Raw genomic sequence first — 461,373 nt, 5'->3', positions numbered from 1 at the left:
CTGCTTTCAATCGGTCAATCAATTCTTCTGCTGTCAAATCAATGTTCACAACTTCATCAGCCTGAGCCAAAACACTGTCAGGAATTCTTTCTTTGACTTCAATATCAGTAATATTTTTCACGTCTTCATTAACACTTTCGATATGCTGAATATTGACAGCGCTAATGACATTGATGCCAGATTCCAGAATTTCCATCACATCCTGCCAGCGTTTTTCATTTTTACTACCTTCGATATTGGTGTGCGCCAACTCATCCACAATCACGACTTCCGGCCGAAGATTAATCACCGCCTGAACATCCAACTCGTCCAATTCTTTTCCTTTGTAGAACAAAGTTCGTCTCGGAATCACGGGAAGTCCATCCAGCAAAGCGTGCGTTTCTTTTCGATTATGAGTTTCGATATATCCGATTTTAACATCAATACCGTTTGACAAAAGTGTGTGCGCTTCCTGAAGCATTCGGTAAGTTTTACCCACACCAGCACTCATTCCGATGTAGATTTTGAATTTTCCCCTTCTTGATTTTTTGATTAGATCGAGGAAGTCCTGCGCAGATTTTTTCTCGTCCATAAGAGATTATCTTTATCAAAGTTAATAAATCCCTTACCAAGATTTTCGGTAAGGGACGATAATATGGAAATTGTTAAAAACTAACGGCCAGCGATGTCACTGCCGAAAAATTATTATTCTTAAAGGTCTCATCTCTGGTCAGGAAAATCTGGTCTTTGCTATTCAAATTCTTGACTTCTGTTCGCCAAACCAAATTTGGAAGAATCCAGTAATCGGCGTTCACAGAATATCCAAAGGTTTGAAAACCATTATCTGTTCCTGTCGTGATGATGACGCCCTTTTTATCATTGTAATACTCTCCTCTCACAGCAAAACTCAACTTTTCAGTCGGACTATATTTCGCAATAATCGCGGGCGAATACCAAATATTATATTGTTCACTTCCTTTCGCTTTTTGCTCTGCTCCGATATCAAAACCTGTTGTCAACGCCAATTTGTCTGTCAATTGAAAAATCCCATACAAATTATGGAAATAGCGCATCTGTCTGAGGCTGTCCGGTTTATCATTCCCTATGAATGAACTGCTGTTCAACGTGATTTTTTCGGTCGGTTTATAAGTTAATTGATGACCAAACGCCACAGTAGAATTGCCGTCAACTCTCTGGATTCTTTGCCAGCCATTCAGTACCAAACCGCTCAAAAACCATTTTCCTGAATTGCTGGTGTAGGAAATCTTTGCGCCGGTTTCAAAGTAAGGCGAATTTTCTGCCTGTAGACTTCTCGTCAAAGCCCAGCAATCTTTGCTGACCGCACTTTCGAATCCGATATGTGATGGTAAAATCCCTGCATCAATCCAAAGATTTTTTGATTTTGAAACTTTTACGCCAACATTCGCTTCATAGATGTTTTTCAGAACGCCGGATTCTGCAGAATAATTGGCATTCATATAAGTTCCCGTTGCCAGTGAGAGATTGGCTCGGACTTTTTCGGTTTCATAATTGGCCTTGATGAAGCCTAGATTCAGATTAACTTCGTTATTTCTATTATGGCTGTAAATAAACGATGGACGTGAATTATTTTTAGGATTATTAGCATCAAACTGATAATATATTTCTGCATAACCAGAGATTCTCAGTGGTTTACTTTCTTCCTGTGCAAAAAGCATAGTGGATAATCCGAGCATCGAAAATGCCAGTTTTATAGTTGTTTTCATACTTTTATTTTTTAATGTTATTTCAAACCGTCTAAAGCGATATTGAGTTTCAGAACATTGATTTTTTCAGTTCCGAAGATTCCCAAAAAAGGTTTTTCTATATTGGATGTGATTAATTTCCCAATTTGATTTTCATCAAGATTTCTGATTTTCGCAATTCGTTTGACTTGAACATTGGCGCCTTGAACAGAAATATTCGGGTCCAATCCGCTTCCGCTTGCTGTGACCAAATCAGAAGGGATTTTGGATTTTTTGACGTCCGGATTATGTTTCATAAAATTGTCGATTCTTTCCTGAACAGTTTTCAGATAATCGGGATTGTTCGGACCTTTATTGCTTCCTCCTGCACCCGCTGCATTGTAATCTACAGCCGATGGACGCGACCAGAAATATTGGTCTTTCGTAAATGCTTCACCGACATTAGCATAATATTTTTTATTGTTAAAAGTCAGGATTTCGCCTTTCCCGTTGTTGGGAGAAAACTGAGCGATTCCAAAAATGATTAAGGTGTAAAAGCCAGCGAAAAATACAAGGCAAACTGCTGTGAGTCTGATGGCTGGTAATATATTTTGTTTCATTATTAATTATTTTAAATGTTCTATTGATTGTTGGGAAGTCTTTTTATGTTGAATCTGCAGCCCGGCCTGAGTGGAGCTCATTTTTTTGTGGCTGGAAAAGCTTGGCAAAAATTAGCGGGAACGGAGGACGGAAAAGCTGCCCAAATCATTCTAAAAAAACAGCGACACCAGAAGGTCAATGATTTTTATCCCGATAAAAGGTATCAAAACGCCTCCCAGACCGTAAATCAAAAGGTTTCTTCTGAGCAGTGCACTGGCGCCAATTGGTTTGTAAGCAACACCTTTCAAAGCCAGCGGAATCAGCATCGGAATGATAATCGCATTGAAAATAACTGCGGATAGAATGGCTGTTTCCGGAGAATGCAGATTCATAATATTGAGACCTTGGAGCGCAGGAATGGAAGCGATAAATAAGGCTGGAACAATGGCAAAATATTTCGCAACATCGTTGGCAATACTGAACGTCGTCAAAGTTCCTCTGGTCATCAAAAGTTGTTTTCCAATTTCAACAATTTCAATCAGTTTGGTTGGGTCGTTGTCCAAATCCACCATATTGCCGGCTTCTTTCGCTGCCTGAGTTCCGCTGTTCATTGCTACACCGACATCGGCTTGTGCAAGTGCTGGCGCATCGTTGGTTCCGTCGCCCATCATTGCGACCAAACGCCCTTCGGACTGTTCTTTTTTGATGTAATTCATTTTGTCTTCCGGTTTGGCTTCTGCAATGAAATCGTCCACACCTGCTTTTTCGGCGATGTATTTTGCTGTCAAAGGATTATCTCCGGTTACCATTACGGTTTTGATTCCCATTTTTCTCAAGCGTTCAAAACGTTCCTGAATGCCCGGTTTGATAATATCCTGAAGCTCTACAACGCCTAAAACTTTTTCGTTTTCCGAAACCACCAAAGGCGTTCCACCGTTGCTCGAAATATTTTTTACAGCTTCTTCTATTTCTTTCGGAAATTGATTGCCTGCTTTCTCTACCAAATTTCGGATAGCGTCAGAAGCACCTTTTCGGATTCTGATTTGGTCATAATTGATACCTGAACTTCTGCTTTCTGCGGTAAACTTGATGAATTCCGAATTGTTGATTTCATAACTTGAAGGATTGACTCCAGCCAATTCTATGATGGATTTTCCTTCTGGCGTTTCGTCTGACATTGAGCTTAAAACAACAGCTTTTGTAAAGTGTGTTTCATCAATTCCGTTAGCCAAATGAAAGTGAGTTGCTTTTCTGTTTCCGATGGTGATTGTTCCTGTTTTGTCCAATAAAAGTACATCTACGTCACCAGCCGTTTCTACCGCTTTTCCACTTTTGGTGATGACGTTTGCACGCAAAGCTCTGTCCATTCCGGCTATTCCGATGGCTGACAATAGTCCGCCAATCGTAGTTGGAATTAAACAAACAAATAATGAGATGAAAGCGGCAATCGTAATTGGTGTATGGGCGTAATCTCCGAATGGTTTCAAGGTCACAGTCACGATGATGAAAACTAAGGTAAATCCAGCCAACAAAATAGTCAAAGCAATTTCGTTAGGGGTTTTTTGTCTGGAAGCACCTTCTACCAAAGCAATCATTTTATCCAGAAAACTTTCGCCAGGTTCGGTGGTTACTTTTACTTTTATCCTGTCCGAAAGAACTTTTGTTCCGCCGGTTACACTGCTTTTGTCACCACCAGATTCTCGTATTACCGGTGCGCTTTCTCCTGTGATGGCACTTTCATCAATCGTAGCAAGACCTTCGATAATTTCTCCATCGGATGGAATAATATCGCCAGGTTCACAAAGAAATACATCGCCTTTTTTAAGTTCAGAAGAAGGCACGATTGTGATTTCATCATTGAATATCTCTCCAACTGGTTTTATCCATTTTGCGGGCGTTTCTTCCCTTGTTTTTCTAAGTGAATCGGCTTGTGCTTTTCCTCTCGCCTCGGCGATGGCTTCGGCAAAATTGGCAAAAAGCAAAGTGATAAACAGAACTGCTGTTACGATAATATTGTAAATCAAACTTCCTTGATTTTGTTCGCCTGTTGCAATCCAGACGCACACGCCAGCCATTACCAGCGTTCCCACCCAAACCATAAACATGACCGGATTTCGGAACATTTTAGCTGGATTTAGTTTTATAAATGATTGTTTCAAAGCCTCATTCACGAGTTCTTTCTGAAACAAATTGTTATTATCTCCTTTCATTATGGAAAATTTATTATTTTTTTTAAATGTCATATGCAATCGCCTAGTAATTCGTTTTATTTAAAACCTTTATTAGTGATGATTTCATTATTGATAAAAATTAAATTGAAAAATATTCTGCAATCGGCCCCAACGCCAATGCCGGAAAGAAGGACAATGCGGCAACTAAAGCAATGACGGCAAAAACCATTAATCCAAATGTTGAAGTATCGGTTTTCAAAGTTCCTGCACTTTCCGGAATATATTTCTTAGCAGCTAAACTTCCTGCAATAGCGACCGGACCTATGATTGGGAGATATCTTGCCATCAACATCACAATACCACAGGCGATATTCCAGAATGGCGTGTTGTCGCCCAGGCCTTCGAAACCGCTTCCGTTGTTGGCACTTGAAGAAGTGAATTCATAAAGCATTTCGCTGAAACCGTGGAAACCGGGATTGTTGAGCCAACTGGTGTAAGCTTCAGGGTTGTTGGCATAAGTATAACTTGCAATAGCTGTTCCTGCTAGAATCAAAAATGGGTGAAGCAGCGCAATCATCATTGCGATTTTCATTTCTTTGGCTTCGATTTTTTTGCCAAGGAATTCTGGCGTTCTACCGACCATCAATCCACTGATGAAAACGGCGAGAATAATAAAAATGTAGAAATTCAGAAATCCGACTCCGACTCCGCCGTAGAAACAGTTGACCATCATACCGAGCAATTGATTCATCCCACTGATTGGCATAAAACTATCGTGCATAGAGTTGATACTTCCCGTTGAAATAACGGTGGTTGCGATGCTCCAATAAGCCGAAGCTGCAGAACCGAATCTGATTTCTTTACCTTCCATATTTCCCATCGTCTGAGAAATTCCCATTTCAGAAATCGCTGGATTTCCGCCAGTTTCTGAGATGACTGTTGGAAACATCAGCAATAAAAATCCAATGGTCATCACACCGAAAATGGTCCACGCCAGTTTTCTTCTTTTAAGCATATAACCCATTGCAAAAATCATTGCTAATGGAATCAGCATCTGTGTAACGATTTCGACGATATTAGTAAAATAATTCGGATTTTCTAATGGATGCGCCGAGTTCGGTCCAAAAAATCCGCCGCCATTTGTACCTAAATGTTTGATGGCAACAAATGCGGCCACAGGACCGCGACTTACTTCTATTTTGTCACCCTGAAGATTGGTGATTACGTCTTTGCCTTCGAAAGTCATTGGTGTTCCATCAAATGCTAATAGAGAAGCTACTATGACGGCAATTGGAAATAAGATTCTGGTGCAACTTCTCACAAAAAAGAAGTAAAAATTACCCAATTTATCAGTAGTTCTTTCTTTCATTGCAGTGAAAACAACAGCTGCTGCAGCCATTCCGCAACCTGCACTGATGAATTGCCAAAGCATCAAAGTCAATTGCCCCAAATATGACATTCCGGTTTCACCTGAGTAATGCTGAAGATTAGTATTACAGACAAAACTGACAGCGGTGTTGAAGGCCAAATCGCCACTCATCGATGGATTGTTGTCCGGATTCATTGGAAGCCAACTCATATTGGTAAGTACTAACATTGCTACCAGAAACCAAACTAGATTGATGGTCAACAATGCCAAAAGATGTTGTTTCCAATTCATTTCTTTGTCAGAATTGATGCCTGAAAGTTTATAGAAAAGATTGTCTATTGGGTTTAAAATTTTATCCAGCCAGGTTTTTTCGTTGCTGAACAGTCTACCAATGTATCTTCCCAGCGGTATCGCGAGAGAAACGGCGAGAAAAAACATTAATATAATTCCTAAAATTTCTGAGTTCATTTTTTTAAATTTGAAGTGAGTGAGAAGTGAAAAGTGAGAGGTAAAAAGATTGACAGAACTTCTAACTATTTACCGTCAACTTTTCACTTTTTAAAATTTCTCCGGTTTTACAAGTACGTAACACATATATGCGAAGACGGCGAGGGCGATGATGAATAGAACGGTCATATTTTTTCGAAGTATTTTACGGTTAGAAAAAAAACGGCAAAAAGAGCTAGTCCTAAGATGATTGTAATTGTTGTCATTGTTGAATTTTTATGAAAATTGAATGATTGCTGCAACTACAAAAACACTGAGAATCACAGCAATATTGACGATTAGAATCTGAAATTGGTGTCTGGAGTTAGAAGCTTTCCAAAGTTCCCAATCTCCTCTGTTTTTAGTTTTCATTGGTTTGAAATTTATAATCCGGATTTGTAAACCTGGCGGAAATAAGCCTTCTGCAATCCCACAGGAATTTTCTCGAAAATGAGATTTTTGTAAACGCTGTCGCAAGAAAAAATCATACTATCCAAGGAGTAAATGAAGATAGATTCTACCGCATTTTTCAGGGTTTGGTCGCCTTTTCTGTAGATTTCGTTCATTTTGTTGAGACAATTGATAAGGACGATTTTGTCTTTCTTTTTTATCAGTTTTTGGATTTGTTTTGTGAAAACATTGATGACCATAAAAGAATTTTTGGTCTTATAGATTTCTTTGAACTCTTCTTCAGACTCAGGTGCGACTTTGATGATTTCCTGAATGGCTTCTGTGTGATTCATTTTATTATTATTTTAAATCACTAATGCCAAGATATGTTCCCTTTGAAAATTTAATTATTCAATTCAATGTAAATCAATTGATTAAAAATTATTTTTGAAATTTAAGCAACAAAAAAGCCTATCAAAATGATAGGCTTTTTCTCAATATGATAATTAATTTATGATATTTTGTATTCTTCTATTTTGCGATAAAGCGTTGCAATTCCAATTTCCAGCAAACGTGCAGCTTCGGCTTTGTTACCTTTGGTATAATTCAAAGTTTTTTGAATGTGAATTTTTTCGGCGCTTGCCATCGAGAATGCGGACAAGGTTTTGTTTGCAGTTTCGGAAATTTGTGACTGTTGTAAATCGAAAGGTAAACTATCGATTGATAAGGTGTTACCGTCTTCTAAAATAACACTTCTTTCAATGATATTTCGTAGTTCGCGGATGTTACCTTTCCACGAATGTTTTTTTAGGACACCAAGATAATCATCAGAAATCGAAATGATTTTTTTTCCGATTTTTTGAGAGAATTTCATCAGAAAATAATTGGCTAATTCTGGAATATCGGAAGTTCTATCGCGCAACGACGGTAGAACGATGTTAAAAATATTGATTCTATAAAACAAATCTTCGCGGAAGTTTTCTTTGTCGATTTCGGTTTGCAAATCTCGGTTCGTTGCAGCAATTATTCTTACATTAACTTTCGTCGGTTTGCTGTCTCCAACTTTCAAAAACTCGCCAGATTCCAGAACACGGAGCAATTTGGCCTGCAAATCTAAAGGCATCTCCCCTATTTCGTCCAGGAAAACCGTTCCATTGTTGGCTTCTTCAAAAATCCCTTTTGAATCTTTCATAGCGCCCGTAAAAGCGCCCGCTTTGTGACCAAACAATTCGTTCTCCAACAATTCTTTGCTGAAAGCCGAGCAGTTGATGGCTACAAAATTTTGCTTATTCCGATTGCTTGCATTATGAATAGCCTGCGCAAAAACCTCTTTTCCAGTTCCGGTTTCTCCGTTAAGAAGAACTGTGGCATCTGTGACAGCCACTTTTTTAGCTGAATCGATAGCGAACTGAATCAGTTTTGATTTTCCAATGACATTATCAAAAGATTGCTTGTTGTCGAGTTGTTTCTCTAGTTGTAAAACTCTTTTGTTAAGGGTAACTTTCTCCAAAGCTTTATAGACCAAAGGAATGATTTTGTTGTTGTCATCACCTTTTGTAATATAATCGAAAGCACCATTTTTAATAGCCTGAACGCCATCCGGAATATTGCCATAAGCCGTCAAAAGAATAGTTTCTACTGAAGGATATTTCTCTTTAATAATTTTAGAAAACTCAACACCACTTCCTTCGGGAAGTTTGACATCGCTTATAACAACATCAATATCCGAAACTTCGAGTCGTTTTTTTGCATTTTTCAAATCAGAGGCCTGGAAAACTTCGAAGCCTTCCAGACTGATAATTCGGGAAAGTAAAGTTCTGATTTTTTCTTCGTCGTCTATGATGAGGATTTTGTTCAATTGCTGAGATTATGTTGCAAATTTAAATATTGTCTTTAGAAATAATTAAATAATATTTGAATTTATATAGAAAAATATAATTGGAAGCAATTATAAAATTGGTATTTCTATTCCAGACACCACAGGACAATCACCACACCCATTTATTTTAAATTGCGATAAATCAATTTCAAAATTTAAACTAATGAATATTATAAGTCGTAAAATAAAAATTCTCACTTTCACAGTTTTAAGTTCGGGGTTATTCTTGGTTTCTGCACAATCAAAAGTGACAACTAAAACAGAAACTTCAAAACCTCAATCAGGAAAAATTGTTCCCACAAATCTGAATTGGTCAGAGAGAATGCTGCTTTCCGAGATGCATCGTTTCCCTGAAGCTTGGATGCTTGATTTTAGTAAAAGCCCAAAATGGACTTATCCATCTGCCATTGTATTAGATGGCGCAGAAAAACTGTATGCAAAAACCGGAAAGAAGGAATACTATGATTATATCAGTGGTTTCGGCGAAAAGTTGATCAATGAAGACGGAACCATTCAAACATACGAGCTGGAAAAGTATAATATTGATATGTTGAATAGCGGAAACGTATTGCTTTATCTTTACGAAAAAGAAAAAAAAGAAAAATACCTGCGAGCACTTCAAACCTTACGTTCACAAATCGACGGACAACCAAGAACCAAAGAAGGCTCTTTCTGGCACAAAAAAATCTATCCATATCAGGTTTGGTTGGACGGGCTTTATATGGGAATGCCCTTTTATACACATTATACAAAAGATTTTACAAAAGGAACAGATGCACAAAAAGCATATGATGACATAGTTTTTCAATTTGATTCGGTTCAGAAAAATCTTTTAGACAAAAAAACAGGGTTGCTTTATCACGCTTGGGACGAGAGCAAAGAACAAGCTTGGGCCAATAAAGAAACGGGGCTTTCTCCTAATTTTTGGGGTAGAGCGATGGGTTGGTACGGAATGGCAATGGTTGACGTTCTGGACTTTTTACCCAAAGATCATCCCGGAAGAACGAGAATCATTTCCTATATCAAATCTTACGCTGATGCCGTAATCAAAGTTCAGAATAAAAAATCCGGACTTTGGTATCAGGTTTTGGACAAACCTTTGGAAAATGGTAACTATGAGGAAGCAAGCGCTTCTGCGATGTTTGTTTATACGATTATCAAATCTGTCAACGAAGGCTATTTATCACAATCTTACAAGGCTGCTGCAAAAAAAGGTTATAACGGAATTATCAAAAACCTAATCACAGTTGATGAAAATGGCGTTGTCAATCTTAATAAATGTTGTGCTGTTGCGGGCTTAGGCGGAAAACCTTACAGAGACGGTTCTTACGAATATTACGTCAATGAAAAAATCCGTTCCAATGACGGGAAAGGAACCGGACCTTTCATTTTGGCAAGCTTAGAATTTGAGAAATAAAACTATAATTATTTAATTTAGGGCAGCTTTTCCGTCTTCCGCTCCCAATCTTTTCAATCCACTACGTTGCGTAAAAAGGATTTCCGCTCAAGCCGGGCCGCGAATGATTCAATGTTAAAACAATTCAAAAATGAATAAAAAACTTTCCATCATATTTCTGTTTCTTTCATTAATGATATGGGCTCAGAAACCAACCTTATTTTTAATAGGAGATTCTACAATGTCCAACAAAGACAATCCTAAAAAAAATCCCGAACACGGCTGGGGACAGGTTTTGCCACAGTTTTTCACATCAGGAATCGAAATCCAAAACCACGCGATGAACGGACGAAGTTCCAAAAGTTTCCGCACAGAAGGACGTTGGGACAAAGTGGAAAAACAATTGAAAAAAGGTGATTTTGTGGTGATTCAGTTTGGTCATAATGATCAGAAAATCAAAGATTCTACAAAATTTACCAATCCTTATACGCAATACAGAGCCAATCTCGAAAGATATGTAAATGAAACCAGAGCAAAAGGCGCAACTCCAATTCTGATGAGTTCCATCACAAGAAGAAATTTCAATGAAAATGGAGTTTCAGTCGATACGCATAAAGAATATCCGTTGGTAGTAAGATTGGTTGCTGATGCTATGAAAGTTCCTTTCGTTGATATGCAATTATTAACGGAGCAAATGGAAATTTCTGCAGGTCCAGAAAAATCAAAACTCTTACATCTTCACTTCAAAGAAGGCGAAATCGAATATTATCCAAAAGGAAAAAATGACGACACCCATTTATCAAAATTAGGAGCTGAAACGGTTGCAAAACTGGCAACAAAATCTCTGAAAAACCTTAAAACAGGATTGGAAAAATACATCAAATAATTTTACCATTTTAGTTTAATGACAATGAAAAAAGCCGCATTCATTTTATTGATATTAATTATAAATCTGACTTCTGCTCAGGAAAAAATAACCTTGTGGCCAAAAGGTCAAATGCCGAATTCCAAAGGTTTAAAGTTAAAAACTGAAGAGAAAGACAGCAGAATTACACAAATCAAAGAAACCGAACTTTTTGCATTTTTCCCTCCCAAAGAAGACAGAAAACAGATGTCTGTCATCATCATTCCTGGTGGTGGATATTACAAATTGACTTATGATTTGAATGGTTTTCAAATTGCAAAATGGTTCAATACATTGGGAATTACAGCTTTTGTTTTGAATTACCGATTACCAACTTCTCTGGATCTTAAACAAAGAGAAATCGCTCCGTTACAGGATGTACAGGCCGCTATCAAACATATCAGAAAGAACGCTTCGGAGTATGGTATTTCGCCGGATCAGATAGGAGTTATAGGAACTTCTGCGGGTGGCCATTTGGCCGCATCTGTCAGTAATATTTCCACAGATTATACAGAATTGAAAGGCGATTGGGAAACCATTCCTACAATTCCGAATTTTGCGATTTTAGTTTCTCCTGTTATAGATTTAGGGGAATTTGCACACTTAGGAAGCCGAAACAGTTTGCTTGGCGAAAATGCTTCCCTGGAGAAAATCAGCGAATACTCTATGCAAAACCGCGTGACTGAAAAGACGCCACCAACAATTCTTTTTCACGCACAAAATGATAAAACTGTCCCCGTGATGAGCAGTCTTCTTTATTATCAGGCCATGACAAAAAACAAAGTAAAAGGCGCATTATTCATCTTTCTCGAAGGCGAACACAAAATCGGAATTACCAATAAAAATGAACTCACAGACAATTGGAAAAAACTCTGTTCTGATTGGCTTAAGACTTTATTTCAAAACAAATAATCTTGTAACCGACAGTGCAGGATAATTTTTCTTCGCATTAATATTAGTTTGCAATACAAGAAATTGTTATAAAATTTGAATCTAAATCTTTATGAAAAAATATATTCCATTTTTGTTCGCTTTAGTTTTGTCAGTTTCAGTATCGGCGCAATACAAACCGTGGACTTCCGCAAAACAGCCTTTAAAAGAAATCAAAGCTTTAAAGAAACAAATCAAAGCTCCAAAATTCAGAAAAGCAGATTATTTAATTACAGATTTCGGTGCAGTTGGGGACGGAAAAACAAAAAATACGGAAGCTTTCAGAAAAGCGATTGAAAAATGCAGTGCAGAAGGCGGAGGAAGAGTCGTGGTTCCAAACGGAGTCTTTTTAACTGGTGCAATTTATTTGGAATCCAATGTCAACCTTCATTTAACTGATAGTTCAACGATTCTTTTCAGTCAGGATAGCAACGACTACCCTATCGTTTTCACGCGTTGGGAAGGAATGGAATGTATGAATTATTCATCATTAATTTACGCTTACGAAGAAGAAAATATCGCTATCACAGGAAAAGGAACTTTGGATGGAAATTCAGATTTAGACAACTGGTGGTTCTGGTGTGGTGCTACAAAATATGGCTACAACGCATCCCGTCCGGGAAGGCAAAACCCGGCGAGAGCGAAACTTCACGAATATATGGCTAACAGAACGCCTGCGAGAGAAAGAATTTTTGGAAACGGATGGTATTTAAGACCGAATTTCGTTCAACCTTACAAGTCAAAAAACTTTTATATGGCGGATGTTTTGGTGAAAAATTCTCCGATGTGGAATCTGAATCCTGTTTTGTGTGAAAATGTTTTGATTGAAAGAGTAAAAGTCATCAGTCACGGACCCAACAACGACGGTTTCGACCCTGAAGCCTGTAAAAATGTATGGATTAAAGATTCTTACTTCGACACAGGAGATGACTGTATTGCCATCAAATCCGGAAGAGACGAGGACGGAAGAGATATCGGAAGACCTGCTGAAAACCACATTATCGAAAACTGCGAAATGAAAGACGGTCACGGCGGTGTTGTGATTGGAAGTGAAATTGCAGGTGGCGCAAAAAACATTTACGCCATTGAAAATGTGATGGACAGTAAGAATCTTGACCGTGCTTTAAGAATTAAAACAAGCTCAAGCCGAGGCGGAATTATCGAAAATGTATTTTTCTACAACACAAAAGTTGGCGCTTACAAAGAAGCGGCAGTGCGTTTCAATATGCATTATGAAAAGCCTGGAAATCACATTCCGACCATCAGAAATATCTGGGTTGAAAATTTAACTGTTGACAAAGGTGGGAAATATGCTGTATTTTCTGATGCCTATGAATCTTCGCCTGTAACAGACTTCACAATGATTAATGCTAAAATGGTTGGCGTGCAGATTCCTTATAAGGTTGACTATATGAAAAATGTGACTTTAAAAAATGTAACCGTTAACGGACAACCATTAACTGAGTTAAAACCATAAAATGCGAAGAAAAACCATTTTCGCCGGACTTCTTGTTTTGTCGGCATTTTCACTTTCGTTTTCCCAGTCGAAACACTGGCAGAATAACGAACGTGAACTGCATTACAAAGAAGACAAAGGCGATTTTTTATTGGTCAACGGAACGTACAGATTCAATCGTGCTTTGTACGGAGATAATCGTGCATCGAGAGTTGAAGCGGGAGATTTACCGGAATTTGCATTATATCTTCCGGGAATGGGCGGAAATCTTCAATTTGTTATTCAAAAGGGAAATTCAATTAAACAATTAATTAAGGCTGATAAAATTGAAACACGTTACCGACCGGGAACGATGCTATACGAAATCAAAGATCCGATTTTGGGAACCGGAACTTTAAAACTGACCGTTTTGGCACAAGCTAAAGAAGAAGGTTTGGTTTTGAAAATGGAAACCATCAATGTAGATTCTTCAACAAAAATCTACGCAATTTACGGCGGTTCGAGTGGAACGACTTTCAGCAGAAATGGCGATATCGGCGCTGACCCGGAATCCGGATTTTATCTGTTGCCTGAATATTGTCTGAACAATCAGTTTCAGTTGAATAAAAATCATTTTCAGCTTAATTATTTAAATAAGAAAAAAGAAACTCAGATTGTTAGCGGAAGTTTTTCAAATGTCAATTCTTTACAGCAAACCGATGCAACGACTTTAGAAAAACTGTCTGAGTTTACTCAAAATAAAACGGACAAATCTCCAATTGTCTACGCTTCGTATTCTTCTCAAAAACAACCGGTTTACATTCAGGTTGTCAAAGGAAAATCAGACAAAAACTTTTCGGATGAAGAGTTGAAAAATATATTTAATGAAGCGGAAAAATCACGTTTGACATTAACGAACAGAATTCAGCTAAAAACTCCTGATGCAGATTTGAATAATTTCGGAGCCAATTTAGCGGTTGCTGCAGACGGAATTTGGGAAAGTCCGACCTTCCTTCACGGCGCAGTGGCGTGGAGAATGCGGTTGAATGCCTGGCGTGGCGCTTATACAGCAGATGCGTTGAGCTGGCACGACCGAGCAAAGGAACATTTTGAAAGTTACGCCAATTCGCAGGTTTTAAAACCAGATTTTGCACCGGTTGAAATGGATACGATGCGTCATCTTGCCCGACACGAAGAGAAAATGGGAACTTCCGTTTTTTCCAGCGGATATATTTCCAGAAACCCGAATGACAATACAAAACCGCACCATTACGATATGAATCTAGTATTTTTTGACCAAATGTTTTCGCATTTTAATTATACCGGAGACAAAGAATTCCTCAAAAAAATGTGGCCAACGATGGTTCGCCATATCAATTGGGAAAAAAGAAATTTCAAGCGTGGTGATTTGTATGATGCGTATGCAGCGATTTGGGCGAGTGATGCGCTGCAATATTCAGGTGGAAAAGTGACACACACGTCGGCGTATAATTACAGAGCCAACCGTGAGATGGCGAAACTGGCAAAAATAATTGGCGAAAATCCTCAACCTTACGAACAGGAAGCAGATGCGATTTTAAAAGCAATGAAAAACCAACTTTGGATCAAAGATAAAGGTTATTTTGCTGAATATAAAGATGCTTTGGGCAATCAAATTGTTCACGACAAACCAGGAGTTTGGTCTATTTATCACGTTTCGGATGCGTTTATTTTGAATGAATTTGAGGATTATCAGAACTTACAATACATTAATAATTACACTCCGAAAATTCCGATTACGGTAAAAGGTGCGGATAAGAAGAACTATTTCACGTTAGCAACAACCAACTGGCAACCGTACGATTGGTCGATAAACAATGTCGCTTTGGCGGAAAATTTACAGACGGCTTTAGCGTATTGGCAAGCCGGAAGAACTGAAGATGCCTACCAACTTTGGAAAGGAAATCTGGCCGAAAGTATGTATTATGGAATCAGTCCTGGAAATTTTGAACAGCTTTCTCATTACGATGCTTTTCGTGGAGAATTGTACCGTGATTTTGCTGACCCAATTGGTGTGGCTTCAAGAACTTTAACGGAAGGACTTTTCGGAGTTTATCCGAATTTACTGGAAAATAAAATCAGCATTAAGCCTGGTTTCCCAAAAGACTGGAATTCTGCCGAATTGAAACTTCCGGATTGGGAATATCAGTTTACCAGAACTTCAAAAAATACGGAGTATTTATTTAAATCAAAATATCAAAATCCGGTGGCGTTGGAAATGCAGATTCCTGTAAATTATTCCAATATCAAATCGGTGAAAGTGAATGGTAAAAAAGTAGATTGGAAGATTAAACCGAATTCCATTCTGCAACCCTTCGTTCAGTTTGAAACACCGAAAGGAAAAGATTTTAAGATTGAAATCAATTATTCCGGAGAAGAAATTAAAAACGAACAAACTGATTTCACTTCTTATATTTCTGAAAATCTTCAGTTGAATTTTGATTCAAAAAAGAAAATAAAAAAGATCTATGATCCTCAAGGACTAATTAAGAATTCCCCTCCCCTGAAGAGGTGGATTCGACCGAAGGACGAAGACGGGGTGGTTAATAACAACGAATTTCAATTAATTAACGAAGAAAGAAAAGGAACTTTTTTCGTACAAGTTGAGCAAAATGGCACAACCTGGTGGCAACCTGTGAATATCGACATTCGTTTTCCTTTGGAAACAAAATGGGTAAATAACAAACTTCAGATTCAGTCAAAATCTTCCAATAATATTAATGGAAAACTAACTGTTAATGGTTTAAATAAAACTTTTAACATTCAAAAAAATCAAAGTACATTGATAGAAATTCCTTTAAATTATTTAAGTAGAGGAACCAATTTAATCGTGCTTGATTATAATGGAATTAGACAAAATATTGAAATCACAGATTGGGAAATTGAAAATCAAGGTCAATTTAACAACATTTCATTAGCATCAAAATACAATGAAAAAGTTACCGAAATTTTCAATCAGAAATACCTTTCTCCAAGACTGGAAATTCCGACTCTACAGCTTCCGTGGCAGGGAATCGGAAATTGGTGTTATCCGTTAATCACGGCTCAAATCGATGACAGCGGATTGATGAATAAAAGAAAAAACGACAAAGTTGAATTCCTCGACATTCCTTTTTTAATTGATAAAACAGATAAAAATATTGCTTTTGTAAGTCAGTGGGACAATTATTCTGATTCTCTTGAAATTCCAATTTCAGGAAAAGGAAAGAAAATCTATTTTCTGATGGCTGGTTCTACCAATCCGATGCAGTCACAGATTGTGAATGGAAAAATTACGGTTCAATATGTGGACGGTTCGACAACAGAACTGGAACTTAAAAATCCAACGAACTGGTGGCCGATTGAGCAGGATTTGTTTGATGACAATTTTGCGTTTGAAATTCCGGATGATAAAATTCCGTACCGTGTAAAATTGAAGACCGGAGAATTATACAAAGGCGGAACTTTGAGCAAATATTCAAGCATCAAAGGATTTACAGACCGTCAGGTGGATGGTGGTTCTGCAACGATTCTGGATTTGCCGATTGATGCGAGTAAAGAATTAAAATCGATAAAATTAACTGCTGTGAGCAACGATGTGGTGATTGGAATGATGAGTGCGACGGTTTTGAGATAGGATTTGATGCCACGAATGCACGAATTGTAAGTATGCTTAAAAATGTGATATAAATAAAATGCAAGACTTCGACAAGCTCAGTCTGACAGCGCAAAAACGCAGTTAGTATTAGAATTGTCAGGCTGAGCCTGTCGAAGCCTCGTGGCTAAAAAAATAAATAAAATAAAAATGAAAAAAATTACAATATATCTAGGGATTTTCCTGATGGGATTTTCTTCAATGAATGCCCAGAAAATCGACCGGAAAAAGGTCGTTCAGCGACATAATATTGTCAATACAAAAGCAGACACCCTTTCCACTTTAACAGTTGGAAACGGAAAATTTGCCTACACGGTTGACATTACCGGAATGCAGTCGTTCCCTGAATATTACAAAAACGGAGTTTCTCTCGGAACGCAGTCTGAATGGGGCTGGAACAGTTTTCCAAATACCAAAGATTATAAGTTTGAGGAGACTTTGAAAGCGTATGATTTCAATAATGACGGACGCAAAGCTTTGTACAGTGTTCAGTTGAAAGAACCTGAACGCAACAAAGGTGCAGTTGAATATTTCCGTGTAAATCAACATCGCTTGCAATTAGGAAATGTGGGGATTGAACTGATTAAAAAGAATTGTCAGAAAGCACAAATTTCAGATATCCAAAACATCAACCAGAAAATTGATTTGTGGACAGGAATTATAACGAGCGAGTTTTCTTTGGAAGGAACTCCGGTAAAAGTCTGGACGGCTTCTTTTCAAAACTCAGATAAAATCGGGGTAAAAATTGAATCTGATTTGGTTGCTAAAGGAAAGCTTAAAGTTTTTGCCAAATATCCACATCCATCGGGACAGTTTTTGGATGATGCTGCATTTTATGGAAGAGAAAACGAACATACCACGAAAATTGTTTCTTCACAGTCGACGCAAGGTTTGATTCAGCACAAATTACAAAGTACGGATTATTATACTCAATTCAATTTTACGGAAGGAAAACTTCGTGAGGCAGGAAAACATTATTTCGTTTACGAGCCTTCGTCCAAAAATAAAACCGTGGAATTAAGTGTTGAGTTTTCAGCTAAAAGTCCGAAATCCGACAGAAATTTATTCGCTGATGCTGAAAAAGAAAGTACTTCTGGTTGGAAAAACTTCTGGGAAAGCGGTGCTGCCGTGGATTTTGAAGGAAGTACAGACCAAAGAGCCAATGAGCTTGAAAGAAGAGTTGTCTTGTCAGAATATTTAACCAAAGTTCAGTGCGGTGGAAGCAATCCGCCTCAGGAAACAGGTTTGACGTTCAACAGTTGGTACGGAAAACCGCATACAGAAATGCACTGGTGGCACGGCGTTCACTTTGCACTTTGGGGAAGACCGGAAATTTTGGAGAAGCAACTGGATTATTATTTCAGGTCGTTTGACAAAGCAAAAAAATTAGCTGAGAGACAAGGTTATAAAGGCGTTCGCTGGATTAAAATGTCGGATAATGAAGGGAATGAAAGTCCGTCTTCTGTCGCTGCATTTTTGATTTGGGAGCAGCCGCACATCATCTATATGACCGAACTTTTGTACCGAAACAGCAAGGACAAAAAAGTTTTGGAAAAATATAAAGATTTGATTTTTGCAACCGCTGATTTTATGGCAGATTTTGCTACTTATGACAAAGAAAAAAACCGTTATAATTTAGGTAAAGGTGTCATTCCGGCTCAGGAAGTTTTCCCTGCGAAAGATACTTATAACCCGACTTATGAAGTGGCATATTGGGATTGGGCGCTGAAAGTTGCTCAGCAATGGAAAGAAAGACTGGGACAGCCTAGAGATAAAAAATGGGATGAGGTGATTACGAAATTAGCACCGCTTCCGGTTCAGGAAGGCGTTTATCTGTCAACTGAATCGGCAAAAGATTCTTTCACATTTCCAAAATGGATGACCGACCACCCTGCAGTTTTAGGTGCATTGGGAATGGTTCCTGAGTCTCCTAAATTGGATAAGAAAATAATGAAAAACACGTTGGATATCGTTTGGGAAAGATGGAATTGGGAACATACCTGGGGTTGGGATTTCCCGATGACGGCAATGAATGCCGCAAGATTAGGACTTCCGAATAAAGCTTTGGATGCTCTTTTTATGGATATTCAGACCAACACCTATCTGAAAAACGGACATAATTTCCAGGACAAACGTCTTAGAATTTATCTTCCAGGAAACGGCGGTGTTTTGACGACCGTTGCGATGATGCTGGAAGGTTGGGATGCTTCGACAGGAGAATTTCCAGGTTTCCCGAAAGACGGAAGCTGGAAAATAAAAGCGGAAGGTTTTAAAAAGATGCCTTAAAAAATTTAAAGATTCATATTTTAGTTAGGGTCTGTCAGAAATGGCAGGCTTTTTTATGTTAAAAATTAAACAGCATAGTGCAGGACGATTTACTGATGCGAAGATGATAAATTGTTGGTTCATTATTACTTATGAAAAAAAATATCATCGTCGCTCTAAGCACCATTTTTATTATGTCTTGCGAGTCTCAGCTTATCGGTCAAACTTCAAAATCCTTGACAAAAACAATTGCTTTTCCCGGAGCGGAAGGTTTTGGAAAATTTGCAAAAGGTGCGAGAACGGTAACAAAACCAGAAGTTTATATTGTTAGCAATCTGAATGATGCTGGCAAAGGTTCTTTTCGCGACGCTGTGAGCCAGCCGGGGAGATTTGTAGTTTTCTCAGTTGGTGGAATTGTCGAGTTGAAAAGTCCGGTTACGGTTTCTAAAAACATTACAATTGCGGGACAGACCGCGCCGGGAAAAGGTATTTTTCTTTATGGTGAAAAAGTGTCTTTCAGTGGCGCTGATGATACCATTGCCAGATATTTGAAAATACGTCTCGGGAATAAGAATAAACCATCCAATAATACCGACGCTTCCGGAATATCGAACGGTAAAAATATAATACTGGACCATCTTTCAATTTTCTGGTCAATGGACGAGGTTTTTTCCATCAACTGGGACAAACGTGGCATTGAACCAGACAGCATCACCCTTCAGAATTCGATTATTGCGCAGGGATTGCATCTCTATAACCATTCAGCAGGTGGACTGATTCAGACGAATGGCAGCATCAGTATCATCAAATCGCTTTATGCCAGCAACAAAACCCGTAATCCAAAAGTGAAGGGTAAGAATGAGTTTGTCAACAATATAATTTACAATTTTGGAAATCTTGGCAACAAAAATGGTCATACTGTTTCCGGCGATGGTTATATAATGGGAGGTTCCGTACAGAAATCTGAAGTCAATATCATCAACAATTATTTTATCGGAGGTCCATTGAATACAGAAAATAGGACAACGCCGTTCAGCAGAGGAACAAACACTTTTCATCTTTATGAATCCGGGAATTATTTTGACAATAACAAAAATGGCATTTTGGATGGTCAATTGATTCCACATAATTCCATTGGTTTTCCTGGTGAGACGCCTGTGGTTTTTATGGATTCACCATTTCTGTATCCCGATTCCAAAACAGATTTATCTGCCACGCAAGCGTTTGAATATGTCATCAAAAATGCAGGCGCCAGCTTTCCAAAGCGGGATGATGTGGATGAGCTGATTATTTCGGAAGTCAAATCTCTGGGAAAAAAGGGAATTTATGTCTTTACCGAAAACGATTTACCACTAGCCAATAATGGTGTTGGGAATTTCCCGAAAACTGTTGCGCTTAAAGATTCGGATTCTGATGGCATTCCCGATGTTGCTGAACTGAAAATGGGACTTAATCCTAATGATTCATCTGATGCATTGAAATTCAATAAAAGGCAAAGCAATTATCTCAATATCGAAGTTTATGTCAATGACTTGGTGCGTTAATCATTTAATTAAAATAGAAATTTAAACAATTGATATAAAATTTGTAACTTGTCTTAGATTTTGAAACACTAATAACTCAATTTTAATTTATAAACATAAAACATTATCATTGCTTAATCCGATGTCTGAAATATTAGAAATTCAAATCAATGAAAATTCCAGAGTGCCAAAATATAAACAGATTGTGGACTCTATACTTAATGGAATTGACGCCGGAGATATCAAAATCGGTGAAAAAATCCCTTCTATCAACGAACTCAGCGAATCTTGCTTTTTATCAAGAGATACCGTAGAAAAGGCTTATAAGGAACTTAGAAAAAGGCAAATTATTGAGTCTGTCAAGGGAAAAGGCTATTATATTTCGAGGATTAATAAAAGTGATGTCATCAATATTTTCTTTTTGATTAATAAACCGAGCACCTACAAAATGATGATTTACAATTATTTTGTGGACGCTATCGGAACGAAAGGAAATGTTGAAATGTACATCTATCACTGCGACGAAACGCTTTTCATCAATTCATTAAAGAAAAATCTTGGCGGATTTGATTATTACGTGATAATGCCTCATTTCCGAGACGAACATTACAATCACACGAGTTCTACGCAGGAAGTTATTGATATTATAGAGAAAATTCCGAAAAACAAACTTCTGATGCTCGATAATACCAAACCTAACATCTCGGGAGAATACGGCAGTATTTTTCAGGATTTTGAGCACGATATTTATGAAGCTTTGGAAGAAGGCCTGGAAAAAATCAAAAAATATGAGAAACTGATTTTGGTTTATCCTGCCAAATCGGTTCATCCCTACCCTTTCCGTATTGTTCACGGTTTTGAGAAATTCTGCAGAGATTTCAAACTGGACTATGAGATTCTGGACGAAATCTATCCTGATATGGAACTCCAGGACAAAGATATATTTATCACTATTCAGGAGAGGGATTTGGTAAATTTAGTGAAGCAAATCAGACAGAAAAATCTGAAATTGGGGGAAGACATCGGCATTATTTCATATAACGAAACACCTTTAAAAGAATTGCTTGGAATCACTGTGATTACTACAGATTTCAAGGCAATGGCAGAATCTGCAGCTTATATGGTTTTGAAAAATAAAAAAGAACAGGTGAATAATGTTTTCAAATTTATTGAAAGGGAATCTCTGTGATTTTGTTTCTGATCCTACGTAGCTCAACTTCAATTCTATTATAGAATTTTCTTGAATTCAGACAAAAAAAACGGACTTGATAAAAGCCCGTCTGAGTAGAATAAACTTAAACAAACAACTATTTTACTCTGAAATTTTGTAAATCTTCTGGCTTTTCACAACAAACTTGCTCCATCACCTGTCTGAACTGCATTTTAAGCATTTCGATAATATGGTCACCACCTTTTTCGCCTAAAGCACCAACTGCGTACATAAAAGTTCTGCCCATAAAGGTAAATTCGGCACCACAGCTTAAAGCTCGGGCAACATCTGGACCAGTTCTAACACCGCTGTCCATCATCACTTTGATTTGATCTTTATATTTTTCACTTATTTCTTTCACCACAGTAATTGTAGATTCTCCAGCATCCAATTGTCTTCCACCGTGATTGGAAATAATCATTCCATCAAAACCGAGACGAACAGCTTCAGCCGCATCTTCATCGGAAGCAACGCCTTTGATAACCAGTTTTCCCTTCCATTTATCACGGATTGCTTTGATTCTGTCTGAATTAAGTCTTCCGGAAAACGTAGAATTCATGAACTGTCCCAGCTGTTTCACATTCATATTTTTGTCCATATATTTTTCCATCGTGGCGAAACTCGGAACACCATTTTTAAGCATTTCAAGACACCATTGCGGTTTTGCCAAAGCCTGAGAGACATTTCTGAAATTCAATTGAGGTGGCATTGCCAATCCATTTCTGATTTCCTTGGCTCTGTAACCAAACGTGGGAACATCCGACAGTACACAAAGAACGTCATAACCAGAAGCTTCGCAACGGTTGAAAATATCATCTCTCAGCCATTCTTCTCTTGGATGGTATAATTGATACCAAGCTTTTCCTTCGGTTAATTCTGCAATTCTTTCGATACTGCTTGTCGTGACTGTACTTAGAATGAATGGAATATTATGTTTGAAAGCGGCTTTTGCTAAAATTTCCGGAGCATTTGGCCACATCAATCCCTGCAAACCAACGGGCGAAATTCCGAATGGTGCAGAATATCTTACGCCAAATAATTCCGTTTCCATATTGGCTTCAGCAAAATTGTTATCCAAATAGCGCGGACGAAGCAAAACCTCTCTTAATTCTGTCGTATTTCTATCTCGGTTAATATTCTCATTACAACCGCCATCCAGATATTCGAAAGCGAAACGTGGCATTCTTTTTTTGGCTCTTTCAATCAACAATTCTAAAGACGCGTATCTTGTATCAAATGGAAATGACATAGTTTATAAATTAAAAATTAACGGTTGAAGTACTTTCATCTGATAATGTTGCTGTAGAAATGTCTCATCAATTTTTTTGTTCGAGATGACCATCGAAGCGCCTAAAGCTGATCCAAGCGGAGAATGCGTGGACATCACGTTATAATGCTGGAAATGATGTGACATCAGCTTCATAAAGACATCGTTATCCGTGAATCCGCCATCGATATAGATATTTTTGATTTCTGAATTTCCAATAGCATTCGTTATTGTGTGAATCTGCAAATCCATCAATTCAATCATCAGTTGATGATAGGCTTCTTCAAATGTTGAAAACGAATTCAGGTCGGTTTCGGTAATCATCTTTCTTTTCAGAATTATCCCTTCAAAACGGAAATAAACCGCTTTGTGCTTCATTAAATGCAAATATAAATCCTGATCAAACTGAACTTCTCTGTGCGCACCATATTCTTTTCCGTAGTAAGCACACAACTTTTCAACCTGAATCCTATATTCATTGCCCATAAAAAAACGTGAAGCTTTCACACGCTTTCCATCGATTCGCATATAATTCAGACAATTATTTTCGATATCTTCATCAGTCAGACTTTCATCATTAAAAGGATTGAGAGAAATACTCCAAGTTCCTGTTGAAAGCAATAAAAATGGTTCTTTTTTGCTTAAAATATAAGGTAAAAGTGCCGAAGAACTGTCGTGAATCCCAACACCGATTTTAATTTTTTTATTTCTATAAGACGTATTGATACTCGCAGAAGTCGGAACAATTGGTGGTAACAAAACATCAATTTCTTCTTCATAAACCCAGTCGTGATAATCATTTTTATCGTAATCCCACAAATTGGTGTGGCAGCCTATCGAAGTAAATTCCGACACACAAATTCCGGTAAACAAATACGATAAATATTGTGGCAAATGCAAACTGTAACGGATTTTTCTGAAAACTTCAGGATGCTTGTATTTTAACCAAAACAATTGCAGACCGGAGTTCAGCATTCCTGCTTGTGGAGAGGCTGTTTCACGGGAAATTTTTAGCTTGTCACCGTGCTTTTCATAGAAAAGATCAAGAATCTCCTGATCCATTGGTTTGGTGTAATTGTATAAAGGAGTGAGAACATTTCCTTTTTGATCCAGATGTACAAAACTTGCTCCGTACGTGGAAAAATTAATAGCTTTTACTTCATATTCATCATTTTCAAGGATGTTATGAAAATTTTCTTTGATCCAATTTTGCAAAGCTGGAAGATCTTCTGTGGGATAACCATCCTCATCTGTTGTCAGAGGCAATTCTGTATATTCTCTAACAACTTCTTGATAATTCTTATCAAATAAAAAGAATTTTTTATTGGTCTTTCCAATATCAAATACGATGGTTACTTTCTTTTTGGACATTCCTGAAAATGAATTTAATAATTGTATGAAAGTATAAAAATGGAATTCCGAATCTTATGCTTTCAAATTAAAACAATTAAGGAGTGTTTAGAAATTAAGAAAAATCATTACTAGTGAAACTTAATATCCTAAACACCCTTAATTAAAATAAAAATAAGTGGTTTATTTTTCAAACTTTCAAATTATAAGATGAAAGTTATTTCTATCAATACTAATAGGATTTTATAATCCTGTTGCTTTTACATTCAGACCTCTTTCAGATATTAATGTTTCTCTTACTTTAAGGTTTCTGTACGCCGCAATTGGGTCTAATGCAGCGCCTGTATGTAATCTTGCCGCTTTTAATAACGGACGCACGTCTGTTCTGTACGCATTCTGCAAAATTTCCTGTGCACGAACTACGTCATTGTTCAACTGAGCATCTTTCAATGCTTTTTGATCGACCAAAAGAGCCTGTGCATAAGCAATTAGAATCGCTTCCAAAGACTGAATTAAATCTTCCAAAGGATCTTTGATGTTATGACTCGCATCGATCATCCAAGCCGGATAAGGATTTTGAGGATTGTTCTCGATTCCGTACACCAGTTCGTTGAAAATCAGGAATAATGCATAAGGTTTGATTGAACCTACCGTTAAATCATCATCTCCATATTTGCTGTCGTTGAAATGGAAACCTCCTAATTTTCCTTTGTACATCAAGGTTGCAACGATTTGTTCGATGTTTGAGTTTGGTAAATGGTGACCTAAATCTACCAAAGTATAAGCTCTGTCGCCACAAGCATTTGCTAACATAAACGAAGTTCCCCAATCCTGGATGGTTGTTGAATAGAAATTCGGTTCGTATGGTTTATATTCGATGAATAATTTCCAGTCTTCCGGCATTCCGGCGTAGATTTCTTTTAAACTCTGTTCGGTTTTTGACAAAGCTGTCTGGAAATTCAACTGTCCCGGAAAACTTGCTCCGTCTGCCAACCAAACCGTTAAGCTTTTTGAATCTAGCTCTTTTCCGATTCTGATGACTTCTTTGTTATGCTCTACTGCGTAAGCTCTTGCATCTTCATTTACCGCATTTAACGAACCAAATTTGTACGATTGTTTTGCGTTCGGCTGATCCTGAAATGTGTTTGAATTCATCGCATCGAAAATCAATCCGTGAGAAGCTGCTTTTTCTTTAATCGCTTTCACATCGCTTGGAATATCCCAAGGAATATGAAGAGAAATTGCACCTGCAGAATGCGTTAAAGCGTGAATTAATCCTACATCATCTAATTTTTGTTCTAAAGAAGAAGGTTCTCCGCCGTAAGAAAATCTTCCGAAACGTGTTCCTCCAGCTCCTAAAGCCCAACTTGGAATTGCCACTTGGAAGTCAGCAATTTTGTTGACAATTTCAGAAACGTTGGCTCCTGACTTTGTCAGTTTATCTGATAAATAAGCGAAATCTGAATTGAAATTTTCAACCTCGCTTTTATTGTTTTGTTCAATGATATCTTTTCCTATAATCATATTTTGATTTTTGATTAGCCTTGTCAAGGTTTTGAATCTTGACAAGGCTAAATTTATTGTCTAAATTAGTACTAAATATTTTATTTTCTTTCCTTCAATTGCTTTCGAATCGCTCGCAGCCCGACCTGAGTGGAGCTCTTTTTGTCGCAGCGAAGCGGAGACAAAAAAGCGGGAACGGAGGGCGGATAAAGCTGCCCAAATAAAAAATATTTATAAAATAATTATCTTGGGAACGCATTTGCCATTCCGCCGTCTACATTGATGATATTTCCTGTACTTTTATCTAAAATTGCAACACACGCAAACACTCCGTTGGCGATATCTTCCGGAAGAATAATTTCGTTCAGAAGATTTCTTTTTGCGTAGAATGCGGGCAATTCTTCAACGGTGATTCCGTTTGCTTTTGCACGACCTTCTGCCCAAGAACCTTCCCAGATTTTGCTTCCAACGATTACGCCGTCAGGATTTACAACATTCACGCGGATTTTATCTGCTGCCAATTCTGCCGCCAATAATCTCGTCATATGCTGTTGCGCTGCTTTTGCCGTTCCGTAAGCTACGTTATTTGGGCCAGCAACCAAACCATTTTTACTTGCAATATTTACGATGTCGCCACCTAAGTTCTGCTTTTTGAAAATTTCAGTTCCTGATTTAGCCATCATAAACTGACCTTTAACCAAAACATTTTCAAGTAATTCCCAGTCTTTTGTCGTCGTATCTTCCAATGATTTAGAAATCGCCAAACCAGCTGAATGAACGATAATATCTACTCCACCAAAAGCCAAAACGGTTTCTTTGAAAGCATTGGCAATCGCTTCTTCATTCGTTACATCACACTGAACAGCAACCGCCTGGTCTTTGTTATATTTTGAAGTTGCAGCTTCTACCGCTTCTGTATTTAAATCTGTGTAAACTACAACAGCACCTTCTGCAACCATTTTATCTGCAATTGCCTGTCCGATTCCGCCTCCGGCTCCGGTTACGATTGCCACCTTTCTTGACAATGGCTTTTCTTTCGGCATTCTCTGAAGTTTTGCTTCTTCCAATAACCAATATTCGATGTCGAAAGCTTCCTGTCTTGGTAATGAAGTGTATTCAGAAATGGCTTCTGCACCTCTCATTACGTTGATTGCGTTCACATAAAACTCGCTTGCAACACGTGTTGTCTGCTTATCTTTCGAGAAACTGAACATTCCTACTCCCGGATAAATAATGATGACAGGATTCGGATCACGCATCGCAGGGCTGTTTGGATGCTTACAAGTTTCGTAATAGTCTTTATATTCCTGTCTGTATTGCTCGAAAAGTGGATTTAATTTTTCTAAAATCGCTTTAGAATCTGTTAAATCTTCATTTTTATCTAAAGTTAAAACTAAAGGTTGAATCTTAGTTCTTAAAAAGTGATCCGGACAAGAGGTTCCAAGCGGAGCCAATCTTTCCAAGTCGTTACTATTGATGTATTCCAACACCACATCGCCGTCTGTGAAATGACCCACCATTCTGTTTTCGGAAGAAGCTAAACCTCTTAGTAAAGGCATAATCTGAGCTGCCTTAGTTTTACGTTCATCAGCTGATAAAGATTCTACTTTTTGTCCGCCAAAAACCTGACCTTTTTCTTCGATTTTTTTAGCGATATATTCAGAAGCCATTTCGATAACTTCCAAACTGTTGATATAAGATTCGTAAGAAGTGTCTCCCCAAGTGAACAGGCCGTGGCTTCCCAAAACGATTCCTCTGATTCCAGGATTATCGTTTAAACATTTTTCTAACTGTAAACCTAAGTCAAAACCTGGTTTTTGCCAAGGCACCCAACCCATTGTATCACCCCAGATTTCTTTAGTTACAGCCTGACTGTCTTTTGCCGCAGCAACCGCAATTAAAGCATCCGGGTGAAGGTGATCGATATGTTTGAATGGAAGAAGTCCGTGAAGCGGCGTATCAATAGAAGGTGCTTTGCTGTCCAAATCGTAAATACAGTGATTGAAAAGCCCAACCATTCTGTCTTCGTCTGCCAAACCTTCATATACATTTTTAAGATTTCTCAATCTTTCTGTGTACAAACCAGCAATACCTTTTCTCGTCAGCGTTCCGATGTCACCACCTGAACCTTTTACCCACATTACCTCAACATCTTCATTTGTTAAAGGGTCTTTCTCTATGGTTTTACAGCTTGTGTTTCCGCCTCCATAATTGGTGATTCTTAAGTCTGCTCCCAAGATGTTTGAACGGTATAAAAATAAAGCAACCTGGTCATCTCCGAAAGATGCTGCTTTTTCATCATCCCACAAATAGTCTACGTATTTGAATGTTTTTACATTATTCATTATAATTATATTTCTAAATTTTTCTTCAAAATTAGAAGGTTGAATTGTCAACGGCATCCCGTACTATACTGATGAATATTATATTTAAAGTTAATTTAAAATAACATTCAACATTAATCCAAAGATTATTGATATTAAATCCAACCTTACTAATTTTTAAAAGATTAATAACCAGGTAATTGGGTCAGATTTGGGTTATCTATCATTGGGTGTCCTGCAGACGCAGCTGCAAATGGCAACAATTCTGTCTTGTTGGTCTGGAATCCGAAGAATAAACCATCATTAGCAGACTCTACCCAACCTGGATACGCATTTCCATTCTCAGCATAACCAAACGCTTTAGAATACATATTGTTACCCATTCCCAAAACGTTGAATCCTGCTCCAAACCCTACAGCTTTTCTCGCATTACCATTAAATGTACTGGTATAAGCTTCAAACATTTGTGTAGGATACCATTTATCATCTGTGGAAGTTGGCTGTCCGTGTGCTGCTACAATCGCTCTTAATGCTGTTTGATAAGCTGCATAATTTGCTGAACTGGTAGGAACATTTTTGATGGTCGCAATTTCCGTTGGATTGGTAATATCAATGTATGGTAAAGCTAAAAACGGATCACCATAAACCTGAGAATTTTTGTGGAATTTGTACAGTCTGTAAGTGGCAACATTAGCATATTTACCCAATCTTCTAGTCAAGTCTTTCATATCCTGTCTAGTGGCTTCGATTTCAGTAGTTAAGCTATTGGTTCTGATAAGATCTGTACGAAGCATAAACTCCCCTGCAAATTCCCACTTTCTTTCCTGAACAATAGCTTTCAAAAAGTCGGCTTGTCCGGATGGTAATGGTAATGAACCAATGCCAGCTCTTGTACGGACGGCTGTTAACGCAGCATTGGCAGCAGCTGTAGGACCATTATTAAGATAATTTTGAGTTTCTGCATACATCAATAGAACATCAGCATATCTCAGCAATGGAATATTAAGGTTTCTGTCAGCAGCAGCCTGCGGTTCTACACTCCAAGACAGTCTAAACTTGCCTGGCATAATCGCAGAATAAGTTGTACCTACATCTACAAAAGTATCGCCTGCAGCTCCCGCTTCCAGGAAGTAGACACTGTAAGACGTACAAGTAACATCTCTACGTGTGTCATTTTGATTAAAGGAAAGGTAATACGATGGTAAGATCATTTGTTGTGAAGAACGAGATCCAAAGACACCACCACGGTAACCAGGATGTGCGTAGACCTGGAATGCAGAATTGGTATTCTGTCCCAGAGATGCAATATGCCAAAGCATTTCGGAATTAACTGCACCAAAATTTCTACGATCAAAGTTGAACCATAATGCTTCGAATCCACTCTTTCCACTTTGGCTTTGTACAAGACTTTTTGTACCACCAGTGATGATAGCCGCGCAAGCATTATCTGCAATCTGATAAAGCTCTCTTACTCTTGCATTATCCGAACGGCGAGAAACAACACCCGGATTAGAAGTATTTAATTCCCAACGAAGTGAATAACCAGCAGCGTAAAGCGCAATTTTAGCCAATAAGGCATTGACACCTTCTTTTGACAAACGTTCAGTAGTTCCGTATCCGCTTGCTGCCAAGGTAGGTACATTGACTGCAGCTTCCTGCAAATCGCCTACAATCCTATCATAAATTTCATCACGTGATGCACGTTTTGGATAGAACGTATTTTCATCATTTGGGTCTAATGTTTCCAATGGCTCGAATACCGAAGGTACATCGCCATAAATCCTGATAAGATTATAATAACAAAATGCCCGAATCGACTTAGCCTCTCCTATCAAGGCGTCCCTCTTCTCACTCGCCGCCATTTTTCCAAGTTGATAAACTGCAATATTAGTACGCTCAATCACAGCATACATAGCAGAGTAAATTCCTGTTACGGTAAAAGGTGTATAGGCATCATAATTATAGTTTCCGATATTATATTTTGAATTATTAAGTGCCTCCAGCGAATGGTTCACTGTATCACCAGCGCCAAGCTGATAGAACATCTCTGCAGGAACAAGCCCTCTGTAACATCCTAAAACAAACATTTCCGCAGTCTGTAAATTTTCAAAAACTTTATTAGAATCTGTATTGTTATAAGAAGGCTGATCCAGGAAATCATCGCTGCAGGAATTGGTAGCAAGAACAGTTAGCACAACTGAAGACATTACCACCACTTTTTTTATAAGTCTATGTTGATTAAATATATTTTTCATTTTAAATCAATTTAAAAAATTAAAACGTTAAATTAATTCCAAGAACGTAACTTCTTGACCTTGGAAATGTAGAACTGTCATAACCAGGAGTTACAGCTACTCCACTTGCAGCAGAAACCTCCGGGTCGAAACCTGAATAACCTGTAATGGTAGCAAGATTATTAACCGTAACATATATTCTGGCATTAGTCACCATAATGTCTCTCAGGAAGCTTTTTGGTAAAGAATACCCTAAAGTCAACTGTGCAATTCTAAGATAAGAACCATCTTCTACATAATAAGATGATGGATAAGTAATAGTCTGAGTATTGGTATTGCTAAGGCTCCAAAGACGAGAATCTTCATTTGGATTTAGCTCTTTCAGCCTTGCCAGATTCATGGTCTGTTGTCCTGTGTTGGGGTCAATCAAATGATAGAAGTTAGTTCCGAATTCCGATGGAACGTTTTGGAACAAAGCATATGGACTTAAACTATGTTTAGTTGCATTGTAAACATCACCTCCAACGCTGAACTTCATAAACACGGCCAAATCAAAACCTTTGTAAGAGAAGTTATTACTGATACCTCCAATGAAGTCAGGCGTCGCATCTCCAATTTTCACCATTTTTCTTGTAAACTGATCGCCTGCTTCGTTATCTGCAGCGAACTTAATATCTCCAGGTTTTGGCGTTCCAGTTGCCGGTTTTACTACACCATCCTTAAGTGTTAGAGTCCCATTGGCATTCTGGGTAAAATCGTCTGTAGTGTAAATACCTTGATAAACGTAACCATACATCTCACCGAGCTGCTCCCCAACTGTCGCATAATAGGTTACAACTCCTGCTCTGTTACTTCCCACACTGAAGGTTCTGGAATCTCTTCCTTTTTCTAAAGAAAGAACCTTGGAACGGTTATGTCCAATGTTGAAATCTGTTGTCCATCTGAAGTCGTCTGATTTCAAGTTAATAGTATTCAAAGTAAATTCTATACCTCTGTTTCTCATACTTCCAATATTCTGATATTGTTTTGAATACCCTGATGACGCTGGAAGAACAGCTGACATCAGCATTCCGTCTACAATATTATTATACCATTCAGACGTCAGTTTGATTCTGTTATTAAATAGTCCCAGGTCAACACCAACATTGGTAGTTTTCATTTCTTCCCATCTTAGAAAAGGATTTCCAAGATTAGAGCTTGTAACGTACACTGGATTTCCTGGTGTGTTATTCATTGGATAATCCGTTATAGAATAGGTCGTGAGGAAGAGATTATTTCCGATGTCATTATTCCCTGTCACACCATACTCGAATCTGAATTTCAAATCATTAATAACATTTGTTATTTTAGAATTCTGCCAGAAACCTTCCTGAGACGCTCTCCAAGCTGCGGCTACGGATGGAAAAGTTCCCCATTTATTATTCGGTCCAAACTTTGACGATCCATCACGTCTAATGGTTGCGGTTAATAAATATCTGTCATCGTAATTATAGTTTACTCTTCCAAAGTAGGATAATAGACTATTGCTGCTTCTATCTGTAGATTTGTCAGAAACGGTCGCAGTAGAAATATCATCTAATCCGAAGTTGGGAAAAGGAAATTTTATTAAAGTTAGGTTATTGCTTTCTGATTGTGAGTAAACGACTTCCTGACCTATCAATGCATTAATTTTGTGTTTATCTCCAAAGGTATTGTTATAAGTCACTGTATTCGTAATCTGATAGCCGTAAGATTCGCTGTTTCCAATCTTTCCGTTGATACCGGTAGTTGTAGGATCTGTAAGATTAGCTCTTGAATTTTCATCGGAGAAGGAAGTAGATTTAACGTTTCTCCAGTTATACTGTCCCGCCGTTCTGAAGGTGAAATTTTTAAGAAAATCGATTTCCACACCTGCATTAGCCACAAAATTTCTATTGCGGGCATTGGAGGTAGATGCTTGAAGTTCGATAAATGGATTCTCAGTATCATAACTTGGATCCAAAGCTGCAAAGTCACCATAAGTCTGTGTATTGAAAAGCTGATTCAGGCTGAAACGTGTTCCACCAATAATCGGCTGTAGTAATATCTTTTTCATCCCAGAATAAGCACCTCCACCATTTAAGGAATTGGTATTGAATACAGAATTGAAATCTACCCTAATACCCTTGTACAGTTCGGATTTAATATTTGCTCTCAACGAGTTTCTAGTCTCGCTAAAGTTGTCAAGCAAACCATCCTGCTTATTATAATTATAACTTACAAAGGCCTGCGTTTTTTCAGTTCCTACAGAAAAATTAAAGTTATGGTTCGTAGTTACCCCAGACCCACCAAGCATTTTCTCCTGCCAGTCAAGTGTGGAAGTATTTGCGTATCTTTCATCAATCCTGTTAAATACACCGGTATGGAAGCCAGGAGTTTCCGGTGCAAGATTATTATCGAAATAATTGCTCCACTGTGCAGTTCTTCCAGCCAGATTAGCCATCTCGTACTGGTATTTTACATAATCCTCTGCATTAGAAAGCATATCCAGTTTTTTAGACAATGTATCAAACGATGTAAAATTATTATAGTTGATAATAGTTTTTCCTTTCTTACCACCCTTCGTTTTGATAACGATAATACCATTAGAGCCACGTGCACCATAAATCGCAATAGCAGAAGCACCTTTTAATACATCAATACTTTCTATGTCATTAGGATTGATGACGTTTAGAGCGTTGTCTAATTGGAAACCATCCACAATATAAAGTGGTTCTGTTCCCTGAGTAATAGATGCACCACCACGGATGGTTACGTTGGCAGTTGCACCAGGCGCACCACTTGCAGTTACAATGTTCAAACCTGCCGCTCTACCCTGTAAAGCCTGTAAAGCATTCATTGCCGGAGTTGCCGCCAGGTCTTTTGCGGAAACAGAAGATACAGAACCTGTAAGGTCAGATTTTTTAACCGTTCCATATCCGATGACAACGACCTCATCAATATCTTTAGTACTAATTTTTGTACTATCATTTGGAACCTGTTGAGCCAAGAGCAAATGAGATGAAAGCAGAAAAGCCGGAAAAACAATTCTCTTTACATTCTTGTGTTTAATTATCAATGACATATATTAAGTTTTTTTAATATTGAATTATTATGACCGAAATGTACATGCTTACAAAACTTTCAGCATCCTGTCATATCCTGCATTATCAAATTATTAATTTATCATAATTTTAAAGTCTTATTTACTTTAAAAATCGAAAATAAATACAATATAAATAAAAATAATATCAAATAATTGAAAAATAATCAATCACACTAAATAATAGATTTTCACTATTTTATTGTGCTGATTTTCAAAAATTAATACTTAAAAACAAAAACACTGATTTTTGTCAGTGTTCAGTGTTAATTCAATTTAAATTGAAAATAATAAGAATATTGAATAAGAAAAAATTGTTGAATTAATATTTGATTTATCGTAAAGAATTACCATACCCTACAATGAGTATAGAGATAAACATTACCAGCATTCCTAATACAATAGTTGAAATTGTTTTTTTGGAAACGCCTTTCCATTCTTTGATTATTACACCCCAAAGATTGGCAATTAAAATAATGAATGCCATATGTAAAATCCACGAACTAGGTCCATTTCCCATTTTACTCTCTCCCATCCCGTAGAAGAAAAATTGTAAAAACCACATTGTTCCGGCTAATGCACAGAAAATAATATTCTTTACAAATGGGACATTTTTCTTGGTATAATCGGTATAAGATTTATTTTTAAATGAAAGATAAAGACATCCGATAAGGTTAGAAGCCATTCCTCCCCAAAGTACAACCACATAAGTTACATTATTCTGAAAAAGAAATTCTCCCTGATTTGGATTGGCCAATTTCCAAGCTTCGTTGGCCACGTGTGCCATTGGTTTCCCTGCTTCCAGACCAAAATTAAAACAAGCACTCAGAACTCCTGAAATAATGGCTACAATCAATCCCAAACCAAATTTATATTCTGTCTTCACTTCTACACCGTGCGGGTCGATAGAATCGGTTTGAAGTTCTTTGTCCTTCATTACACCAGCTTTACCACTAATGACAATTCCGACAATACAAATCAACAATCCTAAAAGAACCATTTTTCCCCAATCACTGGAAAGCATCAAACCGATGTTGTCTTTTCCCGCTTGTGGATAGAATTCATAAAAAATGGAAGGAAGAAGCGAACCAATTACCATCGTCAATCCTAACATAATACTGCTTCCCAAGGCAACGCCCAGATAACGAACGCCCAAACCGTACATAAAACCTCCAATTCCCCAAAGTGCACCAAACAAAAATGTCAATCCTAAAATTGATGAATTTTCATTTTGGATAATTTCCCAGAAATCAGGAATGGTAAGAAAAGCGGCTAAAGGTGGAACAATAATCCACGAAAACACACCTCCAATCAACCAAAAAGTTTCCCATTGCCAGCCTTTTACTTTTTTATAAGGCAAATAAAAACTGCCTGATGAAAAACCTCCTAAAAAATGAAAAATAACTCCTAATAATGCATTCATAATATTATCTTATCGATTGAATTTGAAAATTAACAAGATGTAATCGATTGCGCATCTTGTACTGTCATGTGTAATATTTTGAAAAATAAGACTTTTTCTATTGTCTCGTAGAGATTTTTTAACTCATTACTTTATTGATAGTTATATCTGTTTTTTACAATTTTAGAACTTCTAATTATTTCCAAATTTTAAACTTAAGCCGTGATTATTTCCAATTTAGAATAAAATATTATCACTTAATTTATATTTAACCGCTATAAACAAAAAGACCTAACAAATTCTCATTGCTAAGTCTTAATTATCTAACGAAAGTAAAATTCTATTTTAGTTGATAAACCTCGCTTGCAGCTAACAACAAACACCCTAATCCATAATCTTCAAAATCAGGAACTTTGTCAATCGCTAAAGGCTGCCCATCCTTCGGCTCCTTTCCAGTCCCCTGAACCCAGCCTAAAAATCCGTTCGGTTGAACAGAATCTTTCACAATTGCATTCCAAGCTTTAGTAAGAACTGGCAAATATGTTTTTTTATCAATCAAACCTTTATTAATTCCATACGCCATTCCATAAACGAAAAGCGCTGTTCCGGTCATCTCTTTCCCGCCGAAATTGGTTGGATCGTGAAGACTCACATTCCAAAAACCATCCTCTCTCTGAATCGGAAGCAAAGCCGATAAAAGGTCTTTGTAATCCTGCAAATATTCCTGATAATGCGCATCCGACTTAGGCGTATCTTCCAAAGTTCTCGCTAAAGCCGCAACAACCCAACCGTTCCCTCTGCTCCAATAACAATCTTCTCCATTCGGTTCTGCGTAAGGCGGAACAAAACTTTTATCTCTCCACCAAAGTTTATCTTTTGCATTGTACAAACCATTTCCGCCGTGTCTATATTTGGTGAAAGCGTACATCTCGTAATTCTTGTCAAAATACTTTTGCTCACCTGTAATTCTACCTAACTTCGTAAAAATAGGCATCGACATTTGAAGGGCATCAATCCACCACCAATCATCAACTTTTGGAGTGGCAATCATACTGTCCATAGCAGCTTTTACATTTTTAATTCTTTCAGGATTTTTTCTTCCGTCGATTTCGTAAAGGTCAAGATAGGTTTGTCCGCAAGCCTGATGGTCTGCATTTCGGGTGTATGTTCCACGCTGTAAATCCCAATTGTGATTGTTTGCCCACGACATTGCATAATCGTAATACTCTTTCTTTGGGTCTACTGAATATAAAGCCATCAATCCTTCATAATAAACCGCTCTCGTCCATAGATTACTTGGCCAGACTTTTTTGCCGACAATATCTTTTTTGGTATCCGGCCATTTGTCCATAAAATATTGATTGGCACGTTGAGCGACTTCCAGAACTTCTTTCTTGTCAGGAATTTCAACTTTGTTTACCGAGCTAGATTTTTGAGTTGAACAAGAGGACAAAACTCCAATGATCAAGGCGAAAAATCCATTTTTAATTAATGATCTTTTCATATATATAATTTATTTATCAATTTTATTTAAAGATTTTATTGTTGTCACATTAGGTTTTGGCATTTCCTTCAAAGATTCATCTAAATAATAATCGGTATGCGGAGGCTGATTGTACCCTACATTTTGCCATACAATACTCAAACGATATTGCGGATTATGCATCAAAGTGTACAATCTATGCTTCGTTGGAATTGTTGTAGAAAAAATTCTCAATTCCTGATTGTCGGCTGTTCTGTAAATCACTTCTTCTCGCCAATCTCCATATAAATCTGCAACCAAAGCCGGATTTTTCTTAGTCCCGTTGTTAGACTCACACTGGAAAGTTTTAGCATCAAATATTAAATTAGACTTTTCTTTTTCCCAATCCCATTTTGAAACGACAGTTCCATCTAAAATTTCACTTAAAAAATCACCATCCCAATAAATTCCCATATTAGCAGGAGGATTTTTACTGCTTATTTTTTTTCCTTTGGTATTGTAAACTCCTTTCAGTCCAGCTCCGGCAGCCCAAGATTCTGAACCTTCGTAACGAGGGTCAATATTCAAAGATAAACCTCTTCCCGGACCCTGAAATTTTCCCGCTTCACTGTAAACTGTTGACGGTAATTTCCATAAAACTTTTCCTGTTTTTCCATCTCTGAAATGCGCTCCTGCATCATCAAACCTCTCCTGAATATCAAAAATTTCCAATCCCGGATTGGTCGGGTCTAAGTCTCCAACGTGCAACGCATCGCCGTGACCAAAACCTGTGCTGTTCAACACTTTTCCATCGTCATCCACAGTCATCGCTCCGAAAACAATTTCGTCTTTTCCGTCGTTATCAACGTCTGCAATGCTTAAATTATGATTTCCTTGACCGCGGTATTTTTTATTTTCTTCCGAACTTTCGGTATCGAAAAGCCATTTCAAACTGAGTTTTTTATCTTTATAATCCCAAGCTGCAATCGCCGTTCTTGTATAATAACCTCTCGACATAATCACACTCGGTGTTTTTCCGTCAAGGTAAGCAACTGCTCCTAAAAACCGGTCGATGCGGTTTCCTTTGGCATCTCCCCAAGTTTCGGTCATTTCTTCGTTAGTTGGGTTTAAACTTCTAGCAAATCTTGGAACCTGATAATTAACGGTATTGATTTCTGCTCCGGTTTGTCCGTCAAAAACTGTCAGATATTCTGGTCCGGAAAGAATCATTCCGTTTTCGTTGACGTAATTTTTGGTCGGGTCTCCAATAAATTTTCCTTTTCCATCTTTACTTCCGTCGGCAGTTTTCATCACGATTTCCGCTTTTCCGTCCTGGTCTAAATCATATACCAAAAACTGCGTATAATGCGCTCCTTCTCTAATATTTTTTCCTAAATTAATTTCCCACAGAAACTGTCCGTTCAGTTTATAAGCCTGAATAATTGGCGGGTCAGTTTCTCCTTTCTGACTGTTGTCTTTCGAACGTCCTGTTTGATGAAGGATGATTTCGTATTCTCCGTCACCATCCAAATCGGCCACTGAAGCATCATTCGGAGTGTAACCAGTTGGTGTTTTCAACGGAATTGAAAAATAAGGTTTTTGATTTGCTGTATATTTTGCAAAATCCTGGTCAACTTCCTGATGTTGTGTATTTGATTTTACGAAATAGGTGTAATTTTTTCCTTTGTCAGCGGTTTTATCTAAAAAATTAGTCTCGTTGAGCAAAGGTTTTGCATTCAACTTTTTAGTCTGATTATTTTCTGTACGATACACATCGAAATGCGTATTCTGAGCTTCCGTTCCCAGCAAACGCCAACTCACAAAAACGCCTGATTCTGCAGGAATCGCAACAATTCCTCTTTTCAGGTATTCCATTTGTCTTTGGGCAAAGAATGTCTGCGAAAGAAAAATGGCGGATGTAATGAAGATATATTTCATTTTCATAATTCTATATCAATATCTAATTATTTTTATGTTTTGACGAAATGCTTTTATAACTAAAATTTTCACAATGTCATTCTGACGAAGGAAGAATCTCATTAAGTTAGTTTAGATTCTTCACTCCATTCTATTTCGTTCAGAATGACAAATGCTGTAACAATAACATTTTAAACGTTGAATCTATCGCAACCCGACTTGAGCGGAAATCCTTTTTACGCAACGAAGTGGAGTGAAAAGATTGGGAGCGGAAGGCGGATTAAGTTGCCCAAATCATTCCAATTCTTCACATTCAATCGATTGCACAAATTGGTTTATTTTTTAGAAACCTGCTTCAGCAACCATTTTACCCATTCTTCAGTTCCCTGATAATTGGTGAAATCTGCCGGAAGTTTTTTGCCGTCGATATATTCATTGTAACACCACGGGTCGCCCAATGCGAAAACAGTTCCCTTGCCGAATTTTGCAATGGCTGCGATATTTTTACCTTCCGCCGACAGCAATTCTTTTGCCGGACTTTTCACAGAAATCGTCGCCACTTCTTTCATATATAATTTTTGCTCAGAGAAAATCTCATTTCCAGCCGGAACCATCACTTTTCCTTGTTCAAATTCTCTTTTCTGGACTCTGTTGTAACTGTCTTCGTTGAAATGAATACCGAATTTTTCTGATAAATGATTGAAATGTTCGAACTCAGAATTTCCTTTATCATTGCTTAGCAAAACCAAAACACCTCCTTTTTCTACCCATTTTACTAAATTTTTAATAGATTTTGCATCAATCAAATTGGCTTTTCCACCGTACGCTTCTTTGTCGATATCGGCATCTACAATGATGTAAATATTAGCGTTTTTTAAATCATTTTTTGAAGGAGCTGTTGTTAATGTACTGATTTCCGCACCCTGCTTTTGGAAGATTTCACCCAACAAAGAAAATCCTCCATTGGTTGTATCATTCCAAGTATAATGAGAGGATTCCAAAACTTTGGTTTCTTTATTTTCCTTTTTTTCGTTGTTGAAAAAGTTGTCTAAAACAACTTTTGGTTTGTTTTGAGCATTGGAAAATCCGAATGTTAGGAGCGTTCCTAATGCTAATGTTTTTACGATATTCTGCTTCATATCTATTTATTTTAAATTATTTGTTGGTTTTTCGCAAAGACGCAAGTTAATGAGAAAAATACTTTTTTAAGGCGCAAAGATTTTATCTTCGATAAAATTGTTTTCGGAATTTTTCAACAAATAATATTTCATTTTTATAATTTATTTTGAATAATGAATTGGAATTAATTGAATTTCGCCATCTAAACCTGAAGGTTGTACTTTCCAGTTGGAAGCGTCGAACGGTTTGTAATCGATGTTCACAAAATTGATTTCGTGATAATTTCGCCACTGGATTTTATTCTGGTCCATATAGCGGATTCGGTTTGCCATCAGGTTTGAAACTTCAATCTGAATGGTATTTTTTCCTTTTTTCAAGTATTTTCCGACATTGATTTCATATGGAAGACTCCAAACAATTCCTGCATTTTGTCCGTTGATGATGACTTTTGCACTTTCATATAATTTGTCGAATTTCAGTACAAAATCATCGGCTTTTTTATTTAATTTAAATGAAGTTGTGTAAACTCCCGTTCCTGAAAAACTCTGTGTTGACAAATCTTCTGTGAAATTAGTCCACGGTTGAAGTTTCTCTAAAGTTTTTGATTTCGGAAGTTCAGGACCACCTTCTTTGAAAGTTAGTTGCCAAGATTGGTTTAAAACAATTGGAGCATCTGCTTTTTCAATATATTTCCATTTTGAAATCGAATTATCCGGAGTTTCTGATGTTTTAATAATTAAAGATTCCCCTGATTTCAACTGAACTTTCACTGAATTATTCTGTGTTTCAGCAACACCGAAATCTCCATTTTCAGGATTCATCAGCGCCACTTGTTTACCTGTAAAATTTATTGGAATATTTTGATTAATTTCTTTCGAAGTGTGATTGACGATATAATAATATTTTCCGCCATCGAACTTTCTTCTGACAAATTTCAATCCTGTATCCGTTAATTTTTCTCTTTCGATTTTTAAATATTCCAACGCTTTTTCAACATCGGAACTCAACACTATTTTTCCTTTTCCGAATGTTGCTGATTTTAAATTTCCGTCTTGCTGAAAAGGAATTTTAGTCCATAAAGATTGTAATTCATTTCTTCTTTTTTCAAATTCAAAAAATCCCTGAACGTCTTTTGGTTCGCTTTGGAAAATCACCGAAGCGCCAGTTTGAGCTAAGTCTAAAATATTTTTTAAGGTTGATTCAGAGAAATAATTCAGTTGAGGAATAATTAAAACCTTGTAAGAACCGCCATTTTTTGAAACCTGAATATTCTGATTTTCAAACTTCGCTTCTCCAATCATTTTATCCGAAATCATATCCAGAGAATACCCTGATTTTCCTAATTTCTCAAGATTTTCATAGAAAACTGTCGGATGCAGCCACTTTTCAATATTATGAATTTTAAACGCCACATCTTTTCCTTTCGGACTTGCCCATTGGTCGTAAACAGGCCAGTACATCAGGATTTCATTATCCGATTTTCCACTTTGTAAAACAGATTGCGTTCTTTCGATGTAAGAATTTAAACCTTTAATATTTGGCCACAAACTGTTTTCAGGAACGAAATTCGTCGAAGCATAAAACAACCATCCCGGAAACTGAACATCAGCCGGTGTGTAAGTCGTTCCGTGGTAAAAAATATGATTGATTCCTGATAAAAAAATCTGCTCGGATTCAGGCTTTACCTGTGACCAAGACGTTTTGAAATGCTCCGTCAACCAAGTAAAAGATTCATTGGAAATCAAAGGTTTTCCGGTAATGTTTGCCGAAGAAGAAGCAAATTTCAACATATTAATATCGGGAACTTCCTTTGTATTGATGTCTTCCACATTCCTTTTCAAACCCTGAATATCAAATTTTGTACTTCCGAAAGTTTCAGATTCAGGAATATCAACTGCAGCATATAAATCAAGTAAATTTCCCGGCGAACCGTGTGCCTGATTGGTATTTTTTGAGTTTTTGGAATGCGCCCAATTTGTGAAATTATCCGTGAAATTATTCAGAATCAATTCACTCATTGTTTCACGGTAATCCGATTTTATCCTTCCGGCAATTTCACTTTCTTCATCGCTAACCAGATATTTGATATACTGACTTACATCGTAACCTCTTCTTTTCTTAAATTCTTCTTTAAAATCGGCAGTCCAGTCTGCGCCATAAACTTCATAACTGTCATTAAAAAACGAGCGAATTCCATAGTTTGAATTTCCAAAAGCTTTATCGAAAGTTTTCAGATAATCCTTCGTGGCATCGGGAGAAAAATGGTCTAAAGTATAGCCATCGCCACCCGGAGCAGCACGTTTTACTTTCTGCAAAGTTTTACCTATAAAAACTGCGTAGAGCGTCCATTTTCCAGAGGTTGGTTTCCAGTTTAAAGTTCCGTCCTGAGTTACTTTATCTGTTAAAACTACAGCTTCATTTTTTTCATTATAAGCGGTAACAATATCGAGTTTTATGGTTTTTAAATTCTTCTGCTTTTCGTCTTTTATAACAATCTTTTCAGAAAATTTTTCATTTGGCTGAATGCTGTAAGTCTGGACAATCATTTTTGTTGCAGCATCATTTTCATCAACCTGTGGTCCGCCAATTGGCCAGCCTGTTCCGACTGCCATATCAACGCCCATTTTCAGACTTTTCGCTTTATCTGTCGTGAATTGCAACATTTTCATCCATTCCGGAGAAAGGTAATTGATGTATTGGTTCTCAAATCCTTTCGCTCCGTAAATCGGGACAATTTCTACTCCACCAAAACCAGCTTTGGAAAGCGTTGTTAATTGTTTGTCCAAACCTTTTTCGTCAACGGCACTTCCCATCCACCACCAACGCGTCCACGGCTGAGCGGTGTTCGTCGCTTTTGGCCACGGATTTTGTGCGGAGAGATTTCCGAAGGCAAAACAGAGAACGCTAAGTTTGACTATGTTTTTAATTTTCATTTTTCAACTTTTTATTTAACCACGCTTTAAATTAACCACAAAAGTCACAAAAGATTTTGGACACGTTAGTTATTTTAAGTTTGTGATTCGACTTTTGAGAAGAACACATTAGCTTTAAAAATCAAAGATTTTTTTTAAAATCTGTTACTGATTTCGCCCTTTCAGGGCTTGCTCACATTCTTTTTTATTTTATCATTGGGCTTCACCCAATGGTTTTGAAAGTCGTCCTTTCAGGACTTTTTTTACATTAGATTAATTTCCATCAGGCTTCAAAGATTCCATAAAAACAGATTCCGGCCAGTGGAATTTTTCTACATCATCGGGTTTATTTGGGTTAAAATTTTTATAATTTTTTGAAATATATTTCTTTAAAGGTAAATTTTGGTCAACGATAGATTTCACGACACATTTCGCCAATTCATAAGCTCCGTAAGGATTAAAATGTGTATCGTCTGCCAAAGCATTCGGTTGGTTTAGATAAGAATTTGCGGGATAATGAACAAATGCTTTCTTCGCCGTTTCCGGTCCCATCGCTTCGAATAATGTTTTGCTTAATGCATTCAAATCAATTAAATCAACTTTTTCTTCTCTTGCAATTTTCCGAATCGCATCAGGAAAATCGTCTAAAGTGTTGACAATTTTATTGTTTTCATCAAAAACTCTGCGGTTCATTGAAGTCACCAAAACCGGAATTGCTCCCAATTGTTTGGCTTTTTGAATCCACTCTTTTAATCTTTTTCTGTAGCCGGATTTTGTGCTATTTCCCGCTTTTTGATCGTTGTGCCCGAATTGGATAAAGAGATAATCTCCGGATTTTATTTTATTCCAGATTTTATCGATTCGGTGGCGGTCTTCAAAGGCTTTCAGAGTTTCTCCACTTTCAGCATAATTCGCAATGACAACCTCATTTGGAACGAAAAAATACGGTAACATCTGTCCCCAAGAAGCCCACGGTTCATATTGCGCATCAACAACCGTTGAATCTCCCGTCAAGTAAATAGTTTTTGCCGTTTGGTTGGGTTGAATGATAACTGAGCAAATTTTCGGAGCTTTATCATTAAACTCAATTGTCAACAAATTGTCCCAATGCAGATATTTTGTTTCTCTTGGTTTTAATTTTACAATTCCGATTTTTTCGCCGTTTTGATTTCTAATAATACTGTCTTTAACGTGAACGGTGATTTGTTTTTCAAGAATTTCGCCCTTTTTAGTTTTGACGTCATTGAGCATCAAACGGCGGTTTTCTACACGAACTGTTGTTTCAGATGTTCCTTTAGAATTGCCAAGATTTAATATAATGTTATAATTTCCTTCAGGAATTGCAACTGAAAAATAAAACGGTTTGTCGCTGGTTATAAAATCTCCCTTCAAAGCATTTCCTCCGTTGTCAACAGATTTCAAACCGGAAATATCCATAAATCCATAACCGATTTTCTTATCAAATTTTGAGGTTGAAGTGATTGGAATGAAACCATTTTTAACTCTACTTCCGCCAAAATCAAATTTGAAAGTGGTTTGCTGTGCAAATATCGTTGCGCAGAAAAAAACGATTAAAAGTGAAATCCAGTTCTTCATCTTAATCTGTTAAAATGTTTTCTTTTGGCATTGTAAACTGTTTGTTTTCATCGCCTAAATCCGGCAGACCAAAATAGAAATACAAGGTTCTTTTGAATGTTCCGTTCAAATGATTTGGTTCACTTTCAGGGCCTAAAGTCGAAGTATCATTATTAATATTAAATGCCAAAACAGTTCCAAGCGGTGGAATTGCGTCAAGGAAAGAAATATTTCCACTCGGTAATTTCGGATAACCTTCTGCACCGTAAATTCCGTAAAAATCAAAAAGTCTGACGAACATTTTCTCTTCTTTCGTTCCCACCGATATTTTTCCTTCCGCAGTATTCAGTTGCAACCACGAAACATCGTCAAAATATCCTTTAAATTCAGGATAAATCCAAGGCGAAACACCAGTTCGGGTTGAATTTCTCAAATTTTGCCAGACATTATATGTTTGTCCCTGAGTTCTGTTTTTCCAAACGTGATACGGACCTTTGCCCAGCCATTTTGCGCTGATGACATAGTTTTCAGGATAATCAAAACTCACCCCAGAAAATTGATAATCTCCAGACAAAGAATATTCATAATTTAATTCTAAAATTCCGTTTGGATTGAGTTTCCAAATGATTTTATTTCCGTTTTTGTAATTAATTTCAATCAGTTGATTTTGTCCTTCTGCAAAAGATTTTATGGAAGATAATTCCATTGCTCCATTCACGAAAACAGGGCCGTTTTTGAAGGTCATTTTTTTGCCTTTTTTATCGACAATAATAGATTTTAATAAGCCGTCTTTTTTTTCAATGGCAAATTCTTTTTCGTCTGATTTTAAAATAAATTCAACATCATTTTCGACGATAGAAACCGGAAATTCTTTCGTTAAAGATTCTGAAAACTGATTTGAAATTTCATTATTCAACTTCAATTTCCAAGTCCAGGTGTAAATTTCTTTTCCGAAAGAATCGGTTGCTGTTAATAATAAACCTTCACTTTCTTTCCAGTTTTGAGGAAGATTTAAATTGACAGTTCCTTTTTCTGTCGGTTGAATATTTGGAGATTCAATTTTACCTGTTTTAATAACATCAAATCCTGATTCTGATGAAAATGGTGTTTTGAACTTGATCAATTTCCATTCAAACTGACATTCATTTAGATTGGTAAAATGATAACGGTTTTCAACAGGAATGATTCCATTAAAATCGTTTGGTAGTGTTTTCAAATCAATTTTTACCGGACTGTAAATTTCACGAATCGAATAAAAACTGCCTTCCTTTTCTCGATGTGGTCCTAAAACTCCGTCGGGAGCGTTGATTGCATTCACATCAATCTGATTGTTGAAATCTGTTCTTGCCAAACCTTCATCGGCAAAAGCCCATAAAAAACCGCCCGCTCCTTTTTTGGAGTTCCAATGTAGTTCCCAGTAATCGGCTAGTGAAGTTCCGCCACCGCCGTCGTCCTGTGCGTGTAAAAATTCGGTCGGCATATAAATATTTTCGCCTTCTAGGATTTTTTTTGTGCTGTAATAATCTTCGTAATGATTGCAGTCGATTCCGTTGAAAGCGTTTCCAGGCTTGTGATGTGCGTGAATAACGGGACGGTTTGACAAGTCGTATTTTGCAAATTCTGCATCCAAATCAAAATTATGTCCGCCTTCGTTTCCGTTGCTCCAGAAAATAATCGAAGGATGATTGGCATCTCTCACAACCATTTCTTTCACCAACTTTTTCCCGACTTCTGTACTGTATTTTTTTTGCCAACCCGCCAATTCATCCAAAACATATAAACCGAGCGAATCGCAAATTTTTAAAAACGATTTATTCGGCGGATAATGAGAGCAACGAACGGCATTCATATTCATTTCTTTGATGAGCTGAACGTCCATCAAATCGATGTTTTTGTTGACAGCACGTCCGGTTTCAGGCCACCAAACGTGCCGGTTAATACCTTTCATTTTCACCTTTGTTCCGTTAATGAAAATTCCGTCGCCTTTTCGGATTTCTATGGTTCTGAAACCGAATTTTTCTTCGGTTTGACTGACTATTTTTTTGTTTTTATGTAAACTGAATTTCGCTTTGTATAAATTGGGTGTTTCGGCCGTCCAGAGTTTTGGATTCTTAATCGAAAATTGAATCTGTTTTAAAGTATCGCCTTTTTGAATTGAAATCTTAGATTCTCCAACTAAATTATTTTTAATATCGAATAATTCTACTTTTATATTATTAGTGGAATTAATTTCATTTAAATAAATATTTGAACAGAAAGTTCCGTCTGCTCTAGTTTCAATAGCTGTTGACAAAATATGTTCTTTCGGATTTGCTTCCAAATAAACAGGTCGAAAAATCCCTCCTAAAATCCAATAATCCGCAAGACGTTCTGCATTGTTGACCGATTTATCTGCCGACATTTTGGAGACTTTTACTTCGAGAATATTTTCATTTCCAAACTTAATTTCATCTGAAATATCATATTTAAATTCATAAAAAGCGCCCTGATGAATTTCTCCAGCCGATTTCCCATTGATTTTCACTTCCGTGTCCGTCATTGAACCCTCGAAAACGATGTTGATGGTTTTTCCTTTCCAAGAATTGGGAACTGTAAACTTATGTTTATACAAACCTGTTTCATCGTGAAACTTGAAATTTTTGCCGTAAGTCACATAATCACGACCATAATTGTAAGAACCAAAACCTTGTTGTTCCCAATGAGAAGGCACGTTTATTTTATCCCAACTTCCCGATTTTCTTCCTGAATTTATCCAAAAACCCCATTCTTTGGTATGCTCTGCATCTTTCCCAGTTAAGAATTGAATTTCTTTAGACTGAGAAAATAAAAGCTGTGAACAGACACATAAAAAAGCGAATATTTTGGAAGAAAAACTCATTATTTTGCAGCAATGTCTGAGTCGTCTTTTTTATCGTAAGATTGCGTAAGAGAAGCAACTTGCTCCACTTTAATATTTTTTTGTTTCAAATTCTGAATATTATTCAAGTTTTCCATTTCAGGTTTCAGAGCTTTAACTTTAAAATTTTCAAAAGTGAAATCTTTTAAATCAAACAAATCTGATTTTTCAATGGAGAACGCTGTCTCGCAACTTAAATCTATATTTTTGACAGTGATATTATTCGCTAAACCTTTTTTAGGTCTTGCTTCGCCTTTTAAATCAAAAAACTGATTCCAGCCTTTTACATAAATGAAGGTTTTCACGTTTCCTTTAATATTGTCAACAGTCAAATATTCGTAATGTTGAGGCGTGTCAGGACGCATTTTTAGGTGTAATAACCTTGAAGCATCTTTCACGGTAGAATTTCTTAAAATGACGTTATAATTATGAATTGATTCGCTTCCGCAAGTGAGAACAGAGTGGCAAAACCCGAAAGTATTGTTTTCGATGATGATGTTTCTGTTTTCACCATTGTTCGAGTCAACATCGGCTTTTGGACCTTTTCCACCTTTTAAAGCAATCGCATCGTCGTTTACCGACATATAACAGTTTTTCACCAGGAAATTTGAACAGGCATCAATGTCAATTGCATCTGTACTTGGCGCTTTTACCGGTTCTTTCGGTGCTAAAATCGTAAGATTTAATAATTTCACAAAATGAGATTTGTAATAATGTGTACTCCAGAAAGGTGAATTTTTAACCGTAATATCTTCAATCTGAACATTTTTAGAATTTGAAACATAGATGATTCTCGGTCTCATTTCGTCCATATTGGTGCATTTAGGATTCCATTCTCTTCTTTTCCAGAATGATTTCCAGAATCTTAATCCGTTTCCGTCGAGCGTTCCTTTTCCTGAAATCGTGAAGCCGTCTAATCCATCAGCATTGATTAAAGCCGGAAAATATTTCACAGTCTGACCTTCCATTCTTGTTGTCACTACTGGAAAATCATTGATATCATCGCTTCCTTTTAGTTTTGCTCCGCTTTCTAAATATAAATGTGTTCCTTGTTTAAAGAAAAGTGAACTGATTAAAAATGTTCCTTTTGGGACAATGACAACTCCGCCTCCATTTTTTGCAGCCAAATCTATGACAGCCTGAAGTTGTTTTGTCTGAAGAACTGTACTGTCATTCTTCACGCCATTTTCAGTAAGGATATATTTTTTGCCTAATTTATTAATATCTGTTGGTTTATTTTCTTTAAACCATTTTGGGATTGCAGTTCCGTCTGGGAATCTGTCCTGACTTTTTAATCCTGAAAAAGAAAAAAGAAGTGAAAAAGTTAAGAAAAGCTTTGATATATTTTGAAATGTCATAATCGATTTTGTGTAGCTAATAAACGAAAATAAAAGTATAGTTTTTGTGAAACTAGAGCATCCTGTCCTCTCCTGTCAATAAAATATAATTGAATCTGCCAAAAAGATTTTCATTGATTGAAGAGTTAAATTTTAATTCAAAAAACAATTATTTGCTGTAAAATTAATCGCTATCAAACCTTGATAGAATCTTAAAATCAGTTCATATTTAATTAATATTAAAATTATTGAAATCTATAACTAACTGATAATTAACAGGATTCAGCAGGACAGTCATCTTAGTTGTTGTTTCTAATTTTCCATCACATCAAAAGCCCTATTTCTAATTAATCAAATTATTATGAAAGAAAAAATTCTACCTATTAAGCAAGTGCTTAAACTATTTATTCTTTGCGGAACTATTTCGACAACCATTGATCTTAATGCGCAAACATTAGCCTTTCCGGAAGCGACCGGTTTTGGAAGATATGCAACAGGAGCAAGAGGCTCTGCCAATCCTGAGATTTACTTAGTAACCAATCTGAACGATAGCGGACCTGGTTCTTTCCGTGATGCAGTGAGTAAAGAAGGACGATTTGTGATATTCAAAGTTGGAGGTATCATCAATACTAAATCCCAAATTGTCATTGCAAAAAATACGACTATTGCTGGACAAACTGCGCCTGGAGAAGGCATTGTTCTTCTTGGTTCCAGAGTTACATTTACAGGAGCAAGTAATACGATTGCCCGATATGTACGAATCCGTTTTGGAAGCACAACTCAAGGTCAAGATACATCAGGTCTTGCTAATGGTTCAAATATGATTTTCGACCATATGTCTTTCACTTGGGGAACGGACGAAGTTTTCTCTATCAATTGGGATAACAAAGGCGATAGTCCTGATAATATCACGATTCAGAATTCTATTATTGGTCAAGGTCTGCATCGTCACAATCACTCGGCTGGAGGATTGATGCAACCTTCCGGTGGAAAAATCAGTTTAATCGGAAACTTGTATATCTGCAACAAAACCCGAAACAATAAAGTAAAAGGAATCAACGAATTCGTCAATAACATTGTTTATAACTGGGGAAATTATAGTAATACTTATGGGCATACAGAATCGGGTGACGCTTATATTATGGGCGGAGATTCGGCTGGAACTTCGGATGTGAATATCATTAATAATTATTTTATTGGCGGACCAAATACAAGTAATACTGTTACAACACCTTTCAACAGAGGAAATGACAATTTTTCTTTGTATGGTTCTGGAAATTATTTTGATAATAACAAAGACGGAATCCTGAACGGAACTTTAGTACCTTCGGATTTGACAGGTTTTCCTACGGGCGATATTAATTCCATCAAATCAGAGCCTTATGATTATCCAATGAAAAATCCGACTTTAACAGCTCAACAAGCTTATGACAAAGCGATTTTGAATGTTGGTGCATCCTATCCGAGACGTGACCAAGTCGAGAATCTGATGATTTCTGATTTGCAGTCAAAAGGAACAACGGCGACTTATGTTTATGTTCAGTCTGACCTTACTTCTCAATTTGGTTTTACAAATGGTGGTGCAGGACACGTTTATGGTGCGCCAGCTCCTTTGGATACAGATAATGACGGAATGCCAGATGCTTGGGAAGATGCAAACGGATTAGACAAATATACTCCAGATGCTTTGAATGTAAGCACTACAAATGCTCCATATCTAAATATTGAAGTTTATATCAACAGCTTACCCAATCAAACCCCGCCAGATTTTATTATTCCCCCGACAAATCTTAATTTCACGAATGTCGCGACAACAGAAGTTCCACCGGCAAGCTCTTTTACAGTCAATTGGAGCGATAATTCAACTAACGAAACCAACTATATTTTGGAACGTTCAACAGATGGAACTAATTTCTCAGAAATAGCAACATTGGGAGCCAATATTGTAAGTTATAATGAAACGGGTTTGACTCCAAATACTCAATATTATTATAGAGTTAAAGCTACTAATGCAACGGAATCTTCAGTTTATACTTCTATTGCATCTATTACCACTCCACCAATTCCATCAGCTCCGACGAAAGCCACAAATCCTGCTCCAACAAACGGAAGTAACAATGTAGAATTGACCAGCGGAAATCTGACATTGAAATGGGCAGGAAGTACAAATACAACAAAATACTCAGTTTATCTTGGAACTAATTCATCAACCTTAAGTAAAGTTGCAGATGTTAATTATTCAACTTCGCCATCTTATCAATTGACCGGATTGAGTCCTGCAACGACTTATTATTGGAGAATAGATGCTTCAAATGAAAAAGGAACTGCAACCGGTGATGTTTGGAATTTTCATACTTTAACTCCTACTCTTGTTGGACATTGGCCTTTCAAAGAGGCGCCTTTTGAAGGAGAAAAAATTGCAGATGTAACCGATTATGAAAATGACGGAATATTGGACGTAGCTTACGACAATTCTAACGTCAGAATCCAAGGAAAGGAAAATTACGCCCTTGATTTGGCAACTTCTCCGAGCAATATATACATTGCAAGTGTTCCTAATCAAGACCATATCTTCTTTGACAAAAACTCATTCACTGTTTCTTTTTGGATGAAAGCTCCAGCAAGTATGATTCCTTCTTCATCATCGACAAGTCTTTATGTTTTATGCAAAGGTTCATTTACGAAAAATACAACAACCGGAGCGACAGGAAAACGTTACAATATTGAGATAAAAGGCGGACAATTACGTTTTGCCATCGATGATGATATAACCAAAAAAGAGATTACTTCTCCGATTGCCAATTATTTCACAGGAGATTGGGTAAATGTTGTAATAATGAGAGACATTGTTGCGCATAAAATGAGAATTTATACTAATGGAGTTTTAAGTGCGGAAGGCGATGAAACTGCTGTTACTGGAATTGGTGAAGTCAGTGATTTGATTATTGGAAACATTGGTGAATTTGAATTAATGTCAACCACAGCTCCAGCTCCTTACAAAGGTGCATTTGATGAGTTGAAAATGTTCAATTATGCTTTATCACTTTCGGAGGTACAAGCTTTGTACAGTCAAGCTACATTAAGCACGGATAAATTTATTTCTAAAAAAGGAATCATCTATCCTAATCCTGTGAAAGACCAAATCTCAATACAACTCCCTGATTACAAAAAATCTAATTTGACTGCAACACTAAGAGATATGTCAGGAAAAATTATCCTTAATGAAAAAATTAATTCTAAGGAAAAAGGAATTTTCACTTTAAATATTGCTAATAAAAAAACTGCTGGAATTTATATCTTAAATGTTTCTGGAGAAAATCTGAATCGGAATTTTAAGGTTATTATGGAGTAATCTTTAATACAACTAATTAAAAGAGGACTAAAATTTTAGTCCTCTTTTTTTAATTATTCATTATATGATTTAACCGCATAATAAAAAAATCCGATTGTAAAAATTACAACCGGATTAACTATGAAACTGAAATTAAATTTTCAAGACCTATTTATTAGGAACTTTAGTATTTCAAATATATAATTAGATTATTTTTCATTTTATGACTTGAATCACAATTTTAAATATTCTTATTAATTTTCATCACCATAGACTTTTTTCTGAACGTACGTTGTTATATGATCCGTCGGAATTAAATCTAGTAAATCATCCACATTAATCGTTTTATGCTCATCAATAATACTCTTTACAGCTTTAGCTGCTCCTGGATAAGTGGTTAGTCTCTCTAGCAAACCATAAACATTAACCATCTTTTTATGTGTATTTTCTTCATCACCGCCAAACCAAGACCCATTAAAATGATGGCTAACATAATTTTTAGGTAGATCTTGTGAAAAATATACCGATGGATATAATGTAACACCGTGATTTAATTTCTGAATCGTATCACTATAACGATTTGCTCCGTAATCTTTCTCCAGCATTTCCGAGAAAATATCGGTATTAATGCGTTCTTCAAAACCCTTTTGTTTATTATAATAATCCACAAAGTCCTTTGATAATTGATGTTTCGGTTCAGCCATCCAAAATGCTGAATAAGGCACACCTTTAACCTCAAAACCGCAGACTGCTTTTTCAGTTAGGAATTCATCCAGAGGAAGCTTGAGTTCCATATCGGTGTCCATATAGATTCCGCCGTGTTCATACATCACTTTTGACCGGACATAATCGGAAACAAATGCCCATTTTTTCTGTGCAAAAGCTTCTTTAACATAATTATTATCTTCTATCGGCGCATTGCTTTCATTCCATTCGATAATCTCGTAATCGGGATGGATTTTTTTCCAAGTTGCTATACAATGTTCGGCTAATTCGTCTTTGGGCTGGCCTCCAAACCAGCAGTAGTGAATCTTTTTTGGTATCATAACTTAATATTTTATTTAAATCGGTGTTTGAGTTTTATAGCCATACAAACATCAAACCTTTATAGAATTATGATGAGATATTATTGATTTTTTTGAAAGAATTTGGTATTAATCATTTTAATTTTATGCTAATTATTAATATTGAATGTTGAGTAGGTATGATATTCGATAACATATTTTTTGTTAATAAACTATTCTTATGGAACAAGCCAACGATAAACGATACCAACCCAAATCTTATGTTGAAATCACTACACCCGAATGGGTAAAAAATGCAACACTTTATGAACTTAATATCAGACAATTTTCTGAGGAAGGTACATTTGCAGCAGTTGAAAGAGAGTTGCCTCGACTTAAGAAATTGGGAATCGATATTATTTGGTTGATGCCGATCCACCCAATTGGTAAAGTTCATAGAAAAGGTAATCTCGGAAGTTATTATTCTGTGCGTAATTATCTTGAAGTTAATCCCGAATTTGGTACAGAAGAAGATTTCAAAAAACTGGTAAAAGCCATTCACGATGAGGGAATGTTTGTTATTTTGGATTGGGTCGCGAATCATACAAGTTGGGATAACAATCTTGTAGAAGAACATCCGGAATGGTACAGAAAGTCGAGAAAAGATACTTTTCAGTCCACAAGATGGCGGGATTATGATGATATTATTGAATTGGATTACAGCCATCCAGAACTTCGACAATATATGACCAATGCCTTAAAATATTGGGTGAAAGATTTTGATATCGATGGCTACCGTTGTGATATTGCGAGTTTTGTCCCGATAGATTTTTGGGAGAACGCCAGAGCGGAATTGGATATTCTGAAACCTGTATTTATGCTGGCTGAGGCGGAAGATAAAGATTTGCACAGAAGAGCATTTGATTCGACTTACAATTGGACTTTATGGAATATCCTTCATCAGATTGCTACCAATCATTATAGTGTAAAAACATTAAGTGAAGCTTACTTAGCAGAACACGTTTCCATATTTCCCAAGAAGGGCATACGAATGAATTTTATAGACAATCACGATAAAAATTCTTGGGAAGGAACGCCTTATATCAATTTTGGAGAAGCATTGAAAGCTGTAACAGTATTCACTTTTTTGATGGACGGGATTCCACTGGTTTATAACGGTCAGGAAGCTGGAATAGATCACTCATTGGCATTCTTTGAAAAAGATCCAATCCCGTGGCAGAAGCACGACAATGAAAAGCTTTACTCTACTCTATTCTCTTTAAAACATCAAAACCAAGCCTTATGGAACGGACAATATGGTGGCGAAATTGTACGAATTATGAATGATAAGATGGATAATGTAATTTCATTTGTTCGTGAGAAAAATGGCGATAAAGTATTAGTATTTATTAATCTAAGTAAAGATACAGTCGTTGCACAGTTCGATACTTCCTTTGATAAAGGCAATTATGTGAACCTTTTTTCCAATTCAGAACTACAAGTGGATGAAACACTTGTTATCGAAATGGCACCGTGGGATTATGTTGTTCTGCATCATACAAATTCAAGATAACTTAAATTTATAGTAAAAAACACCTGAGATTTTCATCACAGGTGTTTTATTATTTATTTAGGAAATTGATTAAGCGTATGTTCTGTCTTTAGTTATATGCTCGTGTTTCAATTCACATCTTAAACACGTCAAAACATATTCTGCAAAGTACTTTTGTGCATCCCAAGCCTTTGTCAGAGGATGTAATTCAATCTTATCACTACGGATGATTACGTTTTTGTATGAGATACTGTAATGAGCAAAAATTTGGTTATTATATTCTTCTGTTGGTATGATACAACCTGTTATTGCGATTGCCCAATCTGAAGAAAACTGTTTTCCAATCTCTATAGATAGTTCTTCTGCTCCTTTACGGGATACGAAGATTTGGTCTTTATCATTGTGATTGATATTAAGCAGTTTTAATTGATTATTTGTGAAAATAGTAAGACCACCCTTATAAAAATTTTGTGCATCGGGCATTTGTGAGAAAGCTAACTGCAATGCTCCTGAAGTTGCACTTTCGCAAATGGATATTGTTTCTCCTCTTCTTAGAAGATGATAGCTAATACGCTCCAATAAAATAGTTGAAAAATTCATAGAAATAGATTTGATTTGCCAAGCGTAATCAAATCTTCTGCCATATAGTTTATTGGGAGTAGTTTTTATAAAAAATTCTAATAAAGGAATATTATGAATTTAATTATCAACATTGACTAACTGGTAATTCTATCCAGAATGTACTCCCCTTTTTCAGTTCACTTTCTACCCATATTTTCCCCCAATGCTGAGAAATAATCTGCTTGCATAAATAAAGTCCTAACCCTAATCCTGAAACATTATTGGACTGATGAACCTGATAGAACCTTGAAAAAATATCTTCGAAATGGTTAGAATCAATCCCAGCGCCGTAATCTTTTACACCAATAATTGCGATCCCATTTTCTGCTTTGATAAAAACATCAATTTGCTTACTTCCAGCTGAATATCGTATTGCATTGGTCAATAGATTGGTAATAACTTGCTCAATCTTATAATGATCTCCTTCAATTTGAATAGAATCTATCTCAGAATGTAAAGTAATCTCAAAAAACTCGTTAGCCTTGCTGATGAGGTCAATCGTATCTTCAACCAATTGATGAATGTCGAATTTCTCAATTCGCAGAACTAGTTTGCCTGATTCAATTTTGGAAACGTCTAAAAGATCAGAAATAAGATGATTCAATTTTTTCGATTGTGCCAACGCTTTTTCTAAAAATACTTTTACTTTCTCATCATCAATATACCTCTTTAAGATCTGCAGATAAGCATCCATACTTGTCAGCGGAGTCCTCAATTCATGACTTGCCAAAGCTATAAACTCATCTTTCCGGATATTGAGTTCTTTTAATTTTTCAAGAAGCTCTGCTTTTTCTTGTTGGGCAATATGGCGATCACTAATATCACGAGCAATCTTTGATGCTCCAATGATATTGCCCTCTTTATCAACAACCGGAGATACTGTTACAGAAATGGGAAAGTTCTGACCATTTTTGGTTTTTCTAATGGTTTCAAAATGATCAACTTTTTTACCAGCTTTTATTTGTCCAATAATATAATCCTCCTCACTTAATCTATCCTCCGGAATAATTAAAGAAATATGTTTTCCCACAGCCTCTGTCTGCAAATAACCAAACATTTTTTCTGCTGCAGGATTCCAGCTTGTTATAATCCCATCAAGTGTTTTACTTACAATTGCATCATTGCTGGACGTTACAATTGCATTAAACAATGCCTGATTATTTTCTAAATGATTAAACAAATCCATCTTGGTTATTACATTTTATAAAGTGATGTAAAATTATTAATAAACAGAATTGTGACTGTCTTGGCTAATAAAAATTCAGGTTGCAAACATGAGCATTTTTTTCGTTATAATTTTATGATTTGAATGATATTTTTTTTAATTACTATATAGGCTGAAACTAAAAATTGTAAAAAATTTTGTCAATATAATCTATAATAAAAAAAGCTTCCTGTTGGTACAGAAAGCTTAAAGAAAATAATATATAAACTTGACTGTGAGATCAATTCTTGTTAATATCCGTCATTCTGTGTCAAATTTGGATTGGCTGTGATATCTGCTGATGGAAGCGGGTAAATATTGAATTTGGAATCCACTTCTTTCCCAGCCTGAGCATTACCTTTCCAGCTCCATAGATAATCTGCTGTAGTATACCTGTTAAAACGAATAAGATCGGTTCTTCTTAATAATTCCCACGATAACTCTCTGGATCTTTCATCAAGAATAAAATTCAGGTTCAGGTCGGAAAGGGTAATTGCTCCGTTTCCATTATTATACGCTCTGTTCCTAACGACATTAATATAATTAAGTGCTTCTGAGGATTTCCCGGATCTGAAGTTTGCTTCGGCAGCGGTAAGATAAGCTTCTGAAAGACGGAACATAGGGAAATCCGTATCTACATAGGCTGCATCAGAACCTGCTACTCCATTCTTGGTTACATTTCTCCATTTCGTGAAAGCATAACCATCCTGAAAAGTTCCCGGAAGTGCGGCAATTTCTTTCTTATGCCCAATGTTGAAGAATAAAGCTCTGCTATCATTTTTTGTAAATGCATTAGGGTCTGTGGTCACAAAATTCTGATCTGACGTTTGAAACTTGTTAACAAATTCCGGACGAAGACGTATATTTCCCCAGCCTCCGGCAATACCCAGATTCAGGTAATTTAGCATCGTACCTCCTGTCTGCGCTAAAACAAAGAATGTAGTTCCTCCGTAGGTTTTGGACTGTACTCCATCCAAATTCAGAGACCAAATGATTTCCGGAGAAGTATTATTGTCAGCGAGGAAATTATAAAGGTATTTCGGAGCGAGGCTGTAATGACTTTGAATCACTTTTTCAGCATATTCGGCGGCTTTATCCCATTGTGGTGAATTGGTATAAACTTGTGCGTTCAGATAAAGTCTTGACAATAAAAAGTCAGCTGCTGTTTTATCAACTCTTCCATATTCATTAGTATCAGGAAGTGCAGCTTCAATTTCTTTAAGTTCATTTTCTACATAAGAATAGAGATCGGTTCTTGATATCTGTTTTGGTAAAAACTGTGGGTCTAATTTATCAGAATCTGTCACAAATGGAACTTTACCAAATGTATCCAACAAAACCCAATAAGAATAAGCTCTTAGAAATCTAGCTTCGGCACGGAAATAAGCAACTTGTTGTTTGAAGCTGGCATCAGTATGTCCTCTCTCCTGTAGTTTGGCATCGGTTGTCTGTCTTAGAAATTCATTGGCGTAACCGATAATCTGATACAATCTGGCATAATAGCCATTCAGGATAGCCGTGTTGGAATCCCAAGTGTTGGTCGCCATTTGTCTCAATCCGTTGGTCTGGGAACCCATTATTGCTTCATCTGTTGATATCTGAACATAAAAAGCCAAACGGATAAATGAGCTGTAACCCTCATCAAAATTGCTGATATCCGGATCTCCAGTCGGTCCCTGTTGCCCGCTGAGACATAATGCTGCGTAACATTTTGCAAGCACCCCTTTGTAATTATCAGGATCAGAATAGACCTGGTCTGTGGTTACGATATTGGGATCTATTGGAGATGTATCCAGGTCGTTGACACAAGAGCTTAATGTGAAAATAGAAAATATAAGGGTTATATATATACGTTTCATAGTTGGATTATTTGAAGTTAACATTAAGTCCGAAAAGGAATGAACGAGGTCTGGAATACATATTGTTGTCAATTCCAAGATAAACTTCGGGGTCAAGTCCGCTATATCCTGTGATTACAAAAGCATTCTGTACAGATAGGTTAACACCCAGATCGAACTTGTCGCTGATATTCTTGAAATTATGTCCCAGCGTGATATTGTCCATTCTGAAAAAAGAAGCTTTTTCAAGGAAAAAATCAGAGTAAAGCTGCAGATTATCAAAACCTTGCTCAGCTGTATAACTCAAAAGATTGGAATAAGTTCCGTTCCCTAAAGTCGCTTTGGTCTTATAATCTTTGGATTTCACATTATTATAAACATAGTTCCCAAAATTAGCGTGACCATTGAAGCCTAGATACCAATTCTTATAACTCAATTTTGAAGAGATTCCGAGAAAGGATTTTGGCATCGGATTTTTATCTTTTACTAGTCCGCCTTTGTATTTTCCTTCAATCGGTTTTCCGGCTTCGTCATATTCCTGTTGATACAGATAAAATGTATAAGGAGAATATCCAACAGAATGCGTCTGAATTGTTCCCGCCGTAGAACCTGCTACATTTCCGATGTTCACACCGTAATTTGGACTATCTACAAGTGTTAGTTTAGTAATTTTTGATTCGTTGAATGTAATATTTGCATCCAAAGTCCATTGCCAGTCAGTTGTTTTAATCGGAATTGTATTTAATGAAATTTCAACACCTTTATTTTCCATTGAACCGATATTCGTAAAAATCATATTGGTAAGGTTGGAACCTGCTGCTACGGAAATTTTATTCAACAAATCGTCTGTTGTTCTTTTATAAACTTCCACTGAACCAGAAACTCTATTTTTAAGAATTCCGAAATCCAAACCCACGTTATAAGTTGAAGTTGTTTCCCACTTCAGATTCGGGTCATAGCCGTTTGGTCGAATGGTCTGGTAATACTGGTTTCCCAACTGATACAAAGCATTGGACTGACTAAAGGTGTAAGTCTGCATCCATTCGTAATCCCCTCCGATATCCTGCTGACCGGTTTTTCCATAACTTAATCTTAATTTCAAATCAGAGAAAAAACTACTGTCTTTTAGAAAATTTTCTTCATTGATTTTCCAAGCAAATGCTGCCGATGGAAAAAGTCCCCAATGATTATCTTTGGAAAAACGCGAAGAACCGTCATTTCTAAGTGTTGCCGTGAAAAGGTAACGGTCTTTGAAAGTATAATTCAAACGTCCATAAAATGAAACCAGATAATATTCTGACTTCGAAATGATATTCTGATAGACTTTATTTCCGGAAACATTGGTTTGATTATCATCATAACTTTGCCAGAACTTCTGCCAAGAATAACCTCCCATTACATCAATTTTATGATTGGAAAGTGTTTTGGTATAATTTGCATATAAGTCCAACTGGGTATTATTTTTCTTCTGAGTATAATTTTCAATCAGACCTTGTCCGTCGTTTCCAATAGAAGTCCAAGCCAAAGGCGCATTATCCGGAACGAAGATATCGCCGTTACTTTTTAAAATATCAAAACCCGCATTGGCATTTAATTTCAAATCTTCGAAACCGTGAATTTTATAATCCAACTGAATGTTCCCAATATGACGAACAACTTTGGACTCGTCTTTTCTTAGATTAAGGACAGAAACAGGATTGGCACTTGCAATCGTAATCGGTTTTCCTGATGCATCTTTCCATATAAAATACCCTAAACCATACTGAGAAGAATTGTCATAAACAGGACGAGTCGGGTCAAATCCTACAGCCGAACTTGCCGGATTGGAAATGAAATCATTGTTCTCAATACTTGGTTTATAATTAAGATTAATATTCAAATGTTTATCAAAAAACGAAGGGTTGATTGCCAAACTTGCATTCATTCTCTCATAAGAATTTTTCCTAATAATCCCTTGTTGGTCAGTATATCCCAACGATAATCGATAAGGAATATCCTTTACAGCTCCAGTCATACTGAAGTTCTGGTCATTACTCACAGAAGTTCTGTAGATTTCCTTTTGCCAATCGGTGTTTTCCGTTCCAAGACCGTTGATAATCGTATTATTTCCGGCGTAATAATCCTTGATAAAACTTCTGTATTCATCACCGTTCAGAACATCAAGCATTTTGGGATTGTAGCTCACTTTTGTATTGGAAGAATATTGAAATCTTGTTTTTTTACTTCCTTTTTTAGTTGTAATGATAATCACACCATTAGAAGCTCGGGAACCGTAAATAGCCGTTGAAGAAGCATCTTTCAGAACTGTGTAAGTCTCGATATCGTTTGGATTTATCATCCCCAAAATATTACTGGAACCTGAGGTCGAAGAGTTGTCAATCGCAATCCCATCAATCACGATAAGCGGGTCATTACTGGCGGACAAAGAAGAACCACCTCTGATTCTGATAGTTGAACCAGCACCTGGCGCTCCTCCGGGAGAAATGATGTTAACTCCGGCTGCTTTTCCCGTCAACGCATCTTGTGCAGAAACCGGACTTCCATCATTCTCGCTGTCGATTTTAACGGTCGTAAGAGAACCTGTAGCATCGGACTTTTTAACTTTACCATAACCGATAATTACCACCTCATCAATCTTCTTCTCCTGCACCGAAATAGTGTCTTTGGGAATGGGAAAATTTTCTGATTGAGAAATCAATTTAGCACTGGTTTTTCTAAGAACAACCGTATTATTTTTTATTTCATATTCTATCGGATAGAATTTTTTGAGATATTTTAATGATGATTCCAGAGATGAATAATTGATAGCATTATCATTCACAAAAACATCTTTGAAATCTGTGCTGGAATAGAGAAATGGAATCTTGGAAGATTTGCTGAGCTTATCAAAAACTTTGATAATGGACACCCGATTCTCTTTTTTCATAGCAACCGGCGGTGTTTGTCCGGCTTGTCCGTAAACGATTGGAAGACCTGTGGCAACCAATAAGATTACAGACATTACTGTTTTTTTCATAAATTTGGGGATTAATTTGATTATACTTTAGCGAGTCAAATCATTTATTGCATCGATAACCGTCATTATCGGTGCTTTTTTATTTTAATTGTATTTGATTGTCAGATTTTTTTTCAGCTTTAAGATTGAATGGATAACAAATTGCGAACAAGACCTCATTCATATCGCCAGAGAATGAACCTTTGATTTTCTTTTTGGCATATTCCTGAGGATAATCGATTTTAACATTATAAACGATTTCCAGTTCATTGATGATATTTTCAAAATTTTCATCCTCGAAAGAGAAATTCCTTTTCACATTTGCGACAAGATAAGTTTGAGGCTTCTCTTCCACATTCTTGTTCCAAGATTCGTTTGGAAGCAGATAAGTGATTTTTCCCTGATGGTCAACCTTCACTTTTCCTTCAAAAAGCTCCACTTTTTCTTTTCCGCTTGTTTGGTCTAGAAAAAATTTAGTTCCTAAAACCTGTACCGTGAAATCTTTTGCATTGATTCTAAAAGGTCTCGTCTTATCTTTTGCAATATCAAAAGTCGCTTTTCCTGTGAATGTAATTTTACGGTCCGATTTTCCAAAATCTTTTGCTAATTCGAGTGTACTGTGGGGCTCTAACACAATACTACTTCCGTCGGGAAGGCTAATCTTTTTCGTAAAATCCACACTGGAATAAAATTGAGACTGAGCTTTCTCCACAGAAGCCGGCGAAGAAGGTGTATAAAAAAGAACACCAAATCCCGTAATTACCGCAGCTGCAGCAACCCAATATAATTTTTTGAACTTGTTACCAGATTTTATCCTACTCTGAATTCCCGCTTGGATTCGTGCATCTGTCTCCGAATCCATTCTCTCGTTTTCTTCGTAAGTTTTTTCCCAGTTCTTTTTAAAATTTTCGTCGTCTATGTTATTCATATTCAGTATTACGCAAGATTTCTAAATCGTCAACCTTTTTTCTAAAGTTTTTTAAATTGATTTTAATTCAAAAATTTGATATTAATTTGACTTGGTCATTTTTTCCAAATAAGTTTTCACTTCATTCCATTGGTAGTAAGGAAAACTTTTGGTTTCAACAGGAATGCTGACCTCGTTTTCATTCAAAAGAAATTTCACCAAAACATCACTTTTCTTATTCTTATAAAAAATCATCTGAAGATTGGCAGCCATTGGTGCAGCCTGAAATGTATTCCAAACTTTATAAACTTCTCTTGGATTGATTTCTTCCTTGTCCATTCCTTCAACTCTCATAAAAGCTAATAATGGTGCAATATTTCCATCGTGTCCAAATCTAAGCGATGCTCCACTTTTATTGTTTTTGATATAATCTTCGGCTTCTTCCAGAATATTTTTGACTAACGGAATTGCATTATTTTTTACCAATCCTTTACTCAAAGGCGACGCAGCATCATTCACATAGAATTGATAATTGATTGCCTGATAAATATTGAACAATTCATCTTTCGTGAACAAATCGTAAAAAGAAATGTCCGTCTCCAGATTCTGCATATCGCTGGCAATCCAATAGAAAGATTCCACCACTTTTTCAGGATTCACATTTTTATAAACATATTCATCATTATTGAAGAGATTTTTGATAAATCGGTCTGAGCGTAAAGCATCTTGTTTTAGCTTTCGTTTTTCTTCCTGCCAGAAGTTATCCTGACTTTTGAAATCGATAGATTCTTTGGTATGATGATTCAGATATTTCATATACTTATCAGAAGATTCTACGCTGATATTAAGCTTTGGATTATTTGCTGTCAATTCATTGGTAAAATAAGCCATACTGATGATGCATCTCGGAACAACAGTCGATTTTGCAGTTACAACAGCATTATTTCCAAAAACCTGCGGATTATTCTTGAACATTCTCTGTGAAATCTGCTTATGCTGTAATCCGCCTAATTCCGTCAAATCTCCGTTATGACCTTCAGCAATTTTCCAGATTTTCTCCAACCGTTGTAACGCTGACTTTCCGTTTTCTGTCAAAGCATTATTCTCATTAGCTTTTCTCAGGATGTCCATTACACCGGAAAAATCTTTGTCATTAATGAGCCATCTTGAACCGTGTCTTCCATAATGACTAATGTAAAACGGCTGATATCCTGATGGAACCGCAGTCAGTTTTTTTGTCGGAGTTGGATAAGCGTAGTAAACACCGCCGGTTTGATTTAGGTCTGAGAGGATTTCTTCTTTAGTAGTTTGTCCCTGGTAAAAAAAAGAAGCTGCGAGCAGCAGAATAGAAAATGATTTCTTCATTATAAACTTATTTTAGTTTCAGATTGATTTCTGTCTTACGATTAATTACGCAGACCTACCGAAATCGTCAACCTTAAAAAAAATTTTTAATGAAAATCAATAGTAGAAAAAATAGATTAATGTTTGTTTTTAGGATGTGAAGAACCTTATTAACGTGCTTGGCTACAGCATTCTTGGAAATACTATTTTCTTTTGCAATTTCGGAATAACTCAGTCCATCAATTTTATGTTTGAGGAAGAAAGACCTGCTTTTTTCAGGAATTAGTTTGAGTAATTTTTCTGCTTGTTCAGAATAGGATTTGAATTGCTCTTCGTCATATTCGTCCTTCACAATGCTGAGATGAGATTCTTCCTTGAAATCAGAGAAAGACAATTTATTTTTCCTGTAAAAATTAGCAATCTCTTGTTTAGCAGTTTTGAAAACTATTGCTTCTTTATTCTTATTCAAAGAATCTCTATGCTTCCACAGATGGACAAAAATATCCTGAACGATATCTTCAATACCATCCTGTCCGTGAACGTATTTTTTCACGAAAAAATAAACCTGATTTTTGTAATCAGAATATAATTTTTCAAATTGAGATTCCAAAATGGAAATATGGTTTTAAGGTCTGGTTTCAAATATATCAAAAAAAAGGAATCTGACTAATTTAACTTAAAATATTAAAAAACAAATAATTACAGTTAAACAATTAAATATAAATCTCCATTTTATGATTCAGAAATAAAATATATTCAACAATCCGTATTTATACTCAAACTATAAATTGCTGATTTATACCCTATAGCAATTCTCATCTTCTTTGTTACTTTGACTTATTAATAAACCAATAAAAACAAATTAATATGTCTGAAACTAATGTAAACTCAACCGGTCAGCTTCAATTAGGTGGCGGTGCTCAATTTTGGGTATACCTTTCCCCACAAAACGACACGTCCAAAATGATTTCAACTTGGCGCGTAACTTTTTCACAAGAAAACTGGAGTGATTCTATTTCGAGTGACAATCCAACTAAGCAAATCCAAACGCCAGATCTTTCCGGAATTTTTGAAATAAAAGTAGAATTATTAAGTGGTTCTACAGGTACATGGCGCCAAATTCCTCCACAATCAGGAAGTAGCAATGAGATAGGATGTAATTCTAACTGCGCCTCAATGGTAGGAATTGTTGCTGACAGTCTAAATCCAGCCCCAGGATCAATTAATGCTCATTTTTGGACAACTTGGGATGCGATGTGTAAAGCAGGATAACAATATAATGTGATTACAACAACAAAAGCTTATTGAATTACAATAAGCTTTTGTTATAATTATTTTAAAATTAATGATTAAAGAAAAGTCACAAACTCTTCAAATGGTTTGCGTACTTTTTTCTGATTAAGATTCCAGTCATTTTCTGTGTCTCTGTAGCCTAAAGCCAACAACATTGAGCTTCGTAAACCTTTGGATGAAAGTTTCAAAAACTCGTCAAGTGCAATCGGGTCAAAACCTTCCATCGGTGTAGAATCTATTCCTTCCGAAGCCGCTTCAACAATCGCTAAACCTAAAGCAATATTCGCCTGTTTTGCTGCGTGATGAAAGTTTTCTTCGATGCTCATATTTCCGAAAAACTGTTTTGAAAATGCTCTTTGTTTATCATAATGAGTAGAGTCTACATTGCGTTTTTCTGCCAGATAATCGAATACGTTATCAATTCTTTCTTTAGAATATTCATCCCAAACAGCGAAAACCAAAAGATGTGATGATTCTACAATTTGAGGTTGATTCATTGCTATCGGTAATATTTTCTTTTTGATTTCGGGATTGCTGATAACGATGATTTCGTAAGGCTGCAATCCAATGCCTGAAGGAGCCAAATGAGCTGCTTCCAATATGTTATTGATTTTTTCTGAAGAAATTTTCTCGCCCGTCATTTTTTTTGTGGCATATCTCCAGTTCAGTAATTCTATGATATTTTTCATTTGATTTTATGTTTTAAATCAAGGCAAATGATTATTCACATTTACCTTGATTATTTTAAAATATTTAAAGAACTCCTAATTGTCCTAAAAGTATTGTTCCGGCATTATAACAATGGAAGGATTTTACTTTTCCGTTTTCAATTTTGAAGACATCACAACAAGGCACTTCGATGGTTTTTCCTGTGGATTCCAAAGTTCCCGAAGCCAATTGAAGTGGACCGTTATGAGTTCCGTTCAATGATAATTCTACGATGACTGTATTTTCATCTTCCAAGACGTACAATTCGTATAATTCTCTGTGCATATCTGGAAAAGCCGTAGCAAAAATATCCACAGTTTTACCGATGTCTTCACCGTAATATTTGTTTCCTGAAGATACGTCCCAGAAATAACCGTCTTCTGCAAAAAGTTCTGTAAATCCTTTTGAATACTGAACTTCGGCTATTCTATACAATTCACGGATTAATGTTTCGTTGGCTGAATTTTGATTGATTACCGATGCTTTCATATTGTTTTATTTTAAATGTTAAAGTTTGAGTTTGATTAAAATTTTGAAAAAAAGGGAACAAGAATCCTGCTGATGAATTCTTATTCACCGACTTCTTTATTGTTAAAGTTTGTTTGAAATTTAAAAGAGAATTTAATTTTTATTGTCTACAAAAACGTACAGTTTCACAGCTTTTCCGTTTTCGAAAACGAATAAATCCATTCCTGTTACAGCATCTGGTTTTTCGGGAGTTCCATTCTGCCAATATAGTCTTGCAATGTTGTGATTAATGTCTATTGCTTTGATGTGAGAGAATTTAGAATTCGGATTTTTCTGTTGTAATCCATCCACAAAACCATTGATTTCTTTGTGACCGACTGCGATAAAATGACTGTCCACCATTTCAATATCATCGGCATAAATTTTTGACATTAATGCTTCACGTTTTTTAAGGTCTCTCTCGTTCCAGATTGCTAAATGTCCTTCTACTAAAGATTTAATTTCTGTTTCAGAAAGCGGTTTAGCATCTGATTTTTCGGTTTGATTTTTTACGACATCTTTAGGCGACCATAAAATCGTTGCAGGATTTTTTTTCTCATAACCTTTTCCGTTTGGATAAGAGACCAATTCCATTTTAGAACCCCAAGGTGTTACAAAATAAACCCAAGTTTCGCCTTCTGTATCTCCCGATGGCATCAAAAACGGTTCTCCTAAAAATTGTACGCCTTTGCTTTTAAGATACGCTACACTTTTATTGATGTCATTCGTATAAAAAGCAATGTGACTTGCTCCGATATCGTCTCCTCCAGGTTGTTGAGAACTTCCTTTATTATCTTGATATTCGAATAACTCGATGTTGGCTCCTGTTCCTGCTTTTACCATTTTGATGGTTACGGGACCGGTTTTAGCATTCATATGATTGTTCTTTTTCCACGCATCATCCAAAGGAATCGGGCCTAAAGTTGTAACTGGCGAAAATCCTAAAACGTCTGTGAAGAAATTCACCGCCTGTTTCATATTCGGAACGTTGATTCCTACGTGGTCGATTCCAAGAATTCCTGTTTTTTCCTGCGCTGAAGTGTTTGAAACTGCTGTTGATAATAAAAGTGCACTTGCTACTGCTGTTGCGTTGGCTTTGATTTGTTTTTTTTAAATTGCTCATTATGATAATTTTTTGTTGTTATTGTATGAAGCAAATTTCCAACATTCGGAAGCCTTCTTCCATTGACAAAAGCTTGAAAAAAAAGCAAACAAATGTCAATGAAACTGATGATTTGAATACCAAAATTTCTCTCTAGCCCCGATTGCAACGGCATCCTTTTTCTGAAATGGCTTGAAAAAAGCGCTCGCGAAAAAGATATAGTGGAAAGCGGGATTAAGCTCCAAATAAGAAATCAAAAAAGGCTGGAACGAAATATTCCAACCTTATTAGTTATGATTTAAAAACTTTAGTTATTCGCTATATTTTGCTAACCATTTTGCTTTCAATTCGGCTCTTGCATTGATGAATTCCAAATCTGTTCCCTGAGCAACGGCATCCAACGGAAAACGTAACGGACGAGACCCTTCTTTCATCTGAATCAATTCCAAAATTCCGTCTGCGATGGTTTGCGGATTCATATTAAATTCTTTCATCTTTCCGAATAATGCAGCGCCAATCGCATTGAATTGTTCTGTCGCAAATGGGTCATACAATGTCGTAAGTTCTGGTTTGTCTGCATTAACTCCTGCTTTTTCGCCTGTATTCATTTCTGTTGGATAAACTCCTGGCTGGATGGAGACGTTGTCGATATTGAACTGTTTCAATTCGTCCTGTAAACCTTCTGTAATACTTTCAACCCCGAATTTCGATGCAAAATATGGAACCATAAAAGGCGAAGTATGCGCACTCGCTCCGGAAGTGATGTTGATAATCAAACCGCTCTTATTCTCCCTCATAGAAGGCAATACAGCCTGATAAGTTCGGATAACTCCATAGAAATTCACTTCAAACATTTGGCGAATTCTGTCCAAACTGTACGCTTCCAACAATCCGAAACCAGAAACGGCTGCGTTGTTGACTAACACATCGATTTTACCGTATTTCTGAAGGACTTTTTCGAAAGCATTGGTTACGGATGCATCGTCGGTTACATCGATTTCAACGACTTCTAAATTGGGGAGAGCTCCCAATTCTTTGGCTACGGTTTCATTTTTTCCTGAAACACCCCGCATTCCTGCGATTACGGTGTAACCTGCGTTGGCAAGAGTTGTAGCTGTTAATTTTCCGAAGCCTGTGCTTGTTCCTGTGATAAAAACTGTTTTGTTCATTTTGTCTTATTTTTAATTGTTAATTTTAATAAGACAAAGATGTTGCAAGATGAGGTTTTCTTCCATTGACAAAAGCTTGAAAATAAAGCAAACAAATGTCAATGAAAATGAAACGTTTTATTTCTTGACCATATTTCTACGCAGTCTGGTAAGGGTTTCGGGTGTAATTCCAATATAGGAAGCAATCATATGTTGTGGAATTCGATTGACAATGTGAGGATATTTCTCAAGGAAATTCTGATATTTTTCTTCTGCCGTAAAACTTATATTCGCCAAAATTCTCCCCTGAGATACAATAAAACTTTTCTGAATAATCTGATTGACCATTTGGTTCAGTTGAGGTATATCTGCACAAAGCTTTTCAAAATCTGATTTTTCGATTAAAATCAGTTCTGTTGGTTCGATAGCATCAATATTCAAACGAGAAGGTGTTCCGTTAATCAAACTTTCTCGGTCGCCTGTCCAATAATTTTCGGGAGAGAAGTTGATGATGTGCTCTGTTCCGTTTTCAGCAATGGAAAAAGTTTTTACCAAACCCCGACAAATAAAAGCGTTGTAATGCCAAACATCTCCTTCCTGACAAAGAAACTGTTTCTTACGGAGTTTTTTGGGTTTGCAGAAAGATTCTATTAATTGTATTTCCGAATTGGAAAGTTCTATTTTGTCGTTAAGATATTTTTGGAAAATTTCGAACATTGATTTTCGGTTTCAGAACAAATTTAATTATAATTTTTCGGAAATTATAATGGTCAGATAACTATATAAAAGCATTTATCCGCGTAGGACTGTAACCAAAATGTTTTTTGAATGTATAGGAAAAGTGAGACAAATCTTCGAAACCAAGTTCTACATAAATATCAGATGGCGATTTTTCTTTTTCCTTGATCAAAAAATGAGCTTCGTCTAATCGTTTTTGCAAAATCCATTTGTGTGGAGAAGTGTGAAAAATTTTCTCAAAATCACGTTTAAAAGTCGCCAAACTGCGACCTGTGAGGTAAGCGAATCGATCAAGATTGACATTATAACGGTAATTCTGAATCATAAAAGCCTCTAAATCTATCTTATGAGGTTCGGAAAAATCGAAAAGAATATTTTTGAGCTCAGGTTCAGACTGTAATAAAATTAAAATAAGTTCTTTTATTTTCAGATTGACAAGTAACTTATTTTCAAGGCTATTGCTATCAATAATCGTTTGCAAAGAGATGAAAAAATTTTTAATCAGTTCATTTACTTTTATAGGAACAAGCGGTTGGGTTGCTACAAAATGCTCCGAAGTAAAGTTATATTCTTTTGCGGCATTTCGGAGATTTTCTTCACTCAGATAGATATTCATACTTTCAAAAACACCATTATCAGGCGGATATTTCACAAATTTTACCAATTGGTTTTTTCGAATAAGATTGAAATTTCCTTCTTTTGCAAGATATGTTTCTTTACCGTCTATCAATGCAAAACTTCCCGACAACTGATACGAAAGCGTGTGTTGAGGAACAAAATTTTCTCCTTTGCGACTGACCTCGTGATAACAGGAATAAACAATTTCTGATTTCTCGCTCATAATGTTAATGATAAATGACAAAGCGCCATCTGTGCAATAACGCTTTATCAAATTTACAAATTATTATTTCAGAATAGCTTTGGTTTCAAGGTAAGGCTGAAGTCCAAATTCGCCATATTCTCTACCAATTCCCGATTGCTTAAAACCACCAAACGGAACCATCGGGTCGTGACGGAAACCATTAATACAAACTCTTCCTGCATCTATTCTGGAAGCTACTCTTTCTGCTCTTTCATTGTCTGAAGAACTGATGTAAGCCGCCAAACCATAAGGTGTATCATTGGCAATTCTAACCGCATCTTCTTCATCTTTGTAAGGAATAATGGATAAAACAGGTCCAAAAATTTCTTCCTGCGCAATTCTCATCTCGTTTTTCACATTGGTAAAAATGGTCGGTTTTACAAAGTTACCAGCTTCCAAACCTTCAGGTTTCCCTAACCCACCGACTAACAAAGTCGCACCTTCTTCAATTCCAATTTTGATGTAATTCTGTACTCTTTCGAATTGTTTTATACTTACCATCGGTCCAACATTCGTTTCTTCGTTCTCTGGTAATCCGATCACAATTTTTTCGGCTACCGATTTTGCAATTGCATTGGCCTCATCCAATTTATCTTGAGAAACTAAAAGTCTTGTTGGCGCAATGCAAGCTTGTCCGCTATTCATATAAGCGCCATAAACTGCCATTGGAATAACTTGGTTTAAGTCTGCATCATCCAGAATAATATTAGGAGATTTCCCGCCAAGTTCCAGAGTTACTCTTTTCATTGTGTCTACCGCATTTTTTGCAATTAATTTCCCAACTGCTGTAGAACCTGTGAACGAAATTTTGGCAACATCAGGATTATTAGTCAATTCCGTTCCAACGACATTTCCCAAACCAGTCACGAAGTTGATTACACCTTTTGGTAAACCTGCATCGTGAAAAGCTTCCATAAGAATTTGTGTCTGTAAACTGCTCATTTCGCTCGGTTTAATTACAACTGTACATCCTGCTGCGATTGCTGTGACCACTTTACTTGTTACTGAGCTGTTACTCGCATTCCAAGGTGTGATGATTCCAACAACGCCTACTGGTTGTAATTGGACTGTTGAAGAATTAATATTTCTTTTAAATTCAAAATTCCGAAGAACTTCTATCATACTTTCAAACCAGCTTCCTGTATTTTGATTGCTCATCGTTGCAAACTGCCGTGTTCCACCATATTCCTCAATCATTATATTAATCAAGTCTTGCTCTTTTTTTTCAACTGTAATTTTAAGTTTTTCAAGATAATGAATGCGCTCTGAAACTGTTGTCTGAGAAAATGTTTTGAAAGCTTCCTTCGCTGCAGAAATAGCTTTCCGAGTGTCAATTTCATCTGCGAGAATTACTTCTCCAATTTTTACATTAATTGCGGGATTAATTAAATCGAAAGTTTCGGTTCCGTGTGGCGTTACGAATTCGCCATTGATGTAAATTTTATTTACTTTTTTCATTTTGTTAAATTTTAATAAGGCAAAGGTATAATCAGTAAAATCAAATTACTTTGTAAAAAAGCTCAATCCTGCTTTGTAGAAAAGCTCATTGAAGTAAAAAAAGCTCAGATAATAAATCCAAGCATATAATTTTAAACTTTTCATTCTAAATATCTATTGTTATTTTCATTTTGAATAAGAAATTTAGACAGTGAAAATATTTGTAGCTAAATTTTAATGTATTAAAATAGAATTACTAAATTTAAATAGCTGGAAAATTAAAGACTTCAGAAACCCAAATCTTGAAATTATTTTATGAAAAAACACAAACGATTTTTAAAAATAGTATTTGTTGCAGTGTCCGTATTATCAAGCTTTGTACAAGGTCAGGCTTTTGATCAGGAACTTAATTTCAAAGGTTCTGTAAAAACGCTGACACTGGAAAAACAAAATGACAGCGACAAAAAACAAAAACTGATTACTATTTTTGAATACGATAAAAATCAACGGAAATTAAAAGAAATCTCGCCTTACAATTCAAACACAGACTATTTTTATCTCAATAAATCAGATATAAAACCAACCTTGACAAAATGGTATAGAACGGATAATTCCAAAGAAACAAGTATCGAAATTGAGGATAAGAACAAAGCCGGACAAATGCTCCTGAGTGGTACTCTGAAATCCGGAAAATGGGATTATTATTTCATCCACGATTATATGTCAAATTTAGAGAAAGTCCGTTGGTTTACTGATGGCGAAATCTATCTTGAGAAAACAGAGGAGAAAATAAATTTGAATCAATTTGATATTCCTGCAGGATTTGTTCCTTTTGATTGGGATAGAAAACTGTCATCAGGAATTATAAAAAAAAGCAAAGAATACACTTCCGACAGATACAACCACGATGTCGTTTTTGAATTTGTAGAAAAAGGAAATCCAAAAAACAGAGTAACTTTTCAATACCATGGGAACGATGTTTATGATGCTGGAAAAGGCTATTGGCACCGTTTTGAGAATGACAGAATGATTGAAGAACGCTATATCTACGGAGCTTCAGAAACTTCAGATTTTGGTCATCGCTATATTTATAACGCAGATGGAAAATTGAAAAGCGATTATTATGGTTATTTCAGTCAATTACCGAATAAATTTTTACAGAGAAAACTTTATACCTACAATGAAAATGGTGATTGTATAAAAGAAACCAGCGATGCGGAAAATGAGAAAACTTACATCATCAATTACAAATATACCTACGACGATAATAAAAACTGGACGAGCCAAACATCTATCTTTTCTGACGGTTCAGGAAGTACAATCAAGCGCAAATTTACTTACTATAAACCCGAAGAATCCGAATTGACAAATTCCCTATCAGAAGCAATTTACAATCAATATGTAAAAGAATTGAGAGCGTACAAACCCATTGCTGAAAAACAATTTGAGAATTACAATCTTGCAAAATCTAAAAAGGAAAATACACCCGCAGACAAAACCAATTACAAAACACTGAGATCCAAAAACTGGAAAGATTTCTTACCAAAAGGACAAAAATCTGATACCATTACAACAGGCGACCTCAACAAAGACGGCTTGGAAGATTTGGTAATGGTTTATCAACCTGAAAAACTGTTGAAGCAGGAGAATAATACTGTGAGAACACTCAGGATTTTATTAAAACAAAATGACGGTAATTATCAATTGGCTGCAGAAAGCAAGGGCGCTGTTGGTGGCGAAAATATGAATAATACTTTTTTCTCTGGTTTGGAAATCAAGAAAGGTTTGTTGATTATCAATCACGATTATATTCGGGGTAGCTCTGTACACAAATACAGATTTCAGAACGGTGGTTTCTATTTAATTGGTGCTGAGAGCCTAACAGGTGACGCTTCTTATTATTCAAGTATCGATTATAATCTGAGTACCGGAAAATATATCTTGGTTTATGACAATACCGAAGACAACAAAGATTTACCCAAATCCAGCAAAAAAGAAGGTTTGAAAAAACTGGCAACTCTTCCCAACATAGAAACTTATGAAATCTACTCTTTGGAAGTTGATGGGCATATGTTTTGATTTGAATTTTAAAATTAATAATTGATGATGAAAAAACGACTTCCCTTCTTATTACTGATATTTTTCTTCGCAAATTTCTATGCTCAAACTGAGCAAAATGATGCTTTATTAATGAAAGTTTTGAAGCAATTGAACATCCATAAAAAAAACATTAGTGAAGAATTGTACAAAGAGAAAGTACTTCCTAACAAAACCTCGCAAACTGTTTTGGTTATTCCAAAATACAGAGTGAACGAAACCGATGAATCTGGTCACGAATTTTATGAACTTGATGCTTACATCGTAGTTGCAGACAATGCTACCGGAAAAATTATCAACAAATATATTGAAGAAAGTGCGTGGGCTTCTGACGCAATGGTTCTCTCAGACATCGAAATAGATACAGGTCTTTATCAGCTGAATGACAAAAATCGGGCATTTGGGATCCGTGTGAGTTACAGAGGAAGCAGTAACCCAAATCCTTATTCCTACACAGATTTATCTCTGTTTCTGGCTCAGAATAATGTTTTGAAAAAAGTGCTTAACAATTATCAAATCTCAAGATCCAGCGGAGAATGGGACACGAGATGTGCTGGAGAATTTACTGACATTGACGGAGTAATTGATATCGATAAAAATAAAACAAACAGTTTCAACAACCTCATCATAAAAAGCAAAATACAACATACCAAAAGTTTTGAAACCAAAGACGATTGTGATGAAAAAGTAACGACGAAAAAAAGTACCAAATTTTTGAAATTCAACGGAAAAGAATACAAATAAACAAACTTATGAGAGATGAAAAAAAAGTTGATTTTATTCAGTATTTTAGTTCTTGTGCTCATCTTTATTGGGACATTATCTTTTACCGTATTATTCTCAAAATCCGAATCAAAAAGTTCTATAAACAATTTGAAAACAATTTTTGCCAAAACTGAGCAATATAAAACCACCGATAAAAACACAATCACAGAAATCAAACTCAATTATTCAGACTCTACTTACACTTATTCCGAAAAATATTTGATGAAACCAGGGGATGATGTTGGTTACAATAGAGAATCCAAAGGTGAGTTCAAACTCGACAAAGACGCGGTAATTTTTTATTCTGAGATGCCTGATAACCGATATTTCAGAGATCTTAACTTGACAGATGAAGAAATTCTTAAAATCAAATTCTCCTATATCTACCCGATTGATGAAAAATTAAATCATAATCAAATCAAAATTTACTTTGACAATATTGCGGAAATTGAAGGTTATAAAGCTTTCAGTATCATAAATAATCAATTTAAATCCTTAAAAATATTCGAAAGAAAGAAACTGGAAGAACCGAAATTAATTGAGACAAAAAATGACAATTTCTTTCTTTTTCATTATTTAATTATTGAAAAACCAACAAATAACCAATTAATTATAACAGGTGAAAGAGGTGAAAGTTTTTACTTTGATCTTAATAAAATTCCATATTCGGTTTTTCATTTTTTCACAAGAGTTTATGGGACTTATCTGGATTTTACGGGATTGAAATTTGTTAAAAACGGAAAAGGTTTGAAACTGATAAAAAGCAAGACTGAAAACAGATACCGTTTTAACCAAGCTTTGAACAGTGACTTTGTAAAAATTGAGTAAAAATATTTTTCAGTATTTTAAAATAAATAAATCAAGGTAATAAGTTAAGAATCTTCATTTGCTCTACCAGCTGAGCTACTTTTCCCGAAGAAAAGACAGGAATCGAACCTGTGACACAATGTTTGGATACGAAGTATGATTCTAAGACGACACTTGATTATTTTTTATTTTTTTTAAAAATCGAGCAACAAATTTGAAAGAGGCTTAACAATTTGGATACGAAGTAACTCTTTCTTACGGCATCGATTATAAGTAAGGTAAAAAGTCAAACAGAGACCTACAGGATTCGAACCTGCTTTATCAACCAACGAAGTAACTCTGCTTTTACGACACTTACTTTTTTAAGTTTTTTTGGTTATTGTCTTTATTTTGTTAAAATCGAGCAATTTGTAAAAAGAGTTTTTGGTTTCAATTTGAAGTCGAAGTAGCTCTTTTCTTACGGCATCGATGGTTTTTGAAGTAAGGTAAAAAAATCAAACAGATACTTATTTACAGAGCGTTACCAATTACGCTATCCCGAATTATCGGAAACAGGATTCGAACCTGTATTGCCGCACCCAAACGAAGAAATTCTGTTTTACGACACTTACTTTTTTAAATTTTTATGGTTATTGTTTTTATTTTTATAAAACCAAGTAATAAGCTATAAGAGTTTTTGATATTCAAGTTACGAAGTTGACGATGGAACTCTTATATACGACATTGGTTATTTTAAAACCGAGCAATTTGCGAAAAGACTCATTTTTCAATTGGAAGTCGAAGGATTTCTTTTCTTACGACATCGGTTTGTTTTTATTAATCATAATCATCTTTTGCAAAGAAAGTAATCTGAGATTTCTCTAGGTTAATAAACAAAAAGCTTACATACCAACCCATATCAAAACCATTCCAATCACTTAATTCAAAAATTCTGTAATTATTATTATCAAATAAATTTCCGATAAAATCATCAATCATTTTACTTGTTAATCTATCAGATATATTCCATTTATCATATATACTTCCTTCGTTAGCAATTTGATATAAGCGCTTTTGTAATTTTATTTTATTTAACTCACTGATATATAGTTTTCTAAAATTTTCAAATGAATCGTATTTAGAATCAATTGTTAGATAATCATCTTCATCATAAAAACTTAAACTGAGTTTTTTTAATGATTTATTTTTGATTAAATTAAAAATGAAATCTTTTGCGTCTATACTTGCTGACTGGAAAGAAATATTAATATCAAAATCTTCCAAAGGTTTATGAATAGAATTCAAATAACTTTTCAATTCCGTATTTTCACTCTCGATAGATTTTACAAAGAAAAATCCATTAAAGCTTAATTTTGAATATTCTTGTATAAATTCAGTTTTTTCTAGACCTATATCTACTTCTTTAAATTCTATATCTAGTATTTTATTGTATTTATTTTCCATTTGCGCAATATTTCAATTACCCCCGATTGCAACGGTATCCTTTTTCTTTTTTCTCAAAAAAGATATATATATTGGAAAGCGAGTTTAAGCTCCTAAAAAAAATTGGTTATTAGTTTTTATTTTTAAAAGCAGTGCCTTTTACAACACTACTTTTTTAATCATTTCTACTGCAGATTTTCGGTCTTCCAAAGCGTTCAGTACATCGAAGGTTTTGTCGGACCAGCCTGCGATCAAGTAGACATCATTTTTTCTGACATCCAACGGTTGTTTTCCGTAACCTGCCAAATCAAAAATATACAATTTCGCATTCGGGTTAATTTTTTTATATCGGTTCCAAGAATACTCAAAAGAGTCATTGGTTAAGTTACTGTTCCACAATTGAGTATCAGTGAAAAACATTACTTTGTCCACTTTTTCATTTCTTCTGATTAAATCCTCAATCACAAGATAACCGTTTGTGGAATAACCAACTTCGCCTTCTCTTTTGTAAAACGCATCCACGTTTCTCAAGATACCGTTTTTCGGCATCGGAACTCTTTTCCAAATGTCGCCGAACATACCTGTAATCACGTTTTTGCACTGCGACTGCAACATCATCGCCATCAATAGACCGATATCATACAACAACACTTTAGATTTTGGAGAAATTGCTTTCTGCATCGAACCGGAAACGTCTGTCGCAATCACAACCGAAGTTTCGAAACCAATACCTTTGATGTTTTTTGCACTCACCATCACGGCATCTTCCAATGCTTCCAAGATTGATGAGATGTATTTTGAATCGATGTTTTTCAATTCTCTGTACGCTGACAAAAATCTGAATGGCAATTGTTTTGAGTTTCTTACCGCTTTTTCATCCGACAAATAATTGCAAATTTTATAAATCGCATCGGAAGAAACGTTTGCTTCCAAGATATTTCTAAGGTTTCTCAATGTTGCCATATAACCCAGTTTATTGCTGAAAATCAATTCTTCCCATTTGTTTTTGAAGGCTGATTTTCTTTCTGCATCATTGGCAAATTTCGTCTGACCCAAAACAGAAAGTTCTACTTCCCAAGTGTAAGGCGTTTCCAACGAGTCGTTGACGATTTTGTTGAAAATAGCCTGCTGATTTTCATCTTTTGCTTTTGGGTGCACCAAGAACAATGCATCTTTCAAAGTCACTTCCACTTTTCTGTTGTATTTTGCGAATTGATATTCATCAAATTTGTTGAAAGATTTCACCAAACCTTTTTGGATTTGTTTAGAAAGCTTGTTCAATTTTTTCAAATCCGTTCTGTTGTTTGCCAATTGGTAATACGCCAGCAATTCTGTGATTTCATCTGCTCTTTGGATAACGCCGTCAACAGTTTTGCTTACCAAGTCTGTACCTGAAGTCTGTTTCGCCAATTCGGTTGTCAAAACCAATGGGATTGAACGCAAATACATATCTTTTCTTGCATAAACTGCTAATTTCGCTACGAAATCCGGGTCATTTTTCTGAATCAGAGATTGGATTCTTGTCAATCTGTCATTTCCTTTTTCATAGGTTGCGTTTGATAATCCTGTTGTAACAACAGCACTATATAGTTCTTCTGCAGGCGTCATTGTGTAAGCTTTTGCACCTTCGTAGTTGGTTACTACTCTATTTGATTTTCTTAAAAAATTAAATTTCATAATTACTGTTTTTATGGTTAAACATTTTGGAGGACTATCATTTTCTCTCTGATTTCTGATGCAAAGTAAAAACCTAATTGCGCAATGTTTTTGCGTAGTAAAATTAATTACTAAAAATTCTTATATTTTTTTCAATTAAGTTCTCTGCAGACACCAAAATAAAATCTTGGCGATGTTCTTCACATCATCAACTCCTCTGTGATGAGTACCTTCCAAGGGGAATTTCAATTCTTTCAAAGCTCTGTCCATTCCTACACTTTTTCTGATGGGATGCAATTGAGCAAATAAGGTTTTCACGTTGATGTGGTCATAACTTAAAGGATAATCAACCTTGAATTTCCTTGCCTGATTTTGAAGCATATTCAAATCGTAGTTTCCGTAACTTGCCCAAGTCAAATCTTTGGAATCATAATCTTCCCTCAAGATATCCAGAGCATCTTCCAGCAAAATTCCTTCATCATCAAGCATTTCTTGCGTAATGGAAGTCAGTTTCGTACAAAACGGACTCACTTTTGAGTATTGAGGTTTTACTAAAATTCCCTCATTTTGCGAAATCTTACCGGTTTTTGTATCCAGAATACACACTCCGATTTCTATGATTTCACTTTCCTGTCCTCTCGGCGGGTGGTCATTCCAACACGTGGCCTCGAGGTCTATAATTAATATATTGTCTGTTGTTTTCATTTGTTTTTTGTTTAATGCTGGGTGTTGGATGAGGGGTGCTGGATGTCAAACACAGAAGCTGAACATCCAGCGTCCTACATCCCGCATCCCGCAAAATTAATTTCTCGGTGCAAACGGTGGCGTCCATTTTTTCTTTTTCATCAGCTCCTTGACTTCTTCGTAAGAAATTGGATAGAAGTTGTGACAATCGACTCCAACGTCAATGCTTAAAGCGTTTTCATCATCCGGTAAAGTTCCGTGAGAATGACCGTAAAGTTGCCAAGTTCCGCGGTGTGAGCCATTCCAAGTCCTCATTGCATAATGGAAAAGAATGATTTTCTGTTTACCTTCTTTATTTTCCGGTTCATCAATTCTCAATTCGTGGTAATCTCTTATCGAATCAAATCGTTTCGGATAAGTCAAAGTTGAACCTTCGTGATTGCCTTTTATCAAATGGATATTGCCATTCAATCTATCCAAAGTTTCTTTGGTAAAATCCGGTTTGCCCAAACTGACATCGCCTAAATGATAGACAATATCGTTGACACCCACTTTCTCATTCCATCGTTTGATGAGTTCTTCATTCATCTGTTCCAAAGACTCAAAAGGCCGTTCGGAAAATTTTATAATATTGGCGTGACCAAAATGATGGTCTGCCGTAAAAAATATATTTTGTTTCATTTTTAGTATGCTGGAAGATGGAAGCTCGGTGCTGGAAGTTTTAATTTGTTTCTAAAACTTTCAATGTACAACTTCCTTTTCCAGGCTTTTTTTTAATTTTTAATACAACTTTTAATAATTACATCAAGAGCTTTTTTAGCATTACAAGCATATAAACCTGAGCACCAAGCTGGATTTGCTTCTATCAATGCCCAACCGTTATCTTTTATGATTCCAAAATCCAATACAATTGAAGTTGGCAAAGAATCTAAATTATCTTTTACGAAACTTTCGAAGAAAGAGAAAAGTTCTATTTCCTCAGAATCAGATAAACCATTGGTATCAAATTGATTATCTCTCCAATACGTAGAATATGTTTCTATTTTCCCGTTTAAAACAAAGCAACGAACTTCCAACAACCACTCTACAACATCAGAAATAAAAGCCATACTTTCTTTATCAACACTGTCAAATCCTTTAATGTCAGAAACCCTCTCATAAACTCCGGCTTTGAAATTTTTAAAATCTGAACATTTAATAAAAACATTCTGATGATTTATAAATTGCTCCAATTGACCGTATTGAATATTACGTTTGGTAAATTTTTCTGAAATATTTGATAACCAATTATCTTCAGTTTTCAGTAAAGCCAAATCACATTGACTGGAAACGATTTCAGCATAAATATCTTCGCCATAGACTGCAATCACATCATTTCTGAACTCTTCTGGAACATCCCATTTTAGGTTAAATCGATTCAAATTGTAATCTGAGCCAATGGATGCGTGTTTCAAGTTGATACTGTCTTCAGTAAAAACAGGCGATAATGCAACTATATTTTTCATAATTATTAATTGTAGATATTTATACAAATCGGTTTCGATTTAAACCTTTCGAAACTAAACTTTAACAGTCATCAACTCTTCTTTTATAACATCAATGACCAAAGAATTCAATTTTTTATTGATTCTTTTTTGCTCTTCTTTTTCTATGGTTGTAAAAGCATTCGGAAAATCCTTTTCAAAATCTTCCAAAATATCCTTTGAAAAAAGACCAATCACCTTTCCAATCATCTTTGGGTCGAATTCTCCAATCTTGCTCACAACGTTATTCAATCGATTTACAGTTGTATATTTTTGAATTTCTTCCCAAATATTCTGAGCATTTTCGCTGAAACGAACTTCTTTTTGAATTGGTCTGTCTTTTCTAACCATTTTAGATTTCTCGGTCCATTTTTCGTTTTTATTTTTCAAAATGACTCTTGAACCGTTTCCAAAATATTTCGTTTTCAAAGTTTTGACGATTGTTCCTTCACACATATTATTTTCGATTTCAGACAATCCCAACCAAGCCGGAATTTTAGAATCGAAATCGTTCGGGAATTTTAAAGCTTCTTCCAAAGTTCCCTGAAACAAGATTTTTGCATAGAAAAATCCGGTTTCATCGAAAATCTGATTGACCAAATCCGTATCCAAATAAGTAGTTCCATTCAACTTGATATCGAATGCATAAAATTCATTGTAAGGAGAATATTCTACACCTTTCTGAACTTTTATCGCCTCTTTTACAGGTTCTACTTCTTTGTGTTTGTAACCTCCACCGAACAATTCGCCGTAGATAACAACGGTGTCAACATCCGGATGAATGGTTTTTACTTTTTGGAAAACGTCTATTACATTTTTTCTGTAACGTTCCAAAATCTGATGTGCATTGTAGAATTTTTCATCATCCTCGATGAAAGCAGTTCTTTTTGCGATTTTAATTTCCTTTCCATCGGTAAAAAAAGAGAAATTTGCACCGTGAACTTTCTCCTGCACAATGAAAATCTCCTTTCCAAAACCCTGCAATTTGATTTGGTCAATCACACGCGTTTGGTAAGCATTTTTATAGAGTTATATGTTTTGAAAATCATTTTTTAAGTTTTTAATTTTGTTTTAACCACAAATCGAAGATTATCTCCTTTCAGTCGATGAATATTATTTCGACGAAGTCAAAAGGGACAAAAGCTTTTTTAGTTTACAACTTTGAAAATATTTAGTTCACCTAAGAGAAAATCCAAGATTTTCATTTGTAGTTTAAATTGTTTCTAATTCATTATTCTTCATCTGAGTAACGTGTCTCTGATTGTGCAACGAAAGGAAATAAATGTATTCATACACATTGATTTTTCCGAGTTCGTTTACCGTCATTGTCGTTTTGCAGAGAAGACCTTCACCGTTTTTCATCAAGTCTAAATAATTTAGACATTGGTGATATTGCTGAGAAATTAAACTTCTGATTTCATTTAAATTTAATTCTCCTTTCGGCTCCATATGTTCTGGTCTAATCCATTCAAAAGCCCCGTACTCACCAACTTTTTCAAATTTTTCTTGATTGAAACTGTAGTTTTCTATTTCAAGATTCAAATCAAGATTTTGATAATTTCGCATTGCCTTTTTTGAACCTTTTTTAATCAGAATCAACAAATAAAAGTTCGTCAAATAAATATGCTCTAAAATCTGCTGAACCGTCCAACCTCCATTTGAAGGTTGATAATTTAAGGTAGCATTATCTTTTTCAAACCAATTTTCAAACTCGTCAAAACTGAGTTTCAAATGCGTTTTTATATCCTGAATTAATCTAAAAATCTCCATTATAATTTTTTAAGTTGTTTAAAAGGCTTTCAATATTTTCCTTTCCAACAGGATTCATTGAGTGGCAATAAAATTTTGGTAAGTCTAAATAATTATCCATACAATATTCCACAAGCCATTTTGCACAATCGTAGCCTGTCTTTTCTACAAATTCTTTAGAATTGGGTTCTAAATAATGTTCGTCTGCAAGGTCGTGGTCAAAAGAAATCATTTCCGGAAGTCCTTTTTCCAAAATCCTGTTGACAAACTGCTCGTAATTTCGAACGATATGCCAATCTTTTGTGAGGAACATGTCCTGTTTTGTATAATGATATGCCTCAATTGGATATCTTATATCATCCAGAAACAGTAATCTTTTTGTCATTTCCATTGCTTTATTTTTTTTTGATGAAAGTTGAAAGATGGATACTGGCAGTTAAATTCATACTGTTAAAAACATCCAACTTCCTTCATCTCGCTTCCTGCTATTTTAAACCATCATATCAGCACAGTTGGAACTTGCAAATGCAAATGGTTTTGCCTTAAAAGTGTAACCCATTCCTAAAATATATCCCATTGCGTCTTTCAAAGCGACATTGGATTTGAAATCTGGGTCTGTATTGATATCGGCGTGAACTTCCATTTCCACATCATAAGTTTCCAGAATAGAACAGATTGCATAAGCGATTTCAACAGATTTATTGACCTCGTTCAACATTCGTTCTTTGATACTGATTGTTTGAAATTCTCTTTGTTTTCTGATAAATGTAAACGCTCCTTTTCCCTCACGAATAACAACGACTGCCGTTGCATAACTGATTGCATCGCCATAAACGTGGGAATCTGAACCCACACACACTTTCAGTCGGTGTCCGTTGGCTAGTTCGCGGATGATGGCTTCTTCTACCAATGTTGTGATAGAGTTTTGGAAAATCTTTCCAGTCATATTTTGCCATTTTTGTTGTTGCGTTTCCATTTTTTCTACATTTTTTGAATTTGTTTTGTTTAATTATTAAAATTGAAGTAATGTGTTTCCACAAAATTGTACGAAGAGAGGGAGTCGAACCCTCAATTTCTTGAGCCTAAATCAAGTGCGTCTGCCAGTTCCGCCATCTCCGCAGGTATTGGTTTATAAGTAATTTTTCGATTTACTTTAACCATTTAAAAAATTTGCTGATTCATCAGGACTTGAACCTGAACAACAAGAATCAAAGTCTTGTGTGCTGACCAATTACATTATGAATCAATGTGAAGAAAAACTAAGCCTGTCTTTAATTTTTGGTTTGATATAAGAACTTCTGCGCTCGAAAAACTTCATTTTTTCTTCAGAACTAATCTCATTTTAGTTATTTGAGATGGCTATGGGATTCGAACCCACTCAGTTTTCACAACGGTGTTGCAGACCGCCCCGACTCTCCCACTTCGGCGAATCATCAGATTTAAAATTATTACTGATTTCTCATTTAAATTTTAATTTCGAGTTAAGAAAAAGTCCGTCTATTGTAATTTGTGTTTTGTATAAAGAACTCCTGCTCTTGACAAACCTTTTCTTTCTCTCTTTGAAACAATTAACATTAATTAATTGCACTCCATAAGGGAATCGAACCCTTGTCATTCAGTAGAAAGCCGAATGCACTAACCTCTATGCTAATGGAGCAAATTGTCTGGAAAGCAAGATTCGAACTTGCGACCTCCCGCGTCCAAGGCGGGTAAACAACCACCGTTATCTTTCCAGTTTTCAGATTCACTTCAAAATTCTTTTCCGAGAGACAGTCGGAGCCAAATTTTTTTCGTGAATCTTTGCGGAGAGCAAAGGAATCGAACCTTCACTACTGTCGTAGAACTTATTAGCAGTAAGTCGCAACAAACCAATATCTGCCTACTCTCCTTTCATAATTTTGGGTTTCTTCGGGAATCGAACCCTGTTCTCCGGTGCCACAAACCGGCGCTTTACCAAATAAGCTAAAGAAACCATAAAAAAAGCGCCTCTTTTTGGGAGGCGCTCTATATTTTTTGATGTGTCAGTTCATTAGCTGACCCATTTATATAAGCACCTTTTTTCCACAAATTCACTCCCAAGAATACATACCAATCCTTTCGGCTCTTGTCCGTGTAGATTTGAATATTTATTAGCTATGTGATGTAATTGTTTCATTATATTCTTGTTATTTTAAAATGTCTTTTTTGAAATATTGAAAACTTATTGCTTTCAATTTTCGGTTGCAAAGTAAATATGAATTTTTCGAATTCGCAAATTCATTTTTAAATTAATTTATTGATTATCAAATAATTACGCTTTAAATTAAAAACAAGAAAATCCTGTCCGTAATATTTTACAGATATCGATTTTACCTAAATGACTGTCTCTCATTGGTTTTCCTATCACGTCTTATTTTCTAATTATTTGTTCATCTTTAATTAAATTATTTTCACTTTTATGGCTATTTTTTTTCATTCTAAATAATTTTAACCTTAAAAACACAAAAAACGCCCCGTTTTTCGAGGCGTTTTTGTAATATTTTGATTAAATTTTTACGAGTTTACAGTGAATAATTTTCAAAGCAAGCACATTTCGCCTCATTCCATATCATCCATTCACATCCGAATAGTCCCTTTGGTGAAGGGCTATCGCATAGATTTACATTGATATGTGCTCTTTGTATTGTCATATTTTTTCTGGGGCAAAGATAAATAATTCTGTTTATACGCAAATTAAATAGTGTAATTTCAATGCTTTAGAATCGATTCAGAATCCGTTTTTATAGTTCTATTCGTTTTTCTTTTAAGTTTATTTAAGATTTTTCGAATGCTCTTTTCAAATAAATTAAAAACCAATCCTCCCATAATAAATAATGATGCAATGATTTTCCAAGAAGTCAATTCTTCATTCAACACTAAAGCTGAAGTAATAAAACCAACCACAGGAACCAATAAAGTAAAAGGAACAACGGCAGAGGTAGAATAAGTTTTAATCAAATAACCCCAGAGTCCGTATCCTAAATGCGTGGAAAGGTAAACGATATAGAAAACAGCAGCAATAGTTGACCAAGAAACATTTTGTACCGAATGTACAATCACAGTTGATCCTTCAAAAATAAATGATAAAATCATCATAAACGGAAATGCCACAAGATTTCCCCAAACGACTAATGAAAGCGGAGAATCTGAATTGATTTTCTTAGTATATATATTCCCAAAAGCCCAAGATAATGCGGCAACTAATGTAAGAATCAATCCGATTAATGTGGCAGAACCATTAATATGAGATGCTACAATACCAATTCCTATAAATGAAATCAAAGAACCTATAATTTTGAATAAACTTGGTTTTTCACGGAAAAACATATAGGCTAAAGCCATTGAAAAAAATACCTGGACTTGTAAAACCAATGATGATAATCCGGGAGATAATCCTAAATGAATCCCTGTAAACATCAACCCAAATTGCATCGCAAAGTTGAAAACACCGAAGCCTAGAATCAATTTTAAAGGTGCTTTAGGTCTCGGTAAAATAAAAACCCAAGGAAAAGCTGCCAATCCAAATCTTGCAGCACATAATAAGAATGGCGGAAATTCTTTTAGTCCAATATAAATTGCAATAAAGTTGGTTCCCCAGATAAAAACAGTAAGTAAAGCTAAAAGCAGATGCTTTGTTGTAAGGTTGGTTGAAGTTGACATTAATAAAAATTATAAGAACAAATTTCCTTACAATCTCTAGATAAACACAGACATAGTTTTTAATATTTTTATGGATACAGATTTAGAAATTTTGTTTAATGATATTTCCTAATTGTATTAAATCTGATTCAACTTTTTCGTTCCAATTCAATGCAAAACTCAATCTCATACAATTATTAAACTGATTGTGTTGAGTAAATAATCTTCCTGGCGCAAAGCTGATTTTCTGCGCCATAGCAATGTCATAAAGTTCAGAAGTATCTATTTTTTCATCCAGCTCAAGCCAGAGAAAGAAACCACCCTGAGGCTGAGAAATTCTTGTGTTTTCCGGAAAATAATCCTCAATAGTTCGTTGAAATTTCAGACAATTGGTATGTAAAGTATGTCGCAAGCCTCTCAAATGATGATCGTATCTTCCAAACTCCATAAAATCAGCAATCACTTCCTGAAAAAGTGAAGGCATTGAAACGGTTTGTACCAATTTCTGCCAGATAATTTTTTCTTTAAATTTTCCCGGAGCAACCCAGCCTACACGATAACCGGGAGACAAAGTCTTCGAAACTCCGCCACACCACATCACAATTCCTGCCTCATCATACACTTTACAAGGTTTTGGACGAGAATTTCCGAAGAAAAGATTTCCTAGTAAGTCATCTTCAATCAAAGGAATATTGTGATAAGTCAGCATCTCGACAAGCAATTTTTTATTTTCATCCGGCATCAGACTTCCCAAAGGATTACTGAAATTGGTTACAAAACAGCAAGCATTAATTTTATGAATATTATTTTTCAGAGCATCCAAATCGACTCCTGTAACCGGATGTGTTGGAAGTTCAATAACATTCAATCCCATTGATTTTGCTAACTGTAAAATCCCAAAATACATCGGACTTTCTGTAGCAATGGTATCACCAGGCTTGGTAACCGCAAGCAGACAGTAATAAACGGCACTCATTGTTCCGTGTGTTGTGACAATATCATCTTCCGTCAACTTCCCTTCTAAAACCAATGACCATTTGGCAATATTTCTGCGAAGATTAATGCTTCCTTGCGCAGGTTCTATTTCGGTTCCGCTTTCAGGAAGGCTTCTCATTGCTCTTACAATCCCTTTATTTAACTTGGCAACCGGCAACAAATTTTGATCCGGAATTCCTAATGAAAACCTTGTAATATCCTTATCTTGAAGTGAGTCGAAAACCTTTCGGGTTAACTCTTCCGGAGTATTTTCTTTCTTGGCTAGTCGAGGTTCACTAACGGACGGAAGCGCCATTTTTCTTTGAAAAGTTCTGCTTACATAATATCCAGATCTTGGCCGGGATTCTACCAATGATTTGCTTTCCAACTCCAAAAATACTTGTTTCGCAGTGTTCAGTCCAACGTTGTAATTCTTTTGTATTGAACGTATCGAAGGTAATTTATCTCCAATCCTAAGGGTTTCGGAAAGAATCTGTTCTTCTATAATTTTTGCGATTTTCTGATAAAGAATTTCTCTTGCCATTTAAAAAATTGTATCATGTAATATTAAGAAAATAAATCTGTGTCTATACAAATTTACGTTTTCTAAATCCTAAAATTTATATTTTAAATAGGCTCTAAACACTCTATTCTGGTTTTCGAATATTAAAAAATCTTTATCTATAATCTTTCAAAAAAAACATAAAGTCATTACTTGAGACACAAAAAACCACTTCAAAACTCCCATTATATCTGCATTTTACACAATCTTAATTAAATATTAATTAATCAACAATAGTGCAATACAATTAACCAATACATAACATATTTGAGTTATTACTAATTTATTGGCAACATATTTGATATTTAGTTTTTCGATACTATTTCAATAATAATATTAACGGATTTAGAATTTTGTTAAAACTCTATTAAAAATTATTTAATGATTATATCGAATAGCTTACTTTATCACTTTATAATTTCCTTTTGCTGTCCTGCAAAAAGGAAAATCCCTCCCAGCAGAATATTCTTCTGATTTAGCTTTTTATTAAATCGATTGATTTAAATATTTTGAACTTTTTGGTCTCCTTTATAAAAACTAAAATCCCTGAATATTCAATATGTACAATACTTCTACAAAAGCAATACGCTTTTCAATCGCAGAAAACGATTTCTATTTTAAGCAGTTTTTGGTTAAAATGCTTTTGGAAAACCCTTTGTTTTCTATTGTTAATGATTGCAATAATGGCAACGAATTGATCAACAGGCTTTACAGAAAGCAAGAAGATGTATTCATCATCAACTTGTTTATGCCAATCCTAAGTGGAATCGAAGCGATAAAGTACATTCGTCAACACAATAAAGATGTTCCAATTCTTACCTACTCTACAACTTATCAGGATGACATGGCCGCTACTCTTAGCGAAATTCCTAACACTTTCTATTGTCAAAAAAACAGCATCATCATAAAGGATATTCTCAGAAACTGCATCCTGAGTAAAAATTCTGATTATGAGGAATATAAAAAAGAATGGGCGTCGCAGGAAGAAGTTGTAAAAAGCTATATGGATCGTCAGAAAAAACAACAAGAGGAACTGAATGTTACAGAAATCCACATCATTAAACTTTGCTATGAAGGATTCAGCAATAAAGAAATCGGCGACAGAATAAGCTTAAGTACAAGAACTATTGACACTTACATCAATAGATTGACAGAAAAACTGGGACTTAAAAGCAAACTGGATCTTGCCAGATTTTGTGTAGAAAACGGATATTATAATTCAAGCATTTAGAAATCATGACTACACAAGGGCAAAAAAAACTAAACTCCAATGATGTAAGAAACGGAATTATCCGATTCGTACTTTCATTCATTGTTTTAATATCAATCAGTCTAACAACGGTTTTTCTGTTTTTTAAAAGTTCAAAAATCCAGAAAGAACAAATCCAAAAAGAACTGAATGCCTACAAAAACGTTCTTAGCAGAAATGAACTTTTGAAGATTAAAATGGATACCATTTACTACAAAATGGCTTTGCTAAATACAGACCGAGTACAGAATGATATTTTCCTTAGAAACTCAATCCTGGAAGATCTTCAGGACACAAAAAATATTATGGGAGCTGATAGCAGCAAATCATTTAAACAATATTCGACATTGACGAAAAACATTGGAAAAATGACCATTTTCAAAAATGAACTCATCAATGTAACAGCCAAAGAAAGAAATGCCATAAGAAACCTAAATGAATGTATGGGGAAAGTAGAAAAAATCAATACCCAAATAAGAAATAATGAGCCAGGTGGAAAAATAGCAAGACGATTAAAATAAACTAAAACCTATGCAAGCCAAAATTATCCTTTCCAACAAAGAAAAAAGATACTATTTTTTGTACCTCTTGGGACTACTCTTTTTTGCAGTCTTACTTCTTTCAGTGATTCTTCTTTACCGTTACGAGTCGCCTTTTAATAACTCTGATATTCTTGCAATCCAGACTTTGGAAGAGAAAGTGAAGTTTGATGATCGTCAAAAAATTGCACAACCAGTTATAGACAGTACTTTTAATAAAATCGAAAAAGTGTCTGTAGAAAATCAAAATCCTCTTTTGGAAAACGAAATCAGATACAGCATCAATGATATTGCTAATATTTTCGAAACTGTGAATATCACAGATCCACGAAAAGAATCTTACAAGCAGATTGCCCAGTTCTACAAAATGTATGTAGAAGACAAAAATATAGCGGGTAAAAAAAATGAAAACATCAAAATTTTCACCAAACAGTTTGAAGATTGTTCTATTGGTTTCAAGGAACGCAAAAATCAAAAATTGCAAAGAGATAACGCATTACTTATGAAAAATAACTAACAACTTTTAATTATGAATTACATCCAAAAAAACAGGAAGAACATTATTATTGCAGTAATAAGTCTTTTGCTTTTAGCGGCCATTATTATTTTGTGGTTACAGAGAAAAGTCATCCATAGCTCAGACGATATTGTTGCAGCAGTTTATCCAACGTCTCTCAATGTGGGCGATACATTGACTTTTGAAGACAAAACCACTTTCGGAAAAACAAGAAAATGGGATTTTGGGGATGGATTTAATTCTGACAAAAACAAAGGTTCTCACTTTTTCAAAAAGCCAGGATATTATCAAGTTTCTGTAATCATTGATAATAAATATACCAAGTCTTTTCCTGTTTTGGTTTCGGGAGGTTTTTCCAAGCCTACAGACACTACAAAAGTTGCCACCAAAATAGACGCGCCAACCCAGGCAATGCAATTGGAAAATGTGTTTTTCCGTGCAGATTCTCCCGATGCTAAAATATTCACTTGGAAATTCGGAGAAACCGGAAATATTGATGCCAAAGAAAAAATGGCTACTTATGCGTTCAAAAATCCTGGTAATTACATCGTGACTTTGTACACAGACGTCGATAATGAACCCATTCAGCACATGATAAAAATATTACCTGCTTACGAGGAACTGGATGATGAAGTAGTGACGGCTCCTACTGTGACTGACATTTACAGTAAAATCAATGATGATTTTAAATATCATCTTCAGCAGATTGCCAATGGCAACAATTTCAACAGTCATTACAACTATCTTCTTAGTACTTATCTATGCAACAAAGATAATATTGGACTAACTGTGAATGACAAAAACAACTCATTCTACAACTATTGTATGGGTTTGCAATTCGATAAAAATAATTCTATACAGGAAGTAAAAACCACTTTGGACACCAATCAAAATTGCGTTGTCAAAGTAGAAGTAAAGCAAAGCAAGTAAATAAACTAAAAAAATAAATTATGAAAAATAACTTCCTTAGCGCTGCCTACCTTTTTGGTTCTGTATATATTTTGATTGGATGTCAAGTCAGGATTCCTTCTCAGGAAACACCAGATTCTGATTTTTACGGCTATGTAGATCAAGTAAAAGTGAATGACGGATTTCCTAAAAAAGCTGAACCTTGGGTGGTAATTTCTGATCGCGCCAACAACACAGTTTTTATGGATAAAGGTGAAGAAAAATCGCCTAAAGAAATCAAATTCCTGGAACCATTATTAGTTGTCAAGCAAAAAGAATCTAAAAATCTTATCAAAGTCGCAGAATACAATCCTGATGCTTTGATGAAAAAAATCCCTTCCAAATCAGTTAAAACTTATGGTTGGATCCCGAAAGATCAGTTATTGCTTTGGACCAATTCTTTGAAAAGAAGCGATAATGGTTTTAATGTAAAAGCAGTTATTTCTCCAAATAATTCTGATGTTTTAAAAAATGGTTCAAAATATATGAAAGGTGATTCTGCCTTGATTTTTTCTTCGCCGGATCTTACAAAACCTATCAGCAAAAAAATTGCCGTTGGTCAGTTAGTCTACATTTACAAACAATCCGAAGCCAACAACAGGTTTTTAATAGGGAAATCCCCAAATCTAAAAATTGATAGCATTTCCAAGGATGTTTATGGCTGGATTAGTTCCAATATGATTGCCAATTGGGGCGACAGAACAGCTCTGAAAGTTTCATCAGATTTCAATTATGCTGATGAAAATAATTTAGCTATCAATAAACAAAATCCAGATGGATCTTTTACGGAAACCAACTTCCCTCTTTCTGATGGCGTCAACAGAACCGCTATAGAAAATTTGGTTTCGGTTTCACCTTCGATGGTTGATAATTCTAACAGAGCGAGATTCTTCACAAACGCCTTAGATTATAGTAAAAACTTTGTTTATAATGTTTTGGGACAACCTGTTTATTATGACCGATTCAAAGAAATAACGAACAGAAGTAAAAATCTAAACATTGTTTTCACTGTTGATATCAGCCGGGATAATATTCAGAATGCTGCTTTGGCCAAATCTGTTTTTCAGGATATCCAGTTGAAATTAGATCAGTTAAAATATTTTAAAAGCATAAAATACGGCGCTGTTCTTTACAAAAATAATAACTGTGGAGAAGATATTTTGCCATCAGCTTTAAGCAATAATTTTGAGGAAATCAATTCTTTTATAGACCTACAAACATCTAATCAAAATTGTAGTAATAGCGGCGCTCAGCCTTTATTAGAAGCACTTTCAACTACAGGAGAATTAATCAAAAATAATTCGGACGAGACCAATATCGTTATTGTTGTGGGATCTACAGCTTCCAGCTTCGGAGGTCTTAGCGAGGCTATGCGAAACCTGACTAAAGCGCGTGCAAAAATGTTGTTCTTCCAATCTGCATCAGGCTCTTCTGATTATTACAACAATTTCGTATTATTCTCAGAAAACGTTTTAACAGGCACAGCCAGAAATATCGCAGAATTGGACAAGGCCAGAATCGTTGATCAAAAAATGATTATGGATAAGAATAATTACAACCTTGTGATGGGCGAAGGCGGCGTTTATTCTTTGGATTATCCCAAAGCAAGTATGGCTCAGGGTTTTGTAGTTTATCCTAGAAAAGGGGAAATCAATTCCAGTAATCTGCTTGTTAAATCATTGGATAGTTTAATTACTCAGGTTATTGATTATAACAAAACGGTTAATACTTCTTTGACAAACTATTTCAAATCAGCTGTCGGAAGTTCCAAAACGATTGTGAAGCCAGATTTCAGAAATCAGTTTTCTAATGCTCCAACACCTATTCCGACAGAAACTACAACGCAGTTGATTACTTATAACAATCCATTTATAACCAAAGGAACTTTTTCCAGTGAGTTAAAGGAAAGCTATCCAGCCGTTGAAAAAGGAATTCTTTTATCTGAAACCGAATATGATAAACTAAGAGCTTTCTATCAGGAAATTTATCAGGAGACAAAAAGTTTCACGCCTAATTTCAGTCAAGGATCAGCAATTAATTCTTACTTAAATACGCTTAAAAAATACTATTCAGGCGATACGAAATTTGATAAATCAAAACTGAGAAATCAGTCTATGGCTTATTCTGTCGCTGTCAGTACAGGATTTGATAACTCAGCGGAAGAAACACTTTCTACATATAAGCTGAGTGGATGGAAACAACAGAAAGTCGTTTCCAATGAGATTGTAAGAAACTATTTCAAACAATATAAAACATTGGCAGACAGATTGCTAAACAATAAAAGCAACCCAAAGATCATCATAGATCAAAACGGAGAAAAGTTTTATTGGCTTAACAGATTCTTTATGCCAACCATCGAACCAGTAGAATCTCTGTAATGTTTTCATTCAATAAGATTTTAAAATATTTCAGTAAAAAATCAGAAAATCAATCACAAAAAATAAATAATATGGCAATGTTTAATTATGGTGTTGGGGGAAACGAAGTAAAAGTTGACGCCAACGAAGCAATCCAAGAAATTCAGGAAAACAGATCGCTGATTGTAAGTCAACTTACAGCAGATGAACCATTTGTTCCGGAAATTGTAAAAGGTCTGAAATCGGTAGACGATGTCTTCAAACACTTTCAACCTTCTATTTCTGTTCAGCACGAGACAGAAGACGGAACTTACATAGATGAAGAATTCAGGTTTCAGCAATTGGGAGATTTCACTCCGAAAAATCTGACTCAAAACTCAGAATATCTGAAAACTCTAAGCATCGAACAAGAACAGTACAATAAAATACTGAGACAACTGAAGAATAATAAAATTCTAAAAAATATTCTTGAAAATCCTCAAACCAAAAATGCTTTGATAGAAGTTTTGAAAGAAGTAGCAGGTGAACTTGAAAAATAATAAACACAAAAACTATGGACAACAGACAACAAGCAGCATCGCAAAATCAGCAAGCTGCAGAACAACAGCAAGATCAAAGAAGAGGTTCAGCGATTAATGATCTCAATAAAGTTGGTGGATTTAATTTTATAGAAACCGTTGTAGACGGGATTGCCAATATGAATCCAACGAGAAAAGCACGTAAAGAAATCTTCTTAAATGATACAAACAAACAAACTGAAAGAAAAGATTTAGCTCAAAAACTGAATTTATGGATTTCACTTTTGGAAAATAATGCTACTGCTGAAGAAATGGCAGAAGCTTGTAAAACAAAAGCGCAGAGTGCAGAAAAAAATCTTAAAACCAATCTTAAAAATAGCCTTGGTGCGATCCGCGAATTGGAAACATCGTATAGAACAATGGCTCAGTTTTTCAAGAATACAGAGCTTGACAAAGTTGACAATGTAAGCATCGTGAATGCATCTTTGGAGCAAATGAAAGATTTGGATAATCCGATTTTCATTGATGCTATTGCGGATGAGTTCAAGCAAAATTATGACCGCCTGGATTTGAGAGACAACTACTCTATCCTAGCAATTCCAGGATATTTGGGTTCCAACAAAGTCGTTGAAAAATGGGCGAAAATCTGTAACGAGAACAAAGTAATGTTGGTAACAGATTTTGCTAATCTTGACAAACCGGATGATGTTGTGGATCTTTTCCATTCGGCCAATCTTACAGGCGGCGAACTTCACAGAAGTAATGTGATTATGACGACCAACTGGCTTGTGGGAAGAGGCAGAGCTGAGGAAGTGGGTGAAGAGGAAAATGTGGACCTCCCTCCTTCTACTTCTATGGCTGGAAAAATCTATAAAACATTGATGTCGCAAGTTGCCGCTGGTAAAAAACACGGAAATATCAATGAAGTGGATGCCGTGAAATTTGACCTTAAGAAAAGTGAAATCTCTCAGCTTGAGAAAATGGGATTGGTTCCGATGGTGAACGAGTACGGAAAAATTATGGCATTCTCCGCAAAAACATTATTTACCGGAGATAACATTGGTTTACAAACTTATTCTGTTGTAAGAGTTTTCGATTATGTAACCAAGGTTCTACTCGATTTCCTCAACAGAAGAGCATTTGAAAACTGGAACCCGAGAAACGAAGATGATTTGAGAAGACAAATCGTAACTTTCCTAGACGGAATCAAAGGTCCGGACAAATTGATTGAGAAATTCAAAATTGTAAGATTTGAACAAGACAAAGTGAATAAGGATCGTGTTTGGCTTGATATCAGAATGACACCTTACTTCCCAACAAAAAGTTTTGTCATCAAACTGGATGGACACAAAGGAGACGACGGTAACGAATGGGATGCTGAATATCAACAGGAATAAACCCAATAAAAATTAACAACAAAGGGAATTTGCAACAATAAGTTATGAATTCCCTTTTTCATTTAAAATCTACCGAGATGAGAACTGCCCACTTTTACATTCTATACATGATAATTTTACTATCGTTCACAATTTCCTGCAAGAAAAAATATGAAAGACCGGATCATTTTTCGATAGATCTTTTTGAAAATCAAAGAAATGAACAGCCTAAAAAAGCATTAACACCACAAGAAGCTTCAGACAAAAGTTTATTTGTTATAAAAACGAACACAATTGAGTTGATTAATAATCTTAAAATCCAAGATAAAAATGTTAATGTCTATAAAATCAATTCTGGCACAATCGTAAAATCCGCAAAAGACAGTATTCGGTTTCCAATCAAGATTATTTCGAATTATGATTTGAAGATTAATGATTCTGATAAAGATTCGACGGCTGTTTACCTTATCAATCCGCAATCCTATAAGTTATTAGTCAAAGATATGGGAGTTGATTATCAAGCTTTACCCGCCCAGATTTTTCAATAAAATTGATAATAAATTATTTTTTTCTCTTGAATATTTTCTAAAACTGTAGTAATTCTACTACTTATTTTTTTGGAAGGTGGTTCTATCTTTGGTATACAAAAGTTAAGGAACACACTAATACACAATATAATATATTAACAATTAAATTTTAGAAATCATGGCAAACAATTCAAGAGCCGTATTAAAATTCAACGGCGGTGCAGAACAAAAGATCCTTAAACTGAATTACGGTGTATCAAGAAACACGGATGTTTCCGGTAGAGTTGCATCAGACCCTTCTAACGCATTGATCAAAATCACTGTGGAAGCAACTGAGGATTCAGGAATTTTGGAAAGTTTATTAAATGGGAAATACAAGCCAACTAGTGGTGAAGTAACTTTCAACAAGTCACACGAAGAAGGCACATTGACAACTCTGAAGTGGGAAAACGGATACGTTATCCAACACGAAGTAGATTATGATGCTTTGAACGAGGATAATATGTTCATCAGTTTTGTAGTAAGTGCAGAGAAAATAGATTATGGCAACTCAGCTTACGATGGGGTTTGGCCAGGTGCTAAATAATCATCTGATTATTTCTCTTTAAAATAAAAAATAATCCTGATGAACATCCTTTTTGGACACATTCATCAGGATTTTTGATTAATTAACAATCTTTTGGATGACAATTGCATTATTATTGCTATGATTTCAGGAAGATTGTTGCGAATTAATTATCAATAAATAATTGCGAATGATAATTTTTTATCGATTTAATATTATTGATTTTAAATTCCATATTCAAAAAAAGCCTTCATAGAAGCGATAGACCAAGTTTAGTTTAAACAAAGTAATAGATATTTAATACTAAAAAATCACAAAATATGGCTACTTCCAACACTCCTACCAAAAGTTTCAAACCGGACAATAGCGCCAATTCCATCTCATCGAGTCAGATTTTTGGAATTAACCGTCTTGTCAAACTTAATATTGTGATTGAAGGGAAAGTAATCTCACATTACAAACATTTCACTCTTTCACAAAACAGCTCTAAACATCACGAGTTTGAACTGATTCTGGCGCATGACACATTAGGAAATAAGGAAAACCATAATCTGGAAACCAGCCAGGAGTTTTTAGGGAAAAGAATTACAATTGTCCAAAAATACAAAGATATCCAAGATAGTCCGGAGAGGACTTTTGTGGGTGTGATTACCAGAGTTGGATTCAGTCAGGAAAAAGGCGGCCTTCCGAATATTGTTCTTGGCGGTTTCAGTCCAACAATTTTGCTGGATGCAGCGCCAACCATCCAGAGCTTTGGTGGAGAATCACCCGTGAATATGAGTATTATTGCCTCACAACTCATCAAAGAAGGTTTGGGAAGCAGCAAGTATGATGTGCGTGTGGATGCGAACGATTTTTCTGAGATTCCATTCAGTGTTCAGTACAACGAAACCCATTACAATTACCTCGCAAGAATGGCGGAAGCTTATGGCGAACAATTCTATTACGATGGTGAAGTATTACATTTTGGTAAACTGCCGCCACAAAATCCACCACTCAAATTAATCTATGGAAGTAATGTCAGCGACATCCGTGTAGAACTCAAAGCGGTTCATACCAAACCTGAATTCTACGGCTACAACAGCAGTCAGAACAGCAAACTGACTTCCGGAGAAACGCCGATTAAACATAAAAGTGATCTGGCAAAAAATGCTTACAGCCAGACCCAAAACGGGATTTTCACCACAAGATCTTTACAGGTTTCACCGATAAAAGCGGTTACCGATAAAGATGTAGTCAACTCCCAGGAAAGTGCTGCAGGGAGTAAAGCTGTAGAAGTTTTTACCGTTACAGGAAATATCTCGATTCCTTTCTTATATCCGGGCTGTGTTGCAGACTTGGAAATGAGAAAGCCAGACAGCAATCAAACCAGTTATTTTACTAGAATAATGGTTATTGAGACTTCGCACGATGTGGATACTTTAGGGAATTACAAAGGTACTTTCAAGGCCATTGCCAGCGATACGGGATTCCTTCCAAAACCGGATTTTACAGTTCCAACCGCGCAACCACAAATAGCTACTGTTGTCAGTAATACAGATCCACAGGGACAAGGGAGAGTCACAGTTAAATTTGACTGGCAATTGCACGACACTACTAACTTTATCAGAATGATGAGTCCAGATGCAGGAGGAACAGATCAAATTACTCAAAACAGAGGGTATGTTGCTATTCCTGAAGTTGGAGATCAGGTGATGGTCGGTTTTGTCCATGACCATCCCGACAGACCTTTCGTAATGGGTGGAATGTTCCATGGAGGAGTTGGACTTGGTGGTGGTGTTGATAACCGTGTCAAATCCATTATGACCAGAAGTGGACATAAAGTGATTTTCACAGAAGATGAAAGCATCATCATTACAGATAAATCAGGAAATGAAATCCATCTGGACACCACAGGAAGCAACATCAACATCACAGCTCCCGAAACAATGACACTGAATTGTAAGAATATGAACATCAATGTCACAGAAAATATGACCACTAGTGTGGGACAAAATGCTTCTGAAACTATCGGAATGAATAACACCCAAAGTATCGGAATGAACTCAACCCAAAGTATTGGCGCTATGAAACTGACATCAGTTGCCGGCGACGCCAGCATGTTCATCACAGGAAAATTAACCGAAATGATTGATGGCGATGTTCACAGCGAAACGAAAATGGAAAGAACGGAAGTGAGTGAGAAATCTATGAATATCCAATCCAACGAATCTATCCACAAACACGCACAAAAAGAAGTTCAGAACAACAGCGGAGAGAAATCTAAAGCCAATTAGAAATGAGCAGAACCAGATTTATCAAAGGAACATATACCAAAGTGTCTCAGAAGGGACACAGTATGTATTCTAATGAAAACATTGTTACGACAGCAACAAAAACGGTTACAGAAGAAGGTTCTGATCAAGGTATTAGTTATGGCGATCCTGAAAAACCAAAAGAAGGTAATATCCAATCGAAATGTTTGGTAGAGTTTAGGCCGCACGCTAATTGGAGCGGAGAATTTGGTTTTGATTGGGTAAGATTAGGAGATACAGGTGTAAGTGGGGATAAAAAGTGGTACAAATCTATCATTGGAAATTATAGGAACCCATCTACAAAATTATTAGAGCAAATTTATTTAAATGGTGTTTTCTTTAAAGATGGTAAAGAATATCAAAATCTTTTAAATAAATTCAGCAATATGACAATTCCATGGAAACCTAAAATAAACGGAAGCCCATACTTGTATCCGATTCCGTATATGACTATCTACAAAGGGGATTCACATAAGCTTACTTTAAAAATTGAAATTGAAGAATTACCAAAAAAACTAACCATAAAGCATCTAAAGAAACCACAGGATACAAAGGAGTATTTCAAATTTAATAAAGAAGAAATCTCAATCAAGAAGGGCAAATATACTCTGGATAATTATTTGGAAATTACATGCGTCAATTCTTTCAGTACAGATCAAATCATTGAAGTTTTAGCTGATAATATGGTTTGTGGAAAAATAAAGATTCTCGCGAATAATACAGCTCATCAAAAACAGGGAAAAATTTTATTTGTTTCTGTAAAATCATCTTCGGGACCAGGAAAAATTAAAAATGGAAGTACTGCTGGTGAAAAGGAAAGATTAATAAAATATTTGAGACAAGCCTATATCAATGCAGATATAAAAAGTATCAACCTGGATCTTACAAAAGACCGAAACTTCATCCCTAAATTACAAAGTGGTACAGGAATTCATCAATACCTTGATTCCAAGTTAAGAAGTGCCAAATTCCCAGATGGCAGTGTATTAGGAAATAAATATGATAGTTTTTATAGAGTCTATTTTATTGCAGAAGTCATCCAACTTCCGGATGGTCAGTATTTGCTGGGTGAGGCTGAGAATATCCCTTCCAAAACAGTCTACGTATTAGATTTAAAAAATATCGCCACAACGACAGGAAATCCATTTGAAGCTGTCAAGACAACTGCAACGCACGAACTGCTTCACGCTATCGGATTATTTCACACATTTGATAATCGTAGCCCGTTAACATTTAAAAAATTTAATACAGATAATATTATGGATTATTATATTTCAGATACTAATATAAAGGCAAAACAAACATATAAATGGCAATGGGATATTTTAAAAAGCAAAATTTAGCAATTAATCTATTTTTTTTAAGTATTCTTTTTCTAGTTAATTGCAATGATTTTAAAACAGAAAAAAGAAGTATCAATAAACAATATAACAAGCCCATGGATAATAAGATACAACTGCCTCGTTTCGATATTAATAAATATGAAGCCAATCTGAAAAAGAATCCAGATTATGAAGGTTATCAGAAAGATCAAGACACCTACGTGAAGCAATATCACAGTGTAAAAGAAGGTTATATTGAGGAAAACTATGAAAAAAGTATCGTAGAAAATTATGTAGAACAATATATCAGCAATAATAGATTTGAAACTTTTCAGACCTACAACAAAGATGGATTGTTGCAATCTGTAACCCACTATTTTGCAGACGATGTAGAGATTGGACAGTGGTATTACTATAAAGATGAAAAGTTGGTAAAGACTGAAGACAAGGACAAAAATTATCCATTCTCTCTAGATAAAGTTCTAGAATACGGTAAAAAAAACAATGTTGATTTCACAAAATCCGGGAAGCTTTCCAGATTTTATTCTAAAACTTATGGCAGTTATATTTACGAACTACAATGGAATACAGGGAAGAAATCTGCTGATATCGAAAAATCATTATTCAGGAAAGTAGTGTTGGATGGAAGTAATGGAAAAGAATTGAAATCGGAAGAATATTACATTAATCCTTTGGCTAGGTAAATCCTATCATTTCAAATGTGTAAATTTATTTTTTAGATATTTTTTTAGAAAGACTTAATAACAGAGGCTTTACAGACGAAATCTTCCGCACAATAGTCATTCCTAATTATAATATTATTTTTCCAAAACAATGTGTTTTTCATTATTAAAGAAAATGAAATATGAGCAGAACCAGAATTGTAAAAGGCACCTATACCAAAGTATCTGAAAAAGGGCACAGTATGTATTCTAACGAAAACATTGTTACGAATGCAACAAGAACTGTTACCGAAGAGGGTACTGAGAAAGGTTTATATTGGGGTTCACCAAAATCACCTCCAAAAACCAGCGATAAAATTTATGATGTTGTAATGTTCGTTGCGGGCACAACAGACCCAGTCAATATAACCGGTAAAAAACACGAAGCTAATACGGATTATTGGCAAGGCAAAGACGAAAAAAACAATGTAAGCAAAGCTAATTTTTGGGCAAAACTGAAAGAGCTAGGCCCTCAGTTTCAAAACTTATATATCGAAGGGCAGTTTTTTAGCTGGTCCGGAGATAATGATACTAAAGAAAGAAATCTCGCAGCAGAACGTTTATTAGACCTGCTTTCACGCGTTTACAAATTTAAAAAAAATCAGGAAGTCAGTCTGCATCTGATTGGGCATTCGCACGGCGGCAATGTCATTAATCAATTTACAGAATTGATTACCAACAAAGAGATGATTGCCAAATCTGAGTTTTTGAAGTCCAGAAAAATCACCGAATTTCCTGAGCATTGGAAAATAAAAAGTATCACCTATCTATCAACTCCTTTTTTTCAGAAGAAACATCAGCTCAATCACGGTAAACTACATCCAAACTGTAAAATCATCAATGTTCATAATGAGTACGATTTAACACAACAGCTTGTTGCCCATTTTAGTTTATTGAATCTCGAAGGATTATTACAAGCTTTTTCTAAAGATAAATTTGAGCGTGGCATCACAATGCTTAAAAATGTTAAGACAGATGTCATATTAACTTATCTGAAAAGTTTGATCTGGCAGGATTTTGCAAACAAAGGGAGAAAAGCATGGCAGGAAATGGCAAATGCTTCTTTGGCAATTAATATGATAACACAGGAAATAATCAATTATATTAATTCGATAAAAATTAATAATTCTAGTCTCCAGAAAGAAAAGGCTTCGTTCATCAATCTTTTGACAAACTTTTTACAGTGGACAGTTGATGTCCATAAAAATTACGCCAGTGGAAGTAAAAGTTATGCTAAAGCAACATTTGTTTCAAACCTAAATTTAACACAAGGATTAACAGTTTTAAATATTCTGTTTGCTATAAAAAGCGGCCCAAAAGACAGTTACCTACTGAGTTTATTGGCTAATGTTTTTGAAGAAAGCAGAGGAATTACAGATACTATAGATTCTACAGCCTGGACACCTGCAAAACAAACGAAAGGATTGTCTATACTGCAAGTTCCTATATTTGATAAAGACATTTACAACTCACGAAATAAAAAAAGTAAATTTAAAACCTTCTTAAAAGGTGCTCAGGATGCTGCAAATGCCAATAATTTGGAAGACTTATTGATGAGATTATTCAGTCAGTTTATAGATCCTGAGAATTTTTCAACAATAACAAAAGTGATAGATTGGGGAATAGAGCCTCTAGTCTTTGGTAAGTTAGATACCCAAGTCACTACATTAAGAAAAAACTTTGAAATATACTCTGAACTGGTTACCAAATACAATGCAGATCTGGTTGCAGAGCAGGATAAAGGCATAAAAGAATTAGACAAAAAACCTGGCTCACTCGTTTATTTAGCAAAAACATCTCACAGTTTGAGCCACACCCAATTTTGGAAAGAAGTAGAAAATGGATTGAAAGAAGCTTTTAGTTCTCCAAAAAGTGCACGTTACAAACCAACTTAATCATGAAAAGTGCATCTGATACATTACTTAAATTATTGATAATATTTGTTTTATCAAATTTATTTGTTACTGTATATTTTATATTTTTCTTCAGCAGTTCATCGGAATCTGTTAATCTGACAGTGATCTTCAAAATCATAAAACAATTTGGATTAATAATCAGTATTCCTACAGCTATATTGTTTTTCCTGATTGATATTTTGATTCAAAAAATAAAAACAAAATGGATTCTTTACATCACCAGATGTGTTGTTTTCTTTGTCTTAATGTACTCTGTCAGTTTATTTTTTTCTTTATATCTGATATCAGGTGCTTTACTTGATAATCCGTTTATGAAATAAGCATCTTCAAAATCAGCTCTATTCCATTTCTAAAATTTATAAAAAGATGAAAAAATCATTTCTCTATATTTTATTTTTACTTTTTGCCCATACAAACTTATTTTCCCAAAACATTAGGAATCAAGATAATTTCAGTGAAATAGTTGGCGAAGAAAAAGGCGATCTTAACAACGATAAAAAACCTGATTGGGTTGTTGTAACTACGACTAAAACCGGGGAAATCAAACCTTTTAGACTGCAGATATTTTTGTCACAGCCCAATAGCAAAAATCTTAAGTTACAAGTTTCCTCAACCCAGATTTTTGAAAATCAATATCCTGTTGAAACTTCAGGAAAACAAAAAAATTTTAGAATCCCGGATTTTTTTATTGAAGAAGGAAAATTAGTCATACTAACAGACGTCAACGAATTGAAAAGCCGATATATTTTCAGATTTAAAGACGGTAATTTTGAATTGACCCACATTTCGAGGGTTATTTCGGACGGAAGAGAAATAACTACGGAAACCGAAATTGACTTGCTGAAAGGAAACAAAGTTGTTTTTGATCAAGATTTTGGACCGACAAAAAAATATAAACTTAGAGAGAAATTTAAGCCTAAACCATTACCAAAAATTCAGAATTTAACATTCTCTGATTTGGCGAAATATTAAAAATTTTAATGGATTAATCTCAATTCACCTTGTTATCTTATAATTTCCAACGCTGCATTTTTATCTTTTTTGTGGAAAGACACCATTTCTGTAAAACCATATTCATCTTTATTCACGGATTCAAAAACAAATCCTGGCGGCTGATGTTTTGTTTGTAGAGATACAAGTCTGTTATCTCCGTAAAAAACCATTTGATACAAATCCCAATCTATAGATTCTAATTTTTCTGGTAATCCTAGAAATGTAGAATCTTTGTAATCGCTCATTTCCTCCTGAGTAAGATAAAAACTTTTGCTATGTTCCTCCATCCTGGAATTGTATAATTTCTCATACTCTAGCTCTTTTCTACCATTATAGATAGAAGTTATTTTGGTAAGATAGTTTTTTATTTCCTGCAACAATTGGTTTTTATTCAATTCTTTAAGATCCAAAGAATTGGACCATCCTATATTATGATAAGGAACTTCCGCCTCAAAAGTATTTTTATGGATGATGACAGGAAGCGGTGTGTTTCTAAAATCCTCACTCATAGGCAATGTATAAACCAATTCTCTTCCCGATGCTTCTTTATTGGCTTCCTTTACAAATACCTTTATCTCGTAATGCGCATATTTGGAAATACTGGTTTCTCCTTTTGGTGCTATAATCCTCACTTCCAAAGATTGCTTTCCGCTTTTGAGAATAGCATCATTAATGGGATAATCTACAGCCATTCCACCATTTTCATAATTACAAAAAATAGGCAAATCATTGACCAAAACTTCTATATAACAATTCGCAGTCTTTATCTCCAACTGGTAAAATGGTTCCGCCATAGTTTTCATAGTTATTATTTTTTTTGAAAATGTTTGTCGTTGTAAACAGCAAAATCAATATCACTTTTAACGATATCCTGATTAGAATTTTTTATAAATGCCTCGTTATAATAATTCAGCTTGACATAATTGGTATATTTCACAACACGCTTTCCATTGATCATCTCTTCTTCTTTGCTAGCCTGATTGGATCTTACCAACTGAGTAATGTGTTTATCCGATATCCATTGGTAGACAGAAAGATCACCTTCCATCTTGTTCTGAACCATTCTCGATTCTTTATTTTGCGACTGAAGATAGGTTATAAACTGATCTATCTTTTTAGCATCCCCCTCAAAGAAAACAGTCGCTCTATAAGCCAGTATTTTTTTATCTGCTGTTGTCAAAATACTTAAGCCCGTAAAGAAAAACTCATTATTATAATTCAACAATTTGTCTCCTAAAATCTCATTACGCTGATTTTCAAAATTATATTTGTATAACTTAACTACATCATTTTTAGCGAGTTGATCAGCATCTTTTTCTTCGTTATTCTGATTAACCAATGCCGTTTTAAAAATCTCTGTTTTGGAGGATAACACATCAATATTCTCTTTAAAAGTCATTTTACCGAGATCAAAGCTGCCACAATCTTTGCAGATATACATTGGATTTTTTGTTTGTAATTGGGCACAAGAAATAAGTATTAAGAGTAGAAAAGCAATTGTTAATTTATTTTTCATGGTATTTATTATATTTCTTTAAAACTTCAAAAAGGCTCAGATTATTTTTACTAAAAACTAATTTCACAAGAGAGAAACTATGGTTATCCGATACTTTTTTCCAGAAAAGACTTTTATCAAGGTCTGGAGGAATCACGGTTTTTGGAAGATTACTTTTGATTTCATTAAGGATGATCAAAAGATCTTCGTTGGACTGACTGATATTAATCGTTCTTTTGTTCTGATGGAATAACAAAAAAATCTGAAACAGTATTCTATGAATCAGGTTATTACCTGCATTTTCATATTTTACAGATTGGCTCAGAAAAATATCCATCTCGTGATCATACACCTCGTTCACATGTTTTATAATAATGTCATCAATATGTTGATAGGAGATAATCTCTCTGACCCTGATAATTTTTGATTCTATTATTAGATTTCCATTTTTGGAATATACAAGGATATCTTCTCCGCCTTTCATTATTCATTTTTTGTATAAACTTTCTCTGGACCATATATCTGTTCGGGACCTTTTATCAGGAACTTTTCTTTGAACTGTTCGTTCGGCGGTCCATTCTGTCTTCTGTTATGCGACATGGTCACAATTGTTATCGTCATCTCAGCACCTAACCATTTTACATCAGTTGTTTTATAGCTGCCTTTCCCTTTTTCGAAGCCATGCTCCTCTGTATATCTAATTCCTGTTGTAGCAGCGCCTTCAACTTTAAAAGTCTCCTGCTCAGCCTCGCTCATTGGTATTACATTTCCTTCCATCTTATCTACATTAGCCACAAAAACAACATCTTTCCTTTTAATACCTGCTTTTATAGAGAATGTTAAATCGACCACGATTTTTTGTTTTGTATTGGGTGCAAAACCGTCTATTTCATTGTAAGATAAACCAATATCATAATTAAGTGCAACACCTGTTTCTACAAGGATATACAAGTCCATTTTGGTCAGTTTTTTAACAAACTTGGCTCCCCAGGTAATAATTGCGCCTACTAATCCACCAAACTTATCTGCGTTAGCCACGAGATCAACACCAATTTTTAAACCAATTAAAGGTTTAAAACCAGCCGCTCCAAAAAAGTTAACAACAGCCTGTCCATTTTTTTTGGCATAATCATATTTCCATCTCAGTAAAAAAACAACGGATGGAGGATCTATATCAAATGTAATTTTCTTGATTGCAGAGGTAGAAATAGCAGCGGAAGTTACACTATCATCATCTCCTTTGAAGATAGCCACAAAGCCGGCAATCTTATTATAAGTATCAATTATCTTCTCAATATTTCTGACGAAATCAAGAGAAATCTGCTCATAAAAAGCACCACCATTGATGGTATATTTGATATTAAGAGAATAGCCAACACCTCCTTTTTCTATCAGTTTACCTGCTTGCTCGGCTTTGATTCCCCGAAATTGATATTCTCCCAATCCTTGACTTAGTCTAGTAAAAGTGGTATTTTCGGCTTTGATCCTAAAACCCGCCATTGTCGTAATAATAAATGCCAATTCCCACTCTATATCCGGAAGAATGGTAATATTAGGATAAACCTGATGCCTGCAAGTCATGGCATTGATTTTCAAATGGGAATATCTTTGGGCATTTTTGAAATCATTGGGCAACCAGAAGTACTTCATCATGTTCATTCTATCATAATCAAAGAAAGCTGTTCCTTCTATGACTTTTGGCTGATTACTGGTGATAGAAATGTTTTTTGGCAACTTAGATCTATCATAAGTAAAAATATTTTTATCGTGATCATTGCCAGCGCCGTCAAAACGGCACTCTGTAGCATCGGCATTATCATCCGTTTTGAAACTAAATTTTTTGGGATCGCTGCCTACAATAATACCAATTTCCAGGTTTTCATTTTGGCTGACACCCTGCTCTTCTTTGTAGATATTTTTGGTTTCGCCTTTCTCATTAATAAAATCGAGTGCCGTATACTGGCAAGGGTGGTAAGCCGCAATATTGGTTTCTATCTCACTTTGCAAAACAGGCATATTACTGACTTCTTTAGCAACATCGTACAAAACGCCATCCTTTGAAACTTCTAAGAATTCTCTAGAAAAATCCTCAAAATATTTTCCTGTTTTTAAAGACTTGACCGTAGGATAAATTTTGAGATTAGAACCAGCAAGTTTCATCCAGCCATAATCTACCTTTACTTCTATTGTTACTTTCTGTAAATAATGCTCCTTCTCTATTTTCTGATCAGCATTTTCCTGCTCAGATTTTACCAATGTATCTGCAACACCTGGTTTTCCAATTTCTTTGGGATGAACTTTATGAATATTGACTTCTCTCTGAAATCCGGATGCTTTTGCAACATCTAGTTGATCATCACTAAAAATATCTTCATCAAAAAGATTGATTTCCAGCTCTTGTCCATAAAGCGCTTCTGTGTAAATATGTAGCAAAACTTCTGAATTGAAAGCTACCTTTTTACCTTTAAGAAGATTATAATCAAAATCAGTCCATTCGACTCTCACAATTCGGGGAGTACCTGTGGCCTGTACAAAAATCCCAAAAGGCTTGGCTCCTTTCGCACCAACCTCCGGCTGAAAAGCCTCTAAGTAAGCCATTCCACCACCTTCCAGAATTTTAGGAAATTTTAGATTGTATTCTCCTTTGCCATGAATTCCTTTTGAGAAAGATTCGTTATGGGAAAGTTCTGAAGGGTTTAGCTTTTTTGGTGCCACACACCATATCCAGTTTACATTAACAAATTTTGCTTTCAGTTTTTCTTCTTCTGCTTTATCAGATGCATTTCTTTGAGCTTCATTTGCTTTCCAGTTTTCTTCGAGTTTTTCTCGTGTCCAGCCAGCTTGTGCTCTCTCTTTCCATTTAGCTTCTGCAGAACGGAGATTATCATCAAACTTCTTTTGTTTTTTCAAAAACTCTTCTTCATATTCTCTCACTTTAACGACAAAATTACCTGCTTGAGGTAAAGTAAGGGAACCAAAAGAAGCATCAAATTTATTCTGATCAGATTTATCTGTTAGTAACTGAATATGCAAGCCATCACTCATCCTACAAATTTTTGATGTTTAACAAACCTAATTCTTCTGTTTCGAGATCCATCATTGGGAATAGTTCTGCAATGACTTCTTTATCCGTATTCTTCACATTCTGCTGAGAAACTTCTGCTGTTTGTCCGTGGTTGATAATTGAGATACAATCCGTACTTCCGATAGGACAAGTTGCTTTACTACTTTCCAGCAAGGCATTACCATTATTCTCTTCGAGTGTAATTTTATCATAAAAATCACTCCATTGTGTTACAGTAACTTGGCAAGGATTATTGTTGAGTTTGGAGCAGTTTCCAAACATATTTTTTTCGAATGTTTTGTTGATATCTTTGTTAGTAGCCATGAGTTTTTGACTACCTCCTTTATCATTGATGTAGCGTTTACTCTGAGTTAAGACTTTTAATTTATCAGGAGCCGTCCCGAAATTGCAACGACAAAGTGCGCCTTGGCAAACCAGATGTTTCTCACTCATAATATTGTCTTTTGGTACTTATTCTAATTAATTCAAAATGTTAAATTTCAAATATCTGGACTTCAGTCTTTAGTTCTTTTCCTTTGTCAAAAGTGGAAACGGAACCTGTTATAGAAAATAAATCGTGTGTATCTTTATGGAATTTATACAACCAATTGACACTTCCTTTTTGTTCTTTCTGAACCCATTCATTGTCCGCTTCATTGCCTACAATCCGTAAAGCGATCTTATTTCCTCGAGTATATTTCTTATCTAAAGTATACTTTATATTAAATACTATATCACTCTGTATATGAGCAAAATAAAAATAAACACTTCCATCTTTACTATAATTGAAATACGATTGATAAACTGGAAGAAAAAAAAGTTTATAAAAAATGCTTTGAGAAAAATAAGTCTGTCTTGACTTCAAATTTCTAAAGGTTAAATCCATCTTTTTTAGAATGTCTTCTGCAGTTTCTCCCACATAATATTCTTTCAGTTTTGGGAAGTAGTCTTTCTCCCAACGTTCTTTAATTTCATTTTCGTTTTCAATTTTTGAAAAGCCTCCTTTTTTATCAACTGTAATTTTCAAAGGATAAATCGCTTGTTCTGCTTTTTCAAATAGTTTTTCTATAATATTATCAACTTCAGCATTATTGATGTAATTCTTTCCTTTATTAATTTCAACCAAATGTCCATCTCGTTTAACATCAACCTCGAAATGAATTTGAGTATTACTATGAAGATATTTTATAACAACACCATATTTTTTTTGACTTATTCCAACTGGATATTGCAAATCACTAGTCTTTACAAATTCCGAATTCCTATTCTCATAATTCCTTTTTGGCAAATACAGAAAAGGAACATATTTTGGCAAGTGCAGAGGTAAAATCTCTCCTATCTCGCAATACTGATTATGAAATTTGATAATCTCTCCTTTGGAAATTTGGTATTCTTTTGATAAAGCTTCCAAATCTAATAATCCATTGATTTTTAATTTAATAAAACTATCTTCTGAAACCATTCCTTAACACAATCTCTTGTGGTTATTAAAATTAAAAAACATATTTTGATTGATAATCGATCGTTCTCATTATTTTGAAAAGTGTAGTAATTCTACGACTCAGGATTTCTATCTTTATTAAAAATCCCAAAGATTTTGTCCTTGGGATAGGTGCTTTAAATTGAATTTTCGACCTAAAAATCGATTAATTGATTACGCTCCAGCCTTTTCTCGGATCTTCGTTAGATTTCACTTCCTGTTCATTGACAATGATATTTTCTTTTCTCTGACCGATGTAATCCAGCTCACTCAGTTTTCCAAAAATCGATTCCAGACTTTTCAACATCTGATTGATATTGTAAAAATATTCGCCGGTATTATGATGATCGTAGTTGATTTCTGCTGAAACCGTTAGTTGATTCAGTAAAGAATGTGGTGTGATTTCGCTCCATTCCAAGCTATAATTCAGCATTTCTTCTAACTCAGATTGTACAATCATCTGCGTATCATTATAAAGCTGAAGCGCCAATTTTGAGAAAATATTAATCAAGAAAATTGGAGGCTGTTCTGTCACGATATTTTTGAATTGAAAATAATTCTCTCCGATATTTGAAATAATCGTTTTACAAAGCATTTTTATATTCTCAGCCAACGTCACATTCTGGTTTTTATGTGCCGTTTTCTGGATAATTTTAAACGCGTACTGACGAAGATTACTCAAAGAATTAGAATAGCTGTTGTAATATTCTACCAACTTCGGATGGCTTTCTATCGAGCTGCAAGGCGGAATAAAATGGGCATCAATCTGTGCCATTCCAGACTTCATCGCTACTTTACCTAAAACCAGATAATTTCCTCCGGAATAACTGCTGTTAAGAACCGAAACATCTATCAGTTCTATCCTGTAATTAGGTTTTGTGAAAGGATGTCTTGGTGGAATTTCTTCTGCATCAATATCGCCAAAAGAGACGTGATCAAAAGGATTTACAGAAGCCAGAATATAATATTCACCATCCACATCTTCCTGCTCCTGCGACATATTTTTTGCCAGATTTCTGATATTGACTTTATAATCAAATAACTCAATTCTATAACCTGCGAGCGTTACAGCCGTACATTTTTTGATAATCAACTGCGCATCATTGGTTGCTGTGCTTTGAAGTTCGTAGATGGTTTTGTCTCCAAATTTTTCAGAAATCGGAAGCAATCCAAAATTGTAGGAATTGACCTGGAGTGAATTAGAATCCCTGATAGAATCGATGATAAAATCTTCCTGCTGTACAAGATGATCTTTAGAAATCTTCATTCCATCTACCCAGTTTACGGCATAATGTTTAATTGGCTGTATCATAATGTTGTCGTTATTTGGTTTGCAATATTACCTTCTTCCTGATGTCTGATGACTCTTTTACAGATGATTGTTTGGTTTTCGGTAATCTTATTAGTTAAAATATCTTGTTCAAAATCGATATACTTTCTGAGGCTAAAAAATGACTTTTTGATGTAAAAAATCCAGTAGAAAGGCTCATCATTTCCATCCATCAATTTGATAGTCGTTGTTGGATTTTTGTAATTATAATCATCAACTACACGATAAAACCAATCTCCAAAAGTGATTCCCGTGGGAAGCGTTTTTGCCTTTACAATGAATCTCTGTTGATCTTCTGAGTTTTTGCTTAATTCTACATTCAGAACCATTAATTTATCAAAATCAACACCTTGAAAGTTGTGAGGTTTCTGATCCGGATCAAATCTCCACGTTTTGTAAATATCAAAAGGAATGCTGACAAACTGGACATAACAATAATAGAAAACCAGCGGTACAATGAAAATCAAAAGACTTGTTGCAGCCATATATTCATTACCGAGATCTTTGCTCATCCATTTGAAAATCAATGTAAAAAGATAACCACCAAACAGAATACAGGTAATACTTAGAATGCTTTCAAAAAGAATACTTTTCCAAAGTTTATCAATATGTCTTCTGAAATAATGATGTAATAAGTTAACGTGAAAAATTCCCAATCCCAAATAAATCACTTGTGAAAAAAGATACCAATAAGGATTAAAAAGATTCCCGGAAAATCCCAAAAAACCAGGTAAAGAGAGACATAATCCCGCAATCAAAACATATAAAATAATGTGTTTGACCTTGATGGCAGGTTGACTTTTGCGAATCATTGCAAGAATAAAAACCATAATTCCCGCAATCAATGGCATCAGAAGATATCTTAAAAAAATCTCTTTAACAGATCCTACTTCCATATTAGTTTTTTGTTTTTTATAATTTTAAATTTATTAAATATACGTTGAAAATCCTAATCGATTGGTGTTTTCTGTTGCATTTATAATAAATGAATCATCTCTTTTTTCAGTAACAAATTTTTCTTCAATTTTCACATTAATCGGAACAAAATAATCATAGATATTTTGCAACAATTCCCGAAAAGGCGTTCCGGGAACATACTTATGAATCTGATCATAGGGAATAGAACCAACGGTGATCTGCCAGTTTCTTTCCCCATCCATATGTTTTCCGTTCGGAATCAACGTAATTCCTAATTTCGCATTTCCTAAAGATGAAATTCCTAATTCATCTTCGTTATTATTGATAACATTTGGAACAAAATCAATCGCCACTTTCACATTCAAAAAAGCGGTCAGAAATCTTTCAATCCAGCGCTTATTTCCTCTAACCTCGTGTAAAAACGGAAGGATGTAAAAGAAAACTTTAGCAGTTTCCAAATCTACTTTCTTCAAAAGTGGCCACAGCTCTGTAAACGTCTGGATCAACGTATCCGATTTATCCGCAATATCAAATTCGGTTTCCTTCAGAAGCGCAGAAACTTCTGTGTAGAAAAATTCCTGCTCAAAAGGCTGGAAAAAGTTTCTTGCGTTGTCCTCTACTTCTTTCTGTCTTCTTATTTCCTTTACAACGCTTTCAACACCTCTGTTAGAAGCACCTCCCAAAGATGGTGGATGAAACAAACCTTCCGGAAGATAATCGTAGATACTCTCACGGTAAGTTTCCATAATGATTGTCTCATTATCCAGACCATAATAAGTGGAATAGATATTCTTGATATCCTTGAGGTAAGGACGGTCATTGATCCCAATTCTCCTGATGAAAATACTTGAACTGTTGTTGTAATACTTCAGCAAGTTGGCAGCGACTGATTCTATTTTAAAATCGGTACCGAGCTTATTGTATTTCAGTTCAGAAATATGTTGAGTTTCGTTCATCATTAGTTAGTTTTAAATTTCCAAATGCATCGCTTCTTCCACGATCATCACTCGATATTCTACGCCATCTATTGCTTTTGCTTTGATATTATTTTTAAGGACATTCGCCAGATTATCCCAATATTTCCTTCCGTAAAAAGAATAATTCGAAGGCGTTATTTCCACATCTACAGTTCTGATGAAACCTTCTCTTGGCTTATCACTGATCATTGTTCCGCGTTTAACTGTAACATTTTTCAGTTCGCTGTTTAGAATCATTTTGCAGTAATTTTTCACATCTTCTGCCGAAACGATTTTATCCCGAGTTGTCAGTGCGTATTTGTAGGCCAGAATCGTGTCTGACTGCTTTTTCTCTTCTGCTCCGCCCGTTGTTTCAGTAATCAGGGTAATAACCTGAAATTTTTTCTGAGAATTAAGATCTGTTCCCGGACGAATACTGTTAGCCAACGAAGCGTGAGAAACCCAAAACGAAGCATAAGTATGAGAAGAATTTTCCAATGGCTCGATGATGACGTAATTCACATCTTCTTTAAGTTCTTTATTGGCCTGATCTACTTTTTTCATCAGACCTTTCATCTTATCAGAAATTTCACTCAAAACATCTTTCACTTTATCTCTGTTGACGATGGCAAAAGCTGCAACTTCATCTCTCAACAATTCCATCACGTGGGACATCAGATCTGTTGCATTTCGACTGGTAAAACGTTCCATTCCGCCTTTTCTTACCGTGAAAAGCCCTTTCTCAATTTCGTCATTCGGCGTGAACGGAATCTCCGAATATCTTTTCCCAAGACCATCCACAACCTCTTCTACATAAAGGAAAAATTCTTCTTCACTTGTTTCCATTGGGATGTTATTTCCCATAATATCCAGATTATATTCCGTCTTTTTCCAACCACGATTATATACTGGAAAAGCATTCATAACAAATGAAAAATTCTCAAGAATCTCCGAAGTGAATTGCGGTGGAAATTCCATTTTCAACCAAAGAATTTTTTTATTTCTGAATGGATCTAGAACAGAACTCCCATCTTCGATATTCTCTGGTAAGCCTGGCGTTATTCTTTTCAAAAGCGATTGATAAAGACCGCTGATCTCGATAAATTTGTGATTATAAAGATTCTTGACATCTTCTTTAATCTTATGTCGGATTGATTGCTCCTCGAAAATTCCTTCATAACCTTCTTCCTCAATCGTTTTGTTATAATTAATTCCGGCAGAAACCTGCAACGGAATATTGTTATGAAAAACCTTGATATGCGGCAAAAGCCTGTAAATGAAATCTACCTTTTCATAAGTTGGATTAGAACAATACAGATTGAATTTTTCCGGAAAAACTTCGGATTCATAACGACTAAGATCTATTCCAATCATTATATTTCTGTACTCCGAAACATCTTGTGAAATCCTCTTAATCGGAATTTTATTAAGCTGTTCATCGATATGATAAATCGTATTTCCGGCAACCATCAGGATATTTTGAGCCTTTACCAAATCTATATTATCAACAGGCGTAAAAGGAATTTCTACTTGTTTATCAGACTGGGTTTTACGGAAAGAATTCAGATGTTTTTTAAAAAAGAATTCAGAATGTTCCATCAGGATTTCCGTATCTTCTTCCGGCATACAGAAAGCAATGGCGTGGGATGGCGTTGGATGGGTGTAATTGGTTGGAGTCAACAGCTTTGCCAGACGTTCCAAAATCCTTCCGTTGATGCTTTGGATTTCATTATTAGCTTTAAAAACCTCTGTACTGAACGCGTCAATAAGCAGTTTCACGAACGGATCCAAAGATTGTATGCTTTTTAAACCCCAAAGTTTCGTGGCATTCTGAAGCATTCTCGCTTTTATGACTTCTTTAGAAAAAGTCTGTTGTTGGTCAAAACTCATACTTCTATATTTTAATCGATGGACATTGGACTTAGAAACAATTCGGTAGAAAAATTGAAACGCTCGCCTGTAGCTTCCATTTTCGCATTAATACCTACTTTTACCTTCTTCTTCACTTCGCTGAAACCTCGTGTCTCATAACTGTGTTCAACATAATTGATGTGCGCCTGAACAACCGCATTTACGATTCTCGGCTCATATTCTGCAATTTGTCTTTGCAAACTGGTTACAAAAAGATTTTCCCACATTGCAGGCGTTACGCCATTATCGAATTCCAAATTCCAGACATCGTTTCCGTAGTTTTCATCGTATCTGTTCTCCCCTTTTTTAGTAATGATTAAGAGCATAATATTTTGAGCGATACTTTCTGCAATATCACAAGTTTCAATTTGACCATTACTGATCATCATACTCGATGGATTAAAGGGAATTTTGTAATTCTGGCTTTCCATTGGTTTAGTTTTAAAATTAATTGTTCAAAGAATTCTTCAGAATTTCATTTTTATTCATCAAGAAATTGACCATCAAATCTTTTGGTAAATAAAAATTGCTTTCTCCTTTTTCATTCAATTCTTTTTCTAATTTGGGATTCCAAGCTAAAATTTCTTCTTTGTTGATATCCAGCCATTCAGCAATTTCATCAATATCAAAAGCGCCGTTTAATTTAGTTTCAGCTAAACTGGCTTGAGAATTCGAGTACTTAGAATTAAAAGGTGCTAATGCTTTTTTGCTTGTAGCAAAGTTTCTGTAATCGTTTAAAATCTGTTCCAATTCTCCTGTTGCATAACCTGCATTAAGATATTTTTTGACGTGATTTTGAGTTTCCAACGGAAGATAAGCTGCAAAATCCGTATAAGCTCTGGAACCCGCTTTATTCATTGCCTTCTGGATATTACCTTCGCCACAATTGTAAGCCGCCACAACCGTTACCCAATTTCCATATTTTCTGTAAAGATTTTGTAAAGAAATTGCAGCCGTTTTGGTGCTTTTGTACATATCTGATCTGTTGTCATCCGTCAAACCATAATCGTTGGCGTGAGCGGACATAAACTGCCACAATCCTTTTGCACCAGCGTGGGAAACTTGTGTATGATCCAAACCAGATTCTATTACAGCAAGGTTTTTCAGATGTCTCGGAATTCCTTTTTTGACAAAAGTATACTCGATGAAATCCACCAATTGTTTATTGCTTTTGATCACATTTTGATAACGACGCACACTTTGTTCCGAAGTATCGGAAGCCGTTAAACCCTGTGCGGAATATGTTGAATTTATGATGACAAAAAATAAAACTAAATATTTCATTCTTAATATTTTGAATGATTATTTCATGAAATTACCCAATCCAGATCTTCCTTCTCCTGATTCCAGCTTACATTGATGGTTTCTCCTGCTTTTACTTCTTCTCTTACAATTTTTTTAGAAATTGGTCTTGCTAATTGAGCTCTGATTACACCAGAGATTTGACGCGCACCATATTTGCTGCTGAATCCATTCAAAGCAAGATTTTTAATAGCTTCATCATTAATATTAAAATCAATTCCCAATCGGGTTAAGGCTTTTCTCAAAGACTTCAACTGAATACTGAAAATCTTCTCAGCCATATTTTCATTAATTGGCGCAAATGGAATAATCTCCGTAATTCTGGCCAAAAATTCAGGTCTGAATCTTCCGGAATCCATCATTATTTTCATCAGATTTTTAGAAGTCGGAATTTCATTTTGCTCAAAATGTTTTACGATTTCCTCGCTTCCTATATTTGAAGTAAATAGAACTAAGGAATTACTGAAATCACCTTCTTTTCCTAGTTTATCGTGAATTTTTCCTTCGTCCATAATCTGAAGAAAAACATCAAAAACAGAAGTGTGCGCTTTTTCTATCTCATCAAAAAGAACAACTGAATAAGGATTTTGTCTGATTTTATTGACCAGCATTCCTCCTTCTTCATAGCCGACATAACCCGGAGGCGCACCGTACAATAACGCTGCAGAATGTTCTTCTTTGAATTCTGACATATCAAAACGAATCATCGCAGCTTCATCATTGAAAAGTAATTCGGCGATAGATTTAGCTAATTCAGTTTTTCCTGTTCCGGTTGGACCTAATAAGAAAAATGATCCGATTGGTTGTCCCGGTTTATTGAGTCCGCTTCGGTTTTCTACGATGGCATCAGCAAGAATTTTCAAAGCGTGATCTTGTCCTACTACTCTTTTGATGAGCATTTCCTCCATATTCAGGAGTTTTTCTTTTTCTTTGGCTTGGATTTTACCAATCGGAATTCCAGTTTTTGCAGCCATTACAGCAGCCAGTTCCAGCTTCCCTACTTTTTCTCTTTTAATTGATGCTAATTGTATTAATTCTTCGAATGTTGAATTAATGATATTTTTAATCTGACTAATATCCATCGAAGTTTCCAAAGTATGCTGCTCGGAAAGTGAACCCCAAAGGATTGGACTCAATTTATTTTGAAGAAGATTGTAATTCCAGATTAATTCATCAATCAAAAGTGGATCTGTCTCATCACTTTCAGCAATGATTTTGTCGTAGTTTTCTTTCCAGGATTTTAATTCGGTTTCAGATAATTCATCCAGCATTTTGATGGAAGCCATTGTTCTGTCCAACAAATCGATTGCAGAATCCGGAAGTTTTTTTCCTTTAGAATAGCGTTTTGCAAGACTTACACAATCTGCCAAAGCAGTTCTGTCAACTTCTACTTTATGGTGATTTTTGTAACCATCCAGAAGAACATCAATCATTTTTACACAGGTTATATCATCTGGCTCTTCAACATTCAGAACTTCAAACCTTCTGTCAAAAGCTCTTTCTGGTTCTATGATTTTCCTGTATTCTTCTTGCGTAGTCGCACCAATCACGGTGATTTCGCCCCTTGCGAGTTCAGGTTTTAAAAGATTGGCGACATTTCCAGCGCTTCCTTTACTGTCTAATAGAGAATGAATTTCATCAATGAAAAGAATCGCTTTGTTGATATTCTTACATTCGTTAATCACCTTCTTTAGACGATCTTCGATTTCGCCTTTGTAAGAAGTTCCGGCCAGTAATGATCCTGTGTCTAATTCCAGCAAAGTCGCTTCTTTCAACATTTCCGGAACATTCCCACTATTGATTTCTATTGCAAAACCTTCCAGCAAAGCTGTTTTTCCAACGCCAGGCTCTCCTACAATTATGACATTCGGTTTTGTGCGTCGGCAAAGAATTTCGATTAACATTCTCAGTTCTTTATCGCGACCGATAATATTATCTAGCTTACCTTGATTAGCTTGTTGGGTTTTATCAATACAATAACTGTTTATAGCTGGAAATGAATTTTTATTTGGGATAGAATTTCCCGTCAAATGATTTTCCTGAATACTGACTTTTTTGTCCTCGCCCCGAAAAAAATTGAGAATCTCGTGTTCGCGGAGTGGAAAAGACTTTAGTTCCTGAACATTGTAAGCTACATTCGGTTTTGAGATTGCAGCCAGCAAACAAAGCGGAGAGATCTCGTCTAAACCTAATTTTAATCTGATATCATCTGCTTCCTCGAGAATGATATTAACTTTTTCATCTTTAGAAATATCATCAGGAAGATGTGCCGTTTTAGGAAGTTCTTCTATACGAACTTCTGCCCACTCGTAGATGTAGCCTGGATCTTTGCCGATATTTAAAAGGAAATCTTTTAATCCAAAATTATTGTGCAAAAGCGCTTGTAAAAGATGGGAAGCTCCACATTGGCTGTTGTAATTTTCTCTTGCTACAGATTCGGCAATATGAAAAACTTCTTTAATCGTCTCGTTAGTTACTAATACACTCATAAAGATTTATATTTTGTATTTTAATAATTATTGCAAGGCTTATAAACGCAAATAAAAATTTTACTCTATACTTTCTAAAGAACAAAACCTTTATTTACTAATTCGCAGTAAAAATGATGCCATAATGTTAAATTTTATAAGATTAATTCAATATTAATGATATGTATGTAAAACATAAGGTTATTTTAATTAAACAATAACAATTCTTTAATTAATGATTTTACAATTTAATTTTTAACAATCAGTTTCACTTTTAACACCTTTAATAATGGTAAATTATAAGTTTTACAGAAAATTTTGAATCGTAGAATTACTACAATTTTTGAAATAATTTGAAGAAGCAGAAATAATGGAATATGATTAGCTAAATTTAAAATTGAAATCTGTTTTGCAAAATCTAAAGTTATGGATGACAACATTTTGCTTTATGACATACAATCTGGTGATACCTTAGAAAAAATAGGCGTAAAGATCGGGATGACAGGTGATGAATTAAAGGATTTTCACAACAGCCATTGTGATAAAATGGATCGACTTTGGTTTAATAATCTTGTTGGTGTAAGACAAATTATTATCCCAAAACAATATAAAAGTCCATCACAACTCAAAACAGAACTCGAAAGAGAATTACCGCCATCCAGTATTACCAGAGATTTTTATGCTGATACTTATTTAGTAAAAGAATCCTATTCAGGAATAATCCAGAAAAACTTCGAAATAGAATATAAAGTTGATGTTGGATTTAGAGCTAAAAAAGATAATAATTATCCATTTGAGATTGCTGATATTCGCACATATGATTTTTTAAAAGACGGTTCTGCTCCCGATGATAAAATGAGTTCAATTTCTTCAGCTTGTATGGAAAGTATCTCTCCTATTTCTTTAACCATTCCTATACAAGGTAGAATCTCAGGTTTTTTTGAATTTGAAACGCTCAAAAAGAAATTTGAAGAAAAACGACAGGATCTTGAAGAGTTTTTCGTCGGCGATGTCTACAAAGCTTATTTCAATAGATTTTCAGAAAATTTGGAAAAAAAAGATTATGCATTAAAATTGTTCACATCATCCTTATTATACCAACTCCTGTTTCCAAAAATGGAATGGTTTCATAAAACTAATAATTGGACAGAACAATTTTATTTTTTACCGAACTCAATCTTTTTAAAATGCTCAATGTCTGCCAAATACAATCACGAAGGCACTGAAATTGTAGAGACAAAACTGAGCGGAACTATAAAAGATATGTTCGGCCTTCAGGAAATATTACGAGGGCAATCATTTGATAATCAAAGCGAAGAATTAGCTGATGGCGAAATAGAATTACTTTACAGAACTGATAAAAAAACTAAGAGAATGCTGGAAGCAGAAGCTTCGGTAACATTCAGGAAGGACCAAGAGATTTTCAGGAAACAAACCCTAAAGCTGACCCAAAATGGATAAGACTTCTGATTTTAATGATATTATCAATAAAAATCTAAATTCAGATTTAGATGAATCCAATTTTTTTAACGATGATGAATTTTTAGACGTTGATGAAGGGCGAGATACAATGGATGAAGAAGACCAAGCAGATGAAAATTCTGAAACTACTGATGAAAAGAAGGAACAAAAAGAAGATGAAAAACAATCTGAAAGCAATTCCAGCGACCACAACGGTAAATATTTCGTAGTGCAAAAAGGATTAGCTTGCTGCGACAAAGGCGCGAAATTTCCTCAGTTCAAAGTTACGAGCCAGCAGAAACATTATTGGAATGATGAACAAGGAAAAGCCGATTATCTGGCTGTTACAGAAGATGATCTTACCTTCAATCCTGCAGCTATGCCTTTCGGAACTTGTAGTGTCAAAAATGGAAATCCTTGTGCTTTTGCACCTTCCGGAAAATGGATCAAAACATATGACAAGGTGAAAATTCTGAATAAAAAGTGCGTTACAGAACTTTCAGAATTACTTTGTGCTGTTGGCGGAAAAATTACCATTATGAAACACGGTCAACAATCCGAAGCCGGAAAAAGTAATGTGAATAATGCAGATTCCGCAGAACAACAGGCTTACAATCCAATGATGGATTTTGAAGAGTTCAAAGAAGAAATCAACCAGTCGGATCAACTTTATTACAAATAATCTATGGCAACAATTATCGGTAATCAAAATCCAAAAGTAGGAGAAACCAATTTCTACGAGATCAGAATTTTCAGCTCACTACCCTTTTTTAATCCAGGTAGCAAATACGAATGGTATCTTTTCAAAAAGCAAAAAAACGGCAACTGGATTGACATCACTAAAAACGGAACTCCAAAAACAGGAACCAAGGTTGACTATACTTTTTTCGAACCCGTAGCTGGTGATCTATTTGAAATCCGAATTTTCGAAATTAAACAAGCTTTGCCGCCAAGCGCACAATCAACCAAAACATTATATGGTAAACTTGAAGTAAAACCAACAGCCAGTAAAATAGGACAAATAGATAAAGTTGTGCTCTTTAATCGTGGAAAAAAAGATGTAAATAAGGCAAATTACAGAGATACATTGATTGCTCAGGCTTTTTGCACTGGCTTATTCGGGCAAGAGATAGAATTTCAGCTTTGGGAAGATGATGCTCCAGGTGAAGGTCACAATCCTGAAATCAATAAAAATAATAAAATCCCAAGAGTTTATAAAGCTATTGTTAACGAAAAAGGAATTGCTGAAGCTAAAATCTCCTTGAGTGCCGATGAAAAGGTAATGCGACAAATTGCTAATAAATATCTGATGAAAGGTGATAAAGACGAAGGTGCCAATCACGAATATTATGTTACAGCAACCCATCTTGGAAAAGGAGAAAAAGCAAGTCAAGTCAACGTAAATGTTGCCAATCCTGATTATAAGCCTAAGCCAAAAGAAAATACACCCAAGTTTCCGGCAACGCCTGCAAGTAAAACACAAAAACAACCTGACACAAAAGGAAAAATCATAGATGCTTATTTTGTAGATGCTAATGAAAAAAAACTAACCAAGGTTAAAATTGGTGACAAAATCCGTGTAAGAGTTGATTCCCAGAATCTAAAAGGTAAACACATCCAATATGTTGTCTGGGAATACGATTCAATCACTTCACACGACGAAGTTTACAGAAGTGCAAAAATCCGTGTAGATTACGATTCTATTGTTACAAGTGGATTCACTCTAAACAATAATGTTTTCTCAAAAGGAATGTCCGGAGTTTGGGGAGATTCTGATAACGAAAAACAAAATTATTTTATCGAAGTAATTCCTTTAGAAATTTCCGGAGAATCTAAAAAATTCGGAGTGGATTCTGATGGTTTGATGGAGGTTGAAAAATTGAAGAGTCCAGCTGTTGTTGATAAAAACAATAAACAGGACACCAAAGCTAAATGTATCTGCCAAGAACAATATAAAGATCTGGTTTGGGGAGGAGCAGTTAGCTGCGAATTCAGGAAAAAAGTGGTACAAATATGTCTGGAACTTTGGGGAGAAGACAGAAAAATGCAAATGGCAAATGGTCTAATGGCCGTAATGAATGTTGAAACTGCAGGATCTTTTAAAGCACATCAAATTATGGGTAAGTCTTTACAGGATGTAAACTCAATTACTAAAGATGATTTTTGGTTGTACAAAAAAGATAAAAATGGGAAAATAATTTCCAAAAGTTCCAGAGCTGTAGGTTTAATTCAGTTTACACAAGCGGCTTTGCAGGCAATAGGAGAATTCAAATCCGGAACTGGTTTTGATAAACTACACGAGTTGAAATTGAAATTAGCAAAAATGGGCGAAGTCAATCAATTAGATTATGTTAAAAAATATTTTGAAGACAGTAAAAGTAAAATAAAAAGCCCTGAAGATATTTATTTACATGTTTTTGCGCCCAAAGGTGTCGGAAAAGCTGATGATTTTGTTTTATATGAAAGCGGTACAGAAGAGTACAGACAAAATGCAAGTGTGGATACAAAAAGTACTGGAGAACATAAAAATGACAAAAAAATTCAAAGATCCGAAATATTAGAACGTTATCACAACAGTGTCAAAGAAGGAGAAAACAACAAACCTAAGGAATTCAAATGTTCAACTACTAAGGCTGCTCCTGTTGCAAAAACACCAGAAACTCCCAAAGAAGGAATGTTAAGCGTCCATCTAAGTTTAGCACAAGCAATAAAGAGTGATACAGCTAAGAAAAATGGTTTAGACAATAAACCAAGTGCTGCAGAAAAAGAAAATCTAAAACAACTTGGTATCAATATTTATGATAAAATTTATGACAAGTTCAATGGCAATGTTAGACTGACAAGCGTTTTCAGGAGTGAGGCTGTCAATAAAAAAGTAGGAGGTTCCAGCACATCGCAACATCGTTTTGGCCAAGCATTAGATATCCAAGGTACCAATGGTATTACTAATAAACAGATCTTCAAATATGTAAAAGATAATCTGACTTACCACCAGATAATTTGGGAATATGGAACTAAGAGCGAACCCAATTGGGTACATGTAGGCTACAAACCTTCGGGAAATAAAAAAATCAATACCAGAGCTACAAGAGTGAATGGAAAAACAAAATATATAACTTTTGATTTAGCAATATAAATAATTATCTATGAAAAATCTGATTGCACTACTTTTGATATTTGGCATTTTATCTTGTAAGAAAGAGCCTGATAATCTGCACAATAAAACAATCAAAGACTATACTTTTGATTACAATAAAGAGAAAATCGTTGATCTCGAAAAAACAGAATCATTTATCAGCAAAGAGCAATATGAATTTGATAACTATTTAAAACCGATTTCTAAAGAAGAATATTTGAAAGATTCCCTAGCTTACCAAAACAGTTTGGATTCAAAACAATATGTTTTTAAGAACAACGTCTTACAAACAGCTTATGGAACTGTAAAATTTGTTCCTTCTGAGGATAAAGATTCTGATACTTTTGTTAATTATTCTTATTTAGGTTTTTCAAATGTGATTGATAGTCATATTATCAATTTGAATCTTTACGAAGGTGAAAAAGCATTGCTTTTGAGTAATCAAAATTATCAATACACAACTATTAGCTCTACCCCATTTTTTTCTAAAAGTAAAAATTACGCACTCAATTTTAAAAATGCAGACGGGCTTTCTTCTCAAGTTTCACTTTATGATATTAAGAATAAGAAGCTAATACATTTTATCACCATTTGGTCAGAAAATTATTTAACCGATAACGTTTTTTGGGATGGCAATGATAATATGATTCTTAAAATCAGAAAAAATGATTCTGGAGCTATTTCCTATGCAAAAATTTTAATGTCTGATATTAAATCAGGAAAAAAAACGACAGAATCATCAGTTGAAAAAAACAAAACCCAAGATTGGAAAGGCGAATATCAAATCACAACCAAAGCTATCAGTAATTATAATCAAAAAGAAATTGATCTTTTATACTCGATTTCATTAAAATCAAACGAATCTGCTATTTTAAGTATTGGTGCAGATCAAACTCAGGATTATTGGTGTGAAGGTGATTACTATCTCACCGAAGAAAATGGAGTTCTAAAGGCCACTGGAAAATGTGATGAAAACGATATCAACGATTTTTATCTTAAACAAGAAAATGGAATCTATTATATAAAAAGTAAACGTTTTCTAAACCAAGATTGGCAGGTTTTGAAAAAAGAATAATTCTTAATAAATAAACAATCCTGATAAATAGTTTTATCAGGATTGCTTGTGTTAATATGAGAATGTTTAATCTAAATGATTATTTAGCACCTGGCCAAACCCCATCGTAAGCTGAGTTACCATAATCGATTTTCTCTGCACTTACTATAAAGCTGATGAACATATTATCCTCGTTCAAAGCATCATAATCTACTTCGTGCTGGATAACGTATCCGTTTTCCCACTTCAGAGTTGTCAATGTTCCTTCTTCGTGTGACTTATTGAAAGTGACTTCACCACTTGTTGGCTTATACTTTCCATTTAATAAACTTTCCAAAATTCCTGAATCTTCAGTTGCTTCTACAGTGATTTTGATCAATGCGTTAGAAGGGTCTGATGCAACTCTACCGGAAACATCCGTGTTTCTTGATACACCGTAATTCAGTTTAAGGATCTTTTGTTCTGCACCGCCGTTGAATTTTAATACGGCTCTTGAATTGTTTGCCATGATTTCTAAAATTTAATTATTAATATATTATATTGTGTATTAGTGTGTTCCTTTCTTTTTATATACCAAAGATAGAACCACTAAACCGAAAAAATCGTCGTAGAATTACTACAGTTTTACAATTTGCAGAGATTTCAGTTTTATTCAGATTATTCAATTAATATTTTATTAATATAGAAAACTGTTTTAGGAATAAGTTTTGAATGGTAGAGAAAAAATTTTAAGATGCGATTCATAGATCAGTATATTAGATCAATTTATTTTGTAGATGGTAAGATTGGAAAAGTAAGAATTAGTAATAAACTAATGCTTTTAGGAATTCTACATTTGCCACTTTTAATCTTTTGGTTTATCTGGAAAGGACTCTATGAAAAGGGTTAAAATTCTTTTATAATTTCAATCGATGATCCATATTAAATAAAAAAGCAACTTTTTTAAGTTGCTTTTTCAATAGTCTCATTTTTTATTGTAAGCAACCCGCCATACAATTCCGCTTACATCATCTGCCACCAGCAGTGATCCGTTTGCAATTTGCAATACTCCGACAGGTCTGCCATAGACATCTCCTTTAGCTTCATTGGCAATAAATCCTGTTAAAAAAGGTTTGTAAGGACCAGAAGCTTTCCCACCTTTAAACGGCACAAATGCAACTTGGTAACCAACTAATGAAGAACGATTCCAAGAACCGTGCTGTCCGATAAACGCACCATTTTTATAAGTTTCCGGAAACTGTGATCCTGTATAAAATGTCAAACCCAAAGACGCTGTATGACTTCCCAAAGGAACATCCGGAATGATAGTCTTAGCTACCAGGTCAGGTTTTTCGCCCTTCCTTCTTGGATCTTCATTTTTCCCGAAATAAGCATAAGGCCAACCATAAAACGCATCAGCTTTCACACTGGTTAGATAATCCGGAACTAATTCATCGCCTAGTTCATCCCTTTCGTTGACCACTGTCCATAATTTTCCGGTTGACGGATTCCAGCTCATTCCAACTGGGTTTCTAAGTCCTGAAGCATAAATCTTTTCTCCGCTTCCATCAGGATTCACCTCCAGAATATTAGCTCTTCGCACTTCGTGTTCCATACCATTCTCGCCAACATTACTACCCGATCCTACCGAGATGTAAATTTTAGTTTGATCTTTATTGCTGGTGAGATTTCTTGTCCAGTGGTTATTATATCCACCAGCCGGCAAACTCACGATTTTCTTTCCAGGTTTTGTGATTTTGGTGTCACCTTGCTTGTAAGGATAAACCCAAAGTCCATCGGTATTTGCAACGTAGAATTGATCCTTGATAATCAACATTCCGTAAGGCTGGTTCAAATTATCTAAAAAAACAGAGGAAGATTCTGGGATACCATCTTTGTTGGCATCACGGTAAAGAAGAATTCTGTTGGCAGATTTCCCGCCTACCTCGGCATCACTTTTACCACTGATATCATTTTTAATTTTTTCTGTAGCCGTCCGTTCAGAATTGGAAAGTACCACGAAAACATCGCCATTATCAGCCTGAATCATATTTCTAGGGCTTTTGATATTCTCAGCGAAACGGGTTACTGTAAAACCTTCCGGCGCAATTGGTGTTTTATTTTCAGGCCAACCAATCACGTTACTGAATTTGTTCTTCGCACCTTTTTCATCTGGTGCTGGTAATTTTAAAGTATCGGTTTGAGTAGCAACTTCCGCACTTTCTCCGCTATTTCCTTTTTGATTTTTATTGTCTTTACAACTGACGAAGAGTAATGTAATTGCCGGTAATAGATAATGTTTCATAAATTTTGAGATGTGGTGTTAATTAATACTGAACTCAGAAATTACAAAAACCATTCCTTTAAGATTACCTCAAACCATTTGAAATATCAAACTTTTGCAGAGCATCACTCAACAAACTTTCTTCTTTATAAACTCTATTGAAATAAGCTTTTTTCTGCTTGTATAAATTCAGCAATTCATCTTGTTGTGATTTTTTATCGTTGCTGTGATTATTGTAAATCAGTTCACGCTGCAAGATTTCTTTTCGGTCAAAATAATGGAGATCTCTAAGTGCTGTGTAATAGTTTACAGTTGCATTTTTCAGAAGTGAGGCATCTTTGATATCTTTTGTTTCTAAAGAATCAAGGCTTAAAATAATTTGGTCAAACTCTTTTTTCTGCTGATCTACAGCTTTTAAGGCATTTTTATAATCATCTGCAACTAGATATTCTAATTTTTGAGATTCGGTGCCATTTTTACTGGTGATTATGTTAAACGCTATTCTTTCTTTCTCCACAACAGTTGATCTAAAAGCATTGGCTTTCGGTGATTGACAAGAATTTATTATTAAAATGAAAAATAAATACAGCAAAATATTGAATCTCATAACAATAGCATTTTATCATTGCGTATCTTAATCAAAATTGATGCTAAAAATCAATCAATTAAAACTGAGCTTCAACACCCAATACAAAGTTTCTTTTGGCCGCAGGATTGTAATATCGATTTCCAAAAGCATTGATATCAAAACCTAGAACATAATCTGTATTATATAAATTTTGAATCATAAAACTTAAATTAAATCTGGTTTTATCAGCTTGTAAAGGAAATCTGAATTGAATATTTCCAACCAAACTGGACTCAGACCAAACAGAATTAGCGTCATTAAGAGGTAATTTTGAAGTGTAGAAATGGGAGTAATCAACAGATAATTTTTTGAAAAAAGTAAAATTGACAAGTGAATTAATATTTGTTTTAGGAACGCCTGTTAAATCATTACCTGAGAAATCCTGCCCATTTTGTTTATAATTCTGAAATTTGAAATTGTAAAAACTTCCTGAAAAACGAAATCCAAATCGACTGAAAAAATCATTTTTCAAATCAAAACTTTTGGATTCCAACAGAATTTCAAAACCTTTTTGGACAGTTTCTCCTGCATTGACAAAATACTCCTGTCCAGCCTCATTTTGCCTTCTCACAATGGCATCTTTCATTCGGAAATCAAAATAACTGCCTTCTACAAATAAAAAATTTCCAAATTGTTTCCTGATTCCAATCTCTTTATTCCAGCCAGATTCCGGAGCCAGATTGGCGTTGAATTCCTGTGTAGAAGAACGGATTTCTTCATTAGTCGGTGCGGAATTTCCTTTTCCAATTTTTCCTCGTACAGAAAAGCCTTGATCCAAAATATACGTAACTCCGAAATTAGGTAAAAACTGATTTTTAAATCTTGCATTCCCATCCTCTGTTTCCGGATAAAGCCTTTGCCATTCGTAAGAATTGGAATTTAAACTGACAGAAATATCCGTAAACAATTTTTCATCGAAATTTAATTTTTGAGAAAGAAAATAAAATCCCGAAGTGTTTTTAATTTTATCAAAGTTCTGTGGATTGCCTTCTACTCCACTTTTATTATCAAAATTCTTAATAAAAATATCATTAATCCCACCTTCGAATCCCAGTCTGTAGGCTAACGAAATTTGATTCCAATTTTTCTCATAATTAAAATGTGTCCTTAGCGCAAAATTCTTTTCAAATCGGTTTTCGAAGTTGGTAATGAAGGGATTTTCAAAATCTACATAAGAACCTTGAACCAAAATAAAATGGGAAAAATTGGGACTAAATTGATAATCATTGGACAAGCCTGCCAAAATCATTTTATTTCGGATTCCTGCCTTTTGTTCCTTGGAACCAGGAGCTGTTGCTGTGGAAGGTCTCGCCTGCTTTCTGTTATTTTGCATTTGTTCCAGAGTCAATCCGCCAGGCGTTTGATAATCCAGATCAGAGTACATCAACATCATTTTCAAAATCCCCTGATTAGAATATTGGTAATTATCTTTAACAAAAAACTGTTTCCGATGGACTTTGGATTGTTCTCTGTAAGAATCGGTTTGATAGTAATTTTGGAAAATCTCAAAAAAATGACTTCCCAATTGTTTAGAAAAGTCAAAATTTTGATTGAAAGTGCCGTAACTTCCAGTGGATAAATTAGCTGACAAGTTATCCTGATTGTTGGTTTTAAGAAGTAAAGTTCCACCTGTCATCGCTCCGTAATCACCACCTTCGGGGCCTTTAAAAACTTCCATTCGGTTGATTAAAGCTGGAGAAACTACGTTGAAATAAGTATTGCCAGAAGCATCAGACAAAATAAAATCATCAAGATAAACCTTCACATTGCGAACACCAAAGGGTGATCTTAATGTGCTTCCACGAAGTGAAATCCTGTAACTTCCCGGCGAACGTTCTTCCATTCTTGCACCCGGAATTTGGTTGATAGATTCCAACATCCGTTCTGGAGGATTTTGGTTGAGAAGATTTTCGGAAATTACAGCAACCGATTTTGTGGAAGAGACGTAAGTCGTCGGTTTTTTATAGGCATCTATTTTAATTTCAGAAATCAAATTTGTTGAGTCTCGAATCTGAGACCAAAACATCGAAGCTGAAAAAATTGATAGAAAAAGATAGAATTTTGTCATCAGATTCTCCTAAGCAAAAACTGTACTTTTTTCTTAAACCATAAAAAGATAACTCCAAAGAATTTGGATTAAGCGAAAAAAAAATCCCCGTTATAAAACAGGGATCATTTTTTGGTAAAGATTATTTCTTTGATTCTTCAACAGAAACTTTACGGAAATCTTTGAAAAGTTTGCTCAACTCCAAAGCTGATTTTCTTGCTCTTGTACCAGCAGCTTTGTTTCCTTTTTCAGCTTGTTGTTCTGCCTCTTTGCTGAAAGCTTCAAATTCAGCATTAATCTTTTCGATTAGTTCTTTCATAGTAGTAAGTATTAAATAAGGTGCAAATATAATAGTTTGACGCATTCGACAACTATGATTCGTGATATTTTAATTGATTTTACGCTTAATTTTATTGATTCTAATGATATTTTTTCACTTTGAGTCTCATAATTCATCTTAAAATTTTTGCAAAATCGGATTTGTATAGTTTTTGGTAATAGATTTATATCATTAAAATAAAAAATATGCTTAAAAAGGGGGATAACGTAAAATGGAAATTTCAGTATGGCGAAACCTACGGCGTGATTGTTAATATCCATACCAAAGATTTTACGTTTATGAATAGACAAAGAAGAGCTTCAGAAGAAAATCCACAGTACGAAGTGATGAGCGAAAAGACAGGAAAAACAGCCGTTCACAAAGCTTCTGCTCTTAAAAAAATATGATTACCGATTACAAAAGTTCTTTCGGCAGTTCAATATTATTCTTCTTCATAAAATCCAGCAATTCATTATACTTAGTTTCATAATAGCCACCGCCACATTGGTCGGAAATACTGCAAACGTCTGATGGTTTGATATCCAAAATCGCTGAAACTTTGGTAAGAATATCAAGATTGATTTTCACTTTAGAATTCTCTATATCAGAATAAGCTTTCTGTGAAATTCCCATTTCAAAAGCCATATATTCCTGGGTAAAATCCCTTTCTCTTCTTATTTTTCTGATATTTTTCCCGCACAATTCCATAGTCTCGATTTTAGTAGTTTTCGGTATAGTTTAGAAGTAAATCTATTGGTAGTACACAAAGCTACAAAATACCTTTGTCAAAATATAATAACGGACATATGATATTTACTTCCATCAAAAGTACATTCTAAAAAGTGCTCCGAAATAAAATATCCTTGACCTCAAAATGTAAATATGGAGACACAAAAATTTCATTATGACAACAATATTGTCAGAGCATTTCTCTATGCCACTGTAACATTTGGAATTATTGGTTTTATCTTGGGACTCACGGCAGCCTTGATGTTATTTTACCCCGAATTGCCAGAATTTTTCTTCGGAACAGATGATACAACCATCCAGAGTTTGCGAAGCGGTAATATCCAAGGTTTGATCAATACTCAAGGTGCAATGGGATTTGGAAGAATCCGAATGTTGCATACCAGCGCGGTAATTTTTGCCTTCGTTTGTAATTCTTTTTTCTGTGGTGCTTATTACAGTATGCAGAGATTGCTGAAAACCAGAATGTACAGCGATACACTTTCCTGGATTCATTTCTGGACCTGGCAATTGATGATTATTGCTGTTGTTATTACTTTCTTAATGGGAATCAATACCTCAAAAGAATACGCCGAACACGAATGGCCAATTGATATTTTGATTACCATCTCCTGGGTGATTTTCGGAATCAATATGTTTGGTACGATTCTGAAGAGAAGAGTAAGACATTTATACGTTGCAATCTGGTTCTATATCGGAACTTGGATTGCGGTTGCGATGCTTCATATCTTCAATAATCTGGAAGTTACATTATCGTTCACAAGTTGGAAATCGTATTCAGCCTATTCAGGTGTTAAAGATGCTCTTGTACAATGGTGGTACGGTCACAATGCAGTGGCTTTTGTATTGACAACGCCAGTTTTAGGTTTGATGTATTATTTTTTACCAAAAGCAGCCAATCGCCCTGTATTCTCTTACAAATTGTCTATTATTCACTTTTGGTCTTTGATATTTGTTTATCTGTGGGCAGGTCCTCATCATCTTCAATATACTTCTTTGCCAGCTTGGGCTCAGGCAGTAGGAACAGGATTCTCTATTATGTTGATTGCACCGTCTTGGGGCGGAATGCTGAATGGATTATTAACCTTGCGGGGCGCTTGGGATAAAGTCCGGGAAGAACCAATCCTGAAGTTCTTTGTAGTAGCTGTTACCTGTTACGGAATGGCAACATTCGAAGGTCCACTATTAGCGACCAAATCCTTAAACAAAATCGGACATTACACAGATTGGGTAATTGGCCACGTGCATTTGGGGGCACTAGGTTGGAATGGATTTATGGCTTTTGGAGTTATCTATTATTTGGTTCCAATTATGTGGCGAAATGAGTTATGGTCTAAAAAACTCGCCAATTGGCATTTCTGGTTAGGAACTTTGGGAATTATTTTCTACGCTGTTCCAATGTACATTGCCGGTTTCACACAAGGTTTGATGTGGAAACAATTCAATCCCGATGGAACTTTGGTTTACAAAAACTGGCTGGATACAGTAACCGCTATTCTACCCTACTTTAAAATGAGATTTTTAGGAGGAATATTATATCTCGCTGGTGCAGTTTTAATGGTTGTTAATGTTTACAAAACAGCTAAAAAAGGTTCATTCTTAAAAAATGTGCCCGCTGAAGCTCCAGCTCTCGCCAACGTCAATCAAGGTAGAAAACAAGGCGAAGGTTTCCATCTTTGGCTGGAAAGAACACCCCATCTCTTATCAATCTTAGCATTCGTTGCAATTGCTATTGGAGGAATTGTCGAAATCATTCCAACTTTAACGATGAGCAGTAATGTTCCGCAAATATCAGCGGTAAAACCATATTCGCCGCTTGAGTTGGAAGGTCGTGACCTTTACATTCGTGAGGGTTGTAATTCCTGCCATTCTCAAATGATAAGACCTTTCCGTGATGAGGTAATGAGATTCGATGGGAAGAACGGACAATACTCAAAAGCGGGAGAATTTGTTTATGACCGACCATTTTTGTGGGGTTCCAAAAGAACAGGGCCAGACCTTCACAGAGAAGGACAAAGAAATCCTGATTCCTGGCATTTTAAACATATGTATAATCCGAGAATCACATCGGCAGGTTCTATCATGCCACGCTTCCCTTGGTTAATTACCAACAAATTAGACCGTTCTCAGATGGTCAATAAATTAAAATTAATGAAAAATAGTTTTGATGTTCCTTATACAAAAGCTGAAATCGATTCTGCCAATCAATGGGCGGATAATCAATCCAAAGCGATTGTCAAAAGAATTTTCTCCGAAGCTGCAGATTTGAAAGTTCAAATGGAAGCGGAACGAAAATCAAAAGGAAATGAATTTGTCCCATTTGAACAAAGAGAAATCATTGCTATGATTGCCTATCTGCAAAGATTGGGAACGGATATTAAAACCACAGAAATCAAAACTGCAAGTGTAGAATAATAACTGTGAAAACTTAAATAAAATGAAAACAAGAACTCCCATTTCAATTGGCATTGCAGCCACTTTAGGTGCAACTTTTATCATCTTCGAATTGTCCGATAATTCCGGTTACTTATCTTCTCCTTTCTTTTGGGGATTGCTGATGGTCATTATTTTTCTTTTCTTGATAATGAATTCTATTGGGGATTTGGTAGAAGATGGCCGTTTCAAGACATTGTCAGACGAAGAAAAAGAGGAATATCTGAAAGAAAAAGCCATTCCTTATTTTCAAAAACTTTGGAATTCGGCTTTCAAAAAACAATCAGCAAGTGAGGAAAAAACATTACTTATAGATCACGGTTTCGATGGCATCACAGAACTCGACAACGCCTTACCAAAATGGTGGATTGGACTTTTCTACGGAACCATTATTTATTGTGTGGTTTATCTGTTTGCTTTTACATTAACAGATTATGCACATCCCGATGTAGAATATGAAGTTGAAGCTAAAACTCAACTCGCTTCAATCAAAGAGTACGAGAAAACTGCTCCAGCAATCGATATCGAAACAGCCACTTATAGCGCAGACAATATTGCAGAAGGAGAACAGATTTTCAATACCAATTGTATGTCTTGTCATTCAGAGTCCGGAAAAGGCGGAATTGGTCCGAATCTTACCGACAAAAACTGGATAAACATCAAACAAAAAAGTCTTTTCAAAAATGTGTTCTGGATGCTGGAAAATGGTTCTCCTAACAATCCTACGATGCGACCTTTTATCAAAGATGGAGTCATAACAAGCAGAGATGCTGAAAAAGTTGCAGCTTACATCTATCACATCAATCGTGAAAAAGTGCCGATTACAGAAGCGCAAGGCGGTGCTGCGCCACAAGGGGAAGAAGCGCATTGGGAAGAATAAACTCATTCATTAACATAATCAATTTTGAATCGATGACTTATAATTAAGGTCTTCGATACCAATTATTTAGCAAATATCCAACAAACCTCTACACAACTTTCATATTCCTGTAATGGGATTGGCTTTTACAATAGACCCCCCAATCCGTGTCGCTCAGTTCGGAATTTCATCTGTTATTTCTATTATTGACGATGAGATTACAGAGAAATGCGAAACTTTTAAACTCAAAAATTTAATCTAGATTATTTCGCAATTTCAACAAAAACCGAAGACCATCGCGCTAAGAGAATTACTGCGTATATTAAAGTGTTATACGAATAATCAAATTCAAAAATCCAATTTGCGCCTAATTATATTATTAATCAAATAGTTACAAAATAAACAAACGCAGATTAAAGCATAAACAAGCAAGAAAATGTTAGGTTTGTTGTGCTAAAAGTTGTACCTTAGTACTGGGTTGCATCGCTTTGAAACATCAGTAAAAATCAATGGTTTCATCCAATTGCACTCGTTGAGTTTACTAAGTACAACAATCTAATACTTCTTTATTATGGCTTCAATTAAATTAGTATTGCGTACACAGCAGGAAGACGCCACAGGTCAAAGCCCTATTTACATTCGGTTGATTAAAGACCGTAAAGCCAAATTTGTAGCAACCGGCGTTAAAGCCAAAGCAAGCGAATGGGATGATGAAAAGCAAAATCTTTTCATTAATTCTTTGTAGGTTCTGTTATTCCATTCATCAGAATACACGATTTTAAAAACCTCGTTTTTGAACAAATGGCACATCTACAGGAAAAACAAAAAGCCTATCAGCAAGATGTAAAAAAGTCCAAAGCCCTGGAGCAAAACGAAAGAGCGATGTACGAACAGCTCCTTTTAATTTCCGAACTCAAACGCATCTACATTTCAAGGCATTTAAAAAGGTAGTCTTTTCGGCTACCTTCGTTTGCGTTTACCATACCCACTGCTTTACCGTTATTGGCACTTTGACACCCATATAAAGGCAATATGAAAGCACCGTTTTATAAAAACGATGCAAGCGGATGCAGAAAACAAAAAATCACTTCCGATTTTTAAGTTTATTCAACGTTTCTTCAATCATTTCCATTCGTTTTTTTACTTTTTCTGCTGAAGCATCAAGAGTATATCCTTCGTCTGTCAGCTCTTTTATGAGCAACATTTTTTTTATATTCTCATAATTGTAACGCCTATTTTTGCCCTCTTCTTCAGTTAAAGAAGTAATAATATTTTTTTCTTCCCAATAACGAATTTGCCTTGTAGGAATGCCTGTAATTTGTGATACTTCGCCAATACCAACGACCAGTTTTTCTAAAAAATCAAAGTCAAATGATAAATCATTTTTTGAAGCTTGCTTAGCCATTTTGTAGATTATTTACAATTATTGTTGCAAATATAAAATTATTGTCTTTGTTTTGCAATTGTAAATTATTTACAAACAATGACAATAATATACTTTCAATGAAAAAAATCATAATGACTATCATTTCGATTTTAGGATTGATACAAATGATAAATGCACAAACAAAAAATAGTACCGATATGAAACCATCAGAGAGATATGTAAAGGGTTGGGAAAAACTCAAAGAAATTGACGGAGAAGCAGGCGAAAAAGTAATTAACGGATTGAAAGATATTTCGCCGGACTTAGGAAAATTTATCATTGAATATGCGTTTGGAGATGTGTATTCAAGAGATGGATTGGATTTGAAATCAAAAGAAATTGCGGTTGTTGCTTCGCTAACAGCTATGGGAACGGCACAGCCACAACTGAAAGTACATATCAACGGAGCATTAAATACAGGAAGCACGATAAACGAAGTGAAAGAAGTGATTTTGCAGATGGCAGTTTATTCGGGTTTTCCAAGTTCTATCAACGGAATGAATGCTCTGAAAGAAGTTTTGAAGGAAAGAGAAGCACACGGAATTAAAGATGAAGTTGGGGAAATGGCAACGAATTCGACACCAATAAATAGATTAGAATTAGGTAAAGAAGAATTAACAAAACTTGATAGCTTGCAAGTTGAGAGACTAAACAACGCCTATAACGATTTTTCTCCAGAGTTGGTAAAACTAACACTCGAATTTGGTTATGCTGATGTTTTTTCAAGAAATAATTTAGCTCCAAAATATCGACAAATCGCAACTATTTCAGCTTTGACGGCTTTGGGAAATGCACAGCCACAGCTTAAATTCCACATCAATGCAGGGCTGAATATTGGTTTGACCGTTGAAAACATAAAAGAAATTATGCTACTGATGTCTGTGTATTCTGGTTTTCCATCGGCTATAAACGGAACCAATATTTTGAAAGAAGTTGTGAGCGAACGTAGCAAATAGGAACAACTAATCTCCGCTTTGCGTGAGGGATAGAAGCGGAAAGCCCACAGCGAGGCACGAGCGAGGACTTGTAGCGGATAGCCCGACCCGCTTGCATTTTTGCGTTGGCTTTGTGTGTTGGAAAAATGCAAAGGGGCACGCCCAAATAAAAAATCCTGCCCAAAGGACAGGATTAAAAAAACCATTAAAAATATTGATATTTTCAATCTGTATAATAAGCATACATTTTACAAACTTTTTCTTCCTCATCAAAAAACATAACCTCAATAGCTTTTTTACCCATTACAGATTTGTAATACAATGCAATTGAATTGATGCCTTCCGTTACTTCGTAAAGTTCAAAATGTAAATCCGGTATTTTATCCAGGGCTTTTCTCCAGTAATTGCCAACAGCTTCTTTTCCTTTCAGTGTTCCGTCGCCAGAACCCAGAGTCATTTTAATCATTGGGGTTGTAATTTCAATGTCGTCAGAATAATGACTTAAAATATCTTCAATGTTATGAGAGTTCCAGGACCTTACCCATACTTCGGCGAACTTTTTAGCATCCATAATATAAAAATTAATCCTACAAAAATAAAAAATCCTGCCCAAAGGACAGGATTAAAAAAACTAACCATTGCTGAAAGCTTTATCTACTAAGGCTTTTCCGCATTTTTTGTTTCGTCTTTATTTTCAGTGTTGTTGCTTTCTTCCGCTTGAATAGCGGTTTGAGCAACTGCCGTTGCGATGGTTCCGCCCAATACCAAGTAACCTGCAACGGTTACAATAGTGGCAGGAATTGCCACCGGAGCGGTTAAGATTGCACCGCCTACAGCGGTCAATGTAATGCCGATGGCTCTAACGATTTTGAACCACTTTGGCGTTGGAGCTTTTACACGCTCAACTAAGTTTAAATTATTATTTTTCATTGCCTGAATGTTTTAAATTGTTTTGTTCAATAATGTTTACACGGTGTTCCAGATAATCTACTTTTTGATTGAGCATATTATAACTGCTTTTGAACTCTGTTTTGATGAGCAAAGCCATCGTTTTTACTTCGGTTAAATCTTTTTCCATATTCTTAAAATCGGAATGAAGTTGTTTGATGAAGTAGGCAACAATCGCCAAGAGCATACTGATTAAAGAACCGAACACGATGTTTAATGTGATTGCATTTTCCATTGTTACGGGGTTTTAAAATTGAAAATTATTTTCGATGCTGATGTGATTTTCTTCGCTTTGTGCAACGTCCAAAAGTTTTGGATAAATCATTTGGTAAGCATCTTTACTTCTTACGATTTGGTAATCGCCATCCACAAAATCGAACCCGAAACCACACAATGGACAGCCCGCGGTTTGTCTGAAATTGTTCCCGATATGGATGTACACAAAACTGAAATTCGGCAAGCCATTTATTTCAATCATTCCTTTGTGAAGCTTCGGGAATTTCTGCCGATACTCGGCATTCATTCCGCCCCAGGTGTTTAATCTTAAAGAGTAATTTCCTGCGGGAATAGCGGTTTGTTTTGGCACTTTGATGGCTCTGATTTTGTCTTCCAACAGATAGCATTGAAAAATACCATCAATGTAAAGCTGGCTCAATGTGCTTTGTTTGCCTTCGGCAACTCTTATGATTTTTGCTTTCATTTGGAAATCGTTTTTGGAATTAATAAAAAAGCCTTCTCTTGTGAAGAATGCTTTAGATTGGGTTGGCTTAAAACGCATCTTCAATTCGCAAACAGTTGCCGGAATTGAAAGCGTAATAATTGCCGTTGACCTCTTGGAAAAACTCAATCCCGATACACTGAATAACTGTAACATTTGCGCCCAGCGTTGGAGCACCGGGAAGTGTTGCGGTTAAAGTTGAGCCTGCATAAGCCGTATTTAAAAGGATATAATCCGAATACTCAACGATGCTCAGCTCACTCATTGTTTACGATGTCATCAGGTTCGTAAGTTCCGGTTGTTGCGTTGTACACAAAATCGGCAACCACCGCCAAAGCGTTAATTAATCGGAAATGGGTAGTTCCTGAAGGTGCAGAAATCAAATCGGCTGGGTTAAACGGAGCAATGATAAAATTTGCACTTTCCCTACATGCGGTATGGGTTACATCATACGGAGCATTGAACACTCCATTAATAGATAATTTTTTATCGAATTCAAAGCCCAGTAAATAATTTCTTTGGGTTGAGATTTCGACCTTTCGGTAACCTCTGGCTTCCGTTCCGTCTTCCAAATTGATTTTCTTCATTATAGAAGTTAATCGACCTGTAATCTGGCTATCCGCCATTTTTGACATCAATGCAGAGAGTGCTGTTCTCACAGACTTTCCGGCTATTGCACATCCGCCAAACTCGTTCATATTTTCACGAGTTCGTTCAAATTCCGGTGCGGAGTTTACTTGTTCTGCGGTTGGCTCGCCAACCATTCCGGCGAAAAATCCTTGTTGACCTTTAATCTTGAAGTGTCGCACATCGCAGATGGTGCCAACGTACTTCATAAGTCCTTTTTGTCTTGCCATTGTAGTAAAATTTAAGAGTTAATAAATGCTTTGCTATAGCTATTACAAAGTTCTATTTATCTCATTTTATGAGCAATACACAAGGCTGTAAAATGTAATTCAATGCGGTGCTATCGCACCGAAAACATACATTTTCAAAATTCAGAACAGTAATTAGTTTGAGAAATCGGAGGAAGAAGTAAGGATAAAAAACAGGAAAAGTATAGTGTTTCAATACTCTTAATTAGCTATTTTTATGCAGTAGATATTTGTAAAATAAAAAGGTTGTGAAAAGTTGTACTTATGTTGTACTTCAAAAAATAAAATAAGCAAAACATATTGATTTACAGATATCTGCAAAACAATTACTGATAAGAATATGGTAGATGATATTGTTAATGAGAAATTTAAAACTTTTAAAGAAGATTTAGTCCATAAAAAAGAAGTTTTAAAGGACTTTATCGACATTCTGCCTAATACATCAACGATAAAATCAAATCTTCAAAACTTTTTAAACCAACCCAACCTTAATTCCACTTTAAAAAATTTCATTGATTCTCATCTCAAGCCAGGTTTTATCGATGTCAATATTATGAATCATTTTTTAATTATATATTCTTTAAAAATTAAATTTTTAACCTACGTACTTAGTGAGGATTAATATGTAATTTTATTTCTATTAAAATAAAATTACTTCGCGTAATAAGTCAAATGGCACCACTTATATATAAGTAGTGCCATTAGTTTTATTAAGGATATATTAATTAAGGTTTATAACCATCCTTAAGAGTAACTGTTCTGTTGAAGACCAATTGATCATCAGAAGAATCTCTGTCCTTAATATAATAACCAATTCTTTGGAACTGGAAATGGTCATCCAAAGTTGCATCTTTCAGGCTAGGTTCAGCGAAACCGTGAGAAACTCTCAGTGACTGATGATTGATAAATTCCATAAAATCAACTTCCTTCACAGCATCTGGCTGTTCTGTTGTGAATAACCTTTCATAAGTTCTGATTTCGATTGGCAAAGCGTGTTTTGCAGAAACCCAATGAAGTGTCCCTTTCACTTTTCTAAGACTTGCCTCAGTTCCGCTTCCAGACTTGGAATCTTCATCATAAGTCGCATAGATTGTTGTGATTTGACCTTTGTCATCTTTTTCAACTCTTTCAGCTTTGATGATATAACCTGCTTTCAGGCGAACTTCTCCGCCCAATTTTAAACGGAAAAATTTCTTATCAGCTTCTTCTTGGAAATCTTCTCTTTCGATATAAATTTCTCTTGAGAAAGGCACTTGTCTCGTTCCAGCATTTTCGTCCTCAGGATTATTTTCAGTTTCTAGCCATTCTTCTTTATCCTCAGGATAATTTTCGATGATTAGTTTTACTGGATTTACAACCGCCATTACACGGGTTGCAACTTTGTTAAGATCTTCTCTCACAGAAAACTCCAACAATTGGATATCAATCAGATTTTCTCTTTTTGCAACACCAACTCTCTCGATGAAGTTTTTGATAGAAGCCGGCGTATAGCCTTTTCTCCTCAATCCAGAAATAGTAGGCATTCTAGGATCGTCCCAGCCGGTTGTTACTCCTTCAGCAACCAATCTTTGAAGTTTTCTTTTGGATGTTACCATATAAGAAACGTTCATCCTTGCAAATTCTCTCTGTTTTGGCGCAACACTTTCATTATTATAAACCTGGTCCAGATACCATTCATACAATGGACGGTGATTTTCAAATTCCAATGAACATAAAGAGTGTGAAATTTGCTCGATATAATCAGATTCTCCGTGCGCCCAATCGTACATCGGATAGATCTTCCATTTTTCGCTGGTTCTGTGATGCGGTTTTTTCAGGATTCTGTACATCACAGGATCACGCATATTCATATTTGGAGACGCCATATCGATTTTTGCACGTAAACTCATCGCACCTTCTTCGAATTCGCCGTTCTTCATTTTCTCAAAAAGCTCAAGGCTTTCTTCAATTGGACGATCTCTGAAAGGCGAATTGATTCCTTCCTCAAAAGGATTTTTTCTTTGAGCCGTAATATCTTCCGAAGGTTGCTCATCTACATAAGCTTTCCCTTGTTTGATCATCTCTACAGCCCAAAAATATAACTGCTCAAAATAATCTGAAGTATATAATTCCTGATCATATTTGAAACCTAACCAATCAATATCTGCTTTGATAGAATCTACAAATTCCTGTTCTTCTTTCGCCGGATTAGTATCATCAAAACGAAGATTGACAGGCGCATTATATTTCTGCCCCAAACCAAAGTTGATACAGATTGCTTTTGTATGACCAATGTGAAGATAACCGTTTGGTTCCGGCGGAAATCTAAATCTCAATTTAGACATATCCAACCCGTTTGCCAAGTCATCTTCTATAATTTGCTCAATAAAATTGAGTGATTTTTTTTCTTCTTCTTCCATAATCTGAACGTGAGGTGCAAATTTAATCTAATTTCCTCGAAAAATAAAACGAATTTATCTTGTAAAAATAGATGAATATTAATGTCGAAAATTGTTTTAAAACCTCAATTATTTGTTTTGTAAATGTTAAATTTGTGTGAACTTTAAACATTTAGTGATATAGAGTTCATTTTTTTTTAATTTTGGGATAATTAATAAATCGAAATGAATCGTAAAAAAATCCTTTTAATTGATGATGAGCAGGACATTCTGGAAATCATCTCTTATAATTTGGAAAAAGAAGGTTATCAGGTTTTTACCGCTGGTAATGGTAACGAAGGAATAGAAAAAGCAAAGGAAATATTGCCGGATCTTATTCTTTTAGATGTTATGATGCCAGAAAAAGACGGTATAGAAACTTGTCAGGATCTTCGTAAAATTAAGGAATTACAGAGAACACTCATTGTATTTCTATCCGCAAGAAGTGAGGAATTTTCGCAACTAGCAGGCTATCAAGCCGGCGCAAACGATTATATCGTAAAACTGATAAAACCAAAAATCCTGGTATCAAAAGTAGCCGCGCTATTGCAAATGGGAGCTAATTCTCAGGAGAATTCTAATTATATAGAATTAGGCGATTTAATCATCGATAAAGATAACTTCAAAGTTACGAAAGGAAAAGAGGAGTTTTTACTTCCGAAAAAGGAGTTCGATTTGCTTTATCTTTTAGCTTCTAACACAGACAAAGTCTTCAAAAGAGAGGAGATTTTGGAAAAAGTTTGGGGCAACGATGTCATAGTCGGCGAAAGAACAATAGATGTCCACATTAGGAGATTAAGAGAGAAACTGGGAATCAATACCATCCAGACACTCAAAGGAATAGGTTATAAATTAGTAGTTTAATAATAATTTAAGATTTTCTAAAAAGAAAATCTTTTTTTTGAAATGAGAATTAGAAATTCGGTAAAAATTAATTGGTTATCTGTTGCAGCATCTTTCCTTTTAGTGGCTGTGGTGGGAAGTGTTGTCTTACTTTTTGAGTTTTATACAGATGATATTTATTTCAAAACGACGGATTTCAATTACTTTTTGGTTTTCACATTGTGGTTCGTATTTGTAGTGAATTATTTTGTTCTGGAATTTCTTTTTAGTTTTTATAGTAAAAATCAGATCAGGAGAATTACCAACATTCTTCCGGAAGATATTATTCACGATTTTGATACAGATATCGGGTTCAAGGAACTGGGCGAAAAAGTCCACGAAATGAATCAGAAAAATGCAGAAATCGATATGATGAAGGAAATGGAAAATTACCGAAAAGAATATATCGGTAACGTTTCTCATGAACTAAAAACGCCATTATTTTCCATCCAAGGCTACATAGAAACACTTCGAGATGGCGGTGTGGAGGATCTCAATATCCGAGACAAATATCTGGAAAGAATTGATAAATCTGTCGAAAGACTTTTGAATATTGTAAAAGACCTCGATATGATTAACCGCTTCGAATCTGGTCAAATCGCTTTGAAGTACAGTAATTTTGATATCAATCATTTGATTCAGGAAGTATTTGATTTGTTGGAAATGGAAGCTGAAAGACATTCTATGACGATGCTGTTGCAGACAACGCAATCTCAACTTTTGGTTTATGCAGATAAACAGAGAATTTCGCAAGTTTTGATTAATCTGATTTCCAATGCTGTGAAATATGCCAACCGAGAAGAAGCTCAAATCATCGTTTCTACAAGAGAAGGAACCAAGAGTATCCACATTTCTATTGAAGATAACGGAATGGGAATAAAACCTGAGAATCTGCCAAGAATTTTTGAAAGATTCTATCGTGTTGAGTCCAGTAGAAACAGAAAAGAAGGCGGTTCAGGATTAGGTCTGGCTATCGTAAAACACATTATGGAAGCCCATAAACAAACGATTAGCGTAGAAAGTGCTTATCTTTCCGGAACTAAGTTCAAATTCAAATTAGCTAAACCTTCTTTGGAAAAAATCAAGAAAGCAAAAGCAGCAATTATTGATTAATAAATAATCAGTAAGCTGGGAATTTATAAAAATCTTTTTTGAAAAAAAATTTCTCAGAAACTTTTCTGAAATCTCATTTGTTTTATATTTGCATCATTAATCAAGACAAAAATAAAGTTTAAAGTAAAACGAAATGGTTTATAAGATTAGAGTAATTCTAGACGCCAAAGAGACTATCTTCCGAGACATAGAGGTCAAAGAAAAACAAACACTTTGGAATCTACATCTGGGTATAAAAAGCGCCTTCAATTTGCCTGGGGAAGAGTTGTCTTCTTTTTATTTTTCTGATGATGAATGGAATGAAGGAAAAGCAGTTCCTCTGGAGGATATGAGCGACGATGGAGACGGCGAAATAATGTCTGACATCTATCTGCCGGAAGGTTTCCCTGCTGTAGGACAGAAAATGAGATTCCAATACGGATTTATAGAGCTTTGGGAGTTTTTCTGCGAATTGTTGGAGATTGTAGATGAGAAACCAGCAGTTAACTATCCTATTACGGTTTACAGATTTGGTAACGTTCCTTTGAAAGCGCCTAGCAAAACTGGTTCTTCCAACGGAAAAAGCAAAAGTTCTGCTACACCGTTTCTAGATGATGATTTTGGAGATTTCGATGCGGATTTCAAAGAAACAAGTTTTGATGATGAAGATGATGATTTCAACGATGATGAGGAGGAAGATGGCTACAATGACGTTTTCGAAGAAGACGACGAAGATTAATCAAATATTGACAGAATATAACAAGCCCGATTTTTCGGGCTTGTTTTGTTTTAAATTCTAATTATTGATTCTAAAGACATTTTCCATCGCTTCTCCTACCTTTATTTTTCATCAATATATCGAAGCTTTTCTGCAACTCAACAATAGAACAATTTTTCATTTCTTTGTTTGGGATATTTTCTGATTTTGGATTATTGGACGAATTGGATTTCAAAGTGTACTCTTTCTCGAGACATTGGATGGCTTGATTATCTACAATATAATAACGTTTCTCTTTTACCTCATCTTTAGTTTCAGGCTTATCGGGTAATCCTCCATCAAAACTCCAAACAGTTTCATCTTGGAAAATAAAATAGGGTTTTCCATCATTCACAAAATAAGTTTCCGTAGAAGAAAAATGACTATCCGCTTGGAAATGTTTTACAACTTTTAGCTTACCTTTTTCAGAATAATAAACTACATTTCCTGACATCTCTTCACACTCATATTCAAAACCAACAGAATCAAGTTTTTTGGCAAGCAGTTTAGAACTAACTGAGCTATATTCCTGTTTTATTCGATCTACAGAATTAAGATTATTATCGATATCAAGAGAATGAGATTTTACTTTTGAACCTAAATCAGAAACCTTATGCTCAATATCTTTTTTACAGGAAAAAATCAAAAGCAGACCTGAGATTAAAAACACTTTTTTCATAGAAATTTTGTTTGATTGACATTATTAAACAAAAACTATGCAACTCATTAATAAAAAAATGTCTGCATTACTACAGACATTTTACTAAAAATTATTTTGAAATTATATTTAAGGATTTCCATACATATTAGATTCGCCTCCATCGATAGCAATTACCTGTCCTGAGACATAACCGTTTTCATCACTCAACAGATAAGCTACAAGATTACCAACATCTTTCGGGTCACCCAGTTTTCTTGTAGGATTTCGAGACGCATATTCTGCTTCGGCTGCTTTTGGGTCAGCAGGATTCACTTGGTTAAAAGCTTCCGCAACCATTGGCGTCAAAATCGCTCCAGGAGCAATCGCATTAGTTAAGATATTGAATTTCCCATATTCCAAAGCGGCATTTTTTGTCATTCCAGCTACAGCATGTTTCGTCGCTACATAAGCAGTTTGATTCGCCACACCACGGATTCCGCCAACCGACGCAACGTTTACTATTCTTCCACCTCCATTTTTCTGAAGTTCCGGAATGACGTATTTCATTCCGTAATAAACGCCCAAAAGATTGATATCAATAACTTTTTTGAAAATATTAATATCATAATCTACCAATGGCGCTTGTCTTCCTTCGATTCCTGCATTATTATAAAGCCCGTCCACTTTCCCGAATTCCTTTACCGTTGCATCAACATAAGCTTTCACATTTTCTTCCACAGACACATCTGCCGTAACAGTTAAAAATCGGCTATCCGGGTATTTGGACTGTAAGTCTGCTTTTGCTTTGTCCAACGCTTCTGCATTATAATCTACCAATGTAATATCAGCACCTTTTGATGCCAAAGATTCAGCAGCTGCAAGTCCTAAACCCATTGCTGCTCCTGTTACTATAATTGCTTTTCCTTTAAAAACTGACATAATATTTAATTTAATATTCTCATTGCTTCTTTATACAACAATGATGCCTTTGCGATTTAATTTATATTAAAGTTTTCCTAAAATTGGACTTCAAAAGAATAATCGAAATAGTCCGCCGTTTTTTATGGATCAAGTTTTATAAAACATTAACAAGACCATATTTTTCGGACTTTTTAATTTTTATTACATTTACAGAATAGACAATAAGAATTCACAACTCAAGAGAAATTTTTTTATAATGAAAAAACTGATTCTTCTTCCGGCACTCGCCGCATTATTATTATCCTGTAAAACCCAGAATCATACTATGGAAAATCCGCAAGAATGGAAACGCACGACCAATATCTACGAAGTTAATGTTAGACAATATACACCAGAAGGTACTTTTGCAGCATTTGAAAAAGAACTTCCAAGACTGAAAAAAATGGGCGTTAAAACTTTGTGGTTTATGCCAATTACACCTATTGCTCAACAGAACAAAAAAGGAAGTTTAGGAAGTCCGTATGCTGCGTATGATTATACCACAATCAATCCTGAATTTGGTACTCTGGAAAATTTCAAACATTTGGTGAATGAAGCTCATAAAATGGGTTTCAAAGTGATTATCGACTGGGTTGCTAATCATACTGGTTGGGATCACGTTTGGACAAAATCTCATCCAGAATGGTTTCTAAAAGACCCAGACGGAAGTTTCCACAAAGCCAGCGGAATGGACGATATTATCGAGTTAGATTATACCAACAAAGAAATGCGTCTGGCAATGATAGATGCAATGAAATATTGGGTTAAAGAAACTAATATCGACGGTTTCCGTTGCGACTTGGCAAGTTGGGTAGAAGTAGATTTCTGGCAACAAGCAAGACCAGAAGTGGAGAAACTGAAACCGCTTTTCTTCTTAGGCGAATTTGATGAGTTGGAAAATCCAGACTACGGAAAGGTCTTCGATGCGAGTTACAGCTGGAAGTGGATGCATCTTTCCGAAGATTTTTACAAGAAAAACCTACCGCTTTCTGATTTGAAAAATCTTTTGGAGCAATACTCCAAAATCGGCGATAACTCGATGAGAGCTTGGTTTACAACCAATCACGACGAAAACTCCTGGAACGGAACCGAATATGAAAAATACGGCGATTTTGCACCGGCTTTAGCTGTCTTCTCTGCGACTTGGAATGGCGTTCCACTACTCTATTCCGGACAGGAATTGCCTATGAAGACCAAACGTTTGGAATTCTTCGAAAAAGATCCAATCCCTTGGAATGGAAAATATGAACTGGAAGACTTCTACAAAACTTTATTGAATCTTAAATCTGAAAATCCTGCCTTAAGAGGTGGCGACCCAGCTGTAACTACGTATTGGATTAACACAACGGCAAATGACAAAATCCTGGCTTATCTAAGAAAAAATGGAGAACGCGAAGTTTTAGTTTTAATTAATACATCAAAAGATGCTGTTAATTTCAAATTGGAAGATGATAATTCGGTGGGAAGTTATAAGAATGTTTTTACCAATAGTAAATCTGAGTTTATCAAAGGTTCAGATGTGAGCCTTCCTGCTTATGGTTATTTGGTTTACGAGAAATAGTTTTTAGACTTTGGGAAAATAGACGGATAGATGATAGACTTTTCATCTTGACAAATAATAAATCCCTTCAGAGTCTAACTTTGAAGGGATTTTTATTAAGGATTGCTAATGTTAATAAGCTGCAGTGAAACGTTGTTTCACAAAATTATTTTGTTCCAACTCATCCACCAAAGCCACAGCAACGTCTTCCACAGAAAGAATGCTTCTTCCCTCTTCGTTAAAAACCGGATTTTCCAAAGCTGTCCTATAAGTTCCAACTCTTACTCCAGCCGTTCCCGGATGCATCTCGATTGCCGGGGAGAAGAATGTCCAGTCCAATGTTTCGTTCTTTTTGATTTCGTTCAGGTAATCTCTTGCAGCTATTGCGCCCGGTTTGATATCAGCAGGGAAATCCGGACCGTCTACCAACTGTTGCCCATTGATGAACAAGCTTCCTGCACCACCAACGGTAATAAATCTCTTAACGCCTGATTTCTCAACTGCCTTTTCGATGTTTCTTGAACCGTTCAAAAAGTCATCATAAAGGTTCGGATTGGTCCAACCTGCATTGAACGTATTGATCACAGCATCACTTCCTTCAAGAACTTTTGCTAATTCTTCTACATTATTCACATCTGCGCTGATTGCCGTTACGTTATCTTTCGCTTCTGCTTTTGAACTGTCTCTTGCAATAGCGTTTACAGAATATCCTCTGTTTGATAATTCGTTTACGACTTGTTTTCCTACGAAGCCAGTTGCTCCGATTACTGCTACTTTACTCATTTTTTAATAATTTAAATTAATTGTAATATATTTTGTTACATTTTAAGTCAAAAAATTTTTACCCGAATTGATTGGTGAAATCTGACAATTTTTTGCCATTCAAAAACTGAAAAACCAAATCATCTGTTTCTCCAAATAAAACATCAAGATTTTTGTTGATGTCTTTTCCAATGCTACAAAGCGGATTCGGATTTTGATTTCTTTTACCGAGAACTTCTGTGTTCTTGACCGATTTGTATATTTCTGAAATATTGATCTGTTCAGGATTTTTCGCAATTCTCACACCTCCCACTTTTCCTTGTCTGCTTTCTATTAAGCCAGATTTTTTGAGGTTAATCAATTCTTTGCGAACAATCACAGGATTGACATTCACGCTTCCGGCAATCCAATCAGACGTCAGCCATTCCTGCGAATCTTTCGCAAGTAATGTCAAAATATGTATTGCGGTTGCAAATCGTGTGTTGTTCATTACGGTGCAAAGTTAGAAATAAAACTTAATTGTAACAAAATTAATTACAATTAAATTTTATTAACTGCAATTAATTTGTTTTTGACTTTAATTATAGCAGATTTTCAAACTTATTTAAACACATCATTTTCAATTACAAATAAAACACTATTGATATCATAATTGTTCCCATTAGATATTATGGCTATAGAAATTTTTTCTTTTGGGAAATACGTAAAAACTGAATTAAATCCGTCTATTCCTCCTCTATGACCATAACCAATCTTTTCTTTGAATAGCATTTCAAAAATTCCGTATCCAAAATTATCTTTCATCTCAATCATTGATTTCAGGCTTTGTTTTGAAATAATTTTTACGTTGAATAATGCACTTGCAAATTTTGTTAAATCTGTTGGTGTAGAAAAAATGGCTCCTGCTCCTAAAGGAATTGACGGATTTGTCTGCGTTTGCTTTATCCAACTTTCATTGAATTTATAAGAAAAACTTTCATTAATTTCATTAATGTTATTTCCGAAATAAGTATTTCTTAAACCGAGTTTCTTTATGATTTTTTCGGATAAAATATTAGAATAAGGTTGATTGTAAATCTTTTCCAAAATGTAACTCAATAAAATATAATTCGAATTGCTGTAATCGGCTTTGCTATCAGGTTCAAAATCGCTACCGCCATTTGTGATAATTTGAAGCATTTCAGTTTCAGATTTTTTCTGAGTATTCCATTCTAGAAAATCTTTGTCATTGGTAAAATTATGAATACCACTTCTATGATTCAGCAAATTGCCAATTGTTATTTTATCCGAATTTTTGACAGAAGGAAAATATTCATTTAGCTTAGTTGAAAGTGTTATTTTTCTCTCTTCAATAGCTTTTAAAATCAAAACACTTGTAAAAACTTTCGATATCGAGCCGATGCCATAAGTAGTTTTATCATTTGGGCGTTGTTGTGTTTCAATATTTGAAAATCCTGTAGAATTCGTATAAATGATTTTATCATTATCTAAAACCGCTACACTTCCCATAAATTTATTGTTTTCCGCCAATTCGTTCAAATAATGGTCAAGTTTTATTTTATTAAATGATTGCGAAAATCCTAATTGAATAAAAAAAATGAATACAGTTGTGGAAAAAATTTTTCTTAACATCATCAGTTATTTCGTTTCAATTTCAACAATCTTTTTACCCGTATTCCCAAAATACTGATTCATTATTGGTTCATAAATTTTATAACCATCATCTACGTTTGTGAAAATCACGAGACCTTGTTTTGTTTTTGGTAAAATAAAAGCAATCGTGTTGACACCATTATCAGAACCGCCGTGTGAAAGGGCAATTTCGTTATTCCCAAGGTCATAAATTTCAAAACCAAGTCCAAAATATTTGTTCTTTTTGGTTTCAACCTGATTGGTTTTCATGGCTTTAAAAACTTCGGGAGACAATAAATCATTATTCATTATGGCTATTAAAAATTTACTATAATCTTCCACAGAAGTAACCAAATCGTCTGCTGCATTCACTGTCTTATTTTTTACAATGTCATAAGCTTTCCCATTTTTATCATAACCGATGACGATTCTGTCTGCATCTTTTTTCTCGTTCCAAATGTAACTGGTATCACTCATGCCAACTGGTTGGAAAACATATTCTTTAGCTAGTTCTTCGAGACTTTTGCTGAATTTTTTCTCAACAGCTTTTCGTAAATATTCAAAACCTTCGCCTGAATATTGGTATTTTGTTCCGGGATCAAATTCAAAATTGAGTTTTTGGTCTTTATTCATCCGTCTCCAATTCGGGAAACCGGTCTGATGGCTTAATACCAATCTCGTTGTTAGCTTTTTATTTCGGGAATCATTTGCAATATCAGGGTCTGTGTAGTATTTGTAAAGCGGCTCGTCGAGATTCCATTTTCCTAAACTTACCAAACGCAAAACTGTCATTGCAGTCACAGGTTTGGTTAAAGATGCCACATTGAAAAGACTGTTAAATGGGGCGATTGTTTTTCCATTAAGCGTTCCATAAACCTTTATTTGTGTCAATTTTCCATCTTGGATAACTCCCAATCCTAAAGTTGGGATGTTATTATCTTTTAATAGTTTTTCTAAATTGTCTGTTATTTTTGTTTTACTTGGATCGACGTGATCGTAACTAAGAACATCACTCATCATCCAATTTCCGTCTTTTTTTGTCCAAACTGAGGTGAATTTTGCCTGACCTCCCAAAACATCCGGTTTATTCTTTTCACGCGTAAAAAATTGATGTTCTCCGGTCTGAATTGCGCCATACAATTCGCCATTATTATACAACGGAAAAACTTCCAGACTGCTTTCAATCACTTTCCGAATCGGTTTTTGATTAGGGTTTCCACAGATGTTTTGCCTTGTTCTTTCCAGAAACAATTTTTTGTCCTGAAAACCGCCGAAGTCGTGATAGAATTTCAGATTATCGTCCATCGTTTTTTCCAAATAAGCGAAGTCACAATTATTAAAACCACGGTCAAAGAAAAGACTGTCCTGTTTTTTTAATTCTAAAAATAAGGGTGAATTTTTATCGATTTGAGCTTTAAGATTTCCAATGGAAAGAAATAGAATAAGGAAAAAAATTCCGAACTGTTTTGTCATTGCTTTTAATTTTGACAAAGGTTCAGAAATAATTAATTTCAAGTCAAAAATTTCGCCCGACAATAACCCGACAATTGCCTGACAGATTTATATGATATTGAAATTCAGTTGGTAACGAAGTTTTTCTTTCCTGTCAATTTCATAGGCATTTCTCAAAATGATGAAAATATTGGTCAACGTTAAGCTAACCATTGTTATCATTACAGAGGCACTTCCCAACTTTAAAAAAGCAATAATCAAAAAAATAATGGGGGCAATAATCGCTATAATAATTTGAAGCGAGATAATTTGTTTAATGATTGGAGATTTCTGTTTTGAAATCAACATTATTAATAAAGGTGGCAGAAAATTAGCAATCGGAAACCAACAAAACGGAAGTGAGGAGAGATTGATGATTTTGATTAAAGTCCAATTTTCAGCCGGAGTATTTTCTATTGGCAAAACCAATTCTTCAATAATTGGAGTTTCAACAATTAATTCTTCTATCGGACTTTCTGGAATTAATAAATCAGTTTCAGGAACATCAAGACTGGAGGCCAAAGTTTTCAATGTATAACCTTTCGGCTCCGTTCCAGCTTCGATACGTTGAATTGTTCTGACGGAAAGTCCCGACTTTTCTGCTAATTCTTCCTGAGTTAGATTTTGTTTTTCCCTGATTTTCTTTAGTTCCGACATCTGATTATAAATGATGGGCGATAAATAATAATTGATTTTGTAAACAAATTTACTGAATCCGAAGTTTTAATTCTTAATTCAACAAAAAAACCTTTCAAAATGGAAAGGTTTTAGATTTATTTGACAATCATTATTTCATACTTAGAACTTTGTCGACAACGTAGACTGTATTTCCGCGCCAAGGCAAAGTTCCGTGATATTCTTTGTAGTGCAAATCGAAATATTTTCCGCTATTCATTTCCAATTGTTTGAAAACTGCTTCATTTTCAATTGAAAACTCAAACTGATTACTGCCAATCGGCGCACCAGGTTTTGAAGCTCCAAATCCTTCCTGAATTAATTTCCCTTCATAGGTTTTGAATACATTTCCTTTGTTGACCGCATAATTGAGATAACCGGATTTCACGCCTTCTCCAAATACAAAGTAATATTTCCACCAAACGAAAACGCCGAGAAAAAGAAATATTACCGCCAAGGTCATCCAAAGGTATTTCATATCATATTTGTTTTAGGAAATAAAGATATAAAATTATTTCTTGGATATCGCTCTTGAAATCACAATCTTTTGAATCTCAGAAGTTCCTTCGTAAATCTGAGTGATTTTTGCATCACGCATCATTCTTTCCACGTGATATTCTTTCACATAACCGTAACCACCGTGGATTTGAACGGCTTCTACTGTTGTGTCCATCGCCACCTGAGAAGCATACAATTTCGCCATTGCGCCACTTTCTGAGATATCTTTTCCTTCATCTTTTTCAGCAGCCGCTTTGTAAATCAACATTCTCGCCGCCATAATACTGGTGTGCATATCTGCCAATTTGAATGCAATTGCCTGATGATTGATAATTTCTGTTCCGAAAGATTTTCTTTCTTTAGCATATTTTAGAGACAATTCGTAAGCTCCGGAAGCTATTCCTAAAGCCTGAGAAGCAATCCCGATTCTACCGCCATTTAAAACAGCCATCGCAAAAGCGAAACCGAAACCATCTTCTCCAATCCTATTTTCTTTTGGAACTTTCACATCCGTAAACATCAAAGAATGCGTGTCACTTCCTCTAATTCCTAATTTATCTTCTTTCTTTCCAACAACAAAACCTTCCCAACCTTTCTCAACAATAAAAGCATTGATTCCTTTGTGTTTTTTCTCCGGATGAGTCTGTGCAATTACGATATAATAAGTTGCATTTCCACCGTTGGTAATCCAGTTTTTGGTTCCGTTCAACAAATAATAATCGCCTTTGTCTTCAGCCGTTGTGGACTGAGAAGTTGCATCCGAACCCGCTTCCGGCTCAGATAAAGCAAAAGCACCAATTACTTCGCCACTTGCAAGTGGTTTCAGGTATTTCATTTTTTGCTCCTCATTACAGAATTTTTCCAGACCTGCACAAACCAAAGAGTTATTAACCGACATCACAACGGCAGCAGAGGCATCAATTTTTGCAATCTCTTCCATTGCCAAAACATAAGAAATGCTATCCAAGCCTGCACCACCATATTTTGGGTCAACCATCATTCCCAAAAATCCCATTTCGCCCATCTTTTTGACAGCATCATAAGGAAATTTCTGTTCATTATCTCTTTCTATAACACCTTCCAAAAGTTCTGCATTGGCAAAATCTCTTGCGGCCTGTTGAATCATCTGTTGTTCTTCTGTAAGATTGAAATCCATAAGGTTTTTTATTATATTTTTCGTTCGTAAATATAAACTTTTTGGCAAAAAATCAAAGACAAATACAAGATTTTGTTATCTTAGAAAAAAAAATTATATTTACGATAATGTAAACTCAATTTTAATAATATATTAATAAAGATATTTTATGAACGTTAAAAGAATATTTGACTTTTCCACGCTGGCTTTGGAAAAATTCCCTAACGAAGATTGTCTTGTCACGAAGAAAAATGGCAAATGGATAAAAACTTCCACTGCAGAGTTCATCAATCAAGGTAATAAAATATCTCGTGGACTTTTAAAATTGGGTATAAAACCGGGCGACAAAATTGGACTCATAACTTCCAATAACAGAACGGAATGGGCGGTTATGGATTTGGGAATTTCACAGATTGGAGTTGTAACGGTTCCAGTTTATCCGACTATTTCTGAGGAGGACTATGTTTATATTTTCAATAATTCTGAGATTAAATATTGCTTTGTTTCCGATGCTGAATTATATAAAAAATTAACCAACGCAAAACCAGAAATCCCGTCATTGGTTGGCGTTTTTACATTTGAAGAAATCGATGGCGCTCCAAACTGGAACGAAATTCTTGACCTTGGCGAGAATGAATCAACTCAAATCGAAGTTGATGACCTTTCCAGAGCAATCAATCCGGAGGATTTGGCGACGATTATTTACACTTCTGGAACAACTGGAAAACCAAAAGGTGTTCAGTTAACCCACAACAATTTGGTTGCGAATGTTACAGCAAGCACACCAAGAATCCCGAAAGATAAAAGCATTGATTATAAAGAACTGAAAGCGCTCAGTTTTCTACCAATTTGCCACGTTTTCGAAAGGATGATTTTCTATCTATATTTAAGTAATGGAATTTCTATTTATTTTGCTGAAAGCATCGAGAAGATTGGAGACAATGTGAAGGAAGTTCATCCACAATATATGACCGTTGTTCCAAGATTGGTGGAAAAAGTTTACGATTCTATCTATAATAAAGGAACTGCTGCAGGCGGATTGAAATCCAAAATTTTCCTTTGGTCATTAGGGATTGCTGAGAAATATGAAATCGGGCAACCAAAATCTTTTATGCACACGATTGCAGACAAATTGGTCTTCAAAAAGTGGAGAGAAGGTTTAGGTGGCAATTTAATTACTTTGGTTTCCGGTTCTGCGGCTTTATCTAAGCGTTTGAATAATATGTTTCACGCTGCCGGAATTCCGATTTTGGAAGGTTATGGCTTGACGGAAACTTCACCTGTAATTTCCGTGAATGCTTTCGGAAAAGTGAAAGCTGGTTCTGTTGGGATTCCGTTGGAAAACGTGAAAGTTAGAATAGAATCTGACGGCGAAATTGTTGTGAAAGGTCCTTCTGTCTTCGAAGCTTATTATAAAGATGAAGAAAAAACCAAGGAAGCTTTTACGGATGATGGTTATTTCAAAACTGGCGATATCGGAATGATTGATGAGGATAATTTCCTTTTCATTACCGATAGAAAAAAAGAAATGTTCAAAACTTCCGGAGGGAAATTTGTTGCGCCTCAGGTCATCGAAAATCTTGCGAAAGCTTCAAAATTCATTGAACAAATAATGGTAGTCGGCGACGGCGAAAAAATGCCTTGCGCGTTGATACAACCAGATTTTGCCTTTACTAAAAACTGGGCAGAACTTCATAACGTTAAAATCTCAGATTCACCGAAAGAAATTGCGGCCAATCCTGCCGTGAAATCTAGAATAGAACAGGAAATTGAGAAAATCAATCAACATCTTGGAAAATGGGAACAGATCAAAAAAATCGAATTGACGCCAAAAGTTTGGACAATAGATGACGGACTTCTTACACCAACGCTAAAACTAAAAAGAAAAGCGATCAAAGCGGAGTTCCAAGATCTCTATGACAATATGTACAAATAAATAATGAGCTATCCTTTTGGGTAGCTTTTTTCTTTTTGATTTTCTAAATATTATATTTGCTCTCAGTGAGAATAATTAGAGAAATAAAATGATTATAACCCGAAAAGAATTAATAAAAATTTGCGACAGATTTCTAGCAGATGAAGTAAGTAAAGAAGAAATGATCCACTTTGCAACAACTGTGATGTTTGATGATGAAGATAAATACGAATGTGAAGACGAAATCGTAGAAGAAATATTATCTCAATGGGATAATTTGAATACCCAATCTAAAATTAATAAAAGTAACATTCAAACTTTGAAGAATGCTCTTTCGGAAATTGAATAAAAACTAAAAACGCTTCAGAAATCTGAAGCGCTTTTTTATTTTCTCTCTGCCAACTTACTCCAGTTGTGCAGAATATAAACTACAATAATTCCTAAAATTCCTGACGAAATAGAGAATATGAACTTTGTATTTTCATCATCGAAAAATCCCGCTCTCCAATCGATGGCATAAAAATTAATCCCCACGAAAAGGATAAAAAGAACTAGGAATACTTTATAAAATGTCTTCATTTTTCAATATTATTAAAAGTGAATGTAATTCTGAAATAGTTGTGCAAAGTTAGCGGTAAATAATTTAATAGAAATAGCTAAAAGGATAATTCCGAAAACTTTTTGTAAAACCTGCAGAGACCCCTCTCCCATTTTTCTTTCTATCCAAGGCGCCATCTTCAAAACTAAGTAAACGAATAACGTATTCAGAATGATTCCACAGATGATATTAATATCATGATATTCTGCTCTTAAAGACAAGGTTGTTGTCAAAGTTCCAGCTCCAGCGATTAATGGAAACGCAATTGGAACAATAGAGGCTGCCTGCGGTTGATTCGTTTTATGAATTTCTATTCCCAAAATCATCTCAATTGCAATAATAAAAATTACAAAAGCTCCTGCAATCGCAAAAGAATTGACATCTACACCAATAAATTTTAAGATATTATTTCCAATGAAAAGAAAAGAGATCATCAATAATCCGGCAACAATTGCTGCTTTCTCAGATTCTATTCTTCCGAATTTTTGTCTCAGTGACACGATAATTGGAACCGAACCCAAAATATCAATAACCGCAAACAAAACCATAAAAGCAGTCATTGTTTCTTTGAAAGAAAATTCGCTTAAAAATTCCATAACTTTAATTTTAAAGATTTCGCAAAAATATAAAATATTTTTGAAAATTTCTTAAAGTAATTTATAGACTTCTACAATTTCGTTCAAGATTTCCGTTTGTTTCTCTTTCGAAGAGAAAGGAGAATACTTTTCGATATTCACTTTTGTGATTAACTGATTGTATTTTTCGTAATCAATAAGTCCAAAATTAGACCTCAAATATTCTGAAAACGCAAGCGAATAAAGTCTTTGACAATATTTGTCTGCTTCAGATTTCAGCGCTTCAAAAGCATCAAAAAACTGAGATGGATTTTCATCACTTAATTTCTTAGTCAAATAATTAATTGATGAATCTAAATCAAATTTATCTTTATTTCGCAAAAGCTCTTCTGTCTCTTCAATATTAATAATTGGTGCCGAAACTGTGTTTTTCTTCTCTGACTCCAGTTTCTTTTTCTCTTTGCGACGTTTGTTGAAATAAACAAATAAGATTGAACCAAATCCAATAATCAAAAGATTTCCAAAGATACCCAACCAATTCAGTTTATTATGTTCGTTCACTTGTAATTTTTTCGTATCCATTACAGGCGAATCTACTTTCTCCAAAACATTATTGGTATACTCATTCACTTTTTGTAAAGTTGTTTTTGCATTGGCGATATCCTGGGCATTAACAGCATTCAAAACTAGAACCTTTGAACCTACTTCTACATACTTTTCTTCCTTCGGGTCAAAATATGAAAAGTCCTCTGTAGAGATTTTCAAATCCCCACGTTTCTTCGGAATAATAACATATTGAGCTTCTACTGCACCTTCGATTCCTTTAGTTGTTGGCGTCGAATTATTAATGATTTTAGGCTCAAAAACTTCATAATCTGGAGAAGGTAAAATTTTCGGAACTATCGAAGGAGAAAGATTTCCGCAACCGCTTACTTTCACCGCAATATTAAAGGCTTTATTAATTTCAAAATTTTCTTTGCCCTTATCAATCATTTCTATTTTCACATCGTATTTTCCGACTGCATTATGAAAATTTATTGGCGCACCTTCCGGTAATCTTTTTACATTAAGTTTAACTTTATTAGAAACAAGCGTGTTTTTATGATTTGAAAAAGGAATCTCAACTGGCGGAACATCCATAACACCGGCCACTTTAGGTACAATTACAAACATCCCGACAACCTGAGAAGAGTAATCATTTTCCGTGTCCTCTATCGACTCATCAAAATTAGCAATAGAACGAATCATAAGATTTCTTGCCGCTTCAAACTTAGCAGGCTCGAGATGTCTGAAATTAGAAATATTCCTTGAAAAAGCTTTTAAAACAGCAACAACCGGTTCATCTTTATAAACTTCTCTTTCTTCCAGCTGCATCTGCAAATACATACTTTTTGCAGGATTGTTGGTCGCCAAAGGTTTCTTCTCTGCTTCTTTTACAAAAATATCAATAGGCTCTGTTTTATACATTTTCCCATTGATTTTCACAAGAGCCGAACCAATTTTTACATTTCCTGTTTGTTTTGGATCTAACAATAGTTGATAAACAAATTGATTCATCCTAATTTTTTTAACCGGATCAATTAATGTTGTTTGGTCTGATGAAATCCTAACATCGAACTTTGTCAAATCTGGCAATTTAACAGGTGATTCCATATTAAGATCTTCACCAAAAATTTCCAAAACTACAGTGAATACAATTGGACTGTTCACTTTAGCATCTGTAGTATTAACCTCAGAATAAAGATTAACCTGAGCAAAGGAACAAGCCGATGCTAAAAGAAATAATATGTATAAATTTTTTCTTATCATTTACCAATCCTTTTCGTTGCTTTGCGGCATCGAATTGGCTCTTTTGTTTAATATTCTTCTGGCAGTTTCTCTTTCGCGATTTTCTATATCTCGCAAAATCATTTTTTCTGCTTCTTCGGGGATTTTATTTTCCTGCTTCTTAGGATCATTAGGTTTTCCTTGGCTATCACCTTTCTGCTTATCGCCTTGTCCGTTTTGCTGATTTTTATTCTGATCACCTTTTCCGGACTGATCCTGATTCTTCTGATCTTTACCTTCGCCTTTTCCTTTCTTCGGATCTTGCTTTTGTTTATCCTTTTTTTCTTTATCCTTCAACATTGCAATCTCATAATTTTTTCGGATGGCTTCGTTGTAAGGATCTTGCTTTAAAGCTTGCTTATAAAGTTCGGCTGCCTTTTCCGGATTGTTGGATTGCATCTGAACATTTCCTTGGTTATAAATGGCAGCAGCCTTCTCAAATTTGCTCTTGGTCAGCTTTGCAGCTTTTTGATATTCGGCAGTGGCTTCTTCGTATTTTTTACTTTTGAAAAGCGAATTTCCGAGATTGTAATGAGCAGTGTAATTTCCACCCTTCACAGAGATTGCTTCTAAGTATTTGCTGGAAGACGCATTATATTCTTTCGAATCAAACTTCTTGTTACCTTCGTAAACCAAAGCATTATAACTCTTCTGAGCAATTAAAAATTGAGAAGAAAGAAACAGGCTTAATACAACTAAGGCAAATCTAAAATCCATTGATGCAAAATTATCCGTTTTATTGTTAAAATCAATAAATTAAAAGTTAAAGTTGGGTTAAAAAAACAGCCGTAAAATGCTTTATTTAAGGGCTTTTGTAGATAAAAATCTACAAATAAAATCAAAAAAGCTATCATTCGTTTGAATAATAGCTTTATTTTTATATAAAAACAACTTTAAATAAAATCTATAAAATATTATATTTTAAATATTTAAAATGATTAATTAAAGTAAATTCTACCAATCTTTCTTCTTTAGAATCCAATAACTTCCAGCAATAAAAATTACAGACCAAATAACACAGGCAATAACACTTCCAATTGGATATTCAAACTTAAATTCCATTCCAAACATTTTTGCCATATTGGTTCTTACCAAAGGTGAAGGGATAAGATTTGACATACTTCCCAAAGGTAAATAATCTGTCAGAAAAACGCGATCTATCATAATTTTTCCTTGTTCTTTTGGTGCAACATTATTCATCAACGAAAACTTTTCTATACCTGATAGAATGCCTTCAACAAACCAAATCATAAAAAATCCAAGGAAAACAAATATTGATTTTCTAAACAATACAGATAAAAACATCAAAAAAGAGAAGAATGTAAAGAGCTTCAAAAAGTAATTGAAAATGAAATAAATCTCTTTAAAAATCAAATCACTTTCTTGTGTCGTCGAATAACTTTTACCCAAAATAAAAGCAATAATAAAAACTAACAAAGTCGAAAATCCTGTAAAAACAAAGATCGTCAATAGCTTAGATGCTACAAATTCTTCCCTACTCAGTCCATCAATAATATTCTGTTTAAACATCCTGTTACTGAACTCTTGACAAATAGAAAAAACAATAATACAACCTAAAAATATTTTCAATAATCCGACAATGTAAGTTGTGAAATTCCAAATACCGGGAAAATCATACATCCCTTGTTCTTTCAAATTAACCTTCAATCCAGCCAAGTCAAAATCTATCAAACCAATGAACAAAAGCAAAATCAAGACAATGAAATATAATCCAGCAAAAATCCTGAAAGGATTGTAATTCAGATTCTTGAGATATTCTAATTTTAATAATCTTATCATGAGTTGGTTTGTTTTACAAGTTCTAGGAATTGAGTTTCAAGACTTTCTTTTTTCTTCTGAAGATGGGATAAGGAAATACCTTGTTCGAATAATTTTCTATTAAGTTCTGATGCCGAAATATCTTCCGAAATCTGAGCGATAATCAATTTTTCTCTTTCTTTCACACTAGAGAAAATATTTAATTGATTTAAAGTTGAGATTAGTAATTCTGTATTCTCAGCTTTTAATTCAAAGAAACCTTTCGTATTACTCATCGCATCAACAGAGCCGGAATAGATTGCAGTTCCTTGTTTCAAAACGATTACGTGGGAACAAATTTTTTCAATTTCGTCCAAAAGATGACTTGCAACGATAATTGTAGTTCCAGATTTTGCAATAGAATTGATAATATCACGGATTTGGATAATTCCTTCCGGATCCAGTCCATTTGTAGGTTCATCAAGAATCAAAACCTGCGGATTAGCCAATAAAGCTGATGCAATCGACAAACGTTGTTTCATTCCCAAAGAATAAGTCTTAAAAGCATCTTGTTTTCTCGCCAAAAGATTAACCGTATCCAGAACCTCATCTATTCTTTTATTTGGAACGCCTTTTATCGCTGCAACGATTTCCAAGTTTTTTTCCGCTGAGAGATAAGGGTAAAAATTCGGCTGCTCTATAATTGCCCCTATTTTTTTGAGTGTATCCGTATCCGTTCCTTCTTTTCCAAACCATTTCCAAGAACCGGAAGTTGGGTTGATTGTAGAAAGCAACATCCCGAAAGTGGTAGATTTCCCACTTCCGTTCGGTCCCAAAAGACCATAAACATTTCCTTTTTCTACATCGAAGGAAATATTGTTCACAGCAATATGCTTGAATTTTTTGGTTAAGTTTTTTACTTCCAGAATTTTTTCCATCTGATTATTTTTATGAATAGTCTTATTATTAGACCAATTGTTACTCAGTTTTGTATGGTTTTTGTTAAATTTCAAAAAACAATAATAATGATCTACAACATTGCAGAGTTTTCTAAAAAACTAGATATATCCGAAGAAAGTATCAAACAATTCATTCAGGATTTTAATCTTGAAATTTCAGATTGTTTTTCTCCAAATCTCAATATTACCCAAAATTTTGAAACATTCGCTACGGAAAATCAAGAATTTCTAAAAAAATATGATGATGATTTAGGAAAAGAAAAATCTGCCGAAGAAATTGCTGAAAAGATACATCAACCTATAGAAAAAGTTGAACAAATCATACAATATCAATCACCCAATATTTTTGATAACGGCATTTACAAATCATCCATTTCAAGTTTTAGGATAGATAATCAACTCGGTGGTGATTATCAGTTTGTTTATAATTATTTTGGGAATAAAACAGAACTCAAAAAAAGAGATTTTATTGGCTACAGAGATTTGTTCTTTTACATTTCTGAAATGCTGGAATCATTCATCAATCCGGAACAATCTAAAAATTGGGGAATACAAAAGGCAGCAGGAATCGTTGTTTACGGTCCGCCAGGAAGTGGTAAAATTTTCTGGGCAAAAAAGATTGCAGAGATGATTAATTTCGATTTTTATGAAGTTCGCCAATCGCAGTTAAAATCAACTTTGAATAATAACAAAGACAATTTTGATGATTATTTGACTCAAATGCTTAGAAAAGAAAACATTGTTTTATTCCTTGAAAATTTTGATCAGATAATGATGCAGAAATCAGAAAATCAAATCATTAACTCTGAATATAACGATGTTAAAGAAAGCATTTTCCATTACATTGAAAAGTTTGAAAAAGAAAATCTCCTGATGATAGGTTCTGCAAAAGAATTAGAAGGTATAGAATCTGAAATTCTAGCGCCTGGAAGATTTGATGTTTTGATTCCGATTTTCCCACCAAATAAACAAGAACGTGCAGAAATATTGTTATTCAATATGACCAAAAATCTGAGTAAAGATGCAATTTTATTAAAAATATTAGAAAACAATCAAGCCAATCAAATTCCATTTTGGCAAGAAACTGCTGAAAAAATGAAAGTTTTTTCCAATACAATGCTGGTTGATTTCACACAAAGCCTTAAGAAAAGAATCAGAAGTTTATATTTGAAAAACAAAACTGAAAATATACACATCAATCAGGGAATTTTAGATTCATCTTTAAAAGAATCCGCTTCCAAATTAACTGGTGATTATTTGAACAATGTTCAGCAATTTTTATCCGAAGCAGATGATAATTCATATGATCGTTTTGCTGGCAGAATAGAAGCTTTGAAAGAGGAACTCGAAGCTTACAAAACAAAAGAAGAACCAAGAAGGACAATAGGATTTCATCCCAATGAAGAATGAAAAAGCCTGAGTGATTCAGGCTTTTTTATTTTATAAGAAGTTAGGATTTTGTCGATTAGGTTTTGGATTATCGACATTATCAATTTGTTTAGAAACCGCCATTGCTGCAACCAAATCATTCAGCATTGTACTTGCCGCTGTTGGTGTATTAGGCAATAAGACAAGATTTGATCTATTGTTAGCTCCGATTGATTGTAATGTATCATAATGCTGTGTTACAACAATCAATGCAGAAGCTTCATGTGGTTCTATTTGTACACTATTCAACATTTTCACAGATTCTTCCAGACCTTTTGCAATTTCACGTCTTTGATCTGCAATACCTTGTCCTTGTAATTTTTTGGATTCAGCTTCCGCTTTTGCAACCGCAACAATTCTGATTCTCTGAGCCTCAGATTCGTATTCTGCTGCCGTTTTTTCACGCTCAGCTGCGTTAATTCTGTTCATTGCGTGTTTTACTTGTTCGTCTGGATCAATATCAGTTACTAAAGCTTTGATAATATCATAACCATAACTGTTCATAGCTTCTTGCAACTCGCCTTTTACAGCAACAGCGATATCATCTTTTCTAACGAAAACATCATCCAATTTCATCTTAGGAACTTCGGCTCTTACAACATCAAAAACGAAAGAAGTAATCTGCGCTTCCGGATTTTCTAATCTGTAATAAGCGTCTCCAACCTGAGTTCTAATCACCTGATACTGAACAGAAACTTTCATTTTAATAAAAACATTATCCAAAGTTTTGGTATCAATCATCACATCCAATTGCTGAATTCTGAGATTCATTCTTTTAGAAATCTGGTCGATAAATGGAATTTTAAGTTGAAGCCCCGAATGTCTTACCGAATGAAATTTCCCCAAACGTTCAACAATTGCCGCTGTTTCCTGTTTAACTGTAAAGAAGGATGCGAATAATGTTATTAATCCGAAAAAGACAATAAAACCAACGTATATCATAATTTGTAATTTTTCTTAAAGATAACTTTTTCCAAGGAGAAATACAAATGAAAGTCAAGTATAAAAATGTAAATCAGCATTATTAAAATCACAACATAATTATTATTAATCAAAACTAAATTCATAAAATAACACTTACCAAAGTCTTTATTCCTAAAGATTTTCTAAATTTGTTAGATTAATAATCTAATATGAAGAAAAAACTACTATTTGCTATTGCCGGACTTGCGATAGCACCATTTTTTAGAGCTCAGAATGTTTCTGTTTTTAATGACGTTCCATTTTACAGTATGTATCATTATTTGGGAGAAGGACAGACAATGCCACCGGAAGCATTTTCCCAAATCCCTGCAGGCGCCATCCGATTACATGCTTACGAGCAAGATATTATTTCCAGAAGGCTAACTGAAACTGAAATTGCATCAATTGGAAGCAGTGTTAAAATGAATATTGTTTTAACCGCCGCTTGTGACAACTATGACAGGCTTGCCGGTGTTAATCTGGTTTTAGTCCCAAAAGGAAGCACAACATATACCTTTAATCAAGCTGACATCAAGCGTATAGAGATTGGACGTTTTATTACACCTTTTATGAATAAAAATGTTTCTCCGACTCAGGTTCCTTACAGCTATCAGGTTGATAATATATCCAACATTCTGCACGACTCAAGTTTATCAGCTGTTTATGATTTTTGGATTGAGTTCAGAGCTGATGGATATTCTGCAGCAGCCAATACACAGGTTGCCGGATGTGCTGACAGAACAGATGTTTTCCGTGGTAACCTGGAATTTGTAACAACTGGGACAGCTGCTCCAACACAGAATTTCCTTTTACCACTATCTTATCGTCAAAACCTGAATAATTATAATGCTACTGATGTTCCGGGACAAACGACGAGATTGGTTACATTTACGCTAGATCAACCTGTTCCTAATGCTTCTTTGCATCTGATTACTTCCAATCATGGCTCTAATACGAATGGGGAAGAATATGTAAAAAGAGTACATTATGTCTATCTAGATGATCAATTGGTAAACCAATATCTGCCTGGCGGAAAAAATTGTGAAGATTACAGACAATATAATACGCAAGGCAATGGAATCTACGGAGCATCTGCAAAAACTTTAAGAGGATGGATCTCCTGGAACAACTGGTGCCCTGGCGATGTAATTCCTAATCGTGAAATTAGCCTGGGAAATCTGTCTGCCGGAACTCATACAATTAAAATTGATGTTCCTACGGCTGTTTTTAATCAACAGCAAGGCTACTTTCCAATTTCAATGTACATTCAGAATCAAAAGAATGGCGATGTAATTTGTGCTGCGCCTTATGACTTGAAAATCGCTAATCAAATTAATACAACTGTAGACCTTACTTGGAAAGAGACAGGAACTTCTAACCAATGGCAAACACTTTGGGGAAGAAGAAATGTTTTTACTGCTGCCGGAGGAGAAGTTTACCGTGATATCAGTAACGAACCAAAAGACTCTCGTAGTGATCTCAATCTTAATTGGACTTACGAAACTTATGTTAAATCAAAATGTACAGATGATAAGAGTAGCCCTTGGTATGGTCCAATATATTCTTCTCAAATTAAATTGGGAACTGATGAAATTAACGCAAGAAAATCTTCGATTTATCCAAATCCTGTGAAAGATTTCATTAATATCAATTCTACTGCAAAAGTTAATAAGGTTTCTCTTTATAATGCAGATGGTAAAATCTTGTTAGAAGATAATTCTACAAAAATTAATCTTTCCAAGTTACAACCAGGAATTTATCTAATGAAAATTGATTTTGCTGATGGTAAATCAGAAACTCAAAAAGTTATTAAACAATAAATTAAATATTCACAATAATCAATTCCTGTTTAGAAATAAGCAGGAATTTTTATGCATAGAAAATAAGCTGCATGAAAAATCGTTTCTTGATTATGAGATATTTCTATTACTTATTTTTACTCTTTATTATCTCCTGCAAGACTTACACTTCTTCTAAACCAGAGTTTTCAACTTATTCTAATCAAAATCATGTAGAGATAAAGAAAGTGAATAATCTTAGATATCTGGGCGGAATTAAAAATTCTGAAGGAAAGATTCTGAAAGATAGTTTAATCTACCGAAGCGGAAATCTCCATCAGCTTAGAAAATTTTCTTTTGGTGAATTTGAAAAAATGAAAATCAGCAAAGTTATTGATTTGAGGACGCAACAGGAAATTTCTAAAGAACCCGATCAACTTCCTAAGGATGTTAATTATAAAATATACTCAGCTTTTGAGGATAAGAATGATGAAATGAGTAATGCGAAACAATTAGCTTTGAAAGGAAAAATAAGTAAGAATGATGCTGATAAAAGAATGATAAAATTCTACACAGATTATGTTTCTGAAAATCCTGAAATCATTAAGCAAATCATTACAGAAATCCTCAATTCAGAACAACCTATACTCTACCATTGCACGGCAGGAAAAGACAGAACCGGAATGATTACAGCTTTGATCTTGAAAATTCTGAAGTTTGATAATTCTGTTATTTTTGAAGAATATCTACAATCCAATAATCTGAGACAACATATGATTCAGAAAAGATTAAATCTTGCCAAAACATTTCATTTCGTTTATCCGAAACTGGATATTGGTGTTGTTGAAAAAACGAGTTGGATTGAACATAATTATTTACAATCCGCTTTCGATGAAATTGACAAAAAATATGATTCGATGGATAATTACATTCATCAGGTTTTAGGAATTTCAGAAAATCAAAGAGAGATTTATATTCAGAAGTTTTTACAATAAAAAAGCAGTCAAAATTGACTGCTTTATTTTTTATCTGTTGATTGGTTATCCGTTTTATTTTTTTTTCTTCCTGAATTGATTAGACTCTGATTGATAATATATTCCAATTGGCCATTCACACTTCGGAATTCATCTGCTGCCCATTTCTCCAGCAATTTATACATCTCATCATCCAATCGTAAAACAAAACTCTTCTTCATCAATACTTTATTTTTGATTAGTTATAAAGTGTTCCTGCATTTAGTATTGGCTGAGCCGCTTTTTCGCCACATAGAACCACCATTAGATTGCTAACCATTGCTGCTTTTCTTTCATCATCCAATTCAACAATATTTTCTGCAGACAGTTTTTTCAAAGCCATATCAACCATTCCAACAGCCCCTTCTACAATTTTTGCTCTTGCAGCTACAATCGCGGTTGCTTGTTGTCTTTGCAACATCGCTCCAGCAATTTCTGATGCATAAGCCAAGTGACTGATTCTTGCTTCCTGAACAACAATTCCTGCTGTTGAAAGTCTATCTGTCAATTCTTTTTCAAGAATATGATTGACACTATCGCCACCATCACGAAGTGTAATTTCTGCATTTTCGTCTTCCAAATTATCGTAAGGAAAACTTACTGCCAAATGTCGAACAGCCGCTTCACTTTGGATTCTCACATATTCCATATAACGTTCTACATCAAAAGCAGCTTTGTAAGTATCACCTACTTTCCAAACAATTACAGCGCCTATTTCTATTGGGTTTCCCATTTTGTCATTCACTTTCAGAGTTTGTCCCTGAAGGTTTTCTGAACGAAGACTCATTCTTTGCGTTGAATACAATGGATTAATGAAAAATAAGCCGTTAGCTTTTACTGTTCCTACATACTTACCAAAAAAGCTAAGCACTCTGGAATGGTTTGGCTGAATAATCATCAAGCCTTTCAGAAAAAAGATAAATGCAACAAAAGAAAGTACTCCAAAAATCACCGAAAGAGGATTATTATTACTTCCGCCGCTGATGACAAGGTATGCACTTAACACAAAAAGAACAAGGCTTATCACTAATGCTAAGAAGCCTGACAAAGGTTTTACAATTTTTTCCATATTAATTTAATTTGATATTAATTTGATATCATAAATATACTATTTATTTTAATACAAAAAATAAAAAAAACCGAACTTATTAAAAGTCCGGTTAATTAATTATGTAAAAAGTCTTAAGGCTCTACTTGAGTTCTTTTTTCTTGTTTTTCGTTCAATTTTTTATACTTAAACCAAGCCGCTATCGACAGTGCCAACATATAACCTAAGCTGATGTAAACCCAAAGTGGCAAAGGAATAGGATCTCCTTTTGCATAAGAGTGTAATCCTGACAAGTAATAATTAACTCCGAAATAAGTCATTACCATTGAGCAAAACGCAAACATCGTAACCACATGGAAAGTATATCTACCTCTCAATCCAGGAACCAATCTCATATGGATTACAAATGCATAAATCATAATCGAGATAAAAGCCCAAGTTTCTTTCGGATCCCAGCTCCAGTAACGCCCCCAAGATTCATTCGCCCAAATCCCCCCTAAGAAGTTTCCGATTGTTAAAGCTAATAATCCGATATTTAAAGACATTTCGCTTACAATAGCTAATTCTTTTAATGTTGTATCATTATGTCTTTTGAACGTGTCTTTGTTGGCGATTATATAGAAAATCAAAGAAATCATTGCAATCAACATCGATAACGAGAAGAATCCGTAACTCGAAGTGATAATTGCCACATGGACTACCAACCAATAAGATTTCAGAACCGGAACTAGCGGCGTAATTTGTGGGTCTAGAGCCGAACCACCGTGCGCAAATCCCATCATAATTACTGCTACCAAGAATCCAGCTGCGGGAATCAAAGTGTTTGAGTTTCTATACAAAGCAAATCCTGCCGAAATCCCTACCCAAGAGATGAAAATAATGGCTTCATAACCATTACTCCAAGGTGCGTGACCAGAGATGTACCATCTTCCGACCAAACCTAAGAAATGGAAGATATAACCAACTGCTCCGATATAAATCAATGATTTTACAACGTTATGAAGAATTTTGCCCGGTTTGAACAATTCTACAAAGCCTAAAATCAATAATAAACTTCCAATAATAGTGTAGAAAATCAACAATTTGAAGTTGATATCCAAGGTATTCATCAGAACTTCGAGCTTAACTTTGGTTTCAGAAGGCACTACATTCTTTCCCCATTTTTGTTGATACTCCTCTACTTTTTTAAGTTCTGCATCCGCTTTTGCCCAGCTCCCACCTTGCGTTGCCATAAGAACACTTGACAAATAGGGGCCTAAAACCGCTTGCGCATTTTCATCCGGTTCAAAAGTAGGTGTCATTACAGAATTCCAAGTATGATTTGGGTCATTTTTGACAGGAACAGTTCGGAAATATTGATAAGACATAATTCCGTTCAATACCTGAACTTTATCATTTAGTTTGATAACTGCTTCATCATATCTTGTTCTTTCAGACGCTTTTTTTCTGAACGCATCATTATAATCATCTTCTAACACGAAACGAAGATTTCCGTTTTTATCGGCTGGGAATAATTTAATCAAACTTGTAAAACCTTCTTCTGTAGCTTTTGTTTTTGCTCTAAGGTCTTTTCCAACTTTACCAGCTGTTTCAATTTTAATGATATTTACCTGAGCCCAAAACATTGGGTCAATCGTAGCAGCCAAAAACCATTGGTTAGCATCCAAATCCTGAAACTTAGAACGGGAAGTTAATTTATGTAGAATGTCAAGTGCCTGTGTGTTGGCAGGGACAATACGACCTTCATAATTTTGAACCAATAGAGAACCAAACTTGTCTGCGTGTTCTTTATTAATAGTAATATTCTTTACCATTTCGTCCGCATCTAAAACCATTGGATTTTTACTCGCAGAAGCTGGTTTTGCTTCGGTGGAATGAGAATGACCTTCGTGACTTCCGTCTTTCCCGTGCATATCAATTTCCTGAGCGTTGACACCAAAACTTAATAAAAGTAAAACAACAGCCGCAGTTTTTTTCTTACTAATGGTTTTCAGCATTTGGTTTAAGCTCCAGAAACGAGAACCTTTCCAGAACATCGTTACAAACATTCCTAAAAATAAAAATGCATAACCGATATAACTAATCAAAGTTCCCCAGAAATCGTGATTCACAGAAAGAACTGTTCCTTTTCTGTCTGGATCAAAACTCGCTTGGAAGAATCTGTAACCTTTATAATTAAGAACATGATTCATATAGATATTGTAAGGCGTTTCTTTTCCTTCATCCACGATTCTCACGTGAGATTCGTAAGCTGACGGCGAAGAACTTCCAGGATAAGTTTCCATCACAAATTTTTCCAGTTTAAGTGCAAAAGGCTGTGTGAAATAAATCTTCGGTCCGAATCCTAACATCACATCTAATCCATCGATATGAATCTGTTTGTAATTATTTGGATTTCCTTTCTCAACTACAAGGTCAACAACTTGCTTTGTTTTTGGTCCCGAAACTTCAACTTTCAACATGTCCGGAACATCTTTATCTTTTTGTTTATCACCTTCGTATGCCACTAATTTTCCTGTTTTAGTTCCTTCCGGAATTACCAATTTCAATTGGTCAATCGTATAAAGACTTCTCAAAACCAAAGGCTGGAACTCATCTTTTTTCGTTGTTCCAGTTGCCTGAGTTGCCATTGTCATATAAGCTGCATCAGTAGGAGTTTTGATATAGAGTTGTCCATCTTTTTTCTGGAATTCAACAGCACCTTCAATCGCCGTTCTGTTGTAACTTACTAAAGTTCCGTTGATATTCTGAACTTCGCCTTCAGCTAAATAGATATTCTGACGTCCGCCCATATCGCTGGTAGAAACCAAATGCAAGAATTCTTTCCCATTTCCTGCAACCAAACTATCTTTCTTTCTTTGGATATAATCCAGAGTTTTGATAACAATTTTTTCCTTTCCTAAGAAATCATAAGTCGCTTGGAAATCGTGATGAAGAGGCGACATCAAATAAGGAACATCGTGATAATTTTGTTGTTCTCCTTTTTCCTCAATTTTAATTTTGAAGAAATGTTTGTCCGTTACAATCTCATTATTAGTTTCGCCTTCACGGATATGCATTGTTCCTTCAAAACTGATGTAGCGAGTGATGGCACCACCTATGAAAATCAGAATAAAAGCTAAGTGAAAAACCAAAATTGGCCACTTTTCTTTTTTATAAAGTCTATATCTTCCGATGTTTCCAATAAAGTTCAGAATCAATAAAAACATAATGGCTTCAAACCATTTTGCTTCATAAATCAAGGCTTTTGCAGTTGGCGTTCCGTAATCATTTTCGATAAAAGTAGCAACTGCCATAGAAATTGCGAAAGCCAGAAGCAAAACTGCCATCGTTCGCGTAGAAATGAGAATATCCTGAATCTTTTTCATAAGTTAGATATCTAATATTTTATTTGTCAGACTTCATCGATTGGGCTTAATTCACGGGTTTTGTAAATGGCGATTTTGATCTGAAAATTTAGAATCCACAAAAATAAGGATGATAAATCACAAAGGCATCAAAAAAAACTGTTTTTTGTCATTTTGAAAAGCCAAATCGTTATTTTGAAACATTCTTAATAAGCCTTTTCAAACTGATAATTAGAGTGCTAAAAATTCATATAATTTTAAGAAAAATTAAAAATAACTCTCAACAATATATATGACTAATAAAAAACATTAAATTTGCATCTATTGACCTTTTTTGAAAATGAACAACGAACAAAATACGACCTCCAATTCAAGCAAAATCATCTCAAAACCGAGAATTATCTCGGGTGTCACGCTGATAATTTTATCTGTAGTTTTGACACTTTCCTTCATCTCTTATCTGATGAATTGGAAGTCTGACCAAAGCCAAGCCGGAACAATGTCTGACAAAACTGTAGAATCTTCTAATCTATTTGGAAAAATCGGTGATTGGCTGGGAAATCTTTTCATTTTTGAGAGTATTGGCGTAGCAGCTTTTGTTGTGGCATTTTTGTGTTTTGTTTTTGGCACTTTGGTTTTTAAGAAGAATTATTTCAAACCTTGGAAAACCATTTCTCACAGTTTATTTTTCATTTGCTGGACTCCGATTTTCTTTGGTGCCATAACTAATGGCGAAGGCGTTCTTGGCGGTGTTTACGGTTATCAGATTATGGATTATCTTAAATCCTATATCGGTTCTGTTGGACTTTGGATGGTTCTTTTTGTAAGTTTTGCTTTATATTTTGTTTTGGAATTTAATCTAAGACCAAGTTCTATCAAGAATAAATTGAATAACATTAATAATAATACGTTTGGAAAACTGAAAAATCTGATGCCAGATTCTGAAGAAGAATTTGAAGCAGATGAAGAACTTGAAAAAGAAATTGTCCCAGAAGATATTTCTGCTAATTCAAATCCTGTAAAAACTGAGAATGATTTCAGTAATATCAAAGTAACTCAGGACTTTGAACCAATCAAAACGCCGAATCAAACCTCTTTCAGAGAAGAAATCAAAGAACCGATTAAAGAATCTGCTCCTGAACCAATTGTTTTGTCCTCTACTCCAGCTCAGCCTCATAAGACAGTTGTTGAAAGTCCGGTTGTAAAATCTGAAGATGATTTTGCTTTCAATGTAGAAATTAAAAAAGACGAAGATTTTCCGGTAACTGCTGAGCAACAAAAATCAGATGATTTGGTTAGCAAACACGGTTTGTATGACCACAAATTGGATTTGGCAAAATTCCAAATGCCTTCTGTTGAATTACTGAAAGATTACGGAAACGAGGAAATCACCATTAATAAAGACGAACTCGAGGAAAATAAAAACAGAATTGTTGGCTTATTGAAAACCTTTAACGTAGGAATTTCTGAAATTAAAGCGACAATTGGACCAACTGTTACACTTTACGAAATTGTACCGGAAGCAGGAATTCGTGTTGCAGCAATTAAAAAATTACAGGATGATATTGCTTTGAATCTTTCCGCACTTGGAATCAGGATCATCGCACCAATGCCGGGAAAAGGAACAATAGGCATCGAGGTTCCAAGAAAAAATCCGACAATGGTTTCGATGCGTTCGGTTGTAGCTTCGCCAAAATTCCAATCAGCAGATATGGATTTGCCAATCGTTTTTGGTAGAACTATTTCCAATGAAGTTTTCGTAGCTGACTTGGCAAAAATGCCTCACTTATTAATGGCTGGAGCAACAGGACAAGGAAAATCAGTTGGTATTAATGCGATTTTAACTTCGTTAATTTATAAAAAACATCCAAGCGAATTGAAATTTGTAATGGTGGATCCTAAGAAAGTGGAATTGTCACTTTACTCAAAAATAGAAAGACACTATTTGGCGAAGTTGCCTGATACAGAAGATGCGATTATCACAGACAATGCGAAAGTAATTAATACGCTGAATTCACTTTGTATCGAGATGGATGACCGTTACGAATTGCTGAAAAACGCATTCTGTAAAAACATCAAAGAATACAACGCCAAATTCGCGCAACGAAAACTTAACCCTGAAAATGGTCACAGATATCTGCCTTACATCGTTCTAGTAGTAGACGAATTTGCAGATTTGATTATGACAGCAGGGAAAGAAGTAGAACATCCGATTGCGAGATTGGCGCAGTTAGCAAGAGCAATTGGAATTCACTTGATTGTTGCGACGCAAAGACCTTCTGTCAACGTCATTACAGGTATGATTAAAGCAAATTTCCCAGCAAGGGTTGCTTTCCGTGTAATTTCTGGAGTAGATTCTAAAACTATTTTGGATTCGCCTGGTGCGGAACAATTGGTTGGGAAAGGAGATATGCTTTACTTCAACGGAAATGATTTGACTCGTTTGCAGTGTGCATTTGTAGACACACCGGAAGTTGAAAGAATCGCAGAATTTATTGGAGAGCAAAAAGGTTATTCTGACGCTTATCTTCTTCCTGAATATTCTGGTGAAGAAAGCAGTTCAACAGTCGGCGCTTTTGACCCGAACGAGAAAGATGCATTGTTTGAAGAAGGTGCAAGAATCGTGGTTTCTACGCAGCAAGGTTCGACATCAATGTTACAAAGACAGTTGAAATTAGGATATAACAGAGCCGGAAGAATTATGGACCAATTGGAAGCGGCAGGCGTGGTTGGTGGTTTCAATGGTGCAAAGGCAAGAGAGGTTTTGATTTCCGATCTTAATTCTTTGGAAAGATTGTTGGATGAGTTGAAAGGAAGATAACTTAATTAAATATACAGAAACGCCAAGTAGTCTTGGCGTTTTTATTTTTTCTGAGAAGTATTGTAATAATATTATCCTAATAATTAATATATAAAAACTGAAACTTTTCGCATCATCTTTTCATTTTCTTTTCATAATTTCGTTTTAAACTTTTATAATAAATGTCGTCGCACGAACTCCTCAACAAAGCCATAAAGATTGCTACAAAAGCGCACAAAAAACAGACAGATAAGTATGATGCTCCCTACCTTGGACATGTTTTCCGGGTAATGAATGCCGGTAAAACCATCGATGAAAAGATTGTCGGGATTCTTCACGATGTTGTAGAAGACAACCCAGATTATCCAATAGAATACCTCCGAGAAAAAGGATTTCCTGAACACATTCTTGAAGCAGTCGAATGTCTTACAAAACGTGAAGAAGAGCATCTGGATTATGATGCCTTTATTACAAGAATTGAAAAAAGTCCGCTTGCAATTGCTGTAAAATTAAATGACTTAAGAGATAATATGGACCTAACAAGATGTACAGAACTACTGCAGGAAAAAGATTTGAAGCGCTTCAACAAATATCTGAAGGCGTACCTTTATCTTTCTGAAAAGTATTAAATCACTCTCGCTGATTTTGCTAATTATGCAGATTTTAAATTTGCTGAATCGGCAAAATCAGCGAGAAAAATTTCTCTAATCCACCATCGGAATCACAATATCCTTCTCGTCATCCGTTCCATCGATGGTGAAGTTGAGCGCAAAATAAAGAAAGTGAAAATTATCATTGCCTTTGGTGGAAAATTCTCTCTGGAACATATAACCCGTGGTTGCAGATAATGTATGATTGAACTGATAACCAAAACCCGCAAAAGTCCGGTTTCGTTTAAAATTCGGGTCTTTCGGACCAAAGAATAATTCTTCAAAAGCATTCATAAAGAAAGTTTCTTCCTGAACTTTTGGTTTGTTGATTGGTAAAGTTGCGCTCAGCCTGTAACGGAAACGGTTCGCTTCTGTATGTTCTCCGGTTTGACTTGCGTAGAAAAACCGGTGTTCAGCTCTTCCTCTGTGATCTAGCTTAAGCCTTCCAAATCTTTGCGTGAAAGTATATTGTAGCCAAAGTCTGAATTCCTCCTGAGAAATCTTCATTTTCTCATAAGTTCCATATCTTCCAAGCCCAACAAATGCCTGATTATTTTTATTCAGATTATACCCAATCCCGCCTTTGGTTTCATAATAATCAATGACTGTATAATCACGTCTGGCTCTGGTTTGGAGTTCCACATAAGCCATCCATTTCGGATCCATCTTATACGTAAAAGACATCATATTAAAACCAGAAAGGTGATCCTGCCCCAACGCAAAAACACCTAAAAACAGAAATACAAAACCAAGCTTTTTCACGATGCAAAGATAATCAAATACAACATTCATAATAATAATTTTTTGGGCGTAACCCTTTCTTTTTGCTTATGAACATTAATCACTAAAATCAACATTTCCAGTTCAGCAAAAAACAAGCGGGTCGGGCTGTCCACTACTATCTTTTTGTCCAGAACATATCACATCCAAATTAGCATTATTCCATAGACAAAAAGGATATCCGTTACCATCCCTTACGCAGATTCAACACAGAAACAACATTACTACTTTCAAAACAGATTGTTTAAACTAAAAATAAGTTATGTTTTTCTCTAAACAACTTGTTTTAATTAAATGCCAATTGTTTTTTTCTCTAAACAGATTGTTTTAATGAAATACAAATTGTGTTTCTTTTTAAACAAATCGCTTGAACCAAATACAAGTTGTGATTTAATCTAAACAGATTGTTTTTAAATATCACAAAAAAAACCTTTCAACAGAATTGAAAGGTTTTATGAATATTTCGAATATGTTATTCTATCCTAATAAAAGCGTCAACGGACTTTCCAGGTAAGTTCTCAACGTTTGCAAGAACTGAGCTCCTGTTGCCCCATCGATTACTCTGTGGTCACAAGCAAGAGATAGCTTCATTGTATTTCCAACAACGATTTGTCCGTTTTTCACAATTGGTTTTTCAATAATCGCTCCTACAGATAAGATCGCAGAGTTTGGTTGATTGATGATTGAAGTGAAAGTCTCGATTCCGAACATTCCAAGATTAGAAACAGAGAAAGTAGAACCTTCCATTTCGTTAGCTTTAAGCGCTTTAGTCTTCGCTCTTCCAGCCATATCCTTCACTGCTGCAGAAATCTCGTTATAGTTCATATAATCTGTATTTTTCAATACAGGAACTACCAATCCGTCTGGCACAGCAACCGCCACACCAACGTTGATATTTCCGTGGTGAACAATTTTATCGCCAGCCCAAGAAGAATTAACTTGTGGATGTTTTCTCAATGCTACAGCAACCGCTTTGATAACCATATCGTTGAAAGATACTTTCGTATCCGGAACGCTGTTCATCTCTTTTCTAGCTTCGATCGCTTTATCCATATTGATTTCAACCGTCAAATAGTAATGTGGCGCAGTGAATTTACTTTCTGCCAATCTCTTCGCGATGATGTTTCTCATCTGAGAGTTTGGTGTTTCAGAATCTTCACCTGGCGTGAATGCTACACTTGGCTGTGCAGGAGCTGCTTTTGGAGCAGATGCCGCAGCAGATGGTTGTGCAGAAGGCTGATAGTTTTCAACATCTTTCTTCACGATTCTACCGTTTTCACCAGAACCTTTGATTCCAGAGAAATCAATTCCTTTATCTTGAGCAATTTTCTTAGCCAAAGGAGAGATAGCAACTCTGTCGCCAGTAGAAGAATCCGCAACTGGTGCAGACTCTTGTTTCTCTTCTATTTTGGTTTCAGCTTTAATTTCAGTTTTTGGAGCAGCAGCTTTTTTGCCACCTCCGGAAACAACACCAGAAACATCCGTTCCTGCTGGACCAATGATTGCTAAAATTTTATCAACTTCTGCTGCATCGCCTTCGCTAACACCTTGGTATAATAATGTTCCGTTGAATTCTGATTCGAAATCCTGAACTGCTTTATCTGTTTCGATTTCTGCAAGGATATCGCCTTCTTTCACAGCATCACCAACGTTCTTTTGCCATTTAGCCACTTTACCTTCCGTCATTGTATCAGAGAGACGAGGCATTGTGATAACTTCTACACCATCAGGGATATCAGCTGAACCAGCACCCTCATCAGCAGTTTCTACAGATGTAGATTCGCCTTGAGTTTTAGTTTCTTCTTCAGATTTCTTTTCTTCAGTTTTTGCACCACCACCGATAAGACTAGAAATATCTTCTCCTTCTTTACCGATAATTGCCAAAACCGAATCTACAGGAGCTTGTGCACCTTCTTCTACACCTATATATAAAAGAGTTCCGTTAATTTCGGATTCGAAATCCTGAACTGCTTTATCAGTTTCGATTTCTGCAAGGATATCGCCTTCTTTTACAGCGTCGCCTACCTTTTTGTGCCATTTTGAAACTTTGCCTTCCGTCATCGTATCAGACAAACGGGGCATCGTAATTACTTCTGCCATAATTTTTGATATGTTAATTTGATAATGAGATGATGCGGTGAGAATTAGTTAAAACAAATCAACCTATCTTCACATCATCAAATCGTTATTAATTATTTTCTAACTTGTTGATGAATGGATAATCCGGAGTAGAATATACATAGTCGTAAAGAAGATTTGCATCCGGATATGGAGAATTTTCCATAAACTCAACGCATTCTTCTACAAACTCCCTAGATTTCTCATCCATAGCTTCCAATTCTTGTTCAGTAGCCCAGTTGTTTTCCAAGATTCTGCTTTTCACAATCTCGATTGGGTCTTCCAATTTATATTGTGCTACTTCGTCCTTGCTTCTGTAAGGCTCAGCATCTGACATAGAGTGACCTCTGTAACGGTAAGTTCTAGCCTCGATGAAAGTTGGTCCATCTCCTCTTCTTGCTCTTTCGATAGCCTCATAAGCTGCTTCTGCTACTTTTTCTGGATCCATCGCATCTACAGGAAGACAAGGCATTTCGTATCCTAATCCTAATTTATAGATATCTTCGTGATTAGCAGTTCTCTTAACAGAAGTTCCCATTGCATAACCGTTGTTCTCACAAACGAAAACTACAGGAAGTTTCCAGTTCATTGCCATATTGAAAGTCTCGTGAAGCGAGCCTTGACGTACTGCACCATCTCCCATAAAACAAATATTCACTGCTTTTCTGTCAAAATATTTATCTGCGAAAGCAATACCAGCTCCCAAAGGAATCTGACCACCAACAATACCGTGACCTCCGTAGAAACGGTGCTCTTTGCTGAAAATATGCATAGAACCTCCCATACCTTGAGATGTTCCAGTTGCTTTTCCACAAAGTTCTGCCATAATTCTTTTTGGGTCAACTCCCATTGCCATTGGATGGATGTGGCATCTGTATGCCGTAATCATACTATCCTTCGACAGATCCATTGCGTGGGTAAAACCTGCAGGAATTGCCTCCTGACCGTTATATAAATGTAAAAAACCTCTGATTTTTTGTTTTAAATAAAGAGAACGGCATTTGTCTTCAAACCTTCTCCACATCGTCATTTCTTCATACCATTTAAGGTAGACTTCTTTAGAAAATTCTTTCATTGTAATTTCGAAATATGTAGCAAAAATAAGAAAAAAAATCTTTCTTTATTGTATGCATATTATCATATTTTTTAAAGAATAGAAATCATTAAGTATAATTAATATAGAAAATTACGCAATCGTTTGCGCAAACATTCAAGTTAATTCAATTCTATTGGTTTTTACAAATTAATAATTTTTGTATATTGAAATCGAAATTTTTATGAATGGAAATCAAAAACCCCGTTATTCTCTCTATCTCGAAAGTGATTTCGAATTTCTTCAACCCTTTGGTTTCATTGGTTATTTACTTTTTTTATTACAGCTATAAAAATTATACTTGGGAAGAAGCCTCAAAGAAATTCCTCCCGATCTTATTGTTGCTGATTATTCCTATTGCTATCTGGATTTACAAAAATGTAAAAAACGGAAACTATACCAATATGGACGTTTCTAACCGGAAGCAACGCCACTCGCTTTACATTTTTATCATCATTGCAACTGTTATTTTCTTAGGAGTTGATTTTTATCTGCACAAGGAAATGGACTGGACGATTTTTATGCTCTGCATCTTATTAATATTAATGCAAGTCAGTAATTTTTTTATCAAAAGCTCGATGCACACGAGTCTTAATATATATGTTGCAGCTCTTTTTTTTGCGATAGAACCTGTCATTGGAATTTTTTGGTTTGCATTGTCAATCATCATTGGAATTACAAGAATTATTTTGAAAAGGCATACGCCGAAAGAAGTTTTTTCTGGTGCATCAATCGCCATATTTGTATCTTTAATTTACCTTATTATGGTAAAAACTATTATCTTTTAAACTAAACTATATATGATACTACAATCTTTAACACCTTCTGAGGAAGAAATAATGCAACTGATTTGGAACAAAGGGCAAATCTACTTCCGTGAGTTAATGGACAGCTTTTCAGAACCAAAACCGCATCAAAATACTGTTTCTACGTTCCTAAAAATACTTGTCGAAAAACACTATTTATCGACAGAAAAGCAAGGCAGAATTTATCTTTACAGACCTGCTGTAGAATTTGTAGAATACCGAAAATTTGTATTGAAAAGGTTTTTGGAAAATTATTTTAACAATTCCGGACGCGAACTTTTCAATGTTTTGTTGGATGAGGAATTAATAACTTCAGAAGACTTTGAGAACTTAATCAAATCAAAAACGGTTTTTGCTACCAAAAAGCAAGAGCAGGAAAATCACATTCAGGATTTTATCAAAGAAATAACCAGCGATAAAAAATCCAAGAAGAAGGAGAAGGACAAAAAGAAGAAAAAAGATAAGAAAAAGTAAAATATCTTAATTAAAAACTCTGCCAAATGATTCAAAAATTAAACGAAATATTCGGGAAAGCCTTGTATGCAATTCGGCAATATCCTTTGGTTTTGCTGATGGCATTATCGGCTTCAATTTGCCTGATGTTCATTGCTGAAGATAACTTCCGAACCAGCGAAAAGGTTTTTACTTTAACTAAATTCACTTTAGTTTCCTGCCTCGGAATTTCGTTGATGTTTGGGTTGAAAATCCTTTCACAAAGAATCGGGAAACAGTTCTTATTAGAACTGGGTGGCATTCTTTTTATCGTTCTACTTTATTTTCTATTGCCAAAACTAGAGAAAGACTTTACAGAAGTTTATGCATTTTTGCTCGTTCCGACTTATATCTTATCCCATCTTTTTGTTTCGTTTGCGGCTTTTTTCAGGAAGAAAACCGAAATGGATTTTTGGCAATACAACAAGAATCTTTTCATCAATATTTTTCTGACAACGATTTTCACGGGCGTTTTGACTGGCGGCGTAGAATTAGCCATCGTTGCAGTAGACCAGCTTTTTGATTTTAATTTTAGTGATAAAATTTATCTGAGAGTATTTTATTTATTAGCCATTTTCGGAAGCAGTCTCATCTTTTTATTATTTAATGAAAAAGGATTAGAATATCTTGAAAAAGAAGGAGCTTATCCTGTCGTTCTGAAGTTTTTCACACAATACATTCTCATTCCACTTCTTATAATATATGTTGTCATTTTATATTTCTATTCGGGGAAAATCTTGTTGAATTGGGAACTACCTCGTGGTTGGGTTTCGTATCTGGTTCTCGCCTACTCTATCGTTGGGATTTTAGCCATTTTATTGGTTCATCCATTAAAAGAAAATTCTGCGAAATCGTGGGTTAAGATGTTTTCCAAGATTTTCTATTTTACCTTGATTCCTTTATTGATTTTGTTACTCACAGCAATTTTCACAAGGATTTTGGAATACGGATATACCGAACCAAGATATTACGTTTTACTTCTTGCGATTTGGCTGGTAACTGTGATGTTTTATTTTATACTTAATAAAAATCAGAATATCAAATTCATCCCAATCAGTCTTTTTGCTTTTGGATTATTTTCTTTGATTTTTCCTTATTTCAATACATTTTCGGTTGCTAAAAGAAGTCAGGAAAATCAACTGATGAAGGTTTTGAATGATCACAAATTATTAACCTCAAACCAAAAAATTAACTTCAAAAAGTCAGTTGCAGACAGCGTTGTAACAAAAATAGGAAACGAGTTTGTGTTTCTTATCAAGAGAAATGATAAAGATTTTTTATTAAATTTAATTGACACTAAAAAGAGTAAAGACCTTGCTAAAAACATTAATGAAAACAATTTCTGGAGCGCCAATTCTGATCTCTACTATAGCTTTTCAGACATAAAAAAAACAGATAAATACGCTTCTGATTATGACAGATTAGAAGTAATTTCAGATCAAAATATTATTGATGTAAAAGACTATCAATATGTTTTTTACTTCAACAGGTACAATCACGGTAACAAAAAAATTGGCAATGATAATTTTGAAATTTATGATAGAGTTACCGATGAAAATCCTCAGTTCAAAGTCATTTTAAATTCTGATGAAGAAGCTGATTTTTCTTCATTAATAAAAGATTTGGTTAAGAAATACAAAGGAAAAGTGGGTAAAGTCAACGTTCCGGAGATTTCTATGGAAGCCGACCTTGGCGATTATCATCTGAAAATGATCCTAGGAAGTTTTTCAACAGAACAGTACAGGAGCAATACTTATCCAAATATAAGTTATGACGATGCTTACTTGCTCATCCGAAAGAAATAAAAAAAAAGCGATCAAAATTTGATCGCTTCTATTTTTTCCAGTTGTAAGATTACCAACGGTTTCCACCTCCACGGTTTCCGCCTCTATCTCCACCTCCGTAACCACCGCCACGGTTGTTATCGAAAGATCTTCTTGGCTTCTCTTCTCTTGGTCTTGCTTCTGTTACGTTAAGAATTTTTCCGTTCAATTCCTTTTGGTTTAATGCTTCAACAGCTTGTTTGCCTTCAGCATCACCCATTTCTACGAAACCAAATCCTTTTGATCTCCCAGTTTCTCTGTCAGTGATAATTTTTGCAGAAGATACTTCTCCAAATTCTTCGAATAATTCTTGCAACTGATAATCCTTAGTTGCGTAATTGATGTTTGAAACAAAAATGTTCATTTTAAAAAAATTAAGTTATAAAAAATTGTTGTTTTAAAATTATAAATAAGGAAAAACAACAAAAAATGAAGATTATTGATTTCAAATATAATTTGGTGCAAGGTACGATTATTTTTGAATAATCAATAACTTCTATATTAAATTTAAAAATTAATATACAAAAGCTCAATCCACCTCTGCTCCACGGTTTGCTTCCAATATTCTGAACCAGTCTATTGTTTCCAAATCAATCAATAATGATTTTTTCAGCTCACGAATAGTTTCTGCTTTAGAAGTACCAATAACTGGAATTATTCTTGATGGATGTTTCAGAATGAAGGCTAACAATATCTGATTTTCTTCTGCATTGTATTTCCTGCAAAGATCTTTGATTATGTTTTTTAATCTGATATTCTGTTCAGATCTTTCAGAGAAATAATTTCCCATAACGGACCAAGCGGTTGGCCTCAATCCTTTTATCATCATTTGATCCAAAGTTCCATCATTGAACGCTGAAATTTGATTAACAGAAACTTCAATCTGATTGGTAACTAGTGGGAAATATTGATTAATTAGTTCAAACTGAGAAACCGAAAAATTACTTACGCCAAAATGTTTCACTTTCCCATTGTCTTTCAAAATTTGAAATGTATTGGCTACTTCCTCAGGATTCATCAAAGGCGATGGACGATGTAATAGTAAAACATCCAAGTAATCTGTTTTTAGATTAGAAAGACTCTCATCAACACAATTTTGAATATAATTAGAATCGTAATTGTAATATTTGAGAGCGGAAGATTTCTTTTCAGAATTCATTACAATCCCACATTTGGAAATAAACTTAACTTTTTCTCTGTCAATATTCATTTCTTTCCAGGCATTGCCAAAAAGTTCTTCTGTGGTATGACCGCCGTAAATATCAGCATGATCAAATGTTGTGATATTTTCTTCCAGACAAACTTCTATCAACTTCTGAGCATCTTTTTCGGAGTGATTAGCTCCCCAAATTCCCCAACGCATTGTGCCAGCGATAATTTCTGAAAACATACTAATAAATTTTCACAAATATATTATGTAAAAAATAAAATACATTATATAAATTTGATTCTTAAAAAATTTGAAGTCTTATGAAGAAATTTACATTATTATTTGTGATGTGTTGTGGTTTTATCAATGCACAATTCACAACTCCAAACAATGGAACAACCTACACACTGGCCAGTCTTTCTGCAGCTGCACCCACAGTTTTGCAAGATAAAGGTACTTTTTATATGATGATGGATGACATTACCATTTCTGCAACTGATAAACTGATTATCGACCAGAATACAACTTTGAGTGTGAATAGTGATAAAACACTTTATGTCTTTGGCGAATATAAAACTACAGCAACCAATTTTTTAATTAACTCTGTAGATTCTGGTTTTCCATTTAAAGGAATTCGTTTTGAGGACGGATCTGTCGTAGAGATGCGAAATACTAGAGTAGATTATGCTGGTGGAATCCGAGTTTTAACGGCTAATTTCCTAATGGACAATTGTATTGTTTATAAAAATCACGGTGGCGTTTCCACAAGTGGCGCTCTTGGTTTTTCTAAAGGTAGCCCGGTTGTTAGCAATTCTCAATTTATAGAAAACAGAAAAGCTGCTTTTGGCTCCGCTGCAAATGCTACAGTTTCTGCCACATTTATCAACAATTACATCTCTGGAAACGTAACAGATAACAGCAATACGCCTCAAATCAATATGGGACCAGGCGGTGCAGATTCTCTGAAAATCATCAATAATACAATCATTGGAGACCGTACAAAAATTATGGTTGGCGGTATTTCTGCTTCTGCTTTGACTGGTGGTGTGAACAAATTCCGTATAGAAGGTAACACTATAAGAGACAACCGATATGGTATCACTTCCTATGGCTCTACTTCTTCTGGAGTCATCAGAAATAATATTATTGAGAACAACAATACCCAGAATGATCCAAACCTTGGTGGTAGCGGAATATCAATTTCCAGCGCTAAAGACGTTGTAATTGCTGAGAATGAAATCAGAGGGAATCTTTGGGGAATCACTTTGTTGAATAATGCGACTGTGAAACTAGGCACGGAAGAAAGCCCTGGCAATAATATTTTCAAAAATAATGTCAACAACGGTAATACTGTTGCACTTTTCAATAATACGACTAATATTGTAAACGCTGTAGGCAACTGCTGGAGAGAAAATGAACTGTCCAATGATGCGATGGTTCTTGCCGTTATCGGAAGCCAGACTGCTAATACTATCAATTTTAAACCATACAATTGCGCAGAAACTTTGGCAGTTTCGGACGTTTCTAAATCTAAACTGAGTGTTTACCCTAATCCAAGTAAAAACCATTTCTTTCTGGAAACTGAAAATGCTGGAAACATCGTGATACAAGATATTAGCGGAAAAGTTGTTTTTTCTTCTATTGTTAATAAAGGCAGAAATGAAATCAATACCAATCTACAATCTGGTGTTTATATCATCACGCAACAATCTGAAGGTAAAAAATCAAATACTAAATTGATTATTAAATAATTAATCTAAATAAATCTTAGAAAGCATCACAAATCGTGGTGCTTTTTTTTGATTAAAATTTCCAGTAAATTCGTGAGATGAAAATTGCTATCAAAAATATGGTTTGTAACCGCTGCATTGCTGCGGTGGAATCGATATTTGAGAACTTGAAAATTGACATCATTCAAATTTCATTAGGCGAAGTTGAAACCAAAAATGAGATTTCTGACAAAGAACTTCAAACCTTGAACTTGAAACTCAAATCAACTGGATTTGAAATTCTGGAAGATTCATCTAAAAAACAAATCGAGAAAATCAAAAATCTTATTATTCAAAAAATTTCGGATGAAGATTTGGATGACAATTTTATTTTGTCAGAATTCTTGAGTTCCGGATTACACAGAGATTACAGTTCTATCTCTAAGCTTTTTTCTCAGAATGAAAATGTAACGTTGGAGCAATATTTCATACTTCAAAAGATTGAAAAAGTAAAAGAATTGTTGCTTTACAAAGAATTGAATCTGACAGAGATTTCCCAAAAATTAGGTTACAAAAGTGTTCAGCATCTTTCCAATCAGTTCAAGAAAATCACAGGCTTCTCTCCTACTCAGTTTCTTAATTCTAATGAGAAAAAGAGGATTGCGTTGGATAAGGTTTGATAAAAATTAAATTTTGCACAAATGAAAAAAGCACTTACAATAGTATTTCTTCTTATCAATTTTTTGATTTTCGCACAACTGCCAATTTTGAAGTTATCAAATTCTATTGATACAAATCAAAAACTACCAAAAACTTTAGATAAAAATGAAATTTGCGTCATTTATGAAATTAACGGTGGTTGGTCAGCATATGATTTTATTCGCTATTATTTCTTAAATAATGACGGGAAAATTATTGCTTATCAACAAGAAAGACCAAAGTCATATTTGAAAGATAAAGTTTCCGAAAAAGCAATTGAAGAAATTATTGTCGATGATAAATTGAAAAAAAGTATAATTAACCTAATTAATTCTACTCAATTAAAAGAACTATTAAAGTATCAGCAAAAAGACTTTAAATTAAAATCTTCACAAGACCCAAATACAATTCCGCCACCTTGTATGATTTCGGATGCTAGCGGTTACAAGTTAACTTTCATTCAAAACAATACACAAAGTTCATATTCTTATTATGCTCCAAAATATTATTATGAAGAATGTTCACACATATTGATAAACAAACCTGTTTTGAAGAAATTTATTGATGTTTTGGAATTATTGTCGGGTAAAATATATAGATGATTTTATTTTATATTAAGTAATGCAAACCAAAGTCAAAACCCTTCGCGAAGCCAAAAACCTAACTCAAACTGAGCTAGCAGAAAAATCTGGACTTTCTCTAAGAACGATTCAAAGAATTGAATCCGGAAATATCCCAAAAGGTTTTACTTTGAAAGCCATTGCAAAGACTTTGGAAATCGAACCAGAAAATCTGTTTCCCAAAGAAGAAAACATCCCAATCGACAGAGCAAAACTCATCAACCTTTCGGCTTTATCCGGATTGATTATTCCTTTTGGCGGGATTATTTTTCCGGCAATTTTGACTTACAAAACTCAGGATTCTCTCAATCGAGAATTAGGAAAAAGTATTATTTGTGTTCAGATTATTTTGGCATTTATTATTTCCGTTTTATTAATTTTAAGTCCGTTTATTCAGCATTGGTTTTCTATCCAATTTCCATTGTTTTTAATTCCATTAATTGCTTTTATCATCATCAAACTTTGGATTGTCATCAAAAACGGAATCAGTCTCAACAAAACCAATCAACTCTCTATAAAACTGAAAAGCAACTTCTTCTAAACTACGTCATAAAACTGACGTAAAATTGTCATATCATTTTCACAGCAATTTCAATTTCAAAAACCGAATCTTGCAGAAAAATTGGACAATGAAACTTTTTAAGAAATTAGCTTTAGGATTTTTAGCCCTTTTGGTTTTGATATTGGTTGGAGGATATATTTATTTTGACCAAAAATTTACGCCCGAAGAAAACTATTTAACTGTCAAAAATGAAAGTGGAATTATTCCCATCACTTGGTTGGGAAATGACAAAAACGTTTTGCTTCTTCCGATTCATTTTTCTGGAAATCCGGAAACTTATTATTTGCAATTTGACACAGGTTCGCCTTACACCGTATTGTATTCTAATCAAATTAAAAACATCAAAGAAATTTCTATCAATAATGAGCGGGCAAAAACTTTTTTCTTTATTGGAAAAACTGAAATTTCATCCAACCGATTTAAAATATTTACTAAAGAAAAAAATGAAAAAAAAGACACCATCAAAATCATTGGAACGATTGGCTCTGATGTTTTAGAAGACCGAAAAACCGTGATCAATTTTAAAAGTAACCAAGTTGTTTTTAATTTGAATCAAATCCCGAATGAATTTAAAAATCAATTGTTCGATTTCAAATTCAAGAAAAGAAGAATTATTATTAACGGAATTCTAAAAGGTGAGAAACGAAAATTCCTCTATGATTCCGGAACAAGCGCTTACGAATTGTTAACTTACAAAGAAGAATGGCAAAATTTGAAAACGCCAAATTCAAAAATCAATACTGAAAAAACACAGTCTTGGAACAATATTTTGACAACTTATACAACGGATTGTAAGGAAAATATTCAATTCAAAAATCTGAAGATTCCTGTAAAACAAGTCACATATGTTGAAGGTTTTTCCGATGCGCAGTTTTCTATGATGAAATTCTCCGGAATGACGGGAATGTTGGGAAACAAAATCTTTTTGAATAATAGTATTTTTATAGATTGTGGAGATAAGAAAATCGGAATTATAGATTGAGGAAATCAATAGTTTTATAGAGAATTTCCTTCAAAAGTTATCTATTTTTGCAATTGATTCCAAACGAAACAACGACTTGAACAATCTTCGACATTATCTGGCTGCTATTTTAGCATTTTCTATTTGGGGAACTTTTAGTTTGGTGCTTAAACCCCTTCATTCTTACGCATCTTCTGACATCCTATTTTACAGGGTTTTCAGTTGTGCATTGATAATGTCGCTAGTTTCGATTCTTTTCAAAAGAGAAAAACTGAAACAGAACTTAAATTATTTCAAATCCATTTCTAAAAAAGCGAAAAGAAAAACGATTATTGTTAATGTCGGAAGCAGTATTCTGTTGACCGCCAATTGGTTTTCGTTTATCTATGTGATGAATCACGTGAGCGTTCGGGCAACGTCGGTCGCCTATTTGGTTTGTCCGATTATCACGACGATTCTGGCTTATTTTATATTGAAAGATAAATTGAGTAAACTTCAGTGGTTATCGGTTTTTCTGAGCTTAGTCGGCTGCATCTTATTGTCGTACAGCAATATTTTGGATATGTTTTACAGCAGCTTAATTGGTTTCACTTATGCGGCATATCTGGTTTGTCAAAGCCAAAATAAGCAATTCGATAAGTTTCTGATTCTGAATTTCCATATTGTTATTTCAGCTTTGATTTTGTTGCCATTTTTTCCGGCTTATTCAGGACCAGTTCCTATGGAATTCAAATTTTATTTCTTTGTCGAGATTATTGCAGTAATGTACACGATTGTCCCATTATTACTGAATCTATTTGCCTTAACAGGAATCGCTTCTTCAAAAGTCGGAATGATTCTGAATATCAATCCAATTATCGCATTCATCTTAGCCAGTACAGTTTATGGCGAACCATTAAATATAATTCAGATTTGTGCTTACTCATTAATATTTGTGGCAGTAATTGTTTTCAATACGAAAGAGATTTTCAGACTAAATCAGGAAAAAGTGAAATTATCTTAATTAATTCATAAAACTCAGGCAACCCTGTAACGTTTTTGTTGTCTTTAGAACAGATAACAAAAACTGAAACAATGCAGAAACTCCTTTTTCTATTAATCCTTTTGATGGGATTCAACCTCAATGCACAGACGATTTCCGGAACTGTAAAAAACACGGACAACGAAATCATCGCTTACAGCTCTATTGGAATTAAAGATTCAAAAAACGGAGCTATTACCAATGAAAAAGGCGATTATCAATTAGAACTTCCTCAGGATTCAGACAGCAAAATTACTTTCAGCGCATCGGGATATCAGGACAAAACAGTTTCTACAAATGAACTTAAAGTGAATCCCAATATCATTCTCGATTACAAAACGACTCAAATTGAGAACGTCAATATCGTTGCGAAACAAATGAAAGAAAAGCTGGTTGGTCAAAAATCAAAGCCTTTTCTTACGTTTTCTAAAATGTTCGACCAGAATATTCCAACGGTTGAGCAAGGAAACATTTTTCCGATTTATCAAAAAACAAAACTCAAATCTTATAATTTTCATATCATCCCAAGTTCCAGATATCAGGAAATTACATTGAAACTGAATATTTATAAAGTAAAAAACAATCTTCCCGAGCAATCACTTTTGGAGGAGAATATCATTTACAAAACCTCAACAACAGGCTGGCAAAACATTGATTTGTCAAATTACAGATTAATATTCAATAATCTTGATAAAATTGCAATTACGTTGCAATTGGTAGATTATAAACCTATGGAAAATTTCGATTTTGTCTTCGGAATTTCTGCTAAGAAAACGCTATCCAAAGACCTTTTGTTCAGATATCAGAGTCAGGGCAATTGGGAAACTTTTGATGGCAGTTTTATTTCTAATATCGATATCAGCTATGATAAAACGAAAAACGATAAAGAGATTGCTGAAGTTGAAAACAATACTGAAAACGATTTCAAAACCAATCAGTTGATTGTTTATTATGAGAATAAGGAAAAAGCCAAGAAAACCGAATTCGGAAAAAGTAAAAATGGACAGTTCATTGATTTGAATGATGCTAAAATCTACTACGAAGAGTACGGAAAAGGCGAACCACTTTTGCTGCTACACGGGAACAACGGAAGCATTTCTGATTTCTACAAACAAATTCCTTTTTTCTCAAAACATTATCGTGTGATTGCTATAGATACACGTGGACAAGGCAGAAGCACAGATTTGACCACGGATGATTATTCTTATGATCAATTCGCTTCAGATCTTTATAAAATCATCCAAAATCTGAAACTCGATAAAGTGAATATCGTTGGCTGGAGTGACGGCGGAAATACAGGATTGACCTTCAATCTGGAACATCCGGAATTGGTCAATAAATTGGTAACCATTGGTGCCAATCTTAATCCTTCCGGCGTAGATGAAAATCTCATCAAAACATTCCAGCAACAACTTGCAGAAAATACGGGAAATCCACGATTAATCAAACTGATGCTGAACCATCCCAACATCAACTATAAAGAACTTACGAATATCCACAATCCTGTTTTGGTAATTGCCGGCAGAAATGATGTTATTAAACCGGAACATACCAATCTCATCCATTCCTTCATCAAGGATTCTGAACTGGCGATTATTCCGGATTCTACGCATTATGTTCCTTTCGAACAACCGGAAAAACTGAACGATACGATTCTCAATTTTCTGAAGAAATAATTCTAAATTACAGCTATGAAAAAAACAATAACCATATTTTCTATTCTCAGTTTGTCCTTAGGTCTGAAAGCGCAAAAGCAAAAAACGCCACAAGACAGCATCAACGTTTTTTATAATGAGCTGTTTTCGGTTTTAGAAAAAAGTTACCTCAACAGAAAATCTGTTGATTGGAAAACTGTAGAATCCGAAACAAAAGACAGACTAAAAAGTTATGATAATTTCGAAAAATCCTTAACCGAAATCAAACCGTTCTTCGATAAAGTAAACGCCAATCATTGTTTGATTTTCTACAATAACAAAAAATATTCGGGAACGGGAAAAGTCATTACAAAAGATGATTTTTCTGAGCAATGGAAAAAGAAATTTGATACCAAACCTGCTTTCGAAGCTAAAATGATTGATGAAAAATACGGCTACATTCTGATGCCTAATATGTTATTTTTCGACCTTAGTCCGGAGAACATCAACAAAATTGCGCAACCACTTTATGACAAGATTGCAGAAATCAAATCCAACAATAAACCCGAAGGCTGGATTCTTGATTTGAGATTCAACACCGGCGGAAACTCTACACCAATGCTTTTGGCTTTGTATGATTTGTTAGGCGACAATGCGGTTTGGGGAACTTTGGACGGCAATAAAAAGATGATTTCTAAAATAAAACTGAACCAAGGAAAATATCTGGACGGCTCCAAAAAACCAGCATTCATCAATCCAAAAGGCGAATTGATGGACAAGGCAAAAGTCACAGTAATCATTGGACCTTTTACCGGGAGTTCTGGAGAAGTGGCAGCACTTGCTTTCAAGGGCAGACCAAACACTATTTTCATCGGCGAAAAAACCTACGGTGCAACAACCGCCAATACCCAATATACTTTACCTTTTGGCAGCACGATGGCGATTACGATTGGCTACGACAGCGACAGATATGGCAATTATTATGAACAAATTATTCCTGATGTTTTCGTTTCCAAAAAAGACAATTTCGATAATTTGCTTTTGGATGGGAATGTTGTGGAAGCGGTTAAGTTTTTTGAGAACACTCGTAGTTAAATGCACCGCTATTTAGATTCATTAAAAATAAACTTTGCAACAATCTCTTTTTTAGCTATTTTTACAGCATAATATTTCAATAAAAATGAGAAAAATAATATTCGGAGGAATCTTGGCTTTTGGTGGATTAATCACAGCCAATGCACAATGCAAAACAGTCACAACAATCACAGAAAACTTTGACAACTGGAAAGATATTGACAAGTGCTGGACAGTTCAAAAAGGAAAAGCAATGCTGTACGCCAGTGAGAAGAAAGTGATTTTTTACTCGATGACAGATCCAAAAGAAAATATGTATCTCATCACGCCAAAAGTAAAAGCTGGAAACTATACTTTGAGCCTTGACATTACAGATAACGGTGGAGAAACTTCCCTTGAAATTTTCTCAGTAGGTAAAGCAACTGATTCGAAATCTTTTGTTTCCATTGCTAAACCTCAAGAAATTACAAAAGAGAAAAAAATCATCAACATTACTCTGAAAAAGGATAGTCACGTTGGTTTGAAAGTTCTATTAAACGGTGTGCATCAAGCTGTGTATGTGGATAATTTGTCTTTGAAACCTAGAAAATAAACTTTCAGTGTTTTTACTTTATAATATCAACCTTCAGAAGTTTCTGAAGGTTTTGTTTTTTTAATTATTATAATCGATGTAATAAAAATCCATTGTTGCTTGTCTGATTATTAAAACTTAATCAACAAAAACTAATCTCATTTTATGGGCAAAGCAATCTTTTTCTTATTAATGCTAATTAGCACTTCGATTTTCAGTCAAAACAAAAACAATCAAGACACTTCCCTCTACTCGACGATGGATAAAAACTCAAAATCTTTATTTGAAAAATCCAAAGCCTATTCTGTGTCCATCGGTATCATAAAAGATGGAAAAATTTATACGAAGCATTATGGCGAGATTGATAAAGGAAAAGGCAATAAAGCAGATAACAATACCTATTTTGAAATTGCTTCTGTGACGAAAGTGATGACAGGTTATTTACTGGCACAAGCCGTTTTAGATAAAAAAATTAGTTTGGATAATGACATCAGAAAATATCTGAAAGGCGATTATCCCAATCTGCAGTACAATGGAAAACCAGTCACAATCAAAGATTTAATTTCCTACAAATCAGCAATACCAAGTGTTTTGCCGGATGATAGAGAGATTATGAAAACATTTGATAACAATACAACTTTCAAACTGGTAGAGCTGTACAAAAATTATTCTAAGTCTGATTTTTTGCGTGACCTTAAAGCTGTAAAACCAGACACAATTCCCGGAACAAAATACCTTTACAGTAATCCAAGTCTGGAGCTCGCAGGATTGGTGCTTGAGAATATTTATCAGGAACCGTTTGAACAATTATTAAAGAAAAATCTGTGGTCAAAACTGAAAATGAATCACACAAAATTCACTTTGAAACCAGAAGAAAATTTAGCTAATGGTTATAATTCCAATCACGTTTTGATGCCTCATTATGCGAGTAAATTATGGGGTTCTGCTGGTATGCAAACCAAATCTACACTGGAAGATCTGATGAAGTTTTTGAAGTTCGAATTGGACAGTCAGAACAATACGGTTCAGGAATCACAACGGATGAATACCGACAGCAATCAAGATTCGTACGGCTATTTTTGGGATCGTATTTACATCTCAGAATTTGGCAAATATGCTTTCAAGCACGGCGGTGCTTATGGAAATCAGGTGATGTTTTCTGTATTTCCCGAACAGAATTTGGGTATTATTATAATGGTCAATATCAGCGGGCCGGAAACCGGCGAGATTCTCAGCAACGCTACATTTGATATTTCTAATGATTTACTAATTCATAAGCAAAGGGAAATTTATGGTTACCGACTTGATGGCGACAAAGTTATTTTCACTTACACGCACGATGAAAAGCTGGACAACAGTCTGGTAAAAAGTGTTGCAGTTGCAGGGACATTCAATGATTGGAATGTGGAAAACAAAGCATTTCAAATGACAAAAAAAAACACCAACACTTTTGAATTAGCCGTCCCAAAATCACAATTTGAAAAAGGTAAAGAATATCAGTTCAAACTGGTCATCAACAATACGAGATGGATATCTGCACCCAATTATGCTAAGAATGCTGATAAATCTCCTGACCAAAACTTAATATTAAAATTAGATTAATCTTTGCAACAAAATCATTTCGCAAAAAATCCTAAAACTGAAGTATAACATCTTTCCATTTATTTGTAACTGATTGGCATCTATTTTTCAGAAATTTGTATTCATCATTACAAACTGAGCGAAGCTAAGTAATCTTTGTCACCTTAAAAACATCGAATTGCTAATAAAAAATTCTGCTCTTTGTGTTAAAAACAAACAATAAAAATGGAAAATCACAATCACCATAACCACGACCACCTTCATCCCAATCAAAGAATCTCTCCAAGTTCCGTTTACTATTGCCCAATGGAATGTGAAGGCGAAAAACTCTATTTCAAACAAGGCAGATGTCCGGTTTGTAATATGTTTCTGGTTCCGATAGAAGAACGTGATGACCACAAAAACAAACCTCAGACATACTCCAAAACTAACCTACCGGAAAGTTTCAAAGATAAAATCGGGGATTATTTTTGCCCGATGTTCTGTGAAGGCGACAAGACTTATGAATCGGATTCGGGTTGTCCGGTTTGTCATATGCATTTGGAAGAAATTACGCAGGAATTAGTTCAAAATTCTGAGTTTAATGTTCAACATTCAAAACCCGAAACTCAAAACTTTAAACTAGAAACCGATAAGAACTCAGGCAAATACTATTGTCCAATGTTCTGCGAAGGCGATAAAGTTTATGATTCCAACGTCGGCTGTCCGGTTTGCGGAATGGATTTGGTCAAAATTCCGGAAAAGAAAACTGTTGAATATACTTGCCCAATGCATCCCGAGATTGTACAAAACGAACCCGGAAATTGCCCAATCTGCGGAATGGATCTCGTTCCAAAACCGTCAAAAGATAACGATCACGAAGATGAAAATTACAAATTATTAAAAACAAAATTCTGGACGGCTTTAGGGTTCACTGTTCCTGTTTTCATCTTATCGATGGGCGGAATGTTTATCAATTGGCCATTTTCTCATCAGGTTCAAGGAATTTTGGAATTGATTCTGACATTGCCGGTTCTATTTTATGCCGGTTGGTTTGTGATGAAACGCGGTTGGATTTCTTTCAAAACCTGGAACCTCAATATGTTTTCATTGATTGCTTTGGGTGTTGCTGCAGCTATGATTTTTAGTTTAATCGCTTTATGTATTTCCGATATTTTACCTCACGAATTATCTCATGGCGGAAGCATCCCACTCTATTTTGAATCTATTTGTGTGATTCTGACTTTGGTGATAATGGGACAGATGATGGAAGCCAGAGCACATATGAAAACTGGAAAAGCGATCGAAGCGTTGATGAATCTTTCACCCGACACAGCCAATTTGATTATTGACGGAAACGAAAAAAAAGTATCATTAGCAGAAGTTAAAATCAATAATATATTAAGAGTAAAACCAGGCGAAAAAATTCCTGTTGACGGGAAAATTACTGAAGGAAATTCCAACGTTGATGAATCGATGATTACAGGAGAACCGATTCCTGTAGAGAAAAAATCCAATGACAAAGTTACTTCCGGAACCATCAACGGAAATGGAAGTTTTCTGATGAAAGCTGAAAAAGTTGGTGATGAAACTTTACTTTCTCAAATCATCAAAATGGTAAACGAAGCCAGCCGAAGCAAAGCGCCGATTCAGAAATTGGCGGATAAAATCTCAAAGATATTTGTACCGACTGTGATTGCGATTTCGGTTTTGACGTTCGTTCTGTGGTATATTTTCGGTGGCGAAAATAAGTTGATTCATGCATTTGTGAATGCAGTCGCAGTTCTAATCGTCGCTTGTCCGTGTGCGCTTGGTTTAGCAACACCAATGAGTTTGATGGTCGGAATTGGAAAAGGTGCGCAGAATGGAATTTTGATTAAGAATGCCGAAGCGCTGGAAGAGATGCACAAAATCAATGTTCTGATTACTGACAAAACTGGAACTTTGACAGAAGGAAAACCAAGTCTTGACAACATCGAAATATTTGAAAATGCTGATAAAAATGAAATTTTAAAATTAGCCGGCTCATTAAATCAGAATTCAGAACATCCTTTATCGAATGCTGTTTTAGACAAATTTAAAACCGAAAATTTACAATTTGAAAAAGTTCAGGATTTCGAAAATATTTCCGGAAAAGGCGTAAAAGGAACTGTTCTTAATGAAGAAGTTTTACTTGGAAATGAAGCTTTATTGAAACATTTCAACATCGAAATTCCTGAGTCATTAAAACAAAAAGTGATTCAGAAACAGGATGAAGCTAAGACGATTTCTTATCTCGCAAAATCTGGGAAAGTTCTTGGATTCCTGAGCTTCTCGGACAAAATAAAATCAACCTCAAAACAAGCCATCGAATATCTTCATTCTCAAAACATCGAAGTGATAATGATGACTGGCGATAACGAACATACAGCAAAAGCAGTTGCAGCAGAACTCGGAATCAAAAATTTCAAAGCCAATTGTCTTCCTGAAGATAAAATGAATGAAATTAAAAAACTTCAAAGCGAAGGAAAAATTGTAGCGATGACCGGCGACGGAATAAATGATGCGCCAGCTCTGGCTCAATCCAATATCGGAATTGCAATGGGAACTGGAACAGATGCTGCGATAGAAAGTGCTGAAATAACTTTGTTAAAAGGCGATATCTTAGGTGTTGCCAAATCAAAAATATTGAGTGAAAAACTTTTGAAAAACATCAAGGAAAACTTATTCTTTGCTTTTATTTATAATGTTTTGGGAATTCCGTTAGCTGCAGGTTTGCTCTACCCTTTCTTCGGAATTTTGTTAAGTCCGATGATTGCGGCAGCAGCAATGAGCTTTAGTTCGGTTTCTGTAATTCTAAATTCTTTGAGATTGAATAATGTTAAATTAGATATTTAACAATGTAAAGTTAAACACAAAGACACGAGGATATATTTGTTTTAGAGAGTGTTTCAAGGCACAAATTATCCTTTGTGCCTTTGTGTTAAACAAAAATGGCATCAGGAAAAATCCCGATGCCATTTCGAAACAAAATAAAAACCTTAAGAAATTTTTTAATTAGAAAGAAACCGTCAGCTTACTAAACACATACCTTCCGTTCTGTCCAAACTGAGATGTGGATCTGGAATAGATGAACTGGTCGTTATTTGTAGAAGCTGTCACGTTTTTAGTTGGATAAATATCGAACAAATTGTTTGTTCCAATAGTTAAATTAAAATTTTTGTTGATATCATAACCGATGGACAAATCTGTGATTATTTTATCCGAAATCAATTGATGTTCGTTTAACAGAGCTACGCCATCACCGTTCAAATCTACACTGTCAGCACCATAAACTTTTCCGTAATAGGTATTTCTCAAATAGAAATTGAAATCATTCCATTTAAAATTATTTGACAAACTTGCTTTCACTTTTGGAACTGAATCTTCTAGATAAATTCTGGATTTTTCGCCAAAATAAGTATTTTCCAAACCTGCATTTTTCAACAAATCGGATGCGTGGATATCGCCCACTTTTATTGTTCTGTTGAAATTGATTGCAAAATCATTTGTGAATTTGAAGCTTTCTTTTGTCAAAGTATGGCTAATTACAACATCCAAACCTTTGGTCTCCGTATCAATAGCATTAGAGAAAAACTGAGCCGCATTTACATTAGCTTTTACAAATTCATTTGCTAATGCTATTTGTGCCTCTGTTGTTGGATTGGTAGGTCTTGAGAATTGATCCGTTAAAACAATTCTGTCATCAATTCTGATAAAATAAGCATCTGCTGTAATATTCAAATTAATTGCTGGAATCTTATACGTAAATCCTGTACTTACAGATTTTGAAGTTTCTTGTTTCAATTTCGGAATTCCGAAAGCTTGCGCCAATTGAGAATCATTACTAAATGTTCCAACTTCTACTAAACTTGGTCCCGAAGCACCTGGCAGTGTTGTAAACAATGTAGAGGTTGTATTATAATAAATTTGGTGAATCGATGGTGCTCTAAAACCCGTTGAACCTGCAAAACGGAAATTAAGATCGTTTGACAATTTGATTCTTGATGCTAATTTATAATTGAAAGTAGAGCCAAAATCAGAATAATCTTCATATCTAATTGCAGCATCTACAAGCCACCAATTCGTAAAATTGAATTCGACATCTGCATAAGCCGCATAAGCATTTCTATTCTTATTGGTCTTATTTTCTGGTCTGAAACCTGCAAAAACCTGGGAACTTCCCGCCAATGCTGCTCCGAAGAAATCAGTTGGATTAACAGATGTTGGAGTTTGTGGATTTCCATTCACATCATAGGCTGTATAAGAAGCTTCTTCACCCGGATTCTCTTTGAAGTTTTCGTGACGTTGTTCTGCACCGAAAGCAACATTCACACCTTCCAACCAATTAAATGATTTGCTGAAATCTAAATTAATTGTATTCTGCAAAAACTGTAATCCACCAGCTTTGAAAGAATTTGGAGAATTGAATCTCAAACTTGTATTCCCAGTATTTTCAATGGTATAATCAAAACTGTTTTGACCAAATGTGTTACTGAAGTCTACATTCCATCCATCCCATTTTCCTTTGATTCCTGCAGACAATGACACATCCTGAATCTTGGTATGAATCTCTGGCAAATAACCGTCAATGTATAAACCGGTAAATGTTCTGGCCTGGTTTGGTCTTCTGTAGAAACCACCAGAAGCACCATCACGGATTGAATAACCTCCGAATGTATAAACTTTCCAATCGTCATTCAAAGGAACTTCAACATTTGCAAATAATTGATGATTGTTTAGTTTTGATTGACCAACCTGTTGATTGAAATCGTTTCTGGTTTGTCCTCTGTAAGCCAGTTCCTGATCTGTCAAATAGTTTAACTGATCTGTTGTAAATGCCGATGTTTTAAGAACATTTTGAAGCGCTGTTATACTATTTGCAGACTGAATATCTGATTGAAGCGTAGGGGAAACTGAATTGAAATAACTAATTCCTTGTGCATATTGATGAATAAGATTCACAAAATCTTGTTCACCTGCTGAGCCTTTCAAATTATTAATATTACTGAAATAAGAAGAAAGATTCACACCATTTTCTGCCGCTCTTTTCTCGATTGCATTATATGCATTATATATTGGTGCACTTTCAGTTCCTGCTCTTCTTGTTGGATCACGGAACTGGGAAGACCAAGTCAGATTATAGAAACCGCCTCTTTTTCCAATTTTGTTTCCGTAGTTCAAATCCAATTGAAATTGTTGTCCATCATAGTTACCTGTATGGTCCTTGGCCGCATTGGTTAGATATCCACCATAATTCAATTGTCCTGTCAATCTTCCGGTATCTCTTTTTAATTGTAAGTTCATTACTCCGGCAATCGCATCAGAACCATATTGTGCAGAAGCACCATCTCTTAGAACCTCGATTCTTGAAAGTGCAAAAGCTGGAATGGCGTTCAAATCTGTTCCAACGGTCCCTCTTCCCGGTGCACCGTTAACATTAACCAAAGCAGAATTATGACGTCTTTTTCCATTAACCAAAACCAAAGTCTGGTCTGGTCCTAATCCTCTCAACTGCGCAGGATCCGAGTGATCCGATCCATCCGCATTAGTCTGAATGGTTGATGTAAAAGATGGTGCAATCGTATTAAGAATCTGATTGATATTGGTTTGCGGCAAACTTTGTTGGATATCTTTCAAATTAAAAACATCCACAGGAACCGGACTATCCGCTTTTGAACGTCCGCCACTTCTGGAACCTACCAAAACAACTTCTTCAATCTGTTTGTCGGAAGTTGTGTCTTTAACAGGTTTTGTTTCCTGAGCCTGAGTTAAATAAATTCCCGAAAAGAAGATCACAGCTGTCGATAAAACAGCTCTTTTGCTAGAATTAAACATAGTTTTTTGAATCATATTTTTAAATTTTACGTTTTATACAAAAAAGAAAACTTCTCCCAGACAAGTCTGAAAGAAGTTATATTGAGACGGCATCACAACCGCAATTAAACATTTTCAACTTATCTTTCCTTTTCTCAAAGGCTGAATGTAACACCTTACCAAATCGGCAGGTTGTTAAGACTTCAACAGGTCAGTTCCCTCGGTCTTTCTTAATAAGTATGACAGCAATTCATTATCACAGTGCAAAACTATGACAAGAATTTTTTCTCTGCAAATTTAATTCATACTAATTTGATATGATAAATATCATATTAGTTTTAATTTATTGATTTAATGCTTATTGGCACAAGATTTAATTATCAAATAAAATGAAAAACTCAAAAACAAAATATCATATCGGCTGTTCCGGATTCTATAATACAGACTGGAAAGGTTCACTCTATCCGGAAAATTCTCAGAACAAGGATTTCCTGAAACTATATTCTCAAACTTTCGACACAGTTGAAATCAACAGTACATTTTACAGAAAGCCAACAGCAAAAACACTTCAGAGATGGAAAGATGAAACTCCAGATAACTTCAGAGTCTTTATCAAAATTCCAAAAACGGTTTCCCATTCCGGTTATTCTGAAAATAAAAATGAAGAACTATCTGATTTCTGTGATTATATCAATGAAAATATTGGGAACAAATTGGCCGGATTTCTGATTCAGTTTCCTGCTTCATTTCGTTGTACGGAAGATAATATCAAATGGCTGATCGAAACATTGTCTGATAAGTTTCTAATTGCGGTTGAGTTTCGGCACGTTTCCTGGTGGAGTGAGGAAGTTTTCCACTTATTCAAAAAACATCAATGGATTTTTTGTGGCGTCAGTTTTCCTGGAAAAATTCCGGAGGATGTAATTCTTTCCAATTCCAAAATCGGATATTATCGTCTGCACGGGAAACCGATTCTTTATAAATCACTTTATTCAGAAGAATTTTTGGATAATCTCACAAAAGAATTAAAAGCTACAAATCATGAATTCTATATCTACTTCAATAATACCTGGGGAACTTCTGCAATCGAAAATTCATTATATTTAAAGAAAATTATGGAATAAATTGAAAAAATTAGTGGTGCTATCAGGTGCAGGAATTTCTGCAGAAAGTGGAATTAAAACATTCCGTGATTCTAACGGGCTTTGGGAAAATCATCGCATTGAAGATGTTGCTTCGCCAGAAGGTTTTGCAAGAAATCCACAATTGGTTTTAGACTTTTACAACGCCAGAAGAAAACAGCTGAAAGAAGTTGAACCTAATACGGCGCACAAGTTGCTTGCAGAATTGGAGGATTTTTTCGATGTTCATATCATTACACAAAACGTGGATGATTTGCACGAGCGCGGTGGCTCTTCAAAGATCATTCATCTTCACGGTGAACTTAAAAAGGCAAGGCCTGTTGATAATGAAAACGAAATCCTGGATTGGGAAGAAGATATCAAAATTGGTGACTTTCATTCTGACGGCTCACAGCTTCGTCCACATATTGTTTGGTTTGGAGAAATGGTTCCAGAGATGGATAATGCGATTGAGATCGCTTCTCAGGCAGATTTATTTTTGGTCATCGGAACAAGTATGCAGGTTTATCCGGCGGCTTCGGTCATCAGATATGTTCCTGAACATTGTGAAATTTTCGTCATCGACCCGAATTTGGAGAATCCGAATGCTTTCACAAAAAATGACAACCATTTCAAAACTTCTGCAACGGAAGGAATGAAACAGTTGAAGGAAATTTTAATCAAAAAATATAAATAATGCAGGTAGAAATCAGAAAACTCAACATCGATGATTATGATGAATTGGCAGAAGCAATGCAGAAAGCTTATCCGGATATCGATGATAATGTCTGGAGCAAAAGGAATATCCAGAAGCTGACTTCCATCTTTTCAGAAGGTCAAATCTGTATTACGGTTGACGGGAAATTAGCTGCTGCGGCACTATCCATTATTGTACAGTACGAACTTTACGGCGACCAGCATACTTACCAGGAAATTACAGGAAACGAATCATTCAATACACATACTAATGTCGGAAATGTTCTTTATGGCATCGAGGTTTTCGTCGACCCAGAATTTAGAGCTTTGAGGTTAGGCCGAAGATTGTACGACGCCAGAAAAGAACTCTGTGAAATATTGAATTTAAAATCCATCATCATCGGTGGAAGAATTCCGAATTATCATCTTTATAGCAAAGAATTATCACCTAGAGAATACATTACAAAAGTTAGAAATAAAGAAATCTATGATCCGGTTCTCAGTTTTCAGATTGGAAATAATTTCTCGCCCGTCAAAATCCTAAAAGGTTATCTAAAAGGCGATTCAGAATCCAAAGAATACGCAGTTCTGTTGCAATGGAACAATATCTATTACACAGCGAAGAAAAACACGATGCAGGACAGCGTGATTCGGCTTGGTTTGGTCCAATGGCAGATGAGACCGTTAAAGGATTTAGAGGATTTTTACAAACAAGTCGAGTTTTTTATAGATGCAGTTGCAGGTTATCAATCAGATTTTTGTTTGTTCCCGGAGTTGTTCAATACACCTCTTCTCGCCCCTTTTAATCATATGAATGAGCGGGAATCTATGGAGAAACTGTCTGAATTAACGGAAGAAATCAAGCATAAAATCTCAGAATTCGCAGTGAGTTATAATGTGAATATCATCTCCGGAAGTATGCCGATCTTGGAAGAAGGAAAACTTTATAATGTCAGTTATTTACTCCACAGAGACGGTAAAATTGATGAATACAGAAAAGTTCACATCACGCCAAACGAAAAGAAATACTACGGAATGACTGGCGGAAACGAAATCAAAGTCTTCGATACCGATTGCGGAAAAATAGGGGTCATTATCTGTTATGATGTTGAGTTTCCAGAATTACCAAGATTGCTTGCTGACCAGGGAATGAAAATATTATTTGTCCCTTACCTTACAGATACCCAAAACGCCTACACTCGTGTTAGACATTGCGCTGCTGCGAGAGCGATTGAAAACGAATGTTATGTTGCCATCGCAGGTTGTGTTGGAAATCTTCCGGGTGTCAATAATATGGATATCCAATATGGTCAGGCAACGGTTTTTACACCTTCAGATTTTGCCTTTCCTTCCAATGCTATAAAAGGAGAAGCTACGCCGAATACGGAAATGACGATTATTGTGGATGTAGATCTAAACCTTTTAAAAGAACTACACTACAATGGTGCGGTGAAAACAATGACCGACAGAAGGCAAGATTTGTATGATGTGATTTTGAGAAATCAGATTTAATTTTTTGAGGTATTTAACTTCAATCAGATTTAATCATCTAATTTTGTAAAAAATATATTTAATGAAAAAGAACTATTTAATTGCTGCAGGATTACTATTTTCAATATCTACACAAGCACAGTTCGGTGACCTTTTAAAAGTAGTTAAAGACAAAACAGGTGTTGATCTTTCTCAACCGAAAGCTCAGGCTCCAACTACTTCTACCAATACAACTACAACTTCTACAACCAATTCCAATGTCAACCTTGGAAGTTTAACCTCATCTCAAATCTCATCTGGTTTGAAGGAAGCTTTAAATATCGGAGTAAAAGAAGGTGTACAAAAATTGGGAGTGACTGATGGTTTTCTGAAAAATGAAGCAGTAAAAATCCTGATGCCTGAAAAACTAAGAAAAATTGACACAACACTTAGAAGTTTAGGATTGGGAAGTTTGGCGGACCAAGGTGTGAAGCTATTGAACAGAGCTGCGGAAGATGCCGTGACAGAAGCAACGCCAATTTTCACCAAAGCGATTACATCAATGACAATTACGGATGCAAAAAATATTCTTTTAGGAAGTAACAATGCTGCGACCAATTATTTACAGACTAAAACTCAGAGTCAGCTTTTCACAGCCTTCCAGCCAAAAGTTCAGGCTTCGTTAGGAAAAGTTGGAGCAGATACGGTTTGGAAAAATATTATTTCAAAATATAATACGTTGACAGGACAAGCAGTAACCACCGATTTAAATGAATATGTGACCACAGAAACCATCAACGGTGTTTTCAAAATGGTTGCAGAAAAAGAAACCGGAATCAGAAACAATGCAGCGCTTAGAACGACTTCACTTTTGGAAAAAGTTTTTGGAGCTGTTAAAAAATAGAAGTTAGAGGTTAGAAATCAGATATTATATCATCAATGAAAATAAAAGTCGCATAGTTTTTACTTTGCGATTTTTTTAATTATTAATTGTTAATTCTTAATTACAATTTCATCTCCGGAATCTCGCCTTCAATAATCAGTTCTGCTTCAGTTGCCTTTATAATATCTTCTACAGAGATTCCAGGTGCTCTTTCCAGAAGCTTGAAACCTTTATCTGTAATTTCCATAACGGCTAATTCTGTCACAACTTTTTTGACGCAATTTACACCGGTTAAAGGAAGTGTACATTGTTTCAGAATTTTGGATTCACCGGCTTTGTTCACGTGCATCATCGCCACAATGATATTTTCTGCAGACGCTACCAAATCCATTGCGCCGCCCATTCCTTTTACCATTTTCCCTGGGATTTTCCAGTTGGAAATATCACCATTTTCAGAAACTTCCATTGCTCCTAAAATTGTCAAATCCACTTTCTGGCTTCTGATCATCCCAAAACTGAAAGCCGAGTCAAAAAAAGAACCGCCGGGAAGAATCGTTATGGTTTGCTTTCCTGCGTTGATAAGGTCTGCATCTTCTTCGCCTTCGAAAGGAAAAGGTCCCATTCCCAAAACACCATTTTCACTCTGGAATTCTACCGAAATATCCTCTGGAACATAGTTGGCAACCAAAGTCGGAATCCCGATTCCAAGGTTGACATACATCCCGTCTTTCACTTCTTTTGATATGCGTTGTGCGATTTGTTCTTTTGTCAGCATAGTAAAATCTTATACCGCAATATATCAATATTTCACGTTATAGAAAAATGCTTTTTTCGTTACAGTAAATATTAATAAAACAATCAGATTTATATCAGTAAATTTGCAATTCTAATTATGAAGACATTATTACACTACCTCAAACCACACAAATGGCTATTGATTGCCTCGTTGGTTTTAGCCGCTATAAATCAGGTATTTTCATTATTTGCACCAGCAATTACAGGAAATATTCTAGACCAATTGGTAACACATCCGCACTTTTTTGACAAAGAAAAACTGATTCCAAGAAATCTTAATCAATTCTTGTATGGAACCGATATTTATCACGGTGTTTTTTACTTTTTAGGTTTGCTGATTGGAACTGCAATGGTCAGCAGAATTGCAAAAGCGTTCCAAGATTACGCTGTGAATATCATTACTCAGAAATTCGGAGCTAATATTTTTACGGATGGTTTACAGCATTCTATGGCGTTGCCTTATCAAGAATTCGAAGACCAGAGAAGTGGCGAAACTTTATCGATTTTGACCAAAGTAAGAGAAGATTCGGTGAAGTTTATTACGAATTTCATTAATGTCTTTTTTGGAATTTTGGTAAGTATAATATTTGTTTCGGTTTATGCGATTCGATTGCATTGGTCGATAATGCCGGTTTATATTGTAGGGATTTTTCTGATTGCATTTGTGACGAATCTGTTGAGCAAAAGAATTAAAAATATTCAGAAAACAATTGTTGTAGAAACTACAAGTTTAGCCGGAAGTACAACCGAAAGTTTAAGAAATATCGAAATTGTAAAAAGTCTAGGTTTGACCAAACAGGAAATCAAACGACTGAACAACAACACTTACAAAATTCTCGGACTGGAACTGAAGAAGGTAAAAAGTATCCGTTCATTAAGTTTCATTCAGGGAACGATGGTCAATTTTCTTCAACAGTTGATTACTTTAACGCTTTTATATTTGATTTTCAGAGATGTTGTAACGCCTGGACAATATCTGTCATTGATGTTTTACGGATTCTTCATTTTTGGTCCAATGCAGGAAATCGGGAATATCATTATTTCTTACCGTGAAGCAGAAGCCTCATTAAGAAACTTCGATAATCTGATGAAAAAACCTGTGGAAGAAAAACCACACACACCAAAACAAATTGGTTCAATCGAAGAATTGGAATTCAAACACGTTTCTTTCAAGCATCAATCAGCTCAATACAAAGCTTTGAATAATATTTCCTTCGATGTCAAAAATGGAGAAACGATTGCGTTTGTTGGTCCGAGTGGTTCGGGGAAAAGTACATTGGTTAAGTTACTTGTTGGATTGTATCGACCACAAGAAGGGAATATTTTCTATAATCAAATCAATGGAAAAGAATTTGACTTTGATGAATTACGAAATCAAATTGGCTTTGTGACTCAGGATACACAGCTTTTTGCAGGAACTATCAGAGAAAACCTTCTTTTCGTGAATCCAAACGCCAGTGAAGAAGACATCGAACTCGCTTTGAAAAAATCCAGCACTAAAACTTTACTTGAACGCGCAGAAAAAGGAATTGAAACCGTAATCGGTGAAGGTGGATTGAAGTTAAGCGGTGGCGAGAAGCAAAGAATTGCCATTGCAAGGGCTCTACTCAGAAAACCAAACTTGTTAATTTTTGATGAAGCAACTTCTGCTTTGGACAGTATCACGGAAGAAGAAATCACATCCACCATCAAAGATATTTCACAACAAAAAGAACAAATTACCGTTCTCATCGCCCACAGATTAAGCACTATTATGCACGCGGACAGAATCTATGTTTTGGAGCGTGGACAAGTTATAGAAACTGGATCCCATGAAAATCTGATTGCTGAAAAAGGTTTGTATTATGCGATGTGGAGACAGCAGATTGGGGAAAGGAAGATGTAATTTAATTACGTATATTTGATTTTAACCCCACGCAAAAAAAGTAAAGAAAATGAATTTAAAGTCATTTTTAAAAATTGAAATTAAATATTGGGATGGATCAATATTTCTTGAAATCTGCGCATCAAATACATATTTTATGGGCGAAACTTTAGTTTTTGCAGAAGATAAGGAATTAATAGATTTTTCTAATAAGCTCTTAGAATTTCCTAAAAATCATAATGATAATGTTTTTTTTGAATTAGGTAGAAAGGAGTTAAATGATTCCTATTTTTCAATAAATTTTTATTCAGCAGATTCAATTTCGCATATTGGAGTGCAAATAACAATGGAAACTGAAATGCATTTAAGGGAACAAGAAAAATATAAAGTTCAATTTGAGATAATTGTGGAGCCAAATGCTATTGATGAATTCAGAAAATCAATATATAGTATAACTCAGAAGAATGAAGGCACTGCAATCTTGTATGGAAGAGATAATTAAATATTTTCCAAAAAAAAATTTCATTTTTAAATGAAATTTTTTTAATTTTTAACCCTCTTCCTCACAGTCCTCTGTTCAATCCTTTTCTCATAATTCTCACCTTGAAAAATCCGTTGAACCATAATTCCAGGAATATGGATTTCGTTTGGGTCCAATCGTCCTGGTTCTACCAATTCTTCAACTTCTGCAATCGTTATTTTTCCTGCACCGGCCATTGGAAAATTAAAATTACGAGCCGAACCTTTGAAAATTAAATTTCCTGCGTGATCGCCTTTCCAAGCTTTTACGATGGAGAATTCAGCGTTGTAAGCGTGTTCTAAGATGTGTGGTTTTCCATTGAAATCTTTCACTTCTTTACCTTCCGCAACTTCGGTTCCGTAGCCTGCCGGCGTATAAAATGCAGGAATCCCAGCTTGCGCCGCTCTGCATTTTTCGGCAAGTGTTCCTTGAGGTGTCAATTCCACTTCTAATTCTCCGGATAACATCTGTCTCTCAAATTCGGCGTTTTCTCCAACATAGGAAGAAATCATTTTCTTGATTTGTTTTTTTTGTAATAATAATCCCAAACCGAAATCATCAACGCCTGCGTTATTGGAAATGCAAGTCAGATTGTTTACATTTTTCTTTACCAATTCTGAAATACAATTCTCAGGAATCCCGCAAAGCCCGAATCCGCCAAGCATTATCGTCATTCCGTTTTCTATATCTTTTACCGCTTCCTGAGCGTTTTTGACTCTTTTATCAATCATAAAACTGAGTTTTCTTTTGTTCAATTTGTTGGTTTATAAATATAGAAAAATCCCTTTATTAGACGAAAGAAAATAGGAAAAAGATGAAAGACTTCTAATTCTTAGATTTAAAGGCACAAAGATTCTGTGTTAATTGGCAAATTTATTTGATTAAAAAAGGCTTCGACTCCGCTCAGCCTGACAATTTTAAAAGGCTTCGAGAACCTTAAGTATTAGATTAGAAATGTTACACTGAGCGGAGTCGAAGTGTTTTGAGATAAAAAAAGCCGTACACCAAAGATGTACGACTTTTTCCTAACAATTTTAAACTTTTAAACTTTTATCGGTTATCAATTGTAACGCTAACTGGCATTACATAAGATGATGCTACCATTTTTTGGCTCAGTTTGTCCATATCTACTTTGTAAAGCAGATGTGACAAAACATTTTCGATTTCTTTGCTCACGTTTTTGCAGTCGCCGTTAGCGCGAACATTGGTGATTTTCCCATCCTGAGAAAGACTGAATCTAACATTGGAATTTACAATTCCTTCCTTGTAATCCTGATTGGTAAAATCAAAATTATCCTTCAACAATTTTCTCAGTTCCCCGAAACCATCGCCGGAATTAAGGAAAACTTCCTGTATATTATTGTCTGTCGATTGAGCTTTTACTAAGTTTAGCGTTCCTAAAAATCCAAATAAAAATATTGATAACGCTAGCATTTTCTTGTCCATAATCAATTGATTTTAAGTTATTACTTATCTAATGTTACGACAAAGTTACGTAAATTTTACAATTAGTTAATATTAAATTAACATTGAAAGTGAAAATTTAACATTAGAAATTAGAATTATAAACAAGGCAGGCCTAGAAGATCCATTTCTGAACTCCAAAGCGTTTTTATTTTCCCCTGCGAATCAACTTCAAAAACAGCACGTTCAGGGAACTGACAATCTGAACCGGAATCTTTGTTATACCATTTGAAATCATCGTAATAAGTGAAATACAAATTATTGTAATTAGAAAAAATAATGGGATTGTACTTTCCGACTCCGTACATCGTTTCTGTACTTTCTTTTGTCGCAAACTTCTTGATTTTTGGATTAATTAAAGAATTGTCATTGTTATAATTTAGAGGAATCTCTTTCTCAGAAGCGATTAGAGGATTTCCACTTATCTTTTGATTAAAATCCAAAATGTATGCGATATAGTCGTTTCCGCAGTCGTTGGATTGAAAAACGACTTTTTTTATTTTACACAGCTGTCCAGATTTTGTCCCATAGACGAACAAACTGTCTTTCATCTTTTTCCTGAAGACATTTTCAAATCTCTTGTTATAAATCAATCTGTCGATATGCAAGGTATCATAATATTTATAATCTTTCATATCTTTCCCATAAATCCACGGCAGAGAATCCTTCTTTAAAAAATCTTCATACTCTTTAGATAATGGCAAATCTCGGTTGTCAAACTGAACCGGAATGCAGATTGCGAAATCTTTGTCCGTCAACTGATAAACCCCAAAAACTGAATTTTTATCGAATTCATATTTTTTTTCGCTTACCACTTTATCTTCTATTTTTGTGGGAAGATTCTTTGAAACAGTTTCTTTTTTCTGACACGAAACCAAGATTAAACAGATTATTATTTGGACAAAACATTTCTTCATTTGTATTTTGTTTAATGATTTAAAAATAAAAAAGGATTCTGAAATTTCAAAATCCTTGATGTCTATTTATTTGTTTTGTCCCGGAGCAAAAGGCTTTGCAGACTTGGTTCCGTAGATTTTTTTGGCTTGTCCAGGTGGCATTGGTTTGGCGCCATGCCTTGGGTGTTTTGGCGGCTTCGGTGGTCTTGGTGGCGCTGCACAAGCGGCAAAACTTAAAGAAAAAATAATTGTTGCCAAATAAAATTTAAATGATTTCATAACTGCTTTTTTTTACAGAATGACAAATCTGATACCAATTATAATTTTTGTTTCCGCTATGGATATTTTTCCCAGTTTCTTTCTTCTAGATTAATCCGTTTTTGGATTTCCTCATAAGAAATTTTGGAGTCAAAAAGTTCTATTAATTGTTTTACTTTTTTTGCTGTGTTAGAATTTGGATTTTCTTTGAGGAATCTTCTAAATTCCATTTTATTTTCCTCATTCAAGCCATAATTGACTTCGCCAATAAGGTTAAAAGTTGAAGTATTATCCAAGCCGAAAAGATAATCGTATAAGTAATTATTATAAAATTCTTTAGCATTAGAAACCAAAGGACTTTTTGGATATTTTTTGACAAAATTTTCCCAGAATATGGTTCTGTTTCCTAATTCTTTCCAAGAGATATTAAGAGCGGCATCGCCTTGATACAAAACTTCTTCTTCTTTCGACAACTGATAAATATAAGTTTCGTAATCTGCAGTTACCTTATCTTTGAAAATAGAATAATAATGATTGGGCAACGATCGGATTTCCGTATAACCTTCGCCAATTTCCCAAAATTCAAGACCTGCTTTTTCAAGCTCAGATTTAAGTTTTTTCACATTTTCAGGAAACTTATAACTATCGCTTTCAGAATCATAATAATTAACATATTCTTCTAATATTTTGCTCTCAGCATTATTTAAACAAGCAATATATTGATTACGTATTTTTGAATAATCATCGTACAATCTATCGTTCCGCTCAGGTAAATCATTAGTTGCATCTTTTTCAGTTTTCTTCTGGTACCACTGAAGTGAGAGAATATAATCTTGAGTCGTATTCTTTGCTGAACAAGTTGTATCAATTGGCTTAAAAGATTCTTCTTGAGAATTCTTAACTGAAATTGTATCGCTACCAACTAAGTTCTCAGAAGTTTTTGGCTCTTCTTTTTTGCAAGAAAACATCACTGAGAAAATCAGTAAAAATTTTAAGCTGTTTTTGATTTTACTATTCATTCTAAAGCTCTTTCTTCAAAAACTTAGCCGTCAGACTTTTCTTAGATTTGATAATCTCCTCCGGTGTGCCTTCTGCAATGATCTGCCCGCCGTGCTTTCCGCCTTCTGGACCAACATCAATAATGTGGTCCGCGAGTTTGATAACATCCATATTATGTTCAATGATGATGAAAGAGTTTCCTAATTCTACCAATTGTTCGATAGCTTCCATCAGGATTTTTACATCTTCGAAATGAAGCCCTGTTGTTGGCTCATCTAGAATATAAAGTGTATTTCCAGTTTGTTTTTTGGACAGTTCGGTTGCCAATTTTACACGTTGTGCTTCTCCTCCACTCAAAGTTGTGGATTGTTGCCCAATTGTGATATAACCCAGACCAACATCTTTTAAAGTCTTTACTTTATTAAAGATTTTCGGAATTGGCTGGAAGAATTCTACAGCTTCGTTAATAGTCATATCCAAAACATCGGAAATCGATTTTCCTTTGTAACGAACTTCCAGAGTTTCACGGTTGAAACGTTTTCCGTGGCAGGTTTCGCAATGAACATAAACATCCGGCAGGAAATTCATTTCAATGACTTTCAAACCGCCTCCTTGACAGGTTTCGCATCTTCCGCCTTTCACATTGAAAGAAAAACGTCCGGCTTTGTAACCCCGGATTTTACTTTCCGGCAATTCAGCGAAAAGATTTCGGATATCTGTGAACATTCCCGTGTAAGTCGCAGGATTTGAGCGTGGTGTTCTACCAATTGGACTTTGGTCAACATCTACAATTTTGTCGATATTGTCGATGCCTTCGATACTTTTGTATGGTAAAGGTTCCTGAATTGCCCTGTAAAAATGACGATTCAGAATCGGGTACAAAGTTCCGTTAATCAATGAAGACTTTCCACTTCCAGAAATTCCTGAAACTACTACCAATTTTCCTAGCGGAATCTCAAGCGTTACATTTTTCAAATTATTTCCGGTCGTACCTTTCAGAACGATTGATTTTCCATTTCCTTTTCTACGTTCGGCAGGAATTTCTATTTTTCGTTTTCCGGTGATATAATCAGCTGTGATTGTATTAGCTTTTTTGATGTCTTTCGGATGGCCTTGCCAAAGAATTTCTCCACCGAATTTCCCAGCTTTCGGACCAATATCCAAAACGTGGTCAGCTTCCAGAATCATATCCTTGTCGTGCTCCACCACCAAAACCGAATTCCCGATATCACGAAGATGTTTCAGGGAATTAATCAATCTTTCGTTGTCTCGTTGGTGAAGACCAATAGAAGGTTCATCCAGAATATAAAGAACGTTCACCAATTGAGAACCAATTTGAGTCGCCAGACGAATCCTCTGAGATTCTCCTCCGGAAAGTGTTTTCGAGCTTCTGCTGAGACTCAGATAATCCAAACCGACATCCAAAAGGAACTGCAATCTGGTTTCGATTTCTTTCAGAATTTCGTGTGCAATGATTTTATTTTTATCACTGAATTTATCCTTCACATCCGCCAACCAATCTTTGAAATCGAGCAGAGACAATCCATTAACTTCAGCAATATTTTTTCCATCGATTTTGAAACTCAGACTTTCCTGACGAAGACGCGCACCTTTACAAGTCGGACAAATTTCTTCCGTTGTGAAATTTCGTTCCACTAAAACCGCGTCGTAATTTTCTCTTTCTTCAACAATCTCTTCGAGGATTTTTACCAAACCTTCGAAATTGATTTTGATTTTTTTGGAAATTCCGGCGTGTTTCAGTTCTTTGGTAATGTCGCTGCTGTAACCATAATAGATGTAATCCAAAGCTTCTTTTGGAATATCTTTGAATGGGGTTGTCAAACTTAGATCAAAAATTTCAAGAATTGATTTGATTTGAGACAGAATCCATTTGTTGGATTTCAGCTGTTCCAAAGGCAACAATGCGCCTTGGTTGATTGACAATTTATCATTTTCTACAAAATAGTCGGTGTTCACTTTTTTGATGGTTCCAAGACCTTTGCACGTTTCGCAACTTCCTTTCGGTGAGTTAAATGAGAACGTATTCGGTTCCGGCAATGCCATCGAATCTCCCGTAATATCGTCCATCAGATTCTTACTGAAAAAATGAATTTCTTCACTTCCCATTTCCTGAATTGCAATCAATCCTTCGCCCATATCAGAAGCGGTTTTCAGAGATTTTTGCATTCTAAGTTCAGTAGCATTTTCTCCGATGATCCAACGGTCAATCACCACTTCGATATCGTGGGTTTTATATCTATCCAGTTTCAAATCATACTCGATGTCTTGTAAAACACCATCTATTCTGGCCTGAGAATAACCTTTTTTGGAAAGATGGATGAACAATTCGTGGTAATGCCCTTTTCTGGAACGTACGACCGGCGCCAATAGATAAACTTTTTTCCCTTTGAAATTATCTTTGATGGTTTCCAGAATCTGGTCTTCTGTGTAACTAACCAATCTTTTTCCAGAACTCATAGAATAAGCATCTGAAACTCTGGCAAACAGAAGTCTCAGAAAATCATACAACTCCGTAATCGTTCCAACAGTTGAACGTGGATTTTTGTTGGTTGTTTTCTGCTCGATGGCAATTACCGGCGATAATCCTTCGATTTTATCAACATCAGGTCGTTCCAAACCGCCTAAAAACTGCCTAGCATAAGCGGAAAACGTTTCGATGTAACGGCGTTGTCCTTCGGCAAAAATCGTATCAAAAGCCAAAGAGGATTTTCCACTTCCGGAAAGCCCTGTGATAACAACCAATTCGTTCCTTGGGATTTTTACAGATATATTCTTGAGATTGTGTTCTCTGGCACCGTAAATTTCGATAAATTCTTGATTATTCTTCATTGAAAAGTCTCATTCTGGGAAAACGCAAAAATACGGAAATTAATCGACGATTGCACGTTAGCTTAACTTAAGTTTAATAATATTTAACAATGATTTTGTGAGAATAAAACTATGGGTAAAACTATCTTTGCAACTTGAAATAAATCAAAAAAAATGAAACGTATTTTATCGAGATTCACATTGGCAATTTGTATTGTATCATCACTCTACTCCTTTGCGTGGGGATTGACAGGACACAGAATTGTAGCAGAAATCGCACAACATCACTTGAGTTCCAAAGCTCAAAGAAATATAAAAAAAATCTTTGGAGAACAGAAAATGGCTTACTACGCCAACTGGCCAGATTTCATAAAATCTGATACTACAGGCGTTTGGAAAGAAACTTCGTCTTGGCATTATGTCAACATCAATCCACAAAAGAATTTTCAGCAGTTCAAAGATTCTTTATCCGTTCAGAAATCACCGAATCTTTATACTCAAATCAGAATTTTATCTGACAAAATCAAAGACAAAAATGTTTCCGATAAAGATAAAAAAGAAGCTTTAATTTTTCTGATTCACTTAGTTGGAGACCTTCACCAGCCGTTGCACGTTGGAAGAGCTGAAGATTTGGGAGGAAACAAAATCAATGTGACTTACTTTGGACAAAATACCAATTTGCATTCGCTTTGGGATTCCAAATTGGTTGATGACCAAAAATATACTTATACAGAATTTGCAAATCTTTTGGACATAAAATCTAAGGATGAAGTAAAACAGATCCAAAACGGAACTCTAGAAGAATGGTTGTTTGACAGCCACAAAATTGCAAATTCAATCTATTATCAAACTCCGAAAGATTCGAAATTAAGTTATAATTACAATTACCGTTTTGAATCCACACTTGAAAGACAATTGCTTTACGGCGGATTGCGATTAGCGAAAGTTTTAAATGATATTTTTGTCTAGAATTTTAAATCTAAATATTATATTGAATATCCTTTCAGGGCTAATAATTGATATGCAGCCAGACTTGAGCGGAAATCCTTTTTTGCCAACCTTCAGATTCTATTGAAACTAAATTGTGTACAAAAAAGATTGGGAGCGGAAGGCGGAATAAGCTGCCCAAATAACAATTACCTTGCAGATTTTGCGAATTTGGCAGATTTTATCCTAACAAAATTAAATCAACCAAGGATATTTGTGATAAATCCCATCGAAAAGCATTGCTAAAATTCCAAAGAAGATCCACAGCCTAAGAAGATTCAGAGATTTAAATTTGTCATTTTTCTGATTTCGGAAAAGCATAAAAACAGTTCCAATAATTACGATTATCGTTAATAAAAAGTACCAAGCAATAATATTTTTAAAGCCAATTCCAACACTTAAAATAATAGAAGTTGCTAATGTAATTATCAGTAAAATCAACAGAATTGACCTTGTACTTTGATATCCTAATCTGTTCGCAATCGTATCATAACCAAACATTTTATCGGCATTTTTTGTCAATGTATCTTTTGTAATATCGATGATAAATAACATCAGGAAAAGAAAAATTGCAAGGAACAAAATCTTGAGCGAAAATGTCTGATAATAAATCAACATTCCGAAGAACGGATACAACGTCAATGAAACAAAAGTGAAATTGTTAAGGACAATAATTTTGCTGAGTTTGTGACTGTAAAACCACATGAGAAACTGATAAATCAGAAAGAAAACGAAAACTCTGTGTGAAACAAAAATAGCTAATCCTAACGACAATGCATTGAGAACGACATAAGCTATTAGAAAGTATTTTTCTTTGAGGAAACTTTGCAATCTTGAACGAAAAGGCTGGGTTAATTGGTCTTTTTCCTTATCATAAAACCGATTGATAATTCCACCTGCCAAAATACTAAGAACGGAGCAAATGATGATACAATGAACCTTATAATCAAAGACAAAATTCCTAAAACTTTCTTCTCTATTGAACAGGAAAAACGTGGAAACATACAATGCAAAAAGAAGCAGAACGGCGACAAAAAAACGAGCACCCAAAAGAAAACCCATCAACTGAGAAACACGGTACAGGGCATTTCGGGAAGTAGGTTTTGTTTCGTTGGTCATTTTTGTCTATTTTAAAAACCCTTCCAGAATTAGTCACTCTAGAAGGGTTCTTTTATTTTTATATTTTGATTTTAGAATCTGTAAATCACTTCTTTGTGAAAACCTTCCAGCATTTTCTCCGCCTTTTCGTAATCTTTGGAGAAGCCAAGAATGTAACCTCCACCTCCACTACCACAAAGTTTCAGGTAATAAGCATTGGAATCGATTCCTTTTTTCCAGATGTTGAAAAGATTTTCAGGAATCATCGGGCGGAAATGTTCATAAGCCCAGACCGATAATTTCTTCAGATTACGGAAAAACGGATTCATATCTTTTTTCAGGAAAGCGTCGATACAAGCGTTATTGTAACGGATAAATTCTTCTTTCAAAGTCTTACGGAAACCCTCGTTTTTCAGCTTTTCAAAGAAAATCTGAATCATTGGTCCGGTTTCACCAGTTATTCCGGAATCAATCAAGAAAATTGCACCTTTGCCCGATTCTTCTTTTGGGATAGCAACTTTGTCCACACTTTCTTTGCTCTCTATCAGAATCGGAAGATTCATAAAGCAAATTAACGGGTCGATGCCAGAACTTTTTCCGTGGAAATAACTTTCCAACTGACCAAAAATCATTTTCAAATCCTTTAGTTCGTTTTTGGAAATCGTATCAGGTTCTCTTTTTGTGAAAGAATATTTTTCGAAAATCGCAGCCACCAAAGCACCAGAACTTCCAACACCATAACCCTGCGGAATATTAGAATCGAAAAATAAACCTTTTGCAATATCTGATTGGAACGATTTAACATCCAGCTGATAGTCGGAAGGCAATTCTAAATCTGAAAGATAATTGGAATATTTTTCTAAAGATCGATTGGATTTTTTTTCAAAATCGTTATCCAAATCTGAGAATTTCAATGTTCCTTTATAAAAACTGTAAGGTAATGTAAGACCTTGAGAATCCTCAATGATGCCGTACTCACCGAACAAAAGAATTTTTGCGTAAAATAAAGGGTTGTTCATATCGTGTTTTGATATTGCAAATTTACAAAATATTTTCTTTCGAAAATTATCAATTTTAATACCGAAAATTTAAATTTCTATTAATTATTCAAAATTAGTCTTTCGAAGGAAATAATTTAAGAAAACCTTCATAAATACTTTTATGCAAAATGGTCGCGTGGCCATCATCCGTCATTAATTTATATTCTAATTTTAAATTCTTTTTTCCGGAATTTTTAAGAATTTGATATAATCCGTCCGCTTCTTTTACCATCATCGGATGTTCCTGCTTCCCGACAGAAATATAAACGAATCGCTCATCATCTTTCTGTTGAGAAATCAATTTAGTTGCATTATTATAAAGACTTTCGTCATCCCACCAAAGACTTGGACTGATGATGAAATAATGCGTGAAAAGCTGTGGCTTATTTAGCAAAATTTCTGTTGCAACCAACCCGCCCAATGATTGGCCGATCACATATTTTGTTTTATTAGTCTTATAATTTTTTTCGATGTAAGGCTGCAATTCGTCTTCAACAAACTGAATAAATTTGTCCGAATGTCCAGTCGTAGGATAATCTTTCTGCAAATCTTTCAAATCTGTATGAAACGTGAAATCTCTCTTTCTATCAACATTTGCAATGCCAACAATAATGAAATCCGGCATCTTAAATGACATATTGAAAAACTGCTGAAGTCCCACCAAATGAAGAAAATCCTCGTTCATACTTCCGTCCAAGATATACATCACAGGATAAGATTTGATCTTATCATAATTCTGTGGGAGATAGATGTTCAGGACTCTTTTTTCTTTTAGAACCTTAGAGGTCAATGTTACTTTTTGTCCAATTTTCAAATCCTCAACAACTGATTTTTGAGCATTTAAAATCGAAAAAAGAAATAGAAATGTGAAACTTAATACTTTCAAAACAACTGTTATTTGGTATTATTTTTAACTTTAAGAAAACGAATGAATACTAATCCTAAAGCAAAGAAAATACTCATTGATAATGCTGCGAATCGCATATTGTTGTAATGTTCAATCAATGTTGCGAAGATAAATGTTCCCAAAATTATCGCCAACTTTTCCAAAACATCATAGAAGCTGAAATATGTTGTGTTATCCATAGAATCCGTTGGAAGTAATTTGGAATAAGTTGATCTTGACATCGCTTGCAAACCGCCCATTACCAGACCAATTACAGCGGCAACACCATAGAATTGATATTCAACATTTGGATTTTCTTTATTAAGATAATATGCTGCGAGACAAGCTCCAATCCACATTGCAACGGTGATACTGATCACATTTTTGTTCCCGATTTTCTTCGATAACCAAGAGAAAAACAATGCACCGATAATCGCTTCAATTTGTATTAATAACAAGGTCATAATTAATTTGTCCTGAGCCATATTGATTTCGCTCTTTCCGAATAACGTTGCCATTAGGAAAATCGTCTGCATCCCGACACTATAAAAGAAAAAGCTGGTCAGGAAATATTTTAAATTTCTGTCACCAAAAAGATGATTCCCAACCTTGAATAATTCTTTGAAACTTTGTTTTACAATATCAATATAGAAACTGATATTGTCTTTGAAAACCTCAACAAAACCGCCTTGTTCAGCGTGACTTTTGAAGATATTTTTATAATTAAGCAAAACCAAATCTTTTGGCAACTGCTCTTTAACTTGTCCAAATTGCGGCAAATGTTTGAACGTATATTGTGAGAACCCAAACCACCAAGCGCCTGTCAACAAGAAACTAACTCTTGTATAAATCGCTGCTTGTTTTGGTGTTTCAGCACAAACCTGAATCAGAACCAGACAAATCACAACCAAAATCACAGAACCGATGTAACCGTAAACATAACCTTTTGCAGAAAGTGAATCCTGCTTATCGGGCGTTGCAATATCCGGCAAAAAGGAATTATAGAAAACCAAACTTCCCCAGAAGCCGACACTCGCTGTCACACTAAATAATAATCCAAGCCAAACCGTTCCCATTCCTGTGAACATTGCTAATCCCATACAGGACGTTGCTCCCAGATAACAGAAAAATTGAAGGAAGGATTTCTTATTTCCAATCGTGTCTGCTAAGGATGACAAAATCGGTGACAATAAAACCACAATTACAAACGAAAGTGTCAATGAATAACCATAAACGGCATCCGGCTGATATTCTTTCCCAAAAATTTTAATGAGATTTCGCACAGGCACTTTTATCCATTGTCCTGTTTCTTTCACATACTCATCTTTTTCATAAGCCGTTGTAAGAATCGAGTAATATATAGGAAAAATCGTGGAAGTAATCACAAGTGAATAAACCGAATTTGCCCAGTCATACAATGCCCAAGCACGCATTATTTTCGGATTATTCTTGATTGAGTTTTCGGGAATTGTTTTTTCTATTTCAGACATTGGAAATAATTATTTAGACAAAAGTAAAAAAAGGAATTACAAGTTGACAAAAAAATGCATTTGTATCATAAATTTAACAACAAAAACCCTTTCGAGACTTTGAAATCTGAAAGGATTTTGAATTTTATTTTGTTATTTCAGCCACAAAAGGCACAAAAGTCGAAGTGGTTTTAAAAATCTATTGCAAATTCTCAATCACAATAGCCGTTGCACCGCCACCGCCGTTACAAATTGCAGCAGCGCCGAGTTTTGCATTATTCTGTTTCAGAACGTTGATCAAGGTTACTATAATTCTGGAACCGGAACTTCCCAGCGGATGACCGATAGAAACTGCGCCTCCATTTACGTTTACTTTCGCAGAATCTAATCCGAGAATTTTGTTATTCGCTAAACCTACAACAGAAAACGCTTCATTAAATTCGAAGAAATCAATATCGTCTTTTGTCAAATTTGCTTTTTTAAGAGCAATTGGTAAGGCTTTGGAAGGCGCCGTTGTGAATCTTTCCGGCTCAACCGCTGCATCAGCGTAAGAAATGATTTTTGCCAAAGGTTTTAATCCTAATTCTTCCATTTTTTCTTTAGACATCAGAATCAAAGCAGAAGCACCGTCATTTAAGGTTGAAGCATTAGCTGCGGTTACTGTTCCGTTTTCTTTTTGGAAAACTGTTGGCAAAGTTGGGATTTTATCGAATTTAACTGCTTTATATTCTTCATCTTCCGAGAAAATAATTGGCTCACCTTTTCTTTGAGGAATCGAAACGGGAACAACTTCATCTTTGAATTTTCCAGCTTCCCAAGCTGCAGCCGACCTTTGATAAGACTGGATCGCAAAAGCGTCCTGCTCTTCTCTTGTGATGTTATTTTCTTTAGCACATAATTCTGCACATACACCCATATGAACTTTGTTGTAAACATCGGTCAAACCGTCTTTCAAGAGTCCGTCCTGCATTTTGATTTCGCCTAATTTCACGCCGTTTCTTCCATCCAAATAATGTGGAACACTGGACATATTTTCCATTCCTCCGGCTACGATAACATCCACATCTCCAGCTTTAATCGCCTGAGTAGCCATTGTTACAGCTTTCATTCCGGAAGCACAAACTTTATTGATTGTAGTTGAGGGCGTATGATTTGATAGACCTGCACCCAAAGCCACTTGTCTTGCCGGAGCCTGACCTTCGCCCGCCTGCAAAACATTTCCCATATAAATTTCCTCAACCAAAGCTGGGTCAAGATTGATTTTGTCTAAAGCTCCTTTTACCGCAGCAATGCCCAATTGTGTAGCAGGAACCGTCGAAAGGCTTCCCATAAAACTTCCCATTGGTGTTCTGACTGCCGATACAATGAATACTTCTTTCATAATATTTTTAATTTTTGATTTTGATTATTTTTTTGAACACAAAGTGCACAAGTTTCTTTATACTAAATATTTTTAAGGTCACAAGGTTTGACTTCGTCAAATTTTTAAATTAATTGTGTTCTTTGTGAAAATCTTTGTGTCTTTTTGGTTCAATTTTATTTTTTCTTGATGAGATTAAAATCAGAACTGCTCCCAGAAATTCGATAAACCATCCCCAGGATAACTTCACGATTCCGGCAAATGCAGATTGCCAAGACTTGAAGGGTAAAAAACTGAAATAATCTAAAGATTTTAGTTTAATAGCAACAATTGTGAAAACAAAAAGCAATATCATTAAAAATGCCATTATTCTAATCAATTTAGTTTTGCCAATCAGTATGAAAACCAGCGTTAACAAAGAAAATCCCCAAAGTACGATGGCGAGTGTGTTATCCACTTTCCAATAGTTCCAGTTTCCAACAATTGGAATATGAACCAATGGCAAAAAACTGCCTGCCACAACCAAAAACAAACCGATTAACTGTAAATTCTTCATCCCTAAATCTTGTTTGCCAATGTAAATAAAAAAAAACACACCTACAAAAGATGTGTTTCGATAATAAGAAAATAGTGTATAAGAATGTTCTATGAAAAATTTATAGTTTAAAAATCGATATTGGCAATTTCGATTCCGATTTGGATTCCATTTTTGTTTGGTAAAATGGTTTTATCATTAAAAATTGGTGTGAAATCTTTCTTGATGAATAAAGTAACGCCGCCATAACCCAGACTGAATTTCCCTCCGAATAAGAAAGCATTTACGCCGTCATCCAAAGTGTAATCGTACTTTTTGAAGTTGTCATTTTCGTTGTAATATTTCACTTTTACAATACTTCTGGTGTTGATTCCCGCATAAGCGCCCACTCCAATCTTCCACATTTTTTTTCTCACATCCAGATATTGTTTGCCGTCATATTCTGTATATTTTGGATTAAGATATAATTGAAATTCAATTGGCAAAGTCAAGTAAACATTTCTCAATTTTGAACGTTTCAATCTTCCTTCCTGAAAATCCTCAAGGAATAATTGGGAGTTATCCTGAACAAAAACCTGCGGACGTTTTGGCATATAAGTATCAGTTCTATAAGCCAAACCATATCTTATAAACCAAGGGCTTGTAAAACCTCCTAATTGGCGATCTGTACGAAACTGAACTTCAACACTGTGTGAATTTCCGATTCTCATCTCAGAATCGTTTTCGAAAGGATTAAAACTTCCTTTATCTTTGGTAAGATTGGCAAAAGCATAACCTACACTCAGAGTACTACTTTTAAGATATTGCGCAGGAGATTTTCCTCTTTTCCTGATTGTCAATCCACCAGTACTGAAAACAAAAACATCTTTATTTTTCAAAGTATCGGGTTTTGTGTTGTAAACAGAATTTGTAACCGCTGTTTTTGTAAGCTCATCTAACTGAATTCGTTCGTTTTCAATCTTGTCATTGATAATAGCTTCATATTTTTTGGAAACTTCTTCCTTCTGAGCGATTTGTTCCGATTTCGTGATTTTCCCCGAGCTGAAAGCTTCATCGATTTTATCCGTTTCCGCTTTCATATTCGCTTTTTCTGTCGTTACGATTGAATTGACTTTCTCGGTATATGATTTCATCTGATTATCAAGCGTAGTCTGTGCTGTAGCAAAGCTGGAAAGCATTGCCAGAAGTAAAATTTTAAATTTCATAGTTTAATTATTTAGCAGTTGTAGAATCTTTGTCGTAGAGCGTGATCCCAAAGAGTTTGATACGTTTTGGATTAGGGAAGTCAGAGTCATTTTTTGATTTTATGGTATTGATTCCCATTGCAGATTTTGGTGTTTCAGCTTTGGCTTTGTCTATTTCCACTCCGAAAAGCAAATCTGACGAAGACACGTATTTTACTTTTTCTTTTGGTTTTTGAATATCAGTTTGAGCCAATTGTTCTTCTGGTTTAGAAACAATCTGAGGTTCTTCTTTTTTTATTAAGGTATCCTTTTCCAGAATTGAATTTTGAATTTGGATTTCTTTTTTGATCGAATTTGTCATTCTGAGCGGAGTCGAAGAATCTTTATTTTCAACAGCTAATTTTTGATTATCCGTTTCTGAATTTATCGAAACTGGTTTTTGAATTTCATTATTATTTCCATGTGGCTGACGTACGCTTGAAATTTGGTCAGTTCGAAATTCAAATCCTGGGTTTTCCTTAACTTTATTTTTGATATCAGTCATCCAAGAAATTGCACCGAAATTCACAATTAAAATAATCACAGCAACAAATCTCCACCAAATCACTTTCGGTTTCTTTTCTTTTGCAGAAACTTCGTCGAGTTTTTCTTCCAATCTGTCCCAAAGACTGTCGGAAACTTTCATTTCCTGTTGTTCGTATTTAGATTTCAGATTCTGCATTTTGTCTGGTGTTTTCTTGTTGATTAAAATAATCTTGAAGCCATTTTTTAGCTTTACTCAATTGGCTTTTACTTGTTCCTTCAGAGATATTTAGGATTTTCGCAATCTCCTGATGTTTCTTTTCTTCAAAAACAGCGAGGTTAAAAACCAGTTTGTAACCAATCGGCATTTCCTTGAAAATAATATCCAAATCTATATCCTGAGAAAATTCCGAAACATCTTCCGTCTGTTCTGCAATAGAATCTGTAAATTCAGTTTCAGCGTACAAAATATGCTTGTTTTTCCGGATGAAATTAATCGAATCATTTACCACAATTTTCCTCAGCCAAAACGGAAATGATTCATAATTTTTACAATCTTCGATCTTCGTAAATGCTTTATAAAAAGAATTTATCAAAACATCTTCTGCATCATCCCGATTATTAATATAAGAATTTGCAACCGACAACATCTTGCCCGAAAACATCTCGAACAAACTCTTCTGAGCCAGCCGATTATTTTTCTTTGCTTTGGAAAAGACATGTTGTAAATCTTGTTTCATTTTCTCTATCTGACTATAAGACGGCAAAAATCCGAAATGGTTGCCTCATTTTTTTCGATAATTTAAAATTATTTTTTAATTAACTGATTATCAGCAATATAAAATTCATTTTAAAATCTAAAGTTTATAACTTATAATTTAAAGTCTTTCTTCGTATTTTTGCAAAAATTAAAACAAACGTGGTAAACACAGACCAAATAAAAGATATACAATCCAGAATAGAAGACCTGCACAAGTTTCTTGGAATCGAAAAGAAAAAAATTGAAATTTCTAATGATGACGAAAAAACTGCCGCTCCGGAATTCTGGGAAAAACCAAAAGAAGCGGAAGTTTTCCTGAAACAACTTCGTTCCAAGAAAAAATGGGTGGAAAGCTATGAGGAAATCAATTCTCAGTTTGAAGATTTACAAGTTCTTTTAGAATTTGCCAAAGAAGACCCAGATTCTGAAAAGGAATTAGATGAAACTTTCCCGGAATTGGTTGAAAAAATAGAAAATCTGGAATTCAAAAATATGCTTTCCAACGAAGGCGATGAGTTGTCAGCAGTTCTTCAAATCACTGCCGGAGCCGGCGGAACGGAATCTTGTGACTGGGCTAGCATGCTGATGAGGATGTACACAATGTGGGCAGACAAACAAGGCTACAAAATCCGTGAACTGAATTTCCAAGAAGGCGATGTTGCCGGAGTTAAGACTGTAACCCTGGAAATCGAAGGCGAGTTTGCTTTCGGTTATTTGAAAGGAGAGAATGGCGTTCACAGATTGGTAAGAATTTCGCCTTTTGACAGTAACGCCAAACGTCATACGAGTTTCGTTTCTGTCTATGTTTATCCTTTGGTGGATGATACAATTGAAATTAACATCAACCCAGCCGACATCAGTTTTGAGACGATGCGAAGTTCCGGAGCTGGTGGACAGAATGTCAACAAAGTTGAAACGGCGGTTCGTCTTCGTCACGCTCCTACAGGAATCATTATTGAAAACTCAGAATCACGTTCTCAGCTTCAGAATAAGGAAAAAGCAATGCAGTTATTACGTTCTCGACTTTATGAAATCGAACTCGAAGAGAGGATGAAAGCCAGAAATGAAATCGAAGCTGGAAAAATGAAAATCGAATGGGGTTCTCAAATCCGAAATTACGTGATGCATCCTTACAAATTGGTAAAAGATGTTCGTTCAGGATTCGAAACGTCTGATGTGGACGGCGTAATGAATGGAAATCTTACACCTTTTCTGAAAGCTTATCTGATGAATGAAGGACAAGGTTCTGCGGATGAATTGGATGATTTATAATAAACAACTGAATTGCTACAATCCAACTTGAGCAAAATCATTTTTACGTAAATCATATTTAAAAATTAAAGCCTCAGAAAATTCTGAGGCTTTAATTTTATATTTCGGTATTGAGATCCCAATTTTCAAGATAATCGTTGACGTGTTTCAGGAACATTCCTCCTAAACTGCCGTCTACCACTCTATGGTCATACGAATGTGACATAAACATCTTCTGACGGATTGCAATCACATCTCCAAATTCTGTCTCGATAACCGCTGGTTTCTTAACAATAGCTCCAACTGCCAAAATCGCAACTTGCGGTTGAGGAATAATTGGTGTTCCCATTAGGTTTCCGAAAGTTCCAACATTGGAAATCGTGTAAGTTGCGCCCTGCGTGTCTGCAGGAGTCAATTTTTTATTTCTAGCTCTATAAGCCAAATCATTAATAGCTTTTGCTAATCCTGATAAACTCAACTGGTCAGCATTTTTGATAACAGGAACAATTAGGTTTCCGTCTGGAAGAGCCGTTGCCATTCCGATATTGATGTTTTTCTTTTTGATGATTTTATCACCATCTACAGACACATTAATCATTGGAAAATCCTGAATCGCTTTTACAACAGCCCTAATGAAAATCGGCATAAAAGTCAATTTCTCGCCATCTCTTTTTTGGTAAGAATTCTTATTGGCATTTCTCCACGTTACAACATTCGTAACATCAGTTTCTATAAAAGAAGTTACGTGTGGCGAAGTATGTTTGCTATTAACCATTGCGTCCGCAATGATTTTACGAACTCTATCCATATGGATAATCTCATCTCCTTCATTCACACTAATTGGTTGAGCTGGTGCTGGTTGAGATTTAACTTGAGAAACTGGTTGAAAAATAGTTTGCTGAACAGGAGTTGATTGAACCGCACCTCTATTTTTCACAAAACTTAAAATATCCTCTTTAGTAATTCTACCTTCCAGTCCGCTTCCTTTTATAGTTTTTAGCTCAGATTCAGAGATTTTCTCTTCTTGAATAATTGATTTAACCAATGGTGACAAATATAAATCTGAATTTTGATTACTGAATGAATTACCTGTATTACTTGATAAAGGTTGTTCCAAAGTTTTTACAACTTCTGGCTCTGGCTGAACAATCTGGTCTTTTACTTCTTCGTAAGATTTTGGTTCAGGTGCTTCAGAATTTGAAGAATCACCTTCTGTTTCCAAAATCGCAATGGCTTCACCAATTTTAGCAACTTCGTCTTTCTGTTTAAGGATTTTGATAATTTTTCCTGACACCGGCGTTGGAACATCCGAGTCTACTTTATCTGTTGCTATTTCCACAACAGACTCGTCTTCTTTTATAAAATCGCCTTCATTAAACAGCCAACTGATAATTGTTGCTTCCATAACTCCTTCGCCCATACTCGGGAGCAATAGTTTATATTCTGCCATTATTTTGATTTTTTGAATTTTCCCAAAAGTACATTTTTTTTTATTAATTATACAATTCTATATTTTTAAAATTAAGAAGCCTTGATTTTTTATAAATTTGATAATCAAAATTTTTAGAATCAGACAATGAATATTTATCTCAGTGCTATCATTCATATCAAAGAAAACTCTATGATGGATGCTATCGAATTATTAAAAAAACTAGTTATAGAAACCCGCAAAGAAAAAGGCTGTATCCAATATGATCTTTTCGAAGACCATAGAAACAAAGGTGTATTTTTCATACACGAGACTTGGGAAAGTAATGAAGATCTCCAACAACATCAGGTTTCTGACCATCTGATGAAATTCCGTGAGAATGTAGCTTCGTTATTAGAAAAGCCAAATAGTGTTTATGTTGGAAACAAACTTTTCTAATTCAAAAATCAATAATAAAAAATCATTTTTTTTATCAAAAATATAATAATTTTAAATTTGTTTATGTTTTACTCATAAAAAAAGAAAATTTTTAATATTTTTGCTAATCTCAATAGACAATAAATTTTAATATGAAGATAAATCAACTTACTAAATCCGCGGGGATAGGCGTTTTTTTCTTATTTGCCAATCTTAACGCACAATCAAATGAACAAGCTATCAGAAGTTTTATCAAAAATGATATTTCCTTCCGAAACATTTCTAATGCAGATTTTAAAATTCAGAATGAAGATAAATCCAGCAGTCTAAATGCTGAAATTGTAAACATACAACAGTATTATAACAATACTCCTATTTACAAATCTCTTGCTAAAGCAGTTGTCAGGGATGGAAAAGTGATTTCACTTAATAACAATTTCAGACAAATCGGGAGCAATAGTATTATTGCTGACAAGATAGACAAATCCGAAGCTTTATCAACAGCACTAAGATCTGCTGATATAAAAGACACTGGTTTTGAACTTTTGGATGAGAACAGTGGAGATCTTATCAATCTTCCTGATAACCAAGTGGCAAGTATCCGTTTTTATTTTGAAAGAAATAACAGTTTGATTCCTGCTCAGTTATTTTTCATTAATCAAACTAAAGAAAATAAATTTTATGGCATCCTTGTAAGTCTTACAGACGGAGAAATTCTGGAAAAAAATAATATGATTGATGAGTGTAAGTTCGAAGACAACCATTTCTCTGGGGATACAGAATCAACATCTAATCATCTTTTAACGCACTTCAACACTTCTGTTACAAACAAGAATCAAGCTAAAGCAGTAACTGACGCATCTTATAATGTATTTCCCTTTCCTTTAGAGGCTCCCACTTTTGGATCTAGAGTTATTGTAACAAACCCTTGGGATTTAACAGTTTCTCCCGAAGGATGGCACTCTAATGGAAGTACCAATTATACCAATACATATGGCAACAATGTGCTGGCTTATGTAGATAATAGCGGAACCAATAGTTTTGGATTTTCACCATCCAGTAGCACTTCAGGAAATTTGACATTTGATTTCCCTTTTGCAGAATCACCTTCATTAAGTGCCTACGAAAACCGCGCTTCTGCAGTTACCAATTTGTTCTACGCCAATAACATGATTCATGATATTATGTACAAATTTGGATTCACAGAAATGAGCAGAAATTTCCAGACCAACAATTTTGAGAAAGGCGGCAGTGGAAATGATGCTGTAAGAGCGGAAGCTTTTGATGGTAGCGGCTATAACAATGCAAACTTTGCTTCTGGTTACGAAATTCTTAACGGGAATGGTTCCTACACAACACAAGCACCAAGAATGCAAATGTATCTATGGAATTCCGGCGTAACTATAAATACGAGGTTATTTTATACAGATCCAGTATTAGCTACCAGGCCACCTGTTAATACAGGCTCAGCAAATTATGGAAGACAATTAATGGAAACAGGAATTACTGCTGATATTGTAATTCCCCCTGTAGCGAATGGCTGTACTGCAATGGCAGCTGGCAGCCTTAGTGGGAAAATTGCTATGGTAAACGCAATCACTTCTGGAGGATGCGGATTTAATGTAAAAGCGAAAACAATGCAAGATGCTGGTGCAATAGGATTAATTGTTCACAGAACAACATCTAACACCATAAGCAATATGAGCGTCAGCAACGTGACTAACGTTAGTATTCCTTCAATAATGATTCCTAAAGATGAAGGAGATTTTATTACATCAGAAATAACAGCTGGAAGAACTGTGAATGTTAATTTAAAAAACCTTGCTGTAGGTTACAAAAATTCCAGCTTCGACAATGGCGTTATGATTCATGAATATGGTCATGGTATATCAAATAGATTAACAGGCCAAGGTTACAGTTGTTTGACAAATTTGGAACAAATGGGAGAAGGGTGGTCTGATTTTTTTGCTTTAATGTTGACTAATTCTCCTAACGCAAGCGCAACAGCAGGAAGAGGAATTGGAACTTATTCTAGTAACGCCCCAACAACAGCCGGAGGGATTAGACAATACAGATACACAACAGATATGACCATAAACCCTCATACATATGCAGACACTAATACTACAGGAGGACAGCCTCACGCGGTTGGTGAAATTTGGGCTACCATGCTTTGGGATCTTCATTGGAAAATGGCTGAAAAATATGGTTATAACTCTGACGTAACTGCAAGCGCAACTTCTGGAAGCGCAAAAGTACTACAGTTAGTTATGGACGGACTAAAGCTACAACCTTGTAATCCTAATTTTGTATCTGGTAGAGATGCAATTTTGCAGGCAGATCAATTAGCTGGAGGCGTTGACAATTGCTTAATATGGAATGTTTTCGCAAGAAGAGGATTAGGGCTTAATGCTTCTGCTGGTACCGCTGCAAGTATTTCCGATCAGGTTGAAGATTTTTCAGTTCCTGCAGGATGCGTATTGGGTACGGAAGACATTGCTAAAAATAAAGCATTTGGAATCTATCCAAATCCAGCGAAAGGAGAATTCTTTATCAAAACAGCCCCAACTGTTGGAAACAATACTATCAAAGTAGAAGTTCTTGATATGAATGGAAAATTAGTTAAGTCTCTTGAGAGAAAGAAAAACAGTTCTGATTCTATTTCTACAAAAGGCCTTACGAAAGGAACTTATCTTGTAGTAATTACAGAGAATGGAAAATCTAATGCTGAAAAGTTAATCGTAGAATAATTCTTAGATATTTTCAAAATTACAAAACCTTTTCAGTATTTCTGAAAAGGTTTTTTTTATGATTCTCCTTAACAAAATTTAGCATTTCAAAAGTTTGGTATCAATATTGAAAACTTAACTTTGTTAAAATTTAATTATAAAAATAAATGAAAAATTATTTAAAGGCATTTTTGACTTTAACTTTTGTGGGAAGTAGTTTTATTGCTCACACTCAAACTATTGACAGTAAGTCAAAAACCATTTTAGATGATATCACAAAGAGTTATAAGAGTAAAAAGAATTCTTATTTCAAATTCTCGTACTCTGCAGATAACCAAAATCAAACGGGCATTTTCTATTCAGATAATACAAGATATAAACTGAAAATAATGGGAACCGAACAGATATATGACGGCAACAAGCTTTACAATATTAATGATGAAGATAAAGAAATTACTATATCGAAAGCTAATGATGACCAAGTTCACTTCTCGCCTTTAAGTTATCTGGATTCTTACAAAAAAGATTACAACGTAAGTTATTCCGGCAAAAAAACAATCAGCGGTATTCCTGTTGATGTGGTAAAGATGACTCCGGTAAAATCGAATGGGTTAAAAAGTGTGACTTTATACATCAATTCGCCACAAAAGAAGTTAATCAAGCTTGAGCAACTTTCTACAAATAATGAACTGGCAGTTATTACAATTAGTAATTATAAAGAAAATCAAACTTTGTCTCCTTCTTTGTTTAGCTTTGATAAATCTAAATATCAAAATTATCTGATAACAGAATTATAAATATGTATAATTTAAAATAAAAAAATGCATTACGTTTTGTAATGCATTTTTCTATTTATTGACTTTATAATCACTAGCACCCGGATAAGGTTGGAGATAACCAAGATTCCAGTTAGACTGTAGAAGAGATTCAACAAAAAGGTCATCCCTGAATCTATGTGGATCATAAGGCGTTTTCAAACTAACATCGGCGATATTTCCTTTCACATTCCACCAAAAAGCACTCCAGCCACCTCTTAGTTCTTTGATGATTTCGTAAACTGTCTTTCCAGTCGCTCTATTCATTAGTTTAGCAAAAACCTGACCTTCGGAAGTTGTTAAGTTTCTCAACTGTTTCTCATAGTTGGCCGCCAATTCTGTTTGTCTCTGTTTCATATAACGGCTTCTGTCGGAGCCTTTCATATTAGCACTTTCTTTCTGAATAGCACGATACTGTTCTAAAGCATCCAAAAATAATGGATAAACACGATTCAGTTTTTTATTAAGGAAGAAATAATAATTTCTATCCAATTGATTATTAAAATGTGGATTAGCTCTAAGAGTCAATTCATCCATTACAATGACTTGTTCTCCATTTATTTTATAGATTTTAGCTTTCTGAGCTTCATCATAGTAATACTCATTCCCGAACTCATCCTTTTTCAATTTGCTCTTTGGAATATCATCAAATGATTTCACCTGCAAAGTATCTTGTTGCGAAAAACAAAATACACCAACAAACGTTAAAAGAATCGGAATCAATTTACCAAAAATCATTACTTTTACTCTCATAATAAAATTAACAAAAATTAACATCAAAAATCATTCCCTTCTTATATGAAATTCGAAAATACATCAATTAAATTCTTAGAAGAATATCTAAACACCGCCTCTCCTACCGGATACGAACACAAAGGTCAAAAAATCTGGATGGATTACATCAAACCTTATGTAGATAAAATCGAAGTGGACCATTATGGAACAGCTTACGGAATCATCAACCCAGAAGCCGATTTCAAAGTGGTTATAGAAGCGCACGCCGACGAAATTAGCTGGTACGTAAACTACATAACGGATGATGGCTTAATCTACGTCATCAGAAACGGAGGCTCCGATCAAACAATTGCTCCTTCAAAAGTAGTCCATATTCACGGAGAAAAAGGTATCGTAAAAGGTGTTTTTGGCTGGCCGGCAATCCATACAAGAAGCGCCAATCAAAACGAACCGACTCCAAAAATTGATAATATCTTCATAGATTGTGGCGCAACTTCAAAAAAAGAAGTAGAAGAATTGGGAATTTTCGTAGGTTGTATGATAACTTATCCCGATGAGTTTTTTGAATTGAATGACAGATATTTTGTTTGCCGAGCTTTGGATAACAGAATTGGTGGATTTATGATTGCAGAAGTTGCAAGACTTTTGAAAGAAAACAAGAAAGAACTACCTTTTGGACTATATGTTACCAACTCGGTTCAGGAAGAAGTTGGACTTTATGGCGCAGATATGATTGCTGACACCATCAAACCAAATATTGCCATTGTGACAGATGTGACACACGACACAACTACACCAATGATCGAAAAGAAAAAAGAAGGCGACCAAAAATGTGGCGATGGACCAGTAGTTTTCTTTGCGCCAAGTGTTCATCACACGATTCGTGAATTGATTATTGATACAGCAAAAGAAAAAGAAATCCCTTTCCAAAGAGCTGCAGCAAGTAGAGCAACAGGAACTGACACAGATGCATTTGCGCATTCCAATGGTGGTGTTCCAAGCGCATTGATTTCTTTACCTTTGCGATATATGCACACAACTGTGGAAATGGTTTCAAAGGAAGATGTTTCGAATGTTATCAAATTGATTTACGAAAGCCTTCTGAAAATAGAACCAACTATGAAATTGAAATATCATTAATAAAGTAAAAAAGTAAGTATAAAAATGAAAAACAAGCTTATAGCACCTTCCCTTCTCTCTGCGGATTTTGGAAATCTACAGAAAGACATAGAGATGCTAAACAACTCTCAGGCCGATTGGCTTCATGTAGATGTGATGGACGGACGTTTTGTCCCAAATATCTCTTTCGGATTTCCAGTAATGAAAACCGTTCAGCAACACACCAAAAAATTCGTAGATGTCCATTTGATGATTTTGGAACCAGAAAAATATGTCGAAGAATTTATAGATTACGGAGCAGATTTGGTTTCCGTACATTTCGAAGCGTGTACACATCTTCACAGAACTATCCATTTGATTCAGAGCAAAGGCGCAAAAGCTGGCGTTGTTCTCAATCCTGCAACACCGGTTTTGATGTTGGAAGATATCATTGCTGATGTTGATTTGGTTTTATTGATGAGCGTTAATCCAGGGTTTGGTGGTCAAAAATTCATCCAGAACACATATAAAAAAATTAGCGAAACCAAAGATCTGATTTTGAGCAACAATTCTACTGCACTAATCCAAATTGATGGTGGTGTGAATCTGGACAATGCATCCAAACTCTTCGAAGCTGGCGCAGACGTTTTAGTAGCAGGAAATGCCGTTTTCTCTTCAGAAAATCCCGAGAAGACCATTGAACTTTTAAAAATTTAGGAGCTTAATCCCGCTGTCCACTATATCTTTTTTGTCTCAGACATTTTGTCTTCAAAAGAAAATTTTCAACAAAGACAAAAAAGGATGCCGTTCCCAATCGGGGGCTAATGACAAAATATCACAAAAAAAATAGGCTATCAAACTGATAGCCTATTTTATATTTAATTTTCAGAAGAAATTAGAAAATCTCTCTCCCTGAAAAATGGAATTGAGCTTCGATAAGAGCGTTCTCGTCAGAGTCAGAACCGTGAACAGCATTTTCTCCGATGCTTCTTGCGAAAATTTTTCTGATAGTTCCTTCAGCCGCTTCAGCAGGGTTTGTAGCACCAATTGTAGTTCTGAAATCTTCTACCGCATTATCTTTCTCAAGAACCGCAGCTACGATAGGTCCAGAAGACATAAAGTCAACTAATTCTCCATAGAAAGGTCTTTCTGCGTGTACCTCATAGAATTTTTTTGCATCAGCAACCGTAAGTTGCGTCAATTTCAAAGCTTTGATTTTAAAACCAGCCTCACTGATTTTTCCAAGAATCGCACCAATGTGGCCATCTGCAACTGCATCTGGCTTAATCATGGTAAATGTGATTTTTCCTGACATTTATTTTAATTTTATTTTAAAGTGTTGCAAATTTACAATATTTTTTCCTTAGATTTGTCCTCGGAAATTCTTTTCTGGGAAACGCTATTATTTGGCACAGTATTTGTAACAAATGAATCGATTCTCATGTTTAATTTGAGTTTTCATGGTTATTAGTTTTTACCCCAACCTCGGTTGGGGTTTTTTGTTTTTAAGGATTATCTGACGTAAAAAAACCGCCAAACAAATAATTTGTTTGGCGGTTTCTTGTAATTGATTTCTACCACACAACTCAATCAGCGAATTGCAGCAGCCCGGCTTGAGCGGAAATCCTTTTTACGCAACATAGTGGAGTAAAAAGATTGGGAGCAGAAGACGGAAAAAGCTGCCCAAAATTTAATCACCTTGGTCAACAAAGGCTAATTCGTCTGGATTTTTAACTGGATATTTCTCTGTGAAACATCCGAAACAATGATTAGGTGAGCCTAAAATATTAATCAAATTGTCAACACTTAGAAATTCTAAACTGTCAACATCCAGATATTTCCTAAGTTCTTCTTTGTTCATATTGGCAGAAATCAAATCGTCTTTTGTCGGCGTATCAATTCCCAAAAAGCAAGGCGCAATAATTGGAGGAGATACACTTCTGAAGTGAATTTCTTTTACACCTGCATTTTTCAGAATTTTCACGAGACGTTTAGAAGTGGTTCCACGAACGATAGAATCATCAATAATCACCACTCTTTTATCCTTCATCTCGGAAACGATTGGATTGAGTTTCAGATTTACAAAATGCTCTCTCATCTCTTGTGACGGAATGATGAACGAACGTCCAATGTAACGGTTCTTAATCAAAACCGGCCTGAAAGGAATACCAGAAGCCTTGGAAAAGCCAATCGCAGCAGGAACTCCAGAATCTGGAACTCCAATCACAATATCTGCATCCACCGGAGCCTGCTCCCAGATCTTCATTCCTGATTTTTCACGAACTTCGTGAACATTAATTCCTTCTAATGTAGAATCTGGTCTTGCGAAATAAATATATTCGAAAGCACAAATCTTGTTGACACAATCATCCTTAACCAAATAGGATTGCAAACCTTTTTCGTTATCGCTTGTATAAACTATTTCGCCAGGTAAAATATCACGCACATATTGTGCTCCTACTCCATCCAGCGCACAACTTTCAGATGCTACAACAAAGGTATTTTCGTCAATTGCACCTAAAACCAAAGGTCGGATTCCGTTGAAATCTCTGAACGCAAAAAACTTATTTCTTGTAATCCCAACCACAGAATAAGCACCTTCGATTTTTTCCATCGTCGCTTTGATTGCGCCACGAAGTCCAAGGTCAAGATTTTTTTGTATCAATCTTAAAATAACCTCGGTATCAGAAGTTGCACGGAAAACCACACCTTCATCTTCTAATTCTTTTCTAAGTTGTTTTGCATTGGTCAAATTTCCATTATGTGCGATAGAAAGGATGATTTGGTCATATTCGTTCTTGGCAAAAAATGGCTGAAAATTATATTTCTTTTTATCTCCTGCAGTCGTATATCTCGTATGTCCGATAACCGTACTTCCCATAAATTTTTCCGGTTCTTCTATCGACTTGAAAACGTCTAAAACCAAACCTTCATCTTTTACAGAAAGTATTTTTCCGTTATTTCCTACAGCAATTCCACAAGCTTCCTGGCCACGATGTTGCAGTGCAAAAAGTCCGAATTGGGAAAGCGAAAATGTATCCTGTGTTTCTGTAGAGTGCAACCCGAAAACGCCACATTCTTCTTCCATTTTGTCGAAAGGGTAATGTTCATCCTTTTGTTCTTTGGAAAGATGTTTGGCTTCTTCGAATTCCTCATAGCGGTTTTGAAATGCGTATTTCGGTAATGTGCTATATTTTTGAAATTCTAAATCCATTTTTATTTAATCTCGGATTTTTATTTTTCTAAAGCGGTTTGTAATCTGTTGTAAATCTCGACATAAGCTTCTGTGATTTCGCCCAAATCTCTTCGGAATCTGTCTTTGTCAAGCTTTTTCATTGTATCCTTGTCCCAAAGTCTACAAGTGTCCGGAGAAATCTCGTCTGCCAAAACAATTTTGCCATCAGAAGTTTTTCCTAATTCGATTTTGAAATCTACAAGAATAACATTAGCTCTGTCAAATAAAGCAATCAATAATTGATTGATCTTATCTGTCAAAGCATACATTTCATTCAGTTCTTCATAGGTTGCTGCACCAAGAAAAACAGCGTGATGGTCGTTAATCAACGGGTCTCCTAATTCATCTTTTTTATAGCAAAGATCAAAAATAGTGACAGGTGATTTCAAACCTTCTTCCACGCCTAATCTCTGAGCCATACTTCCCGCAACATAGTTGCGAACAACCATTTCCAAAGGAATAATGTCTACTTTTTTTACCAACTGCTCTCTGTCATCCAGTTTTGAAATGAAGTGTGTTGGGATTCCGTTTTCGATAAGATAACCAAATATTAGTGTAGAGATCGCATTGTTCAGTTCGCCCTTTCTATCGAACTGGCCGCGTTTTTGTGCATTGAAAGCCGTAGCATCATCTTTGTAACGTACAACGACTTCGTCAGGTTTATCGGTAGCAAAAACCTGTTTAGCTTTACCTTCGTAAAGCATTTCTTTCTTTTGACTCATAATTACTTTCATTTTTTTAAACGGAATTTGCCACGAAGCAATTTCCATTTAAACTTTTTTACTATTAGATTTATGCACAAATTTACGAATTTTATATTTCTTTTTTATAAAATTATAAATTCAGTAATAATTATTGATTAACAAACAGTTGTTAGGTATTAATCTTGATTAAAAGAAGGTGCTAAATCTAATTTATGAAAGAAACTTTTGGTGAAAAAGTGATTGATTTTAATCTCAATCTAAAATATTCCGGTTTACTTCCGGATGGATTTCGGGTTTTAAATCCTTACTTGGATAATCCCGAAACTTTGGATGTAATGCAACAATTTTATCACAAATATTATAATGATTCTGAGATTAGGAAATTCATCATCGGAATTAATCCAAGTAGACACGGCGCCGGTGTAACAGGAGTTCCTTTTACAGACACGAAACGATTGAAAGATATTTGTGGAATCGAAATGAAATCTGCATACACGCACGAGATTTCTTCAGTTTTTATGTACGATATGATTGAAGCCTTCGGAGGTGCAGAACTTTTCTACAAAAACTTTTACATCAATTCTCCCTTTCCTTTGGCGATCATCAGAAAAATCAAAGAAAACAAATGGATTAATGCAAACTATTATGATGACAAAATGCTCTTCGAAATGGTAAAAGATTTCATGATCGATTCTTTAAAAAAGCATATCAGTTTAGGAATCGATACTTCAAAAGTTTTTATTTTGGGAAAGAAAAATGCAGATTTTATTCAGAAATTAAATAGTGAAGCCAAGCTGTTTGATGAGTTGAAAATATTAGAACATCCAAGATACATTCAGCAATACAAATCGAAAGAAAAGCAATTGTATATTGATAAATACATTCTGGCTCTTAATAATCTTAAAAAATAAAAAAGCATTTCAGATTTGAAATGCTTTTCTAAATTTATTCTAAAAACGAATTTATTTCTTAATAAACTTCACCGATTTTCCATCGATATTCAAAATGTAAGTATTTGGAAGTAAAGACTGAACATCAATCAATTTTCGATTAACAAAAGGATTACTGATTTCCTTTATAAGTTTACCAGAAAGGTCATAGATTTTTGCCGATTTTGCCTTGCTGATTTCGCCATTGACATTAAGCTGATTAACAACCGGATTTGGATAAATGTTGAAATCGAAAGTTCTATTCGCAATATCATTAATTCCCAAAACACCTAAACCTTGACAATAATCGGACGTGTAACTTGTCCATTCATTCATATCAAAAGTAGCTGTTGGATTGGTGATTTCTGACTTTCTATAAAACGATTTGTTGGCATTAGAATTATCTTGACCTTTGACACCAATTGCATCAATTGTGGTTGACTTATAGGATAAATCCACATAATTACTTCCCGAAAAAGTTAAAGAAGGTGCAGCTGTCACAAAAGCCGCGTTGGAATTATTGAAGCAACTAAAGTTTGCATTGGGATTAATGACAACAAAACTTTGATTGTTTTCTACCTCGCCTTCCAGTTCAAAAGGATTTTCGAAATAATATACAGTTCCTTTGAATTGTATAGACAATTTATAGCCCTGAAGGTTGACTTTGTGACCGGTCCTGTTGACAATTTCGTAAGCTTTGTTGTCACCGGTTCCTTCCAAATATTTTATAATCTGTAAATCTTTAGCAAAGATATCGGATGCTAAAGTTGTAATGTTCATCGTATTGCTTTGTGGACTTTCCAAATAGGAACTATCATAAGCTTTAACGGTAAAATTATAAGTTGTAGATGGCGTCAGATGGTCGATAGAAATTGTTGTAGTCTTAGATTTAGCGACTAAAACTCCATCTTGATAAATGTTATAACCCAAAACATCATTTTCCGGACTTGCCTGCCAGTTTAGGTTAACAAAATAAGCAGAATTTCTTTCCAAAGAAAGTTGAGATGGTGCTGATGGCGCGATATTACCTGGTGTCTGATTCCAAATCAAACTAACCCATTCCGGATGGTCTACAAAAGGATTTCTGTTTTTTTGAAGATTAAAAACAGAGTTATTTCTATCAATCTCTCTCTGAGAAACTGGATCTAATTGATGCCAAGAAAGCAACATCGCAACATACCAATTTTCGTATGCTTTTTCCTCAGTTCCGTCCAGAGGATTCTGATCTTTCGTAGGGTCATTGGCGTTGGTAGTAAAATTGAAACTACCTAATTTCCCCTCATATCGCACAGCATAATAAAGCAAACTTCTTGCAATATCACCTTTGAACTCATCTATCGGTTCAAAAACCCGACCTGTATAAGTTGCGTTAGGTGTTCCATTGGCAGCTTGTTTCGAGCCGTTTGTGAAATTATAATAAACTGTAGAACCTGCTTTTCCATAAGGGTAATTGCTTCTCAACTGATTGATTCTTGCATCTGTAGGAATTACAAAAAACAAATCAGAATACATTGGATAAGCGCTATTGAAAGAACTTTGCGGCATCATATGTTCACGATTCCAGCCAAGCCCTTCTGCGTTTGCACTTCCTATAATATTAGCAAGAGTGTAGTGATAAGCTGTAGTTCCCGTGGGATTATTGGAATAAATATCTAATAAATACGTGGAATTACTCACGTCGTAATCATAATACCTATCAATATCTGTCTGTCCATACAAAGTTTTCAAATCATCATAATGATAATTGTAAGTCTTGGTAGAGATGATATCGTGAAGTTTGCTCTTCAAAGCATAACCAGAAAGACTCTCTGTTCCAGAGTAATAACCTTCCGGAGCTTGTGCAGACAGAATAGTGGGAAAAGCAATGATTGCAATTAAGTATTTTTTCAGCATATCGATATTTTTAAATAACGGGTCATAAAAGTATCATTTTTTTATAAGACTTTATTTATTTTTTTGAATTTGAATATTAATTATTATTTACAAACCAATACCAATAAAAAATCCCCTGCAAAAAGGGGATTTAAATATCATTAATTAATTTCTGTTATTCTCCAGCAATAATATTGTGAAGAGTCACTTTCAAACTTTCCAATTGTTCTTTTTTGGAATCCAATTTGTCATAAGTATCTTTCAATAAAGGATTTTCACGTGTTGGAGAATTGAAGAAAGCCAAATTATTTTCCAATTGCACCACTTCTGATTCCAAATCAGTGATTTGATTTTTGATTTTTCTTGCTTTATCAGTCAATTGATTTTCTGTAAGATTCTCTTCTTTCAAATCAAACTCATTGATTTTGTTGAGTTTCAGTTTCTCTCTTAAAGTTTTGTTGAATTCTGTATTAATCGACAATTTATCTTTCGGAACTTTCCCAATTGCATTCCAGGAATTCTTTATCGTTTCGATTTTTTCTACAGCGCCTTCTTCATCATTCAAGGCTTTCAACTCTTCTAAAAGCGCTTTTTTGTTCTTATAGTTTTCTTTCCAATTGTCGCCTGTAGCGTTATTTTTATCTCTGTAATTTTTAAAGAAAGTATTACAAGCATCACGGAAATCATCCCAAACTTTGTTCGCCTGACTTCTAGGAACGTGACCAATTTTCTTCCAATCTTCCTGCAATTTTTTGAAAAGTGGAACTACAATATCCCAATCTTCAGAATTCATATTATCCTGTGCGGTTTTTATCAAACCTAATTTCTCTTCAAGATTATGAATCTGAGAACCTTTCAAATTCTTATAAAAATCATTTTTAGCTGTATTGAAATCTCTCAGAGCCTGTTTAAAATCTGTCCAATTCTGGTTAGACAATTTTTTAGGAACTGGTCCTAATTTCAAGAACTCTGCACGTAAATCCTCTACTCTTTTTATTGCTTGCTGCCAGAAAGAATGATTGATATTTTGAGGAGCAGACAGGGTTTTCAATTCTTCGATAACTTTATTCTTTTTATCAAGATTTTCCTGTTGTTCAGATTCCAGAACTGCAATCAATTCAGATTTTCTTTCGTGGATTTTATTGGAAATCTCTTTGAATTCTTCCCAAGTTTTTTCACGGAATTCTTCTGCAACCGGCTCAGCTTCTTCTTTCCAAAGTTTGTGCAGATATTGCAATTCATTCAGAGCTTTTTGCACCACTTTTTCATCAAGTAATTCCTTTGCTCTTTCTATGATATGTTGTCTTTTTTCAAGATTATGAGCAAATTCCTGCTCAAGATATTCCTTGTTCAAATCCAACATCTCATTGAACATTTTAAGATGATGAAAATAATTATTATTCAGATTTTTGAATTCGGATTTTGCAACCTGACCAGCATTTCCCCAAGCTTCCTTCACTTCTCTTATTGCTTTGAAAAGGTTAGTTCCCGGTTCAGAAGTTGTGTAAAGATTTTTTAATCTTTCAATGATTGTCAATCTTTCTTCGAGATTTTTTTGATGTTCAGCTTCCTGAGATTTGTGGAATTTGTCCTGCTTTTCTCTGTAAATATTCACTAGTGCAGACAATTTGGAAGATTGCGGATGATGATTATCAAAATGTTCTTCAGGATTGCCCTGCTCCACATAATCGTGTTTTTTATCTTCGAGTTCTTCGGCAATTTTGTGATTCGCTTGCTCCCTCAAAGCATTGAATTGTTTAGAGAAATGATGCGCATCTTCTTTGTTGACGATGGTTTCCATTTCGGCTAAAGCTTCTTTCAAAGATAGATTTGAAAAATTTTCTTCAGTAACTTCGATTTCCTGATGTTCATCGGCCGCAGTTTCTAATTCTGAATTTTGTTCTACCGTCTCTTCTTTTACTGATTGATTTTCAGCAGAATTGACATCAGAATTAAGATTTTCGTTCTCAGGATTTTCGTTTTCAATACTCATAACAAAGCAAATTAATTGACAATAACAACTTTTAAATGCACTAAATTAACTGTTTTTTACAGAAAACACCAAATATAAATTCCAATTTTCTCAAAAAAACATTAAATATTCACTAACATTCTCATCAAAAATTTAAAATTTAATAATTACTTGACAAAGGCTCTTTGATATCGTATCTTTGCACCTCGCTAAAATTAACCACAGGCTAATCCTGTAAAAACAAATAAAATCCGTAAATTTTATGAAAACATCTGATTTCAATTTCGATTTGCCAGCAGAATTATTGGCAGAACACCCTACAGAAAACCGTGACGAAGCAAGATTGATGGTTCTTAACAGAAAAACTGAGACTATCGAGCACCGTCTTTTCAAAGATGTTATTGAATATTTTGATGAGAAAGACCTTTTCATCTTCAACAATACAAAAGTTTTCCCTGCGAGATTATTCGGAAACAAGGAAAAAACAGGAGCTAAAATCGAAGTTTTCTTGTTGAGAGAACTGGATGCTGAAACTCGTGTTTGGGACGTTTTGGTTGACCCGGCAAGAAAAATCAGAATCGGTAACAAATTATTCTTCACAGAGGACGAATCTCTAGTTGCTGAAGTTATCGACAACACAACATCAAGAGGAAGAACATTGAGATTCTTATTTGATGGTTCTTATGAAGAATTCCGTGCAAAATTGACAGAACTTGGAGAAACACCACTTCCAAAATACATCAAAAGAGAAGTTGAGCCAGAAGATGCCGAAAGATACCAAACGATCTATGCTAAAGTAGAAGGTGCTGTTGCGGCTCCGACTGCAGGTCTTCACTTCTCAAAACATTTGATGAAGAGATTAGAAATCAAAGGGATTGATTTTGCGGAAATCACGCTTCACGTTGGTTTAGGAACTTTCAACCCAATCGAAGTTGAGGATTTGTCTAAGCACAAAATGGAATCTGAAGAAGCAATTATTGATGAGAAAAATGCAGAAATCATCAACAGAGCTGTACAGGAAGGACGCAGAGTTTGCGCTGTTGGAACGACAACGATGAGAGCTTTGGAAACGTCTGTTTCTTCTAACAAAAAGATTTCGGCTTACAGAGGTTGGACCAACAAGTTCATCTATCCTCCTCACGAATTTGGTGTTGCCAATGCAATGATTACTAACTTCCACACGCCTAAATCTACTCTAATTATGATGATCGCCGCTTTTGCTAACAAAGATTTCATAATGAGAGCTTACGAGGAGGCTATCAAAGAAAAATATAAATTCTATTCTTACGGAGACGCAATGTTGATTCTTTAAGATTTGAATTTTTCAAATAATAGAATGCACAACTTTTACGGTTGTGCATTTTTGTTAAATCACAAAAGTCACAAAAGATTTTTATTAAATATTTTTTCAATAATTAATTAAGTTCACAAAATTTTCTTTTTTGAACTTTAATATCTTCATTCAATTTTGTTCTTTTGCGACTTTTGTGGTTTCAATCTCCATTATTTTCATTAATTTCATCCTATGAAAGCACTTTCTTTTTTAGCATTATTGTCGATTACATTTTCTTGTTCGCAAACTCAGGAGAATTTTTCCATCATTTCGTCTTTACCCAAAAAAATAAAAGAAGCTTCGGCTTGTGAGATTTCGAAAGCTTCACCTTTGATTTGGACAATCGAGGACAATCATAATCATAATATTCTTTTTGGTTTTAATGAAAAAGGAGAACTAATCAAATCCATCACAATTTCTAATGTTGAAAATAACGATTGGGAAGATTTGACTTCTGATGATGAAGGCAATATTTATATCGGAGATTTTGGAAATAATGATAATGAAAGACAGAACTTAGCAATTTACAAAATCAATGCTGCTGATCTTAATAAAGATGAAGCCAAAGCAGAATCGATTGTTCAGTTTTATTATCCTGAGCAAACCGAATTTCCGCCAAAGAAAAAAGACCGGATTTTTGATGTGGAATCATTCTTTATTCATAATAACAAATTTTATCTTTTCACAAAAAACAGAAGTTCAAAATTTGATGGGACAACAGTCCTTTATGAAGTTGATAACAATTCGACTCAGCGATTACCTGCTAAGAAAATCGGAAGTTTTGTAACTTGCGAACAGTTCAATCATTGTGCTGTGACAAGCGCAGATATCAGTCCAAATAAAGATAAAGTGGCTATTTTAAGTTCTGATAAAGTTTGGATTTTCACCAATTGGAAAGGTAATAATTTCTTCTCCGGAAATGTTGAAAAAATAGAACTGAATCATCATACACAGAAAGAAGGTTTATGTTTCAAAGATGAAAATACCATATTTATGACCGATGAAGGCGACAAGAAAATCACAGGGAATCTTTATCAATTGAAGCTAAAATAGTTATTTGGTAAAAGCATAAAGCAACATATCAGTAAGAACCTCCTGTCTTTTTCGATAGTCATTTTTCAGCAAACCTTCGAATTCGAAATTACAAAATTCTGCTACTTTTTTGCTGGCGATATTATCTGGTGCAATTTTCATAAAGATTCGAACAAATTCTTTTTCATTTATACAGAAATCACGAAATGCTTCCAAAGCCTCGTAAGAATATTTGTTGCCCGAAAAATTATTGAAAATAAAATAAGCCAATTCGCCTTTCGGGACTGTCCAGTCGATTTCTCTTAAAGAAATATGACCGATCAATTTATCTGATTCTTTAAAGAAAATCCCGAAATAGAAACCTTCTTCATTTTTAAAATTTTCAATTTTATTTTGAAAATACAATTCTGTTTCTTCCAAAGTTTTAGTCGCACTTAGAGTTCTGGAAAAGTAATCTTCCAAATAGGTTTTATCATTCTGAAATTTGATGTAAAATTCTTCAACAAAGTCCAAAGAATATGGTTTCAGAATTAGTCTGTCGGTTTCTATCACCATATTATTCTAAAAAGTTCCACCAATTCCGACAACCAATCTTCCACCGTCAGAAGATGTGAAATAAGAAAGATTTGCCGAGATAGCGTCAACCGCATTTAGCCAAAAACCACCGCCATACGAGTTATGCCACTTGTTTGATTTTTCTGTCGGAACCCAAACTCTTCCCAAATCAAATCCACCGAAAAATCCGTAACTCAAAGGTAAGATCGAGTTTTTGATTTTGCCGATTTCATAGCGCAAATCTGAGGTTTGATAGAACGAATTCTTTCCATAAAAACGATTGAATCGGAAACCTCTCAAATCCGTATTTCCACCTAAAGTGGACATTTGATAAAATTCATAATCGTTACCGAAAAGCCATTTTGCCTTCGCATAAGATGACCAAACCAATCTTTGATTTTGCGTCAGATAATGCAGAAAACCAAGTCCTGTTTCGAGTGAAGTATATTGTCTGTCCGTATTTTGAAGGTTCATATTCCAAACCGTTCTGATATCGAATTTCATTCCCAATTTTGGATTTGCTTTGTTGTCATAATTCTCATAATTGAATGACAAATCGGCTCCTCCGAATTGTTTTGAGTTGAAAACGTCATCATTGATGACACCTGGAATTGAAATGTAACGATTAGCTGTTCTGTCGATTTTCAGGATTTCGTAATTCAGTTTTGCAGAGAATGTTGATGCATTTTTGTTCCAATTAACAGATGGCGAAAACCCAAATTCCCGAGCTCTAACATTATTAAACCGATTTCCGAATTCTTCTTTTGGATTAACCGTTTCATTCCCGATTCCGTAGAAATTTCTGATGTAATGTGAACTTGTCACTCTCGTATCCAAGCCATAGAACCAATTACCTTTTAACATTGGAAATACTGCTTGATAAGCAAACTCATAACCTCTCGTTCCTGTGAAATAATTGGCTGTAAAATGATGTTTCTGAGAAAAAGGATTCTTTATAAAATCATTCACCGTATAATCTGCATTAAAACCAATTGCCAACGCATCATCTGGATTGAAATTAAAATTCATAAACGTTGTAAAAACATTATATTTCGGATTTCTGTAGTTGTACTGATTGATGTCGTAATCGTCAGTTAATTTCAAAGTGGCATTACCTTTATTTTCGAAGTTATTCGGCTTACTTTTGTAATCATAAATAGTTACTTTTTTGGAATTGGAAACCGAATATTTATCATTATCCAAACCGCCAAGAAGTTTGACTCTAATGCTTGATTTTTGGTTGCCTTTTACTTCAAACTCGTCGTCATCACTCAAACCATAAAGCAAAATTTCTTTTGTCATCAATCCCGAATAAAGTTTTGTTGATTGCAATTCCTCACCCGATTTTTTCAGTCTGATAATTTTTACTTCTGTATCATTATTTGGTAATCTTGTTACTACAAATTTGTCTTTTTTATCCGTTCCTGTTAGAATCACTTTTTCCTGAAGAAATTTAAAATAAGCCGAAGCATATTTTTGAAGGTCTCTTTTTCTTGTCAATAATTTCTGAATCAAATCTTCCGAAACTTGGTCCTGAACTTCTTTTGGTAAATTTTTGAAGGCTTCTCGAATGTCATTTTCAGTTAAATTATTTTGTATAAATTCTGCAACATCTTGCCAATCTTTTCCAACAGAATTTTTAGCAAAAATTAAATCCAACGGATAAGGCTCGCGGTTGAACCACTTTACACTTTCCATTTGATAATCAAAAGTCTGCATATGTTTCAACTCAGGAAATTCCATCAAAATCCCTGTGATAAAACCGTCATATTTAGCAAAAGCTTGGTCCCTGTCTTTTGGAATCGGACTGTAAATTATATTGCCACTTTCTTTTCTGGCTTCGAATTTCCATTGGTCGTGATGTCTGTCCCAATCGCCAATCAACATATCAAACAAACGTGCCTTTATCCACGCTTTTTCATCCATTTTATATTTCTCGTCTTTGGCAAGATTCAGGATGACTTCGTCTGTTCCGATAACTTTGTTTGGATTTTCTTCAGTTTCCATTGGTCGATCTTCGAGATAATATAATTCATCTCCGAAATTCTCATTGAAGTTTTTCAACGTTTTCTGTTTAGGAATGTAAAAAAGTTCTGGCGTTGTATGACGAATTCCCAATTTATCGGACATCCCGCCAATTACCAAAGGCGTGTACGGATGAGAAGTCGTGTAAAAATCCAGCAAAAATTTGTCCGCATAACTATCAGAAAAATCATCAATCACATATTGATTTTTGAATGCCACAGATTGCAAAAACCGAACACCGCTTTTTTTCAAAGCCCGGATCACATATTCGTTTCCAGATTTGGTTTCCAGACGAAGAGATTTGGTTTGATGCCCGCCCCCTGCTCTATCGGTTTTCACACCTCCAAACAACGTGTCCAATTCCAGATTTTTGACATTTATTTTTTTAGAATAATATTCTCTGTAATGTTTGCCCCAAAGAAACTCGTAGAACTTACTTTTCTTCGTCATCGCAGAATCATAAATCGAGGCTTCTGTATTTTTAGGAAATTGATTCGGGTAATTTTTCGCAATTTTCGATTCGTTTTCCAAAACCGTTTTTCTGAATAACAATTCCGATTTTTTAGGATTAAGGTTATAAAAACTCACCTCTGCATTTCCAGAATTTGAGATTTTAAGTTCTGCATATCCGTTTTTTCCAAATGAAAAATCATTTCTTCCAACGGCTTTTGCAGATTCGGTTTTGGAACCAGCTCCGCTGACGATTTGTCTGATGTCGCCTTCCTCAATGTATTGCAAATTGTGGTCGTGACCGGAAACTACAATCACGTTTTTTCGTCCACCAATCAAAGTTTTGATTCTGTCTGATAGATTTTTATAATTTTGATTACTGATGTCCTGATGAGTGATTCCGCCGGTTGCTCTTGTCAAATTGATAATCGAACCCAAAATTGGCAACGGAAATTTATTTTCTAATGGAAAAATCTGTTTTTCCCAGGAATATTTTCCTCCGTGAGAACCGTTTGTAATTAGCGGATGATGTGTTGCAATGACGATGGTTTTGTTCTGATTTTTATTCAGTTGATCTTCGAATTCTGTGTAGAAATCTTCTCGGGTTTTGAGGTCGCATTTTTCATTGATTCCTGGATTTTTGTTCCAATCTGCCAAAACCCATTCCGTATCCACTAAAATTAAAGTCAGTTTTTTGTTGATTTTTCTGGTTTCGATAGGACAGCCGTTTCTTGGGGCGAAAGCCGAGTTATCATTCAGTTTTTCTGTAACGTAATCTTCTTCTCGTTTCAGACCTTTGATGCCGTTGTTGTACCAATCGTGATTGCCGGGAATGAAAATTGTTTTTCCTTTGAACTGTTGTGATAATGAGATTTGGTTATCCATTTTTTTCTCCGCCAAAGCCCGGTGTTCGTCATCTTTTTTCGGCATTCCGACCGGATAAATATTATCCCCGAGAAACATCAGCGTGCTGTTTTCTGAAGCTTTGGACAAAGAATCTTTCAGGATGTTCATATTGTGGAAAGCTTCGTCTTGGTCTAAATTGCCAGCATCACCAACAAGATAAAAGGTGTGAATGATGCTGTCTTTTATACTCGGATTTTTCTCAAAGTCTTTGGCATTTTTTCCGTAGTCAGCGTTTTGGACGGCACAGGAAACCACAACAAACGGAAGTATAATAAAAAGATATAATTTGTAAATGTATCTCATAAATAATTTTCAATTTTAAAGGTAATCTCTTACCAATGAATCGCACGCAGCCCAACTTGAGCGGACTCTCCGAGAACCTCAGAGTAACAATCGGGAGCCATTCGACCTTGCTCAGGATAAACTGCAGGCAGATTAAGTTGCCATAAATAAAATCAGATATTTAAAGTTAGAGGCTTCGACAAGCTCAGCCTGACAATTCTGATTTCAAATATTCACGAAATTAGTCAAACTCTAACAATATTTAACAAAATTAAAATTAATAAGCTTAAATACTTTCTTAAATTTGTTTCAAATTGCTTTTATGGATATTTTGAAAATTTCGGAAGATTATGTTAAAAATTTATTCAAAGATAGATTATCTTCCGCTTATACTTATCATAATCTTGACCACACGATTCAGGTTGTTGATAAGATAAAAATCCTTACAAAAGAAGAAAACATTAACCCTGAGGACACAGAAAATCTACTTTTGGCAGGCTGGTTTCACGATTTGGGCTATATTGATGATGCTGATAATCACGAGGAAGAAAGCCGAAAAGAAGCTGCAAACTTTTTAAAGCAATATGGATTTCCCGAAGATAGAATTGCCAAAATCGGAGAGCTGATCCTGGCGACGGACAAATTTTACAAGCCTAAAAATCATCTGGAAGAAATCATAAAAGATGCAGATTTGTATCATCTGGCTTCGGATGATTATTTCAGGATTTGTGAGAATCTGAGACAGGAAATCAAAGAGGTGCATCATCAGAAATTCAGCAAGCAACAGTGGTCTGAGCTTAATATTGTTTTCTTTTCAAAACATCAGTTTTATACCAAATTTGCTAAAGAAAACTGGCAACCAGTCAAAGAGAAAAATGTGGATAAAATCCTTTCTCACATCCAGAATCTAAAAGAAGAAAAAAAGAAAAAAGCGGCTGAAGATAATGATAAAGCACTTCTGAATAAGAAAAAGCTTGAGAAACTGGAAAGTCCTGAACGTGGTATAGAAACAATGTTCCGTGTAACATTGAACAACCACACCAAACTGAGCCAAATTGCCGACAGCAAAGCGAATATTTTGCTTTCCGTCAACGCGATTATTATTTCAATCGCATTATCATCTTTGATTCCAAAACTGGATGCGCCAAGTAATTCGCATTTGATTATTCCGACATTTGTGATGGTCATATTCAGTGTGATTTGTATTATTTTGGCGATTATGTCTACGAGACCGAAAGTTTCTAGCGGAACATTTACAAGAAAGGAAATCGAAGAGAAAAAAGTAAACCTTCTGTTCTTCGGAAATTTCTATAAAATGCCGATGGAAGAATACCTCTGGGCAATGAAAGAAATGATGAACGACCGACAATATTTGTACGATACAATGATAAAAGACCTCTATTATCTGGGCGTTGTTCTCAACAGAAAATACAAATTATTGAGACTGACTTACACGGTTTTCACAATTGGAATTATTGTTTCAGTGGTGGCTTTTGTGGTGGCTTTTCGGAATGTGACGGTTTAGAATAATTAAAATTATGAAATTAAAATATTTTAAAATTTTATTTGGTTTCTTCCTTTTATTCTCACTTTTGGGATGCTCAGTTCTTACCGACTTTTATATACAAAATCTCACCAATGAGAGAAAAATAATAATTATTAAATATAAATTTAACATTAAGTCTAAATTAGAAAATGATTCTTCTGGTGAATATAGTTTTAATTATAAAAATGGCATTGCAAGCCCAAAAGAGTTTAGAAATAATAAAAATTTACCATCACTCAACAAAACTATCATTAATGATTATCAAATAGAAGTTGTTTTACCTCCATCTTCTACAACAAGAGTCGAAAAAACGCTCAATTACCATTGGAGAAGCAGGTCTATTAACAATATAAAAATTGATAATAAGGAAATAAAAATAGAAGATATAGAAAGTCAGTCGATTAAAGACAAAAGTGATTACATCTATAAAATTGAATAATTTTTAAATCCCTTCCACAAACTGATAATCCACATCTTCCGCCTCATAATTTACAGCAACACGCAAAGCTCGCAGACCGTTAATTCCCTGTAAATCCTCAACTTCCAGTTCTTCTATTGTTGAAAGAACATTTTGATCTTGAAGAATCTTGATTAATTTCAAATATTCTTCACGTTCTCTGTCCTGAGAATAGATGATGCTGATTTTTCCAGGTTGCGTGATACGTTCGACAGAATTTTTAACCAGAGATTTGTCGATACGTTTTTTAATCATTTCATAGCGCGCATTATAACTTCCGTCCACGTCAAAACGTTTTTCATCCATCCTGAATCTGATGCTGATTGGCGTACTGTAAACCAAAATCAAAGACGAAACATCCAAAGAATAATCCAGCGTTTCTTTATATTTTTTATACTGCAATTCACTTTCGCAAATCACACGCAATTGCCACAATCTTAGATTTCTAAGAAAAATAGGGTCGTAAGTCAAATCCGGTTCAATCGACGAACCAATGTACATATTATGCTCTACGCCATCCGTTTTGAAACGCTCGTAATAGAACGGAAATCTGTGTTGTTGCTCTTCCTGACGCTTGTCCAGAATATCCGCCAAAAATTTATTGATGGAAGACAAACTATCATCAAATTTCTTTCTGAAATTATAAACCAAATCGGTTTTAGAATCCAGTTGTTTGTGATAATCTGTTACAATCTGATTATAATTAACATTCTGAAGCTTAATAGATTCCAGCAACGGATGAACTTTCTGATGAATAAAATTCTGAACCTGACTTTCTGTATCAGCGCGCAAGTCTTTGCTCAAAAGCTTTTGAAATCTGATTAATTCTTCATTTATCTCAGTCAAATCATTATCAGAGATCAGATTTTTGAAAACATCAGAAATCAGCATCAAATTGATTTCCAGATCTTTTTTGATCGCCAGATTTCTGGAAACCGAAGAATTTCTGATATCAGTCTGTCCAAAAAGTGGTGTCAGATTTTCAAAAGTGATCTTTCTGTAAGGCAAATCAAATTCTTCTCTGTAAAACCCGATATGACGCTCCGCTTCCTGTCGGAATTTCCAATAAACACTTGGATGTATCGATGTATATTCCCTTTGAATAATTGCTTGTACCCTTGTTTCGATGCCGTCGTACAGTCTGTCCATCGTATCTTCCAGATATGGCATCACAATTTCCATTTTTTGGGCATTGATGCTGTTCAGCATTTTTTTCCTTGAGATCAACTCAATGATCCCGAGAATTTTTTTGTTCTTGATAATCGGCGCAAAAATCGCACTTTTGATTCCGGCTTCGTAAAAATGTTTTGCCATTTGGCTATCCGGAAATTCTTTGTAAGTCCGTTCTATATCAGAAATACTGAAGAATTTTTTGGATTCCACCAGTGTGTTAAAATTCTTCTCGCAAAGCAATTCGTTCTTGCAATCCTGCGAGTTTCCCAACAGAATAAAACTGTCGATCACGCCATTGATCGGACTTCTAACAAATTTGTTTTCATCGTGATTAATAGATGTAAAGCCAACCTCCAGATCAGAAACCTGAAAAATCGAACGGAAAACTTTGTTGAGTTCCGGCTTGAGATTTTTATCGTCCTCAAGATTTATTAATTTACTTTTAAGATTTGAAATCGCAATTTCAGTCGTTGCATCGAAGAAATTAACGACCGCAAACCCTTTCAGTTCCCAGCTTTCTGGTGGAAATTTTTCTTTCCACAATTCATAATCTTCGAAGTTATCGAGCAATTCTGAAATTTCTTCCGCCGTCAATCTTTTGAAGTTTTCTAATGGATTGACATCCATAAAATCAGCGTTTGTCAAAAATCTGTAATGCTTGATGACGCCATCTTCATTGGGAATATCGAAAATAAAAGGCATCGAAACATTCAGCGGAATATCATAAAAATCATTCAGGATAATGCAACAGCTCATCACATAAAAGCGATGTGGGTCCATATCCTTGATGATCATATCGAAATTGTCGCCGGCTTTTTTGATTATGGTCTCAAATCTTTTTGTAGGATTGAAAAAGAAATTGTAAAAAGGAAAACTGACAGCTTTGATTTCATTTTCCGTCAACATTGGAGGGAAAAGGTCACGGAGAAGTTCCTTCATCAAGATCTCATTTTTTTCGAAAAAATCAAGATTCGTGATGCCGTGTAAAAGCTCGTGGAATTCTTTGGTCTTATCCAATATCCTCTGATGAGAAAGCGCATATTCTGGATTATCGGAAGCTTCTGCTTCCATTTTCTGGATGAGTTTTTCAAAAGAAAAATTCAATATAAATGGGCTGTCGTAAAAGGCTTGGAACTTCATCGGGTAAAAATCAAGGCAAATGTAAGAATTAAGAATATATTAATAAAGTCGATTTAAAATTCATAATACTTTAATTCTGTTTGATATAATTAAAATAAAATCTGTAACAATTTATCAATGTAAAAGTTAGAATTAAAATCTTTATTTCAAATTTATGAATTTTAAGATTATTAGATATATCTATCGTTTCATTAGCCGATTTCAAAATTGTTACAATAACCGTATCTTTGCAAAAAATTTCAGAATACATTGAAAGATATCCGCACCTTTTCCCTTGATCAGTTAAAAGACCATTTCAGCACAATTGGTGAAAAACCTTTTCGTGCAAAACAGGTTTATGATTGGCTTTGGAGCAAGAATCTGCATTCTTTTGATGAGATGACGAATCTTTCCAAAAGTCTGAGAGATAATCTTTCGCGTGATTTTTTTATCAACCCGATCGCTGTCGATCTATTACAAAAATCGACGGACGGAACGATAAAAAACGGCGTAAAACTTCACGACGGATTAATGGTAGAATCTGTTTTGATTCCTACCGAAACCAGAAGTACAGCCTGCGTTTCCTCTCAGGTCGGATGTTCCTTGAATTGTGAATTCTGTGCAACAGCCAAACTCAAAAGAATGCGAAATCTGGAGGTTGCAGAAATAGTGGACCAAGTCGCGCTGATCGACCGACAAAGTAGAGAATATTTTGACAGACCGCTCACAAACATCGTTTTTATGGGAATGGGCGAACCGATGATGAATTATAAAAACGTTGTAGAAGCGATCCATAAAATCACAAAACCGGACGGCTTGGGAATGTCGCCAAGAAGAATCACCGTTTCAACATCCGGAATTCCGAAGATGATAAAAATGCTTGCTGATGAAGAACTGAAAGTAAAATTAGCACTTTCCCTTCACTCCGCAATTGAGCATAAACGGAACGAAATAATGCCTTTTTCTGAGAAATTTCCATTGACGGATATTATGGATTCACTTCAATATTGGTATCAGAAAACTGGTTCTCCAATTACTTTTGAATATTGCGTTTGGAAAGGAATCAACGACGGAGACGAAGATATCAAAGCTTTAATCAAATATTGCCGACAAGTTCCAAGCAAAGTGAATCTCATCCAATACAATCCAATTGGCGAAGGAAAATTTGACCATAGAAGTATTGAAGCTGAGCAAAAATATGTCCGTGAATTGGAAAAAGCTGGAATCACGATTGTTGTAAGAAAAAGTCGCGGTGGCGATATTGATGCAGCGTGTGGACAATTGGCGAATAAGACGGCGGAGTAATTCTTTAACAATACTTTAATCCATAAAATTTTACGTTCAAAAAATCAATTCCTATTTTTACAAAATATGAAAAGGATTTTCTACATCTTATTGATTCTCTCAGGATTTCAAATCTCAGCACAGAAAGTGCAATCACTGAATCTAAAGAAATATAAAATTGCTGTTTTGAGCGATTCTTTAAGAGAATCATCAGGCTTGACAAATATTAATGGAAGACTTTTCTCGTTCAATGACAGTGGCAATACCAGCAAAATTTTCGAGATAAAACCAGGAAGTTCAAATATCGAAAATACTTTTCAAACCGGCCTCAAAAATATCGATTGGGAAGCGATGACGAATGATGGGGAAGATTTCTATATTGGAGAATTTGGGAATAATTTGGGAACAAGAAAAGATTTGAAGGTTTATCAAATTCCTTTTAAGAATGATTCAATCGTCACAGATTCTATAAAAGCAATTCCGTTTTTTTATCCAGAACAAATCGATTTCACACCGAAAAATATCAATAATAATTTCGATGCAGAAGCAATGATTTTCCTCGACGGAAATATTCATTTGTTTACAAAAGAATGGATTACGAATACGGTTTCTCATTATTTCATCGACAAAAGCCTGACAGAAAATCAGCCTGCTCAAAAACTGGAATCTTTTAAAACTGGATTTGTTGTGACCGATGCTTCTTTTTTTGAGAATAAACTATACATTGTAGGTTACACTAAAAAAGCTTCGGTTTATCTTATGATTTTCGAAAAAGATGATTCTGGAAATCTATTTTTCAACAAGCCTTCAAAAAAATTTTCTTTGGGAAGAGCTTTCAAAATTGGTCAAATCGAAGGTATTACAGCAACTGAAAAAGGAATTTATATTTCCGGAGAAAGATTTGGTTTCAAAATTATAAAAGTGCCTCAAAGTCTCTACTTTGTCCCGTTTGAAGATTTGCAATAATTATATTTGCATATTACTTTAATCAAAAATCCAATAAGAAATGAAAAGAATTACGGTATTCTGTGGTTCAAGTTTTGGGACGGATGACGTTTACAAATCGCAGGCAAAATTATTAGGAAAAAAATTAGCAGAACATCAAATCGAATTGGTTTACGGAGGCGCTAATGTAGGTTTGATGGGCGCAGTAGCGGACGGCGTTTTAGAGAACGGAGGAAAAGCTATTGGCGTTTTGCCTAACTTTTTAAAATCCAAAGAAATTGCTCACGAGTGTTTGACAGACCTTATTTTGGTGGAAACGATGCACGAAAGAAAAACCAAGATGAACGAACTTTGCGATGGCGTAATTGCTTTACCGGGCGGTTTCGGAACTTTGGAAGAGTTTTTTGAAATGCTGACTTGGGCGCAATTGGGACTTCATAAAAAACCGATTGCCATTTTGAATACCGCTGGTTTTTACGATTCCTTAATCACTTTTATCCAAACTATGGTTGACAAAGGTTTTCTGAAAGAAGTTAACCGAGATATGATTCTGGTAAGCGATGATATTGATGAGCTTATCGCAATGATGAAAAACTATGTTGCGCCAGACGTTGCAAAATGGATTAATAAAGAACGTGTTTGATTCTATTGTTAATTTAAAAATACATTAATTCTACATTGTAATGGATTTTTATTCTGTGATAAAAATCAAAAAGCGTTTCAAAGTCTTTATTTTATTCCTTTGAAAGATTTATAATATTTATATTTGTAGAATAGTTTTTGGTCAATCGATAGATAAATCCTCAACATAGCCCCGATTGTAGCGACATCCTTTTTTCTTTGAAAAAAGATATAGCGAAAAGCGGGTTGGAAAAGTGAATAGAAGTACAATCGTCTTGCTCCAAAAATATAATTTTTAAACGCGAACAGTGGCCAATACAGTAGAACTAATCAAAGCTCCGATTTCTGACGAAATGAAACTTTTTGAACAAAAGTTTTACGAATCGATGAAAAGTAATGTGGCGCTGTTGGATAAAGTCACGCGTTTTATTGTGACGACAAAAGGGAAGCAAATGCGCCCAATGTTTGTGTTTCTCTGCGCAAAACTGGTCGGAAATGTGAATGAAAAAACGTTCCGTGGCGCAAGTATGATTGAGCTGATTCATACGGCGACTTTGGTTCACGATGATGTTGTGGATGAGAGTTTTAAGCGTAGAAACTTTTTTTCTATCAATGCACTTTGGAAAAATAAAATTGCGGTTTTGGTGGGCGATTATCTGCTTTCGAAATCGGTTTTGCTTTCTACAGATAATAAGGATTTTGATTTATTGGCAGTAATTTCCAGAACGATTCGTGAAATGTCTGAAGGTGAATTGCTTCAACTGGAAAAAGCCAGAAAACTGGATATTACGGAAGATGTTTATTACGAAATCATCCGTCAAAAAACTGCAACCTTGATTGCGGCGTGTTGTGAAGTTGGTGTTTTATCAAACAATGTAGACGAAGCAACTGCGAAAAAAATGCAGGAATTCGGGACTTATACGGGAATGGCTTTCCAAATCAAAGATGACCTTTTCGATTATCAGACAAGTAATATTATCGGAAAACCTGTTGGAATCGATATCAAAGAACAAAAGATGACTTTGCCTTTGATTTACACATTGAAAAATGCAAGTCCCGAGAATTACAAAAAATATTTCGCAACAATAAAGCGTTATAACAACGATTCCAAAAAAGTGCGGGAATTGGTAGAGTTCGTGAAGTCTTCCGGTGGAATGGATTATGCCATCCAGACAATGAAAGATTACCAACAAAAAGCTCTCAATATCCTTGCTGAATTTCCTGATAACGAAGCTAAAGAATCACTGAAACTGATGCTAGATTACGTGATTAGCAGAAAACTTTAATCATCTTTTCGATATTCTAAAATATCCGCAGGCTGACAATCCAGGGCTTTGCAAATCGCTTCCAAAGTACTGAAACGAATGGCTTTTGCTTTTCCTGTTTTCAGAATAGAAAGATTGGAAAGCGTTAAATCTACTTTTTCGGACAGTTCATTCAATGACATTTTTCGTTTGGCCATCATCACATCCAGGTTTACAATTATTGGCATAAGTTAAACTGTTAAATCGTTTTCTTCCTGCAATTCTACACCTCTTTTGAAAATTTGAGCAATAATGTAGATGACGGCTCCCATTAAAATAAATGCCTCACTGTCTGCCCAAAATTGGTTTAAATCATCTGAAACAAAACCGTGGTGCTCCAAATTTTTAACAAATTGTCTGGCAATATAGCTCAACAATCCAATTGAAAGCGTATAATAACTAAGTTGTGAAATTTGTTTCGCAACAAAAGCACTAAAAGGTTTTTCTAACTTCATTTTTTGCATCAGATTAATAACTGTGTAAAACAGCACCGCTTTTAAAATTGAAATAATTAAAATAAAACTGTAGATACCGAAAAAACCGAATCGATTATCTTGATACATTTTAATCAAGTCCAGCTTCTGATAAAGATTTTGAACCATCTCGGGATTGTAAAGATGGAAAAAGAAATTTACTATTAAGCCTCCAGCCTCAATAGACAAGCCGACAAATATAATCCAGGCTATAACATATAAGCCCCAAAATACAAAGTTGTTTGTTTTTGACATAACTAATGTTTTTAATAATGCAAATATCAAAAAATATTTATTGAAAAACAATAAATATTTTTCTTTTTTCACTAAATTAGATAATCATCGAGTTATCATTTGCAGAAAAGTCTTTTAATTCCGTAATTTTGAAATATGAACAATTCTCCACTTGCCGAAATTCTGCGTCCGAAAACTTTGGATGATGTTTTAGGACAAGAACACCTTACAGGAAAAAATGGAACCATCAAAAGAATGGTGGATAATGACACCATTAATTCTCTCATTTTTTGGGGACCACCGGGAACAGGGAAAACGACTTTGGCAGAAATTATTTCTGAAAAATCTGGAAGAAAATTTTACAAATTATCTGCAGTTTCTTCTGGTGTGAAAGATGTACGAGATATTATAGATGAAGCCAAAAAGCAAAATCTTTTTTCTGGAAAAAGTCCAATTCTTTTCATTGATGAAATTCACAGATTCAACAAGTCTCAACAGGATTCTTTGCTTCACGCCGTTGAAAAAGGCTGGATTGTTCTGATTGGTGCTACAACAGAAAATCCTAGTTTCGAAGTGGTTTCTGCTTTGTTATCTCGTTCGCAAGTTTATATTTTGAAAGCTTTGACTTTTGAAAAGCTGGAAGAACTCGCTGACATTTCTGTTTCCAAATACAATGAACTCAACAATACTAAATTCTTCCTTGAAGAAAAAGAAGCATTTATTCAATATTCCGGAGGTGATGCAAGGAAATTGATTAATTCTGTAGAGTTGGTTCTGAATCAATTCAAATCAGCGAAGAAAAATAAAATATCCAACAAAGATGTTCTTTCTGTTCTGCAGGAAAATATGGCTTTGTATGATAAAAACGGTGAACAGCATTATGATATCATTTCGGCATTCATCAAATCAATGCGAGGCTCTGATCCCAATGGCGCCGTTTATTGGTTAGCCAGAATGTTGGTTGGTGGCGAAGATATCAAATTCATTGCAAGAAGAATGATGATTCTCGCAGCAGAAGACATTGGATTAGCCAATCCAAATGCATTAGTAATAGCAAACAATTGCTTCCAGGCCATCAACGTTATCGGAAATCCGGAAGCCAGAATTATTTTAAGTGAAACAGCTGTTTATCTCGCCGTTTCTCCGAAAAGTAATTCAACTTACAATGCCATCAACGAAGCGATGGCTTTCGTCAAGAAAACCGGAAATCTTCCCGTTCCGCTTCATCTCAGAAATGCGCCAACCAGGATGATGAAAAATCTGGATTATGGCAAAGATTATCAATATGCGCATTCTTATGAAGGCAACTTTGTAGATTTAGAATTTCTACCAGACGACATCAAAGGCACAGCATTTTATCAACCTGCGAACAATTCTACAGAGAAAAAAATCAAGGAACAACTCAAAGACAAATGGGGTGACAAATATTACTAAACATCGTGGTTTACGTTAAATAATCCTAAAAATTTATTTTAAACCAATTATTTCAGATTGCTTTTAATATATTTGCTGAAGACATATATCTATGGAACACTTCGAGAGTTGGAAAGACTTACTGAACCCAGAATTTTACATCAAACTAGGTGGGTTTTGGCTTATTTTATTCATCATTTTTGCAGAAACCGGGCTGTTTGTAGGTTTCTTTTTACCGGGCGACAGTTTACTTTTCATTTCCGGGATTTACGCCGTTCAAATCATTGATACCACTTTTGGTTCCACAGGTTCAGATTTTCTGGATACTACTATTTTAGCAACCGCAGTTGCTATTGCAGCAATTATTGGAAACGAGATTGGTTATTGGTTTGGTTACAAAAGCGGACCATTGTTGTACGAGAGAAAAGACTCATTCTTTTTCAAGAAAAAATATTTGTTTAAAGCCCACGATTTCTTCGAAGAACACGGCGCTGTAGCAGTTATTTTATCGAGATTCTTACCAATCGTGAGAACCTTCTCGCCTATCGTAGCAGGAATTGTAAAAATGAGCAAACCAAAATTCTTCTTTTACAATGTTATAGGAGCAATACTTTGGTCATTCACAATGATTTATGCAGGACATTATCTGGACAAATTATTTATGGATCAGTTTGGAATCGACCTTAAGAAAAAACTGGAAATCATCATCCTAATTATCGTTTTGGTCACCACATTGCCAATTATTATCAAATTCTTTTTCTCAAAAGACAAAGAAAGACCAACACAGGAATAATTTTTGATTATCAATATCAGACAATATATAGAAACCGGAAGTCATTTCCGGTTTTTGCATTTTTAAAATTTGACTATGCTGAACCATTTTTTAGGTTTGGGCAGCTCTATCCGTCCTCCGTTCCCGCTTTTTTCTTTTTTATAGAAAAAGAAAAAGAGCTCCACTCAGGCCGGGCTGCATGTAATTCGGTGTTTAAAACCTTTTATAATAGAAGCGCCTTCGTGAACCTAAAAACATACAGTTAAATAAAAACCTTGTGAGCTTTGTATTAAATTTTAGCATTAATAAAAAAGAAATAATTATTATTAATAAATTCAAAAATGAAAGTATTCATCAACAAGAGAATTCCACAAATCGGAATTGATATTTTAAAAGAAAACAATCTGGAAATTATAACACTTGAAACCGAAAATCCATCACGCGAAGAATGGCTGGAAAACAGCAAACAAGCAGACATCATTCTAAATGTTGGCGGAAAAAATAAATATAACAAAGAATTTTTCGACAACTGCCCCAATCTAAAAGCCATTGCACTATTCTCAGTAGGTTTTGACCAAGTAGACATTGCAGAAGCTACAAAACGAAAAATCCCAATTGGAAATACACCAGATGTTCTGAGCAGAGCTACTTCGGATGTCGCTTTTTTATTAATGCAAATGGTTTCCAGAAAAGTCAATTACAACATCGAAAAGGTAAAATCCGGAAACTGGAAAGACTTTGATGCGCTGGAAGAGCTCGGACAGGAATTATATGGAAAGACGTTAGGCGTTTTTGGTTTAGGAAGAATCGGATTCGAAATAGCAGAAAAATGCAAAGCCGCTTTCAGAATGAATATCATATATCATAACAGAAGTCATAATGAACAAGCCGAGAAAGAACTCGAAGCAAAATATGTCACTTTTGATGAATTAGTGAAAGAGTCAGATATTATCAGTATTCACGCTAATTATACGTCAGAACAAGCTGATACTTTCAATAAAGAAACATTCGAAAAAATGAAACCGAATTTGATTTTCATCAATACAGCACGAGGTGGTTTCCACAATGAAAAAGATCTGTTCGAAGCATTAGAATCAGGAAAAATATGGGGAGCAGGTTTAGACGTTACTAATCCAGAACCAATGAGTAATGAAAACCCATTACTCCAACTCCCGAATGTTTGTGTTCTTCCACATATTGGTTCCGCAACCATAGAAGCCCGAAACGGAATGGCAAGATTGGCAGCAGAAAATGTAGTTGCTTTTTCAAAAGGCGAAAAAATGCCAACTTGTGTCAATTCCGAAGTTTATGAAAATTAATTCTTAAAATTCTCAGCTTGGAATCATATTTGTCTTGGTTGTGGTAACTAAAATCAAAATATTATGACACCAGAAGATAACATTAACGAGCAAAACAGAAAGTTGAGAGAAATGGATTACAATCCCGGCGAAGATATCTTTAACCGCGAAGACCACGTTCCTTTGGATGGCGACGGAAATCCCATCAATGATCCAAGTCAAGTGAATGACGAAATGCCTTTCGGACTAGATATTCCAGGTGCAGAAGATGATGATAATTTTGAACAGATCAACGATCAGTTGCCCGACGAAGAAAATAATTATTACAGTCAAAGCGACAACGAAGATGACCACGAAGAACAAAACGAAGACCTCATCGAATAAAAACAAAAGCTTACTGAATACAGTAAGCTTTTTTATTTCTAGTTTTCAAAGATTCTTGCTGGCTTTTTATTTTCATCAATAGCGACAAGAGTAAAATCTCCTGAAACCGCTTTTTCGCGAGTGTCAGCATACATTTCCTCGATGAATATTTCGATATTGACTTTTACGCTGGTATTCCCAACATATTTTACTTTTCCAATCAATTCTACCAAAGTATCTGCAGGAATCGGTTTTTTAAAATCAATTCTATCACAACTTACCGTTACAAAGGATTTTCTGGCAAAACGAGTGGCGGTCATAAAAGCCACCTCATCCATCATTTCCATTACTTTTCCTCCGAACATTGTATTGTGGTGATTCGTAGTATTTGGGAAAACCACTTTGAAAACACGCGTTTCCGATTGCTGGATTTTGTCTTCGTAATTCATTTCTTGATAGCTTTAAAGTTGTGTACTGGAATCATTTTTTGAAGCTGCAAATATAAGTGATATCAATTTATCAGAAACCGTTTGATGATATTTTCAAATTGAATATCTTTAAAACTTTGAAAATCGAAACTTCACTATGACTTTCCAACAACAAATCCAACAAGGAATTCCAACAGAATTACCTCAACCAAAACCATACGAACCCAATATCAACCACGCACCGAAACGTAAAGAAATCCTTTCAGACGAAGAAAAAAAACTCGCTCTGAAAAACGCTTTACGATATTTTGAACCCAAATTCCACGCAGAATTATTGCCGGAATTTAGGGATGAACTGGAAAAATACGGCAGAATTTATATGTACCGCTTCCGTCCCGATTATGAGATGAAAGCCAGAGATATTGCCGAATATCCTGGAAAATCTGAGCAGGCAAAAGCCATTATGCTGATGATTCAGAACAATCTGGATTATGCCGTGGCGCAACATCCGCACGAACTGATTACTTACGGTGGAAATGGTGCGGTGTTCAGCAACTGGGCGCAGTATCTTTTGACAATGAAATATCTGTCTGAAATGACAGACGAACAGACATTAACAATGTATTCCGGTCATCCGATGGGATTATTTCCTTCGCACAAAGATGCGCCGAGAGTGGTGGTGACGAACGGAATGATGATTCCGAATTATTCCAAGCCGGATGATTGGGAAAAATTCAATGCGTTGGGCGTTTCTCAGTACGGACAAATGACTGCCGGGTCTTATATGTACATCGGTCCGCAGGGAATTGTGCACGGAACGACGATTACCGTTTTGAATGCTTTCAGAAAAATCAATAAAGAACCAAAAGGCGGATTATTCGTCACTTCTGGTTTAGGCGGAATGTCCGGAGCTCAGCCAAAAGCCGGAAATATTGCAGGCTGTATTACGGTAATTGCAGAAGTGAATCCAAAGATTACAAAAATCCGTCACGAACAGAAATGGGTGAATGAAATCCACGAAAATCTGGATGATTTGGTTGCAAGAGTGAGAAAAGCGCAGGGAAATCAGGAAACGGTTTCTTTGGCTTACCTTGGAAACATCGTCGATATCTGGGAGAAATTTGATGAAGAAAATTTAAGAATCGATATCGGTTCAGACCAGACTTCGCTTCACAATCCTTGGGCGGGTGGTTATTATCCGGTCGGAATTTCGTTTGAAGATTCCAATAAAATGATGGCAGAAAACCCTGAATTATTCAAAGAAAAAGTTCAGGAAACCTTGAGAAGGCACGCTTCCGCTATCAACAAACATACAGCAAAAGGAACGTATTTCTTCGATTACGGAAATGCCTTTTTACTCGAAGCTTCCAGAGCCGGAGCTGATGTAATGTCGAAAAATCCTACAATTGGAAGGGAGTTCAAATACCCTTCATATGTTCAGGATATTATGGGACCGATGTGTTTTGATTATGGTTTCGGGCCGTTCCGTTGGGTTTGTACCAGCGGAAAACCGGAAGATTTGCAGAAAACCGATGACATTGCCTGTGCCGTTTTAGAGGAAATGATTAAAACTTCGCCAGAGGAAATCCAACAGCAGATGAAAGACAATATCACGTGGATTAAAGGCGCTCAGGAAAACAATCTGGTCGTTGGTTCGCAGGCGAGAATTCTGTACGCCGATGCGGAAGGAAGAATGAAAATCGCTGAAGCCTTCAATAAAGCCATTGCCAACGGAGAAATTGGAGCGGTGGTTTTGGGAAGAGACCATCACGATGTTTCGGGTACGGATTCGCCGTACAGAGAGACTTCCAATATTTATGACGGGTCGAGATTTACGGCAGATATGGCGATTCACAATGTGATTGGCGACAGTTTCCGTGGGGCAACCTGGGTGAGTATTCACAACGGTGGTGGCGTTGGCTGGGGCGAAGTGATCAACGGTGGTTTCGGGATGTTGCTCGATGGAAGCGATGATGCCGGCAGAAGATTAAAATCAATGCTTTTTTGGGACGTGAACAACGGAATATCCCGACGAAGCTGGTCAAGAAATGAAGGCGCAGTTTTCGCGATTAAAAGAGCGATGGAAGCGGAACCAAATTTGAAAGTGACGTTGCCGAATTTTGTGGATGAGGGTTTGTTTTAAAACTTTTTAGATATGGAAAAACCTGCTGTGAGGCAGGTTTTTATGTAAATAATCTTCTCAAAATTTTATATTTTATCTCTAAAGAACAAGAGGTGAAAGTTTTCGATTTTGTAAATTTATGCCCATTTTAATATCTTAAATAATATAACTAAATCAAATCAATGACTCGAAATTTGAATATCTTTTTACGAATTCATTACATAACGCAACCATTTTTATTACATCATTTCTAATATCTTTTTTCATTCGATGATTTTGATAGATTATCTCATTATTTAAATAACTTATTTCAGTTAATAAATCATCAAAAACAATAAAGTAATCAGCTAAATTAAGCCATTCTTCTGTTTCAAAATATTCCTGCTTATAACTACCTTTAAATCCATTTACATACTCGTTGAAATCTCTTTCCTTAATGTAGTTATTATCGTTATCTCTATAAATCAAAAATAAATTTATTGCCTCACTGATTTTCTTTAAGTTCTTTAGGGTATATTTTGTTGGAATAGATTTTTCAAATAATACTTCAAGTTGATTAAAAACTTCTTTAATATCTATATCTAATCCTTGATTTTCCAAAAATGTGTTAAAATTAATTGAAACGAAATTATTCCCACCAGTATATCTAAAGTATTCATCTACTAATTCATATTTCGTTGAAATTGACTTTTTATTGCCTTTTAGAAGCCAATCATTTTTCTCATCGTTAGAAATAAAAATAATATCCTTATTAAGTTTCTTTCCTAATTCTAAAATACTTTTCCATATTAAAAAATCTCCTATACCATTATTTTCCTTTGATTTATCTTTATTTCCAGGTGGAATTTCATCTTCAATCCTTTGATTATATTCTTCAATTAATTCCTTTTCAGTTAAAGCTGTGGTAATAATAATCCCCTCGATAAAAGTTTCCTGATACATTTTTGTTAATGGATCTGTCCAATTCCAATTTGTAATATCTTCTTTTAATTCACTTAGGTGTTTTTTATAATCTTTAATATTCTCAATTATCTTCTCTCTGGTTCCTTCAAGGTTTTTATATGATTTTAGTTCTCCCAAAATTGGATATTCAAATCTTTTTATTGAAGGAAGTGAAGATAACATATTATCTATATTGGTAAATAAATCAGAGATTCTAAGTGATCTATTTTTTGCAAATTCTCTAAGTGTATGTTCAGGAATAAATAATCGATTCTTGGAAATCAAATCTTTATAAATTTTACCAATTTCTTCAATATTTTCTTTACCAATATTATATGGAGCTAATAAAGAGTTTGTATCTAATACGAAAACTGCTTGCTTAATAATATCTTTTGTTTTTTTTCCCTTTCTATCTAAAATTGATTTCCACTCCGGAAATTGTTTCTTGTAAATGAAATGTTTTTTGTTTTCTTCAGCCATTTTGTGAGTTTATTTAGCCTATGTTATTAGTTATATTATACAATCCTTAATGCCAAATATATAAAACAAACATTATAAAAATTCTATTATTTCAAAAGATTTTTTTGGATATCTTTTCAATACAAAATGTTCACCCGCTGTTGCGAGCATCCTTCTCGTACCCACAAATAAATAAATGCACGAGATTGAAGCTCGCGCTAGCAGAGGATAATAATGGAAATATTTTCCTACATTTAAAACAACTTATTTTTAATAGCCACCAATGAACACTAAAATCGATTTAAGAACACCTCTCATCACTACTAATTCCGAAGCTACTACTCCTTCGGAAACTTTTCAAAATCAAACACTAAGGCCTGTTTTAAAATTGCAAAACGATTTGTATCTGACTCTTTTTATGCATTATGCGAAGCGTCAAAAAACAGATTTTGACATGCTGTCAATAGCAAATAAAAAAACTTTCCTGCAACAGAGTTTACAAAAAGACGTAGGAATGAAAAACATTTTTATTGGAATGACTATCGGAATGTTTACAGAAGAAGAAATGGAAATCTATGTTTCGGATAGCAGAGAATTGAACCGGAGAATAATTACGATGTTGATTGAGCGATTACAAAGTCAGATCATATAGTATTTGTTAAAAGAATATTTTTTTTTTTAAATAGAATAAAATCAAAAATTGTAAAAATTTCCGCTCGCTGGTGCCAACATCTTGCTCGTACCCATTATTTGCTTGAGACACGAGCGTGAGTAGGGTTTCCCTAAAACGAGAAAAAAAATTAAAATTTTATTCCCAAACCATTTCAAATCAAAACCTCCCGCATCTGCAAACCCTCACAAACAAACTTAAAACAAACCTCCCACAACGCATTTTGTTTCAAAAACCTTGCTTCTAACCTCCTGCAATTGCAGGAAGTCTCCAGCAAGTTGCGGGAAACCTCAGGAAAACTTGTTACTTCTATCACTATTACAAATATTATAATCACATTTTCTATCTTTGGTTTTTTATAAATATAATGAACACATTAGAAGATATTCTCCAAAAGCAAACCGACGTAAAAGTGATTGACGCTTCCATCGACACCAAAGATTATGTGGCGATTGATCTCTCGGCTCCGCATACGGATACTTTAAATCTGGATCTTACCAATGCAGAAAAATTTGAAGAATTTATTGAAGAGCATCTATTAGAAAATAAGGCGAAAGTAGCTTTTGGCGGTTATCTGGAAAGGCGAAATCTGTATAAAAGAAGTGAAAATTTTAATGCCGAAAATACAGAAGAGAGAAACATTCATCTCGGTCTGGATTTGTGGATCAAAGCAGGAACTTCTGTGTTAAGTGCTCTGGATGGCACCGTTCACAGTTTTCAAAACAATACTTTCCTGGGCGATTATGGTCCAACGATTATTCTTCAACACCAAATAGAAGGCATTATTTTTTATACGCTGTACGGTCATCTCAGCTTGGAAAGTCTCGATGGAAAAAGTGAAGGTCAACCCTTAAAAAAAGGAGAAAAAATTGCCGAACTCGGAAAACCGCCTGTGAATGGCGATTATGCGCCACATCTGCATTTTCAGATCATCAAAGATTTAGAAAATAAAAAAGGCGATTATCCCGGCGTCTGCAGTTCAGAAGATCTCGATTTTTATAAAGAAAATTGCCCGGATCCGAATCTCTTGTTGAAGATTAAGGAGTAGCAGTATCAAATGATATTTTTAAGATTCATAATCAATCACACATCCAGAATTAATTATAAATAAACTTAATGAAAAACCTAGGAATCATCGGCTTCGGCTGGCTCGGCAATCACATAGCAGAAAGATTATCAAACCGATACCACATCTTCGCAACCACCACAACTCCATCCAAAGCCGAAGACCTGAGCTCCAAAGGTTATCACGCAACTTTAGCCAGTTTCCCGAACGAATTGGATTCCGAGATGAAACCGTGGGAAGTAGCAAAAGACTTAGATGCCATCATCATCAGCGTTCCGTTTTCAGGACTTCGGGGTGCGCAGATTCCGATGAATGACAAACGTCAAAACCTGCTCAATTTCTTGGGCGATTATAAGGGTCAATTGTTTTTAATGAGTTCGACTGGCGTTTATCTTCAGACCGAAAAAGAATTTGCCGAACACGATCAACTCACACAGGAAGTAGAAAGCGAAAATTTCATTTTAGAAAAATTCCCTCAAACCAATATTCTGAGATTAGCAGGATTAATGGGTGATCAAAGGCTTCTCAAGAATTACAACATTTCCAACCTCGATTTGCTGGTTAATCATATTCATTACGCTGATATCTGTAGTGTTGTGGAAAAAATGTTGGAGAATCAATCTCAATCCAAAGTTTACAATATCGTCGCACCCATTCATCCGAACAAAGAGGAAGTGATCAATGCACAGAAAGATTTGCCTTACAATGGTGAACGCGCCACCACAGGCAGAACCATCTCACCCGCAAAACTGATTCAGGAATTGGATTTTGAGTTTCAATATCCCGATCCGCGATATTTTCATTTGTAAAAAAAAGCAAGTGGGTTTCCAACCTTTTTCAGAATAGTGCATCTTAAACATTAAAAAGCATTATTATGAAAATTACTATCCCAAAACCGTGTCACGAAAACTGGACGATAATGACGCCCGAAGAAAAAGGCAGATTCTGCCAAGTCTGTTCCAAGAGTGTGAGAGATTTCACCACCGCGACTGATATGGAAATAATGGCGGATCTTACCGAGAACCCCAACATCTGCGCTAGTTTCCGCCCCGATCAGCTGGACAGAAACCTCAGCTATTCTTTCCTCAATTCTCTGTTTGCAAAATTTGCCGTTAGCTTTGTACTCACCTCCGGCGGCATTGTTTCGGCACAAACGCAACCTAAGGTGAATCCTCCAACAAAAACAGATGTTCCTGTCCAAGTCAAAGGAGAAGTAGCACCAATTTCGAGTCCTAAAACAACACCTGTTCAAAGAGACCAGGATACACCCTTAAGACTTGGCAAGCCTTTATACATCAACGAAAATAATCTACCACTATATGTTCTAGAGGGAAAAATGATTACCAACAAACAATTTCAGCAGATTGATCCAAATAACATCAAGAATCTTAAAGTTTTAAAAGGCAAAGACGCTACTTCCAAATATGGTGCAAAAGGGAAAAATGGTGCGGTAATGATTACTCTGAAAAGGAAAGAAAAATAAATTTTACGTTCATATTTATCTGCTTTAGATTATCAAATATCTTTATCTTAGCAAAGCGCAACCGATTGCACAAAATCATTATTTATGAAATCAACGTTTCTATTGATACTAAATTTAACAGTGTTGTCTTGTACCGCACAGACAAAAGATACTTTAGCAGAGAAAGTATTGTTGTATCAACTGCCTAATGGTGGTTGGGGAAAGCAGCTGGACAAAAAGGCGGTGGACTACAGTTTACCCATCAACAAAGCCTTGTTGAGCAAAATAAAAGCTTCCGGAGACGACCACGCCACCATAGACAACAATGCGACCACGAAAGAGATCACAATCCTCATTAAGGCCTACGAATCTACCAAAAATCCTACCTACATTAAGTCTGCAGAAAAAGGAATCAACTATCTCCTGACGATGCAATATGCCAACGGTGGTTTCCCTCAATACTATCCCAACTCTGCTATCTATCGAAAGCAAATCACTTATAATGATAATGCAATGATTAATGCTTTGAGCATTTTATACAACGTTACGGAAGGCAAAAATGGTTTTGAAGTTATAGATGAAAATTTAAAGACTAAATCCCAATCAGCCGTTGCAAAAGGTATAGACTGCATCCTGAAAACGCAGTTCGTCCAAAAAGGAAAACCAACCATCTGGGGAGATCAATACAACGAAATCACTTTGAAACCAGAAAAAGCAAGAGCTTTTGAACCCGCTTCACTGGCAAGTGCAGAATCGGTAAGTATTGTTAAATTTTTGATGATGCAACCTGCGACTCCTGAGATTGAGAAAGCCGTAAAGTTTGCAATCCAATGGTTCAAAACCAATAAAATAGAAGGGTACAGCTACAACGTTGTAAAGAAAGATAACAAAGCTGTAAGAACTTTGGCAGAGGATAAGAACTCTGTCATTTGGGCAAGATTCTATGATTTGGAAACGAACAAACCAATCTTCGGCGACCGAGACGGAAGCGTCAAATACAATTACAACGATATCTCAGAAGAAAGAAGAAATGGCTACAGCTGGTTTGTGGACAGTCCACAAAAACTGATTGAAAAAGATTACCCGATTTGGTTGGAAAAGAATCAATTGACTGAGTAATTTTCTGAAATTCAAATTATTTTCTTAATTTCATATTTCATCGCAATAGTTTAATCTATAAAAAAAACACTATGAAACTAACGATTCCAAAACCGTGTCACGAAAACTGGGACACAATGACGGCGAGCAAAAAAGGCAAATATTGCGAAATTTGCAGTAAAACAGTCAGAGATTTCACCAATAGTTCTGATGAAGAACTTTATCAAGAAATCAAATTGAACAGTAATATTTGTGGTAACTTTAGAGATGATCAACTGAACAGAAATATAGCATTGTCTATTTTCGGAAAATTTGCAATGGGTTTAGTAGCAACGGTTGCCTTTTCAAATACCACAGATGCACAAGAATTAAAAACAGACGAAGAAATAAAAAGAATCGATTTTAAGAAAGGTTTTAGCGGTCTCCGTAAAGTGAATGATACAATTGGGGTTTCTGGTTGGCTAGGTATGCCATCTAAGGAAGATATTGAATCTACACAACCAAGAATTTTTCTAGACGGTTTCAGAATTTCTGAGGATAAAATGAAAAAACTAAATCAAGAAAATATAGAATCAGTTAAGATTCTTGATGAAAAATCAGCAACAGCAATTTATGGAGAAAAAGCTAAATATGGAGCAGTTGTAATTACTTCAAAAAAAATTAAAAGCAAAGCTAAATAATCTTAAAGATTCAAATTTGGTTGTAAAGTTGGAATCATTCTTGAACCTCATTCATAAAAATCGTTCATTATGGAAACAAGTACAATCAAAACCATCGCAAAATACGGATTAGGTGCAATGTTGATTTCTGCAGGAATCGGACATCTCACCTTCGCTAGAAAAGAATTCCAAGCCCAAGTTCCGGAATGGGTGCCATTGGAAAAGGATGACACTGTAGTTTATTCAGGAATCGTGGAAATCGCAATGGGTGTCGCAGTTATCGCAACACCAAAGAAATATGAATCGCTTGTTGGAAAAGCAGTAGCTGGATTATTCACCGCCGTTTTTCCTGGGAATTATACTCAATACAAAGAAAGAAGAAACGCCTTCGGACTAAACACAGACAATAAAAGGTTCGCCAGATTATTTATGCAACCCGCTTTGATTGCTTGGGCATTGAAGTCGACGGATGGTAAATAAAACATCTATACTATTAAAGTCTTCGACTCCGCTCAAACTGAGATATATCGAAAAGATTATTTTAATGTCATGTTGAACTCAGCCGAATCATCTGCAATACTTTCAAATCAAAACTCAGCAATCGGTTGAGTTTTTTTGATTCCTGCATAGAATAAATCTATGTTAACAAACACCAAGAATCAATCTTTATCTCTAAATTTATATTTCGAAAAATCGAATTTGATTTCACATTAAATAAAAAACTATGAGTTCAGTACAAAGCAATTTCAACAATTTATTCAAATCAGAAAACGAAATCCCGGAAGAATATAAAGTTCCCATCATCCATCAGAGAGAATATCTTCTCAATGGCGAATTAGTACAATGGAACGGCGATGTTACAGAAATCTATTCGCCGGTTTGCATCCCAACAAAAAACGGATTGGAAAGAAAACTTCTAGGAAGCATCCCGAATATCGGTCCGAAAGAAGCATTGGATGTTTTGGATGCCTGTGTAAAAGCCTATGACAATGGACTTGGTGAATGGCCAACGATGTCTGTAGAAGACAGAATCAAATGTATGCAGAAGTTTGTTTATCTGATGATTAAAGAACGTGATCTGGTTATCAAACTCCTGATGTGGGAAATCGGTAAAACCCTACCCGATTCTACAAAAGAATTTGACAGAACTGTAGATTATATCAACCAAACCATTGATGCTTTGAAAGATCTGGACAGAGAGTCTTCCCGCTTCCAACAAGCAGAAGGAACAATTGCTCAAATCCGTAGAGCGCCGCTTGGTGTTGTGTTGAGTATGGGACCTTTCAATTATCCATTAAATGAGATCTTTACAACTTTGATTCCTGCCTTGATTATGGGAAATACGATTTTGTTCAAATTACCAAAACACGGCGTTCTCGCTCATTATCCTTTATTGAAAGCTTTTCAGGAAGCATTTCCAAAAGGAACAGTGAATACATTATATGGAAAAGGTTCAGAAATCATCACGCCAATTATGGAAAGCGGAAAAGTGAATGTTTTGGCTTTTATTGGTTCCAGTAAAGTCGCCAATGGTTTGAAAAAACTTCATCCAAAAGTTAATCGTTTACGAGCAATCTTAAGTCTTGATGCAAAAAACGCTGCGATTGTCACAAAAAACGCCAACTTGGATGTTGCTGTGAGCGAATGTATTTTAGGATCACTATCATTCAATGGACAACGTTGTACAGCTTTGAAACTGATATTTGTACAAAAAGATGTGGCGGAAGAATTTACTCAGAAATTAACAGCAGCTGTTTCGGCTATGAAAGGTGGATTGCCTTGGGAAAAAGATGTGAAAATCACACCACTTCCGGAAGTCAACAAACCACTATATTTGGAAGAATGTATTGCTGATGCTGTTTCAAAAGGAGCCAAAGTACTGAATGAAAATGGCGGTTACAACGAAGCTTCTTTTGTTTTCCCTGCCATAGTTTATCCTGTGAATGACCAAATGAAATTGTACCACGAAGAGCAATTCGGTCCAGTGATTCCGGTTGTGCCTTTTGATGATATTGATGAACCAATCGATTATCAAGTGAACGCAGACCACGGAATGCAGGTAAGTATTTTCAGCGAAGATCCAATGGAAACTTCAAAACTGATTGATGCTTTTGTAAACTTAGTAAGCCGTGTGAATATCAATTGTCAGGCGCAAAGAGGTCCGGACGTTTTCCCTTTCACAGGAAGAAAAGACAGCGCAGAAGGAACACTTTCTGTTTTTGATGCATTAAGATCTTTCTCCATCAGATCTTTGGTTGCTGCGAAAATCACAGATTCTAACAAAGAATTACTGAACACGATTGTCCGAGATCACGATTCTAATTTCCTGAGTACCGATTATATTTTTTAAATAGATTCTGAGATGATAGATAAAAGATATTAGACTTTATTATTCTCAATAAATTTAATCCGCAGTTGATATCAGCTGCGGACTTTTATTTCATCAATTGAATTGCACGCAGCTCGACTTGAACGGAAATCCTTTTTACGCAACGTAGTGGAGTGAAAAGATTGAGTTCGTCGAACCTAAAGGTTTGGGGAGTGGAAGGCGGATTAAGCTGCCCAAATTAAATTTATAAAATATTGCTAAAATTCTGGAATCGATTTCAGTATTGCTTTTTTTACAGTATTTTTGAAGTCTAAATTTCTGAATTGAAAAAATTAGATAGATATATAATCAAGACTTTTTTCGGACCATTTCTGTTTATCTTCAGTGTATTGTTCTTCATTTTTATTGTGAACATTATCTGGACTCAGATGTCGCAACTGACGGGAAAAGGTCTTACTTACTGGGAAATTTCTAAGTTTCTTTTTTATCTGGGAATCAATGTTGTGAGTATGGTTTTGCCGCTTACGATTTTGCTTTCTTCGATTATGACTTTCGGAGATTTTGGTGAGCGCTACGAACTTGCAGCGATGAAAGCAGCTGGAATTTCGCTGGTGCGTGTAATGTTGCCACTTTTTGTCACGGTTTCTTTTCTCGCCGGAATTCTGTTTCTGTTTTCAAACAATGTCATACCGGACTTCCAGCGGAAAGCGAAGAATATGATGTTCAATATCATCTCTTCCAAACCTGCCATCAACTTTACACCAGGCGTTTTTATAGATCAGATTTCTGGATACTCAGTAAAATTCGATAAGATTTCGGGTGTAAATGGCGAAAAGCTTGAAGGTGTTTTTCTTCATAAAAATGCGAGTCCTTATGATGATCAGCAGACGATTATTGCTACAACGGGGAAATTTGCCCCAGCTGTTGATAAAAATTATTTGAAACTGATTCTTTACAAAGGTTATGTTTTCACAGATAATATCACGAACAAACCTTATGAAGAAAGAAAAAAACAGCCCAATCAGTCTATAAAATTTGACAGTTTGGTGAATCATTTTGACATTAGTGAATTGATTAATAACGCTATCGAAAAAGAAAAGATTACAGATGATTACCGTTTCCAAACTTACACAGAAGTCAATGAAACTCTGGTAAAAAACAGAAAAGGTAACGTTGCAACGATGAATTCGATTGCGTCGCCTATTATTTCACAGACTAATAATTATGTGGAATATATCGATAAAACGAAAACTAAAGACAAAATAAAAGAGCCTTATAAAATAGACACTCTTAAAAAAGATAAGAAGCTGGAAGTTCTCTGGAACGCCTATAACAAAATTGATGCTTTGAAAGCTAGTGTAGATTCTAGCGAAAATGCCATCAATGACACCGTAAAACTGCACAATAAGATTGTTATGTACCAGCAGCGTATCGTTTCTTATTCTTTCACTTGTATCATTTTCTTTTTGATTGGTGCCAGTCTGGGTTCTATCATTAGAAAAGGTGGAATGGGATTACCGGTGGTCATATCCATCATTATTTTCATCATTTTTTATGTCCTGAATCTTACTGTAGAAAATTTATCCTGGAAAGGCGATATGGATCCTTATTTGGCAGCTTGGATTCCGAATATGGTATTATTCCCCTTCAGCTTGTGGTTAACTTATAAAGCGCTTACAGACTCACAGTTATTTGATATTGAAAAATACAAAGCGTTGTTCAAGCCTATCATTGATAAATTCGCAAAACCAAAAGAGCACCAGCGTTATCAATAATTAATCTTAGCGAAAAGAATAATATTAATTTATATTGATAATGTAGATCATATATTTTATTAGTATTATCTTCGTGTAAGAAAAATCTGATGCTATGAGAAAAATAGTTGTTGCTGTTTGTGCTATTGCCATTTTACAATCCTGTGTTGTTTCTACAGCTGCAAAAGTGGTAAAAGGCGTTGCAAAAGTTGGCTACAAAACGGTAAAAGGAACTGTAAAAGGTGTAAGCTGGGCCGTAAGCAAAGCGAATGGAAAAATAGATGAAGACCGAATAGACGGAACCTGGAAAGTGATTGGTGTCTACAAAGGTTCTTTTGAAACTTTCACTAATGATCAAAATCCGGACAGTTCTTTTGAAAGTGAATGTACCGAAGGCTTCGACCAGATTATTTTCAATTCTAAAAAATCGAAATTCAAACCAGTCCATTGCAGCACAGAAAAAGTAGATTGGGAAAAATATGATTTTGAATTCGGGAAAAACCCTTTAACCAAAGAAAAAGAAAACTACATCGAATATAATTCTAGCAATTACATTTCTGTAATCGATATCAACAGTAAAACAATGATTTTGGAAGGCAATCTGATGCCTAAGTTAGCTTTCTCTGGCGGGAAGTTATATCTTTTGGAAAAGGTGAAGTAAGATAAAAATTTGATCATAAAAAAACGACTAAAATAATTTTAGTCGTTTTTTAGTTTTACGGAATTCCGTAAATATTACCTTGAAAGATTTTCTATTTTTAATCAATTAATTTTTATCTTAGTGTAATTGACTTTTCAATAAAACTAATATAAACTATAACTCAAATTAAATGACCAATTTTGAAAATCCAGAATTGCAGATTCTCACCAACAAATCTCGCGCTGATAAAGCCATTAATTCTCTGAAAGGTATTTTGCTAGGTATTATTTCTGATGATATCATCGATTCGAAAGAGATGGAAGAACTAAATTTGTGGGCAAAAGATCACTATGATTTAGTCAACAGAAATCCTTTTCGGGAATTTATGTTGCTGATAGAAAATACAACTGCTAATGAAATTCCCACTAAAGAAACTGTCGAAGACCTTTATTGGCTCTGTCAAAAGTATGAGCATGACAGCATCTATTACAAAGGAATTACATCTGATCTTCAATTATTGCAAGGAATTTTTCACGGAATTTTGGCTGATGGAGAGATTAATGATAATGAAATCTATCAACTGCACCAATGGCTTTCTGAGAATGAACATTTGAATTCCTATTATCCTTATGACGAAATCAGAAGTTTAGTTTTGTCCATAGTTGCAGATAAGAAAATAGAGGAAGATGAAAGATTGGTTTTAACCGCCTTCATCAAACAATTTGTTGAATTGAAAAACTCTGAAGCCTCTGAGAAAATTAATACTTATACTGCAGATGTAAACATTTCAGGAATTTGTGCTATTGACCCAGAAATAATTTTTGAAAATAAAACGTTCTGTATTACCGGAATTTTGAGCAGGGGAACCAGAACGGAGCTCCAAAATGCCATTCAGAAAAAAGGCGGAATTTCAGTAAATTCTATTTCTAAAAAAACAGATTATCTCATTATAGGAGATACCAATAATGCTTGCTGGAGCTATTCCTGCTATGGTAGAAAAGTGGAAAAAGCTTTAGATTTAAGAAAGTCCGGGCACACGATTATACTTGTCCACGAGTTTGATATTTTCGATGCTATTTAAGATAAGTTGCGATAATTCATTAATAAAACAGATATGTCAAATAATGATTTGTACATCTACAACAATGAGGAATCCATCATTGATGTTTCGGAAAATATAAGTATTCCTATTAATTTTAGCGATTTACCAATTTCTGAACCTATTAATTTAGAATTGAACAGAGAAAATGAAATACGAAATTCTGATGATTGGAAATTAGGAAAAAAATATATTAAGAAACTCAATCTTACTCCAGAACAGTCGGAGATTCTGGATAAACTTTGGTTCGGGAATAATGTTTTTAACGAAATAGAATATTGTAGAATTCAAATTCTGAAGCAATTTTTACGAGCGATTGAATATTTAGAGAAAAATTGTATTCCATTTAATAAAGCGTACTCAACAGTCATTATTGAACTTTCGGAAATTATCGTAGCGTTGCAATATAATTATAGGAAGGAAAGTCTAAATTACAGATTTACTTACGATTCTGTTCAGACGGAAATTTACAATCATATTTTGAAATTGTGTGAAAATAATGTACGAGAAGTTTATGGAATCAAACGAAAAATCAACACCGATTTCAATTACAGTAGTCCTGACATTCTTGATAAGTTTAATAAAAAAATAGTTTCTAAGCTTGATATTTTTCTCAAAGAAAATCAAGGTCAAATTCTGGATGCAGATTCTAGAACCAATATTATTCTTAACGAAAATAATACGAACCGATGGAAAGATAAATTCGAAATCATCAAAGAATATTACTCCAATTCTATTGCTTTTGAAAGGGAAATTTTTCGATTGACAGATGTTAATATTAGAAATCCTTCTGTTGACACGATATTTTTTGAAGCTTCAAAATTCATTGCGGAATATGATAAAACTTGTTCTCTCCGACTTTATATTCATTACTTAGAAAAAGATCTGCAATCGCCAAAGTTTGACAACAAACAATTGAATAAAACTATTCAGAAAAATCTATTCACAACTAAAGAACAACTTGTAGATTTTGAAAAGATTTTGAGTCAATTCATTTCAGATAGAAATTTAGAAGCTGCGATTAAAAATGTTAATGAATTATACTTGCCAAAGAGAAAGAAAATTGTCATCAACAGAAAAGCAATCGAAGATGTTCAAAAATTAGATTTAGAAACATCTAAGTTATTGGGAGAACTTTTAAGTGATGATTTTGAAGATGAAAATATATCCATTAAAACTGAGGAAACTGAAAATCAGGAAGAAATTACTTTCAATATAATTAACAAAAACTCAGAACCACAAATTTTAAAATATCTGGAAGAACTCAATTTAACAGATATCCATAAAGAAATTTTGGACTTATTTGAAAAACAAAGTTTCAACATTTTACAAACTGAATTAGAAGATTTTATCAAATCAAAAAACCTGTTCATGGGTTCAACAATTGATTCAATTAATGATTGTTGTTTTGAAATCCTTGATGATGTTCTGATAGAAGAAGACGAAGATTATTTTACAATAAATACAGATTATTACAAAAAACTTTTAAACAATGATAGACAATATTAAACCAAAAGAAGCCACAGCAATCGTTAATTCTCTCATCGGCGGCGTTGTTCCAAAAATCGGCGTTCAGCATATTACCGTTGGAAGATCAGAAGAAGTGAACGCATTCATCAGTTCCCTGGAAGACGTGAAAAACGGTCACAGCATTGCCAAATTCTGGATTGGAGATTTTGGGAGCGGAAAATCGTTTATGCTTCATTTGCTGAATACTGTAGCCTTAAAACAAAAATTTGTAGTTGCGAATGCAGATTTTACACCCAACAACAGAATCTATGCGAACGATGGAAAAAGTGTTCTGCTTTACTCTGCAATTATGGATAATATTGCAATTCAAACCAAACCGGAAGGAGGTGCATTACAGACTCTTTTGGAGAAATGGATTGAACAAGTTATTGCAAAAACTGCTGAAGAAAACAACATTCCATTAACCGAAATCAGAGACGAAAAGCATTTTAATTTGATTCAGAATTCAATAATGAAAACGGTGAACGAAATCACGGAAGTTGGTGGTTTTGACTTTGGATTTGTCATTGTAAAATATTATGAAGGCTATATCAAAAATGATGAATTACTTCGCAGAAACGCTTTGAAATGGCTGAAAGGAGAATACACCACGAAAACAGAAGCAAGACAAGATTTAGGCGTTCGGGAAATCATCAACGATTCCAACTATTACGATATGCTCAAAAATTTCTGCAAGTTCTTTGTGAGTATGGGGTATAGTGGATTTATGATAAATCTGGATGAAGCCATCAATCTTTACAAAATCTCTACAGCAGCAGCCCGCGAGAAAAATTATGAGAAAATTTTATCAATTTATAACGATTGTTTTCAGGGGAAAATTTCAAACTTATTCATCAATTTTGCAGGAACTAAAGATTTCCTGGAGAATGAAAGAAGAGGACTTTTCAGTTATCAGGCTCTGAAATCGAGGTTGGAAAGTAATAAATTTGAGACTTTGGAAATCCGAGATTTTGCACAGCCGGTTATCAAATTAAATCCCTTAGATCACAATGAGGTTTTTGTTCTTCTTAAAAAACTGAAACTCATTTTCGATTTTAATTATAAAATAGAACTCAATATTTCGGACGAAGAAATTTCGGCTTTTATGGAAGAAATGTTCAATAAACCGGGCGCTTCAGAATTTTTAACTCCAAGAGAAGTGATTAGAGATTTTCTAAATATTCTCAATATCATCAGACAAAATCCTGAAGTGGACAAGCGTCAACTTTTTGGAGATATTGAAATTTCTGACGAAAGACCAAACGACGTTGTTTTAGACAGTATTGAAGAATTATGAGTTCCTACAACTTACTTTCCGAGCCCATAAGAAAATACATTCGGGATAAAAGATGGGAAAGTCTGAGACCGATTCAGGAAGCAGCAATCCAAAGAATTCTTGCGACCGATAACAATTATGTCTTAATTTCAAAAACAGCTTCGGGAAAAACTGAAGCAGCTTTTTTACCGATTTTGTCTAAAGTCAATTTCAAAGAATCTGGCGTGAAAGTTCTTTACATTTCACCATTGATTGCTTTGATTAATGACCAATTCGAACGTGTTGAAAAACTTTGCGAGTATCTGGATGTTTCTGTCACAAAATGGCACGGCGAAGCAAATAAAGGACAAAAAGATAGATTAATAAAAGACCCAAACGGAATTGTTCTCATCACACCAGAATCCATCGAAGCAATGTTTGTGAACAAACCTTATAATGTATATCACTTGTTTTCGACTTTAGAATATATGGTGATAGATGAAGTGCATTCTTTTTTAGGTTCCGACCGCGGTATTCAGTTGAAATCTTTGTTAGAAAGATTACAGAAAATCAATAAAAACAAATTTAGCATTGTTGCATTATCAGCTACTGTAAGCGATGTTAATCAGTATGTAGAACTGAAAGAATTTTTAGGAAATTCTGAGAATACCAAAATCATCAGAGACACTAATAAAAAAGACATTAATGCCATTTTCAAATACTTTCCAAACGCTTCACCAGAATTACCCATTCCATTATTGGAAGACCTCTATGAACAGACTAAAGATAGTAAAACCTTAATTTTCCCCAATGCCAGAGGGAGAGTTGAGGAAGTTGCGGTGAAACTAAAAAAAATATCGGATAAAAATAAAGGTCACAAGAATTATTTCTCTCATCACTCTGCAGTTGATAAGGAAGTTCGGGAGTATGTGGAATTTTTTGCTAAAAATCAATCTCATCAAAACTTTTGTATCTCTTGCACCTCAACATTAGAACTTGGAATTGATATCGGAAATGTGGATGAAGTGGTACAAATAGATGCGACACACAGCATTGCCTCATTAATCCAAAGAGTTGGGCGGAGCGGAAGACGTGAAGGCAAACAAAGTAATCTTTTTTTGTATGCAACTGATAAATGGAGTTTGCTGCAATCTTTGGCTTGTTGGCTTTTGTACAAAGAGCAATATATTGAACCAATTGTGGTGAATAAAAAACCTTTTGATGTTCTGGTTCATCAGCTGCTTTCAATTGTAAAAGGGACTTCCGGAATTATTTTATCCGAACTTTTAGAACAACTAAAAACCAATAGTACTTTTTCCGATATCGAAATTGATGAAATGAAAGACATCATTTTTCATCTTACCGAAATTGATTTTCTTGAAAAAATAGGTAATGAATTCATTATCGGAATTGAAGGAGAAAAAGTTGTTAATAATAAAGAATTTTATTCGCTGTTCAAGACTGAAACATTTTTCAAAGTTTCTAATAAAGGTAATAAAATTGGTGAATTGCCTGTTTCTTTCCAAATTAAAGTGGATGAAAATATATTTTTATCTGCCAGAATATGGAAAATAAAAGATGTTGATTTTAAAGCAAAAAAGATAGAGGTAATTCCAACCAATGATGGTAAAAAACCTTTGTTCTTTGGAAACAGTGCAGATACAGCGCATAAAATAAGAGAAAAAATGCTGGAAATCCTTTTCACAAAGGAAAAATACGATTTTTTGGACGAAATGGGGCAAGATTGTATTGATGATATGAGAAAGGATTTTTCTGTATTTCAACTCACAAACTTTACAACAGAAAGGCCTCTTTTATTGAGCAATGATAATCTTACCTTTTATTCTTTTGCCGGTTCTAAGATTAATAAAACAATTGGTTTCATTTTAAAACATAATGGAATAGAGAATCTATATTTTGATGACAGCAGTTCTTTTGTTATCAAAAATTTAAACTCCGATTTCATTTCAGTTTTAAAGCATTTGAATTTTGAAAAATCAGATTTGGATGTTGCTTTAAGAGAATTAGTCGAAACTAATCCAGCTGTTCTGGATTTTTCAAAATGGGGGCAATTCTTACCTGTAAACTATCAAATTCAACTATTGAAAAATAATTATTTTGATTTTGAGGAAACTATTAATTTTTTACAATTATTAAAAGTTATTAAAAATACTGATTAACAAAATTAATTTAAATAAAGCCTTTTATAGTTGGGGAAAAAGTATTATTTAATAGTTGTTTTGTAGTTATATAAATCAAATATAATGCTTTTAAGAAACCATACAAAACAAAAAAAGCGCTGATAAACAACGCTTTTAACTGCAGAGAGGAAGGGATTCGAACCCTCGATACAGTTACCCGTATACTAGCTTTCCAGGCTAGCTCCTTCAACCACTCGGACACCTCTCTAATTGAGGTTGCAAAGATAATGAAATATCTGATTTCTCCAAGGATTTTTAAAAATCTTCTGTCACTTCTCCCGAAATATTTTCACTGAATAATTCAGAGAACGTTTTGTCATATTTCGGATTGTTGAGAATATGCATCACTTTTGTAATGGCAGCTTCAGCAGTCATATCTTTCCCACTAATGGCACCTATTTTTGTGAAAATATTACTATTGCTATACTTCCCAAAACTAATTCCTCCTGATACACACTGACTTATCACTATGATTTCGATTCCTCGGTTTCTCAATTCCTGAAGAACATTCTGCGTTTTTTCATTATTAAAAATTGTTCCTGAACCGAAAACCTGCAAAACAATTGCTTCCGGCGTTTTGAATTCCAACAATGATTCGAAATTCATTCCTGGGAAAATTCTGTAAAAAATTACTTTTTCATTGAGGTAAATATCGAGTTCAAAATCACCTTTTGGTTTCCAAAGCAAATCTTTTTCAATATTAAGATGAACTCCGGATTGTCCAAGAATCGGATAATTCGGACTTTGATAAGCATCAAAAAACTCGGCAGAATATTTCAGACTTCGGTTTCCTCGCAAAAGTTTGTATTCGAAATACACAGCTACTTCTTTGATAACTGGTTCATCATTTTCATAGAGACTTGCGTAATAAAGACTTGTCAAAAGATTTTCTTTCGCATCTGTTCGCAAATCTCCAATCGGCAATTGGGAACCTGTCAAAATTACAGGTTTTCCAAGATTCTTCAGCATAAAACTAAGTGCAGAAGCCGTATAAGACATAGTATCTGTCCCGTGAAGAATCAGAAAACCATCAAAAGCATCATAATTTTTATGAATCCACTCTGCAATCATTCGCCATTCCTGCGGTCCCATATCGGAGGAATCTACTGGATTTTCGAATGGATGAACCGAGACTTCGCATTCGAGAAGATTCATTTCCGGGATTCTTTTGAAAATGGTGGAAAAATCAAACGGAACCAGACTTCCTGTGGTGTAATCTTTTTCCATCCCGATGGTTCCGCCGGTGTAAATCAATAGGACTTTTCTTTTCATAGACTAATGTTGATTCGAAGGTCAAATGTTGCAGCCCGACTTGAACGGAGCTCTTTTTCTTTTTTTGCTAAAAAAGAAAGAAGCGGGAGTGGAAGGCGGATTAAGCTGCCATAGAAAACCTCAGCAAAAGTAAAATTTTAATCTGAATCGGGAAAATAAAAAATGCCCGTTAAAAAACGAGCATTATATTGATCTTTTTAGTTAAATTATTTAACCAAAAGAATACTTGCGATCTGATTCGCCAACTCAGTTCCGATTCTGTCCTGAGCTTCTTCTGTAGCAGCTCCGGTGTGAGGCGTCAAAGAAATTTTTGGATGCGTTAGGATTTTCTCAGAAGGTGTTGGTTCGTTCTCGAAAACATCCAAACCTGCAAACGCCAATTTTCCAGAATCTAAAGCTTCAATCAAAGCTTCCTCATCAATCACACCACCTCTGGCACAGTTTACGATAGCTGCACCGGTTTTCATTTTTTCCAATTCTGTTTTGCCGATGATTGGTCCATTCTGAGCCGGAACGTGAAGCGTAATGAAATCCGAATGCTGAATCAACTGCTCCAAAGGTTCCGTTTCTATCTCCACATTGATATATTGGCTGTTGTAAAAATCCACTCTCACACTTGCTTTCCCGATTCTTGTATCAGAGGCTATCACTTTCATTCCCAATCCAAGTGCGATTCTTGCAACCTCCTGCCCGATTCTTCCGATTCCAACAATTCCGATTGTTTTACCTCTCAGTTCAACGCCCTTTTCGTAAGCTTTCTTCAATTTGGCGAATTCGGTATTACCTTTTACAGGCATTTGTCTGTTCGAATCCTGTAAAAATCTGCTTCCTGAAAACAAGTGCGCAAAAACCAGTTCTGCAACAGATTCCGAAGATGCGGCAGGTGTATTGATCACGTGTTTTCCTTTTTCTCTTGCGTAAGCCACTTCGATGTTGTCCATTCCAACACCTCCTCTACCAATGATTTCCAGACTTGGACAGTTGTCCACCATTTCCTTGGTTACTTTCGTTGCGCTTCTTACAAGCAAAACTGTTACCTGATTTTCATTGATATAAGTAATTAGATTTTCCTGAGCTACTTTATCAGTAATTACCTCGAATCCATTGTCTTTTAGCGCGTCTATTCCAGATTGCGTCAATCCGTCATTAGCAAGTACTTTCATTATATTTTATATTTTTTTTGAAGAACAGAAGCTGTTCATTAATTAATTGGTTTAGGAGCTTAATCCCGCTTTCTGTTGCAATCTTTTGCTTTTTCATATGTGGAAAAAAAAGCAAAAGGATTTCCACTACAATCGGGGCTATGGGTTTTGTCACCAAATCAAAAATTCCCGAAAGTTTGAGGCTCGGGAATTTTTAATCAGATATATTTTTAGTCACGGAAAACCTCTATGGTTACTTGTTTTTCAACCAAATCCGTGAATTTTCCTTTGTATCTTGTAGCTCTTACAAGGTGGTTATCTATCCAGTGGTAGTTTCCACCTCTTGGTTTCCCTAGCAAAACGCTGTGGTATTTGAAGCCGTGTTTGTTGAGCCAGGTTTCTGTAATCTCTCTCAAATCCTCTGTTCTGGAAGTGAAAAAACAAATCTGATGACCTTCGTCATACCACTTGTTGATTGTTGCCAAAGCGTCCGGAAAAGGCTCGCAAGTTACCATTCTTTCTGGCTCTTCATTAGGCACATCATCCGTAATCGTTCCATCGATATCGATGAGATAATTCTTGATATCGCCTTTCAGCATTGGGCTCAGATGTTCTACGTATTCTAATTCCATGAGGTTCAAAATTAAGTTGGCAAAATTACACTTTTATATTCAGCGTAACAAATCATTAGCTAAAGTTTAATAAAATCTTAATTTTAAAGAATATTTTTCAGAATATTATTCGTTTAGCTTTATACAAAATCCTTCTTCAAATGGATTTTTTAAACCTGACGATTTTTATTTGATAAAAAAACGCTCCAATAATGAAGCGTTTTCTATCATCCTAGTCAAATTAAGGATTGCATTTGGTTGCGTTAATTATTCTTGTTTTCGCTTTGTAGACAATAACTGAGGTTGGGGTTTTTCAGAAATCATTTTATTGTCTTTTGTTGTATCCATTTTATTAATGATTACAGGCTTTGCCAGCCTTCCCATAGGATTCAAAACAGTTATATTTTTTTGAGTACTTTCTTCAATTTTCTCATCCGTTTTTATTGTTGATATATTCGCATTTCTAGCATTAGAAACTAACTGAGAAAAGGATTTTGTAGAAATACATAAAATGAATATTATAATTATTTTCTTCATAACTGTTAATTTAGAACCAAAATTGTCATTTCTCCAGGGTTGGTGTCAGCAGCAGAATTACCTCCAATATCTACTGGCGATGTACCATTGGATCTTGCTGTACGCAAATCAATTGTATGAGTACCTGCTGGCAGGCTAATCATGGTATTAATAGCACATGTATTAAAGCTATTTTGCGCCGTACCGTTTACATTACTAAAACGATTCCATCCTCCATTAGCTAAAAAATTATTATTAAGATAGATTATTACATCAACATTAGAGTAAGCTCCTGCTGTTGTTAAGGTATTTCGTGCTCCAATGGTAGCCCAAATTACAACAGTCGCAGGCGAAGCTAGTGTAAAGGTTTGAGTGAGCCCGGGTTGTACTGTTGCTACATTAGAAGCAACTGCAAGTCTACCGGAACTACCATAAGTATGGTATTTTTGAATTATGCCAGGTAAGCCTTGAGCACCGGTTGCACCTACTGCTCCAGTAGCACCAGTAACTCCTTGTATACCCTGTGCGCCAGTTGCACCTGTCAAACCTTGAACTCCTTGAGCTCCAGTGACACCTTGAATCCCTTGAATCCCTTGAATCCCTTGAATCCCTTGAGAGCCGGTTGCTCCCGTAACACCTTGAATTCCTTGAGCTCCGGTAGAACCTGTTGCGCCAGTTAGACCTTGTGCTCCAGTGGAACCAGTTGCTCCAGTTGTACCCTGAACTCCTTGAATACCTTGAGCCCCAGTTGCGCCGGTGACACCTTGTAATCCTTGAGCACCGGTTACTCCTTGTGCGCCAGTCAAACCTTGTGGTCCCTGAGCACCTACTGAACCAGTCGCTCCAGTAATACCTTGGGTTCCCTGTGGGCCTTGATTTCCAGTGGCTCCGGTAGCTCCTTGTAGCCCCATTGGGCCTGTTGCTCCAGTAGCTCCCTGAGGTCCTGGAATTGAACTTCCTGAAGTTTTAGCATACAATGCATAAGGTACACTTAATAATTGTGATGTTCCCGTTATTGTATAGTTTGCTGTACCAGTTGGATCCGTTTCTACTTTAATAAAATAAGTATCTGCTCCCCAGTCAATGGTGGAATAAGATCCACTAACAAATGTCCCGGCTCCTATCCTCACAGTTACCAAACCATTTATGTTAGTCGCTTGTGTCTGCGTCTCTGAATATACCACAGGTCCTGTAGCAGAACCTTTCAATATAGAAAATCTCATCCCTACATTTTGACTCTTCACCAACTCATTACTGGAATTTCTGATGATTGCCTGATAACTCATTGCGTCCTGAACCTGCGTAAATGCAAAAGTTGAAACCAGTGACGCCGCTAAAAAAGAAAACTTTTTCATAGTTGGTTAGTTTTTATTTATCTGATTTTAATACTTTGAAAATCTTGATTACTTTACCTTCTTTCATTATTTTAAGATAATAAATAGCAGCAGGGTAAGAAGCCATTCTGATAGACGTCTGAGATTCTATAACAGGTTTTTTGGTTGTTAATAATTTCCCGCTAGCATCAGAGATTTCATAGCTGTACTTATTAAAATCACTAAAGCCAACTTTCAGATTAAGAATATCTGGCGTTGGATTAGGATAAATTTTCAGGCTTAGATTAATTTCGGTAATATCTACTCCTAATGTTTCTGTTATTTCGTAAGGTTGTTGAACACCCGCAGCAACACTCCCAGTTGAGGAGATTGCTGTATCATAAAAAACTTCTCCAATAGAAAAAGCGACATTTCCATTAGATCCCGAGGAATTATCTCCACTTGTATTAATAGAGGACTGAGCGTAAGATTGTATCGAGAATCCTACAACAAATACTATTTTTATTATTGATTTCATTAGCTTAATTTATAATTTGTGATAATTATATTAATTAGATCTTCAATTGTGAGTTTAGTATGCAAACCACTTACTTCCATTATAAACCAGTACCACTCCTATTGCATTTGCAGTTCTAGTACTATTGGCAGTAAGACCATTATCCTTACCAAATTCATATATTTTTGTTACCTGATAATCATTACCGCTCTGACGAAATGATTTGCCGTTTGGATCTATATTGGCCTGTTTATTTTCTGAAAAGACATAAATTGTCAAGCCAGTACTTGGGTTCGCTGGAAGTGTAACGGTATAAGCTCCCGTAATGTAAACCATCTGATTCACATTATTCAATGTTGTATTACCACTAACATTAACTGCAGTTAAGCCAGTTCCGCCACCGCTTGGGGTGGACCAAGTTCCATCACCTCTAAGATATGTTGAAGAATCTTTAGTCCCTGTTGCAGATATTTTTGAGACCGTCACTTTAGAATCTCCAATAGTTGTTACACCCGAAGCTGATATAGTAACATCGCCACTCATAGTCACCGGTACCGCTGGTGAATAAGGTGCTAATGAACTAGTCAAAATCAACTGAGCACCTGTTGTACCATTAGAAAAACCCGCTCCAGTATTTCCTGTAGCTCCGGTTGGACCAGTATTTCCAGTTACACCTTGTGGTCCTTGTACTCCTTGTGGTCCAACTGCCCCAATTACACCTTGTGGTCCTTGCGCACCTGTTGGACCGGTTAATCCTTGAATTCCCTGAATGCCTTGAGCTCCTGTAGCACCTTGAATACCTTGCGCTCCAGTTGGCCCCGTAGCTCCAGTTAAGCCAGTTACACCTTGGATTCCTTGGATACCTTGTGGACCTTGTACTCCTGTCGCACCTGTTACTCCGTTAGCTCCAGTTGCACCTATTGGTCCAGTCACACCTTGAACACCCTGAGGGCCTTGAGCTCCTGTAGCACCTTGAATACCTTGCGCTCCTGTTGGCCCCGTAGCTCCAGTTGAGCCAGTTACACCTTGGATTCCTTGGATACCTTGTACTCCTGTCGCACCTGTTACTCCATTAGCTCCAGTTGCACCTATTGGACCTGTTACACCTTGAACACCCTGAGGACCTTGCGCTCCTGTAACACCTTGAATACCTTGAGCTCCAGTTGAACCCGTTGCTCCTGTAACTCCATTGGCTCCAGTTGCACCTATTGGACCTGTTACACCTTGAACACCCTGAGGTCCTTGCGCTCCTGTAACACCTTGAATACCTTGTGCTCCAGTTGAACCCGTTGCTCCTGTCATTCCATTAGCTCCAGTTGCACCTATTGGACCAGTCACACCTTGAACACCCTGAGGGCCTTGCGCTCCTGTAACACCTTGAATGCCTTGTGCTCCAGTTGAACCCGTTGCTCCTGTAACTCCATTAGCTCCAGTTGCACCTATTGGACCTGTTACACCTTGAACACCCTGAGGTCCTTGCGCTCCTGTAATACCTTGAATACCTTGTGCTCCAGTTAAACCCGTTGCTCCTGTAACTCCATTAGCTCCAGTCGCACCTATTGGTCCAGTTACACCTTGAACACCCTGAGGACCTTGCGCTCCTGTAGCACCTTGAATACCTTGTGCTCCAGTTGAACCCGTTGCTCCTGTAACTCCATTGGCTCCAGTCGCACCAGTTATACCCTGAGGCCCTTGTGGACCTGTTGCTCCTGTTGGGCCGGGAAGAGAACTTCCCGAAGTTTTTGCGTACAATGCATAAGGAACACTTAATAACTGTGATGTTCCTGTTATTGTATAGTTTGTTGAACCTGTTGGATCTGTTTCGATTTTAATAAAGTAAGTATCCGCACCCCAATCAATTGTAGAATAAGAACCACTAAGTAAAGTTCCAGCACCAATTTTTACATTGACCAAACCATTGATGTTTGTTGGCTGCGTTTGCGTTTCCGAATAAACAACGGATCCTGTAGGAGAACCTTTCAATATAGAAAATTTCATCCCTACATTCTGACTTTTAATCAGTTCGTTACTAGAATTTCTGATTATTGCTTGATAACTCATGGCATCTTGTACTTGCGAGAATGCAAAAGTTGAAACAAGAGAAGCTGCTAAAAAAGAAAGCTTTTTCATAGTTGATTAATTTTATTTTATTAATATTTAATTTATCCTTGTATAAAGCTTCGATTATTTCAAAGCTTATCATCTTCTATTCTGGATAGAAACCAACCATATCAAGCCATAAACATAAAATAATTATCAATTATATTGAAATTATTTTTTATGTTTAGTAGATTACCATACTTTTGACAAAAGTATAAAAAATATATTCACAATAAATATTAATTTTTTACAAAAATACAAATTAATATTAAAAAGAATCTTAGGTATACATTTCATAAAAAGAAGCAACAATTAATTGTTGCTTCTTTTTTAGTTAATAATTTTTGAGTCATTGCTAAACCACTTTGGGTTTTCGATCATTCGAAAGGATACATTTTCACTTATTATCCCAATATTTTATCATAAATAACTCTCCAACATTACCTTCAAATATTTTCTATTTTGATTTACAGAAGGACAATCTGGTCTGGAAACAGAAGCTTTCTCATTATATTCATTAGCTTTTTGATAATCTCCTAAAAATGAAAGACATACACAAGCTTCCAAATTAGGAATATAACAAGAGTAATCTGAAAACACGAAACCGATGTCATTATAGATCTCAACCTTAGTTGCTAAATCAAACCATTTGAATGCCTGATTATAATTTTGTTTTTCTTTATAGTAATACCCTAACTCGCAACAGATTTCTGGTCTTGGCGTGTCATATTCAAAGGTTTTGAGTAAAGTTGGGAGTATTTTTCCTTCAGCTCCTATCTTTTTATACTCAATTGCTAACTGATGACAACATGTTACAACATCTTCAATCCAACCTAATCCTGTTGCTAAAAATTTCTCATAATAGATAATTGCATTTTCGATATCGTTATGATCTTTCAATTCTCGAGCATAATAATACAGCTGTCTTGGAGAAAACTCTATCCCACTTTTCTCCAAAGCTTTGTAAATATCAATATTTCTGGTAGATGCAACTTCCTGTTTGGTTTTCTTATGCCAAATTTCAATATTAGTATATTGCAGGTTGCCAATCAAAGGGATACATTCGTGAACTGGGTCAATCCATTGATAGTTTTTACTTCTTTTAAATAATCTTTCACGTGTCGAATGAAAAGTAGGATTATTGTTTTGATCAAATGATAAAACATATTTCATCGTCACAATCTCAACATCATCACTTAGAGTTTTCTTCAAATCGTTGATTTCTTGAACGGATTTTTCAGGCACAACATCGTCGGCGTCCAGCCACATTTGATAATCCATCGTTGCTTTGGAAAACGCAAAATTACGGGCTGCGGCGAAGTCATTAATCCATTCAAAATCGTAAACATTGTCTGTGAATCGCTTGGCAATTTCTTTGGTTTTATCAGTAGAGCCAGTATCAACGATGATTATTTCGTCCGCAAAATCTTTGGCACTTTCCAGACATCTGCCTAAAACATCTTCTTCATTTTTGACAATAAGACACAAACTGATTTTCATAGAGTAAAAGTTTTTTCAGGTCTAAATATACAGGTTTTAATAACTTGATGACAGAAATAACCGAAAATGAAATTTAATATTGTAATTTTTGAAGCGTATCTTTTACAGTTTGTTTTGTTGTTATCTCCAATACAATTATCTCAGGTGTTTCCGAAACTTTTTTAACTTCGAAATTATAATTCAATCCTGTTTTAATATTAGGTTCAAAAAATATTTTTGATTTTTTGGAGGCAATCATCTCTTTATAAAAAACATTTTTCTTGTAAATTTTATAATAATTCGAATCTGCCTGCAACTCATAGCGACTGTTCTCAATAGTTTTTGTACAAGACAATGGCGATGAAATTAAAAAATACAGAAATAATAAAACAACCGTAAATCCAAAAAACATTACCAAAAAGAATCTTTTCCATTTCCTCAGTATTCCTGAAAACAATAAAGTAATTATAATGATTGCCAACCAAATCCATTGATAATTAATTGTTATTAGAACGTCCTTATACTTTCTCAAAAACAAGTCTATAAATGAGAAAACAATCATTAACAAAGCGATCACAAAGAAAGCATTGCCTATCTTAATCAATGTTTTGCTGTTTGAAAACTCCATAATATCAATTCAATTTAATCGAAGTTTATAAATATTGTTTCTTGATTTTAGCTTCTGGTTTTTCACAGAAAAGATAAAGACAAAAAAGAAAAAACCACTCTAAAGGCTTCATTAAAACATAAGTAACATCAGACGCTTTTTGGTTATTGATTTTTATTGATAGATTATAACCATATTTGTCATAATTAGATCTTACAAACTGATGAATTTTTGGAGACCAATCCGCAATCAACTCCTCAAAAGCATTGGCAATCTGCAATTGCCTGTTAACAATAATTGGTTGACCGTGACGTTTTCCGATATGGGTTGGTTTTACAAGTTTCGGATTTCCCTTCGCTGAAACCGTACATAGATAATGTCCTTTATGATCCAATATAGGAGGATGGGTTTTCTGCGAAAATGCCCAGGTTGTGGTATCGGTAAATACTTTGACCATAGAATTATAATCTTGACCAAAAAGAATCAGAATTAATGTAATCAAGAAAAATACCGGCAATAAAAAGAAAATTGCCCAAATGTGAACTTCATATTTTTGAGATAGAAAAAGATTACATCGATTTAGAAACACACTTTTGAAACTTCTGTTTTCAGCTTGATTTTTTTCCTCAGAAATAATTTTATTTAAAAGTAAAATACCGATAATATTACTAATTAGCGTTGCTGGAACAAAGAAGAAACTACCGTCATTACCTTTATAAATACTAAGACTTTCTGTATTGTGAATGCTAAATTGAAGTAGCAATGCAAAATTGATGATTATCCCAATGTAGATGAATATCAGACAAAATACCAAAAACAAGGGTGGACTTTTTCGACTTTTGATCCAAAGTACATAAGCTGAAATATGATATAGAAAAAAATATAAAAGTAAAGAGATAATGTGTTTCCCACCAATAGGAGAATAGCATTCGTCCACCGGATCTATAGCTGTATGATAATCCTGAGTGTGGAACATAAGACCAAATGCAAAAAACAACAAAGAAAGAATGTAAATAAAAAATAAAACAATCTCTCCCCAGATTTTCTTTTTGTTGACCATAGCTTTGACCGCAAAAAAGTTAAATACCAAAAACAAGATCCAAAAAACACAAAAGACTATTTCTGACATCAGATTCTTTCTTTAATTATAAAATATAAATAGCAAAATGTTTGTAAAGTAAATGTAAAAAGAAAAAATTCTTAATCAATATAAAACATTTAAAATCAAATTCTAAGATAAATGTGAATAAAAAGTGCTGATGTACGATGGTTACAATGCCATCATTGGCGTCACTGTTCAGAGGAAAATAAATGAGTTGAACACTAAATGAATGAAGAAAAACAAAGTAAACCTTAATAATGAACAAAATATTCTGAAATTTATATGAATTAGTATAATAGATCCTGATTTTTTTTAATTATTAAAAAGCAAAAAAACGATGAAACGTCATTTTCTCATATTATTTTTATTTTTCGGATTTGGTAAACCTTTAATGTTTAGTGCAGGTGAAAAACATTTTTTACTGCTCAAAACTTAAAGGACTCTTTTTTGAAAAACTTAAAAATAATAGACAGACTCAAGAATTTGTCAAAATTATTTTAATTCACTCGCTGTCATCAAAATACCAAAGATGTTTTTATATTTGATGAAGAATAAAAAACTATGGAAAAGAAACTCAAACTTTGGGACGCTGTGATGATCGTAATGGGCTCGATGATAGGAAGCGGGATTTTTATCGTGAGCGCAGACATTATGCGAAATCTCGGTTCTGGTTACTGGATGATTGTTGTTTGGCTAATCACTGCAGTGATGACTGTAGCAGCAGCTATTAGTTATGGCGAATTATCAGCAATGTTTCCAAAAGCAGGCGGGCAATATACTTACATCACAGAAATTTTCGGGAAACCAATGGGATTTCTTTATGGCTGGGGAATGTTCACAGTCATTCAAACCGGAACAATTGCTGCGGTTGCTGTTGCGTTTGGAAAGTTTACAGCTTACTTGATTCCAAGTTTAAATGACGCTGCTCCTATTTTTCAAAGTGGCGAATTTAAAATTACCTGGATTCAGATTCTGGCGATTGTTGTGATTCTGTTTCTAACATTTGTAAATACGAAAGGCGTTCAGTTCGGTAAAATCCTTCAAAATGTGTTTACTTCATCCAAAATCATCGCCCTTCTTGGTTTGATTGTTCTTGGTTTTGTTTTGATTTCTCAATCCAATTGGAGCTCTAATATGAGTTTCGGTTGGGATGCATTCCAAAACCTGAAGCAAACCGAATGGAAAAGCATTTCCGGTGCAACTGTTTTGGGCGGAATTGCTGCGGCAATGGTTGGTTCGGTTTTCAGTTCTGTAGCTTGGGAAAACGTAACTTTCATTTCTGGAGAAATCGAAAATCCAAAAAAGAACGTTGTAAAAGCAATGATTCTGGGAACTTCTGCTGTGATGATTCTTTATCTTTTAGTGAATTTCGTTTACCTCAATGCACTCGACAGAGATTCTATCGCTTTTGCGGCGAATGACAGAGTTGCAGTTGCTGCAGCCGAAAAAATGTTCGGAAATGCAGGAACGATTATCATTGCGATTCTTGTGATGATTTCGACTTTTGGCTGTGTGAACGGAATTGTTTTAGCAGGCGCAAGAGTTTTCCAGACTATGGCAAAAGACGGATTGTTCTTGAAATCAGCCGTTGAAAATAACAAAAACGGGGTTCCTGAAAAATCACTTTGGATGCAGGGAATTTGGGCAAGTTTGCTTTGTCTTAGTGGACAATACGGCGATTTGCTGGATATGATTTCATTTGTGATTGTTTTGTTTTATATGATTACAGTTTTTGGTGTCATCTATCTGAGAATCAAAAAACCTGAGCTGGAAAGAGGTTACAAAACCTTTCTTTATCCTTTCACGCCTATTCTCTATCTTTTGATTGGAACGGGATTTTGTATTCTGTTATTCATTTATAAACCGCAATATACTTGGCCAGGATTGGGATTGATTTTGCTTGGGTTGCCTGTGTATTTTTTTATTAATAAGAAAGTTATTAACCTTGACAACACTCAAGATGAAGATTAAATTTTTATTGATATTAATTTTTTTATCTGTTAAATTTTCAGCTTGTAAATGTCAAAGAGATGTTATAGCTCAAGATTATTTTGACTCTGATGTTGCTGGAATTATTACAATTGAATCAACTTATGGAAATGAAGAGCGAAATGACATAATGTCTGGTGTAAGAATTTATAGAGCTAAAATAAGTTTTGACAAATTATACAAAGGAAATAAATTTGAAGAATTAGTAATCCTTGGTAGCACTACAAATGCTCGTTCTGGAGGTTGTGAAAAGCTTGTCAAAGCTGGAGAAAAATATCTTCTTCTTACGAATAAAAACCAAAATGGAGAATATGTTATGTCTCTTTGTAGCAGTATGTATAAAATTTATGATAACAATCTAAATGAAGTAAATAAATACAGCAAACAATTCCATTATTTAAAGAAAAACAAAAACCTCTTCAAAGATTTAAAATTTGTAGATTATGAGGATAAATCAGAAGGCTGGAATAATATAGAAAAGAATACTACAAATGAATTTGAATCTGTTTTTGGAAAACAAATAAAAAATAAATTTGGAGTTTATAAAGTCAAGATAGATTCTGAAAATAATATTGTAGAAATACAGTCCATAAAAAAAATTGGAATTAATGAAAGGAAAATGCTGACATTAATAAAGAAAAATATTAGGATTGAAGAAAATCCTAACTCAGAATATCTATTATTTTTAGATTTTTAATTCTTAAATAATGTCGATAAATTTAAATTCAATTTTTTCAAATTTAATCTCAAAATATTCCGATAATGAAATATTAAAAACTGATTATTGGAAAGAAATAGAAAAATCTTATTCTCAGAAAAGCAGAAAATATCACAATCTCATTCATCTTGAAAATATGATTCTTGAATTGGAAGAAGTGAATGATAAAATTTCAGATTGTGATTCTTTACATTTCTCCATTTTCTATCACGACATTATTTACAAAGCGACATCAAAAGACAACGAAGAAAAAAGTGCAGAAATAGCAAAAATCAGACTTGAAAAACTAAATATTCCTCAAGAAAAAATAACTCTAATTTACAATCAAATTCTTGCAACAAAATCCCACAAAAAAAGTGAAGATTCTGACACCAATTTTCTCCTTGATGCAGACTTAGCAATTCTCGGTCAAGATTGGAAAATCTACGAAAATTACACCCAACAAATCCGAAAAGAATATTCAATTTATCCAGACTTTATGTATAAGCCTGGGCGCAAAAAAGTATTGATTCACTTTTTAGAATTCGAAGAAATTTTCAAAACAGATTATTTCAAAGGTAAATATGAAGAAAAAGCAAGAGAAAATATTCAAAGAGAATTAGAGATTATTTAACTCTCCAACAAAAACTCCTTATAATTCCCCAAAAACTTAACATCAGCGCCAATCGCTCTCAATTCATCAATCGAATTAATGTAAAGCACATTATTCCAATCTCCAACAACGGTTACAAAAAAGAAATAATTACCGAGTTTGGTTTTCAAAGTTCGGGATTCGATTTTGCTAAGGTTCATATTTCGCCACGCAAAAACCGATAAAACCTGATGAAGTCCACCGGCGTGGTCTTGAGGAAGCGTAATCAAAAGTCCGGTTTTCTTTCCGGAACTGTTTAAATCGCTGTCAAAACTTTCCTCACTTTTAGAAATAACAATGAATCTCGTATGATTCTCTTCAACATCGTGAATATTGCCGTTAATGATTCTCAATCCGTATAATTCTGCAGCAAATTTGTTTGCAACAGCTGCAATTTTTCTATCCGGATTTTCAGAAACACGTTTTGCAGCAGCTGCCGTAGAAGCGAACTCCTGTTTCGGAACGTCTGGATAATTTTTATTCAATGAATGAAAGCTTTGAGCTAAAGCCTGCGGATGAGAATAGATTTTCTCAATCGGGTTATCATTTTCTTGACTTGGATGAATCATCAAATGATGCGCAATCGGCATTACAGCTTCAGCTTCAACTCGGATTTCAGGTGTCTGATAAAGATAATCCAAAGTCATAGAAACCGTCCCTTCTATCGAGTTTTCCAAAGGAACAACCGCTTTATCAACTTCATTATTCTGAACCGCAAGAAAGCAATCTAAAATATTAGCTTTCGGAATCAATTCTTCGTTTGGGAATAATTGAGTCGCGGTCAACTGCGTAAAAGAGGCTTCGGGTCCTAAGAATGCTATTTTCATACTGCGAAATTAAAGATTATTCTGATTTTTTGGAGAAATCAAAATTAAAATTTGCACTTACAATAAAACCATTGTTGTACTGGAACACATTTTTGCCTTCCACTTCCCTTCCCAACTGTACAATCTGATTCAGATAACCACCTTCTACTCTCACCAAATCATTAAATTTATAACCTAACAAAACTCCGATTCGGTTTTGGTCAAAAACATTCTCACCGACATTTTTCCCGAATCCAATCATCACCTCATCATAAACTGCAACATAAGGCGTTTTTGATGCAATCGAAGTTCCTTTCAAAGGCATTTGCAAACGAATCATATACCGCGCTCTGTTCATAAAAGGATATTGGTCTTCCGAGGTCAGATTGGCATTAGAATATCTCCCAACCCAGCGTTGTTCCAGTATAAAACGGTGTGACAAATCGATTTTTCCAATCTTGTCCGTCACAGTTGTCATTTCGTAAATCCTATGTTCTGTGAAGTCTTTCCCCATTCCGTTCAACGGGATTTCGCCGTAAGGAAAAGTCTCTGCCCAAGCATAACCAAGTCGTAATTGCAGATTCGGGTTTGCCTGATAATTGATTCCCAGACGCAAAAGACTCTGTTGCCAGGTTGTGATATAATCATTTCGTCTCCACTGATATTCGGTGTGGATGGAAAATCTGGAATCTAATTTGAAAGTTCCGTTGTAAGCGTACCAGCCAATATTGTTGTGGTTGCTGATTCGGTTTTGTGCGGAAAATGAATTTGAAATTAAAACTAAAAATAATGCGCTAAAGAATAATTTTGCTTTAGTGAAAACCATATTGAATTGTTATCGATTTCAGCAAAAATAGGGATTCAGAAAGGCAAAAGCAAATTGGTTAAACTGTGTTTTGTTTTAAGGCAAAGGCACAAAATATTTAAAAAGACAGCAATAATTTTAAGGCACTTAGATTTTAACTTCGTTAAAATCTAATTAGTTTCTATGATGTTTGTATTTTTTCTTAAATCAAAAACAATTTTCAACACATTTTACAAATAGCACATTATTTGTAATTATTCCGAAAAGTAAAAAATGGAAAAGGAGACGAAAAAGAAAATAAGACCTAAGCAAAAACAAAGACGGCCGGGATTGGAAAAGAAAATGAATCCAATTCCTGAAACTGATCCAATCAATTATCCGAAAGAAGGAAAATTAAAAAATAAAGTCGCTTTAATTACAGGCGGAGACAGTGGGATCGGGAAAGCAGTTGCGCTTCTGTTTGCAAAAGAAGGCGCCGATATTATTATCGCTTATCTCAGCGAGACCAAAGATGCAAAAGAAACTCAAAAAGAAGTAGAAGCTTATTCCAGAAAATGCACTTTGATAAAAGGAGATTTGGGAAAAGAAAATCATTGTAAAAAAGTAATCGAAACTTCAATAAAGATTCACAATAAAATCGATATTATCATCAATAATGCTGGTCTACACTGGGAATCAGAATCTATTGAAGAAATTTCTACAGACCAATTGATAAGAACATTTCAGAATAATGTTTTTTCTTATTTCTGGGTTACAAAATATGCATTACCTTATTTAAATAAAGGTGCAAGTATTATCAACACTTCATCCGTAACCGCTTACCGAGGAAGTCCAAAATTAATAGACTATTCTGCTACAAAAGGTGCCATCATTTCTTTTACAAGAAGTCTTTCCGCTAATTTGGTTGATAAAGGAATCCGAGTAAATGCTGTTGCACCTGGTCCAATCTGGACACCACTAATTGCATCATCTTTCAAGCCCAAAAAGAATTCTGAATTCGGGAGTGATTCGCCAATGAAGCGTGCGGGACAGCCCAATGAGGTGGCTCCAAGTTTTCTATTTTTAGCCAGCGACGATTCCAGATATATAAGCGGTCAAGTCTTACATCCGAATGGCGGGGAAATTGTTAATGGATAATTTAAAATTTATAAATCACTAAAAATAAAACATTATGTCTACAGAAAATCTTACACAGCAAGAAGCAATTAAAAAAATTAAGGAACTATCTGAAAAAGCCAGGATTTGTATGTTCGCCACAGAACTAGACAGATTACCAGTCAATTCGAGACCAATGTCTTTGCAGGAAACCGACGACAATGGAAATCTTTGGTTCATCAGTAGCGAAACAAGCAATAAAAATTTCGAAATCAAGGAAGATAATCGCGTACAACTTTATTTTATGAACAACAGCGACTCCGAATATCTGTCTATCTATGGGGAAGCCTTTGTTTACACAGACCGCGCAACCATCGAAGAAAAGTGGTCGCCAATGGCAAACGCTTGGTTTGACGGAAAAGACGACCCGAATGTTTCCATCATCCGAGTTGAACCGAAAGAAACTTATTATTGGGACACAAAAGCAGGAAAATTAGTTAGTCTTTTAAGTTTTGCAGCAGCTGCAATCAGCGGAAGTAAAACCGACAATTCTGACGGAGTTGAAGGAACCGCAACGATTTAATAATTTCCATCAATCCTATAAAACTCCAACAAAAAATAATTTTTTTGGAGTTTTTTCATTATTAAGTTAACTTAAAAAATCAAACTTTTTTCAAAGTTTCGTAATTTTTAAATCTTTAAAATAGCCAATCGTTCCAATATCAACCCAAAGTCCGATACTTCCTGATTGCGTTTTTCCTTTTCGTTCATTCACAGCAAATGACGGGTGTTTTTGATTATTTACAAATAGATATGCTTTTCCATCTTTGAGTTCAATTCGTATTGTAATCCATTCATTTAAACCTGAATCTGCGTACGTTTCATATTGTCCTTTGAATTCCGGTTGTCTCAATTTTTCAAATTTAAAATCCGGATAAGCATAATATTGCACGCTGTGATTTCTCGTAAACTGCTGTTCAGACCTTGCTGCTTTTGGTCTCAAATAAATCGATTCAAAAGCAGAATTATCTTTATTAATATTAAAAGCTAAACCTATAAAACCCTGTGCAAACTCAAATGGAGAAGGGTTTTGAATCTGGCTGTACATTTTTACCTCAATGATTCCGTTTTCGATGTTTGCGTTGGCTAATTTTACGAAAGTTGCTTCGTCCACGGTATTTTCAAGATGATTCACGACAAAAGGTATTTTGTCTAAATCTCTTTTAAGCTTTAAAACTTTATGACCTTCAAAGTCAATGACAGAAGCTTTTACATTAGAAATTTCAAATTCTTTATTTTCAAATTGTATTGTTTGAGCAGAAAGTGTTGTAAAAGTCACGGCGATAATTGTTAATGATAATACTTTTTTCTTAAACATTATATTTTTCCTTTTGCTTCGGTTAATGTAACAGGTTTTCCCAACGCTCCAAACTCGTGCAGGTCGCCAAAAACTTCAATTCTTATGGATTGATTTATGTCACCGATTCTTAAAGGTTCAAAACCATTATCTTTTATTAAATCTTCCACTTCAAAATTGATACTTTCATCATCTGTAGCATAGAATAAAACTGATTTTTCCGGATTTTGATAAGCAGATTCTGATAAAGAGACCGCTCCAAGAGTTCCTAAAGCCTTCACTAACTTTGCATTTTCAGGTAAAAATTTTGAATTGATTTCTCCGGCAGATTCATTTTCTCCAATGATTTTTTTGAAACCTCCATTTTCATCCGGAGCAATTGGGTTGGAAGGGTCAACAATGATTTTCCCTTTCAAATCTTCCGCATATTCCTTTAAAAATCCTTCAATTGCTTCAAACGGAATAGCTAAAATTAAAATTTGTGCATTTTTTACAGCACTTTCAATGTCAATTGGCTGTGCTTTGTTTCCCAAATTTGCAGAAAATTCTTTTGCTTTTTCAAGATTTCTGTCCGCAACGAAAAATTCTCTTTGTGATTTTGCAAGATTTCCGGCAACTGCTTGTCCGATATTCCCTAAGCCGATGACGGCAATTTTTGATGTTGTCATTATGATTTCTTTTAAAATTATAATGCAAATTTCCATCAGAAAGAAGGCTTTTTCCAATGAACTGAATTAAGAAATAGTCTTAATCTGGATTAAGATTTTTCTTTAAGTAATTTTGCTTTTAGTTTACTTAAAAACTCGGGCGTAATTCCCAAAAATGAAGCGATTTGGGTTTGTGGTAGTCGGTTAGAAAGATGAGAATACCTGTCAAGAAAAGAAAGATAACGCTCTTCGGCAGTTGAGCTGATGTTTTGAAGCAGACGATTTTGCAGGGTGACAAAACTGTTTTCAATTAAAACCCTGAAAATTCTGTCAAATTTCGGAGCCGAAGTATAAAGTTTGATTAAATTTTCATAACTTATTTGAAGAACCATCGTATCTTCCAGCGCATCAATGCACAATTCTGAAGGTTTTTTCTGATGAAAGCTTCCGATATCAATCATCCACCAGTTTTCTGAAGCAAATTGCAGAATATGCGTATTTCCTTTTTCGTCAATTTTATACATTCTCAAACAGCCACGAACCACAAAATTAAATTGATTGCAGACATCATTTTCCTGCAAAACAAACTGTTTTTTTCTGTAAAGTCTCGATTTGAAAAGTTCTGTTACAAGTTGAGTTTCCTCAGCATTCAAAGGAATCGTTTTATTGAAATAATTAAGCAAAGGCTCTGTGGAAGCTTGAAGCAGATTTTCTTTCATCTGTAATTTTTACAGAACAAATTTAAACTAAGTTTTAACAATTGGTTAGCTTTTTGAATAGTAAATTCTAAACCAAACACCCATTTTGAAACTCATCACATTCACAAACAAAGGTATTTACTGTCCACAGGGGAAATTTTATATTGACCCTTGGCGACCCGTAGATTATGCGGTCATAACGCACGGTCACGCCGACCACGCCCGTTGGGGAATGAAAAAATACCTTTGTCATCATTTCACAAAACCGATTTTAAAGAAAAGAATTGCTGAAGATATTGAGTGCCAGACTTTGCAATATGGCGAAGTTCTCAATATCAACGGTGTGAAACTTTCGCTTCATCCGGCTGGACATATCATTGGTTCGGCTCAGATTCGGTTGGAATACAAAGGTTATATTAGTGTGATTTCCGGAGATTACAAAGTTCAGGATGATGGCTTGAGCACGCCTTTCGAATTGGTAAAATGTAACGAATTTGTCACAGAAAGTACTTTCGGGCTTCCTATTTACAATTGGCTCGAAGTTCCGGATTTGAATAAAAGACTTCAGAACTGGGTTTTGAGAAACCAAGAAAATCAGAAAACTTCTGTTTTCATCGGTTATTCTTTGGGTAAAGCACAGCGGATAATGAAAGCCGTTGAAGGAATGGGAAAAATCCACGTTCACTACTCGATTGGTAAATTAAATAAAGCCTTTGAAGAAGTCGGAATCGTACTTCCAGATTATGAAGTTCCCGATTTCAGGGAAAACATCAAACACGTTTCCGGCGATATTGTCATTGTTCCGCCAGCTTTGGTTGACAGCAATGTGATTAAGAAAATTCCTGATGCCGCAACAGCGATTTGTTCCGGCTGGATGCAGGTTCGTGGTGCCAGAAGATGGCGAAGTATGGACGCTGGTTTCCCGATGAGCGACCACGCAGACTGGAAAGGTTTGCTGGAAGCTGTGAAAGCAACGGAAGCAGAAATCGTACACGTTACACACGGACAAACCGAAGTTTTTTCGAAATATTTAAACGAAATCGGAATTAAATCTGATGTTGTGGAAACACTTTATGGAGATGATGATGAAGAGGTAACTGAAAAAGAAACCATCGAAAATTCTGACGTATGAAAAATTTCGCAGAACTCATCAACGCACTCGAAAGCACCAATAAAACCAATGCTAAAATCGATGCAATCATTGATTATCTGGAACGAGCGCCGGATGATGACAAACTTTGGTTTATCGCTTTATTTACAGGAAAAAGACCAAAGCGTAACGTGAACACCAATTATATGAAAGAATGGGCGTTGGAAATTACACAATTACCATTTTGGCTATTTCAGGAGAGTTATTCTTCGGTCGGAGATTTGGGCGAAACGTTGTCATTGATTCTTCCGCCACCAACAGAAAAAATCGAGAAATCTTTATCTGAATGGATGAATGAAATCGTCGGTTTAAAAAATAAATCAGATGCGGAAAAGAAAGAATTCGTTCTGAATTCCTGGAACGGTTTGGATTACACAGAACGATTGATTTTCAATAAATTATTGGGTGGAAGTTTCAGAATCGGAGTTTCAGATAAAACTTTGATTAATGCGTTGACAAAATTTTCCGGACAGGAAGCAAGCACGCTGATGCACAGTTTGATGGGAAAATGGCAACCTGATGAAGTAAATTTTAAGGAATTGATTTCGGCTGAAAACATTAATCCAGATAATTCAAAACCTTATCCTTTTTGTTTGGCTTATCCGCTTGAAAAAGACTTGGAAGATTTAGGAAAACCTGAAGAATGGCTCATCGAATATAAGTGGGACGGAATCCGTGGACAAATCATCAGACGGAATGATGAAGTTTTTATCTGGTCTCGTGGAGAAGAATTGGTTACCGAACAATTTCCCGAAATCAAAGAAGTTGTCCAGAATATGAAAGGTAATTTTGTGATTGACGGAGAAATACTTGCGGTAAAAGAAGGTAATGTTTTAAATTTTAACGAATTACAGAAACGATTAAACCGCAAAACCTTAACAAAAAAAATGCTCGCAGAAATTCCGATTGAAGTTTTTGCATATGATATTTTGGAACTGGAAGGAACAGATTTACGGGAAAAACCAATCTCGGCAAGACGGGCAATGCTGGAAGAATTATTATTAAATGAAAATCCTGAAAACATCAAAATTTCTCAAGCCATTGATTTTGAAAACTGGGAAGATTTAAACCAAATCAGAGAAAATTCCAGAGAAATCAACAGTGAAGGTCTGATGCTGAAGCAGAAAAACTCTCACTATCATTCAGGACGAAAAAAAGGCGATTGGTGGAAATGGAAAATCAATCCGTTGACAATTGATGCCGTGCTGATTTACGCTCAAAAAGGAAGCGGACGACGGAGCGCTTATTACACCGATTACAGTTTTGCTGTGAAAAGTGGCGATAAATTAGTTACTATTGCAAAAGCCTATTCCGGATTGACCGACAAAGAAATAATGGAAGTGAGCAAATTTGTGAATAAAAATGCAATTGAAAAATTCGGTCCAGTCCGAACTGTAAAACCTGAACTGGTTTTCGAAATTGCATTTGAAGGAATTGGTTTCAGCAACCGACACAAAAGTGGTGTTGCACTGCGTTTTCCGAGGATTTTAAGATGGCGGAAAGATAAAACTGTGGATGAGATTGATGATATTGAAGAAATTAAGAAATTGATACAGTAAAAATATAAACCACAAAAGTAACAAAAGCTAAAGTTTAAAGTGATTCTTGCTGAAAGTGCAAAAAAGTCTAGAATAACGCTTTTTTGAACTTTTCAAAAGCTAAAAGCCCATCAAAAACTTTTGTGACTTTTGTGGTTAAAAAAAACAGATTTGAGCAACTACGAAAATACCGAAGGCTTTAAAATCATTCAAAACTGGATGATGGAAAAAGACAATTCTCCATTTAAATTTCAGATTGACACCTGGCAGAAATTTGGCAGTGGTTACAGCGGAATGGTTGTGGCACCAACCGGTTTTGGGAAAACTTTTTCTGTGTTCTTAGCTTTGATTTCAGACTTTTTGACGAATCCTGAGAAGTTTAAAAAAGGGCTGAAAATGATTTGGATTACGCCACTTCGTTCTCTTTCAAAAGATATCGCCAAAGCAATGCAGGAAGCGATTGACGAGATCGGACTGGATTGGACAGTAGGTGTGAGAAATGGTGACACAGATCCGAAAGTCCGACAACAGCAGGTCAAAAGTATGCCTGAAATTTTGGTGGTAACTCCAGAAAGTTTGCATCTGCTTTTTGGACAGAAAAATAACGAGCGGTTCTTTAATAATATGCATTGCGTTGCAGTGGATGAATGGCACGAATTATTGGGTTCAAAACGTGGTGTGATGGTAGAATTGGGAATTTCTCAACTTGTACATTACGTTCCGAAAATTAAAATCTGGGGAATTACGGCAACGATTGGAAATCTTGAAGAGGCATTGGAAGTTTTAATTCCATATGATATTAAGAAAACAAAAATCACAGCCAAAGAACAGAAAAAAATTGATATTCTTTCAGTTTTTCCGGATGAAGTGGAACTTTTGCCTTGGGCTGGACATCTCGGACAAAAATTAGCCGATAAAGTCGTTCCGATTATTCTTGAATCAAAATCCACAATTGTTTTTACAAATACCAGAAGCCAAAGTGAAATGTGGTATCAACTTTTATTGAATGCCTTTCCCGATTTCGCCGGACAAATCGCCATTCATCACAGTTCTATTGATGCGCATCTGAGAATTTGGATTGAAGAAAATTTAAGTTCAGGAAAACTGAAAGCGGTCGTTTCCACATCTTCTTTAGATTTGGGAATTGACTTTAAACCAGTTGATACGGTCATTCAAATTGGCTCTGCAAAAGGTGTTGCGAGATTTTTGCAACGTGCAGGACGAAGTGGTCACTCCCCTTTTGAAACTTCAAAAATTTTCTGTGTGCCTACCCATTCTTTAGAACTAATTGAAGTTGCAGCTTTGAAGGAAGCCGTAAAACAAAAAGTGATTGAGCCTCGTGAACCGCAGGTTTTATGTTTTGATGTATTGGTTCAGTTTCTAATGACTTTGGCAGTTGGTGACGGATTTTTCCCCGATGAAGTTTACGAGAGAATTAAAAAAGTCTACACTTTTCAGGAAATCCGGGATGAGGAATGGAAAGCGATAATTGACTTTCTAACGATTGGCGGAAGTGCTTTGAAAAGCTACGAAGAATATCACAAAGTTGTTGTAATGGAAGACGGTCTGCACAAAGTAACTTCCAGAAAAATTGCAATGCTTCATCGGATGAATATGGGTGCGATTGTCAGTGATGCGATGCTGAAGGTGAAATTTATTTCCGGTGGTTATATCGGGATGGTTGAGGAATATTTTATTTCGAGACTGAAAAAAGAAGAGAAATTTATCTTGGCGGGTCGGGTTCTGGAAGTGGCAATGATTAAAGATATGACGGTTTTCGTTCGGGCTTCCAAAGGAAAAGCGCAGGCTCCAAGTTATCTGGGCGGAAGGTTGCCTTTAAGTTCAAATCTAGGTCATTTTTTAAGAGAAAAATTGTCGGGAGCGTTAAATCCGAAAGCTTCTGATAAAGAACTGAAGTTTCTGCATCCGCTTTTAGCTAATCAGGAAAAGCGTTCGCACATTCCGAAAGATGATGAATTTTTGGTTGAACTCATTAAAAACCGCGAAGGATATCACTTATTTATGTATCCTTTCGAAGGGCGATTGGTGCACGAAGTGATGGCAGCGTTGATTGCTTATCGAATTTCAAAATTAGCTCCGATTTCCTTTTCGATGGCGATGAATGATTATGGTTTTGAATTATTCAGTGACAAAGAAATTCCGCTGACTGAGGAGAATTTAGATAAAATTTTAACGAGGGATAATCTGATGACCGATGTGATTTCCAGTATTAATGCGGCAGAAATGGCGAGACGAAAATTCCGTGATATTGCGGTCATTTCCGGAATGGTCGTTCAGAATTTTCCCGGACAGCAGCGTTCCAACAAATCTCTGCAAAGTTCTGCAGGTTTGATTTTTAAAGTTCTGGAAGATCACGACCCGAATCATTTTCTTGTAAGGCAGGCTTATACAGAGGTTTTTAATATGCAGCTGCAGGAACAGCGAGTAGTAGAGGCATTCAAAAGAATTGAAAAATCAAAAATTATCCTGAAATTTGCAAATACTTTTACACCTTTAAGTTTCCCGATAAAAGTTGACAGTTTGAGACAAACGTTATCCAGTGAAGGTCTTGATGCGAGAATCCAGAAATTGATTCAGCAGGCGAAGAAAGGAAGATAATTTAACAATTTTTTGTCATTTCGTAGGAAACCTAACAAAGTGGTTCGACGAAGTCAATATAAACAGAAGAGATTCTTACGGAATGGCAGATATTATGGTTAATTAATTAGTATGAAAATAGTAACAAAAAATATAAATATTAGAGACCAAATTTTCACGTTAACCAATCAAAGAGCATTGTTTTGGGAAAAAGAAAAAGCATTGATTTTATCAGATTTGCATATAGGAAAAACAGCACATTTCCGGAAAAACGGAATTGCCCTTTCTAATCAGATTTTTGAAAATGATTTACAGAGATTATCCGTTTTAATCGAATATTTTCACCCTAAAAAATTTATTATCGTCGGAGATTTATTACACGCCGGAGATAATTCTGATGTTGATAAATTTTGTGAATGGAAAAACCAGTTTCCCGAGATTGAATTTCATCTTGTGGAAGGGAATCACGACAGAATTTCAAAAAAATTGGAAGCTAAGCTATGTCTTAATCTTAAGTCAATTGAATTAGAAATCGATGGTATTACTTTCGTCCACGATTTTGAAAAATCAAATCCGGAATTTCAAATAACCGGTCATATTCATCCGGGAATTGTTTTGAATTCATTTGTTAAAAAAATAAAATTGCCTTGTTTTGCTTTGTCAGACACACAATTATTACTTCCGGCTTTCAGCGAATTTACAGGTTTAGATACAAAAAATCTCCCAAAAAATGGAAGATTCTATGTTTTTACGGATTCTGATATTTATGAGATTTAGTCTTTCTTTTTGAAAATAATACAGCATATCAGCAAAGTTAAATTAATTAAAACTGAAAAACCATTAGACAAAATAATTGGTAATTCATTCTGTAACATTCCGTACCAAACCCAAAGTGATAATCCTGTAATCAAAACTAAAAGCATCACAACGGAGATATCTTTGGCATTTTTTTCCTTGATAACTTTGATGAGTTGTGGCATCATTGCGATTGATGTAATTCCTCCGGCAATTAAACCCAATAATTCTGTATTCATAAATTATTTTTATCTAAAATGAAGCCAAAAAAAATAAGCTCCGACTGGAGCTTATTGTAAATATTTTAAAATCAAAAAGTTATTTGACAAGTTCGATATTGACTGCCGAAAAGCCTTTTGGTGATCTTTCTTTTTCGAAAGCTACTTTGTTTCCTTTTTTTACCGGCACTGCACAATTGTTACTATGGAAAAAGATATTTTCGTTGGTTTTATTTTCAGTGATGAACCCATAACCTTTTTCGCTTAAGAAAGTTACGATTCCCGTTTTCACAGCTTCTTCTGCTTCCACAGGCGCTGCACCTAATTGAATGTTATCCAAATCCACTTCCAATTTCTCCTCTGGAGGTGTAGAAGTCAATCTTCCGTATGCATCCACATACATAAACTCGATGTCTTTTCCTTTGTCGTTATTAGTTTTACGCTCTTCACGACGAAGTGCTTTTTCTTTTTGTTTTTGTTGTTTTTTCTTGAAATTTTCTTTTTTGGAGAAAGAATCTGCCATAAATTATGTTTGTTATTTTAGTTATTGAAATGAAGTTACGAAGTCCGAAATGAGTTCATCAATAATTTGAAATCAAATCTCAATAAGATTAAAAAGCCGTTCTGTCTTTGCAATTTGGAACTTGTGCTGCCAATATAACATTAACCCATATGACCGAAAACACAATAAATTGTCTTGAAAATTTTCAGCAATTACAGAAAACTGTTTAGAAATTATATGCAAATATACGACAAATATGCGAGACATAAAAAATGCCCCTAAAATTAGAGGCATCGTTCTTATCTATAATTTGAAATAATCATTAGAAAAACGACATCCAATCACTTTTCTCACTAATATCGCAAACGGCATTGATGTTTTTATGGTGGTTCATAGAAGCTAAGAGTGTCACCACTTCTTGTCTCACAATTTCGATAGAATTATCACTCAAATCCTGATTAAAACCTGCATTATTAAGATCTATTAAGTCATTAACTGTCACAATTCTTGAAATAATTTTCCCAAGGTCTATCATTTTTCTTTGAGAAAGTGGACCATCAATCGTCACATTAAGTTCTTTCGAGTATAATTTTGCAGCATCTTTGGTAATCTCATTAATCAAAAGATATTCTCCTAGATTGTCTGTTTTTTTCTTCTTCATATCTTTCAAAATCCCTTCAGAAATTTGCGTATAAAGCATTTCGTTTGAACCTTCAAAGATTTGGAAAGGTCGGCTGTCCATAATTCCTCTCCCACCGATATGACTTAGTCTATAACCTTTTGCACCAGACAATTGAACCAAAATCTGAGCAGCTTCCTGCATCATATCTGTCACAAAAGCTTTCATACTGTTAGCGTGAACACCACTTCCTGAAACATCTTTATCAATCCCGCTTACACTTGTACTTTTTGCGCACATTGCGGAAGAAAGCGTGAAGAATGACTGTAATTTTGCCAATTGATACTGAACCTGATCCAAAGAAAATAAGTTAGAAGCACCAACAATTCTTTCTTTACAATGTTTTGTAGCCTCGTCCATCATTCTTTTCAGAAATCCCATTCCCATTCCCGGAAACTGGAATCTGCTTCTGTGAAGAACGTCCAACATCATTTTAAGACCCGTACTTTCAGGAATTAACTTATTTTGTTCCGGAACTTTGATATCGATTTTATTCAATCCGTAAGGAATCATATAAAGACCTGCATTGTCATAATATTCCTTAACCTCAATGTTTTGTTCTGGCTTATGAGTATCTGCGATGAAGAAATCCACATCTCTACCAAGATTACCTTCAGCATTGATATTTCTTGAAGTGATTAGCCAATAATTAGCCAAGCCTGTAAGACCTTGCCAATGTTTAGTTCCTTTGATATGGTAAGAATTATCTTTTAGTTCATTTTGAGTCTTCATATTCAATGCATCACTACCAAAATCTGGTTCAGTAATCATCAATCCCCCCATTGCTCCAAAATCTAGGAAATGTTTGAAAATATCACCTTTGATGATATTATTCCCATATTTAGCCAAAGGCTCCAAGAATAATGCAATATTAATCCCGAATGTCAATGACAATGGAAGAGACTCGTATGACGCCGCAGAAAGCAATCCAAGACATTCTTTCACCTTCACGCCTCTTCCACCATATTCAGTTGGAATAGCAACAGAAAGTGGTTTCAAATTGAAAATTTCTTTCCAAACATTAGGAGGCAAACCTCTTGAAAGACTTAATTGATCTATGTTTTCTCTTTGAAACAAAGACCCTAAAGAAGCCTTAAAATTAGAAAGGAACTCTGCATAAGAAACCGTAGGAAAGTCTAATGCTAATGCATTCATAATTTAAATAAAATAAAACGCTGTATGCCATCTCTACAGCAAAAAATAAAGTGAAGCGAATGGCACAGGACTTAATCACTTAAAATCAGCACTTCACACATACATTACCGCACCAAAGATACTATTAATAATTTATAGTTATTTTAGAAATTGATTTTATTTATGATTTATGATTGCAAGGTGTTCAATTTGCATTTCTGATGAAGGATTTTACAATTTGATTGGCTTTTAAGTCTAAATTACTCCTACACATTTCCTACTTGAATTGATTATTTATAAAATTTCAATTAAATAATTTTTTCAGTTTTGTAAAATCGTAATTACAAAAACACTGGATTTACAGACTTTTTCTCTCGCAAACCTCAAGAATTATCAAGGCTTTTACAAGGTTTTAAATTATCAGAATTAATTTTTCAGTTTGATAATTAATGAATTAAATTTTTTTTTCAAATATTATTTGGTCATAATACAAAAGCTTTCTATATTTGCACCACTGAAAACGAGAAATCGTTGCAAGTAAGGAGAGTTGGCAGAGTGGTCGATTGCGGCAGTCTTGAAAACTGTTGACTGTAACAGGTCCGGGGGTTCGAATCCCTCACTCTCCGCCAGTTGGGAAACCAAAATAAGCTAAAACGCTGTAAACATCAATGTTTACAGCGTTTTTTGTTTCTGTTCATGTAGCAAAATAATACAAAAAAGGGCATATTTCAAGTGACCTATTTAGTGACCTATTCAAAAAACGCCAAAAACAGGTCACTAAAAAACATGAAAAACCCTATGAATAGGATGTTCAAACAACATACATCTTGCAAAAAAGTGGTAATAAAAAGTAACTTTTTAAACAATTAAAATTATCACACAATGAACAAGACATTTAATCTTCTATTCTTTATCAAAAAGAATAAAATCCGCACAAACGGAACTGCTCCAATTTATTTGCGTATAACAATCGACGGCAAAGCCGCAGAAATTGCAGCCAAAAGGTATATTGACCCAAAGAAATGGGACAGCAAATCTCATAAAGCTGTTGGTTATGGGCAAGATGCCAAAATACTAAATACTTACCTCAAAACTTTGGAACAACAAGTTTATGATACGCATTATTCAATGTTGAAAGAGGAAAACTTTGTAACGGCAGATGGTTTGAAGTCGAAGCTTTTGGGTACTGATTTGGAACAACGGATGCTAATCCCCATATTTCAGGATCACAATGATAAGGTGGAAGCATTAATAGGTCAGGATTTCGCACCAGGAACCTTAGAGCGTTATAAGACATCTTTAAAACACACTCAGGAATTTCTAAAATGGAAATATAAAATTTGCGATATAGACATCACGCAGATTAACCACGCTTTTATAGCGGATTATGATTTTTGGCTTCGGAGCGTTCGCAAATGCGCAAACAACACTGCAGTTAAATATCTTAAAAATTTCAAAAAAATAATACGATTATGCATAGCGAACGGATGGTTAGCCAAAGATCCCTTTGTAGGATACAAAGCAAAAATTAAAGTTGTAGAGAGAACATACCTAAACAAAGAAGAGATACAATCTATTTTGGAAAAAGATTTTGCTTCCGAAAGATTAAATCATGTTAGAGATATTTTTCTATTTAGCTGCTACACGGGATTAGCATATATAGATGTCAAGAAGTTATCAAAATCTCACATAAATACTGGTATAGATGGTAATGAATGGATATTTAAAAAACGTCAGAAGACGGACACCTCAACTAGAGTCCCATTATTACCATTAGCACAAGAACTTATTATAAAATACAAAGATCATCCAGAGTGTATTAATACAGATGTACTTTTTCCTGTTTTAAGTAACCAAAAGATGAATTCTTATCTAAAAGAAATTGCTAATGTTTGTGGAATTAATAAAGAATTGACTTTCCATATTGCTAGACATACATTTGCTACAACAATAACCTTGTCAAATGGTGTTCCAATTGAGAGTGTAAGCAAGATGCTTGGACACACCAATATAAAAACTACTCAACATTACGCAAAAATACTTGATAAACGAATTAGTGATGATATGTCAAATTTGAGAAACATTCTTACAAAATCAGAAAAATAATATAAAATTAAACATTGATATATTTTACATAAGACAATTCTAAACAATCATTTATATCGTAATTAATATCACACTTCACACAAAACACATATCAAATGTTTCACACCTATTTTAATTAAACATTAAAAAGATTAATCCGGACAATCCTGGAATCAAAACAAAAAATGACTCAATTTATAATAAATTGGAGCCATTTTTTGTTTTTGATCTTAGCGGTAAAATTATTGAACACTTTTTTAGAGGATTTCGATAAATTAACCAGAATTCATAATGTATATATATTTTCCAAAAATATTTTTGACAATTAAGTATAACCCACCTACTTTCATTTTCTCTAATTGGAATTGCTAGCATTATTAAATGATTTTCAGAGTTATCAGCCAGTAATTAAAAAAGCTGTTTCATAGTTTTAGATAAAATTATGAAACAGCAACTTAAAGAAAATAATATTGTGATTTGATTTTATTGTAGCATGTATGGTACTATATTATTTACGAAAGATGTACCTGTTGGGTTTATGAGAGCAAACCAACCTCTATCATCCCAAACGCTGTATGACATTGATTGAGCTAAGGTTGTTCTTGCCATTGTGCGGTAATAATTCCTAACGAGATCGGTATTTCTTTCCGCGGTATTACTACTTCTTCCTACTCCGAATTCGCCATAATGAACAGGAACATTCAATTTTATCGAATGTGCTTTCACATTTTGAATGCCCGTCTCAAAACTGGCTGTTCCGGGAAAAGCAGCATTACTTCCAGTCTCTCCGCAGAATGCCCAAGGAGAATAAGTGTGAACCTGTATAGATAGATAATCATCATTTCCTCCACCTGGCAATGACGATTTGCTTGGATAGACATTACTTATATACAATGCATTTCCTTGTCCATTGGTACCTACCATAATTAATCGTTTTTCATTGTTACCATGTGTTGCCCGTATGGCGTCATAGCCAACTTGGTTTACTTTTCTGGTGTATTGTAAAGCCAATGCATCTGTAGGATCGGGAAAAGGACCATTGCCGTCTAATTCTCCCAAATTACCTTCTGGCTCATTTAAAACTTCAAAAATCAATTTTTGAGGATAATCTTTAAAATAGGTAGCAATACCTGTCCACAATGTTCGGAACTTAGTATCATATTGCTCAGATCCATCGTAATGATCCTTCAACCAAGACTCGTGATGGGTATTTAGTATTACGTATAAATCTTTTGATAGTGCGTAATCTATAACTGCCTTAAGCTCTATAAATCTTGGATGATTGACATTAATATTACCATTATTGTCTGCAAGAGTAGATGAAAACCTATCCATCCAGGTAGTTGGAATTCTAACATGTTTCATTCCCGCATTTTTATACAAATCAATAACGGGTTTGATTGCTGCCAAGGAGGTCGGATGAATGCCATTATCAAAGGTGTTACCAAGATTAAAACCAGGTCCCATATCAGCAATTATTTTTTTTGCGGAAAAAGGATCAGGATTTTCCACTTGTCCTGTTTCCCCATTGACAAACTCTACTTTATCCTCGTGCGTGCAAGAGACTAGAAAGAAAAGCATGCTTAATCTTAATACTCTAAATATATTTTTCATATACAATGAGGTTTTTATTTATTATTTAATGATTTCCGTTGATAATAATTCTGAAGCGTGTAAAAAGCCTTCTTTTTGACCCCAGTTTCCGAAATAAGACCTTTTCTGTTCCAGAAATTCTGATAAACAGGATTTTGACGTCTAGGCGATTTGAAATCGACTAGAATCCAAGGTGTCATTCCTCGCAGCCCATCTATTTTGTCAAGCATTTCCAGTTGTTTTTCATAAAACAATTGCTGATGCTCCTCACTCCATACTGTATCTTCATCTGCGTGATATCCTGCTAATGCATCGGCACCAAACTCGGAGATTACCACTGGTTTATTGAATTTTATTTCCCATTTATATTTTGGTAATTCTTTTGGCTCAGACCAGTACCAGCCTCCATACTCATTAAAACTGGCGAGATCAAGCTTATCACCCAAAGGATCTTCAACGGTTACGTCATAGCCATTGCGTTCGATTTCCAAGGCGGCTGCAACAAGTCTACTATCGTCTAAACTACGAACTTTGTCAATTAATTTACCCATAAAAACATTACGCTCCTTACTGACAGGCGTCTCATTCCCTACTGACCAGATAATTACGGAAGCTCTGTTTTTATCTCTTTCGATTGCTACAGTCAATTGATCTTCTGCGTTTTTATACGTATCGGGATTGCTCCACGAGATCGTCCAATACACAGGAACCTCTGCCCAAACCAATAATCCAATTTCGTCAGCAAGACGCAGCATCGTTTCATTATGGGTGTAATGTGCCAGGCGAATATAATTGCAGCCTAATTGCTTTGCCCAGCCAAGGATCATTCTCATATCGCCTTCGGATCGCAAACGTCCGCCTACCAAAGGATTTTCGTCATGTACAGAAATACCTTTCAGAAATAGGGATCGGTCATTCAGCAAAATATCTTTTCCAACAGTTTTAATTGTTCTAAAACCAATTTTATCATTAATTTTATCTGACTTTGAACTGATTTTGACATCGTACAGCTTAGGATTTTCCGGAGACCAATAGTCAATCTTTTTTGTGGGAATTATAATTTTCGCATAGCCATTGGCATCAGTTTCAAGTGTCGATTTTATATTAAGTTCAGGAATTTCTATGACCAGTTTCTCTTTGTTTGTATTGCCATTCAACTTCACAAATCCCTCTAATTTAGTAGGATCATTTTTGGCCAATTGCATTTTATAATCTTCGATAAAAGACTTTGGCGTGGTTACCAATAAAACATCACGTGTAATACCTCCATAGTTCCACCAATCTGTATTAATAGTTGGCACCTCATCTTTTTTGCGTACATTATCGACCATAACCACAACATAGTTGTTGCCCTTTTTTAATTTCGAAGTGACATCAAATTGAAATGGAGTGAATCCACCTTTATGTGTACCTACCTTTTCGCCATTCAAATAAACGTGACTCTCGTAATTTACCGCTGCGAAATACAAAAAGTAATTCTTATTGGCTTGTGGATCTGCGACAAAATCTCTTTTGTACCAAACAGTACCTTCATAAAATAGTAGTTTTTGATCCTGAGAGTTCCAATCACCAGGAACCTGCAAAGAAGGTTCAAAATCAAAATTGTATTCGACTCTTGTTTTTTTGTCCGGGGAAGTAATGTTGTCATAAAAGCCTCCTTTTCCTGATTTACTTTGATCGAATGGTTTTTGTCTGTAATCTAGATAACCCATTTGGTACGGATCTATGATATATTTCCAAGAGCCATTTAGATTAATATGATCTCTGGCAAAAGCATGCTGAATCGTTTTTTGTCCCATAACCGATGTACAAAATGAACTTAGGATAAAGACTATTAACAGCAATGGGATGATAATTTTTTTTAACATAAAATTTTGATTAATGATTGACTCAAATATTAAGTTATAATCTTAATATCCGATATTAAATTGCGAAGCTGCAGCACCCATAATGTCAATCTGACTTTGAGGGACAGGACAGTTAATATACTGCGCTCTCCATGGGGTAAGACTATTGATGGCATCTGAAGCCTCCGAGCTTGTATTGTCACCGTTTCTGTAATGCAGAGTAATTCTCTCTCCTAAAATGCCTAATCGCTTCAGCAGAAACCAACGTTCATTTTCAAAGGCCAATTCTCTTGCTGATTCTTCCAGATAAGTTTCCTGCGTCCAGCTTGTAAAATCAAATGATGATACTGCGTTAGGATTCAGACCATAACCTCTTCTGCGAACTTTATTAATGTACGATAAGGCCAGGGCATCATTTCCAAGATTATGATGAGCTTCCGACGCCAGAAGTAGTGTTTCTGCATACCGGTAATACATATAATTTTTAAAACTGTTTTCTGTTCCAACCAGTTTTGTTTGGAAGTCTGCATATTTTTTCAAACTCCAGTGGTATCTTCTGTAATTATCTTCCGGCTGTGTAATAGGCTGTCCAAAGCGTGGATGGCTGGGATTATTAACAATATAAGCAGTATAATTATCCGGCCAATAATAGGTTGAAAACCTTTTGTCATTCGTCTTATCATAAAGAGATTTCAAATAATTATTAGGATAAAACCAACCTAAAGATTGTCCGCCATAGTTAACATCTAGAATCATCTCATTTCCTGCACTGGCAGATGCTCCCGATGCTTTTTCATAAATCCTCTGGGTAAAAACACTTCCAAGCCAAAATCCACCACCACCAGCAAGATCATCGCCTTGTCCGAGACTTTGGTTGCGTTGATAAACAAATAAGGCTTCTTTATGATTGACATCAGCTCCGAAAACCTGATTAATATCTACCAAATCGTGGGTCGGATTGAGAATAATTGCATCAAATTCTTCTGCAGCTTTCTGCCAGTCTTTGCGCCACATTGCCGCTTTACCACGCAAATGCCTCGCAACTCCCTGACCGTATCTGCCAGCGGGCACCTGCCAATCCAAATTTGCAACAGCATAATCCAAATCCTGATTGATGACCCCGAAAACCTCATCTTCTGTAGCTGCTTTGTAAGTGACTGCATCATCTATATTTTGTGCATTGGTTGCCACAGTGTCCAGTAAGATAGTACCATACATTCTTATCAGATCCAGATAAAGCTCACCTCTAATGACACGTGCCTGTGCAACCAGTTTCTTTTTAGCATTATTATCCATAGAGACTGTTCTTGCACTACTGATAATTGCAGACGCTCTATCTATAATTTTATAGGCATTAACCCATTTGTCCTTAGGGAAATTTTGTGGAGTATGAGTGGTAGCTCCATACGGCGTAAACCAAGTTCTATGAAGGCCAAGATCGGTAGCGGCCATAAAAAACACATTGGCTTGCAGATTACTATTATCTCCAGACGGTGCATTATACTGCCGCATCCTGTTATATAAGGCATTGACACCTACATCCAGGCCTTCGGGGGTCGTATAGATATAATCTACAGAAACCTGATCTATGATTTCTTCTTCCAGGAATTTGTCACAAGATATGCAAGTCGCTGCGAGAGATATGATAGAAATGACTAAACACTGTAATTTTTTCATGATATAATGACTTAAAATTTTCATATTTTTTTTAAAATCCAAATTTAATTCCCGCAACAAGGGTTACTGCCTCTGGATATTCGTTTGGATTTTTTTCTGGGCTATAAGATTGGTAATCTGTGATTGTGAAAAGATTGCTACCAGTCAAAAAGATTCTAAGGTTGCTCAGACCAATTTTCGACACCGTTTCTGGTTTGAATGAATAACCACAAGTAATATTCTGTAATCTAAAATAAGAAGCATCCTGAAGTCCCATATTAAAAATATTGGAAGGATCATTCCCTTCATTTGGTCTAGGGTAGTTTCCTCCAGGATTTTCTGGTGTCCAATAATCTTGCTTGATACCATTTTTGATTCCCCTTAACGATCCACCTTCCAGATAGCTATACAGAAAAGGATTATTTTTTATAACACCTTGCACAGTATAGAAATCTGCATTGATGTCAAATCCCTTATACTCAAAACCAAGTGATAAAGTACCATACCAATCCGGCATCTGTGATGTGATCACACGGTCTTTGTCATTGATTACCCCATCACCGTTTACATCTCTAAGCTTGATGTCGCCCGGTAAAGCAAGTGGCTGTGCAGAGTTCACAATATCCTCACCCTGTTGAAAAATGCCTACGACATCGTACTGGTAAAACACATTGATTGGCTGGCCAATGAAACGTCTATTCAGAATATCATCATCTTCCCTACCATCACCGTCTGCGTCTCTACCATACAAACTGATGATCTTATTTTTATTTTTCGTGTAAGCTAGACCAATTTTAAATTTAAAATCAGAAGTCTTGATTACATCCGCATTTAACGAAGCTTCAAAACCCTTGTTCTCTACTTCACCAAGGTTACTCCATCTGTTGCTGTATCCGGATGAAAGATCCAATTGCTCTTGAACAAGTAGATCTTTTGTTCGTGTATTATAATATTCGACAGTGGCTGTGATCCTATCTCTGAAAAATCCAAAATCTAATGCCGAGTTAAACGTTGTAGAGGTTTCCCATTTTAAGTTGGGATTTGGCAAAGTAGGCCCGGGGATATATCCAGAAACTTGATTACCTCCTATTACATAATTGCTCTGGTCTGCAGTACTCTGGCTGAGTCCAGGCGAGATGGCTTCATTTCCTACACTTCCGTAGCTGAATCTAAGTTTTAAATTATTAATGAAATTCAACTTATCCATAAAATTTTCCTTATGGATATTCCATCCAATGTTGGCTGATGGAAAAGAAGCCCATTTGTTATTTTTGCCAAATACCGTGGAGCCATCCATTCTTCCTGCAATGGTCACATAATATTTGTTATCATAATCATATTCCAAACGCCCGACAGCAGAGACAATTCCTCTATTATATTCTGAAATGGTTGGTGTATTGAGTAATGCTGATTGCAATCCATTGATCCCTAAGATATCATTCGGAATGTTTGTAGAAGCATTCTGAAAATCATTGCGGTTGGTTTTGGAAATACTTTGCACCACGGTAGCAGCGAAATGGTTTTTCTCTGCCAATTTGAAGTTGTAGGTAAAGATATTTTCCAATTGCCATTCTACCTCATCCTGAAATTGTATACTGCCACTACCTTGGTTGTTATTGGCAATACCTGCGATGGACTGTGTAGTATTATAAGATTTTCTTTTATAATTCCAGGATCTTCTGCTGGCATTCATTCTGTATTTGAAACCTCGAAACGGCGTAAAGTCTACAAAAAGGTTGAGAATGTCATTTCGGTTTTGGACAAAATTGGTCGTTTGGTAAAGATCAATGAGTGGATTTTTATTTTCTGCAAAACCTCCGGGCAATAGTCTGAGTGAACCATCATCATTGTAAACGCGTCCAAGAGGCGATGTAGTAATAGAACTTAAAATTACGCCTGCATTATTTGGATTATTGGTCTCGGAGAATTGAAAGGAAGTGTTCAAACCCACTTTCAGGGTGTTGCTTATTTTTTGATCAGCATTTAATCTGATTCCTGTTTTGTTAAAATCTGAATTGGGGATAACACCTTTGGTTCCAATATAGTTCACACTGCTAAATATACTGAACTTGTCACTGCCCGATGAAAAGTTGATGGCGTGGTTTTGTGTTTCACCTGTTCTGAGCATCAGCTTTTCCCAATTAATATACTTCCCAGTTTGGACACTTTCCAATTCTAATGCAGAAAAAATCTCACTGTCCGGTCTGTACACACCTCCGTTGTTGGTTCTGAAAGCTTCTCTCTTTAGTTGGGCAAATTCTTCACCACTATAGATATCAAAATTTCTATTGATTGTTTGATAACCAGAAAAACCATTATAAGTTACTTTGGCCTTCCCACTTTTTCCTCGTTTTGTAGTGATGAGTATGACTCCATTAGATGCCCTCGCACCATAGATGGATTGTGCAGCGGCATCTTTCAAAACCTCAAGGGATTCTATATCATTAGCATTAACATCATTGATACTTCCAACTCTCACTCCATCAACAATTACGATAGGATTATTTCCTCCAGATATCGATCGCTGGCCTCGAATTTGAATATTGGATGAGCTACCTGGCGCACCATTGGCAAGTGTCACCTGTACCCCGGCAGCTTTTCCTCGTAACATTTCACCGACGTCCGATGTAGCTACTTTTGTAAGATCCTCTGCATTGACTTTGACCACGGAACTGATGACATCACTTTTCTTTTTTGCGCCATATCCAATGATTACAACCTGCTCAATTTCTTTAGATGCCCCAACTAAAGTGTCTTTATCAGATTTTGGAGTGGTCTGAGCCTGCACAATCGCTTGCCCGGAGAGGAGAAAAGCAACTGCAATTAGTCCGATTTTTTTGCCATTGTAATTTTTAAGTGGAACAATATTCTTATCGAATTTTTTCATATTGTTTAGTTTAATAGCTTTGTTTTTTACAAATATGTCTGATAATCATATCTATTAGGGTGTCTAAATATGCTTTTTGCGGGGTCATAATGTATGAATCATTTTAACACAATGAAAAACAATACGTTATAAATCTATTTCAAATTCAATAGAAAGAAAATGATGTTGAAAATTCGTATTTGTGTCAGGTTTTAGTTCAATTACCGCCCGGAATTCGGACTAGTTTTGTAAGACGTTGGGGAAACTTTGTACACTTTTTTGAACTCACGGCTAAAATGTTTACGATCATTGAATCCTACCATAAAAGCAACTTCTGAAATTGGATGTGTTGTGTTCAGAATTATATCCGCTGCTTTCTTCAGTCTTAGCTGTTTTATGAGACTTGCTACCGAATGGTTGGTAAGTGCAGTGACTTTTTTGTAAAGTATAGTTCTGCTCATTCCAATCTTGTCGACCAACATATTGACATCGAACTCAGAATTTTCTAGGTTTTCTTCTATAACTCGCATTAATTTTTTGATGAATGCTTCTTCGGGCGTAGTTAGATTGTTCAAATCAGAATCTATAATGAAATTCCCACTATATTTCTTTCTAAATATCTCCTGGGCAGAAAGTAGATTGGCAATACTCAGTTTAAGTTCCTGCGTACTAAATGGTTTAGTGATGTAAGCATCTGCACCTGTAGAAAGTCCTTCTATTTTATGATCGATAGATGCCTTGGCGGTTAGAAGTAGTACCGGTATATGACTGGTACTCTCATTAGTTTTTACAATGCGACAAAGTTCTATACCATCCATATCAGGCATCATAATATCACTGATGATAACATCTAAGATCTCGGTTTCTAAATAGTTTGCCGCATCTCTACCATTGGTAAATTCCACTGTATTGTAATCATTGGACAAAATACCGACAATAAATCTGCGTACATCCTCATTGTCTTCTACAACCATTATAGTTTTCTTGTCCTTGTCCGGAAAATCCGCAAAGGCAATATAATCATTGCTTACAATTGTTGGTGAATCTATAATCATCTGCTGAAAATCCTCGGCATTACTTTCTATGATTTGATCTTCGGACAAATGTCTGTTACCCAATTGTAATCTAATCTGGAAAACGGTCTTGGCCCAAGTCCCTTCTTCCTCCGGGGTAGAAATTTCGCCTTTATGCAATTCTACAATGCTTTTTGAAAGTGCGAGTCCCACACCACTTCCCATATTTTGTACCCCTCTATCATCCACCTGAAAAAACCTTTCGAAAACACTGGTACGGTTGTTCTCCGGAATGCCTATTCCATTATCTTTAACCTTGATGAATACGGCATTTTCCTCTGGTGAACCTTTTTCGACGGCAAAAACTATTTTACCATTTTTTTTTGTGAATTTGAAAGCATTGGAAAGCAAATTATAAATAACCTTTTCCATCTGGTTTTTGTCAAAATAAGCAATGATCACATTGGAGTTGAGTACAAATTTGAAATCGATATTCTTTTCAGCTGCCAATCCTTTGTAAGACTCGAATATTTCAAAACAGAAAGAGACCACATCTTGTCTTTGACAGTAGATTTTCATATAGCCTTTTTCAGCTTTTCTAAAATCCAACAGTTCGTTTACAAGCTTAAGAAGACGATCTGAGTTCTGCTTGATCGTTTTTAATTTAGCATTGATCTTTGGATCTTTTTCATAAGACAACAATTCTTCCACTGGCCCTTTGATCAGTGTAAGCGGTGTTCTTATCTCGTGCGAAATATTTGTGAAAAAATTAATCTGTGTTGTAAGGATTTCTTCTTTTCTTTCATTTTCCACCTGTTCCAAAAATATTTCTCTTCTGAGTTTCAAACGATATTTTATGAAACGGTAAACTGTATAATTGGCCCCTACAAAAATGATCAAATAAAATAAATATGCCCACCATGTTCTATACCAGGGCGGCAGTATAACAATTTTCAGTTTTTTGATATTCTTGTTCCAGCTTTGATCGCCATTGGTAGATTTTATGGACAACGTATAATTTCCAGGATCCAAATTGGAAAGATTGATTCTATTTTGTGTCCCGATAAAATGCCATTGATCTTCTGATAATCTATTGTCTAACTTATAGGCATATTTACTTTTTTGCGGATTGATAAAATTAAGCCCAGTAAATTCCAGCCCAATATAACCTTGGTCATAATTGATCGTAATCTCAGAAGTTTCAGAAATAGGATGTTTTAAAATTCCACCCGTTTGATCCGCCTCTACGATTTCGTTATTTACGATAAGCTTAGTGAGGACTATTGGTGTGTTGTTAGATGTTTTTATTAATTTCTTAGGATCAAAGATCAGTAAACCTTTGGAAGCTCCGAAAGCTACCATATCTTGATTGATCTTCGCAGCTGAATTGTATAAAAATTGTTTTACAGAAAGACCGTCCGCAGAAGAATAACGTGTAATTTCAAAGTCGGACGCTTTTAAATTACTTCCTTCGTTTTTTATTTTTATTTTAAAAAGAAAATCCTCTGCGCCAACCCACAAATTTCCCTGAGAATCTTCGGTAATGCTTTTAACAGAGGCATCGGTAAATCCTTTTTCTTTATTAAGAACAAAAAACTTTTGATTGTTCTCATTGAGATAATATAAACCATCGTAATCTGCACCGATCCAAAGCCTTTTCTTTGAATCTGTAAACATAACTGTGAGACTATTATTATCAAGCGGTTTTGCATTGTCTGACCGAAATACCTTTGAAATTCGGTTAAGTCTTTTATCGAAAAAATTGAGTCCATTTTGTGTAGTGATCCAGATACCATTGCTCCTGTTTTCTAATGCCATTACAAAATTATCAGACAAGGCATTCGCTGTTCCGTCATTTTTAAAATTAATAATTGTCCCGTTAGCCAGTATCTTTATTAATCCATTACCATCTGTTCCTATCCAAATATTGCTTCCATCCACCAGGATAGAAGTAATAGGTCTTTCGCCTTTTTCAGCAGAATCAGAAGTGAGAACAATTTGAGTGAATTTTTTTGAGGTTTTATTAAACTCAAACAAACCGTTGAAAGTGCCACACAAGAGCGTATTGGAATCTTTTCTCGCCAGCGAAGTAATGATATTTTTGATATTTTTCTCATTACTGTTATCGATTGCATAAGAATGGGATGTTTTGGTTTGAAGATCAAGATAGTTCAACCCTCCGCCAGAAGTTCCCACCCAAATACCTTGATCATTTTCTTTTAAAATAGCGCTTGCTGCAGCATTGCTGAGCCCAAACCCTGCGTTTGTTACCTCTGAAATTTTAGCGAAATTGAGATTTGATCTATTATAAATATTAATCGCTCCTGCCGAGGTTCCTATCCAAACAGAACCAGTATGATCTCTCATAAAACATTTCAGATCATTATCGCTCAGGCTGTAAAGATTATCTGGATTATGCTTTATTCTCTTAAATTTTTTATTGTAATAATTGAAGATACTTAACCCTCCTTTTGTTGCAAACCAAACGGTATTTTGATCCCATTGGATGATATCATTGATCCAATTGGATGACATCGAATTGGTGTTCGCAGGATCGTGTTTAAAATGTGAGAGGACTTTTTGTCCTGAAGATAGCAAAAATGCGCCAGAGCTTTCCGTAGCAAACCAAAGGTCGCCCTTGCTGGTCTTTATAATTTTTCTCACCTTGGCACTAATAAGCTCTGCATTAGCAGACAATTCTACAGGTAACGGGTTTTGACGACCTGTCTTCGGATCAAAACATTTCAGACCTTTTGATGTTCCTACAAGCATCCCATAATTGGAGTCATAAAATAAAGATAGAACCCTGCTTTTATGCAACTCCGAATCCTTGTTGAAGTTTTCTAACTTCCGCGTAGACTTTTGAAGTTTTTTGACGCCGCCAAAAGTTCCCACCCAAAGATTTTTCTGTCCGTCTTCGGCAAAGGCAGCAATATAATTACTTCCACCCTTTTCTTTGGTCACATCTAATGATATAAAATTATTGGCATTTTTGTTATAAAAATTGAGTCCGTGGTTAGTACCGATCCATAGATTCTGATCACTGTCTTCAAAAATCACATTGATATGATTATTGCTCAGGTTGCCCTTTGATTGCTTGTCTCTTGCGTATTTTTTGTAGCTGTAACCATCATAACGGAAGAGTCCGTTTTCTGTCCCGATCCACACAAATCCGGATTTATTCTGGATTATATTGGAGATCATACTGGGTGAGAAATCATCGTCATAATTAATCTGATCGAAATGAAGTGATGCTTCCTGAGCAGGAAAAATGCCAGAAATCAAAACAAAAACAATATATATTAATATATTGGTTATTCTTTTCAATAGATTCATAATTACCAAAATGATTATAATCAATTCTAATTCACACTACAGCTACGAGCAATACCCAACTCCAAACCACGGAGCTCTGCAAGGCCTCTAAGTCTACCTATTGCAGAATATCCAGGATTGGTCTTTTTTTGCAGATCATCCAACATCTGATGCCCGTGATCCGGACGCATTGGGATCATTGAGTCGGCTCTTCCCTGCTCTGCTCTTTTACGTTCTTCTGAAATTACTTCTTTTACCAATCCATACATATCCACATCACCTTCCAGATGATTGGCTTCATAGAAATTTCCGTTTTCATCTCTCTTGGTACTTCGAAGATGTAAAAAATGAACTCTCTCTGCAAAGCGCTTAAATATTTTTACCAAGTCATTATCCTGACGCACTCCCAATGAACCGGAGCAGAAGGTCATTCCGTTCGCAAGATCAGGAACTGCAGAAAATAATAAAGCATAATCTTCCTCGGTGCTTACAACTCTAGGCAGGCCCAATATGGAATGTGGTGGATCGTCAGGATGGATGCACATCAATACATTACTTTTGGATGCAACGGGAATAATTTCTTGGAGAAAGAGAATCAAATTTTGCCTCAGTTGATTGGCATCAATTTCTTCATAATTATCCAAAATTTCCTGGAAACTTTCCAGACTGTAACCTTCTTCTGCGCCCGGTAAGCCAGCAATTATATTGTTGACCAGTTTTGTCTTCTCTGATTGTGATAGTTTTTCGAGATAGGCTTTAGCTTCCTCTTTTACTTTCTGTGAGTATTCTGATAACGCACCAGCTCTCCGCAGCAAATACAGGTCGAATGCAGCAAATGCCGTCTGATCAAAACGCAAGGCTTTGGAACCGTCTTCCAGTTCAAACTCAAGATCTGTACGAGTCCAATCTAAAACAGGCATAAAATTATAGCATATAACGCTGATCCCACAATGAGCCAAATTTTCGATGCTTTGTTTATAATTTTCAATAAATTTCTGAAAATCCCCAGTACGGGTTTTTATATTTTCGTGAACAGGTATGCTTTCTACAACATTCCACCGAAGTCCTTCATCTTCGATTATTTTTTTTCTGATGTTGATTTCCTCCACAGTCCATACAGAACCATTGGGAATATGATGAAGTGCGGTTACAATACCAGTTGCTCCAGCCTGTTTTATATCTACTAATGATACTGAATCTTTCGGTCCGTACCAGCGCCAAGATTGTTCCATTTTATTTTTTTTAATTAAACACCGCTGAATGCGCTAAAACCACCATCCACAGGGATTACAATTCCGGTTACAAAAGATGATCTGTCGTCACATAAAAACAGTACGGAACTAATCAAATCTTCTGGGTTTCCAAATCTTCCCGCAGGTGTATGCGAGATAATAGACTGTCCTCTTTCTGTAAGACTTCCGTCTTCGGATGTGAGAAGAGTTTTATTCTGAGTTGTCAGGAAAAATCCTGGCGCAATTGCATTAACACGGATTCCAATCTTGGAAAAATGAACAGCAAGCCATTGAGTCAAGTTAGAAGTCGCAGCTTTTGCAGCACTGTAAGCAGGAATTTTGGTTAATGGTGTCACAGCGCTCAAAGAAGAAATATTGAGAACACTACAGCCTGATTTGCCTACCATATCTTTTGCGAATATTTGAGTGGGAAAAAATGTTCCCAAGAAATTGAGATCGAAAACTGATTTTATTCCCTCAGGTTGCAAATCGAAAATTGTTCTAAAGTTAGGATCGTTATTATCTAAATCAGTTTGCGAAAGATAAGGTTCAGATGTGGTTCCAAGAGAATTATTACCTCCAGCTCCATTGATCAGAATGTCACACGTCCCCAACTTTTCCGCGATTTGTAATCTTGCTTTTTCTAAAGGTTCCTTTTTTAATACATCTGCTTCAAAAATGTCTGCAATGCCTCCAGCCTCTATAATCTCATTTTTCAGACTTTCTGCTTTTCCAATTTCTCTTGCCAACAGCGCAATTTTACAACCTTTCTTTGCTAATGATTTTGCTATTATACTACACAAAACTCCAGTGGATCCTGTGATAACAACGACTTTGTTTTTCATAATTTTTTGATAATCAGACTCACAAAAGTAATTTATCACCGCATTAAGGTGCAGCTCAAATATCTTTTTTTAGGGGTAAGGACGTCCGTATTAAAAATATAAAAAAAATGCAATATGTTTAAATTTAAAATCTTTTATATTTAAAATCAATAAGAATTTTTTTGAAATATTGGTTTTGTCATAAAGATCAATAAAGAAGTCTATACGGTATAAAGTCCGATTTAATCTGTAAGAATATTTATTAGTACAAATTATTTTAATGAATATATCGAGATAGAATATTCAATCAAACATTCATTAAACCATATACGTATGTTGAAAAGTACATTTTTTACCCTAATCTAAAATGTTTAAGACCCATTTTATTTATTTTTTATATAAAATTTGTGGCAGATAAAATATAATCAAAATTAAAAACCATTGAGTTATGAATTTAAAAAATACTGACTTTTTGAAAAGCATACTTTCACTATTGTTTTTTGCTTTGTTCTTCTCTTGTGTTGAGGAAGAAATAAGAGAAGTCACGCTTTATGACAAGCCGCATACGGAAGCCAGTGCCTCTCGTACTGATATTAAATTTGGAGAAGCTGTAGATTTTAAAAGTACCTCTTTTAAACATCTTACGACAACCTGGACATTTGCGGGTGGTAGCCCTTCTTCATCCGTCAATCCTGATGCTACAGTTGTTTACAATAACCCTGGAACCTATGATGCAAAATTGGTCGTAAAATATATTGATAATACAGTCGAGACAAAATTGTTTAAAATCATTGTTAAAGGTATCGACCCGCCTTTGCCGTATGGAGGGACTGCAATTGCCATTCCTGGTACGATTGAAGCAGAGAATTACAATCTTGGCGGTGAAGGCATTGCTTATCACGACACAGAGGAGCAAAACCTTGCTGTACAGAACGGAAGTCCGCGCTATAGAACAGACGATGGTGTGGATGTTCAGATGGGAAATAACATCACTAATATCAGTTACACAGAAGCTGGGGAATGGACCAATTACACGATCACTGTTCCTGCTACAGGAATTTATGATTTCGATTTCCGTGTAGCATCGGGCGATACTGCTGGAGGAAAATCTATTAAACTTCAGCTGGTAAATCCTAATACGGGCGTTGCAACTGATCTAGGACAGACAGGCAATTTTCCAAATACAGGAAGCTATAATACCTATATTTCCAAAAATGTAACTGGAGTTAATTTGACAGAGGGAAAAAACACATTTCGCGTCTTATTCACAGGTTCTAATACCAATCTGGATAAGATAAACATTAAAGTGAGTGTTCCACCTCCACCAATCGACGGTGTTGGGATTTTCACAGAAAAAGATATAGTGAGTTCAAATCCTGGCATAGCACCACCGCCAAATGGAGGAAATATGGCTATCACAATTGTTACCACTAATACTAATCATGGTAACAAGGCATTGTTTTACCATTTTGATCCTACAGGAAATGGAAGCCCACAGAACGGATTTGCCCTTTCACATATGGATCTGACTGTTTCTCCTTATAATGCAACAGCTTACAACTATTTGAATGTTGCTGTAAAATCCAGCACACCAAAAAAAGTAAGAATTAGACTGAATACCAATTCCGGAAATTATTGGGTGACACTGAATCCAGGAAATCCTGCTTACGGAATGTTGTGGGATGGACAATGGCACGAATTGGTAATTCCTTTTTCCCAACTTCTGAGAGATGGTAATGGTGCGGCTCTTTCTACCGTAGCTGCGGCTAAATCAAGCATCAAACAATTTACAATACGTACCGACGATAGTGATTACAGTACTGCACCAAATTCTTTCGACTATTATATTGATGATATTTATTTTACTGTAAATTAACTTTTACGAAAATTAAAATACTCTCTAAACAATAACAGTTATTACCATTAAAAATTAGAAATGATCAAAACCACCCTATTTTGTTTTGTTGTCTTTGGTGTTGCAAATATAACTGCACAGAACAAAGCGCACCTCGATACTACAAAATCTATAGAAGAGCGTATTACATTACTGATGAATCAAATGACGCTGGAAGAAAAGGTTGGTCAGATGAATCAGTACAATGGTTTCTGGGAAGTAACAGGTCCTGCTCCTCAGGGTGGCTCATCCAAAATTAAATACGATCATCTCAACAAAGGTTGGGTTGGATCACTACTTAATGTGCGGGGTGTTCAGAAAGTACGCGAAGTACAAAAAATTGCCGTTGAAAATACAAGGTTAGGGATTCCTCTGATTATTGGATTTGATGTGATACACAGCTATAAAACACTTAGCCCAATTCCATTAGCCGAAGCTGCCAGCTGGGATATGGAAGCTATAAAAAAATCTGCGGCAATAGCTGCTGCCGAAGCTGCTGCAAGCGGTATTAACTGGACTTTTGCGCCCAATGTAGATGTTACAATAGATGCCCGCTGGGGTCGAGTAATGGAAGGCGCCGGTGAGGATCCTTTTCTTGCCAGTAAAATTGCAGTGGCAAGAGTTAAGGGTTTTCAAGGTGATGATTTTTCTGGAACCAATACGATTGCAGCCTGCGCAAAACATTTTGCAGGATACGGCTTTGTAGAATCCGGCAAAGAATATAACAATGTAGATATGAGTGTATCAAGATTGTACAATTCAGTACTGCCTCCTTTCAAAGCGGCCAATGATGCTGGTGTCAAGACATTTATGAACGCTTTCAATACTTTAAATGGTATTCCGGCTACTGCAAACCGTTTTCTTCTCCGAGATATTCTTAAAACGAAATGGGATTTTCAAGGCTTTGTAGTATCCGATTGGGCGTCTATTGGAGAGATGATTTCTCACGGATATGCCAAAGATGGTGCGGAGGCTGCGGAAAAAGCAGCAGAAGCAGGATCTGATATGGATATGGAATCTTATTTATATGTAAACGAACTGGTAAATCTTGTCAAAGAAAAGAAGCTAGACATTGAAATCATAAACGACGCCGTAAGAAGAATTTTGAGATTAAAATTTGAAATGGGTCTATTTGAAAATCCTTACAAATATTGCGACGAAAAAAGGGAAAAAGAAGTGATTGGCAGCGCATCGCATCACGATGGTGTTCTGGATATGGCCAAAAAATCCATTGTGCTGTTAAAAAATGACAATAATCTATTGCCACTCAAAAAGTCCGGGCAAAAGATAGCATTAATTGGCGCTTTGGCCAGTGATAAAACAAGTCCGCTGGGAAGCTGGCGAATTGCAGCAGATGATGATACTGCGGTTTCCGTTTTGGAAGGAATGCAAAAATACAAAAACAGTCCAGTCACCTATGCTCTTGGAACTGCCGTCTTTTCAGGTAAGCCAACTTTTACCAAAGAATTAGAAATCAACACTGATGATAAAAGTGGGTTTGAAAAGGCTATCGCAACAGCAAGACAAGCAGATGTGGTGGTTATGGTTTTAGGCGAACATGGTTTCCAAAGTGGTGAAGGGAGAAGCAGAACAAATCTTGATCTGCCAGGTAATCAGCAGGAGTTGCTAGAAGAGGTATTTAAAGTCAATAAAAATATAGTTTTGGTTCTGAATAACGGAAGACCATTGGCTATACAATGGGCAGCAAATCATATTCCTGCTATCGTAGAGGCTTGGCAATTGGGAAGTGAAAGTGGTAATGCCATTGCCGAAGTTCTTTATGGCGATTATAATCCTAGTGGTAAATTGCCGATCTCATTCCCCCGTAATGTTGGACAAGTTCCTATTTATTACAACCATTATAACACTGGGAGACCTAGCAATTCAGAAAATAATGTGTTCTGGTCTCATTATTCCGATGTAGAAAAGACACCACTCTTTCCTTTTGGTCACGGATTGAGTTACACCAAATTCGATTATAGAGATCTAAAAATCAATAAAACGATTTTCTCTGTTGAAGAGCCCATAAAATTATCAGTTTCAGTAACTAATACAGGTAATTTAGACGGTAAAGAAGTGGTTCAGCTTTACATTAGAGATGTGAGCGGAAGTATTTCCAGACCAGTCAAAGAGCTGAAGGGATTTGAGTTGATAGCTCTCAAAAAGGGTGAACAAAGGACCATAAACTTCACTTTGACTAAAGAAGATTTAGGTTATTATGACAATGGCGGGAATTATCTTTTGGAACCGGGAATGTTTAAAGTATTTGTCGGAACCAGCTCTGATCAGCTGCTAGAAACAGAATTCGAATTAAAATAATAAGTTACAAACCAATTTCATCACTCTAGAATTCTATCCAATAAAAATATTGGAGTGTCTATCTTATGATGTTATCCACCGCATTTTTAGTTATGACTATCAGCTAATCAACTAAAATAATGTTTTCAATTTTCTCTTATCAATAATAATATTATAATCTGTAAATTGTGAAAATAAACTTTATACAAAAAAGTGTGATTGCACTTATTACGCTAAGTATCAACAATTATTCTGAACTCAAAGCACAGAAATCTTCAATCAATCAAGCTTCAGAAAAAAATTATCATAGTGTTTTGGCCCGTCTAAATGCAGAAGATTCTTTGTGGAAACCTTATGTTGCAAAAACCATCGACAGACTTCCTGGATATCAATCATCAAAAGATCCTGCTACCAACAAATTTGGTGGATACAAAACATTTCAGCTAGAGGCAACCGGTTTTTTCAGAACAGAAAAAAAAGACGGCAGATGGTGGATCGTAGATCCTTTGGGAAACCCTTTTATACATAAAGGCGTTGCTGTGCTCAATCCTGGCAACTCTGAAAATCAAGAGAATGCATTCAATGAAAAATATAAAACTGGTGAAAATTGGATTGCAAAAGAAACAAAATTCCTCAAAAAAAATGGATTTAACGGAGCCGGTGCATGGTCAAATATAGACTTGATCCGTTCATCTGCAAAACCTCTGGTCTACACTGTGATAGTAAGTCCAATGGGTACTTACAAAGCCGAGCATATCAAAAAATATAATGGTAAATATGAAGAAGCTGGTTGGCAAGGCTATAGATACGATTTGGTGATGGTATTTGATAAAGAATTTGACCTTTATGTAGATCAGGAAATTTCAAAAATATTCAAATACAAAGATGATCAATTCCTTCTTGGATATTTTACAGACAATGAGTTGCCTTGGGTAGACGATGCTTTGGACAGACATCTTAAATATCTTAAAAAGGATGAGGCCGGATACATTGTGGCAAAGAAATGGCTGGACGACCGCAAGCATAAAAATGCTTTTTTAGAAGATATTACAGATGCTGATAGACAAGATTTCACAGGATTTTATTTTGAAACCTATATGAAAAAGGTGACTGCTGCCATAAAAAAGTATGATCCAAACCATCTTTATCTCGGCTGCCGTTTCAATCAAGAGTTGGATGAATTGGACAATCCAAAAATATTTGAGGTCGCGGGAAAATATATGGATATTATTTCCATTAATCATTACAGAAAATGGGAACCAGAGCAGCCTATTCTATCCAACTGGATGGCCTGGTCTGGAAAACCGTTCATCATTACTGAATGGTACACCAAGGGCGAAGATTCAGGTTTACCTAATAAAACTGGCGCCGGATGGAATGTCCAAACCCAAAAAGAAAGAGGTTACTTCTACCAAAACTTCGTTATCGAGTTGTTGAAAAGCAAAGGTTGTGTGGGATGGCATTGGTTCCGATATCAGGACAATGATCCAGATAATAGGAAGACAGATTACTCAAACCGCGATTCTAATAAAGGTATCATCAATAGTGCATATCAATACTATAGGCCTCTCATCGACAATATGAAAATCATTAATGATAATATCTACGGTTTAAGTCAATATTTAGATTCCAAATAATTTTTTTTAAAAGCAGTCTGAATATATCGTTCTGGAATTTACTGAAAACTTTTCTCAGAATAGAATTAGCTAAGACAATATAATCTTCGATATGAAAAATATCTTTTACGCTGCAAGCATTCTGGTAATGAGTTGCTCATCCGCTAATGCTCAAAAACAGCCACTTTACAAAAACAAAGATGCTCCTGTAGAAAAACGTATTGATGATCTGATAGGTCAGATGACTCTGGAGGAAAAAATAATGCAGATGAACCAATGGACTTATGGGAAAAATGCCAATCCCAACAATATTGGAGAGCATATGAAAGCTGTAAAACCTGAAATTGGCTCACTACTCTACCGAAGTACCAATCCAGAGTACCGCAATCAGATTCAGAAAAAGGCAGTTAACGAAACCCGTTTGGGTATTCCGATTATATTTGGATTTGATGCCATACATGGCTACAAAACCATTTTTCCAATTCCGCTGGCCCAAGCTTGCTCCTGGAATACAGATTTGGTAAAACAATCAAGCGCCATTACCGCAAAAGAAAGTTGGCTGTCTGGATTAGACTGGACTTTTTCACCGATGGTAGACGTTGCCAGAGATGCCCGATGGGGTAGGATTTCTGAAGGTTACGGAGAAGACACCTATGCTAATTCAGCTTTTGGTGTTGCTGCCATCCAAGGTTATCAGGGACATAATCTGAAAGACAAATACACCATTGCCGCAAGTTTGAAACATTACATCGGTTACAGTATGTCCGAAGGTGGCCGTGATTATCATTATAGTGACATTTCACAGCAGACACTTTGGGAAACCTTTCTCCCACCTTTCGAAGCGGGCATTAAAGCTGGTGCAGCTACAGTAATGAGCGGTTTTAATGACATCTCCGGCGTTCCTGCATCAGCTAATCATTACACTCTTACAGAGATCCTTAAGAAAAAATGGGGGCACGACGGTTTTGTGATCTCAGATTGGGGATCAGTTAAAAATCTTGTGGTACAAGGCGTTGCAAAAGATACCAAGGAAGCAGCCGAAAAAGCATTGCTCGCCGGTGTAGAAATGGATATGGTTGATAACATTTACATGGACTATCTCCCAGAATTGGTAGCCTCAGGAAAAATTAAAATACAAACTATTGATGAAGCTGTGAAAAGAATTCTTCGGGTTAAAATGAATCTGGGTCTGTTTGAAAATCCTTACGTGGATGTGATTTCTGAGAAAGATCGATATCTATTACCTGATTATTTAAAAGTCGCTGAAGAATTGGCTCAGGAATCTATGGTTTTATTGAAAAATGAAAATCAGGTGTTGCCAATAACTTCAAAATATAAAAGTATTGCAGCTATTGGTCCGATGGTAAAAGATTCTGTTCACATTATGGGATTTTGGGAAGGAATGGGTGATCCAAAAGATGTGAATACCATTTTTGACGGCTTGACTAAAGAATTTGGTGACCAATTAAAGATTAATTATGCTTTAGGTTGTGATTTTGAGGGCGAAGACAGAAGTGGTTTTGCCAAGGCTGTGGAAGTTGCCAATCAGTCAGATATTATACTTGTTTTTCTTGGTGAAAAGAGAAATTGGAGTGGCGAAAATGGCTCCCGCTCCACTATTGCATTACCAAAAATCCAGGAAGATCTTGTTGAAGAACTATCCAAAACAGGGAAACGTGTTATCCTGCTGCTTTCCAGTGGAAGACCTTTAGAATTAATTCGGTTGAACAAAATGGCTGATGCAATATTGGAAATTTGGCAACCGGGAACAATGGCGGGAGCTGCTGTATCTGGTATCCTGTCTGGAAGGCATAATCCATCGGGGAAACTTTCTGCCACTTTTCCGCAAACAACGGGTCAAATTCCAATTTATTACAATATGAGACAGTCGGCAAGGCCAGAAGCTGGACATTATCAGGATATTCCGAGAGATGCATTGTACTGGTTTGGTCACGGATTTAGCTACAGCAAATTTGAATATGGTAACATAAAACTATCGAATAACAAATTTAGAAAAAATGAAAAAATTGTAGCAGAGATAGAAATTACTAACAAAGGAACCGTGGATGGTAAAGAAGCTGTGCTTTGGTATATCTATGATCCTGTTGCAAATATTTCCCGTCCAATGAAAGAACTCAAATTTTTTGAAAAAAAATTAATCATAGCAGGAAAAAAAGAAATATACCGCTTTGAAATCAATCCTGAAAAAGATTTGACCTATGTCGACAGCAATGGTGATAAACATTTAGAATCCGGAGATTTTTACATCATCGTCGGTAACAAGAAGACAAAATTTGAGTTAAACGACTAATTATCCAAACATTTCTACCCCCATTAAAGGACATTTTGATTCCTCAAGATATCTCAACAAAAGTAATTTCGAACCAATTAACAATAAAAATTCATACACTATGAAAAAAATTAATTTTATGGTAATGCTGTTTGTTTCAGCATTAACTTATGCTCAAACTTTCTCAATTTACACAGAGAATTCAAACATTGGAGCAGGTATCAATTCTTTACGCTTTAGCAACGGGTCGGGATTTACACTTACAGAACCAGGGACGGGGGCATACGAAGGAGCAAAAAACTTTCTATTAACCTATAACGGAACCAGCACTTATTTTCACGCAATAATGTTTCCTCGAAATCCTGCCAACACAGCGGATATGGTGATAGATATCTCAGCTTACAGTTATTATAATTTGGCTCTTAAAACTGCATCGCCTCATCCTTTTTATATCAGAATTCGTGGTAATAATGTAATTGCTAAAGTATTGATTAATCCAGCATCCAACAGCTATAATTTTACTAATGACAATGAATGGCACTTTATGTCTATTCCTCTTTCTGCTTTCATTCCGGAGTCATCGAGTTTTAGCCTGTCCAACGTTTCAGAAATATTTGTTTTAAGGAGCGAAAATTCGATTTCTACCGTCGTTGGTTCCTCTAATAATTTTCAAGTTGACAACGTTTATTTATCTACTTCCAGTGCTTTATCTGTAATGTCAGGAGAAAAGAATAAACCATTGAGTATTTTCCCTAATCCAGCATCATCTAAAATTACAGTTACATCGGATCAGACTATAGATAAAATATCAATTTATGACACTACTGGAAAACGAGCAATCAGTAAAGAGTCAGGCGAGAAAATATCGCAAATTGACATCTCAAAACTAAGTACAGGCACATACATCATTTCTGTGGAATCTAATGGTAGGGTAAATTCATCGAAATTTATTAAAAAATAGAATAGTAAAATTGTTTATTATATAGGAGCTGCCTAAGATTTTAGACAGCTCTTTTTCATTCTCTATCCATTTTTTAATTGCTTTTTCTATTTTTTACAAAATGGTTAAACTCAAACAGTTCTTTTGCTTTATCATCCCAGTTTTTTCTTGGTATTAATTGCAGGGTTACAAAAATGTCGCTTTTCTTATTATAAGAATCTATACGCTCCAATCTACCGTGATAATCATTTTCAACGTGCTTGTAAAGAGAATAAGGTAATATAGTATCGGTAGGATACACGTAAAAACGAGTATAGTTCCAAGGAGAATTAATCTCAAAGCGTTTATATTTTTTATTGAATAATACTGTATCGGATAGATTTCTTCTGTTTCTGTAATTACGAATCCAATCCTTTGAAAATACAGCACCTTCTTTTTTGTTCCAAATTGATAATGGTTTTTGCTTTTGAGAAACTTCTGGAAAAATTATATTATTCTCTGATGGATCTAATTTAAAATACAATGAATCTTTTATATAATACATTTGTTTAATTAATTCTGGAAATGAGTTATCGGGAACTAATTCTATCATGTGATTTTGAGAATAATTTATTTTTGACAAGTGAAAGCTCTTCATTTGATCTAAACCTTTAGAAGCATCGAAATAAACATTGGAAATAAGGTCAATTCCTCCTTTTTCAGAAATAATTTCCTTGTGGCAAGAAACGATTACAAGAAGGAATGCAGTAGGTAGAAGTATTAATTTTGTTTTCATTTCAATTGGCTTTATGAAAAAGCGGCAAATCTTATAGACTTACCGCTGCTGATGAAAATATAAGTATGTAAAATTTCTATCTTTTGATGCTTTGTTCTCTAACATTGGCTTTATCGTGCTTGTTATCTTGCTCCAAGCCTTCTAAAGGTTTGTTAGTATTAAGCCTATTCATTTCGTTGTCATAAAGTTTAAGGTTTCTGTTCTGTGGATCAAGCACTGCCTTTCCTTCTACTATTTGATCATTTTCTTTGAATTTCACTTTTAGTACATTTCCTTTTTCTAAAGATTTTATGGCACTTACTTTCCATTCAGGTTTATCAAATATGAGATTAGATTTTTCAACAATCTTTGCCGTATCAACGCCATAGTTTTTGTAGAAATTCTGAAACAGATAATTTCCTTTGTCGGTTTTCGTTTCATTGAAATTAAATTGAACAAATGCAGGTTCTACTTCATTATTCTTCTTTGGATTAGAAAATTCTATTTTCACGCTACGTCCCTCCAATAGATTAATTGCTTCTTTTGCGGTAAATGAACTATCCCTACTCACTGGAAAATTATGAGAGAGTTCCTCGCTTTTTTCATTGGTCAATTTTGCATTATAAGAATTAAGAAAAACTCCTCCATTTTCGCTTTTATTGAACTTTAATAAAAAATCAACCTTATTTTCGGGTAAAGTTTTGTCAGAAGTAGTTTTAATTTCAAACTCTTGTTTCTTTGAATTAATACCTTTTTCTAGATCTTTGTGAAGTTTTTCATCTTCTCCAAAACCAAGATATTTCATTTGGTCTTTAAGATACTGTACTTGATTGAAGTCTTGTTTTGTTTCCATAATGTGTGGGGTTTGATTGTTAATTTTATGATTTAAGATTATCTTCTAAAGCCTCTTCTTTTCTCTTGTTCCTCAGGTTGTTCTTCCTGTTCCTCCCTGGTTCTGTTAGCGTCTTCATACATATCTCTGTCATTCACATTCAGCTGAATATCTGAATTACGGTTTTTGGAGCTTTGTTGATAGTTTTTAGAAATGGTGTTGACAGAACTAATTTCTCTGGAAACGATATTCATATCATTCTTGATTTCCTTAGATATTTCAGGATACTGATCTATTTTATCTTGTAAATAAACTTTTAGTTTTAGAAGTTCATTTTTATAGCGGTTCAATTCTTCAGGGTCTTTTTTATCGGCGATGATGGCAGTTAGCTCTGTTGCATTTTTGATAAAATCAAACTCAACGGTTTTTCCTGTCTCACTGTCATAGATAAAAGCCTTTTTTTCAAAAGAAGGATTTTCGTTTGAAAGTTCTTTTACATTGGTGTACTGAACTTTTTCCCTGCTGTCTTCAATAATTTTTGAAAGACTTGTGTCACGTTCAAGAAAAATGACCTTTAGTTTAGTATTATTATCAGTGAGCTGAAAAGTGGCTCTATTCTTATCATTGTCGGCAACGATAGTATATCCTTGCAGAAATTTATGGATATCATCTTCGCATAGCTTTTTGGAAAATGTAAGGTCTTCATTGATGATTCCAAAGTTTTTAAGTTCGTCAGTAGGTAAGTTGTGATTTTGCATAATGTTTAGAAGTTTAATGTTGGAGATATGAGTTTTTTCCTATTTCATAATAGTTGGCAATTAAGTTGTTCGCTTTAATGAGGTCATTCAAAAACCGAATGGGATTAATATACTTTCCGTTTTCTGCAACTGAAAAATGAAGGTGTGCCCCAGTAGAATTTCCGGTATTCCCACTTTTTGCAATAATGAATCCTGCCTTCACAGCTTCTCCGGCTCTATAATAGATTTCGGAAAGATGGAGATAGGAGGTTACAAATGAATCAGAATGCTTGATTTTTATATAATTCCCTCCTCCACCTCCAGAATCCCAACCCGACGCAATTACAGTTCCGTCTAAAACGGCATATACATTTTCATAGTTGGCTTCAAAATCAGTCCCCGTATGCATTTTGGCTGATCCGAAAATTGGATGCGTTCGCCTTCCGAAAGGAGATGTAACCACAATCTTTCTCTTCAGTGGCATACTTATTTTTGAGATAAGTTCTTCTTCATTAATGAAATCAAATTTTTTACTCGACTTTTCTATACTTGAGTTTCCTTGATTACTTAATTTATCATCTCCCATTTTCACAGGAGAAAAATCATTGTTTTTATAATTTTCTTCTTTTTCCTCCGATGTTGATACACTGTAACGTAGCATCATTGTTTTCAAAGAATCAATTTCCTTTTTTAAGTCCGCTTTAGTGGGAGATTTAAAAAATTTATTAATGATGTTTTTTTTCTCTATCTCTTTTCTGCCCCTTTGCTCTTTCTGAAAATTTTGCTTTTCATTAAAGGATTCATTAACTTTATTTTCATGTCTAGTAAGCGTATTGAACTGAGCGAAAACCAATGAATGGTAACCCAGAAAAAAACCTGTCATCAAATATTTTCTTATCAATTTCATTTTATTATTCTTTAATATTTTCATTGACGATAAGCTCCACTTCTCGATTGATTTTTCTGAAGTTTGTCATCAAGACTTCTTCTTTACGATTGACACCTTTTTTGTCTATAAATGAATAATAGTTAGGCATCTCTACATAGTTTTTTTCCTCTTCCTTAATGGCATTCATATCAAGATTGATCTTTCCTTTTATTGCAGATGTTTTATATTCCTCTGTACTGTTCTCTTCACCTTGTGCAATCATCCCAACCATTTCACCGGTTTTAAGGGCAGCGATTTTTCCTGCAGGAATCATAAAATCCATTTTTTCATTAATGCTGGTTGATGTTCCTTGTTGTGAAATGGATTGGGAGTAAGACTTCTGTTTAATTTTTCCGAATAATTTTTCAAGCCAGTCCAAGGTATTTTTATCTCGTACAGAACCGGAAAGAACATTTCCTACAATGGCAGAAATGGTATCGGCAACTTCCTTTTTGTAAAACTGTCTAAGCTGTGGAATTTCCTGAAGTCCCAGTAATACAGCAATCTTGTTACTTCTTGCTGTTGCGATCACATTATCAATTTTATGAATGTAGATTGTTGGAAATTCATCACCTACTACTCCACCCGGCAGATTATGTTTGGAATTGATTAAGCGTAAAGTCCTATTTAATATTGATGAATACAGAGCTGAATTAATATCCTGCGTACTCGGATCAGATGCTAAAATCAGAATCGAAGGATTTTGCTTATCTGTTATTTTAAGCTCAACTTCATCTCCTGAGAAGACCCAAAAACTCTCTTTAGTTGCCAATCGAGAAAGAAAGATTTTCAAAGTCCCGATCTGCCCTTCCAACTGATCAAAAGCCTTGTTGTCATAAGCCGTTTTGAATGGTGAAAGTAAAGACAAAATCTCCTCATTCGTGAAAAGTGTATCGAAGATCTCTTTATAACTGCGGTTCATAAATGACAGAATATGAGGCAGGTCTGAATATTTACCATTTTCCAGCGTAGCAAAAAAGTAGATACAGGAAGATAGAAAGTTAATAGCCGACTGTGTAAAGAATGCTTCTGAGCCACCTCCGGAACTTGCTCCACCTTTTTGTAATGAAGACACCATTGATTCTGCCATTTCCTGAGCTTCAGCCAAGGTTTTTATATATTTCTTGTGAAATGGATTGACTCTTCTTGATTTTTCTACTTCATTCAGATTGATAATATGAAAACTGTAGTTATAATCTGGCTCTTTACTTTTTTTCAGCAGGAACTGATAATAAGCAATCTGCGCCAGATCAGGAAACTTGAAATCGTAAATACAAAGACAAAACCCTTTGGCAATCATCTGTCGAATGGAAGGATTAATAACCCCAAACGATTTTCCAGAACCAGGTACTCCGATGACGATAGTTCCTCTAAAAGGATCTATATTAATATAGCCTTTGTAGGTTTTGTTATTATATCTGAAAACATACGGGATATTAATTGAAGTATCCGTGTTTACAAGTTCTTTGTTTTGATCAAAAGACTCTTCTTCAACATTCCATCGGTCTTTTCCCATTTTCTGCTGCATCATTTTCGAAATGCTGTCTGCTCCCATCTGAAGAATAACTGCTCCTAAAAAAGAAAGAACTGCGTAAATTATTTGATACAGATTGAGCCCTGGAACGATATGCGGGAGTTCTCTATTTCCAGCTTCATTCTGCCAGATCAAGGATGAGAAAATCATCAATAATCCTAACACCATAGGAATCCCTATCTCCGTATAGATATTGAGATCTTTTTTCTTCTTAGCTTTTGTTCCAACAGCAACCAATCCAATCAAAACCACCGTGGCAAATTTTGCATTGATGGGAGGATAGATGAAGCTCATCTTTGAGAAGTTCTTCAATAAGTTGGAAACTACAGGGACATCAGCATTCAGATAAAACAGCGAAGCACAATCCAATGCAACGACAGCATAGACCACCTTTTGCAGGAATCCATAGATTTTGATTTGATGTTGTTGCTCTTGCATAGCAGTTTATTTTAGTTTCTTTTTAATTAATGGAAAGCGGAACTTCCGCCTAGAAAGTATCAGCTTTTAGAATGTCAGAATAGTTCACTTTCATTTCAATCGTTCTGCCCGAAAGCTGTTCCTCAATTAATCTTATCATCATTACTTTGGAATTCGGGTAAGTAAATTTTTTGAAGACATAAATGTTTCTAAAATTCTTCTTGAAATGCTTTTGAGGATTTAGTTGAAAAAGTGGCGTCATCTCAATGCTCTGGTTATTGGTAGCCTTATGAATCTTTTTATCTTCTATAGAAAATTTTAATGCCTCAATATCATAGCTCAGATTAGAATTATTTTTAAAAGTCATATCAAGGAAAATGTAATCGCTGATGACATAGACATTATTGAGCTGGAAGCTGAGTTTAAGATTTTTCTCTTCTCTGATTGGGTTATTTTCAGATTTCTTCTGAATGATTCCCATTGCAAATCTTCTAAGTTCAAGGTTAGAGAAGACCATTTTATCGAACTCAATAGGCTGCATCGCTTCAGGCTGAATGTGAATATTGGTAATTGTATTCAAATTTTCAGAATGTCTGTAAACCGCTTTATATTGTGCAATAAAAGATTGCCCCACAACGGTAATAATTCCAGCTTGATCTCCATTAAAAAAGATGGAGGTCTTTTTCTTTTTATCTTCTGCAGATGTTTGACTATCTGTAATTTTGATTCTTGCAATATTGGTCGTTGGTAAATCCCCTGTTAGTTTTTCAGTTGATAAATCGACGTATTGGATAGGTTCAGGAGAAATAATATGCAGGTTGACCCCTTCTGCTATTTCTATTTCTGGCAGATCAGAAATAATTTTTTCTTTGGTTGCTGTTTGAGCTTTGAGAGTCGCTGTAAATAGTAAAAGTGTATATAAAAATGATTTCATTGCTTTTAAGGTTTTGTTTGGTTTTTTGAATCTTTCAATTGTTTTTCGTCAATCAGAAATACATAAGAATTGTACTTCAACTTGGCTTTATTGATTTTAATGAGGTTTGCGATCGACTTGGAAGTGGATGTAAATAGTTTGGAACCAATCGTTGTAAAAAATCCTTCTCCACCCATATCCATTTGGGTTCCCTGAACTGAATTACTTCCCATTTCTCGAATCATATCTCTGAAACCGCTTTGCGGCACATACAAGCCTTTCATACCATCAACATCGTAAATAGATAGGTTGATGGGAAAAATCTCTCCTTTAGCAAATACAGAAATGATTTTCAAATCAACTCTCTGCATTGTAAATCCTGAGATTTGACCATACAGAATGGAACCTTTACTGATATTCCTGTTTCCAACATAGATGTCCTCCAGCAATCGAAATCTTATTCTGCTTCCCAAAAACCCTTTGTTGTTTTCATCGATAACAGCCTTGATAAAACTATTTTCCTTGTCTTTATAAATGGCATTGAAGTCATGATTGATACCTGACTTACTGACATTGAAAGTAGAATTAAGGAACTCGTTCATTTTTTCTTTATTGGCTTTTAGCTTCTGTTCTGCCGCCAACTTGCTTTGATACTCGGGATCTCTTGCTTTCTCTAAAGAATCCATCACCAGCATTTGCTGTTTCAGATATTTTACAGGATCTTGCTGTGTATTTTGCTCTTTAGTTTTAGGCTTTTCAGTCTGAATATTATCTTCTGCTTTTCCGTTGGATTTGTCATTCAACATTTTAATAATCTCAGTCGATCTTTTATAGTCCTGATCTTCTTTACCTTGTTTAGGGTTATAATAGGATGATGGATTTCCGTTTGCCTGATATTGACTCTGCCTTGAATTGACAGCTTTTATTGAATCGATTCTTCTTTTTTGAGCTAATGACAACTGGTCGTCATAGCTTAGAAAACTGTCCTGTTCCCTGTCTAATCCTCCAAGCATTGTTCTATTATCATCTTTTTTGAAGAATGCATCATAAGCATCATTTTTAGTCATAATGGAATCCTGAGATTCACCCAGTAATGTGGAAAGCTCCTTTGGTTTTTCCATAGGCTTATCATCCTTTGTAAACTGAGCTCCTACATACGCAAACAGTAAAATGAACGGCAGAGCAAGAAGAGGCAGAACGTATTTTTTTTCTTTAAAGTTGATTTTCTTAATGTCCATTTTTTAAGTGTTGGTATTGGTTAAACAGATATTCTATTCTCAAGCTGTCTTCTTTTTTTAAGTCTTGCCTATCTCTTTTTACTTTCAGGGATTGGAGCTCAGCTACTATTTTCTCCATTTCCTTTTCATTATTTGGTAAAGTATTTTGAATGACTGAACTCTTGGAATAAATAACAGGGGGCTTTATTTTGAATGTCATATCTGAAGGAAAAAATACACCTTGTACAATGGATATGATGAAGGAAACGGATAAGAAAGCCATCGAATACATAAAAAACTTCTTAGGATTTCTCACTGCCCAGCCTAACCATTTCTGTCCGTTTTTTTTAACAAAAGCATTCATCTTAGTAAGAGTTTTTATTTTGGTTAGACAATTCTTCGTTATCAATGATTCGCCAGTTTTTAAGAAGTACACCGTGAGGATTGTTAGGGCTTCTAATGATGTCATCAAAAAATCCTTCCGTAAATAATTTTCGGGTAATGACAGAAGATTTTCTTGTTATCATCTGTTTTCCAAAAAATTGAAATTTCTTATTTTCCATATCCAGGCTAATGGAATCTGTGTGGATAGTGACCATTGAACTGGAAGCAACAATCTGATTATAAAATCCCTTTTCTCTTAGGTTGGTGTACTCCTTTTTCCCACTGTCATCAATGAGATACAATGACTTTTGGATATTCTCTTTGATATAAGAATCATCAGAAGCCAGCGTAAAAAAGAGTCTGTGGAATAATTCGATCTGTGCTTTATATTCCACAGGTCTGTTCAGAAATACATCGGTCTGCTTGGCAAGAACCGGAACTCCATTGTCCAAAATGTAGATTGATTTTCTCGAATCCTGAATCATTTTATAAGAAAAAAAAAAACCTGCAATGATGATGAAGACAGCAAATGCAATAGCGCCCAATGACACTACCTTATTGATCTTGATTCTCTGTTCTATATTTTTTATAAGCATTTCTTAAAGATTTTTACTTGGACTACTTTTTATTTTTCATTGCATCATTCACCCTTCCTGATGCAGAAGCTGCCGCTGCAGACTTCGCTGCGGAAGCTCCGCCAGTCTTAACTGCCAAAACTGCTGTTTTTGCTCCACTCGCAATTCTGCCTGCTGCACTTTTCATTTTGGTCATCGCTCCTGCTCCACCTGCGGTTACAATCGTATCGGCAATAGTTGGGGTCATTAGAACTCCGATTCCTGTGACGATATAAGCCACGCAGGTAAAGAGCTGATTATAAATCATTCCTGAGTTTGTAACATAGACCATCAAAGCATCTAAATCGGTAATGGTTCCGTTGGTTAAAAGCGTATCATATCTTTCGATTTCCATCGTATAGCCCGATGCAATCAGTTGTTGTCCGATGTTGATGATCGTATAGGCAACAAAAGTGTAGAGATTAATATTGATGAATTTTGACACCCAGCTGTATAAAGAATTTTCAAATCCCGGAATCAGTGACATTCCAACTGCAATTGGTCCAAGAATGATTAATATATATGCCCAGATTTTTTGGATAAAGAAAATGAGGTAGACACATATTCTTAGAATTGAAAGACAAATAAATTCGATGACTTCCGCCACTAATTTTTGTAATTGAAATTCCATTCTGATCTGCCATTCCTTAATAGGTTGCAACAATTTATCTATACCCTCGCTGATATCAAACCACGAATCATCAGCATCCTTGCTGGTATTATTGATTACTTCCTGCTTGGCATCCTCTTCAGCATTGATTTTAATAACAGCATCCAACAATTTCTGTTGTTTTTTGAACCTTTCAATTCTTAAATCATTGACCTCAGATTCGATGTCACTAAAAATGGCAATTCCCGGTTCTGCGAGTGCTTCGAACGGAGCTTGCAAAAGATTAACAAATCCCATCCAATAAATGAGTGTAAATCCAATAAGAATAGGTTTGAGCATCGGTGTAATTTCCCATTCCCGATCTCCGGCTGCCATTTGCCATCCCATATAGCCGAGATACATCAACGCTCCTAAACCACCTATTGCTCTTCCTACTAATGCTGAACCTTGTGCACTATCCTGTACACTGTTATCCAGTTTAGTGAAGACTTCCATAAACCATTTTTCAAAAGCACCGTCACCTTTTAAAAACTGTAACAGATTGCTGTAATCACTATCGGTCTGAGCAAAGCCCATTATCGGCAACCCTATTGCAAACAGGCAAAAAAAGTATGTCAGTTTTCTATTCATATTAGTATTTGTGTTTGTATTGCTGCATCATATTTTGGACAATCTGTTTATCTGAAGCAGGCGTCCATTGTGTCGGTAAAGCTGTGGGTAAATGGCTATTCAGTATATTTTTATAATCTAGCAGTAGAGTCGTTTTCTTATTATGCTTTCTTAATTCCTGAACAAATTTTCTCCATTTGATAAGGGTTTCGTGATACATTACAAACCGCTTTCCTCTTGGCATATCCATAGAGCGAGACATTAAGTACTTATCTTTAATGAGATCCAGTTCTTCCTGAAGTCTCTTTAATGTACCAGTTGTATTGAGCGATTCATAGGTCTGCTGATCTTTCAGTCTCCATTCAATAAAATTCTGTGGAGTATCAGGAAATTCTGTGATTGGTTTCAGCATTCGCTTGTAGTACAAAAGCCAGAGAGGGTCAGCATCGACAGTTGCAGAAGTCCAATGGGCAAGATCCTGAACACTTCTTTTATAAATCGTATCGGAAGCAGCTTTGATTTTCTTCGCTTCTTCTTCCTGAAATTTTAACTGGGCTAATCGTAGATTCTGTTCACCTGTTGGTTTCAATGGTCTTATATCATCACCATCTTTATAATCCCTGTTAATCTTAGGAGCCCACATTCCCCAGACCGTTGCATAGGCAAAATTGGTTTGAATACCTAAAAAGTATTTTGGATAGGGTCGCCAGTCTCCCCAGCTTTCAAAAGTCATCCTTTTATGCTGCGCAACAATTGCAGGGTCGTTCAATCTCTTTACACTGACTTGTCCAAAAACATTTGCTACAGCAAAGAAGAAGAGGAAAAGTTTTGCTTTTTTGAATTGATTTTCCATAAGTCTACTCGAATAGGTGTTTGTATTTTTGAATGATATCACCGATAATGGCTTTGTCAACATTGAGGTAATTTTTAAGTACAGGAACTTGGAACAGGTATGGGATTTTCTTCGCATTTTCCAATCTTAAAATGATGTACAGGATATTACCATTGATATTTCTTACCCTCGTAAATATTTTCTCAATGAGCATTTCTCTGTCCATTGCATCCATCAGAAAATCTTTATCTTCGTTCAAGACATCCTGAGTAACTTCCTGCCGTAGCTTAATGACCTGTTTGCCTATTTCGGTGTAGTATTTTGACACCAATACTGCATATTCAGGATGTTGAGTAGACAGATCCAGCATCTTATTGGAATTCGTCACGATCTTTCCTAAATACTGATACAGATAGACTAATTTTTTGCTTTGTGTGAGCGCTGAATTGACATTTTTAAGCTGCTGGTAGATGTATTCCTGAATCGCAATAACTTGAGTTGTCTTGTTGTTGATATCATCATACAGCTCCTTTTGTTTTTCATAGGAATCCAAAAAAGCCTGTTCACTTGCCATTCTAACACCATGATTGAGTGTGATCTGTGAAAGCAGTTTATCATTGATAACAATCTGCTGGCTTTTTGCGAAAATGCCGGATAATAACGCTACTCCAAGGGTTAATATTTTATTGCTCATTTCTTTTATTATTTCATTATTGAATTCGCGAATCTTCGATTTCATTTTAAAAGGATTTGATATTGTTCATTATACTTTCTACAACCTGTTTATCTCTGTTGACATAATACTGGAATGCTCTTTTGTTTCGTAAAACCTTTGCCTTGATATCTTTTATTTTTAAAAGCATATGCGTAGAATTTCTACTGATTGCTTTGATTTCGCCCAATGCATAATCGAGCAAAATTTTACGCTCCGATTTTTCCATCTGGTTGATAGCTCCATAAGACAGGATGATTCCTGCGATTAACCGAGTGACCATTTGGAGGTCATCTACAAACTGTATTTGTGATGGCAGAACTGTTATGATTGAATAGGGAGCAGTACTGATCTCATTAATAATCGCAGTTTGATTATCCGTAATCTTCGTTATCTCTCTGCTCATAGCAATTCCTGTCGGTATTGCCTGAATAGCAAATGATACAATGCGCAGCCTGTCCTGTACTTTAGTAATCTTTTCCTTGAAATCTTTCCATTGTGATTGATTGACAGTTTCCACCGAAGCATTTACAGTCTGCTTCTGTCTCATTTCTTTTTGTCGGTCGTGCTCTTTCATTGCGGCATTGATCTCTAAATCCATCATTGGAAAGGAAACATTTTCCTGTTGCCACGCAGGTGTAGAACCGCCACCGGAAGAAGTGATAACGATATAAATAGGAATTGACAGAATTAGATAAATCCTCTTCATCTCTTGATTTTTAAAAATTCCTCTTATACTTGTTCATTATATTTTCTACAATACCTTTATCGGTATTGATGTAGCCTGCTAAAGGATTGATGGAATTCCAGAATCCCAATCGGTTGGCTTTTTCAAGTCTTAGCTTTATTGCCAAAAGCCATAGTTTTAGGTTTTTTACATTTCCCGAAATGTTATGCAGGATTTTATATCGGTCTCCTGCAGTAGCCAGATTCAATTCTCCGGATGCCAAAATATCAGTGATATCTGTGACTATTTTCAGACTTTGTTCATAGGTTTTTTGTGAAGCTTTAGTTCCAAATATGGCATATTGAGGATGCTGGGAAGCCAATTGAACAACCTGAGCAGAATAATCATAGCATTTGTTCAGCTCAGTGTAAATCTGTTGTACCTGAATTCCATTTTGTAGTGTTCCGGAAACTTCCTTCAAGCCTTTCAATATTTTATTCTGAATATCATTGGCAGCTACCATCTGAGTTCCTACCCAGGTTTGTGCATCCTTTAATTTTGATGTTTCTTCGATGACCTCGTTCTGCTTGGCTTTCAGATTTTCTGAATACAGAATCATTGCAGCCGTTACCGTAGGATCGATGTAGGTGTTCTGAGCATATAAAAGACTACCAAATCCTAGAAATAGAAGACTAAACTTTTTCATACTGATAATTTTTAGTGATTAATTCTGAAAAACTGATTTGATGATCTTCAAGTTTCTGTGAAATGACCTTGAAAACATTTTTCCCTTTGTTCTCATTTTTCATCCTGCGGTAATAGGACACAATCTTTTGGTCTAAAGGATTTTGATACAGGTTGACCAGCGAAACAAGATTTTCAAGGCTGTCTCCAAAAACTTTTAAATCAGAGACAATTTTCATAAGTGCTTCATCATAGCTTCCGTACTTCTGCACATAATACTCTACTGCCGATTTTTCAGGTTTCTCTGTCGTATAGGTTAAGTACTGTTCTATTGAAACTTCATTACCATAGACTTCTCCTTTAGAACCTCGCTTAAGATAAAACTCCTTGAACCTGCTTCTTCCGGATTTGTTATTGAGGTTGTTGATCGTGAATATTTTGTTCTGCTCGACTTTATTCAATGAAAGTAATGCGGCTATCCTATCGAAATTGTCCTTGAATTTGGTCTGGTCAAGAAGAATGAAAGTATCCGAATTATTGATAATGGAGTCTTTAACAACTGCATTTCCAATGATGTCGTCCAGCTCCTGTGTTACCACCACTGCTTCTCCCCAAAATTTCCTAACCGTTTTGTAGAGATACAAAATATATCCACCCATCAGTTTACTTGCGATTGCTTTCCACGCTTCTTCGATAATCAGAGCTTTCCTTCGGTCTTTTCTGAGTCGCATTTTCTGAATGAATGTGTCCATAATGATGAGTGTCACAATGGGAAAAAGTTTGGGATTATCCTTTACGTTGTCAATCTCAAACACGATAAATGATTCATCAAACAAAGTGTTATCAGCAGATTCGTTGAGTGTTGTTCCATATCGTCCACCTTTATAAAAATCCCTTAGAACAAATAGAAAAGTTCGCAGGTTGAATTCTCTTTCTGTGATCCTGTGTTTCTTATTATTCAGATAAAGAGGAAGAAATTTGTCACAGTAATCATAGAAACCATTAAATGAGAGTTCTTTTGCATCAAGCCTTTCTTCCAGTTCTTTGATTTTTCTGATGATAGTTTTTCTAAACGATTCGTTCCAGTTTTCTTCTGTTTTATCCTGTTTAATGATTTCATTGGATTTGATAAGAATCAATTGAGTTTCATTATAAATCCTTCTTCTCTCTTCATCACCCAACGTTTCATAAGCTTCATAAACTGTATAGAATTTTTCATTGTCATAATCAGGATTATTAATGTTCTTATCAGGATGATAGAACTTCAATAGTTTCCTTCCGGCTTCCTTGATCTCTTCAGAACTTGCATTGAAAGTAATTCCTAAAACATCGTAATAAGTCCGCTGTTCATTAACTTCATTCTCATACTGAGCATAAATATCTTCTTCGTGAACGTTATATTTATTCAAATAAAGAATTAATTCTTCTGAAGTTTTATTCTCATACCATTCAGTTCCCGAATTGAAATATTGATGATAATAGGACATTAGCACATTATCCAATATTGATTTCTGGGCAGATGACATCGAAGCATCAGGGCCTTGCCAGATAAGGAAGATCAAATTGGTCAAAAACTCGATCTTTTCGATATTGAACTCTTTCTTATCCATCAGGAAAGGATTCATTGTGATTGGCTTTTCTTCAGTGTATTGAATATATCTACCACCTTTGTACTTACAGGTTCCTGAATAGGAATCACCGGTATCGACGATAACAACATCATAGTTGTAGGTAAGATATTGCTCAATGATATTATTCATTAGAAAACTCTTACCTGATCCACTGGGTCCGAGTACAAACTTATTTCGGTTATTGATCCGTCCTATTTTCATAGGCAGATCAGCAGGATCCACTTTCAATGGAACACCTTGCCTGTCCGTAAACCTCAGATAGAAATTAGATTCTTCGTTCACGGGGTAACTCTCTTTAAAAAAAAAACACAAGGCCGCTTCGCTTGTCGTCATAAATAGATCGTATTCCCTGAGTTCCGTGGCATTGCCGGGAATGGCAGACCGGAAGAGTTCCAGTTGATTATAAGCATTCTTGGAAACGATTATGCCTTTCGTGAATAGTTTGTTTTCCATCAGAGACTGAGTTCCTTCCATTTTTTCCAGAGTGTCGGTTGAAAATAACAGCGAAAAATGAGCGTTGACAACCAATTGCCCATCGATAGCGATGTTATGCAGAAGTGTTTGAATTTCTTCCGCTATAATGGCATTGGATGGAGAATTATTGGCTGCACCTTCGTGCTTTTTCTTTTTTTTGTCGAGTTCTCTTTGTTGCTGTGCCTGAAGGGGAATCGTAATCACCTGATTATAAATGATGGTTTCATAATCCTCCAATTCATTGATGAATGTAAAATTATCAACAGCCGTTTCTGACGCTGCACCATTTCCTCCAAGTATGGAATAAGGCTCTATTTCAGAAGGAAGATCAATGTTTTCAACATCTACGTAAGAAATATTTTTGACGAATTTATTTCCTATCTGCAGATATTCATTGGTTGATTTAATATTATCAAAAGCGGGAACATCTGAAAAATGCATCGACAATACACCGGAAATGTAATGTTCAAAATCCTTTTCAAATAAAAATTGTGGTTCACAGTCATTTTGTTTTAAAAGCATAAATACCTTTTGGCATTTATCACGAAGCTCTTTATAGCTCTTGTCAGAGAAATGGTAGTGCTTCATTTTCTTTTTCAGCTTATCATCCACAATATCCGTGAAGAGAAGTACAGTCTCAATGGTTTTAAAAAGTCGCCCTTCAAAATGTTCTGAGTATTTCTGCTGTAGAAATTGGCTTGACTCTTCAGCAGTGTATTTTTTCTTGGAAAAGAAATCTAGTTTCTGAACGATTCTGCCCTCTCCTATAATAGATACTGTCTGATTTAAAACCGTATGGAAATTCAGGTAATTGTCAGGATCAGCCGAATACTGCTCAACAGGATTTTTTATTTTGATTCCGATGATTGGATTTCCGTACTGCCCAAACAGAACATCAAAGTCCCACCCGAAATCTTTTCCCATATCAAAACCGATAAAAGGAATGTCAAATGCTTGTTTCTTTATTTTGGACATAACCTAAAAGTGTTTTATTGTTTATTTTTTTTGGAAAAATCAAAACCTGATCGAAGTTTTTGGTCTTAGCATACAAACCGTATTTATCCTGTCTTTTGAATATAAAATAGACCCCTCCTCCTGTAACTGCGAGTCCTAAAAGAGAACCCAGCAATCCGAATTTGGATAATATAAGTGCTGCGATGACACCGACTCCAATGACGCCTACTGCGTAAAAGATGTATTTGCCTTTGAGTCCGAAGAATACAAGGGGTTTCTTAAGCCCCTTGTAGAGATAGAACCCCATATTAAGCAAAGAATGCTGTTACGAATTCCGGAACTACCAATAAGAAGATCATCGCACCTCCGTAGCCCAAGATTTCCTTGTTGACATCCTGATCGCCATTCGTCCATTTGTTGTACACTCGCAGACCGCCGATGAAACCGACCAATCCTCCGACAGCTTTGAGGATAAGCTTGATCGGATCCCAATAATCTTTGATGTCATTGGCTGCATTGGAAATTGCTGTTGCACCACCCTGTGCAAATGCAGGGGTTACAACAAGGAGAATTACACAAGCAGTCAATAACTTTTTAAACAACTTGCAATGTTTCGATTTGTAGTTCATAATGATTAAGAATTTATGTTTAGAATTGTGTTTATTTAGCTTAGAATTAGGCATAAGGGGTGTGCTATCCGCCTTTTATAGGCGGATCATTTCAGTAGTGAAAAGTGTGGATTAACCTCTTACATCATTGATTGATAGACCTTATGTCCATCTTGGTTTAGAATAACCTGAACATTGGTCTCGGCGAGATTTAGGAAGTCTTTAAATTGTTTATGTAAGGCGTCGAGGTTTGGAGATGGAATCTCTTTTTTTTCTTGCTCTTGAATAATGTTTTCCGGTTGGGAATCAAGTGAAACAGTTTCCTTTTGTTCTTTATCATTTGGCCTTTCGTGTTTTTCGGGAACGTTGTATAAATCATCAATATCCTGCTCAGACTCATACTTCTTTCGAATGTGATCAAGGTCACGGCTTTCATCTTGTTGCTCTTCCTCATTAGCCGGAAATAGCTCTTTCTTGTTAAAAGAATTAGGAGTATTGATATTTTCTACATCATCGATCTCTATTCTATGTACTTCGTTTTTGTTCTCTTCTGAAAATTCCGTTAAAGAATACTCTTCAGTTTCATCTGCTTTTCTTGAACTGTCTTTTTTCAAAAAAAGATCATACACAATATTGCCTGCATAATAAAGCAGATAAATGGCTATGATAGAGGTAATTATTTTAATCATATTTTGTAATGAGTTTATAGTGATCGGTTATAATGTAATTTCAAGGCAACTGTTAATGTGGTCAATTAATTCGTTGAATGATTTCTCTACAGCATATTTCTGTTGATTAGTTAATTTCCTGGTATCAAGAATTTGCAGACAATTTCTTTTGAATACAGGATTCTTCAATAGCAGTCCATACCTGCTGATTTCGGCATCCATTCCTTCCTGATTCTGGTATACATAGCCTTTATCATATCGAGAGCGTATGAATACCCTTTCTGCCTGACTTTCCAACAGTCCCAAAAAATTAATGAAGACCAAACTTGATTTTGCTGAGACATTGGAATATTCAAAGGGAATAACAATGAAATCACTGTAAATAAGCAGGTCACTATACTTTACATCCAATGTGCCTGCAAGGTCAAATATGTTGATCTCTTCACTTTCTTTCAATGCAATCAAACTATCAAAATCTGAGAACGGTTGCTCATTCTCTTCATCAATGATTTCAACATCATATAGTTTAGGAGTATCAAGTAACTCATCTTCTTTCCACTTGTGGTAAAACGACTTTTGAAAATCGAAATCGAATACATTGATCTTTCTTTTAGAGTGGGCAGAAACATAATTGGCAAAAGCTATAGCCAATGTTGTTTTACCTGTTCCTCCTTTTTGAGTTGCAAATGTGATTATCATAATTTTACATTGATTACAGATTTTTGAATAATAGAAGCGATCTTATCGACCTTTCTTTTTCCTCCTCTTCTTCAATTCATTTTCTGCCGGGTCTTTGGAATTGCCTGAGCTTTTCATCAGTTTAAAAAACATCTCATTGATGGCTTTTTTCAATTCATTCCCTTCTTTATTTTCTTTAGTAGTTTCTAATTGAGGGTTTAGGAATTCCTGATATTGCTTTTGTCCAATCATAGATTGCAGTTCCCCGATGTAATGAAGTCTCGAATGAATGACGTAATGTTTTCCATCTTCTGATTTTACAATGTTGACATCTTCTTTATTTTGGCTTTTGAGGTATTCTTTTACGTCGCTTCTGATAGCTTTGAATGTTTCCTTATTATTCAGCTTTTTATTCCCAAAAAGCATAAAGTCTTGTATTTCATTTTTTGGATTTGCATCTTTCAAAAACCTTTGCAGTACTGCTTTAGTTTCATCATTTGGAATATTATAATCCTTAAGACTTTCAAATAGTCTCTTGTCCATTTTCTCCGAAGTGAACTCAAACAACTCATTCATTTTTATCACTTCACTTCCTTTGAAAACAGCACCCGTTTTATGATCAATCACAGTATAGCCAAAAGGTTGAAAATCATCTTTATGGTGGAAAACGATGTCAACCCCAAAAACATCTCTTAGCTTTTTCTGAAATTCACTTTCAAATTCAATTTTCGGCGTCCAATCAGCTTTTTGTTTTTCTTTTGGAAGCATCGCTTCCTGTTTTCTAAAATCCTCGACTTTGAAAACTTTGTTGGAGTAAATATCTTTATACTTGGAAAAAATGGCTTTCAGTTGTTTTGTTCTTCTTTCATTCTTTCTGTTATCATAAACAAGCTGGTCTCCTGATAATGTTCGCTGAATTACGCCGTTTTTCAAAATGGTTAAAAATTTTTCATCATTTGTGTTTTTGCCCAATTTGTAGCCATTTCTGTTAAGTAAAGTTTCAAACTGAGGGAGAGAGCTAATTTTGTAGTTCAGCAACTTGTTCAATACTTCCTCTGATTTTATACCGTAAAGTTTTTCCAGAGTAACAGACAAAGCTTTTTGAGCCTTCAATTTTTCATAGCTGTCATTGATCTTCTTTCCCGTATGCTTATCTACACGGGTCGTAACAATATGGATGTGATTATTCTCGGTATCATTGTGGAAAACCGTAACAAATGGTTGTTTCCCATATCCCATCTCATCCATAAAATCTTCAGCAATCTTGGCAAGTTCTTCTTTGGAATGTTCCCTGAAATTTGTTGAGATCGTTGCGTGAAACTGTGGCTTCAGAACTTTCTTATTTCCGATTGAAATAGCTTTTAAGTAGTCTCTTACTTGTTCTTTACCACTGCTTTCATTGATAAAGGAAGGAAAGTTTTTCATCATCATTAGCTCACCCTTTCCCTTGTCTATTTTTTTATCGTTGTACTTGACTCCCGGAAAATCGAAACCTGCCGGTCTCATTATTTTGACAATCATTTAGAAAGTAGCGAATAGATCCTTTCAAGTATTTTGTTCTGTTTCTGCTTTAGAGAAACCACTTCTACGAGTAACTCTGAAAATCTCTGTAACTCATTTGCCCTAATAAATTTTTGATTATTAGCTATCTTGGCTACTTGATTAATATTCGTTTCAATTTTGATAAAAATATTATCTTGCTTTTCTATAAATTCAAGAATTTCACGCCTCTCGTTGTCCTGCAATCTATTTTCAACTGAATTAACAATTAAACTGCTTAGAGAAATCTTCTTTTCCAAACATTTACGCTTCCATTCGTCTTTTCTACTTTTTTGAATTCTGATAACAATAAAATCTTCTTTAGCCGAATCTTTTTTTTCCATCAAATAGGAATAAAGATTAAAGCAGCAATTGCTGAAATACTTACAATAATGGAAGTTCCGACTTTTAACTTTTTTACTTCTCTAATCTGCTTTTTATTGATAACTATGCATTTACCTTTTTTTGAAACACCATAAACATTAATGCTGTCAACTGAAGTAATTTTAAATTGATGAACTTTAGCCTCATAATCTTGAATTTCATATCTCTTTCCAATTTCTAAAAAATTATCATCTAAAGCTTTTCCTGGATTAGCAATTATTGATTTGCAAGAATTTAATAAGATTATCAGCAATACACTGAAAATTAAATACGTTTTTTTCATCGTTAGATTCTTTATCAAAGCTTCAATTGTTAACCCAGCTTGTCACTCCATTTACACTTTTCAAAATGTATGTTCCCGTAGCTGGAGGTGGCGGTACAGTTTCACTAGCAAAGCCAAAAGAACCATCATCCTTCGCAACCACTTTTTTATTATAAGATGAATCACCGTCAGCATTTGGCATTTGAGAAGGCGTAACACTTAATTTCCCGTTGATATTAAGCCATCGTTCAGAAAAATCCCCCGAAATCAATGCAAATTTGTAATCCGTATAATTATTTGTGATACTATCCCAAAAGTTGGTTGAACTTGTTGTAACGGGGGTTGAATGTATTGCTAGTTTATTACTGACGCTTCTATTTCCTGTAGCCGGACCTCCGGCACCAATTCCAATAAAAATATTATTAGAACCTGTTCGATTACCTGTACCAGATAAGTAACCAATTGAGATATTATCATTACCTGAAGTGATATATGACATTGCGCCTGCACCAATTCCAATATTTCTACTACCTGATATGGTTCCGTTTACGATTCCATTTAATGCAGAAACGCCAGCCGCATAATTCAGTTTGCCTATAACAGTTCCCTGAGACATTGCATAAGCACTTGCAGAGTTTCCTTTTCCTGAAGTAATATTAGAATCTGAAGCAACAATAGAATTGTATTCTCCTGATATTGGACTTCTGGAATTTCCAAGAACATAATTTTCCTTCTTGTCAAAATCTAGATGCAAACTATTTTTAACAACGAGTTCAACAGTTGAAGAATTTCCACGAAGAGCTACTGAATTTAGGTCACCGTCTTGAGTAAAAGATCTCCATATATCACCATCAAAAAAGTAGTATCCTTGTTCCGTGAGTAATGCAGTCTGAGGATTACTAGTAATTGCATCAAAAGGCTCGGTCACATACACAAAACAACCTTTCTTTGATAAAGTGTAAGTTTTGGCAGAAAGTAGGTCGCCTGAAATTCTTGGAGGTATTATCCCATCATAATGATTGACATCGTTTGGTTTTCCAACAACTTCGAGAGTCGCTTGAGGAGTGTCAGTATTAATTCCTACTTGACCATGAATCAAAGTTATTGACAAGATCAATAAAAAATAACTTAATTTTTTCATCAGTGTTTGATTAAAATTTCTGAGACAAAATTGAGTGTAAAAAACCTACAAAACAATAGTATTTAAAGGCTTTGGAATAAAACAGACCTATTACGAATCTTATGAAATTTGGGAAGATTAAAAAAAGTTAAATTCGCATAATTTAGAAATACTCATTAGTTGAATAATCAAAAAAACAAGTTCCGCAGTTGTTTTTCTTTTGTATAAAAGGAAAAAAATGATTAGATATCAAAATTCGAAGTATATAACGATACAGTATCTATAGAAGTCTTTATTGATGGTGGTTTATACCATACAAGGTGTACAAAAGTGGTACAAGATTAAAATGCTGCAACATCTTTTTTTTCTACTTTTCCGCTCGAATCTCGTCAGATTAAACACTTGTAAACCAGCATTTTAAAACATTTTAAAATAAATTTAAAAATACATTTGTACTACTTTTGTACACCTACATCCTTTTAAATTACTACAAATCAAACAATTAGCATTTCCCGAATGCGGAAGTGATAATTGATGATTGGGTTGATTTTCTTTTGACCTAACATATTATTCCTCATTTAAAAGTTTGAGTTTTCGGTTTATGTATATTAAAGTATTTTCTCTAAACTCTTCATACCAAGAATCAGACAATATATCTGCAGGGTCTACTTTTTCAAGTCCAAAATTCCCCGTAATTAATCCGATTTGAATACCAAATTCGCGAACAGCTATATTCGGATATTCTAAATAAGTATGCGCCATTATTGCTACTGCTTCATCTTGAGTATATTCTTCATTGGGAATCAATTCAAAAATAGCGTTAGGCAAAACGGAAAGACCGTTAAGTATCGCTTCGCCAATTAGCTTCATATTTCCAGCCTTATAGTATTCTTCAATGGCATCACTGAAACTTTTTGCAAAAATCAAATCCATTATCTCATAAAACTCTGATGATATTGAGTGATTTGAGGATATAAGATGATTCAGATACCTACTTAATGGATAAGTTTGCCGAAGGGTTAAGTATTTATCATAGTGTAATAGAAATTTTAATAAGTCCGGTAATTTTAACTCACATTTTGTAAATGTACCTAAATCAGCAAATTTGACTATTGCAGTATATTTTTTAAGCAATTCAAGAATTGTGTTTTCGTCATGAATTTCTTTGGCTTTAATAAAATAGTATAAGCTTTTGAAATGATTATCTAATTCAAGTCGATATTCAAAAAATGCAGTAGCAATATTCTTTAATTTATCATTTTTGTCGAAATTAAAAGCTAATAAATTAGTTTTAAAGTCAAGCATAAATAAATTTTCGGGATCAATACTTAAGCCTTTATCAATATAGCGTAATGATTCATCAATCTTATCAAGTTTCTCATAAGTATATGCAATCCAAAAATATCCAATCGGAAATCCATTCATCATTTCTTCTTCATACTCATTTGATTTTAGCATAAGGGATAACCCCTCTGTATGTTTTTTATAAATATGAGAGAGTGTTACACCTTTACTAAATAATGCCTGTGGAAGATTGGGATTAATTTTTAAAGCTTTATCATAACAAACAATTTCTTCCTCATGGTTATGTAAGTCATAGTATATTGAACCTAAATTTTTCCATGCTTGGGCATTATTTGGGTTTATCTGTAAGCATAGCTTATATTGTTTAACAGCTTCTTCCAAATCACCCAGACTTTTTAAAGTATTGGCGAAATTATAATGTCCGATTTCGTTATCATTCCCCTCTAAAAGATACTGATAAAAAATATTTTTTGCTTCAATGAGCTTGCCTTTGCTTCTTGTTACAACACCGTCTTCTGCCAGAATACAAGCTTTGGTTAAATAATGATTTTCTGTACCTGCATTTTCAATACATTTATTTATCGTTTGTAATGCATCCTTGTAATTAAAGGACATATATTGACTATGTGCCAAACCTTCAAGTATTACTACCTGATTTTTCTGTTTTTCCTTTAACAGGCTTTTAAAATAGAAAGAAGCGTCCTCGTATTTACCAGCATAATAATTTCGCCAAGCTAAAACCTCTGTATTTGACAATTCTGTATATTCTAATGCCCTTATACCATCAATTAATGTTTTTATGCTAAAAATATCTTGAACATATTTTGTGACAACATTCCAATCAATCTGACTTAATTTATTAGCCCTTGGAATATTTATCCTAACCATTTTTTGTATTTTAGTTAGGTCGAGATTTAGGTCGTTGTACCAGTACCAATAAGCTTCCTTGTCCTCCTGCACATATGCAACCAGCAAAACAGGTTCAAGCTTTGTATTGAACAACCCTAATGTAGACTGTTTAATAGATATTGAAACATGTTGTTTGTTAGACTCTTTCTCTTTGCTTTTTAGTTGCACAGAAAAATTTAATCCTGTCACTTGCCCATTTACAGATATGTGCGTTATATAGTCTATTCCATAATCATGGTCTGGCTTATCTGCAAACCATTCGTTTGGCAAACAATTGCTATAAAACTTATTGGATTCTGTTTCTAATATGTGATTCTTATGTCTGTTAGGTTTGTTCATGGGCGTGAAGTTATTTACTCAATTAATGATGAGCTTAAATTTCATTCAGTCTTTTTCATCGAGTGAAATCACAGTTTAATTTATTATTTTTTATTTAATAACAAAATATCCTCTAGTTTGAAAAGTGAACTATACTCCTTTAATGGTGGAAGTTGTAATGTGATAGGCTCATTATGATCATTTTGGATAAATAATCTTAATTCATTTTGAAATGAATACTCATCAGGTTTTGAAAAAAAATCAAGTTTTCCATCATGGCTTTTCTTATCATAATATTTTACTATATCCATTTTATAACTTAGGTTCATACCCTTCAGACAATCTTGTACGGCGAGAACAAATTTCATTGGTTTTTCGATTAACAAGATTGTATCTCCAAATTCAGCAAATCTTTCATCAAATACAATAAAATCTTTTGTATTATGTTGATAGACTGCAGTACAACAAAACAAATTTCCATTGAAATCATGTATATGATCATATTTAAAAGCCGATTTTAATTTTATTTCCCCCTCCTTTGGCTCTTTAGAAAAATTGAATTCTTGACCATTATTTGCTTGCAAGATAATTTTAGAAACTTGCGTAATATTTGTTGCACCTTCAGATTTATCGAATCGGGCATCTTCCTTTTCACAAATTTTAAAAAATTCCATTGGATTACAATATACTAAACCATCTTCGTACAGTGAATAAATGTGTTCAAATTTTCCAACTTTAATAATTCTAGTTATAGTTTTTTCTATCATCGTTTTTTAAGATTAAGTTTTATCTGTAGCTAACGGATCGTACTGCAAAGATGAAGCAAACGAAGAACGAATATTAAACTATGCAATTTCGCTCCGCTAGTGCTGTATCCGGATTATACCCAGATTATTTCATCTCAAATTTATTAAATGTATCCACAATAAATTCACCTCCTGTTTTGTCAAGCCATTCATTTGTTATTTCAATGAAACCAAATAATAGTTTTGAATAGTTATCTATATATTTTTGATTAACCTGATGCAAATGGGTTGAATGTTGAATTCTCTCTTTTAGTTTGATATCACCAAAGTCAGCCACCATCAATTTATCGTTGGGCAGCAGTTTGCCCAACATCATCCTGTCAGGTAACTCAGGATTATTGGAAGAGATTATTTTAAATCCAACTGCTTCATTGCCCTTGATAAATAGATCATAACAATTTCTTCCGTTTGTAAATGCGTTATACCAATCTAACCATTCTTTAAACTTTACAAGCGTGACTATCTTTTCCTTTTTAAAATTGGAAACAGAAATGATATTATCAATTTGCTTCTTGAGTGACTGTGCGTTCAATTCAAAATTTTTGAATAGATGAAATCCAAGTATGTTTCTGTTTGCTATATTGCATTTCAGCACCTCTTCTGATAGACTTAAGACCAACCCTGTATCCGATAAAAGATTGCTACTTGAAGTATTCAAAACTATTTTCCTAAAATGATTTGTAATAGTTAAAAATTCAGTATCTATGTCTCTTTTGAAATAGTCTTCCAACTCATCGTGAAGTAAACCTCGGTCTCTTAAAATGGTTAAGTTTGCTTTTATAGCTGCTACTATTTTCTTCTTTTCAACTTGCTTGTCCTTCGAGTTGAGATTGTATCCTATGAGGCGCCTGTGTTTAATATCAAACGGTAAATCTTCAGCCAATCCGAATTCTTGATTAAAAATGCATACAATTTTTTCCCAGCCTAATGATTTAATGGCATAGCCGAGTTCAAATATTACGTTGGGATTAGGCGTTTTACGACCATAGTAATCTGAGTTAATTATTGATAGGTCACAAATGAACATTCTTGAATTGTCAATCTTATTCAAGATGGTATTAATTATTTCTGGATTGCCAGGTTCTCCAGAAGTATCCTTGTCCAAAGTGAAATCAACTAGTACCTTATTTTCATTATTGAATTCGCCAAGTGCCGTCTTTATGCAACCTTCAATGAAGTTTTTGTTGTTTTTTAAATTCAAATCCGATTGCCACGAGAAAAATATTGTCATTTCTTCATTTTATTTTATTTCAGTTAACTTGGTCAAAGTGGGAAACGGCTATGCGAAGGAGCGGAATAGATAGACCGAATGTTCATCTTTGCATGAATTAAGCAAAACCATTTTTTGTTTTTACTAAATTACAAAAAGGAAAAAAAGATGGTTTTTGTGGTTTATAAAGCACAAATTTTGAATTTTGTGTTTAATCCGCTCTTTTATTAAGCCGATTTTCAGTGTAGACTTATTTAGAGAGAAAAGTATTTTTTTCGTCGTAAAATAGATTTACACAGTTTAGTTCGTCTTTATAAATAAAACACTCATTTCTGAAATTTTTTCCGTAAGGACATTTTTCTACTTTGAGACTTTTTACAGTATAAAATTCTATATTATTAACTTCTTCGTCAGTTGTTAAATCATAGTTTGTTTTTGTTTTCATGAAATCAATATTAAGAATATTGTTGTTTAATATAGAATCTCCTGTATAAAAAAGTGATATAACATATACTTTATCGACATTTGAGAAAAAATCATTTTGACGTTTTTTTATTAACTTTCTTATGGTCCTACCATCATTTACGACATCAGTAATAATTAGAACCACCTTAAATTTTTTTTCTTCGTTATTGAAATTTAGCTCTGTTTCTGTATAGTGATGTTCATTATGTCTGTAAGAATAAGGTAAAAAAGTATAAGGTTTATTAAATTTAATTGCTGTTTTGGTTGCAAGGATATTTCCTTCATAACCTAAACCTATAATTAAGTCAATGCTTTCAGGTTGAATTTTTGCCTCTAAAACATCAATTATAGCATTTTTAAGAAAATTAAGATTTTCTTTATTTTCAATTAATTTTGAAATATCAATCCAATTGTGTGCCCTTGATGTCTCGCTCCAATGAAAATGTCCTGAATGAAATAAATTAAGATCTTTAACTTTTTTATACAACTCTTCTGTATAAAATTGATTTTCATAAATGTTTTTTTCATTTTCTTCTGGTACTGAAATTGAGACATCGGTTAATTCATCATTGGAAGAATTTACTTCTGATAAAATTTCAGTTACTTCCTCTGTAATGTTTGGAATTGTAGTTGTTTTAATTTCGATTTCATCATCTTGTTTACAAAGAGTATTATTTCTTTGTTCCCAATGATAAGGGTTATCAAAAGCACCTGTTTTAATTAATCCATAAATATTATTTTTTAATGTAATGTTATCGGCTATTTCAACGTCGTAAATTTTAAAAGCTGAATCATTTTTTTTGGAAGATATTGGTCCGGAATCTGAAATTAAAATTTCACTTTGGCTATGTTTTTCTAAGCTACTTGTATGTTCGTTGCCAGAAAATATAAAATTAATTTCAAGTTCTTGTAGTTTGTTCAGAAATCTAGTTCTATTGTCAATCTTCCATTGACCTGATTTTTTATTTTCATGTACTGAAACTACATTATGATGACAACAAATAACGCTCTTTAATTCTTTATTTAATAAATAAGGCTTGATTTCCTCTTCAAATTTCTCTATTGAGATTAGACCTTCTGTTTGTTTTAAATCTATTTTGTAAGATGAATTAATTCCAATTAATTGCAGTTTTTCATCGATGATTAGATTTTCAAAAACTACTGAATTAGGATGAAACTCTTTACCTAAAAAAGAATTATAAAAATTTTTAAAGTTATAAAACTTAGCCTCATTTATAGATTCTAATTGGCTATTAGGATCCTCTGCTAAACGATTCTCAATGGCTCTTCTGTTTAAGTCATGGTCTCCAGGAATAAGTAATATATTTTCTTTCGATATATTTAATTCGGTAATTATCTTGTTGAGATAAATTTCAGCGTATTCAAACTCTGTTTGTTCTCCCCAATCAGTGATGTCTCCTGTAATTAGTAAATAAATTGTCTTTCCTTCAATCTGCCTTTTAACGAAGTCAATGAAACGCTCGATATATAATAAACTACTGTCATTTTCTTCTGTAGCAGATAAATATGAGTCATGATTTTTTACTTCACCAGTAAACTTTTCATCAAGTGAAACATGGAGATCAGAAATATGTAAAATTATATTACTCATTAAATAGGTTTCGGGTTAAGATTTGTGTATATATAATAATTTAATTCTCTATTATTTTCATCTGTAATTGAAAATATTGATAAAGTTCTATCCTTATTTTCAAGTTTTAAATCCTCTCTACTTAGTGTTTCAATTTTTACTAGGGAAACATTTCCTAAATAATGGCCTCCAGAAAATTCAATTAAACTTTTTGTTATTTTTACTTCTGTACCGAGGCAGACCAAGTCTGATACTACAATATATTTTCTCTTATCAAAATTGTGCTTTTCTAACTTATTATATAACTTTGTTATAGGACCGATTTTATCAAAAACTAAAATATCTAATTTTAGAAGTTTTGATAAAACAGAAACAATAAAAGTACTAGTTAGACTTTGAGAAACTAGAATAGGATTATTATTAATCTCATTTTTCCATTTATATCTAATCTTCATAGCTAACTTATACAATGCAAAATAGATGAAAGGGTTCTCAAGGCTAATAAGCTTCTTTAAATCTATAAATGAATGTAAGTAAACGAATGATGATGAATGTTTTTTACCGTACTCAACTATATAATTCTTCTCTTTTAATATTCTTTCAAATTCTTGATTAAATAGCATTTTTTCATCCAAATTAATCGAATAAATTTCTTCAGTATCACTCGTAAAATAATAGAATGTATCATAACCATTCATTTCATTAGCTAAATTCTTCGGATTAACTATTACATTAATTGATAATGGTTCATGTACTTCTAATGCAATATTTCTAAAGACTAATTTATATCCTAAATCTCTTATATCAATTATTTTTGCAATAATATTTGCTTGTATATGTCTAATGTGGCGAAAGTCTAATACAATATATTTTTGTTCTTCAAATGAAGAGTTTTCTAAAAACATATATAATCGCTCAACAGTTTCAAATTGTAAGCTTGAAACAAATATTCCGTCATTATTATCTTTAATATAATTTGAATTAATTACCTCTTCCGCGTGTAAACTAAAGTACATATAGTTTACATTTTTTATTAATGAAACTATCATATCTTATTAGGCATTTCAACTTCAATATGAACACCTCTAAATTTTACATTAAAAAAACGTAAGGATGAAAATCTGTAATCCTCATTATACTTATTACAAATGTTTTTATAAAGTGAAATGAAATTATTTTTAATCTCATTTTTAATCATAACCATTTCACTTGTAATATCTTGTCCCCCTCCATTTATGAGAGTTTTTCTATGTAATTTGAATAGACGTGTTCTTAATTCACTTAATATATTAAGTTCTTTTGTCATTCGACTAGAAACTATTATTTGTGAGTTTTCTGAATGAAGTCTAAAATAACCATTGGCATTCAAAACAACCGAGACCATTAAATCAAATAATCCTTTTCTGTTTTTTAGTGAAGAGAAATATAACGTTTCAATAATAAAATTAAGATTTTGTAATATTTTTTCATTAATATTTAAACTATTGATCTTGTCAATTTCATTTTTTAGCTCAAAAGGTTGATATAAAAAGTCTGCACTTTTATTTTTAATTGACTCAGTAAATCCTATACCATTATCGGAAATGGAAAACTTTGTTCCAAATTTATTAACAAACATCAATGCATATGTATTAGACTTTGAATGTAAAATTCCATTTGTTATTAATTCTGAAAGTATTTCAATATATAGGTCTAAGTTTTCATTAGTACTTTCATTATCAAAAAGCAATTCTTGAAAATGCTCTTTTACAATATAGATGTATTCAGAAATGAGATAATCACGTCTTTCATCATCGTTTTTATATTTTTGTAGTTCTTGATAATGATTTCTATCATTTAGTGAGTAACATCTAACTTTATGTTCAGGTCTTAGAGACTTATTTATAAAATCTCCCAGATATTCATCGTTGAATTTCAAGATATTTCTTCCAATTGGAAAAGAAGGATTTTTATTCGAGCCAGAAACATGAAAGAAATCACTCTTGTATAAAAAGTTTAGAACTTTTTTAGTTGCGTGATTATTATACAAATTAAGATTTATAGGTTTTGAATAAAACTTACTAAGTTGTTCTGTTAAACTTAAAATTAAAGGTATTGTAATTGGTTCTAAAGTATAATTTGAATCAAAAATATAATTATCTCCATTTTCAGCAAGCTTGAAATTGATATCATTATTTTTTTGTATTTCAGCAGCTACTTCTTTTAAAAATCTTGAGTAAAAAACATAAGGCGTTAATTTCTCGTTATTGTTTAAAACATTTACCATCCGATTATACTTGGTTTTATTTAAGCTTTAACCTAATTTGTTTACATTCGCTAATCATTACACATATACACCAAATATAATAGTGATATGCTATAATGTAGAAAGCATTATCTTTTTACTAAAATAGTAATTTATTGTTATGTAGCATTTAAAACATACAATAAATATAAACTTACCATAGCCTTCATAGTATTTACTTCTTCATCTGTCTGATTATGGCGAATTTTAGAATACCTATTAAATACACTCTCGTTGATGCAAATGACTTGTAAATTTCTTCCGGACGTTTAATTACTTCCTTATAAATAGAACGAAGATGTAACGCTTTAGAAATTGTTTCTGCTGTATGGCCCTTTAGTACGACTCCAATTTAGCCTATTGTTCTTGCAGATTATAATTCTGGATTGGTTCTTTCTCTTATCAACTCCCTATCGTACTCAGAAAGATAAGCCATAAGATTCAAAAATAGCCGACCATTAATAGTTGAAGTATTTAAACCATCTATTAGATCTTTTATTATAATGCCTTTATCAACATATTTCTGAATAAATATTAAAAAAGGCTTTAAATATTATTTAGATTATTTTATTTATTATTGATGTCTTCTTTAAAAATAAGAAATCCTAACTCTAATTAGGATTTCTTATTTTTAATTTCTTTAATATCGTATTTCTTATCTCGGATTGGTTCATCAGGAAGAAAATCTTTTATGGAGCATCCTAAGGCCATTGCAATTAAATTTAGGTGAATTAAATTATATTTTGCTTTTTTAGATGGTGCTTCTATCTGTGAAATAAATCCAATATTCTTCCCAATAGAAAGAGAGAGCTCCTCTTGGGTAATACCTTTTGATTCTCGTATTTCTTTAACACGTTTGATAACATATCTTTCTATTTCGTCTAATGATTCATTCATAAATCAAAGTGAATGAAAAACATTAAAAAATATTATGTACTATAGTACATATTTTGTAAAATATATTTATATTTGTAAAATAAGTTATTGAAATGTAACTTTGCGATACTTCAAAGAAATATAGAAGCTATTGCTTAGAATCTCGAACTGAAAACTGGTAATTTTTAATATGCGAGAGGATAAGTAAAGTAGCTCACGACCTAGGCGTGAGCTCACTTATCTGCATATAAGGTATACCAGTGCCCCAGTTCGGATATGTTGAGTTTCATGCCATTTATTTGAAGGCAAGATGTAGTGAGATAGTGCATAAATTGGTACAGATACTTCATTTGGTAATCTAAGCAGTTTCTTTTAGCAATGATTAAGCTGAAAAAATACCGCTTATGAAAAGAACAAACTCACTGCCCCGAAAGCTTACTGATTTTCAACTGTATGAACTGCTGAAAAAAGGTAATCCAACTTCATTAGAACATATTCATTTACGCTACAAAAGACTCCTTTTCTGGCTTGGAAAACAAATGCTCGATGATGATTTTGTAGTGGAAACCCTTGTGCAGGATACATTTCTTAAGCTTTGGCTACACCGTGACTCCATTGAAACTCCAAATCATATTCTTGGGTTTCTACGTTTTGTTCTAAAAAGAGATTGCATAACGTATTTCAATACTCCGAAAAATAAATTCGCAAGATTAACAGCTTCACTTGAAAGTTTTGAAAATTATCAAGATTATCTTGTCGGATACGATCCAATGCAAGACAAAGAACATCTTCTTCGTCAGGAATCCGATCAGAAAGATTTTGATGAAGTTAATAAGGTCTTGAAGGTGATTAATCCCAAAAGAAAACACTTGATCGAGCTTTGTCTTCAATATGGCTTTCGGTACAAACCTATTGCAGAAGTAATGGGAAGCAGTGTCAAAGATATAAGCAATGAGGTAAGTAGAGCAATAGATGATTTAAGAAAAATCCTAAAGGAAAATTGTAATGACAAGCCACCTATTAAATCTCAGACAAATGAGGTTCACCAAGATGAACTCAGCAGTCAACAAATTGAAATTGTCAGCAGAAGATTTGAACATAAATCTTCATTTGCACTCATTGCAAGAGAACTCAAACTTTCTGAAAAAGAAGTCCATCAGGAGTTTCTTTATGCCTATCAATTTTTGCAGAATCGGAAAAACTCTGAAATACCTGTTTGATATGGAAAAATCCACAATAACACTGACCCGAAAAATTCAGTTACTTATTGATGTTCCATCAGATCAAAAAAAAGAAGTTTGGGAAAAACTCTACCAATATCAGAACCGATGCTTCCGAGCGGCAAACTTAATCGTTTCCCATTTGTATGTTCAGGAAATGATCAAAGATTTCTTCTACCTCACAGAAGAAATACAATATAAGTTAGCTGATGAAAAAAAAGATCAGACGGGAATGTTTAACCGTTCGAAAACTGGCACTACAGCACGAATGGTGTTTGACCGCTTCAAAGGGGAAATCCCGACAGATATTCTTGGAAGCCTCAACAATACAATTCAATCTACTTTTTCTAAAAATAAAGCCGAATATTGGAAAGGCTTAAAATCTTTAAGGAATTTTAGAAAAGATATTCCAATCCCGCTTCCGATCAAATGTATTAGCAAGTTAAGGTATGATCCTGATAAGAAAGCATTTTGCTTCAATATGTTTGCGATACCTGTTAAAACATATTTAGGAAAAGACTATACTGATAAGCGACTAATAATGGAACGCCTGCTAAAAGATGAAATAAAACTTTGCACTTCACAGATACAACTGAAAGACAGGAAAATATTCTGGCTTGCAGTTTTTGAATTTGAAAAGGAAGAGAATCATTTAAAACCCGAAATCATTGCGGAAGCTTCCCTATCTTTGGAACATCCAATAGTTGTAAAAGTCAATAATATCCGAATGAATATAGGATCAAAGGAGGAGTTTTTATATCGCAGACTTGCAATTCAGGCAAGTCAAAAAAGGATTCAAGATGGCATAGCCTATGCCCGTTCAGCAAATGGAGCTAAACGCAAACAGAAGGCATTGTATAAAACAGAAAATCTTGAAAGCAGATATGTAAGTAATCGGCTTCACGTGTACAGTCGGCAACTTATTGATTTTTGCATCCGCCAGCAGGCAGGCACACTCGTTCTTAAAAATCAGGAGGACAAAATTGGGATTGCAAAAGAACAGGAGTTTGTACTTCGTAATTGGAGTTATTATGAGTTGCAAAACAAAATAAAATACAAAGCTGAAAAAGCCGGAATTGAATTGATTATTGGATAAAAAATAACGAGGGTGCTTGTACACCCGCAGGGTGAGGTCTTGATACACTCACTAAATACTCTCGTAGTATATACAACGGCGTGGGCTCTTTTTTCTCTAAAGCTATAAGGGCTCAAAATTTTCCAGAATAACTTTTTAACTTACACAGTTAGTGAGATACTACCTTCATCAAACAATTTCATATTCCCCTGTTGAATGTGAAATTGGTATAACTTCGATTGTTGTACCAAATTTTATGTCTTTTTCGGGAATATTTGTCCAACCTTCCAATTCATCAGAATAGAAATAACCTTTGACTTGATTTTCTTTTACGTATTTAACTTTAACTTTTTCTCCATACTGGGGATGTTCAAAATCCTTTAGATATCTTGCTCGTGTCAAGGAAATAGTTTTTCTATCCTCATTAATTTCATAAATATAAAAATGAAAACTGCTGTCAATTGGTAAATAATTATGTAAATCATCTCTTTCAACAAAGGCAAAATTCGAAACATTTTTTCTTAAAATAAATGCCTGTACCGTTTTCCCATTTTGATATAATTCAATCTGAGCACTGTTTTCAAAATAACCAATTACTTTTCCCATTAGAGGAGAATCTACATCTATTGCCTCCGACCAATCATCGAATTGGTGAGCAAACTGTCTTTTAATACTAAACTTCAGACCGTTCTTATCAGCATCAAATTCTGACACCATTGCTTTAATCTTATGCCCTTTTTGGTAAATTTTTTCAAAACGTCCCACTGAACCATAACCAATTTCAGACCAATGAATAAAGCCAGTATTTCTTCCTTCCAGATATTTCACAACAAGTCCTTTTTCGGGAATTATTTCAGTAATTTCCACATCAACCACTTTTTTGGAATTCATGTCAAAGTACTCAAGTTCTGGCGTTTTGGAAAGTCGTTTTATAGAAACATCTATCCGCTTTTTGTTAGCATCAATCGCAACAATAAGTACTTCAATTTTGTCATCAACCTTAAATTTGGATGTGTAGCATTCTGCGTAATCCCACGAAATTTCTTGTTTAGGAAATCCACATTCAAGCCCCTCTTCAATTTCACAGATAACCGAAAACTCATTAATCTGCTTAACGGTTACATTAATGATATCATTGGGCTTCAACTTTTTGAAAGTATTGTTTTCCCAAGGGTTTGAAAGGATTTGTAAATGACCAATAAAATTTGATGAATGTGAAGTATAGTTATCAATAACAACATCTAATTCTGTTCCAATTGGAAATTTAGAAGTTAGGTCAAGAAATCGGCTTGGCGTAGCTTTATACCTAGGAATGTAAATCCAGTGATTTAATTCGGGGGTTGACACTTTAAGTCCTCTTTGTAAACCCTGTTTGTCAACTTGTATTTTTTCAACCTTGCAAAGGTAAACTTTATCCGCATTTAAGACGGCTTCAATAAAATGTTTAGGATCAGATATAGTTCCTTTGTTTGATAGAATTATATTGTGGGTATTATTATCAAACTCTATGATAGTTAGATATAACTCATCTTCAATCTTGAATACTTTCCGTGCATCTGGAATTTCAATATCTGAAAGTAGATTGTTGACAAGTTCAAACTTAAGTCCAAACGCGTTTACAACAACCGTATCTTTTTGAACACTATCAACAATCGCAGGAACCAATCTTCCGTTTTTACTGTGCTCATTGAGACTTTCCCAAGCTAAGTATTCAATTGTTGCTTTGTTAGGTCTCAAGGAATAACAGGTGACAATATATTCTTGGCCTTCAGCTGAAACACATTTGATTTTAGGATTTTTGTTTATCTGGTCAAATCCTTTTGAGTGGGTTAAAATTTTAGTAACTGTTGTTGCTCTTTCATAACCATTGCTACCTCTAGCCAAAATATATACAGAATTGTAATTTTCTGTAGCATAATAATCAGCCCATTTTGTATATGCTGGTGCACCCTGACTTTCCCAAGTTTCATCTTTCGCAACGAGTATAACACCTACTTTAAGGTTCTTTGAAATGTATTTTAGATTGGTTCTTTCGTCAAACTCTCTGGTTGCTAATTCCTTGAACCAATTAAATAATCCATTTGCTTCTATATTAAATTCCGAACTTGGTGGTAAAGTATCAATAAGTTCACCATAAAAATGAAATTCTGGTAAAAGGATATTGAGGAAAAGTCCTTTGTCATTTGTTGGTACAAGCGTTTCAAATTCCTTCTTTGTTTCATCATCAAATTCATTGAGTTTTCTGCGAAATGTTGTCAGTACTTCTTTGCGATTATTTCTTAATATAATATGAGTTGTAAGCAAATCAATTGCTTTCGAAGATTGTTTGTCTAAGTAATCCTTTGCAGTGGCGATTAAACCAGTTTGAACAAAGTTTAAGGTGGCATTATAGAAATTTAGATTATGGTCCTTTTTATTAAAGCTCAAACAAATAATTGCTTCACCCTCTTTTAATATATTCTGCTGATTTTCAGCAGTTACCCACTCAATTTTACATTTTGGCAAAATTGGACTTTCAAAATTTTGATTATAATTTTGGATAATACTGTTTATCGTTCCTTGATATTCTTGTTCAACACTAAACTTTCTAACTCCTTTTCCAATCCATCCGAAGAAGGCAGCAATATCTGCCAAAACGATTTTACCTTTTGACCATACTTCGCCAAAAAGATATATATAGCCAAAAGCAATTAACAAAGGTGTGACACCAAAAACCAAAATCATTTTTAGCAACTCGTTCATTTCTTTAATTCGTTTTTACGGTTATACTCTTCTACACAAACAGGACTATCACAAATGAAATCATAGGTCTTATCTTTTCTTGGAATGATTAGTTGAATGTTTTCCAATGAAACTACTTTCGAACAAACTTTGCAAAGCCGTTCTCCTTTCTCGATAGATTCCAATTCATCGATAGATTGAAGCAATTTCTTCAAATCTTCCTTAAAAACGGCTGGTATCTTATTTTTTCCCTCCATATAAACTAATTTTTTATATGCTACTCTTAATGCTTTTTTACATTTTAAATTTGAGCATTGTTAAAATCCGACTAACAAATGTAGCACGAACTATTTCTAACACTAATATAAAGTTATTTTATCATTGATTGTTAGCCGTTTATAATTTTTTTTATCTTTATTTTTTCTTGGTTTCAAAATTTTTTGTTTTATGAAAAAAAAAACAGATAAATTAATTGCACTTTTTAAGAGAGTAGTTAATAATTTATAATTAAAAAATGTCTTTTTCCTATTATATAAGCTAGATATTCTCCCACCATATATAATTACTTTAATCCGAATAGGCTAAAGATTTTTATAGCAATTTTTTCCGTGTAATTTCACAATAAGTCTTTTCTTACAACCAAAAATTCCTTTAACAAAGGATTCATATACTTCTCGGTAGTAAAATTTGGCGGAGTAGAAAAAACAAGTTCCGCAGTTTTTTCAACCTTTTCGCAGAAATGGCAAGAGAGTCTTTGGAGGTACAAAATGTAAATTTTGTATATACAAAGACACATCTTGCTATAGAGTTTTCATGAGTCAGAAATTTTATTTAGTCTACCTTAATTTATACCAGTCGGAATGGCTGAATTTAGTCTAGCTTAGGTCTCTTGATAATTGGAAGATTAATTAGCGAAGAACCTTTATTATAATGTGAAACATCAAGTGTATTTATATTTTTTTCAAGAGTAGATTGCCAATTCAAAATAGGTCTTCCAAGTGAATTTTTCCAATCTGCTTCTTTCCATTTCTGAAATTTTTGAATCAATAAATCATCTAGTTTTTCTGAATAGTCTTTTAAAGTTTTTGCAAAATCCATAAACTGTTTTAAGTTCGGATATTTTGAAAATGAGCTATTGGTATTAATTTCCGATTCCACAATGGTTTTTAATTCATCAATAGGTTTATCTTTTATTTCATAGGTGTTTGGTGTTACTTTTGGCATTGGGTTTCCATTTAAAATAAAACGATTTGGAAAACCCCGATTTCTATTGTAATCTAAAAGTCCTAAAAGTTTGAGCTTATTTTTTGCAGTAATGACGGTTTGCCTGGAAAGCCCAAGCTCTTTTGCCATTTGATAGTCTGATAAAACAATTTCTTTTCGTGGATCTTCACATTTGTACAGGATAAAAGTAAAAACAGCTATAGTATTTGCGCCAATTTTATTTTTTGAATTTAAATCAAACATTTTCTCTAATAAGTTCACATCAAAAGTTTTTGAATTTCTCATCTTTTAAATGAAGATTTATATTGCTTTTGAACTTCTTCAGTTTTCTTACTAAGATATTCATTCAAGTCTTTAAAATTAGAATAGAGAGCTCGACAGTCTTTTACGTTTTGTAATACATCACTGATGATTTCTACAGCAAGATTCCCGGCTTGGTCATTATCAAAATAAAGCTCAATATTTTCGTATTTTTCAAGAGAATTTTTAATATTTTGGATCATCGAAACAGAGTTCAAAATGAGATAATCAGACGGTTCTTTTGCCAATTGATTCTCCACAGTTTTAAATGAAAGAAAATCAAAAAAACCTTCAAAAATCCTAACGAAATTTGAATTGTTTTTAATTGTTGAAACATCTTTTTTACCCAAACAAATCTTAGAGTATTTATTGCGGATTTCATAACCACCAGAATCATTTTTAAAACCTATCCCAAAATAATTCTTATCGTCTATCCGATAATGAATCTCTTGTAGAAATTCTGTTTGATCTTCAACTTTCCTGCTCTTTAAATATTCTAATAGTGCAGAATGCCTGACAGCTTTCACGTTAGTTATCTCATAATTTCTGCTTTGGTCATCACACTTCAGACTAGGAATGTTTTGCTTTTGAAAAGAAGAAAAATTTTGATTTTCAGCCCAATTCAAAACCCCATTGATGGAGGTATTCAGATATTTCTTCATAAAGTCTGTATTATTCCCACCAATTCCTTCTGAAAAGAGGTACCAATAGTTTAGGCTTTTATTGATTTTAAAAGAGGCCTGGGATTCGCTGGCAAAAGGATTGAGATACCAGGCTTCTTTTTCATTTTGTTTCGTGGGAAGGTGTCCGAGGCAAAGGAGGACTTCTTCCAACGATATGCTGTTGAATTGTTTGCAGTTCATAGAATTTTATTTTTGTGTTTTGTTTATAAAGTTTTTAATTCGCCTACCTTATTACCTATGCCTTTATTCATCGAGGTTTCTACGGATTTTACGTCCTACCTTTTATTACCTGGTTACCTTAATTTATCTCAGGTAATTAGGTAAGTTTACTTTTTTTCAGTTACCTTATCGTAAACTTTTTGTTAATGATGGTTTCAGCAATTTTCAGGTAGGTGGTAAGTAATTTTAAATTATTTCATTAGTCAATTTTCCTTCGGATCAAATATCCATAGACTTGTCTTTTCGGATGTTTTATTCTTTCGTAGTCCATTGCGGTCAAGGCTTTACCAATTTTTATAATGTTCAGCCGTACACCAAGCGCATTGTTCATCGCAAGCATAATGTCCGAAGGCGTCAGAAATTCACTTTGCAGTTTGGATTTTTCGAAATGATTAAGGATAATTTCCTGTTCTAGGGATACCTGTTTGAATTTTTCATTCCGTTTTTCATTTTCCTGGATATCTTCAGCCGTGAGTTCCGGATTATAATTTTTTCTTTCAAAAGCATTATAGTATGCTTGTGACCAAACTTTTTCAATATTGATTTCCTTAGAATAATTGAAATCAATCTCTAAAACCTCAAAAATCTGCCAACGTACACTTCCGGTTTCATCGGTTAAAAAATCCGACCGGTTGGTAGAACCACAAAACGACGCCGTTCGTTGCATCAATGACGATTTGCGATCGTAAGGCAAACGTGCATTGACGGTATTTTTTGAAATGAAAGACTTAAGAATATTGACATCCGTTTTTGACATTACCGAAAGCTCATCAATATTAACCAGAAGGTTTTTGCATAAGGAAATTAAGCCATCTTTATCAACACCAATGTCTTCTGTGTAATACTGTTCAAGATTTGCAGGAATGAGAAATCGCAGAAAACTCGTCTTTCCACTATTCTGCTTAGTATTGAACAGCACAAAACACTGTTTGTTGATGTAGCCAGGTTTCAAGGCACAAATTACAGTCCTGGTTATCCACTTCTCGAAATACTTTTGGAAGGATTTATCATCGGTTGTCTTTACATAACTGCAAAGCTTACTGATATGGTTATCGTTGTCCCAATTTTCCAAGTTTTCGAAATATTCCCGAATCGGATTGTACTGCTGAATCAAATGACTTCTGACCAGAATCTCCAATTTATTAATCGGAATATCAATTCCTGATCTGACAAGTTCTATAAATAAAGAATTCAAATTGAGTGCTGACCATTTTTTATCCGATACAAGTTTAATTTCGAACTCTAGTGATATTGTATTGTATCTAATTGAATATTTTGAATATAAATAATTAATCGCTCTGTCGAATATGGTTTTCGTTTCTGTCTCGATTTGATACAGAATTTTATTCTCTTCCATAAGCATTTTTTGATTTTGGAAGAAGTCACAAATAATTTTTATATTTGCTCTTTACTTCCAGTAAAACAAACATTTAAACCTAACTATGGCAGTAGTTAGGTTTTATTTTTTGTGTAAAGAAAATTCTATTGCTTCTTGTTGGATCTCGTCATTTGATTTATGACTGTTTTTCAGCAACCATTCGTCAATTTTTTTTCGTTCAAAGAATAGAATTTTTCCGGAAGGTTTTGAAAATGGGATAGAGTTGGTATGAACCAATTTGTAGATATAGGATTTCTTGAAACCTGTGTAATCTGAAAGCTCTTCTACATTAAGAATTGCTTTGAGCCCGAAAATATGTTTTTCAATTCGGTTGAGTTTGTGAATGATAATCTCGTTATTTTCCATCTGTTTCTTTTAATTGATTTAATGAAACAAAAGTCAACAATAAAAACCATAAATAAAAGACTACCAATAGCTTGTGGGCTAAATAAGAATATTTTGGATTGATTTTATCTGTCAAAAGGTTAAAAAAGATTAATCTGGATTCAACTGAATTCGCAAGCGATTTTCATTTAGTTTAAAAATAGAAAACGGAATTTTCACAACTCGATATTTAATTCTGGAATAATCTCAGCAGCTTCTTTCATTTTGCTATCCACAATTTTTGCGTAAATCTGCGTTGTTCTTAATTCCCGGTGTCCCAGTCTTTTTGAAACTGTGTAAATATCAGCGCCATTTTCCAGAAGTAAGACAGCATTCGTATGTCGGGCGGAATGAAAAGTAATATGTTTGGGAACCGCCGCACGATTGCACCAACGGATAATTTCAGTATTATAGGTCATTCCATATTTTAAGCCTTTGAAAACTCTTTCTTGCGGATCTTGTCTTTCGCCCAGCAATTCTCTGGCTTGTTTTGAAATATAAAGATATTCTACACCCTCAGTTTTTTCTTGTCGGAAATTGACTCTGGAAACATCACCTTCATCACGAACTTCTTTCCAGGTCAACGTATTAATATCTGACCAACGTAGTCCTGATAAACAAGAAAAAAGAAAAGCTTTTTTCAAAACCGGATATTTACATTCAGCTTTGGCTAAACGTTGTAATTCATCAAAAATTAGATATTCTCTTTGGCTTTCAGCCTGTTCAAAGGATTTGACTTTTGATGCGTAATTTATAGTCAAATATCCATTATCGAAAGCACTTCTTAGAGCAGCTTTAAACTTGTTGAAATATGAATATTTTGAGTTCTGAGAAAGTGGCAGCTCACTTTTTGTGAGAGCATCTTTTTCGAAATATCGGTGAACTTTCTTGACGAAGCTTTCATCAATTTCATCGAAAGTCATATTTTTTGGAACAATCTTATTAAGATGTTGTAGCGTAGAAAACCAGTTACCGTAATTATTAGAAGTATCTTGCTTTTGCTTTTCTTCAGTCAACTCCTCAAAGTATGTTAAAAAAGTCCTTTTACTTTTTACGGTATCTTTTAAATCGTAACGACCTTGGACATATTCAGCTTTTTTGATTGCCAAAATACTTTCGGCAAGAGCCATAGTTTCTTTATTCTCTTTTTTTTCCTTAGTCGACTTTGGATCGGGGTGCAAATACAGTTTCAAATACTCAAAATTCCGCAGGTGAACTCTTCTTCCCTGTGCATTAGTAGAAGAGCCTTTGTAATACTCAATGAAAAGACTAATCCTTCCATCAGCTAAATTTTTCTGTTTTAAAGTAATATTCATATCTTTTATTTGAGGTGTACATTTGTACACCTTTGTACTACTTTTTGTAGTTCGAGGTGTACAACAGGTGTACAAATATATAAATAAACTCCAAAAAGAGAAAATAAATTTTTTATAAATGATTGATAATCAAATAAAAGAAAGAAAAAGAAATCAAAGAAAAGCTAAATTATTTCCCGATACAAAACTTGCTAAAAATATTCCCCAAAACCTCATCATTGCTGAACTCTCCAGATATTTCACCAAGATATTCCAAAGCATTACGAAGTTCATAAGCCAAAAGTTCTGTTGTGATTTGCGAACTCACCGCTTCATCTACTCGTTTAACTGAATTCAGAGACTTTTGCAAAGCTTCGTAATGACGTTGGTTTGTGATGACAACATTTCCCTCTTCAGATTTCAGATGTTCTATGTATGAAGACAACTCATTTTTCAAATCTTGAAGGTTTTGGTTTTCAACGGCTGATATTTTTATAAAATCAAAATCAGTGGAGATTTCATTTCTAAAAATTTGCTCTAACTTTTCATACTGAGTCGGGATGACTTCATCGATTTTTGTGGCGCAGATAATCAGTTTTAGATCATCTCTCAATAGAGACTTTATCATTTCTATATCTTCAGAAAAATCCTCAGTTCCAGCATCAGCAAGATAAACTAAAATCTCAGCATTTTCTACTTTTTCTTTAGCTTTTTTTACACCAATCGCTTCAATTTCGTCAGCTGTTTCGCGTAAGCCGGCTGTATCGATTAATCGGAAAGCGTGACCTTTGATATGGAGAATTTCTTCAATCGTATCACGAGTTGTTCCTGCTATATTGCTTACAATTGCTCTCTCTTCTTTTAACAGTGCGTTGAGAAGTGTAGATTTTCCAGCATTCGGTTTTCCAATAATTGCGACTGCTGTTCCATTTTTAATTGCATTTCCGTATTGGAAACTTTCAATCAAAGAATTTAATTTATCTTCAATTTTATAAAGTAATGATTTAAGTGCTGTTCTGTCAGCAAATTCCACATCTTCTTCAGCAAAATCAAGTTCTAATTCTATTAAAGAAGTGAAGTTCAGCAAATCATTTCTCAGGAATGAAATTTCGTTCGAAATTCCACCTTTTAATTGATTCAAAGCTACTTTTCTTGACGCTTCGTTTTCAGACGCAATCAGGTCTGCAATAGATTCAGCTTGAGACAAATCGATTCTGCCATTCATAAAAGCGCGCATTGTGAACTCTCCCGCTTGCGCCATTCTTGCGCCATTTTTAATTAAGGTTTCAAGAATTTTTTTACCAATGTAAGGTGAACCGTGGAAAGAAATTTCTACAGAATTTTCTGTCGTGAAAGTTTTTGGTGCGTGAAAAACAGAAATCATTACTTCATCAATCGTTTCATCTTCATCCTTGATAAAACCATAATGAACCGTGTGCGATTCCACCTTTTCCAGATTTTTTCCTTCAAAGATTTTATTGACAATTTCAAAAGATTGATTTCCGGAAACCCTGATGATTCCAATCGCCCCAATTCCGTTAGCTGTTGCCAGCGCACAAATAGTATCCTGATTCATGCCCGCAAAGTTACGTGATTAATATTCAAATTAACTTTAGAAAAAGTAAAATACGAATTTTGAAATCATCAATAACTCCAAAAACTCCACTGTTCGCCATTATAAACAGCAAGGGTTTTGAGTGGCCCATTGGATAACAAAACCATTGTTCCGGGAGCTGGGTTGATGATATTCTGATAAGAAGTTGCGATTGGCAAAACCATCGCCTTGGAAGAAGATTCCAGAACCAGAATTCCATCAGCTGAAGAAGTATTACTTCCAATAATTACTTTAGAATTGGTATTTTCTCTTGCTGTAGGCTGAATGGTTAAATAAGAAGTTGCATTAGCAGGCTGGACACTCAGATCTATCCAGGCTGTTCCATTGTAATATTTTGCCTTTGCAGCCGACGCTGTGGATGCATCAAAAATTATACTTCCTGCCGTTGTTATGGCGGTTTTATCTGTCACATAAGGCAAAATAAGTCCACGATTGCCCGCTGTAGAAAACTCCATCAAAACAGATGTTTTGTCCGCCGCACTCCCTACTGCATCACCAAAAATAACCTGTGCAGATATATGGTTCTTACAAGTAATAAGAACAACTAGCAATAATAATTTTTTCATTTTTAAGGGCAAGTTTTTCTGTTGAAACATTTCCATCCGACTGATGAATTCACGTAAACCTTCAAACAGTTTTCTGTAGTGTCATAAACCATCATTCCTTCTACAGGATTGGTAATATTGGCAAGTCCAGCGGTAGAAACCCTAGTTGGTACAAAAGCTTTTCGATTGGATTCTAAAGCCAGGAAACCGCCTTTTCTCACCATTGGCCAATTATCCGCAGCTGCGGCTCTTCCCTGAGATGTAATTCCGATTTTGGTATCCTGAACAGTTCCCGATGTTACTGCATTTTCTAAACAGTAAAGAGACAAAGAGTTGGTACTGTACGCAGAAAACGCCACATCACTATCACCAGATAATACTTGTACAAATTTGACCGCACTTTGATAATTAGCAAGTGTAATCCCAAAATCGCTTAATTTGAAAGTCAAAACTCTCACGTCTCTTGTTGTTCCAGAGAAACCACTTCCGCTATTATAGTTGTGGGGACAATTTCCAGCAAAATAAAAACTCCAGAGTGCCGTTCCGGAAGGCGTTACTGAAGAAAAATTAACATCCTTTTGAACACCAACAGTGTTGCCATTGATGTCAGTAAACTTAAAAACATCAAAGGTTGTACTGGGCGCACCAACCTGAGTTACAATAATATCCGGAATATTATCTGTAATACAATTAGGATTAATATCCGCCAAAACATTCACGTAGAAACTTAAGTCCTGTCTTGGAATATTGAAAACCGCCGTACTAAGATCAAGACCATTTAGCCCATCTCGCAAATAATATCCAAGTGAAGTATCGCAACTCAAGGATGGTCTGTTGGTCTGATCCTGTAAAACACCATTCACATATCTTGGAATTCCAATAAGGTAATTTGTAGAGGTGCTTCCAACAGAAAAAGATGTGGGAAACGCTCTATAATTTTCATTAACATAAGTTCCGACTCTGGATCCAAACAATGTTGGATTAACGCCTGAAGAATAATTAACACCTCCCACCGAGAAACCTAAAAGGTTATTAGTATCTTGTGCTGTAACATAGCTCCCTGAATTATTCTGCGATGTCCAGAATGTATTATAATCTCCATAGATTACATCTGGCCGAACCTGAGAGTCAAAAAAATAACCGGTAAAAAAAGCAATCAAAACAAAAGCTTTTTTATAAAATATCATATCCATTTAAAACAATTTTCATTTTCATACCAACCAACCCGTATGTTCTGCAACAAATATATATAAATTTGCCAATCACAACATATAACACTGATTTATATCATAACTATTGACAAAAATTTGATTATTATTAATAATTTTATATGTATAATCTTTTTAAATTACATTATCATTAATTTATAATTACAAATCTATTACAGATAGTAATTTCCTATATTTGCAGCTAATTTTTTTAAGATAATGAATGCATTTATAGAAGAGCTAAAATGGCGCGGACTTTTTTCTGATATGACGCCGGGAACGGAGGAACAACTGGATAAAGAAATGACAAAAGCTTACATCGGGTTTGACCCAACTGCAGATTCTTTGCATATCGGAAGCCTTATTCAAATCAAAATTCTGGCTCACTTTCAGCAACACGGTCATCAGCCGATTGCTTTGGTTGGAGGCGCAACAGGAATGATTGGAGACCCTTCCGGCAAATCAGCAGAACGTAATCTTTTGAGCGAGGAAACGCTACTCTATTATGTTGATTGTCTGAAAAATCAATTATCCAGATTCCTAGAATTTGATGGTGATGGTGATAATAAAGCCATTCTTGTCAATAATTACGATTGGATGAAGAATTTTACTTTCCTGGATTTCGCTAAGAATATCGGAAAGCACATCACAGTCAATTATATGATGGCAAAAGATTCTGTGAAAAAACGTTTCTCCGGAGATTCTGGTGTGGATGGAATGAGTTTTACCGAATTCACTTACCAACTTTTACAAGGTTATGATTATCTTCATCTTTACCAAAATGACGGTGTGAAGCTTCAAATGGGAGGTTCTGACCAATGGGGAAATATCACAACAGGAACAGAATTAATCAGAAGAAAAGCACAAGGTGAAGCCTACGCTTTAACCGTTCCTTTGATTACAAAAGCAGATGGCTCTAAATTTGGAAAATCTGAAAGTGGCGAGAATTATTGGTTAGATGCCAAAAAAACTTCGCCTTACAAATTCTACCAATTCTGGTTGAATGCCACCGATGACGATGCAGAAAGATTCATCAAGTTCTACACTTTTCTTCCAAAAGAAGAAATTGAAGCTTTGGTTGAAGAACATAAAATAGCTGCTCACGAAAGAAAACTTCAGAAAAAACTAGCCGAAGAAGTAACCGTTTGGGTTCACGGACAAGCTGAATATGAGAAAGCATTGAAGGCGTCTCAAATTCTTTTTGGACAATCTACAGCTGAGGATTTGGTAAGTCTTGATGAGGAATTGTTCCTTCAAATTTTTGACGGCGTTCCACAAAAAGAAGTTTCAAAATCTGAATTAGTTGGTAGCAATATTGTTGATTTGATTTCTGAAAAAACAGGTTTCTTAAAATCTAAAGGTGAAGCTAAAAGAGAATTAACAGGCAATGCCATCTCCGTTAACAAAACCAAAGTTGGCGAAGATTATTCGGTTTCAGAAAGTGATTTGATTGATGGAAAATTCCTTCTTCTACAAAAAGGAAAGAAAAATTATTTCATTGTAAAAGGAATCTAAATTTCAACAATCATTAATTAGTTCAATTACATTTTTATTAAATGGCAGTTATCATTTTTATCATAGTACTTTGGTACTCCGGTTTATTTTTTCAGACATTTTTTCTTCATCGTTATGCAGCGCATCAAACATTTAAGATGTCAAAATTTGGTGAAAAATTATGTTATGTTTTAACGTGGGTTACACAAGGTTCTAACTATCTTTCAGCTTATGGTTACGGTGTAATGCACAGATTGCATCACGCTTATGCAGACACGGAAAAAGACCCACACTCTCCAAAATACGATGCTAATTTATTCGCAATGATGTGGAGAACGAAAAAAATCTATCAACAAATCAATGACCAAAAAGCAAAGATAGAAGAAAAATTCACCAAGAATGTACCGCAATGGAGAGGTTTTGACAGATTTGCAAGTTCTTGGGGTTCCAGAATCGGATGGGCAGTTTTATACACCGTATTTTTCTACTTTTTCGCAACTGCTTGGTGGCAATGGCTTTTGTTGCCGGTTGCTTATATGATGGCGCCAATCCATGGCGTAATTATCAATTGGTTTGGTCACATCTACGGTTATGTGAACTTCAAAGTTTCTGACACTTCCAAAAATCTTCTAAGATTTGATTGGTTGATGATGGGAGAAGCTTACCACAACAATCACCACAAGCACGGTGGGAGAGCTAATTTCGGAGGCGTGAGATGGCACGAAATCGACGTTACTTATTGCATTATGATTCTTTTGGATAAGATGAAATTAATCAAACTGAATCCTGTCGCAGTCGTAAAAAGAGAAATTTAATTTTAAAATAAATATTTAGGTTAGGCATTTGTCTAACCTAATTTTTTTTGCGTTGAACAAGAATATCTATTAATTATAAAATTAGTAATATCTTCGTGCAAAACACAAACTATGCATCCTTTTTCGATAACATTTCACACAGCTGACCATCTTGTATTCAAAATTATTTCTGTTGTTCTCGGTCTTTTTATTGTTGGGACTTGGATTTATAATTCTTCTCACATTAAATTGATTTTACGCATAATCATTGGGTTAATTGGAGGAATTGCCGGATATTATATTGCGCTTTTCTTTTTTGGAATTATTCAATTTTCTTACACAACAGTCAAAGACAATTTCAATTCCAATAAATATTCTGCTACGATAATCAAATATGAAAATTTCGTCAGCACAAGCACTTCCAGAGATAGTAGAAGTATTGGCTCAAGAACAAGACGAAACACATTCTACAAACCACTATTAGAATACAAAGATAAAAAGGGAATTACCAAAAACTCTTTTGGGGATATATCTTTCAGCGACAATAATAAAAAACCTGTTGGCGAAAAGATAGACATCATTGTAGAAGATGGCGAAGTAAGGATGATTACGCCAATCAAGACTTTTACTTTTATAGTAAACATCGTTACGGTTTGCTTTACGATTATTTTCTACTATATCCTTTACAGTTATGCAAAAACTCAATCCTTAGAAAACATAGGGAACTTTGCTTTGGTAATATTCGGATATGTAATTTTTCCTATCGCTTTTTGTGTTCTTATTTATCTATTTTTAAATATTGGTTATGATTATTTTTTCCTTGGTAAAAGATACACGGGTAAAAATACAGCAATTGGAGTTTCCGCTTTAGGAATCTTCTTGTTGCTTTGCTTATTTGGATTGATAAAAAGTCTATTTACCAAAAAGCGTAAAAAGAAGAAAAAGAAATTATCAAAAATGAATAAAAATCAGGAATTATAATTTTAGATTATCTTAATAAATCTTACTAATAAAAAAAATACCGCTGAAAATCAACGGTATTTTGTTTAGGATATAATTTCAATTAGATTTTTATCAAACCTAATTCAATCAATCTTTCTCTTAAAAATTCTCCCGCTGTTGCATCAGGGTACAATTTCGGATTATTTTCATCAACACAATTTTCAAGTGCATTCAAAGGCATATCGCTCACCGGATGCATAAAAAATGGAATAGAATATCTTGAAGTTCCCCATAATTCTCTTGGCGGATTGACCACTCTGTGAATCGTGGATTTCAATTTATTGTTCGTGTGTCTTGATAACATATCGCCAACATTAATCATCAATTCATCGGGTTCTGCAATCGCATCAATCCATTCACCTTTGTGGTTTTGAACCTGAAGGCCTTTACCTTGAGAACCCATCAAAAGCGTAATCAAATTAATATCTCCGTGAGCAGCAGCTCTTACCGCATCATTCGGTTCTTCGGTAATTGGCGGGTAATGAATTGGTCTAAGGATAGAATTCCCCTCAGCAATTTTATCATCAAAATAAAACTCATCCAAATTAAGATACAAAGCCAAAGCTCTCAAAACATATTTCCCAGTTTTTTCAAGCATCTTGTAAGTTTCTTTACCAACTTCATTGAACTTTGGAAGTTCTTCCACAATTACATTGTCAGGATATTCGCTTTTGTATTTTGAATCATCCGAAACATACTGTCCGAAGTGCCAAAATTCTTTCAAATCTCCTTTTTTAAAGCCTTTTGCGGTTTCTTTACCAAAACCAACATAACCTCTTTGTCCTCCGATTCCGGGAATCTCGTACTTTAATTTGGTTTCTGTTGGGAGTTGAAAGAAGTTTTTGACTTCTCCATAAAGATTGTCTACGAGTTGGTCATCCAGGAAATGTCCTTTCAGGGCTACAAAACCAATTTCTTCGTAAGCTTTTCCGATTTCATTTACAAATTTCTGTTTGCGTTCCGGGTTGTCCGAAAGGAAATCACGCAGGTCTACACTAGGTATTTTATCCATTTTAGAAATTTTTCGTGGTGCTAAAATACGTTTTTTATAGCACACAAAACTTATAGATAAAAACTATTCAAAATTCTAAGTTCTGTTATTTATCTTTGCACAATGGATTTACAATATCTCGTAAGAGAACCTCAAAATATCACACCAGAAACGCCCGTTTTGTTTTTGCTTCACGGTTATGGAAGCAATGAAGAAGACCTTTTTAGTTTTGTTCCAACTTTACCGGAAGATTGGTTGGTCATCAGTTTCCGAGCACCGAAGAATTCCAGCTACGGAGGCTATGCTTGGTTTGATATCGATTTCAATAATGCTGAAAATTTTGTGGACGAAAATGAAGCTAATGAAGCTGTAAAACTGGTTTTGGAAAATATTATGACCGTTACCAACAGATATGGTTTGACGGATAACAAGACGCATCTTTGCGGTTTTAGCCAAGGCGGAATGATTGCTTATTCTCTGGCTTTACAATATCCGGATTTGTTCTCGAAAGTAGCTTGTCTAAGTTCTTATCCAGAAGAGAAGCTTCTGAAAAACATTGTGAAAGAAAAAAAGAAATTAGAAAATCTGCGTTTTTTTATTTCTCACGGAACAGACGACGCGGTGATTCCTTTGGATTGGGGCAGAAAAGCAGCAGATCTTTTATATGATTTGAGCGCTTATTTTTCGTTTAGAGAATATATGTCCGGACACGGCGTGAATCAGAAAAACTATCTCGACTTGATGGAATTTTTTAAGAAATAAAATAAAAATCCCGAACATTAATTCTGTTCGGGATTTTTTATGTTTTGAAATAAATTTCAAATTAAGAATTCATCAGGTCTTCGATTTCTTCCACAGTAATTGGGATATTCGCCATCAAATTAAATGGTTTTCCTGAAGATTGAATCACATAATCGTCCTCAATTCTCACTCCAAATCCTTCTGCCGGAATATAGAAACCAGGTTCGTTTGTAAATACCATATTCTCTACAAAATCATCGGTCAAAATTCCATAATCGTGCGTATCCAATCCCATATGATGAGAAGTTCCGTGCATCATAAACTTCTTGTAAGCAGGCCATTTTGGATCTTCATTCTGAACATCAGCTTTATCAATCAAACCTAATTGCAACAATTCCACAGTATAAACTTCGCCCATTTCTTTGTGGAATCTGTGCCAGTTATTTCCTGCAACCAAACGCTGTTCTGCTTCTACTTTACATCTTAACACAGAGTTGTAAACTTCTTTTTGTCTATTGGAATATCTTCCGTTTACAGGAATTGTTCTGGTCAAATCACTTGAATAATTCGCATATTCTGCGCCAACATCCAAAAGAATAACATCACCTTCTTTACACTGCATATTATTCGCAATGTAATGAAGAACATTAGCGTTGTTTCCGCTTGCGATGATTGGCGTGTAAGCAAAACCTCTGCTTCTGTTTCTTACAAACTCGTGGATTAGTTCCGCTTCGATTTCGTATTCCCAAACATTTGGCTTGATGAAATTCAGCAATCTTCTGATTCCTTTTTCTGTAATATTACAAGCATTTTGAATTAATGCTAATTCTTCCGGTTCTTTGATGCTTCTCAAACGCTGAAGAATTGGATTGCTTCTTTTATAATTATGCATCGGAAAATCCGCCTGTACTTTTTTAATGAAGCGGTCTTCTCTGAGTTCCGTTTCTACAGCATTCCTGTAATGCTCATTCTTGTTCAGATAAACATTTTCTGCTTCGTACATTAGATTTTTGAAGACTTTATCAAAATCGCTCAACCAATAAACCGTTTTGATTCCGGAAGTTTCAAAAGCTTGATTTTTGTCTAATTTTTCACCTTCCCAAACCGCAATATGGTCGTTGGTTTCTCTTAAAAATAATATCTCACGATTTTCTTCCAAATAAGCATCAGGAAAAATCACCAAAATACTTTCTTCCTGGTCTACTCCACTCAGATAAAAAATATCACGATGCTGCTGGAAAGGCATTGTAGAATCTGCACTGATCGGATAAATATCGTTGGAATTGAAAACGGCTAAAGATTTTGGTAACAATTGTTCTGCAAACTTCTTTCTGTTTTTCACAAAAAGAGAACTTGGAATCTGTTCGTATTTTGTTGTCATTATAAAATGGATTTGAATTACAATTTCCTATCAAATAAGAAATCAATTAAAGTGACCCAAATTTACAAAACATAGCTGTGCAAAGGAGAAACTAAACCTTAAATTTTTCATAAAATGCGATTTAACATAATATTCACAGCATTTTTACTTATATTTGGAATGCAATATATTCTAGATGAAAGTAAAATACCGAGTCATACTTGTTTTTTCTTTGATTATCCTTAGTTTTCTTAGCTACAAATTGAGTACTGAAAAAGTCAATTCGGATATAAAGCTGCCCAAACTCGCCCTTAATTATAATCTCCAAAAAGATATTATTTACAAGAATACGTCTGAAAATCAGCCATTAAAACTGGACATTTATCAGCCTAAAAATCTTAAAATCAAATCTCCTGTTGTTATTTTCATCCACGGTGGTGCCTGGGTTATTGGTGATAAAGAAATTGTTGCACAAAATTACAGAGCGTATGTTTTGGAAGAACTTGTTGACAACAATTACACGGTTATCAGTATCAATTTTACAAATATTAATAATGAAACGCATCTAGATAAAACTTTGCAGGATTGTAAAGATGTTCTGAAATGGATCAAAGACAATTCTGAAGAATATCAATTAGACATTAATAATATTGGCGTTTGGGGCGGATCTTCCGGTGCTCATATTGCAATGTTGACCGCTTATAATCAACAGAACCATACCAACTCCGGATTTCCAAAACTGAAATATGTGATTAACTTTTTCGGACCGTCTGACCTTAATGAACTTTTCAAAACTGATGCTAATAAATTACTTTTGAAAGCTTTTAAAATGTCTTATCCGAAAACTTACAACATAAGAAAACAAAAAATAAAGCAGTTGACAGGTTTCGATATCAATACTCAAAAAGAAGAGGCAATCAAGAAAAGTAAAGAATTTTCTCCGGTGACTTATATTACGAAACAAACTGTACCAACTTTGATTTTTCACGGAACCAGCGATAGTACTGTGGATATTTCACAATCTCAATTATTGGCAGATGCTTTAGAAAAAAACAAAGTTTATCACCAATATTTTGTTTTGGATAATGCGAAACATACTTTTAGTAATATCAATTTGGATGAAGCTAAAGATGTTGCCAAAAAAACTTTGGAATTTATAAAGTCACAGACCAAATATGTGGATTAAGTGCTTTAAATTTTTTCTCTTCAGAAAATCATTATTTTTATTTTCAGTTTTGATGACTGTTGTTTTGGATGCACAGATTACTTTTAAAATTGTAGAACTTCCTAGGAATACAAATCAAAATCCAAAGTTATTTCTGGCTTCTAATCTTAACAATTGGAATCCGAATGATAGCCAGTTTGAGTTCAAAAAAGATTCGGAAGGTTCATTAATATTGACGATTCCTACTCCATCCCAGAAAGTAGAATATAAAATCACGCAAGGCAATTGGGAAACAGCTGAAGATTCTCCAAACAGAACTTTGGAAGTTTCTAATTCTTCAAAAACTGTTGAATTAAAAATCCAAAACTGGACGCAACCAAAAGAGAAGAAACATACTGCGGCTTCTAATGTCAAAATATTAAGTGAGAATTTTAAAATTCCACAGCTTAATACGACGAGAAAAATCTGGATTTATCTCCCACCCGATTACGAGAAATCCAATAAGAAATATCCTGTGATCTATATGCACGACGGACAAAATCTTTTTGATGAATTCACGAGTTTTTCGGGAGAATGGAGCGTTGATGAAACACTGAATGAAATCTTTTCTGAAACCGGAGAATCTGCAATCGTCATCGGAATTGATAATGGTGGAGAGACGCGACTGGCAGAATATTCGCCGTGGAATAATGAAAAATATAAGACGAAAGGCGAAGGAAATTTGTATCTGGAATTTCTTACAAAAAATTTAAAACCTTATATTGATAAAACTTACAGAACTCAGAAACAGGCTTCTAAAACCTTGGTTATGGGAAGTTCTATGGGTGGTTTGATTTCACTCTATGCATCGGTGAAATATCCGACTGTCTTTGGAAAAGCCGGAATCTTCAGTCCTGCTTTTTGGTTTGTTTCCAAGGATCTGAAAGCCTATCTGAACAAAAACAAAAGCAATCTCAAAAATTCCAAATTCTATTTTGTAGCAGGAAAAAATGAAGATGAAACAATGGCTCCGGAAATCGAAACTGTGAATGAATCATTATTAAAGAAATCGGTTCCGGAAAAAAATATCGTCGTGAAAATAGATGAAGATGGAACGCATTCTGAAAATTACTGGAAAAGAGAACTGAAGCAAGCTTTGATTTGGTTGTTGAAGTAATAATTTTTACTTCTATATGTATTCTTTGGAATGACAAATCTTGTATTTTTTACGAAAACGGATAATAGGATGACAAAATCCCCAGCCCCGATTGTAGTGGTTACCCCGCAACTAGCTTTGGGAAAAGCCTGGGCGTGAGGAGTATGAACGAAAAGCGGGAAATAGCTCCAAAAAATTCAAAATAAAAACACTAAATTTGCAGCATTTATGGAAAGCAACAGACAAAGAAAAGTAGCGCAAATTATTCAGGAAGATATGGCAGAAATCTTCCGCAAACAGGCATCGGAAAGTAAAGAGAGCTTTTTGGTATCGGTTTCTGACGTGAAAGTAACTGCCGATTTGAGTATCGCAAAAATATATTTGAGCATCTTTCCGGCTGAACTGAGAAAGCCGATAATGAAAGAAATCAACACCAATAATGCTTTTTACCGCAACTATATTGGACAAAAAATGTCTAAGCAAGTGCGCATCATTCCGCAATTGTCTTTTTACATCGACACAAGTCTGGACGACGTGGAACGCATCGAAAGAGAACTAAAAGGCGAAGGCGACAACCCAATTCTATAACCTGCGACTGTATTGAAAAATGCTTTTTACATAGCATCTCGATATCTGATTTCTAAAAAAGGAAGTACAGCAGTTACCTTCATCACTTGGCTGGCGGCTCTTGCGATGGTGGCGGCTGTAGCAGCGATGTTCATTATCATTTCGGTTTTTTCCGGATTGGAGGAAATGAACAAGCAAATGATTGCCAATCTGCACGCAGACCTTACTATCAAAAGCAAAACCGGAAAGATTTTACCGGATATTGATAAAATCCAAAACTCGCTAAAGAAGAATTCTGATATTGCTCATTTCTCTAAATTGATAGAGGAAAAAGTCTATCTGAGTTATAAAAATAATGGCGAAATTGCCTACCTGAGAGGCGTAGATTCTGCTTACACAAGCGTGAATCCTATCAATGAGAATATTTTCTACGGCAAATATCCCGATTTCAAATACAGCAATGAGGTGATTATGGAAAATAGTCTGGACAACAGACTTTCACTTCCTGTGAATTCTAGTCAAGATTTTGCAACGATTCTGATGCCGAAACCCGGAAAAGGAATTATTCAGCAAGAGAACGATATTTTCAATAAGAAAGATATTTTCGTTAGCGGAATTTTCCCAGGCAATGACCAATTGGATAATTACATAATTGCTCCGATAGAATTAACGCAACAACTTCTTGGACTTCCAAAATCGGCTTGTTATCAAATCGTGATTAAGCTGAAAAATCCTGCCAATGCAGAAATCGTTAAGTTTAATTTGTCTAAAGAATTTGGAGACAAAATAGTCATCAATACAAAATCTGAAGAAAATGCAGCATTTTGGAAGATGATTAACACCGAGAAACTGATGATTTATTTGATTTTTGGTTTGGTGATTTTCATTACGACATTCAATTTGGCTGGAGCGATTACTATTTTGCAATTGGACAAAAAAGATCAGGCGAAATCCTTAGTTGCTTTAGGATTTAACAAAAAGAATCTTCGGATGATTTATTTCTTCACCGGATTTTTGATTGTCTTCTTTGGGATTATGATGGGACTTGTGATTGGTTCTATTATATGTTTTCTGCAAATCAGAACAGGGTTGTTCCGTGCCAGTGAGACCTTGCCTTTCCCAGTTAAAATAGAAATGATAAATTATATTATTGTTTCAGTTACAGCTCTATTCTTTGGGCTTTCTATTTCCTGGATTTTTTCTAAAATCAATAAAAAATATATTTCGGATAATTAGGAATATTATTAGTCTGATTTGACAAAATTCGTGATAGTTAAACAGCAAAGACCTGTTGTTAAATATTTAACATACTGATAAAATAAAAAATACAGATAAATTTATCTGCATTTTAGAATTTTGCAATTATAACATTAGCATTTTACAGATTATTAAAAAAAATCATCTGAATAGTAGCAAATCAATGTATAATGTTAATAATTAAATACTTTATTTATAAAATTATTTTATACCTTTAGCGCCCTTAATTTTTTGAAATGAAAAAATGTATTTTTATTCTTGCTGTTGGAATGTTCGGCATTACAAATGCGCAGATCCCGACAGGTTATTATGACAGTGCAGCCGGATTGACCGGATATGCACTTAAAACAAAGCTTGGAGAAATCATAACTGCTGGTTACCAAACCAAAAGCTATGATAATCTTTACAATGGTTATCCTACAACAGATACTGACAAATTCTACGAAAATGATGGCAGTGTTCTGGATATCTATTCTGAAAATCCTACTGGTACAGATCCTTACAACTATCAGCACGGTGTAAAAAAATGTGGTAATTATTCTGTAGAAGGTGATTGCTACAACAGAGAACACTCTATTCCGCAAAGTCTTTTTAACGAAGCAAGCCCGATGGTTTCTGACATCCAGCACATTCTTCCTACAGATGGAAAAGTAAACGGAATGAGAAGTAACTATCCTTATGGGAAAGTGAATAACCCGACTTGGACTTCTAAGAATGGATCTAAAGTTGGTCCCAATGCTTCTTCTGGTTATTCAGGAACTGTTTTCGAGCCGATTAATGAGTTCAAAGGTGATGTTGCGAGAGTAATGTTCTATTTTGTTACAAGATACCAAACAAGACTTTCCGGTTTCTCCAGTGGCAATATGCTTAACACAAGTAATGTTAATCAAGGCTTGACGACTTGGGAATTAAATCTTATGTTGCTTTGGCATCAGCAAGATCCAGTTTCTGAAAGAGAAATTACAAGAAACAATGCGGCTTACAATTACCAAAAAAATAGAAATCCATACATCGATCATCCAGAATATGTTGCTCAAATCTGGGGAACTGTAATGGCTGTAGATGACGCTTCTTTTTCTAAGAATTTGACTATTGCTCCAAACCCTGTAAAAGGTAATGTTATCAGCATCACTGGAGATAAAGATTTGAAGCAATTCAAAAAAGCATTTATCTACAACATGGTAGGACAAAATGTTCAAACAATTGAAAATCCGTTCCAGGGTGGAAATACAATTACTCTGAAAAATCTACCTAAAGGCGTATATATTCTTAAAACTGGAGAATTAAACACCAAATTTATAATTGAGTAATCAAAACAAATTTATTTCAATGAAAGACAGAAAATATTTTCTGTCTTTTTTTATTTCTTAATATTAAAAATCTAATATATTATCACATAGAAGATACAATATTTAATTAATAATAAATTACAGCTACAATGTTAATAATTAATAACATTAATCAATCATAATATTTTATACCTTTAGCGCCCTTAATTTTTTGAAATGAAAAAAAATATTTTTATTCTTTTGGTTGGGATGTTTGGTATTACAAATGCGCAAATTCCAACCGGTTATTATGATGGAACTGATGGACTTACCGGAGCTGCACTTAAAACCAAACTAAGCGAAATCGCTACAAGAGGTCATCAGGACAAAGGTTATAATTGGAATGTTTTTTCTTCTGCTGACAGAGACAAATATTATGAAAAAGATAATACTGTTTTAGATATTTATTCTGAAAATCCGACCGGACCAGATCCTTACAATTATACAATGGGAGCTAATCAATGCGGTAATTACAGCGGAGAAGCATCTTGTTATAACAGAGAGCATACGATTCCAAAATCGACGTTCGACGATAGAACACCAATGCATAATGACTACCACCACCTTTTACCAACTGACGGTTATGTGAATGGTAGAAGAAGCAACTGGCCTTATGGAGAAGTTGGAACTGCAACTTGGACTTCCAGAAATGGCTCAAAATTAGGAAGTAGTAAACTGAATGGTTATGGCGGAACCGTTTTCGAACCAATTAATGAGTTCAAAGGTGATATTGCAAGAATCTATTTCTATTTTGCTACAAGATATCAATCGTTAATTACCGGATTTAATTATGATATGTATGACGGAAGCACTTTTAAAGTTTTTGGAGAGCCTTTCCTAAGTATGTTGCTAAGATGGCATCAGCAAGATCCTCTATCTCAAAAAGAAATTGACAGGAATAATGCAGTTTATGCATACCAAGGAAACAGAAATCCATTCATTGATCATCCAGAATATATTGCTCAAATCTGGGGAACTGTAATGGCTGTAGATGATGCTTCTTTCTCTAAGAACTTGACAATCGCTCCAAACCCTGTAAAAGGAAATACAATTCAGGTAACAGGAGATAAAGACTTGAAACAATTCAAAAAAGCGTTTATTTACAATACTGTTGGACAGAATGTACAAACAATTGAAAATCCGTTTCAAAACGGAAATACAATTACTTTAAAAAATCTTCCAAAAGGTATTTACATCTTGAAAACAGGTGAATTGAACACGAAATTTATCGTGGATTAATTGTCTTAAACAAATATTAAAAACCTGAAATCAGTTGCTTTGGCAGCTGATTTTTTTTACCTTGAAACTTCAAAAAATTTAAAAATGAAATACAACGGACAGCTTTTCAAAAAGCTTTTTTTCTTGGCAATGATTCTCAACTCTCTCCTATTCTTTGCTCAGGAAAAACCTTATTGGAAAGAGATTCAGGAATTCAAAAAACTTGACCAAACCAACGGAATTACGAAGAAACCAATTCTATTTGTAGGAAGTTCATCTTTTACTTATTGGAAAGACGTGAATGATTATTTTCCAGGAAAAACGATTATCAACAGAGGTTTTGGAGGTTCCAGATTATTGGATCTTAATAATTATTCCGAGGAACTTCTCACACCTTACAATCCTAAACAAATCGTTATCTATTGTGGAGAAAATGATATTGCTACAGACAATCCTTCTTCAGCCGAAGTTTTAGAAAGATTCAAAACATTCTTTGGAAAAATCAGAGCTAAATATCCGAAAGTTCCGGTAGCCTATGTTTCTATCAAATATTCACCAAGCCGTGAACAGTTTTGGCCGCAGATGAAAGAACTTAATCAATCAATACAAGCTTACCTTAAAACTCAAAAAAGAGCAAAATATATTGATATTACAAAAGTAATGAATGACGAAAACGGAAAAGTAAGAACCGACATTTTCAAAGAAGATATGTTGCATATGAAGCCTGTAGGTTATCGACTTTGGGCAAAAGTGATGGAGCCTTATTTAAAATAATATGATTTATTTCAGTTTCTATTTGTAATTAGTCTAAATTACTTTATATTTGCGATATGAATCAGCCAGTTATCGCATTTAGAATTGCACCTCTTACACCAGCATTTGGAAATACAGAAGAAATGTATTGTGGCAAAAAAAATTGCTGCAAAAAATTCAAGAAAGGAAAGCGTTGCAAAAAATGTCCTGGCCGTGCAAAGATCAGCTAAACATTATCCAGATAATCATAGCAACTAATGCTAAAAATATAAGAACAGAAACCAGTCTTTTAGATTGGTTTTCTTTTTTGGGCAATTTTTGGAAAGATTCAGTTGGGTTGTTTAACGACTCTTTTTCTTCAGAACCCGATTCAGATTCTGCTAATTCTGTAATTGTAATTCCCTGAACAATTGTTTTATGAAGAACAGTATTTGTCGCGTGGAGCAAAATCTGGAATTTCCCTTGAGAATCAAATTCTTTTATTCTAATCGTCCTTTCACCGTTCGGTTTTTCTAATCCAAAAGGAACAATTTTCACCAAGTCCGCATCATAAGTATTCCAATAAATAGTAATTTCCTCACCTTTTATTGCTCGGATTTTACTAGCAGAAAAATTCTTGATTTTCGGAGGAAGAATACTCTTCACATTTCTTTGCTGGCTGGAGAGATTTTGGTCATACAACTTTCGTCGTCCATCATCCATCAAAGTTTCATAAGCTTCCTTGATCTCTTTGAATCTATCTGAAAAGAACTCATCATTATCATTTTTATCCGGATGATATTTCAGAGACAATTTTCTGTAGGCTTTTTTGATGTCTTCTGCAGAAGCATTTTGAGGAATTCCGAGAAAGTAATAGTAATCCTTCACAAAGCAAATTTAATGATTCCGTTTATTTTAATAACACTCAAAAATTAATTTCTCACCGATTTCATAGATTATGCGAATAGAAAATCAGCAAAACTTGCCCGGTTTGCGAGAAATAAAAGCAAAAAAAACGGAAAGCAATCACTTTCCGTTTTTCTTAACAATTTAATTTAATTTTTTAAAAAATTATTCTGCAGTTCTTGGTTTGCAGCATCCTCTTCCAAATTGCGCTCTCACTTTCTCCTTCAAAGAGTTGTAATCTTCATCATTCATCGTTCTGATTCTGTCTGCAAAACCGAACGGTGTTCTTTCTTTCACATCATATTCGTCGAAGATTCCTCTTACGAATGCTTTTCTTTTTTGCGCTTTTTTGGCGATGATTGCGATAGCTGCTAAACCTGCGATGGCTAAAATTCCTTTTTTCATTTTTTTAAAGTTTTACGTTTTACATTTAGGAAGACGCAGACCTAAATCTTTTACTTTAAATAATTATTGACTAACCACTTCGTTAGGTTTGGGCGCCTTTATCCGTCTTCCACTCCCGCTTTTTTTGTTTTTAGCAAAAACAAAAAAGAGCTCCGTTCAAGCCGGGGCGCGCTGCGCACAATAGAAACATTTTTCCATTAAAACAAGTTTTCATTACTTTGTCGAAAACACCTTTATGTACAAATTATTATTTCTTTTAATTTCCAGCATTTGCTTCAGTCAAAAAAATGAATATTTTTCTGATTCAAAAACAGTTATAAAAGCTAATCAATACAAAATCAATATCACACAAAACAATAAAGGCAAACAACCCGTTGTAGATTTCATTTTATACAAGAAATCTGCTAATCAATGGATTCAAATCCAATTGGGAAATTTCAGAAAAGAGGAAAGCAATCTATATGTAACAACCGATGAAGACCTGAATAACGATGGCTATAATGACATCAAAATTTCTTTTGCTCAAGCAGCTCGAGGTTCTAATGAAATAGAAAAGCTGTTGATATTTGATCCAAAACAGCAAAAATTAATAGACATAACTAATTCTCAAGAATATCCTAATCTCCATTACAATCCTACGAGAAACTGTATTAATTCTTATATGTTTTCGGGGAGCAACACTACGTTATTTTTCAAACTCAGAAATAACAAATTGGAAAACTTTGCAAAAGTCGAATTCTATAACGATAGTGTTTACAGTTATAAAATTAAAAATAATGAACAGATACTGCTAAAGAAGAAGCCTTATCAATCTTCTGACTCCGCAGTATTCTTTTCAGATTTTGATCCTATCAAAGAATAGAAAAAAGCTTTGCAATCACAAAGCTTTAATTTTAGTTAGTTTTCATAAAGTCAAAAGCGCCTTTCCGTAAATGGATTCCATATTCCAGCCAAGCCTTCATACAAGCCAGAAAATTGGCCCAGCCTTCTGTTTGACCTATTGCCCACTTTATACCTTTCTCGTCTGTGTTATGCCCTTCTTCCGCAACTTTTATCACTGTATTATTTTCAGATAATTGTTGTAACTCTATTGTCACAACAGATTTTGGATCCCACACAAAAACAATTTTTTCATTGGGAATTATTTCTTTCGTTGTCAACGGATAGGAACCATCAAACTCTGGGAAAGACCAGAAGATTTCCTTACTGGTTTCCATTCTTCCGGAACCTTTGGAAATGAAATAATTCTGCATTATTTCCGGATTGATAATCGCTTCAAAAACTTCTGAAACAGGCTTCTGAATTCCGATAGAAGCTTTTGCTGTTACTTTTTCCATAGAGTTATTTTTCTGTGATAAAATTCAGTTCAGTCACGCCATTAGTGAATTGCTGCGTGTTCAAAAGTTTCAGATTAATTCTTTCCTTAATATCCACAAATAATGGAATACCTTGACCAAGAACAATTGGATTTACAAAGAGCCAAAAGCCATCAATCAAATTCTGTTGAATCAGCGAGTGAGTAGCTGACGGACTACCAAAGAGTAAAATATCTTTTCCCTTTTGTCGTTTTATCTCATTGATTTTATCTACAAGATTCTCATTGATAATTGTTGTTTTGTTTGAATCTTGACTCTCAACTGATTTGGATAAAACAATTTTGTGTACATCTTTGTACCATCTCGAATGTTCAACATCGTGCTTACTTGCATTCGGTTTGTCAGCCGCTGTTGGCCAATAACTTTCCATCATCTGATAAGTCACGCGACCATACATTGCTGTATCACTCTTACCAATGCGTTTAGCTACAAAATCAAAAATCTCTTCATCAACTTTTATCCAATCCATTTCTCCGTTTGGACCTGCAACAAAACCATCGAGAGAGATATGCATAAAAGAAATTATCTTTCTCATTCTTATTTATCCTTCGTAACCAGAATCTTTGCTGTAATTGACCATCCAGCAAACACCATATTTGTCTTTGAAACTTCCGAAATAGTCGCCCCAAAACTGATCTTCCATTGGCATTTCTATTTCTCCACCCGCAGAAAGTCCATTGAAGATTCGGTCTGCTTCTTCCCTACTTTCAGGGAAAATCGAAATATAATTCCCATTTCCTTGATTCAGTTTGTGGCCCATAGAAGGAACGATGTCCGAAGCCATCAAGAGATCTTTTCCTATTGGCAATGCGATGTGCATCACACGGTTTTTCTCATCTTCGGAAAGATGTTCTGTTCCTGGAGCGTTTCCCATTTTCATTACTCCGCCTACGAATTCGCCACCGAAAACGGATTGATAAAATTTGAAAGCTTCTTCTGCTGTACCATCAAAATTGAGGTATGAATTTAATTTTGGCATTTTCTATTTATTTTGAATTGTATTGTTAATTAAAACCACAAAAGTCACAAAAGAATTTTTTTATAAAATATTTAAAAAGATAAAAAAAGATGTTTCTTAACTTTTGTGACTTTATGGTTGATATGATTTAATGTTCCTGAACTTTCTCTGGGTCGTCATAATTAATCATCCATTGGATTCCGAATTTGTCTTCCCACATCCCGAAATAAGCGCCCCAAAAGGTGTCCTGAAGTTCCATTGTGACCTTTCCACCTTCGGAAAGTTTCTCGAACAAATTTTTAGCTTCATCTTTTGACTCGGCCTTGATTGCGACTGAAAAATCGTTTCCGTTTTTGTATTCGCCCATTCCCGGAAGAGAGTCGCTGCCCATAATCACAGTTTCTGCAGAAATTGGAAGTGAAACATGCATTATTTGGTTTTTGTATTCGTCTGCCAACGGAGGCATTCCTTCCTGAGCTGGCATATCACCAAAACGGCTCCAGAAAGGAACTTTGGTCCCGAATGCAGATTCATAAAATTTAAAAGCCTCTTCGCACTGTCCGTGGAATGTTAAGTAAGGATTGACTGCTGCCATAGTTTTATAGTCGTTTGTTTATGAGTTTAAAGATTTCTCCAGATTTTCCAAATATTGAGTCCAAGCGCCTGAACAATTTTCATAACATTCGATTTTGGGAATCAGACCTTCGTGCGTAAACGTGACCTGTGTCCCATCATCGACAGCTTTCAGATTGAATTTTATCTTGGTGTTTTCCCATTCGTGAGTGTCTTGAAGAAAAGACAGATTACTTTCTGTAACCAGCCAGACTAATTCTTTGCCTGGATTAGATTCTATCAATATTTGTTTTGAAAAATGAACTCCATCGCCTGCTGAAAAAGAAAATTCGTCTCCGATTTGATCACTCTTTCCTGAAATTATTTCTCCGAAAAAACCGCTCCACCAATTTTGTACATTTTGTAAGAATTGAAAAATCTCACTTGCAGATCTTTTGGAGTGAAAACGATATTCAAAGTTTTTATCCGTTTCCATTTCAATATTTCAAATCTTTATCGAAGTTATATTTCATTCCTTCATAGTCAAGGATTTTTCGCATCAAACCTAATTGTCCTGACAAATAATCTTCCCGTCCAATGCACATTCCAACAAAATTAAGAACATCTTCTTTGAAAAAATCAACGCCCATTCCCATTGGGAAATCTTTGTCTAAATCTTCGTCTGTAGCTTCCAATAACTTTTGATAAACCAAAGGCGAAATCTTGTGGAAACTTTCTTTCAATTGCGCTAATGTGGGATAAATGAAATTCTCATCCAAAGCTTTTCCCTGGAAAAATAAGTCGCTGAAAGGGTCTTCTTCTTTGAGTTCCAAAACCCAGCCCAGGCTGTAACGCATATTGATAAAATTCCCAACCATCCAAATGATATGATTGGTTTTCCCATCGATTCTTTTCTTTGCATCTTCTTCAGAAATTCCGTCCAAAACCATCACAAATGTCTGCGAATGGGCACGGAATGCAGGAATGATTACTTCTAATTTTTTTGAGGTTGGTTTATCCATCATTTATGTTTTTAAATTAATTTTCAGAAAGATTCTTTACGACTTCTAAGCCTTTGTTGAAGCCTTCATCCATCATATCTTTGTAGCTATTGTCGACACCGACTTCAACTTTCAGGGTTGTTTTTCCATTATTGTTTTCGAGATAGTAAGCCTCCAGACTTCCGTTCCAAGCTTTTACTTTTTCACTGTCAACATCTTCCACTCCATCAGTTAGCTCGCCAAGATGTTTAAACACCAAATGTTTTGGCTTCTCGATACGTTCTATTGTACTTACCATTCCGTTTTGCCCACTTGCTTCAGTAAAATACGTTTTCCCTCCAACTTCCCAATCTGTTTTCATCACAGAACCCGGGCTGAAATAATGTGTCCATTGAGAATAAGTTTTGTCATTCCACAAAATATCCCAAACTTTTTCCGCTGGTGCATCAATCTCTATTTGATATCTTAATGTTTCCATAACTTTTTAATTTATGAGTTGTAATAAGCGTCTTCTATATCTTTGATGATAATTTTTTTCATTTTCATCATTGCTCCAAATGCTTTTTGAGCTTTCTCAACTTCGTGAGTATTTGTCAATTCTATTAATTTATGCGGAACAATCTGCCAGCTGAAGCCATATTTATCCTTGAGCCAACCGCACATACTTTCCGAGCCTTCTTTTGTGAATTCGTCCCAATAATAATCGGTTTCGTCTTGGTCCTTGGTCATTACGGTTATAGAAGTCCCTTCTGTAAATTGAGCTTTATGATCGTGTGAACTGTCCATTGCCATCATCACATAATCATTGATGATAAACTGAGAATGCGCTACATTTCCAACCACATCACCTTGTCCTTCTTCATATTCCATAATGCCCTCTATCTCAGAATCCGGGAAAATGCTTGTATAATAATTCAGGGCTTCTTTACATTTTCCGGCATTATTCCCAGTAAACATCATTACCGGAGAAACTTTTTGCTTGGCTTTTTCAGCTGTAAAATATAATTGCCAGGAAATCCCATATTGGTCTTCTACCCAAGCATATTTTTCGCTCCATGGATAAGCGTCCAATTCCATCATTACTTTTCCTTTTTCAGCAAGTCTGTGATAATAGCTTTCTACTTCTTCAGCAGAATCACACATCATCATTAATGATAAAGTCATATTAGGTTTGAACATTGGACCAGCATTCAGGAACATTAATTTCTGACCTTCGATTTCTATGTTAATAACCATTGGCGTATTAACTGTAATCTCTGTATTTCTGAAAACAGAAGTGTAAAACTCTGCTGCTTCAACGCCATTTTGGTTGAACCAAAAACAGGGAAATATATTATTGTTCATTATTTTATTTTAGAAATTAGATTTAAAATTTTGTAATCTTCCAAGTTTTAACACAAAGACGACAAAGTTTTTTGTACAAGCTATTTTTAAGTCACAAAGGCGCTTAAGTTTATATAATCTTTTGTGACTTTTGTGGTTGATTCTAAATACTTTCTGAATAAGACTTAAAATTATCCAAAATTGCTTGCCAACCGTCTTTTTGGAATTCCAAAGGATTTTGATTTTCCGGGTCAAAGCTTTCAGTCACTTTTGTTTTGTCATCAGACAATTTTTCGAAAATAATTTCAACTTCTCGTCCATCTTCCATATGATATTGGATTGATTGATTTTCTTTAACATCATCATAAATCCCAACAAAGTCAAAACCAAAACTTCCGTCCTTTGCCTGCATTCTTACTTCTAATTTACCGCCAACTGTTAAATCATTTTTAGCAGAAGGACATTCCCAACTTTCGTGGGCAAAGTTCCAATTGACAATATGTTCCGGATTATTGAATGCGTTCCAAACCTCATTAATTGGTTTATTGATTTCTGCTGTTACTTTAATTTTATTCATTTGAATTTCTTTTAAATCAAAGTTAATTTTATTCTGATATGCTCGACTTGTCTTAGGACAATAATTGGTCATAAAACAAAAAATCACTCTTAAAAGAGTGATTTTCAATATATTTATTTTTTAAAGTTCAATGGATATTTTACATTGCTGTAACTATCAATACTTGCTTTGAGCGACCCAACCGCGAGTTCAGCTTTTATAAGAATTGGTACTCTGTTTTGGTCATTTGTCACCCACATTGTAACGCCTTCTTTCTGTTTAAAAACTCTTCCGCTGATAACAGAAGGAATAATTTTGAGGCAATTAATTTTACCAAATTTGGTTGACAAGTTCTCTGTTCCGACCACTTTCAATTGAAAGGGAAATAATTCGTCATCAATCCAGACATTCATTTTCAACACGCTACCTACTTTCAAATTATCTGCAGTCTGGCTTCTCAAATAATAAAAACAAGACAACATATCCTGAATATCATTTGGAACTTTAATTGTTTTTGCAGGTCTGTCCGTATGTTTTTTATCTACTAAAACCAAAGAGTTGTTAGCTGGATTAAAGGTACTTTGCAAATGCTGAGTATAACTTCCTTCAGAAACATTTCTTACATAGAAAAGTGGTTCTTTATTTTCATTGATATAACTTTCGTAAACATCTTCTACCTTGAAAAATGCCTTCGCTGCACCACTTGTTTTCCCAACACCTCGAACGTAGAAAGCCGGTTGCCCTTTGTAAGAAGTTTTTGTAGTTGATAAAGTAGCGTTTCCAGCCGTAATAAAACCATAGTGAATTCTATAGCTCAAAACCTCGCCAGCATTGATATTATCAAATTGTGCTGAAGCTGATGTGAACCATAAAAAACTGATTAGAAATAACAGATTCTTCATTAATTATTATTTATAGGCTAAGTCTAAGACAAATTATTTGCCAAATTTAAAAAATAAAACCCTCCGTTTCCGAAGGGTTTTAAAGTATGTATAAAATTACATAATATTTGTACCGTCTGGAATCACTGCATTTTTCTTTACTACAACAATTCCATCCTTGATAGAGTGCGTGTCGTAATCTCCATCCGGATGATGTTTTCCACCAATGATTCTTACATTATTTCCAATGTAACAGTTTTTATCCAGAATTGCCATATCAATATAACAGTATTTCCCAATCCCCATACTCGTGATTCCATCTTTCTCATTCTGAGAAACTTGCTGAGCAGTCTGATAGTAATCGGCTCCCATCACATAGGAATTCACAATCGTAGAACCTCTATCCACTCTCGTTCTGTTTCCGATAATGCAATTCTCAATTTTATCAGCTAAAATAATACATCCATCGCCGAAAATCGTTTTGCTCACATACGAACCATTGATTTTTGTTGGAGGAAGCATTCTCGCTCTTGTATAAATAGGATTAGAGCTGAATAAATTGAATTGTGGTAAATCCTGAGCCAAATCTAAATTAGCCTCATAAAAAGACTCAATTGTTCCGATATCTGTCCAATAACCATCGTATTGATAACTTAAAACATTTAAGTTTCCGATAGATGCAGGAATGAAATCTTTGCCGAAATCATCGCCTTCATAATCTGCAAAAAGCTTTCTCAAAACATTTTTGGTAAACACATAGATTCCCATCGAAGCTAAATATTCTTTGCCTTGAGCTTTGCTTGCATCACTGGTTTCAGAAGTCCAATCTGATAGAACATCCAGACTTGGTTTTTCTGTAAAAGCTGTAATATTGCTATCTTCATCCGCTTTCATAATCCCGAATCCAGTAGCATCTTTCGCAACCACAGGAATTGTTGCAATGGTGATATCGCCCCCTTTTTCTTTGTGGAAATCTATCATTTTCTTGAAATCCATCTGATAAAGTTGATCACCGGAAAGAATCAGAATATATTCATATTCATATTTTTCAAGGTGTTTCATTGTCTGGCGAACTGCATCTGCCGTTCCTTGATACCAGTTTTCATTCTCCACATTCTGCTCAGCCGCCAAAATATCTACAAATCCTTTGCTGAAAATATCAAAGTGATAAGAATTCTTGATATGAGAATTCAGTGATGCAGAATTGAACTGAGTCAACACCAAAATCCTGTTAAGTCCCGAGTTGAGACAATTGGAAATAGGAATATCTACCAAACGGTATTTACCTGCAATTGGAACTGCGGGTTTGGACCTCGTATATGTTAAAGGGAATAATCTGCTTCCACGTCCACCTCCTAAAACGATAGAAATTACGCTTTCATTCATAATATGTTTTTAGTTATATATATTTATTAAAGTTAATGATAGTTTTCAAATATTAAGCCAATGTTAACAAAAAAATTTAGTAGTTATAAAGCTGAGAATAATTCTGTGCTGATTTCTCCCAAGAAAAATCAAAAGACATATTACTAAAAATCAAACCTTTCATCAAATCTTTCTGACTGTAAATGTGTAACGCTCTTTTTATTGCGTGAACAGCATCTTCCGCACCAGCATTGGTAAAATTGAGTCCACTACCACCGGTTGAAATATCCTGAACCGTATCTCGTAAACCGCCTGTATATCTCACAATAGGAATCGTTCCATATCTCATAGAGTACATTTGGTTCAGTCCACAAGGCTCTACCCGACTTGGCATTAGCAAGAAATCTGCCGAAGCGTAAATCTGATGTGACAAATATTCTTTGTAACCCAAATCTATCGCAAAATTAATATTAAATTGATATTGTAATTCCTTCAGTCTGTTCTCAATTTTTGGATTTCCGGAACCTAAGACAATAATGTTCAAAGAGCCATTGGTTTCCTGAATACTTTTTTCAACAATCTCTGGTAAAAGGTCAGCACCTTTTTCACCAGCAAATCGTCCTATGAAACCGAAAAGCGGAAGATTGGGATTGAGTCCATATTCTGCGCAAATGGCTTTTTTGTTTTCCCACTTTCCTTCTTCTGCATAATCTCTGTTGAAATTGAATTTCAACATATCATCAGTTTGCGGATCCCAAACTTCGGTATCAATTCCGTTGATGATTCCGAAAGCTTTTTGGCGTTCCTGATTCATCAATGGCTCAAGACCCTGGAAGCTGTAAAATAACTCTTCCAGATAACCACCCGAAACCGCATTGAAAGCATTACAAGTCTTAATCATCGTAGCCATCGGATTGATTCTTCCGTTCCAATCCAATAATCCAGAGTTTTGACCATCGAAATGGGGAAGAAAACTGGACATCTGCCAATTCATACTTCCTTGATACTCACCATTATGAATCGTTCCGATGGTTTTGACACCTTTCAGGAATCTGAATTCATAACAGTTATCAATCATAAAAGGGACTAATCCTGTATGATAATCATGGCAATGAAAGACATCCGGACGAATCTGCATCGCACTCAGCCAATGCAAAACCCCGTGCTGAAAAGCAATGAACTGTTCACTTTCATCCCAATAACCATAGACATTTTCTCTATCCAAAAGTCCCGGAATTTTAACCAAATACAAATCAAAACCTAAAGATTTATCCTTCTCTTTGAAAACCTGAACCTGATACATGTGTGACGATTGATGAATGAAACCATCAAACACAATATCGAAGTCGTGATTGTAGAAAAACGGCTTGTTGTACCAAGGCATTATCACGCTGGCATCCAATCCCATTTTGTTTTGATATTTGGGTAAAGCGCCCACCACGTCCGCCAGTCCACCGACTTTTGCGACAGGATAGCATTCCATAGAAAGGTGAAATACTTTCATATATTTCTTAGTTTATTTTTTACGTTTCAGGAAATCTGCAATTTTAGATTTCTTTATTAGTTTACTTTGTTTCAATACCAAACCTGATAAGGGTGGTAATTTTATAATGATTGAGTTCTTTCTGTTATTCCAGCCTTCATCTAATCTTTGGGAAATGACGGCTTCTACTCCACTTCCGCTGTATTTTTCTTCGTCGGAATTCAGGATTACTTTCCAATCTGTATTTTCATCCACGCCAATTCTGTAATCGAAACTATTGGGTGTTAAATTCAGAACAGTCATCAGAACTTCTTTGTCGTATTTGCTTTTTCTGAGATAAATAAAAATCGAGTTATCACTATCGTCGCCATCAACCCATTCATAACCATAAGGCGAAAATTGCAATTCATATAAAGCAGGATGTGTTTTGTATAAGAAATTCAAATCCCGAACAAACTCTTGAAGATTCTTATGAACTGGATACTGAAGCAAGTGCCAATCGAGAGAACTTGTGAAATTCCATTCGTTGGTTTGGGCAAACTCATCTCCCATAAAAAGCAATTTCGCTCCCGGATTCGTGAACATATAAACATACATTGCGCGTAGATTGGCAAATTTCTGCCATTCGTCGCCCGGCATTTTGTAGATCAGACTGCTTTTTCCGTGCACCACCTCGTCGTGAGACAACGGCATCATATAATTTTCATTATACATATAGGTGCTCGTGAACGTGATTTTGTTGTGATGATATTTCCGGTTGATCGGATCTTCTTTGAAATAATCCAATGTATCGTGCATCCAGCCCATCATCCATTTCATCCCAAAACCAATTCCGTCATCGTGAACTGGTTTGGTTAATTTTGGAAAATCGGAACTTTCTTCTGCAATCGTCTGAACATCTGGAAATTCTTTATAAACTGCCGTATTGAAATCCTGCAAAAACTGTTTTGCTTCTAGATTGACGTTTCCGCCGTAGATATTTGGTTCCCATTCACCATCGTTTCTGGAGTAGTCGAGATGAAGCATAGATGTTACAGCATCCACACGTAAACCATCGGCGTGATAACGGTCAAGCCAAAATATTGCATTTGAAATCAGGAAAGATTTGACTTCCGGTCTTCCGTAATTGAAAATATAAGACTTCCAGTCGGGATGAAAGCCTTTTCTTGGGTCCTCGTGTTCATATAAAAAAGAACCATCAAAACGGTGTAATCCATTGGCATCTCCCGGAAAATGAGACGGAACCCAATCCAGAAAAACACCGATATTATTTTTATGAAGTTCAGAAATCAAATACATCAACTCCTGTGGACCACCGAATCTGGAAGTCGCCGCGTAAAATCCCGTAATCTGATAACCCCAACTCGGGTCGTATGGATATTCCATAATCGGCATGAATTCTACGTGTGTAAAATTCATTGCTTTGATATAGGAGACTAATTTGTCCGCTATTTCGCCATAACTAAGAAAACGTTCAGGATTATTTGGATCACGCATCCACGAACCTAGATGCATTTCGTAAACCGAAATCGGAGATTCGAGACTGTTGTATCGCCAGCGTTTTTCCATCCATTCTTTGTCCTGCCACTCATACCAAGTGGTACAAACTGCAGAACCTGCCTGTAGAGCATTCTCAAAACAGAGTCCATACGGATCCGCTTTTTCTAATAAAATTCCGTCGGTTGTTCTGATGCCATATTTATAAACTTCACCAAAATCCAAGTCTGGGATAAAACCTTCCCAAATCCCAGATTGATCCCAACGTCCAGCCAACTTGTGAGAAAAAGAATCCCAATTGTTGAAATTTCCCATTACAGAAACCTCTGTTGCTGTTGGTGCCCAAACGGCAAAATAAACACCGGAAACTCCATCGACCTCCACTTTATGAGAACCGAACTTTTCGTAGAGCCTCGTGTGTTTTCCCGAACGGAAAAGATAAATATCAAAATCGGAGAATAGTGAGTAAGGCAGAACCGACATAGGTTAAGTATAAATGATGAATGACTAATTATAAATGATGACTTGTTAGCAATTATAATACCTTTACCAAGATAGCGAAATTAATCGGTACAGCATTATAATAATTTTGTTAATTAGTATTAAATTTAACAAGCTTCTATATTGCATCTTGTAAATTATAAAAAGGATAAGCGCAAGTTTTTATGTCTTGTATTGACGCAATGTTTAAATTGGGGAGTTGTGTGCCACTTTACAAGACGACGCTACAACAAAAAACACTAACTGAAATAAAATAGAAATTATGTTTATAGAAAAATGGAAAGATATTGCATTTGGAAGTGATTTTGGCGGAGATTTTCTACAATTTTTGGAGAAAATCCCAAGTGAAAAATTAACATTGACAGAAATTTACAAACTCTGTGACTTACAAAAATATTTTGACCAACCAGAATTACTAAATCAACGTACCGACAACAATGTGGACCACGACCAAATTCTCAAAATCAGATTCCGCTTCCTCCAAAATCTGATAGTGCAAAAGCAAAATAAAATTTAGTAAAAAACGCAGGGAATATGAAAACACAACTGAAAATTTTCGCATTATTTACATTATTACTATTGTACAGCTGCAAAGAAAATAGTGATAAAGTGTCTAAAAGTAATGACGCAGACAATGAGTTTCTTAAAACTTTGGTAGAAAGACAAATCGGAAAAAGCAATTATTACATTTCGCTTCCCAAAGATTATGTGATAGAAGAAACTAACGGAGAAGACTTTTCCGTTTACCATTTTTATCCTGCAGACAGCACAAAAAAAACAGATTTTTCTGGTGGTTTTTATTTTGGAAATCATCCCAGCCAGTTTCCTCCAGATAGTAAAAGCTGTACAACAGAAAATAAGAAGAATAGAATACTTGGTCAAGATTCTAATTGGACAGTCTATAACTGTGATGGCAACTACTCTGTCCAAACTATTATTGACAGTAAAAGTGGTGAGAACTGGAATGAATTGCTTCATATTTTTGGAAATACCAAATCCAACAAAAATCTCAATAATATGCTGCTCATTTTTTCGACAATGAAAAAAAACTAAGATAATACAAGAAATTTAAGAAGAGTATTTACAAATCACAAACTTAAACCACTATGAAAAAGAAAGCAATTATTATCGTATTATCATTGTCGCTGTGCCTCTTTGCCTTTCTAATTAGAGATTGGTTTTTATCGTTTTTTGTAGCTGGAATTACGGGTGAAAATATATTATTTAGTGACAGTTCGAGCTTAACCCATCATATTTTCCCGATGCTGATTTTTATTTTCTCATTTGGAATAATCCCTTTCTTATACCTGATTGTCAAAAATTATTGTAAAATCTATTCGGCCAAACGGCAATTACTTTCTTTACTCATAATCATAATTTCCGGAGTCCTATTTTTGTTAATGAGAGTGCTTTATATGAAATTTAAAGTTGCTCAGATCAATGACATTTTAAGAAGAGCCGAATTTACTTCAGAAGCTGATATACCCAGAATTCATTTTCAGGATATGAATTTGGAATATTATCTGTTGGCTGGTTTGGTTGTTGGAGCGCTACTCAGTATGATTATTTTAAAAAAATCTTCAAACATTAAAAATAAAATCTAAATCTAAAAACTGATATGAAAACATTGGAAAACCAAATATTAAGCTTCGACAATTGGGAACAACCGTGGACGTTTCGTGAGTTTGTAATTCAGGATAAAACATTAAGTGATAATGAATTAAATTTATTCAACGAAATCTGGACAAAAGGTGGCGCCTACGAATTATGGAATGATTATGATATCGTTTTAGGATGCAAGGCTAGTCATTCTTTTATTGCTGAAAATTATAATTTAGCGGATAAAGCCATTGCGAATATTGTTCGGGCGCTATCTTATGAATGGAAATAATATGAAATCAAAAGGTTTTTACACAGATACAAAAGAAAGCATTGAGAAACATTTTAGTTTCCTCAAAGCATTTGGTTTTTCAGCATTTGAGGAAAAACAATTGGCCTATGAATTTCATTTTGAAGCCAAGAACGATGCTATTTTAATTGATATTTGGTTCGTAGCTACTACTTCTACCCCAATTTATATGATATTTTGGTTTATCTCGGCGCCTGCGGAACCGGTGGTTGTATGTACGGATTGTTTTTAAATCAATCTGACAATTACTATAAATTGGCGTTTATGGATTACTTGAAAAATCCGAAATTCATTACAGAAAAGACGGTTTGTGGACCATACAATCGTCCGAAGAATTGGAACCTTATAATCCTTCAAAAATTCAGGTTACCACTTTTAAATTTAATAACAAAACCGAACAATACGAGTTGGATAAGACTTATGTAAGTGAAAAATAGTGGCTTGAAAATCGTTAACGGCCTAAATCTGTTTTCAACACTTTAAATTCTTACAAATTGGAAAGAATTTTGCTCCACATTTTCAAATTACGATTATGAGAGTTCTGTATGTTATATTGTTTATTTTGTTTTTACAAGCCTGTACTACAAAAAAGTACACCAAAGCCCATCTTCTTCCCGAAGACATAAAATCAGCGACAGAAGAGATTTATGACACTTCCAACAATCAGAAAAAGCTGCTTCATAAAAAGGAATTGACATTTACCAAAAATGGTCGTATCAAATATTCGAAAACATTTGATTCTAATGGAAATCTTTTGCAGGAAACCGAAAAGAAATTGTGGTTTACGGTAGAACGATATCCGGACAAAGACTCTTATTACTGCAAAACCCGCTGGAAACCCAATCAACGTGAACGAATCAGCTGTTACACCAAGAAGCAATACAAACAGAACGAAAGCATCTATCATTACAACAAAAATGGCAGCATTGATAAAATTGCAGATAACTTTGAGACTTTCAATACAAGACAATTTCATTATTCTAACAATGAACTTTACAAGATTGTAATTACTGGAAAAGACAACAAACCAATTGATGAATTATCAATCAGTTGCATAGAAAAAGACAAGAAGGGAAATTGTCTCAAACAGACCAAAATTTCTAATAAAACTGGTAAAAATCAAGAGATTCTGATTTTCCCGAAATATGATTAATCGTAATTAAAATTTAAACAAACTCTTAACAAAAGTTTTGTTAAGATATTTATCCAACGGATAGATTTTCAGGAAATAATTACCGATGAAAAGCAATATCAAAACGACAGCTGGCTTGTAGAAAAGATTGAGAATGTTCAGCTTGAAATCCGGAAGAAAAATTGCAATATTGATAGAAATACAGCCTAAAATCATGGCATAAATCATCTCAATTCCCAAAGGAAAAACTTTGAATTTAATATAATTGAAAACGATTTTGATTATATTAAACAACGACAGAGAAATCGCATAAGCAATCGCAATTCCTAAAATTCCCAAGTCCGTATGTTTAAGGAAAAGTAGATTGGTTGTGATGGTCAAAACTGCTAAAATCAGCATCACCACAATATTGAATTTGTAATATTTGGAAAGGGAAATAATATGGCCATTGAATCCTGTTGCCAAATCAAACAACATTGCAAATCCGAGAACCCAGACAATCGGCTCAGAAGAACGCAAATCTTCTCCATTCTTCATAAAGTCCGCTAAATACGGGAATCCAACGGCGATGCAACAAAACAAAACCAAGCCAAGAAAAAACAAACTGAGTGAGGTTTTCTTGTGAAATCTGTCTAACTCATTGTAATCTCCATTCGCCAAAACCTTATTAATAATCGGTGCTGACAGGTTGAACAATCCCATCTGCGGAACAACAATCAGAGAAATAATGGAATAAATATTATTGTAAATCCCATTTTCCTCAAAACTGATGAATTCGCCAATCATATAACTGTCAATTTTGATAGCGATGTAATTTCCGATATTTCCTAAAAATCCGAAGAAACTATAAGTTAAAATTTCACGATAAAGATTGTCTTTTTTGAAATAGCCTAAGTCAAAATCGAACCTGACTTTTTCCAATCTATTCGTGTAAAGTCCATAACCAAAGAACGAAATCACGAACATCATAAAGAAAAATCCGTACGCCGATTTTTCCGCAAATCCCATAAAGAAAAACAGACAAAACGCACCAAGATTGGCCAATTTCGGAACAAAATTCTCGAAGATATTAGGAACTACTACTCTTTTATAATTGGTCAAAAATTTATTAAAGACAGACGATAAAGCCAGAACCAAAGCCAGTGGCAAAATCAGATTTTTCATTTTCCAAACCTCCAGTTTTTTGAAGTCGGGAAACAGATAAGCAATGAGGAAAAATCCACCTACAACAATTAAAAAATTAATGACAACAGCCAACAAAGAAAGGCTTAACATATTGTGATGTTTCCCGTCTGCATTCACTTTTGCAAAGAATTTGACGTTGGAAAAACTCAATCCAAAGACGATAATCGGAACGATGATTTCGGCTGTAGGCAAGATATAACGGAGCTTTCCGTAAAACTCCATATCGTAAGGAAAAATGAAAATAGCCGAAAACGTTCCCAGCAAAAAACCGAGATAACCAATGATCGAATATTTTACACCTTGTCTTGCTACGACACTCATAGTTTTTATTTAAAGTTCTAAGTTTTGGGTTAAGGTTTCTAAGCCTTTGGAAGAAAAATTATATTGTTGATGTAATCTTTATAATTCTTAACATTATCCGGATTCTGCAGATTCAGGAATTCTTCTGTGAGAATTTTTGGTTGTAATTTTTCTCTATCCAAATAATTTACGGAATAGCCCCAATCCGCAATCTCGGAAATCAAAGTCCAAAGATTTTCCTGATGATGACGTTGCTCCATCTCAACCATCAGAATTGGCTTATATTTCTCGATTGTTTTTCTGGCTCCTCTCAAAGTCTGCATCTCATTCCCTTCCACATCAATTTTAATAAAATCGAGTTTTTTAAGATTGTGATTGAGTTCATCCAAAGGCCTTACTTCAACTTTTTGAAGAATTGTTTTTTCTTCATTTTTTTCTTTGATAGAAGTTTGTAAAGTTCCTCTCGTATGGATTTTTTCGCCATTAATCACAGGAATTTTGAATTCAGCAATGGTAGAAATATCAGACAAAGCCACAGAAAATAAATTGACTTTTGGAAATAATCGCCCTAATCTTTTGAACAATTGTTGATTAGGCTCAAAAGCGAAAATATTTTCCGGCTTAAGATGATTTTCCAAAGTGAAAAGATAAGCGCCGACATTGGCTCCAACATCCATAAAAACTGAATCTTTTCCCAAAACTTCTTTAATCCAAAGAAACTCTGGCTCTACTTTTCTTTCCAAAAGATTTTGTGCAGTCAAACCTTTCAGTTTTTTGAAAAATCTGCTTTTGTAATAAGACGGCGAAATGTACTGTAGATTCTCAGCAAGCTGACTGTAAACACTCATCGATTTTGGTCATAAAGAAAACAACGGCAAAGAAAAGGCATTTATTTTACAAATCATAAAACTTTGTTAAGAGAATGATTTTTTGAGTGATTTAAACGCAAAGTGCGCAAGTTTTTTTTTTGAATATTGAATATGTTTATAAGATTCGCAAAGACGCTTCAGCTTAGCTATTTTGTCTTGAAATAAGAATGATTATCAATATAATTTTTACTAATTTTTATGCTTTCAAAAATATCTTTGTCACTAGAATCCTGTTCTAAAAACCAATATTTGAGACCTGCTTTTTCTTTGGCTTCGAAAATGGATTTAAAATCAATGGTTCCATTTCCAATTTCGGCAAAATCTTGACTTCCGGCTTTCATATTTTTCACGTGCCACAGCGGAAATCTCTTCGGATATCTTTCGAAATAATCCAACGGATTGAATCCAGCTTTTGAAATCCAATATAGGTCAAGTTCCATTTTAACCAAATCAGAATCAGTATTTTCTAAAATGAAATCATAAACTGTTTTATCTTCGAATTTTTCAAATTCGAAATCGTGGTTGTGATAAGCGAAATCGATTCCTGTTTTGTTTGTTACTTCGCCTGATTTATTGAGTAATTCCGGAAGTTTTTTATATTGTTCTGAAGATCTTTCTTCATCGAAAAGATAAGAACAAACCATATATTTTGACCCGATAAAATGTAAATCTTCAACGGATTTTTCCCAGTCATTAAGAAGTGTGCCTCTGCTATTGTGAATAATTCCAGTTGTATGATGAGAACTGATGACTTCTAATCCTAAATTCTTCATAATCGATAGGAATTCCGATCTGGTTTTTCCAAAAAATTTCCCATCGTAACCGTAGATTTCGAGTTGCTTGAAACCTAATTGAGCTAAGCGTTCTAGAGCTTTTTCCAGATTCGCGGCCACAGCATCCCGAATCGTGTACAACTGGATGGCTAAAGGTTTTCTATTATCCATAAAATTTGAAGTTCCGCAAGCATATAAACCCAAAAATCCCAATCCGGACAAGCTTATAAAATCTTTTCTATTCATTTTTGATTTTCGATGGTTTAAAGATATTTATATTTTTTGAAATGCTATAAAAACAAAAAACCTACCGAGAAATGGCAGGTTTTGAGAGAGAAAAATTAGGAGTAGTTAGTTTGATTTGATGATTTTAAATGATTCTTCGTTTAGTTTGGTTTTAAGTTTTAGAATATAATTTCCGTTCGGAAGATTAGAAAAGTCAAGTTTTGAAACATTTTCATTTTGTCCAGATACAATTTTTTTACCGTCTTGGGAATAAATTTCAAAACCTGATATATTTTCTTTAGACTTGATTTGCAACATATTTTTTACAGGATTTGGATAAACACCAATTATTGATTTGCTCAAATCTTGAACGGCAAGCGTTCCACCAAATTTGTACAACGCATAGTTATTATCTTTCAAAGACATCGCAAAAAGATTATTATCATTGGTTTTTATAAAGGTGCTGAATCTGTTGTTTTCTCCAACCAAATCTTTGTAATTGTGTTCCCAAGCGGTAACTCCTGTTTCTGTTATTTTTTTGATGATGGAATTGTTACTGTTAAATTCTGAAAAAGAAAGAAGATAGCCGTTATCGGTTCCTGGAGTTAGTGCGATATCATAATAATTATCTCCAAAATAATTATTGGTCCAAATTGTATTGCCGGAACTACTCTTTTTAGTCAAAAGAGTTTTTGTTGCCGATTCGTGATTAACACCGGCAACCAAAAGTTCACCGGCATTATTGATTAATCCTTTTTCATAGATGCTTTCACCTTCTGATATGTAAGTGTTCTCCCAAACCAGATCACGGGAAGCATTGTATTTTGCAATCCATCCGTATTCGTTTTCGATATCAGTTTCTTCGTCGTAATAAACTGTTTCACCTACCAAAGCAAAACCGCCATCAGCCAAAGGAACTGTATCAAAAATCATAGATCCGGGATACTGCGTATAGGTTCTTGTTTTAATCCACAGCTGATTACCATTTGTATCATATTTACCAAAGAAATAACTTAAAGATGTGTCATCTTCAAAATCGCCGCTCAGGATGATGCTACCATCTGCCAATATATCCATATCAACTACAAAGGTTTCTTGATTATTAACTGTAATAGTTTTTGTCCATATTACATTACCGTTTAAATCCAACTTCACAAAAGATGGATTATTGTTTCCTGCATTTTCAGTTATGAAGTATAAATTTTCATTACTATCCTTACCCAATAAAAAGGGAATGTTGTTAAACAAGTCTGGCAATGTTTTTTGCCATAAGAGATCTCCATTGCTATTAACTTTATTAATCTGAGGAATAAACGTATTACTACTTCCAGTAAAAACATAACTGCCGTCTGAGAGCTGAACACTTCCTCCGGAATACATCAAAGTGCTGTTATTAACTGGCGATATTGTTTTTTGCCATAGTAATTCTGGCGCAGTGGATTGTGCTCCAAACATTGTAAATAATCCAACTAATACAAGTAAAGTAAATTTTGTTTTCATATCATTGATTTTAAGGTTATTCTATAATGAGAATTTTTCATTGTTATTATTATCAGCAAATGTATACGTCAAAACAAATACGAGTAAATACCTCAAAAAAGGTATTTTTATTAATAATTTTTATTAATTTTATAAAAAACCACAACTATGGATAAGAATTACTCAATAAGCTCAAAAAAAGCACATCCACTACTGAAGGTTTGGAATGCCTATCCTCATTCACTTAGTAATACAGCAAAAACAATTTCAAGTCCACCTCCATTTGAACAAATTATAGGTGAAATGTTTGCTATTGGAGAATTCTATTATTATGCTATCAATATTCCTGATAGCACTATTATAAGTCCTCATATTAATATGCTTAAAATTCATGGATTAAACAGATATCCAAAATATCTTAAAGAAATTATTGATTTAATCCACCCCGATGATCTTGATTTTGTGCTGGAAGCAGAAAAAATAACAATAGAAAAAATGCAGGAAATAGGCTGGGAACATCAACAGAATTTAAAATGTAGTTATTGTTTCCGTATGAGAACCCATAAAGGAAACTACGAAATGTTTCATCATCAATCTCTGCATATAGCCAAAAGCGAAGACGGAAGGTTACTACAAGCCGTTAACATCCATACCAATATTCAACACATAACTCAAATTAATTCTTATACTGTTCTTGTTGTAGGAATTGGAAACCATAATGACTTTCATCAAATACATTATAAAAAACAAACTGATAAACAAACACCACCAAATGCTCTCACAAAAAGAGAAATAGAAATATTATCCTTATTAGCTTTGGGTCAATCTGCAAAACAAATTTCAGAAGCATTAGACATTTCTTACCACACCGTCACTACGCATCGTAGGAACATTTTTCAAAAAACAGAGTGCGCAAAAACATCAGAACTCATAAAGAAAGCTTTGGAATGGGGATATATCTAAAGTATTTGTTAATTATTACTAAGAACAATAACTAATTCCTAAACTTGTTTTAAATTTGATTTTTAAATTATCTTTATGAAATATTTATTCATCATTATGCTATCATTATTCGGATTTTCAAAAAATAAGGCGCAGGCAAAATCAATCCACAGTTTCAAAGTGGAAGCTTTGGACGGTTCCACCATTGATTTTTCTAAATTCAAAGGCAAAAAAATATTGGTTGTCAACACCGCTTCCGAATGCGGTTTCACGCCTCAATATGCAGATTTGGAAAAACTTTATGAACAGTACAAAAACAAATTGGTTGTCGTTGGTTTTCCAGCTAATAATTTTGGAGGACAAGAACCTGGAGCCAACCATGAGATTGCTACTTTCTGCCAAAGAAATTACGGTGTTCAATTTCCAATGGCAGCGAAGATTTCTGTGAAAGGAGATGATATTGCCCCGATTTATAAATTCTTGACAGATAAAAAAGAAAACGGCGTAAAAAACACAAAAATCCTTTGGAACTTTACCAAGATTCTTTTGGATGAAAAAGGAAACATCATTGATAGTTTTGTGAGTACAACCAATCCAATGAGTGAAAGTATTACGAAATATTTGAAATAGATTTAGCTCTCTATACAAATAAAAAAGCGTTCAGATTTTGAACGCTTTTTATTTTAGTCAACTCTCAAAAAATTTCCATTTTTATCGAATTCCAAATCGATGTCGTTGAGCAAATCAATTTTGATTTTGTTTCCATCTTTATCGATACTTTCTACAGCTGCACCTTTATAATGCTGATTGAGGTAAGATTTGATTTTTGCAGGAATCAAAACGTTTGGAACACCTTTCTTATCACTGATTTCTTCCCAGTTTCCATTTTTGTCAAAATCGATTTCTGCGCCGTTATTCAGTTTTACTTCATACTTTTTGCCGACTAAAGTTGTTTTTGCTTCATATTTTATAACTGTTGCTTTAGGGTAATATTTCGCCAGGAAGCTTTTGACATTCGCTGGCATTTGTTGATAAAAAGCAGAAAGATTTGTTAGATTTGAAATCTCAGAATTAATCTTTAAATCAATTTTACCAGTAGCTTGGAGCAATAATGTTCCTACGAACAACATTGCCAAACTTAGTTTATTCAATTTCATAATAAATTATTTTTTTAAATTTAATAAATCTTATAAATCAAAAAAGCGACCAAATAGTCGCTTTATTTTTATTTTAAATCTGAATTATTATACAAAAGGTAATTTCACCACTTTCGCAGGAATATCTTTATTTCTGATTCTGATAAAAATCTCCGAACCTAGTTTAAAGTTTGGTTTATCAACATAAGCTAAACCAATTCCTACTTTTCTCATTGGTGACATTGTTCCGGAAGTAACTTCACCTATAATATTACCTTCAGCATCTACAACTTCGTGATGTTGTCTAGGCACAGCTCTTTCCTGCATTTCGAAACCAACTAATTTTTTGGAAACACCTTCGGCTTTTTGATTTTCCAAGAATGCTTTGTTCACAAAATCTTTATCGAATTTCGTAATCCAACCCAATCCAGCTTCAAGAGGAGAAGTTGTATCATCTATATCATTCCCGTAAAGACAGAATCCTTTTTCCAATCTTAAAGTGTCTCTGGAAGCCAATCCGCAAGGAATCATTCCAAATTCTTTTCCAGCTTCCGTCAACGCATCCCAAAGCTGTTCTGCATATTTATTATCAAAATAAATCTCAAAACCGCCACTTCCTGTATAACCTGTATTGGAAATAATCACATCAGAAAAACCAGCTACAGAACCAATTGTGAAATGATAATATGGAATTGAAGGCAAATCTGTTTCGGTTAGTTTTTGAAGAATTTCAGTCGCTTTTGGACCTTGGATAGCAATTAACGACATCTCATCTGAAGCATTCGTCATTTTTGCTCCGAATTTTTCATTGTATTTTGCAATGTGATTCCAGTCTTTGTCAATATTGGAAGCGTTTACGACTACAAAATACTTTTCATCTTCGATTTTGTAAACAATCAGATCATCTACAATTCCGCCATTTTCATTCGGAAGGCAAGAATATTGCGCTTTTCCGTTTTCCAAAGCGTCAACATTATTAGAAGTCACAAATTGCAACAAATCTTTTGCAGCAGGACCTTCGATAAAAAACTGTCCCATATGAGACACATCAAAAATTCCCGCTTTTTCGCGGACAGCAAAATGTTCTTCTGTAACTCCTGAATATTGAACAGGCATTTCGAATCCTGCAAACGGAACGATTTTAGCGCCTAGAGAAACGTGTTTATCGTATAAAGCGGTTTTTTTCATCTACTACTGATTTATTTTTTTAATGGTTAGATGGAACGCAGAAGCATTTCATTTTTATTTTAACGATTTATTTTTAGTTGCGCACAAATCTAAAAATTAATGATGAATTATAAATGATTAATGATGAATTTTCTTGTCTTATGAATTATCTCATTTCAGAATAAATGTATTAATCATACCTTTGCATCTCAAATTAAAAACTATGAGCGATATAATTCTTTGTCCTAAATGCCAATCCGAATTCACTTACGAACAAGATAATCTGCAAGTTTGTTCCCAATGTTTTCATGAATGGGATCCTGCGGAAGTTTCAACTGAAGGAAAGATTTTCGATTCTCTTGGGAAAGAATTACAAAATGGAGATTCTGTAATTGTAATCAAAGATTTACCAGTAAAAGGTGCTCCAAAACCTGTAAAAGCTGGAACTAAAGTTAAAAACATCCGTCTTCGTCCGGATTCCGACCATAATATCGATTGCAAAATTGACGGCTTCGGCTCTATGGCTTTGAAGTCTGAGTTTGTGAAAAAGGCATAATTAAATATTAAAGAAGTAAATCCCGTCAGTTTTGATGGGGTTTTTAAATAAAAAAGGAAAAATTTGGCAGGGTAAACTTTCAAAGACTCTGATTGTTCGCAGAAACGAAACTAATTTCCAGTCCCTAAGGCAGAAAGAGAATTAACCAAAAATTTCCTGATGTATTTTCGTTTGTCAAAATTATAAATTTTTATTTATTCAACAAACTGAAAATGTATAAGTTATCCATATTTTATCAACATTTTTCAGATTACGGAATTTAAAATTCTAAAAAGACGTTTCCAGAAAGTAAGTTTTGAGAGTAAACAACGATTGATTTATCATTAATTCTGAGTTTATTTCTGTAATGTGAACCTGCAAAAAGGCTTTCTATAACAGTTGCCTCTACTCCATTTTCAGAAAATTTTATCTGATGTGGGAAATAATGTTTCTTAGAAAGATTGAATTGAATTTTTTCTTCGTCTGAAAAAATATTGACTTCACCTAAAAGCTTCGCAACATAATCGTTGTAAGGATTTTCGTAAGTTTCTTTCGGCGAATCATTTTGAATTAATCGACCTTGCTGCAAAACCACAATTTTATCTGCCCAAGGTAAAACTTCTTCCAGATTGTGCGTCGAAATCAAAAGACTTAGATTATTTTGCTTTACATAATTGAATAATTTATCACGCAATTCAAATTTTCTGGAAAAATCCAAATTACTAAAAGGTTCATCTAGTAGAAGCATCTTTGGAAGAACTGCCAAAGCACGGGCAATTGCAACACGTTGTTGTTGTCCACCACTCAGATTTTTAGGCAAAACTTTAGCATAATCTGTTAAACCAACGACATCTAACAATTCTTCAACCTTTTCTTTTTTCGACTTCAGATTGATATTAGAAATGAATTTCCCCACATTATCAGCAACCGTTGCATAAGGCATCAAATCGTAATTCTGCGCAACAAATTTCATCTGAGATTCGCCGGGAACAAGATTTGCTTTTGGACCAAAGAGTTTTTCTCCATCGAAAATTATTTGTCCATCCTGCCAATCCATCAAACCATAAATCAAACTCAACAAAGTTGATTTTCCACAGCCACTCTCGCCTGCCAGCGCAATAATTTGACCTTCATCTACATTGAGATTTAAGTTTTGGAATAAAGGTTTATCGGTCTGATAATTGAAATATAGGTTTTTAACTTCTAAAAGCATTTTGTAAAATTAGTAGTTTGAAGTCGTGATAATTTTATTATTTTAGCAAAAACACAAAAATAAGTATAATTTAAAAGATTTAAAATGAAAAAGACAACTTTAATAGCCGCATTTTTATTGATTTCTGCTTCGGTTTTTATCATTTCTTGTGGTAAAGACAAACCTGTAACCAGCGAAAGCAATGAGGTTTTGACCACCACAGACGGACAGGTTTATGTTGTAGACACGCTTAACAGCAAAGCAGAATGGAAAGGTTTTAAAGTAATAAAGTCTGATAACACAAGCCATATCGGCGCTTTGAAGTTTGAAAGCGGAGAAGTAACCGTGAAAGATAATAAGCTGGAAAGTGGACAATTTGTACTTGATATGAACTCTTTAACCAATGAGGATTTGAAAGATTCTGAATCTAATGGAAAACTTCTTGGACATTTGAAAAGTGCTGATTTCTTTGACACAACAAAATTTCCAACGGCTTCTTACGAAATCACTAAAGTTACAGAAAATGTTGCAGGAAGCGATTACAACACGATTCTTGATGGAAACCTTACTATAAAAGGAATTACAAAGCCCGCAAGCTTCAATGCCAATGTAAAAGTTAAAGATGGTGAACTAAGTATTGCAACGGAACCAAAAGACATCAACCGAGATGAATTTGGAATTAAATTTCAAATGCCTGCCGCTGAAGGTTTGATTAAAAACGAAATCAATGTTCAGATGAAAGTGAAAGCTATCGAAAAGAAATAATAAAGATTCAAGAGACAAGACTTGAGTCTCAAGATTAAAATTGAAATCTGCTTTTAGAAAAGGCAGATTTTTTTATGGAATTTTTGGTTTAAAAATCGTATTTTTGCAATCTATTTTTTATAAAGAATAATGCTAAAGAAAATTGATGACCTATTGCTAGAAGTACAAAACTTCCAGTCTTCTGCAAAGGATGAGATAGAACAGTTCCGCTTAAAATTCAATGGAAAAAAAGGAATCATGAATGATTTCTACGATGCATTGAAACAAATTCCTAATGAGCAAAAGAAAGATTTTGGACAAAAAATCAATATCTTAAGAAATACTGTGAATGAAAAGCTTGAGGAACTGAAAACATCTTCCGAAAGCAAAATCATCCTTGAAAAAGAAGACCTTACAAGACCTGCTTTTCCTTTGGAATTAGGTTCTCGTCACCCAATCAATTTAGTTAAAAATAAAATCATTGACATCTTCAAATCTATAGGTTTTGCTGTTGCAGATGGACCAGAGATTGAGGATGATTGGCATAACTTTACAGCACTTAACCTTCCGGAATATCATCCGGCGAGAGATATGCAGGATACGTTTTTTATCGAACAAAATCCTGATGTTTTGTTGAGAACGCATACATCTTCTGTACAAATCCGACATATGGAAAACAACGAACCACCAATGAGGATTTTGTCTCCAGGTAGAGTTTTTCGTAATGAGGCGGTTTCTTCCCGTTCGCATTGTATTTTCCACCAGATTGAAGGTTTATATATTGATGAAAATGTAAGTTTTGCAGATTTGAAACAAACCATTCAGTTCTTTACAACAGAACTTTTTGGTAAATCAAAAATCAGAATGAGACCTTCTTACTTCCCATTTACAGAGCCTAGTGCAGAAGTAGATGTTTATTGGGGTTTGAATTCCGAAACCGACTACAGAATCACAAAAGGAACAGGTTGGTTAGAAATTATGGGTTGCGGAATGGTAGATCCTGCGGTTCTTAAAAATGTGAATATCGATCCTGATAAATTCTCCGGATATGCTTTTGGGATGGGAATCGAGAGAATTGTAATGCTTCTTTATCAAATGAGCGACATCCGAATGTTCTTTGAAAACGATATCAGAATGCTGGAGCAGTTCAAAACTTTATAAATAGCGCACAAAATCTATAAAAATTAATCCTGTAAAAGCTAATTTTGCAGGATTTTTTATTAACTTTATATAGAAAACTAATAAAAACAGTTGTACAATTTTATATTTATGAAAAATAGTTTCATAAAGGCATATTATTGTGAGTTTTTTTATTTTTGTATATTATGTCAATAACAACGACTGAAAACAAAAACTAGTAAAAAACACAAAATGGAACCAAAAGAGAAAAACACCAATAAACAAAACTTTAGATTAAGAAAAATTGTTCACTATTTTCTTATTTTCTGTATTCTATTAATCCAAGTTATTTTAGCAGGCTTCTTTTATAACGAGTTCAAAAGCAGAAAGAACCTGACTTTTATAGAAAATCAATTAAAAGAAATCAATTCTTTAGAAAACCTTACCAACGATTCTAAAAAAGAACTTCTGAATTCTCAGGATTATTTTCAAAAATATCTGATTACCGATGACAAACAATATCTGGAATCTTATTTCGAATCTGTAAACAGATTGACAAAAAATCTAGACAGCATCAATAATTATAAGAATCCGAAGCTGGAAAACATTTTGCTTCCTCAGAAAAAAGATTCATCGGAATTTAAAAAATTAAAATTACTCGCAGATTCTTCTTATCAGTTTTCTACAAAATCGAGTTTTAAAATTCGGGAGGATCTTCCAAAAATGAAAAAGTATGATCTGCATTACGATTATGCTAAATTTGATATTGAAACCAAAACCATTTCTGACTCCGTAAAAAAGAAAGGCCTGTTTGGGCGTTTAGGCGATGCAATTGCTGGAAAAGATAATGTTAGAAAAGAAAGTACTGTAATTACTGTAAAAAATGGAGGTATAACAAATGCTGAAAAAATCAAAACAGAGATGGACAGCATAGTAAATACCATCAACAACCATTATTCTAAAGAAGTTCAGAAAATCCAGGTTAATGTTACCAATAGCAAAAACCATAGCAATAAGTTTTACAAGATTTTCAATACGCTTTTGATTTACAGCAACGATTTGATGAACATTTATGAAGTAGCCATCAAAGATTCTAAATTTGAGTTGCAAAAAGAATATGAAAATCTGAATTCTGAGAAAAACAAAATCAGAAACTATTTAGTTTTAGGAGCAATGATTTTGATGTTTATTGTTTCTATATTGATTATGTTCCTGACAAGAATTGCGTTTATTTATGAGAAACGTTTAAAAGCAGCTAATATTCAGATTAAAGAAAACCTTAATTTCAAGAACAGAATCTTAGGAATGCTGAGCCACGAATTGAGATCTCCTCTGAAAATTATTGGCATTTTCATCAACAGAATCAATAAAAAAACGACAGACGAAAGCATCAAAGAATATCTGAAATCGATAAGTTTCACCAATAATACTCTGTTGATGCAGGCGAATCAGATTCTGGAGTACACCAAAAATCAACAAGTAGAAAATAAATTGATTCCGGTAGTTTTCAACCTTAATAATGAGATTGATTCTATTCTTAATTCAATTGAACCTTATATCCAAACGAGAAATAATAAATTTGTAATCGATAAAAACATTGATAAAGATCTTGTGGTCTATTCTGACAACACAAAGATCAATCAGATTTTTATGAATATTCTTGGTAACGCTAACAAATTCACAGAAAATGGACAAATTAGTGTTGATACAAAAACCAAATATGTCGATGAAAACACAGTTTCGCTCATAACAAAAATAACAGACACTGGAGCCGGAATCTCGGAATCTGATCTTGAAAAAATCTTCGAACCTTACTATCAAGGTGTTTTGTCTGAAGATGTAGAAAATCTGGGCGCTGGTTTGGGATTGAGTTTATGCAAAGAACTTGTTGGACTATATTCCGGAGATATTTCTGTAGCCAGTAAACTTGGAAAAGGTACAACCGTGAGCTTTTCTGTTAATTTAAATATCAATAAATAATGTTAGAACACAAAACAACTTTCTTACTTGCAGACGACCACAGCCTTATCAGGCAAGGCATTGTGTTTCTTTTGGAAGAGATCGTTTTAGATTGTGAGATTCTCCAGGCTTCAACATTATCTAAAGTATTGGAAACTGTGGAAACCAATCCAATTGATATTGCAATTATAGACGCACATTTTCCTGATGGAAACAGCCTGACAATTATTCCACAAATCAAAAAAACAAGACCGGAAATTAAAATTCTAATCTTTACTGGTATTGACGAAGAAATACACGCATTGAAGTTCATTAATGCAGGTGCTAATGGCTTTCTTAGCAAACTGAGCGAAGAAGAAGAAATAAAGCAAGCTATTATGAAGATGCAAACTTACGGGCAATACATCTCGCCTGTTACGCAATCTTTATTGATGAATTCCCTACAAAATCCAACTATTGCAAATCCATTGAACCGCCTTACAGAAAGAGAAATGGAAATCGCAGAAATGTATGCAAAAGGCTTGGGCAATTTGGAGATTGCAAATAAGCTGGACGTTAAACAAAATACCATCAGCACTATCAAAAAACGAATCTTTGAAAAGCTGAATATCCAAAACATCGTAGAATTATCCGAATTGATTAAAAATAATCATCAATAATTCTTTCTTTATTAAAAAGTTATTTCTTCATCTTTTGATTTGTAGATAAATATCTACAAGCTCATCGACATACATCTATTGTGTTTTCTTGCTTAGAATATCGCTTTACTGATATTTTTGTATCAATAAAAAGTCAATAATTATAATCACTAAAAATAGTAATTCTATTAATAACTGATTAAAGTTGGAGACTTGATTCTAAAAACACACACAATAATGAAATTTGGTATTTTTTTGCAGAGCTTCGGCTCTGCTGGAAATACTAAAAAATGCAAATGATGAAAATGCAATTTTCAAGATTCTATCACACAAATAATGAAATCAAGTGTTCGTCTTATAGATATCAGTCTCTATAAACGGACACTTTTAAAATCAATCTATCTAAACAAAAATAAAACGATGAAAGTAAATAACCGCAAAGAGATTGCAATCGCAATGTATGGGTTTTTCCTTCTTCTGATATTGGATATATTATTTTTGGTGTTCGCCACAAAGTTTTTAATATTAGATAAAGCAACTTTATACGGCATTTTTTTGATTGTATTTATGTTTTCCATTTGGAGAATAACGCTACTGAAAACTTTCTCATTGGAAGTTTCTGAACATATTTTATCTGTAAAATACAGACATCCGCTTTCTGCTAATCATCATCCGGTTCTGGAAGTTCCTCTGCAAAAGGTGATGTTTTACAAGATAGAAAGAGGACTTATGAATTATATTATGACAATTAATATCAATACAAAAAGAGGAATGAAAAGCTTCTACTACAGATTAGGAACATTACCTAAGAGCGAAGCTTCAAAATTCAATAAAATGTCGGATCTTATATCCTACGTGAAAACCGAAACTGAATTATAAACATATAGTTAATTATTTAACCCGAGAATCCTGCGAATTAAGTTTTGCAGGATTTTTTATTGTTGAGATTATCTCAAGTTTACGAACATATCCTACATCAATTTACAGAGTTTTTGCTTTGTTTAATTTTGAAATCAAATAATAAGTAACTTTATAAAAATCTCAGACTATGAAAATATTTGCATTTGCCGGAAGCAACTCTTCCACTTCTATTAACAAACAACTGGTAAAATTTGTTTTGAAAAGTTTTTCAAACGAAGAAATTAATTTGATTGACCTTAATGATTATCTGATGCCTGTTTTCTCTGTTGACTTGGAGAAAAATGGATTTCCGGAAGAAGCGCATAGGTTTTTGAAAAATATTGAAGATTCTGATGTCATTATTTGCTCCTTGGCAGAAAACAATCGTTCATATAGTGCAGCTTTCAAGAATATTTTTGATTGGGCGTCCAGAATCAATGTGAAAGTTTTTCAGGATAAACCAATGTTTTTGATGACTACCTCTCCTGGCGGTTACGGTGGTGGAAATGTAATGGCTGAAGCTTCAAAATTCTTTCCGGCATTTGGAGCAGACATCAAAGAGACTTTTTCTCTTCCCAAATTTTATGAAAATTTTGATTCGGACAACGGGGTTATCGAACCTCAACTTTTGAGTGAACTTAATTCTAAAATCGAAAACTTTAAAAATCAAATCTAATGGATACCCACGAATATAACGCAGGCGAAATCATCATCATTTGGAAACCAAAAGTCTGCATCCACGCTGCTGTATGCGTAAAAATGTTGCCAAAAGTTTATAATCCGAAAGACAGACCTTGGATAAAACCAGAAAACGCAACTGCAGAAGAACTGAAAAATCAAATCAACCATTGTCCATCTGGCGCGTTGAGCTATAAACTAAATTCTTAAAAAATGGGAGTAACAGTAAAAGCAAGTCTGGGAACGGAAAAATATTACACAGAGGTTATAGCGGGGGAAAACCGAATAATAACGGATGAACCTGTTGATAAAGGCGGTGGAAACAAAGGTTTCAATCCGTTTGAGATTTTGGCAACTTCTCTCGCAAGCTGTACTGCAGCAACTTTAAGAATGTATATTGACAGAAAAGGTTGGGACATTCCGCAAATCAATGTGGAAGTGGAACTGGAAAATTATCCCCAAACCAAAACGGCACAATTTTGCAGATTAATTGATTTTGGAGCAACCGAAATCAGTGAAGATATCAAAGACAAGCTTTTCAAAATATCGGACGCTTGTCCCGTTCATAAAATATTAACCAACGATATAGAAGTATTAACTAAAATCAAATAAAAATGCTAGAAGTAACACAACATAATTGGGAAACAAAAGGAGAATTTGCAGCAACATTTGACGGACAAAAAGCTGGATTAATGACCTATTCTTGGGCTGGAGATGATAAAATCATTATTGATCATACTGAAGTTGAACCCGCCTATAACGGCAAAGGCGTCGGGAAAGCAATGGTTTACAAAGCTGTAGAATTTGCCAGAGAAAACAATCTGAAAATCATTCCGCTTTGTCCTTTTGCAAAAGCGACTTTCCAGAAGAATGAAGAAATCAGAGACGTTCTTTAAATATTAATGATGAATTATAAATTATGAACGATATAAAACCTCCATTTCAGTATTGAAATGGAGGTTTTGTTTTGAATTGCATGCAGCCCGACTTTAGCGGAAATCCTTTTTACGTAACGTAGTGGAGTGAAAAGATTGGGAGCGGAAGGCGGATTAAGCTGCCCAAAATATTCTAAATACTGTCATTAAAACCAATTCTTCATTCTGTTATAATCTAAGAAATAAGAGATTCTCAGTGAAAAATTATTGATCATTGGCGCATTGAATAATTCGTCAAAGTTATTTTTAAAACGCATTCTGGACATTTCCAGATAATTGCTGGTCGCATTTCTGTAAAGCAAAGTCAATTGACTTCCCGGTGCAAACCACCAAGAATAACGCAAATCTACATTCCAAGAGTTGTAAGTCCCATTCAAGTTTGGATTGTAAGTTGTGTTGGGATTCAAATTTCCATCATTCTCAAGTGTATAGAATTGCTTGTAAGTCACATCCGAAAAATAATGCCTGAATGCAAGAGCCAAAGTCATTTTCTCATTGAATGTATATTGTCCTGTAATCGCATTCTCATAAGTATTTCTCTGCCTTCTTCCCATATAAATATTGCCTGAATCTTTCCCCGAATATCCAATTTCATTGTTACTGAAAACCGGATTAAACTGCCAAATTATCTTCATTTTATCGGAAGCTCTGTAACGCAAGTACAACGATGGAACAACATAGTTTCTTCCCTTTTGGTCGTAAGCATAATAGTCAACTGTGATGTTATATTGCAGCCTTTTTCGGCTGTCACTCTCAAACCAAAGCCAGCTGTCAAAATAGCCGGGAACATTCAGATATCTACCAAATGTTCTCGGTTCGTAAATGTCTTTTTCGCCATAAGGTGTGAACTCGATTCCGCCTCCAAAACTCTGAAATTTCTTGTTTGTAAAAGAGTTATTATGATTGAATATCAATTTCTGATTCAGAAACGGTTCTAATCTGTGGTAATAATTAAGATTAAAATTCAAGTACATATTATTCAGTTTTTCGGTTGGCTGAAGAATTCTGTAACCGTACCAGACATTATGATTTCCGTAATTCGTTTTGGTCGAAAAACCAAGGTCGTTGATGTCCCAATCTTTGTTGACGTAATTGGCATTAATTTCGAAACGATTTTTGCCCGAGAATTTTCCAATTCCCACAGTCCCTCTGTTTCCGAATTTAGTTCCATCATCCATGACCCAACTTCCTTTCAGGTTTCCGTAGTAATTGTAAGTATTCTTTTTGTTGGCAATATTCCATAAAAGTCCTGTAGAGTTGGCATCCCGAAAATCCCCCATTCTCAGCGTACTTGTGTTGACCAAAGTCACAGATGAGTTATCTCCAAATCTCTGGTCAAAAACCAAAACATTATAATTGGTCCAAGGCTCTACCACTTCTTTTCTGGTTGCGCCAGTTTCGTTATCGCGAATTGTAGCTTCCATTTTTTCCGTCACACCATTGAAAATTCCAATGCCCAAACCTTTTTTGGTTCTTCCGGAGATTTTGAAAGCATTGAATAATTTTACTTTTCCAGGATATTCTGTTATGGTTTCTTTTTCTTCATCAATGACTGGATATCTCGACGGACTTCCACCAACTCTTCTGGAATAAAACAAATCACCTTTACTGAACAGCTCCGTTCCTTCCATAAAAAATGATCGTTGTTCTGCGAATTGTTGTTCGAAAGGTGTCAAATTTAAAATCGAATTATCAAAATTGGCTTGCCCAAAATCCGGAATCAAAGTCATATCGAATGTAAAAGCGTCGTTGATCCCGTATTTCAGGTCCATTCCGCCATTGACATTCATTTCTGTTTTACCGTCGTAACTATTGACGTAGGTTGAAAAATAAGGTGTGAAAGATAATCTGGTTGGCGTTTTTACTTCCGCAACGCCGTTGAGAACACCGTCGTACAAAGTATAGTTCCCTTTTTGATTGTCGACATGGTTCCAATCATACATCGTGTTGGTTCTCTTGATTTTCCGAATCATATTAAGACCAAATTCCTGCAAATCTTTCTTAGGAAAACGCAATTCAAAAAACGGAATCTTCATTTCTACAGCCCAACCCTTATCATTGATTTTCACAGCGCTATACCAGACAGCATTCCAAGACATATCTTCATTTTCTGTCGTTAATTTTCCATCAACCTGAACGCCTGCTGCAGTCACAATGAATTCCAAACTCTGCTGATGGTCATTATAACCATTGATGATTATTCCAAAAAAATCATCATTCGCAATATTATCTCTTTCTGTTAATTCTTTTAAAATTTTTGAAGGTTGTGGGTCGTACATTTGCGCTGCGATGTACAATCCTGTGTCGTCATAAAGAAATTTGACTTCTGTTTTCAAACTATCGGCTTGAGGCTTTCCGTTATTTGGTTGTCTTTCTACAAAATTGGTTGCTATAGGAACATTTTTCCAAATCTCGTCATCTAAAATCCCGTCAATTTTTATATTCTGGTCTTTCTTGATGGCTTGCAATTTCTTTCTTGAAATGCTATCTGAAGCGATAGTTTTCTGTGCGGAAATTTGCCATAAAAAAAGCGTTAGTATAAGAATGCAAAATTTAGTTTTCATAGTTTTATCTTACTTGATGATAAGACAATGACTCAATAAATTATGTTACATCAAGACAACAAAAATCAGCCAAAAGACTGGTTTTCAATTTTATAATTTATTTTCCCAATAAAATAAAAAAATCGATCAACAATTATCTCTAACTTAAAATGTATCCGATTCTTCTGATTGATTTTAAATCAAATTACCTAAATTTTTAACTAGCCATAACAACCAAAATTAAGACTTTTCATCTTTCCATGTTCCGAGGTTCCAACGATAATTATAGAGTGGTCTTTGAGAAGTTTTTCTTTTATTTTAAATAATTCTGATACGGTCAATTCTTTGCAATCATTAGAATAAATTAATGAACTTTTATCAATAATATAAGTTCTTATTTTAGGATTATTATTTACAATGATTTTATCGTCGACATTTTCATATTTTATTTCAATCAAATCTATTTCTATATAAATAACATTATTCTTTTTATAGATGTTTTTTGCGTAAGCATTGATTTCGGGAAGATCTTCTCCTAGAATAACATTATTTTCTTGATTTGATTCTGCAATTTTATTTGGCAAAATATCTTCATTTTTCTGTTGAGTACTACTATCCTTTTCATTACAACCAGTTAAAATAATGATGAATATAAAAATTAAAAATACAATTCTCATTTGTAATTTTTTATAGATTCTTTACTTTAAAAGCACCCACTTGATAATCATAATTATTTCTAAAACCATTGATGACAAAATAGTAATCATTTTTAACATCCATATTTTTCACAAGGTTGATGAGGAATAAGTCATCTTGCTTTCTTGTGTACAGGATTTTATAGTTTTTCAAATGCGCTTTATCCTCAAGAAACTCTTCTACCCTTTTTTCATTGGACTTTGATTTTGTTTTAAAATCTAATTGTGTATTTCTGAGTTCTTCATAATATTTATCAAAAAGAGTTGAGTAATATTGATTTTGTTTGTCTTCTTTTGGATTTCCATTACTTTTAATCAGTTTTAGATTTCCGTCAGAAGTTTGAGAAATATAATATGTAACGTAATCTGTATCAAGCAGTATGGATTTGGCATCACAATCTCCAGACTGATGAAATTCTTTAGCCTTGATAGCAATATGATTTTCATCTTTTAAAATATAATTCCCTTTGGATGAAGGAAAGCAATCATTTCCACACTTTGCGTGATAAGAATCTTAATAAGTATTATTGATATTAAATTTTATTGATGTTCCATACATAGAATGTTGGTCAGTTGTATCAATTTTCGAAATTATTAACTCCTGATCGTTTTCAATATCCTGACCAATAATTCCGGAAATATGCCAGAGATTTTTCCTTAGCTGATGTTTGTCAAGACGATTTTGTTCGGTAGGATTTGGCGGAATATTATTTATCCAATCAGGTTTTTTCTGACTGCATGAAAAAATAAATGTTGTAGTTATGGTAAATAGGGCTAGAATTTTTTTCATTTGTTATTAATCTAATATTTCTCTGTCTTTACGAAATTACCTTTCTCATCGTAGTCTGTTCCAACTTGCAACAATGATCCATGTTCGTAATAAAACTTCCATCCACCAGTTCTACTTCCAGCTTTATTTTGTAATCCTTTTTCTTTTAAAGTGCCATTCTCATAGAAAATTTCTTTGATATTTTGCCCATTTAATCCATTAATTAATCCTGAAATCAATAATAGAAATGTAACTATAAATCTGAATTGTCTTTTCATCTTGATAAATTCAATCTTTAAACTCAGCTCCCGACATAAACGCTAAAGACAATAAAATATAAACGAACATCATAAATAAAACAGGAACAGCAACGACAAACGAAATCAACGTAATTTTAACATTATACCTTTCCTTCATTATTTTCTTCACTAGGTAATCTATTCCGTACCAAGCTCCTGCTAAAAGTGGAATTAATAAAATTAAAAACAAAATAGTCATTAAATAGATTAATTATTAACATTTAAGGCTTAGAAACCGGAACATAAGCCACACCAGTCACTTTATAACCTTGAACAGTCGTATTCCATTTGGGCATTTCACTGATTTTTGCAATCAAGGCTTTTTCCGTTTCGTTTTTTAATGAAAGTAATGACAGATTCTGTAAAGTTGCCGTTCCGTTCTCGTCTATTTCCAGAGTAAGAACAAAATCTTTCGTAGTCAATTCCTTTTTCAGAATTGGTGTGATATTTTTCTCAACCCATTTGTTTAGTTCTGCATCGCCACCAACAAATTCCGGATGAATCGGTTTATTGTTTTTAAATTTTGGAGGCAAATCTGCCGGATAATCTTTTAAGCCGACTTCTTTTTTGGCTAAAACCAATTTACCGTTCGCATCAGGAATATAAACATAATGGTTCAGCGTCGGCACTTCTTTGGTCTGATTGAATTCTATAAAATGAATTTCAGAATCATTTTTTCTGTAAATCCCAAGAAACGTTTCTTTGTTCAGCTTCTTGTCGAAAATTCTGGCAATGTGTTCCAATTTTTTGCCTTTGGAATCGATAATCTGATATTTGGTAACATCAGAATCTTTTTCATTGGAATCGATATCATAGACTTTGAAATCAGAGTTTTTCAGTTTGATTTCTTCTCTCAGATTTTGAGCCTTAATATTTAGACTTAAAAATATTATAATCAGGAATAAATAGCTTTTCATTTTTAGTGTTTTTGTAGGTTTAAAAATAACAATTTAAAATATTCGTTGTGGTTTAGAATTAATACATCACGAAATCGTTTCAGGAATTAATTTTCTTTGTAAAAAACTTCCGACGTATCGGGTGATTTCCCCCAACCCGTCCAATAATTCCTGATAATTAACTGGTAACCGTCGTAAGATTCTATCTTCCTGATCCAATTGGCCGGCGGACAATCATCGTTGACTTTTTGGGTAAAAGTTGCCACGAAAGTTCTTTCATCAATCCATTTCACCCGCATCGTATCGGGATTCATCGGAAACATTTCGTTGGTCCAAGTAATCGTTTGGTTGTCTACGAAATCGAATCCTGCGTAATCAGCTCCTTTTAGAATGAATTTGCCTTTGAGTATTTTAGAAAAATCGGTATTCTGATTAGATTTTTTATCAACTGCTTGTTTGGGATTTTCTACGGGAGTTTTTGAGGCCGGAACCTCAATATTTTGTTTCTTTTGATAAAAGTCTTTACCGAAAAAGCCTAAAGCAAAGAATATAATTCCTGTTAGTAAAATGGTTATGAGTGTTTTTGATTTCATTGGTTTGAGTTTTTAATTGAGTTTTTTCAATTCTATCAATCCAAAATGTAGCCAAACTCAGAAGAATCCTGTTTTGGTTAAAAATGTTCCTTCTTTCTGAAAATCTAACGAAAAATTAAATAAAATGAAGGGTAATATTATTTTTCTCATTTGTTATTTTTTTTTATTCTATAAATTAAGAAGCGAATAAAAGCCAGAAGAGCCAAACAGCCCAAAAGAACAGTCGTAAAAAGTTGGAAAAATGCCTCAGCAAAATCCTGACTTTCTCCATCACAATAGACTATATCGCCCCAAATATCAACTCCTTTTTGGCCTTCATACATCGTTTTGTCACAAGCGCAATATTCCGGGACGACAATTCCCAGATAGAACAGCAAAGCTGGAATGAAAATAAACAAAACCAGAACTGCAATGATTTTCAAAAGTTGAATGTAATCAGCTTGTTTCATTTCTTTTGAGAATTGATCGGTAATTAATTATAAAAATTACAATAACAGACATTATTAAAATCGGGAAGAAACTGTGATTTAAAGTTTCGTTAATTTCCTCATTAAAAAGATAAGTGCTCCACGATGATTCTCTTTCTACAAAATCTGAATAATCTATAAAAAACCACCAAAATGTAAGCAGGAAAAATTCCGGAATTAGTTTTAAATAGAGATTCTTAATTTTTGAAATCAACATAAAAATCAGGCTGAGAAAAATGGCTGAAAACAAAGAAATAAATAATGTGTCCAAAGCAAAACTGCAATCCAAACAACTGGATGATAGTTTGTCCGACAAATATCCCATTGCCCAATAAACCTGTAAAAATGTCCCTGTAAAAATGACAAGAAAGTAAAACGTTGAGTTTTTCAGGAAAGGAATCAGTTTATTCATCAGTTAATTTGTTTAATTTTTGCATCATCAATAAGTGTCATCATTATTTTCTGTTTTTCATCAAATGGTATATCATCTGTCAGTTTATCTTTAAGAACTCCAAGTTCGCTTCGATCCATAAAATATGTATTGGTAGCTCTTTCATACGCTTCTTTAAAATTATAGAAATCGATTTCGTTCTCGTTTTCAATCTTTTGAAAAGCTTGCATTTTTTTTAAATAATACGCTCTCACTTCTTTTGGATATTTGTCTTTGACAAAATCATAATAAGAAAGTTCATTGCCATCCAAAAATTTTTGCAGTGCAACTTTCAACTGTTTTTCGGTTAAGATCAATTCATCTGTCTGCAGGATTTTTTCTCTTTTATAATACCAAATAAAATCTTTGAATTCATCGCTCCAGGTACGGATTTCATCATATTCCAGATAGTAATCTAATGTCTTTTCATAGCGTTCTTTCAGAGATTTTATTTTGTCAAGTTTTTGGATTTAGTTTATCTTCTGAATAATGGTTTCATAATTAAAATCTTTCCGCCAAATGTGAGCTAAAACACCGAGATTATTACTTTTTCTCTCCAAAAAAATCAGGCTGTAATATTTTTTTTGCTGAAGTTCTATAATATCGCCGAGTACATCGCATCCACCTTCATTCAGTTCACTATCATTGTAGAAATCATTTTTTCCTGTAGGTTCATAAATATCTTTATTAACAAACTTGATATCAGAATAATTTTTAATAATTTTTTGATAGCTTTTAATTTTCAGATAAGATTTGGAAAAATGGTCGTTAATATTTTCAATAGAAGTCTCAAAATCATTACGTTCGACATAAACAATTACATCGCTATTCATAACAAGTTTCCTTAGATCTACTCTTTGCGCATTAAAAAAAATAGATACAAAAATATTTATCAATATTAATTTATTTCTCATTGTGTTCTTGCATTAAGATAAAAACGCATAAACAGAAGCTGTTTACACGTTTTTATAAGATTTTTATTGTTGCAATTAATTCAAAATAGGAACATCAACTTTCAGATTTGGATATTTGTCACCCAGTTTTTTGAGAAAGTCATTAGCGATTACATTTTCCTGAACTATTTTCTGCATATCCATCGACAGCATGTTGCTTGCCGTATTCACGTGGGTAAAAATAAGCGCCGAAAACAAAATCAGCTCTATCGGTTTATCATCTGTTGCTAAAGAAATTTTGTATGCTTTCACCTCATCACCTTTCTGTTTTGCAAAAGCTTTCATTGTTCCTTGCTGCGGAATCTCAACCAGACTCGATTGTGAAAGCCTGTGACTGTCAAACACCAAATGATTGCTAATATCGCCATCGGTATCGGTATCCAAAAGGTGAAGTTCATCATTACTCAAAATCAAATATTTCGGAGTCTGAACGGTTTGATATCTTACCGTTCCCAAAGTCGCCATACTTTTCAAAGAATCTTTCATCCCATCTTTGATAGCAGTTGCGCCAGAATATTCAAGGTTTGCAAAATTGAATGCATCAATGGGTTTTCCGTTCATCTGGGTTTTCAGATAACTGTAATCGCCGTTCAGAAAATTAGATTTGTAAGTTTCTGCCCGTTGAAACTCTGATTTGAAATCTGTGCTTTGCAAAGTTTGTTTCATTTTTTGCTTTTTTGCGTACATAAAATACATCACGCCGCCGTAAAAAAGCACCATAAATCCGATAATAAAAAAAATTGTAATCATAGTATTTAGTGTTTTTAAAGTTTAGACATTAGTTGGTTCTACTCTCTTTTTCTTGGAAGGAATTGCGCCCCAGATTATAAAAGCAATAAGAAGCAATGCCACTAGCTTTCCACCATATCTCGTATAAAAAGGAAGTTTATTGAGGTCATTTTTTTCGAGCTTTTGAGAGGCTAAAATCGCATCCATTTCTTTATCCGGCATGTTGTAAAATTCATCTGTTTTTTCATCATAACCTACCAATTTTGGTTCTTCCATGATGTACAAAGGTAGAATGTAAGCGATATTGAACTCTTTGTGAAGTGTTGCCAAATCCAGATAATCGCCGTTTTCTAATTTGAATTCGTCTGTGTTGGGCAAATCGTAAACTTTGTTTAATACTTCTCGTTCACCAATAGGAATTTTGGCTTTTGCCGATAGAAAATTGCTGGCAGACAGCATCAACGCAGATGCCATAAAAATTGGTTTTAAGTTCATCATTGTTTGTTTTTTTTAGTTATACAATTTTTGGATTAGAATAAAATTGTTCACTTTTTAAAGATAATTAAAATCATAAAAAATTGAAAATATTATTTGCAATTCGTTGAAAATTAGTTACAATTTAATTGTGTTATTTTTTTATGATTAGTATGCAATCATCATCCGTCATTATTTCATTTCCACCTTTTCACCCATTTTTTCTCTCTTTCGGTGAGAGTTTCTGTTTCAGGTTTATAATCAGGATTGGGAATATACCACTCCATTGTTTTGTAAAACTGATTCAAATCCTGATTCTGAAAAACATAACCACGTCTTGCAAATGGTAAATTTTTGAGTATTTTTCTTTCCAAATCATTTTTGGGTTCCGCAATTTTATCTTCCTGATAATAAGAGAACGGAATGTATTCCAAATTCTGATTTCCCCAATAGTTTTGGGCATATAAGAACAAATCGCCAGTGATTTTGAAATTCTTCTTTTGAAATATAATGTTGCCTTTTTGTAAGTGGAATTTTAATGCATCATTTTCGATAAAAGAGTTTTTATTTCCTTTGATATCTTCGGTTTTTCCGATTCCGTTAATCAACCACTCATTAGAATTTTTAAAGAAAGTTTTATTAATAGAAAATGTTTCGAACTCGCCAGTATCGATAATCAATGTAAAATCATCAATCTGTTTATTCGCCCAACGATTGGCCGCGGTCAAAACATATTCAAATTCATAATTGTAATCTATCGAACCAGAAACGTCATAATTGTAAGTATGTTTGATGATATTGAGTCCCTTTTTGAAATTGGCTTCAAAGTGATAAACGTAGAAAAAATCGACATAATTCCCGCTTTTGTTTCCATTGAATTTGGTTAAATCCAAAGACTTTATCTTCCCATTTTTATTGTACAACGAGTCGGAAACATATGAGACGTTATACTTCAAAACCGAATTATTAAGTTCCACCTTGAAATCTCTCATATATGGATGTTGCCCGTTTTTTGGTGCTCCATCTACATCTCCTTCCGGCGAAAAAGCTTCAAAGCCAACGGTGATTTTCTTTTCTTCTTTCGGATTGAAAAACTCATAATAAACGGTGACTTCTATAAATTGATTTCGAACTTTTTTAAGAGTCAGGATTTCCTTTTTGACTGTAATATCGGTTTCGTTAATTGGAATCAATTGATTGCCTTTCGCGAAAAATGCGCCATCATTTGCAAAGGCTAAACAACTTACTAATGTCAATATTATTTGAAGTAAAAATCTGGTCATATTTGTTGGTTTTAAAATTAAATCTTCAATTCACTTTTCAGAAAGGAATCTCAACTTGTCGCCCTTTATAAACTCCGTTTTCGATTTTGAATAATGCGACATAAGAACCCGCTCCGTCGGAATTGGACAAATGGATGTATATCGAATTATTTACTTTGTCATAATAACATTCGGTGTAATCATTATTGGGATTGAAAAGGTCTTGAATATCTTTCTTAGGAATTTCGATTTCCTGATTTCCTATTTTCACAGTGATAGACTTGTAATAACTTTTAGGAATTGTTCCGTCTGTTCCCCACATTTCAAGATCTTTATATTTTTTGATTATGAAGTCTTCCTTCGCTGTTTCTGAAAAATATTTCTTGTTAGATTCATAATCAAAATCATCTGTTTCGATATCTATGTCAATATTATTCAAATGGAAAATAGCCTTGTAATTGTGGGAATCTACAGAAGCTATCTTCTCTAAATCTTTGATATATTTTATTCTTGAACGATGTATATATCCAGATTTTTCATCGTCACCAAAAGTAATATTCAGCCAATCTGTGTCCAAATCTTCAAAAATAAAAACCGCTTCTCCAGATTTTATTTTCCCAATAATTTTACTGTTCGCAGATTCTTTCTCTCTTATGTTCACGTAACCATCTTTGTCCACAATCACTGCAAAGTTGCAAAACGATGTAATATATTCTTCTTCCGAATCGGTCTTTAATTCCGTTATTTTTTGAGGTTCTTTTTTCTCAATTGCTTTCTGTTTTTCCTCTCCGCAGGATTGCAAAGTGAAAATTATAATTAATAATAAAGTCGAAAGATTGATTTTCATAGTATAATTTTTAGTTTAACTAATGAGTTTCAATGGCTTTAACTTTCCCTGTTTTCTTATCAAAAGTAACTTTGTAATTAGGTCCGCCATAAAACAAAACAAGCGTTAAAGTATTATCTGTTTCACTATCAAATCGGATATCTTTTGCAGAACCGATTCTTAAATCCACCTCATTTTTAAAAACATCCTGGTCTGTACATTGGATAATTTGTTGTTCAAAAATTCCTTTTTTCTCAATGATTTCCAACCAGGGACGCCTCATCATGCTGTAACCAACAATCTGAGCTCTATAATTTTGATTCAGATCTTTCTGCATTCTGGAACCGAAAGGTGTCATCGCAAAAAATATGGTGTAAAACGGCAGCATCATCGGCAAAATACTCAGGATTAAGGCGACGATCAATGTTCCTAATAATAATTTCGCCAATAGTTTTTTCCAAAACAGAACGATCACTGAAAAACTTGTTAAGATCCAAAGCCAAAACAAAATAACATCACTGTAATAACCTGCAAAACTGATTTTCCAGAAATAATACAGCACGCCATCTGACACCAAAAGTATCGAGAGAACTAAATATATTTTTAGTATTATTTTTTTCATGGGTTTAATTAAATTTTGTGTTTATACATTTAGATTTTACTCCAAATAAACAAAATCTCCCGAACTCACTTTTCCAAAAATCTCATTTTGAAATTTTAATCATCTACGTAAAAATATAAATTTCACAACTTATTAAAATATAAATTTCACAACTTATTGACAAAGGTTACGAAAAGTTTTAATAAAAAAAATACCACTACTAAAAATCAATGACGGTACTTCATTTTAAAATTTTTGCAATTTTAAATTTGTGGTAAATAAAAATATGCAGCATCAACACCCTCAATTCTAAAAATCAATTCATTTATCTGCTCAATATTTTCAAGGAAAATTTCAGGAATTTTTACAATTCGGATATTCGTAAATCTCTGGAAATTAGTTTCAGCAATCAGTAAATAACAATCAGTATTACTTTACTAATTTACTTTTTATCCTTGCCAACTCTGAAATTCAATTGCCCACTCCAAATATTTATGTTAAAGTTTTAAGATGTTTCAGGACATTCAAAGCAATCCCATCCTGTAACTAAATGCTCATCCAAATTATGCCCTTGCTAATTTTATCTCATTTTTTTGTTTTTGCATTCCGGTAAGAAAATCTTGGGTGTTTTAATGTTCGATATTATAAGATTTATTTCTTACTGCAGATTATTCTTTTATTATGACTGTTATAATTAATTAAAAATTTGAAATAATCAAAAATTCTTATCATCCACCGTAAAAACCAGCTTACCTTTTATTACAAAAAGAGAATAATAGACATCGGATTTTTTATATCGAACGCCATAACTGCTGTCAGAATTTATATTTTTTGAATTTAATAAAGTTGTGAAATTTTCAAGGGTAAGATTGTTGTCTTTTGTAACCCCATCATTGAAAATAGCTTTGACGAATTGAAATGATGGATTATTGTTCATAGAATCGAAGTATTTCTTCCATTCATAATTAGCTTTTGTATGATTTTCATTGGTTTGGAAAACATAGATTTCTCCAATTTTACCATTATCACTTTTATGCTCTTCCAAACCCACACTATGATTATGAAATTCATAGACTACTTGTTGAATACCGTAATTTGAATGGGTTGCTGCCGGCTCTTTATTAATAAATTCTTTAAAAGCATCGATATCCTTGCTGTAGTAATGAGAATAGGACATCAGCTGTTCATAGGTTTGTCCAAAGCAAAATGATCCACAAACAAGAAAACAGAAAGCCGTATTTAACATCATTACAATATTTAAAACTAAAAATCAAGAAAACCTTCTGCAAGACCTTTCCACTGGAATTTTGTAACCCTCAAAAATCCTCCGATTGTGATGAAAGCGTTTCGTATCTTACCAATAATTCCGGTTCTGGAAAAATTAGCAATTTCATTCCTTCCATAAATTCCAACCTTAATATAATTCGGTCCTCTTGAAATAATGAATGTTGATGAAGATTCTGGAGAATAAAAATGTGCAATATTGTCGCTCCTGCTGCCAGGTGGTTTTGATGGTCTGCAGGAAATCAAATGCCGTTCTAATTCATCACCAAAACAATGATCATCCATAGCAACAATCTCTACCCAATCATAACCTTTGGTTTGTGGATTGCCAGGACCGGGAATATCAATTCTTAAAAAATCGCCCACTCTCGGCATTCTATCTACATAAAAACCGTGTTTATCACAAAGTTTGAATTCCGCAGACATCTTTCCACAGTATTCTTGCCAGTTATTGATATTGAAAAAACGCTCTTTAAGAAATTGGAATTGCTGAGCCGCAAGAATCGGATCATCCAAAACCCGATCACTTTCTGTATCGAAATGAGCTCCTTTGTAATGCTCCGGAACGCCTGGTACTTTCTTAGGTTTCATGTTTTGGTTAATATTATTTATTTTCTTTTTAAAAAGTTGATGCGCAGATATTTTTTATAAATTAAACTGTCATTTACCAAAACTTTAACTGCATCATAATAATTCAGCCCGTCTATATAAAACTATCCGAATCATTAGAATCTGAGAAATCATTATTCTTTGAACAGCCAGATAGTAATACAAGGATAAAAATCATTCCAATTTTTTCATTCAATATTTAGAATATTCTCAAATCTAAAAATTACACCAATCTTGGTTTATGATTTGAGCCGTGTCAAATGAAAAAGAAGAGAGCAATCAATTGCTCTCCACTTTTAATTCTTTTCCTGTCAGTACAAAATGAAGATTTTGCAACTGATGTATATAATGACATCGAATATAATTTCCGAAGTATAAAAATCCCTCAAGAATTTTATCTTTCGAAAGGTCAAAATCATACTTTCCAAAGTTGGGTAAGTCGTATCGGATTCTGGAATTTGAGCGATAACTTTCCTTGAAACCAAATTTGGAAAGCCACTCGCTGGTAAGGCGAATTGGTTTTAGTTGTTGTGAATGTACAGGAATCTTGGAATTACCTTGCTGAATCTGAACTAAGGAAAGATTTTTGTCCTTCGCAAGATTGAGCCCAACTACTGGCACTACATCATTTTCATACTGAAGCAGATTGTAAAGTCTAAGTTCTTGCACTTCCATAAGTTGTAAAATTGATTAATTCGTTTAACGTTTCCAAGTCTATGTGTCGATTATTTTGCTTTAGAATTAAGATTAACGTCTGCAAGCTGTGTCAAAGACTCATCACAGGTTTTCTCTTCTTCCAATGTTTTAAGCAAATTTTTCATCGGAGCAGATTCTTTTAAAATTTTAGCAAACGCCGCCAATGTTCCATAAGTAGCAATCTCGTAATGCTCCACTTTCTGCGCTGCTGCAATGATTCCTGCATCTCTCACTGTTCCTGGTTCTGTTTCTTCCACAATGCTGTCCGCTTCATCTAATAAACCTTGCATTGCGTCGCATTTTTTTGCCTGTGCTTTTTTTCCCATAGATTCGAAAATCTCTTCCAGACGAGTAACGTGTGTTTCTGTCTCAGCCAAATGCTTTTCGATAGCGGCTTTCAATTTTTCATTGGTTGCATTCTTCATCATTTTTGGTAAGGCTTTTACTAATGCTTTTTCTGCCCAATAGATATCTTTTAAGCTATCTTCGAAAAGATCGCTTAAATCTTTAGCCGCATCTTTTTTAGCAGGTGTTTTTTTGGTTGTAGTTGTACTTTTCGCAGCAGTCTTTGTTTTTGCAGCTGTTGCTGATTTTGTAGTTGCCATAATTTTTATTTTTAGTATTGATTAATGTGAATAAATTAATTATTGCAATCATTATACCAAAATAAATTAATAATATTACAATATAGATAAATTATAATCAATTTAAATCATTAATTATTAAACATAACACATTACAAGTCATTTTTTAAACAACTTCTAAATAAAACCGAGAGAAATTTCGCTCAATAAAACACACCAAGGCGTTTCGTTGCGAGTCATATCGACAAGTTTGGAATCTGGTGAACCTTTTTGTCTTAACCCAATCGAAAGGAGAACAATAGATGCTACAGCCATTATAATCTTTTCATCTTCGACCTCGGCATTTTTATCAATATATTCTACCTCGAACAAACCCGGATAAAATACATGTGGTAATGCAACCGCTTTTCCGATACCACTTTCCGCTCCCGAAATAAAACAGATTTGTTTTTTAACTGTAAAATATTCCCCAACCATATAATTTTATTTAATGGTTTTTGCATCATTTTTACAGTGGATAAAATTAAATTGTAATTTTAGAATGGTTTCTTTTGACCTCGCAACGGAGACATCCCAAAATGTACTCCATAAAGTATTTCTGAGCATCAAACGCCTTAGTCAACGGATGAAGTTCTATTTTATCACTTCTGATAATTGTTCCTTGATAAGCGATGCAGTAATAAGCAAATATCTGATTATCGGATTCTTTTACCGGCGTGGCATAACCGGTTGTAGCAATCGACCAGTCAGAATCGAATAACGAAGCGATATTAAGAGCCATCATCTCGCTGATGTTTCTGGAGACGCAGTTTGTTGCTTGCGCTTCATCAAAATCGATATTCAGATGTTTGACTTTTTCCTCGATTGTGTAGGCTGTAATTCCGCCTTTGAAAAATTGTTCCGCACTTGGCATTTGAGAAAACGCTAATTGCAAAAATCCTGATGTAACGCTTTCTGCCATGGAGATGGACTCGTTTCTTTCTCTCAGATTATAGCTGATTTTGTCCAATAGTATTTTAGGAAATTCCATAAGTTAAATTTTTTAAATGTTATTGGATAAAAGAACCTTATAACTTCGGTCCAACAGTTTTACTTTTCCGGTTGATTATTAATGATGAACATTTAGATATTTCTCGAAATAATGAAAATCCTGAATTTTGGATATCAATTGATAAAACATTATTTCCTTTGGTTCCTGGACTCCGATGTGTTCAAAGCTGTCAAAATAAGCAATGAAAGAATGGATATCTTTGGGGCTTTCATCTTTTAAAACCACGAAAAGAAGAAAAATCTCATTCTCTATTTCTTTTGCATAAATGGTAGATCCCGGTTCAAACTTCTGACTTTTATTGATCAATTTTTTAAAGTCATAACCAGGTAATGATTTTAATAGTTTTTCAATATTCATTTTTGCTTCTTTTTTGATTTGGATTAAACCAAAGCTACGCAAACTGACTTCTGTCATTATATGATTTGAATCATAAAGCCTTTAAAAACTCTATTAAACTCTATAAAATTATCAATTCTAAAAATTGGTTTTAAGTTTGTATACAGAAATTATTGTAACAATATAAAATTAACATTATGATAATTGCTGAAGATCTGCTACTATCCTATGGTGCAAAAATCGAATATTACGAAGCCGGAGATATCATTTTCCGAGAAGGTGAAAAACCGAAATACTATTATCAAATTATTTCCGGAAGAATAAAACTGAATCACTACAATGAAGAAGGAAAAGAACTGATTTTGGCTATTTTACATCACGGTCTCAGCGTTTGCGAATTACTGCTCTTCATAGATAAAACTTATCCTGTGAATGCCATAGTTTTTGAACCGAGTGAAGTTATCAAACTTTCGAAATCAAACTTTGTTAAAATGCTGGATGAAAACCCCGATGTATCACGAGATCTCAATAAATTTTTATCAGAAAGGCTTTATCAGAAATTCATAATGCTCGAAAATAACTCCTCATTGCATCCCGATGTGAGATTGTTAGGAGTATTTGATTATCATAAAAGTTTTTCTTCAGATACAGACCGATATTCCTACGAAATTCCTTTAACAAGACAGCAATTAGCGTCCTTAACTGGTCTTAGAGTAGAAACGACAATACGAACAATCAAGGTTTTGGAAAAGCAAAATGTAGTGAAGATTGTTCAAGGGAAAATTTATTATTGATTAAGAAATTAATATAAAATTTTACGGTTTTTTATTTTTACAACGTTATCCTTTTCCATCTGCTTTAAAGTCCTAATTGTTGTCTCTACACGCAAACCTGTGAGACTCGCCATCTGTTGTCTGGTCAATGGAATCTGAAAAGAGAAAGGAGTCTGATCTTTCTGGAAGCTTTTTAAGTAATCCATCAAAGCTTTTAATTTTGTTGAAGTATTCTGAGTAGAAAAAATCTGTCCCATCACGAATTTGAAGTACATCGCATCCGAAAGACTTTGGATGATATCAAAATGAAACTCGGGATAATTTTCCAACAGAAGAAGAAACTTGGATTTAGATAATTTCAGAACTCTGCAAGGCGAAATAGCGATAGCGTTGACAGGGTAAGTTTTATCCACAAAAAGTAAAAACTCACCGATACTTTGACCCGCCGTCAAAATACTTTGTATCATTTCCTTTCCATCCTCGTTGTAATTATTAAGCTTCACATCACCCTCGATGATCTGATAATAATACAATGGTGTACCACCTTCTGAAAAAATAACATCACCGATATTGTATTCCTCGGCTTTTGCTCCTAATGATTTTATAATAGTTTCTTCTATAACCATATTTTACTCTCTCGTAATTTAAAGAATCACACCAACCTTTAAACCACTTTAAATCAATTAATTAATTGAAATAATCTATTTATCTTTTATTATCTTACTTAATTTTAATTTCGCAAAATTTCACAGATTCTTACATAACTAAACCCATTTTAGTCTTAATAAAATCTTTTTAAAATATTGGTATTATTTGCCTGTTAATGGCAATAACAAAGCATCATCAATGGGATTAATTTTTTGAATTAATCCCATTGTAAAAATTAAGGATAATAGTTTCATAGTCTATTTTTTGTTGAGCTCAAAATTATACAGAACTTCTAAAGAATTTTATGACTTGAGTCATAATGAAATTATTAAAATAAATAAATGTCACAACACCAAACTAACAATAAACTATAAAAACAGTGAAATTTGATAATAATAAATGGTTTTGATTTAAAATTTTATAATCCTAATACTGCAAAAAAGCTAAACAAAACAATCAGAAAAAGTACTTACCTAACAAATTATCTGCTGTAACAAAACACATAATCTTCTATAAAATTCAATGGACTCCAGTGTCAAGAATGAACTTACATCCGCGATTAGAATTACATGGATTGATCCAAACAATATGCTTTACATTAACCAAAATAAAATTGTTGACCGATGTATAGACTTTTATAAACATAATTAATGTTTATTTGAATTACTTTTTGGAGAGATCAATTATCATTCGCAATGGCTGGTCTTTGGTGATGTAGAAATTCAGCCAGGTGAAGAAGATTGTGATTTTGTTTCGGATATTAATGAGCGACATCAAGTGAACGAATATCCAAATCAACCAAACAAGAATCCATTGAAATGTCTGAATAACGCTGGAAGACCTGCAACTGCCCTATTTCTTTAATTGCCACTGAACCTTATCATTTATCATTATTAAGTTTGACTTCGCCCCCTACGATTTGAAAATAATAATTGGGCGTACTAATAAGGCTATCTGTTAATAATCGATTGTCAATCTATTGGGTTGAAAAATCTTATTTAAACTAACGTCTTCTCACAGAATCTTTTCTTCTAGAAAGACTATCACTTGGATTTGTTTTACTGGAATTGAGATTGCTAATGCCTGGAGTCGTAGTACTATCTGTTGAAGAAGAGGTTGATAAAGAATCATTTTGGCCATTAGCAACGGAAAGAGAATCCGACCTATAGTTCTCTTGAGATTTGTTGTCTTTGCAACTGAACACTAGCATAATTACCGAGACGAAGATTAACTTTTTCATAAAATTTTTATTTTTGGTAAGACTAAAGTTAGAGAGAAGGACACAAGTGGTTTATGATTTGAGTCACAATTAAAGCATTTAATTTTTAGTGATAATTTGTTTATGGAATATTTATTGTAGAAAGTAGATAATTATTTAGCATTATTAATATCAAATCAAAATCATCAACATGAGAGCTATTTGGAACGGTGCAATCGGTTTTGGATTAGTCAATATTCCTATCAAATTATATTCGGCCACAGATTCTAGTACCTTAGATTTGGATATGCTAGACAGCAAGGATTTGAGTAATATCAAATTCAAAAGAGTTAATGCCAATACTGGAAAAGAAGTGGTTTGGGAAAATATTGTGAAAGGCTTTAAAATCGAGGACAAATATATCGTTTTGGAAGATGAGGATTTTGCTGCGGCAAGTCCTGAGAAATCAAAGATTCTTAGTATCAATCAATTTGTCAAAGAATCTGAAGTGGATACGGCACTTTTTGAAACACCTTACTTCCTTGAACCTCAGAAAAATGGTGAAGCGGCTTATAAATTATTATTAAAATCCTTAATCAAAACAAAAATGGCAGGAATTGGTTCTTTTGTTTTGAGAGAAAGGGAAATTCTTTGTCTGATAAGACCTTACGAGGATAAAATCCTAATGGTCAACAGAATGCGTTATCCGGAAGAAATGCGAGCTTTTGAAGATCTGAAAATCCCATCCGGAAGTGCTCCAAAACCTGCCGAATTGAAAATGGCGGAACAACTTATTAAATCTCTTGCTACTGAATTTGACCCATCAAAATATAAAGATACTTACAACGCAGACCTTCTGAAAATCATCAAGCAAAAAGCTAAAGGCAAAAAAATTAAGTTGACGGAAGTAAAAGAACCGGAAGGAAAGACAACTGATTTGATGGCAATGCTAAAAGCCAGTTTGGAGAAAGGAAAGAAAAAAGTTGGTTAGGAACAACTAAGAAAAAAGAAAAAAATCAACTATCATTCATCAATTATCACTTATAAGTTATGGCACTCGAGGATTATAATAAAAAAAGGAATTTCAAGCAAACAGCTGAACCAGAAGGAAAAGAAAAAGCTAGTGGAAAGAAATTGAAATTCGTGATTCAGAGACATGCTGCTTCTCGACTTCACTACGATTTTCGTTTGGAAATGGAAGGCGTTCTGAAGAGTTGGGCAGTTCCGAAAGGTCCTTCACTTAATCCTTCTGACAAGCGATTGGCAATGATGGTGGAAGATCATCCTTATTCTTACAGAACTTTCGAAGGTTCTATTCCGAAAGGTAATTATGGCGCTGGTGAAGTAGAGATTTGGGATGAAGGAACTTACGAGCCGATAGAAAAAGTATCAGGAAAAAGCGATGATTTGGTAATGCGGGCTGAATTACATAAACAATCTTTAAAATTTATTCTCCACGGTAAAAAGCTGAAAGGCGAATTTGCATTGGTGAAAATTAAAAATCCTAAAGATGATAATGCGTGGCTGCTCATCAAACATAAAGATAAATACGCTGTGGATGACGATTATGACGCTGAAGAACATACACTCAAAACTTCCAAAGTAACCGCTTATCTTGCTGAGAAAGACGGTAAAAAAAAAATAACGCATCCGAAGGAATAAAGTCCTTTAAAAATTATGCGCCTTCTCTTTCCGGTGCAAAAAAACTTTCGGAATTCATTAAGCCAATGCTTTGCAAAATCTCAGACAAAGCCTTTGATGATAAAGACTGGGCATTCGAAATCAAATGGGACGGTTATCGCGCGATTGCAGATCTGAGCAAAGACGAAATCCGATTGTACTCCAGAAACGGGATCGATTTTTCTCAGAAATTTAAAAAAGTAACCAATTCGCTCAAGTTGCAGGAACACAATATGGTTCTTGACGGGGAAATCGTGGCTTATGATGACAAAGGAAAGCCTAATTTCCAATGGCTTCAACAGATTGGCGACAATCCTAATCTAGCATTGACTTTTCAGGTTTTTGATTTACTATGGCTGAACGGTCATTCGACCGAAAATCTTTCTTATCTGCAAAGAAAAGAATTGTTGAAAGATGCTTTGGTGGAAAATGAAATCATCAAATACAGTGACCATATTTTACAAAACGGAAAAGAATTTTTCCAAGCCGCAAAAGATTTGGGATTGGAAGGAATTGTTGCCAAGAAAACTGAAAGTCTTTACAAGGAAAATCTAAGAAGTTCTGAATGGCTGAAAATCAAAATCCATAAAAGTGATGAAGCTATTATTTGTGGATTTACCGAACCAAAAGGCTCACGGAAAAAATTTGGCGCTTTGATTTTAGGAAAATATCTGAACGGTGAAATGGTGTTTTGTGGTCATACCGGAGGTGGTTTTAAAGATAAGTCACTTTCTGAAATGTATGATAAAATGCAACCGCTCATCACTTCGAAATCTGTTTTCAAAATCACACCAAAAACCAATACCAAAGCTACTTGGATAAAACCCAAATTAATTGCCGAAATTAAATTTACAGAACTGACAAAAGACCATGTTTACCGTCATCCGATTTTTCTCAGACTTCGTGATGATATTGAACCAAAAGATGTTGAATTCAATTCTGAAAATCAATCAAAAAAAGAAATTATGAAAAAAGCCGAACCTAAAAAAAGAACAGGAAAAGAGGATTTGATAAAGAAAATTGGAAAACAGGAATTGAAGCTGACGAATCAAAATAAAATCTATTTTCCCGACGATGATGTGACAAAAGGGGATGTGATTGATTATTATCAAAGTATTTCGAAGTATATTTTGCCTCATCTTAAAAATCGGCCACAATCTATGAACCGCTATCCCAATGGAATCGATGGAATGAGTTTTTTCCAAAAAGATGCTTCTGAAGAAACACCCGATTGGATAGAAACACAAAAAGTTTTCTCAGAAAGTTCAGATAAATATATCAATTACATCATCTGTAATGATAAAGAAACCTTAGCCTACCTCAACAATCTCGGCTGTATCGAGTTGAATATCTGGACAAGTAAAATCCAAAAAGCAGACAATCCGGATTACTTGGTTCTTGACCTAGACCCATCCGAAAAAAATACGTTCGAAGATGTAATAGAAACGGCTCAGGTAGTTAAAGAAGTTTTGGATTTAGCAGGAATTGAAGGTTATCCCAAAACTTCAGGAAGCTCTGGAATCCACGTTTATATCCCAATGAATGCAAAATATTCCTACGAGCAAGTCAAGGATTTTGGACATCTTCTGATGCAAATGGTTCAGCAGAAATTACCAGATTTAACAACGCTGGAAAGAAGTCTTCAGAAACGAGATAAGAATAAAATCTATTTGGATTATCTGCAAAACCGTCGTGGACAGACTTTGGCAAGTGTTTACAGCTTGAGGCCAAAAAAAGGAGCAACCGTTTCGATGCCTTTGGAATGGGAAGAAGTAAAAAATGGACTAAAACCCACTGATTTTAATATTTATAATTCTTTGGAAAGATTGAAAGAAAAAGGTGATCTTTTTAAAGGTGTTTTGGGAAAAGGTGTTGATCTGTTGAAAGTTATTAAGAAAATGGAAAACTAACTTAATGGTCAAATTACAATGACTCATAAGTTTCATCAATCAGAAAACTAAAAGCTTTTTTAATTTTCGCACGTCCCTCTTCAGTTTTCAAGTCTATCCCGCAAAAAATGCTACCGTTCATTTCTGAGTATAAATTTAAGTAATAAGCACCCGAGACCAAGATCGCCATTACAGCACGAAAATCTTCACTTTTATCCTCGAAATATGGATCTGTTATATGTTTGAACAAAATTTCGCCATTTTCCTCCTGTCCTTCTGTCAATTTTCTAAGTGAAGTTCTTTCTTCAGACAAACGCCAAAGCAGAATCTTTTGCAACTCTTTATTAACAGAAACAAAATCGAATTGTTCAGACATCATTTGTTTTGCAAATTCTTTTCCGCCATCGGTAATTTCCACTGCTGAATCTTCTTCTTTTACATTGCTCCAAAAGTCTTGCGTTTTGATATACTCATCTAAAAGCTGTTCCGTTCCACCGAAATAATTATAAATCAGTTTCTTGTCAAGCCCTGCTGTGGTAGCAATTTCATTAACCTTAAGATATTTGTAACCTTTTGTTTTTAAAATAGTTCCAACAGCATCCATAAACTGTTGTTTACTTTTTTCTTTACTTTTTACTCGCGGTTTCGTATTCTTTTCCATCATCAATTTTAAAATCTTTGCAATATTAACAATTTTTATTATCACCATTTGGTGACTTTGATTATATTTGTGCGATTTTAAGCCTTGGCTCAATTTCAAATTCTTTAAAAACTATTACAACTAATAACCATGAGAACTCATTTTATCCTGATTTCGTTTTTTAGTTTTACTTTAGGTTTTTCTCAAAATAAACTGCCCATTGTAAAATCAAATACGAAACTGGTTAAAATAGTTGAAAACAAAGAATTGGTAACCGAATGGAATCTTTTTCCAGACACAAAACCAGACACTTACGTTAGCGGCAAGAACACAAAATCAGGAAACATCAAAATCGTAATAGATATTGATTCGTTAGAAATTAACCTCAAAACAAGAATTTGATTTCATTGTTTTACTCAATGACAAAGACTCTTGTTATACGCAATTCAAAGGCTTAGAAGTCAAAAATTTCGCCAACGAAAAACCTTCAAAGAAAACTACAATCCCTTTTGTATTATCGGTTGACAATATCAAATCTTAAGATATTTTTGAGTATTAACAATAATGGCAACAATTCTAATGTTACATTTTATTTTAAAATCCACAACAATTATTTATTATTTTTGAGATAAATAAATCTCGAATGTCCAAAATCAAGTTATTCCTTTTTTGCAGTTTTCTTTCTATAGGATTCAAATCTCAGGAAATCAATGACTGGATTACAAATCCTGTAGATTACGTTAATCCATTGATGGGAACTCAATCTTCCTACGAATTATCAAATGGCAATACTTATCCAATTATCGGATTACCTTGGGGAATGAATTATTGGACGCCGCAAAACGGAAAAAATGGAAATGGCTGGCAATATACTTACAATTCGAATAAAATCCAGGGTTTTAAACAGACACATCAACCTTCACCTTGGATGAATGATTATGGACAATTCTCCATTTTACCAATCGTTGGAAATCCCGAAATTGACCAAGAAAAAAGAGCAAGTTGGTTTTCTCACAAAACAGAAATTGCCAATCCTTATTATTACAAAGTTTATCTTGCAGATTACGATGTCTGGACGGAAATTGCACCTACAGAACGTTCAGCAATGATGCGTTTCACTTTTCCGGAAACCAATCAGGCTCAAATTCTTTTGGATGCTTTTGACCGAGGTTCTTACGTAAGAATTATTCCGTCTGAAAGAAAAATTATTGGGTATTCTACAAGATATGCGAGAGGAAAAATGGAGAATTTCAAAAATTACTTTGTTATTCAGTTTGACAAAGATTTTGTTTCCCAAAATGTCTGGAGCGGAACAGAAATCCAAAAATCGATTCTTGAAATCAAAGCTGATCACGTGGGAAGTCTGGTCAAATTTCCTCACCTTAAAAAAGGAGAACAAATCACAATCCGAGTCGCATCATCGTTTATCAGTCAGGAACAAGCAGAAATTAATCTGGAAGAATCCAAAGGTAAATCTTTTGACCAGGTAAAATCCGAAGCCAAAGAAATCTGGAATCTGACATTGAATAAAATCCAAATCAAAGGTACAACCATCGATCAGGCAAGAACTTTCTACAGCTGTCTTTACAGGAGCGTCCTATTTCCTCAAAAACTTTATGAGAAAGACAGAAACGGAAACATCCAACATTACAGTCCTTACAACGGGAAAATAATGCCTGGTTATTTATTCGGAGGGACTGGCTTTTGGGATACTTTTCGAGCGCTCTATCCTCTTCTAAACTTGGTTTATCCGTCTATGAATGTTGAAATGCAAAAAGGTCTGATTTCAGCTTATCAGGAAGGCGGTTTTTTACCGGAATGGAGCAGTCCGGGATTTGCAGATATTATGATTGGCAACAATTCGGCTTCGGTTGTTTCTGAAGCTTATCTCAAAGGTCTTAGAGGTTATGATGCAGAAATTCTTTGGCAAGCTCTGAAACATGGCGCTAATAACGAAGGTCCAATGAGCGCGGTCGGCAGAAAAGGTGTAGCTGATTACAATTCTATCGGTTATGTTCCAACTGATACAGGAATCAATGAAAGTGCAGCTAGAACTTTGGAATATGCTTATGATGATTACGCCATCTACGAATTCGGTAAAGCTTTGAATAAATCGGAAGAAGAACTGGAGCCCTTCAAATCAAGAGCAATGAATTACAAAAAGCTTTTCGACCCGAAATATAATCTGATGAGAGGTAAAAAGAAAAATGGCGAATTTCAGGAAAACTTTGATCCTTTCGAATGGGGAAATGCTTTTACAGAGGGCAACAGCTGGCATTACACTTGGAGCGTTTTTCAGGACATCAATGGATTGAAGGAATTAATGGGTGGAAAACAACAATTTGTTAAAATGCTGGATTCAGTGTTTGTGATGCCACCGACATTTAATACCAATTATTATAAAGAAGTCATCCACGAAATGCGCGAGATGCAGATTGTAGGAATGGGACAATACGCGCACGGAAATCAACCTATCCAACATATGCTTTATTTGTATAATTATGCCGGTCAGCCTTGGAAAACACAATATTGGGTAAGACAAGTGATGGACAAATTATATAAGCCAACGCCAGATGGCTATTGCGGAGATGAAGACAATGGGCAAACTTCCGCCTGGTATGTTTTTTCGGCTTTAGGATTCTATCCCGTTACGCCAGCGAGTACACAATATGTTCTGGGTGCACCACTTTTTAAATCTATTAAAATCAATCTGGAAAATAGTAAAGCCATTCAAATTGAAGCGCCTAAAAATTCGGAAAATAACATTTACATTAATCAATTAAAATTCAATAGTAAAAATTATTCTAAAAACTGGATTGATCATTTTGAGCTGTTGAAAGGTGCAAAATTAAAATTTGACATGAGTTCAAAACCCAATACAGAAAGAGGAATTCAGGATTCTGACGCACCCTTTTCTATGAGCACACCTGACAAATAGCATATAAATAATTTCCGCAAATCATTTTACCATCATTTTTTTCACTAATTTTATTTGATTAAACCCTTTTTGAATGAAAACACTTTTACTTGTTAGGCATTCCAAGAGCGATTGGCCGGAAGATATGGATGATTTTGACCGTCCCTTGACTGAGCTTGGAAAAACAAACGCTCCAAAAATGGCTCGTTTGCTCAAAGATAAATCCGTAGAAATAGATACTTTCATTTCCAGTCCTGCAAAACGGGCGTTGCATACGTGCGAATTATTTTCGGAGGTTTTCGGAAAACCTTACTCAACAGAGAAAACTCTATATAATCCTCGCGAGGCCAGTTTTGAAAATTTGATTTACAGTTTAGACGACTCTATCAATTCTGTTGCGTTATTTTCACATAACAACGGAATATCAAATTTCGCCAATTCCCTCACCGACGAGATCGTAAATCTCCCAACTTCCGGCGTAGTCGCTTATCAAATCGATTGCGATAAATGGAGTGATTTCGAAATGGCAAAAAAAAAGTTTCTGTATTTCTATTCGCCTAAGAATTTTAATCAATAAAATAATTCGGGCAGCTTAATCCGTCTTCCACTCCCGCTTTTTTCTTTTTTATCAAAAAGAAAAAGAGCTCCGTTCAAGCCGGGCCGCGTACAATTCAATGTTCCAAATACAATTAAATAAAAAAACGCCCAGATTTGGGCGTTTTCTAATTATATGATTAGAAATTTATATTTCTAAAGCTTTCTGATAGGCATTCTCAATTCCGTCAAGATTTTTTCCACCAGCAGTAGCAAAACCTGGATTACCGCCGCCACCGCCTTGGATTTCTTTGGCTAATTCCTTTACGATATTTCCGGCGTGGTAATTAGCTTCCAAATCCGCAGAAACACCAACTGTAATCATTGGTTTCTCTCCAGCATCAGAAATGATAATCGTTACAGAATTTGGGATTTCTTTTTTCAATTGGAACACGATATCTTTTACAGAACCAGCGTCCAGAGAAGTTTTCTTAACTAATAATTTTTTTCCGTTTTTATCTTCGAAATCATTTTTCAAATTTTGGATTTCGCCTTTCGCTTTTTCTTTTTTGAAAGATTCGATTTCAGACTTCAAAGCAGAATTTTCCTCCAGCAATTTCTCAATTGATTTTGCCAAATCTTTCGATTTTAACAATTGAGAAATCTCTGTAAACTGAGTTTCCAAATTCTTGAAATATTCTTCTGATTTCTCACCGGAAATAGCCTCAATCCTTCTGATTCCAGCCGCAGCAGAACTTTCAGAAACGATTTTAAAATGGCCAATTTCACTTGTAGATTTAACGTGCGTTCCGCCACAAAGTTCTTTAGAACTTCCAAATTGAATCATTCTGACATTATCACCATATTTCTCACCAAACAACGCCATTGCACCTCTATCCAAAGCCTCCTGAATCGGAATATTTCTGAATTCCTGCAATACCAAATTTTCCTTGATTTTAGCATTCACTTTTGATTCCACCAAAGCCAATTCTTCTTCAGACATTTTAGAAAAATGAGAAAAATCGAATCTCAAATAATCCGGACCAACATACGAACCTTTTTGCTCAACGTGTGTTCCAAGAACTTCTCTCAAAGCTTCGTGCAACAAATGCGTCACCGAATGATTAGCTTGAGAATTCTTTCTGTCAGCAACATTTACTTTAGCATAGAAAACTGCGCCAGCATCTTTTGGAAGCGCATTGATTAAAGAGATAATCAATCCGTTTTCTTTTTTAGTTTCAAGAACTTCGAAGCTTTCGGTTGCATTTTCAAGCGTTCCTTTATCGCCAACTTGTCCTCCACCTTCAGGATAGAAAGGCGATTCACTCAATACAACCTGATAAAATTCGCCGTCTTTATTTTCTATTTTTCTGTAACGTGTGATATAAGTTTCCGATTCTAATTGATCATAACCTACAAAGTTTTCAGGTTTTTCCTCAAGAATAACCCAATCATAAACTTTCGCTGCCGAATCTTTTTTGGAACGCTGCTTTTGTTGATTTAAAGCCTGTTCAAATCCTGCTTCATCGATGGTTAATCCTTTTTCTTCTGCGATAATTCTTGTCAAATCATCGGGAAAACCATAAGTGTCATACAATTCAAAAACTTCTTCTGTCGGCAAGACTTTTTTACCTTCAGAAATCGTTTGTTGAATTAATTTATCAACTCTGATTAATCCTGTTTCAATGGTTCTTAAGAAAGATTCTTCTTCACTTTTAATCACTTCGGTGACCAAAGTTCCTTGTTTTTCCAATTCTGGGAAGAATTTACCCATTTGTTTCTGAAGAACAGCAACCAATTGATAAAGGAAAGGTTCTTTTCTATCTAAGAATCGATATGCATAAGAAATTCCTCTTCTCAGAATCCTTCTGATAACATAACCAGCACCTCCGTTGGACGGCAACTGTCCATCTGCAATCGCAAAAGAAACTGCGCGGATGTGATCTACAACTACACGGATTGCAATATCTTTCTCGTCCGTTAAAATCCCTGTATATTTCTTACCGGAAAGTTCTTCAACTTTAGCAATCAAAGGTGTGAAAACATCAGTATCATAATTGGATTCTTTTTGTTGAAGCGCCATACAAAGACGCTCAAATCCCATTCCCGTATCGATATGTTTTGCAGGAAGGTTTTCCAGAGAACCATCTGCTTTTCTGTTGAATTGCATAAATACAAGATTCCAGATCTCAACAACTTGGGGATGATCATTGTTCACTAATTCTAATCCTGAAACTTTAGCTTTTTCTTCTGGAGTTCTTAGATCAACGTGGATTTCGGAACAAGGTCCACAAGGTCCGCTCGCTCCCATTTCCCAGAAATTATCTTTTTTATTTCCATTGATAATTCTATCTTCGGAAATGAATTGTTTCCACAAATTGTAAGCTTCTGTATCACGCTCCAGATTTTCTTTTTCATCACCTTCAAAAATGGTTACGTAAAGGTTTTCTTTCGGAATTTTGTAAACTTCCGTCAACAATTCCCAAGCCCAGGTAATTGCTTCTTTTTTGAAATAATCCCCAAAAGACCAATTCCCCAACATTTCAAACATCGTATGATGGTAAGTATCACGACCAACATCGTCCAAATCATTATGCTTTCCGGAAACTCTTAGACATTTTTGCGTATCGGCAATTCTTGATGATTTCGGTTCTTTATAGCCTAAAAAATAATCCTTGAACTGCGTCATTCCAGAGTTGGAAAACATCAGTGTTGGATCGTCTTTCAGGACAATTGGCGCAGAGGGAACAATCAAATGTTCTTTGCTTTTAAAAAAATCTAAAAATTGCTGTCTTATTTCTTGTGAAGTCATTTTAGTTGTTGGTTGTTGGTTGTTAGTTGATGGTTTTTATTCTCAACTTTTGGTTGGCAAATTTAATGATTTTGAAGAGATTCTTTGATACTTAACATTGAAATATTTAATAATATCAAAAATCCGAAAATGAGATAGATAGCTTCTTTTGGAAGTTGCGAGGCTTGATAGGAAAATTTTTGAAAACCTTCATAATAATCACTTTCTTTATAACTGTAATACATATTATCATTTCCATAAATCATATCATAACCTCTTTCAATTTTGTTTGGATCTTTGTAATCAATAATTGCAAACAAATGTCCTGTTTTATTCAAATCTAAAGTCCACATCTCTTGTTTTGATAGATTGAAATCTGTCATAATGGAAACCAAATCATCATAAGAATTCTCGTCATTCAAAACAAATTCAATTCCTGTTTTCTTTTGATTTCTTTTCTGAAGACTTATTAATTCAGAAACATATAAATCAGAATTTTCCCTTGCTGTATTGGGTTTTACAATGATTTTTTTATAGTTCCAATTTCTTAAAGGTTCGAAAGAATATTCATAACTCCATTCTCGAGAGCTGTCAATTTTTGTGGGCAAACCAATATCAATACCGCCTATATTTATTTCTTCATACTTTTGATTTCCATAATACCAAAACAGAATCGGAATAATAATGGCACTTATCGAACCGGGAACATAATATATTTTCTTTGGATGTTTCATTTTTATTCAATTATAAATCCACATCAAAACAGGCTTCTTAGAATTTTTCAGCACTGGATCAATTTCTTTGAAAGCTTTGTTGGAAACTGTCGGACAACCCCAACCTTCAGGTGAACCTTTCGGATAAACTTCATCATCGCTCATCATTTCCCAGGAATGGAAAACGATGATTCTTTTGAGCGCATTACTGTTGGTTTCTTCCAAACCGTGCATAAGATATTTTATATTTACGCCCCAATTACTGTAGCCTCTCGCGCCGATTTTATATTTTCCTAATGATGAAAGATGGCTATTATCTTCATTGCTGAAACTTGGATTTTCTTTTGTGTAATCTGCGCTCCAAGAAGAATTTCCGCAACCGTGACCAACTAAATATTCATTGGTAATTTCATCTTTTTTGAAATCATAAATAAAAAAACGTTTCAATCCGGAATGCTGACTCATATCTATCAGGATGCAAAAATCTGTGTTAAAGTTTTTGGCTTTGCAGAATTGTAAAGCTTCTTTGGCTTTTTGATTTGTTTTTGAACTGTCAATTTTAGGTTTAGAAATTACTAAAGAATCTTTTGAACCAGAAATTGGCTTTTTCAAGTTTTCTTTTTGACAAGCTAAAATCAAGACAGAAAAAAAGAGACAAAAAAATGATTTCATTTTTATTTGTAATGCCTAAAAATCCCAAAATCCGTTGGTGACCAGAATGCAGCTTTTTGACCGGCAGCTTTTAGTCCATCATTTGCCCAAGTGTTGCAAGTGTATGTAAAATTGTAACTGCCTTTTGCGTCGTAAAAAGCATCATTATTTCCATAAACTGCATCGGTTTTTATCAGAATATATTTTCCTTCTGAATCTTTATCAAACTTATCATCTATGAATTTGATTAAATCCTGATATTGCTTTTCTGTCAGCATTATCTTTTTGCAATCATCTGCAACAGTCATTTTTTTGTAATAAGTACAATGCATCGCAGAATCGCTGAGCCAGAAAGCGGCTTTAAAAGCAGTAGAAAATTTGAGATCAGCCCAAGTTGGAGTGTCAAGATAAAAACCTTTGTCACCCCAACCGAATGCTATAAAATTCTGATCAGGATCTTTGCCTTTGGTATTTTCGATAGGTAATTTCTGGCTCCAGTCCATATATTTAGTTTTCACAGGCACTACCAAATCGGTATGAACGCCATTAGTCAAAATATAAGCTTCAACTATTTTTGGATCGCTTGTTTCCTCAGCTTTCACGGGAATCATCGGAAGTAACAAACTCAATATAATGTATAAAAAAACGACTCCAATCAAGAAGCCGATTATTTTAAGAATTAGAAATAACATTTTTTTCATTGTATGGTTTTTGCCAGAGCATCGAACTATAAAGTTAACAAAATTTATGACACAAAATCAAAATGTTAATTTTTTTTAATAAATCTTGGTTTTATGAAAATTTTTCTTCAAATTTAATACAGAAATAACACAGAAATATGCCGAAAAAACGCCAATCCAACAAGAGATTAAAAACCAGAGTAAAAGTTGCCCCTAAAAGATCACAGAAAAAACGATAATCTTATTCTGACAAGAAATCAAGATTACGTTTAAGACCTACAAATTTGGTTCTTTTTACCGCCGATTTTCTGAAAACCTTGGAGAAAACTTCTTTGGTAATGTCTTTCCACTCTTGTTTTGTAAAGTTTTTGATCTCAGAATTCGGTCTGAATTTCTCCTCTAATGTAGGAGCTGAAAATCTATTCCACGGACAAACATCCTGACAAATATCGCAACCGAACATCCAATCTTCCATTTTATCTTTGAAAAAATCCGGGATTTGGTCTTTCAGCTCAATAGTAGCGTAAGAAATACATTTGCTTCCATCGATAATTTTATCAGAAACGATTGCTTGCGTCGGGCAAGCATCGATACATTTGGTGCAGCTTCCACAATGGTCTGTTACCACATAATCCTGAATTAAATCCAAATCACAAATAATCTCAGCTAAAAAATAAAACGAACCATTTTTTTTGGTAATAAGATTGGAGTTTTTCCCAACCCAACCAATTCCGGATTTCTTAGCCCAGGCTTTTTCCAATACCGGTGCAGAATCTACAAAAACGCGAAAAGAAAACTCCCCTATTTCTTCCTGAAGTTCTGCAATCATTAGCCTCAATTTGTCTTTGATTACATCGTGATAATCTTCGCCGTAAGCATATTTTGCCAACTTAAAATCTTTATTAGTTTGAATTTCTTCAGGAAAATAATTGTAACTCAGAGAAATAACAGATTTGGAACCTTCTACCAATAATCGTGGATCTAAACGTTTATCGAAATAATTCTCCATGTATTTCATCTCGCCGTGGAAATTGTTCTTCAACCATTGTTCCAAATGCGGTGCTTCTTCTTCCAAAAAATCAGCTTTGGAAATACCACAAGACTGAAACCCGAAAGCCATAGCTTTGGATTTTATCAGATTGCTGTATCTCTCTTTGTTGTTCATTTGGAAATTGCAAAATTAATGTTTTAAAATCATCAATCATAAAATTGATTTTGCAACATAAAAAAGAACTTATTTTATATTAAAACTAATATCTAAAATTTGTATTTTTGTTAGTATTAAAACGTAAAAAATAAATATTATGGCAATAGAAGACGTATTGAAAGCTGGAAATTATCACTTGATTGATGTTCGTGAACCTTTGGAATTGGAAATGGATGGAAATATCGCAGAAGCTAATAATATTCCTTTAGGGGATATAGAAGCGCATATCGATGAAATCAGAGCTTTGGATGGCAACGTAATTTTCTTCTGCAGATCAGGAAACAGATCAGGAAAAGCAACTGAGTTTTACAAATCTCAAGGCTTTGATAATGTCTACAACGGTGGTGGTTATAACGACCTTAGTGCGACTTTAGAGAATCTTTAAGACTACACAAAAAATATAAAGCGGGAAATATTTCCCGCTTTTTTTAGTTTTTACCCCTAGATAACAACCACATTACTAAGCCGATGACACCTACAACTAAAATAATTCCCCACCACATACCGGCTTTGAAAATAGTTTCGACAGCTTCGCAACTTGTCAACATTCCCGCTAATAAGAACAGCGGAATAAAGTTAATATATTTTTTCATAGTATAATATTTGTGAATTAAATTCAAAACTTGAGCCAAAAACAAATAAACAAATCAATTTTATATGATTATGACTATGAAAAATAAAAAAAATCCCTCAGTAATTAATGGAGTTTTTTTTAGTTAGTCGGAATCTCTTTTGGCTGATTCTTATTAGACACTTTCTCTTCTATTTTTTTGACAACATATCCAATTACAATTGGAGCCAGCCAAGTCAAAGCCATTCTTAACAATCTTGATTTCATAATTTAAATTTTGAAAAATCATTACAAGAAATAAGCCATTTTATCTTTTGATTCCCAACAAATAATAGAAACCAGATTCAATAACTTATCTTTGCCGCAAATTAGTTTTATGTCATTCGAAGCGTTAGGATTATCAAGCAATATTATTCGGTCTGTTAAAAAATTGGGTTATCTGAAACCTTTTCCAATCCAAGAACAAGCAGTTCCTGTGATATTGCAAGGTAAAGACTTGATGGGAATAGCACAAACAGGTTCGGGAAAAACAGCTTGTTTCGTAATGCCTATTTTAGAAAAACTACAAAAAACCGAAGTTAAAAAAGACAGAAATGTTCAGGTTTTAATATTGGTTCCTACGCGAGAATTAGCCGTTCAAATTGATGAAGTTTTCCGCGCTTTTACAGATAATCTGAAACGTGAAGTTCGTACAATGGGTGTTTACGGCGGTGTTTCTATCAATCCCCAGATGAAAGGAATGTTTGGTGTAGAAGTTCTTATTGCAACGCCTGGTCGTCTTTTGGATTTGATTGATCATAATGCCTTGAGCATATCCGGAATCAAACATTTAGTTATCGATGAAGCAGACAAAATGTTCCAATTAGGCTTTGGCGAGGAAATGAATAAGCTGTTTGCAATGATGCCTGTTGTGAAACAAACCACTTTATTTTCTGCAACTTTGAATGATAAAGTTTCTGAAATGAAACAAAGATTATCCATCAATCCAACCTTAATCGAAATCAAAAAAGAAGAGGCTGAAATTGATAATATCGAACAATTAGCCTATCACGTTGCACCTGAAAACAAAGGTCCATTTTTAAGATATTTAATCAAAGAAAAGAAGGTCGAGAAAGCTTTGATTTTTGTTTCATCCACAAGGTCTGCAGATAATTTGGTTGAAAAACTAAAGAAAAATAAAATCAAAGCTGTTGCCATCCATAGCCAGAAATCGCAAGGTGCGAGACGAAATAATTTGGAAGAATTCAAGGTTAATGGTGCACAAATTCTAGTAGCCACCGATTTGATTGGTCGAGGAATTCACATCGATGATTTGCCTTGCGTCATTAATTACGAATTACCACGTTCGCCTTTGGATTATATTCACAGAATTGGTAGAACAGGTCGTGCCGGCGAAAAAGGAACAGCCATCAATATTTTAACGGATGACGAATTGCAACATTTCCGAGTAATTCAAAAAAAGATGGGCAAAAAAGTGACTTTGCAAAGGACGGAAGGCTTGGATTTGCACGGTTATTAATCAATTTTTCAGTTCATCAGAAGAGTAATTTTCACTCGCCAGTTTCAAACTTTTAGCAATTCTCTGTTTCAATTTTCGAGGTCCTAGAACTTTGATAAACTCTCCCATTCCGAGAATCATTCTTTCCAATTCAAAGTTTAACTGAACACAAATTTTGAAAGTCGTTCCTGATTCATCTTCTTTGACTATTTCCTGAGAATGATGAAAAGGTTTCGTTTTGACATAAGGCGCGTGCTTTCTGTCGATAAAAAATATTACATTTTGCGGACGTTGTGTTTCTGAAACTGTCGCACCAATGACTTCTCCGAAATATCTGTCCGCATTGAAATCTTTATCAATATAAACAGAATTCTCATCAACCTCAATCTTCTCCATCCGATCCAACGCCAAATTCATCATACTGGATTTATGAAAACAAATTAAAAACCAACGGTTATTATATTCTTTCAATAATTGCGGATGAACCGTAAGGATATTCATCTCTCTGGCTTTGAAACTTTTGTAACAAATCTTCAAGACCTTTTTGTTCAAGATACTTTCATATAAAATATCAATATATTCCAAACCTTTCAATTGTTCGTTTTTATCGAGATGAATAATAGATTTCTGATTCGTAGATTGTATCGAATCTTCCAGTTTTTGAATCACACCATTCATCTCCTTAAACATAGAAAAATCCTTGAATTGTTTTAAAATCTGAACCGCATTATTCATCGCTTTCAAATCATTCTCATTCACAGAAATCTGATGAATGCTGTAATCTGGGTCGCTGTAACGATAAAATCGTTTTTCATAAACCTCAATTGGCGCTTCATATCCGAACTTTTCACTTCGCATATTCTGCAAATCCAATTGAATCGTTCTTTTGCTCACAAAAGATTCTTTCCCTTCAAACTCAAACAACGCTTCGGAACATTCGTCCATCAAATCATCGAGTGTATATTTCCGATATTTGTTTTTAAGGCATTTATCGAGAGTTTTATAGCGGATTAATGCGTTTTTGTTGGATGACATTTGAATTTATTATTTGTAACTTGAAATATTTAAAATAATGACTACGAGCAGAATATGAAAAATTAAAATCAAGTGTTTTAATTTGTTATGTTTTAATATGTCTAACAAATATCCATAAACAGGAAATTGAACAATTCCTAAAATTGTAAATAGAGCCGTAATTGATTGTTGAAAAGTTGTTCCAATCATTCCAAAAGGAAATAAAATAATTGATGGTAAATAGGTTCCATGCCCACCTCCCATAAAAAAAACAACCAATAAAACTAATAGCGGTGTAAAAAGACTAAAAATAATTGTCCATCGAAATTTTCCCATTTTATTTACTCTTCAAAGCTTCTCCTTCAAAAGAAATTCCTTGCCAACCAAACTCAATGAAGTTTCTGATATTCTGATGGTCTGTTCCTTCGGGATTTTGTAAAACATCATCTCTATAAAAATCTCCGAATAAGGCTAGAGTCTCTTCTTTTGAAAACTGGTTCAATCTCGCAAAACTGAAAACCTTGCACGAACCATTATTTTGATTGGCTTCATTGACTGTATTTCCATTCGTGAATTTTGTTGGCGTGAAATCATAATTTTCATCAATGAAAGTAATGACATCTTTGAAATCAATTGTTCCCGGAGAGTTTTTCAGTTGTTCTAAAATCATTTTAATAAAATTTTATCAAAAATAATTAAAATAATTTCAACAACGCAAAAACATTGCGCACTTGTACAATTACTTTGCATCATCAAAACAAACAAAAATGAAAACAATTACAGGAAATGATTTAATAGCTTTAGGATTCACACCGAAAAAATGGTTTGCTGAAGCTTTGGAATATATCAATGAAAATAACCTTAATGAAACTCAAATGAAAGAATATCTGGAACAATTCAAATCTCCGGAACCGATTTCATTATTAGAAAATCCTGTAGAGTTCATCATCAATATCCGAGCGGAAGATGAAAGTGAAAATGACAACGTAGAAAAAGTCATTAACACAATGAATGTCCTAATGAAAACTCCGACTTTGATTGGTGGTGCAATTATGCCGGATGCTTGCCCTACCGGACCCGAAGGTCATATTCCTGTTGGTGGTATTGTCGTAGCAAAAAATGCGATTCATCCCGGATTCCATAGTGCAGATATCTGCTGTTCTGTAATGTTGACAGATTTTGGAAAAGTGAATCCGAAAGATGTTTTGGATACAGCACATTCTATAACCCATTTTGGTTACGGCGGAAGACCACGAGGTGAGCAAATGCCGATGTCTCAGGAATTGATGGATGCTTTCAGAGAAAATCTTTTCCTGAATGACGAAAACCTCATCAGCATCGCACGTTCGCATATGGGAACTCAGGGTGACGGAAACCACTTTCTGTTTGTTGGAATTTCCAAAAATACAGGAAACACAATGCTCGTAACACATCACGGTTCCAGAGCCCCTGGTGCAAAATTGTACGACAAAGGAATGAAAGTCGCCAACCGTTTCCGAATGGAACTTTCGCCTGAGACGTTGAAAGAAAATGCTTGGATTCCGTTTGAAACTGAGGAAGGAGAACAATATTGGGAAGCTCTGCAATTAATCAGAAAATGGACGAAAGAAAACCACGAATCCATTCATAATACGACTTTGGAAAAATTAAATATCGAAAAACAAAACAGATATTGGAACGAACATAATTTTGTATTCAGAGATGGAGATTTATTCTACCACGCGAAAGGAGCAACACCGCTGGACGACAAATTTTTGCCGGATATTACAGGCCCAAGACTGATTCCTCTGAATATGGCGGAACCTGTATTGATTGTTCAAGGGACTACCAACGACAGAAATTTAGGTTTTGCTCCTCACGGCGCCGGGAGAAACTTCAGCAGAACGCAACACAAAAAATCCCTGGCCCACAAAACCATCGATGAAGTGTTCGCCAAAGAAACGCAAGGTCTCGACATCCGTTTCTTCTCCAACGACATCGACATCTCCGAACTCCCAAGCGCCTACAAAAGCGCCCAAAATGTAAGAACTCAAATCGAAGAATACGGACTTTGCGAAGTTCTGGATGAAGTGATACCTTACGGTTGTATTATGGCTGGCGATGTTGGGAAGAATGCACCTTGGAAGAGGAAGAAGAATTTTAGAAAATAAAATACTTACTTTCATAACTTTAAACTGACTATGAAAAATCTCTACAACAAGGGTAAATATCGTTCATTCGAATATGCAAAACATTTGCGTCCATTTCTTAAAAGAATCGGAAACAAAAAATGGCGCAAAACTGAAAAACAGGAAATTGAAAATCAATTAAATGATTTTGTTCGATTTCAGAAAGCCAGAAAGAAAAAACAATTTAAAATTTGGGTAAAAATCACGACAGAAGATAATGTTAGAAAATATTCAGAGTACAAAAATTTCTATTCTGAAAAATCATTTCAAGATTCTATCAAACGAAATTCTGTAACGCATTTTTTTATCCTAAAAAATAAAAACAATGAAAACAAAAATAATAGATAAATTAAAAACTCTTGAAAAAGAGAAAAATATAGAAATACTTTTCGCGATAGAATCCGGGAGTCGTTCTTGGGGATTTGCGTCTCCGGACAGCGATTACGATATACGTTTCATATACAAACATCCGGTTGACTGGTATCTTTCGCCTTGGGAAAAACGGGATACGATAGAATTTATGACGGAAGATGATTTGGACGGTTCTGGTTGGGATTTGAAGAAAACTTTTCATCTGTTAAACAAATCGAACGTTCCACTTTTGGAGCATTTGTATTCGCATATATTTTATGTAAAAAACGATGCATTTTTGGAAAAGATATTACCTTTAGCAAAAGAAGCTTTTTCGCCTGTCGCAGTAGTTTTCCATTATTTATCGATAAGTAAAAAATATTTGGAATCTTGCAACAAAGATGAAGTGAAGCTTAAAGATTATTTCTATTGTTTAAGAACAACTTTAGCTTCAAAATGGGTCGTTGAGAAAGAAACTTTTCCGCCAGTGATATTTCACGAAATGTTAGATTTGTTACCCAAAAATATATTTGATAAAGTTCAATTTTTATTGAATGTAAAATCTGAAAACGGAGAAAAATATTTCCACGCTCAAGATTGGGAACTTTTCGAATATCTTAAATCAGAAATAGAAAATCTTTCAGAAAAAGCGAAAACTTTGAGAGCAGGAAATCTTGATAAATCAGAAGCTGAAAGAATATTTGTAGAATTATTAAAATCGTAAAAATGATAACTATCGATTTTTTAAAACAAAACAACCTTATCCTTTTCGAAGCCATTTCCGGAAGCAAGTCTTTCGGATTGGCGACGGAAAATTCGGATACGGATATAAAGGGTGTTTTTTATCTGCCAAAAGATTTATTCTATGGTTTAGAATATATTCCGCAGATTTCTAACGAAACTAATGATATTGTATATTATGAAATAGGACGTTTTGTTGAACTTCTATTAAAAAACAATCCGAATATTCTGGAAATATTAGCAACGCCGGAAGATTGTATTCTTTACAAAAATTCGATAATGGATAAATTCTGTCAGGAAGATTTTTTGTCAAAACTTTGTAAAGATACTTTTGGAGGATATGCGTCAACTCAAATCCATAAAGCAAGAGGACTTAACAAAAAGATTGTAAATCCTGTTGAAAAAGAACGAAAAGGAATTCTGGATTTTTGTGTGATATTGGAAGATTCAAATTCAATTCCTGCAAAAGATTGGCTGAAGGAGAAAAACTTTTTACAGGAAAAATGCGGTTTAGTAAAAACGCCAAATTCAAAAGGTGTTTTTGCTTTGTTCTATGATGAAATTGGAGATAAAAACTACAATGGAATTTATAAAAATGAAGATTCTAATGAAGTCGGTTTATCTTCTGTTCCTAGAAATGAAAAACCGGAAGCTTATCTATTTTTCAATCAGGATGCCTATTCTACTTACTGCAAAAGCTATAAGGAATATTGGGATTGGGTAGAAAAAAGAAATGAAGACCGATACAATACCAATCAAAAGCACGGCAAGAATTACGACAGCAAAAATATGATGCACACAATTCGTCTTTTGCAATCGGCTGTCAATATTTTCAAGAATAATAAGATTGAAATCCGGGTTAAAAATCGGGATGAACTTTTAAGTATCAAAGCAGGAAATTGGGATTACGATGATTTGCTTTTGTTAGCTGACCAATTAATTGAAGAATTGAATTTGTTAGCTGAAAGTTCTTCTTTGCCAGATTTTCCTGATAAAGAAAAAGCTGAGAGAACATTAATAGAAATTAGAACTCAACTTTACAAATAACACCATCAAAATTCGATGGTGTTATTTTTTATTCAATGAAAAAGTAAAAATAACAAATCATAGTTACCAATGTAATTATCCCTAGCTTTGAGTTGTCTTTAGTTTGAAATCAATTA

Annotated in this window: 423 protein-coding genes, 8 tRNA genes, 1 pseudogene and 1 riboswitch (1 of these 433 cut by a window edge); of the genes and pseudogenes, 168 read left to right on the top strand and 264 right to left on the bottom strand. The window is 34.8% G+C overall.

The genetic code is table 11. From position 1 onward, the window contains the following. The 9 genes from BUR19_RS05750 to BUR19_RS05715 form a co-directional block, all read right to left on the bottom strand. On the bottom strand, window positions 1-571 hold the 5' portion of the coding sequence (locus BUR19_RS05750; RefSeq protein WP_074233923.1) for a histidine kinase. Its footprint begins 551 nt before the window's first position; only the first 571 of its 1,122 coding nucleotides appear in the window; its start codon is at window positions 569-571; its stop codon lies beyond the left edge, outside the window. 73 nt (window positions 572-644) lie between these two features. Beyond that, a complete protein-coding gene (locus BUR19_RS05745; RefSeq protein ID WP_074233922.1) occupies window positions 645-1,724 on the bottom strand; it encodes a porin in 1,080 nt (359 codons plus the stop codon). A 17-nt stretch (window positions 1,725-1,741) separates the two neighbouring features. Next, entirely contained in the window at window positions 1,742-2,302 is a 561-nt protein-coding gene (locus BUR19_RS05740; RefSeq protein WP_074233921.1) for a K(+)-transporting ATPase subunit C, read from the bottom strand. 150 nt (window positions 2,303-2,452) lie between these two features. After that, complete coding sequence (gene kdpB / locus BUR19_RS05735; protein WP_074235568.1) at window positions 2,453-4,492, bottom strand: potassium-transporting ATPase subunit KdpB; 2,040 nt, start codon at window positions 4,490-4,492, stop codon at window positions 2,453-2,455. A 100-nt stretch (window positions 4,493-4,592) separates the two neighbouring features. Then, on the bottom strand, window positions 4,593-6,290 hold the full coding sequence (kdpA, locus tag BUR19_RS05730) for a potassium-transporting ATPase subunit KdpA (RefSeq protein ID WP_074233920.1): 1,698 nt from the start codon (window positions 6,288-6,290) through the stop codon (window positions 4,593-4,595). A gap of 90 nt (window positions 6,291-6,380) precedes the next feature. Then, window positions 6,381-6,458, bottom strand: coding sequence for a potassium-transporting ATPase subunit F (locus tag BUR19_RS05725; protein WP_074235567.1), 78 nt, complete (start codon window positions 6,456-6,458; stop codon window positions 6,381-6,383). Window positions 6,459-6,545: 87 nt separating this feature from the next. After that, the gene (locus tag BUR19_RS19195) at window positions 6,546-6,680 is read right to left on the bottom strand and encodes a hypothetical protein (RefSeq protein WP_262494427.1); all 135 of its coding nucleotides are present in this window, start codon (window positions 6,678-6,680) and stop codon (window positions 6,546-6,548) included. A gap of 11 nt (window positions 6,681-6,691) precedes the next feature. Then, complete coding sequence (locus BUR19_RS05720) at window positions 6,692-7,051, bottom strand: DUF7674 family protein (RefSeq protein ID WP_074233919.1); 360 nt, start codon at window positions 7,049-7,051, stop codon at window positions 6,692-6,694. A gap of 158 nt (window positions 7,052-7,209) precedes the next feature. Beyond that, window positions 7,210-8,556 carry a sigma-54-dependent transcriptional regulator gene (locus BUR19_RS05715; protein ID WP_074233918.1) on the bottom strand — a complete coding sequence of 449 codons (1,347 nt, stop codon included), beginning with the start codon at window positions 8,554-8,556 and terminating at the stop codon, window positions 7,210-7,212. Window positions 8,557-8,740: 184 nt separating this feature from the next. On the opposite strand from BUR19_RS05715, the gene BUR19_RS05710 reads away from it, so the two are divergent. The 8 genes from BUR19_RS05710 (at window position 8,741) to BUR19_RS05675 (ending at window position 21,892) form a co-directional block, all read left to right on the top strand. Further along, entirely contained in the window at window positions 8,741-9,994 is a 1,254-nt protein-coding gene (locus BUR19_RS05710; protein ID WP_074233917.1) for a glycoside hydrolase family 88/105 protein, read from the top strand. A 130-nt stretch (window positions 9,995-10,124) separates the two neighbouring features. Beyond that, the gene (locus BUR19_RS05705; RefSeq protein ID WP_074233916.1) at window positions 10,125-10,859 is read left to right on the top strand and encodes a rhamnogalacturonan acetylesterase; all 735 of its coding nucleotides are present in this window, start codon (window positions 10,125-10,127) and stop codon (window positions 10,857-10,859) included. Window positions 10,860-10,883: 24 nt separating this feature from the next. Further along, complete coding sequence (locus BUR19_RS05700; protein ID WP_074233915.1) at window positions 10,884-11,789, top strand: alpha/beta hydrolase; 906 nt, start codon at window positions 10,884-10,886, stop codon at window positions 11,787-11,789. 91 nt (window positions 11,790-11,880) lie between these two features. Then, the gene (locus tag BUR19_RS05695; RefSeq protein ID WP_074233914.1) at window positions 11,881-13,284 is read left to right on the top strand and encodes a glycoside hydrolase family 28 protein; all 1,404 of its coding nucleotides are present in this window, start codon (window positions 11,881-11,883) and stop codon (window positions 13,282-13,284) included. A gap of 1 nt (window position 13,285) precedes the next feature. Further along, window positions 13,286-16,897: a DUF4450 domain-containing protein gene (locus BUR19_RS05690; protein ID WP_074233913.1), complete on the top strand. Its 3,612-nt coding sequence runs from the start codon at window positions 13,286-13,288 to the stop codon at window positions 16,895-16,897. 168 nt (window positions 16,898-17,065) lie between these two features. Then, the gene (locus tag BUR19_RS05685; RefSeq protein WP_074235566.1) at window positions 17,066-19,201 is read left to right on the top strand and encodes a hypothetical protein; all 2,136 of its coding nucleotides are present in this window, start codon (window positions 17,066-17,068) and stop codon (window positions 19,199-19,201) included. A gap of 131 nt (window positions 19,202-19,332) precedes the next feature. Then, window positions 19,333-20,724 carry a pectate lyase family protein gene (locus BUR19_RS05680; protein WP_074233912.1) on the top strand — a complete coding sequence of 464 codons (1,392 nt, stop codon included), beginning with the start codon at window positions 19,333-19,335 and terminating at the stop codon, window positions 20,722-20,724. Window positions 20,725-20,845: 121 nt separating this feature from the next. Next, entirely contained in the window at window positions 20,846-21,892 is a 1,047-nt protein-coding gene (locus BUR19_RS05675) for a GntR family transcriptional regulator (protein ID WP_074233911.1), read from the top strand. A 118-nt stretch (window positions 21,893-22,010) separates the two neighbouring features. Here BUR19_RS05675 and BUR19_RS05670 read toward each other — a convergent pair whose 3' ends face one another. The 14 genes from BUR19_RS05670 to BUR19_RS05605 form a co-directional block, all read right to left on the bottom strand. Continuing rightward, window positions 22,011-23,162 carry an alpha-hydroxy acid oxidase gene (locus BUR19_RS05670; RefSeq protein ID WP_074233910.1) on the bottom strand — a complete coding sequence of 384 codons (1,152 nt, stop codon included), beginning with the start codon at window positions 23,160-23,162 and terminating at the stop codon, window positions 22,011-22,013. 3 nt (window positions 23,163-23,165) lie between these two features. Further along, complete coding sequence (locus BUR19_RS05665) at window positions 23,166-24,551, bottom strand: FGGY-family carbohydrate kinase (RefSeq protein WP_074233909.1); 1,386 nt, start codon at window positions 24,549-24,551, stop codon at window positions 23,166-23,168. 222 nt (window positions 24,552-24,773) lie between these two features. Next, entirely contained in the window at window positions 24,774-26,054 is a 1,281-nt protein-coding gene (locus BUR19_RS05660) for a sugar isomerase (protein ID WP_074233908.1), read from the bottom strand. Window positions 26,055-26,275: 221 nt separating this feature from the next. After that, the gene (locus BUR19_RS05655) at window positions 26,276-28,378 is read right to left on the bottom strand and encodes a bifunctional aldolase/short-chain dehydrogenase (RefSeq protein WP_074233907.1); all 2,103 of its coding nucleotides are present in this window, start codon (window positions 28,376-28,378) and stop codon (window positions 26,276-26,278) included. A gap of 164 nt (window positions 28,379-28,542) precedes the next feature. Next, entirely contained in the window at window positions 28,543-30,612 is a 2,070-nt protein-coding gene (locus BUR19_RS05650) for a RagB/SusD family nutrient uptake outer membrane protein (RefSeq protein WP_074233906.1), read from the bottom strand. Between the two features lie 19 nt (window positions 30,613-30,631). Then, a complete protein-coding gene (locus BUR19_RS05645) occupies window positions 30,632-33,673 on the bottom strand; it encodes a SusC/RagA family TonB-linked outer membrane protein (protein WP_074233905.1) in 3,042 nt (1,013 codons plus the stop codon). 352 nt (window positions 33,674-34,025) lie between these two features. Continuing rightward, window positions 34,026-35,114: an L-rhamnose/proton symporter RhaT gene (gene rhaT / locus BUR19_RS05640; RefSeq protein ID WP_074233904.1), complete on the bottom strand. Its 1,089-nt coding sequence runs from the start codon at window positions 35,112-35,114 to the stop codon at window positions 34,026-34,028. 319 nt (window positions 35,115-35,433) lie between these two features. Next, complete coding sequence (locus tag BUR19_RS05635) at window positions 35,434-36,597, bottom strand: glycoside hydrolase family 88/105 protein (RefSeq protein WP_074233903.1); 1,164 nt, start codon at window positions 36,595-36,597, stop codon at window positions 35,434-35,436. Between the two features lie 9 nt (window positions 36,598-36,606). After that, complete coding sequence (locus BUR19_RS05630; protein WP_317041447.1) at window positions 36,607-38,493, bottom strand: rhamnogalacturonan lyase; 1,887 nt, start codon at window positions 38,491-38,493, stop codon at window positions 36,607-36,609. 314 nt (window positions 38,494-38,807) lie between these two features. Beyond that, window positions 38,808-39,611, bottom strand: a complete 804-nt coding sequence (locus BUR19_RS05625; RefSeq protein ID WP_074233901.1) for a lacto-N-biose phosphorylase central domain-containing protein — start codon at window positions 39,609-39,611, stop codon at window positions 38,808-38,810. 141 nt (window positions 39,612-39,752) lie between these two features. Then, window positions 39,753-42,524, bottom strand: coding sequence for a glycosyl hydrolase (locus BUR19_RS05620; RefSeq protein WP_074233900.1), 2,772 nt, complete (start codon window positions 42,522-42,524; stop codon window positions 39,753-39,755). A 252-nt stretch (window positions 42,525-42,776) separates the two neighbouring features. Then, window positions 42,777-44,099, bottom strand: coding sequence for a rhamnogalacturonan acetylesterase (locus BUR19_RS05615; RefSeq protein WP_074233899.1), 1,323 nt, complete (start codon window positions 44,097-44,099; stop codon window positions 42,777-42,779). 1 nt (window position 44,100) lies between these two features. Continuing rightward, window positions 44,101-46,956, bottom strand: coding sequence for a glycoside hydrolase family 2 protein (locus BUR19_RS05610; RefSeq protein WP_074233898.1), 2,856 nt, complete (start codon window positions 46,954-46,956; stop codon window positions 44,101-44,103). Next, window positions 46,956-48,332, bottom strand: coding sequence for a rhamnogalacturonidase (locus BUR19_RS05605; protein ID WP_074233897.1), 1,377 nt, complete (start codon window positions 48,330-48,332; stop codon window positions 46,956-46,958). Before BUR19_RS05605 ends, BUR19_RS05610 begins: the two co-directional genes overlap by 1 nt. A 340-nt stretch (window positions 48,333-48,672) precedes the next feature. Between BUR19_RS05605 and BUR19_RS05600 the strand changes: the two genes are divergently transcribed. Beyond that, window positions 48,673-51,663 carry a LamG-like jellyroll fold domain-containing protein gene (locus BUR19_RS05600; protein WP_074233896.1) on the top strand — a complete coding sequence of 997 codons (2,991 nt, stop codon included), beginning with the start codon at window positions 48,673-48,675 and terminating at the stop codon, window positions 51,661-51,663. A gap of 233 nt (window positions 51,664-51,896) precedes the next feature. Here the strand turns inward: BUR19_RS05600 and BUR19_RS05595 are convergent, their stop codons facing one another. Further along, complete coding sequence (locus tag BUR19_RS05595) at window positions 51,897-52,688, bottom strand: glycosyltransferase family 32 protein (RefSeq protein ID WP_074233895.1); 792 nt, start codon at window positions 52,686-52,688, stop codon at window positions 51,897-51,899. A 199-nt stretch (window positions 52,689-52,887) separates the two neighbouring features. Between BUR19_RS05595 and BUR19_RS05590 the strand changes: the two genes are divergently transcribed. After that, window positions 52,888-54,219 carry an alpha-amylase family glycosyl hydrolase gene (locus BUR19_RS05590; protein WP_074233894.1) on the top strand — a complete coding sequence of 444 codons (1,332 nt, stop codon included), beginning with the start codon at window positions 52,888-52,890 and terminating at the stop codon, window positions 54,217-54,219. 69 nt (window positions 54,220-54,288) lie between these two features. On the opposite strand, the gene BUR19_RS05585 is transcribed toward BUR19_RS05590, so the two are convergent. The 7 genes from BUR19_RS05585 to BUR19_RS05555 form a co-directional block, all read right to left on the bottom strand. After that, complete coding sequence (locus BUR19_RS05585) at window positions 54,289-54,798, bottom strand: CinA family protein (RefSeq protein WP_074233893.1); 510 nt, start codon at window positions 54,796-54,798, stop codon at window positions 54,289-54,291. 106 nt (window positions 54,799-54,904) lie between these two features. Next, on the bottom strand, window positions 54,905-56,005 hold the full coding sequence (locus tag BUR19_RS05580) for a PAS domain-containing sensor histidine kinase (RefSeq protein WP_074233892.1): 1,101 nt from the start codon (window positions 56,003-56,005) through the stop codon (window positions 54,905-54,907). Between the two features lie 269 nt (window positions 56,006-56,274). Then, window positions 56,275-57,882, bottom strand: a complete 1,608-nt coding sequence (locus tag BUR19_RS05575) for a RagB/SusD family nutrient uptake outer membrane protein (RefSeq protein WP_074235565.1) — start codon at window positions 57,880-57,882, stop codon at window positions 56,275-56,277. Between the two features lie 7 nt (window positions 57,883-57,889). Beyond that, entirely contained in the window at window positions 57,890-60,877 is a 2,988-nt protein-coding gene (locus tag BUR19_RS05570) for a SusC/RagA family TonB-linked outer membrane protein (RefSeq protein ID WP_074233891.1), read from the bottom strand. A gap of 79 nt (window positions 60,878-60,956) precedes the next feature. Beyond that, window positions 60,957-61,784: a FecR family protein gene (locus BUR19_RS05565; RefSeq protein ID WP_074233890.1), complete on the bottom strand. Its 828-nt coding sequence runs from the start codon at window positions 61,782-61,784 to the stop codon at window positions 60,957-60,959. Between the two features lie 81 nt (window positions 61,785-61,865). After that, entirely contained in the window at window positions 61,866-63,128 is a 1,263-nt protein-coding gene (locus BUR19_RS05560) for a histidine-type phosphatase (protein ID WP_074233889.1), read from the bottom strand. Between the two features lie 73 nt (window positions 63,129-63,201). Then, window positions 63,202-63,717, bottom strand: a complete 516-nt coding sequence (locus tag BUR19_RS05555) for an RNA polymerase sigma factor (RefSeq protein ID WP_074233888.1) — start codon at window positions 63,715-63,717, stop codon at window positions 63,202-63,204. Between the two features lie 257 nt (window positions 63,718-63,974). On the opposite strand from BUR19_RS05555, the gene BUR19_RS05550 reads away from it, so the two are divergent. Further along, on the top strand, window positions 63,975-64,379 hold the full coding sequence (locus tag BUR19_RS05550; protein WP_074233887.1) for a hypothetical protein: 405 nt from the start codon (window positions 63,975-63,977) through the stop codon (window positions 64,377-64,379). A gap of 77 nt (window positions 64,380-64,456) precedes the next feature. Here BUR19_RS05550 and BUR19_RS05545 read toward each other — a convergent pair whose 3' ends face one another. The 7 genes from BUR19_RS05545 to BUR19_RS05510 all read right to left on the bottom strand — a co-directional run bounded on the left by BUR19_RS05545 (window position 64,457) and on the right by BUR19_RS05510 (window position 70,923). Then, the gene (locus BUR19_RS05545) at window positions 64,457-65,089 is read right to left on the bottom strand and encodes an NAD(P)H-dependent oxidoreductase (protein ID WP_074233886.1); all 633 of its coding nucleotides are present in this window, start codon (window positions 65,087-65,089) and stop codon (window positions 64,457-64,459) included. Window positions 65,090-65,153: 64 nt separating this feature from the next. Next, window positions 65,154-65,597, bottom strand: coding sequence for a nuclear transport factor 2 family protein (locus BUR19_RS05540; protein ID WP_074233885.1), 444 nt, complete (start codon window positions 65,595-65,597; stop codon window positions 65,154-65,156). A gap of 132 nt (window positions 65,598-65,729) precedes the next feature. After that, window positions 65,730-66,716 (bottom strand): VOC family protein, encoded by a 987-nt coding sequence (locus BUR19_RS05535; RefSeq protein ID WP_074233884.1) that lies wholly within the window; start codon window positions 66,714-66,716, stop codon window positions 65,730-65,732. 312 nt (window positions 66,717-67,028) lie between these two features. Then, window positions 67,029-67,886: an SDR family oxidoreductase gene (locus BUR19_RS05525; RefSeq protein WP_074233882.1), complete on the bottom strand. Its 858-nt coding sequence runs from the start codon at window positions 67,884-67,886 to the stop codon at window positions 67,029-67,031. 117 nt (window positions 67,887-68,003) lie between these two features. Continuing rightward, complete coding sequence (locus tag BUR19_RS05520; RefSeq protein ID WP_074233881.1) at window positions 68,004-68,582, bottom strand: Crp/Fnr family transcriptional regulator; 579 nt, start codon at window positions 68,580-68,582, stop codon at window positions 68,004-68,006. Between the two features lie 61 nt (window positions 68,583-68,643). Further along, a complete protein-coding gene (locus BUR19_RS05515; RefSeq protein WP_074233880.1) occupies window positions 68,644-69,444 on the bottom strand; it encodes a helix-turn-helix domain-containing protein in 801 nt (266 codons plus the stop codon). 63 nt (window positions 69,445-69,507) lie between these two features. Then, complete coding sequence (locus BUR19_RS05510; RefSeq protein WP_074233879.1) at window positions 69,508-70,923, bottom strand: aldehyde dehydrogenase family protein; 1,416 nt, start codon at window positions 70,921-70,923, stop codon at window positions 69,508-69,510. 294 nt (window positions 70,924-71,217) lie between these two features. Here BUR19_RS05510 and BUR19_RS05505 point away from each other — a divergent pair, with 294 nt between their 5' ends. The 3 genes from BUR19_RS05505 (at window position 71,218) to BUR19_RS05495 (ending at window position 74,592) form a co-directional block, all read left to right on the top strand. Then, window positions 71,218-72,981: a hypothetical protein gene (locus BUR19_RS05505; RefSeq protein WP_074233878.1), complete on the top strand. Its 1,764-nt coding sequence runs from the start codon at window positions 71,218-71,220 to the stop codon at window positions 72,979-72,981. 24 nt (window positions 72,982-73,005) lie between these two features. Continuing rightward, entirely contained in the window at window positions 73,006-73,743 is a 738-nt protein-coding gene (locus BUR19_RS05500) for a PA3715 family protein (protein ID WP_074233877.1), read from the top strand. Window positions 73,744-73,872: 129 nt separating this feature from the next. Next, window positions 73,873-74,592, top strand: coding sequence for a hypothetical protein (locus tag BUR19_RS05495; protein WP_139297269.1), 720 nt, complete (start codon window positions 73,873-73,875; stop codon window positions 74,590-74,592). Between the two features lie 795 nt (window positions 74,593-75,387). Here BUR19_RS05495 and BUR19_RS05490 read toward each other — a convergent pair. The 17 genes from BUR19_RS05490 to BUR19_RS05415 all read right to left on the bottom strand — a co-directional run bounded on the left by BUR19_RS05490 (window position 75,388) and on the right by BUR19_RS05415 (window position 86,781). Then, window positions 75,388-76,014, bottom strand: a complete 627-nt coding sequence (locus tag BUR19_RS05490; RefSeq protein ID WP_074233875.1) for a hypothetical protein — start codon at window positions 76,012-76,014, stop codon at window positions 75,388-75,390. Between the two features lie 138 nt (window positions 76,015-76,152). Then, on the bottom strand, window positions 76,153-77,670 hold the full coding sequence (locus BUR19_RS05485; RefSeq protein WP_074233874.1) for a TROVE domain-containing protein: 1,518 nt from the start codon (window positions 77,668-77,670) through the stop codon (window positions 76,153-76,155). Between the two features lie 135 nt (window positions 77,671-77,805). Further along, complete coding sequence (locus BUR19_RS05480) at window positions 77,806-78,354, bottom strand: 3'-5' exonuclease (protein ID WP_074233873.1); 549 nt, start codon at window positions 78,352-78,354, stop codon at window positions 77,806-77,808. A gap of 96 nt (window positions 78,355-78,450) precedes the next feature. After that, entirely contained in the window at window positions 78,451-79,014 is a 564-nt protein-coding gene (locus BUR19_RS05475; protein ID WP_074233872.1) for a metallophosphoesterase, read from the bottom strand. A gap of 92 nt (window positions 79,015-79,106) precedes the next feature. Then, window positions 79,107-79,838: an ATP-grasp domain-containing protein gene (locus BUR19_RS05470; protein WP_074233871.1), complete on the bottom strand. Its 732-nt coding sequence runs from the start codon at window positions 79,836-79,838 to the stop codon at window positions 79,107-79,109. Between the two features lie 54 nt (window positions 79,839-79,892). Next, window positions 79,893-80,858 (bottom strand): RNA ligase, Rnl2 family, encoded by a 966-nt coding sequence (locus BUR19_RS05465; protein WP_074233870.1) that lies wholly within the window; start codon window positions 80,856-80,858, stop codon window positions 79,893-79,895. A 210-nt stretch (window positions 80,859-81,068) separates the two neighbouring features. Beyond that, window positions 81,069-81,626, bottom strand: a complete 558-nt coding sequence (locus tag BUR19_RS05460; RefSeq protein WP_074233869.1) for a DinB family protein — start codon at window positions 81,624-81,626, stop codon at window positions 81,069-81,071. Then, complete coding sequence (locus BUR19_RS05455; protein WP_083600645.1) at window positions 81,613-81,996, bottom strand: cyclic-phosphate processing receiver domain-containing protein; 384 nt, start codon at window positions 81,994-81,996, stop codon at window positions 81,613-81,615. Before BUR19_RS05455 ends, BUR19_RS05460 begins: the two co-directional genes overlap by 14 nt. Before the next feature lie 99 nt (window positions 81,997-82,095). Continuing rightward, window positions 82,096-82,581 (bottom strand): ribonuclease H-like YkuK family protein, encoded by a 486-nt coding sequence (locus BUR19_RS05450; protein ID WP_074233868.1) that lies wholly within the window; start codon window positions 82,579-82,581, stop codon window positions 82,096-82,098. A 69-nt stretch (window positions 82,582-82,650) separates the two neighbouring features. After that, window positions 82,651-82,724 (bottom strand) — tRNA-Leu (locus BUR19_RS05445). 54 nt (window positions 82,725-82,778) lie between these two features. Continuing rightward, a tRNA-Gln gene (locus tag BUR19_RS05440) sits at window positions 82,779-82,851 on the bottom strand. 107 nt (window positions 82,852-82,958) lie between these two features. Further along, window positions 82,959-83,040: transfer RNA gene (locus BUR19_RS18920), tRNA-Cys, on the bottom strand. Window positions 83,041-83,190: 150 nt separating this feature from the next. After that, window positions 83,191-83,262, bottom strand: a tRNA-Glu gene (locus BUR19_RS05435). A 6-nt stretch (window positions 83,263-83,268) separates the two neighbouring features. Then, window positions 83,269-83,340 (bottom strand) — tRNA-Pro (locus BUR19_RS18915). 166 nt (window positions 83,341-83,506) lie between these two features. After that, window positions 83,507-83,577: transfer RNA gene (locus BUR19_RS05430), tRNA-His, on the bottom strand. A gap of 755 nt (window positions 83,578-84,332) precedes the next feature. Beyond that, on the bottom strand, window positions 84,333-85,283 hold the full coding sequence (locus BUR19_RS05420; RefSeq protein WP_074233866.1) for an EamA family transporter: 951 nt from the start codon (window positions 85,281-85,283) through the stop codon (window positions 84,333-84,335). Between the two features lie 82 nt (window positions 85,284-85,365). Then, window positions 85,366-86,781: an aminotransferase-like domain-containing protein gene (locus BUR19_RS05415; protein WP_074233865.1), complete on the bottom strand. Its 1,416-nt coding sequence runs from the start codon at window positions 86,779-86,781 to the stop codon at window positions 85,366-85,368. A gap of 577 nt (window positions 86,782-87,358) precedes the next feature. On the opposite strand from BUR19_RS05415, the gene BUR19_RS05410 reads away from it, so the two are divergent. The 14 genes from BUR19_RS05410 (at window position 87,359) to BUR19_RS05340 (ending at window position 102,621) form a co-directional block, all read left to right on the top strand. Beyond that, window positions 87,359-88,030: a response regulator transcription factor gene (locus BUR19_RS05410; protein ID WP_074233864.1), complete on the top strand. Its 672-nt coding sequence runs from the start codon at window positions 87,359-87,361 to the stop codon at window positions 88,028-88,030. Window positions 88,031-88,035: 5 nt separating this feature from the next. Further along, a complete protein-coding gene (gene tssO, locus BUR19_RS05405) occupies window positions 88,036-88,569 on the top strand; it encodes a type VI secretion system TssO (protein WP_074233863.1) in 534 nt (177 codons plus the stop codon). Between the two features lie 10 nt (window positions 88,570-88,579). After that, a complete protein-coding gene (tssO, locus tag BUR19_RS05400; protein WP_074233862.1) occupies window positions 88,580-89,104 on the top strand; it encodes a type VI secretion system TssO in 525 nt (174 codons plus the stop codon). Between the two features lie 12 nt (window positions 89,105-89,116). Beyond that, a complete protein-coding gene (locus BUR19_RS05395) occupies window positions 89,117-90,034 on the top strand; it encodes a PKD domain-containing protein (protein ID WP_074233861.1) in 918 nt (305 codons plus the stop codon). Between the two features lie 20 nt (window positions 90,035-90,054). Next, entirely contained in the window at window positions 90,055-92,430 is a 2,376-nt protein-coding gene (tssR, locus tag BUR19_RS05390) for a type VI secretion system protein TssR domain-containing protein (RefSeq protein ID WP_074233860.1), read from the top strand. Window positions 92,431-92,501: 71 nt separating this feature from the next. Next, entirely contained in the window at window positions 92,502-92,948 is a 447-nt protein-coding gene (locus BUR19_RS05385) for a type VI secretion system contractile sheath small subunit (protein WP_074235563.1), read from the top strand. Between the two features lie 14 nt (window positions 92,949-92,962). Beyond that, the gene (locus BUR19_RS05380; RefSeq protein ID WP_074233859.1) at window positions 92,963-94,324 is read left to right on the top strand and encodes a DUF5458 family protein; all 1,362 of its coding nucleotides are present in this window, start codon (window positions 92,963-92,965) and stop codon (window positions 94,322-94,324) included. Between the two features lie 77 nt (window positions 94,325-94,401). Beyond that, window positions 94,402-94,851 (top strand): hypothetical protein, encoded by a 450-nt coding sequence (locus tag BUR19_RS05375; protein WP_139297268.1) that lies wholly within the window; start codon window positions 94,402-94,404, stop codon window positions 94,849-94,851. Between the two features lie 157 nt (window positions 94,852-95,008). Then, window positions 95,009-95,416 (top strand): type VI secretion system tube protein TssD, encoded by a 408-nt coding sequence (gene tssD / locus BUR19_RS05370; protein WP_074233857.1) that lies wholly within the window; start codon window positions 95,009-95,011, stop codon window positions 95,414-95,416. 299 nt (window positions 95,417-95,715) lie between these two features. Further along, on the top strand, window positions 95,716-97,671 hold the full coding sequence (locus BUR19_RS05365) for a type VI secretion system Vgr family protein (RefSeq protein ID WP_074233856.1): 1,956 nt from the start codon (window positions 95,716-95,718) through the stop codon (window positions 97,669-97,671). 2 nt (window positions 97,672-97,673) lie between these two features. Then, window positions 97,674-99,032 (top strand): hypothetical protein, encoded by a 1,359-nt coding sequence (locus BUR19_RS05360; protein ID WP_074233855.1) that lies wholly within the window; start codon window positions 97,674-97,676, stop codon window positions 99,030-99,032. A gap of 95 nt (window positions 99,033-99,127) precedes the next feature. Beyond that, the gene (locus BUR19_RS05355) at window positions 99,128-99,715 is read left to right on the top strand and encodes a hypothetical protein (protein WP_139297267.1); all 588 of its coding nucleotides are present in this window, start codon (window positions 99,128-99,130) and stop codon (window positions 99,713-99,715) included. A gap of 161 nt (window positions 99,716-99,876) precedes the next feature. Then, window positions 99,877-101,628 carry a lipase family protein gene (locus BUR19_RS05350; protein ID WP_074233853.1) on the top strand — a complete coding sequence of 584 codons (1,752 nt, stop codon included), beginning with the start codon at window positions 99,877-99,879 and terminating at the stop codon, window positions 101,626-101,628. A 387-nt stretch (window positions 101,629-102,015) separates the two neighbouring features. After that, window positions 102,016-102,621: a hypothetical protein gene (locus tag BUR19_RS05340; RefSeq protein WP_074233851.1), complete on the top strand. Its 606-nt coding sequence runs from the start codon at window positions 102,016-102,018 to the stop codon at window positions 102,619-102,621. A gap of 32 nt (window positions 102,622-102,653) precedes the next feature. Here the strand turns inward: BUR19_RS05340 and BUR19_RS05335 are convergent, their stop codons facing one another. The 13 genes from BUR19_RS05335 to BUR19_RS05275 all read right to left on the bottom strand — a co-directional run bounded on the left by BUR19_RS05335 (window position 102,654) and on the right by BUR19_RS05275 (window position 117,587). After that, the gene (locus BUR19_RS05335; protein WP_074233850.1) at window positions 102,654-103,445 is read right to left on the bottom strand and encodes a hypothetical protein; all 792 of its coding nucleotides are present in this window, start codon (window positions 103,443-103,445) and stop codon (window positions 102,654-102,656) included. Between the two features lie 5 nt (window positions 103,446-103,450). Next, window positions 103,451-104,083, bottom strand: a complete 633-nt coding sequence (locus tag BUR19_RS18910; protein ID WP_175565870.1) for a hypothetical protein — start codon at window positions 104,081-104,083, stop codon at window positions 103,451-103,453. 64 nt (window positions 104,084-104,147) lie between these two features. Beyond that, window positions 104,148-104,621: a hypothetical protein gene (locus BUR19_RS05325; RefSeq protein ID WP_074233848.1), complete on the bottom strand. Its 474-nt coding sequence runs from the start codon at window positions 104,619-104,621 to the stop codon at window positions 104,148-104,150. Then, entirely contained in the window at window positions 104,621-107,182 is a 2,562-nt protein-coding gene (locus tag BUR19_RS05320; RefSeq protein ID WP_074233847.1) for a hypothetical protein, read from the bottom strand. The genes BUR19_RS05325 and BUR19_RS05320 overlap by 1 nt, the downstream gene beginning before the upstream one ends. 1 nt (window position 107,183) lies before the next feature. Then, entirely contained in the window at window positions 107,184-107,654 is a 471-nt protein-coding gene (locus BUR19_RS05315; protein WP_074233846.1) for a DUF4280 domain-containing protein, read from the bottom strand. A 40-nt stretch (window positions 107,655-107,694) separates the two neighbouring features. Then, the gene (locus tag BUR19_RS05310) at window positions 107,695-108,663 is read right to left on the bottom strand and encodes a hypothetical protein (protein WP_074233845.1); all 969 of its coding nucleotides are present in this window, start codon (window positions 108,661-108,663) and stop codon (window positions 107,695-107,697) included. A 184-nt stretch (window positions 108,664-108,847) separates the two neighbouring features. Next, on the bottom strand, window positions 108,848-109,993 hold the full coding sequence (locus BUR19_RS05305; RefSeq protein WP_074233844.1) for a hypothetical protein: 1,146 nt from the start codon (window positions 109,991-109,993) through the stop codon (window positions 108,848-108,850). After that, window positions 109,990-110,907, bottom strand: a complete 918-nt coding sequence (locus BUR19_RS05300; RefSeq protein WP_074233843.1) for a TssN family type VI secretion system protein — start codon at window positions 110,905-110,907, stop codon at window positions 109,990-109,992. The genes BUR19_RS05305 and BUR19_RS05300 overlap by 4 nt, the downstream gene beginning before the upstream one ends. Window positions 110,908-110,940: 33 nt before the next feature. Then, a complete protein-coding gene (locus BUR19_RS05295; RefSeq protein ID WP_245799024.1) occupies window positions 110,941-111,888 on the bottom strand; it encodes a hypothetical protein in 948 nt (315 codons plus the stop codon). 9 nt (window positions 111,889-111,897) lie between these two features. Further along, a complete protein-coding gene (locus BUR19_RS05290) occupies window positions 111,898-113,775 on the bottom strand; it encodes a type VI secretion system baseplate subunit TssF (protein WP_074233841.1) in 1,878 nt (625 codons plus the stop codon). 11 nt (window positions 113,776-113,786) lie between these two features. Continuing rightward, complete coding sequence (locus BUR19_RS05285) at window positions 113,787-114,227, bottom strand: GPW/gp25 family protein (RefSeq protein WP_074233840.1); 441 nt, start codon at window positions 114,225-114,227, stop codon at window positions 113,787-113,789. A 16-nt stretch (window positions 114,228-114,243) separates the two neighbouring features. After that, entirely contained in the window at window positions 114,244-115,080 is an 837-nt protein-coding gene (locus BUR19_RS05280) for a lytic transglycosylase domain-containing protein (protein ID WP_074233839.1), read from the bottom strand. Window positions 115,081-115,103: 23 nt separating this feature from the next. Then, on the bottom strand, window positions 115,104-117,587 hold the full coding sequence (locus BUR19_RS05275; protein ID WP_074233838.1) for an ATP-dependent Clp protease ATP-binding subunit: 2,484 nt from the start codon (window positions 117,585-117,587) through the stop codon (window positions 115,104-115,106). A 405-nt stretch (window positions 117,588-117,992) separates the two neighbouring features. On the opposite strand from BUR19_RS05275, the gene BUR19_RS05270 reads away from it, so the two are divergent. Genes BUR19_RS05270 through BUR19_RS05255 form a run of 4 tightly spaced genes read left to right on the top strand, consistent with a single transcriptional unit; the run spans window position 117,993 to window position 123,238 of the window. Then, entirely contained in the window at window positions 117,993-119,027 is a 1,035-nt protein-coding gene (locus BUR19_RS05270; RefSeq protein WP_074233837.1) for a hypothetical protein, read from the top strand. Then, entirely contained in the window at window positions 119,020-119,709 is a 690-nt protein-coding gene (locus tag BUR19_RS05265; protein ID WP_139297266.1) for a DUF4280 domain-containing protein, read from the top strand. The genes BUR19_RS05270 and BUR19_RS05265 overlap by 8 nt, the downstream gene beginning before the upstream one ends. Before the next feature lie 3 nt (window positions 119,710-119,712). After that, window positions 119,713-122,163: a D-Ala-D-Ala carboxypeptidase family metallohydrolase gene (locus tag BUR19_RS05260; protein ID WP_074233836.1), complete on the top strand. Its 2,451-nt coding sequence runs from the start codon at window positions 119,713-119,715 to the stop codon at window positions 122,161-122,163. A gap of 10 nt (window positions 122,164-122,173) precedes the next feature. Continuing rightward, window positions 122,174-123,238, top strand: coding sequence for a hypothetical protein (locus BUR19_RS05255; protein ID WP_074233835.1), 1,065 nt, complete (start codon window positions 122,174-122,176; stop codon window positions 123,236-123,238). A 79-nt stretch (window positions 123,239-123,317) separates the two neighbouring features. On the opposite strand, the gene tssD (BUR19_RS05250) is transcribed toward BUR19_RS05255, so the two are convergent. Then, a complete protein-coding gene (tssD, locus tag BUR19_RS05250; protein WP_074233834.1) occupies window positions 123,318-123,725 on the bottom strand; it encodes a type VI secretion system tube protein TssD in 408 nt (135 codons plus the stop codon). 225 nt (window positions 123,726-123,950) lie between these two features. Between tssD (BUR19_RS05250) and BUR19_RS18905 the strand changes: the two genes are divergently transcribed. After that, complete coding sequence (locus tag BUR19_RS18905; protein ID WP_175565869.1) at window positions 123,951-124,106, top strand: hypothetical protein; 156 nt, start codon at window positions 123,951-123,953, stop codon at window positions 124,104-124,106. Between the two features lie 75 nt (window positions 124,107-124,181). Here BUR19_RS18905 and BUR19_RS05245 read toward each other — a convergent pair whose 3' ends face one another. From BUR19_RS05245 to BUR19_RS05230, 4 genes are all read right to left on the bottom strand, one after another. Next, on the bottom strand, window positions 124,182-125,501 hold the full coding sequence (locus tag BUR19_RS05245; protein ID WP_074233833.1) for a PQQ-dependent sugar dehydrogenase: 1,320 nt from the start codon (window positions 125,499-125,501) through the stop codon (window positions 124,182-124,184). A 64-nt stretch (window positions 125,502-125,565) separates the two neighbouring features. Then, window positions 125,566-126,087, bottom strand: coding sequence for a hypothetical protein (locus tag BUR19_RS05240; RefSeq protein ID WP_074233832.1), 522 nt, complete (start codon window positions 126,085-126,087; stop codon window positions 125,566-125,568). A 58-nt stretch (window positions 126,088-126,145) separates the two neighbouring features. Continuing rightward, complete coding sequence (locus tag BUR19_RS05235) at window positions 126,146-128,176, bottom strand: TonB-dependent receptor (protein ID WP_074233831.1); 2,031 nt, start codon at window positions 128,174-128,176, stop codon at window positions 126,146-126,148. A gap of 121 nt (window positions 128,177-128,297) precedes the next feature. Then, entirely contained in the window at window positions 128,298-128,474 is a 177-nt protein-coding gene (locus BUR19_RS05230) for a histone H1 (RefSeq protein ID WP_074233830.1), read from the bottom strand. A gap of 206 nt (window positions 128,475-128,680) precedes the next feature. Here BUR19_RS05230 and BUR19_RS05225 point away from each other — a divergent pair, with 206 nt between their 5' ends. Further along, window positions 128,681-128,881, top strand: a complete 201-nt coding sequence (locus BUR19_RS05225; protein ID WP_074233829.1) for a hypervirulence associated TUDOR domain-containing protein — start codon at window positions 128,681-128,683, stop codon at window positions 128,879-128,881. A 7-nt stretch (window positions 128,882-128,888) separates the two neighbouring features. Here BUR19_RS05225 and BUR19_RS05220 read toward each other — a convergent pair whose 3' ends face one another. Next, on the bottom strand, window positions 128,889-129,182 hold the full coding sequence (locus BUR19_RS05220) for a helix-turn-helix domain-containing protein (protein ID WP_074233828.1): 294 nt from the start codon (window positions 129,180-129,182) through the stop codon (window positions 128,889-128,891). Window positions 129,183-129,356: 174 nt separating this feature from the next. Between BUR19_RS05220 and ccoN the strand changes: the two genes are divergently transcribed. From ccoN to BUR19_RS18900, 5 genes and pseudogenes are all read left to right on the top strand, one after another. Next, window positions 129,357-131,636: a cytochrome-c oxidase, cbb3-type subunit I gene (ccoN, locus tag BUR19_RS05215; RefSeq protein WP_074233827.1), complete on the top strand. Its 2,280-nt coding sequence runs from the start codon at window positions 129,357-129,359 to the stop codon at window positions 131,634-131,636. Window positions 131,637-131,658: 22 nt separating this feature from the next. Continuing rightward, complete coding sequence (locus BUR19_RS05210; RefSeq protein WP_074233826.1) at window positions 131,659-132,534, top strand: cbb3-type cytochrome c oxidase N-terminal domain-containing protein; 876 nt, start codon at window positions 131,659-131,661, stop codon at window positions 132,532-132,534. Between the two features lie 73 nt (window positions 132,535-132,607). Then, window positions 132,608-132,846, top strand: a pseudogene (locus BUR19_RS19115) (hypothetical protein); the annotation flags it as partial. Window positions 132,847-133,105: 259 nt separating this feature from the next. After that, on the top strand, window positions 133,106-133,258 hold the full coding sequence (locus BUR19_RS05205; RefSeq protein ID WP_221407768.1) for an Arm DNA-binding domain-containing protein: 153 nt from the start codon (window positions 133,106-133,108) through the stop codon (window positions 133,256-133,258). An 8-nt stretch (window positions 133,259-133,266) separates the two neighbouring features. Next, window positions 133,267-133,464, top strand: a complete 198-nt coding sequence (locus BUR19_RS18900) for a DUF6943 family protein (RefSeq protein WP_379955516.1) — start codon at window positions 133,267-133,269, stop codon at window positions 133,462-133,464. Window positions 133,465-133,597: 133 nt separating this feature from the next. Here BUR19_RS18900 and BUR19_RS05200 read toward each other — a convergent pair whose 3' ends face one another. Beyond that, window positions 133,598-133,918, bottom strand: coding sequence for a MerR family transcriptional regulator (locus BUR19_RS05200; protein WP_074233825.1), 321 nt, complete (start codon window positions 133,916-133,918; stop codon window positions 133,598-133,600). A 98-nt stretch (window positions 133,919-134,016) separates the two neighbouring features. On the opposite strand from BUR19_RS05200, the gene BUR19_RS05195 reads away from it, so the two are divergent. After that, a complete protein-coding gene (locus BUR19_RS05195) occupies window positions 134,017-134,895 on the top strand; it encodes a carboxymuconolactone decarboxylase family protein (RefSeq protein ID WP_175565867.1) in 879 nt (292 codons plus the stop codon). 202 nt (window positions 134,896-135,097) lie between these two features. On the opposite strand, the gene BUR19_RS05185 is transcribed toward BUR19_RS05195, so the two are convergent. From BUR19_RS05185 to BUR19_RS05160, 6 genes are all read right to left on the bottom strand, one after another. Next, window positions 135,098-135,445 (bottom strand): nuclear transport factor 2 family protein, encoded by a 348-nt coding sequence (locus tag BUR19_RS05185; RefSeq protein ID WP_074233823.1) that lies wholly within the window; start codon window positions 135,443-135,445, stop codon window positions 135,098-135,100. An 86-nt stretch (window positions 135,446-135,531) separates the two neighbouring features. Beyond that, complete coding sequence (locus tag BUR19_RS05180) at window positions 135,532-135,804, bottom strand: hypothetical protein (protein ID WP_074233822.1); 273 nt, start codon at window positions 135,802-135,804, stop codon at window positions 135,532-135,534. Beyond that, on the bottom strand, window positions 135,794-136,057 hold the full coding sequence (locus BUR19_RS05175) for a hypothetical protein (RefSeq protein WP_074233821.1): 264 nt from the start codon (window positions 136,055-136,057) through the stop codon (window positions 135,794-135,796). Before BUR19_RS05175 ends, BUR19_RS05180 begins: the two co-directional genes overlap by 11 nt. Before the next feature lie 12 nt (window positions 136,058-136,069). Then, entirely contained in the window at window positions 136,070-136,522 is a 453-nt protein-coding gene (locus tag BUR19_RS05170; protein WP_074235560.1) for a DUF5675 family protein, read from the bottom strand. A gap of 67 nt (window positions 136,523-136,589) precedes the next feature. Then, window positions 136,590-136,805: a hypothetical protein gene (locus BUR19_RS19040; RefSeq protein WP_074233820.1), complete on the bottom strand. Its 216-nt coding sequence runs from the start codon at window positions 136,803-136,805 to the stop codon at window positions 136,590-136,592. After that, the gene (locus tag BUR19_RS05160; RefSeq protein WP_074233819.1) at window positions 136,798-137,397 is read right to left on the bottom strand and encodes a hypothetical protein; all 600 of its coding nucleotides are present in this window, start codon (window positions 137,395-137,397) and stop codon (window positions 136,798-136,800) included. Before BUR19_RS05160 ends, BUR19_RS19040 begins: the two co-directional genes overlap by 8 nt. 358 nt (window positions 137,398-137,755) lie before the next feature. Here BUR19_RS05160 and BUR19_RS05155 point away from each other — a divergent pair, with 358 nt between their 5' ends. Next, the gene (locus tag BUR19_RS05155; protein ID WP_074233818.1) at window positions 137,756-138,037 is read left to right on the top strand and encodes a hypothetical protein; all 282 of its coding nucleotides are present in this window, start codon (window positions 137,756-137,758) and stop codon (window positions 138,035-138,037) included. A 103-nt stretch (window positions 138,038-138,140) separates the two neighbouring features. Here the strand turns inward: BUR19_RS05155 and BUR19_RS05150 are convergent, their stop codons facing one another. Beyond that, entirely contained in the window at window positions 138,141-139,814 is a 1,674-nt protein-coding gene (locus tag BUR19_RS05150) for a glutamine--tRNA ligase/YqeY domain fusion protein (protein WP_074233817.1), read from the bottom strand. Window positions 139,815-140,018: 204 nt separating this feature from the next. Here BUR19_RS05150 and BUR19_RS05145 point away from each other — a divergent pair, with 204 nt between their 5' ends. The 3 genes from BUR19_RS05145 (at window position 140,019) to BUR19_RS05135 (ending at window position 142,545) form a co-directional block, all read left to right on the top strand. Next, the gene (locus tag BUR19_RS05145; protein WP_074233816.1) at window positions 140,019-140,696 is read left to right on the top strand and encodes a response regulator transcription factor; all 678 of its coding nucleotides are present in this window, start codon (window positions 140,019-140,021) and stop codon (window positions 140,694-140,696) included. Window positions 140,697-140,738: 42 nt separating this feature from the next. After that, window positions 140,739-141,827 carry a sensor histidine kinase gene (locus tag BUR19_RS05140; RefSeq protein ID WP_074233815.1) on the top strand — a complete coding sequence of 363 codons (1,089 nt, stop codon included), beginning with the start codon at window positions 140,739-140,741 and terminating at the stop codon, window positions 141,825-141,827. A gap of 133 nt (window positions 141,828-141,960) precedes the next feature. Beyond that, entirely contained in the window at window positions 141,961-142,545 is a 585-nt protein-coding gene (locus tag BUR19_RS05135; protein ID WP_074233814.1) for an IS1096 element passenger TnpR family protein, read from the top strand. Between the two features lie 70 nt (window positions 142,546-142,615). Here BUR19_RS05135 and BUR19_RS05130 read toward each other — a convergent pair whose 3' ends face one another. Both BUR19_RS05130 and BUR19_RS05125 read right to left on the bottom strand, forming a co-directional pair. Beyond that, window positions 142,616-143,242, bottom strand: a complete 627-nt coding sequence (locus tag BUR19_RS05130) for a hypothetical protein (RefSeq protein WP_074233813.1) — start codon at window positions 143,240-143,242, stop codon at window positions 142,616-142,618. A 108-nt stretch (window positions 143,243-143,350) separates the two neighbouring features. Beyond that, on the bottom strand, window positions 143,351-144,142 hold the full coding sequence (locus BUR19_RS05125; protein ID WP_074233812.1) for a glucose 1-dehydrogenase: 792 nt from the start codon (window positions 144,140-144,142) through the stop codon (window positions 143,351-143,353). Between the two features lie 238 nt (window positions 144,143-144,380). On the opposite strand from BUR19_RS05125, the gene BUR19_RS05120 reads away from it, so the two are divergent. Beyond that, a complete protein-coding gene (locus tag BUR19_RS05120; protein WP_074233811.1) occupies window positions 144,381-145,724 on the top strand; it encodes an alpha-amylase family glycosyl hydrolase in 1,344 nt (447 codons plus the stop codon). A gap of 111 nt (window positions 145,725-145,835) precedes the next feature. Here BUR19_RS05120 and BUR19_RS05115 read toward each other — a convergent pair whose 3' ends face one another. The 7 genes from BUR19_RS05115 to BUR19_RS05085 form a co-directional block, all read right to left on the bottom strand. Then, window positions 145,836-146,486, bottom strand: coding sequence for an NAD(P)-dependent oxidoreductase (locus BUR19_RS05115; RefSeq protein WP_074233810.1), 651 nt, complete (start codon window positions 146,484-146,486; stop codon window positions 145,836-145,838). 58 nt (window positions 146,487-146,544) lie between these two features. After that, complete coding sequence (locus BUR19_RS05110; protein WP_074233809.1) at window positions 146,545-146,955, bottom strand: Rrf2 family transcriptional regulator; 411 nt, start codon at window positions 146,953-146,955, stop codon at window positions 146,545-146,547. A gap of 110 nt (window positions 146,956-147,065) precedes the next feature. Then, entirely contained in the window at window positions 147,066-148,100 is a 1,035-nt protein-coding gene (locus BUR19_RS05105) for a serine hydrolase domain-containing protein (protein ID WP_083600643.1), read from the bottom strand. Window positions 148,101-148,103: 3 nt separating this feature from the next. Then, window positions 148,104-149,570 (bottom strand): serine hydrolase, encoded by a 1,467-nt coding sequence (locus BUR19_RS05100; RefSeq protein ID WP_074235559.1) that lies wholly within the window; start codon window positions 149,568-149,570, stop codon window positions 148,104-148,106. An 87-nt stretch (window positions 149,571-149,657) separates the two neighbouring features. Next, entirely contained in the window at window positions 149,658-150,245 is a 588-nt protein-coding gene (locus tag BUR19_RS05095) for a helix-turn-helix domain-containing protein (RefSeq protein ID WP_074233807.1), read from the bottom strand. 130 nt (window positions 150,246-150,375) lie between these two features. Next, entirely contained in the window at window positions 150,376-150,741 is a 366-nt protein-coding gene (locus BUR19_RS05090; protein ID WP_074233806.1) for a hypothetical protein, read from the bottom strand. Between the two features lie 33 nt (window positions 150,742-150,774). After that, window positions 150,775-151,917 (bottom strand): acyl-CoA dehydrogenase family protein, encoded by a 1,143-nt coding sequence (locus BUR19_RS05085; RefSeq protein WP_074233805.1) that lies wholly within the window; start codon window positions 151,915-151,917, stop codon window positions 150,775-150,777. Window positions 151,918-152,065: 148 nt separating this feature from the next. On the opposite strand from BUR19_RS05085, the gene BUR19_RS05080 reads away from it, so the two are divergent. Together BUR19_RS05080 and BUR19_RS05075 are read left to right on the top strand one after the other, a co-directional pair. Next, a complete protein-coding gene (locus tag BUR19_RS05080; protein ID WP_074233804.1) occupies window positions 152,066-153,832 on the top strand; it encodes an AMP-dependent synthetase/ligase in 1,767 nt (588 codons plus the stop codon). Between the two features lie 88 nt (window positions 153,833-153,920). Then, on the top strand, window positions 153,921-154,160 hold the full coding sequence (locus BUR19_RS05075; RefSeq protein WP_074233803.1) for a hypothetical protein: 240 nt from the start codon (window positions 153,921-153,923) through the stop codon (window positions 154,158-154,160). Between the two features lie 35 nt (window positions 154,161-154,195). Here the strand turns inward: BUR19_RS05075 and BUR19_RS05070 are convergent, their stop codons facing one another. From BUR19_RS05070 to BUR19_RS05045, 6 genes are all read right to left on the bottom strand, one after another. Next, window positions 154,196-154,390 (bottom strand): hypothetical protein, encoded by a 195-nt coding sequence (locus BUR19_RS05070; RefSeq protein WP_074233802.1) that lies wholly within the window; start codon window positions 154,388-154,390, stop codon window positions 154,196-154,198. 12 nt (window positions 154,391-154,402) lie between these two features. Next, a complete protein-coding gene (locus tag BUR19_RS05065; RefSeq protein ID WP_074233801.1) occupies window positions 154,403-155,005 on the bottom strand; it encodes a MarC family protein in 603 nt (200 codons plus the stop codon). A gap of 51 nt (window positions 155,006-155,056) precedes the next feature. Further along, window positions 155,057-156,793, bottom strand: coding sequence for a BatD family protein (locus BUR19_RS05060; protein WP_074233800.1), 1,737 nt, complete (start codon window positions 156,791-156,793; stop codon window positions 155,057-155,059). Continuing rightward, entirely contained in the window at window positions 156,794-157,528 is a 735-nt protein-coding gene (locus BUR19_RS05055) for a tetratricopeptide repeat protein (protein WP_074233799.1), read from the bottom strand. Window positions 157,529-157,765: 237 nt separating this feature from the next. Then, on the bottom strand, window positions 157,766-158,611 hold the full coding sequence (locus tag BUR19_RS05050) for an ABC transporter permease (RefSeq protein ID WP_074233798.1): 846 nt from the start codon (window positions 158,609-158,611) through the stop codon (window positions 157,766-157,768). Continuing rightward, window positions 158,608-159,507, bottom strand: a complete 900-nt coding sequence (locus BUR19_RS05045) for an ABC transporter ATP-binding protein (protein WP_074235558.1) — start codon at window positions 159,505-159,507, stop codon at window positions 158,608-158,610. Before BUR19_RS05045 ends, BUR19_RS05050 begins: the two co-directional genes overlap by 4 nt. A gap of 87 nt (window positions 159,508-159,594) precedes the next feature. Between BUR19_RS05045 and BUR19_RS05040 the strand changes: the two genes are divergently transcribed. Continuing rightward, window positions 159,595-160,938 carry an AAA family ATPase gene (locus BUR19_RS05040; protein ID WP_074235557.1) on the top strand — a complete coding sequence of 448 codons (1,344 nt, stop codon included), beginning with the start codon at window positions 159,595-159,597 and terminating at the stop codon, window positions 160,936-160,938. Window positions 160,939-160,968: 30 nt separating this feature from the next. On the opposite strand, the gene BUR19_RS05035 is transcribed toward BUR19_RS05040, so the two are convergent. Further along, window positions 160,969-161,898 carry an SPFH domain-containing protein gene (locus BUR19_RS05035; RefSeq protein WP_074233797.1) on the bottom strand — a complete coding sequence of 310 codons (930 nt, stop codon included), beginning with the start codon at window positions 161,896-161,898 and terminating at the stop codon, window positions 160,969-160,971. 191 nt (window positions 161,899-162,089) lie between these two features. On the opposite strand from BUR19_RS05035, the gene BUR19_RS05030 reads away from it, so the two are divergent. Further along, the gene (locus BUR19_RS05030) at window positions 162,090-163,739 is read left to right on the top strand and encodes a peptide-N-glycosidase F-related protein (RefSeq protein WP_074233796.1); all 1,650 of its coding nucleotides are present in this window, start codon (window positions 162,090-162,092) and stop codon (window positions 163,737-163,739) included. Between the two features lie 71 nt (window positions 163,740-163,810). Next, entirely contained in the window at window positions 163,811-164,692 is an 882-nt protein-coding gene (locus tag BUR19_RS05025; protein WP_074233795.1) for a tyrosine-protein phosphatase, read from the top strand. A gap of 23 nt (window positions 164,693-164,715) precedes the next feature. On the opposite strand, the gene BUR19_RS05020 is transcribed toward BUR19_RS05025, so the two are convergent. The 3 genes from BUR19_RS05020 to ccsA all read right to left on the bottom strand — a co-directional run bounded on the left by BUR19_RS05020 (window position 164,716) and on the right by ccsA (window position 169,126). Next, window positions 164,716-164,892: an Arc family DNA-binding protein gene (locus BUR19_RS05020; RefSeq protein WP_074233794.1), complete on the bottom strand. Its 177-nt coding sequence runs from the start codon at window positions 164,890-164,892 to the stop codon at window positions 164,716-164,718. Between the two features lie 17 nt (window positions 164,893-164,909). Continuing rightward, window positions 164,910-165,779: an SPFH domain-containing protein gene (locus BUR19_RS05015; protein WP_074233793.1), complete on the bottom strand. Its 870-nt coding sequence runs from the start codon at window positions 165,777-165,779 to the stop codon at window positions 164,910-164,912. 113 nt (window positions 165,780-165,892) lie between these two features. After that, entirely contained in the window at window positions 165,893-169,126 is a 3,234-nt protein-coding gene (gene ccsA, locus BUR19_RS05010) for a cytochrome c biogenesis protein CcsA (protein ID WP_074233792.1), read from the bottom strand. Window positions 169,127-169,445: 319 nt separating this feature from the next. On the opposite strand from ccsA, the gene BUR19_RS05005 reads away from it, so the two are divergent. Then, window positions 169,446-171,926: an FtsK/SpoIIIE family DNA translocase gene (locus BUR19_RS05005; RefSeq protein WP_074233791.1), complete on the top strand. Its 2,481-nt coding sequence runs from the start codon at window positions 169,446-169,448 to the stop codon at window positions 171,924-171,926. Between the two features lie 161 nt (window positions 171,927-172,087). Beyond that, window positions 172,088-172,534, top strand: coding sequence for a phosphohydrolase (locus tag BUR19_RS05000; protein ID WP_074233790.1), 447 nt, complete (start codon window positions 172,088-172,090; stop codon window positions 172,532-172,534). Window positions 172,535-172,609: 75 nt separating this feature from the next. Here BUR19_RS05000 and BUR19_RS04995 read toward each other — a convergent pair whose 3' ends face one another. From BUR19_RS04995 to pdhA, 3 genes are all read right to left on the bottom strand, one after another. Next, window positions 172,610-173,347, bottom strand: a complete 738-nt coding sequence (locus BUR19_RS04995) for a DUF2490 domain-containing protein (RefSeq protein WP_139297265.1) — start codon at window positions 173,345-173,347, stop codon at window positions 172,610-172,612. A gap of 465 nt (window positions 173,348-173,812) precedes the next feature. Beyond that, window positions 173,813-175,435 carry a pyruvate dehydrogenase complex dihydrolipoamide acetyltransferase gene (locus tag BUR19_RS04990; RefSeq protein WP_074233789.1) on the bottom strand — a complete coding sequence of 541 codons (1,623 nt, stop codon included), beginning with the start codon at window positions 175,433-175,435 and terminating at the stop codon, window positions 173,813-173,815. Between the two features lie 88 nt (window positions 175,436-175,523). After that, entirely contained in the window at window positions 175,524-176,528 is a 1,005-nt protein-coding gene (gene pdhA / locus BUR19_RS04985; RefSeq protein ID WP_074233788.1) for a pyruvate dehydrogenase (acetyl-transferring) E1 component subunit alpha, read from the bottom strand. 206 nt (window positions 176,529-176,734) lie between these two features. Between pdhA and BUR19_RS04980 the strand changes: the two genes are divergently transcribed. The 3 genes from BUR19_RS04980 to BUR19_RS04970 are packed head-to-tail and all read left to right on the top strand — an operon-like array spanning window position 176,735 to window position 179,649. Next, window positions 176,735-177,334 (top strand): ABC transporter permease, encoded by a 600-nt coding sequence (locus BUR19_RS04980; RefSeq protein ID WP_074233787.1) that lies wholly within the window; start codon window positions 176,735-176,737, stop codon window positions 177,332-177,334. 12 nt (window positions 177,335-177,346) lie between these two features. Next, window positions 177,347-177,826, top strand: coding sequence for a BlaI/MecI/CopY family transcriptional regulator (locus tag BUR19_RS04975; RefSeq protein ID WP_074233786.1), 480 nt, complete (start codon window positions 177,347-177,349; stop codon window positions 177,824-177,826). Between the two features lie 26 nt (window positions 177,827-177,852). Continuing rightward, a complete protein-coding gene (locus tag BUR19_RS04970; RefSeq protein WP_074233785.1) occupies window positions 177,853-179,649 on the top strand; it encodes a DUF4153 domain-containing protein in 1,797 nt (598 codons plus the stop codon). A 49-nt stretch (window positions 179,650-179,698) separates the two neighbouring features. On the opposite strand, the gene BUR19_RS04965 is transcribed toward BUR19_RS04970, so the two are convergent. Both BUR19_RS04965 and BUR19_RS04960 read right to left on the bottom strand, forming a co-directional pair. Next, window positions 179,699-180,031: an RNA recognition motif domain-containing protein gene (locus tag BUR19_RS04965; protein WP_074233784.1), complete on the bottom strand. Its 333-nt coding sequence runs from the start codon at window positions 180,029-180,031 to the stop codon at window positions 179,699-179,701. A gap of 165 nt (window positions 180,032-180,196) precedes the next feature. After that, the gene (locus tag BUR19_RS04960) at window positions 180,197-181,057 is read right to left on the bottom strand and encodes an aldo/keto reductase (protein ID WP_074233783.1); all 861 of its coding nucleotides are present in this window, start codon (window positions 181,055-181,057) and stop codon (window positions 180,197-180,199) included. A gap of 80 nt (window positions 181,058-181,137) precedes the next feature. On the opposite strand from BUR19_RS04960, the gene BUR19_RS04955 reads away from it, so the two are divergent. From BUR19_RS04955 to BUR19_RS04905, 11 genes are all read left to right on the top strand, one after another. Continuing rightward, a complete protein-coding gene (locus tag BUR19_RS04955) occupies window positions 181,138-182,568 on the top strand; it encodes a T9SS type A sorting domain-containing protein (protein WP_074233782.1) in 1,431 nt (476 codons plus the stop codon). Window positions 182,569-182,645: 77 nt separating this feature from the next. Beyond that, entirely contained in the window at window positions 182,646-183,206 is a 561-nt protein-coding gene (locus BUR19_RS04950) for a helix-turn-helix domain-containing protein (protein WP_074233781.1), read from the top strand. A gap of 21 nt (window positions 183,207-183,227) precedes the next feature. Continuing rightward, window positions 183,228-183,827, top strand: a complete 600-nt coding sequence (locus tag BUR19_RS04945; protein ID WP_074233780.1) for a hypothetical protein — start codon at window positions 183,228-183,230, stop codon at window positions 183,825-183,827. Between the two features lie 19 nt (window positions 183,828-183,846). After that, entirely contained in the window at window positions 183,847-184,386 is a 540-nt protein-coding gene (locus BUR19_RS04940) for a helix-turn-helix domain-containing protein (protein WP_074233779.1), read from the top strand. Window positions 184,387-184,474: 88 nt separating this feature from the next. Next, window positions 184,475-185,389, top strand: coding sequence for a hypothetical protein (locus tag BUR19_RS04935; protein ID WP_074235555.1), 915 nt, complete (start codon window positions 184,475-184,477; stop codon window positions 185,387-185,389). A gap of 76 nt (window positions 185,390-185,465) precedes the next feature. Continuing rightward, on the top strand, window positions 185,466-186,371 hold the full coding sequence (locus BUR19_RS04930) for an EamA family transporter (protein ID WP_074233778.1): 906 nt from the start codon (window positions 185,466-185,468) through the stop codon (window positions 186,369-186,371). 71 nt (window positions 186,372-186,442) lie between these two features. Next, window positions 186,443-188,065 carry an alpha/beta fold hydrolase gene (locus BUR19_RS04925; protein WP_074233777.1) on the top strand — a complete coding sequence of 541 codons (1,623 nt, stop codon included), beginning with the start codon at window positions 186,443-186,445 and terminating at the stop codon, window positions 188,063-188,065. Between the two features lie 15 nt (window positions 188,066-188,080). Continuing rightward, window positions 188,081-189,118, top strand: a complete 1,038-nt coding sequence (locus BUR19_RS04920; RefSeq protein WP_074233776.1) for a S41 family peptidase — start codon at window positions 188,081-188,083, stop codon at window positions 189,116-189,118. 85 nt (window positions 189,119-189,203) lie between these two features. After that, window positions 189,204-189,689, top strand: coding sequence for a hypothetical protein (locus BUR19_RS04915; RefSeq protein ID WP_074233775.1), 486 nt, complete (start codon window positions 189,204-189,206; stop codon window positions 189,687-189,689). A 144-nt stretch (window positions 189,690-189,833) separates the two neighbouring features. Beyond that, complete coding sequence (locus BUR19_RS04910) at window positions 189,834-191,270, top strand: serine hydrolase (protein WP_083600642.1); 1,437 nt, start codon at window positions 189,834-189,836, stop codon at window positions 191,268-191,270. A 204-nt stretch (window positions 191,271-191,474) separates the two neighbouring features. Then, the gene (locus BUR19_RS04905; RefSeq protein WP_083600641.1) at window positions 191,475-194,105 is read left to right on the top strand and encodes a copper-transporting P-type ATPase; all 2,631 of its coding nucleotides are present in this window, start codon (window positions 191,475-191,477) and stop codon (window positions 194,103-194,105) included. Between the two features lie 159 nt (window positions 194,106-194,264). On the opposite strand, the gene BUR19_RS04900 is transcribed toward BUR19_RS04905, so the two are convergent. Next, entirely contained in the window at window positions 194,265-197,099 is a 2,835-nt protein-coding gene (locus BUR19_RS04900) for a TonB-dependent receptor plug domain-containing protein (protein ID WP_139297264.1), read from the bottom strand. Between the two features lie 101 nt (window positions 197,100-197,200). Next, window positions 197,201-197,303: riboswitch (SAM riboswitch) on the bottom strand. A 149-nt stretch (window positions 197,304-197,452) separates the two neighbouring features. Here BUR19_RS04900 and BUR19_RS04895 point away from each other — a divergent pair. From BUR19_RS04895 to BUR19_RS04880, 4 genes are all read left to right on the top strand, one after another. Then, window positions 197,453-198,187 (top strand): DUF72 domain-containing protein, encoded by a 735-nt coding sequence (locus BUR19_RS04895; RefSeq protein WP_074233773.1) that lies wholly within the window; start codon window positions 197,453-197,455, stop codon window positions 198,185-198,187. 1 nt (window position 198,188) lies between these two features. Continuing rightward, window positions 198,189-198,881 (top strand): SIR2 family NAD-dependent protein deacylase, encoded by a 693-nt coding sequence (locus BUR19_RS04890; protein ID WP_074233772.1) that lies wholly within the window; start codon window positions 198,189-198,191, stop codon window positions 198,879-198,881. After that, window positions 198,881-200,392 carry a carbon-nitrogen hydrolase family protein gene (locus BUR19_RS04885; protein ID WP_074233771.1) on the top strand — a complete coding sequence of 504 codons (1,512 nt, stop codon included), beginning with the start codon at window positions 198,881-198,883 and terminating at the stop codon, window positions 200,390-200,392. The genes BUR19_RS04890 and BUR19_RS04885 overlap by 1 nt, the downstream gene beginning before the upstream one ends. A gap of 61 nt (window positions 200,393-200,453) precedes the next feature. Next, window positions 200,454-201,254: a DUF4197 domain-containing protein gene (locus BUR19_RS04880; protein ID WP_074233770.1), complete on the top strand. Its 801-nt coding sequence runs from the start codon at window positions 200,454-200,456 to the stop codon at window positions 201,252-201,254. Window positions 201,255-201,354: 100 nt separating this feature from the next. Here BUR19_RS04880 and BUR19_RS04875 read toward each other — a convergent pair whose 3' ends face one another. Next, entirely contained in the window at window positions 201,355-202,008 is a 654-nt protein-coding gene (locus tag BUR19_RS04875; RefSeq protein ID WP_074233769.1) for a CoA transferase subunit B, read from the bottom strand. 117 nt (window positions 202,009-202,125) lie between these two features. On the opposite strand from BUR19_RS04875, the gene BUR19_RS04870 reads away from it, so the two are divergent. Together BUR19_RS04870 and BUR19_RS04865 are read left to right on the top strand one after the other, a co-directional pair. After that, window positions 202,126-203,913, top strand: a complete 1,788-nt coding sequence (locus BUR19_RS04870) for an ABC transporter ATP-binding protein (RefSeq protein WP_074233768.1) — start codon at window positions 202,126-202,128, stop codon at window positions 203,911-203,913. A 49-nt stretch (window positions 203,914-203,962) separates the two neighbouring features. After that, a complete protein-coding gene (locus BUR19_RS04865; RefSeq protein WP_074233767.1) occupies window positions 203,963-204,394 on the top strand; it encodes a hypothetical protein in 432 nt (143 codons plus the stop codon). Window positions 204,395-204,435: 41 nt separating this feature from the next. On the opposite strand, the gene BUR19_RS04860 is transcribed toward BUR19_RS04865, so the two are convergent. From BUR19_RS04860 to uvrA, 6 genes are all read right to left on the bottom strand, one after another. Then, window positions 204,436-205,143, bottom strand: coding sequence for a CoA transferase subunit A (locus BUR19_RS04860; protein WP_074235552.1), 708 nt, complete (start codon window positions 205,141-205,143; stop codon window positions 204,436-204,438). A gap of 319 nt (window positions 205,144-205,462) precedes the next feature. Beyond that, complete coding sequence (locus tag BUR19_RS04855) at window positions 205,463-205,858, bottom strand: hypothetical protein (RefSeq protein WP_074235551.1); 396 nt, start codon at window positions 205,856-205,858, stop codon at window positions 205,463-205,465. Between the two features lie 116 nt (window positions 205,859-205,974). Then, window positions 205,975-206,793 carry a hypothetical protein gene (locus BUR19_RS04850; RefSeq protein ID WP_139297263.1) on the bottom strand — a complete coding sequence of 273 codons (819 nt, stop codon included), beginning with the start codon at window positions 206,791-206,793 and terminating at the stop codon, window positions 205,975-205,977. Between the two features lie 66 nt (window positions 206,794-206,859). Next, window positions 206,860-207,051 carry a hypothetical protein gene (locus tag BUR19_RS04845; RefSeq protein WP_074233765.1) on the bottom strand — a complete coding sequence of 64 codons (192 nt, stop codon included), beginning with the start codon at window positions 207,049-207,051 and terminating at the stop codon, window positions 206,860-206,862. Window positions 207,052-207,107: 56 nt separating this feature from the next. Then, window positions 207,108-208,049: a hypothetical protein gene (locus BUR19_RS04840; RefSeq protein WP_074233764.1), complete on the bottom strand. Its 942-nt coding sequence runs from the start codon at window positions 208,047-208,049 to the stop codon at window positions 207,108-207,110. A gap of 1 nt (window position 208,050) precedes the next feature. Continuing rightward, window positions 208,051-210,879: an excinuclease ABC subunit UvrA gene (uvrA, locus tag BUR19_RS04835; protein ID WP_074233763.1), complete on the bottom strand. Its 2,829-nt coding sequence runs from the start codon at window positions 210,877-210,879 to the stop codon at window positions 208,051-208,053. Between the two features lie 153 nt (window positions 210,880-211,032). On the opposite strand from uvrA, the gene BUR19_RS04830 reads away from it, so the two are divergent. Then, a complete protein-coding gene (locus tag BUR19_RS04830) occupies window positions 211,033-211,827 on the top strand; it encodes a S1/P1 nuclease (protein ID WP_074233762.1) in 795 nt (264 codons plus the stop codon). A gap of 213 nt (window positions 211,828-212,040) precedes the next feature. Here BUR19_RS04830 and BUR19_RS04825 read toward each other — a convergent pair whose 3' ends face one another. The 9 genes from BUR19_RS04825 to BUR19_RS04785 form a co-directional block, all read right to left on the bottom strand. Beyond that, window positions 212,041-212,964, bottom strand: a complete 924-nt coding sequence (locus tag BUR19_RS04825) for a UbiA family prenyltransferase (protein WP_074233761.1) — start codon at window positions 212,962-212,964, stop codon at window positions 212,041-212,043. 71 nt (window positions 212,965-213,035) lie between these two features. Next, window positions 213,036-213,962, bottom strand: coding sequence for a mevalonate kinase family protein (locus BUR19_RS04820; RefSeq protein WP_074233760.1), 927 nt, complete (start codon window positions 213,960-213,962; stop codon window positions 213,036-213,038). Between the two features lie 94 nt (window positions 213,963-214,056). After that, window positions 214,057-214,869 (bottom strand): alpha/beta hydrolase, encoded by an 813-nt coding sequence (locus tag BUR19_RS04815; RefSeq protein WP_074233759.1) that lies wholly within the window; start codon window positions 214,867-214,869, stop codon window positions 214,057-214,059. Window positions 214,870-214,877: 8 nt separating this feature from the next. Further along, window positions 214,878-216,359 (bottom strand): MFS transporter, encoded by a 1,482-nt coding sequence (locus tag BUR19_RS04810; RefSeq protein ID WP_074233758.1) that lies wholly within the window; start codon window positions 216,357-216,359, stop codon window positions 214,878-214,880. 178 nt (window positions 216,360-216,537) lie between these two features. Then, window positions 216,538-217,719: a thiolase family protein gene (locus tag BUR19_RS04805; protein ID WP_074233757.1), complete on the bottom strand. Its 1,182-nt coding sequence runs from the start codon at window positions 217,717-217,719 to the stop codon at window positions 216,538-216,540. 109 nt (window positions 217,720-217,828) lie between these two features. Continuing rightward, window positions 217,829-218,254: a hypothetical protein gene (locus BUR19_RS04800; RefSeq protein ID WP_074235550.1), complete on the bottom strand. Its 426-nt coding sequence runs from the start codon at window positions 218,252-218,254 to the stop codon at window positions 217,829-217,831. Window positions 218,255-218,361: 107 nt separating this feature from the next. Next, window positions 218,362-219,438 carry a hypothetical protein gene (locus tag BUR19_RS04795; protein WP_074233756.1) on the bottom strand — a complete coding sequence of 359 codons (1,077 nt, stop codon included), beginning with the start codon at window positions 219,436-219,438 and terminating at the stop codon, window positions 218,362-218,364. Window positions 219,439-219,445: 7 nt separating this feature from the next. After that, entirely contained in the window at window positions 219,446-220,138 is a 693-nt protein-coding gene (locus tag BUR19_RS04790) for a hypothetical protein (RefSeq protein WP_074233755.1), read from the bottom strand. Next, window positions 220,119-220,679 carry an RNA polymerase sigma factor gene (locus BUR19_RS04785; protein ID WP_074233754.1) on the bottom strand — a complete coding sequence of 187 codons (561 nt, stop codon included), beginning with the start codon at window positions 220,677-220,679 and terminating at the stop codon, window positions 220,119-220,121. Before BUR19_RS04785 ends, BUR19_RS04790 begins: the two co-directional genes overlap by 20 nt. Before the next feature lie 179 nt (window positions 220,680-220,858). Between BUR19_RS04785 and prfB the strand changes: the two genes are divergently transcribed. After that, window positions 220,859-221,971: a peptide chain release factor 2 gene (gene prfB / locus BUR19_RS04780; RefSeq protein WP_074233753.1), complete on the top strand. Its 1,113-nt coding sequence runs from the start codon at window positions 220,859-220,861 to the stop codon at window positions 221,969-221,971. 97 nt (window positions 221,972-222,068) lie between these two features. On the opposite strand, the gene BUR19_RS04775 is transcribed toward prfB, so the two are convergent. After that, complete coding sequence (locus tag BUR19_RS04775) at window positions 222,069-223,400, bottom strand: dihydrolipoamide acetyltransferase family protein (RefSeq protein ID WP_074233752.1); 1,332 nt, start codon at window positions 223,398-223,400, stop codon at window positions 222,069-222,071. A gap of 126 nt (window positions 223,401-223,526) precedes the next feature. Here BUR19_RS04775 and BUR19_RS04770 point away from each other — a divergent pair, with 126 nt between their 5' ends. From BUR19_RS04770 to BUR19_RS04760, 3 genes are all read left to right on the top strand, one after another. Continuing rightward, window positions 223,527-223,817 (top strand): putative quinol monooxygenase, encoded by a 291-nt coding sequence (locus BUR19_RS04770; protein ID WP_074233751.1) that lies wholly within the window; start codon window positions 223,527-223,529, stop codon window positions 223,815-223,817. A gap of 131 nt (window positions 223,818-223,948) precedes the next feature. Next, window positions 223,949-226,546, top strand: a complete 2,598-nt coding sequence (locus tag BUR19_RS04765) for a T9SS-dependent M36 family metallopeptidase (RefSeq protein ID WP_074233750.1) — start codon at window positions 223,949-223,951, stop codon at window positions 226,544-226,546. 146 nt (window positions 226,547-226,692) lie between these two features. After that, window positions 226,693-227,322, top strand: a complete 630-nt coding sequence (locus BUR19_RS04760; protein ID WP_074233749.1) for a LolA family protein — start codon at window positions 226,693-226,695, stop codon at window positions 227,320-227,322. Between the two features lie 51 nt (window positions 227,323-227,373). On the opposite strand, the gene BUR19_RS04755 is transcribed toward BUR19_RS04760, so the two are convergent. Continuing rightward, a complete protein-coding gene (locus BUR19_RS04755) occupies window positions 227,374-228,093 on the bottom strand; it encodes a DUF4294 domain-containing protein (protein ID WP_379955058.1) in 720 nt (239 codons plus the stop codon). Window positions 228,094-228,138: 45 nt separating this feature from the next. On the opposite strand from BUR19_RS04755, the gene chrP reads away from it, so the two are divergent. Continuing rightward, window positions 228,139-229,215, top strand: coding sequence for a chryseobasin maturation metalloprotease ChrP (chrP, locus tag BUR19_RS04750; protein ID WP_074233748.1), 1,077 nt, complete (start codon window positions 228,139-228,141; stop codon window positions 229,213-229,215). 24 nt (window positions 229,216-229,239) lie between these two features. Next, complete coding sequence (rpe, locus tag BUR19_RS04745) at window positions 229,240-229,890, top strand: ribulose-phosphate 3-epimerase (RefSeq protein ID WP_074233747.1); 651 nt, start codon at window positions 229,240-229,242, stop codon at window positions 229,888-229,890. Window positions 229,891-230,068: 178 nt separating this feature from the next. Here the strand turns inward: rpe and BUR19_RS04740 are convergent, their stop codons facing one another. The 3 genes from BUR19_RS04740 to purC form a co-directional block, all read right to left on the bottom strand. Next, a complete protein-coding gene (locus tag BUR19_RS04740) occupies window positions 230,069-230,488 on the bottom strand; it encodes a nucleoside-diphosphate kinase (RefSeq protein WP_074233746.1) in 420 nt (139 codons plus the stop codon). 375 nt (window positions 230,489-230,863) lie between these two features. Beyond that, complete coding sequence (gene purF, locus BUR19_RS04735) at window positions 230,864-232,261, bottom strand: amidophosphoribosyltransferase (RefSeq protein WP_245799063.1); 1,398 nt, start codon at window positions 232,259-232,261, stop codon at window positions 230,864-230,866. Between the two features lie 146 nt (window positions 232,262-232,407). Beyond that, window positions 232,408-233,130 (bottom strand): phosphoribosylaminoimidazolesuccinocarboxamide synthase, encoded by a 723-nt coding sequence (purC, locus tag BUR19_RS04730; protein WP_074235548.1) that lies wholly within the window; start codon window positions 233,128-233,130, stop codon window positions 232,408-232,410. Between the two features lie 194 nt (window positions 233,131-233,324). Between purC and BUR19_RS04725 the strand changes: the two genes are divergently transcribed. Next, complete coding sequence (locus tag BUR19_RS04725) at window positions 233,325-234,023, top strand: SMUG2 DNA glycosylase family protein (RefSeq protein WP_074233744.1); 699 nt, start codon at window positions 233,325-233,327, stop codon at window positions 234,021-234,023. 51 nt (window positions 234,024-234,074) lie between these two features. Here BUR19_RS04725 and BUR19_RS04720 read toward each other — a convergent pair whose 3' ends face one another. Beyond that, on the bottom strand, window positions 234,075-235,934 hold the full coding sequence (locus tag BUR19_RS04720) for an endonuclease (protein WP_083600640.1): 1,860 nt from the start codon (window positions 235,932-235,934) through the stop codon (window positions 234,075-234,077). Between the two features lie 154 nt (window positions 235,935-236,088). Beyond that, window positions 236,089-237,906, bottom strand: coding sequence for a DUF349 domain-containing protein (locus BUR19_RS04715; RefSeq protein WP_074233743.1), 1,818 nt, complete (start codon window positions 237,904-237,906; stop codon window positions 236,089-236,091). Between the two features lie 241 nt (window positions 237,907-238,147). On the opposite strand from BUR19_RS04715, the gene queA reads away from it, so the two are divergent. Both queA and BUR19_RS04705 read left to right on the top strand, forming a co-directional pair. Continuing rightward, the gene (gene queA / locus BUR19_RS04710; RefSeq protein WP_074233742.1) at window positions 238,148-239,197 is read left to right on the top strand and encodes a tRNA preQ1(34) S-adenosylmethionine ribosyltransferase-isomerase QueA; all 1,050 of its coding nucleotides are present in this window, start codon (window positions 238,148-238,150) and stop codon (window positions 239,195-239,197) included. Between the two features lie 213 nt (window positions 239,198-239,410). Continuing rightward, window positions 239,411-240,271 (top strand): hypothetical protein, encoded by an 861-nt coding sequence (locus BUR19_RS04705; RefSeq protein WP_074233741.1) that lies wholly within the window; start codon window positions 239,411-239,413, stop codon window positions 240,269-240,271. Here BUR19_RS04705 and BUR19_RS04700 read toward each other — a convergent pair whose 3' ends face one another. Both BUR19_RS04700 and BUR19_RS04695 read right to left on the bottom strand, forming a co-directional pair. Then, entirely contained in the window at window positions 240,272-240,805 is a 534-nt protein-coding gene (locus BUR19_RS04700) for a GNAT family N-acetyltransferase (protein WP_074233740.1), read from the bottom strand. 6 nt (window positions 240,806-240,811) lie between these two features. Next, a complete protein-coding gene (locus BUR19_RS04695; RefSeq protein WP_074233739.1) occupies window positions 240,812-244,489 on the bottom strand; it encodes a metallophosphoesterase in 3,678 nt (1,225 codons plus the stop codon). A 301-nt stretch (window positions 244,490-244,790) separates the two neighbouring features. On the opposite strand from BUR19_RS04695, the gene BUR19_RS04690 reads away from it, so the two are divergent. Both BUR19_RS04690 and BUR19_RS04685 read left to right on the top strand, forming a co-directional pair. Next, window positions 244,791-245,993: a Pycsar system effector family protein gene (locus tag BUR19_RS04690; protein ID WP_074233738.1), complete on the top strand. Its 1,203-nt coding sequence runs from the start codon at window positions 244,791-244,793 to the stop codon at window positions 245,991-245,993. A 13-nt stretch (window positions 245,994-246,006) separates the two neighbouring features. After that, a complete protein-coding gene (locus BUR19_RS04685) occupies window positions 246,007-246,453 on the top strand; it encodes a hypothetical protein (protein WP_074233737.1) in 447 nt (148 codons plus the stop codon). Between the two features lie 3 nt (window positions 246,454-246,456). Here the strand turns inward: BUR19_RS04685 and BUR19_RS04680 are convergent, their stop codons facing one another. Continuing rightward, window positions 246,457-248,784: a hypothetical protein gene (locus tag BUR19_RS04680; protein WP_074233736.1), complete on the bottom strand. Its 2,328-nt coding sequence runs from the start codon at window positions 248,782-248,784 to the stop codon at window positions 246,457-246,459. 249 nt (window positions 248,785-249,033) lie between these two features. Here BUR19_RS04680 and rlmN point away from each other — a divergent pair, with 249 nt between their 5' ends. From rlmN to BUR19_RS04655, 4 genes are all read left to right on the top strand, one after another. Continuing rightward, window positions 249,034-250,068, top strand: a complete 1,035-nt coding sequence (gene rlmN, locus BUR19_RS04670) for a 23S rRNA (adenine(2503)-C(2))-methyltransferase RlmN (protein WP_074233734.1) — start codon at window positions 249,034-249,036, stop codon at window positions 250,066-250,068. A 66-nt stretch (window positions 250,069-250,134) separates the two neighbouring features. After that, window positions 250,135-251,013, top strand: a complete 879-nt coding sequence (locus BUR19_RS04665) for a hypothetical protein (protein WP_074233733.1) — start codon at window positions 250,135-250,137, stop codon at window positions 251,011-251,013. Between the two features lie 40 nt (window positions 251,014-251,053). Then, the gene (locus BUR19_RS04660; protein WP_074233732.1) at window positions 251,054-251,635 is read left to right on the top strand and encodes an LOG family protein; all 582 of its coding nucleotides are present in this window, start codon (window positions 251,054-251,056) and stop codon (window positions 251,633-251,635) included. Between the two features lie 286 nt (window positions 251,636-251,921). Beyond that, on the top strand, window positions 251,922-252,899 hold the full coding sequence (locus tag BUR19_RS04655) for a polyprenyl synthetase family protein (protein WP_074233731.1): 978 nt from the start codon (window positions 251,922-251,924) through the stop codon (window positions 252,897-252,899). Here BUR19_RS04655 and BUR19_RS04650 read toward each other — a convergent pair. Both BUR19_RS04650 and BUR19_RS04645 read right to left on the bottom strand, forming a co-directional pair. Beyond that, window positions 252,896-253,105: a helix-turn-helix domain-containing protein gene (locus BUR19_RS04650; RefSeq protein WP_074233730.1), complete on the bottom strand. Its 210-nt coding sequence runs from the start codon at window positions 253,103-253,105 to the stop codon at window positions 252,896-252,898. The genes BUR19_RS04655 and BUR19_RS04650 overlap by 4 nt on opposite strands. 3 nt (window positions 253,106-253,108) lie before the next feature. Next, window positions 253,109-253,717 (bottom strand): DUF2975 domain-containing protein, encoded by a 609-nt coding sequence (locus BUR19_RS04645; protein WP_245799023.1) that lies wholly within the window; start codon window positions 253,715-253,717, stop codon window positions 253,109-253,111. A 63-nt stretch (window positions 253,718-253,780) separates the two neighbouring features. Here BUR19_RS04645 and BUR19_RS04640 point away from each other — a divergent pair, with 63 nt between their 5' ends. The 4 genes from BUR19_RS04640 to BUR19_RS04625 all read left to right on the top strand — a co-directional run bounded on the left by BUR19_RS04640 (window position 253,781) and on the right by BUR19_RS04625 (window position 257,491). Continuing rightward, complete coding sequence (locus BUR19_RS04640; protein WP_074233729.1) at window positions 253,781-255,058, top strand: replication-associated recombination protein A; 1,278 nt, start codon at window positions 253,781-253,783, stop codon at window positions 255,056-255,058. Between the two features lie 91 nt (window positions 255,059-255,149). Next, on the top strand, window positions 255,150-255,830 hold the full coding sequence (locus BUR19_RS04635) for a DedA family protein (protein WP_074233728.1): 681 nt from the start codon (window positions 255,150-255,152) through the stop codon (window positions 255,828-255,830). A 320-nt stretch (window positions 255,831-256,150) separates the two neighbouring features. After that, window positions 256,151-257,128, top strand: a complete 978-nt coding sequence (locus BUR19_RS04630) for a 2-hydroxyacid dehydrogenase (RefSeq protein ID WP_074233727.1) — start codon at window positions 256,151-256,153, stop codon at window positions 257,126-257,128. Between the two features lie 63 nt (window positions 257,129-257,191). After that, on the top strand, window positions 257,192-257,491 hold the full coding sequence (locus BUR19_RS04625; RefSeq protein ID WP_074233726.1) for a hypothetical protein: 300 nt from the start codon (window positions 257,192-257,194) through the stop codon (window positions 257,489-257,491). 38 nt (window positions 257,492-257,529) lie between these two features. Here BUR19_RS04625 and BUR19_RS04620 read toward each other — a convergent pair whose 3' ends face one another. Next, window positions 257,530-257,919 (bottom strand): acyl-CoA thioesterase, encoded by a 390-nt coding sequence (locus tag BUR19_RS04620; protein ID WP_074233725.1) that lies wholly within the window; start codon window positions 257,917-257,919, stop codon window positions 257,530-257,532. Window positions 257,920-258,055: 136 nt separating this feature from the next. On the opposite strand from BUR19_RS04620, the gene BUR19_RS04615 reads away from it, so the two are divergent. Next, window positions 258,056-260,041, top strand: coding sequence for a urocanate hydratase (locus tag BUR19_RS04615; RefSeq protein ID WP_074233724.1), 1,986 nt, complete (start codon window positions 258,056-258,058; stop codon window positions 260,039-260,041). Window positions 260,042-260,194: 153 nt separating this feature from the next. Here the strand turns inward: BUR19_RS04615 and BUR19_RS04610 are convergent, their stop codons facing one another. Beyond that, a complete protein-coding gene (locus tag BUR19_RS04610; protein ID WP_074233723.1) occupies window positions 260,195-261,442 on the bottom strand; it encodes a PIN domain-containing protein in 1,248 nt (415 codons plus the stop codon). 262 nt (window positions 261,443-261,704) lie between these two features. Between BUR19_RS04610 and BUR19_RS04605 the strand changes: the two genes are divergently transcribed. From BUR19_RS04605 to BUR19_RS04540, 14 genes are all read left to right on the top strand, one after another. After that, window positions 261,705-262,073 carry a hypothetical protein gene (locus BUR19_RS04605; RefSeq protein WP_074233722.1) on the top strand — a complete coding sequence of 123 codons (369 nt, stop codon included), beginning with the start codon at window positions 261,705-261,707 and terminating at the stop codon, window positions 262,071-262,073. A 385-nt stretch (window positions 262,074-262,458) separates the two neighbouring features. Next, window positions 262,459-263,139, top strand: coding sequence for a peptidoglycan DD-metalloendopeptidase family protein (locus tag BUR19_RS04600; protein ID WP_074233721.1), 681 nt, complete (start codon window positions 262,459-262,461; stop codon window positions 263,137-263,139). 68 nt (window positions 263,140-263,207) lie between these two features. Beyond that, window positions 263,208-263,966 carry a Rossmann-fold NAD(P)-binding domain-containing protein gene (locus tag BUR19_RS04595; RefSeq protein ID WP_074233720.1) on the top strand — a complete coding sequence of 253 codons (759 nt, stop codon included), beginning with the start codon at window positions 263,208-263,210 and terminating at the stop codon, window positions 263,964-263,966. Between the two features lie 65 nt (window positions 263,967-264,031). Continuing rightward, window positions 264,032-264,640 carry a hypothetical protein gene (locus BUR19_RS04590; protein WP_074233719.1) on the top strand — a complete coding sequence of 203 codons (609 nt, stop codon included), beginning with the start codon at window positions 264,032-264,034 and terminating at the stop codon, window positions 264,638-264,640. An 84-nt stretch (window positions 264,641-264,724) separates the two neighbouring features. Next, window positions 264,725-265,738, top strand: a complete 1,014-nt coding sequence (pelA, locus tag BUR19_RS04585) for a pectate lyase (protein ID WP_074233718.1) — start codon at window positions 264,725-264,727, stop codon at window positions 265,736-265,738. A gap of 71 nt (window positions 265,739-265,809) precedes the next feature. Then, the gene (locus tag BUR19_RS04580; RefSeq protein WP_074233717.1) at window positions 265,810-266,397 is read left to right on the top strand and encodes a TonB-dependent receptor plug domain-containing protein; all 588 of its coding nucleotides are present in this window, start codon (window positions 265,810-265,812) and stop codon (window positions 266,395-266,397) included. A 69-nt stretch (window positions 266,398-266,466) separates the two neighbouring features. Then, window positions 266,467-266,856 carry a DoxX family protein gene (locus tag BUR19_RS04575; RefSeq protein ID WP_074233716.1) on the top strand — a complete coding sequence of 130 codons (390 nt, stop codon included), beginning with the start codon at window positions 266,467-266,469 and terminating at the stop codon, window positions 266,854-266,856. 244 nt (window positions 266,857-267,100) lie between these two features. Next, window positions 267,101-268,726 carry an NADP-dependent glyceraldehyde-3-phosphate dehydrogenase gene (locus BUR19_RS04570; RefSeq protein ID WP_074233715.1) on the top strand — a complete coding sequence of 542 codons (1,626 nt, stop codon included), beginning with the start codon at window positions 267,101-267,103 and terminating at the stop codon, window positions 268,724-268,726. A gap of 302 nt (window positions 268,727-269,028) precedes the next feature. After that, the gene (locus tag BUR19_RS04565; protein ID WP_074233714.1) at window positions 269,029-270,480 is read left to right on the top strand and encodes an LptF/LptG family permease; all 1,452 of its coding nucleotides are present in this window, start codon (window positions 269,029-269,031) and stop codon (window positions 270,478-270,480) included. A 94-nt stretch (window positions 270,481-270,574) separates the two neighbouring features. Then, window positions 270,575-271,120, top strand: a complete 546-nt coding sequence (locus tag BUR19_RS04560) for a hypothetical protein (protein ID WP_074233713.1) — start codon at window positions 270,575-270,577, stop codon at window positions 271,118-271,120. A 169-nt stretch (window positions 271,121-271,289) separates the two neighbouring features. Then, window positions 271,290-272,180: a BRCT domain-containing protein gene (locus BUR19_RS04555; protein WP_074233712.1), complete on the top strand. Its 891-nt coding sequence runs from the start codon at window positions 271,290-271,292 to the stop codon at window positions 272,178-272,180. 33 nt (window positions 272,181-272,213) lie between these two features. After that, window positions 272,214-273,707 (top strand): tellurite resistance TerB C-terminal domain-containing protein, encoded by a 1,494-nt coding sequence (locus BUR19_RS04550; RefSeq protein ID WP_074233711.1) that lies wholly within the window; start codon window positions 272,214-272,216, stop codon window positions 273,705-273,707. After that, the gene (locus tag BUR19_RS04545) at window positions 273,691-275,004 is read left to right on the top strand and encodes an ATP-binding protein (protein ID WP_074233710.1); all 1,314 of its coding nucleotides are present in this window, start codon (window positions 273,691-273,693) and stop codon (window positions 275,002-275,004) included. The genes BUR19_RS04550 and BUR19_RS04545 overlap by 17 nt, the downstream gene beginning before the upstream one ends. Beyond that, complete coding sequence (locus tag BUR19_RS04540) at window positions 275,001-277,142, top strand: DEAD/DEAH box helicase (protein WP_074233709.1); 2,142 nt, start codon at window positions 275,001-275,003, stop codon at window positions 277,140-277,142. Before BUR19_RS04545 ends, BUR19_RS04540 begins: the two co-directional genes overlap by 4 nt. Window positions 277,143-277,284: 142 nt before the next feature. On the opposite strand, the gene BUR19_RS04535 is transcribed toward BUR19_RS04540, so the two are convergent. From BUR19_RS04535 to BUR19_RS04480, 11 genes are all read right to left on the bottom strand, one after another. Beyond that, window positions 277,285-277,371, bottom strand: a tRNA-Ser gene (locus BUR19_RS04535). Between the two features lie 47 nt (window positions 277,372-277,418). Beyond that, window positions 277,419-278,435 carry an asparaginase gene (locus BUR19_RS04530; RefSeq protein ID WP_074233708.1) on the bottom strand — a complete coding sequence of 339 codons (1,017 nt, stop codon included), beginning with the start codon at window positions 278,433-278,435 and terminating at the stop codon, window positions 277,419-277,421. A gap of 206 nt (window positions 278,436-278,641) precedes the next feature. Beyond that, a complete protein-coding gene (locus BUR19_RS04525; RefSeq protein WP_175565866.1) occupies window positions 278,642-279,598 on the bottom strand; it encodes a D-2-hydroxyacid dehydrogenase in 957 nt (318 codons plus the stop codon). 209 nt (window positions 279,599-279,807) lie between these two features. Beyond that, complete coding sequence (locus tag BUR19_RS04520) at window positions 279,808-280,209, bottom strand: LNS2 domain-containing protein (protein ID WP_074233706.1); 402 nt, start codon at window positions 280,207-280,209, stop codon at window positions 279,808-279,810. Window positions 280,210-280,455: 246 nt separating this feature from the next. Beyond that, window positions 280,456-280,725, bottom strand: coding sequence for a hypothetical protein (locus BUR19_RS04515; protein WP_074233705.1), 270 nt, complete (start codon window positions 280,723-280,725; stop codon window positions 280,456-280,458). 5 nt (window positions 280,726-280,730) lie between these two features. Then, on the bottom strand, window positions 280,731-282,059 hold the full coding sequence (locus tag BUR19_RS19235) for a collagen-like domain-containing protein (protein ID WP_074233704.1): 1,329 nt from the start codon (window positions 282,057-282,059) through the stop codon (window positions 280,731-280,733). A 13-nt stretch (window positions 282,060-282,072) separates the two neighbouring features. After that, window positions 282,073-282,555, bottom strand: a complete 483-nt coding sequence (locus BUR19_RS04505; RefSeq protein WP_074233703.1) for a T9SS type A sorting domain-containing protein — start codon at window positions 282,553-282,555, stop codon at window positions 282,073-282,075. A gap of 54 nt (window positions 282,556-282,609) precedes the next feature. Beyond that, complete coding sequence (locus tag BUR19_RS19230; RefSeq protein WP_083600639.1) at window positions 282,610-284,664, bottom strand: collagen-like domain-containing protein; 2,055 nt, start codon at window positions 284,662-284,664, stop codon at window positions 282,610-282,612. Between the two features lie 390 nt (window positions 284,665-285,054). Next, complete coding sequence (locus tag BUR19_RS04490) at window positions 285,055-286,134, bottom strand: glycosyltransferase family 2 protein (RefSeq protein WP_074233702.1); 1,080 nt, start codon at window positions 286,132-286,134, stop codon at window positions 285,055-285,057. A 73-nt stretch (window positions 286,135-286,207) separates the two neighbouring features. After that, window positions 286,208-286,741 carry a hypothetical protein gene (locus BUR19_RS04485; protein WP_074233701.1) on the bottom strand — a complete coding sequence of 178 codons (534 nt, stop codon included), beginning with the start codon at window positions 286,739-286,741 and terminating at the stop codon, window positions 286,208-286,210. A gap of 25 nt (window positions 286,742-286,766) precedes the next feature. Continuing rightward, the gene (locus tag BUR19_RS04480; RefSeq protein WP_074233700.1) at window positions 286,767-287,849 is read right to left on the bottom strand and encodes a DUF6688 domain-containing protein; all 1,083 of its coding nucleotides are present in this window, start codon (window positions 287,847-287,849) and stop codon (window positions 286,767-286,769) included. A gap of 534 nt (window positions 287,850-288,383) precedes the next feature. Between BUR19_RS04480 and BUR19_RS04475 the strand changes: the two genes are divergently transcribed. Genes BUR19_RS04475 through BUR19_RS04465 form a run of 3 tightly spaced genes read left to right on the top strand, consistent with a single transcriptional unit; the run spans window position 288,384 to window position 291,142 of the window. Further along, entirely contained in the window at window positions 288,384-289,793 is a 1,410-nt protein-coding gene (locus BUR19_RS04475) for an APC family permease (RefSeq protein ID WP_074233699.1), read from the top strand. Beyond that, window positions 289,783-290,508, top strand: a complete 726-nt coding sequence (locus BUR19_RS04470; protein WP_074233698.1) for a hypothetical protein — start codon at window positions 289,783-289,785, stop codon at window positions 290,506-290,508. The genes BUR19_RS04475 and BUR19_RS04470 overlap by 11 nt, the downstream gene beginning before the upstream one ends. Before the next feature lie 10 nt (window positions 290,509-290,518). Continuing rightward, window positions 290,519-291,142: an HD domain-containing protein gene (locus BUR19_RS04465; RefSeq protein ID WP_074233697.1), complete on the top strand. Its 624-nt coding sequence runs from the start codon at window positions 290,519-290,521 to the stop codon at window positions 291,140-291,142. On the opposite strand, the gene pheA is transcribed toward BUR19_RS04465, so the two are convergent. Next, the gene (pheA, locus tag BUR19_RS04460) at window positions 291,139-291,987 is read right to left on the bottom strand and encodes a prephenate dehydratase (RefSeq protein WP_074233696.1); all 849 of its coding nucleotides are present in this window, start codon (window positions 291,985-291,987) and stop codon (window positions 291,139-291,141) included. The genes BUR19_RS04465 and pheA overlap by 4 nt on opposite strands. Window positions 291,988-292,003: 16 nt before the next feature. Then, window positions 292,004-292,792 carry a DUF2490 domain-containing protein gene (locus BUR19_RS04455; protein WP_074233695.1) on the bottom strand — a complete coding sequence of 263 codons (789 nt, stop codon included), beginning with the start codon at window positions 292,790-292,792 and terminating at the stop codon, window positions 292,004-292,006. A 252-nt stretch (window positions 292,793-293,044) separates the two neighbouring features. Between BUR19_RS04455 and BUR19_RS04450 the strand changes: the two genes are divergently transcribed. Then, window positions 293,045-293,908 carry an SDR family oxidoreductase gene (locus tag BUR19_RS04450; RefSeq protein WP_074233694.1) on the top strand — a complete coding sequence of 288 codons (864 nt, stop codon included), beginning with the start codon at window positions 293,045-293,047 and terminating at the stop codon, window positions 293,906-293,908. 34 nt (window positions 293,909-293,942) lie between these two features. Beyond that, complete coding sequence (locus BUR19_RS04445) at window positions 293,943-294,449, top strand: pyridoxamine 5'-phosphate oxidase family protein (RefSeq protein ID WP_074233693.1); 507 nt, start codon at window positions 293,943-293,945, stop codon at window positions 294,447-294,449. Window positions 294,450-294,539: 90 nt separating this feature from the next. On the opposite strand, the gene BUR19_RS04440 is transcribed toward BUR19_RS04445, so the two are convergent. The 3 genes from BUR19_RS04440 to BUR19_RS04430 form a co-directional block, all read right to left on the bottom strand. Then, window positions 294,540-295,244 (bottom strand): hypothetical protein, encoded by a 705-nt coding sequence (locus BUR19_RS04440; protein WP_139297261.1) that lies wholly within the window; start codon window positions 295,242-295,244, stop codon window positions 294,540-294,542. Further along, on the bottom strand, window positions 295,244-295,891 hold the full coding sequence (locus BUR19_RS04435; protein WP_139297260.1) for an NADPH-dependent F420 reductase: 648 nt from the start codon (window positions 295,889-295,891) through the stop codon (window positions 295,244-295,246). Before BUR19_RS04435 ends, BUR19_RS04440 begins: the two co-directional genes overlap by 1 nt. 89 nt (window positions 295,892-295,980) lie before the next feature. Then, on the bottom strand, window positions 295,981-296,589 hold the full coding sequence (locus tag BUR19_RS04430; RefSeq protein ID WP_074233692.1) for a Crp/Fnr family transcriptional regulator: 609 nt from the start codon (window positions 296,587-296,589) through the stop codon (window positions 295,981-295,983). 85 nt (window positions 296,590-296,674) lie between these two features. Here BUR19_RS04430 and BUR19_RS04425 point away from each other — a divergent pair, with 85 nt between their 5' ends. The 4 genes from BUR19_RS04425 to pdeM all read left to right on the top strand — a co-directional run bounded on the left by BUR19_RS04425 (window position 296,675) and on the right by pdeM (window position 302,631). Continuing rightward, a complete protein-coding gene (locus BUR19_RS04425; protein WP_074233691.1) occupies window positions 296,675-297,700 on the top strand; it encodes a ligase-associated DNA damage response exonuclease in 1,026 nt (341 codons plus the stop codon). Beyond that, complete coding sequence (locus BUR19_RS04420) at window positions 297,697-299,277, top strand: ATP-dependent DNA ligase (protein WP_074233690.1); 1,581 nt, start codon at window positions 297,697-297,699, stop codon at window positions 299,275-299,277. The genes BUR19_RS04425 and BUR19_RS04420 overlap by 4 nt, the downstream gene beginning before the upstream one ends. A 198-nt stretch (window positions 299,278-299,475) precedes the next feature. Continuing rightward, the gene (locus tag BUR19_RS04415; protein ID WP_074235543.1) at window positions 299,476-301,875 is read left to right on the top strand and encodes a ligase-associated DNA damage response DEXH box helicase; all 2,400 of its coding nucleotides are present in this window, start codon (window positions 299,476-299,478) and stop codon (window positions 301,873-301,875) included. A gap of 111 nt (window positions 301,876-301,986) precedes the next feature. Next, window positions 301,987-302,631 carry a ligase-associated DNA damage response endonuclease PdeM gene (gene pdeM, locus BUR19_RS04410; RefSeq protein ID WP_074233689.1) on the top strand — a complete coding sequence of 215 codons (645 nt, stop codon included), beginning with the start codon at window positions 301,987-301,989 and terminating at the stop codon, window positions 302,629-302,631. Here pdeM and BUR19_RS04405 read toward each other — a convergent pair. The 3 genes from BUR19_RS04405 to BUR19_RS04390 form a co-directional block, all read right to left on the bottom strand. Then, window positions 302,628-302,888: a SemiSWEET transporter gene (locus tag BUR19_RS04405; RefSeq protein WP_074233688.1), complete on the bottom strand. Its 261-nt coding sequence runs from the start codon at window positions 302,886-302,888 to the stop codon at window positions 302,628-302,630. The two genes, pdeM and BUR19_RS04405, sit on opposite strands and share 4 nt — an antisense overlap. 79 nt (window positions 302,889-302,967) lie before the next feature. Then, window positions 302,968-303,390: a cold shock domain-containing protein gene (locus tag BUR19_RS04400; RefSeq protein WP_074233687.1), complete on the bottom strand. Its 423-nt coding sequence runs from the start codon at window positions 303,388-303,390 to the stop codon at window positions 302,968-302,970. A gap of 301 nt (window positions 303,391-303,691) precedes the next feature. After that, window positions 303,692-305,203 carry an acyl-CoA dehydrogenase family protein gene (locus tag BUR19_RS04390; protein WP_074233685.1) on the bottom strand — a complete coding sequence of 504 codons (1,512 nt, stop codon included), beginning with the start codon at window positions 305,201-305,203 and terminating at the stop codon, window positions 303,692-303,694. Window positions 305,204-305,723: 520 nt separating this feature from the next. Between BUR19_RS04390 and BUR19_RS04385 the strand changes: the two genes are divergently transcribed. Further along, window positions 305,724-305,811 (top strand) — tRNA-Ser (locus BUR19_RS04385). A 253-nt stretch (window positions 305,812-306,064) separates the two neighbouring features. Continuing rightward, a complete protein-coding gene (locus BUR19_RS04380) occupies window positions 306,065-307,288 on the top strand; it encodes a site-specific integrase (RefSeq protein ID WP_074233684.1) in 1,224 nt (407 codons plus the stop codon). Between the two features lie 462 nt (window positions 307,289-307,750). On the opposite strand, the gene BUR19_RS04375 is transcribed toward BUR19_RS04380, so the two are convergent. The 7 genes from BUR19_RS04375 to BUR19_RS04345 form a co-directional block, all read right to left on the bottom strand. Continuing rightward, window positions 307,751-308,881 (bottom strand): glycoside hydrolase family 5 protein, encoded by a 1,131-nt coding sequence (locus tag BUR19_RS04375; RefSeq protein ID WP_074233683.1) that lies wholly within the window; start codon window positions 308,879-308,881, stop codon window positions 307,751-307,753. Window positions 308,882-308,895: 14 nt separating this feature from the next. Beyond that, entirely contained in the window at window positions 308,896-310,728 is a 1,833-nt protein-coding gene (locus tag BUR19_RS04370; protein ID WP_074233682.1) for a glycoside hydrolase family 2 protein, read from the bottom strand. 42 nt (window positions 310,729-310,770) lie between these two features. Next, window positions 310,771-312,384, bottom strand: coding sequence for a RagB/SusD family nutrient uptake outer membrane protein (locus BUR19_RS04365; protein ID WP_074235542.1), 1,614 nt, complete (start codon window positions 312,382-312,384; stop codon window positions 310,771-310,773). Window positions 312,385-312,415: 31 nt separating this feature from the next. Continuing rightward, entirely contained in the window at window positions 312,416-315,250 is a 2,835-nt protein-coding gene (locus BUR19_RS04360) for a SusC/RagA family TonB-linked outer membrane protein (RefSeq protein WP_083600638.1), read from the bottom strand. A 200-nt stretch (window positions 315,251-315,450) separates the two neighbouring features. Next, a complete protein-coding gene (locus BUR19_RS04355; protein ID WP_245799021.1) occupies window positions 315,451-319,602 on the bottom strand; it encodes a hybrid sensor histidine kinase/response regulator transcription factor in 4,152 nt (1,383 codons plus the stop codon). Window positions 319,603-319,604: 2 nt separating this feature from the next. Beyond that, on the bottom strand, window positions 319,605-320,789 hold the full coding sequence (gene uxuA / locus BUR19_RS04350) for a mannonate dehydratase (RefSeq protein WP_074233680.1): 1,185 nt from the start codon (window positions 320,787-320,789) through the stop codon (window positions 319,605-319,607). Window positions 320,790-320,803: 14 nt separating this feature from the next. Beyond that, complete coding sequence (locus BUR19_RS04345) at window positions 320,804-321,634, bottom strand: SDR family oxidoreductase (protein ID WP_074233679.1); 831 nt, start codon at window positions 321,632-321,634, stop codon at window positions 320,804-320,806. Window positions 321,635-322,061: 427 nt separating this feature from the next. Between BUR19_RS04345 and BUR19_RS04340 the strand changes: the two genes are divergently transcribed. From BUR19_RS04340 to BUR19_RS04320, 5 genes are all read left to right on the top strand, one after another. Then, a complete protein-coding gene (locus BUR19_RS04340; protein ID WP_083600637.1) occupies window positions 322,062-323,489 on the top strand; it encodes a carbohydrate-binding protein in 1,428 nt (475 codons plus the stop codon). A 60-nt stretch (window positions 323,490-323,549) separates the two neighbouring features. Further along, window positions 323,550-325,826, top strand: coding sequence for a beta-glucosidase BglX (bglX, locus tag BUR19_RS04335; protein ID WP_074233677.1), 2,277 nt, complete (start codon window positions 323,550-323,552; stop codon window positions 325,824-325,826). 194 nt (window positions 325,827-326,020) lie between these two features. Next, complete coding sequence (locus BUR19_RS04330; RefSeq protein ID WP_245799020.1) at window positions 326,021-327,442, top strand: hypothetical protein; 1,422 nt, start codon at window positions 326,021-326,023, stop codon at window positions 327,440-327,442. Between the two features lie 91 nt (window positions 327,443-327,533). Further along, window positions 327,534-329,732, top strand: a complete 2,199-nt coding sequence (locus BUR19_RS04325; RefSeq protein WP_074233676.1) for a glycoside hydrolase family 3 N-terminal domain-containing protein — start codon at window positions 327,534-327,536, stop codon at window positions 329,730-329,732. A gap of 100 nt (window positions 329,733-329,832) precedes the next feature. Beyond that, entirely contained in the window at window positions 329,833-330,672 is an 840-nt protein-coding gene (locus BUR19_RS04320; RefSeq protein ID WP_074233675.1) for a T9SS type A sorting domain-containing protein, read from the top strand. A gap of 73 nt (window positions 330,673-330,745) precedes the next feature. Here the strand turns inward: BUR19_RS04320 and BUR19_RS04315 are convergent, their stop codons facing one another. The 31 genes from BUR19_RS04315 to BUR19_RS04165 all read right to left on the bottom strand — a co-directional run bounded on the left by BUR19_RS04315 (window position 330,746) and on the right by BUR19_RS04165 (window position 361,198). Next, window positions 330,746-331,426: a hypothetical protein gene (locus BUR19_RS04315; protein WP_074233674.1), complete on the bottom strand. Its 681-nt coding sequence runs from the start codon at window positions 331,424-331,426 to the stop codon at window positions 330,746-330,748. A 76-nt stretch (window positions 331,427-331,502) separates the two neighbouring features. Next, on the bottom strand, window positions 331,503-332,258 hold the full coding sequence (locus tag BUR19_RS04310; RefSeq protein WP_245799019.1) for a hypothetical protein: 756 nt from the start codon (window positions 332,256-332,258) through the stop codon (window positions 331,503-331,505). Between the two features lie 38 nt (window positions 332,259-332,296). Then, window positions 332,297-332,995 carry a hypothetical protein gene (locus BUR19_RS04305; protein ID WP_074233673.1) on the bottom strand — a complete coding sequence of 233 codons (699 nt, stop codon included), beginning with the start codon at window positions 332,993-332,995 and terminating at the stop codon, window positions 332,297-332,299. 13 nt (window positions 332,996-333,008) lie between these two features. Further along, window positions 333,009-333,881, bottom strand: a complete 873-nt coding sequence (locus BUR19_RS04300; protein WP_074235540.1) for a M23 family metallopeptidase — start codon at window positions 333,879-333,881, stop codon at window positions 333,009-333,011. Window positions 333,882-333,885: 4 nt separating this feature from the next. Beyond that, entirely contained in the window at window positions 333,886-335,874 is a 1,989-nt protein-coding gene (locus BUR19_RS04295) for a type IV secretion system DNA-binding domain-containing protein (RefSeq protein ID WP_074233672.1), read from the bottom strand. Window positions 335,875-335,923: 49 nt separating this feature from the next. Next, entirely contained in the window at window positions 335,924-336,787 is an 864-nt protein-coding gene (locus tag BUR19_RS04290) for a DUF4138 domain-containing protein (protein WP_074233671.1), read from the bottom strand. A gap of 5 nt (window positions 336,788-336,792) precedes the next feature. Further along, window positions 336,793-338,004 (bottom strand): conjugative transposon protein TraM, encoded by a 1,212-nt coding sequence (gene traM, locus BUR19_RS04285; protein ID WP_083600636.1) that lies wholly within the window; start codon window positions 338,002-338,004, stop codon window positions 336,793-336,795. After that, window positions 337,994-338,347, bottom strand: a complete 354-nt coding sequence (locus tag BUR19_RS04280; protein WP_074233670.1) for a hypothetical protein — start codon at window positions 338,345-338,347, stop codon at window positions 337,994-337,996. Before BUR19_RS04280 ends, traM begins: the two co-directional genes overlap by 11 nt. Window position 338,348: 1 nt before the next feature. Further along, the gene (gene traK / locus BUR19_RS04275; RefSeq protein ID WP_074233669.1) at window positions 338,349-338,963 is read right to left on the bottom strand and encodes a conjugative transposon protein TraK; all 615 of its coding nucleotides are present in this window, start codon (window positions 338,961-338,963) and stop codon (window positions 338,349-338,351) included. A gap of 22 nt (window positions 338,964-338,985) precedes the next feature. Then, window positions 338,986-340,221, bottom strand: a complete 1,236-nt coding sequence (locus BUR19_RS04270) for a hypothetical protein (RefSeq protein ID WP_074233668.1) — start codon at window positions 340,219-340,221, stop codon at window positions 338,986-338,988. A 1-nt stretch (window position 340,222) separates the two neighbouring features. Beyond that, window positions 340,223-341,116: a hypothetical protein gene (locus tag BUR19_RS04265; protein WP_245799018.1), complete on the bottom strand. Its 894-nt coding sequence runs from the start codon at window positions 341,114-341,116 to the stop codon at window positions 340,223-340,225. Further along, entirely contained in the window at window positions 341,058-341,771 is a 714-nt protein-coding gene (locus BUR19_RS04260; protein ID WP_245799017.1) for a hypothetical protein, read from the bottom strand. Before BUR19_RS04260 ends, BUR19_RS04265 begins: the two co-directional genes overlap by 59 nt. A 1-nt stretch (window position 341,772) precedes the next feature. Continuing rightward, complete coding sequence (locus tag BUR19_RS04255; protein WP_074233666.1) at window positions 341,773-342,453, bottom strand: hypothetical protein; 681 nt, start codon at window positions 342,451-342,453, stop codon at window positions 341,773-341,775. Between the two features lie 10 nt (window positions 342,454-342,463). Beyond that, window positions 342,464-343,117: a hypothetical protein gene (locus BUR19_RS04250; protein WP_074233665.1), complete on the bottom strand. Its 654-nt coding sequence runs from the start codon at window positions 343,115-343,117 to the stop codon at window positions 342,464-342,466. Continuing rightward, window positions 343,104-346,175 (bottom strand): TraG family conjugative transposon ATPase, encoded by a 3,072-nt coding sequence (locus tag BUR19_RS04245; protein ID WP_175565865.1) that lies wholly within the window; start codon window positions 346,173-346,175, stop codon window positions 343,104-343,106. Before BUR19_RS04245 ends, BUR19_RS04250 begins: the two co-directional genes overlap by 14 nt. Beyond that, on the bottom strand, window positions 346,147-346,461 hold the full coding sequence (locus BUR19_RS04240) for a DUF4133 domain-containing protein (protein ID WP_074233664.1): 315 nt from the start codon (window positions 346,459-346,461) through the stop codon (window positions 346,147-346,149). Before BUR19_RS04240 ends, BUR19_RS04245 begins: the two co-directional genes overlap by 29 nt. A gap of 1 nt (window position 346,462) precedes the next feature. Continuing rightward, the gene (locus BUR19_RS04235) at window positions 346,463-346,783 is read right to left on the bottom strand and encodes a DUF4134 domain-containing protein (RefSeq protein WP_083600635.1); all 321 of its coding nucleotides are present in this window, start codon (window positions 346,781-346,783) and stop codon (window positions 346,463-346,465) included. Between the two features lie 119 nt (window positions 346,784-346,902). Continuing rightward, window positions 346,903-347,451 (bottom strand): NOC3 family protein, encoded by a 549-nt coding sequence (locus BUR19_RS04230; RefSeq protein WP_074233663.1) that lies wholly within the window; start codon window positions 347,449-347,451, stop codon window positions 346,903-346,905. A 27-nt stretch (window positions 347,452-347,478) separates the two neighbouring features. Next, window positions 347,479-348,129 carry a ParA family protein gene (locus BUR19_RS04225; protein ID WP_074233662.1) on the bottom strand — a complete coding sequence of 217 codons (651 nt, stop codon included), beginning with the start codon at window positions 348,127-348,129 and terminating at the stop codon, window positions 347,479-347,481. 42 nt (window positions 348,130-348,171) lie between these two features. Further along, window positions 348,172-349,629 (bottom strand): relaxase/mobilization nuclease domain-containing protein, encoded by a 1,458-nt coding sequence (locus BUR19_RS04220; RefSeq protein WP_074233661.1) that lies wholly within the window; start codon window positions 349,627-349,629, stop codon window positions 348,172-348,174. Further along, window positions 349,626-349,991 (bottom strand): hypothetical protein, encoded by a 366-nt coding sequence (locus tag BUR19_RS04215; RefSeq protein ID WP_074233660.1) that lies wholly within the window; start codon window positions 349,989-349,991, stop codon window positions 349,626-349,628. Before BUR19_RS04215 ends, BUR19_RS04220 begins: the two co-directional genes overlap by 4 nt. Then, on the bottom strand, window positions 349,991-350,314 hold the full coding sequence (locus BUR19_RS04210; RefSeq protein WP_074233659.1) for a bacteriophage spanin2 family protein: 324 nt from the start codon (window positions 350,312-350,314) through the stop codon (window positions 349,991-349,993). Before BUR19_RS04210 ends, BUR19_RS04215 begins: the two co-directional genes overlap by 1 nt. A 22-nt stretch (window positions 350,315-350,336) precedes the next feature. Further along, window positions 350,337-351,434, bottom strand: a complete 1,098-nt coding sequence (locus BUR19_RS04205; RefSeq protein ID WP_074233658.1) for a hypothetical protein — start codon at window positions 351,432-351,434, stop codon at window positions 350,337-350,339. A 546-nt stretch (window positions 351,435-351,980) separates the two neighbouring features. Beyond that, window positions 351,981-353,966 (bottom strand): tetratricopeptide repeat protein, encoded by a 1,986-nt coding sequence (locus BUR19_RS04200; RefSeq protein ID WP_074233657.1) that lies wholly within the window; start codon window positions 353,964-353,966, stop codon window positions 351,981-351,983. Window positions 353,967-354,049: 83 nt separating this feature from the next. Next, the gene (locus BUR19_RS04195) at window positions 354,050-354,712 is read right to left on the bottom strand and encodes a hypothetical protein (protein ID WP_074233656.1); all 663 of its coding nucleotides are present in this window, start codon (window positions 354,710-354,712) and stop codon (window positions 354,050-354,052) included. Between the two features lie 124 nt (window positions 354,713-354,836). Beyond that, window positions 354,837-355,982, bottom strand: coding sequence for a hypothetical protein (locus tag BUR19_RS04190; RefSeq protein WP_074233655.1), 1,146 nt, complete (start codon window positions 355,980-355,982; stop codon window positions 354,837-354,839). A 229-nt stretch (window positions 355,983-356,211) separates the two neighbouring features. Next, complete coding sequence (locus BUR19_RS04185) at window positions 356,212-358,038, bottom strand: metallophosphoesterase (RefSeq protein ID WP_074233654.1); 1,827 nt, start codon at window positions 358,036-358,038, stop codon at window positions 356,212-356,214. Next, on the bottom strand, window positions 358,038-359,066 hold the full coding sequence (locus tag BUR19_RS04180; RefSeq protein WP_074233653.1) for a hypothetical protein: 1,029 nt from the start codon (window positions 359,064-359,066) through the stop codon (window positions 358,038-358,040). The genes BUR19_RS04185 and BUR19_RS04180 overlap by 1 nt, the downstream gene beginning before the upstream one ends. After that, on the bottom strand, window positions 359,063-360,283 hold the full coding sequence (locus BUR19_RS04175; protein WP_074233652.1) for an ATP-binding protein: 1,221 nt from the start codon (window positions 360,281-360,283) through the stop codon (window positions 359,063-359,065). Before BUR19_RS04175 ends, BUR19_RS04180 begins: the two co-directional genes overlap by 4 nt. Window positions 360,284-360,674: 391 nt before the next feature. Further along, entirely contained in the window at window positions 360,675-360,830 is a 156-nt protein-coding gene (locus BUR19_RS19260; RefSeq protein WP_370874195.1) for a recombinase family protein, read from the bottom strand. Between the two features lie 86 nt (window positions 360,831-360,916). Continuing rightward, window positions 360,917-361,198 carry a helix-turn-helix domain-containing protein gene (locus BUR19_RS04165; RefSeq protein ID WP_074233651.1) on the bottom strand — a complete coding sequence of 94 codons (282 nt, stop codon included), beginning with the start codon at window positions 361,196-361,198 and terminating at the stop codon, window positions 360,917-360,919. 383 nt (window positions 361,199-361,581) lie between these two features. Here BUR19_RS04165 and BUR19_RS04160 point away from each other — a divergent pair, with 383 nt between their 5' ends. Next, on the top strand, window positions 361,582-362,397 hold the full coding sequence (locus BUR19_RS04160; RefSeq protein WP_074233650.1) for an RNA polymerase sigma factor: 816 nt from the start codon (window positions 361,582-361,584) through the stop codon (window positions 362,395-362,397). Between the two features lies 1 nt (window position 362,398). Further along, window positions 362,399-363,493 (top strand): hypothetical protein, encoded by a 1,095-nt coding sequence (locus tag BUR19_RS04155; RefSeq protein ID WP_074233649.1) that lies wholly within the window; start codon window positions 362,399-362,401, stop codon window positions 363,491-363,493. A gap of 168 nt (window positions 363,494-363,661) precedes the next feature. Here the strand turns inward: BUR19_RS04155 and BUR19_RS04150 are convergent, their stop codons facing one another. The 10 genes from BUR19_RS04150 to BUR19_RS04105 all read right to left on the bottom strand — a co-directional run bounded on the left by BUR19_RS04150 (window position 363,662) and on the right by BUR19_RS04105 (window position 375,029). Continuing rightward, the gene (locus BUR19_RS04150; RefSeq protein ID WP_074233648.1) at window positions 363,662-366,214 is read right to left on the bottom strand and encodes a S1 RNA-binding domain-containing protein; all 2,553 of its coding nucleotides are present in this window, start codon (window positions 366,212-366,214) and stop codon (window positions 363,662-363,664) included. Continuing rightward, a complete protein-coding gene (locus BUR19_RS04145; protein WP_074233647.1) occupies window positions 366,211-366,450 on the bottom strand; it encodes a hypothetical protein in 240 nt (79 codons plus the stop codon). The genes BUR19_RS04150 and BUR19_RS04145 overlap by 4 nt, the downstream gene beginning before the upstream one ends. Before the next feature lie 613 nt (window positions 366,451-367,063). Next, window positions 367,064-367,702, bottom strand: a complete 639-nt coding sequence (locus BUR19_RS04140) for a hypothetical protein (RefSeq protein WP_074233646.1) — start codon at window positions 367,700-367,702, stop codon at window positions 367,064-367,066. Further along, the gene (locus BUR19_RS04135; protein ID WP_074233645.1) at window positions 367,699-368,580 is read right to left on the bottom strand and encodes a toprim domain-containing protein; all 882 of its coding nucleotides are present in this window, start codon (window positions 368,578-368,580) and stop codon (window positions 367,699-367,701) included. The genes BUR19_RS04140 and BUR19_RS04135 overlap by 4 nt, the downstream gene beginning before the upstream one ends. A 238-nt stretch (window positions 368,581-368,818) precedes the next feature. Then, complete coding sequence (locus BUR19_RS04130) at window positions 368,819-369,976, bottom strand: VapE domain-containing protein (RefSeq protein WP_074235535.1); 1,158 nt, start codon at window positions 369,974-369,976, stop codon at window positions 368,819-368,821. Window positions 369,977-370,078: 102 nt separating this feature from the next. Continuing rightward, complete coding sequence (locus tag BUR19_RS04125) at window positions 370,079-370,363, bottom strand: helix-turn-helix transcriptional regulator (RefSeq protein ID WP_074233644.1); 285 nt, start codon at window positions 370,361-370,363, stop codon at window positions 370,079-370,081. Window positions 370,364-370,557: 194 nt separating this feature from the next. Beyond that, window positions 370,558-371,697, bottom strand: coding sequence for a site-specific integrase (locus tag BUR19_RS04120; protein ID WP_074235534.1), 1,140 nt, complete (start codon window positions 371,695-371,697; stop codon window positions 370,558-370,560). A gap of 169 nt (window positions 371,698-371,866) precedes the next feature. Further along, window positions 371,867-373,252 carry a tRNA uridine-5-carboxymethylaminomethyl(34) synthesis GTPase MnmE gene (gene mnmE, locus BUR19_RS04115; RefSeq protein WP_074233643.1) on the bottom strand — a complete coding sequence of 462 codons (1,386 nt, stop codon included), beginning with the start codon at window positions 373,250-373,252 and terminating at the stop codon, window positions 371,867-371,869. Window positions 373,253-373,320: 68 nt separating this feature from the next. Further along, entirely contained in the window at window positions 373,321-373,857 is a 537-nt protein-coding gene (locus BUR19_RS04110) for a hypothetical protein (protein WP_074235533.1), read from the bottom strand. 2 nt (window positions 373,858-373,859) lie between these two features. Next, window positions 373,860-375,029, bottom strand: a complete 1,170-nt coding sequence (locus BUR19_RS04105; protein WP_074233642.1) for a hypothetical protein — start codon at window positions 375,027-375,029, stop codon at window positions 373,860-373,862. Between the two features lie 234 nt (window positions 375,030-375,263). On the opposite strand from BUR19_RS04105, the gene tyrS reads away from it, so the two are divergent. From tyrS to BUR19_RS04090, 3 genes are all read left to right on the top strand, one after another. Further along, window positions 375,264-376,559, top strand: a complete 1,296-nt coding sequence (gene tyrS, locus BUR19_RS04100) for a tyrosine--tRNA ligase (RefSeq protein ID WP_074233641.1) — start codon at window positions 375,264-375,266, stop codon at window positions 376,557-376,559. Window positions 376,560-376,600: 41 nt separating this feature from the next. Beyond that, a complete protein-coding gene (locus BUR19_RS04095; RefSeq protein WP_074233640.1) occupies window positions 376,601-377,353 on the top strand; it encodes an acyl-CoA desaturase in 753 nt (250 codons plus the stop codon). A 111-nt stretch (window positions 377,354-377,464) separates the two neighbouring features. Next, on the top strand, window positions 377,465-378,313 hold the full coding sequence (locus BUR19_RS04090) for a hypothetical protein (protein WP_074233639.1): 849 nt from the start codon (window positions 377,465-377,467) through the stop codon (window positions 378,311-378,313). Between the two features lie 82 nt (window positions 378,314-378,395). On the opposite strand, the gene BUR19_RS04085 is transcribed toward BUR19_RS04090, so the two are convergent. After that, window positions 378,396-379,346: an isopenicillin N synthase family dioxygenase gene (locus tag BUR19_RS04085; protein WP_074233638.1), complete on the bottom strand. Its 951-nt coding sequence runs from the start codon at window positions 379,344-379,346 to the stop codon at window positions 378,396-378,398. A 102-nt stretch (window positions 379,347-379,448) separates the two neighbouring features. On the opposite strand from BUR19_RS04085, the gene BUR19_RS04080 reads away from it, so the two are divergent. Then, window positions 379,449-380,087: an alpha/beta hydrolase gene (locus BUR19_RS04080; protein ID WP_074233637.1), complete on the top strand. Its 639-nt coding sequence runs from the start codon at window positions 379,449-379,451 to the stop codon at window positions 380,085-380,087. A 61-nt stretch (window positions 380,088-380,148) separates the two neighbouring features. Here BUR19_RS04080 and BUR19_RS04075 read toward each other — a convergent pair whose 3' ends face one another. After that, window positions 380,149-381,447, bottom strand: a complete 1,299-nt coding sequence (locus BUR19_RS04075; RefSeq protein WP_074233636.1) for an aminopeptidase P family protein — start codon at window positions 381,445-381,447, stop codon at window positions 380,149-380,151. A 175-nt stretch (window positions 381,448-381,622) separates the two neighbouring features. Between BUR19_RS04075 and BUR19_RS04070 the strand changes: the two genes are divergently transcribed. From BUR19_RS04070 to BUR19_RS04040, 7 genes are all read left to right on the top strand, one after another. Further along, window positions 381,623-382,612, top strand: coding sequence for an alpha/beta hydrolase (locus BUR19_RS04070; RefSeq protein ID WP_074233635.1), 990 nt, complete (start codon window positions 381,623-381,625; stop codon window positions 382,610-382,612). A gap of 52 nt (window positions 382,613-382,664) precedes the next feature. After that, window positions 382,665-383,747: an alpha/beta hydrolase gene (locus BUR19_RS04065; RefSeq protein ID WP_245799016.1), complete on the top strand. Its 1,083-nt coding sequence runs from the start codon at window positions 382,665-382,667 to the stop codon at window positions 383,745-383,747. Between the two features lie 207 nt (window positions 383,748-383,954). Beyond that, window positions 383,955-384,314 (top strand): 30S ribosome-binding factor RbfA, encoded by a 360-nt coding sequence (rbfA, locus tag BUR19_RS04060; protein WP_074233633.1) that lies wholly within the window; start codon window positions 383,955-383,957, stop codon window positions 384,312-384,314. Window positions 384,315-384,326: 12 nt separating this feature from the next. Next, window positions 384,327-385,529, top strand: coding sequence for an ABC transporter permease (locus tag BUR19_RS04055; RefSeq protein WP_074233632.1), 1,203 nt, complete (start codon window positions 384,327-384,329; stop codon window positions 385,527-385,529). Between the two features lie 257 nt (window positions 385,530-385,786). Then, window positions 385,787-386,860, top strand: a complete 1,074-nt coding sequence (locus tag BUR19_RS04050) for an endonuclease (protein WP_074233631.1) — start codon at window positions 385,787-385,789, stop codon at window positions 386,858-386,860. A 195-nt stretch (window positions 386,861-387,055) separates the two neighbouring features. Beyond that, a complete protein-coding gene (locus tag BUR19_RS04045) occupies window positions 387,056-388,117 on the top strand; it encodes an endonuclease (RefSeq protein ID WP_074233630.1) in 1,062 nt (353 codons plus the stop codon). A gap of 84 nt (window positions 388,118-388,201) precedes the next feature. Further along, window positions 388,202-388,870 carry a GDSL-type esterase/lipase family protein gene (locus BUR19_RS04040; RefSeq protein WP_074235532.1) on the top strand — a complete coding sequence of 223 codons (669 nt, stop codon included), beginning with the start codon at window positions 388,202-388,204 and terminating at the stop codon, window positions 388,868-388,870. A gap of 201 nt (window positions 388,871-389,071) precedes the next feature. Here the strand turns inward: BUR19_RS04040 and BUR19_RS04035 are convergent, their stop codons facing one another. After that, window positions 389,072-389,716, bottom strand: coding sequence for a J domain-containing protein (locus BUR19_RS04035; protein ID WP_074233629.1), 645 nt, complete (start codon window positions 389,714-389,716; stop codon window positions 389,072-389,074). A gap of 183 nt (window positions 389,717-389,899) precedes the next feature. Beyond that, the gene (locus tag BUR19_RS04030; protein ID WP_074233628.1) at window positions 389,900-390,139 is read right to left on the bottom strand and encodes a hypothetical protein; all 240 of its coding nucleotides are present in this window, start codon (window positions 390,137-390,139) and stop codon (window positions 389,900-389,902) included. A gap of 235 nt (window positions 390,140-390,374) precedes the next feature. Here BUR19_RS04030 and BUR19_RS04025 point away from each other — a divergent pair, with 235 nt between their 5' ends. Then, window positions 390,375-391,001 (top strand): XAC2610-related protein, encoded by a 627-nt coding sequence (locus BUR19_RS04025; RefSeq protein WP_074233627.1) that lies wholly within the window; start codon window positions 390,375-390,377, stop codon window positions 390,999-391,001. A 31-nt stretch (window positions 391,002-391,032) separates the two neighbouring features. On the opposite strand, the gene BUR19_RS04020 is transcribed toward BUR19_RS04025, so the two are convergent. The 13 genes from BUR19_RS04020 to glgB all read right to left on the bottom strand — a co-directional run bounded on the left by BUR19_RS04020 (window position 391,033) and on the right by glgB (window position 401,614). Then, on the bottom strand, window positions 391,033-391,476 hold the full coding sequence (locus tag BUR19_RS04020) for an SRPBCC domain-containing protein (protein WP_074233626.1): 444 nt from the start codon (window positions 391,474-391,476) through the stop codon (window positions 391,033-391,035). Window positions 391,477-391,480: 4 nt separating this feature from the next. Continuing rightward, window positions 391,481-392,050, bottom strand: coding sequence for a dihydrofolate reductase family protein (locus BUR19_RS04015; protein WP_074233625.1), 570 nt, complete (start codon window positions 392,048-392,050; stop codon window positions 391,481-391,483). 6 nt (window positions 392,051-392,056) lie between these two features. Further along, window positions 392,057-392,494: a VOC family protein gene (locus BUR19_RS04010; protein ID WP_074233624.1), complete on the bottom strand. Its 438-nt coding sequence runs from the start codon at window positions 392,492-392,494 to the stop codon at window positions 392,057-392,059. Between the two features lie 127 nt (window positions 392,495-392,621). Further along, on the bottom strand, window positions 392,622-393,068 hold the full coding sequence (locus tag BUR19_RS04005; protein ID WP_074233623.1) for a VOC family protein: 447 nt from the start codon (window positions 393,066-393,068) through the stop codon (window positions 392,622-392,624). Between the two features lie 18 nt (window positions 393,069-393,086). Then, window positions 393,087-393,521 carry an SRPBCC family protein gene (locus BUR19_RS04000; RefSeq protein ID WP_074233622.1) on the bottom strand — a complete coding sequence of 145 codons (435 nt, stop codon included), beginning with the start codon at window positions 393,519-393,521 and terminating at the stop codon, window positions 393,087-393,089. 1 nt (window position 393,522) lies between these two features. Beyond that, window positions 393,523-394,047, bottom strand: coding sequence for a hypothetical protein (locus BUR19_RS03995; protein WP_074235531.1), 525 nt, complete (start codon window positions 394,045-394,047; stop codon window positions 393,523-393,525). 16 nt (window positions 394,048-394,063) lie between these two features. Further along, window positions 394,064-394,504, bottom strand: a complete 441-nt coding sequence (locus BUR19_RS03990; RefSeq protein ID WP_074233621.1) for an SRPBCC family protein — start codon at window positions 394,502-394,504, stop codon at window positions 394,064-394,066. Between the two features lie 11 nt (window positions 394,505-394,515). Then, a complete protein-coding gene (locus BUR19_RS03985) occupies window positions 394,516-395,370 on the bottom strand; it encodes a VOC family protein (protein WP_074233620.1) in 855 nt (284 codons plus the stop codon). Window positions 395,371-395,512: 142 nt separating this feature from the next. After that, window positions 395,513-395,926 (bottom strand): SRPBCC family protein, encoded by a 414-nt coding sequence (locus BUR19_RS03980; RefSeq protein WP_074235530.1) that lies wholly within the window; start codon window positions 395,924-395,926, stop codon window positions 395,513-395,515. Between the two features lie 113 nt (window positions 395,927-396,039). Continuing rightward, window positions 396,040-396,807 (bottom strand): DUF3108 domain-containing protein, encoded by a 768-nt coding sequence (locus BUR19_RS03975; RefSeq protein WP_074233619.1) that lies wholly within the window; start codon window positions 396,805-396,807, stop codon window positions 396,040-396,042. Between the two features lie 96 nt (window positions 396,808-396,903). Then, window positions 396,904-398,172, bottom strand: a complete 1,269-nt coding sequence (locus BUR19_RS03970; RefSeq protein WP_074233618.1) for a glucose-1-phosphate adenylyltransferase — start codon at window positions 398,170-398,172, stop codon at window positions 396,904-396,906. A gap of 76 nt (window positions 398,173-398,248) precedes the next feature. Next, complete coding sequence (locus BUR19_RS03965) at window positions 398,249-399,655, bottom strand: glycogen synthase (protein WP_074233617.1); 1,407 nt, start codon at window positions 399,653-399,655, stop codon at window positions 398,249-398,251. Window positions 399,656-399,667: 12 nt separating this feature from the next. Beyond that, window positions 399,668-401,614 carry a 1,4-alpha-glucan branching protein GlgB gene (glgB, locus tag BUR19_RS03960; RefSeq protein WP_074233616.1) on the bottom strand — a complete coding sequence of 649 codons (1,947 nt, stop codon included), beginning with the start codon at window positions 401,612-401,614 and terminating at the stop codon, window positions 399,668-399,670. A 280-nt stretch (window positions 401,615-401,894) separates the two neighbouring features. Here glgB and BUR19_RS03955 point away from each other — a divergent pair, with 280 nt between their 5' ends. From BUR19_RS03955 to BUR19_RS03925, 6 genes are all read left to right on the top strand, one after another. Then, on the top strand, window positions 401,895-402,149 hold the full coding sequence (locus tag BUR19_RS03955) for a hypothetical protein (RefSeq protein ID WP_074233615.1): 255 nt from the start codon (window positions 401,895-401,897) through the stop codon (window positions 402,147-402,149). A gap of 17 nt (window positions 402,150-402,166) precedes the next feature. Next, entirely contained in the window at window positions 402,167-402,685 is a 519-nt protein-coding gene (locus BUR19_RS03950) for a hypothetical protein (protein ID WP_074233614.1), read from the top strand. A 362-nt stretch (window positions 402,686-403,047) separates the two neighbouring features. Further along, window positions 403,048-403,236, top strand: coding sequence for a hypothetical protein (locus BUR19_RS03945; RefSeq protein ID WP_074233613.1), 189 nt, complete (start codon window positions 403,048-403,050; stop codon window positions 403,234-403,236). Window positions 403,237-403,250: 14 nt separating this feature from the next. Further along, window positions 403,251-403,523, top strand: coding sequence for a hypothetical protein (locus tag BUR19_RS03940; protein ID WP_074233612.1), 273 nt, complete (start codon window positions 403,251-403,253; stop codon window positions 403,521-403,523). A 1-nt stretch (window position 403,524) separates the two neighbouring features. Further along, complete coding sequence (locus tag BUR19_RS03935) at window positions 403,525-403,773, top strand: hypothetical protein (protein ID WP_139297258.1); 249 nt, start codon at window positions 403,525-403,527, stop codon at window positions 403,771-403,773. A gap of 300 nt (window positions 403,774-404,073) precedes the next feature. Next, the gene (locus BUR19_RS03925; RefSeq protein WP_074233609.1) at window positions 404,074-404,694 is read left to right on the top strand and encodes a hypothetical protein; all 621 of its coding nucleotides are present in this window, start codon (window positions 404,074-404,076) and stop codon (window positions 404,692-404,694) included. A 6-nt stretch (window positions 404,695-404,700) separates the two neighbouring features. Here BUR19_RS03925 and BUR19_RS03920 read toward each other — a convergent pair whose 3' ends face one another. The 4 genes from BUR19_RS03920 to BUR19_RS03905 all read right to left on the bottom strand — a co-directional run bounded on the left by BUR19_RS03920 (window position 404,701) and on the right by BUR19_RS03905 (window position 409,525). Next, window positions 404,701-406,179, bottom strand: a complete 1,479-nt coding sequence (locus tag BUR19_RS03920) for a lipopolysaccharide biosynthesis protein (protein WP_074233608.1) — start codon at window positions 406,177-406,179, stop codon at window positions 404,701-404,703. A gap of 38 nt (window positions 406,180-406,217) precedes the next feature. Continuing rightward, on the bottom strand, window positions 406,218-407,006 hold the full coding sequence (locus BUR19_RS03915) for an FkbM family methyltransferase (RefSeq protein WP_074233607.1): 789 nt from the start codon (window positions 407,004-407,006) through the stop codon (window positions 406,218-406,220). Between the two features lie 167 nt (window positions 407,007-407,173). Continuing rightward, the gene (locus BUR19_RS03910; RefSeq protein WP_074233606.1) at window positions 407,174-408,046 is read right to left on the bottom strand and encodes a sugar phosphate isomerase/epimerase family protein; all 873 of its coding nucleotides are present in this window, start codon (window positions 408,044-408,046) and stop codon (window positions 407,174-407,176) included. A 105-nt stretch (window positions 408,047-408,151) separates the two neighbouring features. Then, window positions 408,152-409,525, bottom strand: coding sequence for a T9SS type A sorting domain-containing protein (locus BUR19_RS03905; protein ID WP_083600633.1), 1,374 nt, complete (start codon window positions 409,523-409,525; stop codon window positions 408,152-408,154). A gap of 147 nt (window positions 409,526-409,672) precedes the next feature. Between BUR19_RS03905 and BUR19_RS03900 the strand changes: the two genes are divergently transcribed. Together BUR19_RS03900 and BUR19_RS03895 are read left to right on the top strand one after the other, a co-directional pair. Beyond that, on the top strand, window positions 409,673-410,467 hold the full coding sequence (locus BUR19_RS03900; RefSeq protein ID WP_074233604.1) for a helix-turn-helix transcriptional regulator: 795 nt from the start codon (window positions 409,673-409,675) through the stop codon (window positions 410,465-410,467). Window positions 410,468-410,563: 96 nt separating this feature from the next. Next, window positions 410,564-411,076, top strand: a complete 513-nt coding sequence (locus tag BUR19_RS03895; protein WP_379955513.1) for a glutathione peroxidase — start codon at window positions 410,564-410,566, stop codon at window positions 411,074-411,076. A gap of 53 nt (window positions 411,077-411,129) precedes the next feature. Here BUR19_RS03895 and BUR19_RS03890 read toward each other — a convergent pair whose 3' ends face one another. Both BUR19_RS03890 and gcvT read right to left on the bottom strand, forming a co-directional pair. Beyond that, on the bottom strand, window positions 411,130-411,603 hold the full coding sequence (locus BUR19_RS03890; protein WP_074233602.1) for a PepSY-like domain-containing protein: 474 nt from the start codon (window positions 411,601-411,603) through the stop codon (window positions 411,130-411,132). Window positions 411,604-411,690: 87 nt separating this feature from the next. Next, a complete protein-coding gene (gene gcvT, locus BUR19_RS03885) occupies window positions 411,691-412,770 on the bottom strand; it encodes a glycine cleavage system aminomethyltransferase GcvT (protein WP_074233601.1) in 1,080 nt (359 codons plus the stop codon). A gap of 202 nt (window positions 412,771-412,972) precedes the next feature. On the opposite strand from gcvT, the gene BUR19_RS03880 reads away from it, so the two are divergent. Beyond that, window positions 412,973-413,305 (top strand): zinc ribbon domain-containing protein YjdM, encoded by a 333-nt coding sequence (locus BUR19_RS03880; protein WP_074233600.1) that lies wholly within the window; start codon window positions 412,973-412,975, stop codon window positions 413,303-413,305. A 259-nt stretch (window positions 413,306-413,564) separates the two neighbouring features. Here the strand turns inward: BUR19_RS03880 and BUR19_RS03875 are convergent, their stop codons facing one another. Beyond that, window positions 413,565-414,497, bottom strand: coding sequence for a sulfate/molybdate ABC transporter ATP-binding protein (locus BUR19_RS03875; protein ID WP_074233599.1), 933 nt, complete (start codon window positions 414,495-414,497; stop codon window positions 413,565-413,567). 84 nt (window positions 414,498-414,581) lie between these two features. Here BUR19_RS03875 and BUR19_RS03870 point away from each other — a divergent pair, with 84 nt between their 5' ends. The 9 genes from BUR19_RS03870 to BUR19_RS03830 all read left to right on the top strand — a co-directional run bounded on the left by BUR19_RS03870 (window position 414,582) and on the right by BUR19_RS03830 (window position 421,410). Next, window positions 414,582-415,241 carry a YceI family protein gene (locus BUR19_RS03870; protein ID WP_074233598.1) on the top strand — a complete coding sequence of 220 codons (660 nt, stop codon included), beginning with the start codon at window positions 414,582-414,584 and terminating at the stop codon, window positions 415,239-415,241. Between the two features lie 129 nt (window positions 415,242-415,370). Then, complete coding sequence (gene pheS / locus BUR19_RS03865; RefSeq protein WP_074233597.1) at window positions 415,371-416,381, top strand: phenylalanine--tRNA ligase subunit alpha; 1,011 nt, start codon at window positions 415,371-415,373, stop codon at window positions 416,379-416,381. 210 nt (window positions 416,382-416,591) lie between these two features. Continuing rightward, entirely contained in the window at window positions 416,592-418,319 is a 1,728-nt protein-coding gene (locus tag BUR19_RS03860; protein ID WP_074233596.1) for a sensor histidine kinase, read from the top strand. Continuing rightward, complete coding sequence (locus BUR19_RS03855) at window positions 418,319-418,957, top strand: response regulator (protein WP_074233595.1); 639 nt, start codon at window positions 418,319-418,321, stop codon at window positions 418,955-418,957. The genes BUR19_RS03860 and BUR19_RS03855 overlap by 1 nt, the downstream gene beginning before the upstream one ends. Before the next feature lie 399 nt (window positions 418,958-419,356). Beyond that, window positions 419,357-419,815, top strand: coding sequence for a hypothetical protein (locus BUR19_RS03850; protein ID WP_139297257.1), 459 nt, complete (start codon window positions 419,357-419,359; stop codon window positions 419,813-419,815). Between the two features lie 169 nt (window positions 419,816-419,984). Beyond that, window positions 419,985-420,512, top strand: a complete 528-nt coding sequence (locus tag BUR19_RS03845) for an NADPH-dependent FMN reductase (RefSeq protein ID WP_074233593.1) — start codon at window positions 419,985-419,987, stop codon at window positions 420,510-420,512. After that, complete coding sequence (locus BUR19_RS03840) at window positions 420,512-420,724, top strand: (4Fe-4S)-binding protein (RefSeq protein ID WP_074233592.1); 213 nt, start codon at window positions 420,512-420,514, stop codon at window positions 420,722-420,724. Before BUR19_RS03845 ends, BUR19_RS03840 begins: the two co-directional genes overlap by 1 nt. A gap of 3 nt (window positions 420,725-420,727) precedes the next feature. Then, window positions 420,728-421,126, top strand: coding sequence for an OsmC family protein (locus tag BUR19_RS03835; RefSeq protein ID WP_074233591.1), 399 nt, complete (start codon window positions 420,728-420,730; stop codon window positions 421,124-421,126). 2 nt (window positions 421,127-421,128) lie between these two features. Continuing rightward, window positions 421,129-421,410, top strand: a complete 282-nt coding sequence (locus tag BUR19_RS03830; RefSeq protein ID WP_074233590.1) for a GNAT family N-acetyltransferase — start codon at window positions 421,129-421,131, stop codon at window positions 421,408-421,410. A gap of 185 nt (window positions 421,411-421,595) precedes the next feature. Here the strand turns inward: BUR19_RS03830 and BUR19_RS03825 are convergent, their stop codons facing one another. The 23 genes from BUR19_RS03825 to BUR19_RS03715 form a co-directional block, all read right to left on the bottom strand. Continuing rightward, entirely contained in the window at window positions 421,596-424,013 is a 2,418-nt protein-coding gene (locus BUR19_RS03825) for a DUF5916 domain-containing protein (RefSeq protein WP_074233589.1), read from the bottom strand. A gap of 200 nt (window positions 424,014-424,213) precedes the next feature. After that, window positions 424,214-424,669, bottom strand: coding sequence for a hypothetical protein (locus BUR19_RS03820; protein WP_074233588.1), 456 nt, complete (start codon window positions 424,667-424,669; stop codon window positions 424,214-424,216). A gap of 10 nt (window positions 424,670-424,679) precedes the next feature. Then, the gene (locus BUR19_RS18895; protein WP_175565864.1) at window positions 424,680-424,841 is read right to left on the bottom strand and encodes a hypothetical protein; all 162 of its coding nucleotides are present in this window, start codon (window positions 424,839-424,841) and stop codon (window positions 424,680-424,682) included. A 360-nt stretch (window positions 424,842-425,201) separates the two neighbouring features. Continuing rightward, a complete protein-coding gene (locus BUR19_RS03815) occupies window positions 425,202-425,477 on the bottom strand; it encodes a hypothetical protein (RefSeq protein WP_074233587.1) in 276 nt (91 codons plus the stop codon). 11 nt (window positions 425,478-425,488) lie between these two features. Next, on the bottom strand, window positions 425,489-425,734 hold the full coding sequence (locus tag BUR19_RS03810; RefSeq protein WP_074233586.1) for a hypothetical protein: 246 nt from the start codon (window positions 425,732-425,734) through the stop codon (window positions 425,489-425,491). A 10-nt stretch (window positions 425,735-425,744) separates the two neighbouring features. Continuing rightward, window positions 425,745-425,954 carry a hypothetical protein gene (locus BUR19_RS03805; protein ID WP_074233585.1) on the bottom strand — a complete coding sequence of 70 codons (210 nt, stop codon included), beginning with the start codon at window positions 425,952-425,954 and terminating at the stop codon, window positions 425,745-425,747. 22 nt (window positions 425,955-425,976) lie between these two features. Continuing rightward, window positions 425,977-426,672, bottom strand: a complete 696-nt coding sequence (locus BUR19_RS03800; RefSeq protein WP_074233584.1) for a hypothetical protein — start codon at window positions 426,670-426,672, stop codon at window positions 425,977-425,979. Window positions 426,673-426,758: 86 nt separating this feature from the next. Continuing rightward, window positions 426,759-427,244 carry a hypothetical protein gene (locus BUR19_RS03795; RefSeq protein ID WP_074233583.1) on the bottom strand — a complete coding sequence of 162 codons (486 nt, stop codon included), beginning with the start codon at window positions 427,242-427,244 and terminating at the stop codon, window positions 426,759-426,761. A 146-nt stretch (window positions 427,245-427,390) separates the two neighbouring features. After that, window positions 427,391-427,693, bottom strand: coding sequence for a hypothetical protein (locus BUR19_RS03790; protein WP_074233582.1), 303 nt, complete (start codon window positions 427,691-427,693; stop codon window positions 427,391-427,393). A gap of 429 nt (window positions 427,694-428,122) precedes the next feature. Next, window positions 428,123-428,437: a hypothetical protein gene (locus BUR19_RS03780; RefSeq protein ID WP_139297256.1), complete on the bottom strand. Its 315-nt coding sequence runs from the start codon at window positions 428,435-428,437 to the stop codon at window positions 428,123-428,125. A 174-nt stretch (window positions 428,438-428,611) separates the two neighbouring features. Beyond that, window positions 428,612-428,974: a hypothetical protein gene (locus tag BUR19_RS03775; protein WP_139297255.1), complete on the bottom strand. Its 363-nt coding sequence runs from the start codon at window positions 428,972-428,974 to the stop codon at window positions 428,612-428,614. A 156-nt stretch (window positions 428,975-429,130) separates the two neighbouring features. Continuing rightward, complete coding sequence (locus BUR19_RS03770) at window positions 429,131-429,844, bottom strand: hypothetical protein (protein WP_074233578.1); 714 nt, start codon at window positions 429,842-429,844, stop codon at window positions 429,131-429,133. A 21-nt stretch (window positions 429,845-429,865) separates the two neighbouring features. Beyond that, window positions 429,866-430,321 carry a hypothetical protein gene (locus tag BUR19_RS03765; RefSeq protein ID WP_074233577.1) on the bottom strand — a complete coding sequence of 152 codons (456 nt, stop codon included), beginning with the start codon at window positions 430,319-430,321 and terminating at the stop codon, window positions 429,866-429,868. Between the two features lie 173 nt (window positions 430,322-430,494). After that, window positions 430,495-431,580, bottom strand: a complete 1,086-nt coding sequence (locus BUR19_RS03760) for a YARHG domain-containing protein (RefSeq protein WP_074233576.1) — start codon at window positions 431,578-431,580, stop codon at window positions 430,495-430,497. 37 nt (window positions 431,581-431,617) lie between these two features. Next, the gene (locus BUR19_RS03755; RefSeq protein WP_074233575.1) at window positions 431,618-432,406 is read right to left on the bottom strand and encodes an SH3 domain-containing protein; all 789 of its coding nucleotides are present in this window, start codon (window positions 432,404-432,406) and stop codon (window positions 431,618-431,620) included. A gap of 19 nt (window positions 432,407-432,425) precedes the next feature. Further along, window positions 432,426-433,007 carry a hypothetical protein gene (locus BUR19_RS03750; RefSeq protein WP_074233574.1) on the bottom strand — a complete coding sequence of 194 codons (582 nt, stop codon included), beginning with the start codon at window positions 433,005-433,007 and terminating at the stop codon, window positions 432,426-432,428. 694 nt (window positions 433,008-433,701) lie between these two features. Continuing rightward, on the bottom strand, window positions 433,702-434,235 hold the full coding sequence (locus BUR19_RS03745) for a hypothetical protein (RefSeq protein WP_139297254.1): 534 nt from the start codon (window positions 434,233-434,235) through the stop codon (window positions 433,702-433,704). A gap of 14 nt (window positions 434,236-434,249) precedes the next feature. Then, on the bottom strand, window positions 434,250-434,861 hold the full coding sequence (locus BUR19_RS03740) for a hypothetical protein (RefSeq protein ID WP_074233572.1): 612 nt from the start codon (window positions 434,859-434,861) through the stop codon (window positions 434,250-434,252). Between the two features lie 297 nt (window positions 434,862-435,158). Continuing rightward, window positions 435,159-435,554 (bottom strand): hypothetical protein, encoded by a 396-nt coding sequence (locus BUR19_RS03735; protein ID WP_074233571.1) that lies wholly within the window; start codon window positions 435,552-435,554, stop codon window positions 435,159-435,161. Between the two features lie 50 nt (window positions 435,555-435,604). After that, a complete protein-coding gene (locus BUR19_RS03730) occupies window positions 435,605-436,180 on the bottom strand; it encodes a ferritin-like domain-containing protein (RefSeq protein WP_074233570.1) in 576 nt (191 codons plus the stop codon). Between the two features lie 156 nt (window positions 436,181-436,336). Beyond that, window positions 436,337-436,636: a DUF6766 family protein gene (locus BUR19_RS03725; protein ID WP_074233569.1), complete on the bottom strand. Its 300-nt coding sequence runs from the start codon at window positions 436,634-436,636 to the stop codon at window positions 436,337-436,339. 46 nt (window positions 436,637-436,682) lie between these two features. After that, window positions 436,683-437,189 (bottom strand): CinA family protein, encoded by a 507-nt coding sequence (locus tag BUR19_RS03720; protein ID WP_074233568.1) that lies wholly within the window; start codon window positions 437,187-437,189, stop codon window positions 436,683-436,685. A gap of 78 nt (window positions 437,190-437,267) precedes the next feature. After that, on the bottom strand, window positions 437,268-437,624 hold the full coding sequence (locus tag BUR19_RS03715; RefSeq protein WP_074233567.1) for a hypothetical protein: 357 nt from the start codon (window positions 437,622-437,624) through the stop codon (window positions 437,268-437,270). 119 nt (window positions 437,625-437,743) lie between these two features. Here BUR19_RS03715 and BUR19_RS03710 point away from each other — a divergent pair, with 119 nt between their 5' ends. After that, a complete protein-coding gene (locus BUR19_RS03710; RefSeq protein WP_083600632.1) occupies window positions 437,744-438,340 on the top strand; it encodes a Crp/Fnr family transcriptional regulator in 597 nt (198 codons plus the stop codon). 8 nt (window positions 438,341-438,348) lie between these two features. On the opposite strand, the gene BUR19_RS03705 is transcribed toward BUR19_RS03710, so the two are convergent. Beyond that, a complete protein-coding gene (locus BUR19_RS03705; protein WP_074233566.1) occupies window positions 438,349-438,945 on the bottom strand; it encodes a Crp/Fnr family transcriptional regulator in 597 nt (198 codons plus the stop codon). Window positions 438,946-439,970: 1,025 nt separating this feature from the next. Continuing rightward, the gene (locus tag BUR19_RS18775) at window positions 439,971-440,207 is read right to left on the bottom strand and encodes a hypothetical protein (protein ID WP_139297253.1); all 237 of its coding nucleotides are present in this window, start codon (window positions 440,205-440,207) and stop codon (window positions 439,971-439,973) included. Window positions 440,208-440,376: 169 nt separating this feature from the next. On the opposite strand from BUR19_RS18775, the gene ku reads away from it, so the two are divergent. The 3 genes from ku (at window position 440,377) to ligD (ending at window position 443,755) form a co-directional block, all read left to right on the top strand. Next, window positions 440,377-441,156 carry a non-homologous end joining protein Ku gene (ku, locus tag BUR19_RS03700; RefSeq protein WP_074233565.1) on the top strand — a complete coding sequence of 260 codons (780 nt, stop codon included), beginning with the start codon at window positions 440,377-440,379 and terminating at the stop codon, window positions 441,154-441,156. A gap of 59 nt (window positions 441,157-441,215) precedes the next feature. Further along, a complete protein-coding gene (locus BUR19_RS03695; RefSeq protein ID WP_074233564.1) occupies window positions 441,216-441,827 on the top strand; it encodes a DNA polymerase ligase N-terminal domain-containing protein in 612 nt (203 codons plus the stop codon). Window positions 441,828-441,892: 65 nt separating this feature from the next. Further along, window positions 441,893-443,755 carry a DNA ligase D gene (gene ligD, locus BUR19_RS03690; protein ID WP_074233563.1) on the top strand — a complete coding sequence of 621 codons (1,863 nt, stop codon included), beginning with the start codon at window positions 441,893-441,895 and terminating at the stop codon, window positions 443,753-443,755. 13 nt (window positions 443,756-443,768) lie between these two features. Here ligD and BUR19_RS03685 read toward each other — a convergent pair whose 3' ends face one another. Continuing rightward, on the bottom strand, window positions 443,769-444,443 hold the full coding sequence (locus BUR19_RS03685) for a TetR/AcrR family transcriptional regulator (protein WP_317041446.1): 675 nt from the start codon (window positions 444,441-444,443) through the stop codon (window positions 443,769-443,771). Window positions 444,444-444,524: 81 nt separating this feature from the next. Between BUR19_RS03685 and BUR19_RS03680 the strand changes: the two genes are divergently transcribed. From BUR19_RS03680 to BUR19_RS03670, 3 genes are all read left to right on the top strand, one after another. Continuing rightward, window positions 444,525-444,776 (top strand): hypothetical protein, encoded by a 252-nt coding sequence (locus tag BUR19_RS03680; RefSeq protein ID WP_074233562.1) that lies wholly within the window; start codon window positions 444,525-444,527, stop codon window positions 444,774-444,776. A gap of 241 nt (window positions 444,777-445,017) precedes the next feature. Next, a complete protein-coding gene (locus BUR19_RS03675) occupies window positions 445,018-447,312 on the top strand; it encodes a GH92 family glycosyl hydrolase (RefSeq protein WP_074233561.1) in 2,295 nt (764 codons plus the stop codon). A gap of 73 nt (window positions 447,313-447,385) precedes the next feature. Then, window positions 447,386-447,868: a SixA phosphatase family protein gene (locus tag BUR19_RS03670; RefSeq protein WP_074233560.1), complete on the top strand. Its 483-nt coding sequence runs from the start codon at window positions 447,386-447,388 to the stop codon at window positions 447,866-447,868. 165 nt (window positions 447,869-448,033) lie between these two features. Here BUR19_RS03670 and alaS read toward each other — a convergent pair whose 3' ends face one another. The 5 genes from alaS to queG all read right to left on the bottom strand — a co-directional run bounded on the left by alaS (window position 448,034) and on the right by queG (window position 453,825). Further along, a complete protein-coding gene (gene alaS, locus BUR19_RS03665) occupies window positions 448,034-450,637 on the bottom strand; it encodes an alanine--tRNA ligase (protein ID WP_074233559.1) in 2,604 nt (867 codons plus the stop codon). A gap of 62 nt (window positions 450,638-450,699) precedes the next feature. Beyond that, entirely contained in the window at window positions 450,700-451,350 is a 651-nt protein-coding gene (locus BUR19_RS03660; protein ID WP_074233558.1) for a hypothetical protein, read from the bottom strand. Window positions 451,351-451,356: 6 nt separating this feature from the next. Beyond that, the gene (locus BUR19_RS03655; protein WP_074233557.1) at window positions 451,357-452,001 is read right to left on the bottom strand and encodes a murein L,D-transpeptidase catalytic domain-containing protein; all 645 of its coding nucleotides are present in this window, start codon (window positions 451,999-452,001) and stop codon (window positions 451,357-451,359) included. Window positions 452,002-452,003: 2 nt separating this feature from the next. Further along, window positions 452,004-452,681, bottom strand: a complete 678-nt coding sequence (locus tag BUR19_RS03650; RefSeq protein WP_074233556.1) for a TIGR02117 family protein — start codon at window positions 452,679-452,681, stop codon at window positions 452,004-452,006. Between the two features lie 220 nt (window positions 452,682-452,901). Next, window positions 452,902-453,825, bottom strand: coding sequence for a tRNA epoxyqueuosine(34) reductase QueG (gene queG / locus BUR19_RS03645; RefSeq protein ID WP_074233555.1), 924 nt, complete (start codon window positions 453,823-453,825; stop codon window positions 452,902-452,904). 139 nt (window positions 453,826-453,964) lie between these two features. On the opposite strand from queG, the gene BUR19_RS03640 reads away from it, so the two are divergent. Next, window positions 453,965-454,252 (top strand): rhodanese-like domain-containing protein, encoded by a 288-nt coding sequence (locus BUR19_RS03640; protein WP_074233554.1) that lies wholly within the window; start codon window positions 453,965-453,967, stop codon window positions 454,250-454,252. 43 nt (window positions 454,253-454,295) lie between these two features. Here BUR19_RS03640 and BUR19_RS18890 read toward each other — a convergent pair whose 3' ends face one another. Together BUR19_RS18890 and BUR19_RS19190 are read right to left on the bottom strand one after the other, a co-directional pair. Further along, window positions 454,296-454,460 carry a hypothetical protein gene (locus BUR19_RS18890; RefSeq protein WP_175565863.1) on the bottom strand — a complete coding sequence of 55 codons (165 nt, stop codon included), beginning with the start codon at window positions 454,458-454,460 and terminating at the stop codon, window positions 454,296-454,298. A gap of 119 nt (window positions 454,461-454,579) precedes the next feature. Further along, window positions 454,580-454,705 (bottom strand): hypothetical protein, encoded by a 126-nt coding sequence (locus BUR19_RS19190; protein WP_262494426.1) that lies wholly within the window; start codon window positions 454,703-454,705, stop codon window positions 454,580-454,582. A gap of 109 nt (window positions 454,706-454,814) precedes the next feature. On the opposite strand from BUR19_RS19190, the gene BUR19_RS03635 reads away from it, so the two are divergent. Next, complete coding sequence (locus BUR19_RS03635) at window positions 454,815-455,957, top strand: DEAD/DEAH box helicase (RefSeq protein WP_074233553.1); 1,143 nt, start codon at window positions 454,815-454,817, stop codon at window positions 455,955-455,957. Here the strand turns inward: BUR19_RS03635 and BUR19_RS03630 are convergent, their stop codons facing one another. From BUR19_RS03630 to BUR19_RS03620, 3 genes are read right to left on the bottom strand one after another with little or no spacing between them, the layout of a single operon-like run. Beyond that, window positions 455,958-456,971, bottom strand: coding sequence for a helix-turn-helix transcriptional regulator (locus BUR19_RS03630; RefSeq protein WP_074233552.1), 1,014 nt, complete (start codon window positions 456,969-456,971; stop codon window positions 455,958-455,960). It abuts the gene before it with no gap. A gap of 9 nt (window positions 456,972-456,980) precedes the next feature. After that, window positions 456,981-457,286 carry a hypothetical protein gene (locus BUR19_RS03625; RefSeq protein WP_074233551.1) on the bottom strand — a complete coding sequence of 102 codons (306 nt, stop codon included), beginning with the start codon at window positions 457,284-457,286 and terminating at the stop codon, window positions 456,981-456,983. A 1-nt stretch (window position 457,287) separates the two neighbouring features. After that, window positions 457,288-457,620 carry a HopJ type III effector protein gene (locus BUR19_RS03620; protein WP_074233550.1) on the bottom strand — a complete coding sequence of 111 codons (333 nt, stop codon included), beginning with the start codon at window positions 457,618-457,620 and terminating at the stop codon, window positions 457,288-457,290. A gap of 97 nt (window positions 457,621-457,717) precedes the next feature. On the opposite strand from BUR19_RS03620, the gene BUR19_RS03615 reads away from it, so the two are divergent. From BUR19_RS03615 to BUR19_RS03600, 4 genes are read left to right on the top strand one after another with little or no spacing between them, the layout of a single operon-like run. After that, window positions 457,718-459,100: an RtcB family protein gene (locus BUR19_RS03615; protein ID WP_074233549.1), complete on the top strand. Its 1,383-nt coding sequence runs from the start codon at window positions 457,718-457,720 to the stop codon at window positions 459,098-459,100. Window positions 459,101-459,130: 30 nt separating this feature from the next. Further along, complete coding sequence (locus tag BUR19_RS03610; RefSeq protein WP_074233548.1) at window positions 459,131-459,466, top strand: hypothetical protein; 336 nt, start codon at window positions 459,131-459,133, stop codon at window positions 459,464-459,466. Next, a complete protein-coding gene (locus BUR19_RS03605) occupies window positions 459,444-460,193 on the top strand; it encodes a nucleotidyltransferase domain-containing protein (RefSeq protein WP_074233547.1) in 750 nt (249 codons plus the stop codon). Before BUR19_RS03610 ends, BUR19_RS03605 begins: the two co-directional genes overlap by 23 nt. A 5-nt stretch (window positions 460,194-460,198) precedes the next feature. Further along, entirely contained in the window at window positions 460,199-461,257 is a 1,059-nt protein-coding gene (locus tag BUR19_RS03600) for a DNA polymerase beta superfamily protein (RefSeq protein WP_074235527.1), read from the top strand. The last annotated feature ends 116 nt before the right edge of the window (window positions 461,258-461,373 follow it).

The organism is Epilithonimonas zeae, from assembly GCF_900141765.1.
GTDB classification, from domain to species: Bacteria; Bacteroidota; Bacteroidia; order Flavobacteriales; family Weeksellaceae; genus Epilithonimonas; species Epilithonimonas zeae.
Note: the sequence above shows the minus strand (reverse complement) of the source record. Positions and strands in the feature narration are given on the sequence as shown.

Coding starts and splice junctions, on each gene's coding strand:
- BUR19_RS05720 (WP_074233919.1), bottom strand. CDS start 7,051: ATGAATCACACAGAAGCCATTCAGGAAATCATCAAAGTCGCACCTGAG.
- BUR19_RS05420 (WP_074233866.1), bottom strand. CDS start 85,283: ATGTCAACTTCAACCAACCTTACAACAAAGCATCTGCTTTTAGCTTTA.
- BUR19_RS03720 (WP_074233568.1), bottom strand. CDS start 437,189: ATGGAATTTCCTAAAATACTATTGGACAAAATCAGCTATAATCTGAGA.
- BUR19_RS03800 (WP_074233584.1), bottom strand. CDS start 426,672: ATGAAAAGCTATTTATTCCTGATTATAATATTTTTAAGTCTAAATATT.
- BUR19_RS03940 (WP_074233612.1), top strand. CDS start 403,251: ATGAAAACATTGGAAAACCAAATATTAAGCTTCGACAATTGGGAACAA.
- BUR19_RS03950 (WP_074233614.1), top strand. CDS start 402,167: ATGAAAACACAACTGAAAATTTTCGCATTATTTACATTATTACTATTG.
- BUR19_RS04435 (WP_139297260.1), bottom strand. CDS start 295,891: ATGACAACATCAAAAATTGCCGTCATCGGCTTAGGGAATATCGGACAA.
- BUR19_RS04640 (WP_074233729.1), top strand. CDS start 253,781: ATGAACAATTCTCCACTTGCCGAAATTCTGCGTCCGAAAACTTTGGAT.
- BUR19_RS04105 (WP_074233642.1), bottom strand. CDS start 375,029: ATGGATATGATATTTTATAAAAAAGCTTTTGTTTTGATTGCTTTTTTT.
- BUR19_RS03630 (WP_074233552.1), bottom strand. CDS start 456,971: ATGTCATCCAACAAAAACGCATTAATCCGCTATAAAACTCTCGATAAA.
- BUR19_RS19190 (WP_262494426.1), bottom strand. CDS start 454,705: ATGAAATCAAGATTGTTAAGAATGGCTTTGACTTGGCTGGCTCCAATT.
- BUR19_RS05540 (WP_074233885.1), bottom strand. CDS start 65,597: ATGAAAGCATCGGTAATCAATCAAAATTCAGCCAACGAAACATTAATC.
- BUR19_RS05620 (WP_074233900.1), bottom strand. CDS start 42,524: ATGAAAATTAAAAACATAGTCAAACTTAGCGTTCTCTGTTTTGCCTTC.
- tssR (WP_074233860.1), top strand. CDS start 90,055: ATGAAAAATAACTTCCTTAGCGCTGCCTACCTTTTTGGTTCTGTATAT.
- BUR19_RS05725 (WP_074235567.1), bottom strand. CDS start 6,458: ATGACCGTTCTATTCATCATCGCCCTCGCCGTCTTCGCATATATGTGT.
- BUR19_RS04070 (WP_074233635.1), top strand. CDS start 381,623: ATGAAAGTAAAATACCGAGTCATACTTGTTTTTTCTTTGATTATCCTT.
- BUR19_RS03990 (WP_074233621.1), bottom strand. CDS start 394,504: ATGGAAACATTAAGATATCAAATAGAGATTGATGCACCAGCGGAAAAA.
- BUR19_RS04180 (WP_074233653.1), bottom strand. CDS start 359,066: ATGATAGTTTCATTAATAAAAAATGTAAACTATATGTACTTTAGTTTA.
- BUR19_RS05655 (WP_074233907.1), bottom strand. CDS start 28,378: ATGAATAATGTAAAAACATTCAAATACGTAGACTATTTGTGGGATGAT.
- BUR19_RS04600 (WP_074233721.1), top strand. CDS start 262,459: ATGAACACATTAGAAGATATTCTCCAAAAGCAAACCGACGTAAAAGTG.
- BUR19_RS04380 (WP_074233684.1), top strand. CDS start 306,065: ATGAACAAGACATTTAATCTTCTATTCTTTATCAAAAAGAATAAAATC.
- BUR19_RS05020 (WP_074233794.1), bottom strand. CDS start 164,892: ATGAAGAAGAGTTTTGTTTTACGATTGGATGATGAGATGTATAAATTG.
- BUR19_RS04470 (WP_074233698.1), top strand. CDS start 289,783: ATGAAGATTAAATTTTTATTGATATTAATTTTTTTATCTGTTAAATTT.
- BUR19_RS04030 (WP_074233628.1), bottom strand. CDS start 390,139: ATGAAAAAAGGAATTTTAGCCATCGCAGGTTTAGCAGCTATCGCAATC.
- BUR19_RS05045 (WP_074235558.1), bottom strand. CDS start 159,507: ATGGAAAAAATTCTGGAAGTAAAAAACTTAACCAAAAAATTCAAGCAT.
- BUR19_RS03910 (WP_074233606.1), bottom strand. CDS start 408,046: ATGAATAGAAAAGATTTTATAAGCTTGTCCGGATTGGGATTTTTGGGT.
- BUR19_RS05265 (WP_139297266.1), top strand. CDS start 119,020: ATGGATAAGACTTCTGATTTTAATGATATTATCAATAAAAATCTAAAT.
- BUR19_RS05145 (WP_074233816.1), top strand. CDS start 140,019: ATGAATCGTAAAAAAATCCTTTTAATTGATGATGAGCAGGACATTCTG.
- BUR19_RS03975 (WP_074233619.1), bottom strand. CDS start 396,807: ATGAAGAATCTGTTATTTCTAATCAGTTTTTTATGGTTCACATCAGCT.
- BUR19_RS04830 (WP_074233762.1), top strand. CDS start 211,033: ATGAAACGTATTTTATCGAGATTCACATTGGCAATTTGTATTGTATCA.
- BUR19_RS04995 (WP_139297265.1), bottom strand. CDS start 173,347: ATGAATGTTGTATTTGATTATCTTTGCATCGTGAAAAAGCTTGGTTTT.
- chrP (WP_074233748.1), top strand. CDS start 228,139: ATGAAATTCGAAAATACATCAATTAAATTCTTAGAAGAATATCTAAAC.
- BUR19_RS05155 (WP_074233818.1), top strand. CDS start 137,756: ATGGTAGATGATATTGTTAATGAGAAATTTAAAACTTTTAAAGAAGAT.
- BUR19_RS04295 (WP_074233672.1), bottom strand. CDS start 335,874: ATGCAAGAGCAACAACATCAAATCAAAATCTATGGATTCCTGCAAAAG.
- BUR19_RS04865 (WP_074233767.1), top strand. CDS start 203,963: ATGAATTTAAAGTCATTTTTAAAAATTGAAATTAAATATTGGGATGGA.
- BUR19_RS05480 (WP_074233873.1), bottom strand. CDS start 78,354: ATGAAAACAACAGACAATATATTAATTATAGACCTCGAGGCCACGTGT.
- BUR19_RS04150 (WP_074233648.1), bottom strand. CDS start 366,214: ATGAACGAGTTGCTAAAAATGATTTTGGTTTTTGGTGTCACACCTTTG.
- BUR19_RS04010 (WP_074233624.1), bottom strand. CDS start 392,494: ATGCCAAAATTAAATTCATACCTCAATTTTGATGGTACAGCAGAAGAA.
- BUR19_RS04740 (WP_074233746.1), bottom strand. CDS start 230,488: ATGTCAGGAAAAATCACATTTACCATGATTAAGCCAGATGCAGTTGCA.
- BUR19_RS04810 (WP_074233758.1), bottom strand. CDS start 216,359: ATGTCTGAAATAGAAAAAACAATTCCCGAAAACTCAATCAAGAATAAT.
- BUR19_RS05665 (WP_074233909.1), bottom strand. CDS start 24,551: ATGTCCAAAAAGAAAGTAACCATCGTATTTGATATTGGAAAGACCAAT.
- BUR19_RS18910 (WP_175565870.1), bottom strand. CDS start 104,083: ATGTATATCTGCAAAGATTGTGGCAGCTTTGATCTCGGTAAAATGACT.
- BUR19_RS05365 (WP_074233856.1), top strand. CDS start 95,716: ATGGCTACTTCCAACACTCCTACCAAAAGTTTCAAACCGGACAATAGC.
- BUR19_RS03615 (WP_074233549.1), top strand. CDS start 457,718: ATGAAAACAATTACAGGAAATGATTTAATAGCTTTAGGATTCACACCG.
- uvrA (WP_074233763.1), bottom strand. CDS start 210,879: ATGAAGAATAATCAAGAATTTATCGAAATTTACGGTGCCAGAGAACAC.
- BUR19_RS04085 (WP_074233638.1), bottom strand. CDS start 379,346: ATGGATAAAATACCTAGTGTAGACCTGCGTGATTTCCTTTCGGACAAC.
- tssO (WP_074233863.1), top strand. CDS start 88,036: ATGACTACACAAGGGCAAAAAAAACTAAACTCCAATGATGTAAGAAAC.
- BUR19_RS03835 (WP_074233591.1), top strand. CDS start 420,728: ATGGGAGTAACAGTAAAAGCAAGTCTGGGAACGGAAAAATATTACACA.
- BUR19_RS03705 (WP_074233566.1), bottom strand. CDS start 438,945: ATGGTTATAGAAGAAACTATTATAAAATCATTAGGAGCAAAAGCCGAG.
- BUR19_RS04135 (WP_074233645.1), bottom strand. CDS start 368,580: ATGAACTGCAAACAATTCAACAGCATATCGTTGGAAGAAGTCCTCCTT.
- BUR19_RS05615 (WP_074233899.1), bottom strand. CDS start 44,099: ATGAAGAACTGGATTTCACTTTTAATCGTTTTTTTCTGCGCAACGATA.
- BUR19_RS05050 (WP_074233798.1), bottom strand. CDS start 158,611: ATGATAAGATTATTAAAATTAGAATATCTCAAGAATCTGAATTACAAT.
- BUR19_RS05325 (WP_074233848.1), bottom strand. CDS start 104,621: ATGAAAGGCGGAGAAGATATCCTTGTATATTCCAAAAATGGAAATCTA.
- BUR19_RS04700 (WP_074233740.1), bottom strand. CDS start 240,805: ATGGTGATAGAAACCGACAGACTAATTCTGAAACCATATTCTTTGGAC.
- queA (WP_074233742.1), top strand. CDS start 238,148: ATGAAAACATCTGATTTCAATTTCGATTTGCCAGCAGAATTATTGGCA.
- BUR19_RS05025 (WP_074233795.1), top strand. CDS start 163,811: ATGAAAAATCGTTTCTTGATTATGAGATATTTCTATTACTTATTTTTA.
- BUR19_RS05070 (WP_074233802.1), bottom strand. CDS start 154,390: ATGAAGACATTTTATAAAGTATTCCTAGTTCTTTTTATCCTTTTCGTG.
- BUR19_RS05095 (WP_074233807.1), bottom strand. CDS start 150,245: ATGTCGGAACTAAAGAAAATCAGGGAAAAACAAAATCTAACTCAGGAA.
- BUR19_RS04920 (WP_074233776.1), top strand. CDS start 188,081: ATGAAAAAAACAATAACCATATTTTCTATTCTCAGTTTGTCCTTAGGT.
- BUR19_RS04110 (WP_074235533.1), bottom strand. CDS start 373,857: ATGAAAAAATTATTATTGCTAGTTGTTCTTATTACTTGTAAGAACCAT.
- ccoN (WP_074233827.1), top strand. CDS start 129,357: ATGGAGACACAAAAATTTCATTATGACAACAATATTGTCAGAGCATTT.
- BUR19_RS05275 (WP_074233838.1), bottom strand. CDS start 117,587: ATGAGTGTATTAGTAACTAACGAGACGATTAAAGAAGTTTTTCATATT.
- BUR19_RS05550 (WP_074233887.1), top strand. CDS start 63,975: ATGTCTGAAACTAATGTAAACTCAACCGGTCAGCTTCAATTAGGTGGC.
- BUR19_RS04705 (WP_074233741.1), top strand. CDS start 239,411: ATGAAAGCACTTTCTTTTTTAGCATTATTGTCGATTACATTTTCTTGT.
- BUR19_RS05600 (WP_074233896.1), top strand. CDS start 48,673: ATGAAAGAAAAAATTCTACCTATTAAGCAAGTGCTTAAACTATTTATT.
- BUR19_RS04270 (WP_074233668.1), bottom strand. CDS start 340,221: ATGAATAGAAAACTGACATACTTTTTTTGCCTGTTTGCAATAGGGTTG.
- BUR19_RS05315 (WP_074233846.1), bottom strand. CDS start 107,654: ATGAGTGAGAAACATCTGGTTTGCCAAGGCGCACTTTGTCGTTGCAAT.
- mnmE (WP_074233643.1), bottom strand. CDS start 373,252: ATGAATCAGGATACTATTTGTGCGCTGGCAACAGCTAACGGAATTGGG.
- BUR19_RS04950 (WP_074233781.1), top strand. CDS start 182,646: ATGAAAATTGCTATCAAAAATATGGTTTGTAACCGCTGCATTGCTGCG.
- BUR19_RS04795 (WP_074233756.1), bottom strand. CDS start 219,438: ATGAAATTTAAAATTTTACTTCTGGCAATGCTTTCCAGCTTTGCTACA.
- BUR19_RS04185 (WP_074233654.1), bottom strand. CDS start 358,038: ATGAGTAATATAATTTTACATATTTCTGATCTCCATGTTTCACTTGAT.
- BUR19_RS04840 (WP_074233764.1), bottom strand. CDS start 208,049: ATGAATAGTAAAATCAAAAACAGCTTAAAATTTTTACTGATTTTCTCA.
- BUR19_RS04880 (WP_074233770.1), top strand. CDS start 200,454: ATGAAAAAGAACTATTTAATTGCTGCAGGATTACTATTTTCAATATCT.
- BUR19_RS05310 (WP_074233845.1), bottom strand. CDS start 108,663: ATGGTTTCAGAAGATAGTTTTATTAAATTAAAAATCAATGGATTATTA.
- BUR19_RS05455 (WP_083600645.1), bottom strand. CDS start 81,996: ATGGAAATGACAAAAAGATTACTGTTTCTGGATGATATAAGATATCCA.
- BUR19_RS04205 (WP_074233658.1), bottom strand. CDS start 351,434: ATGAAAAAATTAAGTTATTTTTTATTGATCTTGTCAATAACTTTGATT.
- BUR19_RS05030 (WP_074233796.1), top strand. CDS start 162,090: ATGAAGAAAAAACTACTATTTGCTATTGCCGGACTTGCGATAGCACCA.
- BUR19_RS04390 (WP_074233685.1), bottom strand. CDS start 305,203: ATGAATGCATTAGCATTAGACTTTCCTACGGTTTCTTATGCAGAGTTC.
- BUR19_RS05035 (WP_074233797.1), bottom strand. CDS start 161,898: ATGATATACGTTGGTTTTATTGTCTTTTTCGGATTAATAACATTATTC.
- BUR19_RS05745 (WP_074233922.1), bottom strand. CDS start 1,724: ATGAAAACAACTATAAAACTGGCATTTTCGATGCTCGGATTATCCACT.
- BUR19_RS05490 (WP_074233875.1), bottom strand. CDS start 76,014: ATGGAAAATAAATACAATAAAATACTAGATATAGAATTTAAAGAAGTA.
- BUR19_RS03810 (WP_074233586.1), bottom strand. CDS start 425,734: ATGAAAAGACAATTCAGATTTATAGTTACATTTCTATTATTGATTTCA.
- BUR19_RS03830 (WP_074233590.1), top strand. CDS start 421,129: ATGCTAGAAGTAACACAACATAATTGGGAAACAAAAGGAGAATTTGCA.
- BUR19_RS03920 (WP_074233608.1), bottom strand. CDS start 406,179: ATGAGTGTCGTAGCAAGACAAGGTGTAAAATATTCGATCATTGGTTAT.
- BUR19_RS05000 (WP_074233790.1), top strand. CDS start 172,088: ATGTCGTCGCACGAACTCCTCAACAAAGCCATAAAGATTGCTACAAAA.
- BUR19_RS04445 (WP_074233693.1), top strand. CDS start 293,943: ATGTCTACAGAAAATCTTACACAGCAAGAAGCAATTAAAAAAATTAAG.
- BUR19_RS03850 (WP_139297257.1), top strand. CDS start 419,357: ATGAAAGTAAATAACCGCAAAGAGATTGCAATCGCAATGTATGGGTTT.
- BUR19_RS03955 (WP_074233615.1), top strand. CDS start 401,895: ATGTTTATAGAAAAATGGAAAGATATTGCATTTGGAAGTGATTTTGGC.
- BUR19_RS04175 (WP_074233652.1), bottom strand. CDS start 360,283: ATGGTAAATGTTTTAAACAATAACGAGAAATTAACGCCTTATGTTTTT.
- BUR19_RS04895 (WP_074233773.1), top strand. CDS start 197,453: ATGAAAAACTCAAAAACAAAATATCATATCGGCTGTTCCGGATTCTAT.
- BUR19_RS05295 (WP_245799024.1), bottom strand. CDS start 111,888: ATGATGAACGAAACTCAACATATTTCTGAACTGAAATACAATAAGCTC.
- BUR19_RS05545 (WP_074233886.1), bottom strand. CDS start 65,089: ATGAAAAATATCATAGAATTACTGAACTGGAGATATGCCACAAAAAAA.
- BUR19_RS05585 (WP_074233893.1), bottom strand. CDS start 54,798: ATGAATTTTTCAACTATTTTATTGGAGCGTATTAGCTATCATCTTCTA.
- BUR19_RS03745 (WP_139297254.1), bottom strand. CDS start 434,235: ATGATGTTAAATACGGCTTTCTGTTTTCTTGTTTGTGGATCATTTTGC.
- BUR19_RS04960 (WP_074233783.1), bottom strand. CDS start 181,057: ATGTTTTCAGAAATTATCGCTGGCACAATGCGTTGGGGAATTTGGGGA.
- BUR19_RS05450 (WP_074233868.1), bottom strand. CDS start 82,581: ATGGAAACGCAACAACAAAAATGGCAAAATATGACTGGAAAGATTTTC.
- BUR19_RS04485 (WP_074233701.1), bottom strand. CDS start 286,741: ATGGAGTTTTCAAACAGCAAAACATTGATTAAGATAGGCAATGCTTTC.
- BUR19_RS19235 (WP_074233704.1), bottom strand. CDS start 282,059: ATGAAAAAGTTTTCTTTTTTAGCGGCGTCACTGGTTTCAACTTTTGCA.
- BUR19_RS04465 (WP_074233697.1), top strand. CDS start 290,519: ATGTCGATAAATTTAAATTCAATTTTTTCAAATTTAATCTCAAAATAT.
- alaS (WP_074233559.1), bottom strand. CDS start 450,637: ATGACTTCACAAGAAATAAGACAGCAATTTTTAGATTTTTTTAAAAGC.
- BUR19_RS05635 (WP_074233903.1), bottom strand. CDS start 36,597: ATGAAAAGATCATTAATTAAAAATGGATTTTTCGCCTTGATCATTGGA.
- BUR19_RS03945 (WP_074233613.1), top strand. CDS start 403,048: ATGAAATTTAAAGTTGCTCAGATCAATGACATTTTAAGAAGAGCCGAA.
- BUR19_RS04400 (WP_074233687.1), bottom strand. CDS start 303,390: ATGGCAGATTCTTTCTCCAAAAAAGAAAATTTCAAGAAAAAACAACAA.
- BUR19_RS05385 (WP_074235563.1), top strand. CDS start 92,502: ATGGCAATGTTTAATTATGGTGTTGGGGGAAACGAAGTAAAAGTTGAC.
- BUR19_RS03915 (WP_074233607.1), bottom strand. CDS start 407,006: ATGAGTGTTTACAGTCAGCTTGCTGAGAATCTACAGTACATTTCGCCG.
- BUR19_RS18905 (WP_175565869.1), top strand. CDS start 123,951: ATGCGATTCATAGATCAGTATATTAGATCAATTTATTTTGTAGATGGT.
- BUR19_RS04220 (WP_074233661.1), bottom strand. CDS start 349,629: ATGATTGTCAAAATAATGAGACCGGCAGGTTTCGATTTTCCGGGAGTC.
- BUR19_RS03845 (WP_074233593.1), top strand. CDS start 419,985: ATGAAAATATTTGCATTTGCCGGAAGCAACTCTTCCACTTCTATTAAC.
- pheA (WP_074233696.1), bottom strand. CDS start 291,987: ATGAAAATAGCATTCTTAGGACCCGAAGCCTCTTTTACGCAGTTGACC.
- BUR19_RS04320 (WP_074233675.1), top strand. CDS start 329,833: ATGAAAAAAATTAATTTTATGGTAATGCTGTTTGTTTCAGCATTAACT.
- tssO (WP_074233862.1), top strand. CDS start 88,580: ATGCAAGCCAAAATTATCCTTTCCAACAAAGAAAAAAGATACTATTTT.
- BUR19_RS05005 (WP_074233791.1), top strand. CDS start 169,446: ATGAACAACGAACAAAATACGACCTCCAATTCAAGCAAAATCATCTCA.
- BUR19_RS05510 (WP_074233879.1), bottom strand. CDS start 70,923: ATGAAAAAAGTAAATAAAATTTACATCAATGGCGAATTCGTAACGCCA.
- BUR19_RS04235 (WP_083600635.1), bottom strand. CDS start 346,783: ATGAACTACAAATCGAAACATTGCAAGTTGTTTAAAAAGTTATTGACT.
- BUR19_RS04215 (WP_074233660.1), bottom strand. CDS start 349,991: ATGGAAAAAAAAGATTCGGCTAAAGAAGATTTTATTGTTATCAGAATT.
- BUR19_RS18890 (WP_175565863.1), bottom strand. CDS start 454,460: ATGAAAAAATATATTAACTTTATTCCGCTGTTCTTATTAGCGGGAATG.
- BUR19_RS04910 (WP_083600642.1), top strand. CDS start 189,834: ATGGGCAAAGCAATCTTTTTCTTATTAATGCTAATTAGCACTTCGATT.
- BUR19_RS03715 (WP_074233567.1), bottom strand. CDS start 437,624: ATGACAGAAGTCAGTTTGCGTAGCTTTGGTTTAATCCAAATCAAAAAA.
- BUR19_RS05060 (WP_074233800.1), bottom strand. CDS start 156,793: ATGATAAGAAAAAATTTATACATATTATTTCTTTTAGCATCGGCTTGT.
- BUR19_RS04590 (WP_074233719.1), top strand. CDS start 264,032: ATGAAAATTACTATCCCAAAACCGTGTCACGAAAACTGGACGATAATG.
- BUR19_RS05685 (WP_074235566.1), top strand. CDS start 17,066: ATGAAAAAAATTACAATATATCTAGGGATTTTCCTGATGGGATTTTCT.
- ligD (WP_074233563.1), top strand. CDS start 441,893: ATGCTTTGCAAAATCTCAGACAAAGCCTTTGATGATAAAGACTGGGCA.
- BUR19_RS04755 (WP_379955058.1), bottom strand. CDS start 228,093: ATGAGAGTAAAAGTAATGATTTTTGGTAAATTGATTCCGATTCTTTTA.
- BUR19_RS05260 (WP_074233836.1), top strand. CDS start 119,713: ATGGCAACAATTATCGGTAATCAAAATCCAAAAGTAGGAGAAACCAAT.
- BUR19_RS04965 (WP_074233784.1), bottom strand. CDS start 180,031: ATGAACATTTTTGTTTCAAACATCAATTACGCAACTAAGGATTATCAG.
- BUR19_RS03980 (WP_074235530.1), bottom strand. CDS start 395,926: ATGAATAAAATTAAAGTAACAGCAGAAATCAATAAACCAATTAATGAG.
- BUR19_RS05415 (WP_074233865.1), bottom strand. CDS start 86,781: ATGGCAAGAGAAATTCTTTATCAGAAAATCGCAAAAATTATAGAAGAA.
- BUR19_RS05625 (WP_074233901.1), bottom strand. CDS start 39,611: ATGAAGCAGAATATCGTAAAAACATTAGCATTAGGAACGCTCCTAACA.
- BUR19_RS05520 (WP_074233881.1), bottom strand. CDS start 68,582: ATGTTCGAAATTTTCCAAAAATATCTTAACGACAAAATAGAACTTTCC.
- pdhA (WP_074233788.1), bottom strand. CDS start 176,528: ATGAAAGAATTTTCTAAAGAAGTCTACCTTAAATGGTATGAAGAAATG.
- BUR19_RS04610 (WP_074233723.1), bottom strand. CDS start 261,442: ATGGCTGAAGAAAACAAAAAACATTTCATTTACAAGAAACAATTTCCG.
- BUR19_RS05360 (WP_074233855.1), top strand. CDS start 97,674: ATGAGCAGAACCAGATTTATCAAAGGAACATATACCAAAGTGTCTCAG.
- BUR19_RS04050 (WP_074233631.1), top strand. CDS start 385,787: ATGAAAAAATGTATTTTTATTCTTGCTGTTGGAATGTTCGGCATTACA.
- BUR19_RS03985 (WP_074233620.1), bottom strand. CDS start 395,370: ATGAACAATAATATATTTCCCTGTTTTTGGTTCAACCAAAATGGCGTT.
- BUR19_RS04665 (WP_074233733.1), top strand. CDS start 250,135: ATGAAAAGGATTTTCTACATCTTATTGATTCTCTCAGGATTTCAAATC.
- BUR19_RS04260 (WP_245799017.1), bottom strand. CDS start 341,771: ATGAAATCGAAGATTCGCGAATTCAATAATGAAATAATAAAAGAAATG.
- BUR19_RS04045 (WP_074233630.1), top strand. CDS start 387,056: ATGAAAAAAAATATTTTTATTCTTTTGGTTGGGATGTTTGGTATTACA.
- BUR19_RS03970 (WP_074233618.1), bottom strand. CDS start 398,172: ATGAATGAAAGCGTAATTTCTATCGTTTTAGGAGGTGGACGTGGAAGC.
- purC (WP_074235548.1), bottom strand. CDS start 233,130: ATGAGTCAAAAGAAAGAAATGCTTTACGAAGGTAAAGCTAAACAGGTT.
- BUR19_RS05475 (WP_074233872.1), bottom strand. CDS start 79,014: ATGAAACAAAATATATTTTTTACGGCAGACCATCATTTTGGTCACGCC.
- BUR19_RS04240 (WP_074233664.1), bottom strand. CDS start 346,461: ATGGGGTTCTATCTCTACAAGGGGCTTAAGAAACCCCTTGTATTCTTC.
- BUR19_RS05575 (WP_074235565.1), bottom strand. CDS start 57,882: ATGAAACGTATATATATAACCCTTATATTTTCTATTTTCACATTAAGC.
- BUR19_RS04625 (WP_074233726.1), top strand. CDS start 257,192: ATGACACCAGAAGATAACATTAACGAGCAAAACAGAAAGTTGAGAGAA.
- BUR19_RS03725 (WP_074233569.1), bottom strand. CDS start 436,636: ATGGTTGGGGAATATTTTACAGTTAAAAAACAAATCTGTTTTATTTCG.
- BUR19_RS05300 (WP_074233843.1), bottom strand. CDS start 110,907: ATGGAAGTAGGATCTGTTAAAGAGATTTTTTTAAGATATCTTCTGATG.
- BUR19_RS04280 (WP_074233670.1), bottom strand. CDS start 338,347: ATGAATGCTTTTGTTAAAAAAAACGGACAGAAATGGTTAGGCTGGGCA.
- BUR19_RS04000 (WP_074233622.1), bottom strand. CDS start 393,521: ATGGAAACGGATAAAAACTTTGAATATCGTTTTCACTCCAAAAGATCT.
- BUR19_RS03755 (WP_074233575.1), bottom strand. CDS start 432,406: ATGAAAATCAATCTTTCGACTTTATTATTAATTATAATTTTCACTTTG.
- BUR19_RS04680 (WP_074233736.1), bottom strand. CDS start 248,784: ATGAAGTTCCAAGCCTTTTACGACAGCCCATTTATATTGAATTTTTCT.
- BUR19_RS04345 (WP_074233679.1), bottom strand. CDS start 321,634: ATGAAAAACAAAGTCGTTGTTATCACAGGATCCACTGGAGTTTTGTGT.
- BUR19_RS05160 (WP_074233819.1), bottom strand. CDS start 137,397: ATGGCAAGACAAAAAGGACTTATGAAGTACGTTGGCACCATCTGCGAT.
- BUR19_RS04860 (WP_074235552.1), bottom strand. CDS start 205,143: ATGATTGATAAAAGAGTCAAAAACGCTCAGGAAGCGGTAAAAGATATA.
- bglX (WP_074233677.1), top strand. CDS start 323,550: ATGATCAAAACCACCCTATTTTGTTTTGTTGTCTTTGGTGTTGCAAAT.
- BUR19_RS04290 (WP_074233671.1), bottom strand. CDS start 336,787: ATGAAATCATTTTTATATACACTTTTACTATTTACAGCGACTCTCAAA.
- purF (WP_245799063.1), bottom strand. CDS start 232,261: ATGGAAGAAGAATGTGGCGTTTTCGGGTTGCACTCTACAGAAACACAG.
- BUR19_RS04720 (WP_083600640.1), bottom strand. CDS start 235,934: ATGCTGAAAAAATACTTAATTGCAATCATTGCTTTTCCCACTATTCTG.
- BUR19_RS03905 (WP_083600633.1), bottom strand. CDS start 409,525: ATGAAAACAAAATTTACTTTACTTGTATTAGTTGGATTATTTACAATG.
- BUR19_RS03740 (WP_074233572.1), bottom strand. CDS start 434,861: ATGAAACCTAAGAAAGTACCAGGCGTTCCGGAGCATTACAAAGGAGCT.
- BUR19_RS04760 (WP_074233749.1), top strand. CDS start 226,693: ATGAAAAATTATTTAAAGGCATTTTTGACTTTAACTTTTGTGGGAAGT.
- pdeM (WP_074233689.1), top strand. CDS start 301,987: ATGAAAATAGTAACAAAAAATATAAATATTAGAGACCAAATTTTCACG.
- BUR19_RS03685 (WP_317041446.1), bottom strand. CDS start 444,443: ATGGTGATAATAAAAATTGTTAATATTGCAAAGATTTTAAAATTGATG.
- BUR19_RS05255 (WP_074233835.1), top strand. CDS start 122,174: ATGAAAAATCTGATTGCACTACTTTTGATATTTGGCATTTTATCTTGT.
- BUR19_RS03965 (WP_074233617.1), bottom strand. CDS start 399,655: ATGAAAGTATTTCACCTTTCTATGGAATGCTATCCTGTCGCAAAAGTC.
- BUR19_RS05115 (WP_074233810.1), bottom strand. CDS start 146,486: ATGAGTAAAGTAGCAGTAATCGGAGCAACTGGCTTCGTAGGAAAACAA.
- BUR19_RS03805 (WP_074233585.1), bottom strand. CDS start 425,954: ATGACTATTTTGTTTTTAATTTTATTAATTCCACTTTTAGCAGGAGCT.
- BUR19_RS04955 (WP_074233782.1), top strand. CDS start 181,138: ATGAAGAAATTTACATTATTATTTGTGATGTGTTGTGGTTTTATCAAT.
- pheS (WP_074233597.1), top strand. CDS start 415,371: ATGCTAAAGAAAATTGATGACCTATTGCTAGAAGTACAAAACTTCCAG.
- BUR19_RS04520 (WP_074233706.1), bottom strand. CDS start 280,209: ATGGAATTAGAATACGTAGAACATCTGAGCCCAATGCTGAAAGGCGAT.
- BUR19_RS05565 (WP_074233890.1), bottom strand. CDS start 61,784: ATGAATAACATAGACGACGAAAATTTTAAAAAGAACTGGGAAAAAACT.
- BUR19_RS05680 (WP_074233912.1), top strand. CDS start 19,333: ATGAAAAAAAATATCATCGTCGCTCTAAGCACCATTTTTATTATGTCT.
- BUR19_RS04580 (WP_074233717.1), top strand. CDS start 265,810: ATGAAACTAACGATTCCAAAACCGTGTCACGAAAACTGGGACACAATG.
- BUR19_RS05570 (WP_074233891.1), bottom strand. CDS start 60,877: ATGAAAAAAACAGTAATGTCTGTAATCTTATTGGTTGCCACAGGTCTT.
- BUR19_RS03820 (WP_074233588.1), bottom strand. CDS start 424,669: ATGAGAATTGTATTTTTAATTTTTATATTCATCATTATTTTAACTGGT.
- BUR19_RS03875 (WP_074233599.1), bottom strand. CDS start 414,497: ATGCTTTTAGAAGTTAAAAACCTATATTTCAATTATCAGACCGATAAA.
- ccsA (WP_074233792.1), bottom strand. CDS start 169,126: ATGAAAAAGATTCAGGATATTCTCATTTCTACGCGAACGATGGCAGTT.
- BUR19_RS05605 (WP_074233897.1), bottom strand. CDS start 48,332: ATGACATTTCAAAATATATCAAAGCTTTTCTTAACTTTTTCACTTCTT.
- BUR19_RS05015 (WP_074233793.1), bottom strand. CDS start 165,779: ATGGAAAAAATTGTAAAACCTTTGTCAGGCTTCTTAGCATTAGTGATA.
- BUR19_RS05515 (WP_074233880.1), bottom strand. CDS start 69,444: ATGAGCGAGAAATCAGAAATTGTTTATTCCTGTTATCACGAGGTCAGT.
- BUR19_RS05695 (WP_074233914.1), top strand. CDS start 11,881: ATGAAAAAATATATTCCATTTTTGTTCGCTTTAGTTTTGTCAGTTTCA.
- BUR19_RS04630 (WP_074233727.1), top strand. CDS start 256,151: ATGAAAGTATTCATCAACAAGAGAATTCCACAAATCGGAATTGATATT.
- BUR19_RS05375 (WP_139297268.1), top strand. CDS start 94,402: ATGAGAACTGCCCACTTTTACATTCTATACATGATAATTTTACTATCG.
- BUR19_RS04785 (WP_074233754.1), bottom strand. CDS start 220,679: ATGAAACAAGATTTACAACATGTCTTTTCCAAAGCAAAGAAAAATAAT.
- BUR19_RS05175 (WP_074233821.1), bottom strand. CDS start 136,057: ATGGAAAATGCAATCACATTAAACATCGTGTTCGGTTCTTTAATCAGT.
- BUR19_RS04125 (WP_074233644.1), bottom strand. CDS start 370,363: ATGGAAAATAACGAGATTATCATTCACAAACTCAACCGAATTGAAAAA.
- BUR19_RS05220 (WP_074233828.1), bottom strand. CDS start 129,182: ATGGAATTGTGCGGGAAAAATATCAGAAAAATAAGAAGAGAAAGGGAT.
- BUR19_RS04595 (WP_074233720.1), top strand. CDS start 263,208: ATGAAAAACCTAGGAATCATCGGCTTCGGCTGGCTCGGCAATCACATA.
- BUR19_RS05710 (WP_074233917.1), top strand. CDS start 8,741: ATGAATATTATAAGTCGTAAAATAAAAATTCTCACTTTCACAGTTTTA.
- BUR19_RS05110 (WP_074233809.1), bottom strand. CDS start 146,955: ATGAACAACACACGATTTGCAACCGCAATACATATTTTGACATTACTT.
- BUR19_RS05080 (WP_074233804.1), top strand. CDS start 152,066: ATGAACGTTAAAAGAATATTTGACTTTTCCACGCTGGCTTTGGAAAAA.
- tssD (WP_074233857.1), top strand. CDS start 95,009: ATGGCAAACAATTCAAGAGCCGTATTAAAATTCAACGGCGGTGCAGAA.
- BUR19_RS04660 (WP_074233732.1), top strand. CDS start 251,054: ATGAAAAGAATTACGGTATTCTGTGGTTCAAGTTTTGGGACGGATGAC.
- pelA (WP_074233718.1), top strand. CDS start 264,725: ATGAAATCAACGTTTCTATTGATACTAAATTTAACAGTGTTGTCTTGT.
- BUR19_RS05590 (WP_074233894.1), top strand. CDS start 52,888: ATGGAACAAGCCAACGATAAACGATACCAACCCAAATCTTATGTTGAA.
- BUR19_RS04650 (WP_074233730.1), bottom strand. CDS start 253,105: ATGCCAATAATTGTAAACCTGGATGTGATGATGGCCAAACGAAAAATG.
- queG (WP_074233555.1), bottom strand. CDS start 453,825: ATGAACAACAAAGAGAGATACAGCAATCTGATAAAATCCAAAGCTATG.
- BUR19_RS05180 (WP_074233822.1), bottom strand. CDS start 135,804: ATGAAAAATAATAATTTAAACTTAGTTGAGCGTGTAAAAGCTCCAACG.
- BUR19_RS04620 (WP_074233725.1), bottom strand. CDS start 257,919: ATGAATTACGAAGACAAAATCCAGCAATCGGAAACGCGTGTTTTCAAA.
- BUR19_RS04990 (WP_074233789.1), bottom strand. CDS start 175,435: ATGGCAGAAGTAATTACGATGCCCCGTTTGTCTGATACGATGACGGAA.
- BUR19_RS04160 (WP_074233650.1), top strand. CDS start 361,582: ATGAAAAGAACAAACTCACTGCCCCGAAAGCTTACTGATTTTCAACTG.
- BUR19_RS03870 (WP_074233598.1), top strand. CDS start 414,582: ATGAAAAAGACAACTTTAATAGCCGCATTTTTATTGATTTCTGCTTCG.
- BUR19_RS05650 (WP_074233906.1), bottom strand. CDS start 30,612: ATGAAAAATATATTTAATCAACATAGACTTATAAAAAAAGTGGTGGTA.
- BUR19_RS04765 (WP_074233750.1), top strand. CDS start 223,949: ATGAAGATAAATCAACTTACTAAATCCGCGGGGATAGGCGTTTTTTTC.
- BUR19_RS03860 (WP_074233596.1), top strand. CDS start 416,592: ATGGAACCAAAAGAGAAAAACACCAATAAACAAAACTTTAGATTAAGA.
- BUR19_RS03925 (WP_074233609.1), top strand. CDS start 404,074: ATGAGAGTTCTGTATGTTATATTGTTTATTTTGTTTTTACAAGCCTGT.
- BUR19_RS05140 (WP_074233815.1), top strand. CDS start 140,739: ATGAGAATTAGAAATTCGGTAAAAATTAATTGGTTATCTGTTGCAGCA.
- BUR19_RS04310 (WP_245799019.1), bottom strand. CDS start 332,258: ATGGAAACAAAACAAGACTTCAATCAAGTACAGTATCTTAAAGACCAA.
- BUR19_RS03675 (WP_074233561.1), top strand. CDS start 445,018: ATGTCCAAAATCAAGTTATTCCTTTTTTGCAGTTTTCTTTCTATAGGA.
- BUR19_RS03840 (WP_074233592.1), top strand. CDS start 420,512: ATGGATACCCACGAATATAACGCAGGCGAAATCATCATCATTTGGAAA.
- BUR19_RS05610 (WP_074233898.1), bottom strand. CDS start 46,956: ATGAGTTTTTCTTCCAAAATATTCGCTTTTTTATGTGTCTGTTCACAG.
- BUR19_RS04515 (WP_074233705.1), bottom strand. CDS start 280,725: ATGAAGAAAATAATTATAATATTCATTTTATGTATTTCTACAAAATCC.
- BUR19_RS03900 (WP_074233604.1), top strand. CDS start 409,673: ATGGATAAGAATTACTCAATAAGCTCAAAAAAAGCACATCCACTACTG.
- tssD (WP_074233834.1), bottom strand. CDS start 123,725: ATGGCAAACAATTCAAGAGCCGTATTAAAATTCAACGGCGGTGCAGAA.
- BUR19_RS03625 (WP_074233551.1), bottom strand. CDS start 457,286: ATGGGAAAATTTCGATGGACAATTATTTTTAGTCTTTTTACACCGCTA.
- BUR19_RS03895 (WP_379955513.1), top strand. CDS start 410,564: ATGCTATCATTATTCGGATTTTCAAAAAATAAGGCGCAGGCAAAATCA.
- BUR19_RS04200 (WP_074233657.1), bottom strand. CDS start 353,966: ATGAACAAACCTAACAGACATAAGAATCACATATTAGAAACAGAATCC.
- BUR19_RS03770 (WP_074233578.1), bottom strand. CDS start 429,844: ATGATTACAATTTTTTTTATTATCGGATTTATGGTGCTTTTTTACGGC.
- BUR19_RS03825 (WP_074233589.1), bottom strand. CDS start 424,013: ATGAAAACTAAATTTTGCATTCTTATACTAACGCTTTTTTTATGGCAA.
- BUR19_RS05085 (WP_074233805.1), bottom strand. CDS start 151,917: ATGGATTTCAATCTTACAGAAGAACAACAGATGATTCAACAGGCCGCA.
- BUR19_RS05120 (WP_074233811.1), top strand. CDS start 144,381: ATGAAAAAACTGATTCTTCTTCCGGCACTCGCCGCATTATTATTATCC.
- BUR19_RS04980 (WP_074233787.1), top strand. CDS start 176,735: ATGGAAATCAAAAACCCCGTTATTCTCTCTATCTCGAAAGTGATTTCG.
- BUR19_RS03710 (WP_083600632.1), top strand. CDS start 437,744: ATGATAATTGCTGAAGATCTGCTACTATCCTATGGTGCAAAAATCGAA.
- BUR19_RS04715 (WP_074233743.1), bottom strand. CDS start 237,906: ATGAGTATTGAAAACGAAAATCCTGAGAACGAAAATCTTAATTCTGAT.
- BUR19_RS04130 (WP_074235535.1), bottom strand. CDS start 369,976: ATGGAAGAGAATAAAATTCTGTATCAAATCGAGACAGAAACGAAAACC.
- BUR19_RS04230 (WP_074233663.1), bottom strand. CDS start 347,451: ATGATTAAAATAATTACCTCTATCATAGCCATTTATCTGCTTTATTAT.
- BUR19_RS04415 (WP_074235543.1), top strand. CDS start 299,476: ATGATGGAAAAAGACAATTCTCCATTTAAATTTCAGATTGACACCTGG.
- rbfA (WP_074233633.1), top strand. CDS start 383,955: ATGGAAAGCAACAGACAAAGAAAAGTAGCGCAAATTATTCAGGAAGAT.
- BUR19_RS04255 (WP_074233666.1), bottom strand. CDS start 342,453: ATGAAGAGGATTTATCTAATTCTGTCAATTCCTATTTATATCGTTATC.
- BUR19_RS19230 (WP_083600639.1), bottom strand. CDS start 284,664: ATGAAAAAGCTTTCTTTTTTAGCAGCTTCTCTTGTTTCAACTTTTGCA.
- BUR19_RS05245 (WP_074233833.1), bottom strand. CDS start 125,501: ATGAAACATTATCTATTACCGGCAATTACATTACTCTTCGTCAGTTGT.
- BUR19_RS04820 (WP_074233760.1), bottom strand. CDS start 213,962: ATGAACAACCCTTTATTTTACGCAAAAATTCTTTTGTTCGGTGAGTAC.
- BUR19_RS03995 (WP_074235531.1), bottom strand. CDS start 394,047: ATGGATAAACCAACCTCAAAAAAATTAGAAGTAATCATTCCTGCATTC.
- BUR19_RS04155 (WP_074233649.1), top strand. CDS start 362,399: ATGGAAAAATCCACAATAACACTGACCCGAAAAATTCAGTTACTTATT.
- BUR19_RS03605 (WP_074233547.1), top strand. CDS start 459,444: ATGAAAACAAAAATAATAGATAAATTAAAAACTCTTGAAAAAGAGAAA.
- BUR19_RS04635 (WP_074233728.1), top strand. CDS start 255,150: ATGGAACACTTCGAGAGTTGGAAAGACTTACTGAACCCAGAATTTTAC.
- BUR19_RS05230 (WP_074233830.1), bottom strand. CDS start 128,474: ATGAAAGAACTAATCGAAAAGATTAATGCTGAATTTGAAGCTTTCAGC.
- BUR19_RS04575 (WP_074233716.1), top strand. CDS start 266,467: ATGGAAACAAGTACAATCAAAACCATCGCAAAATACGGATTAGGTGCA.
- BUR19_RS03795 (WP_074233583.1), bottom strand. CDS start 427,244: ATGAAATCAAAAACACTCATAACCATTTTACTAACAGGAATTATATTC.
- BUR19_RS04505 (WP_074233703.1), bottom strand. CDS start 282,555: ATGAAATCAATAATAAAAATAGTATTTGTTGTAGGATTCTCGATACAA.
- BUR19_RS03650 (WP_074233556.1), bottom strand. CDS start 452,681: ATGAAAAAAATGTTATTTCTAATTCTTAAAATAATCGGCTTCTTGATT.
- BUR19_RS04140 (WP_074233646.1), bottom strand. CDS start 367,702: ATGAGAAATTCAAAAACTTTTGATGTGAACTTATTAGAGAAAATGTTT.
- BUR19_RS05740 (WP_074233921.1), bottom strand. CDS start 2,302: ATGAAACAAAATATATTACCAGCCATCAGACTCACAGCAGTTTGCCTT.
- BUR19_RS04195 (WP_074233656.1), bottom strand. CDS start 354,712: ATGATAGAAAAAACTATAACTAGAATTATTAAAGTTGGAAAATTTGAA.
- BUR19_RS04165 (WP_074233651.1), bottom strand. CDS start 361,198: ATGAATGAATCATTAGACGAAATAGAAAGATATGTTATCAAACGTGTT.
- BUR19_RS03760 (WP_074233576.1), bottom strand. CDS start 431,580: ATGACCAGATTTTTACTTCAAATAATATTGACATTAGTAAGTTGTTTA.
- BUR19_RS04845 (WP_074233765.1), bottom strand. CDS start 207,051: ATGAAATCATTTAAATTTTATTTGGCAACAATTATTTTTTCTTTAAGT.
- BUR19_RS04360 (WP_083600638.1), bottom strand. CDS start 315,250: ATGAAAAAATTCGATAAGAATATTGTTCCACTTAAAAATTACAATGGC.
- BUR19_RS04605 (WP_074233722.1), top strand. CDS start 261,705: ATGAACACTAAAATCGATTTAAGAACACCTCTCATCACTACTAATTCC.
- traM (WP_083600636.1), bottom strand. CDS start 338,004: ATGGACATTAAGAAAATCAACTTTAAAGAAAAAAAATACGTTCTGCCT.
- BUR19_RS05705 (WP_074233916.1), top strand. CDS start 10,125: ATGAATAAAAAACTTTCCATCATATTTCTGTTTCTTTCATTAATGATA.
- BUR19_RS05270 (WP_074233837.1), top strand. CDS start 117,993: ATGGATGACAACATTTTGCTTTATGACATACAATCTGGTGATACCTTA.
- BUR19_RS05670 (WP_074233910.1), bottom strand. CDS start 23,162: ATGTCATTTCCATTTGATACAAGATACGCGTCTTTAGAATTGTTGATT.
- BUR19_RS04570 (WP_074233715.1), top strand. CDS start 267,101: ATGAGTTCAGTACAAAGCAATTTCAACAATTTATTCAAATCAGAAAAC.
- BUR19_RS04475 (WP_074233699.1), top strand. CDS start 288,384: ATGGAAAAGAAACTCAAACTTTGGGACGCTGTGATGATCGTAATGGGC.
- BUR19_RS03775 (WP_139297255.1), bottom strand. CDS start 428,974: ATGAATAGCGATGTAATTGTTTATGTCGAACGTAATGATTTTGAGACT.
- BUR19_RS05135 (WP_074233814.1), top strand. CDS start 141,961: ATGGTTTATAAGATTAGAGTAATTCTAGACGCCAAAGAGACTATCTTC.
- BUR19_RS03815 (WP_074233587.1), bottom strand. CDS start 425,477: ATGAAAAAAATTCTAGCCCTATTTACCATAACTACAACATTTATTTTT.
- BUR19_RS05560 (WP_074233889.1), bottom strand. CDS start 63,128: ATGAAGAAATCATTTTCTATTCTGCTGCTCGCAGCTTCTTTTTTTTAC.
- BUR19_RS03655 (WP_074233557.1), bottom strand. CDS start 452,001: ATGAAATCATTTTTTTGTCTCTTTTTTTCTGTCTTGATTTTAGCTTGT.
- BUR19_RS05630 (WP_317041447.1), bottom strand. CDS start 38,493: ATGAAATATATCTTCATTACATCCGCCATTTTTCTTTCGCAGACATTC.
- BUR19_RS03640 (WP_074233554.1), top strand. CDS start 453,965: ATGGCAATAGAAGACGTATTGAAAGCTGGAAATTATCACTTGATTGAT.
- BUR19_RS04970 (WP_074233785.1), top strand. CDS start 177,853: ATGATTCAAAAATTAAACGAAATATTCGGGAAAGCCTTGTATGCAATT.
- rhaT (WP_074233904.1), bottom strand. CDS start 35,114: ATGAATGCATTATTAGGAGTTATTTTTCATTTTTTAGGAGGTTTTTCA.
- BUR19_RS04800 (WP_074235550.1), bottom strand. CDS start 218,254: ATGAAGAATTTACAGTTAATCGGTTTGTTTTTGGTTGTGGCAGGCAGT.
- BUR19_RS03635 (WP_074233553.1), top strand. CDS start 454,815: ATGTCATTCGAAGCGTTAGGATTATCAAGCAATATTATTCGGTCTGTT.
- BUR19_RS04365 (WP_074235542.1), bottom strand. CDS start 312,384: ATGAAAAAATTACAGTGTTTAGTCATTTCTATCATATCTCTCGCAGCG.
- BUR19_RS04870 (WP_074233768.1), top strand. CDS start 202,126: ATGAAGACATTATTACACTACCTCAAACCACACAAATGGCTATTGATT.
- BUR19_RS05410 (WP_074233864.1), top strand. CDS start 87,359: ATGTACAATACTTCTACAAAAGCAATACGCTTTTCAATCGCAGAAAAC.
- BUR19_RS05200 (WP_074233825.1), bottom strand. CDS start 133,918: ATGGCTAAGCAAGCTTCAAAAAATGATTTATCATTTGACTTTGATTTT.
- BUR19_RS04875 (WP_074233769.1), bottom strand. CDS start 202,008: ATGCTGACAAAAGAACAAATCGCACAACGCATATCAAAAGAAGTGAAA.
- BUR19_RS05580 (WP_074233892.1), bottom strand. CDS start 56,005: ATGGATTTGTTTAATCATTTAGAAAATAATCAGGCATTGTTTAATGCA.
- BUR19_RS05105 (WP_083600643.1), bottom strand. CDS start 148,100: ATGATGTTAAGAAAAATTTTTTCCACAACTGTATTCATTTTTTTTATT.
- tyrS (WP_074233641.1), top strand. CDS start 375,264: ATGAATGCATTTATAGAAGAGCTAAAATGGCGCGGACTTTTTTCTGAT.
- uxuA (WP_074233680.1), bottom strand. CDS start 320,789: ATGGAACAATCTTGGCGCTGGTACGGACCGAAAGATTCAGTATCATTA.
- BUR19_RS04905 (WP_083600641.1), top strand. CDS start 191,475: ATGGAAAATCACAATCACCATAACCACGACCACCTTCATCCCAATCAA.
- BUR19_RS04915 (WP_074233775.1), top strand. CDS start 189,204: ATGAGAAAAATAATATTCGGAGGAATCTTGGCTTTTGGTGGATTAATC.
- BUR19_RS05595 (WP_074233895.1), bottom strand. CDS start 52,688: ATGATACCAAAAAAGATTCACTACTGCTGGTTTGGAGGCCAGCCCAAA.
- BUR19_RS04120 (WP_074235534.1), bottom strand. CDS start 371,697: ATGAATATTACTTTAAAACAGAAAAATTTAGCTGATGGAAGGATTAGT.
- BUR19_RS04325 (WP_074233676.1), top strand. CDS start 327,534: ATGAAAAATATCTTTTACGCTGCAAGCATTCTGGTAATGAGTTGCTCA.
- BUR19_RS03695 (WP_074233564.1), top strand. CDS start 441,216: ATGGCACTCGAGGATTATAATAAAAAAAGGAATTTCAAGCAAACAGCT.
- BUR19_RS04525 (WP_175565866.1), bottom strand. CDS start 279,598: ATGAAAGTACTTGCTAATGACGGATTGACGCAATCTGGAATAGACGCG.
- BUR19_RS05125 (WP_074233812.1), bottom strand. CDS start 144,142: ATGTCAGTTTTTAAAGGAAAAGCAATTATAGTAACAGGAGCAGCAATG.
- BUR19_RS05150 (WP_074233817.1), bottom strand. CDS start 139,814: ATGGAAGAAGAAGAAAAAAAATCACTCAATTTTATTGAGCAAATTATA.
- BUR19_RS03620 (WP_074233550.1), bottom strand. CDS start 457,620: ATGATTTTAGAACAACTGAAAAACTCTCCGGGAACAATTGATTTCAAA.
- BUR19_RS19195 (WP_262494427.1), bottom strand. CDS start 6,680: ATGAAAACTAAAAACAGAGGAGATTGGGAACTTTGGAAAGCTTCTAAC.
- BUR19_RS05225 (WP_074233829.1), top strand. CDS start 128,681: ATGCTTAAAAAGGGGGATAACGTAAAATGGAAATTTCAGTATGGCGAA.
- BUR19_RS04245 (WP_175565865.1), bottom strand. CDS start 346,175: ATGTCCAAAATAAAGAAACAAGCATTTGACATTCCTTTTATCGGTTTT.
- glgB (WP_074233616.1), bottom strand. CDS start 401,614: ATGTCGGTTCTGCCTTACTCACTATTCTCCGATTTTGATATTTATCTT.
- BUR19_RS04300 (WP_074235540.1), bottom strand. CDS start 333,881: ATGAAATTGATAAGAAAATATTTGATGACAGGTTTTTTTCTGGGTTAC.
- BUR19_RS05170 (WP_074235560.1), bottom strand. CDS start 136,522: ATGAAAGCAAAAATCATAAGAGTTGCCGAAGGCAAACAAAGCACATTG.
- BUR19_RS04005 (WP_074233623.1), bottom strand. CDS start 393,068: ATGGCAGCAGTCAATCCTTACTTAACATTCCACGGACAGTGCGAAGAG.
- BUR19_RS04480 (WP_074233700.1), bottom strand. CDS start 287,849: ATGTCAGAAATAGTCTTTTGTGTTTTTTGGATCTTGTTTTTGGTATTT.
- ku (WP_074233565.1), top strand. CDS start 440,377: ATGAGAGCTATTTGGAACGGTGCAATCGGTTTTGGATTAGTCAATATT.
- BUR19_RS05380 (WP_074233859.1), top strand. CDS start 92,963: ATGGACAACAGACAACAAGCAGCATCGCAAAATCAGCAAGCTGCAGAA.
- BUR19_RS04690 (WP_074233738.1), top strand. CDS start 244,791: ATGGATATTTTGAAAATTTCGGAAGATTATGTTAAAAATTTATTCAAA.
- BUR19_RS04340 (WP_083600637.1), top strand. CDS start 322,062: ATGAATTTAAAAAATACTGACTTTTTGAAAAGCATACTTTCACTATTG.
- BUR19_RS03735 (WP_074233571.1), bottom strand. CDS start 435,554: ATGGAAGTGCAAGAACTTAGACTTTACAATCTGCTTCAGTATGAAAAT.
- BUR19_RS05185 (WP_074233823.1), bottom strand. CDS start 135,445: ATGGATGCTAAAAAGTTCGCCGAAGTATGGGTAAGGTCCTGGAACTCT.
- BUR19_RS04145 (WP_074233647.1), bottom strand. CDS start 366,450: ATGGAGGGAAAAAATAAGATACCAGCCGTTTTTAAGGAAGATTTGAAG.
- BUR19_RS04940 (WP_074233779.1), top strand. CDS start 183,847: ATGCAAACCAAAGTCAAAACCCTTCGCGAAGCCAAAAACCTAACTCAA.
- BUR19_RS04265 (WP_245799018.1), bottom strand. CDS start 341,116: ATGTTGACAAAGCCATTATCGGTGATATCATTCAAAAATACAAACACC.
- BUR19_RS04775 (WP_074233752.1), bottom strand. CDS start 223,400: ATGGCAGAATATAAACTATTGCTCCCGAGTATGGGCGAAGGAGTTATG.
- BUR19_RS04935 (WP_074235555.1), top strand. CDS start 184,475: ATGAAACTTTTTAAGAAATTAGCTTTAGGATTTTTAGCCCTTTTGGTT.
- BUR19_RS05485 (WP_074233874.1), bottom strand. CDS start 77,670: ATGAAATTTAATTTTTTAAGAAAATCAAATAGAGTAGTAACCAACTAC.
- BUR19_RS04020 (WP_074233626.1), bottom strand. CDS start 391,476: ATGGAAAAAGTAACAGCAAAAGCTTCTATCGGAATTCAGAAGCCTGTT.
- BUR19_RS05240 (WP_074233832.1), bottom strand. CDS start 126,087: ATGAGATTCAATATTTTGCTGTATTTATTTTTCATTTTAATAATAAAT.
- BUR19_RS04790 (WP_074233755.1), bottom strand. CDS start 220,138: ATGCAGAATCTGAAATCTAAATACGAACAACAGGAAATGAAAGTTTCC.
- BUR19_RS04315 (WP_074233674.1), bottom strand. CDS start 331,426: ATGAAAACAAAATTAATACTTCTACCTACTGCATTCCTTCTTGTAATC.
- BUR19_RS05130 (WP_074233813.1), bottom strand. CDS start 143,242: ATGAAAAAAGTGTTTTTAATCTCAGGTCTGCTTTTGATTTTTTCCTGT.
- BUR19_RS18775 (WP_139297253.1), bottom strand. CDS start 440,207: ATGAAAAAGTTAATCTTCGTCTCGGTAATTATGCTAGTGTTCAGTTGC.
- BUR19_RS05470 (WP_074233871.1), bottom strand. CDS start 79,838: ATGAAAAATATAGTTGCATTATCGCCTGTTTTTACTGAAGACAGTATC.
- BUR19_RS03890 (WP_074233602.1), bottom strand. CDS start 411,603: ATGAAATTGAATAAACTAAGTTTGGCAATGTTGTTCGTAGGAACATTA.
- BUR19_RS05660 (WP_074233908.1), bottom strand. CDS start 26,054: ATGATTATAGGAAAAGATATCATTGAACAAAACAATAAAAGCGAGGTT.
- BUR19_RS05280 (WP_074233839.1), bottom strand. CDS start 115,080: ATGAAATATTTAGTTTTATTTTTTGTCATCATAAATTCAACATATTCC.
- BUR19_RS05335 (WP_074233850.1), bottom strand. CDS start 103,445: ATGAAAACTATGGCGGAACCATTTTACCAGTTGGAGATAAAGACTGCG.
- BUR19_RS04770 (WP_074233751.1), top strand. CDS start 223,527: ATGAATATTTATCTCAGTGCTATCATTCATATCAAAGAAAACTCTATG.
- BUR19_RS04420 (WP_074233690.1), top strand. CDS start 297,697: ATGAAAAATTTCGCAGAACTCATCAACGCACTCGAAAGCACCAATAAA.
- BUR19_RS05690 (WP_074233913.1), top strand. CDS start 13,286: ATGCGAAGAAAAACCATTTTCGCCGGACTTCTTGTTTTGTCGGCATTT.
- gcvT (WP_074233601.1), bottom strand. CDS start 412,770: ATGAAAAAAACCGCTTTATACGATAAACACGTTTCTCTAGGCGCTAAA.
- BUR19_RS19040 (WP_074233820.1), bottom strand. CDS start 136,805: ATGAGTGAGCTGAGCATCGTTGAGTATTCGGATTATATCCTTTTAAAT.
- BUR19_RS03880 (WP_074233600.1), top strand. CDS start 412,973: ATGAGCGATATAATTCTTTGTCCTAAATGCCAATCCGAATTCACTTAC.
- BUR19_RS05500 (WP_074233877.1), top strand. CDS start 73,006: ATGATGAAAAAACGACTTCCCTTCTTATTACTGATATTTTTCTTCGCA.
- BUR19_RS03610 (WP_074233548.1), top strand. CDS start 459,131: ATGAAAAATCTCTACAACAAGGGTAAATATCGTTCATTCGAATATGCA.
- BUR19_RS04825 (WP_074233761.1), bottom strand. CDS start 212,964: ATGACCAACGAAACAAAACCTACTTCCCGAAATGCCCTGTACCGTGTT.
- BUR19_RS04075 (WP_074233636.1), bottom strand. CDS start 381,447: ATGACAACAAAATACGAACAGATTCCAAGTTCTCTTTTTGTGAAAAAC.
- BUR19_RS05645 (WP_074233905.1), bottom strand. CDS start 33,673: ATGTCATTGATAATTAAACACAAGAATGTAAAGAGAATTGTTTTTCCG.
- BUR19_RS04855 (WP_074235551.1), bottom strand. CDS start 205,858: ATGGACAAGAAAATGCTAGCGTTATCAATATTTTTATTTGGATTTTTA.
- BUR19_RS04440 (WP_139297261.1), bottom strand. CDS start 295,244: ATGTTTAAGAAAAAAGTATTATCATTAACAATTATCGCCGTGACTTTT.
- BUR19_RS05040 (WP_074235557.1), top strand. CDS start 159,595: ATGATCTACAACATTGCAGAGTTTTCTAAAAAACTAGATATATCCGAA.
- BUR19_RS04190 (WP_074233655.1), bottom strand. CDS start 355,982: ATGACAATATTTTTCTCGTGGCAATCGGATTTGAATTTAAAAAACAAC.
- BUR19_RS04695 (WP_074233739.1), bottom strand. CDS start 244,489: ATGAGATACATTTACAAATTATATCTTTTTATTATACTTCCGTTTGTT.
- BUR19_RS04305 (WP_074233673.1), bottom strand. CDS start 332,995: ATGCAAAATCACAACTTACCTACTGACGAACTTAAAAACTTTGGAATC.
- BUR19_RS04450 (WP_074233694.1), top strand. CDS start 293,045: ATGGAAAAGGAGACGAAAAAGAAAATAAGACCTAAGCAAAAACAAAGA.
- BUR19_RS03790 (WP_074233582.1), bottom strand. CDS start 427,693: ATGAAACAAGCTGATTACATTCAACTTTTGAAAATCATTGCAGTTCTG.
- traK (WP_074233669.1), bottom strand. CDS start 338,963: ATGCTTATAAAAAATATAGAACAGAGAATCAAGATCAATAAGGTAGTG.
- BUR19_RS04040 (WP_074235532.1), top strand. CDS start 388,202: ATGAAATACAACGGACAGCTTTTCAAAAAGCTTTTTTTCTTGGCAATG.
- BUR19_RS04210 (WP_074233659.1), bottom strand. CDS start 350,314: ATGAAAAAAACGTATTTAATTTTCAGTGTATTGCTGATAATCTTATTA.
- BUR19_RS03855 (WP_074233595.1), top strand. CDS start 418,319: ATGTTAGAACACAAAACAACTTTCTTACTTGCAGACGACCACAGCCTT.
- rpe (WP_074233747.1), top strand. CDS start 229,240: ATGAAAAACAAGCTTATAGCACCTTCCCTTCTCTCTGCGGATTTTGGA.
- BUR19_RS04805 (WP_074233757.1), bottom strand. CDS start 217,719: ATGAAAGAAGTATTCATTGTATCGGCAGTCAGAACACCAATGGGAAGT.
- BUR19_RS05700 (WP_074233915.1), top strand. CDS start 10,884: ATGAAAAAAGCCGCATTCATTTTATTGATATTAATTATAAATCTGACT.
- BUR19_RS04405 (WP_074233688.1), bottom strand. CDS start 302,888: ATGAATACAGAATTATTGGGTTTAATTGCCGGAGGAATTACATCAATC.
- BUR19_RS04490 (WP_074233702.1), bottom strand. CDS start 286,134: ATGAAAATCAGTTTGTGTCTTATTGTCAAAAATGAAGAAGATGTTTTA.
- BUR19_RS04725 (WP_074233744.1), top strand. CDS start 233,325: ATGAAAGAAACTTTTGGTGAAAAAGTGATTGATTTTAATCTCAATCTA.
- BUR19_RS03670 (WP_074233560.1), top strand. CDS start 447,386: ATGAAAACACTTTTACTTGTTAGGCATTCCAAGAGCGATTGGCCGGAA.
- BUR19_RS05525 (WP_074233882.1), bottom strand. CDS start 67,886: ATGAACAAAACAGTTTTTATCACAGGAACAAGCACAGGCTTCGGAAAA.
- BUR19_RS04225 (WP_074233662.1), bottom strand. CDS start 348,129: ATGATAATCACATTTGCAACTCAAAAAGGAGGAACAGGTAAAACAACA.
- BUR19_RS04375 (WP_074233683.1), bottom strand. CDS start 308,881: ATGAAAAATATATTTAGAGTATTAAGATTAAGCATGCTTTTCTTTCTA.
- BUR19_RS04555 (WP_074233712.1), top strand. CDS start 271,290: ATGACCAATTTTGAAAATCCAGAATTGCAGATTCTCACCAACAAATCT.
- BUR19_RS05305 (WP_074233844.1), bottom strand. CDS start 109,993: ATGATACAGCCAATTAAACATTATGCCGTAAACTGGGTAGATGGAATG.
- BUR19_RS05320 (WP_074233847.1), bottom strand. CDS start 107,182: ATGAGTGATGGCTTGCATATTCAGTTACTAACAGATAAATCTGATCAG.
- BUR19_RS04430 (WP_074233692.1), bottom strand. CDS start 296,589: ATGAAAGAAAATCTGCTTCAAGCTTCCACAGAGCCTTTGCTTAATTAT.
- BUR19_RS04530 (WP_074233708.1), bottom strand. CDS start 278,435: ATGAAAAGAAAAGTCCTATTGATTTACACCGGCGGAACCATCGGGATG.
- BUR19_RS04095 (WP_074233640.1), top strand. CDS start 376,601: ATGGCAGTTATCATTTTTATCATAGTACTTTGGTACTCCGGTTTATTT.
- kdpB (WP_074235568.1), bottom strand. CDS start 4,492: ATGAAAGGAGATAATAACAATTTGTTTCAGAAAGAACTCGTGAATGAG.
- BUR19_RS04900 (WP_139297264.1), bottom strand. CDS start 197,099: ATGATTCAAAAAACTATGTTTAATTCTAGCAAAAGAGCTGTTTTATCG.
- BUR19_RS03765 (WP_074233577.1), bottom strand. CDS start 430,321: ATGATGAACTTAAAACCAATTTTTATGGCATCTGCGTTGATGCTGTCT.
- BUR19_RS05355 (WP_139297267.1), top strand. CDS start 99,128: ATGGATAATAAGATACAACTGCCTCGTTTCGATATTAATAAATATGAA.
- BUR19_RS04080 (WP_074233637.1), top strand. CDS start 379,449: ATGGATTTACAATATCTCGTAAGAGAACCTCAAAATATCACACCAGAA.
- BUR19_RS04540 (WP_074233709.1), top strand. CDS start 275,001: ATGAGTTCCTACAACTTACTTTCCGAGCCCATAAGAAAATACATTCGG.
- BUR19_RS05210 (WP_074233826.1), top strand. CDS start 131,659: ATGAAAACAAGAACTCCCATTTCAATTGGCATTGCAGCCACTTTAGGT.
- BUR19_RS05675 (WP_074233911.1), top strand. CDS start 20,846: ATGTCTGAAATATTAGAAATTCAAATCAATGAAAATTCCAGAGTGCCA.
- BUR19_RS04370 (WP_074233682.1), bottom strand. CDS start 310,728: ATGTTAAAAAAAATTATCATCCCATTGCTGTTAATAGTCTTTATCCTA.
- BUR19_RS04615 (WP_074233724.1), top strand. CDS start 258,056: ATGACTTTCCAACAACAAATCCAACAAGGAATTCCAACAGAATTACCT.
- BUR19_RS05395 (WP_074233861.1), top strand. CDS start 89,117: ATGAATTACATCCAAAAAAACAGGAAGAACATTATTATTGCAGTAATA.
- BUR19_RS04850 (WP_139297263.1), bottom strand. CDS start 206,793: ATGAAGAAATGTTTTGTCCAAATAATAATCTGTTTAATCTTGGTTTCG.
- BUR19_RS05235 (WP_074233831.1), bottom strand. CDS start 128,176: ATGACAAAATTCTATCTTTTTCTATCAATTTTTTCAGCTTCGATGTTT.
- BUR19_RS05090 (WP_074233806.1), bottom strand. CDS start 150,741: ATGAAATACCTTTGGATGACCTTGGCGGTAATATTTCTTTTTCTCGGC.
- BUR19_RS05460 (WP_074233869.1), bottom strand. CDS start 81,626: ATGGAGATTTTTAGATTAATTCAGGATATAAAAACGCATTTGAAACTC.
- BUR19_RS04975 (WP_074233786.1), top strand. CDS start 177,347: ATGATACTACAATCTTTAACACCTTCTGAGGAAGAAATAATGCAACTG.
- BUR19_RS03750 (WP_074233574.1), bottom strand. CDS start 433,007: ATGAAAAAAATAATACTAAAAATATATTTAGTTCTCTCGATACTTTTG.
- kdpA (WP_074233920.1), bottom strand. CDS start 6,290: ATGAACTCAGAAATTTTAGGAATTATATTAATGTTTTTTCTCGCCGTT.
- BUR19_RS04455 (WP_074233695.1), bottom strand. CDS start 292,792: ATGGTTTTCACTAAAGCAAAATTATTCTTTAGCGCATTATTTTTAGTT.
- BUR19_RS04015 (WP_074233625.1), bottom strand. CDS start 392,050: ATGAGAAAGATAATTTCTTTTATGCATATCTCTCTCGATGGTTTTGTT.
- BUR19_RS04550 (WP_074233711.1), top strand. CDS start 272,214: ATGTCAAATAATGATTTGTACATCTACAACAATGAGGAATCCATCATT.
- BUR19_RS05075 (WP_074233803.1), top strand. CDS start 153,921: ATGATTATAACCCGAAAAGAATTAATAAAAATTTGCGACAGATTTCTA.
- BUR19_RS03680 (WP_074233562.1), top strand. CDS start 444,525: ATGAGAACTCATTTTATCCTGATTTCGTTTTTTAGTTTTACTTTAGGT.
- BUR19_RS03730 (WP_074233570.1), bottom strand. CDS start 436,180: ATGGCAACTACAAAATCAGCAACAGCTGCAAAAACAAAGACTGCTGCG.
- BUR19_RS04545 (WP_074233710.1), top strand. CDS start 273,691: ATGATAGACAATATTAAACCAAAAGAAGCCACAGCAATCGTTAATTCT.
- BUR19_RS04025 (WP_074233627.1), top strand. CDS start 390,375: ATGTACAAATTATTATTTCTTTTAATTTCCAGCATTTGCTTCAGTCAA.
- BUR19_RS05065 (WP_074233801.1), bottom strand. CDS start 155,005: ATGGAATTTTTAAGCGAATTTTCTTTCAAAGAAACAATGACTGCTTTT.
- BUR19_RS05340 (WP_074233851.1), top strand. CDS start 102,016: ATGAAAAAATCATTTCTCTATATTTTATTTTTACTTTTTGCCCATACA.
- BUR19_RS05350 (WP_074233853.1), top strand. CDS start 99,877: ATGAGCAGAACCAGAATTGTAAAAGGCACCTATACCAAAGTATCTGAA.
- BUR19_RS03935 (WP_139297258.1), top strand. CDS start 403,525: ATGAAATCAAAAGGTTTTTACACAGATACAAAAGAAAGCATTGAGAAA.
- BUR19_RS04090 (WP_074233639.1), top strand. CDS start 377,465: ATGCATCCTTTTTCGATAACATTTCACACAGCTGACCATCTTGTATTC.
- BUR19_RS04065 (WP_245799016.1), top strand. CDS start 382,665: ATGACTGTTGTTTTGGATGCACAGATTACTTTTAAAATTGTAGAACTT.
- BUR19_RS04250 (WP_074233665.1), bottom strand. CDS start 343,117: ATGAAAAAGTTTAGTCTTCTATTTCTAGGATTTGGTAGTCTTTTATAT.
- BUR19_RS05055 (WP_074233799.1), bottom strand. CDS start 157,528: ATGGATTTTAGATTTGCCTTAGTTGTATTAAGCCTGTTTCTTTCTTCT.
- BUR19_RS04685 (WP_074233737.1), top strand. CDS start 246,007: ATGAAATTAAAATATTTTAAAATTTTATTTGGTTTCTTCCTTTTATTC.
- BUR19_RS04560 (WP_074233713.1), top strand. CDS start 270,575: ATGAGAAAAATAGTTGTTGCTGTTTGTGCTATTGCCATTTTACAATCC.
- BUR19_RS04925 (WP_074233777.1), top strand. CDS start 186,443: ATGCAGAAACTCCTTTTTCTATTAATCCTTTTGATGGGATTCAACCTC.
- BUR19_RS04945 (WP_074233780.1), top strand. CDS start 183,228: ATGAAAAAAGCACTTACAATAGTATTTCTTCTTATCAATTTTTTGATT.
- BUR19_RS05290 (WP_074233841.1), bottom strand. CDS start 113,775: ATGAGTTTTGACCAACAACAGACTTTTTCTAAAGAAGTCATAAAAGCG.
- BUR19_RS05505 (WP_074233878.1), top strand. CDS start 71,218: ATGAAAAAACACAAACGATTTTTAAAAATAGTATTTGTTGCAGTGTCC.
- BUR19_RS03660 (WP_074233558.1), bottom strand. CDS start 451,350: ATGAAACATCCAAAGAAAATATATTATGTTCCCGGTTCGATAAGTGCC.
- BUR19_RS05195 (WP_175565867.1), top strand. CDS start 134,017: ATGAAAAAAATCATAATGACTATCATTTCGATTTTAGGATTGATACAA.
- BUR19_RS05100 (WP_074235559.1), bottom strand. CDS start 149,570: ATGACAAAACAGTTCGGAATTTTTTTCCTTATTCTATTTCTTTCCATT.
- BUR19_RS05285 (WP_074233840.1), bottom strand. CDS start 114,227: ATGGAAAGCCAGAATTACAAAATTCCCTTTAATCCATCGAGTATGATG.
- BUR19_RS04885 (WP_074233771.1), top strand. CDS start 198,881: ATGCAGGTAGAAATCAGAAAACTCAACATCGATGATTATGATGAATTG.